The 461,373-nt window shown below is 47.5% G+C and carries 374 protein-coding genes, 4 tRNA genes, 2 pseudogenes and 1 riboswitch (2 of these 381 running past the window's edge); of the genes and pseudogenes, 193 read left to right on the top strand and 187 right to left on the bottom strand.

All coding sequences use genetic code 11. The features are described from left to right. The 5 genes from ACYX4J_RS11555 to ACYX4J_RS11535 all read left to right on the top strand — a co-directional run. Positions 1-2, top strand: a 2-nt sliver of a protein-coding gene (locus ACYX4J_RS11555; RefSeq protein WP_444917329.1) for a replication-associated recombination protein A. Its footprint begins 1,342 nt before the window's first position; only 2 of the gene's 1,344 nt are visible here; the start codon falls outside the window, past its left edge; its stop codon straddles the left edge of the window (only 2 of its three bases are visible, at positions 1-2). Positions 3-25: 23 nt separating this feature from the next. Next, the gene (crcB, locus tag ACYX4J_RS11550) at positions 26-400 is read left to right on the top strand and encodes a fluoride efflux transporter CrcB (protein WP_282933067.1); all 375 of its coding nucleotides are present in this window, start codon (positions 26-28) and stop codon (positions 398-400) included. A 47-nt stretch (positions 401-447) separates the two neighbouring features. After that, entirely contained in the window at positions 448-1,731 is a 1,284-nt protein-coding gene (gene serS / locus ACYX4J_RS11545) for a serine--tRNA ligase (RefSeq protein ID WP_282933066.1), read from the top strand. 92 nt (positions 1,732-1,823) lie between these two features. Continuing rightward, positions 1,824-3,218 (top strand): siroheme synthase CysG, encoded by a 1,395-nt coding sequence (gene cysG, locus ACYX4J_RS11540; protein WP_445354045.1) that lies wholly within the window; start codon positions 1,824-1,826, stop codon positions 3,216-3,218. 64 nt (positions 3,219-3,282) lie between these two features. After that, the gene (locus ACYX4J_RS11535; RefSeq protein ID WP_444908100.1) at positions 3,283-3,546 is read left to right on the top strand and encodes a hypothetical protein; all 264 of its coding nucleotides are present in this window, start codon (positions 3,283-3,285) and stop codon (positions 3,544-3,546) included. Between the two features lie 22 nt (positions 3,547-3,568). Here ACYX4J_RS11535 and ACYX4J_RS11530 read toward each other — a convergent pair whose 3' ends face one another. Next, the gene (locus ACYX4J_RS11530) at positions 3,569-5,896 is read right to left on the bottom strand and encodes a penicillin acylase family protein (RefSeq protein ID WP_476176646.1); all 2,328 of its coding nucleotides are present in this window, start codon (positions 5,894-5,896) and stop codon (positions 3,569-3,571) included. A gap of 325 nt (positions 5,897-6,221) precedes the next feature. On the opposite strand from ACYX4J_RS11530, the gene ACYX4J_RS11525 reads away from it, so the two are divergent. The 5 genes from ACYX4J_RS11525 to ACYX4J_RS11505 all read left to right on the top strand — a co-directional run bounded on the left by ACYX4J_RS11525 (position 6,222) and on the right by ACYX4J_RS11505 (position 12,492). Continuing rightward, positions 6,222-8,771, top strand: coding sequence for a TonB-dependent receptor (locus ACYX4J_RS11525; RefSeq protein ID WP_444913971.1), 2,550 nt, complete (start codon positions 6,222-6,224; stop codon positions 8,769-8,771). A 116-nt stretch (positions 8,772-8,887) separates the two neighbouring features. Further along, positions 8,888-9,322, top strand: a complete 435-nt coding sequence (gene tnpA / locus ACYX4J_RS11520) for an IS200/IS605 family transposase (protein ID WP_476176645.1) — start codon at positions 8,888-8,890, stop codon at positions 9,320-9,322. Positions 9,323-9,738: 416 nt separating this feature from the next. Further along, on the top strand, positions 9,739-11,043 hold the full coding sequence (egtB, locus tag ACYX4J_RS11515; RefSeq protein ID WP_476176644.1) for an ergothioneine biosynthesis protein EgtB: 1,305 nt from the start codon (positions 9,739-9,741) through the stop codon (positions 11,041-11,043). A 2-nt stretch (positions 11,044-11,045) separates the two neighbouring features. Beyond that, the gene (gene egtD, locus ACYX4J_RS11510) at positions 11,046-12,014 is read left to right on the top strand and encodes an L-histidine N(alpha)-methyltransferase (RefSeq protein WP_476176643.1); all 969 of its coding nucleotides are present in this window, start codon (positions 11,046-11,048) and stop codon (positions 12,012-12,014) included. 28 nt (positions 12,015-12,042) lie between these two features. After that, positions 12,043-12,492: a DUF411 domain-containing protein gene (locus tag ACYX4J_RS11505; RefSeq protein WP_445356313.1), complete on the top strand. Its 450-nt coding sequence runs from the start codon at positions 12,043-12,045 to the stop codon at positions 12,490-12,492. Between the two features lie 9 nt (positions 12,493-12,501). Here ACYX4J_RS11505 and ACYX4J_RS11500 read toward each other — a convergent pair whose 3' ends face one another. Further along, positions 12,502-13,749, bottom strand: coding sequence for an ArsB/NhaD family transporter (locus tag ACYX4J_RS11500; protein WP_445354050.1), 1,248 nt, complete (start codon positions 13,747-13,749; stop codon positions 12,502-12,504). A gap of 77 nt (positions 13,750-13,826) precedes the next feature. Between ACYX4J_RS11500 and ACYX4J_RS11495 the strand changes: the two genes are divergently transcribed. Then, positions 13,827-15,080 (top strand): MFS transporter, encoded by a 1,254-nt coding sequence (locus tag ACYX4J_RS11495; RefSeq protein WP_445354051.1) that lies wholly within the window; start codon positions 13,827-13,829, stop codon positions 15,078-15,080. 34 nt (positions 15,081-15,114) lie between these two features. Further along, complete coding sequence (locus ACYX4J_RS11490) at positions 15,115-16,107, top strand: hydrolase (protein ID WP_476176642.1); 993 nt, start codon at positions 15,115-15,117, stop codon at positions 16,105-16,107. A 25-nt stretch (positions 16,108-16,132) separates the two neighbouring features. Here the strand turns inward: ACYX4J_RS11490 and ACYX4J_RS11485 are convergent, their stop codons facing one another. Continuing rightward, positions 16,133-17,179, bottom strand: coding sequence for a methyltransferase domain-containing protein (locus tag ACYX4J_RS11485; RefSeq protein ID WP_444913969.1), 1,047 nt, complete (start codon positions 17,177-17,179; stop codon positions 16,133-16,135). A gap of 403 nt (positions 17,180-17,582) precedes the next feature. Between ACYX4J_RS11485 and ACYX4J_RS11480 the strand changes: the two genes are divergently transcribed. Together ACYX4J_RS11480 and ACYX4J_RS11475 are read left to right on the top strand one after the other, a co-directional pair. After that, entirely contained in the window at positions 17,583-18,200 is a 618-nt protein-coding gene (locus ACYX4J_RS11480; protein WP_282933052.1) for an RNA polymerase factor sigma-70, read from the top strand. Between the two features lie 2 nt (positions 18,201-18,202). Then, positions 18,203-18,406: a zf-HC2 domain-containing protein gene (locus ACYX4J_RS11475; protein WP_282933051.1), complete on the top strand. Its 204-nt coding sequence runs from the start codon at positions 18,203-18,205 to the stop codon at positions 18,404-18,406. A gap of 39 nt (positions 18,407-18,445) precedes the next feature. Here the strand turns inward: ACYX4J_RS11475 and ACYX4J_RS11470 are convergent, their stop codons facing one another. Continuing rightward, a complete protein-coding gene (locus ACYX4J_RS11470) occupies positions 18,446-18,934 on the bottom strand; it encodes a hypothetical protein (RefSeq protein ID WP_413662207.1) in 489 nt (162 codons plus the stop codon). After that, positions 18,931-19,863 carry a DUF2092 domain-containing protein gene (locus ACYX4J_RS11465; RefSeq protein WP_476176641.1) on the bottom strand — a complete coding sequence of 311 codons (933 nt, stop codon included), beginning with the start codon at positions 19,861-19,863 and terminating at the stop codon, positions 18,931-18,933. The genes ACYX4J_RS11470 and ACYX4J_RS11465 overlap by 4 nt, the downstream gene beginning before the upstream one ends. A 222-nt stretch (positions 19,864-20,085) precedes the next feature. Here ACYX4J_RS11465 and ACYX4J_RS11460 point away from each other — a divergent pair, with 222 nt between their 5' ends. From ACYX4J_RS11460 to ACYX4J_RS11445, 4 genes are all read left to right on the top strand, one after another. Continuing rightward, positions 20,086-20,478: a hypothetical protein gene (locus ACYX4J_RS11460; protein ID WP_476176640.1), complete on the top strand. Its 393-nt coding sequence runs from the start codon at positions 20,086-20,088 to the stop codon at positions 20,476-20,478. Positions 20,479-20,562: 84 nt separating this feature from the next. After that, a complete protein-coding gene (locus tag ACYX4J_RS11455; RefSeq protein ID WP_476176639.1) occupies positions 20,563-21,933 on the top strand; it encodes a TolC family protein in 1,371 nt (456 codons plus the stop codon). A gap of 14 nt (positions 21,934-21,947) precedes the next feature. Then, positions 21,948-23,189: an efflux RND transporter periplasmic adaptor subunit gene (locus ACYX4J_RS11450; protein WP_445358229.1), complete on the top strand. Its 1,242-nt coding sequence runs from the start codon at positions 21,948-21,950 to the stop codon at positions 23,187-23,189. 13 nt (positions 23,190-23,202) lie between these two features. Then, positions 23,203-26,349: an efflux RND transporter permease subunit gene (locus ACYX4J_RS11445; RefSeq protein ID WP_475708136.1), complete on the top strand. Its 3,147-nt coding sequence runs from the start codon at positions 23,203-23,205 to the stop codon at positions 26,347-26,349. A gap of 291 nt (positions 26,350-26,640) precedes the next feature. On the opposite strand, the gene ACYX4J_RS11440 is transcribed toward ACYX4J_RS11445, so the two are convergent. Continuing rightward, positions 26,641-27,915, bottom strand: a complete 1,275-nt coding sequence (locus ACYX4J_RS11440) for a hypothetical protein (protein ID WP_476176638.1) — start codon at positions 27,913-27,915, stop codon at positions 26,641-26,643. Positions 27,916-28,462: 547 nt separating this feature from the next. After that, entirely contained in the window at positions 28,463-29,749 is a 1,287-nt protein-coding gene (locus ACYX4J_RS11435) for a hypothetical protein (RefSeq protein ID WP_476176637.1), read from the bottom strand. Positions 29,750-30,198: 449 nt separating this feature from the next. Between ACYX4J_RS11435 and ACYX4J_RS11430 the strand changes: the two genes are divergently transcribed. Continuing rightward, positions 30,199-31,134: an SPFH domain-containing protein gene (locus ACYX4J_RS11430; RefSeq protein WP_475708133.1), complete on the top strand. Its 936-nt coding sequence runs from the start codon at positions 30,199-30,201 to the stop codon at positions 31,132-31,134. A 120-nt stretch (positions 31,135-31,254) separates the two neighbouring features. Here ACYX4J_RS11430 and ACYX4J_RS11425 read toward each other — a convergent pair whose 3' ends face one another. Continuing rightward, complete coding sequence (locus ACYX4J_RS11425) at positions 31,255-31,797, bottom strand: hypothetical protein (RefSeq protein WP_475708132.1); 543 nt, start codon at positions 31,795-31,797, stop codon at positions 31,255-31,257. A gap of 13 nt (positions 31,798-31,810) precedes the next feature. After that, positions 31,811-34,099, bottom strand: a complete 2,289-nt coding sequence (locus ACYX4J_RS11420; protein ID WP_476176636.1) for a S8 family serine peptidase — start codon at positions 34,097-34,099, stop codon at positions 31,811-31,813. An 817-nt stretch (positions 34,100-34,916) separates the two neighbouring features. On the opposite strand from ACYX4J_RS11420, the gene ACYX4J_RS11415 reads away from it, so the two are divergent. After that, the gene (locus ACYX4J_RS11415; RefSeq protein ID WP_476176635.1) at positions 34,917-35,126 is read left to right on the top strand and encodes a DUF1428 family protein; all 210 of its coding nucleotides are present in this window, start codon (positions 34,917-34,919) and stop codon (positions 35,124-35,126) included. A 779-nt stretch (positions 35,127-35,905) separates the two neighbouring features. Here the strand turns inward: ACYX4J_RS11415 and ACYX4J_RS11410 are convergent. Further along, entirely contained in the window at positions 35,906-36,895 is a 990-nt protein-coding gene (locus ACYX4J_RS11410; RefSeq protein ID WP_444897490.1) for a right-handed parallel beta-helix repeat-containing protein, read from the bottom strand. 1,696 nt (positions 36,896-38,591) lie between these two features. Then, positions 38,592-38,739, top strand: a riboswitch (cobalamin riboswitch). A 103-nt stretch (positions 38,740-38,842) separates the two neighbouring features. On the opposite strand from ACYX4J_RS11410, the gene ACYX4J_RS11405 reads away from it, so the two are divergent. From ACYX4J_RS11405 to ACYX4J_RS11355, 11 genes are all read left to right on the top strand, one after another. Then, positions 38,843-40,699 carry a TonB-dependent receptor plug domain-containing protein gene (locus ACYX4J_RS11405; protein WP_476176634.1) on the top strand — a complete coding sequence of 619 codons (1,857 nt, stop codon included), beginning with the start codon at positions 38,843-38,845 and terminating at the stop codon, positions 40,697-40,699. Between the two features lie 36 nt (positions 40,700-40,735). Next, positions 40,736-41,350 carry a cob(I)yrinic acid a,c-diamide adenosyltransferase gene (cobO, locus tag ACYX4J_RS11400; RefSeq protein ID WP_444917307.1) on the top strand — a complete coding sequence of 205 codons (615 nt, stop codon included), beginning with the start codon at positions 40,736-40,738 and terminating at the stop codon, positions 41,348-41,350. A 12-nt stretch (positions 41,351-41,362) separates the two neighbouring features. Continuing rightward, positions 41,363-42,871, top strand: a complete 1,509-nt coding sequence (locus tag ACYX4J_RS11395) for a cobyric acid synthase (RefSeq protein ID WP_476176633.1) — start codon at positions 41,363-41,365, stop codon at positions 42,869-42,871. Beyond that, the gene (locus ACYX4J_RS11390) at positions 42,868-43,890 is read left to right on the top strand and encodes a FecCD family ABC transporter permease (protein WP_476176632.1); all 1,023 of its coding nucleotides are present in this window, start codon (positions 42,868-42,870) and stop codon (positions 43,888-43,890) included. The genes ACYX4J_RS11395 and ACYX4J_RS11390 overlap by 4 nt, the downstream gene beginning before the upstream one ends. Further along, positions 43,890-44,672 (top strand): heme ABC transporter ATP-binding protein, encoded by a 783-nt coding sequence (locus ACYX4J_RS11385; RefSeq protein WP_475707960.1) that lies wholly within the window; start codon positions 43,890-43,892, stop codon positions 44,670-44,672. Before ACYX4J_RS11390 ends, ACYX4J_RS11385 begins: the two co-directional genes overlap by 1 nt. Next, a complete protein-coding gene (cobU, locus tag ACYX4J_RS11380) occupies positions 44,665-45,213 on the top strand; it encodes a bifunctional adenosylcobinamide kinase/adenosylcobinamide-phosphate guanylyltransferase (RefSeq protein WP_475707961.1) in 549 nt (182 codons plus the stop codon). Before ACYX4J_RS11385 ends, cobU begins: the two co-directional genes overlap by 8 nt. Before the next feature lie 86 nt (positions 45,214-45,299). Continuing rightward, the gene (gene cobT / locus ACYX4J_RS11375) at positions 45,300-46,346 is read left to right on the top strand and encodes a nicotinate-nucleotide--dimethylbenzimidazole phosphoribosyltransferase (protein WP_476176631.1); all 1,047 of its coding nucleotides are present in this window, start codon (positions 45,300-45,302) and stop codon (positions 46,344-46,346) included. Beyond that, positions 46,336-46,941 (top strand): histidine phosphatase family protein, encoded by a 606-nt coding sequence (locus ACYX4J_RS11370; RefSeq protein WP_476176630.1) that lies wholly within the window; start codon positions 46,336-46,338, stop codon positions 46,939-46,941. The genes cobT and ACYX4J_RS11370 overlap by 11 nt, the downstream gene beginning before the upstream one ends. Then, positions 46,925-47,758 carry an adenosylcobinamide-GDP ribazoletransferase gene (gene cobS / locus ACYX4J_RS11365; RefSeq protein WP_476176629.1) on the top strand — a complete coding sequence of 278 codons (834 nt, stop codon included), beginning with the start codon at positions 46,925-46,927 and terminating at the stop codon, positions 47,756-47,758. The genes ACYX4J_RS11370 and cobS overlap by 17 nt, the downstream gene beginning before the upstream one ends. A gap of 30 nt (positions 47,759-47,788) precedes the next feature. Next, a complete protein-coding gene (locus ACYX4J_RS11360) occupies positions 47,789-48,712 on the top strand; it encodes a cobalamin-binding protein (protein ID WP_476176628.1) in 924 nt (307 codons plus the stop codon). Positions 48,713-48,807: 95 nt separating this feature from the next. Next, on the top strand, positions 48,808-49,335 hold the full coding sequence (locus ACYX4J_RS11355) for a hypothetical protein (protein WP_476176627.1): 528 nt from the start codon (positions 48,808-48,810) through the stop codon (positions 49,333-49,335). Positions 49,336-49,404: 69 nt separating this feature from the next. On the opposite strand, the gene ACYX4J_RS11350 is transcribed toward ACYX4J_RS11355, so the two are convergent. Further along, positions 49,405-50,310: an AraC family transcriptional regulator gene (locus ACYX4J_RS11350; protein WP_444913199.1), complete on the bottom strand. Its 906-nt coding sequence runs from the start codon at positions 50,308-50,310 to the stop codon at positions 49,405-49,407. 169 nt (positions 50,311-50,479) lie between these two features. Here ACYX4J_RS11350 and ACYX4J_RS11345 point away from each other — a divergent pair, with 169 nt between their 5' ends. The 9 genes from ACYX4J_RS11345 (at position 50,480) to ACYX4J_RS11305 (ending at position 60,463) form a co-directional block, all read left to right on the top strand. Next, complete coding sequence (locus ACYX4J_RS11345; protein ID WP_413662181.1) at positions 50,480-51,226, top strand: cysteine hydrolase family protein; 747 nt, start codon at positions 50,480-50,482, stop codon at positions 51,224-51,226. 434 nt (positions 51,227-51,660) lie between these two features. Then, on the top strand, positions 51,661-52,044 hold the full coding sequence (locus ACYX4J_RS11340) for a BlaI/MecI/CopY family transcriptional regulator (protein WP_476176626.1): 384 nt from the start codon (positions 51,661-51,663) through the stop codon (positions 52,042-52,044). Next, positions 52,044-52,997, top strand: a complete 954-nt coding sequence (locus ACYX4J_RS11335; RefSeq protein WP_444935749.1) for a M56 family metallopeptidase — start codon at positions 52,044-52,046, stop codon at positions 52,995-52,997. Before ACYX4J_RS11340 ends, ACYX4J_RS11335 begins: the two co-directional genes overlap by 1 nt. 78 nt (positions 52,998-53,075) lie before the next feature. Next, complete coding sequence (locus ACYX4J_RS11330) at positions 53,076-54,320, top strand: TolC family protein (RefSeq protein ID WP_476176625.1); 1,245 nt, start codon at positions 53,076-53,078, stop codon at positions 54,318-54,320. Beyond that, positions 54,317-55,546, top strand: coding sequence for an efflux RND transporter periplasmic adaptor subunit (locus tag ACYX4J_RS11325; protein ID WP_476176624.1), 1,230 nt, complete (start codon positions 54,317-54,319; stop codon positions 55,544-55,546). The genes ACYX4J_RS11330 and ACYX4J_RS11325 overlap by 4 nt, the downstream gene beginning before the upstream one ends. Positions 55,547-55,555: 9 nt before the next feature. Then, positions 55,556-58,711: an efflux RND transporter permease subunit gene (locus ACYX4J_RS11320; RefSeq protein ID WP_476176623.1), complete on the top strand. Its 3,156-nt coding sequence runs from the start codon at positions 55,556-55,558 to the stop codon at positions 58,709-58,711. A gap of 62 nt (positions 58,712-58,773) precedes the next feature. Continuing rightward, positions 58,774-59,469, top strand: coding sequence for a HupE/UreJ family protein (locus ACYX4J_RS11315; RefSeq protein WP_444886199.1), 696 nt, complete (start codon positions 58,774-58,776; stop codon positions 59,467-59,469). A 64-nt stretch (positions 59,470-59,533) separates the two neighbouring features. Then, positions 59,534-60,082, top strand: a complete 549-nt coding sequence (locus tag ACYX4J_RS11310; protein WP_444908132.1) for a hypothetical protein — start codon at positions 59,534-59,536, stop codon at positions 60,080-60,082. A 45-nt stretch (positions 60,083-60,127) separates the two neighbouring features. Next, positions 60,128-60,463 carry a DUF6488 family protein gene (locus ACYX4J_RS11305; RefSeq protein ID WP_444908133.1) on the top strand — a complete coding sequence of 112 codons (336 nt, stop codon included), beginning with the start codon at positions 60,128-60,130 and terminating at the stop codon, positions 60,461-60,463. A 154-nt stretch (positions 60,464-60,617) separates the two neighbouring features. On the opposite strand, the gene ACYX4J_RS11300 is transcribed toward ACYX4J_RS11305, so the two are convergent. The 4 genes from ACYX4J_RS11300 to ACYX4J_RS11285 form a co-directional block, all read right to left on the bottom strand. Next, the gene (locus ACYX4J_RS11300; RefSeq protein ID WP_476176622.1) at positions 60,618-61,616 is read right to left on the bottom strand and encodes a zinc-dependent alcohol dehydrogenase family protein; all 999 of its coding nucleotides are present in this window, start codon (positions 61,614-61,616) and stop codon (positions 60,618-60,620) included. 101 nt (positions 61,617-61,717) lie between these two features. Further along, positions 61,718-62,563 (bottom strand): enoyl-CoA hydratase/isomerase family protein, encoded by an 846-nt coding sequence (locus tag ACYX4J_RS11295; RefSeq protein ID WP_444913179.1) that lies wholly within the window; start codon positions 62,561-62,563, stop codon positions 61,718-61,720. Positions 62,564-62,596: 33 nt separating this feature from the next. Next, positions 62,597-63,415, bottom strand: a complete 819-nt coding sequence (locus tag ACYX4J_RS11290; RefSeq protein WP_476176621.1) for an SDR family NAD(P)-dependent oxidoreductase — start codon at positions 63,413-63,415, stop codon at positions 62,597-62,599. Positions 63,416-63,418: 3 nt separating this feature from the next. Beyond that, positions 63,419-64,387, bottom strand: a complete 969-nt coding sequence (locus ACYX4J_RS11285; RefSeq protein WP_476176620.1) for an LLM class oxidoreductase — start codon at positions 64,385-64,387, stop codon at positions 63,419-63,421. 258 nt (positions 64,388-64,645) lie between these two features. Here ACYX4J_RS11285 and ACYX4J_RS11280 point away from each other — a divergent pair, with 258 nt between their 5' ends. After that, entirely contained in the window at positions 64,646-65,554 is a 909-nt protein-coding gene (locus ACYX4J_RS11280; RefSeq protein WP_476176619.1) for a LysR family transcriptional regulator, read from the top strand. Between the two features lie 124 nt (positions 65,555-65,678). Here the strand turns inward: ACYX4J_RS11280 and ACYX4J_RS11275 are convergent, their stop codons facing one another. Then, positions 65,679-66,422 (bottom strand): glutathione S-transferase family protein, encoded by a 744-nt coding sequence (locus tag ACYX4J_RS11275; protein ID WP_444908139.1) that lies wholly within the window; start codon positions 66,420-66,422, stop codon positions 65,679-65,681. A gap of 706 nt (positions 66,423-67,128) precedes the next feature. On the opposite strand from ACYX4J_RS11275, the gene ACYX4J_RS11270 reads away from it, so the two are divergent. Continuing rightward, positions 67,129-68,379 (top strand): anthrax toxin-like adenylyl cyclase domain-containing protein, encoded by a 1,251-nt coding sequence (locus ACYX4J_RS11270; RefSeq protein WP_444908140.1) that lies wholly within the window; start codon positions 67,129-67,131, stop codon positions 68,377-68,379. A 394-nt stretch (positions 68,380-68,773) separates the two neighbouring features. Here ACYX4J_RS11270 and ACYX4J_RS11265 read toward each other — a convergent pair whose 3' ends face one another. Beyond that, on the bottom strand, positions 68,774-69,760 hold the full coding sequence (locus ACYX4J_RS11265; protein WP_476176618.1) for an alpha/beta hydrolase: 987 nt from the start codon (positions 69,758-69,760) through the stop codon (positions 68,774-68,776). 445 nt (positions 69,761-70,205) lie between these two features. Further along, positions 70,206-70,625, bottom strand: a complete 420-nt coding sequence (locus tag ACYX4J_RS11260; protein WP_476176617.1) for a TraR/DksA C4-type zinc finger protein — start codon at positions 70,623-70,625, stop codon at positions 70,206-70,208. A 124-nt stretch (positions 70,626-70,749) separates the two neighbouring features. On the opposite strand from ACYX4J_RS11260, the gene ACYX4J_RS11255 reads away from it, so the two are divergent. The 6 genes from ACYX4J_RS11255 (at position 70,750) to ACYX4J_RS11230 (ending at position 76,220) form a co-directional block, all read left to right on the top strand. Continuing rightward, positions 70,750-71,112 carry a MerC family mercury resistance protein gene (locus ACYX4J_RS11255; RefSeq protein ID WP_282933009.1) on the top strand — a complete coding sequence of 121 codons (363 nt, stop codon included), beginning with the start codon at positions 70,750-70,752 and terminating at the stop codon, positions 71,110-71,112. A gap of 9 nt (positions 71,113-71,121) precedes the next feature. Next, the gene (locus ACYX4J_RS11250) at positions 71,122-71,631 is read left to right on the top strand and encodes a ZrgA family zinc uptake protein (RefSeq protein ID WP_282933008.1); all 510 of its coding nucleotides are present in this window, start codon (positions 71,122-71,124) and stop codon (positions 71,629-71,631) included. 3 nt (positions 71,632-71,634) lie between these two features. Further along, positions 71,635-72,102, top strand: a complete 468-nt coding sequence (locus ACYX4J_RS11245) for a Fur family transcriptional regulator (protein ID WP_282933007.1) — start codon at positions 71,635-71,637, stop codon at positions 72,100-72,102. Beyond that, the gene (locus ACYX4J_RS11240; protein WP_476176616.1) at positions 72,102-73,142 is read left to right on the top strand and encodes a CobW family GTP-binding protein; all 1,041 of its coding nucleotides are present in this window, start codon (positions 72,102-72,104) and stop codon (positions 73,140-73,142) included. Before ACYX4J_RS11245 ends, ACYX4J_RS11240 begins: the two co-directional genes overlap by 1 nt. 121 nt (positions 73,143-73,263) lie before the next feature. Beyond that, positions 73,264-75,627 (top strand): M1 family metallopeptidase, encoded by a 2,364-nt coding sequence (locus ACYX4J_RS11235; protein ID WP_476176615.1) that lies wholly within the window; start codon positions 73,264-73,266, stop codon positions 75,625-75,627. A 107-nt stretch (positions 75,628-75,734) separates the two neighbouring features. Next, positions 75,735-76,220, top strand: coding sequence for a DUF6702 family protein (locus ACYX4J_RS11230; protein WP_444927979.1), 486 nt, complete (start codon positions 75,735-75,737; stop codon positions 76,218-76,220). A gap of 170 nt (positions 76,221-76,390) precedes the next feature. Here the strand turns inward: ACYX4J_RS11230 and ACYX4J_RS11225 are convergent, their stop codons facing one another. From ACYX4J_RS11225 to ACYX4J_RS11210, 4 genes are all read right to left on the bottom strand, one after another. Beyond that, positions 76,391-76,948 (bottom strand): hypothetical protein, encoded by a 558-nt coding sequence (locus tag ACYX4J_RS11225; protein WP_476176614.1) that lies wholly within the window; start codon positions 76,946-76,948, stop codon positions 76,391-76,393. Between the two features lie 530 nt (positions 76,949-77,478). Next, the gene (locus ACYX4J_RS11220) at positions 77,479-77,694 is read right to left on the bottom strand and encodes a hypothetical protein (RefSeq protein WP_476176613.1); all 216 of its coding nucleotides are present in this window, start codon (positions 77,692-77,694) and stop codon (positions 77,479-77,481) included. Positions 77,695-77,859: 165 nt separating this feature from the next. Further along, positions 77,860-80,187: a TonB-dependent receptor gene (locus ACYX4J_RS11215; RefSeq protein ID WP_476176612.1), complete on the bottom strand. Its 2,328-nt coding sequence runs from the start codon at positions 80,185-80,187 to the stop codon at positions 77,860-77,862. A 42-nt stretch (positions 80,188-80,229) separates the two neighbouring features. Next, positions 80,230-80,952 carry a DUF1826 domain-containing protein gene (locus ACYX4J_RS11210; protein ID WP_476176611.1) on the bottom strand — a complete coding sequence of 241 codons (723 nt, stop codon included), beginning with the start codon at positions 80,950-80,952 and terminating at the stop codon, positions 80,230-80,232. A 663-nt stretch (positions 80,953-81,615) separates the two neighbouring features. Here ACYX4J_RS11210 and ACYX4J_RS11205 point away from each other — a divergent pair. The 3 genes from ACYX4J_RS11205 to ACYX4J_RS11195 all read left to right on the top strand — a co-directional run bounded on the left by ACYX4J_RS11205 (position 81,616) and on the right by ACYX4J_RS11195 (position 86,172). Then, positions 81,616-83,841, top strand: a complete 2,226-nt coding sequence (locus ACYX4J_RS11205; protein ID WP_476176610.1) for a S46 family peptidase — start codon at positions 81,616-81,618, stop codon at positions 83,839-83,841. 390 nt (positions 83,842-84,231) lie between these two features. Continuing rightward, the gene (locus ACYX4J_RS11200) at positions 84,232-85,536 is read left to right on the top strand and encodes a S8/S53 family peptidase (protein WP_476176609.1); all 1,305 of its coding nucleotides are present in this window, start codon (positions 84,232-84,234) and stop codon (positions 85,534-85,536) included. 114 nt (positions 85,537-85,650) lie between these two features. Then, a complete protein-coding gene (locus tag ACYX4J_RS11195; RefSeq protein WP_444897474.1) occupies positions 85,651-86,172 on the top strand; it encodes a DUF4166 domain-containing protein in 522 nt (173 codons plus the stop codon). Positions 86,173-86,240: 68 nt separating this feature from the next. Here the strand turns inward: ACYX4J_RS11195 and biuH are convergent, their stop codons facing one another. Then, the gene (gene biuH / locus ACYX4J_RS11190) at positions 86,241-86,963 is read right to left on the bottom strand and encodes a biuret amidohydrolase (protein WP_444897473.1); all 723 of its coding nucleotides are present in this window, start codon (positions 86,961-86,963) and stop codon (positions 86,241-86,243) included. A 602-nt stretch (positions 86,964-87,565) separates the two neighbouring features. On the opposite strand from biuH, the gene ACYX4J_RS11185 reads away from it, so the two are divergent. The 3 genes from ACYX4J_RS11185 to ACYX4J_RS11175 all read left to right on the top strand — a co-directional run bounded on the left by ACYX4J_RS11185 (position 87,566) and on the right by ACYX4J_RS11175 (position 90,494). Then, positions 87,566-88,468, top strand: a complete 903-nt coding sequence (locus tag ACYX4J_RS11185) for a prohibitin family protein (RefSeq protein ID WP_444897472.1) — start codon at positions 87,566-87,568, stop codon at positions 88,466-88,468. Positions 88,469-88,758: 290 nt separating this feature from the next. Beyond that, positions 88,759-89,550, top strand: coding sequence for a penicillin-binding transpeptidase domain-containing protein (locus ACYX4J_RS11180; protein ID WP_444897471.1), 792 nt, complete (start codon positions 88,759-88,761; stop codon positions 89,548-89,550). A 116-nt stretch (positions 89,551-89,666) separates the two neighbouring features. After that, positions 89,667-90,494: a DUF2059 domain-containing protein gene (locus ACYX4J_RS11175; protein ID WP_476176608.1), complete on the top strand. Its 828-nt coding sequence runs from the start codon at positions 89,667-89,669 to the stop codon at positions 90,492-90,494. Between the two features lie 195 nt (positions 90,495-90,689). On the opposite strand, the gene ACYX4J_RS11170 is transcribed toward ACYX4J_RS11175, so the two are convergent. Next, positions 90,690-92,579: a potassium transporter Kup gene (locus ACYX4J_RS11170; RefSeq protein ID WP_476176607.1), complete on the bottom strand. Its 1,890-nt coding sequence runs from the start codon at positions 92,577-92,579 to the stop codon at positions 90,690-90,692. A 304-nt stretch (positions 92,580-92,883) separates the two neighbouring features. On the opposite strand from ACYX4J_RS11170, the gene ACYX4J_RS11165 reads away from it, so the two are divergent. Further along, positions 92,884-94,524: an acetolactate synthase large subunit gene (locus ACYX4J_RS11165; protein ID WP_476176606.1), complete on the top strand. Its 1,641-nt coding sequence runs from the start codon at positions 92,884-92,886 to the stop codon at positions 94,522-94,524. A gap of 49 nt (positions 94,525-94,573) precedes the next feature. Here the strand turns inward: ACYX4J_RS11165 and ACYX4J_RS11160 are convergent, their stop codons facing one another. From ACYX4J_RS11160 to ACYX4J_RS11145, 4 genes are all read right to left on the bottom strand, one after another. Further along, on the bottom strand, positions 94,574-95,806 hold the full coding sequence (locus ACYX4J_RS11160; protein ID WP_413662142.1) for a TackOD1 domain-containing metal-binding protein: 1,233 nt from the start codon (positions 95,804-95,806) through the stop codon (positions 94,574-94,576). Positions 95,807-96,111: 305 nt separating this feature from the next. After that, positions 96,112-97,137 (bottom strand): HlyD family secretion protein, encoded by a 1,026-nt coding sequence (locus ACYX4J_RS11155; RefSeq protein ID WP_444913159.1) that lies wholly within the window; start codon positions 97,135-97,137, stop codon positions 96,112-96,114. A 5-nt stretch (positions 97,138-97,142) separates the two neighbouring features. Beyond that, the gene (locus tag ACYX4J_RS11150; RefSeq protein WP_282932988.1) at positions 97,143-98,408 is read right to left on the bottom strand and encodes a glycosyltransferase family 2 protein; all 1,266 of its coding nucleotides are present in this window, start codon (positions 98,406-98,408) and stop codon (positions 97,143-97,145) included. 447 nt (positions 98,409-98,855) lie between these two features. Further along, positions 98,856-99,107, bottom strand: a complete 252-nt coding sequence (locus tag ACYX4J_RS11145; protein ID WP_444894013.1) for a hypothetical protein — start codon at positions 99,105-99,107, stop codon at positions 98,856-98,858. A 171-nt stretch (positions 99,108-99,278) separates the two neighbouring features. Here ACYX4J_RS11145 and norR point away from each other — a divergent pair, with 171 nt between their 5' ends. From norR to ACYX4J_RS11130, 3 genes are all read left to right on the top strand, one after another. Then, the gene (gene norR, locus ACYX4J_RS11140) at positions 99,279-100,850 is read left to right on the top strand and encodes a nitric oxide reductase transcriptional regulator NorR (RefSeq protein ID WP_476178638.1); all 1,572 of its coding nucleotides are present in this window, start codon (positions 99,279-99,281) and stop codon (positions 100,848-100,850) included. A 23-nt stretch (positions 100,851-100,873) separates the two neighbouring features. After that, complete coding sequence (locus tag ACYX4J_RS11135; protein WP_444897468.1) at positions 100,874-101,155, top strand: hypothetical protein; 282 nt, start codon at positions 100,874-100,876, stop codon at positions 101,153-101,155. A 346-nt stretch (positions 101,156-101,501) separates the two neighbouring features. After that, positions 101,502-102,212, top strand: a complete 711-nt coding sequence (locus ACYX4J_RS11130; protein WP_476178637.1) for a hypothetical protein — start codon at positions 101,502-101,504, stop codon at positions 102,210-102,212. A gap of 15 nt (positions 102,213-102,227) precedes the next feature. Here the strand turns inward: ACYX4J_RS11130 and ACYX4J_RS11125 are convergent, their stop codons facing one another. Further along, entirely contained in the window at positions 102,228-104,414 is a 2,187-nt protein-coding gene (locus ACYX4J_RS11125) for a heavy metal translocating P-type ATPase (RefSeq protein WP_476178636.1), read from the bottom strand. 77 nt (positions 104,415-104,491) lie between these two features. Here ACYX4J_RS11125 and cadR point away from each other — a divergent pair, with 77 nt between their 5' ends. The 3 genes from cadR (at position 104,492) to ACYX4J_RS11110 (ending at position 106,293) form a co-directional block, all read left to right on the top strand. After that, complete coding sequence (gene cadR, locus ACYX4J_RS11120) at positions 104,492-104,926, top strand: Cd(II)/Pb(II)-responsive transcriptional regulator (RefSeq protein WP_444897465.1); 435 nt, start codon at positions 104,492-104,494, stop codon at positions 104,924-104,926. A 21-nt stretch (positions 104,927-104,947) separates the two neighbouring features. After that, a complete protein-coding gene (locus ACYX4J_RS11115) occupies positions 104,948-105,784 on the top strand; it encodes a metallophosphoesterase (RefSeq protein ID WP_476178635.1) in 837 nt (278 codons plus the stop codon). 104 nt (positions 105,785-105,888) lie between these two features. After that, positions 105,889-106,293: an acyl-CoA thioesterase gene (locus ACYX4J_RS11110; protein ID WP_444913153.1), complete on the top strand. Its 405-nt coding sequence runs from the start codon at positions 105,889-105,891 to the stop codon at positions 106,291-106,293. Between the two features lie 39 nt (positions 106,294-106,332). Here ACYX4J_RS11110 and ACYX4J_RS11105 read toward each other — a convergent pair whose 3' ends face one another. Both ACYX4J_RS11105 and ACYX4J_RS11100 read right to left on the bottom strand, forming a co-directional pair. Beyond that, on the bottom strand, positions 106,333-106,770 hold the full coding sequence (locus ACYX4J_RS11105) for a cupin domain-containing protein (protein WP_444957820.1): 438 nt from the start codon (positions 106,768-106,770) through the stop codon (positions 106,333-106,335). 11 nt (positions 106,771-106,781) lie between these two features. Continuing rightward, entirely contained in the window at positions 106,782-107,957 is a 1,176-nt protein-coding gene (locus ACYX4J_RS11100; RefSeq protein ID WP_444908172.1) for a thiolase family protein, read from the bottom strand. Between the two features lie 230 nt (positions 107,958-108,187). Between ACYX4J_RS11100 and ACYX4J_RS11095 the strand changes: the two genes are divergently transcribed. From ACYX4J_RS11095 to ACYX4J_RS11075, 5 genes are all read left to right on the top strand, one after another. Then, positions 108,188-109,048: a LysR substrate-binding domain-containing protein gene (locus ACYX4J_RS11095; RefSeq protein WP_476178634.1), complete on the top strand. Its 861-nt coding sequence runs from the start codon at positions 108,188-108,190 to the stop codon at positions 109,046-109,048. A 127-nt stretch (positions 109,049-109,175) separates the two neighbouring features. After that, complete coding sequence (locus ACYX4J_RS11090) at positions 109,176-110,111, top strand: alpha/beta fold hydrolase (RefSeq protein WP_476178633.1); 936 nt, start codon at positions 109,176-109,178, stop codon at positions 110,109-110,111. Further along, a complete protein-coding gene (locus ACYX4J_RS11085; RefSeq protein ID WP_476178632.1) occupies positions 110,104-110,958 on the top strand; it encodes an alpha/beta hydrolase family protein in 855 nt (284 codons plus the stop codon). Before ACYX4J_RS11090 ends, ACYX4J_RS11085 begins: the two co-directional genes overlap by 8 nt. Positions 110,959-111,231: 273 nt before the next feature. After that, on the top strand, positions 111,232-112,080 hold the full coding sequence (locus ACYX4J_RS11080; protein WP_476178631.1) for a hypothetical protein: 849 nt from the start codon (positions 111,232-111,234) through the stop codon (positions 112,078-112,080). 1,018 nt (positions 112,081-113,098) lie between these two features. Beyond that, the gene (locus tag ACYX4J_RS11075; RefSeq protein ID WP_476178630.1) at positions 113,099-121,984 is read left to right on the top strand and encodes an RHS repeat-associated core domain-containing protein; all 8,886 of its coding nucleotides are present in this window, start codon (positions 113,099-113,101) and stop codon (positions 121,982-121,984) included. 849 nt (positions 121,985-122,833) lie between these two features. Here the strand turns inward: ACYX4J_RS11075 and csrA (ACYX4J_RS11070) are convergent. Continuing rightward, positions 122,834-123,013, bottom strand: coding sequence for a carbon storage regulator CsrA (gene csrA / locus ACYX4J_RS11070; protein ID WP_476178629.1), 180 nt, complete (start codon positions 123,011-123,013; stop codon positions 122,834-122,836). Positions 123,014-123,880: 867 nt separating this feature from the next. Between csrA (ACYX4J_RS11070) and ACYX4J_RS11065 the strand changes: the two genes are divergently transcribed. Together ACYX4J_RS11065 and ACYX4J_RS11060 are read left to right on the top strand one after the other, a co-directional pair. Further along, complete coding sequence (locus ACYX4J_RS11065; RefSeq protein WP_476178628.1) at positions 123,881-126,025, top strand: RHS repeat-associated core domain-containing protein; 2,145 nt, start codon at positions 123,881-123,883, stop codon at positions 126,023-126,025. 6 nt (positions 126,026-126,031) lie between these two features. Next, a complete protein-coding gene (locus ACYX4J_RS11060) occupies positions 126,032-126,343 on the top strand; it encodes a hypothetical protein (protein WP_476178627.1) in 312 nt (103 codons plus the stop codon). 436 nt (positions 126,344-126,779) lie between these two features. Here ACYX4J_RS11060 and ACYX4J_RS11055 read toward each other — a convergent pair whose 3' ends face one another. Next, positions 126,780-127,667, bottom strand: coding sequence for a transposase (locus tag ACYX4J_RS11055; RefSeq protein WP_476178626.1), 888 nt, complete (start codon positions 127,665-127,667; stop codon positions 126,780-126,782). Between the two features lie 217 nt (positions 127,668-127,884). Here ACYX4J_RS11055 and ACYX4J_RS11050 point away from each other — a divergent pair, with 217 nt between their 5' ends. Together ACYX4J_RS11050 and ACYX4J_RS11045 are read left to right on the top strand one after the other, a co-directional pair. Further along, positions 127,885-129,018, top strand: coding sequence for an RHS repeat-associated core domain-containing protein (locus ACYX4J_RS11050; protein WP_476178625.1), 1,134 nt, complete (start codon positions 127,885-127,887; stop codon positions 129,016-129,018). Between the two features lie 347 nt (positions 129,019-129,365). Next, positions 129,366-130,058: a hypothetical protein gene (locus tag ACYX4J_RS11045; RefSeq protein WP_476178624.1), complete on the top strand. Its 693-nt coding sequence runs from the start codon at positions 129,366-129,368 to the stop codon at positions 130,056-130,058. A gap of 461 nt (positions 130,059-130,519) precedes the next feature. On the opposite strand, the gene csrA (ACYX4J_RS11040) is transcribed toward ACYX4J_RS11045, so the two are convergent. Further along, entirely contained in the window at positions 130,520-130,690 is a 171-nt protein-coding gene (gene csrA, locus ACYX4J_RS11040; RefSeq protein WP_282932962.1) for a carbon storage regulator CsrA, read from the bottom strand. Between the two features lie 652 nt (positions 130,691-131,342). On the opposite strand from csrA (ACYX4J_RS11040), the gene ACYX4J_RS11035 reads away from it, so the two are divergent. From ACYX4J_RS11035 to ACYX4J_RS11025, 3 genes are all read left to right on the top strand, one after another. Then, positions 131,343-131,600: an RHS repeat-associated core domain-containing protein gene (locus ACYX4J_RS11035; RefSeq protein WP_476178657.1), complete on the top strand. Its 258-nt coding sequence runs from the start codon at positions 131,343-131,345 to the stop codon at positions 131,598-131,600. Positions 131,601-132,053: 453 nt separating this feature from the next. Further along, positions 132,054-132,599: a hypothetical protein gene (locus ACYX4J_RS11030; RefSeq protein WP_476178623.1), complete on the top strand. Its 546-nt coding sequence runs from the start codon at positions 132,054-132,056 to the stop codon at positions 132,597-132,599. A 6-nt stretch (positions 132,600-132,605) separates the two neighbouring features. Next, positions 132,606-135,476: a DUF3859 domain-containing protein gene (locus tag ACYX4J_RS11025; protein ID WP_476178622.1), complete on the top strand. Its 2,871-nt coding sequence runs from the start codon at positions 132,606-132,608 to the stop codon at positions 135,474-135,476. A gap of 446 nt (positions 135,477-135,922) precedes the next feature. Here ACYX4J_RS11025 and ACYX4J_RS11020 read toward each other — a convergent pair whose 3' ends face one another. Beyond that, on the bottom strand, positions 135,923-136,102 hold the full coding sequence (locus tag ACYX4J_RS11020; protein WP_476178621.1) for a transposase: 180 nt from the start codon (positions 136,100-136,102) through the stop codon (positions 135,923-135,925). Positions 136,103-136,431: 329 nt separating this feature from the next. Between ACYX4J_RS11020 and ACYX4J_RS11015 the strand changes: the two genes are divergently transcribed. From ACYX4J_RS11015 to ACYX4J_RS11000, 4 genes are all read left to right on the top strand, one after another. Next, the gene (locus ACYX4J_RS11015; protein WP_476178620.1) at positions 136,432-137,148 is read left to right on the top strand and encodes a hypothetical protein; all 717 of its coding nucleotides are present in this window, start codon (positions 136,432-136,434) and stop codon (positions 137,146-137,148) included. A gap of 851 nt (positions 137,149-137,999) precedes the next feature. Then, a complete protein-coding gene (locus ACYX4J_RS11010) occupies positions 138,000-139,304 on the top strand; it encodes a hypothetical protein (protein ID WP_476178619.1) in 1,305 nt (434 codons plus the stop codon). A 1,337-nt stretch (positions 139,305-140,641) separates the two neighbouring features. Continuing rightward, positions 140,642-141,946 (top strand): condensation domain-containing protein, encoded by a 1,305-nt coding sequence (locus tag ACYX4J_RS11005; RefSeq protein ID WP_476178618.1) that lies wholly within the window; start codon positions 140,642-140,644, stop codon positions 141,944-141,946. A 524-nt stretch (positions 141,947-142,470) separates the two neighbouring features. Beyond that, positions 142,471-143,352, top strand: a complete 882-nt coding sequence (locus ACYX4J_RS11000; RefSeq protein ID WP_476178617.1) for a DMT family transporter — start codon at positions 142,471-142,473, stop codon at positions 143,350-143,352. A gap of 116 nt (positions 143,353-143,468) precedes the next feature. Here ACYX4J_RS11000 and ACYX4J_RS10995 read toward each other — a convergent pair whose 3' ends face one another. The 5 genes from ACYX4J_RS10995 to ACYX4J_RS10975 all read right to left on the bottom strand — a co-directional run bounded on the left by ACYX4J_RS10995 (position 143,469) and on the right by ACYX4J_RS10975 (position 150,939). Next, positions 143,469-144,425, bottom strand: a complete 957-nt coding sequence (locus ACYX4J_RS10995; RefSeq protein ID WP_476178616.1) for a histone deacetylase family protein — start codon at positions 144,423-144,425, stop codon at positions 143,469-143,471. Beyond that, positions 144,422-144,691, bottom strand: coding sequence for a hypothetical protein (locus ACYX4J_RS10990; protein WP_445358271.1), 270 nt, complete (start codon positions 144,689-144,691; stop codon positions 144,422-144,424). The genes ACYX4J_RS10995 and ACYX4J_RS10990 overlap by 4 nt, the downstream gene beginning before the upstream one ends. Before the next feature lie 596 nt (positions 144,692-145,287). After that, positions 145,288-147,483 (bottom strand): hypothetical protein, encoded by a 2,196-nt coding sequence (locus tag ACYX4J_RS10985; protein WP_476178615.1) that lies wholly within the window; start codon positions 147,481-147,483, stop codon positions 145,288-145,290. 741 nt (positions 147,484-148,224) lie between these two features. Then, positions 148,225-149,208, bottom strand: coding sequence for a right-handed parallel beta-helix repeat-containing protein (locus ACYX4J_RS10980; protein WP_476178614.1), 984 nt, complete (start codon positions 149,206-149,208; stop codon positions 148,225-148,227). Positions 149,209-150,108: 900 nt separating this feature from the next. Beyond that, a complete protein-coding gene (locus ACYX4J_RS10975; RefSeq protein ID WP_476178613.1) occupies positions 150,109-150,939 on the bottom strand; it encodes a sulfite exporter TauE/SafE family protein in 831 nt (276 codons plus the stop codon). Positions 150,940-151,559: 620 nt separating this feature from the next. On the opposite strand from ACYX4J_RS10975, the gene ACYX4J_RS10970 reads away from it, so the two are divergent. Both ACYX4J_RS10970 and ACYX4J_RS10965 read left to right on the top strand, forming a co-directional pair. Further along, positions 151,560-152,249, top strand: coding sequence for a YopT-type cysteine protease domain-containing protein (locus ACYX4J_RS10970; RefSeq protein WP_444941644.1), 690 nt, complete (start codon positions 151,560-151,562; stop codon positions 152,247-152,249). Between the two features lie 694 nt (positions 152,250-152,943). Beyond that, positions 152,944-154,089 (top strand): hypothetical protein, encoded by a 1,146-nt coding sequence (locus ACYX4J_RS10965; RefSeq protein ID WP_476178612.1) that lies wholly within the window; start codon positions 152,944-152,946, stop codon positions 154,087-154,089. A gap of 63 nt (positions 154,090-154,152) precedes the next feature. Here ACYX4J_RS10965 and ACYX4J_RS10960 read toward each other — a convergent pair whose 3' ends face one another. Then, positions 154,153-155,025, bottom strand: a complete 873-nt coding sequence (locus tag ACYX4J_RS10960) for a glycosyltransferase family 2 protein (protein ID WP_476178611.1) — start codon at positions 155,023-155,025, stop codon at positions 154,153-154,155. Positions 155,026-155,573: 548 nt separating this feature from the next. Here ACYX4J_RS10960 and ACYX4J_RS10955 point away from each other — a divergent pair. Together ACYX4J_RS10955 and ACYX4J_RS10950 are read left to right on the top strand one after the other, a co-directional pair. Next, positions 155,574-156,419, top strand: a complete 846-nt coding sequence (locus ACYX4J_RS10955; RefSeq protein ID WP_476178610.1) for an alpha/beta hydrolase family protein — start codon at positions 155,574-155,576, stop codon at positions 156,417-156,419. 74 nt (positions 156,420-156,493) lie between these two features. Further along, on the top strand, positions 156,494-157,381 hold the full coding sequence (locus ACYX4J_RS10950) for an SMP-30/gluconolactonase/LRE family protein (RefSeq protein ID WP_476178609.1): 888 nt from the start codon (positions 156,494-156,496) through the stop codon (positions 157,379-157,381). Positions 157,382-157,440: 59 nt separating this feature from the next. Here ACYX4J_RS10950 and ACYX4J_RS10945 read toward each other — a convergent pair whose 3' ends face one another. Next, positions 157,441-157,833 (bottom strand): allophanate hydrolase-related protein, encoded by a 393-nt coding sequence (locus tag ACYX4J_RS10945; protein ID WP_476178608.1) that lies wholly within the window; start codon positions 157,831-157,833, stop codon positions 157,441-157,443. 34 nt (positions 157,834-157,867) lie between these two features. Continuing rightward, positions 157,868-158,335 carry an allophanate hydrolase-related protein gene (locus ACYX4J_RS10940; RefSeq protein WP_476178607.1) on the bottom strand — a complete coding sequence of 156 codons (468 nt, stop codon included), beginning with the start codon at positions 158,333-158,335 and terminating at the stop codon, positions 157,868-157,870. A 148-nt stretch (positions 158,336-158,483) separates the two neighbouring features. Between ACYX4J_RS10940 and ACYX4J_RS10935 the strand changes: the two genes are divergently transcribed. The 5 genes from ACYX4J_RS10935 to ACYX4J_RS10915 all read left to right on the top strand — a co-directional run bounded on the left by ACYX4J_RS10935 (position 158,484) and on the right by ACYX4J_RS10915 (position 166,609). Then, positions 158,484-159,050 carry a DUF1993 domain-containing protein gene (locus ACYX4J_RS10935; RefSeq protein WP_445358280.1) on the top strand — a complete coding sequence of 189 codons (567 nt, stop codon included), beginning with the start codon at positions 158,484-158,486 and terminating at the stop codon, positions 159,048-159,050. Between the two features lie 214 nt (positions 159,051-159,264). Next, on the top strand, positions 159,265-160,974 hold the full coding sequence (locus ACYX4J_RS10930) for an alkaline phosphatase D family protein (protein ID WP_444913134.1): 1,710 nt from the start codon (positions 159,265-159,267) through the stop codon (positions 160,972-160,974). Positions 160,975-161,226: 252 nt separating this feature from the next. After that, positions 161,227-162,657: an aldehyde dehydrogenase family protein gene (locus tag ACYX4J_RS10925; RefSeq protein WP_445358281.1), complete on the top strand. Its 1,431-nt coding sequence runs from the start codon at positions 161,227-161,229 to the stop codon at positions 162,655-162,657. A gap of 263 nt (positions 162,658-162,920) precedes the next feature. Further along, on the top strand, positions 162,921-164,798 hold the full coding sequence (locus ACYX4J_RS10920; RefSeq protein ID WP_476178606.1) for a DUF3592 domain-containing protein: 1,878 nt from the start codon (positions 162,921-162,923) through the stop codon (positions 164,796-164,798). A gap of 11 nt (positions 164,799-164,809) precedes the next feature. Beyond that, the gene (locus tag ACYX4J_RS10915; protein ID WP_476178605.1) at positions 164,810-166,609 is read left to right on the top strand and encodes a DUF3592 domain-containing protein; all 1,800 of its coding nucleotides are present in this window, start codon (positions 164,810-164,812) and stop codon (positions 166,607-166,609) included. Positions 166,610-166,710: 101 nt separating this feature from the next. Here ACYX4J_RS10915 and fghA read toward each other — a convergent pair whose 3' ends face one another. Further along, a complete protein-coding gene (gene fghA, locus ACYX4J_RS10910; protein WP_476178604.1) occupies positions 166,711-167,547 on the bottom strand; it encodes an S-formylglutathione hydrolase in 837 nt (278 codons plus the stop codon). A gap of 56 nt (positions 167,548-167,603) precedes the next feature. Continuing rightward, positions 167,604-168,734, bottom strand: a complete 1,131-nt coding sequence (locus ACYX4J_RS10905) for an S-(hydroxymethyl)glutathione dehydrogenase/class III alcohol dehydrogenase (RefSeq protein WP_444908195.1) — start codon at positions 168,732-168,734, stop codon at positions 167,604-167,606. A 140-nt stretch (positions 168,735-168,874) separates the two neighbouring features. Here ACYX4J_RS10905 and ACYX4J_RS10900 point away from each other — a divergent pair, with 140 nt between their 5' ends. Next, entirely contained in the window at positions 168,875-169,744 is an 870-nt protein-coding gene (locus tag ACYX4J_RS10900) for a LysR substrate-binding domain-containing protein (RefSeq protein ID WP_476178603.1), read from the top strand. Positions 169,745-169,787: 43 nt separating this feature from the next. On the opposite strand, the gene ACYX4J_RS10895 is transcribed toward ACYX4J_RS10900, so the two are convergent. Further along, positions 169,788-170,588: an alpha/beta hydrolase gene (locus ACYX4J_RS10895; protein ID WP_476178602.1), complete on the bottom strand. Its 801-nt coding sequence runs from the start codon at positions 170,586-170,588 to the stop codon at positions 169,788-169,790. A gap of 28 nt (positions 170,589-170,616) precedes the next feature. After that, positions 170,617-170,919: a putative quinol monooxygenase gene (locus ACYX4J_RS10890; protein ID WP_444908198.1), complete on the bottom strand. Its 303-nt coding sequence runs from the start codon at positions 170,917-170,919 to the stop codon at positions 170,617-170,619. A 108-nt stretch (positions 170,920-171,027) separates the two neighbouring features. Between ACYX4J_RS10890 and ACYX4J_RS10885 the strand changes: the two genes are divergently transcribed. Further along, positions 171,028-172,026: a GlxA family transcriptional regulator gene (locus ACYX4J_RS10885; protein WP_476178601.1), complete on the top strand. Its 999-nt coding sequence runs from the start codon at positions 171,028-171,030 to the stop codon at positions 172,024-172,026. 127 nt (positions 172,027-172,153) lie between these two features. Then, the gene (locus ACYX4J_RS10880; RefSeq protein ID WP_476178600.1) at positions 172,154-172,849 is read left to right on the top strand and encodes a hypothetical protein; all 696 of its coding nucleotides are present in this window, start codon (positions 172,154-172,156) and stop codon (positions 172,847-172,849) included. Positions 172,850-173,043: 194 nt separating this feature from the next. Here the strand turns inward: ACYX4J_RS10880 and ACYX4J_RS10875 are convergent, their stop codons facing one another. The 3 genes from ACYX4J_RS10875 to ACYX4J_RS10865 all read right to left on the bottom strand — a co-directional run bounded on the left by ACYX4J_RS10875 (position 173,044) and on the right by ACYX4J_RS10865 (position 175,172). After that, positions 173,044-173,613 carry a DJ-1 family glyoxalase III gene (locus tag ACYX4J_RS10875; protein ID WP_444957796.1) on the bottom strand — a complete coding sequence of 190 codons (570 nt, stop codon included), beginning with the start codon at positions 173,611-173,613 and terminating at the stop codon, positions 173,044-173,046. Positions 173,614-173,914: 301 nt separating this feature from the next. Further along, complete coding sequence (locus ACYX4J_RS10870; RefSeq protein WP_444957795.1) at positions 173,915-174,181, bottom strand: hypothetical protein; 267 nt, start codon at positions 174,179-174,181, stop codon at positions 173,915-173,917. Positions 174,182-174,287: 106 nt separating this feature from the next. After that, entirely contained in the window at positions 174,288-175,172 is an 885-nt protein-coding gene (locus ACYX4J_RS10865) for a homocysteine S-methyltransferase family protein (protein ID WP_476178599.1), read from the bottom strand. 279 nt (positions 175,173-175,451) lie between these two features. Here ACYX4J_RS10865 and ACYX4J_RS10860 point away from each other — a divergent pair, with 279 nt between their 5' ends. Continuing rightward, positions 175,452-176,393, top strand: a complete 942-nt coding sequence (locus tag ACYX4J_RS10860; RefSeq protein ID WP_476178598.1) for an IS110 family RNA-guided transposase — start codon at positions 175,452-175,454, stop codon at positions 176,391-176,393. A gap of 481 nt (positions 176,394-176,874) precedes the next feature. Here the strand turns inward: ACYX4J_RS10860 and ACYX4J_RS10855 are convergent, their stop codons facing one another. The 6 genes from ACYX4J_RS10855 to ACYX4J_RS10830 all read right to left on the bottom strand — a co-directional run bounded on the left by ACYX4J_RS10855 (position 176,875) and on the right by ACYX4J_RS10830 (position 185,102). Continuing rightward, complete coding sequence (locus ACYX4J_RS10855; protein ID WP_476178597.1) at positions 176,875-177,336, bottom strand: hypothetical protein; 462 nt, start codon at positions 177,334-177,336, stop codon at positions 176,875-176,877. 265 nt (positions 177,337-177,601) lie between these two features. Next, complete coding sequence (locus ACYX4J_RS10850) at positions 177,602-178,102, bottom strand: hypothetical protein (RefSeq protein ID WP_444893961.1); 501 nt, start codon at positions 178,100-178,102, stop codon at positions 177,602-177,604. Between the two features lie 82 nt (positions 178,103-178,184). Further along, positions 178,185-179,573, bottom strand: coding sequence for an ATP-dependent RNA helicase DbpA (gene dbpA / locus ACYX4J_RS10845; RefSeq protein ID WP_476178596.1), 1,389 nt, complete (start codon positions 179,571-179,573; stop codon positions 178,185-178,187). 263 nt (positions 179,574-179,836) lie between these two features. Next, on the bottom strand, positions 179,837-182,971 hold the full coding sequence (locus ACYX4J_RS10840) for an efflux RND transporter permease subunit (RefSeq protein WP_476178595.1): 3,135 nt from the start codon (positions 182,969-182,971) through the stop codon (positions 179,837-179,839). Continuing rightward, entirely contained in the window at positions 182,965-184,503 is a 1,539-nt protein-coding gene (locus ACYX4J_RS10835) for an efflux RND transporter periplasmic adaptor subunit (RefSeq protein ID WP_444927918.1), read from the bottom strand. The genes ACYX4J_RS10840 and ACYX4J_RS10835 overlap by 7 nt, the downstream gene beginning before the upstream one ends. 197 nt (positions 184,504-184,700) lie before the next feature. Next, entirely contained in the window at positions 184,701-185,102 is a 402-nt protein-coding gene (locus ACYX4J_RS10830; RefSeq protein WP_475712812.1) for a hypothetical protein, read from the bottom strand. 199 nt (positions 185,103-185,301) lie between these two features. On the opposite strand from ACYX4J_RS10830, the gene ACYX4J_RS10825 reads away from it, so the two are divergent. The 4 genes from ACYX4J_RS10825 to ACYX4J_RS10810 all read left to right on the top strand — a co-directional run bounded on the left by ACYX4J_RS10825 (position 185,302) and on the right by ACYX4J_RS10810 (position 189,435). Continuing rightward, positions 185,302-186,195, top strand: a complete 894-nt coding sequence (locus ACYX4J_RS10825) for a hypothetical protein (protein ID WP_476178594.1) — start codon at positions 185,302-185,304, stop codon at positions 186,193-186,195. Positions 186,196-186,268: 73 nt separating this feature from the next. Next, positions 186,269-186,826, top strand: coding sequence for a hypothetical protein (locus tag ACYX4J_RS10820; RefSeq protein WP_282932883.1), 558 nt, complete (start codon positions 186,269-186,271; stop codon positions 186,824-186,826). A gap of 222 nt (positions 186,827-187,048) precedes the next feature. After that, complete coding sequence (locus ACYX4J_RS10815) at positions 187,049-187,876, top strand: SDR family NAD(P)-dependent oxidoreductase (protein ID WP_476178593.1); 828 nt, start codon at positions 187,049-187,051, stop codon at positions 187,874-187,876. A 311-nt stretch (positions 187,877-188,187) separates the two neighbouring features. Next, positions 188,188-189,435: a DUF418 domain-containing protein gene (locus ACYX4J_RS10810; RefSeq protein ID WP_476178592.1), complete on the top strand. Its 1,248-nt coding sequence runs from the start codon at positions 188,188-188,190 to the stop codon at positions 189,433-189,435. Between the two features lie 272 nt (positions 189,436-189,707). On the opposite strand, the gene ACYX4J_RS10805 is transcribed toward ACYX4J_RS10810, so the two are convergent. From ACYX4J_RS10805 to ACYX4J_RS10790, 4 genes are all read right to left on the bottom strand, one after another. Next, positions 189,708-191,060: a lectin-like protein gene (locus ACYX4J_RS10805; RefSeq protein ID WP_444897410.1), complete on the bottom strand. Its 1,353-nt coding sequence runs from the start codon at positions 191,058-191,060 to the stop codon at positions 189,708-189,710. A gap of 463 nt (positions 191,061-191,523) precedes the next feature. Further along, positions 191,524-192,495 carry a methyltransferase gene (locus ACYX4J_RS10800; protein WP_444897409.1) on the bottom strand — a complete coding sequence of 324 codons (972 nt, stop codon included), beginning with the start codon at positions 192,493-192,495 and terminating at the stop codon, positions 191,524-191,526. Positions 192,496-192,556: 61 nt separating this feature from the next. Next, positions 192,557-193,747, bottom strand: coding sequence for an AMP-binding protein (locus ACYX4J_RS10795; protein WP_444913892.1), 1,191 nt, complete (start codon positions 193,745-193,747; stop codon positions 192,557-192,559). Positions 193,748-193,865: 118 nt separating this feature from the next. After that, positions 193,866-195,083, bottom strand: coding sequence for a CaiB/BaiF CoA transferase family protein (locus tag ACYX4J_RS10790; protein WP_444908223.1), 1,218 nt, complete (start codon positions 195,081-195,083; stop codon positions 193,866-193,868). Positions 195,084-196,046: 963 nt separating this feature from the next. On the opposite strand from ACYX4J_RS10790, the gene ACYX4J_RS10785 reads away from it, so the two are divergent. Next, positions 196,047-196,805, top strand: a complete 759-nt coding sequence (locus ACYX4J_RS10785) for an outer membrane protein (protein ID WP_476178591.1) — start codon at positions 196,047-196,049, stop codon at positions 196,803-196,805. An 84-nt stretch (positions 196,806-196,889) separates the two neighbouring features. On the opposite strand, the gene ACYX4J_RS10780 is transcribed toward ACYX4J_RS10785, so the two are convergent. Continuing rightward, complete coding sequence (locus ACYX4J_RS10780) at positions 196,890-198,494, bottom strand: (2,3-dihydroxybenzoyl)adenylate synthase (protein WP_444908225.1); 1,605 nt, start codon at positions 198,492-198,494, stop codon at positions 196,890-196,892. Between the two features lie 121 nt (positions 198,495-198,615). On the opposite strand from ACYX4J_RS10780, the gene ACYX4J_RS10775 reads away from it, so the two are divergent. The 14 genes from ACYX4J_RS10775 (at position 198,616) to ACYX4J_RS10710 (ending at position 229,378) form a co-directional block, all read left to right on the top strand. Then, positions 198,616-199,353: a thioesterase II family protein gene (locus ACYX4J_RS10775; protein WP_444908226.1), complete on the top strand. Its 738-nt coding sequence runs from the start codon at positions 198,616-198,618 to the stop codon at positions 199,351-199,353. Between the two features lie 317 nt (positions 199,354-199,670). Then, the gene (locus tag ACYX4J_RS10770; RefSeq protein WP_413662063.1) at positions 199,671-200,000 is read left to right on the top strand and encodes an isochorismate lyase; all 330 of its coding nucleotides are present in this window, start codon (positions 199,671-199,673) and stop codon (positions 199,998-200,000) included. Continuing rightward, on the top strand, positions 199,997-201,412 hold the full coding sequence (locus ACYX4J_RS10765; RefSeq protein ID WP_476178590.1) for an isochorismate synthase: 1,416 nt from the start codon (positions 199,997-199,999) through the stop codon (positions 201,410-201,412). The genes ACYX4J_RS10770 and ACYX4J_RS10765 overlap by 4 nt, the downstream gene beginning before the upstream one ends. After that, positions 201,390-208,013 carry an amino acid adenylation domain-containing protein gene (locus ACYX4J_RS10760; protein WP_476178589.1) on the top strand — a complete coding sequence of 2,208 codons (6,624 nt, stop codon included), beginning with the start codon at positions 201,390-201,392 and terminating at the stop codon, positions 208,011-208,013. The genes ACYX4J_RS10765 and ACYX4J_RS10760 overlap by 23 nt, the downstream gene beginning before the upstream one ends. Positions 208,014-208,061: 48 nt before the next feature. Next, complete coding sequence (locus tag ACYX4J_RS10755; protein WP_476178588.1) at positions 208,062-213,647, top strand: amino acid adenylation domain-containing protein; 5,586 nt, start codon at positions 208,062-208,064, stop codon at positions 213,645-213,647. Next, on the top strand, positions 213,648-215,456 hold the full coding sequence (locus ACYX4J_RS10750; protein ID WP_476178587.1) for an ABC transporter ATP-binding protein: 1,809 nt from the start codon (positions 213,648-213,650) through the stop codon (positions 215,454-215,456). Further along, complete coding sequence (locus ACYX4J_RS10745) at positions 215,453-217,207, top strand: ABC transporter ATP-binding protein (RefSeq protein WP_476178586.1); 1,755 nt, start codon at positions 215,453-215,455, stop codon at positions 217,205-217,207. The genes ACYX4J_RS10750 and ACYX4J_RS10745 overlap by 4 nt, the downstream gene beginning before the upstream one ends. Further along, positions 217,204-218,304, top strand: a complete 1,101-nt coding sequence (locus ACYX4J_RS10740; RefSeq protein WP_476178585.1) for a saccharopine dehydrogenase NADP-binding domain-containing protein — start codon at positions 217,204-217,206, stop codon at positions 218,302-218,304. Before ACYX4J_RS10745 ends, ACYX4J_RS10740 begins: the two co-directional genes overlap by 4 nt. After that, positions 218,301-219,452 carry a class I SAM-dependent methyltransferase gene (locus ACYX4J_RS10735; protein ID WP_476178584.1) on the top strand — a complete coding sequence of 384 codons (1,152 nt, stop codon included), beginning with the start codon at positions 218,301-218,303 and terminating at the stop codon, positions 219,450-219,452. The genes ACYX4J_RS10740 and ACYX4J_RS10735 overlap by 4 nt, the downstream gene beginning before the upstream one ends. 9 nt (positions 219,453-219,461) lie before the next feature. Next, positions 219,462-221,735 carry a class I SAM-dependent methyltransferase gene (locus ACYX4J_RS10730; protein ID WP_476178583.1) on the top strand — a complete coding sequence of 758 codons (2,274 nt, stop codon included), beginning with the start codon at positions 219,462-219,464 and terminating at the stop codon, positions 221,733-221,735. Next, positions 221,725-222,831, top strand: a complete 1,107-nt coding sequence (locus tag ACYX4J_RS10725) for a Gfo/Idh/MocA family oxidoreductase (protein WP_476178582.1) — start codon at positions 221,725-221,727, stop codon at positions 222,829-222,831. Before ACYX4J_RS10730 ends, ACYX4J_RS10725 begins: the two co-directional genes overlap by 11 nt. A 76-nt stretch (positions 222,832-222,907) precedes the next feature. Beyond that, on the top strand, positions 222,908-223,795 hold the full coding sequence (locus ACYX4J_RS10720; RefSeq protein WP_444908237.1) for an ABC transporter ATP-binding protein: 888 nt from the start codon (positions 222,908-222,910) through the stop codon (positions 223,793-223,795). After that, the gene (locus ACYX4J_RS10715; protein WP_476178581.1) at positions 223,792-227,202 is read left to right on the top strand and encodes an ABC transporter permease; all 3,411 of its coding nucleotides are present in this window, start codon (positions 223,792-223,794) and stop codon (positions 227,200-227,202) included. The genes ACYX4J_RS10720 and ACYX4J_RS10715 overlap by 4 nt, the downstream gene beginning before the upstream one ends. A gap of 31 nt (positions 227,203-227,233) precedes the next feature. Beyond that, positions 227,234-229,378 carry a TonB-dependent receptor gene (locus tag ACYX4J_RS10710; RefSeq protein ID WP_476178580.1) on the top strand — a complete coding sequence of 715 codons (2,145 nt, stop codon included), beginning with the start codon at positions 227,234-227,236 and terminating at the stop codon, positions 229,376-229,378. Between the two features lie 99 nt (positions 229,379-229,477). Here the strand turns inward: ACYX4J_RS10710 and ACYX4J_RS10705 are convergent, their stop codons facing one another. The 4 genes from ACYX4J_RS10705 to ACYX4J_RS10690 form a co-directional block, all read right to left on the bottom strand. Then, the gene (locus ACYX4J_RS10705) at positions 229,478-230,161 is read right to left on the bottom strand and encodes a VOC family protein (RefSeq protein ID WP_475712792.1); all 684 of its coding nucleotides are present in this window, start codon (positions 230,159-230,161) and stop codon (positions 229,478-229,480) included. A 291-nt stretch (positions 230,162-230,452) separates the two neighbouring features. Then, complete coding sequence (locus tag ACYX4J_RS10700; protein ID WP_476178579.1) at positions 230,453-231,064, bottom strand: hypothetical protein; 612 nt, start codon at positions 231,062-231,064, stop codon at positions 230,453-230,455. 319 nt (positions 231,065-231,383) lie between these two features. Then, on the bottom strand, positions 231,384-232,682 hold the full coding sequence (locus ACYX4J_RS10695) for a type II toxin-antitoxin system HipA family toxin (protein ID WP_476178578.1): 1,299 nt from the start codon (positions 232,680-232,682) through the stop codon (positions 231,384-231,386). Further along, on the bottom strand, positions 232,676-233,032 hold the full coding sequence (locus tag ACYX4J_RS10690) for a helix-turn-helix transcriptional regulator (protein ID WP_476178577.1): 357 nt from the start codon (positions 233,030-233,032) through the stop codon (positions 232,676-232,678). Before ACYX4J_RS10690 ends, ACYX4J_RS10695 begins: the two co-directional genes overlap by 7 nt. Before the next feature lie 829 nt (positions 233,033-233,861). Between ACYX4J_RS10690 and ACYX4J_RS10685 the strand changes: the two genes are divergently transcribed. Further along, positions 233,862-236,825, top strand: coding sequence for a DUF3857 domain-containing transglutaminase family protein (locus tag ACYX4J_RS10685; protein WP_476178576.1), 2,964 nt, complete (start codon positions 233,862-233,864; stop codon positions 236,823-236,825). A 395-nt stretch (positions 236,826-237,220) separates the two neighbouring features. Beyond that, the gene (locus tag ACYX4J_RS10680) at positions 237,221-237,685 is read left to right on the top strand and encodes a GNAT family N-acetyltransferase (RefSeq protein ID WP_444893932.1); all 465 of its coding nucleotides are present in this window, start codon (positions 237,221-237,223) and stop codon (positions 237,683-237,685) included. A 120-nt stretch (positions 237,686-237,805) separates the two neighbouring features. Here the strand turns inward: ACYX4J_RS10680 and ACYX4J_RS10675 are convergent, their stop codons facing one another. After that, entirely contained in the window at positions 237,806-238,339 is a 534-nt protein-coding gene (locus ACYX4J_RS10675) for a Dps family protein (RefSeq protein WP_444913109.1), read from the bottom strand. Between the two features lie 136 nt (positions 238,340-238,475). Here ACYX4J_RS10675 and ACYX4J_RS10670 point away from each other — a divergent pair, with 136 nt between their 5' ends. The 3 genes from ACYX4J_RS10670 (at position 238,476) to ACYX4J_RS10660 (ending at position 243,332) form a co-directional block, all read left to right on the top strand. Continuing rightward, entirely contained in the window at positions 238,476-238,697 is a 222-nt protein-coding gene (locus ACYX4J_RS10670) for a hypothetical protein (RefSeq protein ID WP_476178575.1), read from the top strand. A gap of 615 nt (positions 238,698-239,312) precedes the next feature. Beyond that, positions 239,313-241,358, top strand: coding sequence for a S8 family peptidase (locus ACYX4J_RS10665; RefSeq protein WP_444897382.1), 2,046 nt, complete (start codon positions 239,313-239,315; stop codon positions 241,356-241,358). A gap of 588 nt (positions 241,359-241,946) precedes the next feature. Further along, positions 241,947-243,332 carry a S8 family peptidase gene (locus ACYX4J_RS10660; protein WP_413662043.1) on the top strand — a complete coding sequence of 462 codons (1,386 nt, stop codon included), beginning with the start codon at positions 241,947-241,949 and terminating at the stop codon, positions 243,330-243,332. A 100-nt stretch (positions 243,333-243,432) separates the two neighbouring features. Here ACYX4J_RS10660 and zigA read toward each other — a convergent pair whose 3' ends face one another. The 4 genes from zigA to ACYX4J_RS10640 form a co-directional block, all read right to left on the bottom strand. Then, entirely contained in the window at positions 243,433-244,638 is a 1,206-nt protein-coding gene (gene zigA / locus ACYX4J_RS10655; RefSeq protein WP_476178574.1) for a zinc metallochaperone GTPase ZigA, read from the bottom strand. A 127-nt stretch (positions 244,639-244,765) separates the two neighbouring features. Continuing rightward, the gene (locus tag ACYX4J_RS10650) at positions 244,766-246,019 is read right to left on the bottom strand and encodes a tyrosine-type recombinase/integrase (RefSeq protein WP_476178573.1); all 1,254 of its coding nucleotides are present in this window, start codon (positions 246,017-246,019) and stop codon (positions 244,766-244,768) included. 414 nt (positions 246,020-246,433) lie between these two features. Beyond that, positions 246,434-252,232 carry a DUF4011 domain-containing protein gene (locus ACYX4J_RS10645; protein ID WP_476178572.1) on the bottom strand — a complete coding sequence of 1,933 codons (5,799 nt, stop codon included), beginning with the start codon at positions 252,230-252,232 and terminating at the stop codon, positions 246,434-246,436. Between the two features lie 647 nt (positions 252,233-252,879). After that, on the bottom strand, positions 252,880-253,308 hold the full coding sequence (locus ACYX4J_RS10640) for a hypothetical protein (protein ID WP_475710238.1): 429 nt from the start codon (positions 253,306-253,308) through the stop codon (positions 252,880-252,882). A gap of 516 nt (positions 253,309-253,824) precedes the next feature. On the opposite strand from ACYX4J_RS10640, the gene ACYX4J_RS10635 reads away from it, so the two are divergent. After that, complete coding sequence (locus ACYX4J_RS10635) at positions 253,825-254,718, top strand: enoyl-CoA hydratase/isomerase family protein (RefSeq protein ID WP_476178571.1); 894 nt, start codon at positions 253,825-253,827, stop codon at positions 254,716-254,718. 239 nt (positions 254,719-254,957) lie between these two features. Here the strand turns inward: ACYX4J_RS10635 and ACYX4J_RS10630 are convergent, their stop codons facing one another. After that, complete coding sequence (locus tag ACYX4J_RS10630; RefSeq protein WP_475710236.1) at positions 254,958-255,524, bottom strand: carboxymuconolactone decarboxylase family protein; 567 nt, start codon at positions 255,522-255,524, stop codon at positions 254,958-254,960. A 108-nt stretch (positions 255,525-255,632) separates the two neighbouring features. Beyond that, a complete protein-coding gene (locus ACYX4J_RS10625; RefSeq protein WP_475710235.1) occupies positions 255,633-256,295 on the bottom strand; it encodes a peroxiredoxin-like family protein in 663 nt (220 codons plus the stop codon). Between the two features lie 202 nt (positions 256,296-256,497). Here ACYX4J_RS10625 and ACYX4J_RS10620 point away from each other — a divergent pair, with 202 nt between their 5' ends. Next, positions 256,498-257,391, top strand: coding sequence for a LysR family transcriptional regulator (locus ACYX4J_RS10620; RefSeq protein ID WP_476178570.1), 894 nt, complete (start codon positions 256,498-256,500; stop codon positions 257,389-257,391). A gap of 117 nt (positions 257,392-257,508) precedes the next feature. Here ACYX4J_RS10620 and ACYX4J_RS10615 read toward each other — a convergent pair whose 3' ends face one another. Further along, positions 257,509-258,405, bottom strand: coding sequence for a TlpA family protein disulfide reductase (locus ACYX4J_RS10615; protein ID WP_476178569.1), 897 nt, complete (start codon positions 258,403-258,405; stop codon positions 257,509-257,511). 381 nt (positions 258,406-258,786) lie between these two features. Further along, the gene (locus tag ACYX4J_RS10610; protein WP_476178568.1) at positions 258,787-259,596 is read right to left on the bottom strand and encodes a hypothetical protein; all 810 of its coding nucleotides are present in this window, start codon (positions 259,594-259,596) and stop codon (positions 258,787-258,789) included. 853 nt (positions 259,597-260,449) lie between these two features. Between ACYX4J_RS10610 and ACYX4J_RS10605 the strand changes: the two genes are divergently transcribed. The 3 genes from ACYX4J_RS10605 (at position 260,450) to ACYX4J_RS10595 (ending at position 264,401) form a co-directional block, all read left to right on the top strand. After that, complete coding sequence (locus ACYX4J_RS10605; RefSeq protein ID WP_476178567.1) at positions 260,450-261,880, top strand: serine hydrolase; 1,431 nt, start codon at positions 260,450-260,452, stop codon at positions 261,878-261,880. 600 nt (positions 261,881-262,480) lie between these two features. Beyond that, positions 262,481-263,470, top strand: a complete 990-nt coding sequence (locus ACYX4J_RS10600; protein WP_476178566.1) for a hypothetical protein — start codon at positions 262,481-262,483, stop codon at positions 263,468-263,470. A gap of 523 nt (positions 263,471-263,993) precedes the next feature. Then, positions 263,994-264,401, top strand: a complete 408-nt coding sequence (locus tag ACYX4J_RS10595) for a DUF427 domain-containing protein (protein WP_476178565.1) — start codon at positions 263,994-263,996, stop codon at positions 264,399-264,401. A gap of 76 nt (positions 264,402-264,477) precedes the next feature. Here ACYX4J_RS10595 and ACYX4J_RS10590 read toward each other — a convergent pair whose 3' ends face one another. The 5 genes from ACYX4J_RS10590 to ACYX4J_RS10570 form a co-directional block, all read right to left on the bottom strand. Continuing rightward, a complete protein-coding gene (locus ACYX4J_RS10590) occupies positions 264,478-265,002 on the bottom strand; it encodes a dihydrofolate reductase family protein (protein WP_476178564.1) in 525 nt (174 codons plus the stop codon). 191 nt (positions 265,003-265,193) lie between these two features. Continuing rightward, a complete protein-coding gene (locus ACYX4J_RS10585) occupies positions 265,194-265,676 on the bottom strand; it encodes a VOC family protein (protein WP_444913804.1) in 483 nt (160 codons plus the stop codon). Between the two features lie 230 nt (positions 265,677-265,906). Next, positions 265,907-266,557, bottom strand: coding sequence for a dihydrofolate reductase family protein (locus tag ACYX4J_RS10580; RefSeq protein ID WP_444913803.1), 651 nt, complete (start codon positions 266,555-266,557; stop codon positions 265,907-265,909). Positions 266,558-266,661: 104 nt separating this feature from the next. Then, complete coding sequence (locus ACYX4J_RS10575; protein ID WP_444908266.1) at positions 266,662-267,135, bottom strand: SRPBCC family protein; 474 nt, start codon at positions 267,133-267,135, stop codon at positions 266,662-266,664. Between the two features lie 206 nt (positions 267,136-267,341). Beyond that, positions 267,342-267,701: an ArsR/SmtB family transcription factor gene (locus ACYX4J_RS10570; protein ID WP_413661976.1), complete on the bottom strand. Its 360-nt coding sequence runs from the start codon at positions 267,699-267,701 to the stop codon at positions 267,342-267,344. A 288-nt stretch (positions 267,702-267,989) separates the two neighbouring features. Between ACYX4J_RS10570 and ACYX4J_RS10565 the strand changes: the two genes are divergently transcribed. Further along, on the top strand, positions 267,990-268,475 hold the full coding sequence (locus ACYX4J_RS10565; protein WP_413661975.1) for an SRPBCC family protein: 486 nt from the start codon (positions 267,990-267,992) through the stop codon (positions 268,473-268,475). A 21-nt stretch (positions 268,476-268,496) separates the two neighbouring features. Here the strand turns inward: ACYX4J_RS10565 and ACYX4J_RS10560 are convergent, their stop codons facing one another. Then, entirely contained in the window at positions 268,497-269,354 is an 858-nt protein-coding gene (locus ACYX4J_RS10560) for an urea transporter (protein WP_476178563.1), read from the bottom strand. 456 nt (positions 269,355-269,810) lie between these two features. Here ACYX4J_RS10560 and ACYX4J_RS10555 point away from each other — a divergent pair, with 456 nt between their 5' ends. Then, positions 269,811-270,179: a putative quinol monooxygenase gene (locus ACYX4J_RS10555; protein WP_444927837.1), complete on the top strand. Its 369-nt coding sequence runs from the start codon at positions 269,811-269,813 to the stop codon at positions 270,177-270,179. 120 nt (positions 270,180-270,299) lie between these two features. Here ACYX4J_RS10555 and ACYX4J_RS10550 read toward each other — a convergent pair whose 3' ends face one another. Beyond that, positions 270,300-270,977: a hypothetical protein gene (locus tag ACYX4J_RS10550; RefSeq protein ID WP_476178562.1), complete on the bottom strand. Its 678-nt coding sequence runs from the start codon at positions 270,975-270,977 to the stop codon at positions 270,300-270,302. A gap of 336 nt (positions 270,978-271,313) precedes the next feature. Between ACYX4J_RS10550 and ACYX4J_RS10545 the strand changes: the two genes are divergently transcribed. The 4 genes from ACYX4J_RS10545 (at position 271,314) to ACYX4J_RS10530 (ending at position 274,174) form a co-directional block, all read left to right on the top strand. Beyond that, the gene (locus ACYX4J_RS10545) at positions 271,314-271,724 is read left to right on the top strand and encodes a thioredoxin family protein (RefSeq protein WP_444927835.1); all 411 of its coding nucleotides are present in this window, start codon (positions 271,314-271,316) and stop codon (positions 271,722-271,724) included. After that, entirely contained in the window at positions 271,717-272,418 is a 702-nt protein-coding gene (locus ACYX4J_RS10540; RefSeq protein ID WP_476178561.1) for a cytochrome c biogenesis CcdA family protein, read from the top strand. Before ACYX4J_RS10545 ends, ACYX4J_RS10540 begins: the two co-directional genes overlap by 8 nt. A gap of 129 nt (positions 272,419-272,547) precedes the next feature. Next, positions 272,548-273,492, top strand: a complete 945-nt coding sequence (locus ACYX4J_RS10535; protein ID WP_476178560.1) for an SMP-30/gluconolactonase/LRE family protein — start codon at positions 272,548-272,550, stop codon at positions 273,490-273,492. A gap of 112 nt (positions 273,493-273,604) precedes the next feature. Beyond that, a complete protein-coding gene (locus ACYX4J_RS10530; RefSeq protein WP_413661969.1) occupies positions 273,605-274,174 on the top strand; it encodes a carboxymuconolactone decarboxylase family protein in 570 nt (189 codons plus the stop codon). A gap of 249 nt (positions 274,175-274,423) precedes the next feature. Here ACYX4J_RS10530 and ACYX4J_RS10525 read toward each other — a convergent pair whose 3' ends face one another. Next, complete coding sequence (locus tag ACYX4J_RS10525; protein WP_476178559.1) at positions 274,424-276,007, bottom strand: PepSY-associated TM helix domain-containing protein; 1,584 nt, start codon at positions 276,005-276,007, stop codon at positions 274,424-274,426. Between the two features lie 21 nt (positions 276,008-276,028). Beyond that, the gene (locus tag ACYX4J_RS10520; protein ID WP_108733205.1) at positions 276,029-276,301 is read right to left on the bottom strand and encodes a hypothetical protein; all 273 of its coding nucleotides are present in this window, start codon (positions 276,299-276,301) and stop codon (positions 276,029-276,031) included. Positions 276,302-277,113: 812 nt separating this feature from the next. Here ACYX4J_RS10520 and ACYX4J_RS10515 point away from each other — a divergent pair. After that, entirely contained in the window at positions 277,114-277,395 is a 282-nt protein-coding gene (locus ACYX4J_RS10515; RefSeq protein WP_476178558.1) for a hypothetical protein, read from the top strand. Positions 277,396-277,764: 369 nt separating this feature from the next. Here ACYX4J_RS10515 and ACYX4J_RS10510 read toward each other — a convergent pair whose 3' ends face one another. From ACYX4J_RS10510 to ACYX4J_RS10445, 14 genes are all read right to left on the bottom strand, one after another. After that, positions 277,765-278,391 (bottom strand): LysE family translocator, encoded by a 627-nt coding sequence (locus tag ACYX4J_RS10510; RefSeq protein WP_476178557.1) that lies wholly within the window; start codon positions 278,389-278,391, stop codon positions 277,765-277,767. A gap of 129 nt (positions 278,392-278,520) precedes the next feature. Continuing rightward, positions 278,521-280,332, bottom strand: coding sequence for a hypothetical protein (locus ACYX4J_RS10505; protein ID WP_476178556.1), 1,812 nt, complete (start codon positions 280,330-280,332; stop codon positions 278,521-278,523). 176 nt (positions 280,333-280,508) lie between these two features. Then, positions 280,509-281,546, bottom strand: a complete 1,038-nt coding sequence (gene hypE / locus ACYX4J_RS10500) for a hydrogenase expression/formation protein HypE (RefSeq protein ID WP_476178555.1) — start codon at positions 281,544-281,546, stop codon at positions 280,509-280,511. Next, complete coding sequence (gene hypD / locus ACYX4J_RS10495) at positions 281,512-282,639, bottom strand: hydrogenase formation protein HypD (protein ID WP_445354207.1); 1,128 nt, start codon at positions 282,637-282,639, stop codon at positions 281,512-281,514. Before hypD ends, hypE begins: the two co-directional genes overlap by 35 nt. 11 nt (positions 282,640-282,650) lie before the next feature. After that, positions 282,651-282,875, bottom strand: coding sequence for a HypC/HybG/HupF family hydrogenase formation chaperone (locus tag ACYX4J_RS10490; RefSeq protein WP_444897323.1), 225 nt, complete (start codon positions 282,873-282,875; stop codon positions 282,651-282,653). Continuing rightward, positions 282,875-285,190 carry a carbamoyltransferase HypF gene (hypF, locus tag ACYX4J_RS10485; RefSeq protein WP_476178554.1) on the bottom strand — a complete coding sequence of 772 codons (2,316 nt, stop codon included), beginning with the start codon at positions 285,188-285,190 and terminating at the stop codon, positions 282,875-282,877. Before hypF ends, ACYX4J_RS10490 begins: the two co-directional genes overlap by 1 nt. Continuing rightward, positions 285,180-285,452 carry a hydrogenase/urease maturation nickel metallochaperone HypA gene (locus tag ACYX4J_RS10480; protein WP_282932830.1) on the bottom strand — a complete coding sequence of 91 codons (273 nt, stop codon included), beginning with the start codon at positions 285,450-285,452 and terminating at the stop codon, positions 285,180-285,182. Before ACYX4J_RS10480 ends, hypF begins: the two co-directional genes overlap by 11 nt. Next, positions 285,415-285,936 (bottom strand): hydrogenase maturation protease, encoded by a 522-nt coding sequence (locus ACYX4J_RS10475; RefSeq protein WP_444933207.1) that lies wholly within the window; start codon positions 285,934-285,936, stop codon positions 285,415-285,417. Before ACYX4J_RS10475 ends, ACYX4J_RS10480 begins: the two co-directional genes overlap by 38 nt. Continuing rightward, on the bottom strand, positions 285,872-287,236 hold the full coding sequence (locus ACYX4J_RS10470) for a Ni/Fe hydrogenase subunit alpha (protein WP_476178553.1): 1,365 nt from the start codon (positions 287,234-287,236) through the stop codon (positions 285,872-285,874). The genes ACYX4J_RS10475 and ACYX4J_RS10470 overlap by 65 nt, the downstream gene beginning before the upstream one ends. A gap of 43 nt (positions 287,237-287,279) precedes the next feature. Continuing rightward, on the bottom strand, positions 287,280-288,098 hold the full coding sequence (locus tag ACYX4J_RS10465) for an NADH-quinone oxidoreductase subunit B family protein (protein ID WP_476178552.1): 819 nt from the start codon (positions 288,096-288,098) through the stop codon (positions 287,280-287,282). Continuing rightward, positions 288,074-288,883 carry an FAD/NAD(P)-binding protein gene (locus ACYX4J_RS10460; protein WP_444933204.1) on the bottom strand — a complete coding sequence of 270 codons (810 nt, stop codon included), beginning with the start codon at positions 288,881-288,883 and terminating at the stop codon, positions 288,074-288,076. The genes ACYX4J_RS10465 and ACYX4J_RS10460 overlap by 25 nt, the downstream gene beginning before the upstream one ends. Beyond that, positions 288,873-289,361, bottom strand: coding sequence for a cyclic nucleotide-binding domain-containing protein (locus ACYX4J_RS10455; RefSeq protein WP_476178551.1), 489 nt, complete (start codon positions 289,359-289,361; stop codon positions 288,873-288,875). The genes ACYX4J_RS10460 and ACYX4J_RS10455 overlap by 11 nt, the downstream gene beginning before the upstream one ends. Further along, a complete protein-coding gene (locus ACYX4J_RS10450) occupies positions 289,358-290,479 on the bottom strand; it encodes a 4Fe-4S dicluster domain-containing protein (protein WP_476178550.1) in 1,122 nt (373 codons plus the stop codon). The genes ACYX4J_RS10455 and ACYX4J_RS10450 overlap by 4 nt, the downstream gene beginning before the upstream one ends. A gap of 160 nt (positions 290,480-290,639) precedes the next feature. Then, the gene (locus ACYX4J_RS10445) at positions 290,640-291,221 is read right to left on the bottom strand and encodes a hypothetical protein (protein ID WP_444917161.1); all 582 of its coding nucleotides are present in this window, start codon (positions 291,219-291,221) and stop codon (positions 290,640-290,642) included. A 291-nt stretch (positions 291,222-291,512) separates the two neighbouring features. Between ACYX4J_RS10445 and ACYX4J_RS10440 the strand changes: the two genes are divergently transcribed. Then, complete coding sequence (locus ACYX4J_RS10440; protein ID WP_476178549.1) at positions 291,513-291,944, top strand: hypothetical protein; 432 nt, start codon at positions 291,513-291,515, stop codon at positions 291,942-291,944. Positions 291,945-291,980: 36 nt separating this feature from the next. On the opposite strand, the gene ACYX4J_RS10435 is transcribed toward ACYX4J_RS10440, so the two are convergent. Next, positions 291,981-293,126, bottom strand: coding sequence for a hypothetical protein (locus tag ACYX4J_RS10435; RefSeq protein WP_476178548.1), 1,146 nt, complete (start codon positions 293,124-293,126; stop codon positions 291,981-291,983). Positions 293,127-293,395: 269 nt separating this feature from the next. Here ACYX4J_RS10435 and ACYX4J_RS10430 point away from each other — a divergent pair, with 269 nt between their 5' ends. Further along, positions 293,396-295,057, top strand: coding sequence for a VRR-NUC domain-containing protein (locus ACYX4J_RS10430; RefSeq protein ID WP_476178547.1), 1,662 nt, complete (start codon positions 293,396-293,398; stop codon positions 295,055-295,057). A gap of 2 nt (positions 295,058-295,059) precedes the next feature. After that, a complete protein-coding gene (locus ACYX4J_RS10425) occupies positions 295,060-297,492 on the top strand; it encodes an ATP-dependent DNA helicase (RefSeq protein WP_476178546.1) in 2,433 nt (810 codons plus the stop codon). Positions 297,493-297,501: 9 nt separating this feature from the next. Here ACYX4J_RS10425 and ACYX4J_RS10420 read toward each other — a convergent pair whose 3' ends face one another. The 5 genes from ACYX4J_RS10420 to ACYX4J_RS10400 form a co-directional block, all read right to left on the bottom strand. Further along, entirely contained in the window at positions 297,502-297,873 is a 372-nt protein-coding gene (locus ACYX4J_RS10420; protein ID WP_476178545.1) for a VanZ family protein, read from the bottom strand. Between the two features lie 32 nt (positions 297,874-297,905). Further along, the gene (locus ACYX4J_RS10415; protein WP_476178544.1) at positions 297,906-298,694 is read right to left on the bottom strand and encodes a YwqG family protein; all 789 of its coding nucleotides are present in this window, start codon (positions 298,692-298,694) and stop codon (positions 297,906-297,908) included. Positions 298,695-298,702: 8 nt separating this feature from the next. Continuing rightward, positions 298,703-299,302 (bottom strand): HD domain-containing protein, encoded by a 600-nt coding sequence (locus tag ACYX4J_RS10410; protein ID WP_476178543.1) that lies wholly within the window; start codon positions 299,300-299,302, stop codon positions 298,703-298,705. After that, positions 299,299-299,706, bottom strand: a complete 408-nt coding sequence (locus tag ACYX4J_RS10405; protein ID WP_476178542.1) for a hypothetical protein — start codon at positions 299,704-299,706, stop codon at positions 299,299-299,301. The genes ACYX4J_RS10410 and ACYX4J_RS10405 overlap by 4 nt, the downstream gene beginning before the upstream one ends. A gap of 158 nt (positions 299,707-299,864) precedes the next feature. Next, positions 299,865-300,557, bottom strand: a complete 693-nt coding sequence (locus ACYX4J_RS10400) for an FMN-dependent NADH-azoreductase (protein ID WP_476178541.1) — start codon at positions 300,555-300,557, stop codon at positions 299,865-299,867. 122 nt (positions 300,558-300,679) lie between these two features. Between ACYX4J_RS10400 and ACYX4J_RS10395 the strand changes: the two genes are divergently transcribed. From ACYX4J_RS10395 to ACYX4J_RS10385, 3 genes and pseudogenes are all read left to right on the top strand, one after another. Then, positions 300,680-301,570 carry a LysR substrate-binding domain-containing protein gene (locus ACYX4J_RS10395; RefSeq protein ID WP_476178540.1) on the top strand — a complete coding sequence of 297 codons (891 nt, stop codon included), beginning with the start codon at positions 300,680-300,682 and terminating at the stop codon, positions 301,568-301,570. Between the two features lie 188 nt (positions 301,571-301,758). After that, a pseudogene (locus tag ACYX4J_RS10390) lies at positions 301,759-304,032 on the top strand (ribonucleoside triphosphate reductase). Beyond that, positions 304,025-304,651, top strand: coding sequence for an anaerobic ribonucleoside-triphosphate reductase activating protein (locus ACYX4J_RS10385; protein WP_476178539.1), 627 nt, complete (start codon positions 304,025-304,027; stop codon positions 304,649-304,651). Before ACYX4J_RS10390 ends, ACYX4J_RS10385 begins: the two are co-directional and overlap by 8 nt. A 10-nt stretch (positions 304,652-304,661) precedes the next feature. Here the strand turns inward: ACYX4J_RS10385 and ACYX4J_RS10380 are convergent, their stop codons facing one another. The 3 genes from ACYX4J_RS10380 to ACYX4J_RS10370 are packed head-to-tail and all read right to left on the bottom strand — an operon-like array spanning position 304,662 to position 306,695. Continuing rightward, positions 304,662-304,868 carry a hypothetical protein gene (locus tag ACYX4J_RS10380; protein ID WP_476178538.1) on the bottom strand — a complete coding sequence of 69 codons (207 nt, stop codon included), beginning with the start codon at positions 304,866-304,868 and terminating at the stop codon, positions 304,662-304,664. A 41-nt stretch (positions 304,869-304,909) separates the two neighbouring features. After that, positions 304,910-305,296: an NAD(P)H-binding protein gene (locus ACYX4J_RS10375; RefSeq protein ID WP_476178537.1), complete on the bottom strand. Its 387-nt coding sequence runs from the start codon at positions 305,294-305,296 to the stop codon at positions 304,910-304,912. A gap of 28 nt (positions 305,297-305,324) precedes the next feature. Further along, the gene (locus ACYX4J_RS10370; protein ID WP_444933191.1) at positions 305,325-306,695 is read right to left on the bottom strand and encodes an NAD-dependent succinate-semialdehyde dehydrogenase; all 1,371 of its coding nucleotides are present in this window, start codon (positions 306,693-306,695) and stop codon (positions 305,325-305,327) included. Between the two features lie 529 nt (positions 306,696-307,224). Between ACYX4J_RS10370 and ACYX4J_RS10365 the strand changes: the two genes are divergently transcribed. The 3 genes from ACYX4J_RS10365 (at position 307,225) to ACYX4J_RS10355 (ending at position 309,998) form a co-directional block, all read left to right on the top strand. Then, positions 307,225-308,538 (top strand): acetyl-CoA hydrolase/transferase family protein, encoded by a 1,314-nt coding sequence (locus ACYX4J_RS10365; RefSeq protein ID WP_476178536.1) that lies wholly within the window; start codon positions 307,225-307,227, stop codon positions 308,536-308,538. Further along, positions 308,535-309,395 (top strand): HpcH/HpaI aldolase/citrate lyase family protein, encoded by an 861-nt coding sequence (locus ACYX4J_RS10360; protein WP_476178535.1) that lies wholly within the window; start codon positions 308,535-308,537, stop codon positions 309,393-309,395. The genes ACYX4J_RS10365 and ACYX4J_RS10360 overlap by 4 nt, the downstream gene beginning before the upstream one ends. Positions 309,396-309,476: 81 nt before the next feature. Then, positions 309,477-309,998, top strand: coding sequence for a MaoC/PaaZ C-terminal domain-containing protein (locus ACYX4J_RS10355; protein WP_444908300.1), 522 nt, complete (start codon positions 309,477-309,479; stop codon positions 309,996-309,998). Positions 309,999-310,137: 139 nt separating this feature from the next. Here ACYX4J_RS10355 and ACYX4J_RS10350 read toward each other — a convergent pair whose 3' ends face one another. The 3 genes from ACYX4J_RS10350 to ACYX4J_RS10340 are packed head-to-tail and all read right to left on the bottom strand — an operon-like array spanning position 310,138 to position 311,657. Next, positions 310,138-310,437, bottom strand: a complete 300-nt coding sequence (locus tag ACYX4J_RS10350) for a putative quinol monooxygenase (RefSeq protein WP_476178534.1) — start codon at positions 310,435-310,437, stop codon at positions 310,138-310,140. 32 nt (positions 310,438-310,469) lie between these two features. Next, positions 310,470-310,922 carry a DMT family transporter gene (locus ACYX4J_RS10345; RefSeq protein WP_413665794.1) on the bottom strand — a complete coding sequence of 151 codons (453 nt, stop codon included), beginning with the start codon at positions 310,920-310,922 and terminating at the stop codon, positions 310,470-310,472. Positions 310,923-310,982: 60 nt separating this feature from the next. Continuing rightward, entirely contained in the window at positions 310,983-311,657 is a 675-nt protein-coding gene (locus ACYX4J_RS10340; RefSeq protein ID WP_413665793.1) for a type 1 glutamine amidotransferase domain-containing protein, read from the bottom strand. Positions 311,658-311,779: 122 nt separating this feature from the next. On the opposite strand from ACYX4J_RS10340, the gene ACYX4J_RS10335 reads away from it, so the two are divergent. From ACYX4J_RS10335 to ACYX4J_RS10305, 7 genes are all read left to right on the top strand, one after another. After that, positions 311,780-312,661, top strand: coding sequence for a LysR family transcriptional regulator (locus ACYX4J_RS10335; RefSeq protein ID WP_476178533.1), 882 nt, complete (start codon positions 311,780-311,782; stop codon positions 312,659-312,661). A gap of 105 nt (positions 312,662-312,766) precedes the next feature. Then, complete coding sequence (locus ACYX4J_RS10330; protein ID WP_476178532.1) at positions 312,767-313,570, top strand: CLCA_X family protein; 804 nt, start codon at positions 312,767-312,769, stop codon at positions 313,568-313,570. Then, on the top strand, positions 313,554-313,976 hold the full coding sequence (locus ACYX4J_RS10325; RefSeq protein ID WP_476178531.1) for a hypothetical protein: 423 nt from the start codon (positions 313,554-313,556) through the stop codon (positions 313,974-313,976). The genes ACYX4J_RS10330 and ACYX4J_RS10325 overlap by 17 nt, the downstream gene beginning before the upstream one ends. A 90-nt stretch (positions 313,977-314,066) precedes the next feature. Next, entirely contained in the window at positions 314,067-314,765 is a 699-nt protein-coding gene (locus ACYX4J_RS10320) for a response regulator transcription factor (RefSeq protein ID WP_476178530.1), read from the top strand. After that, on the top strand, positions 314,762-316,120 hold the full coding sequence (locus tag ACYX4J_RS10315; RefSeq protein ID WP_476178529.1) for a sensor histidine kinase: 1,359 nt from the start codon (positions 314,762-314,764) through the stop codon (positions 316,118-316,120). The genes ACYX4J_RS10320 and ACYX4J_RS10315 overlap by 4 nt, the downstream gene beginning before the upstream one ends. Positions 316,121-316,238: 118 nt before the next feature. After that, positions 316,239-318,254, top strand: coding sequence for a TonB-dependent receptor (locus ACYX4J_RS10310; RefSeq protein ID WP_444913057.1), 2,016 nt, complete (start codon positions 316,239-316,241; stop codon positions 318,252-318,254). Positions 318,255-318,317: 63 nt separating this feature from the next. Continuing rightward, complete coding sequence (locus ACYX4J_RS10305; protein ID WP_413665787.1) at positions 318,318-318,875, top strand: hypothetical protein; 558 nt, start codon at positions 318,318-318,320, stop codon at positions 318,873-318,875. A 141-nt stretch (positions 318,876-319,016) separates the two neighbouring features. Here the strand turns inward: ACYX4J_RS10305 and ACYX4J_RS10300 are convergent, their stop codons facing one another. Then, positions 319,017-319,652, bottom strand: coding sequence for a CatA-like O-acetyltransferase (locus ACYX4J_RS10300; protein WP_476178528.1), 636 nt, complete (start codon positions 319,650-319,652; stop codon positions 319,017-319,019). A 388-nt stretch (positions 319,653-320,040) separates the two neighbouring features. Between ACYX4J_RS10300 and ACYX4J_RS10295 the strand changes: the two genes are divergently transcribed. The 5 genes from ACYX4J_RS10295 (at position 320,041) to ACYX4J_RS10275 (ending at position 322,839) form a co-directional block, all read left to right on the top strand. Next, on the top strand, positions 320,041-320,322 hold the full coding sequence (locus ACYX4J_RS10295) for a carboxymuconolactone decarboxylase family protein (RefSeq protein ID WP_476178527.1): 282 nt from the start codon (positions 320,041-320,043) through the stop codon (positions 320,320-320,322). 77 nt (positions 320,323-320,399) lie between these two features. Beyond that, positions 320,400-320,915 (top strand): VOC family protein, encoded by a 516-nt coding sequence (locus tag ACYX4J_RS10290; RefSeq protein ID WP_444908312.1) that lies wholly within the window; start codon positions 320,400-320,402, stop codon positions 320,913-320,915. Further along, positions 320,912-321,355: a DMT family transporter gene (locus ACYX4J_RS10285; protein ID WP_444908313.1), complete on the top strand. Its 444-nt coding sequence runs from the start codon at positions 320,912-320,914 to the stop codon at positions 321,353-321,355. Before ACYX4J_RS10290 ends, ACYX4J_RS10285 begins: the two co-directional genes overlap by 4 nt. Further along, entirely contained in the window at positions 321,352-321,837 is a 486-nt protein-coding gene (locus ACYX4J_RS10280; protein ID WP_476178526.1) for a DMT family transporter, read from the top strand. Before ACYX4J_RS10285 ends, ACYX4J_RS10280 begins: the two co-directional genes overlap by 4 nt. A gap of 78 nt (positions 321,838-321,915) precedes the next feature. Then, entirely contained in the window at positions 321,916-322,839 is a 924-nt protein-coding gene (locus ACYX4J_RS10275; protein WP_476178525.1) for a LysR family transcriptional regulator, read from the top strand. Between the two features lie 160 nt (positions 322,840-322,999). Here ACYX4J_RS10275 and ACYX4J_RS10270 read toward each other — a convergent pair whose 3' ends face one another. The 6 genes from ACYX4J_RS10270 to ACYX4J_RS10245 all read right to left on the bottom strand — a co-directional run bounded on the left by ACYX4J_RS10270 (position 323,000) and on the right by ACYX4J_RS10245 (position 328,475). Then, positions 323,000-323,809 (bottom strand): MipA/OmpV family protein, encoded by an 810-nt coding sequence (locus ACYX4J_RS10270; RefSeq protein WP_476178524.1) that lies wholly within the window; start codon positions 323,807-323,809, stop codon positions 323,000-323,002. Positions 323,810-323,895: 86 nt separating this feature from the next. Then, positions 323,896-325,149, bottom strand: a complete 1,254-nt coding sequence (locus tag ACYX4J_RS10265; protein ID WP_444927795.1) for a sensor histidine kinase — start codon at positions 325,147-325,149, stop codon at positions 323,896-323,898. Next, entirely contained in the window at positions 325,136-325,849 is a 714-nt protein-coding gene (locus ACYX4J_RS10260; RefSeq protein WP_476178523.1) for a response regulator transcription factor, read from the bottom strand. Before ACYX4J_RS10260 ends, ACYX4J_RS10265 begins: the two co-directional genes overlap by 14 nt. Before the next feature lie 431 nt (positions 325,850-326,280). Next, a complete protein-coding gene (locus ACYX4J_RS10255) occupies positions 326,281-326,490 on the bottom strand; it encodes a cold-shock protein (protein WP_108733254.1) in 210 nt (69 codons plus the stop codon). Positions 326,491-326,700: 210 nt separating this feature from the next. Continuing rightward, entirely contained in the window at positions 326,701-327,765 is a 1,065-nt protein-coding gene (locus tag ACYX4J_RS10250) for an FAD-dependent oxidoreductase (RefSeq protein WP_476178522.1), read from the bottom strand. 158 nt (positions 327,766-327,923) lie between these two features. Then, entirely contained in the window at positions 327,924-328,475 is a 552-nt protein-coding gene (locus ACYX4J_RS10245; protein ID WP_282932789.1) for a MarR family winged helix-turn-helix transcriptional regulator, read from the bottom strand. A gap of 449 nt (positions 328,476-328,924) precedes the next feature. Here ACYX4J_RS10245 and ectA point away from each other — a divergent pair, with 449 nt between their 5' ends. From ectA to ACYX4J_RS10190, 11 genes are all read left to right on the top strand, one after another. Further along, the gene (gene ectA, locus ACYX4J_RS10240; protein ID WP_444941768.1) at positions 328,925-329,434 is read left to right on the top strand and encodes a diaminobutyrate acetyltransferase; all 510 of its coding nucleotides are present in this window, start codon (positions 328,925-328,927) and stop codon (positions 329,432-329,434) included. A gap of 11 nt (positions 329,435-329,445) precedes the next feature. Continuing rightward, a complete protein-coding gene (gene ectB, locus ACYX4J_RS10235; RefSeq protein ID WP_413665775.1) occupies positions 329,446-330,741 on the top strand; it encodes a diaminobutyrate--2-oxoglutarate transaminase in 1,296 nt (431 codons plus the stop codon). 111 nt (positions 330,742-330,852) lie between these two features. Then, positions 330,853-331,257: an ectoine synthase gene (locus tag ACYX4J_RS10230; RefSeq protein ID WP_476178521.1), complete on the top strand. Its 405-nt coding sequence runs from the start codon at positions 330,853-330,855 to the stop codon at positions 331,255-331,257. Between the two features lie 24 nt (positions 331,258-331,281). Next, positions 331,282-332,199, top strand: a complete 918-nt coding sequence (gene thpD / locus ACYX4J_RS10225) for an ectoine hydroxylase (RefSeq protein ID WP_444897280.1) — start codon at positions 331,282-331,284, stop codon at positions 332,197-332,199. Between the two features lie 62 nt (positions 332,200-332,261). Next, the gene (locus ACYX4J_RS10220; protein WP_476178520.1) at positions 332,262-333,692 is read left to right on the top strand and encodes an aspartate kinase; all 1,431 of its coding nucleotides are present in this window, start codon (positions 332,262-332,264) and stop codon (positions 333,690-333,692) included. Continuing rightward, a complete protein-coding gene (locus ACYX4J_RS10215; RefSeq protein ID WP_444908325.1) occupies positions 333,677-334,594 on the top strand; it encodes a TPR end-of-group domain-containing protein in 918 nt (305 codons plus the stop codon). Before ACYX4J_RS10220 ends, ACYX4J_RS10215 begins: the two co-directional genes overlap by 16 nt. A gap of 51 nt (positions 334,595-334,645) precedes the next feature. Continuing rightward, on the top strand, positions 334,646-336,064 hold the full coding sequence (locus ACYX4J_RS10210; RefSeq protein WP_445354253.1) for a sodium/proline symporter: 1,419 nt from the start codon (positions 334,646-334,648) through the stop codon (positions 336,062-336,064). 528 nt (positions 336,065-336,592) lie between these two features. Beyond that, on the top strand, positions 336,593-338,056 hold the full coding sequence (gene betB, locus ACYX4J_RS10205) for a betaine-aldehyde dehydrogenase (RefSeq protein ID WP_476178519.1): 1,464 nt from the start codon (positions 336,593-336,595) through the stop codon (positions 338,054-338,056). A gap of 12 nt (positions 338,057-338,068) precedes the next feature. Then, the gene (gene betA, locus ACYX4J_RS10200) at positions 338,069-339,742 is read left to right on the top strand and encodes a choline dehydrogenase (protein WP_476178518.1); all 1,674 of its coding nucleotides are present in this window, start codon (positions 338,069-338,071) and stop codon (positions 339,740-339,742) included. Between the two features lie 123 nt (positions 339,743-339,865). Continuing rightward, positions 339,866-341,083, top strand: a complete 1,218-nt coding sequence (locus ACYX4J_RS10195) for a BCCT family transporter (protein WP_444913042.1) — start codon at positions 339,866-339,868, stop codon at positions 341,081-341,083. A 63-nt stretch (positions 341,084-341,146) separates the two neighbouring features. Next, on the top strand, positions 341,147-341,860 hold the full coding sequence (locus ACYX4J_RS10190; protein WP_476178517.1) for a TorF family putative porin: 714 nt from the start codon (positions 341,147-341,149) through the stop codon (positions 341,858-341,860). Positions 341,861-341,915: 55 nt separating this feature from the next. Here ACYX4J_RS10190 and ACYX4J_RS10185 read toward each other — a convergent pair whose 3' ends face one another. Further along, positions 341,916-343,583 carry a BCCT family transporter gene (locus ACYX4J_RS10185; protein WP_476178516.1) on the bottom strand — a complete coding sequence of 556 codons (1,668 nt, stop codon included), beginning with the start codon at positions 343,581-343,583 and terminating at the stop codon, positions 341,916-341,918. 287 nt (positions 343,584-343,870) lie between these two features. On the opposite strand from ACYX4J_RS10185, the gene ACYX4J_RS10180 reads away from it, so the two are divergent. Then, positions 343,871-344,782: a M15 family metallopeptidase gene (locus ACYX4J_RS10180; RefSeq protein ID WP_476178515.1), complete on the top strand. Its 912-nt coding sequence runs from the start codon at positions 343,871-343,873 to the stop codon at positions 344,780-344,782. 27 nt (positions 344,783-344,809) lie between these two features. On the opposite strand, the gene ACYX4J_RS10175 is transcribed toward ACYX4J_RS10180, so the two are convergent. Continuing rightward, the gene (locus ACYX4J_RS10175; RefSeq protein WP_476178514.1) at positions 344,810-346,507 is read right to left on the bottom strand and encodes a BCCT family transporter; all 1,698 of its coding nucleotides are present in this window, start codon (positions 346,505-346,507) and stop codon (positions 344,810-344,812) included. Positions 346,508-346,768: 261 nt separating this feature from the next. Further along, positions 346,769-347,827, bottom strand: a complete 1,059-nt coding sequence (locus ACYX4J_RS10170) for a DNA-binding protein (RefSeq protein ID WP_476178513.1) — start codon at positions 347,825-347,827, stop codon at positions 346,769-346,771. 192 nt (positions 347,828-348,019) lie between these two features. Between ACYX4J_RS10170 and ACYX4J_RS10165 the strand changes: the two genes are divergently transcribed. Both ACYX4J_RS10165 and ACYX4J_RS10160 read left to right on the top strand, forming a co-directional pair. Next, positions 348,020-349,030: a tyrosine-type recombinase/integrase gene (locus ACYX4J_RS10165; protein ID WP_476178512.1), complete on the top strand. Its 1,011-nt coding sequence runs from the start codon at positions 348,020-348,022 to the stop codon at positions 349,028-349,030. Between the two features lie 381 nt (positions 349,031-349,411). Next, positions 349,412-350,146 (top strand): hypothetical protein, encoded by a 735-nt coding sequence (locus ACYX4J_RS10160; protein ID WP_444908336.1) that lies wholly within the window; start codon positions 349,412-349,414, stop codon positions 350,144-350,146. A gap of 237 nt (positions 350,147-350,383) precedes the next feature. On the opposite strand, the gene ACYX4J_RS10155 is transcribed toward ACYX4J_RS10160, so the two are convergent. Beyond that, entirely contained in the window at positions 350,384-350,974 is a 591-nt protein-coding gene (locus ACYX4J_RS10155; protein ID WP_444908337.1) for a hypothetical protein, read from the bottom strand. A 208-nt stretch (positions 350,975-351,182) separates the two neighbouring features. Here ACYX4J_RS10155 and ACYX4J_RS10150 point away from each other — a divergent pair, with 208 nt between their 5' ends. Both ACYX4J_RS10150 and ACYX4J_RS10145 read left to right on the top strand, forming a co-directional pair. Continuing rightward, the gene (locus tag ACYX4J_RS10150; protein ID WP_444927778.1) at positions 351,183-351,932 is read left to right on the top strand and encodes a flavodoxin family protein; all 750 of its coding nucleotides are present in this window, start codon (positions 351,183-351,185) and stop codon (positions 351,930-351,932) included. 240 nt (positions 351,933-352,172) lie between these two features. After that, positions 352,173-353,018, top strand: coding sequence for a mechanosensitive ion channel family protein (locus ACYX4J_RS10145; protein ID WP_444897262.1), 846 nt, complete (start codon positions 352,173-352,175; stop codon positions 353,016-353,018). A gap of 79 nt (positions 353,019-353,097) precedes the next feature. On the opposite strand, the gene ACYX4J_RS10140 is transcribed toward ACYX4J_RS10145, so the two are convergent. Then, positions 353,098-354,294 (bottom strand): M12 family metallo-peptidase, encoded by a 1,197-nt coding sequence (locus tag ACYX4J_RS10140; RefSeq protein ID WP_476178511.1) that lies wholly within the window; start codon positions 354,292-354,294, stop codon positions 353,098-353,100. A 271-nt stretch (positions 354,295-354,565) separates the two neighbouring features. Beyond that, the gene (locus ACYX4J_RS10135) at positions 354,566-355,456 is read right to left on the bottom strand and encodes a LysR family transcriptional regulator (protein ID WP_476178510.1); all 891 of its coding nucleotides are present in this window, start codon (positions 355,454-355,456) and stop codon (positions 354,566-354,568) included. 58 nt (positions 355,457-355,514) lie between these two features. Between ACYX4J_RS10135 and ACYX4J_RS10130 the strand changes: the two genes are divergently transcribed. Both ACYX4J_RS10130 and ACYX4J_RS10125 read left to right on the top strand, forming a co-directional pair. Continuing rightward, positions 355,515-356,324, top strand: a complete 810-nt coding sequence (locus ACYX4J_RS10130; protein WP_476178509.1) for an SDR family oxidoreductase — start codon at positions 355,515-355,517, stop codon at positions 356,322-356,324. An 81-nt stretch (positions 356,325-356,405) separates the two neighbouring features. Beyond that, positions 356,406-356,903: a DUF1097 domain-containing protein gene (locus ACYX4J_RS10125; protein ID WP_476178508.1), complete on the top strand. Its 498-nt coding sequence runs from the start codon at positions 356,406-356,408 to the stop codon at positions 356,901-356,903. Between the two features lie 122 nt (positions 356,904-357,025). On the opposite strand, the gene ACYX4J_RS10120 is transcribed toward ACYX4J_RS10125, so the two are convergent. From ACYX4J_RS10120 to ACYX4J_RS10110, 3 genes are all read right to left on the bottom strand, one after another. Then, positions 357,026-357,853 carry an alpha/beta hydrolase gene (locus ACYX4J_RS10120; protein ID WP_476178507.1) on the bottom strand — a complete coding sequence of 276 codons (828 nt, stop codon included), beginning with the start codon at positions 357,851-357,853 and terminating at the stop codon, positions 357,026-357,028. Between the two features lie 502 nt (positions 357,854-358,355). Then, the gene (locus ACYX4J_RS10115) at positions 358,356-359,201 is read right to left on the bottom strand and encodes an IS3 family transposase (RefSeq protein WP_282933833.1); all 846 of its coding nucleotides are present in this window, start codon (positions 359,199-359,201) and stop codon (positions 358,356-358,358) included. Between the two features lie 8 nt (positions 359,202-359,209). Continuing rightward, a complete protein-coding gene (locus ACYX4J_RS10110) occupies positions 359,210-359,518 on the bottom strand; it encodes a transposase (RefSeq protein ID WP_282933834.1) in 309 nt (102 codons plus the stop codon). A gap of 141 nt (positions 359,519-359,659) precedes the next feature. On the opposite strand from ACYX4J_RS10110, the gene ACYX4J_RS10105 reads away from it, so the two are divergent. Next, the gene (locus tag ACYX4J_RS10105) at positions 359,660-360,541 is read left to right on the top strand and encodes a putative selenate ABC transporter substrate-binding protein (RefSeq protein ID WP_476178506.1); all 882 of its coding nucleotides are present in this window, start codon (positions 359,660-359,662) and stop codon (positions 360,539-360,541) included. Between the two features lie 37 nt (positions 360,542-360,578). On the opposite strand, the gene ACYX4J_RS10100 is transcribed toward ACYX4J_RS10105, so the two are convergent. After that, positions 360,579-361,511, bottom strand: coding sequence for a LysR family transcriptional regulator (locus tag ACYX4J_RS10100; RefSeq protein WP_476178505.1), 933 nt, complete (start codon positions 361,509-361,511; stop codon positions 360,579-360,581). Between the two features lie 100 nt (positions 361,512-361,611). Between ACYX4J_RS10100 and ACYX4J_RS10095 the strand changes: the two genes are divergently transcribed. Then, positions 361,612-362,205: an FMN-dependent NADH-azoreductase gene (locus ACYX4J_RS10095; RefSeq protein ID WP_476178504.1), complete on the top strand. Its 594-nt coding sequence runs from the start codon at positions 361,612-361,614 to the stop codon at positions 362,203-362,205. Positions 362,206-362,630: 425 nt separating this feature from the next. Here ACYX4J_RS10095 and ACYX4J_RS10090 read toward each other — a convergent pair whose 3' ends face one another. The 3 genes from ACYX4J_RS10090 to ACYX4J_RS10080 all read right to left on the bottom strand — a co-directional run bounded on the left by ACYX4J_RS10090 (position 362,631) and on the right by ACYX4J_RS10080 (position 367,778). Further along, the gene (locus ACYX4J_RS10090; protein WP_444913730.1) at positions 362,631-362,999 is read right to left on the bottom strand and encodes a hypothetical protein; all 369 of its coding nucleotides are present in this window, start codon (positions 362,997-362,999) and stop codon (positions 362,631-362,633) included. 400 nt (positions 363,000-363,399) lie between these two features. Then, positions 363,400-366,582 (bottom strand): efflux RND transporter permease subunit, encoded by a 3,183-nt coding sequence (locus ACYX4J_RS10085; RefSeq protein WP_476178503.1) that lies wholly within the window; start codon positions 366,580-366,582, stop codon positions 363,400-363,402. Positions 366,583-366,593: 11 nt separating this feature from the next. Further along, positions 366,594-367,778, bottom strand: a complete 1,185-nt coding sequence (locus ACYX4J_RS10080; RefSeq protein WP_444913728.1) for an efflux RND transporter periplasmic adaptor subunit — start codon at positions 367,776-367,778, stop codon at positions 366,594-366,596. A gap of 272 nt (positions 367,779-368,050) precedes the next feature. Here ACYX4J_RS10080 and ACYX4J_RS10075 point away from each other — a divergent pair, with 272 nt between their 5' ends. After that, entirely contained in the window at positions 368,051-368,713 is a 663-nt protein-coding gene (locus tag ACYX4J_RS10075) for a TetR family transcriptional regulator (protein ID WP_444927753.1), read from the top strand. Between the two features lie 179 nt (positions 368,714-368,892). Here ACYX4J_RS10075 and ACYX4J_RS10070 read toward each other — a convergent pair whose 3' ends face one another. The 12 genes from ACYX4J_RS10070 to ACYX4J_RS10015 form a co-directional block, all read right to left on the bottom strand. Continuing rightward, positions 368,893-369,993: a SagB/ThcOx family dehydrogenase gene (locus ACYX4J_RS10070; RefSeq protein ID WP_476178502.1), complete on the bottom strand. Its 1,101-nt coding sequence runs from the start codon at positions 369,991-369,993 to the stop codon at positions 368,893-368,895. Positions 369,994-370,417: 424 nt separating this feature from the next. Further along, entirely contained in the window at positions 370,418-373,087 is a 2,670-nt protein-coding gene (locus tag ACYX4J_RS10065; RefSeq protein WP_476178501.1) for a TonB-dependent receptor, read from the bottom strand. A 246-nt stretch (positions 373,088-373,333) separates the two neighbouring features. Continuing rightward, positions 373,334-374,029, bottom strand: coding sequence for a gluconate 2-dehydrogenase subunit 3 family protein (locus ACYX4J_RS10060; protein ID WP_476178500.1), 696 nt, complete (start codon positions 374,027-374,029; stop codon positions 373,334-373,336). Between the two features lies 1 nt (position 374,030). Then, positions 374,031-375,827, bottom strand: a complete 1,797-nt coding sequence (locus tag ACYX4J_RS10055) for a GMC family oxidoreductase (RefSeq protein ID WP_476178499.1) — start codon at positions 375,825-375,827, stop codon at positions 374,031-374,033. 250 nt (positions 375,828-376,077) lie between these two features. Beyond that, positions 376,078-376,989 (bottom strand): sugar phosphate isomerase/epimerase family protein, encoded by a 912-nt coding sequence (locus ACYX4J_RS10050; protein ID WP_476178498.1) that lies wholly within the window; start codon positions 376,987-376,989, stop codon positions 376,078-376,080. Further along, positions 376,986-377,204, bottom strand: coding sequence for a twin-arginine translocase TatA/TatE family subunit (locus tag ACYX4J_RS10045; protein ID WP_108733294.1), 219 nt, complete (start codon positions 377,202-377,204; stop codon positions 376,986-376,988). The genes ACYX4J_RS10050 and ACYX4J_RS10045 overlap by 4 nt, the downstream gene beginning before the upstream one ends. Positions 377,205-377,207: 3 nt before the next feature. Beyond that, complete coding sequence (locus ACYX4J_RS10040; protein ID WP_444908363.1) at positions 377,208-377,918, bottom strand: 3-keto-disaccharide hydrolase; 711 nt, start codon at positions 377,916-377,918, stop codon at positions 377,208-377,210. A gap of 70 nt (positions 377,919-377,988) precedes the next feature. Next, complete coding sequence (locus ACYX4J_RS10035) at positions 377,989-378,996, bottom strand: LacI family DNA-binding transcriptional regulator (RefSeq protein WP_444908364.1); 1,008 nt, start codon at positions 378,994-378,996, stop codon at positions 377,989-377,991. A gap of 56 nt (positions 378,997-379,052) precedes the next feature. Continuing rightward, positions 379,053-380,375 carry an MFS transporter gene (locus ACYX4J_RS10030; RefSeq protein ID WP_476178497.1) on the bottom strand — a complete coding sequence of 441 codons (1,323 nt, stop codon included), beginning with the start codon at positions 380,373-380,375 and terminating at the stop codon, positions 379,053-379,055. A gap of 56 nt (positions 380,376-380,431) precedes the next feature. After that, on the bottom strand, positions 380,432-381,493 hold the full coding sequence (locus tag ACYX4J_RS10025) for a sugar phosphate isomerase/epimerase family protein (protein WP_444908366.1): 1,062 nt from the start codon (positions 381,491-381,493) through the stop codon (positions 380,432-380,434). A 198-nt stretch (positions 381,494-381,691) separates the two neighbouring features. Beyond that, positions 381,692-382,861: a Gfo/Idh/MocA family protein gene (locus ACYX4J_RS10020; RefSeq protein WP_475710158.1), complete on the bottom strand. Its 1,170-nt coding sequence runs from the start codon at positions 382,859-382,861 to the stop codon at positions 381,692-381,694. A 253-nt stretch (positions 382,862-383,114) separates the two neighbouring features. After that, positions 383,115-384,374 (bottom strand): FAD-dependent oxidoreductase, encoded by a 1,260-nt coding sequence (locus ACYX4J_RS10015; protein WP_476178496.1) that lies wholly within the window; start codon positions 384,372-384,374, stop codon positions 383,115-383,117. Between the two features lie 217 nt (positions 384,375-384,591). Here ACYX4J_RS10015 and ACYX4J_RS10010 point away from each other — a divergent pair, with 217 nt between their 5' ends. Next, complete coding sequence (locus tag ACYX4J_RS10010; RefSeq protein WP_413665728.1) at positions 384,592-385,128, top strand: lipocalin family protein; 537 nt, start codon at positions 384,592-384,594, stop codon at positions 385,126-385,128. A gap of 166 nt (positions 385,129-385,294) precedes the next feature. Here the strand turns inward: ACYX4J_RS10010 and ACYX4J_RS10005 are convergent, their stop codons facing one another. From ACYX4J_RS10005 to ACYX4J_RS09990, 4 genes are all read right to left on the bottom strand, one after another. After that, entirely contained in the window at positions 385,295-385,852 is a 558-nt protein-coding gene (locus ACYX4J_RS10005; RefSeq protein ID WP_475710156.1) for a thioredoxin family protein, read from the bottom strand. Between the two features lie 26 nt (positions 385,853-385,878). Then, positions 385,879-386,613, bottom strand: coding sequence for an SDR family oxidoreductase (locus ACYX4J_RS10000; RefSeq protein WP_476178495.1), 735 nt, complete (start codon positions 386,611-386,613; stop codon positions 385,879-385,881). Positions 386,614-386,753: 140 nt separating this feature from the next. Continuing rightward, positions 386,754-387,320 carry a carboxymuconolactone decarboxylase family protein gene (locus ACYX4J_RS09995; RefSeq protein WP_475710155.1) on the bottom strand — a complete coding sequence of 189 codons (567 nt, stop codon included), beginning with the start codon at positions 387,318-387,320 and terminating at the stop codon, positions 386,754-386,756. Positions 387,321-387,656: 336 nt separating this feature from the next. Next, entirely contained in the window at positions 387,657-388,238 is a 582-nt protein-coding gene (locus ACYX4J_RS09990; RefSeq protein WP_413665724.1) for a TetR/AcrR family transcriptional regulator, read from the bottom strand. Positions 388,239-388,777: 539 nt separating this feature from the next. Between ACYX4J_RS09990 and ACYX4J_RS09985 the strand changes: the two genes are divergently transcribed. The 6 genes from ACYX4J_RS09985 to arsJ all read left to right on the top strand — a co-directional run bounded on the left by ACYX4J_RS09985 (position 388,778) and on the right by arsJ (position 395,109). Beyond that, positions 388,778-390,877 carry a carboxy terminal-processing peptidase gene (locus tag ACYX4J_RS09985; protein ID WP_476178494.1) on the top strand — a complete coding sequence of 700 codons (2,100 nt, stop codon included), beginning with the start codon at positions 388,778-388,780 and terminating at the stop codon, positions 390,875-390,877. 91 nt (positions 390,878-390,968) lie between these two features. Next, on the top strand, positions 390,969-391,784 hold the full coding sequence (xthA, locus tag ACYX4J_RS09980) for an exodeoxyribonuclease III (RefSeq protein WP_413665722.1): 816 nt from the start codon (positions 390,969-390,971) through the stop codon (positions 391,782-391,784). A gap of 98 nt (positions 391,785-391,882) precedes the next feature. Beyond that, a complete protein-coding gene (locus ACYX4J_RS09975; protein WP_444908373.1) occupies positions 391,883-392,311 on the top strand; it encodes an arsenate reductase ArsC in 429 nt (142 codons plus the stop codon). Next, a complete protein-coding gene (locus tag ACYX4J_RS09970) occupies positions 392,308-392,652 on the top strand; it encodes a metalloregulator ArsR/SmtB family transcription factor (protein WP_282932732.1) in 345 nt (114 codons plus the stop codon). The genes ACYX4J_RS09975 and ACYX4J_RS09970 overlap by 4 nt, the downstream gene beginning before the upstream one ends. A gap of 84 nt (positions 392,653-392,736) precedes the next feature. Further along, the gene (locus ACYX4J_RS09965; protein ID WP_476178493.1) at positions 392,737-393,741 is read left to right on the top strand and encodes an ArsJ-associated glyceraldehyde-3-phosphate dehydrogenase; all 1,005 of its coding nucleotides are present in this window, start codon (positions 392,737-392,739) and stop codon (positions 393,739-393,741) included. Between the two features lie 120 nt (positions 393,742-393,861). Then, positions 393,862-395,109 carry an organoarsenical effux MFS transporter ArsJ gene (gene arsJ, locus ACYX4J_RS09960; RefSeq protein WP_476178492.1) on the top strand — a complete coding sequence of 416 codons (1,248 nt, stop codon included), beginning with the start codon at positions 393,862-393,864 and terminating at the stop codon, positions 395,107-395,109. 268 nt (positions 395,110-395,377) lie between these two features. Here the strand turns inward: arsJ and ACYX4J_RS09955 are convergent, their stop codons facing one another. The 3 genes from ACYX4J_RS09955 to ACYX4J_RS09945 form a co-directional block, all read right to left on the bottom strand. Then, positions 395,378-395,971 (bottom strand): cytochrome b, encoded by a 594-nt coding sequence (locus tag ACYX4J_RS09955; RefSeq protein WP_476178491.1) that lies wholly within the window; start codon positions 395,969-395,971, stop codon positions 395,378-395,380. Between the two features lie 51 nt (positions 395,972-396,022). Next, a complete protein-coding gene (locus ACYX4J_RS09950) occupies positions 396,023-396,679 on the bottom strand; it encodes a DUF6962 family protein (RefSeq protein ID WP_444908378.1) in 657 nt (218 codons plus the stop codon). Between the two features lie 249 nt (positions 396,680-396,928). Further along, entirely contained in the window at positions 396,929-397,939 is a 1,011-nt protein-coding gene (locus tag ACYX4J_RS09945) for an NADP-dependent oxidoreductase (protein WP_444913711.1), read from the bottom strand. A gap of 151 nt (positions 397,940-398,090) precedes the next feature. Here ACYX4J_RS09945 and ACYX4J_RS09940 point away from each other — a divergent pair, with 151 nt between their 5' ends. Continuing rightward, complete coding sequence (locus tag ACYX4J_RS09940; protein ID WP_444917080.1) at positions 398,091-398,999, top strand: LysR family transcriptional regulator; 909 nt, start codon at positions 398,091-398,093, stop codon at positions 398,997-398,999. Between the two features lie 361 nt (positions 399,000-399,360). Next, positions 399,361-400,002, top strand: a complete 642-nt coding sequence (locus tag ACYX4J_RS09935) for a hypothetical protein (protein ID WP_476178490.1) — start codon at positions 399,361-399,363, stop codon at positions 400,000-400,002. Between the two features lie 1,633 nt (positions 400,003-401,635). Here the strand turns inward: ACYX4J_RS09935 and ACYX4J_RS09930 are convergent. The 6 genes from ACYX4J_RS09930 to ACYX4J_RS09905 form a co-directional block, all read right to left on the bottom strand. Continuing rightward, the gene (locus ACYX4J_RS09930) at positions 401,636-402,355 is read right to left on the bottom strand and encodes a hypothetical protein (protein ID WP_445354308.1); all 720 of its coding nucleotides are present in this window, start codon (positions 402,353-402,355) and stop codon (positions 401,636-401,638) included. Positions 402,356-402,783: 428 nt separating this feature from the next. Beyond that, positions 402,784-403,209 (bottom strand): hypothetical protein, encoded by a 426-nt coding sequence (locus tag ACYX4J_RS09925; RefSeq protein ID WP_413665710.1) that lies wholly within the window; start codon positions 403,207-403,209, stop codon positions 402,784-402,786. 91 nt (positions 403,210-403,300) lie between these two features. Then, a complete protein-coding gene (locus tag ACYX4J_RS09920; protein ID WP_445354309.1) occupies positions 403,301-404,590 on the bottom strand; it encodes a DSD1 family PLP-dependent enzyme in 1,290 nt (429 codons plus the stop codon). Between the two features lie 41 nt (positions 404,591-404,631). Beyond that, positions 404,632-406,026, bottom strand: a complete 1,395-nt coding sequence (locus tag ACYX4J_RS09915; protein WP_476178489.1) for a D-arabinono-1,4-lactone oxidase — start codon at positions 406,024-406,026, stop codon at positions 404,632-404,634. Between the two features lie 5 nt (positions 406,027-406,031). Next, positions 406,032-406,418, bottom strand: a complete 387-nt coding sequence (locus tag ACYX4J_RS09910) for a c-type cytochrome (RefSeq protein ID WP_444913705.1) — start codon at positions 406,416-406,418, stop codon at positions 406,032-406,034. A 269-nt stretch (positions 406,419-406,687) separates the two neighbouring features. Next, positions 406,688-407,026, bottom strand: coding sequence for a hypothetical protein (locus ACYX4J_RS09905; protein ID WP_476178488.1), 339 nt, complete (start codon positions 407,024-407,026; stop codon positions 406,688-406,690). Between the two features lie 239 nt (positions 407,027-407,265). On the opposite strand from ACYX4J_RS09905, the gene ACYX4J_RS09900 reads away from it, so the two are divergent. Then, positions 407,266-408,174 (top strand): aldo/keto reductase, encoded by a 909-nt coding sequence (locus tag ACYX4J_RS09900; RefSeq protein ID WP_444913703.1) that lies wholly within the window; start codon positions 407,266-407,268, stop codon positions 408,172-408,174. Positions 408,175-408,315: 141 nt separating this feature from the next. Here the strand turns inward: ACYX4J_RS09900 and ACYX4J_RS09895 are convergent, their stop codons facing one another. Next, positions 408,316-408,888 carry a hypothetical protein gene (locus ACYX4J_RS09895; protein WP_413665704.1) on the bottom strand — a complete coding sequence of 191 codons (573 nt, stop codon included), beginning with the start codon at positions 408,886-408,888 and terminating at the stop codon, positions 408,316-408,318. 999 nt (positions 408,889-409,887) lie between these two features. Further along, positions 409,888-410,655, bottom strand: coding sequence for a S1/P1 nuclease (locus ACYX4J_RS09890; protein ID WP_476178487.1), 768 nt, complete (start codon positions 410,653-410,655; stop codon positions 409,888-409,890). A gap of 291 nt (positions 410,656-410,946) precedes the next feature. Here ACYX4J_RS09890 and ACYX4J_RS09885 point away from each other — a divergent pair, with 291 nt between their 5' ends. Continuing rightward, complete coding sequence (locus ACYX4J_RS09885; RefSeq protein ID WP_476178486.1) at positions 410,947-414,084, top strand: TonB-dependent receptor; 3,138 nt, start codon at positions 410,947-410,949, stop codon at positions 414,082-414,084. 227 nt (positions 414,085-414,311) lie between these two features. Here ACYX4J_RS09885 and ACYX4J_RS09880 read toward each other — a convergent pair whose 3' ends face one another. From ACYX4J_RS09880 to ACYX4J_RS09805, 16 genes are all read right to left on the bottom strand, one after another. Further along, the gene (locus ACYX4J_RS09880) at positions 414,312-416,525 is read right to left on the bottom strand and encodes a hybrid sensor histidine kinase/response regulator (RefSeq protein ID WP_476178485.1); all 2,214 of its coding nucleotides are present in this window, start codon (positions 416,523-416,525) and stop codon (positions 414,312-414,314) included. A 46-nt stretch (positions 416,526-416,571) separates the two neighbouring features. Next, the gene (locus ACYX4J_RS09875; protein WP_282932717.1) at positions 416,572-416,775 is read right to left on the bottom strand and encodes a DUF2788 domain-containing protein; all 204 of its coding nucleotides are present in this window, start codon (positions 416,773-416,775) and stop codon (positions 416,572-416,574) included. Between the two features lie 109 nt (positions 416,776-416,884). Beyond that, positions 416,885-417,157: an acetyltransferase gene (locus ACYX4J_RS09870; RefSeq protein WP_282932716.1), complete on the bottom strand. Its 273-nt coding sequence runs from the start codon at positions 417,155-417,157 to the stop codon at positions 416,885-416,887. A gap of 185 nt (positions 417,158-417,342) precedes the next feature. Continuing rightward, positions 417,343-417,831, bottom strand: coding sequence for a type II secretion system protein GspM (gene gspM, locus ACYX4J_RS09865; RefSeq protein ID WP_413665700.1), 489 nt, complete (start codon positions 417,829-417,831; stop codon positions 417,343-417,345). Between the two features lie 57 nt (positions 417,832-417,888). Next, entirely contained in the window at positions 417,889-419,232 is a 1,344-nt protein-coding gene (gene gspL, locus ACYX4J_RS09860) for a type II secretion system protein GspL (protein WP_476178484.1), read from the bottom strand. 11 nt (positions 419,233-419,243) lie between these two features. Continuing rightward, positions 419,244-420,245, bottom strand: coding sequence for a type II secretion system minor pseudopilin GspK (gene gspK / locus ACYX4J_RS09855; RefSeq protein WP_444927724.1), 1,002 nt, complete (start codon positions 420,243-420,245; stop codon positions 419,244-419,246). A 3-nt stretch (positions 420,246-420,248) separates the two neighbouring features. After that, positions 420,249-420,977, bottom strand: a complete 729-nt coding sequence (locus ACYX4J_RS09850; RefSeq protein ID WP_444927723.1) for a type II secretion system protein GspJ — start codon at positions 420,975-420,977, stop codon at positions 420,249-420,251. Positions 420,978-420,982: 5 nt separating this feature from the next. Then, positions 420,983-421,354, bottom strand: a complete 372-nt coding sequence (gene gspI / locus ACYX4J_RS09845) for a type II secretion system minor pseudopilin GspI (protein ID WP_444897205.1) — start codon at positions 421,352-421,354, stop codon at positions 420,983-420,985. Continuing rightward, positions 421,344-421,910, bottom strand: coding sequence for a type II secretion system minor pseudopilin GspH (gene gspH / locus ACYX4J_RS09840; protein ID WP_413665863.1), 567 nt, complete (start codon positions 421,908-421,910; stop codon positions 421,344-421,346). The genes gspI and gspH overlap by 11 nt, the downstream gene beginning before the upstream one ends. Positions 421,911-421,929: 19 nt before the next feature. After that, positions 421,930-422,358 (bottom strand): type II secretion system major pseudopilin GspG, encoded by a 429-nt coding sequence (gene gspG, locus ACYX4J_RS09835; RefSeq protein WP_282932708.1) that lies wholly within the window; start codon positions 422,356-422,358, stop codon positions 421,930-421,932. A gap of 267 nt (positions 422,359-422,625) precedes the next feature. Then, positions 422,626-423,843 (bottom strand): type II secretion system inner membrane protein GspF, encoded by a 1,218-nt coding sequence (gene gspF, locus ACYX4J_RS09830; protein WP_476178483.1) that lies wholly within the window; start codon positions 423,841-423,843, stop codon positions 422,626-422,628. A gap of 2 nt (positions 423,844-423,845) precedes the next feature. Then, a complete protein-coding gene (gene gspE / locus ACYX4J_RS09825) occupies positions 423,846-425,342 on the bottom strand; it encodes a type II secretion system ATPase GspE (RefSeq protein WP_444905344.1) in 1,497 nt (498 codons plus the stop codon). Further along, complete coding sequence (gene gspD / locus ACYX4J_RS09820) at positions 425,339-427,354, bottom strand: type II secretion system secretin GspD (protein ID WP_413665693.1); 2,016 nt, start codon at positions 427,352-427,354, stop codon at positions 425,339-425,341. Before gspD ends, gspE begins: the two co-directional genes overlap by 4 nt. Before the next feature lie 57 nt (positions 427,355-427,411). Continuing rightward, positions 427,412-428,107, bottom strand: coding sequence for a type II secretion system protein N (locus tag ACYX4J_RS09815; protein ID WP_476178482.1), 696 nt, complete (start codon positions 428,105-428,107; stop codon positions 427,412-427,414). A gap of 220 nt (positions 428,108-428,327) precedes the next feature. Further along, positions 428,328-429,257, bottom strand: a complete 930-nt coding sequence (locus tag ACYX4J_RS09810; protein ID WP_476178481.1) for an electron transfer flavoprotein subunit alpha/FixB family protein — start codon at positions 429,255-429,257, stop codon at positions 428,328-428,330. Continuing rightward, complete coding sequence (locus ACYX4J_RS09805) at positions 429,257-430,006, bottom strand: electron transfer flavoprotein subunit beta/FixA family protein (RefSeq protein ID WP_282932702.1); 750 nt, start codon at positions 430,004-430,006, stop codon at positions 429,257-429,259. Before ACYX4J_RS09805 ends, ACYX4J_RS09810 begins: the two co-directional genes overlap by 1 nt. Before the next feature lie 354 nt (positions 430,007-430,360). Between ACYX4J_RS09805 and ACYX4J_RS09800 the strand changes: the two genes are divergently transcribed. Continuing rightward, complete coding sequence (locus tag ACYX4J_RS09800) at positions 430,361-431,998, top strand: electron transfer flavoprotein-ubiquinone oxidoreductase (protein WP_413665690.1); 1,638 nt, start codon at positions 430,361-430,363, stop codon at positions 431,996-431,998. A 101-nt stretch (positions 431,999-432,099) separates the two neighbouring features. On the opposite strand, the gene ACYX4J_RS09795 is transcribed toward ACYX4J_RS09800, so the two are convergent. The 5 genes from ACYX4J_RS09795 to ACYX4J_RS09775 form a co-directional block, all read right to left on the bottom strand. Then, positions 432,100-434,820 (bottom strand): TonB-dependent receptor domain-containing protein, encoded by a 2,721-nt coding sequence (locus ACYX4J_RS09795; RefSeq protein ID WP_476178480.1) that lies wholly within the window; start codon positions 434,818-434,820, stop codon positions 432,100-432,102. A gap of 119 nt (positions 434,821-434,939) precedes the next feature. Beyond that, positions 434,940-436,598, bottom strand: coding sequence for a serine/threonine protein kinase (locus tag ACYX4J_RS09790; protein ID WP_476178479.1), 1,659 nt, complete (start codon positions 436,596-436,598; stop codon positions 434,940-434,942). A 592-nt stretch (positions 436,599-437,190) separates the two neighbouring features. Then, a complete protein-coding gene (locus tag ACYX4J_RS09785) occupies positions 437,191-437,745 on the bottom strand; it encodes a DUF1285 domain-containing protein (RefSeq protein WP_444905349.1) in 555 nt (184 codons plus the stop codon). After that, positions 437,738-438,424: a TetR/AcrR family transcriptional regulator gene (locus ACYX4J_RS09780; protein ID WP_282932697.1), complete on the bottom strand. Its 687-nt coding sequence runs from the start codon at positions 438,422-438,424 to the stop codon at positions 437,738-437,740. Before ACYX4J_RS09780 ends, ACYX4J_RS09785 begins: the two co-directional genes overlap by 8 nt. 329 nt (positions 438,425-438,753) lie before the next feature. Continuing rightward, positions 438,754-439,434 (bottom strand): hypothetical protein, encoded by a 681-nt coding sequence (locus ACYX4J_RS09775; protein WP_444897196.1) that lies wholly within the window; start codon positions 439,432-439,434, stop codon positions 438,754-438,756. A 349-nt stretch (positions 439,435-439,783) separates the two neighbouring features. Between ACYX4J_RS09775 and ACYX4J_RS09770 the strand changes: the two genes are divergently transcribed. The 3 genes from ACYX4J_RS09770 to ACYX4J_RS09760 all read left to right on the top strand — a co-directional run bounded on the left by ACYX4J_RS09770 (position 439,784) and on the right by ACYX4J_RS09760 (position 441,084). Beyond that, positions 439,784-440,632: an acyl-CoA thioesterase gene (locus tag ACYX4J_RS09770; protein ID WP_282932695.1), complete on the top strand. Its 849-nt coding sequence runs from the start codon at positions 439,784-439,786 to the stop codon at positions 440,630-440,632. Between the two features lie 69 nt (positions 440,633-440,701). After that, positions 440,702-440,778, top strand: a tRNA-Pro gene (locus ACYX4J_RS09765). Positions 440,779-440,910: 132 nt separating this feature from the next. Continuing rightward, positions 440,911-441,084, top strand: a complete 174-nt coding sequence (locus tag ACYX4J_RS09760; RefSeq protein WP_444897195.1) for a hypothetical protein — start codon at positions 440,911-440,913, stop codon at positions 441,082-441,084. A 91-nt stretch (positions 441,085-441,175) separates the two neighbouring features. Here the strand turns inward: ACYX4J_RS09760 and ACYX4J_RS09755 are convergent. After that, positions 441,176-441,252, bottom strand: a tRNA-Pro gene (locus ACYX4J_RS09755). 85 nt (positions 441,253-441,337) lie between these two features. On the opposite strand from ACYX4J_RS09755, the pseudogene ACYX4J_RS09750 reads away from it, so the two are divergent. The 7 genes and pseudogenes from ACYX4J_RS09750 to ACYX4J_RS09720 all read left to right on the top strand — a co-directional run. Next, a pseudogene (locus ACYX4J_RS09750) lies at positions 441,338-441,676 on the top strand (hypothetical protein); the annotation flags it as partial. A gap of 697 nt (positions 441,677-442,373) precedes the next feature. Next, a complete protein-coding gene (locus ACYX4J_RS09745) occupies positions 442,374-443,243 on the top strand; it encodes a polyadenylate binding domain-containing protein (RefSeq protein ID WP_444913692.1) in 870 nt (289 codons plus the stop codon). Between the two features lie 90 nt (positions 443,244-443,333). Continuing rightward, a complete protein-coding gene (locus tag ACYX4J_RS09740; RefSeq protein ID WP_282932693.1) occupies positions 443,334-443,567 on the top strand; it encodes a hypothetical protein in 234 nt (77 codons plus the stop codon). An 85-nt stretch (positions 443,568-443,652) separates the two neighbouring features. Then, complete coding sequence (locus tag ACYX4J_RS09735) at positions 443,653-445,560, top strand: S8 family peptidase (protein ID WP_444905352.1); 1,908 nt, start codon at positions 443,653-443,655, stop codon at positions 445,558-445,560. A gap of 398 nt (positions 445,561-445,958) precedes the next feature. Next, a complete protein-coding gene (locus ACYX4J_RS09730) occupies positions 445,959-447,185 on the top strand; it encodes a hypothetical protein (protein ID WP_476178478.1) in 1,227 nt (408 codons plus the stop codon). 471 nt (positions 447,186-447,656) lie between these two features. Continuing rightward, positions 447,657-447,730 (top strand) — tRNA-Cys (locus ACYX4J_RS09725). 90 nt (positions 447,731-447,820) lie between these two features. Continuing rightward, positions 447,821-447,907: transfer RNA gene (locus tag ACYX4J_RS09720), tRNA-Leu, on the top strand. A gap of 716 nt (positions 447,908-448,623) precedes the next feature. Here the strand turns inward: ACYX4J_RS09720 and folE are convergent. Continuing rightward, entirely contained in the window at positions 448,624-449,166 is a 543-nt protein-coding gene (gene folE / locus ACYX4J_RS09715; protein WP_475710096.1) for a GTP cyclohydrolase I FolE, read from the bottom strand. Positions 449,167-449,712: 546 nt separating this feature from the next. On the opposite strand from folE, the gene ACYX4J_RS09710 reads away from it, so the two are divergent. Then, positions 449,713-450,039, top strand: coding sequence for a 6-pyruvoyl trahydropterin synthase family protein (locus tag ACYX4J_RS09710; RefSeq protein ID WP_475710095.1), 327 nt, complete (start codon positions 449,713-449,715; stop codon positions 450,037-450,039). A gap of 1,322 nt (positions 450,040-451,361) precedes the next feature. Then, complete coding sequence (locus tag ACYX4J_RS09705; RefSeq protein WP_475710094.1) at positions 451,362-451,853, top strand: RidA family protein; 492 nt, start codon at positions 451,362-451,364, stop codon at positions 451,851-451,853. 104 nt (positions 451,854-451,957) lie between these two features. Here ACYX4J_RS09705 and ACYX4J_RS09700 read toward each other — a convergent pair whose 3' ends face one another. The 3 genes from ACYX4J_RS09700 to ACYX4J_RS09690 form a co-directional block, all read right to left on the bottom strand. Then, entirely contained in the window at positions 451,958-452,470 is a 513-nt protein-coding gene (locus ACYX4J_RS09700; protein ID WP_475710093.1) for a hypothetical protein, read from the bottom strand. Between the two features lie 237 nt (positions 452,471-452,707). Further along, positions 452,708-453,403 (bottom strand): YopT-type cysteine protease domain-containing protein, encoded by a 696-nt coding sequence (locus ACYX4J_RS09695; protein ID WP_444905356.1) that lies wholly within the window; start codon positions 453,401-453,403, stop codon positions 452,708-452,710. A gap of 385 nt (positions 453,404-453,788) precedes the next feature. Then, positions 453,789-454,955 (bottom strand): dipeptidase, encoded by a 1,167-nt coding sequence (locus ACYX4J_RS09690; RefSeq protein ID WP_444905357.1) that lies wholly within the window; start codon positions 454,953-454,955, stop codon positions 453,789-453,791. A gap of 79 nt (positions 454,956-455,034) precedes the next feature. Here ACYX4J_RS09690 and ACYX4J_RS09685 point away from each other — a divergent pair, with 79 nt between their 5' ends. Beyond that, on the top strand, positions 455,035-455,643 hold the full coding sequence (locus tag ACYX4J_RS09685; protein WP_444905358.1) for an LEA/WHy family protein: 609 nt from the start codon (positions 455,035-455,037) through the stop codon (positions 455,641-455,643). A 30-nt stretch (positions 455,644-455,673) separates the two neighbouring features. Here the strand turns inward: ACYX4J_RS09685 and ACYX4J_RS09680 are convergent, their stop codons facing one another. The 5 genes from ACYX4J_RS09680 to murB form a co-directional block, all read right to left on the bottom strand. Continuing rightward, positions 455,674-457,383, bottom strand: a complete 1,710-nt coding sequence (locus ACYX4J_RS09680) for a sulfatase-like hydrolase/transferase (RefSeq protein ID WP_475710091.1) — start codon at positions 457,381-457,383, stop codon at positions 455,674-455,676. A 158-nt stretch (positions 457,384-457,541) separates the two neighbouring features. Continuing rightward, a complete protein-coding gene (pgsA, locus tag ACYX4J_RS09675) occupies positions 457,542-458,105 on the bottom strand; it encodes a CDP-diacylglycerol--glycerol-3-phosphate 3-phosphatidyltransferase (protein ID WP_413665675.1) in 564 nt (187 codons plus the stop codon). 101 nt (positions 458,106-458,206) lie between these two features. Then, positions 458,207-460,021, bottom strand: a complete 1,815-nt coding sequence (gene uvrC / locus ACYX4J_RS09670) for an excinuclease ABC subunit UvrC (protein WP_476178477.1) — start codon at positions 460,019-460,021, stop codon at positions 458,207-458,209. Between the two features lie 44 nt (positions 460,022-460,065). After that, complete coding sequence (locus tag ACYX4J_RS09665; RefSeq protein ID WP_413665673.1) at positions 460,066-460,719, bottom strand: response regulator; 654 nt, start codon at positions 460,717-460,719, stop codon at positions 460,066-460,068. 549 nt (positions 460,720-461,268) lie between these two features. Next, positions 461,269-461,373, bottom strand: partial view of a UDP-N-acetylmuramate dehydrogenase gene (gene murB, locus ACYX4J_RS09660; RefSeq protein WP_475710089.1) — the final stretch only. Its footprint extends 912 nt past the window's final position; 105 of the gene's 1,017 nt are visible here — the last part of the coding sequence; the start codon falls outside the window, past its right edge; its stop codon occupies positions 461,269-461,271.

The raw sequence follows: 461,373 nt of genomic DNA, 5'->3' as shown, positions 1-461,373 counted from the left end.
AGATAGATAGAAAGGAAGCAGCTAAATGCAGTGGCTGGCAGTCGCCCTGGGCGGCGCACTTGGGGCAGTTCTTCGCCACCTGGTGAGTATCTGGAGCTTTCCGGTATTTGAGGGTCGGTTTCCGCTAGGAACCATCATTGTCAATTTAACAGGCTCTTTTTTGATCGGTATTGTTTATGTACTGATCGCTCACCGCGCCATGTTGGGGGAGGAATGGCGTCTACTGTTGATGACCGGCATGTTTGGCGCACTGACAACCTTTTCCACTTTCTCCCTCGAAAGCCTGATACTGTGGCACAATGGCCAGCCGCTGGTGGCCCTTGGCTATATTGTTGGCAGCCTTGTTGGTTGTTTGTTGGCCACCGCTGCTGCTGTCGCTTTGGCGACACGGTATTTTTAATTTAACTTCTCTGTTGTAGGAGCCTGATAACAGGCGAACTGGAAACGATGCTCGATCCCAAACTGATTCGCACGGATATGGACCAGGTGGCCGCTGCCCTGAAAAAGCGCGGTGTAGAACTGGATACTGCCAAACTTGAAGCCCTTGAAGAACGCCGCAAAGAATTGCAGGTGCGCACCGAGAGTTTGCAAAACGAGCGCAATAGCAAGTCGAAAAATATCGGCCGTGCCAAGGCGAATGGTGAAGATATTGCCCCGCTTTTGAAAGAAGTGGAGTCCCTCGGAGGTGAGTTGCAAGATGCCAAACATGCACTGACAGAATTGCAGGGAGAGCTGGATGCAATCTTGTCTGCGATTCCCAACTTGCCGGATGCCTCAGTGCCTGAAGGCGAGAGTGAAGACGATAATGTAGAAGTTCGCCGCTGGGGCCAGCCGCGTACTTTTGACTTTGAAGTTAAAGACCACGTAGACCTGGGCACACACCTTGGTGGCCTTGACTTCGAGATGGCAGTGAAGCTAACCGGCTCCCGCTTTGCGGTAATGAGTGGTGATGTTGCGCGTCTGCATCGCGCGTTGGCACAGTTTATGCTGGATACTCACACCGAAGAGCATGGTTACCAGGAAACCAATGTGCCGGTTGTTGTGAATGCTGATTCCCTGTACGGCACTTCCCAGCTGCCTAAATTTGAGGAAGACCTGTTTAAGCTCGAGGATGATCGTGGTTTCTACCTGATCCCGACTGCGGAAGTGCCCCTCACCAATATGTATCGCGATCATATTGTTGAAGACAGTGCTAGCCTGCCGCATAAATTGGTTGCTCACACTACCTGCTTCCGCTCTGAAGCTGGCTCTCACGGCCGCGACACTCGTGGCATGATTCGCCAGCACCAGTTTGAAAAGGTAGAACTGGTTTGGGTGGCGCGCCCGGATCAGTCTGAAGAGGCACTGGAAACCCTGACGCAAAATGCGGAGACCATTTTGCAGAAGCTGAACCTGCCATACCGCACAGTGATTCTCTGCGGTGGCGATATCGGTTTCTCTGCTCGAAAGACATACGATATTGAAGTTTGGATTCCGTCCCAGGATAAGTACCGCGAGATATCCTCTTGCTCCCTGGTAGGTGACTTCCAGGCGCGCCGAATGAAGGCACGTTGGCGCAACCCGGAAACCAATAAGCCCGAATTGGTGCATACACTGAATGGCTCCGGCCTTGCCGTGGGTCGTACCCTCATCGCTGTTCTGGAAAATTACCAGCGCGAGGATGGCAGTATTGAGGTGCCGGAAGTATTGCGGCCCTATATGCGAGGCCAGGAAGTGATCTCAGCTTCCTGAGCGTAGCACTCCAAAAGGGCGAGCGTAGAGTTCGCCCTTTTTTGTTTGTAGTAATGAGTTTCACTTTGCCCGCTATTTGATGGAATAAGAAGTTGCGTTATTTACCCCTCGCATTTGATGTCAAAGATCATCCCTGTTTGATTGTTGGAGGCGGCTCCATTGCCACCCGTAAAGCTCGCTTATTGCACAAAGCGGGTGCACGGATATTGGTGGTATCCCCGGAAATTACCGATGAGCTTCAGCAAATGGTGACTGATTCTGGTGGGGAATGGTTTCAATCAGTTTATTCGAGCGAGTATTTACAGAAAGCGGGGCTGGTCGTTGCTGCATCTGATAGTGAGTCCGTGAATGCACAGGTTTCAGCCGATGCCCAGGCTCAGCGCCTACCTGTCAATGCGGTGGACGCGCCAGAGTTGTGCACGTTTACTTTCCCAGCCATTGTGGAGCGGGGAGATCTATCGATCGGCATCAGCAGTGGTGGCGCGGCTCCAGTACTGGCGCGCAGAATCAGGGCTCAGCTCGAAGCCCTGCTATCGCCGGGGCTGGGACCGCTGGTAACTTTGGCGGCAGGGATGCGCGATAGGGTTAAGGCAGCGCTTCCAGAGTCTCGGCGCAAGAATTTTTGGGAGTGGGTTTTTGCCGGCCCCGTTGCCAACCGCATGGAGGCCGGGCAACCAGCAGATGCCGAGCAGGCGCTGGTGGATGCGCTTCAAGACTGGCAGGGGAGCCCGAATCCGGTGGGTGAGGTTTACCTGGTAGGTGGAGGTCCGGGAGATCCAGACCTGCTGACTTTTCGCGCACTGCGCTTGATGCAGCAGGCGGATGTGGTGCTCTACGATCGGCTGGTTTCACCGGAAGTGATGGAGTTGGTGCGCCGGGATGCAGAGCGGATCTATGTGGGTAAGCGCAAGGCTTTCCACGCGGTGCCACAGGACGATATCAATCAGCTGTTGGTAGATTTGGCCAGCCAAGGTAAAAAAGTTTTGCGACTTAAGGGAGGCGATCCCTTTATTTTTGGTCGAGGCGGTGAGGAAATAGACAAGTTGTCAGAGGCGGGGATTCCCTTTCAGGTAGTGCCGGGAATCACTGCGGCCTCTGGTTGCGCCAGTTACGCTGGTATCCCACTGACTCACCGGGATCACGCTCAATCTGTGCGCTTTATTACCGGGCACCTGAAAGAGGGTGAGTTGGACCTCCCTTGGCAAGAACTTGCGGGCCCAGCACAAACCCTGGTTTTCTATATGGGGCTTACGGGGTTACAAACCATTTGTGCTGAATTGATTAAACACGGGCTCGATGCGAATACGCCGGCGGCCTTGGTTGAAAAGGGCACTACGCGAGACCAGCGAGTAGTTGTCGGTGACTTGAGCAGCTTGCCGGCCCTTGCTGAAAACAGTGAAGTTCGAGCGCCAACACTCACCATCATTGGTGGGGTAGTGAGCTTGCATGAAAAGCTTCAGTGGTATCAGCCAAATCGAGAAGATTAAGGCAGGGACCCAATGACGCCGAGAGTACCTATACTGAAAAGGTACTCTCAGAGTGGTGTTCAATATGCTGCTTGCATTTATTCGCTTTTATTGCACCAATGCTGTGCGCTTTTTTCTCCCACCGGTCCGTGAAATAGCAATTCCTGCACAGCTAGACAGTCACACCCGGCGCTACACCTACCACTACCAGCAAAAGAAGAGTTGGGTGAGAAACCTCTGGATTACATCGGCGGCACTGATGTTGTGCTTTCCAGTGCTGCCTTTCGTTGTGAGTCTTGCCTTCTTCACCACGTTTCTGTCTTTTGCAATTCTCGATGAGACTGCCTGACTTTAGCGTCCCTGCGGTACCTCTAATTTAACGTGAGTCGGTGGCGAGGCTCGCGTTCAATAAATGATGAAGTGTTTCCCTTCACCCAATCCTGATGGCCGTTGCCGAAAAATGGTGAGAGTGGATGAGCACTCTGACCTGTGGCCATATGGAAAATACCGTCTGCATCCCGGCCCGGTGAAACCACTAAGCGCTGGGATGCGCCATGAGTGGGAGACTGGAAGCGGGGCATATGGGTATCTCCAGCGAGAGGCTCCGCAGGCATTGCCAGGAACCAGTTCAGGGGTGGTATTGCTTTGCCCAGTGGATGCTGGATCTTTGCCGTATTTTCAGCACCCCAGGATTGACGCTTAAGGGGTTGATTGCTGCGATTCATTTTTTCCAGTACTTGATCCAGAGCGGCGAGCTTTATCGCCTTCCAGGATTCAAAATCCGGGTTGAGAAGCTGTTTTGGCTCTTGCTGAGCCATTTCCCAAAGTGGGTATTCAAATTGGCGCTTGAGTTGGCCGAAAGAAAACTTGGGCTGATAGCGGCGCATGTAAGTCAAAATGGGCGCTGTCGTAAGCTCCATCAACTTCAGGCGATAGTTGCGAACGATGCGATAGCCCACGGAGTCGATGGCGGCTCGGCCTCCCCAATTTTGAATCTGTATATATACCTCGCGGTAGTCTTGCTGATCTTCAAGTAAGGTGAGGAGGTGTTGCTGCCACCGCTCGAGAAAAACTGCCTGATCGTCGAGCTGGATATTTAAAAGGTCCTGCTCATTGAATTTTTCTTGAGCGAAAAGCCGTTCGCGAATTTGTTGCTGACGTGCGCCGAGCGCATAGCCGTGGTTGCCCATGAGTTTGAGATAGTCCCCATCAACGATACGAGCGTTGGCACTCCAGATTCGGCCGGACTCCGGGTTATACAGGCGGGGGTGCTCCTGGGGGCTTAAATAGCCGTCCCAATAGGCACTACCATCTGCCCAGCTGATTGATCGACTGCCATCAAACCCGACTCGCTTGGGAATAGCGCCAGCCACAGTCCAACCAATATTGCCGTTACTATCGCCAACCACTAGGTTCTGATGAGGGATGCCTATGGTGGGGCCAAGCTCCAGAGCTTCTTCGGCGGTGCGAACAACTTCCATATCAATCAAGTTCATATTGCCGCCCAGAGTGTCGTGAGCAACCCAGCGGAATGCGAGAGGAACGCCATCGTGGTTTGTACCGATAACGGGACCCCAGATAGTTGTGCGAACTTCTATGGTTTTTGGGTCGCTGCCTTTGACGGCGATAGATTCTGTTTCATAGGCAAAATTCCTCCAGCCTTCAGGCGTTTTATATTGATTGCCGTCTTCGCTGAGTTCCAGTGGAATCAGGTCACTCCAGTCGCCACCGGTGTTGGTAAATCCCCAGGCAACTAATTCGTTGCTTCCGGCAACCATAATTGGGCCGCCTGGAAGGGTTACGCCACGAACAAATCGGTTGGTGCCTGGTATGCTCCAGCCTGCTCGGAACCAGATATTGGGAACACTCAGCCCGAGGTGCATATCGTTGGCAAGAATGGCTCCACCGTGCGCTGTTAAATTACCGCCGACCACCCAGTTATTACTGCCGTAAATCTTGTCATCACTCTCCATCGCCTGATAAACGATAGTGTCCTGTTCATCTAAAAGTGCAGAAATCGGTGTTTCTGGGAGGCTGACCTTTTCTCGTGCTTCTCCAAATAGTGGTGCGTCCCACCGCCCGCCTTGGGGAAAATAGAAAGCGTAGAGATCTGCTGGAAGCAATTCGGCTAAAGCGGTGTCGCGAAGTTCATAACTACCGCGTTCACTTTGTAGCGTCAGGTACATGCTGTAGATAGTTAACAGGCTGTCGGCAGAATTCCAGGGGCGCGGTTCCTGACCCAATAACAAATACTCCCAGGGTTTTGCGGGAAGCTGGTTGAGGCCAAAATTAATACCGTTGATATATTGATCCAGAAGGGCCTTTTGTTCCGCCGGCATCGCAGCAATGTTTCGCTCTGCTCGCTGGCGAAATTGATGCAAACGTACCTTTTGATCGTGTTTTATAGTGGACGCGCCCAGTAATTCTGATAATTCCCCGGCAGAACTTCTCCGCAACAGATCCATTTGGAAAAAACGTTCCTGCGCGTGTAAAAAGCCCAATGCGAAGGCCGAACTGTTTCGGTTTTCAGAATGAATTAATGGCACTCCCTGTGAATCGCGCTCGATAACAACTGGGTCTTTTAATTTACCCGTGGTAATGGTTCCATCGAGAATAGGCAAGCTCTGTCGGAGCCAGATCCAGGAGCCAATTAAAAATATAATTATCAAACCCAATAGGCTGATAATTAGTGCTGTCATATACCGCTTGAGAAATGGAAATGTTGTCATTGTGGTGGCCGCAAAATCTCTGAGTTAATGTCGGTAGCACTTTATTGTGCAATTTTAATTTCACTCGCAAAGTTACTAAGCGATACAAGGAGTAACTTTTAGTGACAAAACCCAAGCTTTAAATTATAGGATTTTCCTGTCATTCGCTGCTATTTCTCGAAGAACTGACTGGTCACAAGAAAAAAGTCATCGCAGGGTTTTCAATATGAAAACGCAACCGTAAGATGGCGTGCAATAACAAAAACAACAATAAATCGAAAACATCAGGCTGTATAACAATAAACGCGAGGACGCGATGATGCACGATGTTGGTAGAGATGTAACAAACCGTAGATTCAATCTTTCCATTCTTTCTGGAACCATTGCTTTCCTCACCGCTGTCGGCTCTCACGTTCACGCTGCGGAAATTGAGGAGGTTGTCGTTACTGCGCAGAAGCGAGCGGAAAACCTACAGGACGTACCTATCGCGATTTCCGCCTTCACCGGGGAAAATATAAAAGAAGCCGGTGTCAAAAATTTGACTGACTTGGGGAAATATACGCCGGGCGTGGAAATGCACAATGATACCGCCCTGCAGCCAACGTACAGTATTCGCGGCGTGCAAACTAATGACTGGACCATAGGCTCTGATCCAGCTGTGGCGGTCTATGTGGATGGGGTTTATACCGGCCGCAGTGCAGGTGCCGAGATACCGCTGACCGATATTGAGAGGGTTGAAGTCCTAAAAGGGCCTCAGGGTACACTATTCGGTCGCAATGCCACCGGAGGTGCGATCCATATTATTACCACCAAACCGCAGGCGGATGACTCTACGGAATTAAATCTAACTGCCGGTAATTATGGGCGCCAGTCGTCGGATCTTTTGGTTAATCGCCAGATTAGTGACAACCTATATGGCCGTTTTTCGGCGTCGACAAATCGTCGCGATCCATTTGCCGATAATTTAGCAAATGGATTCTCTGTAGGGGATCAGGATACTCAGACCTACCGCGCCTCTGTGTTGTGGGAGCCGGCGACGGATACCGAGGTGCTGTGGCGCGCCAATTACGGGATTATGGATCAAGGCAGCGCTTTGCGAACAACCATAGTGCCCAGCCTTAAAGATGAAACGGATGTTTTTGGCGACTACGCCCTGGATACCCCGACTATTGAGGATCGTGATTCCTTCGGCACATCACTGACAATTACCAAAGATTTCGATAATTTCACTTTTACTTCGATTACTGCCTACAGCGAATTCGATGCCCACCTGCAGCAGGATGAGGATGGTACCGCCAACCCGGACTATATGTTTGGGTCAGCTAATACTGATGATCAAAGCCAGTTCTCTCAAGAGTTCCGACTCAATGGTGCTACAGATACTATCAAATGGACTCTGGGAGCTTCTTACTCCGAAGAAGAGGTGGATCACACCACTTATGCCAATTTCACTACCGGATCGGTGGAATCCTTCGCCGTCTATGAAGGGGTAAAGGCTGCCTATCCGGACCTGACCCAAACCGAGCAAGAGGACTTAGCGGTTATCACCCGTGCGCAGCTGCAGCAGGCGGGGTTGGAGGGAATTGCCAGCGCTTCCTTTGTCTATGACCTAATGCTGCAAACAGGCCAGGTGGATGCGTTACTCGCTCAGTTAGGGGCCACTGGTATAACCGGCGATATGCTCTATGCGGAAGATGTAGTCGGACAGATGATGGCGGGCTTCAATCCCTGGATAGCCTCGGATGCACATTGGGGGGAGAGCGTTCGCAACACAGGTGATTACCGTTCCAGTGCTATTTACGGCGACATGACCTGGAGCCTTACCGATAAGATGGACCTGACTGTCGGTGCTCGTTATACCTACGATCAAAAAGATTTCACCATCCAGACGGCTTATGGCAACAGTATTCCTCTGTCACTATCCGGCGGAGATGTGCGCTTGGTTGACGGAGATGGCAACGTAATCGGCACTGTAACCCTGCCTGAGGTCGATTTGGGGTCCCAGTTGTTTGGTATTGTGTTTTTCAACAATGGCCAGCCGGTTTTGGACTCCAAATTGAGTGATAGCTGGAGCGACCTTTCCGGTCGTATAGTGCTGGATTACCGCTGGAATGACGATGTGATGACCTATGTCTCCCTGGCGGATGGTTTTAAAGCTGGTGGATTCAATAGCCTTAACTTTGGTCCCGGGGTTGAGTCGTCTTTCGATCAGGAAGATGTTGTTAACCTGGAGGTTGGTCTTAAGAGCAGCCTGTTCGACAACCGAGTACGCTTGAATACCTCTATTTACACCTACGAATACAACAATTTGCAGGAGTTGGATCTGGTGGGTACTCCTATTCCCAGTTATAACCTGCGGAATTCGGATGCGGAGGGCACTGGGGCGGAGATCGAAGTGCAGTGGGCAGTAACAGAGAGCTTGTTTATTGCCGGTAATTACTCCTACCTGGATACAGAGTTTACTGACTATCAGATCATCGAAGCCATTGGTGAGACTGAAGAGGACTCGAAAGTAGGCCAGTCTCGGGTATCAACGCCAGAGAATAAATTCAACCTAATGGCTGAATACACAGTGGACCTTGCATCTGGCGGGGAGTTTATTTTCCGTGGCGATTACAACTGGACAGATGAGCGAATTGGTTCGATTACTGATCGGACACGTATCGTGGAAGACTATCAGTTGTTCAACCTGCGGGCAGCCTGGAACAGCCCTTCAGATAGTTATTCTTTAGCGCTCTGGATACAAAATTTGACGGATGAAGAAATCGCTGGCGGCTATGGTGGTACTGGTGCAGCCATTGGTGCCAGCCCCGCTTGGCGCTTTATGCCGAGAATGTACGGTGCGGATTTAACTGTCCGATTTTAATTAATACATGGGTAAACCACCGCCTCTGGCGGTGAGACTTGACAAGGCTCTGCCGTTCCGGCGTGCAGAGTAAAAATATGGCCTCCATGAACCGGCAAGTTCTTTAAGGAGGCCATATGCGAGATTGGCAGTGCCAAGCTCACGTGAAACATTATTGCAGGTACCATGTGGTATTTGTGCCCAAGTATCGAAAGAAAGCGTTATTTGGGGCATTGAGACGTGAGATTGGAGCAATATTCCGAGACTTGTGTCGTCAAAAAGGCATTGAGTTGGTCGAGGGGTACGCAATGAGGGATCACATTCATATGTTGTTAATGATTCCTCCCAGGTTAAGTGTTTCCAATACGGTTGGGTTTCTGAAAGGGAAATCTGCGATCCCGATATTTCGGAAGTACAAGCATGTACAGAGAAATTTCACAGGAAGACATTTTTGGGCTCGGGGCTACTGCGTGAGTACAGTAGGGCTTGATGAGCAGATGATTCGAGAGTACATCAAGAATCAAGAGGTTGAAGAACGCCGGCAAGAGCAGATGCAATTGGCGGGATTGTAACAAGCCCCCTCTGGGGGCTTTCACCATACCACCCGCTATGCGGGTGGTTGCTGATTAACCCATGGGTTAATACGGCACAGGGATGTGCTGTTGTCGACCTTGGGAGGGCATTTAAAGGCCACAGGGGCATTGTGGGATTATTTAGAGTCCCTTATTCCGGCAGTAGCCCATAAAAAACGTTTAGATTGAGAAAATTGCGTCTAAATTTTGAAAGAAATATTACATAAAACAATTTTTGCTCTATTTTATTAAGTTATTCCTGTCAGCATGACGAGAGAGTGGGCCGGTTTATCCGGCCCTTTTTTTTATTGACCCTTCAAGTGAAAAATAAACTGGCGCATATACCCTTCTGTTGAATAGCTAGCCTCTAGGTTTACACCTAAAACTGCGTATGATGATTTTAATAGAGAAGAAATGTGTCGCAGTTGATTACTAATATGGCAATACACGTCGGTGAAGTAACTTTAGAGGAAGTACAACATCAACTTCTCAGTGATTACCAGAAAGTTCGTGCAGAGACAGAGAACCTCGCATTGCCGCTATCCCCGGAGGATATGCAGCTACAGTCTATGCCGGATGCCAGTCCTACCAAATGGCACCTAGCACATACGAGCTGGTTCTTTGAGACCTTTATCCTTGCCAACCGGTTGCGGGGATATCAAACGTTTAACCCACACTTCAACCACCTGTTCAACTCTTACTACAACAGTTTGGGTACCCCCTTTGCACGCCCTAACAGGGGGCTAATTTCGCGTCCGGATAGTGCCCAGGTTTATGAATATCGAAAGTTTATCGATGACTCCATGCACCGGTTGCTCAGTGAGTACCCGATTCCTGAAAATTTGGCCGCGTTGGTCCAGCTGGGGTTGAATCATGAGCAGCAGCACCAGGAATTGATATTGACCGATATCAAGCATGCGCTGTCAACTAATCCCATGGCACCAGCTTACCGGGATATGTTTCCTGAAGATGAAGACGGGGCACTGGAACCACTGCGTTGGTTGAGCATACCCAAGGACTTCTATGGGATTGGGAGTAATGGCGATGCTTTCTGCTTTGATAATGAAGGGCCTGAGCATCAGCAGTTTATCGATGACTTTGTTATTGCCTCCCGACTGGTTACTAATGGGGAGTACCTTGAATTTATAGAGGATGGTGGCTATGAACAGCATCGTCTGTGGCTTTCGGATGGTTGGCTGCATTTGCAGAAAAATCAGCAAAAGCACCCATCCTATTGGCGGCTGAACAGTGATGGTTGGCATCAGTACTCCCTCTATGGGTTGCTACCCTTAAATCCAGCTGAGCCTGTCTGTCATCTTTCTTTTTATGAGGCAGATGCTTTCGCAACCTGGGCTGGAAAACGATTGCCTACCGAATTTGAGTGGGAGGCAGCTGCTTGCCATTTACGCCAGCCGAACCAGATGGCATCAGCTAATTTCCTGGAGAAACGTCACTTCAGGCCATTGCAGGCGCAGCGGGGACAAACGCAGTTCTTAGGGGATTTGTGGGAGTGGACTTCCAGCGCTTACTTACCTTATCGGGGCTTCAGAGCCCGGGAGGATGCAGTAGGGGAGTACAACGGAAAGTTTATGTGTAACCAAAAGGTTCTTCGCGGTGGATCTTTTGCAACCCCGGCTGACCATATCCGGATCAGTTACCGCAACTTCTTTTATCCACACCAGTCGTGGCAATTTACCGGTATCCGTTTGGCAGGAGACTAAATGTGAAAGCAGCCGTATCATCGATGCAGGAAAGTTCACAACAAGACCATGAATTTCTCAATGATGTGTTACGGGGGTTGGCCGGAGATCAGAAAACACTACCGTGTAAATACCTATACGACGAACTTGGTTCTCAGTTATTCGAGAAAATATGTGATGCAGACGATTATTATTTAACCCGTACTGAGGCTAAGATATTCAATCAGTATCTACCGGATATTGCTGAAGAAATTGGCCCAGGGGCGCTACTGGTGGAGCCTGGTGCAGGCAACTGCGAAAAAGTAGAGGGCCTATTGCATCTTTTAAAAAACCCTAGCGGATACTATCCCATCGATATTTCCCCGGAGATTCTCTATTTGGCGGGGCAACGAATTAAAAAAGGCTTACCTCATATTTCTATCTGGCCGGAAGTGGGTGACTTTACTCAAGCCGAAGTATGGGACAATCTGTCAAATATTGAGTCAAAAAAGCGTGTGGTGTTTTTTCCTGGTTCGACAATTGGAAACTTTGAGCCGGATAGGGCGGAGCAGTTGCTGGAGACGTTTGCGGCGAATTTGAGAGCGGGAGACGGCCTGCTTATCGGAACTGATTTAGTTAAAGATTCCGTTGTACTGGAGAGGGCGTATCACGATAGTGAGCATATTACGGAGCAGTTTAACAAGAACCTCCTGCAACGAATTAACAGTGAGTTGGGAGGCAACTTTGATTTGTCATCTTTCTCTCATCGCGCTTTCTATCAGCCATTGCGAAAACGCGTAGAAATGCATTTAGTTAGCCTCCGGGATCAAAGCGTCGCAATCGCTGGGGAAGAAATCGTCTTTTCGGAAGGGGAGACTATTCATACCGAGAATAGCCATAAATATAAAGTGAGTAGTTTTAATACCCTGTTGATGAAAGGCGGCTTTAAGCCTGTTCGCCACTGGACTGATTCCTCTGAATCTTATGCTATTCACTATGCCCAGGCTATCTAGGGAGGTTTTAGCTCTCCTTCTCTCACTGGTGATATTGGCCGTACCAGCAAGTTTTGCTGGTACGGAGGAAAAAAAACAGTGGGATGCCGATAGTTTTATTGTGTATAAACACCCGCTTTGCTTTTGTTGTAACAAGTGGGTGGATTATCTACGGGGTAACGACATTGCTGTATCTACCAGTTCTGAGCTGAATATGGCCAAAATTCGGCAGCAATGGGGTGTTCCTCGGGGGATGGAGGGTTGCCATACGGCGGTGTGGCACAACAAATATGTTTTTGAAGGCCATGTTCCCGTCAAACATATCCTGCAATTTATTTCCTCTCCTCCAGAGGATGGAATCGGTCTGTTAGTACCTGGGATGCCAGTTGGCAGCCCAGGAATGGAAGTGGATGGAAAGTTTGAACCTTACAATATTTATCTGCTGCTGGAAGGGGGAGACTATCGCCCCTTTGTCCGAGTCGAGAAGCCCCAGAGTTAGCTCTTTTTTTTAGGTCTGTAGCGAGCTGTACCAAATAATATAGAGATAACTCGCTGCCACACTGATAACACTTACCGGCAACATCAATAAAAAGAACTGCCAGAAGTTAAATGGTTGCACACCAAATTTTTCCGCCTGCTGCAGCACTATTACATTGCTGGCTGCGCTGATGATAAATAGGTTACCGGCAACTGTAGATATGGCTGATAGCATCATAAGTGTTTGAGTGTCGTGTTCATGTAGAAGATTCAGGTAGATTTCCACTACGGGAACATTGGAAAACAGTTGGCTGGCAAAAAAACTGACAAAAGTTACGGTTTCAGGTTCAGCCAGATTAATCCCGCTCTCGTGCAGAAAAAACTGTAGTGATCCGGACTTGAGTAGTGAGCCGGTCACAATAAACATGGAAATAAAGAAAAAGAGAGTGGGCCAGTCTACTTCTCTCAGTATTCTTCTTCTTTCATGACTCGCCAGATAAATGGGTGAGCAGGCGACCAAGCCTATTTGACCCAAGGTTGGGTGGTAAATACCTTCTACGTTATGAAGTACACTGCCTAATGCAATTAGAATTACCAGAAGGGCTGCCGACAATAGAGGTGGCCATTTTTGTGCTATCTCATTGTCCTCTCGAGGCTGAATGCCTACATTGTGACTGGGTTCGTCAACTTTAAGAAACCTTTTTAACCAAAGAATCGACAGCAGCATGGTGATGGCTGCCGGGATAAAGATCCACTCGGCAAATACCAGAAACATATTGTCAAACTGCCCTGCGTTGGCAATCAAGATATTTTGTGGGTTGCCGACTGGGGAGATCATGCTGCCGATCGTTACGGTGGCGCAAAGTAAAATAAGTAGGGGTACAACACCCCATTTCATATCCCTAGCCATCAATAGAGCGATGGGTACACCAATCACTGCTGCAGCATCATTGGTGAGAAGGGCGGCACAGACGGCCATGATCAGGACATAGCTTGCCAGTATGGTATTGGGGTTTTTACGGGAGAGTATTCGCCTGCTGATTTGTGCTGAAATCCCTGTGTCGTATAGAGCGGATGCAATCGAAAATACAGAGAATAAGTAGAGGATTAAATCCCAATCCACAGCAAAGAATGCGTCTTTAAGTGTGATTTGCCTCAAGGCCAAAAGTGCTACTGCGCCAAGGGTCATGATGTGCCAGATACGAACGGCAGACGGTAGCCATTGGCGCACGGCTATTAGGATAAAGATGATTGCCGAGACGGTTAAGCTGATAGACATCTATCGTTATCCGAGTGTCGCTAGTCCCAACTGCTACTCTGGTTTTCAGCGTTGCTATTTTTCTGAGGCTCTATCCAGTGCAGCAGAGTGCCAACAAGGCCATTCATAAGAGTTTAAACAAACCTCTTCTCTTTACGAATTTCTTTGCTGGAGATGTGGTTGCGGGTTTGGGACCATACCTGGCGATTTACCTGCTCTCAGCCATGCACTGGAAGCCGGGAGATATTGGGGTTGTCCTGGCAATTGGCGGGGTAACCACTGTACTGCTGCAGACACCTGCTGGCGCATTTATCGATAGTACTCGCTTTAAGAGAGGACTTATTGCCACTTGCGGGATCATTATCGGTATTGTTTCTATCACTATTGTGGAATTTACCAGCCACAAGCCATTGATTTATCTCTCCCAGGTTTTGATGGGAGGCGCAATTGCCTTCGTGGCTCCCTCTATTGCGGCAATCACACTCGGCGTTACCAGCGATGAAAACTTTACCTATCAAACCAGTGCCAACCAGGCCTCCAATCATGCGGGCAATGTCTTTGCTGCTGGGCTTGCAGCGATTCTCGCCCTGACTATTTCCGGGCAGGGGGTGTTCTGGTTGATGGCGGTTATGGGTGCCCTTATGGCGATCTCGGTAGCCTTTATTCCGGGAAAATCTATCGATCATATCCGTGCTCGGGGCGGAGAGCACAAGGACGTAGAGGGCAAAGCGCAGCCGTCAGGCTTCAAGTCACTGTTGTCTGACCGGCGCCTGGTCGCTTTGGCTGTCAGCGTGTTTCTATTCCACTTTGGCAATGCTGCGATGTTGCCCTTGGTGAGTCAGAAACTGTCGATTAACTCGAATGCTGATATAGCTATTGCCTTTACGTCAGCTTGTATCATCGCCGCCCAGTTTATGATGATGCTGATGTCCTTTCTGTGTGCGGCCAAAGCGGATACCTGGGGGCGCAAGCTAATCTTCCTTATCGGTTTTTTTATCAATCCGGTACGGGCGCTGTTGTTTATGTCTACGGACAATCCGTACTTCCTGGTAGCAATTCAATCCCTGGATGGCGTGGCTAATGGTATATTTGGCGTCATTATTATTTTAATGTGTGCCGACCTGACACGTGGTACGGGCCGTTTCAATGTTACTCAGGGCGCTATGGCTGCCTTGGTGGGAATTGGTTCGGCATGTAGTAATTTTTCTGCGGAATATATTGTTCAGTATTTTGGCTATGGCGTTGCTTTTCTTACTTTGGGAGCTATTGCTCTGATCGCCGGTACATTTTTTCTGATTTTTGTCCCAGAAACGAAAGGGGCAACAATCCCTAAATCATCAGCAGGAAACTGATAGCCCCGGTTGTTTCGACTATTGATAGAAATCTATGGTTAATTCTTTTTCTCCAGCCCCAGGCCTTGGCAATCGACATATTCAGACCGTATTCAGTCGTTTTCACCGCGCCACCCCCTGGATTGAGACAGATTGCCGCTGGTACGAAACCCCTGATGGCGATCGCCTTTCTTTGCATTTTCCCAGGCCGCTACGCAATGATCTCGATTATCCTCTGGTACTGATACTTCACGGTTTGGGAGGTTCGGTAGAGTCGCCCTATGTGCAGGGGCTGATGGAAACTCTTCTGGCATACCATTACCAGGTCGCTGTAATGCATTTTCGAGGTTGTGGTGGTGTGCCTAACAAGTTGCCGAGGGCCTATCACAGTGGTGACACTGAGGACCCCCGCTGGTTGATTAATGTTCTTAAGAAGCAGTTTCCCCTAACTACAATTGCTGTGGTTGGTTTCTCATTGGGCGGGAATGTTGTTCTTAAAATGTTGGGTGAGGATGGTGGCTGCGGACAAGTAGCCGCTGGGATTGCAGTTTCAGCTCCAATGGATCTCCATGCCTGTAGTCGCTATATCAATACTGGTATATCCCACCTATATGAACGTCATATGATCAGCGGGCTTCGTTTGAGCCTGCTTCATAAGGCGAAAGACCCACAGTTGGCTGCGGCCTTACCCGATCTCAATTGCAGTGGGGACTTTGTCGATTTCAGGCATTTCGACAGTGCTTTCACTGCGCCGTTACATGGTTTTCGTGATGTGGATGAGTATTACACCCAGGCATCCAGTAAGCCTTTACTCAAAGATATTCGCACGCCGACTTTGATTATCAACGCCGTTGATGATCCTTTTATTTGTCCATCAGCGATACCTGTAACCAGCGAAGTCAGTTCTGCTGTCGATTTGGCGGTGAGTGATCGAGGGGGGCATGTAGGGTTTATAGAAGGGACGGTATGGAGCCCCAGTTATTGGCTGGAGAAAAAAATACCCTACTTTTTGGGGGCAGTCGTTGGGTTTCCAAAGGGAGCCCGTTAGGGGGCTCCCATTTCCAGGCTCAGGGTTAACAGCACTGGGTACTCGATTGATCCGCTTCGGGAGTGTCGCTGGCAAATGGCATTTCCTTGCCGCAGCCGGGAAACAGGCCAAAGTGCCGCGAAAAATCGCCAATAAACTCGAAGTGGGGTGCGAGACGGGTCTCTGCGAGCATTCTCCAAGTATTACCGCACACAGGGAATACTCGTCCGGTCTCAATAATGTGGTGTCCATCGAGAACGAATTGATCGGCAGAGCCCGGTAGTGTGCCTTTATAAATCACTGCTTGGCCGTAATCCTCACAGTCTTTTTCCAGTTGCGCTAATTTGAACAAGCGATAAGTGGCGGAAAAAAATCGAATTGAACCACAGCGCTGGGCCAGGGTTGGGTTGGTGATAAGTAATGGCCGGCTCTCCACCAGGCGTGGATCGCGGAAGCCGCTGCCCTGAGCAATTTCCAGAAAGTCATTCCAGTAGAGTGCGCCCCCAAGACACTCGCCAAACAGCTCGGGGTCAGAGCTAATTGCGGGGGGAATACGACGGTCGGCATAGACATCGGAGAAGTAAAATTCTCCCCCTTGTTTCAGCAGCCGGAACAAGCCTTTGAGTACAGCATCTTTGTCTGTGGAGAGGTTAACCACACAATTGGAAATGATCACATCAAAGCTTTCAGGCTCTAATTCCAGTTCCTCCAGCTTTTCAATGTAGCCGTGCAGGAAGCGGACATTGTCATAGCCAAACTTGTCGGCGTGATGGGCTTGGTGCTGCCTGGCCACAGCCAACTGCTCTTCCGTCATATCGACACCTACTACTTCACCTTTTGGACCTACCAACTGGGAGAGCAAGTAAATATCCCGGCCTGAGCCACAGCCAAGATCCAGTACCCGGCAGCCTTCCAAAAGTGGAGGGCAGACAAGTCCGCAGCCGTAATAGCGGGATAGGACATCGGGATGAATATTGGACAGCAATGGTTTTAGCCACTCTGGCATATCGCTGGGATCACAACAGGCATTGGTCTTCAGGTCTGAAGAGTTCTTTAGTTGGCGTCCGTAGTAGTCCTGTACTAAATCGTGCATTGGCTCTTTACCTATTGCGGGGGTTAACCAAAAAGGCGCAGTTGCGCCGGTATTGGCGCTCTTTGTAATTTTGTTGAGGAAGTGTAACAAGTCTGCGGTTCCCGCGACTAAAAACCAGAGGAATCACGGAAGAGTTGAGGAGTTAGAGGTTCTTCTGGCCAAAGGTTTCCGCTTTCGAAACTGATGCAGAGCTCTATACTGGCATGATATTTCGCTCATTCTGGCTCAAGATGCGGGGTAAAGCAGAAAAGTCTCAATTGGCACAAAAATACCAGCATGATGCACTAGATATTTCAGAATCAGCAAAATTGCCTTTTGGCGCCAGTGGGAATTGGTTTGTAGAGAATCGCATTATTTTCGTTAATATCGACTCTCTCCGCTTCGATATTATGAGGGAACGTAATTGAGCGATCACCTAGCTCCCAGTGCTTCGACAGAGTCCGCCGAGGATTCCTTACAGAATTCGCAGTTCCTGGTGGATTTGCGCCAGCAGATGCTGCGTTTTGCCAGTTTGCAGTTGCAGGATACACAGCTGGCTGAGGATGCTGTTCAGGAAGCATTGATGGGTGCCCTAAAGAACTCGCGAAGCTTTTCCGGTCGCTCGGCTTTGAAGACCTGGGTCTTCGCCATTCTCAAGAACAAGATTGCCGACATATTGCGACAGAGACAGCGCTTCGTAGATGCGGATCAATTGGTTCGTGGGGATAGGGAAGAATATGATCACGATGAGCTGTTTGATCAGACGGGGCACTGGCAGAAGGATGAAAAGCCCAAACGCTGGGCTGATCCTGAGTCGGCAATTCACGATAAGCATTTCTGGCGAATCTTCGAGGCCTGTCTCAGCCATCTTCCCTCGCGCCAAGCGCAGATCTTTATGATGAGGGAATTTATTGAGCTGGAAAGCCATGAGATCTGTGCTGCCATGGAGATTACCGTTAGCAACTTAAATGTCACATTGCACAGGGCGCGCCTTCGCTTGCGCGAGTGTCTGGAAGATAACTGGTTTGGTGTGGAGAAGTGACAATGATGAAGACCTGCCGGGAAGCCACGAGGCTGATGTCTGAGTCCCAGGAGAGGGACCTGCTCATTTCCGAGAAGGCGAGCCTGAAGTTACATCTGGCGGTTTGCACACCTTGCCGCAATTTCGGCAAGCAGATGAAGACCCTCAGGCATATCACCAAATCCTATGCTCAGGGTGGCCCCGAGAAAGCTGACAACGAAAAATAGCATTTCGCACTTGGGGCCACTTATCCAATATTGGCGTTCCTAGCGGGGAGGGCGAACCGGGCGGTAGGCGATATGGCCACCGACAAAGTGCGGTTCATACCAGTAGGACCCGCAGTGCTCATAGGTAACGTTACCAACAGTTACTGCAACACAGCTGCGAGGCAACGTATATAACCACCCGCCGACACCTACGGCTGCTGCCGTACCCCAAAATGCTGGTCCCGGGTAGGGCCAGTAGTGGGGGCGCCAAGGGGGCGGTGGGTAGGGTGGATGATGGGGGTGAAATGGGGGGTGATTGGGAAAGCGCCTTGCAAACTCCCCCGGGGCATAGCCACCGTGGAAGCCTCCACCCATCGGACGCATCCCATTAAAATGTCCCCCAATATTGAAATGAGCCCCACCACCACCAAACCGACCAAAGGCTTCGGCTGAGGGACTGGCCAATGCAGTCAGTAGTGCCCCCGTGACCAGGGCAGGCACAACCAGTTGTGCAAGGAAACCCGTCTTTTGACCGTTGCGATGCATCATGGTGTGGCCTCCTTATTGGGTTCCGCCTTCTTAAACTGGATCTGCTTGAGCTTGTCGGTGGAAGGGGTAAATTGCCCGGCGGCACCAGGTTTGGCTTCCATCCATTTCAAGGTGGCAATAAAGCGCGGCTTGGCGGGGTCGCGGGTATTCACTGTTGAAATACGCAGGGGCAGGGGCTTGTCACCAGCCTTGATCCAGATTTCCCAGTCCAGGTTTTCAGAGCGAAATGCCCAGTGCTCGGTTTTTTGGCCGTCAACCATAGGCCGGTTTACCAGAAAGCCTTCTTTGATACCGGACCAAACATTTTCCTTCCTTCCCCATTCGAGGAGGTCGGCAAAAGGAATCTCAATGCCGTAATCCTTGGCGGCTTTGGTCAAAACTTCCGCTGTAGGCTGGGGTGCTTCCATTTCTGCGAAATAACCATCGCGGGGAGCAATCACGGTGAACTTGTCGCCATTGTGAATAAATTGACGGGTAATAGAATCTGTTTTCAGGTCTACACGCAGTTGCTTTGGTGGCATTGCCATATATTTGACGGTACCGCCAATCAGGAGCTTTTCCTGATTTTCCAGAACGACCTCAGTGAATATATCGGCGTTAAACATCATCATTTTGAGGCTGGCGAGGTAGTCACCCATTCGTTTCAAGGTTGCCATCGCCTTGGGGTCTAGGGGCTCGTTTGATTCCATGGCCCCCATTTGGCCTTGAGGAGGTTTGCCTTGCTGCATTTGCCCTGGTGGCTGGGGGGGATTGCTGTCATCGTTCGATTGAGTGGGGTGCCCTGGTGGCGGGGTTTGGCCTTGGGAGCCAGTGCTATCGGGTTGCGGGGGTGGAGTCGGGTTTTGAGCGACAATCGCAGGGGCTAATGCCACCGTCGCTGCAAGAATCAGCGCCCTAGCCAAGCCACCAAAGGGTTGAAAAGCAAGCATTTACCGGTACCTCCCAATACATAGCCATAGTTGTGGCATCTGAATCAGTGTAGAGGAGATCCTTCGCGCCTGCTGTTGCGTAAAAACGAGTATTGAAACGAGACTGGCTATCCAGAATTGCTGGTCAATAAGCTGTTGTTTTACAAAACTTTTGCCGTATTCAATTGAGGCTCTGGGTTATGTTTGCTAGAGTCGGTCCAATATTGATACTAGCCTGCTCCTATGAATGTGGTTCGTCTGTCATTTTTACTGATTGCGCTGCTGATTTTCCAGACAGCTGGCGCCTTCTATGACAGTCATGATGAGCTAGAAGATATCACCATCCACTTCTCTTCAAATCATATTGATCAACTCCCGGGGGTAGCACCTACTGACGAGCCTGATGGGGGTTCCGTCACTTTCTCGCTGCCTTCCTCCGGTGAAGGGCAATCTACACCAACGTTGGATTTCTGTAATCACTGCTGCCATTGTCACGGAATTAATGCAACCGGGCTTTTGGGGCAGTCTTATCAACCTCTTCTTCGGGGCACTATCAGTTACAGTGACACAATCAGTGCAGCTGTGCCCTCAGGTTATTTTTCTCCACTTTTACGCCCACCTATAACCCAAGCCTGATTAGTTAAATACTGCGTGTGCCGCTATAGAAGTATGTAGCTTTTGCTCGCACACGATGATCGAGTTGTGACTTGGGAGAATTCCATGGATTTTTTTTCCACGCTCTCGCTGAGCGTGATTGGTCGTACATCCTTTAGATTTTTGTTGACGACCGCTCTACTTATATCTGCGCAAGCTACCTCTGCGCAGAGGGGAGAAGTATTGACGCTGCCAGAGGCAATACAGAAAACTCTGGCACAAAATCCCCAGATTGCAGTTTTTCCACTCCAGCAATGGGCATTGGATGGTGCTGAGTTCACAGCCGGCCTACGTCCTGCATGGGATTTTGGTTTCGAAGCTGAGTATGCGGTATACGGAGATGATGGTTCATCAAGCTCAAGCTCAAGCTCAGGCTCCCCCGGTCGGCCCGGTCCGCCAAGTGACGACGATGATGATGATGACAAGGAACTTGAGCTGACTGCTTCTTTGTCATCAGTTATTGAGTTGGGGGGCAAACGCCAGGCTCGAATCGATGTTGTCAATGCTCAGCGGGACCTCTTAATTGCCGATGAGCAAGCGACAGCACTGGATGTCTTGGCCGAGGTGGTTCGTGGTTATGCGCAAGTACTCGCTGCCGCAGAATTACTGATTCTGGAAAAAGAGAAGGTCTCGCTGGCGCAAGAAGCGTTGGACGCTGTAACTACAAGGGTCAATGCTGCTGCGTCCCCCATAGCTGAACGCATGCGGGCTGAGTCTGCACTGGCGAATGCCATTTTGGCCGCCGAGGCACAGGAGCGAATGCTGAGCTACTACAAGTACGCACTATCCGCGCTGTGGGGGCAACCTACCCAGGACTTTGCAGTTGACTCCAGCGTGCTCTTCCGATTTGAGCCAAATGCCAGCTTTGATGTTCTGTACGAGCGAGCTCAGGAAAACCCTTCTATTGCCCGTTTTGCCTCTGAAGAGCGCTTGCGCGCATCTCACCTGCATCTGACACAAGCGAAGTCGATACCTGATATTGGTTGGTATGCAGGCTATCGGAACGACAAAGAAGATGATGAGAATGCTGTCGTTGTTGGCTTTAACGTGCCGCTTTTAACCGGGCGACGTAATCGGGGTAAAGAGATTTCTGCAATGGCTGAGCTGGAACAGGTTCAGTTGGATAGAGAGGCGGCATTGCTAAAGCTCTATCCCCAGCTTTTCTTGGCGGTAACGAGCCGTGAACAAGCGCTGGCCATTGTTGACGAAATGCAAAATACCGTTATTCCCACATTGCGCAAGGCGCTTTCTGAGGTTGACCGGGCCTATCGCCGGGGGCGCTATTCCTATGTTGAGTTGATCTCTGCCCGCGAGGAATTGCTCGATGCTGAGCGCTCGAGAATTGTGGCGGCACGCTCTGTTCATGTGTACGGAGCGGAAATTGAGAGATTAACTGCCCGGCCATTAGGTGTCGTGGCTGTCGAGAGCAGTAGATGAAGTTGAGTTTAAAAATGAGCAGATTAAATAGAACTTTAAAGCTAGCGATGCTGTTCCTAATCCTTTTGGTACCTCAAGGGTGGGTGGCAAATTTTAGTTATGCCAGTGGCTCCCACGGTGGAGAGCATCATCAAGAAGAAAGTAAAGGGCCACATGGGGGCCGCCTCTTAGAGCAGGGGGATCTTGTGGTTGAGCTGGCTCTGGTAGAGCGGAGTGGTAAGGCTGAGTTTCGCGTATGGATTCAGGAAGGCGGAAAAGCGCTAGACAATGCAGAATTGACCCTAACCCTGGTTCGACTTGGGGGCGAATCGCAACATATTGCCTTATACCGCGATACAAATATTGATTACTGGCGCAGCCAAGAACATCTGGCTGAACCCCATTCATTCGACATTGAGCTCTCTTTGATTCACAAGCGAGGCCGTGCCAAATGGCAGTTTGAATCACATGAAGGAAGAGTAAAGATAGATGAAAGTACGGCGGAAAAGGCCGGCATTAAAACTGCGATAGCCGCACCTGGTGTCATTCAAGAGCGTATTACCCTTTACGGTAAAACTACTATCGATCATCGCAGTCTCAGTCATGTTCGTGCTCGTTATCCAGGCACGGTTGTCACGATTGAGAAAGCGTTGGGGGATTCAATACAGAAAGGAGAAAAGCTGGCAACAATTGAGTCCAATGACAGCTTGCAGACTTATTCCTTGATAGCGCCTATCAGCGGTCAGATTATCGATAAACAGGCCAGTCGAGGGGAGTTTAGCGGTGATCGGGTATTGTTTACGATTGCGAACTACAAGCAAATATGGGCAGAGCTTCAAGTATTCCCCACTCGCCGGGGACAAATTGCTCGCGGGCAAAAAGTTTCTATTACCGCCGATGGGCTCTCATTTGATTCGACAATTGTCAGCTTGGCACCGGGGGGCAATGGCACGCCTTTCGCAATAGCCCGCGCGATGATTGAGAATCCAGAGGACATTTGGACAACAGACCTGATGGTTCAAGGAGATGTGGTCACCCATGAGAGTCCTGCGCCCTTAGTGGTGGAAAATCAAGCGCTACAACCCTTCCGCAATTGGACCGTTGTGTTTGTAAAAGTAGGGGATGCTTATGAGATTCGCCCACTGGAACTTGGGCGGACCGATGGCAGGGTTACAGAGGTATTAAGTGGACTCAACCCTGGAGACCGCTACGTCACTGAAAACAGTTACTTAATCAAGGCGGATATAGAGAAATCCGGCGCTGCTCACCACCATTAATTGAGGCCAGAAGATGATTGAAAGCATCCTGCGCTTCTCCATTGAGCGGCGTTATTTCGTATTGTCCCTAATTTTTATTCTGGTGGGGCTCGGGGTTTGGAGTTACCAGAAACTCCCTATTGATGCGGTCCCCGATATCACCAATGTTCAGGTGCAGATTAATACTGAAGCACCTGGTTACTCGCCTTTAGAAGCTGAACAGAGAATCACCTATCCGGTAGAGGCGGCACTTGCCGGACTTCCCAACTTGGAGTACACCCGTTCGATTTCGCGCTACGGGCTATCCCAAGTGACCGTGGTTTTCAAAGAGGGGACAGATCTCTATTTTGCGCGAAACTTAATAAACAGTCGTCTGGGTACCATCGAGAGCAATCTGCCCCCGGGGTTGGAGCCGGAAATGGGGCCCATTGCCACCGGGCTCGGTGAGATCTTTATGTATACCGTGGAGGCTTTACCCGGAGCAACCCAGCCCAATGGCCAGCCCTACGACGCCACTGCACTGCGGGAGATTCAGGATTGGATTATTAAACCGCAATTGTCTCTCGTTCCGGGGGTTACGGAACTAAATACTATCGGTGGCTATAACAAGCAATATCACGTAACACCGGACCCCCGCCAGATGCTTAACTTCGGCGTATCTATGGAGGATATTGCCGAGGCTTTGCGTCGCAACAACGAAAGTCGAGGTGCTGGCTATCTGGAAAATAATGGACGCCAACTGTTAGTGCGTTCACCGGGACAACTACAGAATATCGGAGAAATTGAAGACGTAGTAATTACCAGCCGATCCGGGGTGCCGGTTAAAATTTCTGATGTTGCTGAAGTGGCTATTGGTAAAGAGCTGCGTACCGGTGCTGCTACGCGAGATGGTGAAGAAACCGTTTTGGGCACCGCTATGATGCTGGTGGGGGAAAACTCCCGCGAGGTGGCGCGCAATGTGGCGGTAGCTTTGGAGCAAGTAAAATCCACTGTACCTGAAGGTGTAAAGGTGGAAGCGGTTTACGATCGCACGACGCTCGTGGACAAAGCCATCGCTACAGTACAGAAAAACCTTATTGAAGGTGCGTTGCTGGTAGTCGTCGTGCTGTTCTTGCTACTTGGAAATATTCGGGCTGCCTTTATTACGGCCGCTGTGATTCCGCTGTCCATGCTTGCCACTATATTTGGTATGGTGCAAACCGGTGTTTCTGCCAACCTGATGAGTCTCGGTGCGCTCGATTTCGGTCTGATTGTCGATGGGGCTGTAATTATCGTAGAAAATGCGATTCGCAGGCTCGCCGAAGCCCAACAGCGCAAGAGCGGTAAGTTACCTCTGCAAGAGCGACTGGAGCTGGTATTCCAGGCCACCAATGAAGTGATTCGCCCGAGCCTTTTTGGAGTGTTGATTATCACGGTGGTGTATATTCCTTTGTTCACACTGACTGGCGTCGAAGGAAAGATGTTTCACCCTATGGCCGCTACTGTGGTTATGGCGTTATTGGCTGCATTGGTTCTTTCTCTCACCGTAGTACCTGCAGCAGTTGCTGTTTTTCTCACCGGGAAAGTCAGTGAAAAAGAAAATAAGGTGATTGTTGCTACTAAGTCACTGTACAAGCCGCTTTTAATTGCCGCAATGAAAGTGCGTTGGCTGGTACTATCAGGGGCTCTTGCTTTAGTACTGTTTTGTAGTTGGCTAGCTACTACTCTCGGTTCTGAGTTTATCCCTCAGCTTAATGAGGGCGATATTGCACTACACGCTTTACGTATTCCGGGGACTGGCCTTGAGCAGTCGGTGGAAATGCAGCGTCTACTGGAGCAGCGCATTAAGGCGTTCCCCCAGGTAGACAAGGTATTTGCAAAAATTGGTACTCCAGAGGTAGCTACAGATCCAATGCCTCCGAATGTGGCTGATAACTTTGTGATCCTGAAACCCAGAAATCAATGGCCCAATCCAAAACTGCCTCAGGAGCAATTGGTGGCAGAAATCGAAGCAGCCGTTCGAGAGCTTCCAGGTAATAACTACGAATTTACCCAGCCAATCCAGATGCGTTTCAACGAGTTGATTTCTGGTGTGCGTGCAGATCTAGGCATCAAAGTATTTGGTGATGACCTGGACCAGCTGGTCGCTTCGTCTAATCAAATCCTGGGAGTGTTAAATGGGATTGAGGGTGTAGCCGATGCTCGAGTAGAGCAGGTTGAAGGTCTGCCAGTTCTCTCTGTAGTCCCCAAGCGTATAGCGCTTGCCCGCTATGGTATCGACCTGAAAACCCTACAGGACTTGGTATCAACCGCAATTGGTGGGGAATCTGCAGGGCTGATTTATGAGGGTGACCGTCGCTTCCAATTGGTAGTAAGGCTGCCGGAAGGTCTGCGCCGGGACTATGAAAACCTTGGTGACTTACCTGTACCTTTACCCGCTGGTAGCCCGCTAGGTAGCTATGTGCCCTTGTCTGAAGTAGCCAATCTTGAAATGACACCGGCTCCCAATCAAGTCAGTCGTGAAAATGGCAAGCGCCGTGTAGTGGTAACCGCGAATGTACGCGATCGCGATTTAGGATCTTTTGTAGAGGAGGCAAAAGCCCGAATCCAGCAACAGGTGTCTTTGCCTGCCGGTTACTGGTTGGTATATGGAGGTACATTTGAACAACTGGAATCTGCAAGTACGCGTCTTTCTATCGTTGTCCCGCTGACGCTTTTGGTAATCCTCGGTCTTCTGGTAATGGCTTTCGGCTCATTCAAGGATGCCTTGATCATTTTTACAGGAGTTCCCTTAGCGCTAACTGGCGGGGTGCTAGCTCTATGGCTGCGCGGTATGCCTCTATCGATTTCTGCAGGGGTTGGGTTTATTGCCCTTTCTGGTGTTGCGGTTTTAAACGGCCTGGTAATGCTGTCATTTATTCGTCAGCTGCGGCAACAGGGCGGTGAGCTTTTGGTTTCGATTATTGACGGAGCAATGATTCGTCTTCGTCCTGTACTGATGACTGCTCTGGTCGCCAGCTTGGGGTTCGTGCCTATGGCATTGAATGTGGGTACCGGCGCAGAGGTACAAAGGCCCCTGGCCACGGTTGTGATTGGGGGGATTATTTCTTCCACACTTCTAACTCTGTTTGTACTTCCGCTACTGTATCGGATTGTGCATGGCAGGGGAGGGGAAGAGATGATTAAAAACGCTATTAAGTAGATGTTTCTGCCTACTTCACCTCACAAAAGAGGTGAAGTAGGTGGAGAACCAATGAGGCAAGATTCAGTTAATTTATTGCCTCCTAGTGACGCTCTAAACAAAAGGTATGAGTGCAGGTCGTTCGGCGTCCTAATAAACTCCCCTATGAGTCTGTAAGATAATCATAGTGTCTAATATATAGCCTGCGTATGGTTTAAATGTATTGCTTTTATGGGGCTGTGTTTTTTTGGGGAGTGGTACATACTGAAAGTGATTCGATAGCTTGAGACGCCTAGTTTATGTGGAGCTGATTCATATCAAATTCTTTAGAGTGTTGATATATTTTTTAGCAAAATTTAAAGCGTTATTTCTTTTTGTCAGTGGCTCACAGTATGAAAAGACAAAAACGGAACTTTTTTCTGTTGAATAAGTGCTCAATGATATTGGATGGGCGCCATGAGTTTGGAGTGAGGTACCTATGATGGGTTCAAAAAAATTCATGTGCACACCCAGGGATTCCAGGTTACCCAAGTTGGATACACATAACCCTTCAAGAAAGTAGGGGTTGTTGGTTTCGTACTTTTCAACCCACTCTATAATACTCCCTAAATCATAGTTCTTGTGAAAGTTAAACTTACAATATTCACCGGACGCTGCCTGCCGATCAAGTTCAGTCTGTAAGTGCTTTGCCAGCTCCCAGGTGTTCTCGATATCGATATCTGGTGTAACCTCAAGAGTAGTAACTGCAGAAAATGTACCAATAACGCTTAATTCGATTCCGGTACCGCATAGGTCGCGGACATCCATGGGTAATAAGATTTTGATCCACTCTCTGTGATTTGGCAGTATGTTTGATGCCTGGATGGCAATAGCACAAAAAAGCGCACTAGGTCTTACTTTGTGTTTTCTGCCAATAGCTGCAACGTGAGAGAGTTCCTCCATAGGAAATTTGCGATATAAAATATGGCCCTCCCGTTCAGTAACAAAAGCGGCTTCTTCTACTGGCCATTTAAATAAATTTTCTTTAATTCCAGATGTTTGCTGGTTGGAGAAATGCTTGCTTGAATCAAAGTAGGTCTCAACTGGGTTGTATAACAGCTGTCTATCTAACCTGAATCTTCCTTGATCCAAAAAATACAAATCTAAAATATAGAATATGATCCCGGCAGACCGGCCGTCCAATGCAGCATGATTGCTGACCATAGATATGTAGCCGACTTTACCGAGTGAATTTAGATAGAAGGAAAGAGTATATGTACATGCTTCAACATTGAGTCCTGTTTTACCTCTGCGAGTATATTCATACTCAATATTAATGGGTGTTGAAAGCTCTTTTATTTCTATAGGGATATCCTCAAAGGGTACATCGCAATACCAGCGCAGTTGCTCAGTTGACTCAACACGAGCCTGTAGAAGGGGGTAAATTTTATGGATTAAAGAAAAGGCAGTTTTAAGTTGCTCAACACTCAGTGGAATTAGAACTTTATAAAAGGAAACCAGCAAGGTTCCCCCGCAAGTTCTCCTGGCTAGCTCGGTAAATAATGCTTCTTCAGGCCCCAGCACCCTGGATAGTTCTGGGCTGGACATAGGTTCTCTTTCCAAGAACAGATTGACTTAATGTCAAACTTAATAAAATAGAAGTTAAGATGCAAAAATATTGATGCCTAAATGTTGCTTGCTTATCTACATATAGATGTTCGGAATACATAAGTGTTGGTTAAGATTTGTCGTGGTTTGATCTAATTCTGACTGGTTTGAGGTGCATTACTTGAGTGGGGGTGTGGGGCAATAGTTCCTTTAGAATATATGTGCGCCTTTCGATAAAGCTAGTAAGGTCGTCTCCTTTTGGTAGGTTACATTATGAAAGATAAGTGCTGAATTCTGGATGGTTTATTAGGTTAAAATTGATGATTGGAGAAATTCGGGAGATTCATGTGATATGACTGGCTGCGCTTGGTTGGCGTTACTAATATTTCCTTGCATTGATTTTTGGTGGTCACTTGTTGTGACCAATTGATTCTTTGTTGGAGAATCGTACATAAGGTGAAATTGTTTGGGTGTAGCCTCGGCTGATTAGGGAGTAGTGGGCGCCTTTGCTTTACTTTTGCTTTTGTTCGTTTTTTCAAGTCAAGGGTTAGTTCTCAGGTTCTAAAAGCCTCTTGATCGTGTTGATGAATTTTTCTGCAAAATTCAAAACGCTATCTCGTTTTGTGAGTGGGTCACAGTATGAAAATATAAATACAGAATTACGTACCGTTGAATAGGTTAGTAGTGAGATAGGGTGAGCCCCATGTGTTTGAAATGGAATTGCCGTGATGATTTCGAAGTGCTTCATTGCCGTGCCAAGCGCTTTCATACTGCCTACATTAGATATACACATTCCTTCAGAAAAGACAGATTTCTTTTTCTCGTAGTCCTGAGCCCATTCAATAATATCCTCGAGTTTATATTTCTTGGGGAACATGAACTTGAATGGTTCTCCTTCTTCCGCCTGTTTATCAAGCTCAATCTGTAAGTGACGCGCTAGTTGCCAAGTATCTTCTATATCTATATTGGGCATGATTTCAAGAGTGGTTGCTGATGAAAAAGCACCTACTGCACTTAATCCAATTTCAGTGCCGCAGAGTTCACGAACATCCACGGGTAGTAAAATCTTTATCCAATCTTTATGGTTGGGTAATATTTTGGATGCTTGAATTGCAATGGCACAAAACAGGGCGCTTGGCCTTACCTTGTGGGTTTTCCCTATTTTTACCAGTTGTGAAATTTCTGCAATCGGAAATTGTCGATATATAGCGTGACCTTCACGTTCTGCTGCAAAAGCAGGTTCCTCTACGGGCCAATTAAAGAGTTCATCTTTTTGAGGTGATGGTTTTTCATGGGCAAAGTATTTAGAGGAACTAAAGTAGCTTTCGACAGCTTCGTAAAGTGGTTGCCCGCCCAACCTGAATGTTCCTTCATCTTTAAAGAATATGTCTAAAATACAGAATAAAGTCATCACTGATCGGCCATCCAAAGCTGCGTGGCTGCTGACCAGTGAGATCCATTCAGCTTCGTCATTGGAATTAATATAGAAGGAAAGTGTATATGTGCATTTTTCAACATCAAGGCCCGTCTTCCCCCGACGATTGAATTCAGCCTCGAAATCAAGAGGCTCCTTCAATTTTCGAACCTCAATTGGAATTGACTCGAATGGTACGTCGCAGCGCCATCGAAGCTTGTTGCCGGACTCAACTCTTGCCTGTAGAAGTGGGTAGATTTTATGTGCCGATGCGAAACCACTTATTAATTTTTCAACGCTAAGAGGGGTGAGTACTTTGATAAAGGAGATTACTAATGTCCCCCCGCAAGTTCGCCTTGCCAACTCGGTGAACATAGCCTCCTCTGCACCTAATACTCTGGAGAGCTCTGTAGCCGGCACAAAGTACCTCCTTTTTAAAGCCCATCCATATCATGTAAAGTAACTTGAATAGGCTTGAATCGCAAAAAACAATTGCTTAAAGATAAATGACTGTAGATTTGATTTTGGATACTTTGTTGCAGAAGAATAGTTAAGTGATGGTAAGTTGTACTAACAATAGTTTTATTGGTGCGGGTTTTAATTTAAGGGTTTTTCCAGAAAAATTGTTGTTTATTGGTCTGTAGCGGGTTTAGTGAAGTTCTTTACATTTGCTTTTACCCTACTGGGGGGTAGTAGACTTACAGTTGGGTTTTGGACAGTAGCTTTGTGGCCAGCATGTTGTAGTTGATGTAAGCTGTGGGTGAATGCTCTTAGTATAGTGGGTATATTTGCGTATCCATTGGTTACCCCTTGCTGAATAAGAGAGTTTGCACATCTTATATAATTTATTCTGACTGGATTTTTAAAATATGCCGGAACAACTCTTTCCCCTTTTACTTTTTTGGCCTGCGATACTTGGAGCTGTAGTAATTTTTTTGTTAGCTAAGTCCATTGTGATAGTGGAACCGAAACAGTACCACTTTGTGCTATTTCTTGGTAAATATTGGAAAACTGCCACCCCTGGTTTCAACTTGATTATTCCCTACCTTTCCTGGGTAGACAAAAAAGCTTCAACGGCTCTACATGAAACCCCCGTTGAGTTGAGTCTAAAGACCAGTAATCATGTCACTTTTGGTTTGATTCTTAAGGTTCAGCACCAGGTATCGTCGGATGTGCAGCTTGCATACAAAGCTCTATATGATTTAGAGAATTACCAGGCACAACTGAAGTCTTTTGCGACAGATGCAGCTATCCCTGTTGCCAACGGCATTGAACTTGAAGACGTTTATAACAAAAAAGAACATATAGCTGATAAAGCCAAGGGGCGCCTTCGCCAATTTTTCCACGACTTTGGTGTAGAGATTGTCGATGTATTATCAGATGAGCCGCGGCTACCCAAGTCGGTAGAGGTTCAGGCTAACAAAGTTATGGAAATGCAGCGGGAGAAGCAGGCCGCTACCTACGAGGCTGAGGCGATTCGGGAGCGCGAAGTGGGTAAGGCTAAAGCTGATGGCGAGTCCGTAAAGATTCGTATGGAGAAAATGGGGGAGGCACGACGGGTATATGCACAAAGTGCAGCCGAGGCTATTAAGGTTCTTACCAGCGCTGGTACCAGCGCAGACGAAGCGTTGCGCTTTATGACTGCCATTGCAGATAATGATGCGCTGGTAACTGCTGCACGCCATGGGAGTACTGTAGTCATGGCTACTGGGCAAACTCAACAGGCACCCATCGCGCTACCAGTACATGAAAAGGCTAGAGCAAACGCTCAATCCAGGGTGCATGGTGAAGTAGAGTCTGCCTGATATAGCTTTTTTTCAGAAAGAAGATCTAGATCTTAATCCGGGGATTTTATAAAAGGCATCACCTAGAAGGTGACGCCTTTTATATCAGAGTCAGAAATAAATATTTAAATTGAGTTTTAACTATTGTGCTTCATTTATGGTCTCTGTAACTTCCACTCGGCTTTCAATAGCTAGGCCAGATTCTTTAATTACATTAAAGGCTTCCAGTAAATCATTGCCTTCTTTAACTTTCAGGATGGCAATGTCAGTACCAGGAAATACTGATAACACTTCCATGTTAGCTACAGAGGCTACTTCTGATGCGCTTACATTTTTGTCTAGTAAAATTGTTATATTGCCAGTTAATGTTGTTAACTCATTAGTCATAGTGTTTCGTACTACCGTACCTTTGCCAACAACATCAGTTGTAGAGTCGTCAGCAATATCCACTATAGCCATTTCACCTTTTGTTGAAACAATACGTTCTGGCGCAGCAATCGCTGTGGGGACGCTTGACAGTGATCTTTCGATTTTAAAGATGCCAAAATCAGCAGTGCTAGTTCTTAGCTTTGTGACCTTGATCTCTTTGCTTTCTACATTTAACTCTTTGTCAATATCGCTAGCTTGTACTATGCCAGATAAACATACCGCAGCTGTTAGTGTCATTAATATATTAAGCTTCATTGTGTTGTCCTTCTTATTGTACAGCGCGTCCAAAGGTTCTTAGTGATACTCCCTCTAACACACTTTCAACTGGATTATTGATAAGGCCGGTAGCCCCCCAGTAGTTATCTGTATTTGAGAAATCGATATTTGTTTCACCGGTATCTAATGCTCTGATAGTCCAGGTTCCTTTAGCATTTTCCCCGTAGAAGGCATTAGAAAGAAGCACGGCACCATCTAAAATATAGCCATAGCTATATCCAGTTTCAAAGCTGTAAGAGGCATCTAGTAACGCCTGTTTAGAAGAAAGTAAAACACTTCTAGTACCTGAAGGAGAAACTACCTCAAGAGCCAAATCGTTACCAGCTGATGTCAATAGGCTATCATTTAATATAGCGCCCATGTGGTCATTGCGAACAACAAATTCGAACTGCATTGCTTCGATAATAATGTCTTCAGTCACTTCGATTTGCTGGCTAATGCCTGTTGCGCTATTGTCTGGAATTGTTGCTCCCAGTGCTGAATCACCGATGGTTGAGCCTACTCCTTGCCAATCAGTGACAATTTGCTCACCAAGATTCTCTGAGTAGCTTAAAGCCATAGCAACAGCTGCACCTGCATCAACGCGACCAAAGCCATACAAATTGTTAAAGTAATAACCAGCAGCGTTTTCAATCCAGCCATCATGAGCAACAAAAGTTCCTTCTCCAATCGTAAGCTCAACTTTTGCATCTTCTGTATCAATTACAGTACTTGTCGAGGCCAGGATGTGCCTGACATCTCGCCAAGTCAGCTCTGGATTTGCAGATAGGATCAGAGACACAACACCTGATGCGTTTGGCGCAGCAGAAGATGTTCCATTGAAGGTTGAGGTATAGTTACAGCTTGCATTCTCTGGGTGGCCCGGATAGTTGAATGGGAATTGGCTGGCTGCGAAGTCCTCACCGTAGTATTCACTCCAGGCGCTTATTGTCCCACCATTAAATCCAGAATAACCATTAATGCATGTCATTTGATCCGTGGTTACCATGGCGGGAGCGTAGCGACCAAACTCTCCTGCAGGAGCTGATACCATCATGCTTGCCCCGGCTGTCGAGTAGCTCGTATGCTTTCCGTTAGCGTTTACTGCTGCAACATTCAGGTAATAAGGGTGACCGTGACTGGGCTGGAATGCAGAGTTGTAACAGGTTAGACCCAGCTCATTGGCCCCATTATCAGCGCATAATGAGCCCTCACCACGGCCGTCCTCAAAAGAGTTGCCACTTGACTTCATGTTCAAAGCGCCTTTTCCGCTTCGAAGAGTAAGGTTGGGGTAAGACTCAATGGCTTCATCTAAAGCAGAGTAAGCAATAGAAGCTGGGTAGGTAATACCATAGCTGCGGTTAAACGCTGAAATTTCCTCATCTATAGAAATACCACTACCAGGAAATCCGTGCGCCAATAGATCAGTTTGCTCTATTTTATCACTACCTAAGTAGTTCATGCCGATAAGCCCTGTATCTGGGGCCACCCCACGGCTACCTATATTGTTCCAGCCTTTAGCTGCGATGAGACCGGCAACACTAGTACCATGATCTCCGCTATTGGATAGGCTTGTCGGGTCTGTTCTGTCAGCTGCTGATTCATCTAGGTTGAGAGAGCGATTTGCCAGCACGTTATCGATCAGATCTTCATGGCGAATTTCTAAGCCTGAATCCACAACAACAGCCGTTACGCCTGCACCAGTTACACCTTGAGAGTATGCTGCTAAAACATTCATATCTTCGCCGGCAACTAGCTCTTCAGCTTCAGCTTCTTCAAATCTGTCATCAGCTTCCGCAGCTGTATAAATCTCTAAATCTACAAGGCCTTGCTTCATTTCATCGCTGAGGGAGTAAGCTTTTTGGCCTGTGTTTCGTAAGTGCCATTGCTGATAGGCTAAAGGGTCGTTTGCGACATTTGTTATTTCAATTGTCGCAGAGGCAGATGCACTATTTGCGGTTACCGTATAACCAATTGAAACCTCTTCCCCCGAGAATGAAGTATATTCAAATTCATTGCCATCTAATGTCATCTGACCATGACTGAATGTATAGATACCCTCAACTGACTCGATAGACTCATCACCCTCATAAAAACTATAGGTTAAAGAATCCCCATCTTGATCGTACCCTTGTAGATTACCGGATGCGGGAATCCACTGCTTTGCCCCTTTAATCGTTACATCTTTAGCGGTTGGCGGAACATCTTCAGGTTTAGACGACTTGTTATCGTTCACACACCCTGACAATGTTAATAAAAAAGCCGCTTGAATTGCAGAAAGTTTAAACATCTTTTTGTTCATTAAAAAATACCCTTTATCCCCATTATTTGTAATTTTCGGGTCCGGAAATTATAAACCACTTAAAAGTTGTTTAGCCAACAAAAATTGGTCTCTTGATTTTTGTGGAATCTAGGGTTAGCCGATCTAAACCCTGGTACCATTTGAGCTAGTTTCAGGGTTTAATCTCATGAATTAGTGATTTTTTGATAGATTTTTGGTGTTTCTAATCTCAGCTTCTCCCTATCACTTGAATGGAGTTGCGACTGAATTGGTTATGAAAAGTTGAGCTTGAATATTAATTTGTCAATTTTAAACCTTCTTCCTAAAAAGCAATTCGAAATTTGACTATCCTTTCGAGTCTGATTTTGTATCAAAAGCAATCAAATCGTTGTGATGTTATAGGTTCAAGTAAGTTATATTTGACGAGAATATAGTTTTTGTAGCCTCGAACTAATGGGGAACATTAATGTGACTTTCTTGACTTAACTTGGTGGGAGTCAAGTAAAATTTGGAAAATAACTCAAAGAAAGAATATATCTTTATGTTTTTCGTGCTACGTCTAGCTTGAGTAGAGTTAAATGACTGAATGTTGGCATTCTAGGCCAAAATATACAGTATTAATTTTATCATTTGAAGACTGCAGGTAACTAATATTAGTGGCAAGTACTTTGTCTGAAGTGGTTATCAGCAGGCATTTGCAGTGTCGTATACGGATTGGTTTGCAGGAGGAGTGCCTACAGCAAACAAAGAAGAATATATTGAGTATGCAATAATTGCTGCTGGGGTGTTTAAAGAGTAAGGGGCGTTAAAAATTGTTGAGGTCTGAGGGGATAATGTATTGGATGGTGAAATAATCATCATTTCAGTGCCTATAAAATGTGCAGAGAATGAAGTTATAGTGCTCTCCTGGGTTGCTTGGCTATCCAAACAAGTTCGTGATACTGGGGCGATTATAGATGACCCAAGGGTGACTTCAGGGCTAAGCCCTATGTCATTTGATGGTAAAAGATTGATCTATGGTGGTTTTAATATAATTTTGGATGAATAAAGAATGTTTGTAGGTCATTGCGGAATGTCAACATTAGTGACCTAGAGCAATGTCAATAGCTTAGTTTGAGTTGCCTTTGAGGTGGTATTTTATCGTGAATTGAGTAGTGCGAAGGTTCCGTTAATGTTGGATACGCAGTTATATTTGGAGTGCAGCCACACCTGAAGAGGGTGGATATATTCTGCAGCTCAGTTGGGCTTTGGGATTCTCGAAGCTGGAGGCGACTATCCACTGCCTAAAGAAAGTGAAATTGGATTTCACGATTTCGAAGATGGTCTTAATTTCTTTAGTTTGGTATATTCGTCAAAAGCCCAACTTCGTAATGTGGTGTTGTTTAGGTCCCTCCCAGAAAAATTGGGTAATTCTGGTTAAGCGCTTGCCTCCTCTACGGGCCTGACGACCTTGGCTACAAGTAATACCGCCATGGTCGCCTCATGACAGACTTGTCAGATTGGTGTTTGGGGGATAGTGGGAGTTTGCTTTCCACATCGAATGATCCGGAACATGTGGTTAGTGTTACAGCTATATTGCACGTTTGTGTATTTTATTCAATGTTCAGTAGATTTAGGGTGGTTATTGTTATCGATTTTATTCGGGTCATTGTCGCTCTTTTGGAGTTGAATGTATCTGTATTTAGGGGGTAGGCTTGTCTAATATACATAACTCTCAAAGCTGCCAATCCACGGCTATTAAATTTCTTTTTTCCACTGCCTACCCCCATGATCGATCGCCCACGCTGTAAATGTAGGGATTATCTGCAAGTACACTTATTTGATACGCTAGAGGAATCGAAGACAGTCAGGGTCGGAAGTATTGGCTGTATTGGAGCTCCAAGTATTATTTAAATTAGTGCAGGTGGGATCGGCAAATGGGTCCAGCAAGTCGAAACCAACATTGTCTGTAGATATATTGCCTCGAATTACATTGTCGACACTTCCTGACTGCTCTATATATATTCCCTGGTCACCATTATATTGGACTGTGTTTTGGAGGATTGTATTGCTAGAGCCGCTGTCGGAGATCTCAATACCATCATCACCATTATTGGAGGCAATGTTTTGGGATATATAAGAGTTGTTTCCATTAATGACGATTCCGCCACCATCATTGTTTTCAGAAATATTGAATGATATGGTTGCTCCTGATCTGTTTAGATCAATTCCGTCATCTTCACTGCCTGCAGTATAATTTTGGATAATAGAGGCTGAGGCGCCATTAATTTCGATGCCTTCGTCACCTGCCCCATTAATTATATTTTGTGTTACTGTAGTGAAGTCGCCACTGGCATCTATGCCATCATCACCATCCACCCCATTACTAGTAATAATATTGCCCTGTATTAGATTGTTATTACTCTCTGCTCTGATTCCGTCATCGAGGAGAAAATTAGTGATTTGTGTGTGAAGAATTGAGTGTAAGCCGGAGCCGGCTACCAGAATGCCCCCTGGACAATTCTCTACGCTCCCACCGATAACTTGACGAGAGGTACCCTCAACCATTATACCAAATTGTCCAGTTTCTCCAGCTTCGCCGACGCATGTGATTCCGCCATCACCTGACATATACAGGTTTCCTGAGGGGCCGGTAATGGTTAAAGCGTAAGGGTTTTCTGGTGTTAATTCACATTGTAAATTTTCTGTAAGAGTGGTAGGTGAATTAATAGTATCAAAACATTCAACGGCAAGTGATTGAGGGGAAAATATAACGGCTGAAGTGCTTACCATTAAGTAGATGGGCACAGTCAAAGACTTGGAAAATTTGATATTCATTGATGATTCCTTCCATGTAATAGGGTATTAGTGGGTTTAATTTATCCTTGTTTTTTAGGTGTCCTGAAATGGTTTGTTTAGGGTCTTCAATGCAGTTTTGTGGTTAAAGTGGGTGGCTGTTATTACAGCAACAATTCTGCTTTATGTGGTTGTTTCTTTCAAATATTTATTTGGAGTTTTGAGATTATTGTAATTATATTTTTTTATAAGTCTTTGGATGTTTCCCTTGGTCTATGAGGTTAGTCTTGTCCGGGAAGTGCTGGTGTTGATTTTTAATATTTATATGGAAATGTTTAGTGTCGGTTGTCCTATATAGATATTGAGAATTAGTGGGTGTAATTATCTTGTCTGATACTTGTCGCCTCAGGTAATACTTTTTGAATTCCTTTAAGATCAATACTCCGGGTAGTTTTAAATGGCAATCTGGGTAGAGACTATGATCAAGGACTGGGAGTGATAGGCTCTAAAAACCATGTGGTTTAGTGCTTCCACATGAATATCTAGGGGGTGGACAATTTTGTGATGCCTCGAAAGTCCCATAGGGAAGCCTTGAAGACCGCAGTTGCTGCACTGTGACCCTGATGGCATTCGTTGCATGCTGCGCCTAATGTCTGCGACCATCAATGCCTGCAATATACTGTAGAATTATTTTGAGGCCCCTATTAAAAATTGAATTATGGCGCTTTAATAAAAACTGTTCCCAGTTGTATCTCCTCATTTGATTAGTGTTGTTTTACCTTCTGGTACCTTTCCGCCAATTTCGTGATCACGATTAGAGGTGCCTTATGCCCTGAATTGGCCAAGAAGGTTAAACGGGATGTCCGGAAATCCGGCGCTGACCAAGCAACAGTGATCCACCAGTATTTTGAGTGGTAAGCCCAATACCGGCCTCTTTTTTAAATATAATGGAATGGAGTGCTACCATCTTGCAATGCAATCTTTCGCGCTTCGGCTCTATATCATGCTCTCACTGGAATAGTTGACAAAAATGTAATTATTCATGATGGAAGTGGCTGTAATCTCCATAAATAAAATGCATCTTCGATGTTTTCATTGTTTCGTCAATTTACCGATAAATATTTCGCGGATTGGGTTGCAGTATTTGATAATGGTTATAGGGAGTGGCTTATTAATATATCTTGCCTATAGCTGATGGCCTCTTGTTCGTAGAATGCTGCCAGGATAGGAGCAGGTATGGTTAGTGTTTCAAGCAGGGAAAGTACGTCTGACTCGCGAGTTAATATACTCAGGGGTACTTTTATTAATCTATTTGCTAAAATAGTTACCTGGTTTAGCCGAGCTCTGAACTCAGGCTGACGTGATTTTTATATTTTTGTAGGAAAGGGGCTGATAGGTACGAGTTTGAGTGCTGAATAATGGTTATTTAACGATCATGCTTGAAAGTATTCGCTTAGGCAGCGGATAAAATTTGTGATCACCCTGAGTAATAATCGTGCTTGCAAAGAAAAACCTCTCATATTTTTGTCTATATCCTCCTTTCTTCGTGGGTTAATTGTTATTGAGTGTTATCTCAAAAAAATCTCGCTAATGGTTAAATAACCCGAATAAGTTGATGTATCTAAAATTGGAGGAACTGACCCCCTCGAATGGCTCCAGAGCCAGGTGTCTAATGACTTATGACGTGAAAGTTAGTCTTTTTTGGCTTCTGTTGACTTTCCTGTGCCTTTCCACTAGTTTCGCGACCACGATTAGAGGTGCCTTCTGCCCTGAATTGGCTGAGAAGGTTAAACGGGAAGTCCGGAAATCCGGCGCTGCCCCCGCAACGGTGATCCACCTGTATTCTGAGTGGTAAGCCCGATACCGGCCTCTTTTCTAAACACGATGGAGCGGAGGGCTACCATCTTGCAATACGATCTTTCGCGCTTCGGCGTGCCGCATTGCTATTCCTCCCTCGATCCCATGTGCTTTTGTCTTAGGGGTTGAAACTTGAAAAAATCTATATTGAGCCTGGCTGTACTGTCAGCCATGAGCGCGCCGTCTTTTGCTGAATCCACTGTTACCGAATCTTCAATTCCAGACCTGGAAACCGTGGTTGTTGTGAGCTCCCGTCAGGGCGAGCCGCTGCGCCAGGTAGCTACTTCAGTAACTGTATTGGATGAAGAGCAGCTAAAAGAGCGGGGATTGGTGTCCCTTGCCGATGTTTTGCGCAGTGTGCCTTCCGTGTCTGTTACCAATACAGGGGGTATGGGCAGGACAACCTCCTTAAGGGTACGTGGAGAGTCCGGTTTCAGAACCTTGGTCCAGATAGACGGTATCGACATTTCTGACCCAACCGGTACCCAGGCGGGGGCTCATATTGAACATATTATGAGCAGCAACTTGCAGCGCGTGGAATTATTACGCGGTCCACAAGGTATGCTCTACGGAGCCGATGCCGGTGGTGTACTGGATATCTCGACTCGCCGCGAGGGTGAAGGGCAGCGCTTTGAGGTGTCAGCTGAGGGCGGTAGCTTCGATACTGAACGCTACAATGCCAGCGCTAGCGGAGCCAATGAAGCACTGGATTATTTTGTTTCTGCAGCGGCGGCAGAAACCGATGGTTTTAATACCAGTAGTTATGACACGGAATTGAGAGATGACGACGGTTACGATAATGAAACCTTGCATGGCCGTGTAGGTTGGAATATCTCTGAGCAGTGGCGACTTGAGGCTGTGGCGCGGGATACCGATGCTTCAGGTGAGTATGATCGCTGCGGCTGGCCCTCTCAGGATGATTGTAACTTTGATTTCAGCCAGGAAAGTGCTCGTGTCAGCTTAGCTCATAAAGGCGAAGATGGTCAGCAGGAGTTGGCTTATACACGTTCTGATTTGCAACGTACCTATATCAGTGAAGGCGTGCCCTTTTATGAAGCGGAAGGTGATATCGAAAAGTTGAACTTCACCGGTTCCTACGGGTTTAGTCGCGAACATGGGGTGGTCTACGGGGTAGAGCATCGTGAAGATACTGCGGGAGACCTGGATCGGGATCAGTGGGCAGTTTATTCCGAATATCAGGGAAGCTATGCCGATCAGGCTTATATCACCCTCGGCCTTCGCCATGACAATAACTCCGATTTTGGCAGCTTCAATAGCTTCCGCGCCAGCTCAGCCTATTTGTTTGAGGATGTTGCCAACGGTACCGTAAAGATAAAAAGTAGCTATGGTACCGGCTTCCGCGCCCCAAGCCTGTATGAAATCAATTACAACGCTACCGCATTCGATTGGTTAACTTTTACTCCATTAGAGTTGCCGCCTCTTAAGCCGGAAGAGAGCCGGGGCCTGGATCTTGGTGTTGAATACTTTGGTGAAAACTCTCTCTACCTGGAGTTCGTACTGTTTAAACAGGTCATTGAGAATGAAATCGGATTCGATATGGTCGACTACACAGGTTACCTGCAAAGCAGTGGAGAAAGCGTGTCCCAAGGCGCTGAGTTTGTTGTCAAAGCGCAATTGACTGACAGTCTATTGCTCTCTGCCAACTACACCTACACCGATGCTGAAGAAGCCGATGATTCTCCCCGAGCCCGCAGTCCCAAGCACTTGGCGAATCTCGGCTTCGCTTATAAGCCTACCAGTGACTTGAGCCTTATTATGAACCTGCGTTCCAGTGCGGATGTGGTAGATAGCGATGGCTCTTCGCTGGATGATTATCAAGTGCTGGATGCCAGTGTCCGTTATCAGCTGAATAACTCAACGACGGTATTTGTTCGCGGTGAAAACCTTACCGACGAAGATTATGTGGAAGTCACTGGCTATAACACTGCAGGCCTCGCCGGTTATGCTGGTGTGGAATTCAGCTTCTAAAGCACTTTCTTTTATAGGTTCTTGAACGAGGTGGCCATGTCGGAAGACGAGCAAAAACGAAATGTCAAGCACAAGCAGGCAATGCAAAAACACAAGGAGAAGGTTGATGCCAACATTGCAGCAGCCGATATCCAGCGTGGAGTTGCTGTCCTGCTCACCGGAAATGGCAAAGGGAAGTCGAGCTCAGCTTTCGGCATGGTGATACGCGCACTGGGTTACGGGCAGAAAGTGGGCGTTGTGCAATTTATTAAAGGCGCACAGCAATCTGGGGAAGAGCTTTTCCTTAAAAACCATTGCCCGGAAGTTACTCTCTATCAAATGGGTACTGGCTTTACCTGGAATACTCAGGATCGCACCAGTGATATTGCTGCTGCAGAGAGAACCTGGGCAGAGGCAGAAAAAATGCTCACCGATACCACCTATGACTTAGTGGTGTTGGACGAACTCACTTATATGCTCGCTTACAAATACTTAGATGAGTCCAAAGTATTGGAGACTCTGGCCCAGCGGCCACAGGAACAGAGTTTGGTGGTAACTGGTCGAGGTGGTGGTAGTGCGCTACAGGAGCTAGTGGATACGGTATCTGAAGTGAAAGATGTTAAGCATGCTTTTAAAGCGGGCATCAAAGCCCGCAAAGGCGTAGATTACTAGGTTGTTTTCACTATGTCCGTGTTGATGGTTCAGGGCACGACTTCCGATGCTGGCAAGAGTACTTTGGTGGCCGGGCTCGCTCGTTACTTTTCCCAGCGCGGAGTCAGTGTCGCACCTTTTAAGCCGCAAAATATGGCACTCAATAGTGCCGTTTCGGTGGATGGTGGTGAGATAGGGCGGGCACAAGCGCTGCAAGCCCAGGCCTGTGGGATCGACCCCCACAGCGATATGAACCCGGTGTTACTTAAGCCCGCTTCAGATACCGGGGCTCAGGTTATTATCCAGGGTAAAGTGTTGGGGAATATGCAGGCGCTGGATTACCACCACTATAAAGCTACCGCGCAAAATGCAGTGCTGGACTCCTTCGCACGGCTCGAAGATCAATATGAGCTGGTGTTAGTTGAAGGGGCTGGCAGCCCGGCAGAAATTAACCTGCGGGAAAACGATATTGCCAATATGGGCTTTGCCGAGGCCGTTGATTGCCCGGTTGTACTGATTGCTGATATCGATCGCGGAGGTGTGTTCGCCCACTTGGTAGGCACCCTCGAATTGCTGTCTTCCTCAGAGCGAGAGCGTGTGGTCGGTTTTGTGATCAACCGCTTTCGTGGCGAGCTGCAATTACTTCAGCCCGGGCTCGACTGGTTAGAGGAATATACCGGCAAGCCAGTTCTCGGAGTCTTACCTTATCTCCATGACCTCTACCTTGACGCGGAGGATGCCATTAGCACCCAACAGAGCGGCGCTGATGCTCGATTGAAAGTGGTAGTGCCGGTATTGCCGCGCATTAGTAACCATACCGATTTCGATGTATTGAGGTTGCATCCGGATATCGATCTGCAATTTGTCAGTGTCCGCGAACCAGTCCCTCAGTGCGACTGGATTATTCTTCCTGGCAGTAAAAATGTACGGGCAGACTTGGCCTACTTAAAAGAAAACGATTGGCCTGCACAGTTGGATCGGCATCTGCGTTACGGCGGCAAACTCGTGGGTATTTGCGGTGGTTTGCAAATGCTGGGGAGCGAGGTACAGGACCCGGATGGGGTAGAGGATACCCCGGGTAACGAACCGGGCTTGGGTTATCTGGATTTTACAACTCGCTTGCAGCCAGTCAAAGCACTGAAAAATATTACCGGCTTTTTAGCTTTGGAAAATGAAGTAAAAGAAGCTACTCCTGTTCATGGCTATGAAATCCACTGTGGTATAACAGAAGGTGTAGCTCTGCAAACTCCAGCGGTATATATCTGTGATAAAGACGGAGACTCCAGGCCTGATGGCGCAATAAGTGCTGATGGACAGGTATTCGCAACCTACGTGCATGGGCTGTTCGATTCACCCGAAGCGCTGAGCGCACTTTTTGCCTGGGGTGGATTGAAAGACGCTACGCCGCTGGATGTGGGTGAACAGCGACAGCAACAATTGGACAGGCTGGCTGAGACTATTGCCGAGAATATCCAGGGAAACTGGCTCGAGCAATTTGAGGGAGCTAAGGAGACGGCAGTGCTGCAAGAGGATACCCAGTGACTGTTGCCCGTATCAAAGCATTAAATATTGCCTGGTGGTTACTGCCCACAGCACTTGCCCTTAGTTTTTCTGCTGCCGTTGCTATAGGTGCAGTGTATCTCTCACCCTCACAACTATTTGCCGCGATCAGTGGCCAGGGCGATGGTGGGCTCGCTGGGGATATTGTTCAGGTAATACGATTACCGAGAGCCATGTTGGCGGCTGGAGTGGGTGCTGTGCTCGCTATCTGCGGGGCAATGTTACAAGGCTTATTTCGAAACCCTCTAGCTGACCCATCCCTGATTGGTGTTACCGCAGGGGCTTCTCTCGGTGCTTGTTTGGCCATCCTGCTAGGAGCGGAGGTTGCCGCTGCGTTTGGGAGTTTGCCCGTTGTATCCATAGCTGCTTTTTTCAGCGGCCTTTTAGCGGTGACACTGGTCTACAAAGTGGCGAAAAGTATTAATGGCACTTCCGTGGCCACCATGTTGCTAATGGGGATTGCCGTTACCGCTTTTTCCGCAAGCCTGATCGGGCTAATGGAGTACTTTGCTGATAATGACACACTGCGCCGTATGAGCCTGTGGCTAATGGGGGGGCTGGATGCAGCGAGCTATCCTCGCGCTTTTCTGGTTTTGGCCGTGCTGGGCGTTTTGCTTGCCAGTATGTCCCGCTTCGGCACCTCACTAAATGTTCTTTTATTGGGAGAATCCCAGGCACGGCACCTCGGTATTGATGTGGAGCGGGTAAAAACCCGTTTGATAGTGCTTGTTGCGGCTGGAGTGGGCACTTCGGTTGCTGTAGCCGGCAGTATAGCTTTTGTGGGGCTGGTAGTGCCCCATATAGTGCGTTTGTGGGTAGGACCTGATCACCGGCAACTGTTGCCGCTTTCTGCCCTGGCTGGAGCCAGTTTATTACTAGTTTCCGATACCCTGGCACGAACCATTATTGCCCCGGTGGAGATCCCGGTAGGGCTGATTACCGCACTGATTGGGGTGCCTTTTTTTGTTTCCTTGTTGCGTAAAAGCAGGGGGGCAATTTAATGGCTCTGCTACAGGTGGAGGGAGTTGCGGTTAGTGTCGATAATCGGCCGCTGTTGCAAGATATCAACCTGGAGGTAGATGTCGGCGAGCTAGTTTGTGTGATTGGCCCCAATGGCGCGGGTAAGTCGACTCTGCTGCGTGCCCTGTGCGGCGAAGTCAGGATGGATTCCGGGCAGGTCCACTTTAAAGGCAGTCCTTTTGCAAAGTTGTCCGCCCGCAATCGAGCCAGGCAAGTTGCCGTCCTGCCGCAAAATAACCCACTGACATTTGCCTTTACCGGGCTGGAACTGGTCGCCCTCAGTCGAACTCCGCATTCCACTGGCACTGACCGGGACCGAGAAATCTGCCTGGAAGCCATGGCAGCGCTGGATGTCAGTCATTTGTCTGGGCGCCTGTACCCAACATTATCCGGCGGCGAGCAGCAGCGCTTGCAACTGGCTCGGGTGATGGCCCAGGTCTGGCGGGCAGAGGATGGGGGAAAGCGGCTCCTCTTATTAGATGAGCCCGCTGCCAGCCTGGATATTGCACACCAATATGGAATGATGAGAGCGGTAAGAGACTTCGCGCGAAGTGGCGTAGCTGTGGTAATGACGGTCCATGATCTGGCCCATGCCAGCGGCTATAGCGACAGAATCCTCGCCTTAAAGCAGGGGCGCAGTATGGCCTACGGAAATCCAGAGGATGTATTGACTGCGGAGAATATGCAGCAGCTTTACGGCTACAGTGTCACGGTGATGCCACACCCGGTAACCGGTAAATCCCTGGTGATTGCCGATGTCTAGTTCCATTGGTGTGCATCTGGTACTAGGAGGCGCACGCAGTGGAAAAAGCCGGCTCGCGCAACAGCGAGCGGAGCAGTGGCTAAGCAGCAGTAGCGATGGTGGACTTACCTACCTGGCAACGGCTACCGCGGGCGATCAAGAAATGTCTACCCGTATTGCTCGACATCGGGAAGACCGGGATCATCGCTGGCAGACCTTGGAAGAACCTATTGCACTGGCAGAGGCTCTGGTTACAGCTCCTGAGTCCCACTGTGTACTGGTGGACTGCCTCACTTTGTGGTTGAGCAACTGTCTTCATCAGGGCGTTTTGGAACGTGAGCAAGGGGCGCTTCTGCAATGTATCGATCAGAGGCGTACTCTCGCTAACGGTAATACCCCACCTTGGATTTTTGTCAGTAATGAAGTCGGTTCGGGTATTGTGCCCCTTGGGCAGTTATCGCGGGAATTTGTGGATGCGGCAGGTTGGCTTCATCAGGCATTAGCCGAGCGAGCTGATAGCGTCACCTTGGCAATTGCTGGTTTGCCGCTCACTGTAAAGTAAAGAATCAACTGAGACTGAGACTGAGACTGAGACTGAGACTGAGACTGAGACTGAGACTGAGACTGAGACTGAGACTGAGACTGATAATGATGACAGATGAACTCAGTTGGCTCGATAAGCCGGCACCAACCCCGGACCAGAGTGCTCGCAATGCCGCGATTGCCCGCCAGAAGCAATTGATTAAGCCGCAAGGCGCACTCGGTCGGCTCGAGAGTATTGCCGTGGATTTCGCCGGATTCCAGGGGAGGGAGCAACCCCAACTGAATAAATTGTCGGTGCGCGTATTCGGTGCTGATCACGGTATTGCAGCCCAGGGAACTTCCCGATTTCCTCAGGCTGTCACTTCTGTAATGCTGAAACTATTTTGCGAGGGTGGGGCGGCTATTAATGTGTTGAGCCGCGAGCAGAATGCTGACTTTGCCGCAATTAATCTGGGTTGTGTGGTCCCCGCTGAACACCCCGACCTGATTGATGAAGTTATAGCTTCCTCTACTGCGGACTTCTCCCAAGGTAATCCCGCTATGACCCAAGCGCAGCTGGCTCTTGCTCTTGATGCCGGTCGCCGCCAGTCTACCGATGCAGATTGTTTTATTGGCGGAGATATGGGTATCGGCAATACCACTTCCGCCGCTGCCATGTTTGCCGCCCTTTTTGAGCTAGAGGTTGGCAACATTACGGGGCGGGGAACAGGTATCGACGATGCAGTGCTCGCCCGCAAGGTGGAACTGATCGAATTTGCTTTGGAGCAGCACCGGGCAGCGCAGGGCTCGCCACTTGCTATTCTGCAAACTTTTGGTGGCTTTGAGATTGCAGCCTTAACGGGAGCGTTTGTCGCCAGTGCCCAGCAAGGTGTCCCTGTATTGGTTGATGGTTTTATGGCGACTGCCGCGGCAGCTATTGCCGGTGCTATTAATCCGTCAGTGAAACCCTGGTTGCTCTACGCCCATCTCTCTGACGAGTCTGGTCACAAACTGGCCCTCGAGTGCCTGGGGGTGAAGCCATTGCTGAGCTTCAATATGCGCCTTGGCGAAGGCACAGGTGCAGTGTTGGCCATAAGTATTATCAAGCAAGCGCTGAACCTGCATAACAAAATGTTCACTTTCAGTGAGGCAGGAGTGCCAGTTGCGGATTGATCTTTTACGACACGGTGCCTGCGAAGGTGGAAATATTTTTCGCGGGCAGATCGATGTGCCCCTAACCAGTGAGGGTAGGGAGCAGATGTTGCGAGGGCTTGCCGAGCTCGATGACTCCTGGGACCGGATTATTACTTCACCCTTACAGCGCTGCCAACGCTTTGCTGCCCAGCTTGCCCGAGAGAAAAAGCTGCCGATAACTGAAGTTCCTGATATCCGGGAAATTGGTTTCGGGGACTGGGAGGGGCAGTCAGTCGATAAGATCTGGACTGAGCAACGAGCACTGTGTGAAGCCTGGGGGCGTGACCCGGAAAAGCACGCACCGCCGGGAGGTGAGCCCTTTTCCGTATTTCGATCCAGAGTTCTTCAAGCTATTGATAATCTAGCCCAGCAATACTCGGGAGAGTCCCTGCTGCTCGTTACTCACGGTGGCGTTATCAAGTTGTTGCTCGCGTATGCGAATAACTGGCTCCCAGTGAAAATGATTTCACTGCAAGTTAACTACGGGTTTGCCGCATCACTGAGATACGACGCGGACAATAAGACCTTTACCGTTTCCTACCCAGAGCAGTCAGCTTATGTTTATTGCCCGTAAGTTGTACAACCTATCCCAAGCATTTCTGTATGCGCTGGTATTTCTTACCCGGCTGCCGGTGGCGGGCTTGCTGCGGGAGGTGGACAAGGAAACGGTGAAGCGGTCGATATATTTTTACCCCCTGGTTGGAGTGGTGATTGGTGTACTGTTATCCGGGGCCGCCTACCTTCTGGCTCCTTTAGGTACTCAGTTGCAAGCCGCAATACTATTGGGTTTCTGGGTGGTCCTGACAGGTGCACTACACCTCGACGGCCTTGCTGACTGTACTGATGCCTACTTTGCTGGACATAAGTGTGCCGATCCTGAAGAGCAACGTCAGCATATTTTGAGAGTAATGCACGATCCCCACTGCGGCTCTATTGCGGTAGCGGCTGTTGTTGTTTTCCTACTGATAAAGTTCGCTGCAATTGCAGCCCTGCTAGAGCTAATAAACCCGGTAACAAAAGATGCTTGGGTCTATCTGCCGTTGGTACTCTCACCTATGCTAGCCAGGGCTGCGGCCCTGGCTTTAATGGGAATTTCACAATACGCACGTGTTGAAGGCCATGTACCGCCCTCTGGCTCCGAACACCGATGGGACCTATTGCCGGTAGTTGCAATCGTAGTTGCTATTGGATGTTTAGCGGCGCCAATACCCATTGCCATAGGCATCGTCTGTAGTTTGATTGCCCTGGTTTTATTCTGGCGTCGCCTGTGGGATAAGGCTATTGGTGGTTATACCGGCGATTGTTTGGGCGGTTTGGTTGAGATAAGTGAGTTGTCGATATTGATTTTATGGGTGGCAGTGGTTGCCAATGTGAGTTACGGAGCTGTTTAGAAGCTCCTTAGTTATAGTCGAGTTAAAGAGATGTCTCGAAGCAGTATTGTCCGTGTTGTTTTAACCTTGAACCTGTTATTGGTGAGTAATACTTGGGCGGATGATTCCGTGCGGGTAAAAGATGCCCGTGGCCAATGGGTTGAACTGCCTGCACCAGCAGAGCGTATTGTTGCGCTAGCGCCAAATATCGTGGAGAACTTTTACAGTGCCGGGGCAGGGGATAAGCTAATTGCTGCGGTAAGCTACAGTGACTACCCCGAGCAAGCCAAGCAATTACCGGAGATAGGTAACTATAAAGCGGTAAACTATGAAAGTTTACTATTGCTAAATCCTGACTTGATTGTTGCCTGGGGATCGGGAAATGGCGATCAGATGATTAATAAACTGGAGGATCTCGGTTTTACAGTTTTCGTATCTGAATCTCACACTCTTGAAGATATCGCTGTGAATGTAAAGCGCTTCGGTAAACTTGCAGGTACAAGTGACTATGCAGATAAATCTGCCGGAGAGTGGCTTGAGCGACTGAATCAAATACAGCTTAGCCATAAGGACCTGGATTTAGTCAGTGTTTTTTATCAGGTTTGGAATGAGCCACTGCAAACACTTAATGGCGACCACCTGATTAGCGATGTTATTCAAACTTGTGGCGGCCGTAATATATTTGCCGATGCATTGGTATTAGCACCGAAGATTAGTATTGAGTCTGTACTCGATAGAGACCCGAGAGTAATTATCGCCAGCGGCATGGGAGAAGAGCGGCCAGATTGGTTGGATGCCTGGGAGGCTTACCCAAGAATTAATGCAGTTAAAGAGGGAAACCTGTTTCATGTACCACCGGATATCATTCAGCGACATACTTTTCGAGTGCTGGATGGTATGGAGATGGTTTGTGATCATCTGAACAATGCGCGAATGAAGGTTGATACAGGTGCTACAGCTAAAAATGGTCTGTAATTCTCAATGACGTAGGAAAAATAAAATACTCCCAGGTACATTAAAGTAATTCATATATAAGCCTGTGATGAAATTCAGTTTAAGGAAGGAGACGTATGCTGGAAACAGTATCGGGGATTATAGTTTTCTTAGTGATCATTGGTGGATTGCTAGCTATTCCTTTTGGGGTGGTTAAATTAACTAATTTTGAGAAGGATAAAAAAAATCGTTGGTCAATTTTTTGGCGTCATATCTCTAAAGATATAGCTGCGGGAAAGGTGGCCTTTGCAAGCCCTTTCTTAGCGCTTTTTGTCTATTATGGATTCTATCACTCCTTGAAAGTTGGAGGTGATTCATCTGACACTTCAGTAGCTACTTCGTGTGCTGCAATAGGGTTTTTTCTTATTTGTCATTCAGGCTTGATTGATCGTAGCTTCTTGAAGCTCCATATAGAAAATCTAAAGTTGCTGGCTGTGAGTGCAATATCTTTGGTTCTCGTTGAACTCAATGCTTCACTTTCGCTTACGACATTTGTTGGTGCTATGGCCATGATGATCTGCGCAGTAAAGTATTCTGTAGAGCAGGTGATTCTTGAGGCTGAGCGAGCTAGAGCCAAAGAAGAGAGGAAATCACGTAAAACCTAGCTTAGTTCTCTTTTATGGAGCCTGTTAGGCTGTAGAAGCTGCTGAGTTATTAAAAAATAACTGGAAATGTCAAGATTCGATGCCTTTCCTTCTTGCTGCTCCAGGGCCATAGCCAAAGTGTTTTTTAAATGCTTTACTAAAGCTGGCCTCGGATTGATAGCCAAACTGATGGGCGACTTGAGCAGTTGAATTTTTCTTTTCATAAAACTCTTGGTGAGCACGCTGCATTCTCCAATTGGTAACATACTGCATCGGTGTTTTTTTCACTAAAAGCAGGAATTTTTCAGAGAATGATGATCGAGACATAGCAGCAAGTTTGGATAATTTATCAACTGTCCACGAGTACCCTGGATCAGAATGGATAGACTGTAAAACTTTTCCCAGCTTGGGGTCCGCGAGTGCTTTAATGTATCCATCGGTAAATTGTGAGCTTTTCATATGAGCGCGCACAATATAAATGAATAATATTTCGGACAAGCGATCAATAGCAATTTTCTCGCCAGGCAAATTGTTTTCTATCTCAAATGTTATAAAGCGAGTCACCGTTTCAATTAGTGCAGCACCTTCAGCCAAATCATTCTGAACGATTAAAACCTCAGGTAAATCTTCATGAAGAGGATTCCAGCTAAAGTGATCGAGCTCAAAATAACCACATATTAAACTTGTCGCAGCCCTACCTAAAGCCTGTCCCTCTTCGTTAGGTTGGTTAAGTTCCAGTTTAGGATCTGGTGTGTCCTGACTATGGGTTATTGTATGAATAGCATCATGAGGAAATACCACCAAGTCACCGGCCCTTAATGGTATTGGAACATCCTGAGAGGGTAAATGTAACCAGCAAACACCACGAGTAACAAGATGAAAGGTGGCCTTTTGCTCTCCGGAGGTGTCTACCCGCCACGCGCCATAAAATTGGCTGTGTAAAAAAACATGTGCTTTTAAGTGGAAAACCCTGAGCAAATCACTTAACACGTCCATAACGACAAATACCTAAAAACCATACAGTCATACGATTTGACATAAAATACATATTTTAAAGCATTTATCGTACAGATTGTGAGGATATTATACGTTCCAGGTTGAGTGCTAGCAATATCCTGCTTACTTACCCTACATAACTTAAGAGCTTTGGATAGGAAAATAGCTGATGAACTTTTTAAATAATCTAGTAGCGCCAGTTGTGGCACTAGGGCTTATCTCTTTCTCATTAAATAGCTTTGCCGATCAAGTCGAGCCTGGTATGAAGATTGATCCAGAGCGGACGGCAATCGTAATAACCGACCCGCAGAATGATTTCTTAAGCCCTAATGGTGTAACCTGGGGTGTAGTGGGGGAAAGTGTAGAAAAAAATAATACAGTTCAGAACCTCGAAAGGTTAATGAAAGTTGCAGGGAAAAAGGATGTGCCTTTATTTATTTCCCCACACTATTACTACCCTCATGATCATAAGTGGAAGTTTGAGGGGAACCTCGAAGTGGTAATGCACAAACTTGGTATGTTCAATCGAGAAGACCCTCTAAGCTTAAACGGGTTTGAAAACTCTGGAGCTGATTGGTTGGAGCAATATAAGCCATATATAAATAATGGTAAGACTGTTGTGACCGGCCCGCATAAAATTTACGGCCCTGAGACAAATGATTTAGTACTCCAGCTGAGAAAACAGGGGATTGATAAAGTAATTCTTGCAGGGATGTCTGCAAATCTATGCACAGAATCTCATATGCGCGAATTATTAGAACAGGGATTTGAAGTGGCTGTTGTAACCGATGCAACAGCTGGTGCAAATTTGCCTGAGGGCAATGGCTACGAAGCAGCAATGATTAACTTCAAGTATATGGCTAATGATATACTTACCACAAAAGAAGCGGTTAAATTGATTAAAAAGGAATTCTAAATAAGTAAACGTAGGCATAATCAAATTCACTGTAAATCTGGTTTATAGTGAGTGGTTATGCCTACAAAGGATATCTGCAGACATTTGATAGATAGGCTCTTTGACTATCTGGACTTGGGTCTGAGGTATAAAAGAGTCTCCGAATTTATGAGTAGTACAGGCGATTTGAAGAAGCAGATCATTATTGGCTTTATGGAATAATAGTGGGCTTGATATCCAAGGATCATGCTTAGGATTGTTATTGGAGAGAGCAAGGGTAATGTATAACGCTCTGTTGTTAATGTGAGCGGGGGTATCTTGGCCTCACTACTCTCTTAACAATTTCACTTTGAATTTCTAAGCTCGGGGAAGCCTGACATAAAACCTATTGACGATCGGTTTTTGACGTTCTACCATCAGTCAAAGAAATATTTTCACTGTTGGAATAATGGTCTATGCGACTTGGCGATCTTGAGAAACAGGTGCTCCAACATCTTTGGGATAGAAAATCTGCGGATGCCAAACAGGTCCACTCTGACTTGAGCAGGGCCCGTGGAGGTTCTCTCAATACGATCCAGAGCACGCTGGATCGCCTCTACAAGAAAGGTTTGCTGTCTCGGGAGAAGCAGGGGCATGCATTCCAATACAGCCCGGCAGTGGAGCGCTACGAGTTTGTTGGACAGCTGATTCAAGATGTTACTCGTGAGTTCCTTGATGATGAGAACGGGTTGGTAGCCGCATTTACCTCCATCTCATCGGAGTTGAGCGAAAGCCAATTGGAGCAGCTGGAGCAGTTGATCGAAAGCCAGAAGATTAAGCGCCAGCAGGGTGATCGCTAATGATTTTGGGGCAGGTTGCACTCTGGCTAAACCTGCTGACTATTGCAGCGCTTGGCCTGTTTGTCGGTATTTTACTGGTATCAGCTGCCTGCCTTTCTGCTTCCCGGCATTCACTTAGCTTGTCTGTCAGTAGCCGGCGTTTACTGCTGTGGAGTGCGGTATTGCTGCCGTGGTTTGCGGCTTCCACTGCCGCTGTTATCCTGGCTTTCCCCAGCCTTTTGGGAGGCGTTGCATCACTGGCGCACTGGCACCATATCAATGCTTTTAACCTCTACAGTTGGCACGGTGTTTTTACTATTGCGTTTCTTTTCTTTAGCGGTTTTTTGGCGTTTCAAAGTTTTAAACGAGCTCATCGCCATTTGGCGCAGCTCCGTTTGTTAATGCAACTTTGCGAAAGGGATAAGTCTGACCAAAGTATTATCCAGGCAAAGGGGCCCCAGGCTTTCACCAGTGGTCTGCTCCGTCCGCAAGGGTTTTATACCAGCGGTCTGCGAGACCAGTTAACAGCGGAAGAATTTGAGGTGGTGCGCCTGCATGAGGAAGCCCATGCGCAAAAATTTGATCCTCTGAAGAAATTAATATTCGCTTTATTTGCCAGCTTTTTCCCTACGCGTTTGGGGAATTACCTGAATCGGCAGATGGCGCTGTGTATGGAGCAGCGTGCAGATGCTTATGCCCATAGGCAGGGGTGGAGTGAGACTTTTATCGCCCAAACCCTACTTAAAGTAACCCGTATCTCCAATGGGTTGCATCCCAAAGAGAGAAGTTCAGCAATGGTCTGTTATTTCGCTCTTGACCAATTGGATGCTCGTATTCGTTACTTGCTGTCTGATGATAAGGGGCGCAACTTACCCCCCTTGTTATTAGCTGGAATGTTTGTGGCTCTTACAGGCACTTGCCTTGTTTCGGTGGATGCGCTCCACCACACCGTCGAAACCCTTTTCTCCCACTAAGGAAGCCGAAGTGTTTAATTGTTTGCGTTTAGTCATAACTAAAAACCGATTGTTGATCGGTTTTTTGTGGCCGGAGCCGTGTTCTTTTTAGTCGCATTAAGTGGACCCCTTAGGGCAGAACAGGGCGAGGAGTTATCGGGACTTACTTATGAACAGGCAATTCTTAAAAGCTTGCAAAATCACCCTGAACTGGCGGGTTACCGATATCAGTTTGAGGCTGTGGATGCTTTATCCAAGCACGCCAAGCTTGGACCACGTCCGGAGCTTAGTGTTGCCGCCGAGGGGGTGGGGGAGGAAAAGGACAGCGATGGCAACGGCAGTTCCCAGGTAACAGTAGGCATCAGTTGGCTATTACAGGGTGATCTCGCAGAAAAACGTGTATTGGCTACACGCAGTAAGACTTCCGTGATTGAGGCCGAAAAGCAGGTTCTTGAGTTAGAAGTTGCCGCTAATACTGCGCGTTACTTTTTCCAGGTCCTGGCTCAGCAGGAACGCCTGGAAATTGCTAAAAGATCAGTCGACCTGGCTCGCAGGATATCCGCCGAAATTAATCGCCAAGTCAGTGTTGGCAGAACGAATGAAGCCGATGCTTTTCGGGCGGAAGTCGACTTACAGCGTCGACTCTTAGCTGTGGAGGATGTCGAACACGAGCTGGATATTGCCAAATATCAATTAGCTGCCCAGTGGGGCTCCAGAGAGCCAAGTTTTCGTGCAGTGGTTGGTTCTCTTTCCAGTGTCCTTCCAGAAGTTGACTTATCTAGATTGCGAAGTTTGGTTGCGGGCAATCCAAATTTGGAAATATTTATGAGCCGTGAGCGTGTGGCACAGGCGGAAATTGATTTGGCACGTGCAGAAGCAGGCATTCAGTGGCGGATTGATACAGGAATTCGTCGCAACGAAACGAGCGGAGATTATGGGTTGGTGGCAGGGTTCGCAATCCCACTAGGTAAGGGTGACCGTAATCGCGGCAAGGTATTTGCTTTGAGGGCAGAACAAAATCGTTTCCGAGCAGAAAGAAATGCGAAAGAGATTGAGTTGGATACACAGCTCTTTGTGATGACCCAAAGGCTACAGCATCACCGGCACGTAGCTACCGCCTTGAATGAAAAGATGATTCCCAGTTTGGATAAAGCGCTCATCGCTACGCAAAAAGCCTATCGACGTGGCCGCTATAACTACTCGGAGTTGGCTCTAGCCCAACAGGGGCTTAGCGATGCGCAGCTTTCACTGCTCCAGGCACAGTACAACGCACACCTTAGCCTGATTGAAATTGAAAAACTTACCGGCCTGTCATTGGCACAGATAAGCGAGAGCGAGATATGAGATCCGCAGTTTTTTCCAGCCTGATATTCGGTGCTTTACTTTCCTTGTTCCTAAGTGGCAGCGGCAGTGTGTATGCGGCCGGAGCTGTCGCAGACGCAGAACCGGAAAAAGGGCCCAATCGTGGGCGCATGTTGAGAGAAGGTGATTTTGCCGTTGAGCTAAGTATTTATGAAACTGGTGTTCCCCCGGAGTTTCGGGTTTGGGTGAGTAACGATGGAGAGCTGGTTAATCCTCGCCAGGTTGATCTTAAAGTGGTTCTTACAAGGCTTGGAGATGGAGAGGATCACATCGAGTTCAGGCCTGAGGGGAATTATCTGCGTGGCGATATGGTGATCTATGAGCCCCACTCATTTGTTGTGACTCTAACAGTCAAGTACCAGGGGCACGAGTACCGTTGGCAATACGATAATTTTGAGGGGCGAACCCGTATCGAATCCGGTATTGCTGAATCCATGGAAATTGATACGGAAACCGTCGGCCCCGCCAGGATGAGTGAGACCAACCGTGCTTATGGCAGACTTATTGTAGATCCAGAACAGGTACGTGAAATCCGTGCGCGTTTCGATGGATTTGTAGAAACTGTGTATGTGGGATTGGGAGAGCGCGTTAAAAAAGGGCAACCCCTAATCGCAGTTAACAGCGATCAAAACCTGAAAACTTACAGTATTAAATCCCCCATTACCGGTGTGGTAATTCAGCGCAATGTAAACCCTGGTGAACAGACCGCAGGTAGAGCTTTATTAACGGTTGCCGATGATACTGCCTTGTTGGCAGAGCTGGATGTTTTTCCCTCGACACGCCCCCAGATTCGCCAGGGCACGCCCGTTTCCGTAAATATCAAGTCCCTGGAAACTCCTCTGCTCGGGGTAGTTAAACAAATTGATACTTTGATGAAGCCCAACCAGGCCACTGCCGTTCGAGTGTCACTGCAAGATATTCCCTCAGGCCTCGCACCAGGTTCTTTTGTAAGCGGCGATATCCAAGTTGCTGAATATGAGGTGCCTCTCGCCGTCAAGCGTTCCGGTTTACAAGCGTTCCGCGATTTTACTGTCGTTTATGCCAAGGTGGGCGATCAATATGAAGTGCGCATGTTGGAGCTGGGGCGTGAAGCAGGCGACTGGGTTGAAGTGCTGGGGGGGATTCGACCGGGAATCGAATATGTCACCGGTAACAGCTACATCATTAAAGCGGACATTGAAAAGTCCGGTGCATCCCACGATCACTGAGGGTTCGACATGCTTGAGTACTTGATAAGAACCTCAATTCAAAATCGCGGGCTGGTTATTACCTTTGTGCTTTTACTGTGCGGTTTGGGCATTTGGAATTTCACCCGGCTGCCCATTGATGCGGTACCGGATATCACCAATATCCAGGTGGTTATTAATACGGAGGCACCGGGGTATACCCCTAAAGAAGTTGAGCAACGGGTTACATACCCAGTGGAAAATGCAATGGCTGGTTTGCCGAGCCTTGCTTATACACGCTCCGTTTCGCGATATGGGCTGTCTCAGGTTACGGTGATTTTTGAAGATGGCACCGATATTTATTTTGCCCGCCAGTTAGTGAATGAACGGCTCACTAGTGTACGTGGTGCACTGCCTGCTGGTTTGGAGCCAGAGCTTGGACCCATCGCCACAGGTCTTGGCGAAATCTTTATGTTTACAGTGGACTCCGAACCCGGAGCTACCAATGCTGATGGCAGTGCAGTAACACCCAAAGACTTGCGTTCGGTGCATGACTGGATTGTGCGCCCGCAGTTATTGCGTGTACCAGGTGTGGTGGAAGTCAATCCGATTGGCGGATTCAAGAGAGAAATTCTGATTGCTATAGAGCCAGAGAAACTGCTGGCATTTGGCCTGACCCAGGAAGACCTGATTCTCTCGATCGAGGAGAACAATCGTAATCGCGGTGTAGGCTTTATTGAACACAGTGGCGCCCAGTGGTTGTTGCGGGTTCCGGGGCAGGCAAGCTCGTTAGAGACACTGAAGGATTTCCTGGTAGCGGAAGTGAATGGCGTTGCTGTTCGCCTTGGCGACTTGGCCAAGATCGAAGAGGGGCGCGAAATGCGCACCGGGGCGGCTACTCAGAACGGCAGGGAAGTGGTGATGAGTACCGTTTTCATGCTGGTTGGCGAAAATAGTCGCACCGTTGCAGGTGCAGTTGGTGAAAAGTTAGAGGATATCAAACAGAGTCTACCACCAGGTATCACATTGACTGCGGTTTATGATCGTACCGGTCTGGTTGACCAGACATTGCGCACTGTACAAACCAATCTTATGGAAGGTGCGCTGTTGGTTATCGCGGTTCTTTTCCTGCTGTTGGGCAATGTTCGAGCAGCAATTCTCACTGCGCTGGTAATTCCGGTAGCCATGTTAATGACCATCACCGGCATGGTTCAGGCCCGCGTAAGTGCAAACCTGATGAGTCTGGGGGCGCTGGACTTTGGCCTGTTGGTGGATGGGGGCATCATTATTGTCGAGAACTGTCTGCGACGCCTCAGCGAATCCGCCCGCGAGCGTGGCCAGTTAGATCTAAAAGAACGGATTACCCTGGTATTCCAATCGACGCGGGAAGTGATTCGCCCGGCCATGTTTGGTGTGTTCGTTATCACAGCAGTGTATTTACCCATTTTTGCCCTGACTGGAGTGGAGGGCAAGATGTTCCATCCAATGGCTATAACCGTGGTGATTGCGCTGCTTTCTGCGATGTTTCTTTCCATCACTTTGGTGCCAGCCGGCATAGCGCTGCTATTCCGCAAACCGGTGATCGAAAAGAAAAATCCTGCACTTGAGAAGCTGAATAGAATTTATCGCCCGGCCTTGGAGTTTGCACTGCGCCAGCGTGGCATGGTTGTCGCTATTGCTGCGCTACTGGTGTTGGTTTCCGGCTATACGGCAAGCAGAATGGGTAGAGAATTTGTGCCGAATCTGGATGAAGGCGATATTGCCATGCACGCCTTGCGTATTCCCGGCACATCCCTGGAACAAGCGATTGCACTGCAAAAATCCCTGGAGGAGCGGATTAAAGAGTTGCCCGAAGTGGAGCGTGTATTCGCCAAAATTGGTACTGCGGAAGTGGCTACCGATGCCGTTCCCCCAAGTGTTGCCGATAACTTTATTATCCTGAAACCCAGGTCTCAGTGGCCAGATCCGGATAAGCCGAAAGAGCAATTGGTAGAAGAGCTGGCAAAGCTGGTAGAACCAATTCCCGGCAACCGCTATGAATTTCTCCAGCCAATCCAGATGCGCTTTAACGAGCTTTTAGCGGGGGTACGCGCGGAATTGGCGATCAAAGTCTTTGGCGATGACTTCGAGCAATTAGAGCGTTTGGGCAGTGAAATTGATGCGGCTATCGGCAGTGTAGAAGGCGTTGCTGATATACAGATGGAGCAAACCAGCGGTTTACCGGTTCTCGCCATTGTTCCTGACCAGGCCGCGCTAACACAGTATGGGCTGGCCATTAGCCAGGTACAGGAGCAGCTGGCAACCGCCCTGGGAGGTACGGTTGCTGGCCGCTTTTATGAAGGGGACCGCCGCACCGATATTGTTGTGCGTTTGCCAGAGGTATTGCGCCAGGATTTGGATGCGCTAAAGAAACTGCCGATTCATCGATCCAATGGCAACTATGTGCCCCTGGAGGAAATTGCCAGCTTGGAACTCACTGCCGGTATCAATCAGGTTTTCCGCGAGAACGGTAAACGCAGGGTAGTGGTAACGGCCAATGTGCGGGGTAGGGACTTGGGTAGCTTTGTTGCTGATGTGCAGCAGTCCGTTTCCGAGAAAGTGGAAATACCACCCGGTTACTGGGTTGAATACGGCGGAACTTATCAAGCGCTACAGTCTGCTACTGAACGCTTATCGATTGTAGTGCCGCTGACTCTTGTGTTGATTATGGGGCTTCTCCTGCTGGCGCTTCGCTCCATAAAAGATGCGGCAATTATCTTTACCGGTATACCCCTCGCATTAACCGGCGGTGTGCTCTCTTTAATGTTGCGGGATATCCCGTTCTCCATTTCCGCAGCCGTTGGTTTTATCGCACTTTCCGGGATTGCCATCCTTAACGGCCTGGTGATGGTTTCCTTTATTCGCGATCTGCGTGACCAAGGTTACAGCATAGAAAATGCCATTATTGAGGGCGCCCTGATCCGATTACGTCCGGTCATTAGTACCGCACTGGTTGCCTCACTCGGTTTTGTGCCCATGGCCCTGAATACTGGTATTGGCTCTGAGGTACAGCGCCCACTGGCTACGGTGGTTATTGGCGGTATTGTCTCATCAACAATCCTGACACTTTTAGTGTTGCCGGCACTCTACAGAATTTTATATGGCAGGAATGCCAAGTCGGAAAGCTTACAAGATAACCCTGAAGTGGCTCTGGCTGGAGCCAGTTAACTGGGCCTGTGTACGCTTTGGTTCACAAGAATTTAGAACTTTAATAACGGGAGATAGTAACGTTGCACAATAGTTTAAAAACAGTTTTCGGTTTGATGGCGCTGATAGCAGGTATGGTGATATCTATGCCACTATTTGCCCATGGAGTGGACGATGCTACCAAGACTTTTCTTGCCGGCAACGAAGGGGTATCTATTATTCCCTTTCTATATATTGGCGCCAAGCATATGGTGACTGGCTATGACCATCTGCTGTTCCTGGTGGGAGTCATTTTCTTTTTATATCGATCAAAAGATGTTCTCATCTACGTAAGCTTCTTTACGCTCGGTCATAGCTTGACCCTTTTATTTGGAGTGCTAAACGACACCCATGTGAATGCCTATTTGATCGATGCCATTATTGGATTATCCATTGTCTATAAAGGCTTCGATAATCTCGGCGGCTTCAAACGGGTTTTTGGCTTCCAGCCTAATACCAAGGCTGCCGTACTGATTTTTGGGCTTTTCCACGGTTTTGGTTTGGCAACCAAATTACAGGAATTCAAGCTGTCCAGCGATGGGTTGGTGGAGAATATCCTGGCCTTTAATGTCGGAGTAGAAATTGGTCAGTTTGTTGCGTTGCTGTTTATTCTTCTCGCCATCAATTATTGGCGTCGCTTTGACAGTTTCCTGCGCTTTTCCACCATGACAAATACCTTGCTAATGAGTGGTGGACTGATGTTGGTGGGTTACCAGATGACAGGCTACTTCGTAGGTTAGATAGCCAGGAAGTGACTTTATAAAGTTAATTGAACAGAAAGAACACAGATTTAGAGCTTACAGAATGAATACAACTGAAATGCCAGTGCAGACTGCACAAACGCTGATTAAATCCACACTTGCTGCTGGTGTGCTTGCAGCCATTATGTTGACCACAGTAATCCTGCCAGCTGAATACAATATAGATCCTACTGGAATTGGCAGTGCACTGGGGCTGACTGAATTAAACAGTCAAGAGCAGGAAGTTGCGGTACCAGAAGTAGTGCAGCGTGGCGAGCAGTCCTTTGCTTATCGGACTGACACTACAACTATTGAAGTGCCCGCTGGCCGTGGAATTGAATACAAATTTCAATTGGATAAATACGGTCATTTGGAATATGAGTGGGTAACGGAGAGTGGTGAACTTTACTTTGATTTTCACGGCGAACCCACAGGCGATACTACCGGCTACTTTGAGAGCTTTGCTATTGCTACCGCAAATAAAATGAGTGGCTCTCTCACTACGCCTTTTGATGGTTCCCATGGCTGGTATTGGAAGAATAACGGTCAGGAATCTGTGAAGATCACTCTAAAAACAAAGGGGTTCTACGAGGTTATTGGACTCAAACAGTAACGTTTTTTATCAACATTCGCTAAAACCGAGAAGAAAGAGAGCATTATGAACAAACTTATTCGAGTCATCTGTGTATCAGTTACCTTAGGCTTCGCAAATCTTGCTTTCGCCCATGGTGACCATGAGAGAGACAATTTTGCTACCGTATCGATGGCTGAAGCTAAGGGCATCGCCAGCCAGGAAGTGGCTCGCCTAATCAAAGAGGGCAAGCTCAACAAGTCCTGGGCCGACATGCCACTCAATGCTGCAATACAGCGTGTTGATAACCAGCGACACTGGGTTGTTACAGCGAAAGAGCAGAGCGGTGTTTTGAACCAGCAGTTGCAAGTCTTCCTGAGTGCTGAAGGATATTTTCTTTCTTTCGAAGTGGTGAATCGTTAACTGATAGGTTTATGTTCAGGTAGCGGCAGATTCGCCGCTACCTATTATTTTAATAGCCTGGCTCGAGCAAGAGTTATAGCTGTTTTTTTGTGTTCTTAAGTAGGTAGATTTGGTAATAAACCCTGTTGATAGAGGTGACTATCCAATTTGCCAGTTACTCAGTTGACTCAATACTTACAACAACTTTTCCCATAGTTTGCCCACTTGCCAGCCGCTCATGGGCCTTGCCAATATCAGACAAACTATAGGAAGTTTCATCAAGCACAGGTTTGAGATCGCCTGCTTCAGTAATGGCTTTTAGTGCTTTTAAAATATGTCCGTGTTCCTCACGGTGATAATTGTGTAGCATTGGAATTAACATAAAAATGACATGCAAAGACAAGCCTTTAAAGTGAGCAGGCGTCAGGTCAAGTTCTACCATGGAAACGGTAGTAGCTACTTGGCCGTTGAGTTTTGCTGCCTCAAAAGAGTTCGTTATATTTGCACCACCGACTGAGTCGAATACTATATCGAAGCCTGCTCCGTTGGTGTACTTCAGTACATATGACTCAACCGATTCAGTCCGGTAGTTAATAGGCGTTGCCCCCAGTTTTTCAATCATTGCCAGTTGAGGATCTCCGGAACCTGTTGAGTAAACATCAGCACCAAAGTGACGAGCCAGTTGTACAGCTATATGACCCACACCGCCCGAGCCACCGTGAACAAGAACACTTTGTCCAGGCTTAACCCCCGCACGCTGTAACCCTTCGTAGGCGGTTATGCCTACTAAGGGCAAAGCTGCTGCTTCCCGCATGGTCAGGTTCTCGGGTTTCAGGGCAATTAAGTTCGCGTCTGCAACAATATATTCGGCTAATGTTCCCGGCAAGTCAGCCAGTCCACCTGCGCAGCCATAGACTTCATCGCCCACTTGATAATCGGTTACACCTTCGCCAATCTCTTCAACAACACCAGCGAAATCCATACCCAATATTGCCGGGGCTTTCGGTGAAAGGGGTAATGCAGGTCCCATTTGGCGAATCATGGTATCTACGGTATTGACGCTGTTTGCTGATATTTTAATCAGTACATGGCCAGCTTTGGTGGTCGGCTTGGGTACTTCAGCAGCTTCAAATACGTCTGGGCCGCCAAAGGTATTTACAATCATTGCTCTCATTTTGATTCCCAAAAAGTGTACTTTCTGTAGAGTTTTGTCTAAGTGTCCGAAGTAAGTAGGGCATCGCAGTCTGTAAATCGTCCAATACCCAATTGCTACTGCTAGTTTATTTTTTGTACATCCATAACCAGTTGGTTCCAGTTCCGCTGATTTTCAATATCGTGTTCCAACCCTTGTTCATCTGCGATAGAGAAGCGTTTTAGCGCAGGTGTTTTACTGGTTGCTTGATACAGCCAATAGGCCTCCGCTTTTAGCGCTTCACCGATAGGTTTATCGATGGACTCATAGACCGCCTGCTTACAAGCATTGATTGATTCTGCTGGAAATTGAGCGATTCTCTTCGCTAGGCTATCGACATACTCGCCAATTTCATCTGGCTCTAGTGCTTTGTTGATTGTGCCGAGGCTTTCCGCTTCGTCAGCATCGAAATCACGGGCGCTGAGAATAATCTCCAGCGCTTTACCCAGTCCTGTCTGTCGAGCCATCCTTGATGCGCCTCCCCCACAGGGGAGGATTCCCATACCCACTTCCATTTGCATGAATTTATATTTTCCTCGGGCTGCGAAACGCATATCGAGTGCCAAGGCCAGTTCATGGCCACCACCTCTAGCGAAGCCTTCTAGTTTGGCGATCGTTGCTTGGGGCACCTTACTGATGCGTTCACAGATAGCCTGTAAATCCAATAGTTGGGCTTCTTCGCGAGATACAGCTTCGTCAGACATATCTTTCAGTAACTCAGTATCGTAATGACATACCCAAACTTCCGGATTTGCCGACTGAAACACAACGACTTTGGTTTCTCGATCCCGTTCCAGGCGCATTGCCAGGCTGTTTAAGTCGGCCAGCATTTCTTGCCCTTGGACATTCACGGGACCAAAGTCAAATGTCACAGTTAGGATTCCGTCATCTTGCTTAGCCGTGAATGTGGTAAAACCTTCATATTTCATGGTGAATTCCTTTTAATTGAATACGTTAACGTCTTAGGTATTTTTAATGCCGAGTTTGTCGAGAGTGTTCTCAATTTCTTCAATAAGTACCTTTCTCTTTTTCACATCAAGCGCGTCTGGGTGCGGCTGGGACCAATTGCCTATGTCATTGTCAAAGTATTTACCGCTAGCGTTTGAGAACTCATCATCGAGTGCCGCCCGTACCAATATGTCGGCGCCGATACTTAAGTCTTTCCCTTGAGTTCCGTAGGCATCTTTCACCATTTTGCTACCCAGAAATGAGGCGGGATTGATTGCGATAAATTGCGGGGCCTTGTTACCAAGTGATTGGGCTAGCTGGAAGGACCACATGGTGAGAGCTAGCTTACTTTGAGCATAAGCGTCACTGTCGGATAGTTGTTGGTGACCTTTGAGCGCTTCGATGTTCACAGTTGCTTGCGCTGCAGAGGATAGATTGATAATGCGGCCATTGGCGCTAAACAGCGGCAATAGTTGTGTCGTTAACAAGTAGGGGGCAATAGCATTTACGATAAAACGAACATCGTAACCCGTGTCGGTTATTGGGTTCTGTACTTTAAATACGCCGGCATTATTGATAAGAACATCAATATTTGAATGTTGAATTTTTACCATTGAGGCCAGTGCTAACACATCTGATAAATTGGATAAATCTGCTCGGAATGTATCTATATGAACTTCCGGAGAGTTTTGCTTTATCACTTCTTTCGCATTCGCTAGTTTTGCATCACTACGACCATGTAAGAGCAAAGTTTGCCCCTTTGCTGCCAGTAATTTTGCAGTCTCCAAGCCGATGCCATCTGTACCGCCTGTCAATAAAATAGTCTTCTGCATTTGTTATTCCTTTACACTAAAATATGGGAGAATGACTTCCGAAATTGCTTTAAGAGTTTCTTTAATATCTGCCTGGTTAAATCGGAGGTTCAGGGCAACGTGGTTAACACCGATCTCTTCTCGTGACTTTAGATATTTGCATAATTGATTAATGCCCAGTCGGTATCCCAAGTGTATGGGGTGCGGTAAAGCATCCGGGGTATCGCTTATATCAATATAGAGAGGCTCCATAACCGGCTTGTTAATAGTCGAGTTATTTCGCAACTGCCTAATAAATTGCTCTTGTGCGGCATGTGAACGAGGATAGATGATCCAGCCATCTCCGTTGTCAACTAGCCAGCCTGAGGATTGCTGAGACGAGCCTGTTATCAGTAAAGGCAGGCTTGTTTCTCTCGGCTTGGGCAATATGTCCAGATCGCCGGAAATCGACCCCAGTGAGCTCTGAAATTGAGGGTAGGGTTCTGCTGCACGACGAATATATTCGTAGCTCTCCCTGAACAGTTTGCCTCGCTCCTGATATGAAACATTCATCGCAGGATATTCTTCCGGGCGATCCCCGCTGGCGACCCCAAGAATTAGGCGTCCGCCTGAGATTTGATCAACAGAGGCTGCAGCTTTTGCGATATGCGCTGGGTGGCGTAAGGGCAAAATGATGCTGGCTACACCGAGGGTAATTTTCGATGTCTGGCCTGAGAGCAGCCCAAGGTAGACGAATGGGTCAAAAGTTTGACCCGCATCGCCAAAAGAAGGCACATTGAAGGGGACATCTCTAAGCCAAATCGCGCTAAATCCCAATTCTTCCGCAAGTTGGACTCGTTCAACATGATCAAGCATCGTTGGAACTGGGTTCGTTGCGTAATTCTCTATGGGCACCACAAGTCCCACCGAGAGCTTACCTGGCTTAAACAGGGCGTTGTAACCCGCGTTGATACTGGCAAAACCGCAGCCCTGATCTTTGTATTTAGAGTGCACCGTGGTAACTCCTATGCTTCTCTGATAGGAGAGAATTGGAGGCCAAAGCTGCTAGCTACATAACCATAGACGGCTTGTGTCTGGTTATTTTCTGCGCCGCCATTCATAAGCACTCTTACACTCATCTTTTACCTCCCAGAAAGCCTAGGCCAGTCATCGATCGACGCTGGCTCGATCTGTGATTAAAGGCTAAAGCATTGGAATCTATGTATAAACGGCGTATAAATGGAATCAGAATTCGGTTTTTGGAGATAATAAGTGGATACAAATGGGGTTCGGCTATTCGTACTGGCTGCGGAGATGCTGAATATAAGCTCTGCGGGGCGGAGACTTGGATTGGCTCCCTCTGTTGCCAGTGCCCGCTTGTCCAAGCTCGAAGTTCATTTGGGGGCGGACCTATTTCATCGATCTACCCGCAAGGTCTCTCTGTCGATAGAGGGGGAGGAGTTCTTGCCTTTTGCCCGGGAGATCATCGCACAAGAGGATGCGGCTTTTGCTGCGCTGGGGCGTGGAAATTCCTCCGTGAGCGGAACGCTCAGGTTTGCGGCATCGAGCACTTTCGTTCAGCGCTTTATCGCGCCTATCCTGCCTGAATTCCTGGAAAGGTATCCTGGAGTCAACATAGAGCTGAAGCTCTCAGACACACAAGTCAGCCTTATCGAGGGCGGCTTTGATTTGGCACTGCGCAATTATGCGGTTGAAGATAGCAGTTTAATTGGTCGGAAGCTTGCGGATGACAGGCGAGTTCTATGCGCTTCTCCCAGTTACTTGAAAAAATATGGTGTTCCCGAAAAGCCGGAAGAGCTAGTTGCACATCAGCTTTTGGCCTTTATCAATTCAAAACCCAGGAAACTCATATCTGCGAGCGATCAGACTACTTATCAATTCCCACCTTCAAACAGCAGATCTCGAGTGATTTGTGATGATGGCGCCAGTATGCGTATAGCTGCGAAATTCGGGGTAGGGATTTGTATGAGTTCTTTTTGGAATATTAAAGCCGAACTTAATGAGGGGTCCTTGGTGAGAGTACTCCCTGGATATCATATAAGTGATCAATCGGCAATTTGGCTCGTTTACCCTAAATCCAATGTTCTAACATCCAAAGTGCGAGTATTTATTGATTTTCTCATTGAAAAAATCGGAAATCCTCCGATCTGGGGGCGATAAACTGGTTGATTAAATAATGAGGAAGCTAGAGAAAATTAGACTTCCTCACTTGGGCTACAACTTTATTCTGATCTATATCGGTAAGCTTTGAGTGTTATCTATAGAATTCAGAGGGTATGTAAGGCTAATTCAATAAATCTTTTTCTAATTTGTTGCAAATGTCTTCCAAGAAAAATCCCCCTTGTTTTTCCAGCCCCCTGGAAAGCTCCAATAGCGAATCTGGGTATTGATCGACATAGTTTTGCTGAGTAATGCTATCTCTCGTTTTAAACCTTTTATACCAGGCATTGAGCTTCTTGAAACGACGGGGTAGCCTTACATCATAAAATTCATCCAGGAACATGATCAAAGGAAATGTGACACAGTCGGCAATAGTGGGGGAGTTCCCGTAAATAAATTCGTGACTTTCATTGATAGCGGTCTCTAATACATCCAGTCGTTTAATGAAATAGTAGGCTCCACTATATCCGGCATCTTTAAACTGTAGTTCTCGCTCCTGAAATACCGGGCTGATGTTATGGTTCCAGATTGCCAAAATTGTGTTGGCTTCATCTGCCATGGTGGTTAACCTAATAACGTTGGCATAGTCGATCGCATTTTCCCCGATCATGCTTGGATTTGGGAATACTTTCTCTAGATAGTGAATGATCGCGAGGGATTCTGTAATTGAATTTTCATTATCTATTTTAAGGATTGGAAGTTTGCCATAGGGATTCAGTTCCAGTACCTCCGGCGGGGGCCATTTCTTCTCGACTTTGGGGTCATATTCCCTTGATTTGATATCCAACCCTTTCTCGGAAAGGTAGATATGTATTCTGCGTGGATAGAGCGCCCAGGAAAAGTTATATATCTCTAAATTGTCAGTCATTTGCAGCACCTTTGGTAACGTAAAGCGTCAGAGACTAATTTTGCAAATCCAACCTCTAGAAACATTAAAAGTTACATGAGTGAAGGTATTCATGCAACCTTTAATGTTACGTAATGGCATCTGCTTTTGCAGTGAGAAGAATTACCGGGCAGAGGCTCTCTAGGTATAAGCTGCCGGTGGCTACGAGTTTTTAGGCTTCCTGAGCCGAGCGATCCACGCGCGTCTTTTCTCTACATGTCTAAATTTAAAAGACCAAAATCTAAAAATGTCTGACCAAATTCTAAAGCCGAGAAAGTGGAATCTATGTAACTTTTAAACTGAGAGGCTATTGGGGCTTGGAGCTCATTTGGGGTAATAGATAATGATACTTTGGCCGTGTATTTGTACATACAGGATAGGGCATAGAAAGAGTCGGGAAATCGAAATGCTTAAGTTTTTACAGCTCGCAAGTCTGGTTCAGTTTAAGTTCACGGATATTGGTTTATAAATAGATACAGGTTTAAAAAGGTGGCCATGGAGTTTTAACCCTTCGTCTTTATTAGTGAAAGTTAGAATTTCAGTATTGAGGGTAGGCCAGAATAATTTCTTAGGATTCTTGCCCATTAATTTATTGCTTTCACAAAGCTCCCCAAATTTATCCGGTGACTTATGTTTGTGTAACTTAATTAGACTCAAGTGTAAGCCCCCAAAAAAAGGAAGTTGATATATGGATCTTATATTTAACAATGCTGCATTACGCCAAAACCTTATAGGTTGCCCTGTAACTCATGCTGATGCATTTAAGTCAACGGCCGCTTCTCATCGTTGCGTTATCATCGTTCGCGCAACAGGGCCAACGTGCACTCAATTACTTGAGCAGGGATATGATACAAAGGGATTTAGGATTCATGGGAAGTCATGTGATTGGGGGCCGATGGCTGGTTTTGTTTTACGAGACCCCCGGTTAAATAAACACGGGATGAGAAAAGCGGCCTATAACCGCGCCCAGCATCAAGAGGCATTCACTGATAACAACTCTGGCGCGGGATGGACTGCATCAACAACACCGCTTCGCTTGCATCAGGAACGGGTTGATTGGCTGATTCAGAACGGAAAGATCAATGTTACAAGAAAAACTCAAGATCGTTACGAAGGTATAGCCAGCCACCCCAGTGGCATTACTTTTCACTATTCTCTTATCAGGGTTAACACATGCTTGGGAGATATGTGGGGTGTTTATGTTGATAAGGAAAAGAGCAGACAGTCAGGTTTTATCCAGGAGCGGGGTAATATCGTTGTTCAGTATGACACTAAGTACAAAGACATGTATGAGCCGCTACTGGCGATGACCAATCCAGTGGAGCATCGTCATTTTCGAAATGAGCACCCTCTGAATGCCATTACCGGGGATTACGACTTATTTGCTATTTGGCCATTTAAGCAGGGGGCAAAGAGGTTTGATCGATATGGAGATGATCGTCGTATTCTAGGCACTGCTCAAGCTTGGTCGCAGCGCCAGCATATCGAAAATCAATTGGAGAGAAATTTCACTACTCAGAGGCAAGGCACCAAGCTGGGTAATATAACTAATCGGATTTATGAAGTAAGTCAGACTCTCAATTCCACTATCGGTGGTATCCGCAGCCCGAGAGCTGGAGCTGGCCAGTGGGGGCCATTCCCCAGAAGAAATGTACTTTGGCACAGTGATGAAGCCGCGCGTCCCTATGTCAATGACATAGATTTACCCCTTATTGCATTTACTCCCGCTCGCAGTGAAGTGGTTATTCAAACTTTGCAGGCTTTTAGGGAATTTATCGCAATGTGTAGAATACATGGTGTCCATGTCACTTTGGCAGAGGGTTGGGCAATGAACCCTACCAATAATAAGCCCGACCGATTGGGGCAAGGGTATGGAAGATTTGTACCTCGCGACTGGCACTTTGGTCAGTGGATCGTTCCACCTTGGTACAATGCTTAATAGAGTTATTATGTCGATGTCTGTGGTTACTTGAAAAGTAGCCACTACTTCTCCGGAGGCTGGTTGTTAACAGCGTTTTTTGGAGCGGTCCTTTTAGGTAAAGTAGATGATTCTGTGTATATTTGAGATGTTCAATATATACAGAGAGAGGGTGTGTGCGGAAACAAATACATTTATCCAGGCGGCAGTCAAATGAAGTGCTCCAATCTAGTCAAGCTCACCATAAGCTTGTGGAGCAAATCATAGAGCATCAACCTACTTGGAAGTCTGATAAGGGGTTTCTACTTCAGGTGGTAGCTCTCGTGGGATGCGCAAGGTTGTAAGGGGGGCGACGGAATAGTACTAAACTGACATCAAAGATAAAATAGGAATTTGTTCCCAATTTTTTGTGTAACTAACTTTGAGTGCTGTTAAGCCATTTAATAATTTCTTTATGTTCGACTTCTCCTATTGTATTCATGCTTGGGTGATATCTGCCAGTAATTTTAATTAACGTTACATTGTCTTTTTTCAAGTTTTCATAATCCACATAAGGAGATATTTGGTCTGAATCTGAGAGTATTAGTAGTGTTGGAACCTTGGAGGACTTTAGGAGTGGTATTATCTTCGTGTCATCCAGATTGATTTTGGCTTTCTCTAGAGCCAGAATGGCACCCTTGCGAAAATCTTTTTCAGGGATAATTTTGCTAAGTAGTGGGTGGTCACGTTTTGCATAATTGTACACAGCTTCATCAAATGATGGCATTGGGGCCGAAAGGATAATTCCACTAATGTCTTGTCGTTGGAAAGAAATATGGGCTGCCGTTAATGCACCCATCGAATTTCCCAGAATATAAATATCCTCATCTTTAATGACGCCCTCTTTAATTAAATTGTCAATGAGGTAGTTAATATAATTGCTGTCATCCACTCCGTATTTTTTATTGCCACCTGAATCACCATGACCGAGAAGATCTGGAACAACAACCTGAAACCCAAGAAAACGGAAGTATAAAGATGAATTGATCATAAAATCTTTGGAGGTGCGAAATCCATGCAATAAGATTACGGTACCATCGTAACTCCGCTCCATAGAGTTTCTGGTTAAATCGATTTTAACATTGTTCTCTTTGTCGCCTTCTCCATGCTTTACGGAGTACTGAAGTTTGTTATCGGTTAAAGGTGGACCATAGTAATAGCTAATACAGTTCTTTTTTTGCAGTGGGCAATATTTGTCTTTTTTGAAGTCTAAGTCTTTAATTTGATCGGCAGTTATTCTGTTGTTAAAAGAATAATCTTCAGCATTGTCTATAAAGCTTGCGATCCTTTGGGAGCAGGCTGAAGTAGCTAAGCATGTTAAGGTAATGGCGAGTACTTCAATTAGAGATACTTTGGTTTTCATGGTTTTTGACTTTAGGAGGTTGCGGTAATTTACTCGCAGGATTATTCGTTTTTCTCTTGCCTTTGATATGTGCCATATAGGCAACCAGTTCTTCTGCCTGCAAACCTGCTGTGAGGTGTACTTCGTTTATAATTTAGGGCTTTTCCAACTTTTGCCCTTGTTTTGCGAAGGGGGCTTAGGAGTCTGCTGAGGTATTGTGTTTCGAACCAGCGTACGCCTAAGATGAGTACTAATTACTTGAGCCGGTTTGTACTTCTTCTAGGCTAGCGTGTGCCACTTATGTTGGGAGTCTAGGGTTTTGCCGAATAACTAAAGTGACCACTAAAGCCCTTCTTTGGTTGAGAAGGCTGTCGGCTATCCTCTAAGGCAGCATGAAAACCTCCATTCCTCAAGGTGCTACCGTGTTATATCTAGTCACAGCAAAGCGTGAGGCCGAGTATGGTGCTTACCTTTGCTTGCTGTAGTTGCGTTCCAGCATTTCCTGGCGACTTTTTTCTTCAAAGGAGAGTTCTGCAGTGGGCCTTAATAGCAGTCGCTGCAAGCCGATCTGATCTCCACTGATCTCACAGTACCCGTAAGTGCCATCTTTAATCTTCTCTAATGCCCGCTGGATCTTGCGCAGAAGTAGATGCTTGCGGCCGGTAAAGCGTAGGTGTTGCTGGTTCTCCTGCTCTGCGGCCGCTCGGTCCAGGTCATCAGCTAAGGCAAGGTTCGTGGTTGCAATAGCCTGCTGTCCCTGTTCAACCTCTGCCATTAGGTCGCTTTTCAATTCCATTAGACGATGCTGGAAGAATAATAGTTGTTTTTCGTTCATATAGTCTGAGGCGAGCATCCCCAGCAGTTCTTGCTCACTGATTCTTGGCATTCCATGAATCCCCTGTTCCATAGCTCACGTTGACTTGAAATATTAAATTGATGATATAACATATCATCATGTTGGCTGAAGTGTATGTGGTTGTCTTGGGTTCTCGTAGATTAAAAGGATTGTTGTGAGAGATACTTTAGGAATTTTGGCTTCTGGGCTTTGCTTGCTGCACTGTCTTTTGACTCCTTTGTTACCGGTATTGGGAGGTTTGGGGATACTGGGTGCTTTACAAGAGGACCAGTTTCTCCACTTGCTGTTGCTTGTACCCGTGGTAATTCTGGCCTTGGCCAGCTTCCCAGCCTCTTGCCGACGCCATCAGCGCTACGCGGTAATGATTGTTGGTTTCTCCGGGGCATTGCTATTGGTTGGTGCGCTATATATCGAGGGGGTATGGGAGCTAGTTGCCAGTGTTCTTGGTGCAGGCTTATTGATTGTTGCCCATTGGGTAAATCAGCGCTTGATTTATCGGGACGCTCTTGTCGAATAGGTGAAGATCATGAGGCTTGCAGGAGCATTGTTCGTTGTGTTTTTTTGGGCTGGCCCGGTGGCTGCAGAGGTGGGAAGCCATGTTCACGGTAAGGCGATGATGTACCTGGTGGCCGAAGCAGACAGAATCAGTGTCGAGCTGGAGTCGCCCACAGTCGACCTGGTGGGATTTGAGCATGCGCCACGTAACGATGCTCAAGAGCGGCTGTTAGAACAGGTTGCTTTTAATCTATCCAAGCCAGACCATTTTTTGGAGTTTGTCGGTGCCCAGTGCCATCCCTTAAGTGTGGAAGTTAAGGCGCCATATAGCGCAGAAGTTACCAGTGACAACTCAGTGCACAGTGGTTTCCGTGCTAGTTACCAATTCAAGTGTGATAATCTGGCAGAGTTCAACAGTGTCATTGTTACCCTGTTTGAGAGGTTTCCCGGTATTCATGGGATTGCAGTGCAATGGATCAGCTCCGGTCGTCAGGGGGCTGAACTGCTCACTGGTAAAGACAACAAATTGCAAATGAAATAGGCTATGAAAGCATCCCAAATCAAACAGACCCTGAGTGTGGCGGAACAAACCTGTCGCAGTTCAGGTGCCCGCCTGACTGAAAAGCGTAAGAACGTTCTTACCGTGTTGTTGCGGTCAAAAACTCCGCTCTCTGCCTATGAAATAGCGGAGCATTACAATGGTGACTTTGGCGACTCAATTCCCGCCATGTCAGTCTATCGAATGCTGGACTTCCTGGCAGCAGAGAACCTGGTTCACAAACTCAATTCAGAAAACAAGTACCTGGCCTGTGCTCATATTGCCTGTGACCACAGCCACCAGACTCCACAGTTTTTAATCTGCAATCGCTGCAGCAAAGTGCGGGAAATTGGCATTAGGCCCGAAGTCATTGATGCATTGCGGGATACGGTTGAAAGTGCTGGATATCATCTCCAGACATCCCAATTGGAGCTGGATTGTGTTTGTGATGAGTGCAGCCGGGATGCAGCTTAGTGGCAGCTAGTCAGTTAATACGCGGGGTACCTGCCAACGTTATCACTGGTTTTTTGGGCGTCGGCAAGACAACGGCTATCCGGCATCTCCTGGAAAGTAAGCCCGCTGATGAGCGCTGGGCTGTTCTGGTCAATGAGTTTGGAGAAGTGGGTGTTGATGGCGCACTTTTTGAACCAGAACAGGAAGGCAATATTTATATTCGAGAGGTACCTGGCGGTTGTATGTGCTGTGCTGCTGGTTTGCCGATGCAGGTCGCTTTAAACCAGTTACTGGCTAAGGCCAGGCCCCATCGATTAATAATTGAGCCGACGGGCCTGGGGCACCCTAGAGAGGTGCTGGCGGCTTTGTCTGATGCAGTGCGCGGCGGTGTGTTGGACCTTCGCGGTACGCTAACTTTGGTCGATGCTCGCTGTATTGAAGACGACCGCTACTTACGCAGTGAGACTTTTCGGCAGCAATTAGAAGTTGCTGATCTGGTAGTGGCTAATAAGTCTGATCTCTACGGCCCCGAAGACTTGCAAAACCTTCAGCGATTTCTCTCGTTCTTAGGTGAGAGCGCTGAAAAACCGCTGCAAGTGGTGGAGCAGGGGCGTATCGAATTGGATTGGCTCCAACTGCCCTGCAGTTTTCAGGTCTCGTCGGGGAGTGACCACCACCACCCAGTAACTCAGGCGGCGGATGAGATTGAGCTATTGCCGGAGTGTGGCTATCTCCGCTCAGAGAATAGCGGAGAGGGTTACTACAGCTGTGGCTGGCGTTTTAGCCCTGAATTTATATTTGATTATGATGCGCTCTTTTCACTATTCAGTGGCACTGACGCTGAGAGAATCAAGGGGGTATTTATTACCGAGCAAGGTGTATTTGGATTTAATAAGGCTGACAAAGTGCTTACAGTTTTAGAGCTGGATGACACATTGGAAAGCCGGGTAGAGGCGATTAACCAAGCGCGTTTGGATTGGGATGCAATGGAGAGCTCCTGGATCGCTGCCCTGGCGGATAACCAGGGTACCGAAACAAAAGTGTTTTACGAATCCAAATAGCTATATGGCCAGGTATTCAAATCTGGCCTGGCTTATTAGAAATTTTTGCATAAATTCGGTCATTTTTTCGCGGCCGTATTCCGTAAAGTTTTAATCTGACGTAAATCTCTGAAGTAAACCAATGAATATAAAATTACTCGGCCGCTTAACTGTGGCATGGCTTGCTATGTCCGGAACCTCGGGCAGCTTTGCCGCAGATCCACTAAATGTAACCGGTGATAAGTTCCGCCAGCTGGAGGAACTACTGCCGACACCGAATAGCTATCGCACAGCTTCGGGAGCCCCTGGTCATGCCTATTGGCAGCAGCAGGCGGACTACGATATCAAGGTTTCATTGGATGATGATAAGCAACTGATCACTGCTTCAGAGACCATCACTTACACCAATAATTCGCCGGACACCCTGCGTTACTTGTGGGTGCAACTGGATCAAAATCGCTTCAAGCCAAATTCCTCTGGTAATTTGGCGACGCCGGTTGATATGGAAGCTATTGAACCGGACACCATTCCATTTAAGAGTTTTCGTCGTGCAGTAGTATCCGGTGAATTCCCAGGCGGATACCAGATTACTAAAGTGGCTGACACTCGGGGTAGGGAGCTTCGCCATACTATTGTCGATACCGGCATGCGAATTGACTTGCCCCAGCCTCTGGCCTCAGGTTCCAGCGTGAGTTTCCAGATTGACTGGGCTTACAAGGTTATTGAGCAGAAAGCACTGGGTGGGCGTTCCGGTTATGAATATTTTGAGCGCGACGATAACTACTTATACGAGATAGCCCAATGGTTCCCTCGTATGGCTGCATATAACGATGTTAGCGGGTGGCAAAACAAGCAGTTCCTGGGACGCGGCGAATTTGCGCTGGAGTTTGGGGATTATCGCGTTGCTATTGAAGTGCCAGCAGATCATATCGTTGCTGCAACCGGTGTTCTTCAAAATCCCAAGGATGTATTGACCTCCATGCAGCGCGAGCGTTTGAGAAAGGCTCGAGTAGCCAGTAAGCCTGTGATGATTGTCACTAAGGATGAAGCGCTGGAGAACGAAAAAAGTCGTTCAAATAAGCGTAAAACCTGGGTATTTGAAGCTGAGAATGTACGTGACTTTTCTTGGGCTTCGTCACGTAAATTCCTGTGGGACGCACAGGGTTACAAGAAGGGTGGAACCGATACGATGGCTATGTCCTTCTACCCGGAAGAGGGCACTCCACTGTGGGACAAGTACTCAACAGAGTCCATTATTCATACAATAGATATCTATAACCGCTACAGTTTTGACTATCCCTATCCGGTCTCTATTTCCGTCAATGGCCCTGTGGGGGGAATGGAATACCCCATGATCACCTTCAATGGTCCGCGCCCTGAAATTGATGAGGAGGACCGCAGCAAGCGTACTTACTCTCGCCGCACCAAGTATGGGCTTATCTCTGTGATCATTCATGAGGTGGGGCACAATTATTACCCTATGATCATCAACTCTGATGAGCGTCAGTGGACCTGGATGGATGAGGGCCTGAATACCTTCGTACAGTTCTTGGCTGAACAGGAATGGGAAGAGAAGTATCCATCCCGCCGTGGCGATGCACGAAAAATTGTCGAGTATATGAAGAGTGAAAACCAGGTTCCGATTATGACGAACTCGGAATCTGTGCTTCAGCTTGGTAACAATGCCTACGGTAAGCCTGCAGCTGCACTGAATATCCTGCGTGAATCCATTATGGGGCGTGAGTTGTTCGATTTTGCTTTCCGGGAATATGCCCAGCGTTGGAAGTTCAAACGCCCTATGCCTGCGGACTTTTTCCGCACTATGGAAGATGCATCAGGTATGGATCTTGATTGGTTCTGGCGTGGCTGGTTCTATACTACCGATAATGTCGATATCAGCCTTGATGCGGTCCATCATTACACAGTAGGCACCAAGAACCCTGAAGTGGAAGGTCCCTGGAAACGGGCCCAGCATGAAAATGAGCCAGACACTATCACTGTAATTGAAAACCGCGAACGAAAGCTGACTCGCATCGTTGATGGTAAGCCGGAGCTGGAAGACTTCTACAACAAGCACGATGAATTTGATGTCTCCAATGCGGACAGCAATAGCTACCAAAGCCAACTTGAAGGGCTTGAGGACTGGGAAAAGGACATGCTCAAAGTAGAGAGCAATGTCTATGTAATGGACTTTAGCAATATTGGCGGCCTGGTAATGCCGTTACTCCTGCGCCTGGAATATGAAGATGGAAGTATTGAGGACTTACGTATCCCTGCGGAAATCTGGACTCGCAATGCTAAGAAAACTTCCAAAATGCTGGTGCGGGACAAGAGCAAGGTACTCAAGTCAGTAGTGCTCGACCCCCACTGGGAAACAGCAGATGTTAATGTGGAGAACAATTTCTACCCACGCCGAATTATCAAGTCTCGCCTGGAGCTATTTAAGGATGAGAAGCCGCGTAACTTGATGAAGGATTGGGACGTAGAGCTTAAAGAGGAAGATTAAGCCTTGGAAGAAGTGCAGCTCTGCGGCAGTGGGCCTGGAGAGCTGCACTTAGTGCTCTTTACTTAACGTATCCACCTGAAACATTCATTATGTTGTGGTAGTAATTGATGAAAGTTTTATTTTCCTTCTTGTTGATAGTAACGACCTCGATATTTACACTCCAGGCAAATGCACATCGCTATCATTTTGGTTTGACCGACCTCTCCGTAAACGAGCGCACTCAAACACTGGAGGTCTCCCATCGTTTTTTTGTTGCTGATATTGAAAAGGCCTTATCAATAAGTGCCAGTAAAGAATTGAATGAAGCACAAAAACAGATGGAGAGCTATGTCAATTCAAGATTCCAGATTAGCCAGGAAAATGGTGAGTTGTTGAAGCTCAATTGGGTAGGTGTGGAGTCCGATGTTCATGACATCTGGATATATCAGGAAATACCTTTGGTAGATATTTCCAGCAAAAAATTGAGTGTTAAGCAATCAATGCTCATGGAAATTGAGCAGGATCAAGTGAATACTATAAATGTCAATCGAGGTAAGAAAACCCAAAGTTACACCTTAAAACCAGGTGGGAGTAGGGTAGAGTTTGCCTTATAAGCTGGAAATTTATCAGATAGCATCTAATTTTGTGCTTGTCTGAAGAGCTGTAGTTCAGGGTTGACCTGACAGAAGACCTTTTGAAAACCGGTAACTGTCAGATCAAATCTGAACTGATGCAGTCAAAAGCAGAATAGCTCAATAGGCTATACGTCCACTCTTGAGAAAAGTTAAATTACTTGCCCCGTTACCGGCATATATATCATGGTTGTATGGGAGTTGCCGTTATGATTACTATCTTTACCAAAAAAATGAGCCATATCTAGTAGCTCCCAACCGCCTGTATTTCCATCAGTAAAAACACAGTCACTTTTATTGCCTGCTCCATGACCATTTGAGGTATGAATCATTACATGTCTCATAACTCCTAAATTTGATAGAAAACCAACGAAGCAGCCCTCCGGCAAGGTCATTAAATCGTGCAGAGTATTAACTGATCGGGTTCTGGGGGTGGCTCCAAAAATTCTATTGTAGTTATTGTTACCAGTAACATTATAGTTTTTGTTGTCCATGGTTACACTTGGGCAGTTTATACCCTTGGCGCTCCAGGCACAGTAGAGCGCAGCGTCCCAGCATTGCAAACTGCTTAGTTTTGTATAAAGGGAAAGCTCTGGTCCTGTCAGAGTGCCGTTCATGAAAGCGGGTTTCGCATTTCCCATCGCCTCAGCTAACAGACGCGTTCTTCTACCTGGTGTTTGCCCCTCAGGGATTAAGGTCATTAGTGGCATTTTTGTTCCTTATTTTTATGCTTAGAAGTTGTTTTCTAAATGTTAATGCACCAAATGAATCGCATTGAAGCCATGATAAATGAATGGCGGACCTAACTGTTAGAAAAAAGTGCTATTTGTAATGCTGTGTTTTAGTCGGCTAATGGCAATCTCTAGATGCGACTCTTTATTTTATATTTTTTGATTAAATGGCCGCGCTTTGTGGGCGGCAAGTCGTAAAACCCTACTTGGTATCAGGGGTTTCATTTTCGTAATTTCCGTTTCAGATCTTTAGTTTGAGTAACTGTGATCTCTGGTATCAATTTCTGGATGTTATTAACGGCTTCATGTTGCTTGTAAAGGCAGTTGAGTTGAGGTCGCTATGGTTGTTTTAGCTTGGAGTAATAGCTAGATGTAAATCTTTCTTAAATTATCCGCATCGATGGGTAGGGTGTTTGGATTTCCTTATAAAACTATTAATCTGGAGTCACATAATGCCAGTCGAGGCTATTGTGTCCTTTGGTTTTGGTGGTTTTTGGTTGTCTCCGGGGTTATATTCCTTCACGTACTTGTTTAAACCAGCTGAGTACTTTCTTGTGGTGTTCTTGCCCGTATAAGAGAATAAAATTACGGGTGTGGTAATTCTTGTTGTCCTGCAGTGCATTGATGCGCTCATCAACAAATTCTGGTGTTAGTTCGATGCCGCACTCTACCGTAATGCAATGTAGCCAAGCGTTGAAATTCTCTGGTACTACTGGCTGGGTCATAATAACTCCTAATTATTTTCTTGGTGCCTACGGGCCCTAAGGGAAGTTCTTGTGAAAACGCAGGGATTTATCTAAGTTCTTATTGAGGGCAATTTATAAAATGGAAAAACCACCGGCAATGATTACTGCTGGTGGTTTGATTGATTGACTAAAGCCTTTCCCTGACTAAAACATGCCTCGCAATCCAACACTAAAGTTCCGCCCCGGCAGTGGAGCAAGTTCCTTTAGGAAGGATGAATGCACGTAAGCTAACTCGTCAGTTAGATTGTTAGCCTTCAGGTAAACGGTGAGGTCGTGTTGGCTTCCTTGAAAAGTGTATGCAAGCTCAGTATTCAAAAGTGTGTAAGCAGCGGTGCTGGTTTCCAGTTCTGATACTTTGTTTTGCTCAAACGCGTGCGTAATCTCAATTCCTGCATCCCATCCATTGGAGCTATAACTTAACATACTGCCCAATCGTGCAGGTGGAATGCGAGGCAGGTTACCTCCGTCATCTAACTTTCCACGAACAGTGTCTCCCCACAGTGTTAATGTGAGTGGCTTGGATATTTGCCAGGCAAATTCAGCTTCTAGCCCGTAGAGTGTCGAATCAGCTTGATCGAAGACAAAAACGGGTAATTCGCCATGATCGTGACTCTCTTCTTCCTCATCGTGACCATGCTCTTCAATATCTTCGCTGGTGTAGCCCGTATTTCGCTCGTAGTAGAAATTATCAACCTGGTTGTAGAATAGATTCAGCACCCAGCCGATATTTCCGGAATGCCGGCGAAAACTGAGGTCAATGTTGTTGGAAACCTCTTCCTCAACATTGTTCTCGTAGTAAAAATAGGGCTCTTCTGTGTCATCCAGTCTAAATAGTGCGCCGACTTCGAAGGTGCTGGTGCCAATATGGGGACCATAAGAAAAAAGTTCAGCGGCACTGGGTGCTCGTTGGGCGTGGGTAAAAGAGATGCCGGCATTGTAATTAGCGGCAATGTCCCAGACCAAGCCGGCAGAAAAGCTATAGGGTGTGAAAGCTAACTTATCGAGATTTCCCCCCTCCCAGTCATCATCGGTGGCTTCGATAGTGACTCTTTCGATTCGGGCTCCTAACTGCCATAGGAACTCTCCCGTGTGCTTTTCCTGTATTAGCCCAATCGCTGAGCTTTCCGTTGTGCTCGGCGGAGTGAATGCCTCTTCGCCTATTGCTTCAAAATCGGTGGTTTTGCTTTCCAGGGTTATTGCACCACGCCAGCCGGCCATCTCTTGCAGCAGCAGGTTGACCCGTGCTTGCAGTGTTTGATTACTGAATGTCGTACCGATAGCGTTGTTTTCGATCTCAGAATGTTCGTAGTCTGTGTAGCCAATTCTGGCATCCAGGCCGCTCAACCATGGGTTATCCAGTGACAGTTCGCTAGCCAATTGCCAGCGGTCCTGTTTCAAGTCAGAGACTACTTCTAACTCTTCTTCATGCTCGTCATGATGCTCTGACTCATCTTCCTCGTGTTCCTCATGTTCTTCAGCGCGCGAATGGCTGTGCCCGGGAATACCGTTAATTCGCTCCAGGCGTCCATAGGCAAGGCCGATTGAACCATTATCTAAAAACCAGTTGCCACCGATGTTGAACCCTTTGCTTTTTGAGTCACTGTTCTCTAATACCCCACTGGATTCTTCGCCATAGTCGCTTGAGGTGGGAATTTCATAGTCGTCACTTTTGCGCCAGAAGCTGTCCACGTGATACGCCAGCTGATCATTGCCGCCGGTATGAGCCAGCGAGGCTTCGCGCTCATCTGCCACGGTATTGCTTCCCAGCGAATAAGCAGTCCTGTTTTCACTAGAGGTAGGGATCCGCTCATCTACCACATTGACTACGCCACCGATGGCTCCTGAACCATAAAATAAAGTGGCAGGCCCCCGCAGGATTTCTATCTGCTCTGCAGTAATGGTCTCAGTGGCGACGACATGGTCTGGGCCAACTCGGGAGGCATCGGCGCTATCGAGCCCATTTTGGGTAATCAGAACGCGGGGGCCGTTGAGTCCGCGGATGATGGGACTACTGGCTACTGGTCCAAAGTAGCTGGAATGAACCCCTACTTCATTCTTGAGGGTTTCTCCCAAAGTGGAGGCTTGTTTTCGACGCAGCTCTTCGCCGGCTATCACTGTTACTGGTTGTGCTGATTCAATGGTGGAAGCATGTAATGGTGTGGCTGTTACGTCAATTTGTTCGATAACAGTGTGTTGCAAGGTAACCTTCAGGGGCTCATCCTGACCAGCTTGTAAAATTACTGTCTTATGGCTGTGCCCCGGGGCATTGATATGGATCTCGCGGAGCTGTGAAGTATTCACCTCAAGTGAAAATCGGCCCTGCGCATCTGTTTGTGCCTGCTGTCTACTTCCCGCGACTTCAATACTAGCGCCATAGATGGGCTCTCCAGAAGAATCTAATACCTGGCCGGAAATCCCATGGGCCAGGTTAGATAGGGTCATCAGTGCGAAAAGGTTCGCAGTAAGTTTCATGAGTTATTCCTTATAAGATTTTTACGTCCAAGTGCACGCTAGTTACTCGTCGGCGGACCCGAAATCGAAAGTGAGCAGTAGTCGCAGTTGGCCGGGATCGACACTGGGTGAGCGATGGATTAGGCCGAATCCTTCATTGCCTTCCCAGAGTTCACCTTTGAGTAGAGCAACTGAGCCGCATGCCAAGTGATGGATGGAAGTTGAAGGAAATTCCTGGTTGGCCTTCAAGTCGAGTGTATGAGGGTCAATAGAGTCTGGTGTCAGCCACTCTGTCCCGGTGCCCAAATAGGTTGTAATCAATCGGCAAGGCACTCGGTCTACGTGAAATTTGGGGCACATTGCACCGCTTAAGGTTGTTAAGCGAATGCCGACTCCGCTTAACTCAAACAGGTAACTGAACATATCTGCCAGTAGCTGGATACCAGCACATAGGTGCGGGTAGGGCTTAAGCTCCGGTAATACTTCAGCGAGACGGTCAATCTTGGTGGTGGGAAGCAGAATCCGGCGGTTGGGATGCACAGCGCTATTTAGAAGAGATTGGCAATCATAGGCTATGTCTTTGGGCAGTTCTCTTTGCCAGATAGCCATGTTGATATCAGTTTGGAAAATATCTGCCAAAATTTCTCCGGTATCTGCAGACACGGACCGGCGGGTATTTGGCTCCTTTACCTCAGATACTCCTTTTCCAAGTGGAACCAGCTCCGCATTGTTTATCTGTGTAATCAGTGGCTCACGGCTTCTTTCGTTAGAGTAAATCAGGCTCAAGATATGCTCCTCTTAAGTAAATTCGGCTAGCGAAAATGTTTTCCGCATTGTTTATTTGCTTTGCTCTTAATGAGCGAGAGCAGGGTGTTAGTGAGGTTCCCGGCTGAAAGCGTTCAATCTTCAGTTGTGGAGATGATATAACGTATCATATTTAGGTTGGTGAGATTAGGCAACCTCCAGGTATTGAAGAGGAAGAGGGGTTTTGGAGTCAAAATGATCGAGCTGATGTCGGTCGTTGGGATGAGACGGTGGATGTTGTAACAGGAATAGGCTTTCTGAGGTGTGCGGGTATGTGCTTACGGGTAGTGAGTTACTTCGCGATATCTCACTGAGGGTCATACTGTTTATCGCAAATATCTTTCTTGTTGTCGGCGCAACTTACATTTTACTCAGATCTGGTGGATCTAAAATGATATAATGTATCAATCGTATCTTTGTGGTTTATCCAAATTGGGTGGAAGAGCCAGGAAAATAATGGCGATGATTGGCCGGCTTCAAGTAAGGTCTCAGATTCGTGTTGGTCTACAGCCGAAGAGGGTATGTTACTCTGTCAGCTTGCTGTGTTTGTAGGTGAATTTTCGGTGTTTATGCCGCAAAAAACAGGGTTAGTGTTGGGAAGCATCCAAAGCTCACCTGTTATTATTTAAATATTGCTGAGTAAATATGAAAATAAATAATTCTATTGTTTACGGGGTTGCAACTGCTGCACTACTCGCTGGAGCCAGTTACTCCAGCCTTGCTGCAGAGAAAGAAAGTGTTTCGACCGAGGGGATGTGGCAGCCTCACCAGTTGCCTGAATTGTCCAAGGAGCTTCGCAGTCATGGCCTCGAGCTGGACCCAGCCAGCATGACCAAGCTTACTGAATTCCCTATGAATGCGGTGATTAGCCTGGGGGGGTGTTCCGCTTCCTTTGTCTCTCCCACGGGATTGGTGATTACCAACCACCACTGCGCCTACGGTTCAATTTCATACAATTCAACTGAATCCAAGGATTTACTGGCGGAAGGTTTCCTGGCCGGGGATTTAGCGGAAGAGTTGCCTGCTGCACCTGGATCCCGTGTCTATGTCACCGTTGCAATGAACGAAGTGACGGATAAGGTTAATGAGCGCCTGACTGATGAGATGGATGGTGCTGCACGTTTTGCCGCAATCGAAGAAGCAGAGAAAGCGCTGGTTTCCGAGTGTGAGAAAGATCCGGGCCATCGCTGTGAGGTCTATAGCTACTACGGCGGTTTGAATTACTACCTGGTTAAGCAGCTGGAAATCCGCGATGTGCGTTTGGTTCATGCGCCGGCGTCTTCGATTGGCAAATTCGGCGGCGATATCGATAACTGGATGTGGCCTCGCCATACCGGCGATTACGCTTTCTACCGCGCCTATGTTGGCAAAGATGGTAAACCGGCTGATTATTCCAAAGATAATGTCCCTTACGAGCCCAAGCACTATTTGCCTGTAGCGGCAAAAGGGCCTAAAGAAGGTGATTTCGTGATGGTTGCCGGTTATCCGGGGCGTACAAACCGTTATCGCACTGCCCAGGAAGTGGAAAGCAACTTCAACTGGTATTACCCAAACATGCAGCGGGTATTGGGTGAGTGGTCAGAAACGATTGGTGCGGCTACCGCCGACAATAAAGATGCAGAGTTAAAGTATGCAAGTCTCGTGGCAGGTTTGAATAATTACTCTAAAAACTTTACCGGCATGATGGAGGGTTACCAGCGTAGCGATCTATTGCAGCGTAAAGAAAAGCTGGAAAAAGATTTGCAAGCTTGGGTGGATTCAGACAAGGCCCGCGAGAAAAAATACCAGTCGACGATCGATGATCTCGAGGCGCTGGTTGTAGAAAAAGAATCAACCCGTGAGCAGGACCTGGCCATCGATTATATGGATCGTTCAGCCATGCTGGGTGCCGCGAGCAAACTGTATCGATTGGCCAAAGAGAACGAAAAACCGGATGCTGAGCGCAAGCCGGGTTATCAGGAACGGGATCTAACCCGATTCAAAGAGGGCATGCGTCGTATAGAGCGAAGCTATCACCCATCAGTCGACAAGCAGATCTGGCTTTACTTCCTGGACCGTTACCAGGCGCTCCCAAAGAAGCAGCGTATAGCCAGCTTTGATCGTTACTTGAATATCGGCAAAGGCAATACTGATCTAGAGGCAACTCTCGACAAAATGTATAAGGAAACAGAGCTTTCCGATGTCGAGGTACGTGAAGCGTGGATCGGTAAAAAGCCTGAAGATTTCAAAGAGAGCAAGGATCCGTTTATCCAGCTGGCAGTGGCCATGTACGATGATATGCTTGCCCGTGAAGAGCATGAGGAATCCATGAAAGGGCGTTTCGCCCAATTGCGCCCACAGTATATGGAGATGCTGATAGATTATTACCACTCCCTAGGTAAGCCGGTCTACCCGGATGCAAATAGCTCTCTTCGCGTGACTTATGGCCTGGTTAAAGGCTATGAGCCACCAGCTGGAACAATTAAAGAGGCAGCAGATGGTAATGACGGTAAACAGGGCTTTGTACCTTTTACAACATTGCGTGGTATTAAGGCAAAGTATACCGGCGAAGACCCCTTTGATGCTCCCAAGGCTTTGATGGAAGCGATCGATAAGAAGAACTATGGCCGTTACTATGAAAAGCAGCTGGATTCAGTACCGGTTAATTTCCTAAGTACCGTAGATATTACGGGCGGTAACTCAGGATCTCCGACAATGAATGGTCGCGGTGAGTTGGTGGGAGTCGTATTTGACGGAACCTACGATAGCATCAATGCTGATTGGGACTTCACTGATAGTACCCGGGCGATTCATGTCGATATCGCTTATATTCTCTGGGTAATGGAGAATATTGATGGGGCCGGATACTTGGTTCGGGAGATGGGCCAGTAGTTGGGGGCTTCATAATTTTAAAACTGATAATAGCTGAATCCGCATTATCAGGCATTCCCAGGAGGAGCAAGGCTCCCCTGGGGGTGTTACTTTCCATAGTAATGATTCCCGCACAGCTTCACTCAGTAAGATACAGTGTTGAGGCCACTCTCTTTCTTTAGGACTCGTAGTTTTCTTTTCATATTGAAAGGTACGAATAATTCGTCAACTTGATTCGACTTTCTGGATCTTTGCTTTATAGCTCGAATGCTAGTTCGCTTTGTTGCGTTCCAAGGTATTCCGTGATCCTATTTCCAAACTGCAATTGATTCCTGTCAGGGGCAAGTTTTCCCGTGGCCTGTTGCAGTCAATAATCACTAGTTGATAGTTTAAAACAACAAGGAAATAGTTTTGAATAGGATAATATTAGTAGTCGTACTAATGCTGAGTGGCTTCAGTGTATTTGCGGAAACTCCAAATGTTGAACAAGCTAAAGATTCTCTCGGGGTAATTAAGGAGCTAACCCCATGGCCTTGGGAAGAGCCGGTAACTCCAATTCTTGAAGAGTATATGGCAGCTGAATTTGATCAATACTCAGGGATGGCAAAATCCCACTATATGGTTGAAGAATTGCTGATGCACAAGTGGGGCCAGTCAATCACAGAATTTATTGTATTAGCTGAGCTTCTGTACACGTTTCAGCCAGAAGATTACCAGGAGCAATACAGGCCGGAATTTGATGCCGCTATTGCCGACCTGAATCTATTCAGATTGGCAATTAATGAGTTACTGCTTCCCCATGTACCCGGTTATAAACTGAAACAGCAAATTTTGACTAAACGCTTTGATGGCGAGGGTATGGTAATTGCTGTCTTTGATTTGTTTGATCCGACACGCTTACAAGAGCAGCGCGAACAGTATCCCAATATTGAAGCAGAAGTTGCCTTTGGTGATCCCATTACTTTCCTTCATGGTAACACCGTAATTGATATCATTTTGGATATTGCTCCGAAGGCGACTATTGTACCCGTTAGTGCTGAGAGCAAAACTTATAATGATGCAATGGCCTATATGCGGTATCGAGATGACATTAGTGTGATCAATATGAGCCGTGCATTCCATATCACCAATGACCAACTAGACCCAGAGTTTGCAGAGCATCTTTCCGCTATTTTACAAAGTAAGATTTTTACCAAGTCACTGGGAAATACAGGTACGGATCTTGAGCATAACAACTCCGATGTGAGAGAGCGCTTGGAACTACCGCCACTCGGCAGCTTCTTTACCTATGACCTGGATTTAATCAGGGCATTCCTTGCTCAGAATGAAGGGCAGGCCGGTGCTGAGAATTTGTTTTTTGCAATCAACCTCCAGCCATTCTCAAATGAGATCTCACTTACGGCGACGGTTCCGGGTTACAACCCCTTGGCTATTAGGCAGAGCTTTGCTATTGCCGGCGATGCAGTATATTCAGCTTCCAGTCAAAACTTTGAGTCTGGTAGCTCTTTTGCCGCGCCTCAACTAGCGGCTGTCAGTCTATTGCTCCTTGAAATGGCAGACTATTATGGCCTTAGCAGGGTAGAAGCTGCTCAAATAGTGAGCAAATCATTGAAAGATAATGCTCGCCGCAGTTGGTTAGGTGATCACAACACCGGGCTTGGGTTCGTTGACGCCCACCGGGCTATGAGCACTATTCTGAGAGCGAATAGCAAATAAGCTTGATTTAGTCATCGAGTTGAATGAGAGTTCGCTGGCAGGTTGAATATTTGCAGCCTGCCAGTTACCTGTATAGATGGTACTGCGGGTAAAGGAAGTGAATAGGAGTGAATATTGAACATACTTTCTGCTCATATGGGGTCCTCATTCAATGAATTATCTCCACTGTTGCAATTTGCACACACTGGGGTGAAGAGGTATGAGGGTTCTGTTGTAGTCAAACGAGGTGGAGTTATTGCGAATACTATTTGTTCAATATTTAGATTCCCGAAGGCGAGTTCAAGTTCGCAGTTAGTTGTAGATTGTGGACACTTTTCCGATCGGATGGATTGGGTGAGAGATTTCGATGGGTTCAAGATGAGTTCATCATTTTATTCAGAAAAAAACTACCTGGTAGAAAAGCTCGGTCCTCTAGAAATGCAGTTTACCGCTCATAGTGTCAACGGAGCCCTCGAATATCAGTTTTCGAAAACAAAGTTGTTTGGTATACCTCTGCCAAAATTTCTTTGGCCTAAAGTCACGGCTTATGAAACAGCAAGTGAAGGGCAATATCAATTCAGTGTCAGCGTACACATGTTTCTAGTAGGGTTCATCTTGTCATATGCTGGCGAGCTGAAAGTTAAGGAGCCTGCTTGATTTAAAGCATAATTAGGGAAGAGCGACCTCTGTAACAAGCTCTACCCTAACTATCACACTTTATGTACTCACCTGTTCTTAGATGCTTCTGCTAAGCCCTTTAGGAGTTTCTCACTATCTGCATGAGCGCCAAAGACGCCCCCCTGCATAGTAATCATCTTGAGAGCCGACTCATGGTTGCCGATGTCGGTAGCCCCAGTGCAGTCTGATAGAAGCAGGCACTCGAATCCTCGATCATTTGCTTCCCTCATGGTGGTGTGTACGCATACGTCGGTTGTAACGCCCACGAGAATCAAGTTATCGATCCCTTTAAGCTTGAGTATGAGCCCGAAGTCTGTAGAAAAGAAGGTACCTTTGCCAGGCTTATCAATAATGACCTCACCAGCTTTGGGCGCTAGTTCAGGGATCACGTCCCAACCAGGTTCCCCTCTGACTAAAATACGTCCACATGGTCCTGGGTCGCCGATACCGGCAACAATTTGTCGCGAGCGCCAGCGTTTGTTTGGAGGGAGGTCAGAAAGGTCGGGGCGATGCCCCTCCCGGGTGTACATAATGTGATAGTTTTCTGCCCGCATCGCATTCAATACTTGCTGGATGGGTTCGATGGGCTTGCGCATTGCCTCCAGGTCATATCCCATCTTGTCGACATAGCCGCCGGGGCTGCAAAAGTCCACCTGCATATCAATAACCACGAGAGCGGTGTTTTCTGGCCTGAGATCCCCATTATATGGCCACTTGTATGGGTTGGCCTCGACAGGGCCATTTTTGTCCGATGAATCTGAAGTACTCATTGTCAAGGCCTCTACTTATTGATAGAGAAAGTGATTGCTAATGGATAATAGCGTTGATTGAGAGCTTGATTGAATGGCAAGGCTTTATCGGGCGCACAATTCTTGCTTAGGTGAGGCATAGCTGGATTTGCATAAGTAATAAGTGCTCATCTGGTAGTGGTTTTAGGCGTATCTCTCCTATATCTTTTATTCATGAAGGGCCAAAAATATTTTGACATATATTTTTGTGTATACGTGTCTCTTCAAGTATTTGATCAAATTTAAAAGGCGGTTTTTATTCGTATATCTAGCATTTGAAATTGCGAATGCGATTTTATTGTGCGCTAAATATCTACAAACAAGATCGCGGTTGGATAGTTGAAGCTTACTTCTATATTACGGTTCAAAGAGTTCGTTCCACTGATATGTGGAAGTGAAACGTCATACTTTTTTTATTGAAAAATTATCTATATCATCCTGCGGGTCATTTTGAGTGAATTTTAGTGGGGCTTATTTGGTACTCCCTTCTGGTTTAGAAATATAGGGATTAAAGAATATCCGCTTATGTATTCATCTTTGAAGTTAAGAACCGTTTTTGGATGTAAGTAGTTAAAGGAAAGTTTGTGGAAAATCTTAAGAAGGGAATTTTCGCTGGTGTTGCATTACTGATTATTCCTATCGCCATGGGGACTGTTTTCACGGTTGACGAGGGGCACGTAGGAATTGTAAAGCGATTTGGTAAGGCAATCTCACAGGTTGATCCTGGAATTCATACGAAAGTCCCATTTATGGACAATGTGGTCGAAATCGAAGTAAGAACCCGGAAAAATGTTGAGACGATGAATGCCGCCACTGCAGAACAAATGCCGTTAAAAGCAGTGACTGCGGTGAACTGGACGGTAACTCGCAGTGCAGCCATTGATTTGTATAAGCAATATGGCGGTTTGGAACAATTTGAACAGCGGATTCTCGATCCCAGGCTGAGAAGCGCCAGTAAAGCTGGTTTGGCTGAATTCAAGGCAGAGCAGATTATCCAGAACCGGAATGCAGCAATTCGACGTATTGAGGAACTCTTGGAGGAGGAAACCAAGGGGTTGCCTATGGAATTGGGAGATGTACAGATTGAGAGCATCAGCTTGCCTCCCAAGTACATCCAATCTATTGAAACCAAGCAGACAGAGTTGAACCTGGCGGCTGCCGAAAAGCATAAATTGGAACGTCAAAAACTGGAAGCGCAACGTGAGGTGAATACTGCTAATGCGCGCCGTGATGCCACCAAAGCTAAAGCAGATGGTGAAGCCCATAAGATTCGTGTAGAGGCCGAGGCGGAAGCTTTTGCGATTCTGGAGAAAGGGGAAGCGGAAGCCGCAGCGATTAAAGCAAAAGCTGATGCGATTGCCAGAAACCATACCTTGGTTGAATATATCCGCGCGCAGCAATGGAATGGTCAAATGCCTTCAACGATTATGGGTGGCGATCAGCCAATTCTGTGGGATATGGGGAATAACTCAGACCGCAGAAATTAAGATGGCCCAAAGCTAGATTTTTGCTCGCTTTTTACACAAAAGGTTTGGCGTTTATCAATAGGAAACGCCAAGCCTAGTTTGTTCAGTTGGCAGTATTTCCTAAATTCTAAATGATGGTACAGTTATTACTTAATAAGGACTGTTTGTTAGTCTCTTAGTTACTTGACTTGCCAAGTAACTCCTCCCAATACCCGAAAGGTACTTTTCGGTGTGCTAATTACCCAGTTTATCCGGATTAAATTTATTGATGTTCCTCGGGTATTACGCACTCTAAATCAAGGAGATTCCGGTTGAAACACTTTATATGGTTTATCACTGCTGCAATATTGGTTTTTGGTGTCAGCAACTCGGTGATTGCAGAAGATGGGGGCTCATGTAGCAAGTTATGTACTTTTGTGCTCAAGAATAGTCGGACCTCAGAATATACGGTAATTAATAGGGAGAGGGCAGCCAGGCAGTTCACACCATTCTCTACTTTTAAGGTTCCAAATACCCTTATTGCACTTGACTTGGGTTTAGTTGAGAACCTGTTACAAGAGCTAACCTATAATCATGACAAATACCCGGCTAAAGGGTGGTGGCCTACAATCTGGTCAGAAAGACCTTTGACAATTCGCGAAGCATTTCAAAATTCAGCGGTTCCGATCTATCAGCAATTAGCAACGGAGATTGGCGCGAAGAGAATGAATCAGTATTTGGCAGGTTTTAATTATGGTAATCGGGATGCTTCGTCTGGTATTGATACCTTCTGGCTCAATGAGAGTATCAAAATATCCGCGTTGGAGCAGGTAGACTTCCTGGAACGTTTATTTACTGGTCAATTACCTGTATCGCAGTCAGCTATAGATAAAATTAAAGAAGTGATGCTGGTAGAGGAGACTGATACCTATAAGTTATATGCAAAAACAGGAGGAGGGCCAATAGCTAAAAATAAGGCTTTAGGCTGGTATATTGGAATTGTAGAGTCCAATAACAATATTCATTATTTTGCGATTAACATAGATGGCAGCAGTTTTCGGGAAGTACAAAAGAAAAGAATTGAAATTGCCAGAAAGAAACTATCTGAGTTGGGGGTTATTTAGGCTCTTTATAGCAAAGCTGTGGTACGTCTGTTTTGCAATGGTTAGGGCTTTTTGATTGATTGTTGGGAGTCAATCGGCATAATGGCGATCAAATTCACTTTCATATGGGGCTTCCTATGGGAACTCAAACTGTAAAAGTTATATTTGCTTTATTTATCACCACCTTTTGCTCATTATGCCTGGCCGCCGATAAAGTAGCCAATTTGGATAAGCTTCTGCTTGTATCGGGTTTCACCAAGCAGGTTGAGGGGTTTCCTGAGCTAGTAAAATCTGGATTTGCGGAAGGCGTACAGCAAGGTGCACCAATTCCTCAGGATAAACTGCAAAAGATTCTTGAAAGTGCAGATAATACAATTTTACCGTCCATCATTATGGAAGAAGTGCGCTCGTCACTGAGTACTTCTCTGACCGATAAAGATGTTGAGGTCTTATTGGCTTGGTATGAGTCAGATATCGGTAAGAAAATTACTAAGGCTGAAGAGGAAGGAAGCTCTGAAGAGGCATTCCAGAATTTGATGGCTAATGCACAGCAGTTGATGGCTGACACAAAGCGCGTTGAAATGGCAACTCGTATTGATCAGCTCGTTGGTGCTACCGATATAGCGATGGAGATGCAGGTCTCTACGGGTATTGCTGTCTATTCCGCAGTGATGGCAGTGATGGCTCCCGGCCAAGAGATCAATCTAGATGCTTATAAGGCACAAATGGAGGCAATGAAGCCCCAGATGCGTCAAAATGTTGAGCAATTTGTAACTCTCTCTTTCGTGCAAACTTATCAAGGATTCGACGATGCAAGCCTAGCGAAATATGAGGAGTTCTTGAGCCAACCAGAAGCTAAAAAATTCAACTCCTCTTCAATGGCAGGGCTAAATAAAGCTCTAACACAAGTAATCGGCCGTTGGTCCGGTGATATGGCCTCTATACTTAAGAGTGAAGCGAACTGATTATGGGGTAGGGAGCTCCTGAATATCTTTGTGCTTTCTAATTAGATATTTAGGGGTTCCTCGGCCTACAGCCTGCTTCCATATTAGCCGTAAAGGAAGCAGGCTGGTATGATCAGCATGTTTTAACTATTTCTCTCTATACTCTAAGGTGAGTTTCATAAGCTCGTCAGTTATTTGATAAAATAGCTTGTCAATTCAGATCATTATATTCTCTTGTACTTCGACAGTCCTGTTAGCCGGGATACGATAATATTCAATAGCACTGCTTGAATTCCTTACCATTGCAGCAAAGATCCGCTCTCGCCAATTTGCCATTTTGCTATAGCCACCTTTAACAGGAAATATATTGTATCGGCAGGTAAAGAAAGAAGACTTACTTGGATCTATATCCAAAAGGTGCATTTTGTTGAGTTTATTTATGGCCCCTTCGACATCTGGGCGTTCCATATATCCATAGCGTAAGATTAGCCTGAAACATCCCTCTCTTATCTTGCTAATGATTGCTCGGTTCTTTGGGAGTACTTTTGGTGTGTTGGCCGACGTAACGGTTAGGAAAAGGTTCTTTTCGTGAAGGACACTGTTATGTTTCAAATTATATATCAGGGCATGAGGTACAAAGAGTTGATTGGTTCCCACAAATATTGCAGTTCCAGGTACTCGTAATGGGGGATTATCAAAAAGTGAGTTTAAATAGGGTTCCAATTTATAATTCTTACCCTGCAAGTAACAATTTATTGCTTTTTTTCCATCTCTCCAAGTAATCATCAGCATCGCAATAAAGGCGGCTAAACTTATAGAGAACCACCCCCCGTGGCCAATCTTTGCCAGGTTTGAAGTAACAAAGGCAAAATCAATAAAGGCAAAGAATGAGCCGACAGCCAGGCAAATTATCAGATTGTATTTGAGGTAGTGGCGATACACGATTGCTGCAATGCAGGAGGTAATCAACATTGCGCCACTCACTGACACACCATAAGCACTAGCCAGGTGGACTGAGCTTCCAAAGAGAATTGCCACCAGTATTACCGCTGTCATTAATAGGTAATTGACCCCGGGCATATAAACTTGTCCCACGAGTGCTGATGACGTGTGCCGGATGGCAAAACGGGGCATCAAGCCAAGTTGGATTCCTTGTTTTGTCAGGGAGAAGGTCCCTGAGATACAGGCCTGGGAAGCGATGCAGGTTGCTACAGTTGCAAGAATAATCATTGGGTAGAGCGACCAGTCCGGGTACATCCGGTAAAAGGGGTTGTCTACCGCAGAGGTGTCACTAATCAGTAGAGCGCCCTGTCCCATATAGTTCAACACCAGGGCGGGGAACACCAAACCTATCCAGGCAATTCTTATAGGCATGCGTCCAAAATGCCCCATGTCGGTATATAGAGCCTCTCCTCCGGTAAACACCAGTAACACTGCACCTAATATCCAGAATGAAGCCATGCCATGGTTAGTGAGGAAGCTCACAGCATGCAGGGGATTAATGGAGTGGAGGATTACAGGGTTCTGGAGCACCCAGTAAAGGCCCGCGAGCAGCAAAACTAAGAACCAGATGGCGGTAATCGGGCCGAACAGTTTCCCCACGGTTTCGGTACCGAAGCGCTGTACAAAAAACAATCCAAAGAGTATGCCGATAGAAATTGGCAGGATAAACGGTTTTAGAGTCTTATTGACTATCTCCAGTCCTTCGACTGCGGAGAGAACTGAGATGGCTGGTGTGATAACGGCATCACCAAAAAATAGTGCCGCCCCACAGATCCCGCCACCGATAATAAGCTTTCTTAATAATTCTCGCCCTTTTGTCGCTTCCAGGGCCAGTGTCATCAGCGCCATGATCCCACCTTCCCCTCGGTTGTCCAGGCGCATTACCAATAAGACGTACTTAATAGTGACAATGAGGGTAAGTGCCCAGAAGACAGCAGAGACCCCACCAATAATGGTCTCGGTGTTATGGGGAATTCCAAACCGGGGGTGGAAAATTAGTTTAAAGGCGTAGAGAGGGCTGGTACCGATATCACCAAATACAACCCCGAGAGCGGCAAGTGATAGAACCCAGTGTTTTCTTGCGCCTTCTGAGCGAGATTCCATTTGCAACTCTTATCATCCGGTGTCATACAAAGGCAGTGATTTAATACTTATCAGGGAGTTTGCTGTCATCAATTGGATGGTGGGTATCAGCGCGCAAGAAATTAATTTTCCCTGAGACTGATCTTAGCAATACATTGCTAAGGCACCATGTGAGCTACTGTGCAGGGTGCAAACTTACGAGCCGATAAAGTGAGATGTAAGAGAGGTATCCGCGTAAATGAGCAATCGTGTCAGGCAGTTATAAAAACGGCTCTTTTGGCGGGGATCTTATTGTTAGTAAGGTGGGACTACAGGAGCCTCCCCAATGAAAGCATCGGACCTTTTTATTCGTGCCCTAGAGAAAGAGGGTGTTGAGTATATCTTCGCGATTCCTGGTGAGGAAAACCTGGATATGCTGGAGTCTTTGCGGGGCTCAAAGATAAAACTAATTGTCACGCGCCATGAGCAGGGTGCCGGTTTTATGGCTGCCACCTATGGTCGGCTTACGGGCAAGCCAGGTGTCTGTATGTCTACTTTAGGTCCGGGGGCCACGAATCTGGTGACTGCCGCAGCTTATGCCCAGCTCGGTGGAATGCCGATGGTGATGGTCACCGGTCAAAAACCTATCAAAAGTTCCAAGCAAGGGCAGTTTCAGATTATTGATATTGTTGACATGATGCGCCCCCTGACCAAGTTCACCAAGACCATTGTGGGTGGAGACTATGTGCCAGCCCATGTCCGAGAAGCCTTCCGGCAATCAGAGGAGGAGCGGCCGGGGGCAACCCACTTGGAATTCCCCGAAGATATTGCCCGTGAACACTCCACCATGCCGGTTTTGGAGCCCAGCTATAACCGCAGGCCAATTGCCGAAGAAAAGGCGGTGCGCAAAGCTGCAGAAGCGATTGAGGCATCCCGTAAACCACTGCTGTTGGTGGGAGCAGGTGCAAACCGTAAATTAACCGCTAAAATGTTGCGCAAGTTTGTCGACAAGCTGGGTGTTCCGGTGGTGACAACTCAGATGGGTAAGGGAGTAATCGATGAATCGGGCCCGCATTTTATTGGAAATACCGCGCTATCCGATGGGGATTTTGTTCACCGGGCCATTGAGCAGGCCGACCTGATTATCAATGTGGGCCACGATGTCGTAGAAAAGCCGCCTTTCTTTATGCGTCCCGGTGGCCCGGAAGTTGTACATATCAACTTCAATTCAGCGCAGGTGGATCCAGTCTACTTCCCGCAAATAGAGGTGGTCGGCGATATTGCCAACAGCTTGTGGCAGCTGGACCAGCACTTGGAACCCCAGGATCACTGGAGTTTTACCGATGCGCACCGTATCCGTGCCGCGCTTCAAAAGCACATCCAGGAGGGCTCAAATACCACCACTTTCCCAATTCGTCCGCAGCGACTGGTAAAGGATCTCCGCGAAGTGATGCCGGAGAAGGGCATTATTGCGCTTGATAATGGCATGTTCAAAATATGGTTCGCGCGGAATTATCCTGCTTTAGCCCCGAATACCGTGCTGCTCGACAACGCACTGGCAACGATGGGGGCGGGCTTGCCTTCGGCAATGGCTGCCAAGTTGGTGTGCCCAGACCGCCGTGTGGTCGCAATTTGTGGGGATGGGGGCTTTATGATGAACTCCCAGGAGATTGAAACGGCAGTTCGATTAAAGCTTGACCTTATCGTACTTATTTTGCGCGATGATGCCTACGGTATGATCAAGTGGAAGCAGGCCATGATGGAGTTTGATAACTTTGGTCTGGATTTTGGTAACCCTGATTTTGTCGACTATGCAAAATCCTATGGTGCTCATGGCCACAGAATAACGGCCACGGATGAGTTTAAGCCGATGATAGAAAAATGCTGTAGGGCGGGTGGGGTCCATCTCGTGGATGTGCCCGTGGATTACAGTCACAACGACCGTATCCTGAACCATGAAATTAGGGAGTTATCGAGTAAGTTGTAGGCGTTAGCCGGCTCGGGTAAGGTGGTTGTGACAGGGGGGCGGCTTTCTTTTAAACAAGCTCCTCGGGCCCAAGTACTTTAAAGTAGGGGCCAATATCCAGCCTTATGGAGGACATGGCAATCTTGATCATTTCCCTTCGGTCCTCGAGAATGTCCTCCTTAGCGATACCATGCAGAACCATATAATCCTCATATTTCCCGGTAATAAAGTCCTCTTTCCGTATACCTTCGTAAGCTCTACATAAAACTCCATGAAGGTTCTCTATGAATTGGCGGCGGCTCTGCATTGTTTGTCGGGGCCCATGCTCGACTTCGAGTTCATGAGCATGTTCGTAGTTGATATTCACCAAGCAGAAATTTGTTTTGTTCTCTTTCCAGGCTCTTGCCGCCTGGTTGAGTTCTACGATCAGGGTGAAGGGTAGGTCAGCGAACATAGGGTTATGGTCAGTAAAATCGAGAAATGCATAGCCAGCTCTTAGGTAGCTACTGGCGCGTTCCGTAATGTCGTAGCTGTGAATGTCCCCGGTGCGTATGGATTCGCTGTCGGTATCTTTCTGGCAGTTGAGGCACAAAAAACCTATCTCCACTTCTGAGCTGGCGTGACCGCAAGCATTACAAATAAGCAAGGTGCCGGGTTTGTCGTAGTCACTGCCAAAGTGCAAAAGCTCCTTGCGGCATTTTGGGCATATCAGGTCTTCACCTTCCCTGAAGTCAGCTTCACGCCCCAGGTAGGCGCAGCTGAAATGGTGCAGATAGAAGTCTTCGGTAAGGTTAGAGGATCTGCATACCGCGCACTCTTCACGGACATTAAACTGGGAACCTCCACAGCCGTTACAGATATGGCGTCGATCGAAAAACTTGCCCTGTAGAAATCCTGATTCGATCAGTTTTTCACATTCCGTCACAACCGTCGGGCTATCGAGGATAATATTAAAATCAACAGTCGCTTTGGAGTTGGGGCTATAGTGCGGCGAGAGACTTACGCCAGATACAAATAATCGCGCTAGTATTTTGTCGCTATCTTTCTGAGTGGTGTGGAAATCCAGGTGGACTTGCGCGCGCCGATAGTGAAAGTCGTCAATAACCTGGCTCACAACGGGCATATCCTGCGCACTAAGCTTTGAGCAATCCAGATCTGCCTTCTCGCCGACTGTTCCAGTGAGATCAATAACCGGGAGTAGATACAAGCCACCACGCATATGCCATATATGCGTCAGGTCATCTACTGATGCTGGCTCCTCAATCAAAATAGCGTCTTTGGATTCACCGGTATGCGATGTCACCTTAGAGTCACCGGGCCAGCGAAAAAAGCTATATTCGTCACTTAGAAAGGAGATACTGATTCCTCCACGCCTATATAACTTTTGGCGCTTGAAAGATTAAATGAGTGTTTTAGCTTATTTCATGCCAGTTATACGTAACTGTGTAACCTGTGGTGTATATGGCGTCCCTTTAACTGAATAGATTGTTGAGTATTTAAGAAAAGATAGGTGAAAAATTGGCAATAGGCAGGGATAGGTGCCCTACGTCCCTGGCAGGAATTAGGAATAACCGTATGACATAAAAGGTAGTCGTCATCTGGGGGGAGTTAATTGATAAATTTATCAATAATGACATCAATCCAGTCAATCTTTAGGGTTATGGTAACTTTCTCGTTCACCGGAAATTTTGATGGGTCAAGTAAGACTATTTTCGCTAACTGATTACGCGATGTGGGCTTAAATGTATTTTGGAACTCCTGGGGTAGTGCGGCTGAGAGGGGGATCATTTCTACTAGTACCCCTTTGTCTTTAAAGCGTCCACCAGTAACCAATACCTCCATTCCAGGCTTGATCACGAATTGATATTGATTGGGTAGATAGGCTAGGACATAGGCTTCCCCGGTGTAGATAGACATAAGGGGCTCCCCAGCATCATAGACATTGCCGACATGGGGGACTGAAGCCCCAACTAGACCAGAAGTGGGGCTTTGAATAATACCGTTATTGTAATGCTCCTCCAGTTTTCTTAGCGCTTGTTCGGAGCGATAAATTGCCTCATCAACAGATCTACGTTTTCCTTCCAGGGTGGCGCTTTCAACTTGTAATTTTACCAGGGTTTCACTGGCCTCGAAGTTATCTTTCAATACATCTTGGTAACCGACTTCGCTGACTACTCCTTTATTTGCAAGTTTATTGATTCTATCTACGATTCGGCCAATTTGTACTTTACGCTCCTTGGCGGGAGTGAGTAGTTTTTTAGCAGTCTCTGCCAATAAAGTGAATTCAGCAGAAATCTGTATTAGGTTAGCTTGGCGGGTGGAGAGATCGGCGATTCGCTCCAGTAGCTCCATTGATTCAATCCTTAAGAGTAGTTCGCCCTCTTTAACAGCTTGTCCTTCATCTACGGCAACCTCTACTACTTTTACCAAGTAGCCCATTTCAATAACGCTTTGATCGCGCAACACCAGTCCATCGCTTCGCAGTAGAAACCAGTCACCCCATATATAGCGAATAACGCCAATACCAAATAGGATTAACATGGCTAAGTATATTCGACGGCTTGCAGAACCCCGGGTTTTTCGCTGTTCACTTTCGAAACTATCAGGGCGTAATCGTTTTCGCAGAGCCTTCATAAAAACTACTCGCGAACACGATGGACTTTTAGTGGTGCGAAAGAATCTTTATAGGATGTTCTAAAAATCCACTCCTGCACATATGCGTAGAGTCGAACAACTCTCATGAAGTTTACATAAAAGATGCTGTAAGCTGGAATATAAGGCCAAAGGGGAAGTGATTTAACTTTTGGAGTCGCATAAGAGGCTAAAGCAAAGGTAATTGTATCGAGCGCAATTAATACAACCTGGGCCCCAGCCAAAATAAACCAGGCATTTTCGCCATAACGCACGAATAGCCAGATTAAATAGACTGGTAAAGCTATTGCGGCAATAACATTGAAAACCAGGAATTCATATTGGTGAAAAAACTCTTTTAGCTGCATTCCTTGGCGGAACGGATTAATAAAATGCAGGTACTTGCGATAGCGAAGACGAATAGCATCCCGCTCCCACCTAAAGCGCTGGCGCATTAGAACGGTGATGCTGGTGGGAACATCGGTATAACAAATCGCCTCAGGTGCAAACTCCACTTTCCAACCGTAATCCCGCAAACGAAAGGTGATATCTAAGTCTTCTCCTCCGCCGGCATCAAAGCCGCCAATTTGATTCATTGCGGATACCCTAAAAGCACTGAAGGCACCGGAGGCACAACACATTTGGTCGAGCATCGCTAGAGAGTGTCGCCCCAAGCAAATACTGATTACATATTCAATGGCCTGGAATGAGCTGAGTATATTTTCTGTGGAGTTTCGGACAATTACATTACCTGAAACCACGCCAACCCTGGGATCGGCAAAGCCTTGCATTACATATTTCATAGCGTGGCGATCGAAGGTGCAGTCGCAATCAATTGAGGCGATAAAGTCGCCTGTTGAAAATCTCTGTCCTAAATTAAGGGCTGAGGCCTTGCCTCCACGCAGTTCTGTTGCATGAGCGCCATCCAAGCGACCTTTATTTTGCAGGTAGTGAATATCGTCCCGGGTTTTATCTGTGGAGCCATCGCTAATCGCGATCACTTCATAGGGGATATAGCTCTGTTCCTGTAATCGCTCGCCACATTTTTCAATAGAATTTTCCTCGTTGTGGCCGGCGATTACCGCTGTGAGTCTGCCTAAAGACTCTATATCTTCTTCAAATTCAGGTTTGGAGGCGAAAAAAAATACAGAGGTAAAAAACGACATTAAATATCTGGGGAACTCCAGCACCACGACAATCCAAAACATTGTAAAGAGGGTGGCGTAGCTCTGAGTGGCAAAGAAAGTAATTCCATCATCGATCATTTCCCACATTTAGGTCTGCTCCTGAATAGGCGAATACAGGCCCCGGCTATTGCTGTTACTTATCTGTGATGTGGTAGTGATCTTATTTGGAGAACAGCGAGTGTCTTGCGGCACTTCGCTTGGGTGGACTAGGGGGCGAGCATGGAAGGCTGGTCTTACGCTTGGCTTCCAATCACTGGTAAGGGCTATCAGCTCACTACTTGTAAAGGCTAAGCCCAATTTTGATACCCCCTGACTTTGGCCCTTTATGCTATAGAGCCTGTAAAAGAGACCTTGGCTCAACCAGAGGGGCAGCCATAAGTCTTCCTAGAAGGAAATGCTATCTCTGAGACTGTCAGTATAGTCCACGGTGGTTTGAGGTGTCGGGCAATGCTGAACCCCAGAGCCAGCAGGGGCTCTGGGTTGATTTATTCGCTGCTATTAGGAAGGGGGAATTCGGAGGCGGCGGTTCAGCCTTTATCGAACCTCAAGGTCCAGGTTGTATTGAGCAACCACACGACCTATATAGCCCAGTTTTAGAAACGTCGCACTAATCACCATAAAGATATGTCCTGCGACTTGCGCGGGAATGGAAAACAGGTGTGATAGGGGGTAGCAAATAACAATTGTCAGAATCAGCAGGGGAACTGACAGAAGCAGCGTAAAGTTACCGGCTTTTAGCAGAAGCTTGAAACGCTCACGCAGTAAGGGGTTTTCCGTATTCAGCATATCGGCCTCAGGTTCAAACGGCGTCAATCTATCTTTAGCAACTGCTATGCCAAATATAAATACCAATAAAAACAAGGATTTACGGCTTATTCTTGGTGTTTGTGTGTCAAATTGACCTTTATGGTTGCTGTGTCATAATGACTCTAAAAGGTCTTTTGGACTGATTTGGCTATGGTAGATACCAACGCAACCTTACTGCTCGAAGTGGCTCTGGACCTGGCTAACAGCCTTAACAACAGCGATCGCTTTGAGCGCCTGCTGTCTACTATCCGCAAAGCGATCAAATGCGATGCCGTTGCCTTGCTTGGGCTCAACGGCGATACACTCACCCCTCTCGCAGTCCAAGGGCTTGCCCGACGGACTCTGGGGCGGCGATTCCTGATTGATGAGCATCCACGGCTAGCGCAAATCTGCGCCTCGGAACACCCGGTCCGCTTCCCCTCTGACTGTCAGCTACCAGATCCCTTCGATGGTTTGCTGTTGGATAGGGAGGGAGATCTTCCCGTGCACTCTTGTATGGGCTTGCCTCTTTATTCAGATAACCATCTGATTGGTCTGGTAACAGTGGATAGCATGTCTGCGGATGCCTATGCCCGAATCAGTGATCGAACCCTGGAGCTGATAGCCGCGCTGTCTGCGGCCACTTTACGCACAGCTTTAGAGCTAAAGGCCCTGTCACACTCCGCTGAGCATGCCGAGCAATTGGTGAAAGACCTGACCCAGCAGGCTCTGGAGCGAGATGGAGGTGAATTAATTGGTGAGAGCGCGGAAATGCAGTCCCTGCGCAGTGAGATAGAGCTCGTGGCTGGGTCGGATTACAACGTGCTGATTCTCGGTGAAACGGGAGTGGGGAAAGAGCTGGTGGCCCGTACCGTCCACAGGTTGTCGACTCGCAAGGAGAAGCCCTTAGTCTATCTGAATTGCGCTTCCCTGACTGAAACCCTGGCGGAAGCTGAACTTTTTGGCCATTCAAAAGGGGCCTTCACTGGCGCAGATCGCGAGAGGCCCGGCAAATTTTTACTGGCGAACGGCGGCACTATTTTCCTGGATGAGGTTGGCGAGTTACCGCTTGTGGTGCAGAGCAAGCTGTTGCGTGTATTGCAAAGTGGTGAGATTCAGCCGGTAGGTAAGGATACGGTACAGCATGTAGATGTTCGTATTGTAGCGGCGACTAATAGGGATTTACGCAAAGGGATTGAAAACGGTACTTTCCGAGCTGATCTCTACCACCGCCTCTCTGTATATCCCCTTGAAGTCCCACCGCTATGCCAGAGGGGTAATGATGTCCTGCTGTTGGCAGACTACTTCTTGGAGCGCTCCCGCAGGAAGCTGGGTTTTCGTCAGTTGCGTCTCAGTTCAGAGGCCACCAATAAGCTACAGCGATACGCTTGGCCGGGTAATGTTCGCGAGCTGGAACATATTATCAGCCGCGCAGCCCTTAGGGCCCGCAAAGGTAGCTCTCCAGAAGCTATTGTTGCCATTACTACAGCACAAATTGAAATTCCCGATGATCTGGTTATTCAGAAGGCTCCGCAGAAACCGGTAGAGTCGCTGTCTGAGGCTATTGATTTAAGGGTGGAAACGGAAAACTATCAGCGCGAACTTATTGGGCGTGCCCTGGCTGAGACCGATGGGAACTGGAGTAAAGCGGCCAAATTACTATCCGTAGACCGAGGGAACTTGGTGCGTCTCGCTAAAAGATTGGGTGTTTACATCAAGAAAGAGGTAGTTCGAAGTAAGTAACCTATATGAAGCAAGGAGTTGCAATGTTGATTAGCGATAAAGGATTACGGTTTTCGCTGGTTGTAGGGGTAATTTCCCTGACTATCGGCTTACTGGCATTTGCGTATAACTGGAAAATTATTGGTGGGGGATGGCCGTATTTCGGTACATTTTTATTTCCAGGCAATCTTGTACTGTCATTCTTCTCTGAAGAAATAGATTTCTGGCCAAAGTTTGCGCTGCAGATGAGTGGCCAGTTTCTAGTTCCTTTTTTGGTTGCACGCGGTATTATCAAATTCAAAGATTGGTTGAGGTCACAGCTTTAGGTTTGTGATTTTGCTCGTTGCACTTCTTTCGTTAGGGTAAGCAATGAACGCGGCGCTAAAAAAATTCCACTTCTATTTCTAATCTTTATCTCCATTTTTTGGGGATTATACTATAGCTCTAACGGCCCCCCTAAATGATTACGGTCGCGCTAATTACGAGTGGTTGCTACTGATAGATGGCCTTATTATTTTACCTATTCTGTGTTTAATTTGTTCCGAAAATAAGCGGGACGCACTGCTAAAAATACTGGTCTTTGGGAGCCTGGTAGTATTGGTTGGAAGTTACATTATCCCTAATCAAAGTAAAGTCCTTTGGCCATACCTGGAGATGGGGAGATGCTTGCTATTGGCAGGTTTGGTTATAGTTGAAGTGACGGCTATAGCTACAATGTGTTCGGCAATTGGGGCGGCAACTATCAACCATGACGATCCTGATATCGCAATACGCTCGTCAGTGGAGAAATATACCGGTGGGGGAGTGTTAGCACAAATATTGGAGTTCGAGGCCCGTGTTTGGATGTTCACGTTCCTTGGTCATCGCATTGACCCAAGCCAATATCATGGGAGTAAGCATTTTAGTTATCATTTGAAGGCTGGAGCAAAAACTACTGCTCTCGGATTCATTTTTATTATTTTATTCGAACTGCCAATAGTACATCTCCTTTTACACTTTATTTGGTCGCCAATGGCAGCAAATATTATCAGCTTTTTAACTCTGTTTGGGCTTCTATTTTTGGTTGCTGAATATAGGTCAATGGGGCGTAGACCAATATCTCTTAATAATGACTACCTCATAGTAAGGTTTGGCCTCTTTAATCAGAAGAATGTTTGTCTAAGTGATATCCATTCTATTACCCAAAGCTCTGGTTACGTTCCAAGGTCGAAAGCTGTAAAACGATTTAACTTTTCCGGTAATCCAAATATTCTTATCGAACTAAACAGGCAAGTTGGGCAGGTAAGACGGATTTATATTGGAGTTGATCAGCCGGCGGAATTAATCAGTGCTGTGATCAATGCTAAGAATAACTTAGAGGTGCCGCTCTCCAGCACTGACTAACTTGAGTAGGATTGATTATTTTCTCATCACTCGGAGCCCATTAAAGACTACTAACAAACTGGTCCCCATATCGGCAAAAACAGCCATCCACATGGTTGCCTCGCCGGCAAAAGCAAGCACTAGAAAGACCGCTTTTATGCCCAGCGCCAAGATAATGTTCTGCCAAAGAATGTGGGCAGTTGAACGAGATAGTTGGATAAAGGTGGCGATCTTGCCCAGATTGTCGTCCATCAGGGCCACATCAGCGGTTTCTATCGCTGTGTCGGTTCCCGTTGCTCCCATCGCAAACCCGATATCAGCACGGGCCAAGGCGGGGGCATCGTTAATGCCATCGCCAACCATGCCAACCTGGCCCTTTCCAGACAAGGCCTCCACCATGCGCAGCTTATCTTCCGGTAATAGGTTGCCTTCAGCCCGGTCTATGCCAACTTGTTTGGCAATAGCATCTACTGTGTGTTGGTTGTCCCCGGAAAGCATCAGTGTTTTCACGCCCAACTTGTGGAGGCTTTCAATGGCGTGCTGACTCGATTCCTTCACGGTATCGGCGACGGCAAATATTGCCAATATGGAGTTTCCCCGGGTCAGTATCACAACAGTTTTCCCTTCTTCCTCAAGGGCTCCCAATTCTCGCTCCAGATCGACGGAGCAAATGCCCAATTCTTCAATAAGTCGGTGGTTACCCAGGTAGCACTGATCCCCGTGAATCCTACCCCTGACACCGCGCCCGGCCAGGGCTTCAAAAGTATCCACTTCATGCAGACGTCCGTGGGGAATTTGAGCAAAACCCAATACGGCCTTGGATACCGGATGATCGGAGTGTTCGGCAAGGCTTGCCGCCAGAATTTGTACCTCTTCCGCGGGCATTGGCGCTATCACTTTAAAATCCGTGACGGTTGGCAGGCCATGGGTGATGGTTCCTGTCTTGTCCAATGCCAACCAGCGAAGGTGGCGCCCTTGCTCAAGGTAGGCCCCGCCTTTAACAAGGATTCCGTGGCGGGTGGCCGATGCCAGGCCGCTTACGATGGTGACAGGAGTTGCGATCACCAGTGCGCAGGGGCAGGCGATTACCAGTAACACGAGTGCGCGATAGATCCATTCCATCCAGCTGCCGGCAAAAAGCAGCGGCGGTATTACCGCAGTAGCCAGTGCCACTGCAAATACCAGGGGCGTATACCAGCGGGCGAATTGGTCGACAAAGCGCTGGGTTGGTGCGCGACTACCTTGTGCGGCTTCCACCGCATGAATGATTCGGGCGAGCAGATTATCGTTGGCAGCTGCCGTAGATTGGTATTCGAGTACCCCGGATTCGTTGATACTGCCGGCGAAAAGTTCATCTCCAGGGCCTTTGTCTACCGGAAGGCTCTCCCCGGTAATTGGGGCCTGGTTTACTGCTGAATTGCCGCGTATTACCTCCCCATCAAGAGCGATACGTTCGCCGGGGCGCACCCGAATGGTTGTGCCAACCGGAACAGTCTTGGCTGACATGGAAGCCCACTCGCCATCTGGCCCCTGTACAGTGGCGGTTTCCGGGGCCAGGTCCATCAACTCCCGAATCGCATTGCGGGCACGATCCAGGGATTTGGCTTCAATTAATTCTGCCAGGGTGAATAACACCATCACCATTGCCGCTTCGGGCCAATGACCGATAAGCAGGGCGCCGGTGACCGCGATGGACATCAGCGCGTTCATATTCAGGTTGCGATTGCTGAGTGCAATCCAGCCCTTTTTGTAGGTCGTGAGTCCGCCGCCAGCGATAGCGGCCAGGGCCAGTATCATTACCAGCCAATTGTTCCCCCCCTGTAACCAGAATACGACCTCGGAGGCAATTGCCGCCAAACCGGCAGCGCCCAATAACCACCAGTTTGCATGGGTGGTAGGTGGCGCGGAATCGATGTCATCTTCGGTGGCCAGGCGTGCGTCCAGGTCAAGAGGGGTCAGAGTGTTGAGGATCTTGCTCTCCATACCGGGCGCGTGGCGCACCTGTAGGATTCGCTGCACCAGGTTAAAGTCCAGCTGGTAAATTCCCTGCATGCCAGAGAGCTTGGCGCGTATCAACCCTTCTTCAGTGGGGCAGTCCATCTTGCTGATGGAGAACAGGGACAGGTCACCTTTGTCGCTGTTGTTATTGGTGTTTTGAATCGGCGTCATGGTTGCGGCTTGGGTTGCCTCGCTGCAGCCACAGCTGGAATCGCGCTTGACCATTATTCACTCTCGGATAGATCAGTCAGTGAGCCAGTATTACAATCCCTCTAGTAACTATAGAGTCAAGAGGGAGTGGCATGGCTTACAAAATTGGTGAAGCTGCCAGGAGAGTGGGCTGCAAAGTGGAAACGGTTCGTTACTACGAGCAGGCAGGGCTACTGCCAGAGCCCGCTCGCTCAGAGGGTAATTTCCGGCTCTATTCAGAGTCTCACCTGGAACAACTGCGTTTTATTCGCCACTGTCGTTCTCTGGATATCCCCCTCGAGGATATTCGCAACCTGTTGAGATTAAAAGAGGCTCCATCGCAAAGCTGCACTGATATTGATAGCGTGGTTGATGATCAAATTCAACGAGTCGAAAAACAACTGGAATCGCTCAAGCAGTTGCGAAAAAGCTTGGTAGATTTACGCAATCGATGTGAGGGTGGCCAGGCAATTAATGCCTGTGACATTATGCGGGAGCTGACAGATTGTAGCTGTCATGGCCATCCGGCAAATAATAATGAGTGTTAGTCGTAAATTTTGGGCCTTGTTTTGAGTAAGTGGCGTATAACTTTTATCGTATTATTTTGTATTGGTTTGTTGTTGGCCGTATGGGCATTTATCGTTGAGCCTGCAAGTTTCCGAATTAATGAAGATGATATTGTCGTAGATACCTGGCCAAAGGAATGTAACGGGCTAAGGGTCGCGATACTTGCTGACCTGCATGTAGGTTCCCCTTACAAGGGGCGGAAGAGCTTACAAAACCTGGTTGAGACTGTTAATAAAAGCCAACCCGACCTTATTCTCCTACCCGGTGACTTTGTTATTCAGGGGGTTGTTGGAGGTAAATTCGTTCCGCCGGAGGATGCAGCGGGAATTCTTAAAGAACTCAAGGCCCCGATGGGGGTGTTTGCCGTATTGGGAAATCATGATTGGTGGCTTGATGCAGCGCGGGTTGAGCAATCCCTTGAAAACCAGGGAATTTCAGTGCTTGAGGATAAGTCAGTAAGTCTGGTTAGTAGCGTATGTAAATTACGACTAGTGGGAATCAGTGATTTTTGGGAGGGGCCTCACGATGTTAAAAAAGCAATGCAGGGGATAGATGAAGGTGAGACGATATTGGCCTTCACTCATAATCCGGATATTTTCCCCGAACTGCCTGCGGAGCTGTCATTGACTATCGCCGGGCATACTCACGGGGGCCAGGTCTACTTGCCGTTTATTGGGCGGCCCATAGTACCTTCAAGTTACGGGCAGCGTTTTGCTATTGGGCATATTGTTGAAGGTGATAAACACCTCTATGTAAGCCCTGGGGTAGGGACCAGTATTTTGCCAGTACGTTTCCTGGTGCCACCAGAAGTAACTGTATTATCCATATTTGGTCCTTGAGGTTTGATCTCTCAATGATGGATTTGGGTAGGTGGTTTGGTAGGAATGGAGCGGGGACCTTCACATATAATTCCAGCCCAGATAAGAAATATCGGGTTGATACGATGATAACAGTCAAACGAAAAGTACTGTTCGGGGATTGTGATCCCGAGGGAATCGTATACACCCCAAGGTTCTCATCGTTTGCACTTGAGGCAACTCATGATGCAATGGCTGTTCTGCTTGAAGGGCCTGCTATCGCCAGAATGAAACAACTGGGTTTTCTTACACCTGTAAGAGCTTTTAACCTGGAATTTCTATCCCCTGTAACCTGGGATCAAGAATTAAGTATCCATGTTTCTGTTGCGGATATTGGTAATCACTCTTTTACGTTTCAAACGAAAGGCTTTTTGGATAATGGGATACTAGCGTTCACCGCCAATATTACCTATGTCACCCTGTCATCCCCTGAAAAGCTAAAGACCCCATTACCTGGCTATCTTAGAGAGGCCCTGCTGCGCGTCAGTTAGCTGCCAATTCATTGGCAAGTTATTAGAGTAGGGTGCTTCCTAATTATCTTTTTGAAAGACCGTTGTCGGAATTCCCTTAGCACCAGCGTAAAAAATGATAAGTGTCGCCGGCTTGTCGCCTTCATTGCGCCCAAAATGCCACATATCGGTGACTTCAACGTAGGCTTTCCCCTCATCCAAAGTTAGGCTTTTACCCTGGTCAACGAGGGTAACTTTTAAAATGCCTTCGGCAACATAGACGCTATTAGGTACGGGGTGTTTGTGCACTGGTAGCCGTGCGCCGGGCTCAATTGTCACACGCACCACAGAGAGCTCTGGCTGCCCCTCTGGATATTGGGGTAGGGTATCTCCGGCCCAATCCTTGGTCGCTTCTACCAGTGTGTCAAATTTTACCCCCTGCATATTTTCCTGTAGATAACCCACCAAGGGGAGCAGTAGCAATAATACTAGGGCAGCCATAGGCTTCCAGGTGTTCATGGGCTGATTCCTTATCGCTCTAAGTAAGCAGCCGTCGCCATACCGCCGGCAGTGCAGACACCAATAATTGCCCGATGGGCGTCGCGCCGGCCCAGTTCTAACAGGGTTGAACCCAGATAGCGGATGCCCGACATACCGTAGGGGTGGCCGAGCGCAATAGCACCGCCATTAACATTGGTAATGTCCCAAGGGGTTTTGAGTTCAGCTTGGTTGTATAGGGTGGTTACGGCAAAAGCCTCATGTAGCTCCCAAAGGTCAATCATATCCTGGGTGAGTTGGTGGCGCTTCATAAGGCGACTGACCGCTGGCGCTACCGCAATACTCATCTCTTTTGGCGCTACCGCTCCCAGCTGCATACCGCGAAACAGCCCCAGAATAGGCAGGTTTCTCTGCGCTGCCAGTTCAGCATCCATCATGACGACCGCTGCGGCCCCATCGGATAATTGGGACGCATTACCGGGAGTTATCGTCCCCCCCGTGTTTACGGGCTCCAGCGCAGAGAGGGCTTCCATGGTTGTGCCGGGGCGGGGGCCTTCATCTTCTGACAAGGTGACTTTCAGGCGATTAGTTTCGCCACTCTCCTTATCTTTCACTGCCATTACTGTATCAAACGGCGTGATTTCCTCGGCAAACTTTCCGGCCTTTTGAGCTTCGGCAACACGCTTTTGTGATTCAACCACATAGCGATCCTGGTCTTCGCGACTGATGTTGTATTGATCGGCGACATAGTCGGCCGTTTGGATCATGGTCCACCAAACTGCCGGCACTTTCTTTTGCAAGGGCTCATAGACAAAATGGTTCAGGTTCAAGTTGAACTGCACCAGGCTGATACTCTCGACGCCACCGGCCACCCCAATTTGCATTTCGCCTGCGGCAATACGGTTGGCCACAATAGAAGCCGCGTTGAGGCCAGAGCCGCAGTAGCGATTTATAGTAAACCCTGGCACTTGAGACCCAAAGCCGGCAAATAGTGCCGCGTTGCGCGCGACATTGTGCCCAGTAGCCCCCTCGGGTAAGCCGCACCCCAACACAACGTCTTCCACTTCCTGTGGCGTTAAACCCGCCTTATAAACCACCTCCCTCAGGACATGGGCAGCCATAGAAATACCGTGAGTTTCATTCAGCGCACCCCGCCTGGCTTTGGCAATGGCAGTTCGGCAATAGGCAACAACGGCGACATCTCTCATGGGTGTAGCTCACACGATCGGGGAGGGGATGTGTTTACATTAGATCAGATAGAGGGGCTTGCAGGAGGGAGGTGAGTTTGGAGCTGCTTTCAAGCGTAACCGCTCCAACGGGAGGGGTTGTTTTGGGCTAGATTCTCCTCAATTTTGGCAGCTAACACGTTGAGGGAGCCTGTAGTACCCATGATAATCTGCCATTCACAAAATAATAGTATGGCATCACAGTATTCTTCATGCGGAAACTTCCCTCGACTAACTTGCTGGTAACCTTTGATGCGGCCGCTCGGCACCTAAGCTTCAAGGACGCTGCACAAGAGCTTCATGTAACACCCTCCGCTGTTGGGCACCAGATACGAACGCTGGAGGCGGAGTTGCAAGCCAAGCTATTTATTCGTTTCAATCGAACTATTGAACTTACGGGTGTTGGTAGGGAATACCATCTGAAAATTGCCAAGGCACTGGAAGTGATTCGACGGGCAACTTTGGATTTACTTGCGCGGGATCAAAGTAAAACACTTACCATCCACAGTATTCCATTTCTGACCAATACAGTACTCGTCCCAAATATCAAATCCTTTAAAGCGCTATACCCCACAGTGTGTATTAGTATTGAGTCTCAAATCGCCCGCGCCAGCATAGACCCTGGCGAGCTGCAGGTTGCTATACGTTATGACAAGGAGTCGAATGATGATTTGTGTTACCGGGAGATCTCAAGGGTGCGAATTTCACCGGTTTGCGCGCCGGGTTACTTGAAGAGCGATCGAGCAAATCAGATCCAATTGTCTACAGATAAGCTGGGTTGGCAAAGATGGTCGGCAGATTGGGGCTTATCAGTTGAATTCAATGAGACGCTGACTTGTGATGGCTTACAACCCGTACTCGAGATGGCCGAGCAAGGGTTGGGAGTCGCAATGGGATACTTTCCCGCACTAACGCCTAAAGTCAGATCTGGAGAGCTTGAACTACTCTACCCTGAAAAATTCAGTGAGCTGGCTCCTTTGTATCTTGTCTTTAGCAAGTCATTGGAGGGTAACGAAATTATTGAAGGATTTGTTCGCTGGTTTATAGAAGTTGTCCATTCCCTAGAAGGTTAATCACCTAGCTTTATTTTCCCAGACAAGATTTTCTTGCCTGAGCCTAAGGAAAAACCCATTTGCCGCAGTGTTGTCACTTCCCTAGGATTATCTGATTGAGTATCTAAAGTAATCAGGTGGCCAGAGTATGATATCGGCAGTTATAGATGGCTTTGTGCCGAGTTTGCTTAAAAGTCAAACCCTTAAAGGGTACGCAGCTCACTCAAGAGATGGTATTCAGTTTATGGATTTGGGCTCTTGTGTGATTCGCTATCGAAAGATAGGGCGAGGCAGCCGTGTAATTGTTTTTGAAGCAGATCCGCCAGTTGTTATTGAGCATTATGACTATCTTGTAAGCCAAGTTCCAAGTGATTTCACCGTTGTAATATTTGAACCACCTGGCTTTGGTTTTTCCATTCCTTCAACGAGTCTTGATTATAACTTTGCATCTTTGGTTAGCCTTACCGAGGTGTTTTTACAAAACCTTGCCCTTGGATGTGTGACGCTTGTTGCTCCATGCGTACTCGGCTTTGGAGCAATTGCACTTGCATACAAGCGCCCAGATTTGCTTGACCACATAGTGCTATCTCAAGTACCGAGCTGGGGAGAAATGTTGAGATGGAAGGAGGGGAGAGATCCACGAGGATTGCTGAGCAAGCCAATTTTAAGTCAGCTGTTGCTAAAAGCTCTGAAACGTAAGCGAACACTTGCCTGGTTTGAAGCTGCGCTAGGGAGGAGTGAGCTAATCACACCGTTTAATGAATTGGCCCAACAAGCCTACCAACATGGAGCAACTTTTAATCTGGCGTCAGCTTTTCAACGATTATTAGTCGGCGAATCTCCTTTGCAGGGTACTCTTTTCTCCAAACCCTTAACAGTGAGAGCCTTATTTCTTTGGGGGGAGCGGGACCTTTCTCATAAATGTACTTGTAAGTATTCAAGTTTGAATATGATCCCGGAGGCCTCTCTACTACGCATAGCAGAAGCTGGACATTTCCCTGAGCTGGAGGCTCCGGATGTGGTGCTGGGTCCTCTCATAAATTTTGTATTAGACCAAGATATGGAGGTCTCAAGTAATGATTGAAGAATGTCGAATAGTAACTCAGGATGGCCTATCTCTCGGGGCTACGCTATTTTCACCAAAAGGTCTGCCTAAAGCGGGGGTAATCATAAATTCGGCTACTGCGGTCAAGCAGGGCTATTATGCTGAATTTGCAAAATTCCTGGCTAAGAATGGCTACTTGGTAGTGACCTATGACTATCGAGGTATAGGTAAGTCTGCGGTTGCCAATCAACGAGACTCTCGACTATCTATGAGCTCGTGGGGAGAGTACGATTTGGCCGCTGTTATCGATTGGTCTACTAGCCAATACAAAACGCTAACCTGGCATTGTGTGGGGCATAGTGTAGGGGGCCAAATTATTGGCTTCGCAGATAACAATACCCAACTTGCTAGTGTCTACTGTGTATCCTCCCAAAGCGGGTATTGGGGTCACTGGGGATTGCGTCAGAGGCCCAAAATATTGTTTGCATGGTTCGCTATGATTCCGCTCTTATCAAATATTTTGGGGCAGGTTCCAGGCCTTTTCCTCGGAGGTGAGAGTTTACCCGCAGGTATTGCTCGGCAGTGGGCCTACTGGGGGCGCCATAAAGACTATATTGTCGACCAGAGAGGTAGGCCCGTACGAGATGGCTTCTCCCGTCTAGAGTGCAATATGAAGTTTCTATACATAGATGATGATATAGATTTTGCTCCACTGCAGGCTGTGAAGGCTCTCAAGGCGTTCTATTGTAATGCAAATACTGAAATACAGATTGTGAATGCTAAAGCCGTGGATACAAAGCCAATAGGTCATTTTGGTTTCTTCAAGGCGCGCTACGAAGATAGTTTGTGGAAGGACACTTTAGGTTGGTTGAATGCTGCGGCTTGAGCATCTAGGGGGACCATTTCTATTTTGATTTGGAAGTCGCCCCACTCGTCATACTATTTACTCTTCTGTATCAGGTCCTGCTGGTTAGTCTTGGGTGTTCTTCTTAGAGTGGGTTTTGATGACTGAAAAACCTAAATTTGCGAAGGAAAATACAGTGCGTGCGGGACAATATAGGCATAGATGCCGGCTGAAAGCTTATAAACACCTATTTACAGCGCGTTTTGAGACCACTGTATTCTCCCGTCCTTTTCAGTTGCGAAAGAGTTGCCGTTAATGGTCGTTAAGAATCTAAAGAAAGTAATTGCCGTACTTTTGACTGCGCTCTATTGTGGCCAGCCCTCAAGCGGTATGGCTTATCGTGATAGGGCATTTATAGTTGAGAGCAGAAATGTAAATGAAACACCAGAATACTTAATGGAAATAGGTCTTTCCAATAGTGTATTGCCTAGACCAACTGACTGTTGGTCAGGTGAAAATACATGTAATTACCATGGGGTTAATGCGAGCAGATGTGCACCAGAAGGAATCTCCCAGTGGATTCTTACTATGAACGATACGAATAGGGCTAATGAAAGTAGCTCTAGTGTTGCGGTACATGGTAATTCAAAAATAAAAAACTACAGGCTTTTTGAACTTCATTCAAAATACAAGGGTGAAGATGTAAGGTGCCTTAAAAAATTTAAATATATGTGTCCTGCATATGTTATTTATTACACAGATGCCCAGCGAGAGGGGACGAAACTATCGGTGATGGACGGGAAGATTTATGACTCTACTGGTGAGCTTTTTGATACTAGGCGTGCACAACAGGCAGAAGATTATAATGGTAGAGCCGCTATCTATGTTATGGATAAGAATGGGAATATATATTCAAGTTACTTTTACCCAAAGCCAGTCTTTGCTCATTCGACGTTTCTGGCAGGAGATAGTGTTGCAGCAGCGGGTGAGATCGTGGCGGAGGGTGGAAAGATAGTTTTCGTTAACACTTGTTCTGGTCATTATCGGCCTACTCCAGTTGCCATTGATCAACTTCGTGCCCAGTTATTGTTGTTAGGTTATAGGGGGCCGAGCTTTACTACTTCCACTGATTGTAAATGGCAAAGACAGTTATCTATTGATTAAGCTAATCCAAAAACAATTTTGAAATTGCACTTAAATTAGGTCAAGCATTAAATCAAAGAATGTAATCATTCTAGGTTGGAGAGAAGTTTCTTCGGTCATTATCTGTGAGTGAGCTAGCTGGTGACTACTCCAGCCTGCTTGACTGCATACAACAGTCATAGCATTACCTATCAAGTATTAACTTTCATTAGGTGATAAGACGTTTTGTAAGTTGTGCCTTAACAAAAATCTTATTCCTGTAGAGAGGTTGCAGGTATTTATCGGTGATTTCAAAAGGTTTGTCTTTGGCGGGGTATTTACAAGCTCTCAATGCTCCTCTGGACTCATATATTTATTTGTTAAATTCCAGCAGTAGCTCAGTTAAAACTCAAAAAGTTCAATTTGGCAGTATTGGCAGTTCGATTGGTGAAGTTTTGTTCACTGTAAGGCTAATTATTTTTATTAACTAATAGAATCGATTATAGCCCTAAGGTATATTCCGCCCACTCAAAATTATGTGGATGGAAGGGTAGTAGGGATGAGCATTTTACGGGCAGTAACCATTCTTTGGCTTATGATGGTTTCAGTATATGCACATTCAGCTTCAACAGTTAGGATTTCATCCAGCACATCAACTGGAAGCTTTACGCTTAGCTGGGATGCTCACCCCGATGCAGAATTTTCATACAAGATTGTTGAAAGCCACAATGGCTCTGATACTACTTATTCAGTAAGTGCGAGCACCCACTCCAAAAGCTTCACAAAATATGAAAATGGCACTTATACATATCAAGTATATGCCAGGGGCGAATACTATAACCCTCTTTTAGGTGAGCATTTTCCGAAAGATTACTCTGCTGGAAATCCCGTTTCTGTAGTTGTTACCATACCAAAGCCGGGGACTCCCGGATCAATTAGCGTCCCTTCCTCAACTGACACAGATGGTTCATATAGCGTTAGCTGGACTTCGTCGAGTGGAATTGTTGACTATTATCAGTACCGACAGTCAAAAAATAGCAGTTGGGGCAGTTGGGTTGGAATGGGCTCAAGTAGATCCAAATCCTTTAGTGGTATGGATGATGGAACTTATAAATATCAGGCTAGAGGTTGTAACGAGTCCGGGTGCGGCAGCAGCAAAACCAGTAGTTCTTTTTCTGTACTAAAAAAGCCCGGTACCCCCAGCTCTATAAGTGCTCCCAGTGGGTATAACACTTCAGGGTCTTACAATGTTACATGGGGAACAAGCTCGGGGACTGTTGAATATTACCAATATCGACAGCAGAAAGGGGGAAGTTGGGGAAGCTGGTCTAGCAATGGCACTAGTCGCACCAAATCTTTTTCTGGGCAGGCCGAAGAACAATACCAATATCAGGTGAGAGCTTGTAATGCCACAGGCTGTAGTAGCTCCAAAACCAGTGGATCTTTTTCTGTACTCTATCTGCCCAGCGCGGTTAGCGGGCTCTCTCCCTCCACGACACAAGTGACTTCCAGTGTGACCCTAAGCTGGAATCCACCTGCTAGTGGATCTTTTGATGAATATAAAATCGAACAAAAATTTAACAGTGGCTCATGGTCTGAGGCAGAGAGAGTAGGTTCTGGAACCACGCAAGAAACACTGGACACTGATTTCTCGGGTAGTCTTTCCTATCGAGTATCAGCCTGTAACGCTGCAGGTTGCGGCAGTGTTTCAAATACAATCACAGTAGAAGCAAAGTATATTATGGTTAACCCTTCGTCATCGGAGGGAAATTATACTGTCAGCTGGGCAGTCCACCCGAATGTTAAGTTTAGCTACAAAGTTATTGAAACATTCAATAATGTAGAAACTGAATATTCGGAGGATACAATTGTTCTCTCAAAAACCTTTAGTAAAACTAGAAATGGTACTTACGACTATCAAGTATATGCAATAGGTGAAACCTATGATTCGTCACTTGCTGAATTTGTCAGAAAGGAATATTCACTGGGCTACCCGGTATCAGTAACGGTTACAGTTCCTTTACCTGGGGCACCAAGCTCGATTACGGTGCCGTCTTCAACTGATACTGATGGTGCATTCAGTATTAGCTGGGGAGTAGCCAGTGGCATCGTGAACTACTATCAGTATCGCCAATCACAGAATGGCACCTGGGGTAACTGGGTTGATGTGGGTACAGATAGGTCTAACTCCTTCACGGGAATTGGAGACGGTACATATATATACCAGGTTCGGGCTTGTAATGACTCTGGGTGTGGCAGCAGTAAAACCAGTAGTTCCTTTAATGTGCTGAAAATACCGGGAGTGACTGACTCGATTAGTGTGCCGAGTGCCTACAATACCAGTGGCTCTTACACTGTCGAGTGGGAAGTGGCTTCTGGTACTGTTGCTCATTATGAATATCGGCAGCAAAAAGATGGCAGCTGGGGAAGCTGGATAAACAACGGTACAAGTCGTTCAAAGGAATTTAGCGGACAAGAAGAGGCGCAATACCAGTATCAGGTAAAAGCCTGTAATGACACGGGGTGTGGTAGCGCTAAAACAAGTGCAGCATTTTCTGTGCTCCATTTGCCCAGTGCAGTTAGCGGGCTTTCTTCCTCTGCGCCACAAGTCACATCCAGTGTGACATTGAACTGGAATCCACCTACCAGTGGTTCTTTCGATGAGTATAAAATTGAAGAAAAGTATGGCAGTGATTCTTGGTCTGAACGAGAAAGAGTAGACATTGGGATTACTCAGGATGTACTGAGTATTGTTAAGTCAGGAAGCTATTCTTACCGCGTGTCAGCTTGTAATGCCGCAGGATGTGGCGGTGTTTCAAATATTGTCACTGTAACTTCTACAGACATAATGGTGGAACCATCACCATCAGAAGGAAATTACACGCTTCGCTGGTTGCCTGTGAATGAAGATCATGGGCATAACTTTATAATAACTGAGACATATAGCGGAGTTTCTAACGAAACTTCGGCAAGTAAGGTTTCAAGAAGTAAAGACTACGTAAAAATCAAAAATGGCACTTATCACTATCAGATAAAACAACTTGTTGATGTCAGTGGTGACGGCTCTGAATTTGATTATTTTGATGTTGGTTCAATAGATGTTGAGGTGACATTACCGCTTCCAACGACGGTGGAACTCAGCGTTAGCGCCACAAAAAAATGGCAAAATGAATCAGTTACCGCGTCATACACTCCTTTAACGAATGTACATGTTGATTCCTATGAGCTTCAGTATAAGAGCACAGGCGGCTGGACCTCTATCAACAATGGGGACTCCGTAACCTTATCCAACTCAGGGACATACACCTTCCAGGTTCGTGCTCGCAATGACTCCGGCCCCGGCCCTTGGAGTCAGGTTGATGTTGAGGTCTATGAAAAACCTGAGGCTCCAGAGCTGTTTGTAAATCATATCGGTAAAGATGGCGAAGTTGAGCTGTGGTGGGGTGAGGCTGCCGGTGATTCTGACTACTTCAAGCTTATCAGCTCCACTGATACTAACTTTGCAGACCCAGGCCCCCTAAGTGGAAATAGCCATACCTTGTCTGGTGCCTCTAATGGATACCAGAAGTACCAGTTGGCCGCCTGCCTTTCTGATATGAATGATTATTGCTCGGCGTTTTCCGATGAAGTGATGGCTTATATCTTTGACTTCGATGCCTCTGAAGAAAACCTGGCCGCACTGGCAGCTGCTACCCAAGATAGCACCTTCAGTATCCTATCTGATGAGAGTGTTGCCATTTGGGAGGGCAATATCTCTGTTAATGGTGGTGCGGTAAATTACAGTTTCCCTGTCGCATTGCCCCCAGGCAGAAATGGTATGGCGCCTGGACTTAGCGCGAGCTATAGCAGCCAGTCCGGGCATGGCAATCTCGGCTTTGGTTGGTCAATAGGTACTGGTGGTGCGGTGAGCCGTTGCCAGAAAACCTTTGCAGTTGACGGTAAGTCAACACCTGTTCAGTTTGATTCCAGCGATAAGCTCTGTCTTAACGGCCAGCGCTTGATTTTGGTATCGGGTTCGTATGGGCAATCTGGGGCTGTTTATGCCACTGAAATCTATGATGGCAGTAAGATTACTCAAAAGGGGGGAGCAATAAGTTCAAGTTCCTCATACTTTGAAGTAGAGACGAAAAACAACCAAATTCTGACGTTTGGTGGAGGCAATAATGCGGTATTTGTTCCCAGTGGCATTTCGGTTCCTATGGCTTGGAAGCAGGCTTGGCAAGAAGATGCTTTTGGTAACAACATTGCCTGGAAGTACCAAACGATCAGCGGTGAGCACCGTTTGGATGCAATTTATTACACTGGCTACCAAGGAACTTATGGTAGTAGGGAAGTAGATTTTATCTATGAAACTGCCAACCGTTACCGCAACCAGTTTGTTCGCGGAGGAGAGGTTGTAAGCGCAAGCCGCCTTGAGAAATTAAGAATTTACATTGATGGAGTGGCTGGCCACGAATATCGCTTTGATTATGCTAATGATAGTGCGATTGATCGCCTTGTTAGCTTGAGTTACTGCCCGACCAGCTCAAATTGTACGGTGAATGATATTGAATGGGGGCAGGAAGAGTCCCTGTTAGGCTCGGATATTCCCGCCGTTGATATTGAGCCGAACTTTGTTGAGCACGAAGATGGCCTGGCTACCCAGGCCGTGGGTGGACGGGATTTTGATGGCGATGGCCTATTTGATATCTGGGCACGGGATCAGGGAATCTACCTTTCCTCTGAGCAACAGTGGGTAGACTATCCGGAAATTAATGATCTTAAGAGTTTGTCCAACCAGTTTGATGAATCCCGTATCGATATCAATCTGGATGGCCGTGATGATTTACTGTTTACCACCAGTGATAAAAAACTGAAGTACGCAACCTGGGATTCCAACAGCTCCAGCTTTAAGGTTATTGATACGGGCATTCAGTCCCAGTGTGAATACGCAGTAGCGATTCCCGCTAACCCTGCGGCACGGGCAATGGCCAATTTCTGTGAAAGTGCAGCGTCTGACATCGATGGCGACGGTGCCATCGATATTCTAATGCCGGATGAGAAGCTCAGTAGTTTCAAATATACCTATAACCTCTATCGAAACGTATCTGGCAATTTGGTAAAGCAGGCTCAATTTGAAGCGGGAGCCCACGGTGCCATTAGTATGCGGGACCTGGACGGCGACGGTGTTAAGGACGTTCTTGTTAATGCCTCTCTGTTAAAGTCAGATAATAAAATTTACTGGTATAAAGTCACTGACAGTAATGGAAGCTGGTCTGTCAGTGCAGAGCGCACGACCACAGTATCTGGCCTGGTTGGAGATCGTTACTCTGATGGCCGCACCACCATTAAATGGGCAGATGTAAATGGAGACGGCCTCCAGGACCTTTTGGCCTTAAGCTCGCCCAATAACCTTGAGTACGAATGGTATTACGCCCTCAATAAAGGGGATGGCACCTTTACCAGTTTTACCAGTACCGGCTTGGAGGAATTTGCCTCTATACGAACGATGGCTGGTAACACATCCAACGGTGCCTACTCCTGGAACCACCTGGCTTTTGCCGTTGACATCAACCACGATGGTATTGAAGACTTAATGGCACCGAGCGGTATCGCGGCTAAAGCCCTGTGTGATAACGGCGCCTACGAAAATAATCCCTGCAACATTGATACGGAGCTTGAAGCGGCGCCCGTACAGTACGATGTCCACGAGTGGTCTGCCTATATCGCCACCTATGACGAGAATGGCCTCAGCTATACCGAGCAGAATCTTGGTATTCAATCTCACCAGGAAAATCTATTCCAGGCAGATGTGAATGGCGATGGGGTAACGGATTACGGTGCCTATCTCGGTGCCAGCGGCAAGACTTATACATACCGTGGCCCAACTCCCGGCGTGTATCTGTATCTTGGTAATCGCAGCCAGCATGACCTGGTGACCGGGATCAAATTGGCCGGTGAGCGTATCGAACGGCACCGCATCAACTACGCCACCCTGGTATCGCAACACGATACCGGCGAGCGCATCTATACCCCCAATGCCGAGACCCAATCGCACCCCTATACCAACTTTATTAACGGCATGCGGATCGTTAAAAGTGTGGCATCCGACAATGGTATTGGTGGTTTTAATGAAGAGCGCTACACCTATAAGGGCGCCGTCGCACATCTGGAGGGCAGGGGCTTTGCCGGCTTCCGGGAAATTGCCCGCGAGGAAATGACCACCGGCAACCGGGATATAAGTACCTTCTATCAGGCATTCCCCTATACCGGCATACTGGAAAGCCGCCAGCAGTACAGTGGCGATGATATTCTGTTCTTCGATTACCAGGTCGACAGTAAAAAATATAGCTTTGGCCAGCCCAGTGGCACCTATCTGCCACGCACTACTGGCGACACCACCAAAGAATATGAAATCGTGGATAATGGCCTTGCCGCTACTGTCACCAACACCAGTGACTACGACAGCCTGGGCAATCAGGTTGAAGCGATACTTGTAGAAGTGGACCCCTACGGCCGATCAAGCCAAACCACCACCAGCGAATTTTCTACTTCAGCTAGCTGTCGCAACACCCCGGTTTATACCCAGGTGGTTAGCCAGCGCAATAATTACGATGTGGGGGTTGGTAGCCTTAACACAACAGATCAGGATGTTCGCAGTGATTTTAGCAGCTTCGAAAACTGTGCGCCCAAACGCACCGAAATTACCGCCAGTGGCAGTACCCTTACCAAAGCGGTAGTACTGAGCTTTGATCAATACGGCAATGTATTAAGCTCCACCAAGCAGGGTGGCAGTGACGCAAACCGGGTTGCTACCAACGTTTACGACTCCGAAGGTTATTTTGTTGAATCGACGTACAACAACGAATGGGGTAGTGGCACAAGGAGCTATCAAACCACCAACCCCTGGTTTGGTACTGTAGTTTCGACCATCGACCCCCTGAATCGCCAAGCGGATACCACGCTGAACGACTTTGGCCAACCGCTCACGGTCACCTCCGATGCGGCCCCCACCACCCAAAGCCGTCGCTCTTGGTGTGATGCCTCCTGTCCGCAGAATGCCCTGCAAAAATCCGTCACCTGGAGTCTGGGCAGCCCACCGGTAACCGAATACCTGGACAGCCTCGGCCGCACCCTTCGCACTGAAACCCTGGGCTTCGATGGACGCACTGTGGTTGCCAGTAAAGCGTACGATCAGCGCGGCAATTTGGTTCGTACGGAAGAACCGCACTACGATGGCGCCACTACTACCTATGAAACCTGGTCTGAGTTTGACGATATGAACCGGGCCGGAAAGCACGAGCGCTACAGCAACCCGCTCAGCTTTACCACCACCTACACCTATAGCCGCACAGGGGTAGCCGTCGATGTCGTTAATGGTGATGGGGCCAGTCTCTCCATGTTTAAGGCTTTTGCCGCGAACAAAAAGCTGGTCTACACCCAAGACGCCAAAGGCGGCAAGACCTACTACCGCTACGATGGTGCCGGCCGATTGGTGTCTTTAGTCGACGCAGCAACTAATGATATTCGCTACGAATACAACGGCTTCGGTGAAGTTACCGCCGTGGACGACCCCAACAGCGGCCGCAGCAGCTTCGAATACAACGCCTTCGGCGAGCGTATTGTCAGCACCGATGCCAATAACCGCATCACCGACACCTTTTATGACAAGCTCGGCCGGGTTACCGGCACGGTCAACAATGGCGATACCATTGCCAAGCTGTACGACCAGAATGGCCACTACGGGCTCTTAACCACCGAAGCCCGCAACGAAGAGTACATCCGCCTGTTTGAATACCAGTCGGGCACTTATCATCCGACGGCTACTTACACGGTGATTGACGAAGCCAAGGCCTTCCTGGAAAAAACCGCCTGGGATACCACTTACCACCGGCCCACCGTCACCCGTGCCGCCGATGGGGAAATCTTCCGCAGCCGCTATAACAACCGCGGCTACGCGTACCAGCACCAACACTATCAAGCGGATCAAAGCTGGGTCACCACCTGGACGCTGACCGACGCTACCGCCAGCGGTGCCCCGGTGATCCAACAGTTTATGGGCGGTATTGAGCAGAAGATCAACCGCTATGCCGGCAGCGATATCATCGATGGTATCTGTGCCGGCGGTGTTAATTGCCTGCAATCGGAACAGATCCAATCCATTGACTACCGCCACAACGCCTGGGGCAGCGTTACCGGTGAAGCCCACCAGCACAACGGCTTGGATTACGCCTACAGCTACGACACGCTACACCGCCTGGAAAGCCAGACTGTTACATCCAGTGACTACCCCCAGTACGACCGCAGCGTAAACTACACCTACGACGCCGTCGGTAATCTCACTTCAAAAAGCGACTACGCCACCAGTCTGAGCTACGGCAATAGTGCCAGAAGTGCCGGCGGCAATGCCGGTCCCCACGCGGTACGTCAAGTCACCACCACTGATGGCCAAAGCCACAGCCTGGTTTACGACAACGCCGGCAACCTGATTACCGGCATCGATGGCCTTAGTGTGGGATACGACAACTACAACCAAGCCAATCGTATCGAACGCAATGGCATAGTGACTGAGTACTTCTACGGCACCGGTATCGATGCCTATAAGAAGGTTGAGACAGAAGGGAGCAACGTTACCACCACGCTCTATATCGGCAATTACGAAGAGATCACCACCAGCAGCTCCACCAAAAAGCGCACGACCCACGGTGGCTACTTAGTAATTACCCGTGAAAACGACACCATAGAGCAGAGCATCCTACTGCAAGACCGCCTCGGCAGTATCACCACCATTGTCGATGCGAACTTGCAACCCGGAGATAGTGATTTTGTACGGCAGTTCCGCAGCTACGACCCCTTCGGCCAAAGTCGGGACTTCCAAGGGCAGGACCACTTGGATAGCTTTACCACAACGGATCAGGGTTTCACTGGCCACCGCCACCTGAACGACCAAAAGCTGATTCATATGCGCGGCAGGGTGTATGATTACCAGCTTGGCCGGTTCCTCTCACCAGACCCGGTTATTTTGGACCCACAGGATAGCCAGAGCCTGAATGCCTACAGCTATGTGATGAATAATCCATTGGCTGCGACTGATCCTACGGGTTATGTGGAAAATAAAGGTGATACGGGGCAAAAGCACAATGGGCGCTCTAAGAGTGAGGATGATCCTACTACTGAGAGTGGGCAGAGAGCATTAAAAAGTCAGAAAAAGAGAAGAGGTCCCCCGAGCCATAACACTGCGGCGAGTAGGATTGATCGCAGTAAAGGGCAGAAAACTGATGTATCAGGTAGTGGGGGCAGTATATCGGTCTCCTCTATAACCGTAGGGCAAGAGGCTATTACTAGTGCAGGTGAGGGTAGCCGCAGTGGAGGGGCAAGTGAGGAGAGTCAGGCTGATGGGCAGAGTAGCGGGGGGGATGTAACTGCTGCTAATCAGTCTCAACCTGAGGGAGGTGCTTCTGCTGTTGCCGATTCAGGTGATGGTACACAAGAGGGGCCGACCGGTAATTTTTCTCCGGTGCCAGGAACCTATTTTGATGAAAATGGTGATCCAGTTACTGTTGAAGTCGGGCCGTTTGGTAATACAGTCAGCGTAGATGGTACGACAGCCTATGATTTTGACTCTAATACTGGGACGTTAATTAATCCGATAGCGACCGGTGCGGGAAAACCTGTTTTTTGGGAAGCTGTAATTATTCCTTTTTTAAGGGCTTATCAGGCGCCCAAATATGTATACCACTTTACGTCTTCGACAGCTGCTGCTTCGATTACCTCGTCAGGGGTGATTAATGCATCGAGGGGTCTATATGGTACGGGAGTGTATGCGACAAGATGGAATAGTGCGTTCTTAGCAAGATTGCAAGGTGCGCAAAGTACACAGGTTGTTTTTAGACTCCCTGCTGCGGGCTTTAGGCGAACTCCATTTCCAGGAACGTTTAGATCTCCAAGTTCAGTTAAGGTGCCCTGATGGATAATGTGATTCTAGCTAGATTACTGATACCTGTATTTACTTTGGTAATTGGCATTAGTGGTCAGTATTTAATGTTTTACGAAGCGGGAATGACTTTTTTTACAGTTGTGTCAAAGATGTATTTTTTATGGGTGTTATATCTATTTTTAGGAATGCTGTCTTCAGAGCATTTTTTGCGATTGATGAAAAAATGCGAAAATAATTAACTTTTAAAAAAGTCCTGCTGGTAACCCCGGCGGGGCTTTTTATTTAACTGATCTAAAATTATTCAGGAAGGAGATTATTCAGGGCACCCATAAGTTGAGGGAGAGGTGCTAGCTGAGATGAAGATGCCTCCTTGACGGATTTTTCTTCTTTGATTGTTCAAATTCAGGACACCCATAGACTAAGGTATGTGTCAAAGCACCTCGATAATCACCTTCACTCCATGGTTATGTGGCTATGGCCTCAAAAAGGTGGCTCGGAAGCGTCAATAGTGAGTGTTGGAGTACTTTGGATATGTTGAATATCTAGGTGGGCAAAAATCAGCTCACTGATGTTGAGCGAGTTCAACTAGGTGTGATTTCCGGAAAGAAAACGCTGGCAATCGTGCAAACCGTGCACCCAGCGTTTGTTCAGCAAGTACAGGCTTGTCGTACTGCCTCCACTGATCCCACCAATCCTTTAAAGCGACTTTCAAAGTTTCTGTTGAGCTATAGCCAGTGTTTTGGAGAGACGCCCAGCCGCTTGAAGATGGGAGGAGTATTGTCGACAATATAATCTCATTTTTTAGATCTAAATGCCGACCACTCCAGTCCACTAGCTCCAAGTAATGATCCAACTGAAAGCGCAGCCCTTTAGGCACATTCAGGTGCTCACTTTCTGTTCCTTTTTGATGCGCACATAAATCTCTTCACGGTGAACGGAAAGGGATTTGGGAGCTTTGATCCCAACCTTTACTTGATTGCCTTTAACCTCCAACACTGTAACTGAGATATTGGTTCCAATTCTCAAGTTCTCGCCAGTCTTACGCTTTAAAATCAACATATTCATTTCCTACAGAGACTAAAACTATGTACGAATTTTCCGCGATGGGAATGCTTAGTAAGTAATGTGTGATGGAAATGAGAGGCGGTGCACGAGAACGGTAGGCGTAAAAGTAGAAAAGACGGACGCAACGCTGCCAGAGCTTGAAGAACCTCTTCAAGCCTCTGAATCTACTCAACTTTATTGAAGACGAGCGGGTTTCTAGCGTATTATCCACTGAGCCACTTTGATAGGTTAGATATCAATTTGGTTAGCTGGCCCCTGGTGTTGGTAGCACCTTGGGTCAGCGCCTTTTACTTACTCTTACGTCACGCTACCGTTCTCCTTTGAGAGATGGGTTTTAAAACTCTTGGATTTCTTGATCTCTTGGCTACGAGCCTATTCAGGCATACTCAATTACGGCCAAAATATCGATAAATATCTATCAATTCTACGCAGCTTTGACACTAAAACAAACTGAATAAAATCCAATAAGATCATTTTCGTGCCTATATTTTTACGGCCTTTCATCCATAAAAATCTCAATTTCCTATTAAAAATTGCAGCTTAAATTGGAACCTTCTCTGATTTAAAAAACAGCGTTAAAAAAATAAAAATTATTAATGTCTCAATAGCGGCCGCAGCAGTTTTGAATACAACGCCTTCGGCGAGCGTATTGTCAGCACCGATGCTAATAACCGCATCACCGACACCTTCTACGATAAGCTCGGCCGGGTTATTGGTACCATCAATAACGATGATGCTGTTGTCCGTTCGTACGACCAGGGTGGCCTTAACGGACTATTAACTTCCGAAGCCCGCAATGAAGACTATATCCGCCTGTTCGAATACCAGCCGGGCACCTACCATCCGGCTGCTACTTACACGGTGATCGACGAAGAAAAAGTCTTCCTGGAAAAAACCGCCTGGGATACCACTTACCACCGGCCCACCGTCACCCGCGCTGCCGATGGGGAAATCTTCCGAAGCCGCTATAACAACCGCGGCTACGCCTACCAGCACCAGCACTATCAAGCGGATCAAAGCTGGGTCACCACCTGGACACTGACCGACGCCACCGCCACCGCCAGCGGTGCCCCGGTGATCCAACAGTTTATGGGCGGTATTGAGCAAAAGATTAACCGCTATTCCGGCAGCGATATAATCGATGGTATCTGTGCCGGCGGTGTTAATTGCCTGCAATCGGACCAGATCCAATCCATCGACTACCGCCACAACGCCTGGGGCAGCGTTACCGGTGAAGCCCACCAGCACAACGGCTTGGATTACGCCTACAGCTACGACACGCTACACCGCCTGGAAAGCCAGACTGTTACATCCAGTGACTACCCCCAGTACGACCGCAGCGTAAACTACACCTACGACGCCGTCGGTAATCTCACTTCAAAAAGCGACTACGCCACCAGCGTGAGCTACGGCAACAGTGCCAGAAGTGCCGGCGGCAATGCCGGTCCCCACGCCGTACGTCAAGTCACCACCACTGATGGCCAAAGCCACAGCCTGGTTTACGACAACGCCGGCAACCTGATCACCGGCATCGATGGCCTCAGTGTGGGATACGACAGCTACAACCAAGCCAATCGTATCGAACGCAATGGCATAGTGACTGAGTACTACTACGGCACCGGAATCGATGCCTATAAGAAAGTAGAAACCCAAGGAAGCGACGTTACCACCACGCTCTATATCGGCAATTACGAAGAGATCACCACCGACAGCTCTACCAAAGAGCGCACCACCCACGGTGGCTACCTGGTAATTACCCGTGAAAACGACACCATAGAACAGAGCATCCTGTTAAAAGACCGCCTCGGCAGTATCACCACCATCGTCGATGCCAACCTGCAACCCGGGAATAGTGATTTTGTCAGGCAGTTCCGCAGCTACGATCCCTTCGGCCAAAGCCGGGACTTCCAGGGGCAGGACAACCTGGATAGCTTTAACACAACCGACCAGGGCTTTACTGGCCACCGCCACCTGAACGACCAAAAGCTGATTCATATGCGCGGCAGGGTGTATGATTACCAGCTCGGCCGCTTCCTCTCTCCAGATCCAATAATCCTGGACCCGCAGGACAGCCAAAGCCTGAATGCCTATAGCTATGTGATGAATAATCCGTTAGCGGCGACTGACCCTACAGGTTATGTGGAAAATAAAGGTGATACGGGGCAGAAGCACAATGGGCGCTCTAAGAGTGAAGATGATCCTACAACTGAGAGTGGGCAGAAGGCATCGAAGGTTGTTATTGGCAAGGCGAAAATCAGTAAAACGGGTAGCCGGATCAAGAGGACAGAAACGGTTGCCGCAGTAGTGGATGGTAATGGGAATGTTACCAGCTTTACCGTTCTTAGTGATTCTGGTCAGGGAGGGACACAGGGTGATGGACAAGGTGCGGCTTTTACTGCTGGTGAGGGAAGTCGGACTGACTTGCAGGCCGATTTTGGAAACTCACAGGAAAATAAAAATCATAAAGAAAATAACGTTTACCCCGCTAAGCAAGGGGACTTAACAGACGAAGAGTTTTCACTTTTACAAAAGGATAGATTAGAAGCGTCTTCCCGAATAAATGAATTATATGACAAGGGAGTATTGAGTGAGACCGCTAGATTTAAAAGTAGAGAGGCAGCCGCTATTGCAATCTTAAGTGCGATTGCAGATATTTCCCATGGGCTCCATGTTGAGCTTGGAGGAGCAATCTTTCAGGATGAAGGTGGGTATGGATATACAAAACCTATAGTTGGTGGAAGAGGCCGAATTCATCTTCGTGGGAATCCACTTATGTTAAACCGAATACCTGAAGAAGCAACACGTAGGGCTCACTATCATACGCACCCTCAAAGGGGAGGATCATTTATTGGTTTTTCGGATCCGGATATAGGGAACTCAAGATACCATGTCATGTATATGATTGAATCTAAGTCAAAACTTATTTTTAGGGCGTCAGGGAGTTATGGATCGGTATGTCGTGTGAGCGGCGGATTTAATCTATATAATATGCAGCCTTGTGGATGATACTTTATGAAATTAATTTCAGTTGCCATATTACTTCTCATATCAGCTTTTACTTGGGCTGATAACATGCAGAGTTTAATTGATTTTCCTAAGTTTTCTATTTCAGGGGAGTATGCAGATTCACTTTTCAGGTGTTTTAGAAAAATTGATATTTCTTCTTATAAATACCCAAGTGTAGGGGTCTTTGAGAAGGGTGAAGATTTATTGATTCAGGTGATAGATCTTGGTGTAACTGATAAGTTTGTAGGTTGCAGATTTAGGGATGGAGAAATTATTGATGTTAAGTCTAGTTTGAAGGGAATTGAGCCTGATTATTGATGGAATCATCCTGGACACCCAGTGTGCCGAGCTAAATCGGCAAAAGATTGAGAAAAAATCCTAGACACCCAAAGATTAGAGAGAGGTGCGAGCCGTGTTGTTAGTACCAGCTCTAGCGACTATTTCTTTCTGGTTTAGCGTTAAGGCGCAGTGAAAGACTGAGAAAATGTACTTGGGGCTGGAAAATCGTGGTTTGGATGCAAGCCGGGAGGAGAAGTATCGATAGGCTGGATGGTAACTCAAATATTTTTTTTTTTCCTGGACACCCAAAGATTAGAGAGAGGTGCGAGCGGTGCTGTTAGTACCAGCCCTAGCGACTATTTCTTTCTGGTTTAGTGTTAAGGTGCAGTGAAAGACTGAGAAAATATACTAGGGGTTGGAAAATCGTGGTTTGGATACAAGCCGGGAGGAGAAGTATCGATAGATTGGGTGGTAACTAGCAGGATGCTGCAGAAAGGAAGCGCCGACAGTCGCCTATACCGTGCACCCAGCGTTTATTGAGCTGTATACAGGCTTGTTGTACTGTCTCCACTGATCCCACCAATCCTTTGAAGCGACTTTCAAAGTTTCTGTTGAGGTATTGCCAGTGTTTTGGTGAAATGCCTAGTCGTTTGAGGATGGGTGGCGTGCTTTCAGCAATATAACCTCGTTTTCTGGGGTCTAGATGTCGACCACTCCAGTCCACTAGCTCCAAATAGTGATCCAACTGAAAGGGAAGCCCTTTAGGTATATTCAGGCGCTCATTGCCAGCAAACGGTAGTAAGTCTTTGGGCTGCTCACCTGAGATTGCTGAACGAATGCGTTGCTGGATCGAGGTATGATTAGAGTCTTCTGGTGTTTTTGCCATATTGGCACGGATAGGGTTGAGGTCGACATAGGCCATACAGGCAGCAAGAGCTCTTTCATCTAATAAAGCCTGGGACTTGAAACGACCTTCCCAAAAGCGGCCTGTACAATTATCTTCGGCATTGGCCTGACGGGCGATAGACTCGTTTAAACAGCGCATAAACCAGCTAAGATCCATCAAGCGATCTCGCCATAGAGCGACGACTTCCTTTAGTTTTCTCATCTCACAGTGATCGAGAGTGTCCCCTTGAAGGTAGCGACGGGCCAAATTGGAAGCTTTGAATAGTTTCTGCCAACGGATAATGACCTCGGTATCCGGCCAATTCAGCGCTTTCTCTTTGTCGATATAAAGTACGATATGGTAGTGATTACTCATAACTGCATAGGCAGCGATATCAAGGGCAAAGATTGAAGCTAGATTATGCACTCTGGATTCAATCCACTCGCGGCGATGCTCATAGTCATTACCAGACTTCATATCTCTACCACACAGAAACGCCCTTCGTACGCAGCGGGACACGCAATGGTAATAGGGAGTGGTGTCTAACGAGACTTGTGCGCTTCGAGGTAAGGGCATGAATCTTTATCGGCATGTATATTTATACAGTATTTGATCCCAGCATCTCTACTGTGTCAATATTTGTGGCACTTAAAGCGACGACTTTTGTGGGTGTCCAGAATTTTTCTGCCTCAGTGTGGGATATGACAGCTACAACCAAGCCAATCGTATTGAACGCAATGGCATCGTCACCGAGTACTACTACGGCACCGGTATCGATGCCTATAAGAAAATAGAGACAGAGGGCAGTAAAACCACCACCACGCTCTATATCGGCAATTACGAAGAGATCACCACCAGCAGCTCTACCAAAGAGCGCACCACCCACGGTGGCTACCTGGTAATTACCCGTGAAAACGAAACCATAGAGCAAAGCATCCTACTGCAAGACCGCCTCGGCAGTATCACCACCATTGTTGATGCGAACCTGCAACCCGGAGATAGTGATTTTGTACGGCAGTTCCGCAGCTACGATCCCTTCGGCCAAAGCCGGGACTTCCAGGGGCAGGACAACTTGGATAGCTTTAACACAACCGATCAGGGCTTCACCGGCCACCGCCACCTGAACGACCAAAAGCTGATTCATATGCGCGGCAGGGTGTATGATTATCAGCTCGGCCGCTTCCTCTCTCCAGATCCGATTATTCTGGACCCGCAGGACAGCCAGAGCCTGAATGCCTATAGCTATGTGATGAATAATCCGTTAGCGGCGACTGACCCTACAGGTTATGTGGAAAATAAAGGTGATACGGGGCAGAAGCACAATGGGCGCTCTAAGAGTGAAGATGATCCTACAACTGAGAGTGGGCAGAAGGCATCGAAGGTTGTTATTGGCAAGGCGAAAATCAGTAAAACGGGTAGCCGGATCAAGAGGACAGAAACGGTTGCCGCAGTAGTGGATGGTAATGGGAATGTTACCAGCTTTACCGTTCTTAGTGATTCTGGTCAGGGTGCAACTTTTACTGCTGGTGAGGGGAGTCGATCTGGAGGGGCAAGTGATGAGGGGCAGGCCGATCAGAGTAGCGTAGAAAATATAGCCTCTGCCAATTTATCTCGCTTCAACGGAGGGAAGGACGTTGGAGGTGGTGGCAACGGAGTAACAGAAACAGGCTCGGTTAAGGTTGGTGATTCTGAGTTTTCATATACAACGGTAGGCCCTGAGGGTTTTGCGGAGGAAATAGCTAAGAGTTTGTCTACAATAGCTGGCACTGATGCAGGCGCTGAAATTCTTAAAGGAATTGTAGCATCGGGGGGGGGAAATTACATTTGAATATAGGAGAGGAGTATTCGCTACCGAAGGAGAGTGGTCCGGGAAAAATTCTACTATTTATTTTGACCCTAGCCATGTTGAATCAATAGTGACTTCTGGGAATATTTTCAGAAATGCAAACACCACCATGGTACTTTCTCACGAACTTTATCACGCGTGGAATAATGCTGCTTCAGACTGGTTTGGGAGCAGTGTACCTCGGATAGGGGCTGCAGTTAGGGGGTTGCCTGGGCAAGAGACATGGGCGACAAGACATACCAACCTAGTTCGCAGAGAATTGGGATATAAATATATACGTACACACTATAGACATAACAATAATCAATTCTGTGTGGAGGGTTGTTAAGGTGAAATTGGCTAATCTATTAATTTCATTTGCAATTGTATGTTCTACAGGTTGCTTGGAATCAAAGAATCACTGGGACGGTAGTGTTAAGGCATTACCCAAAGTCGCTCAATCTTGCGCCACTAATTGGGTTGATAATTTTTATACAATTAAAGAGGCAGAAGTCTTTATTGATCGAAATATCGGTAAACCTGACAAATCGTTAATTGTGAAGTCTGGTGTATCGGGTAGGGCATCATATGAATTTTTTGGTATTCTCGAAATAAATGGTGAGTTTAAAACCATCTATGTTAGCCCGAAGTATGAGAGCCCAATAATTAAAAAAATTTCAGGTGATGATGCTGCACAACTTGCCAAGGTGCTTGATGAATCAAGTTATGTCGAAAGCAAGATAGTTAAAGAAAATTTTCAGAGCCTCAGTCATGTTCCTTGTGAATTTGTTCGCTTTAGTTCTCCGCAAAAGGAAGCTAATATTGCTTATATTGGCTTAATTAACGATGCTGAACTTGATCGCTCTGTAAGGTTTTTATTTGATCTCAGGAAAGAGTCTACCAAAAGAATTAGTAGGGAAGTTGTGAAAAATTCTGAAAGAAGAATCCCTCCAGAAGAGGATTTAGCTGTATTAAAAGATAGAATTTGGGATGATCTATTTTTTGAGATGAATGCTGAAAATTTTAATTCAGGACACCCATAGACTAAGGTAGGTGTCAAAGCATCTCTATAATTGCCAGCACCTCATGGTTATGTCCAACGAATCCTAAACACCGATAGATAAGAAAATATACCTGGGGTTGGAAAATCGCGGTTTGGATACAAGCCGGGAGGAGAAGTATCGATAGGTTGGATGGTAACTAGCAGGATGCTGCAGAAAGGAAGCGCCGATAGTCGCCTATGCCATGCATCCAGCGTTTATTGAGCTGTATACAGGCTTGTTGTACTGTCTCCACTGATCCCACCAATCCTTTAAAGCGACTTTCAAAGTTTCTGTTGAGGTATAGCCAGTGTTTTGGTGAGATGCCTAGTCGTTAGAGGATGGGTGGCGTACTTTCAGCAATATAACCTCGTTTTCTGGGGGCTAGATGTCGACCACTCCCGTCCACTAGTTCTAAATAGTGATCCAGCCGAAAGGGCAGTCCTTTCGGCATGTTCAGTTTCTCACTTCCTGCTCCTTTTAATACGCACATAAATCTCTTCGCGGTGAACGGAAAGGGATTTGGGAGCTTTGATCCCAACCTTCACTTGATTGCCTTTAACCTCCAGCACTGTAACTGAGATATTGGTTCCAATTCTCAAGTTCTCGCCAGTCTTACGTTTTAAAATCAACATGGTCACTTCCTATAGAAACTAAAATCATATGCAGATCTTCCGCATGGGGAATGCTTGGTAAGTAATACGAGGCAGAAGTAAAGGGCGGTGCACGAGAACGGTAGGCGTAGAAGAAGAAAAGACGGACGCAACGCTGCCAGAGCTTGAAGAATCTCTTCAAGCCTCTGAATCTACTCCACTTTATTGAAGACGAGCGGGTTTCTAGCGTATTATCCACTGAGCCACTTTGATACTTGCTTATCAATTTGGTTAGCTGGCCCCTGGTGTTGGTAGCACCTTGGGTCAGCGTCTTTTACTTACTCTTACGTCACGCTGCCGTTCTCCTTTGAGAAATAGGTTTTGGAAAACTCTTGGACTTCTTGAATTTTTGGTCGCTAGCCTATGCAGGTTTATTCAATTACGGCCAAAATATCGATAAATATCTATCAATTTTACGCAGCTTTGACACTAAAACAAACTGAATAAAATCCAATAAGATCATTTTCGTGCCTATCTTTTTATGGTTTTTCATCCATAAAAATCTCACTTTCCTATTCAAAATTGCAGCTAAAATTGGAACCTTACTGATGCCAACTTACAGCCTGGCGACAGTGATTTTGTAAGGCAGTTCCGCAGCTACAACCCTTTCGGCCAAAGTCGGGATTTCCAAGGGCTGAATCACCTGGATAGCTTTACCACCACCGATCAGGGCTTCACCGGCCATCACAACCTGAACGATCAACAACTGATTGATATACGCGGCAAGGTGTATGATTACCAGCTCGGCCGCTTCCTCTCCCTGGACCCGATTATTTTGGATCCGCAGGACAGCCAGAGCTTGAATACTTACAGCCATGTGATGAATAATCCGTTGGCGGCGACTGATCCTACGGGTTACTCGCCGAAGGTTATGAGGCCTGACAGAAACTGAATGGATGCTCTAAGAATGAGGATGGTCATGCAATTTAGAGTGGACAAAAGGCGCTAAAGGATAAGAAGAAGAGAGGAGGTCCCCTGAACCATAATACTGTGACAAGTCGGATTGATCGCATTTAAGGATAGAGCGCTCTTGTATCGGGTATTACGGGTAGCTTATTGGGTACCGATGGAATGGTTGGGCAAGAGCTCTTGCTAGTGTTGGGGGGAATAGTTGCAACGGGCGGAGTGTTGAATGCATCGATATTGTCCAGCGGCCTCTCATCAATAATGTGATTTTTAAACAGGGTTTCCTGGGAGGGCGCTTCGCGGCTCGACTACGATCAAAGCACCATTGCCTGGCTCTCTGAGATAAGTTTTGTATGCGTTTGGTAATCCTGATATAAGCTGATTTGCTGAAAAATTATTCAGGAATGGAGAATGAAGGTGAGTATAAAATAGGTTTTGTATGAAAATAAATAATTTTAGATTGATTATATGTATATGGTTGCTCTTTCAACTCAGTGGCTGTATTACCCCAGTAAAACCTATTGTTGATGGCCAGAATAACAGCCTGGATCTTGATGAAGGTTTTCTTTTGGTTGCGATAGATACCAATTTTAATCTAGACAAGATCAAAATAAAGGGAGCTAAGCATTTTTTCCTCTCCAGAGAGAATCTTCATTCGGGTAGTAATTATATTCTATTTAAAGCTCCTGCTGGCGAATACAGGTTTGATAAAATTTTTCTGGGTTATGCTTTTTCTTACGATTTGGATGAGGAATATTGGTCTTTTCAGATTAACCCAGGTGTTATTAGTTATGTTGGTCATTTGGCAGTCGATCAAAGTCTTTTCCAGTTCCGAGCTCGTATAGAACTTGAAAACCGCTCTACCGAAGCGCTAGAGTTTCTCGAGGAGAGTTTCCCAGAACTTATAAAAATTAAAAACATCCAGTATGCTGGACCAGGAAAAGATGATTTCTTTAAAATTGTCGCGCAAACACAAGGGGAGTAGTAGATTATGAGAGTGTGCTTGCTTCTATTGGTTTTCCTAATCGGATTTTCTTCTGTCAATATTGCAGAAACTTTGCCTGCAAATTTGTTTTTTCGCAATCCAGAAGTGCTTTCCTTAAAGCTAGGGCCTGATGCGCGGTACCTACTGGGGCATATGAATAAAGCAAAAAATTATTTGGCATTGGTGGATACAGAGGGGAATGAAGAATATCCAATATTGCTATTTGATACCGGCCAGCTAGTCCTTAATGACTATTATTGGGTTGATGAGTCAACAGTATATTTTAAATATTTTAATAAGGTCATAAAGGAGTCGAAGCATGGATTTGTTTATTTTGATTTTTCAGGTGTAAAGCCCGACTTTAATATTTTATATATCAAAGAAAGGGGTGCGCTGGTTGATCCTCTGGTAAAACAAAAGAATAAACTGCTTTTCTCTAAGAAAATGGGTGATTATTATCAAGTACATATTGTATCAACTCAGCAGCTTGTGCATGGAAAGTTATCTAAAGCCACATTGTTTAAGAAGTCTCTAAAAAATGTAATTAACTATTCGTGGGATGCAGCTAGCAATGCTTTGATAGCTACAACTCTAGAGGATGACTTAATAATAGTGTGGCATCTTCCAGAAGGAGAAAAGAAATGGGAACAACTATACTCTTCTGCTAACTTGTCTGAAACGTTTCGGCCGGTGGGTTATTTTGGTGAGGAGGTGTTGGCTGTATTAAGTAATGCAGCCTCGGATAAGGTATCCCTTTACAAGTATAACATCAAGGGCAAAGAGTTTTCAGATGTACTATATCAGCATCCAAAATATGATCTCGTCAATGCTTTATTTGATCTAGAAAATAACTTGTCATCAGTATCATTTTTTGACCATGGAAGGCTGGTGACCGAATATTTTGAGTCTGCATACAGGGATTTACAAGGTAAGTTTCACAGGGCACTTCCTGGAAAGCAAGTTGCAATTATTGATAGGGTTCCGGAGCACAATAAAAGCTTAGCTTATGTGTTTGCCTCCGATGATCCAGGATCTTACTATCTGTTTGATACTGAAAATTTGGAAGCTAGACATCTTTATCAGTTGTATCCGGAATTTAATGGTAAGGACTTGGTTCCTTCTTTTTCATTAGCATCGAGCTCAAGTGATGGTGAAATAATAGAATCTATCATCACGCCCCCAAAGCATAGTAACGGTGTTTTATTGGTGTACCCTCATGGGGGGCCAATTGGTGTTCGAGAATATCAATTTTACAATCCAGAAGTTCAGTTTCTTGCTAACCGCGGTTATACAGTTCTTCAAGTAAATTTCCGTGGATCTATTGGCTTTGGGAAAAGATTCAATAAAGAAGCCGTTGGTCAGTGGGGAAGGCTGATCGAGGATGACGTTATGTCTGCTGTTGCGAAGGCTAAGCAGGAATATAGCTTTCAGAAAACCTGCACTATCGGCACAAGTTATGGCGGTTATTCTTCGATGATGTTGGCGATCAAACAGCCTGAAGAGTATGACTGCGTTATTTCTATGTATGGTGTTTATGATCTGCCTTTACTTTTTAATGCCAGTAACTTGAAAATGCAGGAAGGTTATCTGGAGTCAGTTTCCAGAACTGTTGGAGAAATGGATGAATCCCTAGCGAGGAACTCACCATTTCGCCTAGCTAATCATATAAGTATTCCTACTTTGATTATTGCGGGTAAAGAAGACGATATATCAGGTTTTGAACAAGCCAATAGAATGCGCTATTTAATGCAGAAATTGAAATCTGACATTGAATTTATTCCCTATAATGGCGTAGGGCATGGGCATTCTACTTGGAACGGTGAATATCACCAATATGCCTATATTGATGATTTTCTTCGCCGGAAACTCTCTATTAAAGATAAAGGCGAGAAAGCCGCGAATATTCTAGCAGATGATTTATTGTTTTTAAGTAATTCATACCGCCAGGGCGCCTGGATATCTCCAGATAGTAATAAGGCCTTGGTTTATCTTAATAAATCGGCTCAGCTAGGACATGATGAGTCTCAGTATAGACTTGGGGATCATTATTTGAATGCTAAGCTAGATTCTAAAACAGCCAACTATTGGTTTCAAGAATCGGCTAGGCAAGGAAATGAAAAGGCCACTTATGCTTTAGCGAAGCTTTATGATGAGGGAATCGTTTCAGGGAAAACTAAGGAAGAAGTTTACGAGCTATTTGAGAAAGCAGAAGCATCAGGCTCGCATCTGGCCTACTTGGATTTGGCCAAGTATCAATGTTTAGGTGAGGGAGTAAAAAAGAATCTGGATGCCTGTATTGAAAAAATATTTTCCGAAAAAGACTTGAGTAACAAAAGCCTATCTAAAAATCGGCAAGAATTTTTTGAAAAAGAAATTTGGAATATGCAGAGAGAAATTATGGCAGAAGTTATGGATAACATTTCTTTTTCAAAAGATCAGCTTGAAAGGGTAGGTCAATACTACAAGAGTATCGGCTCTGATCAACTATATCCAGAAGTTGCATCAATTGAGTTTGGTGAATTTGATAAAGGAGAGTATCCATACCCCTTAAAAAAGTCTACGAGTCGTATTCCAATTCGAAAAAATGTGAGTTTCGGTGTTAATTATATCTTTCGATCGGGTTCGAAAGAGGATCACAATACATATACTGTTGCCCGGATAAAATGGACTACTCCTAATTTGTCTACCCCAACCGGTAAGATAATTAATTCTGTCCAAGATATGATCTTTCCTGAGCTAAATAAAAAGTTAGGTTATTATTATATAATGGACTATGATTACGAGATGGTCGAGGGAGAGTGGACAATCGAGGCATTTAATATTGATGGAAAAAAATTATTTGAAAAAACTTTTCAAACTTATTTTCCTGAACTCTAAGATGTCCCATTCGATACGTGTTTATAGAAGAGGTGAGTGTTCTAAACTCTGTGTCAGCCAAGATAAATTTTTAAACTTTTTAGAAGCTCTTTGGGACACCTATTATTTGAGGGGGAGGTACTAGCTGAGACGCAGGCGCCCACTTAACGAGTTTTTCTTCTTTGATTGATACTAAGACGTAATGAAAGGATCAAGAGTTAGGTTTTGGAGAAGCCAAGAGGAATGAAAGTAGCTAGGGAAGGGGAAAATACTCAGCAGGGTGCTGCAGAAAGGTAAAGCCGGCAATCACGGATGCCGTGTACCCAGTGTTTATGGAGCTGGGTACACGCTTGCCGCACGGACTCTGCTGACCCAACTAAGCCTTTAACGCGGCTCTCAAAATTGCGATTGAGATAAAGCCAATGTTTGGTGGTATACCCAGTCGTTCAAGTATGGGGGGAGCGTTCTTAATTGGCACGGATAGGGTTGAGATCGACATAGGCCACGCAGGCGGCGAGGACTCTCTCATCAAGCAAAGCTTGAGACTTAAAGTTTCCTTCCCAGAAGCAACCTGTGCAGTTATCTTCCACATTGACCTGCCAAGCGATAGATTCGTTTATGCGACTTATAAGCCAGCTAAGATTCATCAAGCGATCTCGCTATAGAGCGACGAGTTCTTTTAGCTTTTTTATCTCGCAGTGATCGAGGGTGCCCCTTCAAAGACAATACAGCGCAAAATTGGATGGCTTGAATGGAGGATGACTTCGGTATCAGGCTAACTCAGCACTTTCTCTCAGTCGATATAAAGTATGATATGGTAGCGGTTGCTCATTGTTACATAGACAGCGATATCAAGAGTAAAGATTGAAGTCAGATTATACACCCTGGATTCAATCCACTCCCGACAATGTTCATAGTCATTGCCAGATTCTTTGTAAACGGAGAACTCAATTTTGGCAATCCATAGATTGGTACTATGTGTAAGTCAAATTATAAAAAATATCAAAAAAGTTATCTTGACCTATTCCTTCTTTTTATGGTTAATTTAATCCTATTCAGCCAGTTTTTATATCTATTAAAAGAAAAGAGAATTTCGATGTTAAAAAAACTAAGCGTGATTGCTATATTGCTATTTTTGGTTTCATGTGGATCTCTCCCTTTTAATATTCCAAGCAATTACGTACTTAATCCACAGTCCGGAAAAGGGGTAGCTGTTTTTTCAGTTACTGAAAATTGTCCTTCCAATATGAGTATAAAATATAGAAAATTAGGAGGAAGATCAGAGGAAGCTATTGCTATTAATCAGGAGAGTGCTCTTCGCCCTGCACCTTTGCAGTGGGAGTTTCCTTGTGGCAGGGTAATAATGCGAGAGCTTTCTGCAGGCGATTATGAATTCTCCTCGTTTATTTTAGTTGATCCCATCCCTGGAGTTACTTATATAAAACCAAGGAGGCTACCTGAGAAAAAATTTACTATTGAGCCAGGGCGGATCACATATGCTGGTCATTTGAAGTTTACTTTCAGTGATAGCTTTGCAACGTTCTCATTAGAGGTTGAGAATCAGTGGGAGAGAGATTCTGAATACCTCCACTTACATGCTCCAAAAGTTGATAGTAGTCTAACTATTTTTCAGGTTGATCTTGAGGGTGAGGTCTTTTCTGGGAAAGCCACAGGTGTAAACATTATTTACTAAATAAATGACAGTGAATTTAATGTTCTGCATGTGTTGGAGTAATTGATTCGGAATCCTCACATGTTAAGGGTGACTTTTGTGGGTGTCTTAACTTATTAAACTGATCACCGGTATCGATGGTCTCAGTGTGGGCTGCGACAGCTACAACCAAGTCAGTCGCATCTAACGCAACGGCATAGTGGCTCAGTACTTCTATGGCACCGGTATTGATGCTTATAAAGAGATTGAGACAGAAGAGAGTAACATTACCACCAGGAGTTTCGCTAAAGAGCGCACTGCTTAAGGTGGCTATCTGGTAATACTCATGAAAACGAAACCACCGAGCACAGCACCCTGATTGCGATAAAGTCAATGTTTTGCTGGTATACTCAGTCGTTCGAGTACGGGGGAGCTCTCTCAGAAATGGCGCCGTACTTTCTGGGGTTTCAATGTCGACCACTCCAGACTATTAGCTCTAAATAGTGATCCAGTCGAAAGGGAAGCCACTTAGGTATATTCAGTCGCTCATCTCCTACAAGTGGTAATAGCTCTTTAGGCTGTTCGTCTGTAATTGCTGCATGAAAACGTCATTGAGTCTAGGTGTGATCAGAACTTTCTGGGGTTGTTGCCATTTTGGCTCAGATAGAATTGAGATCGATATAGGCCATGCAGGCGATGAGGGCTCTCTCATCAAGTAAAGTTTGGAACTTAAAGCGTCTTTCCTAGAAGCAACTTACCTATTGCACCGGTATCTATGAGCTTTGTGCAAATCTAGTGGTTATGTAGAATCGATTATTATAAATGTTGCGTGGGTGTAGCGCGTCCTCGTTCTATACTATTGGCAGTAATCTCCCGACTGGGAAGAGCCTGCAATGAATAAAGTAAAACCTTTTCGGAAGCTTGGGGCTCAGGAAGCACTCTTTGTAGAGTTGACCGAAAAGTCTAACGGTGCAGTTCAACTAGCCGTCTTCTTCAGGACCTGTAGGTCTCTGGGTGTTGAAGAACTACTAAAGGGAATGGAATTTCTCCATAATCTGCACCCAATGCTCCGTTCTCGTGTAGAAAAAAATCATCATGCTTATTGGTTCTGTGATGTAGCTTTTAAAGCTATTCCTTTTGAAATAAAGCATGATGCATTGCCTTTAAATTATCAGGAAGAGTTTAAGCGATTAGGAAGTAAAGTTCTTGAGCTGGATAAATATGCTTATCGTTTCACGGTTTATGTGAATGAGCATGAAGAAGTAAAGTGGATTGCTTTTATGGTAAGCCATGCTGCCATGGATGGACGCTCCTTATTACTCCTAGTTAGAGATTTGGATCGGTACTTGAGAGGCGGGGCTGAAGATGAATCCTCTGCTTCGATAATGAAAAAATCGGTGGTGGATTATGTTAGTTCCATAAAACACCTTAATAAAAGACAGTTGGCAGTTGGTGACGGAAATGATATTTCTCCAAAGTGGCCTGTAGAGCAGGCAGTAAATGCTTCCCTTCGAAAGGGATGTTCTATGTATCGGGTCCTACCCAAAAAATTATTTTCTCTTTTGTATTTACTTTCAAAACATGAGAATGTGCAGGTCACCTCTATCTATAATGCCATTGCGATTATAGCCGCCCAGTCATTACCAGGTTTCCGCTCAACAGCAGAGTTAATGTTGCCTATAAATGCACAATGTTTGTGTAAGCACCAGATAGAACGGGATGTTATTGGGGAATGTACAGTTGCGTTAACTATATCCTTATCATCAAATGAAACTAGTCTTGACTTATTGAGCCTCGCACGTTTAATTCAAAGAAAATTCTATTTGCAGGTGAGGCGAGGGAATTTTTTTAAACCTCCAATTGTGCCCGATTACAGCCTTGTTGATATTAAACATTTGGCTAAAGATTCTAGTACTGCTAAAGGTTACTTTCCCTCTGGGATTTGCGTATCCAATGTAGGGGATATAGGTGAGTATACGGGCCCTTTGGAGTTCTTTGACTTTGGTGTAGTTATGACGGTACAAACACATGGAGAACACCCGATCATGCTAGTGACTTGTACAATAGATGGAGAAGGCGTGTTCGTTTTTGGATATTGCGAACCGCTAGTTAGCAAAGAAAGTGCTCTAAAGTATGTAGAAAAATATATGAAGACACTAAGAGACTTTTCCGAGAGCAATGATTTACATATAAGTTAGTGATCTGCGAGGGATACTGTGAGATTACAAGATCTACCCACAATATCTATATTGAGATCAGAATAGGTCAACACTTGTGTTTTACTGCTTAAGCTATCCTCTTCATTAGTCTGGAAGCATCAGTTTTCAAAATAATTCAGGAGGCCTGAATGTTGAATGAAGATGTTAGCAGTGGTGGTAGTGGACCGGGTGTTGCGGTAGTAAGCGATATCTATATAGGGGGCATGTGCTTGCACAGTATTTGATCCTGCTGGTCCTAATGTGTCAATATTTGTGACGCTTTCGCTACGAATTGTGCGACTTTTTTTAATCTAGTTGGATTGTATCTGTACCATGGAATACTGATGGTGGTAGTAGGTTGCTTTGGAGGGCTTCCATATACTCTGTTAATAGTGCGATATAATTACTTTAGAAAAAAGATTGAGTTATGGGTAAAATCAAATAACGTAGAAATTTTAAGTATAGAAAATAACAACCTAATCAAGAGTAAGTTGATTTGGAAGGTGTCCGATATTCAAGATGTATTTTATTTGCAGGGGCGCGATGAAGAATATTGGGTGGCATGTGGGTCATGGTTTTGGGGGCGTTCAAGCGTGAGTTGAAAGTACATAGAGAGTCTAACGGGAGTTTAAGGCAAGTTGCTTCCTGGTGAATACAATATTTGACTAAAGGGAGTGGTTTATCCTAAATGATAAATCCAGGACACCAAAAGACTAGAGATGAGAGCTAGTTATATTATTGTTACCGGTATCGAGGGATGTTTCCCTTCAAGTCAGGGCAAAGGTATGATAAAAAATTAAAAAACCTAGTTGTGTGATGGAACCCATTAGGTTCGATAAACGCTGCAAGGAGAAGTAACTAGAGGTTGGGGTGATAGTTAACAGTCGCTGAGGAAATGGATTGATATTTATGAACCTTAATAGGCTCTTATTGTTTTGTTATTGGTTGGTCATATTCTTAATGGTTGTGTTGATTGATTTAACAAATGTTATTGCACATGTGTATTCACTGTTTTTTGATTCAGAGAATGAAAAGGCAATCAACTCAATTCAGATGGGGTGCAAGGTCGGATTTGTAGTTGTTGCTTATCATTTGTTTGTATTTGTTAGGCGGAGAATATTGAGCGGCGTTGACAGTAAGTGAAAGTTCATGAAGGTCCTGAAAGATATCATCAATAAGTAGGTGGAAAGAGAACTCATTACCTATGGCGCCGAGATCTATAAGGTTTGTGTGAGTCTCGTGGTTATCTAGAATCGATTGTTATAAATGTTTCAAGGGTATAGCGCTTTCTCGTTCTATACTATTGACAGTGATCTCCCGACTGGGAAGAGCCTGCAATGAAAAATACAAAACCCTTTCGTGAGCTTGGAGCTCAGGAAGCACTCTCTGTAGAGTTGACTGAAAAGTCAAATGGCGCAGTTCAACTAGCAGTCTTCTTCAGGGTATGTAATTCTCTCGGTATCGAAGAATTACTAAAGGGAATGGAATACCTCCATAACCTGCACCCAATGCTCCGCTCTCGTATAGAAAAAAATGTTTATGCCTATTGGTTCTGTGATGTGGGGTTTGAAACTATTCCTTTTGAAATAAAGCATGATGCAATGCCTTTAAATTATCAGGAAGAGTTCAGGCGCTTAGGAAGTAAAGTTCTTGAGCTGGATAAATATGTGTATCGTTTCACGGTTTATATGAATGAGCAGGAAGAAGTAAAGTGGATTGCTTTTATGGTAAGCCATGCTGCCATGGATGGACGCTCCTTATTAATCTTGGTTAGAGATTTGGATCGGTTCTTGAGAGGGGGTTCAGGAAGTAAACCCTCTGCTTCGATCATGCAAAAATCGGTGGTGGAGTATGTTAGTTCCATAAAACACCTTAAAAAAAGACAATCGGCAGTTGGTGGCGGAAATGACGTTTCTCCAAAGTGGCCAGTAGAGCAGGCAGCAAACGCCTCCCTTAGAATGGGATGTTCTATGTACCGTGTCCTCCCTAAAAAATTATGTTCCTATTTACATTTAATTTCAAAGCGTGAGAATGTTCAGGTTACCTCTATTTATAATGCCATTGCTGTTATTGCTGCCCAGTCATTACCAAGTTTTCGCTCAACAACAGAGTTAACGTTACCTATAAATGCACAATATTTGTGTAAACGCCAGATAGATCGAGATGTTATAGGGGAATGTACAGCTGTATTAACCATATCCTTATCATCAGATGAAAATAGTCTCGACTTATTAAACCTCGCACGTTTAATTCAAAGAAAAGTTTATTTGCAATTGCGAAATGGGCATTTTTTTAAACCTCCACTTGTGCCTGATTACAGCCTTGATGAGATCAAACATTTGGCTAAAAATTCTAGTGCTGAGAAAGACTATTTCCCCTCTGGGATTTGTGTATCCAATGTAGGGGATATCAGTGAGTATACAGGCTCCTTAATGTTCTTTGACTTTGGTGTGGCTATGACTGTTCAAACACATGGAGAACACCCAATAATGCTAGTGACTTGTACAATAGATGGAGAAGGGGTGTTTGTTTTCGGGCATTGTGAACCGCTAGTTAGCAAAGAAAGTGCTTTAAAGTATGTAGAAAAATATATGAAGACACTAAGAGAGTTTTCCGAGAGCAGTGATCTTTATGCAAGTTAGCGATCGTAGGGCATAACTCGATTTTAGTAAACAGGGTGTGGGTACAATCGTCATATTCAAGCGAGCGCCTATAGATTCTTACGCTCCACCACCAATTTGAAGTAATTTAGGGCTGCCAACTACCCTTGTGCGATGACGCCCAAAGGGTTTGATATAAACCGCAAGGAGAAGTAACTAGATATTATGTGGGGTTACGTCTGGCAGAAAGGTAGTGCCGACAATCGCTTATGCTGTATATCTGTTGAGGCAGAACTGGGGACAGGATTAATACTCTTGATCTTAAAGTGGTCAAAGCTCAGATTTCATATTATGAAGTTCATATTTTTTGTTACAGGGAAACTGACGCCGGCAGGCAAGTAATTACTGCGCCAAACTCTTTGGCTTGCCCAATAGGAAATGAATCAATCGGGGGGCTAATGTTACATAGAGTCCTGCTCTGTAATGACCCGCCCGATACATAAATGAAGGCATCATTATTACCTCTCAGGCAGGTTTGACCTCTAATTGCCAAAGGTAGTGACAGTTTGCCATCTACTTATCAAAATCATTCCCTGGGTGTTGGGTTAGCTCTTCTCGGCGGAGTGCTGATGGGGTGTCTTGGTATTGCCGGAAAGCTGGGTTCTGGTGCAGGCCTTAGCCCATTTCTGCTATTGGCTGCACAGGTCATATTACTTGCTCCATTGTCGGGTATGTTTCTTCTGATGCGACAAGGGGTGGCGGGGATAAGGCCGGTGAATCCTCAGATCCTTATCCTTCGCTCCATATCAGGTTTTGTCTATTTTGCTGCCTTCTATTGGGCGGTCAAGGGCATACCCATCGCAGATGCCCTGGTGCTGGAAAGCACGAATCCATTCTTTGCCATGTTGATGGCCCGAGTATTCCTCGGTCACCGGGTTAGTATCGCCATTATCTTTCTTGCGATACTGGCATTCTTGGGCGTATGCCTCATTTTGATCCAGCACAGTGTTCAGGGCATTTTCAATCCCTACTCACTCCTTGCGTTGCTAGCGGGAGTAGCGCGTGCAGCGGGTAGTATCACAACCGGTGTCGCAGGCCGGACCGAGCCACCTGAGCGCATCATGTTCTATTTCGCTGTTGGGATGTTGGTCTTTAGCTTATCTATTGTATTCTGGGAGGGGGCGAAGGTAGAAACATCGTCGCTATGGATTCTCGCGATTCCCGCGCTGCTGTTTGTTCCACAGAATCTTGCTTACACGATCGCTAATCGTGTTGCACCTGCTTACCTCGTTGGGGCACTGTTTTACAGTGCGATCCTCGTCGGTGTGTTAGCTGATCGTTTTATGTTTGGCACAGAATTCGGTATCCGTGGTGTGATAGGCATGGGTATTACGGTTGCTGCTGGTCTCGGGTTGGCTTGGTTGCGGGCGAAAGAGCTCAAAGAGTAACCTGACGCTCAGTACTCCTGCGTCAATCAAGTGTCTAAATACTCAAAAATCCGGTGGGTTAGGGAGTGGTTGATTGCTAGGCCATTATCCTCAATAACAGAGGCCTCTCCAGAGCTTCAACTTGTTACCTTTTTTGCCTGGTAAATCGCTAAGTCTGCTATTAGACGATAGGAGTTTTCGGAGTAGCCGCCACTGGTTACGGTGACCATAGGCACATCCAGCGATTGAATCTGGTCAACCAGCCATTGGTCCCTTTTTCTGGCCCCATCGATACTGACCTGGAGCCCCCCCAGATTGTCCTGGGCAATAATATCTGTGCCTGCATTGTAGATAACCAGTTTAGGCAGTGGGCTCTGCTTAATGAAGTCCGAAAATTCCGACTCCAACCGACTGAGGTAATCTTCAGTATCTGTTCCTTGCTTTAGGGGAACTAAAAATGGCCAGCGAGATTCCTGCTCATCGGAGTGCAAGCCGGGGTAGGCTTGCATATTGTACATATCAAAGATATGTATATTGGGGTCCTCCATGGCCCAATCAGCAAACCCATTCCCTCTATGGGCATCAAGGTCAATTACCCAGATATTGTCATCTGGTGAGAGCAGGTGCTGTTCGCGGGCACGATTAATAGCAATGGCTACATCGGCGAAAGCACAGAACCCTTCACCGTGACCAGCGAATGCATGGTGATAACCTCCACCGAGATTCAAAGCAGAGGTTTTCTTGCTCAAGGCTTCCCGTACCGCCAAGCAAGTGCCTTCTGCTGCAAAGCGCATTGGCTTCATGAAATATTTATTTAATACGCCTGCGGGCAGCAAGCGCAGTAGCGGCATCTCTATAACGCGAGCCAGTGTTTTCGATTGATGCAAGCTATCTAAATAGGGTTGCGTATGTACAGATAACAGCCAGTCTTGACTAAGAGGCTCTGAAACAACTTTTAACTCAATGTTCGCTTCTGACTCGGCATTAATCAGTGCCAATGCTTTCTCATATTTACAGCCATCAAAAGGATGCAAGCTGGAAAGCAGCGGCAAGCTGATGTTGTAATTTGGCGAGTAGAATAGCGGTAGGCTCATGAGGTTATCTGGCTTCGAATTTGTAGCGCATAAGCTAACCCATCATTGGGTGTCCACATATCAATATGATTACCAAAAAAGCGTAACTGGAAGAGAATATGGTGAATAGGATTCGCTGCCCAGTCACTGATTTTGTTTCCTCCTTTTCCAGGTGATGCGAACCCTGAGCCAGTCTCAAGTAGCCAGGCAACGACCGTCGAGCAATTCTGATCCTTCATATTGTAATGCTTCTGTTCGCCCTTGAAGTTTTCCCAGGCTTCAATCATTTTTGTTTCATTCAGCCCATTGATAAGAATGTTCTGATCCGCATCACCACCCTCGAGGCGCCTATCAACTCGATAACCACTTGGAAAGGAAGGGCTGTGCGATCGCCCGATTTTAAAGTCCTTTTTTCCTGTTGCTGAAGAAGGCTAGTAGCTGATATAGGTGTTATCAATGGTGATGGAAGCATGTCCGACATTCCCGGTCTTTTGCTTCCAGACATGAACAGTAATAGCCATCGCGATCTCCTTATTGCGTCTTGGCTTCTAAATTCAAAACTCAATGAAGAAAGGGCGGTTAATTTTTTGTATTTCAGTGACTAATTTTATTTAGGCGGGAGGTTAGCATACTTGTATCTGGGCACGTAGTTTCAAGCAATTACACTGAACTGTTGCCGTATTATTCTACCGATCCAGTAGTCATTGTGTGAAGAAACAGTGGTTTTGATTTTTTATTCGACAAGCTTTTGCTATCGGTTGATAAATAGGTGAATAGCACTTCTTTATCATTGTAGCTTCTGGAGATCTAATAGTTGTGTGATAAAAATGGAGAGCAAAAACCTCCATTTTTATCACAGCTGGTTTTACTTTTTATGAATGAATCAATTGGCGCTATTTGAGTGATAAATCATCGCTTGCCAAATGTTCTGCTTGCCGCCGCCGTAACTATCAATTGTAGGGTTCTTGATATATGACCAAGCGACTTTGCCGTTGCCTATGAAGACAGGCTCGTCAAGCCCGCCCCAACCAAAATTCGTCAGCTTTACAGGGCCTTCCAATACATTTAGGTCTGCATCAATTTCCATAACATAGTAGGCTTTCGGAACAAGCATCCGCATTGCCCCATTTTTAGCGGAACTCCGGTTATAAGAAAGGTTGTCGGAAATACACTGAAATTGCGCATAGCCAAATAGGTAACGCCCATTTTTCAAGTCGATAAGTTGTGGATCACTGATTTGACAGTCGGGCTCTTCTACAAGCCATTTAAAGCCTTCCCCCTCGATACTTCCTTCACCATCCACTTTAGCAATACCAATGCGAGTCAGGGATGAGGATTCCAGAGCATCCCCACTGCGTAGCCCCTGTCTTGAAATGGTTGGATTATCGCTGTTTGACATGTAGGAAAAGAAGCAGTTCGTATCATCGGATGAGCATTGCTGGTCAAAAGGCCCTTCAGTGCTGGTATCAATGCCGTATTCGCTTTGCAGGAAGCGATTCATTTCCTCATCATCAATGTACTTGGGGGAGACGATGAGAGATAAGTTAGTATCTTCATCCACAGGGACTACAGTATGTCCACCTCCGTTAGAGAAAAATGCATTGTCGGAGGGGATCAGGTAATTGTAGTAACCTTCAAATCTACTGGTAGAAGAAATATCCTCCATTTTGATGGCAATAGTATTTAATCCGCGCGATTGATTATATTGACCACCATCGCTAGTGCAAATCGCTCCATATTTTTCGGTACCAGGATTATAAAATGCCCGGATATTCAAGACATGACCGTAGCCGCAAAGCCAATACCAGCCTCTGTTATTACTGCCACTCATATTTAAGGACCAGTTATCGCGATCAATAACAGTCATTCCAGCAGAATAGTGGGAGCCACCATAGCTGCTATCAAAAACCCGAGCAGTTACTGAGAAGGCGTAGCTGGTGCGGCCTTGGCTATCATTCTCGACATAGATAAGCTCTTGGGCTCCGGCGTGGCCACCACCGTGCATCTTGTTTACAACGTAGGCCGCAGGCTTCTCGCTAAGCGCTAAGTTATCCCACTCCATTAGCCAGATCTGATCATTATATTTATAGCCATTCTCGCGAATATACTCGACCATAGCGTTATAGTCGGCATCAGAGAGTTGATCGACAATGTAAGCCATCTCCTCTTGCATTTCGTTACCTTTAATTGTCTTAAAGGTCGGGGAATCGCCGAAGTCGGTCTCGGGGAAATTTTCTTTTAGCCCAGGTAGGAAGTCCTCGAACTTCAGTGTGGGATGGTCCGTAAAATAGCCAATGTATTGACTGTGATTGGTAGATATCATCAGGCCGATATCCCTTTCAATACGTCCGTCAATAGCACTGATATTATTTTCCATCTTCATCCAGTCGCTACCGTATTGCTCAACCAGATCCCCTTGAACATCATAGCGCTCGCTTGCCTGGTATTCAGTGTTACACAAGACCGCAACCCGTGAGCAATCAGCGCTAGCTGCGATACCATGGGCTTCGTAGCATTGTTTTAGAATTGTGGTATTGCCGGTTTGGTCGAAGCTTAGAGTTTCAGGATTATATTGCAGCTCATAAACGGTGCCATAAGTGATTTCATCTTCTCCACTACCTTCGCTAAGGGTCTTGGAAACAAACATCCGAGGTCTATCGGTGTCGGTTGCACAAGCGGTGGTGTAACTTCGCATGGGCACAGACTGTAGATTGTCATCCTGATTACTATCTGTTCTGGCTATATAGTGTGGGAGTCCATGGACTTCTTCAGCATTGGTTTGGGCATTCGGCAATGTGATATCCCGGGAAGTAATCTGGGCAAACCCCAGATCTGCCGTTTCTATATCGCCAACAGTCACAGTGCCAGGTTCGTTGTCTGGAAGGGTCCCCGATCCGCTATCCCCAGAGCCGCTACCACTACCTGAACCGCCACCATCTCCAGAGCCTTGGCCCCCGCCATTGTCGCCAGATGATTGGGCTGGGTCCGAATCTGAAGAAGAGCCTCCACCTCCTCCACATGAAGCCAGTATGACTGTAAATGCCAGTGCTAAAGTTTTCTTGCTGAATAGCTTGCTCATAAGTCTGCCCGTAAATGTGCGATTGGAATCGATTGTTATCTGTGAAATTGTCGACAAAATCTCATTTTTGAGTTATTAGAATTGGGAGTGCCATTCTAGTTCTCTCGATCTACCTTTCTGTGGGTTACTTAATAATTTCTCTAAAGGGGCATTATTTTGATAGGAAATCTTGTGAAAGCCTTCTAGTTGAACATCTTAAGAAGCTCTACATGGGGTCGTTGGAATTATTGTCGAAGGCTTGAAAGGGTAATTTCTGCACCTATTAATCAGTTCAGATCTATAAATTTAATTAATGATTTTAGAAAGCTTGCTGATAAAACTCTGAAGAGAGAAAAAGAGGGGCTCAATATATTACTGGAATAATATTTGTTATACGTGGTGTGGCTGGAGATAAATGTATTAACCGGTTTGAACTTGGTTACGACTAGCGAGGGTAATTACGCTTATGGGGCAATAGCAGATTGTGTTTTTAACTGATTGGATCATTGCATGAACCAATACATCACGCTCGTATTCTACCTAGTCAATAATGATAAATGATATTGTAGTCCTCAATGAGTCATATACATCATATTAATAATTACATTTGATATGCATATGTGTAGGACGCTGTTTGGATGTAATTGCCCCCGATGATATTGTCGGGGGCATGCCAATCACAGCTTCTATTGATACTCCTTTGTTGGTTATATAAGGCGTATAGGTTATTGTCACACCTAAAATTTTAGCCAGCAATTCCCTTCAATCCAGGCAAGCAGGGCTAGAAGTGTCATGGATATTTGCCACCCACTGATTGTCTGAGCTGCAATCACCAGAATCAAAAACGTCCCAAAGATCAAAATCCGTATTCCCGGTAACAGTATTTGAAAGGATCTGATTTCTACTGCTGAACTCCCCGCTGATTACAATTCCACCAGGATTGTCTGAAATACCGAAGCCACCATTATTTAATATAGAGTTCTGGCTGACTATATTGTCGTTTCCTGAGCGGATCTCGACACCTCCATCTCCATTTCCGGTAATATTATTCTGTATTATCAACCCAAAACTACCGGTTGTTGCGATACCAAAAAAAGAATTATTCTCTAAGTGATTGTTGGAGATTGTAGTGAAGTTTCCAGAGTTAAAAATTCCCAGGTCATCAACCATTGCTACTTGATTAAGTGTGACATTTATAAAGTCTCCGCCGATCTCCATTCCTCCATCGCCTACACCTTCGACGTAATTTTGGATTATAGTGGTGCCATCTCCATTGGAGTCAATTCCATCACCTACAGTGGTGCCAGGAAGCCCAATGACCATATTTTCAGAGATAATGTTGTAATTACTGTCAATTTCTATTCCGTCAAGCCTAAAATCGCGAACTTCCATTTCTGATATTGTATGCGACCCATTACCCTGGACGAGAATACCCTCTGGGCAGTTATTGACTTCACCACCTGAAATTCTGGAGGCAATGCCTTCCACCAATATACCTGGATTACTTCCGGCATTAGAGGTGCAAGATACCGTATATCCATTTAAAACTAGGTTTCCTGACGGTCCAACGACAGTAAGTGCTGGTGGGTTTCCATCGGATACATCACATAAAAGATCTTGGTCGAGTGTAACTGACGTAACGATTACTTCACCGCATTCTACTGCGCCTACCGGTGGAGTATACATACTTGCTGAAATGAGAATAGTAATCGGTGTAAAAGCTAATCCGAGAATTTTTTTAGACACAAAACACCTCAAATTAAAAAGGGAAGTAATTTGGTTCCTAGAAGACTAGCCCAAATATATTGTGGCCAAATGCTGAAGTTATAAATTTGGGGGATAATTCAACAATTAGTAAATTTGCTATCACACCGGATAAATCTTAATGTTCATCAGCTTCGATATGAGTGCGCGCTTTACTTCACTTAAATAAACAACTGAATCATGGCCTTATTTGATCTTTCATTTCTGGGCTTACTGTCGGTGCCAAGCCGCATGTAGTCCTACGTACACTTGCGCGCTCTGGGTATTCCAATACAGGATACCTTTGCGAGCTTATCGCTATTGAATAACCTCTTGATAGGTAACGCCTTACTTTAACCGAGTATGTTATTGTACATATAAAGTACAATCTTCCGTCCAGATAACATAAGTTCATGTAAGATTAGCGGGTGTGTATAAAATAGGTAAGACGGCAAATTTAAATCTTCTCATCTCTCAGTGATTTTAATCCGCAAACTACATTCTAGCGATTTCAGGGCGCCAAAGGATAGGAGAGCGGCCTAAAAGCACAGTCAAACATTTCAATTTTTTTAGTTAGAACTCCATGACTTTTGTAGGGGCTATTAGTAGTTTTGAAAAAGGATGGAATTTATCGAGGTGCATTGGAGAGAGGTCATTAAATCTAACCCGCGCTATATACAGCCTTTGTTGGGTTGCGTATAGATTGTTTTGTACTGTTCTACTATCTAACCAAGCCTTCAAGGGAATCTCCCAAACTCTGGGCTAATACTCACCAAGATCAACAAAAACGAGTCAATTGTGTGGTTTTTAATCAGAGCGGCAAGTATAAAAGTCTGATGGTTGATGTCTGGGTGAATTGTATGTTTACTTCTCGTCCATTAGATACGATCCAAAAAAGTAGTCTTAGCTTAGCTCAACTAGCAGGTTGATGTTTTGCCAAATAAAACGAACCCCGATAATACAAAGCAGTAAGGCGAAACACAGCTTTAAGCGCTTAGCAGATATCTTGTGAGCGACATTGGCACCAAGTCTGGCAAAGAGTACGCTGGTAAGCACAATTCCCAGAAAAGCCGGCCAGTAAATATAACCACTGCTCCACTTTGGTAGTAACTGATTGTCCCACCCTTGAACGGCAAAGCTGATTGAACCAGAAATTGCGATTGGCAGGCCAAAGGCAGCTGAGGTTCCGACAGCGCGCTGCATTTTTGTACCAAAGTGCGATAAGTAGGGGACCACCAATGCTCCTCCACCAATACCGAAGATCGCTGCGAGCCAGCCGATTACTCCTCCGGAACAGATCAAGGGTACTGCTCCGGGTAAGTGATCGCCATTTTCTTGCGAGGTTGCCGAAGCCAATCCACCTAAGCCCATGCGCACTGCCATAAATATGGCAAACACGCCAATCAATAGCTGCAGCCAAGCACCAGGTAACATGTCTGCTGTCACGCCGCCCAGCCAAGACCCTAAAAGTATCCCTGGAGTCATAATCCAAAATAGGCTCCAGTCAACGGCACCTTTTGCGTTATGTGCCCAGACCGAACTGATTGAAGTCACGATAATGGTTGCCAAAGAAGTCCCCACCGCCATATGGGTCAGCACCTGCGGGGAGATACCCGTGGCAGAAAAAATCAACACCAAAGCAGGCACGATGATTAAGCCTCCGCCAATCCCCAAGAGGCCTGCCGCTGTACCTGCAATGGCACCTAGTAGAATGTAAACAAATAGCATTTCCATAGTGCATTAGTTTAGTCACTCCTGAAGGTAACCAAATACACCGAATCGGGCCGTTTGATATATTAAATTGTTCCTTAGAATTTTTGTGCTCCAGTTAATTGACTTTCAGAAAAATATTCGAAAGCCCATAAAATTGAGAAGGGTACCTAGCTAGGAATTTCACCCATCAAGTTTGGGCTCTAGACGAGGTTTATAATGGACCGTATAGGGGGGGTAGTTAACGCTTGAGTTAGGTAAGCAAGCTATTTGCTCATATTCCATCCTCACTACTACTAACCGGTGTTACCGCCTCTATAGGTATTGAAGCAGCTGGCTATTTTTGGCCTTTGGTGAAAGCAAACTTGCTTATATATTTGTGCGGTTAGGTCTGAGAAAGTGTAGGAATCAGAGCAGTGAGTATTTTACCAAGATCAAAATATATACTTACCTGACCAGACTAAAAGGTGCTTGAAGCTTCTTTATCTGCGAAATTCCAGATGGGCTTAAGTACAGGGTAAGAGTGACTATTTGCATTAAACAATGATTGCTTTGGATATTGCAAAAAATAGCGTTCATATTTTTTGCACAGTGTGCAAATAGAATCAGCAACTTAATATGTAATATTGTGGTAATAAAAAAGTATGCCAAATGATGATGGAGCCTCCAATTTCGGTGGTCAGAAAACGTGGAAATTCAGCCAGGGAAATTACAGTAAAATACTCAAAAAGCACCCAAATTCTAAAGATGGAATTTGTGAAGCTTTGGCAGTGAGTTGGATTAGTAAGGGGCTTCAATCCGGTCTTCAGGATGCACTATCGACGGGAGGTGATATCGACAAAACGAAGGTGGCAGTAGTTGCCCAGCGTTTTGCCTCTATGTATCGATTTAAGTTTAAAGATGGAAGTGAGGGCGACCCAATGAAGTCTTATCAAATGATACAAGAATCCCAAAAATATTTAGAATCCCAAGGCTTTAAACACATAACTCATTTAGGAACTGCATCAAGGCAAAAAACGGGAAACCCTCCCTTGGATGAACAATTCACCATAGTGTTTGATGGTATTGAGGCTGAACAGTGTTTCACGCAGCAAACGCAAACAATTTATAGTATGTTAAGGTTTTCTGGGGTTAAATGGGCACATGCAACAGCATTTAGGATTGAGCCCACTGCAGATAAAGCTACTTATTATTTTGACCCCAATGCGGGAGAGTACAAATTCCTAAAATTTGCACAGTTTCGAAAGTGGTATGAAAACTACCATAGGAGCTCCAGGTTATATCGGACATCCGAAACAATAGGGTTTCAATTGCTTACTCATAATGATCGCTAACTTGCACAATTGGTCTTTTCAATAAGGCTGACTAGTACAGCAACTAATAACTACCAATAGCTCAAGAATTGATTACACTTCACCTTGATATTCTGCACCTCCGAGTACTTTAGTATCTACTAAATAGATGTGTGTTCTTAGTCATCTTTTAGTTTTCTTTGTGGGCATGGCCCTGATTGTCAAGGTGGATAAAGGTTGGCCGCTAATACTTGGCAATCCCAACTTACGTTGCTACTAGAGTGAAAGTGATGAAAAACATGAACGCTCGGCAATCAGTATTTGAGCATTAAGCTGTAGCTATCGTATAGCTTTTATTGTCATCATCTAACCATTTTGTAGATAGCGACAGTATGAGGTGCTAATTTGACATAGGGTGTGTAGTGGCTCGTACCATCGTACAAGGGATCCGTAAGCGATAAGCAGAAGAAATAGACTTGATTATATTTGTGTCTTGCTATGACCCAATCAAGAATTCATGGGCGTGTAGCTCCTCTAAGTGATATTTGGATGCGGATTCCTGAGCGTATACAGTTGCGTTAGTAAACTCTATTTGTCTTATATTTTGCTTCCTACGCTTTATGCTAGGTTACTCAAATTAAACTTACGGAGTAATTGTTGCCATAAGGGTAGTTGACTAAATTTAGATGGTATGTGATCGACTGAAGTGACAATCCCTTCCTTGTAAGGTGGTATCGTGGCCGACAAATCCAACTTTCTGTCCAGATTATTCACGCCGATAGAAGCGCCAGAGAGCTTTGTCCAGCAGCACTTAAAAGGTTATGGCTGTGTATCTACTCTGCTTATAAATGTTGTCACTAGAAGGAACCAAGATGAAATTACTGATTGTCTAGACAAGCTCTATGACTTAGTTGCATTGACTACCGCGCCTCACCCAAAACGCTTTTACTTAGAAAAGATAGAGGCGCTGAGGAAAGAGCTGACAGGTGCCGTTGGAAGGAAGGTCCTATATAAGAGGTTGGAGGTCGAAAAGATCCCCTTCTACATCCACTTTGATAGCACGTCTGTATGCTTTATAGCAAATCATGATTTTTTTTCCGGTTACACTGGCCTGCTCTTTTCTAAATATGCCAATTGCTTGTTGAAGAAAGATCAGGAGAAGTCAGATGCATATTACTCTTCAATAATGCATATATACAAGGGTAATGGGCAATACTCGAATTTTCACCGAGTTATAGGGCTGGCCCAAGCTATATTTATAGGTTTAAGTCTGAGAATGTTTAATAGGAAGGAGAACAAGCCAAATCCATTTCTCTTGGAGGGAAAGGGTTGTATAAAAGGAGATCTCGATGACATCGTGTTGGTGTCAGCTAAAGTTGAATCTAGCGAGATATCTTTCGAAAATGTTTTGAAATCTTTTATAGATAATTTTGTCAGTACTTTCGAAAGGCAGCGAGCAAATATATTGATTACCCAAGAGTTCATTCACAATATTCCGGATCAGGGTGAAAGACTGGGTGGGGTAGGAAATACGGCGTCTGGTTTCTATTTTTCTCTAAATAAACTCTCTAGGTATCAAATATACCTATTAAAAAGGTACCATATTGCATATTATGCAATGGTGCTCCTCAACCTGTTAAAAGTTGAGAAGCAAGTTACATCAAGTATTAACGAAGACTTTACATTTAGTTATTTGCCTGCTCGAGAGGTCGACTGTATTGCGACCTATTCAATCACAAGAGATGCACTGGTTTTTGTTATTAGTAAAGCTTCTGATGGTTATCATATTGAGGTTGCTGTTAATGAGGCTATTTTCTCTCTTGATAAGGTTGTTCTGTTTCTGAAATCTTTCTCTAGTGAGATTGAACTATCAGATATCTGATAGACGCTTGAAAAATGTATACTAATATTTAGGTGCGTTTAAGTTGGTCACTCATGTCAATTGCTAGCTTGCAGTAGTTGTTAGCCCAAATCGTTTGAATTCGCGATTACTAAACTCATAATAACCGGAAATCCTCTTGCAGATATATTGATAGTTTGGGTTGCTCAAATCTTTAATTTTGTTCTTCTTGCCATTGATTGTCTCTGTTAACTTTATGTTGTCCTGGTGGTAGACAATGGCTTCTTCCATAAAAATTGGCTGTACTTTGAGCTCATTGATAACTCGATAAGCCAGGTCTATGTCATCGTAACCCCAGGTTCCATCGTATTTTTCATCGAAAAAACCAACCTTGATGATATCCTGCCTTTTAAATACCATATTACAGCCATAAAAGTGCCCCCAGGGGTGTTCTGTATTCGGTAATTGCTCTATTTTCCCTAGGCGCCTATCTTTACTGAGTCCATAATTTGATGGGCTATTAAATCTAGGGCATGCGTCAAGGTACTTGCCGTCGCCGTCCATTTCTGCTGGGGCAATATCTTTAGAGTGAATAAATTCCCTTATCCCGGTCATGCAGATACTAGGCCCATAATCATTGATTGTTTTTTGAATCTCTGCCAGATAGTTCGGGGCAGGGATACAGTCACTATCTGTAAATACACACCACTCGTGTTTAGCAATCTTTACCCCTAAGTTTCGCGCCGAGTTAAGTGCGAATGGGTCTGGTAATTGAGGTCTGAATAGTAAAGTTAAAGTAAGGTGGTGCTTAAATTGGTTGTAACATGACAGGATGTTGGGGTCTTTTGAGTTGTTATCAACAATAATAATTTCAAAATTTTCCTTTGGAAAGGTTTGTAAAGTGTAGCCTTGTAATAGGTTATACAGAAGGTCAGAATCGTTGTAGCATGGCATAATAATACTAAATTGATCGGACATGCACCTAAACTTCCTGTTGTCTATAGCTTAAAATCATTTTAAGTGAATCAGGTGAAATATAAGATAAGCGATAAATCAAATCTCCTTAACTTGGTGACTGGATTGATCGGCTATCAAACCTGATCCTTGCATTTTAGAGTACTTAGAAGTTTTAGCACTTTTGATAGTGAATTAGAGGATTATTGGCAGGGTATATCTTTGTGCAGCTCACTTGGACATTTGCAGGTGAAATAGTGGAAAGCTAGAGCAATTGTCTGCCATGTTATTTGACTTCTTGGTAAAGCTACCTCCTTTCAATTCATAAACTGGAACGTCAAATCTAATTATATAGGGCTATATAATTAAGGCTTTTAACTTGCTCTAGTCTTTAGGGGGTAGTAAATGTCGAGAAGTGAATATTCAAGTCAATTTACTGCTCTTGGAAGGAGGAAATACCTGTTAGGGATTAACTTGTTAATTACATCTCAAGCGATAGACAGGAAGTATTGGATGGAATTTTAACTTACCCAATAGTTTGTGTTGAATTACACGGGGGAACCTTTGAATAAATGATTGAGGCACAGCAAATCCCCACTAACGATGGGATAGTGCTTGGTGCAAGGCTATTCTCCCCTATTGAGGCGCCCAAAGCCGGCATCATTATTAATTCTGCTATGGCGGTTAAGCAGAGCTACTATCGGGATTTTGCTTGTTTCTTAGCTCGGAATGGCTATTTGGTTCTTACTTATGATTACCGAGGTATTGGTAAGTCCGCTATCGAGAATCAAAGGGACAAACGGCTGACCTTAAGAGCCTGGGGGCAGAGAGATTTGGCGGCAGTGATTGACTGGTGTAGCAAACGAGCTCAAAGCTTGGAGTGGCATTGCATTTGCCACAGTGTTGGTGGTCAGATTGTAGGGCTTGCGTCAAATAATACCCGATTTGCGAGTGTGTATTGTGTTTCCTCTCAGAGCGGCTATTGGGGGCATTGGGATACAAGGTATCAGCCAAAGCTATTATTCGGATGGTACTGCGCATTTCCTTTGCTATCGAATGTTTTGGGATGGGTGCCTGGAGTACTTTGGGGGGGAGAGAACCTACCTGCAGGAATAGCTCGTGAATGGGCTTACTGGGCTCGACATAAGGATTACGTTGTCGATCAACATGGTCGGCCGATTCGTGAGGGATTCGAGCGCATGCAGTGTGATATGAAGTTCCTGCTTATAGATGACGATAAGGACTTTGCACCAGAGAAGGCTGTCCGTGCATTGCTAGATTTTTACTCTAATGCGAATACAGATATTGAGGTTATTCAAACCAGCTCTATTGGAAATACATCAATAGGCCACTTTGGGTTTTTCCGAAAGGAGTTCAAGGAGAGTCTTTGGCAAAACGTATTAGGTTGGCTGGACTAGTCCCTCCTGGCGTTGATACGCCCTTGTATCACAAGTGATGTATTTTTAACCGACTCGAGTCTGCGGTCATTAACATGGAAAGACATGTACTGTGTAGAGACATACAAGAACCAGAAGGGCCCGTCTGTCTGCCTGATGGCCGCATTTATGTCACTGAAATGGCATCTGGCCGGCACTGTATAAGCCGTATTGATTTGCGGGGGCGATATCAACAGATAGGATATTGTGCCAGACGTCCTAATGGCATGGCAATCGATGGGTATGACAATTTATGGATTGCAGATGGAGGGGGTAAGCAGCTTGTTCGCATGGGGCTAAATGGGGATCTTATTGAAGCTTATGACGGACCAAAAGATCAGCCCTACTTATGGCCCAATGATCTGGCTTTTGGTGAAAACGGCTTACTTTACATAACCGATTCCGGGATTGACCCGGATATTTTTGTTCAGGGGCAGGTGATTCGAGCTGATTGCCGATCTTGTCGCTACTATGGACAGGTATTAGAGATAGATCCTCGCAATGGAGATGTGTTGCGACAGCTTGATTCCGGATTGCGTTTTCCCAACGGTATTGCCATTGATGATCGGGGCCAGCTGTATGTAGGGGAGACTATTAGCGGCAATATCTACCGCTACAATTTCGCTTCGTTAACGCGCCCCAAACGGGAGCTTTTCGGCAATGTGGTTGTTGGGGCGCCAGAAAGATTTGTAGGGCCAGATGGGATGGCTTTCGGTAGTGACGGGCGATTGTATTGTGCAGTGTTTGGTCAAGGTGACGTGACCGTTCTTGATGGTGAGGGAAGGGTGGCCGAACGAATACCCACCTGTGGTAAACGACCCACCAATATAGCCTTTTGCGAAGACTCGAGAGGTGGGGCGGTAGTAACGATTCTGGATGCAGGGTGCTTAGAGTGGGTAGGAATACCGTGCCGTGGTAGGCAGCTATACCGCCCAAAGATATAGACTGAGTGGATTGTCTACCTAATGATATTGTTTAGGGTCAAATAAAAGCAGCTTCAACGTCAGTTTTTAGATTTCTGTTGTATATAGTTGCGCCATCCATGAAATTGAGAAATATCTTCTTGTTGCTGAGTCAAATAGTTTTCTCCTAATATCCCTAAAACTTGCCCGCCATTTTCTAAGACTACTTTACCCAAGGTTAGTCCCGCCGCTTCTAAATTAAGCACTTCAATTAAACTGGCCTTGGGTAAGGACCAAATTTCAATGTTGAACCATGTTCCACCAGTACGCACTCTCTGCATCGAAGGATATTCGCCTTTGATTGCCCACATCCGGTAAATGGCTTCTGTTTTAGCCTCCCTGACAAATGTTGCATTGTTTTGTACTAAGTTTTTATCTAACGCCAGGCCACGCATCAATGGTCCATTTACTGCGACTTCTGTATGTGTACTCATTTCGATTATCTAAATCAAATATTTTATATTAGTGCTACTGACCGGTTTTATTAATACTCATACCCATACTCTCCGCATAAGCTCGCCAGCCATGCCACTTGGATATATCTTTCTGGTTTTGGACAATATAGTTTTCACCCAGTATGCCTAATACCTGTGTTCCATCCGCTAAAGCAACTTTACCTAAAACTAGCCCTTTGGCCTCCTCCTCTAATAGATTGACCAAGTTGGCTTGCGGAATCGACCAGATCTCCAGTGTAATCCATGTGCCGCCGTTGAGAACTCTTTCCATTGCGGGGTATTTGTCTCCAATTGACCACATGCGATAGATCGACGCCGTTTTAGCCTCTCGTACAAAAGTGGCATGGTTTTTAAGCATATGTTTTTCGAGGGCGAATCCACGCATTAGCGTGCCATTAACTGCGACGTCAATAGATTCAGCATTCGCTAGTGACACCAATACCATTAAACTAGCAGCAATATATCTGAGTATCCTGAGCATTTATTTATCTCGAGTTGACGCCTTATGAATTTAGCTTAGATATGGAGGCAAGAAGACACTAAATTATGCTTGTGCCTCCCTTATTATTTTAGAATGGTACCAGAGATATATTTTGTCGCTTATCAATAAAAACCAGTGGAAACATATTATGAACCTGACAGATTTGTTGTTACCTACGTATATACAACTATTGGAGGCACTTTCTAGTTGGTTGGATAAGGCAAAAACAGAATTTCCAGAAGATGAGTCTGAAGCCCTCCTTAAAGCGAGGCTTGCACCAGATATGTTTCCCTTATCATCCCAAGTTCGGTTTAGTTGCTTACAGGCGCAAGAGGCAATATTTCGATTGGGGCGGCGTGCGCTTCCAGATTTTCTGGAGCAGTTGGCTCGTGAAGGGCAGGGAGCTGGTGAAAACCCCGGATCTATTTCCGAAGCTCAAGAGCGAATTCAAGAGGCACTGGCATTTTTAAGAAGCGTTACGCCAGAAGCAGTGATGATAGCAGTGGATGAGCCTGTGACGATTAAGCTCCCGAATGGGATGACTTTCGATATGACTAATGAGCAATATGCCAGGGACTGGGCGCTACCTCAATTTTATTTCCATATCAACACGGCCTATGCAATCTTGAGAGCTCAAGGTATTCCCTTAGGAAAAGCCGACTATGTACAGCACGCTTTTGCTTATCTCAGGCCAGAGATGATTTCAGATTGTTAATGGCTAGCAACGCTTAGTTTTTCAAGTTTATAGCTGAAGGAGAGGGGGATTTTACTTCCCTTAATCTGACTTTTGTGTATTAACTCCATAAGTGTTAATTTTGAGAGAAAAAGAGATTACTAGCTAAAAAGTCAAACTTCTTTGTTGGTACGTTCTTCTATAGAATCCGCTCCCTTTCCGATTCTTCATACGTACGATAACAGGAAGTTTATTTATGACCATCTCCCGCCGAACCTTTGTCCAGGCCATGGGTGTCGCACTTTTGACCCCCTTTACGGTCCGTTCTCTCGCGGACACTGATAGTGAAACCTATGCACGTTTTGTACTGGGCGGCACCACATTCGCTGATCAAATTGATAACGACGGAATTGTTTTTGATTTATCAGTAGCCTCGGGAGATCCCAGTCAAACTGGAGTGGTTCTTTGGACGCACATTAACCCTGATTCCTATATCGCGGGCCAGTCTCTGTATGTAGATGTTGCGCTGGATGAGGAATTTACCCAGCCAATTCTAAGTGCTGAGATTAATGCTAGTGATATCACGGCAGACCGTGATTACACCGTTAACATTGATCTGGAAGGCTACTTATCTTCTGACCAACGTTACTATTACCGCTTCAAATACGGGACTGTCAGTAGCCGCGTTGGGCGTTGTCACACACTGCCTACCGGTAGCCTAGAAAATCTAAAGATGGCTGTGGTTACCTGTCAGGATTACACCACCGGTTATTACAACGCCTACAACCATATCGCGGACGAAGATGTACATTGCGTACTGCATTTGGGTGACTTTATCTATGAATATGCCCAGTACGAGGGCTTTGAAAGCTCAATAGTGCATTCGATCTCTCTGCCTTCTGGCGGCTCTGTTGCGATGGATCTTGAGGACTATCGTCATATTTACAGAGAGTATCGCAAGGATAAGAATCTGCAGCGAGCGATGGAAATGCACTCATTTATCATCACCTGGGATGATCATGAAACTGCAGACAATGCTTACTGGGATTACGAGCGGGATACTCTGGGTGTGCCATCTCATCCCTACCAGACCGGCGATAACAACCCTGACCAGCTGCGCCAGCTGCGTCGCGATGCTCAGCAGGCCTGGATCGAATATGTTCCAGCGCGGGTAAAAGTCGATGAATCCGCAAGCCACGCTTTTGACTACTTACAGATTTATCGTTCTTTCCAGTTCGGTGACTTGGTTGATCTGTATATGACAGATAGCCGCACCTATAGGACCAAGGAGCCGTGCAAGGATGGTACAGCTTGGGAAAACTACTGGTGCACAGATTATGAAGAAGATACCCAAACCATGCTGGGTAAGACTCAGCGGGATTGGCTGATTGATGGAGTTGTTAACTCCAGTGCCCGCTGGAAAGTGTGGGGGAACCAGACTTTGCTGGCACAATTGGCTGGTACTATTTTGGGACGCTCTCTTGTGTATGCCAATTATGATGCCTGGGATGGTTACCAGTGGGAGCGGGAAAAGATCCTGTCATCTGTTAAGGACAGCAATGTCGATAACTTTGTAGTGCTGACAGGGGACCTCCACTCCAGTATCGCTTCATACCTGAAAGTTGATTTCAGCAAAATTAGCAACTGGGACTACGACAACCTGGTTGGCGTTGAGCTGATGACCCCTTCCATATCTTCTCCCAATATGAACGATACGATTGAGAAAGGTATTGATGTTGGCAGTGTGTTTACATCACTGCTAAATGGCGGGGTTCAGGTCAATAACCCACATATCAAAGATTTTGTTAGTAATATCTATGGATATGCAGTGATCGAATTCAATGTCAATGAATTAAACTGGACCGTATACAACATCGATAAGAAGAGTGATAACCCGGATACCGAAAAAGCGGTATATAAGAAGTTTAATTATGAGCCTGTTGGCATGTGGTTAACCGAAAAGTAGCTGGTTCTCAGTCAATATGAAGTTGTGGGGCGCTTGCCCCCAACTTCACAAGATTCCACTGTTTCGATTCCTTCTTCATCATATCTAGCTTGTACGAGTAAGAAAGCCCTTCCCCGATAACAAAACTAATAAGCCAATGAACACGCATTTGATATATACCTGCGGGTCATCTATACCCGACGATGGGCACAATGCTGTATCTGGCGTTGGGGCACTCTAGATAGATCAGACATCAAGTAAAAGGATATTACCTTGCTGCAAGAATCTTACCCTTACTACCTGGCCAATGAAGCAGTGCATGCCAACACCGATCTGGAAGTTACTGACAAGTATTCAGGGAAAGTAGCTACCCGGGTTGCAATGGCTGATGCCAAGGTTATTGACAGTGCCATCGACTGGGCGCTTTTGGCAGAAAAACCGATGGCTAATTTGCCGTCTTACACCCGCCAGGAAGTTTTACAGCATTGTGTTGTACGTTTTCGTGAAAGGTTTGAAGAGCTGGCCGAAGCGCTGTGTATTGAAGCTGGCAAGCCAATTCATGATTCGCGGGGCGAGGTGCTGCGTTTAATCGATACATTTCATGTGGCCGCTGAAGAGGCAGTGCGTATCAATGGTGAGATTATCAATCTTGAGATATCCAAACGCTCACGGGGCTATCGCGGATATATCAGGCGAGTACCGGTAGGCGCATGTTCATTTATATCGCCGTTCAATTTCCCTTTGAATCTTGCTGCTCATAAGGTGGCACCTGCCATCGCTGCTGGATGTCCCTTTGTACTAAAACCCGCTAGCCGCACGCCCATAGGGGCATTGATCATCGCTGAAATTCTGGCCGAAACACAGTTGCCGAAAGGTGCCTTTTCTGTATTGCCCTGCCATAGAGAGGGAGCAGAGCTGTTTACAGTGGATGACCGATTTAAGCTGCTGAGCTTTACTGGCTCACCTGCTGTGGGCTGGGACCTAAAGGCCAGGGCGGGACGAAAGAAAGTGGTTTTGGAGTTGGGGGGTAATGCAGCCTGTGTTATCGATAGAGATACAGATCTTGATGATGCTGTAGAGAGGCTGATTTTCGGTGCTTTCTATCAGTCGGGCCAAAGCTGTATCGGCGTTCAGAGGATCTATGGGCATTGCAGTCTATATGAAGACCTGAAGCGACGTCTGGTTGAGCGTACCAAAAAGCTTAAGAAAGGCGATCCTCGATCAGAAGATACATTTATTGGCCCAATGATTTCTGAGGGAGAGGCTACCCGCTTGCATTCCTGGGTGGAAGAGGGGGTTCAAGCAGGGGGAACCCTGCTTTGTGGAGGCACACGAGACGGCGCCATGCTTGATCCAACGCTATTGGAAAACGTGCCCCATGACTGCTCCATTGTACAGCAGGAGGCATTTGGCCCAGTTGCAATTCTGGAGCCTTTCGATAGCTTTGATGATGTTTTAGACAAGGTGAATGACAGTGCCTTTGGTCTGCAGGCTGGAATATTCACTCGTGACCTTTACAAAGCCCAGCAAGCCTGGGATACCTTGGAAGTGGGTGGTGTGGTTATTGGTGATGTACCCAGCTGGCGGGTAGATAATATGCCCTATGGTGGTGTTAAGGATTCGGGTCTTGGTCGGGAGGGAGTACGTTGGGCTATTGCGGATATGACCGAGGAGAGGTTGATGGTGGTGCGAACTCCAGGGTAGGGATTTAGAGCTTTCCTTTTTAATCGAGTCATTTAACTGCAGAGTGGAATGAAAAACTAAATCTTATTTCTGGTATATACCGATTGTGATATTGTAGATCGATCAATTTAATTTAATGCAGTAATTGGTACGCTATACATGTTTCCTTTCCTCTTTTGCCCCCCTGTTTATTATTTCTCAATTTGCTAAGTTTCTTAGAAGTCTTCATGGTGATGGAGTCTATTGGTTCCGAAAATAATTAAAGTTGTACAAGGTTTTTATTCATGGAAGATCAGCTTAAGAAGAAAGCTAAGATAACACCAAGATCCCTACTGTTTTTCACTTTTTATCAAGTTGTATTTATCAGTTTTCTATATCCTTGGGTGCTTTCGCCAATATTTGATAATGTCAGAATGTTAAATTGGTATCCAATGGATGCTCAACTGCTTGACGTTGATATGGAAATTTACGAGAGTGAAGATGGTACACAGAAACAGGTTGTAGCTAGCTATGAGTACTCTATAAATGGAAAGACCTATTGGAATAATCGGGTCGATATACACTCAAAGCCAAACGATACCGAGCTTGCTAGCTATCATACAACTATGTATAGATTGCTCCAGAAACATATAAAGCAGGGGAGCATATTTAGCGGCTGGTATAACCCAAGAGATCCATATGATTCAGTGCTAGACAAAAACATACGGTGGTCGGAGATAATTATTCCTGGATTGGTATGTTTTGTGTTTATTTTCATGGGGTTTGTCGTTTATCTGGCCTATATTTTTCGAGAGCAGGAAAAGAGCCCCGATGTGGTCAGAAGAACACCATGGTTAGCAAAAAGTAAGTGGAAACCTGAAGGGATACAGTCAGAAACCAAAAAAGATATAAGAGGGCAGCTTTTGGGAGGCACGCTAGCAGCTTTATTGGGTGTGATTTTTGGCTATGTGGGGATGATGCTTATACTAAATAGAGCTTATAGTGGCCTGTTCTTTATAGTAATTGGGGCGGTTGGTTTCTATGTGATGTTCAAGTCAGTTAGTAGTTGGCTTAGATTCAAGTCGATTGGAGATGTCTTCGTTACTATTACACCTTTCCCTGGCCAGATAGGTGGAAAAGTATCTGGATATATTCAATTTCCTCCACTGCTAGCAATAAGAGATAAATCTATACGTATATTGCTAAAGCAATCCAAAATTGTTACAAAGCGTACGGCTAATAGCAATAATAAAAGGGAGTTTGTAAACTGGGAAGCAGTTACTTTCGGCAAGCTGAAGGTTGCTAAATTAGGAACTCGCATATATTTTAGTTTCAATGCTCCTGATGACTTGCCTGAATCCAATACAGATGTCTACTGTGGAGATGGGGAATATTGGTTCTTAAATGTTAGTGGAGAGATACCTGGGGATCACTTTGAAAGACGGTATGAGCTCCCAGTGTTTAAAGGAAGCCTTTCAACGAAAGCTAAAACTACTGAAAAAGAGCAAGACAGAAATTTCGGAAGAGATAGAGTTAATCGCCTGCTAAGTCCGCCTCCTAAGAAAGGTCATGCAAGTAATGCTGGCAAAACGCTAATTACCGTGCCTGTGGGTGAGCCAGTTAAGAATTTTTCTGGAGAACTGTCAAGGAGAGTTGAAATGGAAATATGTGGAGCTACAACAATAATAAGGCAAAGGCCAATTCTTTATGATTTTTGTTTGTGGATGATGGGGGCGTCTCTCCTTATTGTAATCATTGCCAGTGTGATTTCCATTATAAAAGCTGAGTTTTATCTTTTTGCATTTGGGGTTGCATTCTTGATCTTTGCTTTGGCGATTCCGACAATATTTTCGATGAGGGAGGTACACATCACGCGAGACTATTTGATTCGAAAAAATATTCGCTTTGGCATTCTCCGAGATGTTGAGCAGGTACGGCGTAACTCAGTTAATGAGTTAGCGGCTAAAAGTACTGGGTACACAATTTATGTAGGAGGTCAGGCTCGAAAATACTACAACCTATTTGCCAAAAGTGAGTGTGGACGGGATATTTTGATCGCAGATTTTATTCCTGGTTTTGGAGTAGTTGAACAATTACGAAAAAGAGTGAGCCTAATAATTGGGCGGCGAGCGCGCCAAGCTAAAAAGAGCCCTCGTAGGCTTGATTCAGTAGAGAAAGGATAGCCGGCGGTAATATGAGTAAGTTTAGTAGGTTCTATTTTTCTTTCAACCCTTACTTATTTAGCATCGCAGGGATACTCTTTAGCTTTGCTTTTGCGGCATTTCTCTATGAAGTTGTTGGTCCTGTCCGAGATTTGCTTAAGATGCATAGTTGGAAGTCAATGTCAGCAGAGATACTCGAAGTTGAATTGGCAGAGAGTTGGGGAGATGGAGGTTCAGTAAGTTATCGAACTTTCTCAGCATATGAATTTATAGTAGATGATAAGGCTTACTGGAACAATCGAGTGGGTATCAATGATCGTTTTGAGAGCCTTGGGCAATACCAGAAACATATTTACCATAGATTGAACAATGCCAAAGAGAGAGGTCTTCTAGTTGAGGGGTGGTATAACCCCAAAAATCCATCTGAGGCCGTGATGGATCGAAACTTGAGATGGATGCAAGTACTACCCTTGATCTTCTTTTGCTTGCCCGTAATGATTTTCGCACTCATGGTTATGGTTGCTTCAGTAACGCGAAAAAGAGATGCCGATATCGACCTGGAATCAAGTGATTTCCTTTTTAAAGAAGAATGGAGGAAGAGCGGGATCTTATCGATAGAGCATAGAAGTCAATGGTTTATGTGGCTATTGATCATGCTCCTGAGCGCTCCGGTTATTACTTGCATATATGTTGCCATTGATAAGCTAACTAGAGGGGTATACGATCTTGAAATAATAATGGCGTTGTTTTTTTCAATATCTCTATTGATTGCGCTTTATCGCCCTCTTAAGGGTAATATACAGCAACTTCGATATGGGAGAGTGCCTTTGGTGCTAGTTCCATTTCCCGGTATCCTGGGACGTACTCTTTCTGGATACTTGCAGTTTCCGGACGAAATTGATGCTAACAAACACAACTTTCAGTTTTCACTTCAACAAGTAAACACATATGAGAGTGGTTTGGGTGAAAACACTAATCTTCAGAATTCTGTCAACTGGGAAGCTGGGGGGATAGGTCATCTAGAGTTGGTCGATAATTGTTCAAGAGTCTATTTTGCAATTCAAATCGCAGGTGATTTACCCCAGTCAATAATTGAGGGGTATATTGGAGATTGGTGGCGGCTTAAGGTCAAGGGCGGCATGTCAGGAGCTTGGTTTAATCGAACCTACGAAGTTCCAATTTTCAGTGAGGGCTATGAAGTTCAAGAGGCTGATGTGTTTAGTTCTGAGGTATTGGTTAAAGTCCCACTTGGGCGAGAGAAGTTGGACTACTCTGAAGATCTGAAAAAACTTGTATCGATCGAAAGGTTAGATACCGGTTACCAGATCCGTCAGAAAATTCTCACCACGGTACCCACCGTAATTCAGTTCGTTGGTGGGCTGATCGTGTCTGCTGTTGGATTGGTATTAGTATTTACCCACGTACCATTTATTTTCGCTGCTATCTTTGCGATAGCTGGGTTACTTCCTATTAATTCTGCATTAAAAAGGACGGCCAGATTCTATCAAACATATATAGGAGAAAGTAAGATTACTTGCCTTTTCTCTTGGATGTGGGCGAAGCACGAACAAAAGGTATTCGAGAAGTCAAAGATAGTTGGCGTCTATATGAAAAAATATACTGGTTATGAAGGTAGGGACGACAGGAAAAAGGAGTACTTTGATTTTTACCTTGTTGTTGATAACGGGAATAAAGTGAAAATAATATCAGACTTGCTGGGAGAGCAGGTGGCTAATCTGCTGCTTAAACGAATTGAGGATTTAACTAATCTAAAGTCAATCAGTGAACTTGAGCTCCTCTCTCTTGAGCATAAAAGAAAACTTGAGGTCTGAACTCATCTCTCTGCGGGTATCCCGCTTTCTATATGCCTCTCCCATGCAATTTGGAGAGGCAGTATTTTGAATGCCGATCTTACAAATATAATTAAGAAGGTTTAATTTAGGTATTTGCCATGAAACCGAAGATGTTCCTCAATAAAGCTGGTGATAAAGTAATAACTGTGGTCATAACCGGAATGACGGCGAAGTTGGAGCGGGTAGTTGCTTGCTTTGGCAGCTTCTTCGAGCGTCTCGGGTTTCAGCTGTTCAACAAGAAAGCTATCGGCTTCCCCTTGATCCACCAACATCGGCACAGGCTTGTCGGCATTTTTGAGCAGTTCGCTGCTATCGTAGTCTCGCCAACTATCCCGATCTTTGCCCAAATAGGTTTCAAAGGCTTTTTGTCCCCACGGACACTGAGAAGGATTGCTGATGGGGCTGAAGGCTGATGCGGAAACATAACTTGCCGGATTGCGTAGGGCGATCATCAGTGCACCATGGCCGCCCATTGAATGTCCTGCAATAGCGCACTGTGTTGTCACAGGGAAGGTGGTCTCGATAAGTGTCGGCAGTTCTTCCACTATATAATCATACATGTGGTAGTGGCGACTCCAGGGCGCTTGGGTGGCGTTGATATAAAATCCAGCACCTTGCCCCAGATCATAGGCTTCATCATCGGCAACAGATTCTCCACGGGGACTGGTGTCGGGAGCAACGATGGCTATCCCTAGTTCGGAGGCAATCCGCTGGGCTCCTGCCTTTTGCATAAAATTCTCATCGGTACAGTTCAGACCTGACAGCCAGTAGAGCACCGGAGCCTTGTGCATTTGTGAAGCTTGGGGTGGCAAATAAATAGTAAAGCGCATTTTGCAGCTAAGTGACTGTGAGTCGTGAAGGTATTGCTTGTGCCAGCCGCCAAAACTCCGGTTGGCACTGATATTTTCAATAGACATGATGGATAGCCCTAATTGGACCACCTCCAAGAGATGGCCCAATTGATCATTGCTGGTTATTGATCGAAGTGAATGACGGTGCGGATACTTTCGCCTTTATGTAACAGATCGAAAGATTTATTGATGTCATCCAGGCTCATGGTGTGGGTGATAAAGTCGTTGAGCTGGAATTCGCCATTCAGGTAGCGCTCTACGTAGTCTGGTAATTCGGAGCGTCCTTTAACGCCGCCGAATGCGGAACCGCGCCAGACTCGGCCAGTTACCAGCTGGAATGGGCGGGTGGAGATCTCCTGGCCGGCACCAGCTACACCGATAATGACCGATTCACCCCAGCCCTTGTGGCAGCACTCCAGAGCGGAGCGCATCACATTGACGTTGCCGATACATTCGAAGGAATAATCCACACCGCCCTCGGTGAGTTCGACAATGACTTCTTGAATTGGCTTATCGTAGTTGTTGGGGTTGATGCAGTCCGTCGCCCCCAGTTTGCGGGCTAATTCAAACTTGCTTTCATTGATATCGATGGCAATGATTCGTGAAGCTTTTGCCATGGTGGCGCCGATAATCGCCGAAAGACCGATACCCCCAAGGCCAAAGATCGCAACGGTATCGCCTTCTTGAACTTTGGCGGTGTTCATCACAGCGCCCATACCAGTAGTGACACCACAACCCAGCAGGCAGACTTCCTCTAACGGCGCAGCCGGATTTACTTTTGCCAGCGAAATCTCTGGCAATACGGTGTACTCCGAAAATGTCGAGCAGCCCATATAGTGGTAGATGGGCTTGCCATCTTTATAGAAGCGTGTGGTACCGTCGGGCATCAGGCCTTGCCCCTGAGTTTCACGGATCTTTTGGCAGAGGTTCGTCTTGCCGGACTTGCAGAATTTACACTCGCCACATTCTGGGGTGTACAGGGGGATAACATGATCACCTGCTTTGACACTGGTAACCCCTTCACCGACCTGCACGACAATACCGCCACCTTCATGGCCCAAAATACAGGGGAATTTGCCTTCCGGGTCGTCGCCAGACAAGGTGAAAGCGTCGGTGTGACACACTCCCGATGCAATGACCTTGATCAATACTTCACCAGCCTTTGGCAGCATGACATCCACTTCTTCGACCGATAACGGTTGGCCAGGCCCCCAAGCGATGGCGGCCTTCGACTTGATAAATTGTTCAGACATAAGATTACTCGCTGTTAAACCATGTCATTCAGGGCCTGAAGTTGGCTGGCCCCGCTGTGACGACTGGGGAGCCATTATATTGATTGCAGAATTGATTATAATTAGGTGTTTTTGAAACTTGCTTTTACATATTTGCAATAATGAAAGACTGGGAAGGCATTACGGAGTTCGTTTATGTTGCTGAAAGCGAGAGCTTTACCCTCGCAGCGCAGCGGCTGGCTATTTCCACTGCTAAAGTCAGCCGCCAGGTCAGTGCTTTGGAGAGCCGTTTGAATGTCAAACTGCTATATCGAACCACGCGCAAGGTGTCACTGACACAAGAAGGTACGCTGTTTTACCAGCATTGCCGGGGGGTGCTCGATGGGCTGGAGGCGGCGGAACGAGCAGTAACTCAATTACAGAGCCACCCACAGGGCAAAATCAAACTGACGGCACCGGTCACTTATGCTGAAAAGAAGGTTGCACCACTGATCAATAATTTTGTGATTCAAAACCCCAAGATTGAGGTCAATGCCTATTTCACCAATCGTCAGGTTGACCTCATAGATGAGGGTTACGATATCGCCATACGCCTGGGTAAGTTGCAGGACTCAACTTTGATGGCAAGAAAGTTGGCGGACCGGCGAATTCATCTGTGCGCCTCACCGGATTATCTTGAAGAGCACGGGCCCCCACACTCGTTGTCGGAATTGAACAGGCACAACTGCCTGTTGGGCACACTGGATTACTGGCGATTCAATACCAGGGAAGGAGAAAAAAACCTTAGGGTCAAAGGTAGCCTTCGCTACAACAACGGTGGGGCGCTTTTAGATGCTGCGCTTAAAGGCCTGGGGGTTGTGCAGTTGCCAGATTATTACGTCGAGCAATATATCGCTGAAGGAAAATTAATCACCCTCTTAAGTGATCTCGAAGATAGGGATGAAGGGGTATACGCAGTTTACCCCGGCAATCGATATATCGCGCCGAAAGTCAGGCTGCTGATTGATTATCTAGCCGAGTATCTCACTTGAGAAAAGGGAGGAGGCAGATTAAGGGTTTAGTGTAGTAAAGGGTTCACAGTGATTTATTGCTAGTGGAGGTGGTTTTTTGAAATTGTTGGCTTACCCACGTGCTGCAGAATTCCGCAATCCGCTTCCATTTTGGCTCCAGCATTAAGTAGTGACCATAACCTTCCGCCCGGTAGAAGGTGGTATTTTTACCTTGCCGCTCCGCGATTAACTGTGCTGTGGAAGGGGGAATTGCCAGGTCATCGGTTCCCGAAACCATTAAAGTGGGGCAATTGATTTTTTGATAGTCAATTCTGGTTGTTTTATTGCTGTCAAAAATCCAGAAGAACAATTCAAATAGGACTTGCCCAGATTCAGGACCTAATCGATCGAAGACCTTGTGCTGGTCGTCTGGATTAAGTTTATTCAACCCGAATTTCGCCATTGTCGCGAAATCCGGTAACAGGACATCATTCCAAAATTCACCCGCAGCCATAAACAACTTGCCCAGCGCACGCTCTTCTTCTGTGGTGGGCAGTATTCCCCAGTTTACGCTTCCGTTAAGCAACACGATTGCCTGTGCCAAATCCATAGTCGCCAATTTTTGTGCAATAACACCGCCCAGGGAGTGGCCGACTAGTATAGGTTTTTGATTTAAAGATTGTATAAATGCCCTGATGTCATCAACGTAGTCGGCAATACTCAGTCCTTTAAGGTGCTGCTGATTTTGTTCTGACTTTAGATCTTCATGGTAGCGGTAGCTTGGGCTGTGACAATAGAAACCTTCCTCCTCAAAATACTGGTGGAAGTTCTCCATTGTCCAGGGGCCGGCATTGGTCCCGTGGATAAAGACGATAGGGGTATCCAAAGCCGGCTCCCGGTTTTTCAAGGCTTCCTTAGACTTTAGATGCGAGGATATCCGCAGTCATAATTTGTGGTTCTGATGCGAGCAGTTCATCCGCTTTGCCAAGCAATGCTGCAGCGATCTTGCCGTTAAGATGTGCAGTTAAGCCGTCTTCATCGCTAAACGTGTCAAAAATAGCAAATCGCGTAGCGTTGATTTGTACGGCATACCAGCTCAGGGTTCCTTGCTCTTCCACAGCGAGCGGTTGGGCTGAGGTAAGCAGCGCCTTTACCTCATCAGCCTTATCCGCTTTGGCGTCGATCAGTGCCACGATGGCCAGCTTAGCTTCAGTCATTGTTTTCTCTCACGTTGTTTGGTGATGAGTATCCTAGGGGAGGCTCAGGCTTGACTATCAGTGTCCAAAAAGACAATGATCAGACAAAATTCGCCACTTTGAGGATTTATGGCCCAGATAGTCATCTTATCTATGCCAGGAGTTTTGCCGTCGGCTCTAGCTGGCGTTCAAGATATGTTTGCCCTGGGTGGCCTCCGCTTATCTGAAAGTCAGCACTCCTTGGACCCTGCCTATCAACAATCCTGGTCCCCCGAAATCATAGTCGCCAGTGCTGATGGCGCCGACATTGTAGACGGGCAGGGCAGCCACTTTGCTGTAAGTCATGGGGTATCACAAATATCCAGTTGCGAAGCCGTGATAGTCCCCGGATTTATGCCCAACCAGTTTGGTGTGCCTCCTGAAAAGTTACTGGACCAGCCGACTTGCGAATGGTTGCGAACCCAATATAGGCGCGGGGCAATTATCGCGGGTTCTTGTAGTGGCGTTTTGGCGCTGGGTGAAGCGGGTCTGTTAAATGGACGACAATGCACAACCACCTGGTGGTTACACAATGAGTTGAAATCCCGCTTTAGCAATGCCTGCCCGCTATGGGCCAGTGGGTTATTAGTAGATCAAAATATTGTGACAGCGGGTGGCCCTTTATCTTGGGTGGATGTGACTCTACAAGTGATCAAGATGCTAGCTGGCGATGAAGCCGCTACCAAAGTTGCTGATCTCGCCGTTGTGGACTCCCCCCCGCGTTCGCAAACTTTGCATGTACCAAAAGGCTACCAGGTATCAAAAGAGCAGTTTCTGGTGGAAGCTGAAAATGTGGTTCGTCAATATTTTGGTCAACAGTTAGGCAGCCAGTTGCTTGCAAAAGAACTGTCGATATCCGAGCGAACATTACACCGGCGGCTAAAACAGTTAACAGCGCAAGCACCCAAACAATTTATCGATAGCGTCCGTATGGAGTACGCTCGCAGCCTTTTACTAAACCCAGCCAATAAAGTTGCCAGTGTTGCGCAAGAATTAGGCTATTCCGATGATGCAGTATTCCGACGTGTATTTAAGTCGCATGTGGGGATGAGTCCCAGTCAATTTAGGCAGAAATACCAGAAAAGCTGATTTTCTTGTAAGCATGGTGGGTACTTTTGGCGATTACTGAAATGGACTCGGTTGAAATATAGAATCCCTTAAGATAAAAAATATTGGTCTGCTAGACTTTTATTGACGCAATAAAAATTGAGAAATTATGAGAGTTATTGTTTATATATTTTCTGTTCTCGTATCCATCTTTCCGATCGCAGGTATGGGTAAATCCCAGGGGGCGTCTGCTGGAAAAATCGAAAAAAGAATTGATGGCATTATAAATGTTCTGCGTGACCCTGATATAGAGCTTGAAGAAGCCTTAAGCACTCTTGTCAGTTTACGTTATTATCGAAGTCTTAATGATAAGCAGGTACAAGAATTAATAGAGGCGTTCGACTATAAGGGTGCGGAGGAAAACGGGTGGAATGAAGATTTAGTAAAGTCTCACGAAGTCAAGATACTCTTAGCTGAATTGATATGGAAAAAAGCCAGAGACCAGGATTATAAGTACCTAAATTATGTAAGATCAATGCTAGGCTCTAGTATAGAAATCCCAAGAGCTTATGCTGCTCTTAGCTTGGGGAAAATGAGGTCTACACAAGATATATGTCGTCTCAAAGAGATGGTTTTGGAAGATTCTGAAATGCCTGCGACAAAGGCGGGCCTTAGTTTAATTTCCATGCAGACTGCGTCTGCTGAAATGGAGCTAAAGTCGGCATTGTCAGTGGTGTGTACCAGGAACTATCCAAGGGACCTTAAGGTTTGCAGACCTTTGTCCGAGTATATTCGAGCATTATCGGAGAAACGCAATACACCGGATCCAGGTCTTTTGCCTGACGGTGCTGAAAGCTGTGAATAAGATGAATGCAAAACGCTCAGTTACTTGCAATTTTTTACGCCTATCCAGTGTGATAGCATCACAATACTATAGGTATATTACGTTCAGATTAGTGGTATACCTTAATCAAGTCTTCTCCTCAGGCGATAGTGTTAAGGCAGTACCCGAGTATTTATTAGTTCTACAGAGTTAAACAAAGCAGGCATAAAGCTGGCTTATTTAGGCGGTAGATAAACATTCACTGTCTCCGCAATTGACTGTGATAGATCTTTCCCAAATAAGCAGGTGACGAGTTCAAAAGCGAACTCTATAGCGGTACCGGGCGATTGGCTGGTGACTAAATTCCGGTCGATCACTACTCTTTGATCACTGGTTTCCTTCACATATTGACTAAGTTCGCCGCGAAACGTCTTGTAACAAGTGGCCGTAAAATTGGTTATCAGCCCCTGCCGCCCAAGAACGATCACTGGAGCGGTACAAATTGCTCCTAGCCAGCGATCCGATTCAAGTTGTTCACGGATGAGCTTTATTAGGGGGGCTGAGCTATACATTCGCTCGGCACCTTCCTTGCCGCCTGGTAGGGCTATTAGATCCCACGTGGAGTCCAAGCAATCCTCTATGGAGTAGGGGGCTTCAATAACAAGATTGCGTAGGGTAGTTATACGTCTACTCGGCATAATCGATGCCAGTGCCAGCTCTGCATCCGTTCGGCTCAAAATGTCGTAGATGGCAATGGTTTCTATATCCTCGTTACCATCAGCGACGGGAATCAGTATTTTGGGCACGGTTGCAGCTCCAAACGATAGGGTTAACCTATTTATAGGCTTTCTGGGCTAATCCTACCTCTTTGAGCTGACCTACAACTTTGGTAAGTGAGCTAAGAGCCCCCCTGATATGTCGCACCAGATGCTCTTTCAACTTTGTGTTCTCAATGTTCTTAAGTGCTTGTACTGCCGCATTTTGCTTAATCACAACATAGGCGGTCATGTGCAGCACGTTGAACTTGCCAACATCTTTCCCGTTTAACGGACGATCGCCACCTTTAGGGCACCCACGATATCCTCGGGGTGGACCTTTTGCTTCTTATCACCATCGATTTGTAGGGTGGCAATCGGTGTCTGGAAAGGGGATGCTTAATTTGCTGGTCGGTGGCGTTGTATCTGGAGCGGATAGTGCGGCAGATTCACACGAAGCCGCTTGCTCAGCAGCGCAACCGCACTTAATAGCACGGCCGGTCCGGTTGGCATGTACTTCCGGACCTTTGGCGATATCCAGACCGCGAACTGTCACATCGGTGGCCACCAGAATTGAGGCGCTCAGGCAATTGTGAGCCTCAGTGTTGCTTCCTTTCACCTATTCATAATTCCAGCAGTCCAGCTAATGCCGTTTGCAATGATAGCCAATCCAAGAGAGTGGCTGCCCAGGGTAGTCGTAGGCGGAAAGACGCAGGCTAAATTTGTTAGTTGTGATTATTTATGATGCATTCCAGGTGTCTTGAATCAGTACCGCAGCAGCCGCCCAATATATTGAATCCGTGATTCTGATTTAAGTGGAGCATATGGTTGCCCCATTCGGATATGCTGTCGGAGTGCGTCGATTCGCTATTTTCTAGCTCATTGTGCGTTAGTGATGAAGCATTGGCTTGTATGCCGATTAGTCTGTCAGGTAATTGACTTGAAGCGTTTAGAAAAGAAGGATGAGAACAATTAATAAAGTACCCAGAAGGTTTAGGCGAAATCTGATGATCAATATGTGAAATTGCTTCTTGAATGGTATGGCCATCTAAAAGGCGACCATCTGAGCCAATGACAAAGCTAATAAAATATGGCTTAGAGTGCTTTGACATTAGAGATGCAATGCCAAGTGCCTCTGGTACAGCTGGTAGGGTTACTCCCATGAGGTAGTCAGCATTAGAGGTTCCGAGCTTATCAATTTGCCAACGATGATAAGAAATAGATTCTTTGTAAGTTAGGCCTTGTTCTGGTTTGTAGCAGTCATTTTTACAGCCGACTAGGCCTCCTACATATACATTTCCTTCTTTTGGCAAGATATTCGAAAGAAAATTAACAGCGTCTTCATTGATAGACGTAGGCGCCTTGGCTAGAGAAACTCTCTCTGAGCTGGCCCTCCATGTGGGAGTTGCAAGCAAAAGAGGGAGTTTTGCATCAATTGCAAGGTTTATGTATTCACTGTAGATTCGTTTAAGGCTTTCAGCACCAGTTTTGCTATAGATTAATTTAGCATGGTCGACATGGCTGCAAAGGCTTATATCTTTGTTACGCCTGACTCTTTCGAGTATGGCCGCTTCAGTAAGAATCAAATTTTCTGAAAGAATTCCTTGCATGATGCTCCTCAGTGTAAGTTGTCGGACGCCGAAGGCGCGAAGTGAATTGACTTGTATGGTTGTCCTTGATCAATTCTGATGTTGAAAATCCTTTTCGCTAACGGGTAAATTGAGACCCACCTTCGGCGGCCACCGAAGGCCTTGTTTATCACAGTTCGCTGCCTGGCCGGTTCGTAAAAGACCGATAACAAGTATGAACGCGATAAGCACTCACTAGGCATAACTCGGATAGTCATGTGGGCCTCGAGCCCGAATAGCAAGGCGGAGATAGCTTATCTTATGGAACCTCAAGAGATCAATGTCGGTATCGATACCAGCAGTAAACAACTCGATATTTATGTGAGACCTACTGGCCAATTCTTTAGTGTTGCCAATGATAAAAATGGCATTAAAGATGCCATTAAACAATTGCAACCTCTTAAACCTCAAAGAGTATTAATAGAGTCTACAGGAAGACTTGAATTAGAGTTTGTTTGCGCCGCTGATAAAGCAGGATTACCTGTTGTTGTTTGCAACCCTTCACAGATAAGAAGCTTCGCTAAATCCACAGGGCGCCTCGCCAAAACTGACAAGCTAAATGCAATAGATATTGCACATTTTGGTGAGGCCATGAAGCCAAGGCTGTCGGTGCTAAAGCCAGAAAAGCTTAGGGAGATCAGTGACTTACTGGCGGTAAGAAGTCAGTGTTTAGAGATGAGTACAATGCAAAAGAATCGGCTTCAGAGAATGCCGAAATCAGTACACAAACCTATACGGACCATTCTAAACACTATCAAGAAAGAGCTACAAGGTATCGACAAGCAACTAGATAAACTGGTTAACAGTGTGTCTGACTGGCGGCAAAGGCGCGACTTATTGTTGAGTGCTAAAGGGGTCGGAAATGTATTGGCTTATACGTTGATAAGTGAACTTCCCGAGCTAGGAAAATTGAACCGTAAAGAAATCGCTGCACTTGTCGGTGTCGCCCCGATGAACCGTGATAGCGGCAGCTTCCAGGGAAAGAGATATATTCGGGGTGGAAGGCATCGTGTACGAACGGTTTTGTTTGTTTCCATCATGTCGGCCATACAGCATCATCCCAAACTGAAGCCGATGTACAAGCGATTAGTCGACGCTGGCAAACCTAAAAAGGTCGCTCTGATTGCCTGCATGAGAAAGCAGATTACGATACTGAATACGATGGTGAAAAATAACACCTACTGGGATGAAAGTATGGCTTAATAACTTGACGAACAACCATAGTCACTTGTTATGAATTACCGCGCAGCTTGCTTTTTACTCCAGTTAGCTCCAAGGGTGCGAGATACATTTTCGAAGTTTTTAATATAACTGAAGTGACTAAAGGTGCCACCAAAAATGTCACCACTACAAAGCCAATTAGATTAAATCTTGCATCTTCTAGAAGCGTCAGAGCCGCTTGAAGTATCAAAAAATATAGGAAGCCCGCTCCAATAATCTGCACAAATTTGAACCAGCCACGAACCTTAAAGATAGTTACACAGTTCCGGCAGATAAAAGTTGTCGAGAACAATGGAATTTCCAGAGTCCTTCTCTTACACTCTGAGCAAGTTCGTTTAAGTACTCGTAATTTCAACGGATTCATAGCGGTGGCAGCTTACCTTGTGCGCTCTTTTTGTAAAAAGTGTACAAGGTGAGCCGTCCCGCGAGGGGCCAAAGGCCCGTAGTAACCTGCTTGTATTTGTTAAGCATGGTTTTCCTCAATCATTCTACGGAGTGAATGGCTACCAGGCTCTTCACCCCACTCTTTGAGTAAAAAACTATTACATTTATCCCATTCAGCCTGTACACCTTGCACCGAAAACGACTGGTCTTGATAAGAGGCCGAACCGCCAAATTTACTAATAATGTTTGATGATAATTCTAACGCTAGCAACTGATCTGAGCTTGGACGAGTTGCCAATGGATAAAAAATATGAATTTCATCGAAGTTATCTTGCGCATCAACCTCACTGCCTTCTTTGAATAGGTGGAGGTACAAAACTGAATCCGATTGCCAAATTTCACTTGAATTTGCATCAAAACTATAAACATCGTAATGAAGAGTAGCCCCTAGTTCACGAAGCAATCTATTGCCTTTTCCGGCATCAATTGATTCAGGTAACTTAACAACTATTTTTTTTACTTCGTGCAATTCTCCCCACATAGGGCAATGCCTCCTGGATGCTTAAAGTTATGAACAAGGGCAACCGAAAAGAGCGTAGGTTGTCCAGCCCGGCCTCCGGCTGAGCGATCTTGCCTGGCCTGGGTATACCGGGCGCTCTCTGAACGACCTGCTTACTTTCTGCTAGCCACCGATGGGTGGTAACTGTCCAATAATTTTGCAGAGAAATACCATATTCCCCCCACCAATTAGCTCTTTCATTGGCACTCCGCAACGGGCTAGCGGAGTTGCAGGACCTACTATTTACTTATTTTCCAGCCGAGTAAACAGAAATAAACCTGTATTTGTAAAGCTCCACTCCTTCAGAGGAACAGCTAACGTCTTGGGTTACTTTCTTCATATTTGCATTTTCTGACACACTTAATACTGAATATTGGGGGTTGACGAAATAGCCTTCGGGTTTATCTAGGTGAAATGAGAACTCAAAATACTTACTAGGCTCTTTTGCTACGCCCTCTAAATTGATTGATGTTGCAGGCTTAGAGTCCCAATACTTACAATCGATTTTTTGATTTGGCTTAGCATCCTTGTAGTCAAATGAGTATCCGTACCAAGTACATTTGTATTCATTTCCATTTGAAATGCATGAACTTTGACCTGTGATTTTAATTTCCTCTTGCGCAAAACAAACCCAGCCCATGTCATCTTTATTAATCCCACACATCAGTCCTGACTTGAAATTACTTATCTCAATCGCTTGAATAGGAATTGAGATAAAAGCAAGCAAGCAAAAAAGTAAATTCTTCATGATTCCTCTTGGAATATAATGTCCAGAGCAGCATAGCGCGTCCGAAGCCTCCCCCGGCGTTGCCAGGGGACAGTCACTCGACTTAGCCTCGAATACGCCGCACCCGAAATTTACGTCCTTTCAACTTGCCGTTTTCTATTTTCTTCAGTGCTTGTGATGCCACATTGCGTTTAATCGCAACATAGGCGGTCATGTCCAGTACGTTGATCTTGCCAACATCTCTACCGTCAATCGGGCGATCACCTCCGGTTAGGGCTCCCAGGATATCGCCGGGGCGGACCTTTTGCTTCTTGCCGCCATCGATCTGCAGGGTAGCCATCGGTGCCTGGAAAGGGGGTTCGCTTAATATGCTGGCTGGTGGCGGTGTATCTGGGTCGGATAGTGGATCCTGGGTTAGATCCATACGAACTAGTTTGTGGCCTTCCTTCTCGGCAAAAAAGGAGTAAGCGCAACCGCGCTCACCGGCGCGGCCTGTCCGCCCGATGCGGTGGGTGTGCACTTCCGGGTCTTTGGCGATATGAAAGTTGATAACCGCATCCAGCTTGTCGATATCAAGACCGCGTGCCGCTACATCGGTGGCCACCAGAATTGAAGCGCTGCCATTGGCAAATCGAATCAGGGTTTCATTGCGCTGGCGCTGCTCCATATCACCATGCAGGGCGAGGACATTGAAGCCAGCCTGTTTCAGATCATCGGCCACCTCATCGGTTTCGCGTTTGGTGTTGCAGAAAATCAGGGTATTGACGGGCTTATCATTGAGCAGAACACGCCGAGTCATCTCCAGGCGATCCTCGAAACTCTCAGTTCGGTAAAAGCGTTGTTCGATCACCTCGTCACTATGGGCAGAATCAATTTTAACCATCACCGGTTTTTGCATCACTCGGGTGCTGAGCTTTTCAATTTCATCGGGATAGGTAGCGCTGAATAGTAACGACTGTCGCCCAGTTGGAACCTGCGCCAGAATAGTGTCGATAACGTCCTGGAATCCCATATCGAGCATTCGGTCGGCTTCGTCAAAGACCAGCGTATCGACATGCTCTAAGGAGAGTGTTCCTTTGCGCAGGTGTTCTTCGATACGTCCTGGAGTACCAACGATGATATGGGCACCATGGGCCAGGGAGCCGATTTGAGGGCCGAAAGGCATTCCGCCGCAGAGAGTCAGAATCTTAATGTTGTGAATTGCCCGTGCCAATCGGCGCAGTTCCTGCGCAACCTGGTCTGCCAATTCCCGTGTTGGGCACAGAATCAGCGATTGAATCCGAAAGCGGCTGACATTGAGCCGATGCAGCACCCCCAAACCGAAAGCGGCAGTTTTACCGGAACCGGTTTTTGCCTGGGCGATAACGTCCTTGCCGTCAAGAATGATCGGAAGCGTTTTGGCCTGAACCTCGGTCATGGATTTATAGTTGAGTGACGCCAGGTTTTTCAGCAGGGCGGGGTTTAGGGGGAGATCGGAAAAAGGTGCAGTCAAGGTGAATCCTGGAGTCGTTAAATGTCAAATACACGTATTACACAAGCAGTAGGGAAAGTGATCGTCACCTACTTAGCCTGTGTTATCGCCGCAATTTTGCAGATTGTGCAATACAAAATTTGTATGGAATTTTAACAGTTAACCCTGAAGAAACCTATGAATCACCTTGTTCCCGTCAAAGTCTCTTCTATCCAGATTATCTTCTTGTGCGAAGAGTGCAGGGGCACAGGGTAGCGTCAACCCGGTGCCCCAATTTATTTAAGTCAGCTTTGCTTACCTTCACGAGCTTTCCATTGATAGAAAACCCCGGGCATCACTAATAACACAAATAGCAGTGTGGTTATGGTGCCGCCCACCATTGGTGCTGCGATCCGTTTCATAACATCTGCGCCGGTGCCATCGGAAACCATGACTGGTATCAATGAAATTAGTAGTGTCAGGCTGGTCATTAGCATCGGGCGAATACGGCCAGCTGCCGCTTGGGCAACAGTCGCGGTATTGCCGCGCTCCGCGTTATTTCCGGCGGCAGATAAGTAGTGCAGCATCAATAACCCCATCTCAGCGGCGAGACCAGCCATGGCAATCATGCCGACCCATACAGCAACGCTCAGTTTGTAGTCGAGCAGGTATAACAGCCAGAAGGCGCCGATCAATGCCATAGGCATGGCGGTGAGTACAAACAGGGTGTCGGATAGCCTGCCTCTATGCAGATATAGCAGGAAGCACACAGCCAACAAAGTCAGGGGCACTAACCATTGCAGGCGGGACTTGGCGCGCTCCAGGTACTGGTATTGGCCGGCCCAGGCGATACGTTGCCCGGGAATCAGATTAACCTGATCGGCAACAACCTGCTTTGCGCGATTAACATAATCTGCAACGCCGATATCGCCCTTCAAGTCGACAAATACTAAGCCCACCAACTGCCCATCCTCATTGCGGATCATGGGCGGGCCAGTGCGGAAGTCCAGATCAGCCAGCTGGTTCAGGGGCACTTGGGAACCATCAGAGGCGGGTACCAGGATTTGTTCAAGCTGTTCAGGAGTATCCCGGTAGTCGCGGGCATAGCGCACTAACACATCGTAACGTTCGCGGCCTTCGATGGTCTGGGTTGCGGCCAGGCCACCAGCCGCTGCGGCGATCACATCTTCGATATCCTGTACATTCAAGCCGTGGCGGGAAGCCCGTGCGCGATCGATATCAAAGTCCAGGAAGTAACCGCCGGTTAGGCGCTCGGCGAAGACACTTCGGGTTTGTTCCGCAGTGCGCTGGTCGCTGCGCAATGCTTCTTCGATGGCCAAAGCGGTCTGTTCGATCTCCTCCAGGTTGTCTCCAAACACTTTGATGCCGAGCTGGCTGCGAATGCCGGTGGCGAGCATCTCAGTGCGGGTTTGGATGGGCATCCACCAGATATTGGGCATGCCCGGATAGCGCAGCTTTTCATCCATTTCCGCCAGCAGGTCGTCCCAAGTCATGCCGGGGCGCCACTCACTTTTAGGCTTCAGGGTGATTACGGTTTCTACCATTGAGAGCGGTGCAGGATCGGTGGCGCTATTGGAGCGGCCAATCTTGCCAAAGACATGCTCAACTTCTGGGAAAGCTTTCAGTTCCTCGTCCATTTGTTGGAGCACCTTGCCCGCTTCGGTAACCGACATGCCGGGTAGGGCGGTAGGCATATACAGGATGCTGCCCTCATTGAGCGGCGGCATAAACTCACCACCTAGTTTGCTAATGGGGTAGGCCACGGAAACCAGAGCTAATACCGCGAGAGTGGCTACAACTTTGCGTTGCCGCACACAGAAGTGAATCACTGGCTGTAGTGTATGGACTAAAACGCGGGAAATCGGATTTTCCCTGTTGCGAATTTTGCCACGCATAAGCAGTACAGCGAGCGCTGGAATCAAGGTGATTGCCAATAGGGCGGCGAAAGCCATGCTGTAGGTTTTGGTGTAGGCGAGGGGTTTGAATAGGCGGCCCTCGGTAGCTTCCAGCGCGAATACCGGCAGGAATGAAACCGTGATAATAATCAGGGAGAAGAAAATACTCGGCCCGACTTCCTGCATTGCCCGAACGATTAGCGTTCTTTTCTCGCCAGGAGACAATTCCTTATCGCCATTGGTTGCCAGCTTTTTGTGGATGTTATCCACCATTACCACTGCCGCATCCACCATGGCACCGATGGCTACGGCAATACCTCCCAGTGACATAATGTTGGCGGTAAGCCCTTGTAGGGACAGTGGAATAAAGGCCAGTAAAACTGCAATCGGCAGAGTGATTACAGCTACCAATGCGGAGCGGGCGTGGAGTAGGAAAATAGCGATCACAGCGGCGACCACCAGCATCTCTTCAATCAAGGTGTTCTTGAGATTGTCGATCGCACTATTAATTAATTGTGAGCGATCATAGGTCACTACCAGCTCAACGCCTTTCGGTAAGCCCGCACGGACTTGCTCGATGCGCTCTTTAACTCTCTCAATAACCTTGAGGGCATTTTCACCGTAGCGCATCACCACGATGCCACCTACGGTCTGGCCCTCGCCATCCAGCTCGGCAATACCGCGCTGCATCGCAGGCCCCAGGGTAATATCCGCTACCTGATCCAAAGTCACCGGAATCTTTGCCGCATTGACCCCGATCACCACCTCTTCGAGATCGTCAACACTGCGGATATAGCCACGGCCACGCACCATATGTTCGTGGCCCGCGATCTCCAGTACTCTTCCTCCGGTGTCGTTGTTACTGCGGCGAATGGCCTCGACCACTTTACCAAGCGGAACCTTAAACATCTGCAAGCGATGGGGGTCGATTTGGACCTGGTACTCCTTTTCGTAGCCTCCAATGGAGGCAACTTCGGCCACGCCTTCAACAGAAGTGAGCCAATAGCGCAACTTGAAATCCTGTAGTGCGCGCAGTTCTTGCAGGTCGTTATTACCGCTTCGATCAACCAGCGCGTACTGGAACACCCAGCCCACTCCGGTAGCATCCGGGCCAAGCTTTGGCTGAACACCTTCTGGGAGCTGGTCGGCTACCTGGTTGAGGTACTCCAGAACCCGTGAGCGGGCCCAGTAAATATCGGTGCCGTCTTCAAAGATGGCGTAGACAAAGCTGAGACCGAAAAAGCTCTGGCCTCGCACATATTTGACTTTGGGCAGCCCTAACATTGCGGTGGAAAGCGGGTAGGTGATTTGATCCTCGACCAGGTCAGGGCTGCGCCCCGGCCAGTCTGTCATCACAATCACCTGGGCGTCGGACAGGTCCGGAATAGCATCCAGGGGGACACTGGTTAGCGCCCGGTATCCAGCCAGGGCTGCGATCGCTACAAGAATCAAAGTGATCCCCGGCTTGCCGGCGCAGGCCCCAATAATTCGGGCAATCAGCCCTTTGGGTTCAGAATTTACCACTGCTGTACCCCCGACTTCAGGCGGCTTTCCGCCGCGATCAGGAATACTCCAGAGGTGACAATTTTATCTCCTGCCTGGAGGCCAGAACGGATAACAATCCTGTCGCTGTCGCCATAACCGGTGCGTACCTGCACCGGCTCCAGACGACCCTGGCCCAAGTCGCGGAAAACAATGCGTTTCTTGCCGGAGATCAATACTGAATCCCTGGGTACCACCAGGAGGTTTCCCAGTTCGGCGGTTAACATGATGTCCGCAAACAGTCCCGGGCGCAGTTCACCATCGGTATTGGGCAGGGTCACACGCAGCCGTGCACTGCGGTTATTGTGATTAAGGAAGGGATCAATCTGGGTGAGGGTGGCAGGGATTTCCTCGTGGTAGACGTTGGTTAAACGCACTTTGGCCGGCATGCCTTTTTCTATCAGTGGCAACTGATCTTCGTAGGCGTGGGCTTCAATCCAAACCTGGCTGAGATCGGCTATACGCAGCAGGTTGTCGCCCTTTTCAAACGCAGAGCCCGCGACAATATTCTTCTCAATAATCACACCACTGGCGGGTGCAAAAATCGGGATATAGTCCTGCGCTTTTTGTTGTTCAACTAGCCAGTCGATTTGCTCTTCAGAGAGACCCCACAACAGTAGACGCCTTCGTGCTGCTTTCTCCAAGGCATCGCCACGGCGGCGGGCCTTTAGATACTCGTCCTGGACTGCGAGCAACTCGGGGCTGTAAACAGAGAAGAGTACTTCGCCGCGCTTAACCTGCTTGCCTTCAAAATCTGCATCCAACTCACCAATCCAGCCGTCGAAGCGCAGGCTGATATCCCGCAAGCGGGTTTCGTCATAGGTGACCTGGCCGTGCAGGTGAATGGGCAAGGCGAATGGCTGTCGCTCGACGATACCGGTTTTGATACCAATAGCCTGGCGTCGGCCGCTATCCACCACAATGCTGCCACTTTTCAGTTCATCGTGGCTCACAGGTTGCAGGTTCATACCGCAAATAGGGCAACTACCGGCTTCGGCAGCTCTCACCGACGGGTGCATCGAGCAGGTGTAATAGGCGGTATCTGAAGCCTCAGGCGCAGACTTTAGGCGCAGGCCTTTGCGATTGGTGCTCATATCAAAGGCAAGATCGACATGTTTATCGTGGCCTGTCGCTACGTCTACCACCATGGGCCAGGAGCCCACCATGGCCAGCTCAATTTCACCGGTGAAAATGCCGGGGCTGGATTCACTGATATCGGCGACGGCACGCATAGCTGGCATGGCGCCCATGGCGGGCATCTCGGCTACCGCGCGAACTTCGGCTCCAGATACCGGCTTATTGTCAGCATTGCGAACTTCAATTCGAATTTGGTTTTTACCCGCTTGGGGTTGCAGCGGATCGACAGACACTGCGATCTGGAAGGGGCCAGCTTGCACAAAATCAGCATTTGGAGCTTCGGCTTGTGCAGAAATTTTCTTCCAATAAAAGGCCGCGCCGGCAGCCGCTAACAGCAGGGTAAGGGCGATTAAGCTCAATGTTCTTTGCTGGCTCATAGGGCACCCTCCAGATTGAAGGAAAGGGGCATCTGCGCGCAAAGCACATTATCAATAAACGGGTCAATGAGCAGGCCACCAATGGCCGCTATAGCTTGTTGGGAAATCAAAAGGTTCACTCCTAGAACAATCTTTCTGAAGCCGCCAGCAAACATGGGCTGGGGGCATATTTCGCTAGTCAGAGAGAAAGGGAGTGATCAAATACGCAGGCGCAAAGTGGCAAGCCAGGTTCGGTTGCCGGGGTGGGATTCTGTCGCAGTAGGAGATAATTCAGGGGTACCGAAAGGCGGAGCCAGAATTTGGGGCCATTGGTAAGTTGGCGGTGGCGCCAACTGGGGAAGTTCCAGATTCAAGTATGCGGCGGTGACGGCAACTTGATGGTCGTCCAGCGAAGTCTTTAGGGAGACTTGGGCGTCATAGCCACAACAGTCATCATCAGAGTCTGACCCCTTAGCCATATCATCGCAGCAACATTCCGCTGATGGCTTGGGGTCCTCCATCATTTCGCAGGCGAGCACGGTCTGCACCTGCAAGATCAGCAGGAGCAGGGCCGCCATGGCTATCAGCTTGGCGCGAAATGTGGACGGATAGTTTTTCATTACTGATAAATCATACACCAGAGGCCGGTTGTTCGACAAAGGTTGCTTTCGCTATGTGACCAAGGGGTATTTCCAAGTTTTTCTTTCTTCTACTAGGGGTAATTACGGCACAGGTTAACCCTTCGGCAGAGATTTCTTGACGATAGTTAGTAGATTCCCTTCGATAAATGCGACTACAACAGCACCACAAGGTGTCTCTATGAAATTAACTCCTCCGGTTTGCCTCCTTCTGATCTGTTTATTGGCGGCACCTTCTTTTGCAGATTTAAAACGCACATCTCTCGAGGAGTTATTTGCGACTACCTATAAACATAATGAAGAGATTAACAGTGAATGGGTGCTGAGTAGGGAGCGGAACTGGGCTGCCTGGCAAAGAATGAGGGCTGTTAGGGAAGCTGCTAATAGGGGGGAAGACTTGTCTTACCTCAGTAAGTATGGGCTTGAGAAGAAGTCCGCTTGGTACGAAATTGATTTAGGAGAGAATCCTGAGTGGGTGACATCATATAGGCTGCTGAGGATACTCTCCTCTTGGCATATGTTGCCGATGAATCAGGAGGAGCTTTATGAGCTTGGTATGACTGTGACTGAAGTAGAAAAGTTGGGTCGCTATGTTATCGCCAATGACATCAAAGAAATTAGTATTCAGGCAAGATTGGATTACTTCCACAAAGAGGAAGCTGGCTACATTGGCCGAATTCTTCAGGGCGGTGAGGACTTTTCCGCTATTTATCTAGAGCTTAAAGATAATATTGAAGCTCTTGAACACATGGTGGGAACTAATTGGACCATAGACTTATTCAGCCAGTTTGATAATGAGGCTCAAGAGATATTACTGACCTATAGCTTATCGAAATATAAGTCACGAAATGGAATGGGGCCCAGTGATTACAGTTTGGATCAAGAGGCCGAAATGTTTGTAAATCAATTTCTCTCTGGAGAGATCAGCGCAATGATGAGGGAGGGTTTGGAAAGTCATAGGGAAAGAAGATTGCCTCAAAAAGCTAAGATCAATGTGGAATTTAAGCCTCCGGTTGATTCGCCCGTAAATGAGTGCAAGTGTCCTCCCGATCAATGTTCCTACAATAATTCTTGATTATACTTAATTTAATAGACTTCCCATCATAATCGACCGCGTGGCATGGTCTTCACTTCGAGTGGTAGTTGTAATGACTGTAACAAGGATCTGTTTTTGGCTTGTCGCGCTTTTCTATTCTTTGTCCCCCTTTGCCGATGAATATATAGTCCAGAGCGAGGACTACGATCCGTTTACCCAGATGACGGAACTCTGGCTAAAGGGTGAAATTTCAAATCGTCAGATAAGGGATTTGGCACTAAGAGGCCGATATCAAAACAGCTCTGCCGCTAATAGTGCTCATGTCTCCTTCTTTCTTGATGAAATGCAGGTGATTGCGCGGGGGAATTCTGTATCGGGTCGTTCGGCCCAGATATCCGTCCAGGTTGATGAGTCAATTTTTGACTTGGATTATGACCTTGTTTCCATGCATATGATGATCAATGGTCATGGAAATGGGTTATCGAGCAAACAGAAATTCCTTTTGGTTACTTTTATGTACCGGTTAGCAGCAGAAGGCTGGAGCAAGTCTTCTGGAGTCGATGAAATGGAGAAACATCTTATTTATCGAACTCTCGATTACTTATCTGAAATGCCTGCAGATTATAAAATGTGGGTGATTGCCAAAGAAATACAATACCCGGTTCATTAGGTTGTTAATCTATAGCTTAATTAAAGTTTAAGTGGCTTAAATGGCCACAACAGACTTTAACTGAAGGGCTAAAGGATAAGATTCCTGGCAGTTATTCAGACTATTGGTAGAGGTTCAATTTATTCAATTTTTATTGCTGTGAATAGCTATATATCAACTATTTAAGGATTTGTTGAATCTAAAGTTCCTAGTCATGTTGAATATATTGTAAAAAGGAAAGTTATGGATTTGTCTGATAAAGTTGCTGTTGTTACAGGAGCGGGAAGTGGACTAGGGCGGGCTTTAGCAATACGTTTAGCCGAAAAAGGAATGAAGTTGGTATTAGCCGGATATACCCTAAGTCATCTCGAATCAACAGCCAAGTTGATAGCACGAGAAGGTGCTGAGTGTATATGCGTACAAGCAGATGTATCTAAACTTGGTGATGTGCAAAACATCGCCGATAGAACTTTAAAACACTTTGATAAGGTACACTTGTTCTGTAATGTGGCCGGAATAGGTCCTTTGGGGGCTATAGCAGAAACCTCTATGGATGAGTGGGAGTGGATTTTATCAGTGAATTTGTGGGGGCCTATTAACGGTATTCATGTATTTCTCCCTCATATCGAACAGAATGACGAGGGCCATATATTGTCTGTAGCATCGGAATCCGGCCTATATGGTATAGGGTACTTAGGGGCCTACAATGTTTCAAAATTTGGTGTTGTAGGTTTAATGCAAAGTTTAGAGCGGGATCTTCGTTTGGCTAACTCGCCTATAAAAACTTCTGTATTTTGTCCTGGTGCTATAAAAACTAATATTCTCGACTCTTCACGTAATAGGCCTGCAAGTGTAGCGGTAATTCACCCTGAGTCTGAAGTCGAGAAAAAAGTTAAAGCCAAAGTTGTCAAGGTGGTTTCTGAAGGTATGAAGCCAGAAAAAGCTGCTGATATCATTACTAGTGGTATAGAAAGCGGGCAGTTTTGGATTTTCTCCCATCCTTATGTACCCGAAACTGCATTTCAGCAGGCGAAGGCGATGCTAGATAGTAATACGTTAATTGATATTTAGCTTAGTTAGGGAACTTCTGATTAATTTCGAGCCAACTTGGTAGTATTCCGCTATTCGTCAAGATCTTGTACCTAGCCACCTTTGACGAAGCAGCATATAATCTGAAGCGTCATGGAACTCGCTGCGAGAAGTTTTTTCTCAAATGCATGCTCTCATCCCATGGGGGTGGCTAGAAGTCCATTTATCAAAGCTTCCTTAGAAAGGTCCTAGTTGGTACCTGCGATCAGAAAAAATATAGCGATTTCTTCCTCTTTTCCTGTAATCTCCACCTCTTTACATCTGTAACGTATTTTAGTTTTAAAAGGACTTATATGCAGGATCGAATATCACAGCTGGATTTGTTAAGGGGAGTCGCTTTGTTGGGGCTTCCTTTAATGAATATGATAAATTTCTCTATGCCTATGGCGGCTTATTTGAATCCGAAGGCCTATTTGCCAAATGGCCCTTTGAATGAGTTTCTCTTTAGCTTTTTCCATTTGTTTGCTGATCAAAAGTTCATGGGGCTTTTTGCCATGCTATTCGGCGCGGGGATCATACTATTAGCTGAGAAACGCGAGCAGCAGAATAAGTCTGCTGCAAAAATTCATTACAGTCGAAATTTTTGGCTGTTATTGATAGGCCTTTGTCATGGCATCTTCATTTGGGAAGGCGACATCCTGATGATCTATGCATTTATAGCCATGTTTGCCTATTTGTTCCGCAAGTTGCGCGGAAGCTGGCTGATTGCATTGGGGGTGATTATCCTTGCCTTGTCAGCATATAGCTCATATCTGGCAGGAGCTTTTATACAACCCCTAACAGGAGAAGCTCGATATGCAACGGCAGCCATTTTTGCCCCTGATACAGCGCAGATCCAGCAAGATATAGAAATATATCGAGGAGGGTTCTGGGATCTGGTCGGGAGTCGATTAGTTGCTGGTAATTTAGCTTCTAGTCCGGAATCAGCAATCGTTATTTCCTACTTTAGTCTCTCCATTGTTTTAAAAGCTGCCGCTATGATGTTGCTGGGAATGGGCCTGTTTAAGTTGGATATCCTACGTGGCAAAGCCAGTTCGTCAGCCTACAAAAAACTAGCTATTGCTGGGGTGGCTATTGGTGTGACATTGACCGGCATAGGGCTTATTTGGAACTATAGTCATGACTGGAGTATGGATGATTATTTCACCTATGGTGCCATTTTTAATTTGGTAGGGTCCACATTTACCAGTATCGGTTATATCGGCTTGATCTGCCTTTGGTTCAAATTAGGTAAACACCTATGGATCAAAGGCAAGATCCAAAGCGTTGGGCGGATGGCATTTACCAATTACTTGGCTCAATCATTTATTTGCATTTATATTTTTTATGGCTTTGGATTGGGTTTGTATGGTGAGCTGACACGTATAGAAGTACTTGGGGTCTGTGTGCTGCTGGGCCTGTTTCAGCTGGCATATTCGGATCTTTGGCTTAAGGCATTTCGTATGGGGCCGCTAGAGTGGTTTTGGCGAACTTTAACATATTTCAGGTTTGCACCGCTGATAAAGGAAAGGGGCGTACCGGCGACCGAACAGCGCTTATAGAGTTCATAGCTAAAATTTGGCGGGCTGCTGTTAATCTTGAGAATAGGAGTCATCGGTAGCTCGTTACCTGTACCACAGATTGTTTATTACGAGGTCTTTTAAATATTTTTATAGGATGATGGGCCGTAAAGATAAGATGTTTTCACATTAAAAATAGGCATGATTGAACTTGATCTGACAGGGCTTCTTCTAAGAAGCGGGTAACTGTCAGATCAAGTTGAAAGTTAGTAGATCTCTAATTACCTAAAGACAAAGAACCCTACAATATCTTTTTAGTAATCTACAGTTGTTATTATAAAGTCACCTTCAATTGTACCTTCACTATCCTGGTCAGTATAAGCAATCCAGGCTGCTGTCTCACTGGCAGCTGCCAGCTTACTTTTCAATGCGAGTGCTTCCATCATATTGCGAGGCACATCGAAGTGCCATTGAGTACCCAGTGCCTGACATTCACTCTCTCCATTCGACCAGGTAGACTTCCTCGTAGTCAGTGACCACATAACAGGGTAATCGATAGCGCCATCATCTTTTAAGTCGTTTACATGCAGTTCTCCATTTAACCGCCTTTTACAAGCAAATGAATAAGAGCGATCACATTGACGGTCGTTAAAGCGCCCGTCGCTTCTGATAACAGCGCAGTCCTCTCCGTTACCATGATCATTGGGTTCTCCCTCTCCCCAAGACCATAGTCCTTTATTTTGAAATCTGCTGTCTGTAGCACTGACATCATAGTGTTCTACGGTGTTGATACCGTCATCCCAGTTGTCCAGGGAATCGTCATCGCCACTCTTCCAGTGCCTGTCCAGTCCACCCCATCCATCGAATATTACATCGAATGACTCATTATCATCCCCAATATTGCTGTCATTTTTTGTCCAAAAAAATACGAATCTCTTTTTCCCATTTACACCATCATGTTTACGGACTGTCTCCCGTGATAACTCTTGAGAGGGAAGTGAGGTTCGTTTATAGCTCGTGACTTCAACCCCATTGGGAAAGTCCTCTCTATAGTCTTGGGGTGTGTAAATGTATTCCAGGCCTATCTGATCTATAAGATGGTTTTTAAAAGTTACCTGGGCACCGGACGATACCGCATTTTCGATATGTACGATTACTGTACGGTTAGTGCCATATTGATCCTGCTTGTAAGCCCAATCCCTCAAATCTCCCAATACAGTAGAGATAGGAACGCGTTGAGGATCAAGCCAGAAATTACAGTAGAATGAGCCATGACAAAAATATTGTTCACCACTGAACTGATGCAGGTCCAGCTCAATAATTTCAGCACCAATATCAATTTGGTCTTTAACCCTGGCAGATTGTTCAGAGCCTACCCAGATAGCACCATAGGCATCAGAGTTATAACTGTTGTGTGTTGCAAGGACTTGTGTATAGCGAATTGGTGTTGAGTAAGTCAGGCGCCGTTGTAGCTCGAGTGCATATTTTGCGTGGTCATTGGTACCTTGTTCTGTCTCGTAATCGTAATAGAGGTTGAATTGAACCAACATTGAATAAGGATCGGTCTCTGCAAATAGAGGCGTACTCATCAACGTTATATAACTAAATAAAGCGATACAAATCTTCTTTAGCCCTTTCGAGAGTGACCATGAATAGTTTTTTTTCATTATTATTCCTACTGTTCGCCTGAGTTTGTTATTTTTTAAACAGATTTAATTGCGCTCTCTATTACGACTGCCGAGATAAAAGTAATCGCATGCAGCAATACTTGCGTCTCTAAACGTATGAAGTTTATTTCTACCCGTCTCCCTTGTGAGGTCGGATATCAGGAACTTCAATAATCTTCAAATGTTTCAAGTATAAACCCCTGAAGGGCAATAGAGTGCGAAAGCAATGATATCGAAAAGATATAACCTGTTAGCTACTTTAAATGTATTAACGAGAAGTACCTCACAAAGTTATAGTTTTATAATGCTTAAACCAAAAACTATTTACTATTATTTAAAGGTTAAACACTTTCTAGCTAATACCCTAATAGTCAGTCGGTGACGAAAGGGTAATCAAAAAACGAACTGCTCGTGGAAGTAGCGATAGATATCATATAAGTAAAATAGGATAATAAGGGTAGGGCTAGGGCTTTCTGGCTGATAATACCGAGAAATAGCCGAGTGCCTGGTATGATTGAGGATTTACAAATCCTGCTGTCTCAAGCATCCGATAAAGCGCTTTGGCTGAGTATAGTTGGGAGCCGTGGTTCATAAACAAATGAAAGCAGAACAAGCTTGGCGTTAAACGAGTATCATCGAAGAGCATATCGTGGATAAATACCTGCCCACCTTTTGGTAAAAGTGCGAAGGCTCTGTCGATTAAGATTTGGCATGTAGCATGCTGCCAATCGTGCAACACATTGCTAAAGCAAATGCCATCGAACCCCTCAGGCCATGGGTCTCTAAAGAAATCCCCCTTAACTATCTGGATTTGCTGGTTTTTCTTGAACTTATTTATATACATTGCTGCTATATCGCAAACCGGCGGCAGGTCGAAGAGCAGCGCATTGCGCTCAGGATAGGTATCGCAGAAGGCGAGAGCAATGGTTCCAGAGCCTCCACCGGCATCGAGTAAGGTTTGAGCGTTTTCAAAAATACCGCAGGAAGCAGCCTCAACTGCGGAGGCAAACCCCTGCGAATGCATCAGATGAGTAAAAGCTGCTGCCGAGTCATTGTCCATGTCATTTTTTTGCCACATGTCGGTTACAGAGCGACCTTTACATTCCAGCTCATATTCTCTTTGTAAGCTGGTGAGTATCTTTTTATCCAGGTGATTGATGTCATAGATTTGAAAAGGATCGAGTAAGACTTCCCCCCAATAGTAGTGACTACTTTTGGAGAGGTAGCATTTTCCCAGCTCTGTATTTTTCACTTGTTGTTTGTCGAAGCAGATATACCCCAAATGACTCAGAATCAGCAGAAAGAAGCCCATTCCTTTATTGCTGAGCTGCAATTCCTTACTGAGTGCTTCGCAGGAATCATAACCGCGTTCAATTAGCCCGGTGATATCCAACTTTGCAGAAACCATCAGGCAGGCAAAATTATAGTTTCCCATAAGACGGTCCCACATAGGACCGTCGGATGCGCTAGGGGGAGTTATGCTTTGAGTTCTACCGCTATTTCCCATCGCTCATTCTCCAAATAACCCGGGGAACTTTGTTGGTGCGTTCGATACGCTTAAGTCGCTCGGCTTTTTGTACTGTGAAGGACTGAGGGTACTGTCTGACAACAGAGGCGAGGTTGTGAATGTTGTTCAAAATATGCTCACAGATGCTGTTGGCACTTGCCGTGCCTGTGAACTGAACGACTATTGAATCGGCAGACTTTTTTGTTTGTGTGTCGCCGCTGAGAAGTAGTTGAACTTCTTCGACGCCTTCACATTCATAGGTGAGTTCTATGATCTTATTGAGGTCCAGAAGGGCGCTGCATAACCCGACATTGTCATCTGCTCTCCCCTGAATAGATAGGCCATTAGGGCGACCACAGGGACAAGTTGCTTTTTGGATTAGGTCACCTAACCGGTAACGCACTATCGGTACTGTCCACCCTGTACCTACACGGGTAAGCAGGGCGCCTTGATCGTCAGTTTCGATCAATTGGTCCGCTAAAAGGTGATATATGTTCAAATCACACTCAGGGGAATTGACAGCAATGCTATTGGTTTCTACCGATCCATAGTCGCACCACAGCCCAGCATCAGGGAAAGCCTTACGTATGACCTTCAACTTTGCTTTGGTCCAAGGTTCCCCCATCCAGATAATTGTCTTTATTGGGAGTTGGCTGCCTGAATCTAGTATACCTTCGGCAAAATCTGCCAGTCCTGTGGGTGCGCCAGCAAGTGAGTCCACATCGATGTTATGTAGAAGTTCCAGCCAATTCTCCACCTCACCTGATATAAAGGGGCCTGTAGGTGCAATGGTGCATTTGGAAGCCTCTGCCAGTGTTTGAATGAAGTAGTGTGCACCCCATAGCCGCCCAGGATTAAAGAGATTAAGAAGAACACTTTGAGAGCTGAGCGGGCGCCATTCCTTGAGCAATCTTTGAATTGCCTGGTGATAAGGTGTATAGGCCAGCTTCGGCTTTCCAGTTGTGCCGCCGCTAGACATGATAATGGCTCCGTGTTCCTGCGCGGCATTTTGGCTGATATGTTTCAGTTCAACGGGGCCACAAACGGGGATGTCATCGAGACATACGGCAGAAACAGGTATATCTGGTCCGCCGTAGAGTGAAAGACTGCGGGCGTGGGCGAGAATGGCATTCCAATCCAGGTGGCCGATGTTCATAGCGTTAAGGTAGCTCCCGTTCAATCCCGTCTTCCTGGGGTGGTGAGGTATCGGGTGGAACTGAGGAAATTGTAGTAACAGGGCGCCTAGGTAGAGAGTGGTCTGGCCAATTGGGAGTTATCCTCATCAGTACCGATGCATTTCAGCAGCAATAGATCACGCCAGCTTTTGCCAGGGACTCCACTTCATCTTGTGGGATACCCAAGTCACCAAGGATCTCTCGAGTGTTCTCTCCGTAAAGTGGTGCTTGCTGGAAAGGCACTGGAGGAGTGTCGGGAATAGAGAAGGGGGCGTTTATAAATTGTATTGAGTCACGGCTTGTACTGCGTGCATAGGGAATTGATACAGTCTTGTCGTTATCTTGGACATAGGGGTTGTTAAGCGCCTCGGCGATATCATAGACCGGGGCACAGGGGATTTTACCCTCCATTTGAGCGCACCATTCTTTTGTTGTTCTCTTCTGGAAGTGCTGGTCCAGAGCTTCTGTCAGCAGCTCTCTGTTTTGCATCCTGCTTTCATTGGTCAAAAAGCGGGCATCAGTTTGTAATAAATCGGAGCCTAGTTCGTGACAAAGCATTTCCCAGAATTTCTGGGTTAAGCAGGCAACATAAAACCAACCATCTGCTGTCTTTACTAATTGGCAAGGTGCTTGGGATGCGTGGGCTGAGCGAGGTTGCTTCCCTGGGACTATCCCCTCGTTGAGAAACCATAACCCTTGGTAGCAGAGGCAATTTAGCGCAATATCGAATAAGTTAGTGTCAAAATCACCGCCTTTTCCTGTGACTTCGGTCCGCAGTAACCCTGAAACGGTACAGAGGGCTGAATAGACACTCCCCAAGAGATCCACTACTGACACGCCAACTTTGGTTGGGATAGATCCTGGTTCTCCAGTCACTGACATCCAACCAGTTTCTGCCTGCATAAGGAAATCATATCCTGGCCAGTGTTTTCTATTGTTGTCTCTGCCGTACCCTGATAGATGGGTACAAACTATTTTGGGGTTCGCCACTTTGAGGTCAGCATAGGTAACGCCTAACTCTTCGGGTAAAGAGCCTCTAAAGTTGTCGATAACAGCATGTGAGTTATTCACAAGCTTCAAGAATACCTCCCTGCCAGTGGGATCCCTGATATCCAGGGCCAAGCTCTTCTTGTTGTGGAGCGTCGATTCACTTGTCTCATTGTCTTCGCGAGCTTCATCAAGATAGATAGATCCCATTTTTCTAAGTGGATTCCCACCTTGTTTGGGGTCTTCAATATTGACTACTTCTGCGCCCAGAAAAGCTAGTAAAGTGCCATGAAAGGATCCTGCGCCCCAGGTTTCGAATGAAAGGATACGCTTTCCGTGGAGAGGGAGCATCATGATATACCTGATTTGCGCAAACAAAATTAATGGCCAGCCAAGTTTTGCCACTTAGTTACAAGTGGGTATTAGTTTATAGATCACTGTGTAATTCTGATGTGGGAAAATAGAGTACGAAGTTTGCATTGGTTATTAGGATCTATTGAAGTTACGGAGGACATTGAGTGTTTAATTATTCCTCATAGGTTTGATTGGCAAATAATATCCTCGAGCCGAGAAATAGTTTGTGCCTGGTAGTAAGTCTAAGTATGTGCCACCAACGCACAACCGGGTATTGCAAACTAGACTCTTTGAGATCCAGTTAATGGCTTTTAAGGATGTGAATATGGATCGTTTTCATATCAGTAGGGTGGAGTTATATGCGATAGCCGATAAATGTGCGCCGCCAAAATGATATTGTTTTGCGTGACAACCCTGGACGCAATTTCGTATTCATTGACCGGGGTTGCCACAAAGCATCTTGATGCTGAGGTAAATGTTATGCCAGCATAAAATAGTTGGTCAAATGACATAAAACGGCAAGGGATCGCGGAGTGTCCTGATTTTCAGCCCTCCTCCTTGTGTTGCTCGGCATCAAAGTATGAATAATATAAGAGTATCGTTTTTGATTGTTGTTTATATCTGAAGTTCAGAGTATTTAAACGGCGTGTATAAATCTAACGGCTTCGTTCTTACATTGTTGGTTTATGCCCGTTCATCACTTTGCTAACACCTTTCGCTACCCTGGCAGTAAATTGAGCCCTGGAAGTTAGGAGTAACTGCTATTTTTAAATTTATAGGAGTACAAGTTTACTTTGAATCCATAGCTTTTCATTGCATAAGAACACGATTTGTCGATATTAACATGGGAGCTTTGACAAATAGTGTTATGTACCGCTGTAAAGGACTGTTGGTCATATCGACAAATCAATGTATTGGATTCTGTGAGGGGTTTGAGTTGTGTAAAGCGACAAGGAGGTTACTATGCGCCTGCACTCAGCTGTCATTCTTGGAACACTTACTTTTTCCATGGAGGCCATAGCTGCTGACTATGGCAGTTTAGAAAACCCGTGGGGGTTTCGTCCATTTATTTCACTGAATGGTGGAGTTAATAGGCTGGAGGTTAAGCAGGATTATCGTACTGTAGGGGTACTTTATGACCCATATTTCTACTACGATTATTTTTACGAATATAGTTACTACAAAACCTCAAGTTCAGGAAGTGAGCCTTGGGGCAGCGTCGATATCGGGATCGACTTCAATGGCTACCCGTTTGAACTTCGCTTTAGCTATGGCAGAACAAATTTAGGGCGATCGATATCGGTAGAAAATATCGATTATATCGATGACGAAGTTACGGTTATTGAGCGATACCAGGTCGATCAGAAACATCGCTTGGATGTATTTTCAATTACAGGAGCTCTGGATTTATCTTGGTATTGCGACAGGTCCTGCATGTATTTGTTGTTGGGCTATAGTTTTGCGCAGCTGGACTGGTCATATACCATGGATGAATTTTACGCTGGTGGTAACTATTATGGGTCAAATGAATTCAGTAAAAGCTATTTCCATGTAGGTCTAGGTGCGCGATACAACTTTAATAACTCTTTCCGTATAAGTGCCGAATACATGCTGCATAATGTTGGTAAGGTGGGGGAGTATTATATAAATGACTTTGACCATATAGAATTTGATTTAAGGAACCTTAATGTGTTGCAAGTTGGTATATCCTTTATATTCTGATTTATACTTCTTGTTCATTTAAAATGAAAGTATGGGTTAAAGCCATACTTTCATGAATATGGGTGCTCAATCTCTCAAATAGTACTAATCGATAAGATCTAAGAGCTTCCTCTTATCAACTTTCCCGACTGCGGTAACCGGCAGACGAGATAACACTTTAAGCTGCTCAGGTAGCTTAAAGCTGGCCAGGCCCCTTTCGGTTAAGAAGTCGCGCAACGTTTGCAAGCTTGGCGCTTTATCCGTACATACGATAGTCGCTCCAACTTGCTCTCCCATCTCTTGGTCTGGCAAAGCAATGATAGCTGCTTGTTGGATGCTGGGGTGGGCGAGTAGATGCTCTTCAATTTCGTCACATGCAAATGTTTCCCCGCCCCGATTTACAACATCTTTGAGTCGTCCAGTAACTACAATATTGCCATTGTCCAGAATGCGTACACGATCCCCGCTGCAATAGAATCCATCTGGGGTAAAAGCGCGTCGGTTATGTTCTTCTGCACGGTAATAGCCTCTCAGTGTATAGGGGCCGCGAGTAAGCAGTTCTCCTTCTTCTCCGGCTTTCACTTCCTGCCCGTACTCATCAACCACTTTTAGAGTATCGAGGGAACTCATAGGTCTTCCTTGAGTATTGGTGATGGTTTCATTGTTATCTTCGCGATGGGTGTAACAAATCAACCCTTCGGCCATTCCGAATACCTGCTGTAGTGCACCGGGAAAAGCATCTATCGCAGCATTGGCGTCAGTTGGACTCAGCTTTGAGCCACCAACTTGAAGTAAGCGGAGAGAGCTTAAATCAGCATCTTCCCATTCTGTCGCTGCAGTCCAGACTTGAGCCAGTGCTGGGACCAGGGCTGTGGCGGTTACGCCGTAACGCTCTATCAGCTCAAAGCAGTAGTCCGGGCTTGCATCTTTGGTGAATATTACCTGCCCACCCATGGATAGCGTGCCCAGAATGCCGGGGCAACCCAATGGAAAATTATGGGCGGCGGGGAGTACTGCCAGATAGATTTCATCTTTTCCTAAATTACAAGCAGCCGTAGCGCAGGTAATGTTGTAGCGATAGTCATTGTGGGAGCGTGGAATAAGTTTCGGAAGTCCTGTAGTGCCACCGGAAACGAGGAATAGAGCTGGGGCGTGGGGGTCTACGGGAACAGGGGTGAAGCCTTGGCATTCTGTTCTGGGCAGGGAGGGGAATGTGTCATTTTCATCAGAACTGTATATGCCTCGCAAAGTCGGAGATTGCGAAGCAATTTGTTCTATCATGCTGTGACGGCTTGCATCACTTTCCGCTCCTGAAGTGATATAGATACTGGCACCCGAGACCTGTGCAAAATGGCATATTTCATTTTGGCGATGCGCAGGCAAAGCTAGTACAGGAACCAGTCCCGCTCGAAATAAGCCGAGCAGGGTTGTAATAAAACTGACCTGATTGCTCCACTGGAGTATTGCCCGCTCCCCAACTTTGTAGCCTTGTTCCACCAGGCCTGCAGCAATGCTATCGGCCTCATTAACCAATTCAGCATAAGTTAATTGATCCGATAGGTCCCGAACTGCGCATTGATTGGGAAAGTTTTTCGCATTACGTGTGATCAGCTCCCAAATAGGTTGGTTATCCCAAATTCCTTGTTGCTGATAGAAATCCTCTAGTTCCTTTGGGTGAGGCGTGTAACCATTAAGTAAATTATTTTCCATGCTGGTCTCCTGAAATGTTTGGGTGGAGCAGGGGAGTGTTTTTTTGAATCTTCTTCAGATTTCTAAATTAAGAATTAACAGTTAGTATTCACGGCTTCAAATTTCTTATTGAGATAAATCTATGTCCGGCGCTTGGCTACAAATCCCTCGCCCTCAACCTAAAGCGGCTATCCGACTTTTGTGTTTGCCTCATGCTGGTGGTACAGCATCACTTTATCGACCTTGGGCGAAATTATTGCCAGATTCCATAGAATTGGTTCTCGTATGTTTACCGGGTAGGGAGCAACGCTGTAATGAAACTATGCCCACAAATATGCAAACTTTAATTGCTTTGTTAAGTAGGGCTATCAAACCTGTCATCGATAAACCCTGGGCAGTATTTGGGCACAGTATGGGAGCTACAGTTGCTCATGAATTGGCTCTCTCCTTGTATCGCGAAAAATTGTGCGGTCCTGAACACATATTTGTCTCTGCGCGCGAAGCGCCACAATTTCAAAAGATTGGAAACGTACACCAGTTGAGTGATGAATCTCTGTGCCAACAACTCATTGAGCTTGGCGGCACCTCTCCTGAATTATTGGAAATTCCTGAGTTAAGGGCTCTACTACTTCCTACTATACGCCAGGATTATCGATTGATCGAAACCAGCAAGATGTCCTCGGACCAACTTTTAGATTGTCCCATCACCGCGATGCTAGGACGGGATGATCCTGAGTTGAGCACCGATGAAGCTCGGGGTTGGCAGCAGTGGACCAATGGTGAGTTCCAATTGAAAGAATACGCAGGTAACCATTTTTATCTGTCAGATTGTCCTGATCTGGTGGTTGGCCATATTGTTCAGAAGCTCCGCTTGGCCTAACTGCATGTAAAGTTAAGTTGGCCGTATAAAATCTTTCTGTTTCTTGTAACGCTATCGAAATTAATTGTCGGGAGAATAGGGCTGTTGAGCGGCCCTATATTCTCCATCGTTCAATAGATAGCGGATCTCTGCCTCGATTAATCCGGGATCATTATTTTTGATGATGTTCGAATTATTTCTCTTTAGTAACAAGTAGCACACACTCTCTCCACCCTGACGCCCAAATCCAAAACAAACATCCCGTTGATTTCGGAAATGATATGTTATAACGTTTCATTATCGATGGGAAGATGAACAGCTTAGGTGATGGAGTTTCTATGCAAGCAACGAAGCTACCAATGGAGTGTGAAAATCTGAATGAGATCCGCCAAGGTATCGATTCCATTGATCGTGAGATCATCAGGCTGTTGCAGCGGCGTATGGGGTATGTTTTGTCAGCAGCCCAGTTCAAGCCGGATGAAACGAGTATTCCTGCTCCAGACCGGGTTGCGGAGATGTTGATTGACCGCCGTCGTTGGGCTGAGAAAGAACAACTTTCCGCAGATTATATAGAGCAGCTTTTTACCGGGATTATTCACTGGTTTATCAATCAGCAAAAGCTGCATTGGCGCGCTGAGCGCGGCTTGCCCGTTGAGGAAGGTGTATGAAGGGCCGATCTAAATATGCTGGCCTGGAAGCCTGTTTGCAGGAAGCCAAGTCCAGGGTAAGCCAGGGACAGCCAGAGGTTCTGGCATCGTTTTCATCTCCATGTCATAGACGCAACCCAATAGGGTTGTTTGCCACCGGCTATCAGCACGAAAGGATCGCGTCTCTGTGGGGTGTGCCCTCTAGAGATGAATATGCTGTGACCTTTGGCTCTGCCTGCGAATTTAGTTGTGCTCCAGGGGAATCTTGGTCTGAAATCCAAGCCAATTGGCAAAAATTGATGTCCTCCGCTGTGGTAAGCGGGGGGCATCGGCCGGTTTTGTGTGGTGGGTTTGCTTTTGATAGCCAAAAAGATCCCTCATCCTTGTGGCAAGACTTTCCCGCAGGGGCGCTTACGTTGCCCGAGTTGGCCCTTTACTGTGAAGGGGATCGCAGTTATCTGGTAATGAATTTTATCGTTACCGATCAAACAGAATGCAATCAGACTGCGGAGCGGGTGAAGGCGCGGTGGCAGCATATTTTGTCTCGTAGCTCTGACCTTTCTGCGAATGACAATTTGTTTTCGGTGGAGTCTGATTTTAGCCAAAATTATGCAGGCCAGATGGCTTGGCAGCAGCGTGTAGTAGGCGCGGTCGAATCAATCAAGCGCAACGAATTCCAAAAAGTAGTTCTCGCTCGTTCTGAATCACTGAGCGCGGATTGCTGCCCGGGAAGTATTCTCGGATATTTACAAGAATCTTACCCCGATGCCTATTTATTTGCCTTTTCCCGCGGAAAAAGTTGCTTTCTTGGGGCTTCGCCTGAGCGCTTAGCGGCAGGCAAAGACGGGCGTATCAGTACCGTTGCTTTGGCCGGTAGCGCACCTCGGGGAAAAGACCCGGCAACTGATTATAAATTGGGGATATCTCTGCTTGACAGCGAGAAGGACCGATTTGAACACGACCTGGTTGTCCAACATCTCCTTTCTATCTTACGCAAATACTGCCACAACGTAGCGGAACCAGAACCGCCCCAACTCTGCAAATTAAAGCAAATTCAGCATTTGCTTACGCCGCTGGAAGGCTTTGTGAAAGATGGCGTAACTCTATTGGATATCTTATCGGATTTACACCCAAGTGCTGCGGTGGGAGGCCTGCCGAGGAAAAAAGCACTGAAGTATATTCGTGAAAATGAAGGCCTGGATCGCGGTTGGTATGCCGGACCTGTTGGTTGGCTCAATGCCGAGGGGGAAGGGGAGTTTGCTGTTGCGCTGCGCTCTGCACTTATTACTCCGGGCAAGGTAACACTATTTGCCGGTTGTGGCCTGGTTGAGGCTTCCCTTCCTGCCCACGAGTATCGTGAAAGTTGTATCAAAATGCGTGTTATCCGAGACGCAATAAGGAGCGTATCTCTTGTCGCCGAAGCCGCAGAATAAATCAGAGCCAATCAGTCCGGCCAGTTTGTTAAAGGACTTAGTTTGTCAGGCTATTGATGCCGATATTAATGGCATTCATCCGCAAGCTGACTTAATTGCACTGGGGCTTAACTCAGTACAAATCATGAAGATAGCTGGTCAATTAAGGCAGAAAAAGATCAAAGTAAAATTTGCTGATCTTATTGCAGTGCCTCAATTGGAAGCCTGGCTTTCTCTACCTCAGTTGGCTACTGGAACTGAAGAAAGTACCAGTGAACATTTATCTGTGCCGGGAGTCTTTGATGAAGGCACTCCCTTTGATTTGGCACCGATGCAACATGCCTATTGGATTGGACGAGACCCGAATCAATATTTAGGGGGCGTTGCCGCACATTTTTATCATGAGTTTGATGGCCAGGATGTAGTACCTGATCGATTGGAACAGGCTGTGCGCTCCCTATTCGAGCGGCATGGGATGCTGCGTGTTCAAATCCTCGATGACGGCCGACAGCAGATTCCCGCAGAAGTGAGCTGGCCCGGTTTAAAGGTTCATGATTTCAGGCATCAGGCTGCCGCAGAAGCAGAGCAGAGTCTTATTGCTGTTAGGGAGCAACTCTCCCATCGGCAGCTGGATATATTGCAGGGCGAGGTTTTTGATGTACAGCTCTCATTGTTACCTGCGGAATTAAAAGCTGGCGGCACACGCCTGCATATTAATCTGGATATGGTAGCCGCGGACGCTTTTAGTTTGCGCGTATTGTTGGATGACTTGGCCCAATTCTATCTTGAGTCAGAGCAACCTCCGGCACCGCTAAATTACAGTTATCCGCGCTACCAGGCTGACCGCAGTGCTCTGCACTCAAAGAAAGAGTGGCAAGCTACAAAGCAACAGGCCAAAGCACACTGGCAGGCTCGCCTGCCAGATTTGCCCGGTGCCCCTCAGTTACCTACCGCAATAGGTGTTGAGCAAAAAGATAGCCGTCGAGTGGTTCGTCGCCATTACAGCTTGAGTGCCGAAAAGAAAAAACAGCTGGCGGATTACGCGGGTTGTCATGGGATTACTTTATCCATGACCCTGGCGGCTGCGCTTGCCGAAGTGCTTACGGTCTATAGCGAAGAGTCAGATTTTCTGCTGAATCTCCCCCTGTTTGACCGAGAATCTCTACATCAGGATGTCAATTCACTGGTGGGAGATTTCACTTCTTCGATCTTACTCTCCTGGCAGGGCAGCCAGAGTGGAACCTTCGTTGAGCGTGCACAGCGTTTACAACACAACTTCCGTCAGGATGTAGCGCACGGGAGTTATTCTGGCGTAGAGGTGCTGCGTGACCTTAGCAGACAACAGGGACAAACGGTGTTTGCGCCGGTTGTCTTTACCAGTGCGCTTGGGCTGGGAGAATTATTTGGCGAGTCAGTTCGCAGTGCCTTTGGAGATGTCAATTGGATTATCTCCCAAGGGCCACAAGTGTGGCTGGACGTACAGGTTATGGAGCTCAAAGGCGGCCTGTCTGTAAACTGGGATGCGCGGGAAGCTGCTTTTGCTCCCGGCGTCCTGGATGGCATGTTTGCGGCCTTTACGCAGTTACTGGAATGCCTGATCGGTAGCCCGGAATTCTGGGCCCAGCCCATACCATCGCTGCTGCCAGCGGAGCAAAAGCAGCAACGCCAGCGGGTAAATTCCACGGCTAAAAAAATTCAGTCCCACCAATTACACGAGCAGTTTTTTAACAATGCTGAAGGCCGCCCGGAAGCCGTGGCTTTGTATTGGAACGATGAGCAAATTAGCTATGGGGACTTGGCCCACAGCGCCTTGGCAATGGCAGCGTACCTGCAGCTTCAGGGGGTTGAGCCCGGTGATATGGTCGGGATTTTATTGCCCAAAGGCGCGGAGCAGATTATAGCCGTTCTTGGGGTAATGGCCGCTGGAGCGGCTTACCTGCCGCTGGGAATAGACCAGCCACCGCTGCGCAGAGAGCGTGTGCTCAAGCTTGCCAGAGCCAAGCTGGTTATTGATGACTTGTCTGTGCTCTCGGGTGTTGCCCCTTTATCCCGGCCCGTAGTGGGTGAGACAAAAGATCTCGCTTATACCATTTTCACCTCTGGCTCTACCGGTGAGCCCAAGGGGGTTGAAATTAGCCACGGAAGTGCCTGGAACACCATAGCGGACATTAACGAGCGCTTTTCTGTTAACGAAAATGATCGCGTGCTCGCCGTATCAGCCTTGGATTTTGACCTATCCGTTTACGATATTTTTGGGCTGCTGTCCGCAGGTGGTGCACTGGTATTGGTTGAAGAGGAATCCCGGCGGGATGCAGAGCGCTGGCACCAGCTGGTGTGTCAACATGACGTTACTGTTTGGAATACAGTGCCAGCCCTTTTGGATATGCTGTTAACCACCGGTGGCGATACTTCAGCGGGAGAGCTGCGCCTGGTATTAAATTCCGGAGACTGGATCAGCCTGGACCTGCCGGAAAGGTTAAGACGTGTAAATCCGGATTGCCGCTTTATCGCTTTGGGTGGGGCCACCGAGGCTTCTATCTGGTCCAACAATTTTGAAGTAAAAGAAGTCGATCCCTCTTGGAGATCCATCCCCTATGGTTACCCCTTAGCCAACCAGCAATTCAGGGTGGTGGATTCCCTGGGCCGCGATTGCCCTGACTGGGTGATAGGGGAGTTGTGGATCGGTGGTGCGGGCGTTGCCCTTGGATACCGAGGTGCTGCCGAAATCACCGCAGCACGTTTTGTAACAGACGGAGGCGAACGTTGGTATCGCACCGGAGACCTGGGCCGCTATTGGCCAAATGGTTGCCTGGAATTTTTGGGCCGCGCCGATAACCAGATCAAAGTGCGTGGACACCGCATCGAACTCGGCGAGATTGAGGCCGCGCTGACTGCGCACAATGCGATTGCGCAAGCGGTCGCTCTGCTGACCCAGCGAGGTGTGGTGGCGGTTGTAGTTCCAGAGCCCAAAGTGGCGAAATCCAGCACCGCTTCAGAAAAGTGCTTTGTTGATTTGCAGCAATTGCAGGAACCCTTGAGCGACTTGCGGGAATTCCTGACCCAGCGATTGACCAGCGCCATGCTGCCCAGTGAGCTTTGCTGTCTCGCTGAAATACCCCTTACGGCCAATGGCAAAATTGATCGCGGCGGTTTACAGCAGTTTGCCGATGAATCCATAGCGCAACATCAGGCAAAGCAGAACCCGCCGCGAGGTAAATTAGAGCAGCAGGTGGCTGCCGTCTGGTGCAAATTCCTCGATGTTGATGATATAGCACGGGATGATAATTTCTTCGCACTTGGGGGTGACTCCCTTTTGGCAACCCGTGTTGTGCGAGACCTGCGCGAGTCTGGCTTCGTAGGTGTCACACTGTCGGAATTGTTTAGCCAGCCAAGCCTGGCCGCCTTTGCTGCGACATTAGCTCAAGACCCTGCTGAGAATCCAGAGAAGAATAACAGCGCTACCGAAATTGCTACTACGCCTTGGCAATCGGATACGTCCACTCGCCACGAGCTTTTTGAACCTACTGAGGTTCAACGGGCCTATTGGCTGGGAAGGGACCCAGAATTTGTTTTGGGTGGTATCGGTTGTCATTTTTATCGCGAATATGACGTTGTTGATCTCGATCTGGAGCGTTTGGAATCTGCGCTAAACGCCATGATTGCCCGGCATGAGATGCTGCGGGCTGTATTCGATAGCGAAGGTCGACAGCGCATCCTTGCGGATGTGCCGAGATTTTCCATCAATGTTACAGAGATAGACAGTGATCCGACTTCTGCTTTAGCGCAACTGCGACAGGAATATGCGGAGCAGGTGTTTGAGTCAAGCCGATGGCCGCTGTTTGATGTCCGTGCGGTACGCTGTGGCCGCAATACCCGATTGGCCATCGGTTTGGATAACTTGATTCTCGACGCTTTCAGTATTCTGCTGTTTTATCGTGAGTTAAATATTCTCTACCAGAGCCCTGATACTGATCTACCTGCAATCGATCTATCTTTCCGCGACTATGTGCGCAATGTGTTACCGCAAACTACTGCGGTATTTGATAGTGACCTTGAAGAAGGTCCCCTGGCTGCCGCAAAAACATTTTGGCAGCACAAATTATCAGAGCTACCCCCCGCGCCCCAATTACCCATTGTTCGGGAGCCGGCATCCATTGAACGGCCGCATTTCGTGCGTCATCAACAGCATATCGACAAGAGTACCTGGCAAAGCCTGGTTGCACGTGCTGCTGAACAGGGAATCACGCCTTCGAGTCTGCTTCTAACCGCATTTGCCGAAGTGCTTAGCCGCTGGAGCAGTCGCCCTGATTTGAGCCTGAACCTTACCTTATTCGACCGCCGTGAGGTTCACCCGGATATTTATCGGGTAATGGGCGACTTTACCTCTTTGACCCTGGTGGGTTACCGGCCAGAAGCCAGCGACAGTTGGTTGGCAAGAGCGCGAAAAATACAAGGGGAAGTTGGTGCGGCCCTGGAGCACCGTGATATTTCCAGTGTCAGCTTGATGCGGGAGTTAGCTCGCCGGCAGAGTGATGCGGACGCCACAATGCCTGTGGTATTCACCAGCGCCCTGGGTATTCCCGGTGGTACAGCGGCTCCCGAAAATGGGCCTCTGCGAGAACCCATCTGGGCTTTGACACAGACACCGCAAGTCTGGCTGGATCACCAGGTGGTCGAGGTAGAGGGCGGTGTTTATTTAAATTGGGATGTGGTCGAAGCACTGTTCCCCGAGGGAATGTGCGCAGAGATGTTCCAAGCCTATATCGGTTTGCTCCATTGGGCGGGTAGTGCCGAATGGGATTTGATGCCCCCGGATTTATTACCTGATTCTCAACGGGGAAAAAGAGCCCAGCTTGAGAAGCGCACTGCAATTGACTTCGCGGATAATTTATCCCAGCGATTTTTCCAGCAGGCAAGGGATAACCCCCAGAGCACCGCTTTGTATTGGGGCGACGGAATTTCTTTGAGTTATGGCGTCCTGGCAGAACGCGCCCTGCGTATTGCCGCTTGGTTGTTGGAAAGCCAGGTTTCTTTGGCGGAGGTGGTCGCCATTAACCTGCCGAAAGGGCCCGACCAGATTGCCGCTGTTTTGGGGGTACTCGCAGCGGGGGCCGCTTATTTGCCCATTGGTATCGACCAGCCTCAGGCCAGGCGAGACTCAATGTTGCGCAGGGCAGATGTAAAAATTGTACTCGACAAAAATACAATTCAGCTGGCCTATCAATTTGCACCTATTGCCGAACCGATTGATACCAATCCGGAACAACTGGCCTATATCATTTTCACCTCTGGCTCTACCGGCGAGCCCAAGGGAGTTGAAATCAGCCACGGTGCCGCCTGGAACACGATAGCGGATATCAACGAACGCTTTTCTGTTACCGCCATGGATCGCGTGCTCGCTGTATCAGCCCTGGATTTTGACCTCTCTGTTTACGATATTTTCGGATTGCTATCGGTGGGCGGTGCGCTGGTATTGATTGATGAAAAGGATCGGCGGGATGCCGAGCGCTGGCATCAACTGGTATGTCGATATGGCGTTACCCTCTGGAATACAGTACCGGCGCTACTGGATATGTTGCTCACTGTCGGTGCCGATACGCCGCCGGGCGCATTGCGCTTGGTATTGAACTCCGGGGATTGGATTGCCCTGGATTTACCGCAGCGCTTAAAACAAATACAGCCCGATTGCCGTTTTATCGCACTGGGTGGTGCCACTGAAGCTTCTATTTGGTCCAACAGTTTTGAAGTAAAAGAAGTTGACCCAAGCTGGCATTCGATTCCCTATGGATACCCACTGGCCAACCAGCAATTTAGGGTGGTGGATACCCAAGGGCGCGATTGCCCTGACTGGGTTACAGGTGAACTGTGGATTGGCGGTGACGGAGTCGCCATGGGCTATCGCGCAGCACCAGAGTTAACCGAAACGCGCTTTGTCACTGTCAATGGTGAGCGCTGGTATCGCACAGGGGATCTTGGGCGCTATTGGCCGAATGCCTGCCTGGAATTTTTGGGACGTGCCGATAGCCAGGTCAAAGTGCGTGGCCATCGTATTGAGTTGGGTGAAATCGAAAGCGTACTTACTCGCCAAGTGTTTGTGCAGCAGGCCTTGGTGCTGGTTAATGCACAAAAGTTGGTTGCTGCCGTTGTGCTCGGGCCCCAGTGCCCAACAGATTTTAATACTGACGACCTACGGGAATACCTTCGCTCCCAGCTGCCTTCTTATATGGTCCCGGATTTCGTTGTGACTTTGCCGGAAATGCCCCTGAGTGCAAATGGCAAAGTGGATCGCGCTCTAGTTTTAAAGCAAGTAAATGCAGCAGAAAAGCCGGAACAACAGAAAGCCCCTGAACTGGTAACAGACAACGAACGCTTGGTGGCGCAGATTTGGCAGGAGCTTCTCAGCTTGCCAAAGATTAACCGCGATCAAAGTTTCTTCGAACTCGGTGGCGATAGTTTATTGGCGACACGCTTTATTGACCGCCTAAAACAGCAGCACCGTTTGTTCCTTCCCCTCAGACGTTTATTTGCCTCTCCGAGACTGGCAGATGTTGCCGGTGCCCTAAGCACAATGGAACCGCCAGTGGATATTGATGCGGATATGGTGGAAGAGGGCGTGATATGAATTTGATAAGTAAATTATTTTTCAGCGATTGGACGGAGTTTTAACCCCATGACGGCTATGGAACTGATCGACGAACTACAAGGGCTTGGGGTTGAACTTTGGACCGAGTCTGAACAATTGCGTTTCCGCGTAGCCAAAGGCCTGCTGACCGAGCAGCACAAGCAAAGGTTACGGGAGCATAAGTTACAAATTATTGAAATATTAAACGCTGCTCAATCAGGCGCTGGCAATGATTCTGGTTTGGGAGTGGTGGTCGAGACCGACACAGAAAATCGGCATGAGCCTTTCCCTTTAACCGATGTACAGACTGCCTACCTGTTGGGGCGGCAAAATGCATTTGGCTATGGTGGCGTTGCCTGTCACGGCTACCTGGAGCTGGAATATCCCGGATTAAACCCAAAAGGTTTGCAGGAAGCCTGGAACCAGCTGATTGAGCGTCACCCTATGTTGAGGGCGGTTATTGAGCAGGAGGGATATCAGCGGGTTCTCCAGGAAGTGCCGCACTACCAGATGATCAGTCAGGACCTCACCGGCATGGATGAGGAAGCCTTGGAACTCGCCCTTAAATCGGTGAGAGATGAATTGGACCACCGTGTGTACACCATTGGTGAGTGGCCGATGTTCGAGCTGCGCCATACCCGCACGGATAAAGGACATATCGTACATTTCTCTATGGATGCACTGATCGCAGACTGGGCCAGTGCGGGCATATTGTTTAGCGAGCTTGATGTTCTGCTAGCGAATCCCGGTGCGTCCCTACCTGCACTGGAAATCGATTTTCGCGATTACCTACTGGCCGAACGGAGTCTACTGGACAGCCAGGGTTACCAAAACGATCGCCGCTATTGGTTGGACCGCCTCGATCAACTGCCGGCAGCACCTGAGCTACCGGTATTGCCGCCAGCCTCAGAAGCGGAATCTGTGCGCTTTAATCGCCATCACTACCGCTTGGATATTACCCATTGGCAGAAACTGAAGCAGCGAGCCGGTGCTGCTGGACTGACCGCATCAGTTGCCGTACTGGCTGCCTACGCCGGGGTATTGCAGCGTTGGAGTCGTCAGCCACGCTTCAGCCTGAGTCTTACATTATTAAATCGATTGCCCTTACACCCTCAGGTCAATCAGCTGATCGGGGACTTTACTTCGGTCAGTGTACTGGCGATTGATGATTCCACAGGAAAGTCCTTTCGCGATTGGGCGGCCAGTATCGGCGAGCAGCTGTTCAATGATATTGATCACCGCTTGTTCTCCGGCGTGGAATTACTGCGGGAGCTATCCCGTGCACGAGGACCGGAGGCCGCATTGATGCCGGTGGTATTTACCAGTGCTATTGGCCTGGGAGATACAGAAAAACCTGCCAGCGGTAGAGAGTCTGGCAGAGGAATTACCCAGACACCGCAAGTCACCTTGGACTGCCAAGTGAGAGATGACGCCGATGGTCTGGAAATCAACTGGGATGTGCGCCAGGGCGTCTTTCCATCGGGCCTGGTGGAAGATATGTTCGCGGCATTTACCGGCTTGTTGAATGAGCTTTCCACGAGTGGCGATGGGCAATGGCTGAGTACATCTCCCGTTTCTTTACCCGAGTGGCAGCAACAGGAGAGACATCAGGTTAATCAAACCGATGGACCTGTTCCTTCTGCGTTATTGCATCAGGGCGTATTTGCACAGGCCGCGGCGACGCCGGAAGCTACCGCCATTATTGATTGCAATGGCAGTGTCAGTTATGGCGACTTGGCAAAAAAAGCGGCGGGCATCGCCAAAGCCCTGGCCAAAGAAGGTTTCCAGCTGGGTGGCCGCGTTGCTATCGCAATGCCGAAAGGGCGAGAGCAAATAGCGGCGACCCTCGGTGTGCTTTTGGCCGGTGGAATCTATTTGCCACTTGACTCGGCACAACCGGAAATACGCCTCAATAAATTGTTGCTCAGTGCAGAGGCGGAATATGTCCTGACACTCAGTGACCTCGCCAACCAAATTAAGTGGCCGTCAGAAGTGCAGGTGATCAGTGTCGATAGCCTGGCTCCTGAAACTGAAATTCCGGTGGCCAGCAACGGCGACCCGGAGCAGCTCGCTTACGTTATCTATACGTCCGGTTCTACCGGCGATCCCAAAGGCGTGATGATTAATCATCGGGCCGCTTTGAATACGGTGCTGGATATTAATCGCCGTTTCGAGGTGGGCCCGAGCGATCGTATTTTGGGGCTGGCCCAACTCAGTTTTGATTTGTCGGTCTACGATATTTTCGGCCCCTTGGCAGTGGGTGCGACTTTGGTATTGACCGATCCGGCCCGTGGCGCAGACCCTTCGCACTGGGCGGAGGTCATGGATGAGCACCGGGTGACATTGTGGAACTCTGTTCCTGCGCAGTTACAAATGCTGGCTACCTATTTGGATACAGAACCTCGTCCATTGTCTGAGTGGCGATTGGCAATGCTGTCGGGAGACTGGATTCCGGTTACTTTACCGGAACATATCCGGCGCCATGTGCCAGCACTCGACCTGATCGGTATGGGTGGGGCTACAGAAGCTGCGATTTGGTCCAATTATCACCGTATTGATCGGGTCGACTCTGCTTGGACCAGTATTCCCTATGGCGTGCCGCTGACGAACCAGGGCTTCAGGGTATTGGATAGCCAATTGCGCGATGCCCCTGTGTGGGTAGCGGGTGAGCTGATGATTACTGGCCTCGGATTGGCCGATGGTTATCTCGGTGATGCGGCGCTCTCTGAACAGAAGTTCTTTTCTCATCCGGTGGATGGCCAGCGCCTTTACCGCACTGGTGACTTGGGCCGCTATTTACCCGGTGGTGAACTCGAATTCCTGGGCCGTGAAGACGGACAGGTAAAAATTCGCGGACACCGTATTGAGCTGGGAGAAGTGGAGTCTGCATTGCTGGCCCACCCCGCAGTGTCAACAGCGGCGACGGTGATTGAAAAGAAAGAGGGAGACTCGCGAGGGGATTTAAATCTGTTGGGTTTTGTGGAAAGCCGTCGCTTAGATGATGCAGAACCGGCGACTATTGATCCCGAGCTGGTGAATTCAGTGCGTCAGTTTGCGCACTATCAGGCTGGTGAGCCAGAAGCTGTCAGTGTCGGCGATTATGTGCAGGCACTTGAAAATGCATCCCTGTTATCGATGCTTCACGGTCTGGTGGAATTAGGGGCGTTTACAAATTGTGGGCAGGGATATAGTTCAGAAGAAGTTCTCTCCTTAGCCAAAGTACATGAAAAGCATCACTGGTTAGTGCGTGGTTGGTTGGACCTTCTCGTTAACGCAAAGCTGCTCAGCTTATCCACTGCCAGCTCCAGTACTGAGGAAAAATACACGCGAACCCAAGAAATTGATGCTTCCGCTGTTGATGCTGTGTGGAAGCGAGTTGAGCAGGGGATTGAAAGCGGCTTTTGTAATCGGGAATTCCTGCAATATCACCGGGATCATATCGAGTTATTACCGCAGTTATTATCGAATCAACAAAACCCATTTGAGTTGTTGTTCCCCCAAGGCGACCAGCAGGTGGCTTTGGCTCTCTATCGAGATGACCTTATCGCCCGCTATAACAATGCCGCCGCTGCCGCATTAATTAACCGTATTGCCGCCCAGAGCGATAGAGGGTTAAGGGTTCTTGAGCTGGGTGCGGGCACAGGGGCTACCAGCGCTTCTGTTATTCCTATGTTGGATGGATATGACGTCGATTATCTATTCACTGACATGACCGCCTTTTTCCTGACTGAGGCTCGCCGCCAATTTAAAGAGTGGCCTTGGGTACGCTTTGGATTAATGGATCTCAATACCGACTATCGCGCCCAGGGTTTGGCTCCTAATAGCGCAGATGTCATTTTGTGTGCAGGTATGCTCAATAGTACCCGAGATCCAGAGGCGGCTATTGCCAGTGCTGTTGAATTGCTGGCGCCTGGAGGCTGGTTAATCCTGACTGAGCCAACGGTGGATCACGCCCATATCTTACTCACCCAGGGCTTTATGATGGACCCGGCGGGTGATGATCGCGCTTGTGGTGCGACCAAGTTCCTTTCTATCGGGAAATGGCAGTCGCTGTTGAAAGCCAATGGAGCCGGACAGATTCTTTCCCTGCCTAAAGATGACCATCCTTTGTCTGCGTTCGGCATGAATCTACTGGCCGCGCAGATGAAAACTGACAGACAGGATTTGAGTGCCAGGACACTGCGGGACTTTTTAGCGAATCGGTTGCCCGCACATATGGTGCCCGCACATTTGCAAGTTCTCGACCAACTGCCGCTCACCGCCAATGGCAAGATCGATCGCAAAAAACTGGCTGGTTGGCGTCCAGCAACGGGGGATACGCAAGAGGCTGCGGACTCAGAGCAAATGGACCCACTGGAAACTGCTCTGTGCAAACTCTGGGCGAATGCGTTGGGTCTCGATAATGTCGGCCGCCAGGATAGCTTTTTTGATCTCGGTGGTGACTCGCTGATTATGGCGCGGGTTGCAGGGCGATTGCTGGAAGAAATTCCGGAAGCGAAACCTTTCACTTACGACGCCTTGTTGCGCCACATGCTCAACGGACCAACGGTTGCTGCATTGGCCAGAGCCCTGAGAGTTGAGCCGGATGCTGTTGCCGAGGGGCAGGAAGATACTGAGAGCGACACTTTGGTTGCCACTACCCGAGAGGGCAGCAATTCCTTGATGGTTCCTTTCAGTCATATAGGCGAGGGTAAAGGGGCATCTAAAGAAGGGGCGCCGGTACGGATTATGTTCCATGCAGCCCTGGGTACCCTGGATTATTTCCAGCACTTGGGCAAAGCGCTTGCGGCTCAAGATCTGGGTCCAGTATTTGGGATTGCGGTAGCGAATACGGAAGAGTATTTGTCGATCGATGCAAAAGAATTAATCGAGCGCACCGCCGACGATTACGCCCAGCGAATCATCGACGAGGGCTACCAGCGCTGCCAGTTAATTGGTTACTGCCTGGGCGGCCTGCTGGCGACGGAAGTTTCGCGCAGACTGCTGGAGCGCGGTGTCGATGTGATTGACCTAAGCCTGATCGACAGTATCCCAATGTTTGTGGATACCGATGAAGAGCTGGCTTTCGAAGCGATTTTTGCCCCCAACCTGAATCTCGACCCGGTAAAAGCGGTATTTGGTGAGCATATCGAGAGCGAGGATATTTCCCGCGCGATCGAGACCTTAATGCAGAAACACAGCGGTCGTGTTCCTGCCGGTGCAATGGCAGAACTCGACGGTGATGCCGGGCTTAAAGCGGTAGCGGAAGCCGTGCGGCAACGCTCTCAACTCACCCAGGAACAGCGCCTGGCCGATTATACCGAGTTGGCCTCTGCCCAGGCGGGTGTGCCGGTTGAAGCCGCGATGATACCGGGGCTTTTCCGGGTGTGCCGACACAGTATGCGCGCTGCCTGTTTTGATCTGCCTCCCTATATTGGCGATATGACCTACTTGCGCTGCCAGGAAGAGCAATCCTTCGGTGTCACTGCCGGCGTAGGGCATATGGCTGCGCCTTATTGGCAGGATGTTTGTCTGGGTGATTTTGAATTAATCGATGTACCGGGCAATCACTTCAGCGTGATGGAGCCGCCGCAGGTTGCCACTGTCGTTGAGCATTTGGCAAAACCATTACAGCGCGGTAAAGCGGGCGAATAGATGGCTGAGCACATTTTGCCAAATTCTAACTTGCGAAAGCACAACCTACGGGAACTGATGCGTCCATTTCGTAGCCTCGTGTGGCTGGGGGTGGTGCTCGGTGCCTGTGGTGCGCTCACTTCACTGATTCCTTTTATCGGTATCGTTGAGCTGGCTCGCCTGTTCCTAGCGCCCGATATCAGTGATATCGCCGATGCGATTATTCCCGTTGTATTCGCGATAGTTGCTGGGCTGGCGATGGGTTGGATCTGCACCGTGATCGGTTTGTGGTTAACCCATATTGCGGACCAGCGTATGCAGGCGGAACTGCGACGGGCCCTGGTGCGGAAATTGGGACAGGTGCCTCTGGGTTGGTACAGCGAACACACCTCCGGCGCGGTGCGCAAAGCGGTGCAAGACGATCTCGATGATCTTCACCATATGGTTGCGCACCATCAGGTGGAGTTGGCCGCTGCGTTTGCAATGCCGCTGGCGGGCTTGGGCTATTTATTCTGGCTCGACTGGCGCTTGGCTATGTTAGCGGTAGCTACCCTGCCAATTTACCTGGTGTCCTACGCCTGGATGATGCGTGGCTTCGGGGAAAAAATGCAGCAGCTGGATAAGGACTTTGGCCGGGTCAGTGCTGCGATTGTTGAATTTGTCCACGGTATTGCGGTGGTCAAGGTTTTCTCGCAAACCGGTCGCGCCCACAGGAATTACCAACAGGCCGTGGAAGATTTTAGTCGCCGTTATACAAGCTGGGTTACACCGCTTGTGCGTCTGGAGGCAGTCACCTCTCTGGCCCTATCGGTGCCGGTCATCATGTTGGTGAGTCTGGCCGGAGGCGCTTGGTTGGTAGTGAATACAGGCATTCAGCCAATCGATGTTCTTGCAACCACACTGATCGCGGTAATGATTCCTCAGACGATTCTCACCTTGAGCCAGGGATTAACCGCCCAACAAAAAGCCAAAGCAGCCGCAGCCAGGATTGACCAACTATTGGAGGTTGCGCCCTTGGCTGTGACTTCTGAACCCAAAGAGCCCAAAGATGCAGGGTTACTGTTTAAGCAAGTCAGTTTTGCCTATGCCGAGGATCGGCCGGTAATAAGCGATATTACTTTGCGCTGTCGCCCCGGTTCGATCACAGCTTTGGTTGGGAGTTCCGGTGCCGGGAAATCCACCCTGGCCAAGTTGGTTCCCCGTTTTTATGACGTGGCCCAAGGTGCTGTGCTTCTGGGAGACGTCGATGTCCGTGATATAGATCCGGACAATTTATATCGACATGTTGGCTTTGTACTTCAAGAGACTCAGCTATTGGCTGGCACTGTGGCAGATAACCTGCGCCTTGGGCGCCCGGATGCCAGTGACCAGGAGTTGGTAGATGCAGCGCGCAGTGCCTGCATCCATGAAAAAATTTTAAGTTTCCCCCGAGGTTACCAGGCGGTTATTGGCAAGGATGCCTTTTTTTCTGGTGGAGAAGCGCAGCGTTTAAGTATCGCGCGGACGCTTTTAGCAGATGCCCCTGTGTTGATTTTGGATGAGGCCACAGCTCACGCCGATCCGGAATCCGAAGCCCAAATTCAGCAGGCATTGTCCTGCCTGGTGCGCAATCGCACGGTACTGGTGATCGCCCATAAGCTGCACACCATCACCGAAGTCGATCAGATTGCGGTCCTGGACGGCGGCCGCTTGGTTGAATGCGGAAGTCACCGACAACTGTTGGCTGAGAGCAAGCACTACGCGGAACTATGGCGTTTGTACAACAGTGCCGAACAGAGTGAAAAAGCAATGAGTGGTGAGGCTCAGGTTATTAGCGGGGTCTCATCATGATTCGCAGTTTGCTCGCCATTCTCGGACCCGCGCATCGCCGTGAAGTTGGCATTTACGCGGTATGGCTTCTCGCCTATGGGGTTTTGCAGGGAATCGCGGTGACACTTCTGGTGCCCCTGCTCAGCTCACTGTTGGCCTCTGAGATGGAGGCGGTTGGGTACTGGTTGCTTTCCCTGTTATCGGTAGTTGTGATTGCTTGTATTGCTCGTTACCAGCAAACCGTAAAAGGGGCTGCACTGGCCATCCTGGTATTGAAAACCCTGCACAATCGTTTGGGTGAACACCTCTCTCAACTTCCCCTCGGTTGGTTCAGTGCAGAAAAAGTCGGTCGTTTGTCCCGCAGCACAACCGGGGGCACCTTGATGGTGACTAACGTTTTTGCCCACCTGTTGCCCCCTGTTGTCAGCGGTGTTGTCACTCCGCTGACAGTGGGGGTGGCAATGTTGTGGTTTGACTGGCGACTGGGGCTGACCGCTTTGTTGTTTGTGCCCTTGATTTATATTGGCCATCGCTGGTCCGCCCAGTGGATAGGCGCCTTGGAAACGGAAGTGGATGCTGCCGGTGCTCGCGCCAGTAGCCGGGTGGTGGAGTTTGCCCGCAACCAAGCGGTACTCAGGTCTTTTGGCCTAAATGTCAGCGGTTATCTCCCACTGGAAGAGGCGATTGCCGGGCAAAGCAGAGCGGCGGGTTCCATGTTACAGCAGACCTTCCCCCGCTTGTTTGCCGGTGGATTTATGGTGCAACTCGCCTTTGCCGCAGTGATTGCCGTGGGTGTTTGGCTCACGCTCAATCAACAACTTCCCCCTATTGAATTGGTGGCTTTGCTAGCTTTGGCGGCCCGATTTACCGGTCCTCTGGCGGAACTCGCCGGGCGCAGTGGTCTGCTGCGCATGGCCGGTAATGATTTGCACAGACTGGCCGCTATCTTTTTTGAGCAGTCGCTACCTGAGCCATCCAGATCTCAGCCTTTTACCGAGCAGGGTGGGTTGGTTGAATTTTCAAATGTGAATTTTAGCTACGAGGCGGGGCAACCGGTATTAAAGGATCTTTCCTTTAGGGTTTCTCCGGGTACCACTACAGCGATAGTCGGTGCATCAGGCTCGGGTAAAACCACCATCACCCGTTTGTTATTGCGTTTTTTTGATACCGACCAGGGCCAGGTAAAAGTGGGCGGGGTGGATGTGCGGCAACTGCGCACAGAAGACCTGATGCGGCAGATCTCTATCGTTATGCAGGATGTGTATCTGTTCAGCGACACCCTGGAAGCGAATATTCGCTTGAGCTGTCCCGAAGCCAGTCAGGAAGAACTGGAACGTGTGGCGAAACTGGCTGGCGTGGATGAGATTATCGAGCGTTTGCCCCAGGGATGGCAGACGCAGGTAGGTGAGGGGGGCGCTGCACTTTCTGGTGGCGAACGCCAGCGGGTTTCTATCGCCCGTGCCCTATTAAAAGCTGCACCTATTGTTGTGCTGGATGAAGCAACAGCAGCACTCGATCCGCGCAATGAAAAGTACCTGAACAGTTCCCTGCAGCAATTAAAACAAGGGTCCACTGTCATTGTGATCGCCCATCAATTATCCACCATTATGAACGCGGATCAAATAATCGTACTTGAAGAAGGTGCGGTGGCTGAAGTTGGCAATCACCGCAAGTTGTTATCCCAGCAGGGTCTGTATGCACATTTTTGGCAACAGCGCAGTCAAGCTACTGGCTGGCGTTTGGTTGAGTCCGATATGGAGGTAAGCATATGACAATTGCGATTTTAGGTGGTTATGGCGATGTGGGTGCAGCGGTTACCGGTTATTTACAGTCCCTCGAGTTGGGTGCTATGCGTATCGGTGGTCGCAACGCACATAAACAGCCGCTATCCAGTGATTCGGTAATTTCTTATCAGACGGTGGACTACCTGGATGCAGCCTCACTGGATCAGTTTGTATCTGGCTGCGAGGTTCTGATCAATTGTGCAGGACCTTCACATTTAATTGGCGACAGGGTTGCCAAAGTTGCGGCACAAGTGGGAGCAGCCTATATCGATGTTGCTGGCGATGAAGCCCTCTATGAGCAACTCGATGGATCCTATTACCAGAGCCATGGACTGACCGCAGTTTTATCAGCCGGCTTACAGCCGGGGCTCAGTAGTCTGCTACCACGCTGGCTGGCAGAGCAGGAGTTTTCACAGGTAGAGAGCCTGATCAGCTATTTCGGCTTGCGCGATCGATTTACCGATGTCGCCGCCGATGATTATTTGCAAGGTGCCAATGAACAGCACAGTAAACCCTTGGCAGCCTGGCGCAATGGACGCCGGGTGAGTGGAATATTGAAACGCCGTTCCGATGTCGAGCTGCCCTTTTTTCCTGAATCTACCACTGTGCTTCCGTATTTAAATAGCGAGGGCGAGCGCCTAGCTCAGGATTTATCCCTCTCTGATGGTGATTGGTATAACGCGGTTAGCGGCTCTTATATTTTATCCGCCTTTAATACTGCCCATGGTTTTAGCCGCGATGAAGCGCGTGCAGCCCTGTGTCGGGCCAGTGAACTGGATCTGGCGGGGCGCGATCCCTATGTGCTGATGCTTTTGCAACTTACCGGTAAATACAACGAGCAAGAGCGCACTCGCACAACTGCGTTGCGGGGCACTGGCAATGCAGATCTAACAGCAGCGGTAGCCGCAGTCACCACTATGGCTGTACTTCGCGATGAAATCCCACCGGGTTGTCATTACTGCGCCCAAGTATTGCCGCCGGCATTGGCGATGGAACGCATGTCGAAGATTGGGGCATTGAGTTTTTTAACCACCCTGGAAACAAGTATTGAAGATATGGTGTGCCTTGAGGAGGGAGCCATTTGAAAAACCTAACACCTCCACCCGCCGATACCGCCCATGAGGCTGGGCTGGCAGCTTTACCCGCTGAGCTTGCTACAGACAGTGGTTTGGCAAAACTGCCGGCTGCAATGCAGAGGCTTGAGTTCATCAGCCTGCGGGCGATTATGGAGTTATTTTCCTCCAGCGGAGCGCTGACTCCAGAGAGTGTTGGGCGCGGCAGTGAGGAAATTATTAATACGCTAGGTGCGGCCTGCCGACACCACTGGCTGGTTCGCCGCTGGCTGGTGGCCTTGGTTGAACGAGAGTTTTTGAGGCTCAGTGATGGCAACTACTCCTGGGGGCAAATTCCTGAGAGTGCAGTCGGAGCAGATAAATTACCGGAGGCCTACGGTGCGCTGGGATTCCCCCCTGAAATGGCCGAGTCACATCAAAAGCTCCTGACGCATTTGTCTGAACTGGTGCGGGATCAAGTCTCCATTAATCAATTGCTGTTCGAGAATGGAGAAATACTAACGGCACTGGCCGCCTACCAGAACAACTGGTTTACGACGTATCTCAATTATGCCGCAGCGTACATGGTAAAACAGGCCGTCAAGCCAGGGCCTATGCTGAGAGTGCTTGAATTGGGGGGAGGTGCAGGCTTAACCACTTCGGCAATTTTAGATACTTTAGCCGGAAGGCCGGTTAATTATCGCTTTACCGATGTATCGCCAGTATTTACCACTGCGGCACAGAAAAAATTTTGCAATCACATCGGTTTGCGTTGCAGCCTGCTCGATATCAATGTTGATTTTTCTGTGCAGTCAATTGCACCGGCAAGTACCGATATCGTTGTGGCTGGCAATGTTTTGCACAACGCTGCTCATATTGGCCAAACGCTAAAGCGTATTCGCAGGTCGCTTGTCCCTGGTGGCTGGCTATTGTTTAGCGAATCCACTCGGGATAACCACGCCATGTTAACGGCAATGCAGTTTCTGCTTTCCCCTGCTGAATCCGGGACTCTTTTGGGCAGTGAAGATCGGCGAGGGGGCTCGGATCAGGTATTTATCGATAGCGCAGCCTGGCAGGAAGAGCTGGTAAGCGGAGGCTTTGAGATTAAGTATTTCCTGGCACCCTCGACATCGCCGCTATCAGTAGCCGGCCAAACCTTATTTGTTGCAAGGGCGGTTTAAGGGACTGTGATGAAAATAGAAGCAATAGCAGCAAATATTTTAAGTGGTTTGGAACAGTTGGGTGAAGATCCCGCATTATCACTTGAAGGCTGTGACTGGAGTGGCAGTCAGGTGCTGACTTGGACTGGTTCCGTGGTTGCAAAGCTCAGTGAGCAGCTTGCAGAACAGGGCTCACAGCGAGGCAAAACACTACTCTGGCAAGCTGATAATTCTGGGAATGGGTTGCCTCTGCTGATGCACTTGGTGGCACTAAGGCTGGGTATCGGGTTTGAACTTGTGCCTGAGGCGAACCCAGAGAAGGATTGCTTGACCTTAGAGGTACAAATCCCGAATGCGTTAGAAGGCCATCGAGGTGAGTTTTCGGTATTGCTGGCAGAAAACACCACCGTGGAGACAAACCTGACCTTACTCGAAGCGCAGCAAGAAGCTCTGGGGCCTATTCAGGGAAAGGTCGCCGTATTTTCTCCGCTTAATGAATTTGCTCGCTTTGGTATTTTCGCAGCATGGAGTTGTGGGCTACCTGTGCGATTGCAGGACCCCGCTATCAACCCAGCTAAAGCGCTGGTTGCTCTGGAGCGTTCAGGGTTTTCCGGTGTGGTATTGACGTCAACTTTGCTAAAAGGCTTGGTCGCACACCCGGCATTGGCCTTGACCAATCTCAAAAGCCTGCAATGCCTTTTGTATGAAACCGATGTCTTGCTATCACAATCGTTGTTGCGGGATATTCAACGCTTATTGGCAAAAGATATTTCCGGTTGGGTCTGTACCGATAAAGGTATAGAACCCGTTGTAAAGGTCCAGCAAGCCCAGACCCAAAAGCTTGCGACTCTTGTTGAAAGTGTTGCGAAACACCCTGCGGTTGCCAGCTCCGTGACAATTCCCCTTGCTGGAGAGAATCGCTGGGCGGTCTTTGCGCAGCCCAAAATGCGGGCAGAGGCCAGTAACCTTGATATGGCAGGGTTGTTCGAGCGAATTAATACCGAGCTGGATGCGGAATTTGCCCATATTGATTTGGAATATGCGGTAAAGATTACGGAACAACTTAACGCTACTGCTTTGCTATCCATGCTGAATGCTTTCAGTCACCTGGGATTGTTTTGCGATCGACATTCAGTACACAGCTTAGCGGAAATACTTGAAGCCCCTCCGGTGGCTCAGCAGCACCGAGCTTTGATCAAGCGCTGGATCAAGGTTTTGCAGGAGCAGCAGTTACTAAGTACTGATGGCGAGTATTGGTCGCCAGAGGTAGATCCAGACAGCTACAGTGATGCTGCCCTGGCTCTAGCATGGACTCGGCTGGAACAGGAATGGCGGAAGTTGTCTGGAGCCAGTAAAACGATCGATTACGCCCGCGCTAACGCGGAACAATTACCGGATCTGATTCGGGGCAAAGTCCAGGCTGTGCACCTGCTGTTCCCCCGTGGTAGCACTGAGTTGGCGAGTGCGCTTTACCGGGAGGGTATAGCGGCCAGGTACCAGCAGCATTCAGTAAGAGCTTTATTGAAGTCCATCTTAAATAATTGGGAAGGCCAGCAACAGACTCTGAAAATACTGGAAGTTGGCGCTGGCACTGGGTCGACTACCCAGGCTCTACTGCCAGTGTTGGATGGTGTCAGTGGCCATATCAACTTTGAATACCAGTTTACGGATATCTCTGCGGCTTTTCTCGACAGCTTTTTCGCAAAACATGGGGGGCAGGAGCAGCGCCCTTGGTTGCACCGTGGATTGTTTGATATTGATCGTTCACCGCGCAGCCAGGGATTTTCCCCCAATAGCTTCGATGTAATTATTGCTGGTGGTGTTTTTAACGCCGCCCGCGACACAGATGCGTCATTGCGCAGGGTAGCCGAGTTATTGCGCCCAGGTGGTTGGTTCATTATGACGGAGCCAACCAGTGAGGAGTTTTGGGTGATGGCATCACAGGCGTTTATGTTGGTGGATGCCGTCGATGAGCGCACAGATACCGGTGCAACCTTCCTGTCACTTTCCCAGTGGCACAACGCCATGGATGCCGCCGGCTTACAGCTGGTTATGGATTTGCCTGTCTCCGAACACCCTTTGTCCAGACAGGGGCACCGCTTCTTTGCCTGTAGAGCCAAGCAACATCAAATGCGACTGTCAGCAGATTGCCTGGCCGAATATCTCGATCACTTTAAGTCAGAAATTTATATCGAAGTTTTGGACAAATTGCCTTTGACTCTTGAGGGGCAGATAGATAAGGACCAATTAGAGAAATGGGCCGTGTCCATGGCTGAAAACCGAGGAGAGTCAAATGGGAATTGATAACTGCAAGCGGGTTGTCGTTGCAGGGACAGGTTTTGGTCGTATTTATCTCGAAGCCCTGACATCGTCCAGATTACCCGGCCGAGAATATTTTGAACTCTCTGGATTATTGGCTCGTGGCAGTGATTATTCCAGGAGCTGTGCCGAGCAATATGGAGTACCGCTCTATACCGAGGCAGAGCAGGTCCCCGATGATATCGATATTGTGTGTGTTGTTGTGCGTTCTGGTGCAACCGGGGGCGAGGGTTCTGAAATAGCACAATCGTTTCTTAAACGAGGCATTCATGTATTGCAGGAGCATCCGGTCCACACCAAGGAAATTACCGCCAACCTGCTAGCTGCAAAGCAGGGGAATTCGGCCTATGCCGTTAACACCCTCTACCCCAATTTGCGCCCCACCAGGCAGTTCCTGGCTGCGGCAGAATACTTGCGTCGGCACCAGCGCCTGGAAATGATCGATGCTATTTGCAACAGCCAGATGGCCTATCCGCTATTGGATGTTATTGGTCGTGCAGTGGGCGGGCTTCGCCCCTGGTCTTTTAGCGAGCCGGTGCAACCAGAGGGCCATCCTTTTCAAAGTCTGTCGGCTACCTTTGGTGGTGTGCTCATGACTTTGCGTATTCAGAATCAGGTTCATCCACAGGACCCTGATAATCATTCCCTGCTATTACATCGGCTTGCTATAGGTGGCGAGGCTGGGGTTTTGACTTTGACTGATACTCACGGCCCCGTGCTCTGGAATCCCAGGTTGCATTCACCAAGGGACCAAACCGGCCGGCTTATTTTAAAGGGTGAGGGTACAGAGCGGCTGGCCGTTCCCAGCATGGTTACCCTGGGCGATACGGAAATGCGTAGTTACCACGATATTTTTGCCCTCACTTGGCCGGAGGCGGTTATTGAGGCTCTGCACTCCCTTTGTACTGATATCGCACAACCCGAGAAGCGCAAGCAAAGTGGTCAATGGGCATTGAGTGTCTCAATGGCGTGGAGTGATTTAACGGCCCGAATCGGTATGCCGACTTTGATCCAGCCAGGGGAGCCGGAGCCGGTATCAGTTCAGGCACTCGCGGATATTGTCGGCCAGGCTTGCGACTAGAGTTTTAAGAAAACACGAACAGCACAAAAAAAGTGATTACGGAATTTTTACTTATAAAACGGGGTTAGGAGGAGAGATGCAAAATCAATCAGGGTTGATCATCGAAGGGCTCTTTAAGACATATAAAAATGGGGTGAAGGCGTTAAACGGCGTTAACTTGGAAGTTGGCCCCGGCATGTACGGATTACTTGGGCCTAATGGTGCCGGGAAAAGTAGTTTGATGCGTACCTTGGCTACCCTGCAAACCCCGGACAGTGGTCGGATCATGCTGGATGGTGTGGATGTGCTGGCAAAGCCGGACTTTATGCGCAGTAAACTGGGCTATTTGCCGCAACATATCGGCGCCTATCCTGGAATTGCAGCGCGGTCATTGCTGGAGCGTTTTGCCTGGCTCAAAGGCTTCACCGAAACAAGCGCAAGACGCCGTGAAGTGGATAGGCTATTGGAGCAGGTCAATTTGGCCGATGTAGCCGATCGAGCCGTATCAACCTATTCCGGCGGTATGCTGCGTCGTTTTGGTATTGCCATTGCATTGATTGGCGAGCCGCGCCTGATCATCGTTGACGAGCCAACCGCTGGCCTGGACCCGGCTGAACGTAATCGCTTTCACTGTGTTTTGGCGGATGTCGCGGCGGATGCCATTGTATTGCTCTCTACTCATATTGTTGAAGATATCGAAAACCTGTGCCAGCGCCTGGCCATATTGGCCTCTGGGCGTATTGTTGTTGAGGGCACAGCTCCGGAGGTCACAGACCCTCATATAGGCAAGATGTGGCAAGCACTGATTCCCCGTGGCGAATCACTTCCCGCATCCCTGCACAATATTGCCAGACCCGATGGTACCCAGGTAATCGTACACGGGGAAAAACCCGAAGACTCTCGTTTTACTGCCCACACGCCTCGCCTGGAAGATATTTATCATCTGGCTATTGAGCAGGTAAAAGACCAGCGGGAGGCTGCATGAACAAGCTGGCGCTTATTGCCCATGAGGCAAAGCTGGAGATAAGAGCCGGATTTAGCAGCGGCATCGTGGCTTTAGCCTTCTGGGGGCTGGTGATCTACCTGCTTCTGAATTTGGTCAATGCCGACTACATGCAAAAAATGGGGGCCACAGATATTCCCCGGAACTCACCATCACTCATTTACCTGATGGGTGCGGGATGTATGTTCTTTCAGTTTTTTGCCTGGGCCTGGGTTTTCTCGCAGCCTATTTTGCGGGACCGCAAAGCCAGTCTGCATGAAGTGATCTATACAACACCGAATTCCCTGAGCGTAATGCTTTGGGGGCGGTTTCTTGGCGCAGCGGTAATAGGAGCCATATTAAGTGCATCTGCGCTGGTAGGGTTTTTGGTCTCGCCGGTATTGGTGTGGATGGGCTTGCTGCCCGAAACAGCGATTGGCCCAGCTCCCTGGAAAGCCCTTGGGTTTGCATGGAGCTGGTTACAGATTCCCGCGAGCATCGGTATTGGCGCTCTGTATTTTGTCGCTACGTTGCGAACTCGCAGCCTGGCCGGTCCTTTTGGACTCGCAGCGGCTTTAATGATGTTGTGGATGTTTGCTGTGATCGTTCTTCGGGGTGGCAATATTAATCCGCAGCTGGCTGCGGTAATGGATCCCTCGCTATTTACTTTCGTTTATACGGAGGTTACTTCCTGGACACCTCTGCAAAAATCAACCTCGCTACTGCCGTTTACTTTGGGTTCGGTACTGAATCGAATTCTATGGTGTCTTGTTCCTTTGCTTGCCTTGGCGGCTTGCCTGAAATACTTGCGAAGGGAAACACTGGTACTGGAAGGGGCTGCCAAACCTGCCCGGGCTAAGGCCGCTAAAAAGGCAGCCACTCGCAAGGTTAAAGATTTCTCTCCATCTAAGCCCGATACCGCATCGGTTGGCCGCTCCCTGCGTCAACTCATGCTGGAAGCCCGCTGGAGATTATTTCACGTATGGAGTAGTCGCGCTTGGTGGGTCGGTGTTGCGGTCCTGGTAATAATGGGGGTGGCTAGCTCGTTTACCCAGATCATCTGGCACGCTGAAGGGCCTATGGCACCGCGCTTGGAAATGCTATTGCCGCTTCTCAAGGATGTTATTTTCCTGGTTATTGCTTTTGTAATCGCCGCATTGACTGGCTTGGTGTGCCGCAGGGATCAGGTGCCCGGGTTTGACGACATGCTGTCTGCAACCCCCGCGCCCGACTACACACGATTATTTGGCGTTGCCCTTACCGTATTCGCCATGACGGTGCTGTTGGCCCTGTTGCCGGGTCTATCGGGCATTATTGCTGTGCTTCTCACCGCTCCGGCATCTGTCGATATCGTACAGGCGTTCACTTATCAATTGCTGATAGTGACAGCTCCTTTATTGGAGTTGTCGATGATGGTGCTTTTGGTGCATGCATTGTTCCGCCATGCGGGCTTTGCCTATTCCATGTCAATGTTTGTGACCTTTATTCTGGTCCTCAATCATGAGCTGGAGCTGGTGCATTACCCGCCCTATGAAGTGGGTATCACTGCTCATATTCAACTGTCAGCACTCAGTGGTTGGGAACCCTGGATCGGTTATTTATTGGCCTTGGATGGATTTAAAGTTGCGCTTGCCCTATTGATGATCGGCCTGGCCGCTCTTTTGATTCCCCGTGGACTGGATAGCCGCATGTCTCAGGGTTTTGCCCTGATACGTTCACGCCTTATGGCCCCTCAGGGCGCCCTGGTGGCTTGTTCTGCTTTATTTCTTCTCGGTCTCGGTTCTGTATTGGGAGATAGGCTGGTAGTGCAGGGCGGATATCAATCACCAGAGCAACTCAAACAAGAAGATGCCCTCTGGGAATCTTATTGGCTGCCGAAAGCGAGTGGGTTTGAGGTGTCCGGTGGTGAATTGAATATCAATATCAACCCGGATAACCAAACAGTAGAAGGTGAGTGGTTATTGCATAAAGTTCATGTCGAAGGGCAGGGCTTGCAGTTTGAATTACCCCACGGATTTGTATTGGTTAAGGCCTTAGTGGGCGGGCGTGAAGTCACACCGGATCAGCGTTACGACCATATGTCGCTGCCAATATCAGGCTGCTCTGAACAGGGTTGTAATATCAAACTGTTGTGGCAAATGACGGCGCCGGGGTGGTCCGCAGAGGGAGAGCCCTCAGGGCTAACTGCCAGTGGAGTCTGGTTACAAGCGAGCGATATTGTTCCGCGTATCGGTGTTGACCCCGAGCGTATCTTGCGTGTGTCAGCGGAACGTGAAGCGCTGGGCTTGAACCCTGAGTTCAGCCTGCCGGCTTCACAACTGGCCACAACCCTTGAGGGCGCGGCCCCATCGGGGGACTGGCGCTGGCAGATCCAAATCCAACGGGATGATAAAAATGTCTTTAGTGAGCAGGGGAGCACTCATGGCCCCTTGGATTTCTCCATTCAATGGGCACCCAATACGAAACTAGCGGTATTCGATGGGTTTGATGTTTCCCATGATTCCGATCGCTCAAATATGGTTTCTGCCATTGCTAAAGACGTTGGGCAGATGCAGGCCTGCGTGAGCCAGCGGCTGGGTACTGATATCGAAATTAAACGGATTGCCCAATGGCCAAGAGGACTTGGAGAGACACGGGCCAGCGGTAATTTGCTGCAATTGTCCGAGGGGCCTCATTGGGATATTGCCGATGAAGGTACAGGGCGTTGGCTGCGGCGGGTCGATATCGCCCGAGCTTTGGCCCGCCAGCATTTACTGGAAAGTTCGGACATACGACGTATTGCCGGCTCCGCGTGGCTCAGCGATGGAGTTTCCGGAGCGATTGGCCTGCTTTGTGTAGCGGAAATCGATGGCATCGAAGTGCTTGATGATGTGCTGGTTCGATACTCCGATAAGACGACCAGAGACTTGGCTGGCAGTGAGGTACCCGTTGAGCGCTTGAGCACCGCACCGATTTCCGGTTGGACTCGCTACTATGCGCCGGTGGCCGCACTGGACTGGACGCTTCTGCAATCTCCTGAGTCCCTGTCCGCGTTACTCGATGACATCAAGCAGCAGAAGAATATTGAAAATGTACTGAGCGCTTATGTCGGTGAGACACGGACGCAAAATATGCTCGGGGCTCCTCTTTCATCAGCTCTGACGGTCGAGTACCTGGAGTCCGGTCAAATACGCCTGGACGGACAGCGTTGGCGCTGGGAGAAGGGTGGATGGCAACCGGTCGCACAAACGGCCAGCTACCGTTTGCTAGCCGATATCAATGAGTTGGATTCCGAGGTCATCAATGGAAAAACGCTGATTGAGCGTCTGCCCTCGGAGAAAGTTCTAGCGCTGGATATCTGGCCTTCCTATCAGCGGGACCCTGCACAGAATTTACTGGCTGAGAGTTCTGAAGTATCGAATATCAATTAATAGCCTAAGTAATAGAAAGGAAATTCAATTTATGCTCAGCTTAAACCTAGATAAGAAAGTACTTGCGAAACAAATTTCGCTAATATCGGCAAGTCTGCTATACGCTTCCGGAGCCTACTCTGCGGCGGAAGGAGCGGAAAAGGAGAGTTCTTCCGAAACTGAAATGGAAGTCGTTGAAGTTACTGCCCGGCTTACAAAAGAGAAAGCCAAGGATGTCCCCTTCAGCTTGAGTGTTGTTAGCGAAGAGGATTTGAAAAACCGATTGCTGCTCAATTTTGAAGATGCATTACGCAGTGCACCTGGAGTAGATGTTTATTCTTCCAGTGGTGCGGTGGATGCAAATATCCGTATTCGCGGGGTTGGTTCACTGACTCAGGTAAATAAGGATGATGGCTCCGTTGTAGTGAACCTTGATGGCGTATCTATGCCTGCGGGAAATGTGTCCCTTGGGACCCTTGATATCGAAAGACTGGAAATATTAAAGGGTCCTCAAGGGACCTTATTCGGGCGCAACAGTGAAGCTGGCGCTATTAATATTACCACTAACAAGCCAACCGAAGAGTTTGAAGCTTACGGACGTGTAGAGCTCGGAGAGGATAGCCAGAGTTTATATCAAACTGTGATCAGCGGCCCATTCTCTGAATCACTCCGTGGCCGAGTAGCCATTCGACATATCAGTGAGGACCATTGGGTTGAGAATACGACTAACGGCGATCCAATGACTGAACCCAAAGACCTGGCTTTCAGAGGTAGTCTGGAATGGGATTTGGGTGCGAAAACATCAGCCTTATTTATTGCTGAGAAGCAACAACAGGAAGGCTTTCTGAACCTTCAGTTATTACAACCTTTCGGTGATGACCCTGGCAGTGAACACACACCAGGAGCTTTTGACGATAATGAAAAAACCGTTGAGCGATTTTCCACTGAAATCAATCACCAATGGGCTAATACTCAACTGACTTCTATCACTGCATTGGTCAACACGGATTTTAGTTACCTAACCGGTTTTGACCAAGAGACTGCCCAAGCAGTGTTCAATTTCCCAATGGAGTATCTTCGTGGCGATAGCCAGGACGAGCAGACCATCAGCCAGGATCTACGCTTGTCCTCATTGCCTGAGGCAACTACATTCTGGGTGATTGGACTCAATCTACAAGAAGGTGAAAGAAGTTTTGACTCAATTGATTTGGTGTCCTTCGCCAATCAATACCGGGATTACGATACTGATAGCCAAGCTATTTACGGTGAGACTACATTACCTGTAACTGACTCCCTGAAATTTACAGCTGGATTACGTTACACCCAAGAGAGTAAGAAGTACGCCGGTGAGTATTCCAGCTACGGTACGGATGGCAATCTCTACGTTTCTCAAGATCAAAGAGATTTGGACGATAGTTATACAACTGGCCGCTTGGCTCTTGGTTATTCGCTGTCCAATTCCACAAATATCTATGCAGTTGCCGCACGGGGCTATAAATCCGGTGGGTTCAATGACTTTGCTTTGCAGTCTGCCGATAGCGTTGCTTACAAGCCCGCAACTGTCGACACCTTCGAGCTAGGCATTAAAAATGAGTCAGACAGTTTGAATATCAGTGGTGCTGTATTCTTTAGCTCAGTGGAAGATGATCATTTGTTAGGCTTTGATTTTGCTTCCTATTCCTCTGCTGCAGTAAATGCAGATACGGAGACATTTGGTGCAGAGCTTGAGGCCGATTGGTTTATAACCGAGCAGTTTAGTATTGCCGGTGGCTTGAGCTTCCTGGATACGGAAATTACAAAAGATGTGTATGGTGTTTCCGGCGGTGACGTTTTGGCGGGTAATGAAGTGCCTGACGTACCCAGCTGGAGTGCTAGCCTGGCATTGAATTACTACCAGCCTCTGCCAGACTTTATGGGGTTAAGCGCACCGGCCCTCAATACTAACCTGACTGTACGCCATGTAGATGAGCGCCCGGCAGATGCACAAAACCACTTTAACCTGGATGCTTACAGCAAGGTGGACCTTCGTGTAGCACTGCAAACGGACTCTATGGAGCTTTATCTGTTTGCTGACAATCTGCTTGATGAGCAGTATCAGTTATATGGCTACACCAATGCGATATTTGCCCCTGATGCCAGAATAGGGGCGCCGGCAAAAGGACGTCGTGCGGGAGTTGGAGTTCTATACCGTCTGTAATGAGATTTCGACAGTTTAGTTAACGACTGTTTTATCTGTCTTGATGGTGAGTGGATCAATCTCTGTAGAGATTGATCCACTAAATAGCTCAGAGGCTCCTTAGCTTGCTGGGTTGATTGTACTCCCATGCAATAGAGTCGGGTCCAAATTTTCTCTCAGTCCACTAACCTCTATACCCGTAACTTTGGTTGTAGGCCCGGGTTTGATATTAAATGTGGAATCTTTATCGATTAAACGTTGTACAGTTTTCCAGTCCTGTTCACTGACTTCCATGTGCACTTTACTCAGGCCAGTAGCACCATTTTTATGGTTTGTTTCTTGAGGGTACTGAGGTGGGTTATATGGACTTACAATAAATGGCAGTCGCTCAGAGCGAGGATAAACAAAGCGGAAGCTGGTTTTTTGTCCGTTTGGCTTGGTTCGTTGCCAGGGAATCACTCGCCCGGTTTGAACACCCTCACGCTTCATCGCTGAAAGATCATTATCAAAATCGTCACTGACTAAGGCAACATCACAAAAACCTTCCCCTTCTTGCGACCAACGTATCATCCTACGTCCTGCGCCCCGGCCGGCAAAGAGATCAATAATCCATTTGAAGTAGTGGGCATTGGATGGAGATGTCAATAACTCAATAATAGCCCCTTCACTAAACCAAATATGGGCGTGCTGGGCGTTCTTTTCTTTTGTGGCGTAATCCACAGAAAAACCGAGCTGACGGAAATCTCGTACAGCTTGATGAATATCCTCCACCCAGAGTAAAACGTGGCTACAGCGTGTTCTCATAAGAGTGCCTTTTGTCTAAAAATAGTGTTGCTTGTTTGGCTTTTATTTTTTAGGCGGCAGTTGTTAGTTAATCATTTCTTGTGGTTGATTTAACCATACCAGAAATTACGATAAGGGTGATTTAACTTTTGCCGAAATTTTAATAATTATGAAAGTAATATAATCTACTTGGTGATTCTTTCAGGAATTGTATGGGCCGCTGAACAGTGTAGGGGTCAACGCCCCGTAGTGAGAATCGGGTGTCTATTTCTAAAAACACAAAAGATTGATGTGGCTTGGACCGAGCAGAAATTACTCTGAAACCTCAGGTTTGATCCCCACGCAATATTTGGCGGGAACCTCATCTAAGCTAAATGCCTTCATCAGTTTTCTGCTTGCTCCCACATAAGACTCTACCGTTGCACCAGACCAGTAACCCGTATCACAACTCAGGGAAACACAATTGCCTCCAAAAGTTACAAAGGACTTATCCCGTACAATCTTGCATGTGCATATGGCTTTGAGTGGATTCATCGGGTCGATAATGCAGGGTTGATCCAGGCAATCAGTCCACGGTTTACCTTTGGGGCAGGACAGTACAGGTTTGGTGGGAGCCTGTGCGAAAGAAAATGTCGATAAGGCTTTTTTGATGTCGTTTGAGTCAGTCACAGGCGTCCGGTTTTTACATTCAGAAAACCCGAAGTTCAACCCCTTATTAACGTCACATCGGCAAATTGCATTTGAATCTGGATTACTGGGATCTGGAATGCATGGGGCAGATGTGCATAGAACATACTCATTATTACAAATGATGCCCTCATTATTCTTGATTGAGTTATGACTATTCTCTTCTGCTGCCGTTTTAACTCCCATAAAAGCAAGTACAATCAAAATTATTATGAATAGAAGTGACTGTTTCATCATGAGCAGCTCTTTTATACGTTAATCGCCAAAATAGAATGAAAGCTGATATTTCCCAGGTGAAGACGATTGAAGTGTCGTTTTTTTAGATTGGACCTGACTTCATCCCGCTCGATATCTCATTGGCTATCAGCCCGTTTTCGGTGCCTCCTTTCTATTCGACAAGGGATCTTTGGAGTTAAAAGATACACTGGGGCCGCCGTGGGAGTATGGTTGGGAGGCTGAAGGTTTTAGCGGTAAAATTTAGGATTGAGCCCTGGCTCCAACCTTGGGGCCACAAAAGAAGTGGGTAGCAGCTAAGTCAATGACATATAGATAAAATTCAAGTTAGCTTGCGGTGGTTTTGGCCAATTTCAATAGTCCAGCTTTCAGAGACACCGGAGGCTTCAGCGAACTGCTCCCAATTTGCTACCGCACTTGCGACCTGATCAATTATCTCCATTGGGCGCTTAATACTGATGGATTCCCCAATAGTTATTAAGTCATCTAAATTGAAGTGATCACGCTTTCCGTTAATACTCATCTGGTGTTGACTTGTCCAAGCTCCGCCCGGATTGTGGGCATAAGTCAGGTCAAAGGCTGGTGAAAGAGACCATTCTCCGGCTGGGTCCATAAGAAATGCAATATTCTTTGTATGATCATCTTGATTCCTGGCCAATACGTTGAAGACCATACGGCGATATTGCTGAACAGCTTCATTTTTAGGCAGATATAGTTCACGCATTATGCTGAATACTTGCTCATAGGAGTGGGCGCCTGCCATGTTGAAATCCAAGTGCGCAATACCACATAGAGACTGCATATGAAGCTTTTGCCCGTTTACCCGATCAAAGCGCCGCGTCATAAAATGCGCTCGGCCATTTTCCTCCAGTAGCCTGCATTCCGCCATATTGATACCCGCTTCGCGAGCCATACGATGATAGGCGTATTCAACCCGCCCATAGCCATCGCTTGCCCCGAGTTCAAGATCTCCCGCGCCGTCAAATTTTAGAAGCCAGTAGTCATAGCCTTTAGGGGCGGGGACCTGACCAGAGCGAATATCCCCCATAGCATTCATGGCAATAATTGCTTTTGCACGGGCGCCTCCCGCACTGGTGCCTACGCGCAATATGTCCAGCAAGGAGCCGGATTTTTCAGTATCACTATGTCCAAATTGCGTGTTGAGATCCGTCTGCCTATTGGTAATTGCGGCAGCTAATTTGACTAATTCTTCAACATTCAGGTCGACAGAGTCTTTGAAGGTGCCGTCCACTGCCGGTTGAAATTCAAGCGCGCCCATGCCACGAGTACCGGTGTAACAGAGTCGCTCAATGGGGTTGAAGCTCTCTGGAGTTCGCCCTTGGCGTGCGAGCCAGGCATCAATCACCGCATTGCCGAACTTGTCAGGCAGGCAATCGGCGAGGAGTCCCGGTAATCCTTTAAATGTTTCCCGACCGAGGCCGCGAAATGTATATGGCTCATTTGAAGCTTCAATAGGCATGGTTATCGGAGCTATATCCAGCCCCCTACGCAAGAACTCTGGTGCATACTCGAACGAACCATAACCACTGTCACCCCAGTGGACAGCACCTACCAACTCGCCCCACAAGTGAACTGTTGCGGCATTTGTCTGGTTTACCATTCCGGCTTGCTCCTTTTCTTATTGTTGTTTAAGGGCAGGGTATCGCGCTGATTCTGTGAGCTGCGGCTGGCTCTCTGCCGCTGTTTGCCTTGAGTAGCAATTTGCATCGGACTTACTGCCGGTTCAGGTAAGAAGTTATCCAATGAATCAAGTTGGCGAAGTACCCTTAGCGCAGCAACAAGGCTATCAAGCCTGCCACGACCAGCCTCCAGCCCTTTAATGGTGGAGGTGGATAGGCCTGCACGCTCAGCCATGTCATCCTGAGTAAGGTTCATTCGTAAGCGGTAGTTTTTGAGACGATTGCCCAGCGACTCAAGTATTTGCTTATCTGATTGACCGTGAAATCCCATAATAGTTGCCTTTCCACCCTTTGATTAGGTTTTGTCGAGCTAAAGGGTGCTTTTTGAGCTATTATAGTCTACAAAGGTTAAAAGTGTTAATAGTTGGAGTTGCAGCTATTAATGCTTAAATTGATCGTTTACAGGTGTCATTCAGGCTATTATTTGTATTAATCCTATTATTTATGGAGGCCGCCTCTACCGGAAGCTCAACTTCTGCTGGCGATAAGAGAAACACCTGTTCTACATAAGATTTGATGCCATAGGCGGGCGACTACTTTCCTCGGGGATGATTAGGCTCCACTGCTGCTATTAGATTTCTTGCCGTTGCCAAATGGGAACAACTAAGAGGTTTCTATGGAGATTTACATTAGCTACTGCCATGAACAGTGGCCGCAAATTAACTAGAAGCAAATTGTTTCCCTATATTGTTCTATGGGTAAACCAACAGTAGCTGACCGTTACAAAATTTATCCCTGTTAACTCCTAGTTAATAGGAAAGCTTATTTATAAGCTTACTTGTAGTTTGTGGGGGAAGTTTGGTTGTGATTAAATTTTTATAAGCCTGAATACCAGTTTTAGTATAGAGAGTCTCAGCTCTTCTAAATCTTATATCTTCTGCTATTTACGTTGTCTTAGATTCTTAGTAAATGGACTATCGTACAAAAAAGATCGGGATAGCTCGTATTGTGACTCCATATTGGACTTTCGAGTGAAAAAAGCCTTTACTAAGCCCCTTGTATAAGCAGGTATTGAGTTAATTGGATTCGCAGCCTAGTTTCACTGGTGCGCATTCATATCGTATTTGAAAGCCACTCTAAGTATTGTAGAAAAGTAGATAATGAAGAAAAAGATTGATGCGGCTATATCAATAGTTTTAGTGATTTGTTCATTCTTGGTCGCAGGCAAGGTTTGGGCAAGAGAAGAAGTTGCTACATCTCCCATACCAGATTGGGTAACAAAGGTAGTAGTTCCTGAAGTAAAAGAGCGGCCGATCGATAAAATCCAGGATGGGGTTCATTATCTTCTTCTGGACTCGCAGATCAAAGCGGGGGATAAGCCAGAATTTGAATACTTCTTTCGAATGGCTGAATACATTATTAACCCAGAGGGGGTTGATGAAAGCTCACAGATAAGTATTGATTATGACCCAGAGTATCAAAAGGTTACATTACATACTCTTAATGTGATCCGCGATGGACAGGTTTTAAATAAACTCAATACTGCGCGAATAGATCATATTCGGCGCGAAGAGGAGATGGATGAGTCAGTCTACCATGGTCAATTAACACTCAATATTTTGTTAGACGATATCAGGGTGGGTGATGTTGTAGAGTATAGCTACACGCGTTCGGGGGTGAATCCTGTTTATCAGGGGATATTTGCATATAGCTCCAGTCTGAATTGGTCTGTCCCACTTGAGAGACTCTATTTGCGTATATTGTGGGAGAAGCAAACACCTCTCTATAGTTCAATTTTAAATAGCGATTTGGAACTCAAACAAAAAGATCTGGGTGGTGCCAGAGAGTATGTCATCGAGGACAATAAACTTGATCCAGTTAAATCTGACGATGGGACTCCTTCCTGGTTTAGTCCTTGGGGCGCTATTTACTTTAGTGAACAGGCAACCTGGGAAGCTGTTGGTGTCTGGGGGTTAGGGTTATATCAAGGAGTTTTTAATGTTGATGCGGAGATAGCTAAATTAGTCGCTGACATCAAGTTAAATCACAAAGATAAGAGTTCCCAAATCTCTGCCGCACTTCGGTTTGTCCAGGAGGAGATACGTTACTTAGGAATAGAGTTGGGGGAAAACTCACACCAGCCCAGACCAGCCAGCACGACTTTGCGGTATAGATATGGAGATTGTAAAGATAAAACTGTACTGTTTTTAACTCTATTGAAAGAACTTGGAGTTGATGGCTACCCGGCTCTAGTGAATACCGAAACAAGACTTAAAGATAGAATCCCCAGCGTACGGTCATTTGACCATGTTATCAGCTATTTTGAATTTGAAGACAAAGAGTATTGGGTAGATCCAACGCGTAGCTATCAGCATGGTGACTTGAGTAGTATTTTTCAGCCAGATTATGGAAAAGCACTAATACTCAGGCCGGGCACTGATGACTTGGTAAATATGGAGCCAGATGTCGCAAAGTATGGAGTATTTGTAAAAGATGAGTTCACAGTACTGGATGACGGCCCTGCAACCTTTACAACCACTACTGTAAATTATGGTAAGGACGCCGAAAGGCAGAGACAGCGTTTAGCTAGCAATGGGCGAGATCAAATCCAGACAGAATATTTGGAGTTCTTTGAGGATTATTATCCCGGGATTGAAGTCGCTGCTCTAATTGAGCTAGAAGATAACCCAGAGCGAAATATATTCACCTCTCATGAGCAATATAAGCTGGAAAATTTTTGGGAAGATAAACCAGATAGAAAGCGCCACGAGGTTGATTTTTATGCAAACATTGTTAGCCCATGGGTATCTGAGCCGGATGATCAGGATAGGCACCATCCGTTGGCGTTATCGTATCCAGAGCATATAGAGCAGGTTATTGAAGTTCACTTCAATGGAGATGATTGGTTTTTTGATAGTGAGTATTTTGAAGAAGACAACAGCTTTTTCTATTTCAAAAATGAAGTTTCCTTTCAGGAAGACAGTAAGACGCTTTCTCTGAAATATATATACCGCAGTAAGGCTGATCATGTTAAGCCGAGTGAATATCAAGCCTACGTAGAGGCTATTAACAAACTCAAGAATCAACTGAGTTACGGTATCTATCAGTCTTATGAAAATACCTCAGGAGATACTGAGAGTGGTTTCTTGTCACAGTTATCGCTCGCCACGTATATCTATATCTATGCCGCCATGTATGTCTTCCTGGTCTTTATGTGGCGCTTTGATAGATGGAAGAATCCTGTAAAGGAAGATACGATTTTTTACCCTGTCTCCCTGGGTAAGCTGACGGCGATGTGGGTTTTTACATTCGGAATTTTTGGTGTTTATTGGTTTTATAGAAACTTCAAATATATCCGGGAGCAGGAACGTAGTGCGATCATGCCGCTCGCTAGAGGTATTTTTAACAAGTTCTGGTACTTCCCCCTTTGGAATAAACTCCGTGAAGATAGTGAAAATCGATATGGTAAATCATATTTGCCAAACAAAGGATTTGCAGTTGTATTGGCCATTACCTTTTTGATCTCACCAGTCTTGGGTAGATATACGGGCTACCCCCTGGTGTTCCAGCTTCTAACCGTGCTAACAGTATTGCCATTGGCAAACTATTTACTGTTTGTGAATGGTGATAAGTCACCAGCGGTAATTGAGGGTTCCAAATGGCGTGCTAGGCATGCTTTGTTAGTGGTGTTGAGCTTGCCGGTGTGTGGGCTGGTGGTCGGTGGAGAGTTTGGTATTTTAGCTAGCGACAAGGTTGTTGAAGGCAGTGAGATATCAGATAGGGACCTCAAGTTTATGCAGAGAAAGGGGATCCTAAAGGCTACTGATGAGATAGCATATTTCTATAGTGACGCGCTTCTATTCGTGAGTGAAGATGGCAATGGTTTTACACAGCGCCATGTATTTTCCTATTGGAAAGATGGGGATATTTTGGAAAAGGAAATGGCATCTTACGAAGATATTGAGGACCTACAAGTAGACTGGTCCAGTTCATTAGGCGATACCACCACAGTAACTGTTGTCAGAAAAGATGGTAGTGATTTTATACTTTATGTTTCCAATCTTGGGGGGAAGGATAAGGTGTTTATATCCTCTCTGAAAGAGCGGTTGAAAGCTGTTCTATAGGTATGGTTGGGGTCTGCTGGAGCTTAAATTTATAAAATAGCTCCAGCTGTCCTACCTTGAATTTTTTAGACTTGGGATAAGGTAAAATTCATAAATACCTCTTGTACTTTTTCAGTCTTCAGGTTTCATACCTAAAGACTGAAAAAGCCTCTGATGTTGTTCAGGTTCCATTTCTTCAAACTTATGGTGCTATGCGAGCGTTGAGGCTTCATCAATCCCTTCGGCTCTAATGATTTCTACCCATTGGCTCTTTGTGACCATTATTCAATAGAGAGTTGTCCGCTTTCTTTCCTACGCACCCAGCTTGCTGCCAGTAAAAATTGCTGATAGATTCTAAATGTGATCACATTTCAGCTGGGCAAAAATGTAAATAAGTTAAAGGGAAGGGATAGTTTATGGTGAGTCCGATTGTAAGGGCCGGGGCGAAGCAGAGTAGTGAGGTCGCAGGACTGGTAACAAAATTGCTGCAAGCTCTTGTCGGTCATAAGCGCAACATCGATCCAGAGGTCATGGCAGTAACGGCTAAGAAGTTACTTTCACAAGATAATGGGTTCCATGCTTTCCTATATTATGCCGATGGAGCTCCAGTGGGCGTTATTACCCTATCAAGGTCTGCTGCTATTTATGCCGGTGGCAACTATGGGGTAATTGAGGAATTGTATGTTGAGCCAGAGTTCCGTTCACAGTTTATTGGTAAGGCTCTTTTGGATGAGGTGATCAGATTTGCGAAGGAAGAGGGCTGGCCACGGTTGGAAGTTAGTACTCCGGAAAGAGAAAACTGGCAACGAACAATTGATTTTTACCTCCGAGAAGGTTTCCTCGAAAATTCGGTCGGGGAGAGGTTGAAGCTGGAATTGTAGCTCTTAACCTGAAAAGGAACAGGTCGCTTTGAAAAAAGAAAGTCGTATAGGCTGAGTTTGATCTGACAGGGTAATTCAAAAAGTAGCGCTGTCTGCCAGATCAAGCTTGGGCCACAGGGCTCAGTGGTGTGTTAAACCAGAGCTGCGACTAGCCTCAAACAAAAACCATGACCGCTTTTCCGCCTGATCAATATACTCTTCCAGCAAGCTTGCTGTAGCAATATCTCTGTGCTCATCACAAAGTTCGTGGACTTTACGCATACTTGCGATCATTTCCCGGTTGTCTTCGCCTAGCTCTAACAGCATATCTTGCGGATCTACATACTCGGCATCATTATCTGAAGAACGCTGTAGCTTAGCGATATGGCCAATGGAGCGAAGCGTAGTGCCTCCTAGTTTGCGTACGCGCTCCGCCAGTGCATCGGTCATCTCGAATACTTCATCGGCTTGATCATCAAAAAGCAAATGGTAGTCCCTGAAGTGGGGGCCGCTAACATGCCAGTGAAAGTTCTTGGTCTTCATATATAGGCTGAAAGTATCTGCCAGCAGGGTATTAACGGCAATAGTAATGCTGGCCCTCGCACTCTCACTTAAATCAGAGGGGGCGGCTAGCCTGGATTGTGTGCCTACCGCTTCTCCAGTTGCTTTTCTCATATTAAACCTCACAAGTTATGACAAAGGGACAGGTGTGGCAGTCGGTGTCTCCATGGCACTAGATTAGACACCTATATGGCGACTAGCCATTCACAAAGGGGAAGATATTTAAGGTCTTCACGAGGGGCTGCGTAACTTGGGGTATTTAAACATTGATAGCGAAGACGCGCTGGAAACAATTGTTTGTCGGCACTGCTTAAACCACCAAAAGTATGCCCTTGCCATTGAAGTTGCTACTGCACTTAAAAAAAGTATCCTCTCTGAATTTGATAGTTCTCGGGGAAGTAAAGAAGCCTATGCCTATAAAGCTATATCCAGGTGCGATCGTTTAATTTCACTGGCGAAAGAACACTTATAAAGGTCAAGATATAGCAGTTATACAACTCGGAGGGATTAGATTTGCTGTTGATTTATCAAACGGTGAATGGTTAGCTCAAGTAAGAGGCTGATAACTAGCGCCGATTAAAGTAGTAGATTTTTTCTTTTCTTTCATACTCGCAAGAGCGCCCATCCCTCATTGAATCAACTTACCAGTCATCAAAAGTCATAGTTAAATAAAATATTTTTGATGTGATATAACATTGCTTTATGTTTGAGGGATAAGGCCGTATTTTTTGTCATAAGTGATCTGTTAATCCTCTTTGGTTGTGTCTCCCGTGAACCATTCCACACTTTTTTGCGGAAAAATATTTATTACCTAAGTTTTTTATAGAGATTTAAAACTTGTCATCGCAGTCCACATGAGTTTCGAGATCTCCATTGAGGACAACAATTTCCAAGTCGTTATACATTTGTACCAAGTTGAAACAATGGTACCAATTTCGCTCAAGCTAACTAAATGATCCTAAATTCAGCAGTTTTTGGGCTTTCCCTTTATAGAATTTATTTAGCCAAAGCGGGGCGGTTTAGGAGTAACCAATATCGAATGATTTTTTGGTATTGGAATAAATATAACTTCGGAGAAACCACAATAATGAAATTATCTTTAAAATTTCTTTTACAAAAGACGGCTTTAGCAAGTGCATTCTCATTGCTATGCACTGCGCCTTTTGGTGCCTATGCGGAAGAAGCGGATAACAAGCTGCTAACTGATCGCATCATCGTTAAGTACAAAGAAAGCGCTAAAGTTGGACGGGCCGCTACTATGGCTCAGGAAACTGTGGAAAAAGCTTCCCGTCGCGCTGGCCATAAAATGCACCATCTGCGCCGCATAGCTACTGGCGCTCAGGTAATGCGCCTGGAAGGTCGAAAAAATAGAGCTGAAGTAAATGCAATTATCGATCGCCTGAGGCAAGACCCGGATGTGGAGTACGCAGAACCAGATCTGATCTTGAAAGCAGTGGCTGTACCTAATGACCCAAGTTACCTCAATCAGTGGCACTACTATGAATCTACAGGTGGCTTGAACCTTCCATCAGCCTGGGATACCACTGCGGGTAACGGGGCTGTGGTCGCGGTACTCGATACTGGTTATCGACCCCATGCAGACCTGGCAGCCAACATTTTGCCGGGCTACGACATGATCGACGATACCTTCGTTTCCGTAGATGGCGATGGTCGCGATAGCGATGCCACCGATCCGGGTGATTGGTATAGCTCTGGTACTTGTGGAGATAGCTCCTCAAGCAACAGTAGCTGGCACGGTACCCATGTTGCCGGCACTATCGCTGGCGTTACCAACAATAATCTTGGTATCGCAGGTGTTGCCTATGAGGCCAAGATTGTTCCTGTCCGTGTGCTCGGCCGTTGTGGTGGCTATACGTCAGATATTGCTGACGGCATCATTTGGGGTGCTGGTGGTTCTGTCAGTGGACTGCCAGCCAATGCGAATCCCGCCGACGTACTCAATCTCAGCCTTGGCGGCAGCGGAAGCTGTGGTACTACTACACAAAATGCCATCGATACTGCTCGCAGTCTCGGTGCGACGGTTGTTGTAGCTGCTGGCAATAGCAATGCTAATGCAAGCCAATTTACTCCTGCCAGTTGTGATGGGGTGATCTCAGTGGCTGCGACTAATCGCAGTGGCGGTCGTGCTTACTACTCTAACTACGGCAATGTAGTAGATGTTGCAGCGCCGGGCGGAGCACAGAGCTTCGCCAATGACTCCGACGGCGTCCTCTCTACCTATAACAATGGTGCTACTGACCCAGGCAGTGATAGTTACTATTACATCCAGGGCACCAGTATGGCGGCGCCTCATGTGGCCGGTGCCGCAGCATTGCTCTACTCTGTAGACCCTACCTTGACCCCAGATGAAGTTGAATCAATCCTCACCAGTACCGCACGGAGCTTCCCGGCTTCTTGCAGCAGCTGTGGCTCAGGTATTGTCGATGCAGCAGCGGCCGTAGCCTCGGCCAATGGTGGCGGCGGTGGTGGCGGTAACGACGGCGGTGAACTTGAAAATGGTGTTGCTGAGACTGGTATCGAGGGTAACAGTGGTGATGAAATTAACTTCACCCTAGAAGTGCCTAACAACGCTACAGACTTGTCTTTTGTAATGTCCGGTGGAAGCGGCGATGCTGACCTCTACGTTCGCCATGGCAGCGCCCCCACAACCAGTACCTATGACTGCCGCCCCTATACTTCAGGCAATAATGAAACTTGTGATATCGATAACGTACAGGGAGGAACCTATCACGTCATGGTACGTGGATATAGCTCCTTCTCTAACGTAAGTCTCGTGGGCAGCTATACCGCAGGTGGTGGCGGCGGTGGCGGTAGTGACAGCTGGGAAGAGACAAATCTTAGTGGTTCCCGCAACGGCTGGCAGCATTTCACTATTGAGGTTGATAGCGGAGCTTCAACGCTGAGCGCCGTAATGTCTGGTGGCAGTGGGGATGCAGATCTCTACGTCCGTTTCGGCCAAGAGCCCACCCGCACAGCCTACGATTGTCGCCCTTACGAGTGGGGTAATGATGAAAGCTGCAGCATCAGCAATCCAGGCGCAGGTACCTGGTATATCAGTATCCGCGGTTACTCTGACTACTCTGGCGTTTCTCTGAGTGCTAGTACTGAGTAAATGGGCTAACTCCCACTCGACAGGTTCCTGTGGGGTGGGTAGATAGCTGTTCTACTCAAATAATGCCAGTCAGTTAAGCTGACTGGCACTTTCATTTAACACGTTGATCTCTGCAGAATCCTTTCCTAGTGATATTGCCGGCAATATCACCAATTCTGTGATGATCATTTCCACTGTTCGATTAAAGTTCGTTTTATCAGAGTGAATTACCTTCAAGCTCCAGCCTTTTCTTTAAAGTTGATAAATTTTCGAACGGTATTTTGCAGCCTTTCTGTGCACAGTGATTGGAAAGCCCTTAGTTATCTCTATATCGGTGCAAAGACAGATAAATAAGTTTGTTTAGGTGGAGGCTGTCACAAGAATAGAAAGAGGCCGACAATCACCTAAGAAGGATACATCGGTTGCCACTACTATCCCTGTGGGCAAAATTGAAACACTGGTACTAATTTTGTCTCGATATCCAGCCATGACTTGCTCAGGCATATATCTTGCGTAAAGCCTAACGTGCCCTGTCACCACAGGGACAGTGGTACTAATGGTTAGGATGTTACACCCCGTCGGCTAAATCATCATGGAGAGATAACAATAATGAAGTCACTGTTGAAAAAATCCACTCTAGCAGGTGTGTTTTCACTTCTATGTACAGGCTCCTTCGCCACCCAAATGGATAACCTAAGTAGTTCCCCAACAACTGACCGGATCATTGTGAAATACAAGCAGGATTCCACGATCGGACGGTCAGCGAGCATGACTCAGGAAACTGTGGAGAAAGCCTCTCGCCGTGCGGGCCACAACTTGCGCCACTTGCGGCGCATGGCGACGGGTGCACAAGTCATGCACCTGGGGAGCCGAAAAAGCCAAGCCGAGATCAACCTGATAATCAACCGCCTAAAACAAGACCCCAATATTGAGTACGCTGAGCCCGACTTGATGATGCACCCTATGGCGGTCCCTAATGACCCCAGCTATTACGACCAGTGGCACTACTTTGAAGCTGATGGTGGACTGAATTTGCCCGCAGCCTGGGATATAACTCAGGGGGAGGGCGTGGTAGTAGCAGTTATTGATACCGGTTATCTCGCTCACACAGACCTCATGGACAACTTGCTGCCTGGTTACGACATGATTTCGGATTCCGATATCGCTGTAGATGGGGATGGCCGTGATAGTGATGCCAGTGATCCCGGGGATTGGTATACCGATAGTTACTGCGGAAACCCACTGTATCCCGAATTTGATAGCAGCTGGCATGGCACTCATGTGGCCGGCACCATTGCTGCCGTCACCAACAACAATATGGGTATCGCTGGGATAGCCCATAAAGCAAAAGTGCTCCCCGTTCGAGTACTCGGCCGCTGCGGCGGTTACACATCTGATATTGCTGATGGCATTGTCTGGAGCGCTGGCGGCTCGGTTAGTGGTGCACCAGCCAATGAAACTCCGGCTCAAGTGTTGAACTTGAGCCTGGGGGGCTTTGGCCTCTGTGGAAGCACAACTCAAAGTGCCATCAATACAGCCCGTAGCCTGGGCGCCACAGTTGTTGTTGCCGCAGGTAACTCTGGGCGGAATGCCTTCTGGTTTTCGCCGGCTAACTGTTCAGGAGTCATTACAGTATCCGCGACCAACCGCTCCGGAGGACTTGCTTACTACTCCAACTACGGCAATGTGGTCGATGTCGCTGCCCCCGGAGGTGAAACTAACTCGGTGGAATCCGATGGCGTTCTCTCTACATTAAACAGCGGCGCGCGAACTCCCGGTAGTGATAGCTTCGCTTACTACGCCGGCACCAGCATGGCCGCTCCACATGTTGCCGGTACAGCCGCACTTATATATTCAGTCAAGCCCGATGTTACACCAGATGAGGTTGAATCCATTCTCACCAGTACAGCCCGAAGTTTTACAGGCTCATGTCGGCGCTGTGGGTCAGGCATTGTTGATGCGGCGGCAGCCGTTGAGGCCGCTATAGAGAATTGAACTGTCGAAAGGCGCTAGCTTAATAAAAGACCGACATTTCGTCGGTCTTTTACACTTTCCCACTAAAGGATCTAGCCAAGTACAGGGGTGAGGTTAATATTCATCCTTGTTCCCATGCGGGAAATGGATCATTCAATGTCGCCCAGTATTCTTTGCCTCGTAGCACTTCGTCCTCGCTTAGCAGGCAGTCATCAAGCGCTTTTGTCATGCTGGTTTGATTCAAACTCTGGCCAATAAATACTAGTTCTTGCCGCATATCACCAAAGGGTTCTACCCATTGTTTTTCAATGGAGCTGCGATAATTTTCGTCTGTGGGCCAGTTTTCTTTGGGTATAGCTTTCCAGAACATCCCAGCGAAACCATAGTGGGCAATGCCTCCCGCTTGACTCCATTCGCCTGCAAACTCAGGGCGGGACGCCAGCCAAAAATACCCTTTGGAACGAATTAACTTGCCGTGCCTCTCAGTATTGTGCAGAAATTGATGAAATTTTTCTGGATGGAAGGGTCTACGTGCTTCGTAGCTGAAACTGCTAATGCCATACTCTTCCGTTTCAGGAATATGTTCACCTCGCATCTCTTTAAGCCAACCAGGTGCTTGCTGCGCGCGCTCGAAGTTAAATAAGCCGGTACTTAGAACCTCGTCAATATCGACTTGCCCTTGAGAGACCGGAACTATTTTTGCCTGCGTATTTAGAGTTCGCAGAATGGCCTCTAGGCGCTCAACATCAGAAGGGCCAGCTAAATCTGTTTTACTGATCAGAATGACATCTGCGAACTCGACCTGGTCGATCAGCAAATCAGTTACACTGCGTTCGTCGTCTTCACCTAATGATTCACCAGCATCCTGTAAAAATACGGCCTCGTCATAGTCCTTTAAAAAATTGACTGCATCGACCACCGTCACCATTGTGTCCAAACTGGCAACATCAGAGAGAGAAACATCATTTTCGTCGGCAAAAGTGAAGGTTTCTGCAACGGGTAAGGGTTCAGAAATCCCTGTTGATTCAATAACGAGATAATCAAACCGTCCTTCCTGCGCAAGCTTAGTGACTTCCTCCAGAAGGTCTTCCCGCAGAGTGCAGCAAATACAGCCATTACTCATTTCAACAAGCTTCTCCTCACTACGGTTAAGAGAAACTTCGCTCTGTACTTTCGTCGAATCAATATTGATTTCACTCATGTCATTGACGATTACAGCAACTTTTTTGCCTTCGCGATTGTTCAGTATGTGGCTAAGTACGGTAGTTTTACCGGCACCTAGAAAACCTGAAAGGACGGTGACTGGGAGTTTGTTTGTATGTGCCATTAGCCTCTCCGCACTCTGAGTATTCATCCATGTGTACTAGGTTAATCAGATGGTGTGCAATGATATATCGTATCTATTGCGGGTCAAGCTATTTCATTTATATGAGGGTAGGGGTAGGGCGGTAGTATTACCGCTCTTCCTTTACCCGCTTACTCCGCCCGCTCTCATGTCGCTCTCGCATATCGGAATCAATGTAGCGATCGGTCGTAGCCATACTTGCATGGCCCGCATCATCACGGACATGCTCGCGGGGGCGGTACTTCACATCTTCAGAAATACCCGTATGGCGGAGCCAGTGCACAGTGGCAGCCTTAAGATCTTCAGCATCTTCCCCTAAGCCTTCTTCAACCATCCGTTGGTGGGCAACATCAAAGCAGTTTTGAACAATCAGGCGAACCTGTCGGGTACTGGTAACTGGTCCCTTGCCACGGGACTTGTGCACCAGAGGTGTCTGCTCGTTAATGCTGGGCAGAGCAGGGAGCTGCAAATAATTTCTGTAGCGCTTCAAGGCCTTCAACATTTGGTCGCAAACAGTGATCGCCCGGCCTTTGTTACCTTTGCCCGTAACGTGAAACCACCAGTTTCCGTCGCGATCTTTCTTGAAATCACCCATAACTGGTGCCGATCTTTCATCCGCAACCAACTCAGAGATTCGCAAATACATAGCGAATAGGGCGTTCATAATGAATAAAGTTCGCTCGTGATCAGTTGGTGATGTCTCGGCCATGATCTCAGCAGTCTCCAGGACATAATCCCACTGCAAGTTGCTGATTCGACGTACAACCTGGCTTTGTTGCTCACGTCGAACAAACTTACTTTTCTGGCGAATCAGTGCCACAGGATTGGCTGGAACCAGGCCTTCTTGATAGAGAAAATCGAAGAAAGACGACAATGCAGTAAAGATGCATTTGATCGCTGCCTGGGATGGCCGGAACTCCTTGGGGGAAGCCGTCTTGCCAGCACGAAACTCAACTTTGGACACACTGACTACGAATGGCCGCCAATCGGCATTCACAACGCGCTCGCCATTTTGTGTTTTGAATCTGGCAACATTCTTAGTTCCGATCCAGGCAATTGGCGGCTCAATGCAAAACTGCACAAACTCCTCAATGTGTTCGCGCTTCAGAGTCATTATTGAGACTTCTTCAATGCGCCACGCCCATTGCAGCAAACGCTCAAGTTCACGGCGGTAGCTGTTAAACGTTGCCTGGCTACCGTTGTAGCTGTAAAGAAACTTAAGCGTGAACTCCAGATCGGTATCAGCACCAGGAATCTGCTTGCTGAGATAACGGCTAGCTGAAAAGCTGGTGCAGCGGAATGGATTCTCAAGATTGTTCAGGTTGTCGATGATTGGTGCTGGTGGCCGGTTGGAAGCAGACATAGAAATATGGAGTTGTTGTTGGAATGCGGCAAATTATACGGAAAAACGGGCATTTATAAAATATCCGATATTCACAAATATCGGAAATAGCGGGAGCCCTGGTGGGGCCTAGGTTTGAACTTTTTCCTTGGCGGTTTTTTCCGATATCCATGTCTCCCCTTGGCCTGAGTATGAACGGTTTTTGTGTTCAGGTCGAATCTGGATGCAATCCAGCTCCCCGATAATCCCCTGTAGTACTCCCATAACCCTCTCCGTTTGTTTTGGTCCTGGTTAACCAGGTCGGTGTTTATGCTCGCGAGAAGCTGCCGGAGCGGCTGACTTTCGTTAGCGATGGACGTCAAACGGAGCCGGGTTATCTAGCAAGATTCCAGCTCCATTGCCTGAGTCATAAGAAAGCCTTATGAACGCGTTCAGCTAGTTCACAGTTAACTCTTCAGTAACCTCGTCAACCCATGCCTGAAACTGCTGTAGCGTCTTAGAGTGTCGGCGTTTCAATCGGAATTCATTGCATATGTATTCGACTGGATTCTCGGGCGATTTTTCAATGGCCAATCGAGCAAGTCCCAAGGCTTCAGGATGAGGTATTTCTGCCCAGTCCCTCTCCTCTTCCCAAGGTGCGAGCCCTCGCCATGGGATTTCATCGACGATGTCATTCGGGGATAGCCAAACTACAGGCTTATGAATGTTATCTCTTTTAATTCCTGCCCAGGGGGTGAGCAATTCAAATATGTGCTTGAGCTGTTTTTTACTTGTCCTTGATAGGCCATGCAGGTTGGCAATATCAAGTGCCAATTCATGAAGTGTAATACCATTTTTCTGGGATAGAATTGATTTTGCTATACCCACAAGTGTTTCCTTGTGGTCATCGTCGAAGTAGCGCAAATGGCTATATTCGTCGGATGATATCGTCTCTTCTACACGCTCAGCCTCTTCTGTCAAAATATCATCCACAGGTTCATTGTTAGCTGGGCTAATCTGCTCGTCGCCTGGGGCTGACCTTCTGTCCTCTTCTAGTATTTCATTTAACCTGCGATCAATTTTATCGATCGCCTCTTCTGGATCTTGAAAATAGTCTGTAGACCACAGTCTTACTAATCGCCACCCAAGGTTTTCGAGAATAGCGTGACGCACTCGATCACGATCTCTTGCTGAAGGAGATCCGTGATACGTTGCTCCATCACACTCAACGCCTGCCAAATAAACACCTGGATGGTCTGGATGTATTATTCCTAAATCAATTCTGAACTTACTAACTCCAATCTGAGTTTGAACCCTCCACCCCTTATCTCGTAGTGCCCAGGCTACAGATTGCTCAAAATCGCTATCGAATTGGTCTACCCCATAATCTGCGGTCGCTTGCTCTGCTAGAGCAATAGGCCCCTTCTCAGCAAATTCTAAATAGTGTTTTAGATGTTCAACTGCCAATGCCGACGTACGGCTAAGATCAATCATTGAAGAGTCAAAACTCGAGAATATCAGTACTTCACTGGTAGCCCTTGTGATCGCTACATTTAAACGGCGTTCGCCACCGGACTTATTCAATGGCCCAAAGTTCATACTCATCGTTCGGCCATGTGCTTCGGTAGGTCCGTAGCCCAGGCTGAGGATAATAATGTCACGTTCATCACCCTGCACAGACTCCAGGTTCTTAACAAAAACTCCATCATAAGTATCAGTAGACTGAAAATATGGTTCTATGTGGGGATGTTTTCTACGGGCATCATCCAGTAAATCTTCTACTGTTCGCTGTTGCTCGGTATTCAGAGTTACGACGCCGATAGTCTGGGAAGTGTTTGCAGGATTGGTCAAACGTCGAACAATTTCATCAACGACTGCTGCCGCTTCAATAGGATTGTTCCTTCCTTTACCTTTTGAATAAACGCCATTTACACGATATAGTGTAACTGCAGACTGCTTGGTGTCGGACGATGGATATGTAACGAGCGAGTTCTCGTAATACTTACTGTTGGAGAAGGCAATAAGTGTTTCGTGCCGGCTTCTATAGTGTCCCTTCAGTCTCAAATGAGGCAGTCGTGCGGCTAGAGCCTGATCCAGAATAGATTCAAGGTCTTCTTCATCTGGATCATCTACATTCACTGCCCCACTAAAGAAGCTGGTCGGCGGCATCTGTTTAGGGTCACCGACCACAATCACATTTTTCCCTCGGGCAATTGCCCCTACTGAATCCCACGTAGTCATCTGCGATGCTTCATCAAAAACGACCAAATCAAAACCGTTAAAATCTGAGGGTAAAAATTGGGCAACTGACAATGGTGACATCATCATACAGGGGCATAGGTCCAGTAATCGCCCGCCCATTTCATTGAATAATGAGCGTACTGGCTTATGGCGTGTTTTTTTCTGCAGCTCCCTGGCCAATAGCCCAAATTCTTTAGGGCTACTTTTGGCGAATGGATCCGGAATCGCCTTTGCTGCGATCGCTGCCACATAGTCACTGGTTGTGATGGAAACTTCTTCGTCAAGCTTTCGGAAGTCATCAATCAATTGCTCATGTGTAGAGGCCTTAAACTGCCGCAACTCTTCACTCTGATCGATCAGCTGTGGCGCCAACCAGCGACAGAATGCCGTGAGAGCTTGATCTTCAGCATCGTCCGACAGAATAGTTCTGGCTTCTAGATCTTTGGTGAGATTATCGAGCTTGTAACGTGACAGTTCTTCTTTCGCAGAAAGCCATTCACTCCACGCCTTGAATTTGACTGCTCCAGTGAGCAGCTGCTCAATAGCTGGTGTTACCTCTTCTAACGTGGCGTTTTCATCAAACGAAAGCTCTAGTTTTTCAGCTTCTTCAGCTATTGCCTTGTAGGTTGACCAGTACTGTTTAAACTCATGTTTCTGTTTTAAAATTTTAGAGCTTTCGAGAAAATCACGTCCATCAACTAGCCTTGACTTAATCGCAGTAAGCAAGACGGCAGGATCGTCGGTTAGCGCTACTGCGTCGACCAGAGCGTGATACGCTGATTTTCCTATTGATGCTGACTGTTGAAGACTTTCAGAGCTGGTCTCCCAGCCATGCCAGATGTTGTCAGATTCGAACTGGCCTTTAAGGGAGTTTATGTCCTCTTGAAGTGCAGCAGCTTTTCCCAGATCAGGAAGGACGTCAAGGTCGCTGAATTTCGAGTATCCGAGCTTTTTCACTGCCCCGTTTATCTTGAATTTGACCAAGACCCGCTTAAACCAACTCTCTTTGGCTTCCTCGTACATTTCCACCCATTCGGATACAGGGCTTTTAGCTAGCATTTCTGCTGTAACCTTATACTCTATAGTATCGAGGGCTTTATCAAATGAGGCTTTAGCTCTGCTTAATTCTTCTAGATCGTCTAACGATTCTTTCACGCCTCGTTTAACGATATAGCCGAGGGAGTTTGATTCGGCTAGCTCAACGAGGTTTGCTAGCTGATTGGTACGAACAAGATTGTGCGGTGTGTTTTCCGGCAGTTTAAGGTTGAAGCTGGATACAAGAGTCGCTGCAGAACGGTAGACTTCGTTGAGCGACGTTTGATATCGGTTTAAACAGTCCAAAACCTGGTTTTGCCACGCGTTAGACCAGCTTTTTGCGCGGATTATACGAAACGGTGTAGGATCCAAGCGGGATATATCGTTATACGCCAATGCAGACTCTTTAACTGCAGCCAGCATATCATCTAGCTTTTCTTGGCTGTTAACTGGTGCGCTGTCGAATCCAAGGGGCCAATTAATACTTAGTGAATGTTTGTCTTTGTAACGCACATCTCTAGCAATCGCATCACGAGCGGAGATGCCATATATCGATTTTTTGTGAAGTACCTTTACAAAACCATTGAGTTTATCTCGTTTCTCTTTGAGTGCTCGAACGGAATCAACCCATCCGGCGCTCTGCGACTCGTCGCGTTTATCGGTAGCCATCCTCAGCTGTTCCAACACGGCTTTTTTATTGGCTTTATTACTGTGTAGCTCGAGGCACAAATGGTCGAGTCCAACCTTTTCCATGCGCCGATAAACAACGTTTAGGGCCGCCATTTTCTCAGCGACAAATAGTACCTTTCTACCGAGTGCAAGATTGTGGCAAATGATATTTGCAATGGTTTCCGATTTGCCTGTGCCAGGAGGGCCTTCAAGCACGAAATCTTGGGGTCTACCAGAGGCCTCTACCGCAACTAATTGGGAGCTGTCGCAGTTGAGGGGTGTGAATACCTTTTCGGGATCGACCTTCTCATCAACTTCATCCCTTAGAACGAAGCTGGCGTCCTGAACATATGCATCCTGGGGATGGTCAACGAGGTGTTTAACAAAAGGGTTATCTTTCAAGTCGTCGAGGCGATCTTTCAGATCCATCCACATTAGATATTTCGCAAAGGAAAACGACGCTAGCACCAACTCTTCGACAACTTCAAACCCAGGTTGTTCAGCAATCGCTGCACGTACTGTGTTCCAGACAAGAGCCACATCTACACCGGACTCATCTTCAGGCATAGATTCTCTGAACTGATTCAGGTCTATATTGTGCTCAGTGTTCAGAAACTCAATGAGCGTCATATTAAAGATCGGGCTTTCATCAGGTAACTGACGAACTTTGACGGGTGCTCTCGCACTGCTACGTGTAAGTTCTGCCGGGATCAGGATTAAGGGGGCTCGGTATGAACGATCATCCTCCGGATTCTCCTTCCAGCGCAGCATGCCCAAAGCCAGATATAGCGTGTTAGACCCGCCCTCCTCTAGATCATTCTTAGCCTTCCGAAGAAGATTGACTGCATTTTGCTCGAGTTTCTTCCTGGACATGTTGGCAAGGAGAACATGCTTGTTGAGCTGCTCTAAAGCGTATTCCCGATGAATATCGGACCCAGCCTGTAGACGAAAGGTCTCTCCACTGCGTTCCCTGTCATTGAGAGGACTTTCTTCTGAAGATAGGAATTTGAACGACGCGCCGTCAGCGAGACTATCCTCCATTGCACCGATATCAGGACAGTAGAGCTTTATTGCCACAGCGCGGTCTTTTAATGACAACAATGAATTGCGTTTTGTTAGATCAAGCAGCTTCCTTTGCCAAGTATCAATACGTGTATCTGGTGTTTCATCGATAACTTGTTCATCCGCTCTGACCGGAGGAAGCGGCGGAATAATCGGTAAGCTTAGCGCTGTATCTGAGTCGGAAGGCTTTTCCTCCAGCTGTTCTTCAATGGTGGAAATTGGCTTAATCTTTCTCGCACGGGCCTGTTTGATATCAATCAAATAGACGAAGTCGACCTCTTTGTCCTCGCTAACTAGGTTCCGTGCGTGCTCCTTAGACTGCTCAAAGGTCACAGGCGAATCATTAGTGACAAGCGTGCTTTCAAAAAGTACTAAATCGCGTGCATCAATACGTTTACGTAGATCCATGGGATCATCATTGGTTAAAACAGGAAAATGCTCATCGATCAGCCAGACACCAACGAATGCGTGATTTTTCGTTATCGCTACTACCGGATTTAGGCCCATCGCTTCTAGGCAGCTGGCAAAAAGCAGCGATGTGTCAAGGCAGGCCGCAATTTTAGAGGCGCTGATGTCAGCGGCTAGCCGTATACGTTGTCCGTGCCTGGCAAAACCCTGCGGTGGTGTAACGTAGGCAATTCGTTGAGCGAATATAACGTTCCATAATGCGGCGGCCATCATGTAGGGCTTTTCACGAGTATTAGATTGGTAGCCATCGATGCTTCTTCCGTGGCCACCGTTTTCCAGCATTTCCGCCACTTGCCGTAATAAAGATTCAACATACAGCCCGTTGGGTTTCACGAAGGCAGCCAACAGGTCTGGCTGTCTACTCTCCCCGCCCCAAAAGTTAGCGGGAAGGACCTCAATGATAAATCTAGAAGTCGTTAAGGCCTCATCAGTGTTGTCTCGTAAATTGACTGAAAGTGAAACGGAAACCTTCATTTCTTCTGTTAAATTAAACAACAAGTCATGCGGCACGTTGAGCGGGCGTTTTTGAAGCGAGATCGCTTGTCCTGGACGAATTTCATCGATAGACCATTCTTCTGGAGCGAAGATTTCGGGATCCGAACGTAGCGTGACAACCAAGTTCTTTAATAGTGCGACTGGTGCATTGTCCACTGGCTCTTCGGGCGCGGTTGGCGCGTACAAGCTAATTGACCTGAATATTGGATACGCATTTTGTTGTGCGGCCAATGAGAAGGTGGATAATTGATCTATCTTTAACTGAACGGCGGGCTCAGATGCCATTGGTTCATCCGTATTCGTAGAATTCATGTCAGAACTTTTCTTTCAGAATATTTTGCTAATAACTTATTGTTATACCGCAACCGCGGTTCGATCAAATACTGCCGCAGTGGCAGTTCATTTAATGAGCCATATCAATGCAAGCCGCATGGAGGTCGCTACTACCAGGGCTTTTCGGTCCTACTACCTGATTGACCGCTGTGTAATCCCATTCAATGAGTACGAACTGAATCGGAAAGGCTAACACTGGCGCTTCCGCGGGGTGAAAGAGTTGGTTGGATTGAGGGGTTGAAAAACCGCTTTTGCTGTGCCGTTTGTGTATCATTTCGCCTTGGTCCGTGGTGGAGTCCAAGCGACATTATGCGCCTCTAGTTTGCCTGACACAATTGATGGAGATCAGAAAATAGCCGTTAAAAAACGGTCAGCAATCGGGGCATCTCCAAGTTGTTAGAGATGATTAGCCTCTATATTTAATCGTATTTGGGAGTCAACACAGTTAAAAAAATTCTCCTAAATGTTTCAACTATACATATTTAGTCTTGATTTGAATCATTTCGATATTGCTAACTTTAGAGAGAACTTCATTGGAGAGGGTCAAAATATATTAATAGAGTATATTTGGCGTGTGAGGCTCACAAGGAAATGTCAAATTAAAGGGGCCATTCCTTCAGTATATCACTGGTAATATACTGGCCAGGCTCATACTTACTTAGAAATCTTTTGAAATCCATCCCAAGCTTTCCCGGCGAGGATTTGGACATCGAATCTAAGTCTTTCAGTACAAAGCCTACCTTCACAGCCCCTTCGATATTAGCTTGGTACTTAGTCAGCACGGCATTCCAGAGGAAGGAAATAGGACGAGCCCATTCTCGCAAATTGCCGCTATAAGATAAAGGTACAAACTTCCCGCTAGAGTCAAGTATCCAACCATCTTTTGCTTTTGATCGCCGATTCTCCAGAGTGACAAATGTCTGCTCGTCCAAAAAACGAGCCCCTAATGCTTTGAAGCTACTCTTTGTGTGCACTGTAATTTTTCCATTTAAAAAGCACACCACAGGAAATCTAATAACAGGACCCATTTATTATCCTCAATTAATTGCCCTTTCCAATGCACGCTTAAATTCGAATGAGCCACTTTGCCGTTGAGTCTCATGCGTTTGGGTGAGTCGTGCCATCCCTATTTCGTTATGAGCTATTTGACACTGTGTCACAGTCGATTGTCCTCTAGGTACTTTAGCGCAACACTTAATGCTTCATCAGGCTTTGTATTGATATCTGGCTGGATTTTATATACTAGCTCGTCACGTATCTAGGTTGACAACCCTATTGGCGGCGCAATAATTCCCATTCCTCAGAAATTTGTAAGGTTTCCAAGTTTGATACAGGTGCTGAATCTAATCATTGCAGGAGGAAAAGCTCAGGATTTCATTGCATTAGCAAATAAAGTTTTATTAACTGTAAAGGGTTCATTTGTACTAATTTATTGCGGTATATGTTGATAAAATATTAATCGGCACCGGGATTAAATTCTCATTTGATGTATCAGGGTGGATTTTAAATATTACTTCGACGCCACATGATAAAGGTCTTATGACATGGAATATCATCATATTAAATACGAGCAAATTGGCCCTGTAGCCATCGTTACTTTTAACCGTCCAGAGGTTAAGAACTGTATTGGTACTCGCGCTCACAGTGAGCTGGTGGATGCATTCGATCGCTTTCGTACCGATGACGGAGCTAAAGTTGCGGTAATCACCGGTGCTGGCGATTCTGCATTTTGTGCAGGGGGTGATTTGAAAAGCAATCTTGCTGCAACCGAACCCACTAATCACCCCGATCCTGACGTGGCTGTTTTATGTCCTGTAGAGCCCGCTGATATTGCCCGGCATAACCGAGGAGAAGCTCCAGGCATTATAGGCCCATCCCGCTGGACCGATATTTATAAGCCTATCATTGCGGCTGTGAACGGAATTGCTTATGCGGGTGGCTTTGAGTGGGCATGTTTTGCCGATATGCGGATTGTAGAAGAACACGCATCCTTTGGAATGACTTGTCGTCGTTGGAATATCGGCTTAGCCGATGGTGGTACTCAGCGTTTGCCGCGTATTGTTGGTATGGGACGAGCGCTGGAGTTAATCATCACGGGAAAAGTTATTAATGCTGAAGAAGCTTATCGCATTGGGTTGGCCAACGAAGTGGTGCCAAAGGGAGCCGCATTAGGTCGTGCCGTTGAGTTAGCACAGTATATCTCTACCCTTCCCCAGCCAGCGATTCACTCTGATAAAGAAGCCGCCATTCGTGGTTATGGAAAGGATCTTGATGAAGGCCTACGAATTGAGGCTGAGTGCTTTAACCGATTATTCAGCGACTCTGAATCCAGAGCAGAGCTATCCGAAGGCTTGAGACGCTTTAACGAGCGCGATCATCCTGACCGAGTACGGGGACAAGCCAAAACACCCGGCATTGTTCGTAGCGAAATGGAGTAATTGCGACAAGCCAAAAGAAGGCTGTATTTAAGAGAATATATTGTTTAGGGGCTTAGATACCACGAATATATCTCGGACAATGTAGTAGAGGCCCATAGTGGCTATATGGGCCTAGCTATTTTGGTGAATCAGTGGGGTTCTTATCGTCACTTTTATGATCTGGACAGCCGCCCTCTTCCCAAGGCCCAGTTTTTATTAGACGCATGAATCGGATACATGTTGTTTATTTGCTGTTACGCTCAACCATTCGAATCCATATTCTTACTCCAAGCCATTGGCAAAAACGCATCATCGAGACTGACATTCAGATTGTGGGTAGAGTAATTCGAGAGTACTTTTAGGCTAGTTCCAACTATCACCTCTAGAACCGTCTCTTTCGTATAACCTGCTGCAAGAAACGCCTCAACTTCCTCTTCTGTAGCCCATCCACGTTTCTCATTGATAATGACACTGAATGCTCGGAGTGCTTCGAGTTTAGGGTCATCGAGTGTTTTACCGCTACGCAGAGCCTTGATTACATTTTCATCTACACCGGCCATTTTGCAAACGGCGGTATGCGCAGCCATGCAGTAGGTGCAACCGTTTAGACGGCTGTTTGTCATCAGGATTATCTCTCGCTCCGTTTCGCTCAAGCGAGATTTATCGAATAATCCCATAAGTGTTAGGTAGCTCTCTACCATTACAGGTGATTCGGCCATGGTTGCCATTAGATTGGGTACAAATCCCATTTTCTTTTTAGCGGCTTCTAGAGTTTGCTTAGAGGCTTCTGGAGCTGTTTCAATTGTGTAACGTGTAAAATTGACCATGAGTCTTACCATATAAGTTGGGTTTTACGGTGCTCGATATCGATTTACATTGAGTGCTTGCACCTCTTTGGCGCTAGTCAGCGCTAAAGAGGTGGAGGTGTTTACATACTATGCAGTTGTAAACTGACTCAGCTTTTCAAGTACGGGAAATAAGTCACTGGGTTCTGGGCGACGCGTATAGTCAGGATTCACCTCCGCATATGCGATTGTTCCATCGGTATCTATGACATATCTTGCTGGCATAGGTAAGTTCCACGCGCCGTCACGATGGATGGTCGGGAGTTCGACTTTGAACACCTTGTGGAACTCAATTACATAAGGTTGTAATGTCCAGCGGATACCAAGCTTTTCAGCAAGCTTTCCGCTTTGGTCAGTCAGAATTGGGAAGCTTAGCTTGTTATCTCTCTGAGATTTACGGCTTTCAGCGGGCCCTTGCATGGAAATAGCAACCAGGGTTGCGCCACGCGCTTTGATCTCTGCAGCAACTTCTTCTAACGCTTGCAGCTCAATATTGCAGTACGGGCACCACACGCCTCGATAGAACGTTAGAATAACGGGCCCTTTGGCAAGGAGTTCTTCCAGGACAAGGTCGTTACCGTCTGAATCTGGCAATGTAAAGTATGGGACTTTCTCCCCTACTTTAATCGAACGTTCAACTTGGCCACTAGCAGCCAATTCCTTGGATGATCTGGCAAAGGCTTCAAATGCTCCTTCCGGGGCCTGTTGCTTAAATACTTCTTTGAAAGCATCTAGTTTGTCTTGAAGAGACATAACCTATTCCTCTAATGGTTTAAAGTTTGGAAGCGCGAGCTTTGGGTAAGCCTTCGATGGACCAAGAGGCGATGTACTTAACTCTCCAATTGGCCTCTATGCAGGTACTTACGCCAAACCACTATTGGGAAGGTTAGTTACTTTGATTTGTGCTATAAACATGCTATTTTGAAACTCATTGTATCCATTAGGGACACAATCTGTGTTTCAACAAGCCCATTTGAACGAAATAGTCGTATTTATTGCCGTAGCCGAACACGGAAGCTTTACAAAGGCGGCGGCATCATTGAACTCAACCAAATCAGGCGCTGGTAAGGCAGTTAAGAAGCTTGAGGAGGAATTGGGTCTTAAGCTATTCAACAGAACCACACGAAGTATCAGGCTGACAGAAGAAGGCAAAATATTTCTAGATGCCGCAAAACATGCGTTAGAAACAATCAATGAGGCCAGGCTTTTGCTGCATGCCAGGAAGGATGAGCCTGCCGGACGATTGCGTATCAATTTGCCAATAGGCATAGGCCGAAATATTGTCAGTGCTTTAAAGGGGTTTACGCAGTTGCATCCCAAGGTTACGGTTGAGGTTTCTCTTTCAGATAGCCTGGAGGACGCTATTAAAGGTGAATGGGATGTCGTTGTTAGAATTGGCGAACTAGAAGATAGTTCTTTTATCGCAAAAACATTATGTGGATCTAGACGTATCTTGTGTGCTTCGCCTGAATATCTTTCGCAGAAAGGTAAACCTAAGAATTTGGAGGAGTTAAGAGAGCATGATGCTCTTGTTTTCAGAGCGCCTACAGGAAAAGTAAGAGCCTGGTCATTTCGAGAAAATGATGACTCAATTACTGAATTCTCCCCTTCCCCGCTGGCAATTTTTAGAGATGGACGAACATTGATAGATGCAGTAGTCGCTGGTATGGGTATTGCTCAGGTATATGATACTGCTCTTGGTTCTTCTATTCAGACCGGCGAAGTTATTGAGTTGTTTCCTGAGAAAGTAGTACCCGGTCCACCGCTTAGTGCACTGATTCCCAGTGGTAGAGCGATGCCTGCGAAAACGAGAGTTTTTATCGATTTTCTACAAAGCGTGCTGGATTAGGATTTAGGGTGTCAGGTGAAATTGCAGGAAATTTCATCGAAGGAACCCCCTCTCTAGTTCTAGAAAGGGGGAGATTGGCTGACGAAAACCTTCTGCTTGCTGAGTTTAGGCCTTTCGCTAGGCAATACTTTTAAAGGTTGGCTTGTCCTTTTCTAGCTGTGGTACTGAGCCCGCAAAAACGTGCAGGAAAGTCGTAGGATTTGGGCGTCTGCGATAATTGTCGGTCTCATCTCCGAATAGAACCTTGCCACCTTCATCCAGTGCTATCACCGTGGCCATAATGGTATCCTTAGGGTACCCAGGCATTCCTGCAGGAGAACCGCCAATATCTTCAATGCCTAAGGCTTTAGCACCCATTAGGTTGTCATCTTGAAGAATTTCAAAATGACCAGGCAGGTCAAGCTTGTCGGCTAACTTCCTTGAGTTGTCGTAGCCTTGGTTAGAGATAAACTTTACCTTCACATCATATTGCTTAAGTGTCTCAGCATACTTCTTCACTTCTTTTAACTGGTTCATACAAAATGGGCACCAGTTGGCTCTAAAGAACACTAATAGTGTTTTAGATTCGTCAAAAGAGGTGGAAGACACACTTGTTTTATCTAATCGATTAAAGTTCATTTCAGGCAGTTTTTGGCCTTTTGATATAGCTTTACTCTTTTTACGGTTGTAGACGGAGAATGACCAGATATACCAGTGAAGGGATAGGAAGCCCAGGGCAGCAGCTGCAATAGGAATGTACTGAGGCAAGGATATTGGAGCCTGGTTCGAATAAGTTGAATAAGCAACCAGTGCAACTCCTATAAAGTTAACGGCTTGAATAACTGGTAATCTTTCTGACGTTCTTGAAATGCTGAACACATTTGTCAAGACCATCAAGAAAAATGGTAAAGGCAGGGTCGCTAAAAGTGCGCCAATCCAAATCGGATCGCCGCCAGATATATAGACCATGATGCCGGACCCTATTCCGCCAAGCATGTTTAATAAAATCATTGGTAAAATAAGTTTTGCTTTCATTTCAAGCTCCTGAAGCGTTGGGTTAATGTCCAAAACTTGCGATCTATCCTAGTACATCACATTGACTCAATAATCAGTTCGAATAGAGAAACAATGTTGCGAAAACGGATACAATTGAATTTATTTTATCGATCTATTAGTTGTGGCTGGCATGAGTAACTTACACTCAGTTCTAGCAGGAATTTAGTATTTCTTTACAAATAAAGGAGCTAGTAAGCTGGAAGAAGGTGTAAAGATGTAGACAAGATCAGACCTCGATCTGACAGATCGTCTTGAATAAGAAGGGTTTACCGGTTTTGATGAAAGTGCCTAAACCTAAAAGCAAAACCAAAGATAAACCCCATGATCCATACTAATGATCGCATCATCAAACATTAACTGCTAGGTGATTTCGATTGCAATACCACTCCAAACGTAACTATGCCTTCCAGCGTTTTGATGACGCAACGTTCGCCATCCAATATCAGCCCTCCAAACTGGTTGATCTTCATTCGGGTTATAATATTTGACTGTGGACCCATCCTTGGCAACCAGGATATTATGGAAACCCATTTCATGAGCAGACCCAGGGGAAGGGCCTCGAAACATCATAAAAGCGCAATTGTAATAGGTGTCGGTAAGCAAGTTCCTCGGCATTCCCCCATTACTAGCTGGCTGTATGAGATTTGTAAACAACGTATTATAATCAACTCTATTGCCCGGCTGCGCGAATTGAAGGCACATGTCTTTCTGGGTCGCGTCATATAAAATCCGACTGGTACGCCCAGGGCACTGGGTATTCACATAGTTTCGCACACGCATCGGCGAACTATTGTTGGCCGCCACTAAGGGATGGTCAACACCGTTTGGCATAGGAGGTAGATCCGCATTCTGCCATTTAATAGCGCGCCACAGAGTGTCTTCCACAAAACTCTGTGGCCTTGGCGCACGGATATCAAATCCTGATACTGCGATCTCTGTGCAGTGAGCGGCGCAAGAATTGCCGTTCTGACTCGGTAAAGTTTTAAGATTCAACATCAAAATTTCCTTTTTCGTTGTGCTTGACAGTGAGAGTAGTGAGTCCAATGTACCAATTTGATAGGCAGTAATATATAAAATGGAGTGAAAAATAATATTACGAGTTATTACGTAACCAGCAGTAAAACCGCGTACTTCCCTTTCCTGATTTAAGGGCCATTTTTTCAATGCCACTTTCAAAGGACTTCGAGACTGAAGCAGCTCTGTCTGAGTAACAACACAGAGATATAAATTCTTAAATCAATCGCTATAGCAGTTCTGCGGTCGTTAGTAACCATAGAGATTTTATTAATAAAAAGGGTAATGTTTTTAGTCAGCGTTTTAACCTCCACATCCTTGGCATAATCGTATAAATTTAATAATGTCGTTAGGAAGGGCTATAGATGTTTGATGTGGCCCCATACACTCCAAACTATTTTTTTATTTATAGATAACGCAGAAGACGGGCCCTTAACTTTTCGAGCCATCCTAATCTTCCATCTATGACAGTTACCAGCTGGAGAATAGCCTCATAAGGTCGAGATTTTCAGGAGTGTCAACTCGCTTTCCGTCAGTGCCTTCACTCTACCAATAACCTAATATTTTCTATCAAATTCATTTCAGAGTTTTTATAAACGTGCTTTACTGGTGTAAAAAGCTCGGTTATCCCCTGAGCCTCTTTATTCAGCATCACAGGTTATTGGCAGTAGTTCTTTTTGAGAATCTAACTGTTCTAACTTTACTGGTTGCACCACCTGCTCTCTAATCATGTCAGCAACTTCGAACATAGAGGCAGCTTCATAGCCAAGGGGTTAGGTTTGGCTGCTGAAATTTTCAGGGTGTTTTAGTGCCTCCGAAGCAATTGTTGCTACGTCACGTGCATCAACCAGCTCCATAGTTCTAGTTATCCTTCATTAGGCTCCGTTTGCCCTAAATGCGTTTATCTCATTTAGTGATCAGCGTATCTATCACAGGAACTTATATGCCTTTCTGATAGTCAAATTTTGCCAACTGAATTCTGGAAAGTTATTGATAGGTTCTGATTGCCATGGAACGACGTGATTTCGCAAAATTATTTCTTGGGGCTACCTCTGTACTTGCTGTCCCTCGACCACTCATCGCTTTAGATGCTTTATCAAGTCATCCAGTGAATGATGATGACGAGTTTCAACGTCTGATTCGCCATCGTATTCTTAAGCAACACGCGGCACATGCAGCAGTTGCAGGTACCCTAAATTTTTCTGATCGTCGAATCATTACTGTTCGAGAGCCTCAAGCCAAGGATACTTATCAACTAGGGGACGATACGATTTTTGAAATTGCGTCGTTAACTAAGATATTTACGGCCTTGCTATTGGCTGTTGAAGTTGTACATAAGAGAGTGAAACTCGATGATCCTCTCCAGGATTACGTACCAGCCGGTGTAAAAGCTCCAACTTTTGAAGGGCAACAAATCACTCTCGCCGACCTGGCTACTCATGCTGCTTCTCTTCCTCTAAGACCAAATAATCTTGCTGCATTGGCGCCCGATGCGCCCAATAAGTACGCTGGATATTCCTTTGAGCAGCTCTATGGTGGCTTGCCAAGTTATCATCTGAAAGCTACCCCGGGTACTCAATTCAGCTATTCAAACCTGGCTTTTGGGCTCTTAGGTCAAGGACTTGCTTTGAAAGAAGGCCGCTCTTTTGCAACGATACTGCGAGAGCGTGTGACGGGACCTTTAGGGCTAAGTGATACCACTTTAGAGGATGATCCCAAGAAGTCTGCTCGGCGAGCTCAAGGCCATGACTTTTATCTCAGTCCGATCGGCCCAACAAGCGATGGAGTGCTCTCACCCGCTGGCGGTTTACGATCTACAGCCAGCGACCTCCTCACACTTCTCGACTTGTTTATCAACGGTCGAGGTCCTAAGGATTTGGTTGCCGCATCGCGGTTAATGCTGTCAATTGATAGGCCGGGAGGCAGTGATATCACTCGTATGGCCCTGGGTTGGCGCAGGACAACCACCAATGGAGAGACTTATTATTGGTCCAATGGCAGCAGTGATGGATCGCGTACATTTATGGGCTTTAACCCAGCGCGGGGAGCAGGTGTTGTTGCCTTGGCAGATACTGCCAGCGGTGAAGGGCTGGATGATATTGGCCATCACTTCTTGAACCCCGAGCAGACGGTATCTACCAAGATTGTCCCTGTCCCTGTCCCAGACTTCATCACTTTACCAGAGGAGGTGCTTTTGAGAGGTGTCGGGCGCTATGGGCACGGAACAGATGATATTGTCGAAATCAGCCGTGGCTATACAGGTCTTATAGTTTCAGCGGAATATGGGGAGTTCGTAATTCGACCGCAATCGTCCACAATCTATGCATCGAAGATGGTCCCAGGGTTGACTATTGAGTTTGAGGAGGGCGATATGAGCCCTGCCCGCTCGTTTATTCTTCGTCAAGGCGGAAAAGCTTATTCCTATAAACGACTGCCCTAGTTTGAATAGTCGGTTAGTTACTACTGGGGTGGAAGGAAAGAATACACCGCACTCGAGACACGCTGTGAATACATCCCTGTAAGCTCCTAATCGGCATCCATGCCTCATAGGGGCCCAAGCGCGGTGTATTTTTCCCTTCTCCCTTTTTAGTAAGTGCAGCCTAGGGAAATATTGGAAGAAACAGTTTTAACTTATTGATTAATTGAGATTTTTTATGTCAGTCAGGTCATTGCTGCAAATTGATTTTTCAATACCACATCTTAATTGGGCTGGATTAGGCCGGGTTTCGTAGTGACCGACGCTCAGTAATTACTAGCCGAGTTCAAAATCAGCAAAAATCATTTAAAGTGGCTCAAAATACTGCGAACTACCTCAATCCCTCCACAATATTAATCTATGAGTAATCTCCAGAAGAATTATTGCAAGACACTTTAATTCGAGGTGGATTGTTAAGAAGTGCTATTCCTGAATGATTTCAAGAATATTAATGTACAGTCGTGCTAAGTAATATTATATATTCTATTTTGCTCTGGTTTGGCATCAGAGCAAAAACAGTGAATTCCATCGCTGAAAGTAGCAGGAAAAGGCAGGAGAATAATTATGACAAAAATAGTGAGCCGCAGTATCAACCGGGAAGTGAGTTTTACCGTGTTGGTAGAGGATAATTCGCCGATACTTTTTCAAACGAAGGTCAAAAAATCACTCGAAAACTGGCTGGATGAAGCACAGACTATCTTAAAACGAGCGATAGATATGTGCACTGTAGCGATTACATACCCTGATAAGGTTCCTGATAAGTTTAAAAATTTAGTCTCCTACTACTTCGGCCTTCCTATGGATTGCCCGCCACAAAGATATTCAAATTGCGTAAATGCGATACTTCAAAAACTCAGTAAAACCCAGATAGGCTTGAGTGGTGATGTGGAGTGTGCGGATGTAAAAATGATGCCCACCTTGTGTAAGGTTCAATGCTCTACCATATCGACGATAGGATATCCATTTGGTATTGAGGACCCTTCGAAAAATGCGGCCGGGTTTGTGTTTGTGCCCTTTACGGAAAGTTGGGGCAGATCAATTTCAAACTTCTGTAAGTTGTCATGGGCTGGTGGAGGGCAACTTAAGGGGGGGAGCTTTATGAAGCCCAATCAAAACCCTATCTGCTTGAGTTTTAGTAAAATTTGGGAGAAAGGTGAGGTATTCTGCATTGTTACTCTGATCCATGAAGGAACACATAAATATGCGCAAACCGTGGATCATAAATATTTTAATGATGAAGGCATTGCGGATAAATTGGATAAAGCTATCAGTGAAGGTGGCGCTATATGGATGAAGTTCCATCAGGACAATGGTAAAACCCATGAACAAGCATTCAAGCTTGTTGTACAGCAGGCATTCAATCAGTTACGCGGACAAGATGCAGCGGCAACTCTTATGGCAGAGCTCACTGAGGTGAAAGCGGTGGAAAATGCGGACTCAGTGGCATGGTTTGCGTATGACGTAGCACAGCTTCCCTCTGAGCAGGAAGTTGGGAGAATTGTTACCGGGATGGTAGGTAAACGAAAAGTGCACCCAAGCCTACTTAATCATTAGAGGAAAACCCAGGGGGCAGTCTAATTAATTGAGACGATTACGTTTCCTGCAATTTGGGGTCCTATCTCGAAATCAGAGAACTGTCCCCAGGGCCCAAGGATTTCTATGTTTGGGGTGTAGATGCTCGGGCAAATGCGTGAGTGGTGAAGGATTGGTTGATATTGGTCACCACTTCCCGTACGCCGATCACACGGTACCAATTTACACTGTTACTACCTCGGATTTTATCGATGGAATTGGAGAGTTACTTTAGGGAGTAAGCTAACGCGTGTGAAGCAGGTGATACCATCGAAATCAGTCGTGACCATGCCAACCCTATTGTTTCAACGGGATCTGGAAAGTTCGTAATTCGGCGGCAATCGTCCACAATTTATGCATCGAAGGTCGTATCAGCGCTAACTATTGAGTCCAAGTGAGGGGACATGAAGGCTCGCTGTTCGCTTAGTCTTATAAGTGTGTATCTCTATATGGATAAATACGGCCCGCTTATCGCTTCAGGCTAATACCTTGAAAGGAAAGATCAATGCCCTATCCAGAAGTTACGATGTCTAGTGACACAATCCACAACCCGAAAGAACCCCGACACCTTATGCGCGCCAAGATTGTGCTTAGGACAGTGCGTGTGCGTCGTGGTGGCAAGGTGATTGCCGAGAGTAGTAATGCTTTGAGAGTTACAGAACTCGCAAAAGATATGCTCGACCCCGTATTCTATTTCCCAAGAGAAGATGTTCTTGCTCCCCTCTTCCTTATAGAGGGAAAGACAAGCTATTGCCCACTGAAAGGCGATGCCAGCTACTTCTCAATCGATGATAGCGGAGAAGCTATTGCATGGGCCTATGAAGCTGCTTTTGACTTTGCCGGGGTGATCAACGGGCGTATTGCCTTTTATCCAGATCAAGTGGCAATCGAAGAGGTTGGAACTTCATCATGACCCTCTTCCCATAGACTCTTTTAGGTTAATGATACAAACCATGCCTAGAAGCTGGCTGCAATAACGCTCCGCCCTTTTATAGACACTTGTAGCGAAGGACTACTCCGCCCGTTTCAAGGGTATCTGCCCGCATCAGCTCAAGATTTTTCTGGATACCGTCAGGTTTGAAGAGAGGTGAGCCAGCTCCTAGTACGATAGGTGCTAGGCATATCCGGTACTCGTCTACTAGACCTTCTCTGAGCAGAGTAGCTACAAGATTCGAACTACCAAATACGAAGATATCCCTCTTCCCGGTCTCTTTTTTCAGCGCGCGAACATGTTCGGCCGCCTCGCCTTTCAGTAGACGAGTATTTGACCAATTGGCGGTTTCTAGCGTGCGAGAGATGACGGCTTTTTCAAGCGAGTTCATCATGTCCGCAATAGCCCCAGTTTCGTTTTGCCAATAATCGGCCATTCCTTTATAGGTGCGACATCCGAATAGCAAGGTGCCGATTTCATCACCCTGTCGAAGAGAGAAGGCTTCTAATTCGTCGCCCCACACTGTTGCGTGATAGTCCAATGACCATGGGGCGGTGCCTTCAAAGCAGCCGTCCAATGACATCACATTCCAAACCACTAACCGTCTCACAATCTGATCCTCATATATTTGTCTCTTGCATTGTCTGTTGGGACTGAGCTTGATGAGGGCAGTGTCACTCAGCTTGTTAGGGCCTTGCGCTAGTAGCTCTGGGCTTCCGAGGCGGTTTGGCCATGCGTAGTTTAAATACTCTTTCGCGATATCTCTCTGTTACTTCAAACCGAATTTGTAGCAGCTTGAATTGTCGCAATATCGATCTTTCTCATGGTCATCATCGCGGTGAAGGCGCGCTTTGCCTTGTTACGGTCGGGATTCGTTGTAAGATCGAGTAGCAGTTTTGGCGTAATTTGCCACGAGTGACCCCAGCGATCCTTACACCAACCGCAGGCGCTCTCTTGCCCACCGTTATCCACAATCGCATTCCAGTAACGGTCAGTTTCCTCCTGGTTTTCGGTGATAACCATGAAACTGACCGATTCATTCGGAGTTAGATTTGGGCCACCATTCAGACCTATAAACTTGCGCCCGAGGACAGTCAATTCAACGGTTAGCTCACTGCCCTCATGGCCACCGGGGTAGTCGGCGGCGGCCGCATTAACGCGGTCGACATGGCTGTTAGGAAAAGTTGCTGCATAGAATTCCGCCGCTTTCTTTGCTTCGCCGTAGTCGAACCAAAGACAGGTAACGAGTTCTGTCATTTTGATATCTCCTTGGGATTTAAACGGGTCGAATACTTACTCTGCTGAAAGGCTCTGGCATTGATAGTTATATCGGGACATCTGGTGGGCGTTCCAGATCTGATCTTACTGCCGAGCGTATCGGCATAATGTGCGCAGCTCCCCTTGAATACCAAGTAAGTGATGGGCTCCATAACTTTCGAGTTCCTATCTCTGCTTATCTATCCCAAATTGCGCTTAGACTGCCGGCCCTACTCTCGTTGCAGGGAGAAATCTCCAGTCGTGATACTTCCGCCTCGAACATAGGTCACACAAATTACACCGCTATCTGTCGTCATGGCTTGCTGTACATGGAACGCTGTAGGGATCACACCTGAACCGAAAAGACGTTTCCCGTTACCCAGGACCAAAGGAAAAATCAGTAATTTGAACTGATCAATTAGGTCCGCTTTGAGTAGAGTTTGAATAAAGTCAGCACTGCCTGGAACCAACAAATCAGGGCCATTGCTAGCCTTAATTACACGAAGCCTCGAGATTGGGTCATCCCCCAGCCACTCACTGCCTTCCCAGGTAAACTCAGGTTTCGTGCGGGAAGCCACGTATCGTGTTGTACCGTCGATTTTTTTGGCCAGCTGGATTTCACTTTCATCAACACCCTCAGGCGGAGGGTCAGCAGCAACTTTTGGCCAATGTGCAGCGAAAATATTGTGAGTCCGATGGCCAAGTAGTAACTCAAATGGTGCTGCGAACACATTGCCCATGAATTCACCAACACCTTCATCAAAATAGGAAGCTACCCATCCACCAAGCTCAAAGCCCCCTGAAGAGTCCTCTTCCGGGCCGCCAGGGGCCTGCATCACACCATCCAGGCTAATAAACGTGTTTACAGTTATTTTTCGCACAAGTTCTTCCCTGTTGGTTCTATTGGTCCAAATGATGCTGCGGGTTGTACTTGGACTGTTACTCAATGGCTATTGAAGCCTGAAGAGAAGCAATATTGCCCTTCCTATTCGGCTTCTACTTTTCTTGCTTCCAAGTATGCAGTCAGATTGGAAAGAGCGCGCTGCCACCCATTGCGAGTTCCCTCGATTATTCCCGAGCCGACCAGGGAGGCGATTTGTATCGTTACCTTGAGTTCTGTCACGCTTTCACTATTGCCGATCTCCACGCTAATCAAAGAGATACTCAGTGGAGAGCCATCCGTAGTTACACGTTCGGTGAACAGAAGCCGATGTGGCCTTCTGATTTCGTAATAGTGTGTTTCAACCCTGAATCGCAGATCGTTACTTTGACCGCATCGATGTATGTCAATGCCTCCTTCGCGAAAGTCATTTTCGAGAAATTCAATTGTTTCATCTTCAGAAGGAGGCCCCCATATCGAGCGGGCTTGCGGGTCTTCCCATGCGGAAAATACCCGCTCTCTCGGTGCTTTGATCGTTCTACTGATCGATATGGTGTCGTGGGATAAATCTTGGCTCATGCGAATCCCTCTGCGATGTTTGCAAAGCGTGAACAGCCGAGTGCAAAAAATAACGATAGTTAGCTTTTTGGATAACTATAGTTAACAGTAATTGTTAGGTCAATGGATAACCCGCGAAAGGCTCCGCGCGGTTAAAGCTTCAGTGCTAGGTGGGGTGGAGGGAGAGAAATTGGTTTACGCCTATGGGATCCGTACTGTTCGGGCATTTACCCCTTTTGTACTAAGTCATCCTGCTCTTCTGCATCGAGCGTTTCGACATAGCTCGCCATCCGAGCCATCCGGCCTTCCCATATAGCCGTTTGTGTATTGATCCATTTTTGTGCGGCAGTCAGTTGCTTGGGTTTTATCTCACAGGTTCGCACGCGACCGGTTTTCTTGGAGCGAATCAAGCCCGCATCCTCCAGCACACCAATATGCTTCATGAATGAAGGGAGTGCCATCTCAAATGGTTCTGCGAGCTCGGTGACCGACGCTGGTCCGCTTATCAAATGCTGAATGACAGCGCGTCGTGTTGGATCAGCCAGAGCTTGGAAAACAGTATTCAGGTTGTCGTGATTTTCTTCCATCTGAATAAGTATATCGCTGAAAAATTGTTAGGCAATGGCTACTGGGTGTAGCTACGTATTAAAAGCAGCTTAAGGTTACTTGGAAACTGCTTATTCAGTCATTCGATTAGCCTCGCCACCTCAACGATAATGGATATGCTCTAGAGCGTCTGCAAGCGCTGGTTTGGCTCCCTACTATGATCATAGAATCAGGTGGAGTCGATTAAATGGTGTTATAGGGCAAAGATAAAATGTTTCAGTGTTAACAGGCTACTGGAACCCCATTACTTAAAAGAATAAGGTGCAACAGTGATCGATTTTACTTATCAAAAGGATGTTCAAATCGAACCTATCTCTTATACAGTCCGGGCAATGCCAGAGAAGGTCTTCGATGCCTGGATCATACCCAACATGGTTGAAAAATGGTGGGGGCCTGACAATTTCACGACACGTGTACTCAACCTCACTGCCAAGGTTGGTGGGTGCTTTGCTTTTGAGATGACTGCTCCAAGCGGCAGTTCCTGTATTATGTCTGGTGTGTATCGCAGCGTTGACAGGCCAAAGCGATTAGTTTTTGAAGTCCACGAGCATTGCAATCTTAATCTGCCAAACAGTACCGAGCCGCAAGAGAATGCATCTTTGGTCGAAGTTGTTTTCAGGGGCAGTGAGCTTGGTACCATCGTTACTCTGACACATACGCTTCTCAACACTGACTACGCAAAACTGGCAAAAGCCAGTTGGACTCAATCAATTTGCCAAATGGAAGCTGTACTTACCGAATCTATCACGAGCTAGTGTTTTCTCTAATGGGCTGGATTAATGAGTTAATGTAAGTTTTCTTTGGATCAACAATATAATCCAGCTAGCGATAACAAATGGTGCGGTTAATACAATAATATCAGCGCTCATAAAAGCCATTGCGATTGGAACGGTTAATATGCTCCCTGCAATTGGGGCTAGCCATCGCTTACGACCATTTGATAATGCAATAGCGCTCAAAGATGCATTGTAACCGAAGAGCCCGGCAAGAATTAATGTGGGTGATAAGGCCAGGAACATGGCCAGTGATGTGGCCAGCATTCCACCAATAATACTCCAACACGCATGAGATTTATTCGAGATAAAAATCCCAATTAAAAAACAAATACCTGTAATGGCATTGTTCTGAAAGATAATTTGACCAATACCTTCGAATATCCCCCAGGTTGAGGTGTTTTCGTTAATGAATGCTGCAGTTGGCGCTAGATCTAGTGCTGGAGCCAATATCCATATAGCCCATATCACCAGAATGTAGGGTGCAGTATAAGGCGGAAGGATAAAGTGAAGCAGCATAAAGCGCATGATTAAGACTGTTAAAGCACTTCCACCGACAATCAATAAAAAAGTCATTAGGGATGGAGCATATAATAAGAATATGACTACACCGATCAAAGCTCCATTGTACCCAAATAGTCCATCCTCAATTTGTTTTACGGGATAATTAAGGATATTTGCACAGGCAGTTGCGGTGATAACCCCAATTACGACCCCTATAGCCATGGTAATAGAGTTAACTGTTACTCCGAGTATGAATAGAAAGCCACTCAAGGCGTTTCTTTGTAGGATGACCTGGCTAATTCCTCTGAAGATACTGACAAGACAATTTCCGAGTTTTGTAGTTATTGGCTTTTTCATAGTATCTCTATTACAGCCTTAATTCGAATTAGTTAGTGTGGCTGCCAGATTTTTAGCCAAGTGAAATTAGAATATATTGTGTATGAGATTAGCAAAGGGGTTATCCATTATCTTTCTTAATCTGAATAAGTTGTAATAGTCCCTGCCCGCTCACTTGTTCACGGTCATAAATAGACTATTAACTTTAGGTTATCCAGAATAAGCCATGGGTAATACACAGTTACCAGGTAAGCTGATTTTTTTTCGATATATTGTAGTGCTACTTAATTGACTGTCACGTTCTGACCAGAGGCCCGTAGCCTGCTTTAGCTTATTAGATTTTCTTCATACCTGTGATTGAATGTGCTTCCCCAAAAACCATCTACAATTCAACACACCACTTAAGCGCCGTGGGTAATACATTAACTCTTCCGGTGTATATGGTTAAACGATACTTTCGGTAGTGAGGTAGCAAGCATGTTTAACAATGTAGGTTGGATTATCGAAGGAAAGATAAGAAAGGGACATGAAGCGGAGTTCAAAGCTGTTGTGAATGAGATGGTCGCAGCAACTAAGAAAGAAGGTGGAACCCTGAACTACCAGTATTACGTAACCGATGATGGAAACGTGCTTATCTACGAGCATTTCAAGGACTCCAAGTCTGCCCATAAGCATATTGACTCGTGGGACAACTTCGCCGATCGCTGGATAGCGGCTGCTGAACCCACTCGCTTAGTACACCTGGGTGATATGCCACAAGAACTTCGCGAGCGTCACTCTGGCCTGAAGTCAATTCTGTATCACCCTTACGCTGGATTTGAGCGTTCAGGTGGTAAGGCTCACTAACCTTCAAGGGAAGACGGTAAAGGTGTAATACTTTCACCAGTTGAGTTGATAACTACATGTTTCAAGACAACTGGTGAAGGTTGGGTACCCTTTCATTTATAAAAAGTTACTCCAGCAGTTTTATGGAATCCCATATTTCTCAGCCAATCGATCGATTTCTGCTTGTGATCTGGAATTATCTGGACACTTCGCACCAAACCATGGATTTAGATCACTATCTGTATTTGTAGCAGGTAGCTCTTTAACATCAAAACAGCGGTCTCCAACTTGAACAAAGGTTCCTGTCGAGGTCTGGTATCTGTTTTCTGTAGGCTGATATCGACGGACTTTGTTGCGTTCCCTGGCTATTTTTCTCTCGAGAGCGGGATTGAATACAGTCGGTTGTCGCCATGACCTTGGCGCAGTTGGGAAATCCCCGGAATGGGGCCTTGCCTCCAATGCTCCTTCCAATTTGGGGGGTGGCTCTTCTATTTTGGCTGGCTTCACCTTATTCAAACGATCAGGTATTGGCGGGCTAGTAATGGGTACTGCATCTGTCTGAGCGTTAATTTCTTGCTTTGATACTGCGCTCGGTTCTTCATCTGTTGGCGGAGACGTAGAAGGCAGAGGAGTAAATGAGGCCAGTAATTTGACTTCTAGCGACGTTTTGGTCCTAGGAGTTGGACCTGGAGCTATTGATACTGGAACAACTATCAGTGCTATATGGGTTCCAATAGCAATCAGTACTGAGACTGCAAAGCGCCAATTTTGGGTGGTTTTGATGTTGGAGAGTGAAGGTGTCGTCGTATTAAAATCCATCTACTTCGTAGACCATATCTCAATAGACCTGGCCAAAATCCTTTTCCGAAAAACTCTGTGATTAGTGCGATAACAGGTAGGACTCCCACAGATCTTATAAGTTCTTTGGAGCCTCCAACTTCACCTGGTTGTTACTTTATGGCAATGAGGCCATCGCCCTCCTCCTGTTAGCCTTCTTCGCTACTGAATACACAGAGAACAGCCCTAGGGTTCCTAATCAAACAAATCCTCTTTGCCTTACTGTAAGAATTTGCACTCCAGTACGACCAAGGTGGGTATCTAAACAGATTGTCTTCAAATTGGGGCTTATACCCTGCCACTAAGGATATGGATTGTATGAAATTTATCCGCTTAGCTCTTCGCACCTTGATCGCCGCTACATTAGTTTTTTCTATGCCATTCGCTCTAGCATCAGAGCCATTTTCCGAAGAACGATTCAAGGAGTTACAAGCCGCCAAACGACCCATTTTGATCGATGTGAGAGCAGATTGGTGCCCAACCTGTAAAAAGCAGGGCGAGATTCTGGCACAGTTTCAGAAGGACAATGCCCAGTGTGGCCTTACGATCCTGAATGTGGATTTCGACTCCCAGAAAAAGTGGGTTAAGCACTTCCGCGCTCCTCGGCAATCAACGCTACTACTGTTTAATGGGGAGCAACAGGTGTGGTTCAGTGTTGCCGAAACTCGTGCCGATGTAATTCAGGAGAATATCTTCGATTCAGTTAAGGCTTGCACTGACAATGCTTGAGCTTAGCGCCATCCCCCTGGCTTTGATCGCGGGTACTCTCAGTATTCTCTCCCCCTGCGTTTGGCCATTGGTGCCAATGGTTGTTGGTGCATCTAATAGCGCCGGGCGCTGGGGGCCGTACGCGTTGGCGGTTGGGCTAAGCTTGTCCTTTGCATTGGCAGGTACTGTGCTGAGCTTTCTATTGGTCTCCTTAGGATTAGACCCAGAACTCTTCCGCTATATTGCCGCGATAATGTTAGTGGCGGTTGCACTCGTCTTGTTGATCAAACCACTTTCCGATTGGCTTACCTTGCGCTTATCAAAAATCACTGTAGGGGCGAGCATTACCGGTGATGGGGCTTGGGCTGGGCAGTTTGGTATTGGCTTCCTTACCGGAATCATCTGGCTGCCATGTGTTGGCCCTACCCTGGGTGCCGCTATAGCACTGGCTTCCATGGGCCAACAATTGGCGCAGTCATTTATGGTGATGTTTGCTTTCGGACTAGGTACCGGTACAGCGCTTTTAGTGGCTGGGGGGCTATCGAGGCAGATTTATACTCGACTGTCACCATCAGTTGGGGCTTTCGCAATTGGAGGCAAAACATTACTAGGTCTTATACTATTACTACTCGGGGTACTGGTCTTGAGTGGGCTTGATAAAGTAATGGAAGCCTGGGCTTTGAATTGGATTCCCGAGTGGACTTTCAGTTTTTGATGGTCTTTTAGTGGTAAGCCAAGCCATATTGGTTTTTACGGGCCGGGTATTCTTATTCGGCCTTCTTAACTTGGAATCACAAAATTAGCCTTACGACTCATTAGGTACTCGCTCCCTTCATCGGCGTGAATGCGCACTTTTCATATTGGAGGATTTACGGTGGTAGAAATCGAGTGTCTATGGGAGTGCAATGATGGATTGGGCGAGACACCGATTTGGTCAGCGGAAGACAAGTCTATTTATTGGGCTGATCACGTTAACCCCGAACCTGACCCCGCTGATGCCCGGCTTCCATCCATAAGAAGTTTCAATATCGAAACAGGCGAACGCAAGACCTGGGAGATGCCTGAACAAATAGGCTCCTTTGGCTTCCGCCGTGGAGGCGGAATGATCGGAGGTGGATGCTCCGGTTTCTTTGCGATCGACTTGGAAAACAGACGTGTCGATACAATCGTTAATCCTGAACCCGGTAGGCCTCACAGTCGTTTGAATGATGGCAAAGTGGACCGCTATGGGCGTTTCTGGTGCGGCAGTATGGATGTTCGTTTTAAAGACAAATCTTCCTATCTCTATTGTTTGGAGCCCGATCTAACCTACCGAAAGGCCGATAAGGATTTTCGCTTTGTTGTAGCCAACGGCATTGCTTTTGACCCTGAAGATACGCGAATGTATTTCGGGGATACCTTTGGACATATGGTTTACGTATTCGATCTGGATATCATTGACGGCCGGATTAGCAACCGGCGCCCTTTCTTTTCCATAGAAGACCGACAACCAGGAATTGTCGACGGTGCAACGGTAGATTCGGAGGGGTTTTACTGGTTTGCGTTGAATCTGGGGGGCAAAATCTTGCGAGTAGATCCCAAAGGAAGGCTTGATAGAGAGATCGACCTGCCGATTCGCAGCCCTACCTGCATCGCTTTTGGCGGTAATAATTATGAGACACTGTTTGTCACATCTCAGCAGTCATTCCTCACTAAAGAGGAACTGGCTCGACATCCTCAACCGGGCTGTATCTTAGCCGTTCACGGGCTTGGAATTCAGGGGCTTCCTGAGCCAAAGTTCGGCAGTTAACTAGCTCTTAATTGCAACTCTTCAAATAGGCATCCCTATTCTTGCGTTCTGTCGGGCTAGAATCTTTGTGTGTGATAAATCTGAATCGCCAATTGGACAAGAGAGGTGTCAGTTGCGTATCCCTGCCATCCCACCAGAAGAGCTCAGCGAAGAACAGAAACCTCTTTACGAAGATATGAGTAATGAGATGAAGGGGTATTTCACAGGTTTCATCAAGAAGCGCAAGGATGGCGCTTTACTGGGGCCCTGGGCACCAGCACTGCAATATCCCAGGTTTGGAAAGCCCTGGTGGGACAATATCAAGGCTATTGCAGACAAACCCACGCTTCCTAAGGCTGCTCGGGAGGTTGCGATTCTAATCACCGCAGCTCATTTTAAAGCGGGTTATGAGCTGTACTCCCATACGGTTATTGGTGAGAAAAGTGAGTTGGCAAGGAGCAAAATTGCCACTATCGCAGCGGGCCAGCGCCCAATAGACCTAACTTTTGAGGAAGCCGCTGCTTATGATGTCGCCGCATCACTTGCAGCTGGAGGCCGCCTGCCAAAGGCTACTTGGGAGATGGCCGTGAGTGCTTTCGGTAACGAGGGCGCCGCCGAACTGGTCTTTCTCGTGGCTGGCTATCATCAGGTCTCTGCCATTTTAAATGGTTTTGATATTTCCATACCTGGCGACGGGAGTTAGGGAGCGTCTTGGTTCGGGAGGGGGAAAGAATGTTTTGGTTTTTCCAGCCCAACTCCACACTCATCCTATATGTAAGTTGTGAAAAGTAGCGTCCTCTCAATGCTTGAAAGCAAATACCACTCTCTTCGAGAGTAATTGAGAGGAAGGTAAAGTGTGTAGTTGGGATAGGTTGCAGCGCCCTATTCCAGTGCCGTACAGATTCTATAGAGTTTACGAGATGGCATTCGCCATCTCGCAGGAAATAGCCCGCTATTGGGCGGCAACAGCTTGGGGGATATCTGCAGACTGCTTTGACTGGGGTACCTGCCTGTAGATATATCTGCTCGAATAGAGGCAAATGACACCCATTACCAGGGCGCCCAGGTCAGTGAAGACCACTGGCAAAGTGACGGACTTCCAGGGGATCAGCAGACCATTTCCAGTTACCAGCGCATTCAGCAGCGGGATGCCGCACAGCAGCAAGCCTGCACAAAGTGAGAGATCTGCTAATGCAGGTTTTATCTGGCGGCGCAACATCGCCCAGGCTATGGCCACTCCCCATACAGAGAGATACACCATTTCAATCCAGTGAAAGCGCTGATCGCCACCACCACCGAGAGGTAACAGCTTATTGGCATAGAAAGTGGCCGCGGTGGCGACAACCAAACCGGCACAAACCCCTACGGTGAGCAAACTGAGGAACCAGCCGGAACCTCGGACATTGATATCACCAGAGGGAAGCTTCTGTCTCTGTGCCTTGCGAACCTGCCAGATAACGGTGCCCGTTACCATCATCAAACACAATGCCAATCCCAATACAAAGTACAGGGCTTTTATCAGGAAGCCACCGTAGAGTGCGTAGTGAAGTGGAGTCAGTGAAAAATACACTCGCATAAACGGACCTGAGTCCTGCACGGGGTTATTGATGTTAACTACTTCGCCATCTTCACTGCGGTATTTGACATCTACAAAGCGCACCAGCGCCTCGTTTGTTTGGCCCGAGACTTGGACAACCTGATTGCGATCCCCGTAGGCCTCCACATAAATGGCTTTGGGATTCGCATTAGGCACTTGGTCCTGGTAGCGCAGCAGCATTTGGTTATAGCTATTGGACAGCAAAGGCTCGCCAGTTATCTCAGGATGTTCCCCCACTACCGAGGCGACTGCTGCTTCCACATTACCTTCAAAAGCAGAAAATGCAGCAACCTGAATCATAATGCCATTCAGGCCAAGTATTGCGCCGGTAAAAGCAATCACTATATGGAACGGTAGCGGCCAGACCCCTAATACTTTGTGCAGGTCTGTCCATTTGAGCCGCCTGCTGCGATCCACACGGAATTTAAACATCTCTTTAAAAATTTTCTTGTGAATGATGATGCCACTTAATATGGAGAGCAGCATCACCAAGCCCATCAGTCCAACTAGGTAGCGTCCGAAAGGCCTGGGAAACAGTAGGTCAGTGTGCATATACGTCAATAGCTCAGCGAAATCAGAGCCGCTGGGCGGCAGCACTTCACCGGTATTGGGGTTTATATGGCGTACCTCGGTTTCCTCACTTTCAGCATCAGTCCAGAGCACTTCCAGCATAGGATGGTAGTAGTCTGGCATTGAGATCATAAAAAAGCTGTCCTCACCGATATTTGCCTCGGCGAGCACCGGAGCGACCAGTCGATCTACATCCACAGGCGCTTCAGCATCGAAGGCAATACGATGCTCGGGGCGTTCCCATTGGGTCAGCTCGTGGCCAAATAGTGCGACCACGCCGGAAAAGGAAATTACGAATAGCAGAATAGAAAATAACACCCCAATCCAGGAGTGAATTTCGTAAAAAAGGATATTGCTACGCTGTTGCATTTAAGTTGGCTAGACCGAAAATTATAAAAAAGAAAGAGCGCTTAGTCCGAGCATGACCAGCAACAGGGACAGTAGGTATGCCGCTGCGCGCCAAGTGGAGGCGGCGAGTAACCCCATACTCATATACCCGACCCATAAAAGTGTCGATAACATAGATCCCGCTGCCATCCGTTCTGTTGGCTCGGCGGACGGCCAGTAAATCGACAACATCACCGTGCTGGAAAACATCAAGATAATGCTCAGCACAATGGTCAGGGCGACCTGTTGCCAACTGATTTTTATTGAAGCAGCCATAGAGTTATCCGATAGTCAGAAGAGCCTGCTCTAATACCAACAAGCCCACTACTGACAGCGGAAAATGGCGAAGCAGCCAATTAGGTTTGATTGGGGCGAGCAGTGCTTGTAATAAAGCGCAGAACATCGCGACACAAAGCCAAATGGGTATCCCTACCTCCCAGCCATATAGGAGTCCATAAGGAATTGAACTCACCGGAAGCACCCACCAGGCAATTCTTCGTAAGCGCTTAAAACTACTGAGCTGTAGATCTTTATGTCTGGTTACAAAAATAAGTAGTACAGCCGAATAAGTAAGTAGGAAAGCCACCAGGTTAGACATTGAAGTTTTCCAGCCTTCTTTGCTTAGAGGTCGCGGATTTTTTGAACATTGCGCTTATTCTTTACAGAAATGGAGTTTCGTAGTTGCAAATATTGCCTTCAATACTGGGAAGCTTTGTATTTAGCGATCTACCGGGTTTAAATTTAAGTCACAAATAATAATCATTATCAGTTGTAGTCTATCTTAAGATACATGTTTGTTCAATTGGCTTGAAAATGCAGACAGACTGGAAGGTAGCAAGGAAGAGGTGCTAAGTTCTTTTACCTTTCTTCCATATCTTATCGTTCTTACCATGTGGATTATTGACTTCGAAGCCAGTGGCTTATCCAAGCAGAGTTACCCTATAGAAGTTGGCCTCTGCTCTGAAACAGTGGAATACCAGGCGCTAATAAAACCAGTGCCACACTGGTCTTATTGATCCGATGATGCTGAATCGATACATAACATTTCCCGGTCAAGGCTGGAATCCGAGGGTATAGATCCAGCTACAGTGGCTTATAGCCTAAACAGGATTCTTTCAGGTCAGGTTGTCTATTGCGATGCCCTGCACTGGGACAGTTTTTGGTGCAATGCCCTTTTTTCTGATACTGGTATTCATCAGGAGTTTGAACTCAGGGATATTCAGGTGCTAATTGGTGGCTCTGAAAATCACCTAAGAGCATTCATTAAAGAGCGCGAAAAGCTGGAGGACTCTGACAAATTCACAGTTCATCGAGCGCTGGATGATGCAAAAATAATCAGGAAGGCACTAAAAGTAGCATTAGCAGGCTGATATGAGTGAGTAGCTTTGGAGTTAAGTAAAACGGTCGTCCTCCTTTGACTAACTAACAGAGAGCAGTAATTAGGGAGCCTCTGAGTAACTCCGTGATACCTCTGGCATGCAGAGCGGTTCACAATCAAGGCGCGGCTTCGCAGGAATGTCTAGACCTTTCAAGAAGTCGCAACGCGGAGTGTGAATCGCTCTGCAAGCCCCGAAGGGCGGGCCTTGAAGGCCACAGCTGCTGCGTTGCAGCTCTTGCAAAGGGCTACGGCCATTCGCGGCGAGCTGCGCCTAACATCTGCAGCCTTCAAGACCCGCAGAGGCATTACGGAGTTACTCAGAGGCTCCTTAGGTCTATTACTTCTGCACCTTGTGTAGGCACTAACTTTTTGCCGCAATAAAAACACCACTTCCTATAAGTAAAGTCCCAGAGCCGTATTTTAGAGCCGGGGTCTTTCCTGATTGACTGATTGTTGACCGTGCCTTGCAGGCAAGGTACGCATAACCGGCCATCACACTGCCTACGGCTAGCGTTGCAATTGCAAATATAATTGCAATGTCCAAAGAAGCAACACGAGTTAGATCGAGGAATGCTGGAAAGAAGCTTACGTAGAAAAGAATAGCTTTCGGGTTACCCAGCGTGGTGACTAAGCCCAGTAGAAAACTTGAAAAGCTGCTATGGGAGTGGCTTGTTGCTATTTGGTTTTGGTCGACTTGTCTTTTCTTTGCTGAGAGAAAGAGATTCACTCCCAGCCAGATAAGATAGGCAGCTCCAGCATATTTAATAACGATGAATAAGCTCCCCAAGGTTTCGGCTAGCGTTGCTAAGCCAAGCAGAGCTAACAAAACAAAGAAATAATCGCCTACAACAATTCCCACTACTGTAATTAACCCCTGGCGCAAGCCGAGTGTCACTGACCGGGAAACAACAGCTAATACTCCCGGCCCAGGTATCAGTGCTAGAACTAGCATTGAAATGAACAGAGCTAAGGATGTAGAGATTGTCATGAGGTACTCAGTGATTTTTAACTATTTTGAGTATTGATTCTATATGTTCAAATATTGAACGCAACCTAATTGGGACTGTTCCCCATAATGGGGAGCAGACCCAGCTAGTCAGATAGATATGGCGATGAATTAATCCTGTTGCATACCATCAACCCATTTCGGTTTCTTGGGGGCGATAGGAGCGAATCGATATAGTTCCCAACCGCCATCGGGGTTGAGATTAAAGGGGTTCGCTGTTCCAAGCCACATGAAGGTTGGGTGATTAATCATCGTTCTAAAACCGAAGTTAGCTGAATTGCCCACACCATTTATAGTTGCAGGAATAGCGCGCTGATTTGGCGAGAGGAATCGATAGAGCTTTGCGCCAGATGTTACCGGGTTGGATAGTGCGTTTTCCAGTAGCATAAGTAGTTCTGCTGGAAGTTCACCTGCGGGGTCAGTTCCACTCTCTATTAGAGCTGCAAATTGCTTACTGACATCTAGGGTACCCAGGTACATATTGTCTCCAGTTACTCCCAGGCGCCAAGTGTATACATTAAATGGCCAACCCAATCCGGCTCTGCCTAGCTTTGGGGCTCCAGCCAGTGTCTGAGTATCCACAAACTCATTACTATCTGGGTCCCAAACCTGGACACTTTGATACCCATATAGGACATTAACCCTCGGTTTCTTCTTCCCTTTATCTCTCTTACTTTTTCTGGTGAATCGGTCACCACTGAACACAGTGGTTGCACGATGAGTTGCGATTATGGTTCCCAATTCACCAATAGGCGTATCCCAGGTTTCGCCATAGGCTTGAACATGGCTTCTGAAACCACCTAATGGAAAGTTAATCGTGCCCCAGTAGAGCTTTCCTTGCCATGATGTAATGTCTCCGCCCGCATAGGCCCGAGCACTGATGAGGTCTGGTTCGTACTCAGTGATGTTCCAGACCTCTTCCCACTCTTCAACATCACTGGGCTTAAAGCCTCCGGGAGGTATCCTGGGACTCATTACAATTCCCGAATAGGCCAGAACTTCTCCTGTTTGAGTATTAACATTGGGCCAGGTGGAGGAAAATATACGCCCTCTATGTACAGTCAGGTTTGCAGGGGTGCTTTCCATGGTTCCCACTGCTTCAAACTTGAATGGATCATGCAGATCGCCCATCCAGCGAAGGACTTGGCCTGATCCACCCAGGCCTTCTTGTAATCGAACGCCTGTGTACAACACACCTTTGTAATTTAAAAACTTACGGATGTTTGAATACTCAGGGAATCTTTTCGATCCCAAGTACTGCCCGGTACTTGCCTGCCAAGCCATCATAATGATGCTGTTACCGCCGCCCTCGCCGGCTATACCTTCTTGGACACCGCCGGGTCCCGCAAGAAAAATAACATCGTCAGCATAGCCACCCGAGCGGAACCCCAATGTGTCTTGAAGAAATGGGTCATAAGTGGGGGTTATTTCTGTTACTTCCAGGGTACAAGTGTCCATGCGGTAAGCTGTCGGTGCCCGCCAATCGCCAAGGTTTTTAAGGTTGGGGTTTTCCTGGGCCAGTATCCCTTGATTGAATTCGCATACCCATCCCTGGTTTGGCGCAAATATTGGAGTCAAAACTGCATCCGGGGCCGCTTGTGCGGTACAAGGAACGTTGGCACCTGTTCCCCAATACAAAAACTTGGGAGATTCAGCCATTCCCCAGATCTGTGCACTATTGCGTTTAGGCTCCCCCGCAGAACATACCCCTTCGACCAATTCCGGGTAGGGTTGGCCAATACCGTTAAAGCACTCGTCGATCGGCGCTTTAAATAGTTTGTCAAAACGCGGCTTAACCCGTTTGCACCTTTTGTCTGGATGACCTTGAGGCCCAACTTCTGGTATTGCCCATTGAGCGTTAGCGAAAATTGGGATTGTGGAGGTTAAAAGTAACGAAATTGCAAAATATGCGGTGGCTCTCATGTATATTCCCTGCCCTACTACTTACCGCTACAGCGGAAAAATCAACGGTTAAAAGGCTTGTGGGTCTTATTAATCGCAGGCCAAATGGGTCAGCAATATCCAAGACTAAATAAAGGTTAGGATCTTGAAGGTGAGAGGAACTGATTAATTCTATGAATATTCTGCCAATAAAATCCTTAGCAAATTCTCGGTAGTTGTTCCCCTGGTAACCGTTGTAATAACCGATCGCATCCCAAGCTGTTCTTCAGAATGACTTGGGCGCAATTTCTTTGTTCAATTGTACCGATAAAACCACAGGCGCTTTCCGCTGCTGCTTCTTGAAGGATGGAAATTGCCTGCTTGGAGGCGCCTTCAGGGACAATAGCGACAAAACGTCCCTCGTTTGCGACATATAGTGGGTCGAGGCCCAAAATTTCACAAGCGCCCTGTACGGCATCGGATACTTGAATTTTGCTTTCTTCCAAAATGAAGGTTTTTCCGCAGCTCTCTGCGAGCTCCACCAGTGCAGTGGCAAGCCCACCACGTGTGAGATCTCGCAGACAATGAACTTCAATTCCGGCATTGATCATTTGTGCAACTACACCATTCAGTGGCGCACAATCGCTGAGGAGATCACTTTCAAACTCGAGTCCCTCTCGGCTGGCCATCACCGCTATGCCATGGCGGCCGAGATCGCCGGACAGGATAATAGAGTCACCTTGGCAAATACGGTTGGGATCAATGGGTTGTTCTCTTATCAGGGTACCGATGCCACTGGTATTGATATAGAGCCCATCCCCCTTCCCTTTCTCTACCACTTTGGTATCGCCGGTGACTAAGGTAATTCCTGAGTTCCGGGCAGCCTCAGCCATCGAGATCAGAACCCGTTGGAGAGTTTCCAGGGGCAACCCCTCTTCGAGAATCAAGCCGCAGCTTAGAAACTTGGGTTCCGCGCCTGCCATGGCCAAATCGTTGACGGTGCCATAAACGGCGAGCTCACCGATATTTCCTCCGGGAAAGAAAAGCGGTGAGATTACAAAGGAGTCGGTGGTAAATACGAGCTGATCCGGTTTCCATGGAAGTGTTGCACTGTCATGGGCCTGGGATAGCCAGGGATTAGAGAAGACAGGTTGAATATATTGATCGATCAAGCGTTGGGTCATCTCCCCACCGCTGCCATGGCCAAGGCGTACGACCTCGTCAGCGGTTGGTGGAATTGGACACTGCAGATTCATTCGATTCCACCTGATTCTGGTAGCGATAGTAGGCCGCGCAAGCGCCTTCAGTGGAAACCATTGGCGCCCCCAGCGGTTGCTGGGGTTGGCAGGTCTTAGCGAAGTGAGGGCAATCCCCGGGCTTCTTTAGCCCCAGCATAATATCCCCACTGATACATCCCCTGTTTTCAGAAATGCTCAATGCTGGAAGATTGAATGTTTGTTCTGCATTGAATCCTGAGTAATCGTCGCTCAATACCAGACCGCTAGCGGGAATTTCACCTATACCGCGCCACTGTTGTGTTGCTACTTTAAAAACCTCTTTAATCAAGTCCTGGGCAACGGTATTACCTGTTTTAGTAACCGCGCGCTGATATTGGTTTTCTACTTCACAGCGACCATTTTCTAATTGACGGACACACCGGAGTACGCCTTCAAGAATATCCAGGGGTTCAAAGCCTGTAATCACTATTGGAATCTGGTGTTTTTTCACCAAGCTGCGGTACTGACGATATCCGGTTATTGCACAGACGTGACCTGCAGCTAGGAAACCTTGAATCCGACAGTCTTCACGGGCACATATCGATTGAATCGCCGGTGTAACCAAAAACTGGGATATCAATGCGTAAAAGTTGTCGATTTGCTTTTGCTTGGCGAGGGACAGCGCTAGGGCATTGGCGGTAGCGGTCGTTTCAAAACCCACCGCAAAGAATACGACCTGCTTGGTGGGGTTCTGCTCTGCCATATTGAGCGCTTGCAGCGGCGAGTAGACAATACGGACATCGCCTCCGGCAGCTTTGACTTCTAGTAAATCTCGATCTGAACCGGGGACTCGCAACATATCGCCAAAGGAGCAGAAGATAACATTGGGCATTGCAGCAATCGCAATAGCTCTATCGATGATTTCCTGCGGTGTGACACAAACCGGGCAACCGGGTCCGTGTACTAATTGAATCTCCTCGGGCAGTAATTGCTGCAAGTTGTATTTTGCGATGGCATGGGTTTGCCCTCCACAGATCTCCATTAGAGTCCATGGGCGAGTAGTGACTTTCTGAATCTCTGCCGCAATTAGCTTGATGTTCTCGCCGTTGCGGTATTCCTTGAGGTATTTCATTACAGGCTGACTCAACCCAATGTTTTGAGGTACTCGAAAACCTTATTTGCTTCTTTTGCTCTCAACTTGCTGATCGCGACTCCAGCATGAACGATCACGTAGTCTCCTACTTCAGCCTCAGGTACCAATGATAAATTTACAGCTTTACTGATACCGCCGAAGGAAACTTTTCCAGTGCGCTCCATGGCTGATTCTTGCTCTATTAATTCGATTCTTCCGGGAATTCCCAGGCACACTAGGAACTCTCCTCTCCCAATGATTGCCCAGCAGCATCCATACACTGTGCGTAGTGGATTTGGCCCAGCGATATTCCGCCATCATTTGGGGGGACCTCACTGTGGCTGTGAACTGAAAAGCCCTGGCTTTCCAGGAGCGCAGTGACGGTTTCGGTAAGCCGCTTATTCTGGAAAACACCGCCGGACAGAAAGATATTCTTTTCACCTTGTTGCGTTGCTACTGCCAGCGCCATCTGCGCGAGTGTGTTGTGAAATGCAGCGGCCCTTTGTGGCAGTGATCGGTTTTCATCGTAGATCAAAGCACTAATACAGGGTGTCCAATCCAGCTCAAGCAGGTCCCCTTTTTGAATAAAGCTAAAGGGGTAGCTGTCTTTAGAGCTGACGCCACGGGCGCACTGTTCAAGAGCCATGGCTGCCTGCCCTTCAAAACTGGTATGCGTGGTCAGTCCGAGGAGTGCGGATACCGCATCGAATAGGCGGCCGACAGAGCTACACGGTGGACTGTTAATCTCACCTTTTAGCATGGTGACCAGGTTTTGACGCTCACCAAGGGTGAAGCAGCGCTTTAACTGTCGATTCTCCAGGGCGACAAACCCGGAGATTTCATACAAAAGTCCAGCCGCAGAGCGTCTGGGCTCCCGTACGGCCTTTTCACCGCCTGGCAGCGGGAATGTACGAAAGCTGGCGATGTGTTTGACAGGAGACTGTCCATTCCAGTGAAAGAATTCTCCACCGCGAACAATGCCACTGCGGTCGTAACCAGTTCCATCCCAGCAGATTCCCAGTGCAGGACCTGAGTGAGCGTGTTCTGCCATGCAGGAGAATAGATGGGCAATATGGTGCTGAACGCCAATACGCACAGCTCTTTGCTTCATAGCCCAGCGGTGAGAGGTATAGCCTGGATGGAGGTCGTGGATTAATTTTTTCGGGCGGCACTGCTGTAGTTTGGTGAGGTCGCCAATAGTTTGGTTGAAGTGCTTCAGGGTATTGGCACTTCCTAAGTCACCAATATGTTGGCTGGGATATGCCCACCCGGCGTGAGACAGTGCAACTGTGTTTTTCAGGTCCGCGCCCAGGGCCAGGAAGCTTTCTCGTTCACTTTCGCCCTTTTGGCCTGGTCTAGGCAAGGTAATGGGAAGTGGCGCGTAGCCCCGGGCTCGACGCAACATCAGCGGACGGTTATTGACCACCCTGAGTACAGAGTCATCCAGTGGGCGCAAAATTCGGCGATTGTGAACCAGGAAATAGTCAGCGATTTTACCCAAGCGCTCAAACGCCTCATCATTTTCTGTACAAATAGGCTCTTCTGCGAGATTACCGCTAGTAGCGACAAGAGGGGCTCGATACTTTTGCGCGAGCAAGTAATGTAAAGGTGATGCAGGCAGCATCACCCCCAAGTCGGCAAGATTTGGAGCGACCAGCGGATGTATCCTGGAGTGACTGTCATCCTTCGCTTCCAATAGAACAATCGGTCTTTCTCGGGTTGATAGTAGCTGCGCCTCTTGCTCCGAGACGCAGCAATCCTGGCAGACACTTTTCAGCTCGTCATATAGAAGCGCGAACGGCTTATGCGGACGTTGTTTGCGCTGGCGCAAGTTGGCGAGCGCCTTACCATTGGAGGCGTCGGCTAACAGTTGAAAGCCGCCTACCCCTTTAAGGGCAATAATTTTCCCCTGGGCAAGGGCATCAAGGGCTTTGGATAGTGCCCGACTCTTTTTCGCAATTGTAACGCCGGCAGTATTACAGAAAAGTAATTGAGGGCCGCACTGGGGGCAGGCATTGGGCTCCGCATGAAAGCGCCGATTGAGGGGGTCCCGGTACTCCCCCGAGCACTTTCCGCACAGGGGGAAGTGGTGCATGGAGGTGTTGACACGATCGTAGGGCAGTTTGTAAATGATGCTGTAGCGGGGCCCGCAGAGAGTACAGCTGATAAACGGGTAGTCGTAGCGGCGATTGTTAGGGTCTGACAATTCCCTGAGGCAATCATCACAGGGAGCCAGGTCTGGTAAAACGATGGTTGAACTACTGGCATCACGGACACTGGGTAAGATTCGGAAACCGTATTCTGCTTGAAGAGCCACCGGATAGGATTCAATGTGAGTGATGCGACTGTAGGGTGGCTTCTCTGAAGATAACTTATCGATAAACTTCTCGATTTCCCGGCTTTTGCCTTGGACTTCAATTCTCAAGCCGCCGCTGTAGTTGGCCACCCAGCCTTTTAATTGAAAGCTATCGGCCAGGCGATAGACAAAGGGCCGGAATCCTACTCCCTGCACCAATCCGGCGATTTCAATCCGGCGGCGTTCAGTGGCCATCAGTCTCCTCAAACTTTAAGCTCTCCAGGATTACATCCTGGGCTTCCTTGTGATTAATATCCTTAAGCTCATCAATTTCCAGCTTAATCCCCTCGAGAGAAGTCCCGAGTATCTCCCTGTCAAAATGCTCCCTCAGATGCGCTGCAGACATATGCGCCAGGGCACCCAAGCGTAAGCGAACGCCGATCGGCCTGCCGGGTTCATCAGAGGCCAGTTCCTGGATTTTATCGATCAGGTTTTTGATGAGATTCTGTTCGTGCATAGTGGTCTCCGCTGTATAGCGTTAGGTGCGCGATAATCATTTGCTCTGCTCGATGGGCTGCACTGGCCACTTTGGGCGATAACCCCTGTCCTTTTGCCAGACTTTCTGAGTTGATCGCAAAAACATCCAGGTGTGCCGGCAGCGAATTAATGTGCTTTCCCATGGTCAGCGCTTCGGTCAGCCCAAATCCATGGCTTGATGTATTGCACATCGATGGAGCAAGAGCACTCTCAAGCCCATCAATGGTGACAACCTCCCCGATAGGGTGCTGATCGCTTATCATGGCGTCTACAAGGCAAACCCATCGACCTTTCCATTGCGCGAGCAAATGTAAAATATCGCCGCCGCTTTCGAGGTATTCCACCGCCCCTCCAAGTTTTTGGCGAAGTCGAGCGATGATATGTGGCCCTACTCCATCATCACCGCGCAGGGGGTTGCCCAGGCTTACCAGTAACCATGGATTGCTTACTTTCCGCTTGCCCATAATTCAAATGTAGCTGTAGGAAGTGAGTGGAGCAGGAAATGCAAGGGTCGTAATTCCTTATCGCCCGTTCACATAGCCCCTGTAATTTATCCTCAGGAAAGTGCATAAAGCTCGGCAACATTAAGCGGAGGTCATCTTCGATGGTCTTCTGGTTTTGGGAGGTGGGAGCGACAATTTTTGCTGTCGTAATCTTGCCTTTCTCATCAATATCGTAGCGATGATATAGAAGCCCACGGGGTGCTTCGGTGGCTGCACAGCCGCTTGCGGTTCTCGGCTCGGTCTTTAAATGAGGCTCGGCTGGGGGTTGGTATCTATCAATAATATGCAGGGCTTCTTCAAAGGCATGTAGTACCTCCAGGCTCCTAACGAGGATGCTTTGGAAGGGATTTAGACAGGGGGCGGTAAAGTTGATCTCCTCCGCTAATTGCAATGCTCGAGGCGACAGCTTGTCGCGATTAAGGTTGTAGCGTGCGATGGGGCCCACCAGATAGGCACCCCGCTCCCGTAAAGTACAGTGCAGCGCGGTGCTATGAGCGACGTGCTCTTCTTCAAAGTGGTTCTCATAGTCTTGGGCGCTAATATTGAGTCCCGCACTGGAGGTGATCCTGCCCTCGTTCATTGGGTATTCTGACGGGTGGGTTAGAGCGACAAATTCGTAGTGATTATCCCTTCGCCATTCGTAGCTGGGGAAAGGCAAAGCTGCGGACCAGCGCACCAGTCGCTCGGTGAGATCCCGGGCCATTTCCAGCTGCGCTACCAAGGCTGTGAGTTCACGAGCTTCCGGAACCTTGTAGAAACCCCCTACCCTCACATTAATCGGGTGTACTTCCCTGCCACCAATAAGGCGAACGAGGGCATTGCCCGCCTTTTTAATCTCCAGCGCGTTCTTAACAATCTCTGGATGATCCTTAGCCATTGCGACTGCATTGGGGTAGCCGAGGAAATCTGGTGTATGGAGCATGCTGATATGCAGCATATGGCTCTCGATCCATTCACCGCAGTAAAGCAATCGACGAAGCATACGCAAAGCGCCGTCGGGCTTTAGGTTCAGGGCATTCTCCATGGCATGCACAGCACTCATCTGGTAGGCCACCGGGCAGATCCCACATATGCGTGCGGTGATATCTGGGGCTTCCAAGTAATCGCGCCCTCTGAGAAGGGCTTCGAAGAACCTGGGGGGCTCAAAAATCTTGAGCTGTACATTTTGTACGCCGCTATCGTCGTAGTCGATATGGAGGGCTCCCTCCCCTTCGACCCGAGCGAGATAATCTACCTTAATCGTTTTGCTGCGATCCGCCATAAAGCTCACCTGGGGGCAGATTTATCACCAATGTTTGGGGGGATTAACGCTCCCCATCTTCTTGCCTATCTTCACTTTGTACTTTAAAAGAAGACGATAGTGGATTGAAATTCCTAAGGTTTTCAACAATTAAAGTATTTTCTACATTTAGTTTTTCATCCCACCAGTGGCAAAGTGATTCGGTGTTGGGATTTTCCTTGGGACCGTAGCAAGCGTAGCAACCGCGGTTGTAACTGGGGCAAATAGCGCCACATCCCGCGTGTGTAACAGGCCCCATACAGGGGGTGCCATGGGCAACCCAGATGCAAACATTGCCGCGCAATTTACAGTCAATACACACCGAGTGATTGGCAACCTGGGGTGCTCGCCGGTGCAGGAATGCACTGATTACTTCGAGCAGTTGATGCTTGTTGATCGGACACCCCTGCAACTCAAAGTCCACTGCTACCCTCCCTGATATTGGTGTGGATTCCTTGAGAGTGGCGATATATTCCGGGTGGGCATAGACCACATCGGTGAACTCCTGCACATCGGCAAAGTTGCGAAGTGCCTGAATCCCTCCAGCTGTTGCACAGGCGCCAATACTGATTAGAAAGCGGGACTGACGTCTGACCTCTAGGATTCTCTCTTCATCTGCTGGCGTGGTAATGGAGCCTTCAACGAGAGAGATATCAAAAGGACCCTCTTTCACCTCACTGGAAGCCTCCAGGAAATAGGCGATATCTACCTGGGCTGCCAAAGAGAGAAGCTCATCCTCGCAATCCAATAGGCTCAATTGGCAACCATCACAGGAGGTGAACTTCCAGACGGCAAGCTTGGGGGTAGGATTACTACTAGCTATAGGCTGTTGATTTGAAACCATGAGCGAATATCCCGGTAGCAAAAGACAGGGCCATCTTTACAAACAAAGTTAGGTCCCCACTGGCAGTGGCCGCAGATTCCAATGGCACACTTCATGTTGCGCTCCATGGATAGATAGATATTGGATTCAGTCACACCTTTATGGAGAAGAACCTGTATGCAAAAGCGCATCATGATCTCGGGTCCACACACAAACACTAAAGCATCATTGCACTCCAAATGAGTGACACGCAGAGGGTCGGTAATCACACCAATATGCCCGTTCCAGTCTGTGCTGGCGTGGTCCACAGATGTCACCAGTTCAAATGAGCTGCGCCAGTGACCAAGCTCTGGCTGGTAAAGCATTTCTTCGGGGCGACGAGCCCCATAGAAAACTTGTAGGCTCCTAGCCGGCAAGTGCCCCTTAAGAAAGCTGTAGATCAGGGGGCGTAAAGGCGCTAGCCCAAGTCCGCCGGCGATAATCACTAAGGGACGATTTGCCGCCAGGTGAGTTGGCCACCCCTGCCCGAATGGTCCCCGGATGCCCAGTTGCGTTCCAACTTCCAGTTTGCAAAGCGCTTGGGTAGCAAGCCCCTGGCCTTTAATCGTATGGGTAAGTGGGTCAGCCGATGACGTGCTGGGGCCACTTAAGGAGATAGCAGCCTCCCCGGCACCAAAGGCATAAAGCATATTGAATTGCCCGGGCTGAATGGGTGATGGGCCCCTAGCCTCTCGTGTCAGGGATAGAGTGACAGTGCCAGGAAATTCTTCGCGTCGATGGGCAACACGCCATAATTCAGGGATCACAGCGAGGGATTCCCTGTGACGGATGTGGCCCGTAAAGGTCCAACAACTGTATTCGTGCTGCCTGCAATCGTTCTGTAGCAACTTTGGTAAACCGTTTCATCAATTCGAAACCGAGTCTCGGTTCTTTTTCGCACTTATCTCGGAGGCACTGCCCGCCGAGTTTAAGGCTGCGAACTGAGGTCAGGGCCCGGGCATCGAAGGCACTCAAGTAGGGAGGATACAGCCAGGACCAGCCGAATATATCTCCACTATGCAGTGTCATCAGGCAAAGGGGCCCATAGTTGGGGACAAAGGTTTCTACGGCGACACGTCCAGATCGAATTAAGAAGAAATGGCTAGCCGGAGTGTTTTCCCTGGCAAGGTATTCGCCTTCTTTATAGTGACTATTGCTTGTACACCCGGAGAGGAATGCCAGGTCCTTGTCTGCCAGCCCGGTAAAGAAAGGGTGCTCCTTGAGTAAGGTGGTGACAACTTTCATTTTTGTTCCTGGGCGCGAATATTCTGTATCTCTTCCGTGATATCGATGCCTACTGGACACCAGGTAATACAACGTCCACAGCCGACACAGCCAGAGCTGTCAAATTGGTCATACCAAGTGGCCAGTTTGTGAGTCATCCACTGCCGATAGCGGCTGCGGGTATCCGCCCTTACCGGGCCGCCAGACAAATAGCTCAACTCAGCCGTAAAGCAGGAATCCCAACGCTCCCAGCGCTGTGCTTCATTTCCGGTTAAATCTGTTGTGTCCTCAACGGTTGAGCAGAAGCACGTGGGGCAAGCCATAGTGCAATTGGCGCAGGAGAGGCAGCGCTCCGCGACTTTATCCCAGTTTGGGTTGTCATAATTGCGATAAAGCAGTGTCTTCAGGTCAGAGCTGTCAAAGCTGCGGCGACCGTTACTTACTTGATTTTCGGCTTGCTGAACGGCAGCTTGCCCCTCTTGTTTCTCCGCTTCTGATGCGTCAACAGTGGGTAATTGCTTTAACACTCTGTCGCCTTGAGGGCTTCCGCTGCGTATGAGGAAGAAGTGGGCATCGGAGGTCAGAACTTCGGTGATTACCAGATCACTGGGCAGTTGCACCTGCGGGCCTGTGTTCATTGAGGTACAGAAGCAGGTATTTGCTGCTGTTGTGCACTCCACAGCGATAGTGAACAGCTGTGCTCGACGTGCCTTATAGCTGCTGTTGGCGTAATCTCCCTGTGCGAGGACACGGTCCTGGATAGCAATGGCGTGTAGCTCGCAACTGCGAACACCCAGAAACGCTAACTTGACCGGAGGCTCTTCAATTTCCAGAATCTGAACATCTTCTCCAGAGCGGCTAGCGCTCCAGAGCTGGCGCTGGGGCAGCTGAAGAAACTGCTTCCAGGAGTGGGGGCCAACGGCGTAGCCAAAATAAGCCTTGTCATTGCGGTGCTCCACCCGGTATTGCCCCGCCTCTTGCTGATCCGTCCATCCTTGGGGAAGATCTGTGGGAGTTTCAATCTCACCATAGGTAATAGCCCCGTTATGCAGTATCGGGCCAAAGAGCTGGTATCCTTCACTGCGAATTGCCTGAATCAAACAATCCAGGTCATTCGCTGCCAGTTTAAGTATTTCCACGTATAGCCGAGAGCCGGCTCCGAAAGAGCAGTAGTTGGTGACCTACTGATTTTTAGGTCTGTACTGGCTAATTGCACTAAGACAAAAGTGCCAAAATGCTAAGAAGAAAGTTTAGAGAAAAGCTATAGCCCTGACTACTTATTGAGGTGGGGTACATCCTTTAGGCAAAGTATTTCATAACCTTCTGATACTTATATACGACATACCATCTAAGCAAGATGATTGGCGCAGTACTTGCCATCACAAGGGCTACACCTGCCCCGAGTTTGTTTAAGTTGATGGCGAGTAAAGAAAATTCAAAAATATCGATAAGCACAATAACTGGAATAAAAAAGATCCAAAGTTGTTCGAATCCTATTCTTTTGGCAAACGCTAATCCAAACAGTACGACGTAGAAAAGGGTGGAAACAACCAAGCTGATTACCAACCACCAAAAGGGGATGCCTGTAGAGCCATCGGTCAAAACCGTATATTGGGAATACAGCTCCAGTGGTAGAAGGATAAAAAAGACAATTTTCCAGCCTACACTAGGGCTATAGACGGGGGGGCGATTGTCGAGTTCGCTCTCAGGTGCTTGATAAGGATTTTGCACGCTCTGCCCTTTTATTGGCCTTTGAAATTTAAAACTGTCAGCGACTTCAATCCTATGGATTAGTGCATTTATAAGCAATTCTTGCCGGCTTTTAATTACTGCAGCCCAAATGTAGAAGTAGTTTGCCGATAATCGTTTAGTCTTTGGCATTCAGAGCTTAAAGATTGACATCATGGCTTTACCTTGCTAACACTACAAAAAAGCAGGTTAAGTTGTCACATTTATGCGATGAGCTGCCTCACACTATCGATAAACTATATGTAGCAACTATTGACTTTGAAACTGCAGACAATATCCTCGCTGTTCAAATTTTGATAGTCAGAGAGCCTAACTGGTAAGTAATGATGACCTCTATTTAGCTCAGGGAATGGCGAGAAGTAACTTTCGGATTGGTAATTGGTGCCTATCTGGAATAGTGGTAAATAATAAGGACGTTTCGAGATGCAGGATATGTATCAGACACCAGATAGCCCTCTTACAGACTCTATTCCACACTACAAACCCAGTGTGGGTTGGAAGGTACTCCTTTTTATTCTCGCCCCGCTGGAAGTCTATTCCCAATATCTTGGTTTCGCCGCCGATGAGTGGAATCTTCCTATTTGGTGGATGATTTTTAGTCTGCTAGTTTATATTGCATTTTTTGTTGCTTTGTTTGGATTGGCTTTCTCGAAAAGGATTGCCTTCCCAAATGCTTGGCGTATCTATTTGCCCATTTTAATCTGCACTGACGTATTTGAATTTTTCTCCGTCATCGATGAGTTCAATATGTCGGTACTGGAAATCCAAATCATTACTATGATTTGGATTTCAGTGATATTTTTTACTTGGTACGTCGTGTACCGGTATCAAAAGGTGATGCGATATTTTAAATAATATCTACGCTAGCCTTAACCACTTTCAGCAGGTGTTTTATTGGAAGGTATTGCCAACATTACCTGTGCCAGTTTGCGTGGTTAATGCGATTTCACCACTGCCAACCTGCAAAGTTGTTTGAGTATTGGAAACACCGTTTTGCGTCACCAGAATGCTGCTACTAATACCGCTATGTTGATTAATCTGGGAAGAATTAGAATCACCAAACTGATTGAGCACCAGTGAACTAGTGAGCAAAGACCCGTCCTGCCCCTGATCTATTTGTGCTGTATTGGCTGAGCCATCTTGGATTACTAGAGTGGTACAGGAAATAAGTTCAATAGCGGCAATATTTTCGTTCCCTTGATCAAGATTTACCGTATTAGAAGAGCCGGTTTGCATTACTTCACCGCTGCTTGAGGTAATATTCTCCTGATCCACATTTGCAATGTTATTATCACCAATCTGGGTGACTATCCCAGTAGCAGCTGAAACATCAGTTTCCTGTTCTATTCTTCCGGTATTCGAATCACCTATCTGCATTATTATTGCAGTGCTCGTCGTCGTGACTTCATCCTGCTCGATATCTAAAAAGTTGGAAGAGCCAGTCTGGCTGGCCATAGCAAAGGTAAAGGTTACATCTCTATCCTGATCTATATTGGCGAAGTTGGAGTCACCAACTTGGGTGAATATGGCGCTAGTGCTATCCACCCTTATACGCTGATCTAAAACCAGTGTGTTAGACATTCCTTGTTGAGATGCGACAAGTGTGGTGGAAGTAACATCTTCCTGTTGCAGGACTTGGATGTCGTTTAAGTCTCCAGCCTGAGTGCCGGTGAAGGAGCTGAATTGCGCATCGTCCTGCAGCAAGGTCGCTGTATTATCACTGCCATTCTGGGTCAGGGAGGACGTAGTAAGCTGCGTTGCATTCTGTTGCACTGCTGAGGCCTGATTCAAATTTCCCGTCTGCACCAGTTCAATAGTGCTTTCAGAAGTGCCTGTAGTTTGGGATGCATCCGAGTCATTGAAATCGCCGATTTGGGTCTGAACAATCAAGTTGTTATGCACAGTACCATCGGACTGATCAGAAGTTGCACTATTGCCAGTACCTTCCTGGAATACCAGGGTGACATTATTATCAGCTAGAGCAGATACGCTGGCGGCAAATAGCGCGGCTGCAGTCACAGAATTTGTCACTTTCATAGAGGTAATCCCTTATTGGTTAAATCTTATGGGGCGACCGCTTATAAGCCTCGACTGCAAGCCTGGATGAGCATCAAGGGAGTTGCCATAGGAAAAAATGGCTGAATAACTAAGAAGAAAGCTTGGGATTGTTGTTTGTTCACCGGGCTAACTTGCTGTATAACCATAAAGCCCCAGAGTAACCTCTGCCTCATTGTTTGCATATCACGTCATAAGGAACTGGTGTGCGGCATCGACGATAGATAGATCGAAAAACTAGCGCTTGTGCCATGACCCAACCGATAGAATTGCCAACTGGCTATTACCTGGACAACTTCAAAGCGTTGATTGAATTTGTTAGCCAACATTATTCCCGGCTTATCACCACATCTGAGCAAAATTTTTTTAAAACCTTCCAAGAGTTGGATATTTATAGCCAGCGGCTCTATGTGCGTTTGCTGTCCCGTAAAGGAGTACCCTCCTCTAGAGGATCGCTTTTCCGCCTGGAGAAGCTTAGCTATGGTGAGATAGAGAGCATTGAAAGTGCTGCAGCTGTTTTGGATCGCGTTGGACTACTTTGTTTTAATCCGGTGCTAACGGCACAAGAATATCTACCACTATTTACCAAAGCTGAATTGCTTACGGCAGGACCCTCGGGTATATCCAAGTCTCTCAGCCGGCCTTCCCTCGAGCAACTATTGCTTGAAGACTCCAGTTCGAGTGACTGGTTTGTGAACTTGCTTTCTCAGCACAGGGTACTAGCCGTCCAGGGTGCTGAGCATTTCCAGACTTTCAAACTGTGTTACTTTGGCAACTTGAATCAGGATCTTACCGACTATGTATTGCGGGATCTTGGGCTTTATCGGTATGAATCCTATCCACTGGATAAGCAAAATCTCCCCTTTCAAAGCCGCTCGCAAATTGATCAGTATCTGCTTTACTACCAATGCCTGGAGCTGTTAGAAGAGTCATTACTGGAAGATGCGGAAGCCATATTGGCCTTATCTGCTCAACTGCCAGAAGGTATCGATGGTGACTCAACCCTGGCTCGTCGGCTGGACAGAATACGTCTTAAGTTGGCACGGCAGCTTGAGCGGCTCAATGCTCTTGAGCAGGCTGATGCACTATATCAACTTTGTAAAACCCCTCCCTCCCGTGAGCGCCGCGCACGAATTGCCGTAAAGCAAGGGTGCGACACTCTAGCATTGGAAATATGCGAGGAAATAATAGCTTCCCCTATGGACCAAGCAGAAAGAGAGTTTGCTCTTAGCTTTGGTTACCGCACAGCCAAACGAAGTGGAGGCCTCAACAACTGGCAGGCACCTCATAAAATCCAAGCCCCCACTGAAGTGATAAGTTTGGCGCAGGGGGAAAGCTGTGTTGAGCTACTGGTGGCAGAGCACCTTGAAGGTTCTAGCGGTGGTGAGTGTTTTTATGTAGAGAACACCCTATTCACCGGTGTGTTGGGCCTCTATATTTGGGACATACTATTTGCACCTGTGCCTGGTGCTTTTTTCAATCCCTTCCAGGTAGCCCCAGCTGATTTTCGCACCGCGGATTTTTACTATTCCCGTCAAGCGCTATTCATCCAGCGATTGGCTGAAATAGAGCATGAGTCTTTGAAGTCCCGTGTCCTCGCTACCTTTGCTGAGAAACAAGGTATTGCCAACCCTTTGGTTACTTGGGAGCCTTTGTCTACAGAACTACTTGAGGAGGCGCTGGATAGAATCCCACCAAGTCATTGGCGTTCAATTTTTACTCGCATGCTCAGTGACATCACACAGAATAGAAATGGGCTGCCAGACCTTATTTGCTTTACTCCCTCCGGCCACTATGAACTCGTGGAGGTTAAAGGTCCTGGGGATCGCTTACAAAAAAACCAAGAACGCTGGCTGACGTTTTTTGCTGAAGAGGCGATCCCTCATCGGGTAACTCATGTGGAGTGGCGCTAGCTTTGGATAGCTTAGAGTCGGCTGAGATTTTGAATCTTTCTGTGGGAGAGCTAGTCGCTTTTTCCTGCCGCAACGGAGATTTGATTCGGGAACCAACTTCAGGGCCCTCTGCCCAGGAAGGGATTCGGGCTCATCAGAAGCTACAAAGTCAGCGGCCCAAAGGCGCTGAGGCAGAATACAAGCTCAAGACCCAAATAGATTGGATGGAACAGCAGGTTACTTTGAGCGGCCGGGTTGACATTTTTCACCCGAAAAGTGATTTGCATAAACCGGCTCAGCTGGATGAAATTAAGACCACTTATTTACCCCCATCGAAGTTGCCCGAAGCCGCCAAGAAATTGCATTGGGCCCAGCTAAAAATTTACGGCTATTGCCACTTGGTAAATGAAGACGCTACAGGTGGTACAGATACAGTTGCCCTGCAAGTTGTCTGGTATAACCTCAAGGAACGCAAAGCCTATCCAGAATGCATAGAGTACCGCTTTAGTGAGTTAGAGGCCTTCACTCTTGAGGCTCTCACAAAATATTTGTGTTGGCACAGGGCTTGGCAGGAACATCGGAAAAAGCTTATTGATACGGCGAGACAGCTCGCTTTCCCTTTCCCGCTATACCGCCCCGGCCAGCGCCAACTGGCAGTGGAAGCCTACCGGTGTTTCCGGGACGGTGGTGAGCTGGTGGCTGAAGCTCCCACGGGAACCGGTAAGACAATCAGCACCCTATTCCCAGCCATAAAGGCAATTGGCGAGGAAAAGCTGGATCAGCTGATTTACCTGACAGCAAAGAATTCCGGTCGGCAAATGGTGCGGGAAACTATTGAGGCACTTCAGGCGAGCGGTTTGCAGTTATCTTTACTTGAAATTCAAGCAAGGGAAAAAACCTGTGCCTGTAACCTGGGGCTTTGTACTCGTGATGATGACGGCATCTGTCCGAGAACAAGAGGGTTTTATGATCGACTTCCAGTTGCAATGGATGCCCTGCTCGGCCGACCCCAGTTAACTCCCAAAGAGATTGCTGATGTGGCGGATCAGCAGCAAATCTGCCCGTTTGAACTCTCCCTTCAGATATTGCCTTGGGTAGACTTGGTGGTATGTGATTTCAATTACGTGTTTGACCCTTTGGTACGCCTGACCAGTTTTCAGGACCAGCGCAATCGCCGCGTACTGTTAGTCGATGAAGCTCATAATTTGATCGACCGCGCCCAGGAAATGTACAGTGCAAAGTTATCCCGCCGTGATAGTCGCCGCGCAGCTAATGCTTGCAAAGGGCACTCTCCGACATTGCAGAGAAGTATCCAGTCTCTGGTTCGGGCAATTGAAAATTGGATCAAGCGATTGCGAGAAGTTGGTGTAGCTCAAAGCCGCAGTGCTTTTGAGGGGGGTGAAGTTTGGGTCACTGCAGCAACAGGTGAAGCAGAGCATCCAGAATCAGTTTCTCGAGCCGTGCAAAAAGTGCTCTCCACGGTCAGCCAACTTATAGAAAGCTCTCAGTCGCCCCCGGAAGAAATAGCGGAGTGGTTAAGGTCTGTCTATCGTTACGCAGTTATTGAGCAGGAGCTTTGCGGTCAGCATAAAGTCGTCACACGGGTGACTGACCGGGATGCTCCCTGGCAGGAGCAGGAAATTAAGCTACTTTGTTTAAATGCTGCGCAGTTTTTACAGCGATCCTATCAGCAAAACCAAGCCGCTATACTCTTCTCTGCGACTTTGCGCCCAGCTAGCTATATATATAGTCAACTGGGCGTAGAGCATGAGTCGCCCTACTTAAGACTGCCCTCGCCTTTTCAGCCGCAGCAACAGGGCGTTTTCCTGTGTCCATATATAGATACGCGCTACCAAGCCCGCGACCGCTCAATAGAGAACCTCGTCGACATTATTTCCCGTACCTTTTACAGGCGAGCAGGAAATTACTTGGTATTTTTTCCCTCATATCGTTACCTGGAGCAAGTTGCTGAGAGTTTTAAGGTGAGATTCCCGGAAGTGCCCTTGTTACAACAGCTGCCGGGACAGGGAGAGACAGAGCGCGCTGAGTTTTTGTCTGGATTCATCGAAGGTAACAAGAGCCTTGGGTTTGCCATTATGGGGGGCATCTTTGGTGAAGGCATTGACTATGTTGGGGAGATGCTGGTTGGCACTATTATCGTCGGTACTGGGCTCCCGCAAGTTAATGTTGAGCGGGAGCTACAGCGCGATGCTGCGGAAACCACTGGCATCCATGGATTTGACATCGCCTACCGCTATCCAGGGATGACTCGCGTACTGCAAACCGCCGGTCGGGTTATACGTTCCGAATCGGATAAAGGTGTGATCATTCTGGTAGATAGCCGCTTTTCGGAACCTTTCTATTGGCAGCTTTTTCCCGAGCACTGGCAACCGGTGATTTGTCGCAACACCGATCAATTAACCGGTAACTTAGAGCAGTTCTGGAGCTTGAGCTAATCTAGGTTTTTAGGAATTGCTCCCCCTTAACCCGAATTTCCCCAACACCCAAGCGATAAGGGTGCCGCTCAATATCCCTGCCGTATTGGCCGCGAAATCCAACCACTCACCCGTTCGATTCACGTAAGGTTGAAGTAACTCTATGCCACCGCTCCACAGCACAAAAAATAATCCTATTAGCCACCAGTAACTAGGCCTGCGCAGAGCGACGGGGAACATCAGTGCACTATAGGCAATTAGGTGATTGGTTTTGTCGGTGCCGGGTATATTGGGTACTTCGGGAAGCGGAAACAGGGATAGGCTCGTAATAATGCACAAAAATACCACTGTTAGCAGAATCCAGTAGTTGTAGACGAGCCTTAAGGGAAGTTGAATTATCATTAGTTCCTACGAATTAGGGTTACATTGTTAGCCTAGTGGCACTGCATCTGCATCCAAACATCTGAGAACTTCAACTGCGCAAGGTCTTCATTGTGTATAGAGAAATACAATCTTCCTGCATCTCCCCACATAAAGCCACCAAGACTATTGAGTTCCAATAGCAACTGCCAATCTTCAGCTTTGCCTTTACCCATAACCCTTGCCGCATCTTCAGTAATACCATCGTACTGTACTGGATTGGGGTAACCAGAAATTTGGAGTAATTTTGATCCTGTAAGGTTTTCCTTCAGGGTGCAATATGCATCAAGCAAGTAATCATCTTCTTCAAATATCTTTAACTCCTCATAAGGATACTCGCCTAAATCTGGAAGGGAAAAAGAGCGCTTGAACGATATTTTACTTTCAGGATAAATCGAAGGTAGTCTCTTTGGCTTTAACAGTCCCCCAAAGCGCTTTTTATGGATACAGGGGGCTTGGTGATTCGAGAGTGCTACATCAGCTGGGATATAGATTATCCGTATAAAATCTTTCTTACCTCGCACATCCGCCCAAACTCCATCACAGTAAAAAAAGAGCAAGTAGCCAGCCGATGGCAGGATAGGTGAATTAACTTCTGCGCAATTGAGCTGAAGGAGAAACTCCAAAGGTAAACCTCGATAGAATGGCCACTCAAAGTCAGCAGGGACATCAGGGTGCCCCCCAATCTTAGATGAGCCCTGCTCAATAATATCAGAAGACAATTCAGCGGTAGTACATTCAACACACAGCGACTCTATTTCATTCAAAAAAGCTTCAAGACCGACCGCTTTAAGTTCTTTCAATAACAACGCTATATACATCCTTCAATATTCGCCCTGGCACGCTTTTCATATCTCTTATAGAAGAAATCAGTGTGATAAAGCCTCTCTTGAGACAAAAATTCCTTTAATAGTTCCCTGCGTTTCTTTTTGTAAATCATAATCGGTACCAGCCGATACTCTTTACGGACTTGTTTTTCATAAGCTTCGAAAACGCTTGTGCTGGCACCCAGGATCGTTAGGTCAATGTCGATAATTAGCTTTTCATCAATACTAACTGGCGTGTAATTGTGGCAGGTTGCCATAATCAATTGGTACACCCTATCCGCCCCTGTGGGACAATACCCGGAATCGATCAGGAACTTTTTTGCCCATAGAGCACTGTTTTCTTCATTCTTAGAGGAAAAAGGCTTGTAAATCGCATCGTGAAACCAGATAGCCAGCTCGACCTCATGGGGGTGCTCGGCAAGTTCTGCGACCTTATCAAAGTGCTTCAGCATCGCATCAATGTGATGTCCTGTATGATAATGCCGGTGATTCTCTGAATATGCAGAAACTAGCTTTTCGAAGCATTGAAGAGATTCAGGAAGATGGACTGATCTCATTAGGTTGAGCCATCTATTTTGATTCATTGCTCAATCCTCGGAGCGTCATCTTTGCGAAAACCCGTAGCTTGTAAAATATTTTTCCCTGCCAACACCAAATAAAGCCATGCCTTTTTCCATCGATTTCCCAATAACACGATATGAATATGCCAGCCTTTTTCCCGTCGAGCGCTATAGCCACTGTAAAGGAGAGTATAGGCTTCTGGGTCACCGACTATTGATGCGGCAACGCTTCTTGCATGCTCAATGCCAAGTGAAACCATCTCACTAACCTCCGCCTTACTGGGTTCTCCCTGGGATTTTGGAAAAACCAAGAGGTGGTAGTTCGGTATTAAGTCTCTACGAACCCTGATCAATCGGCAATTGTTCCCAGAGGCTAAAGTAATATTCGCGTTGTCGTCCGATGAATTGCCAAATACCCGCTGCTTCATGAATCCTCAGATACTTATTTACTTTTGTACTAGAGTGCAAATTGAGAACTGATAAAGGTTCGATTTGCGTCTATTCCGCATAGTAAGTATCGGGAGGTCACTCTGACAAGCCGCAGGACTCTTCACTGGGGAGATAAGCTAGCTTTAGTAAGCAAACTTTAAAGGCAGTTAGCCAACTTCGCGGTTAACTCCTGAGTTTTGAGGAAAGCTCGTTTAATCGAATCCCGGTGCCTTTCATCAGCAAATTCCTGGTACTCCGCATTGATTTCATGGAAATCCTCAACCCCCAAATAGTGGCTTAAGGTTCGGATATGTGGCCCCAGGTGATTCATTTGCTCACGGATTCCTCCTTGTCCAAAGCCAAACTCCCCGGCAGAGGTGATTAGCACCAGCTTTTTGCCAGACATAATAGGTTCTAAGGGGAAGTCACCACGGTCTAAATCAAAGGTGAACGTCTTGTTGATACGAATAACTTGATCGAACCATGCCTTGAGTGCGGCAGGCATGCCGTAGTTATACATCGAAGTGGACATAACAATGATATCCGCCTGGGATAGCTCATCAATCAAGATGTCAGAAAGCGCGACCAAGGACTGCTGCTCCTTGGTGCGATCCGCTTCAGGCGTAAAAACCGAGGCAATCCAATCTTGATTGATAAAGCCTGGTGGGTTTAAACCGACATCTCTATGGATAACTTTATCTTGGGGTCTTTTTTCTAGCCAACCGCTTACAAAACTGGCGGCAACTGCTTTGGAGATTGAGGTATGCCTGGGGATATTCGCACTGTCTTGTGGTGCTGCTAAGCCGCTCCACCTCTGAGCACTAGCGTCAATGTGTAATAGTGTTTTCATAGTCTGGAACCTTTACTGAACCGTCTGAAGGTTCATCTATGGTGATGCTGGGGAGTATCCTTGACAAACGAGTTATTTCTTCTTATAGATGAAAAAAGCTCATCTATAAGAGATTCTGATCGGTGTACCCAAACCTACCCTCCCTCAACGCCCTCAAAGTATTCGATGCCGCCGCCAGGCTGGGCAGTTTCAAGAGAGCTGCGGAAGAACTCTTTATAACGCCGACAGCCGTATCACATCAGATAAAGGGTTTGGAGGAATCCCTGGGCACAACATTATTCGAGCGCAAAACCCGTGCCGTGCAGTTGACCAGTGAAGGGCAGATGCTCGCACAAACTACCTCTCAAATTTTTCAGCAGCTCACTGAAACGGTGAGTGAAATAACGTGTTCAAAGAAAACACTGACTGTCAGTACGACTTCAAGCTTTGCTGCTATGTGGCTTGTGCCCCATTTGGAGAACTTTTATCAGAAATTTCCAGATATCATTGTTTCAGTAGTGACCGGTGAAGAAGTGAGTGATATCGAGCGAGATAGACGTATCGACATCGCTATTCGGTACGGGAAATATGATAAAAATACACAAAATGCCCTCCACTTGGTCACCGAAACAATCGGTGTCTACGCTGCACCAAGCTATCTGACTCAGATTAGGGATATTTCTGAAGCTCAACTTCTGGAAACAAAATGGGTCAACTCATCACTTCCACCGCTGAACTGGCAAACTCTCCTCAATAGAAATCTCGATGGCATTCGCGTGCGGCAGTTTGACCAGGAGCATCATGTAATCCAGGCCGCCTTGGCTGGCCAGGGTATTGCGCTAGTAAGTTCGCTTCTTGTTCAAAACCCTTTACGTAACCAATGGCTGGTTCCTTTTAGAGGAGGCTCCAAGGTTTCAGGGATTGAGGGATTTACCTATTCCGCATTAATACCTAGCCGCCATTCAAGAAATGGAAATGTGCTGTCTTTTGTAACCTGGCTGAAGGAAGCACTTCGCGATTCTCCCTATAGTTAGGTACATCCGACTGGCACTGAACTCGCCTTCGGGCTTGCCGAGAGTAGGTATATCTCTAACCTAAGCCCGTACCGGAAACACAACATATTGTGCTCGTAAATCAATCAGTGCGCCATATATAGTGATCTGGATCAATTCGTGTTCCTATCTCTTCGATATGCTCTCCCCACAAACTGTGAGGAAGGCCGATGACAAGTACCGCTATACCCGACAGCGAAGCCGCACCAGCTTCAGAACAGATTTCGCAGGTAAGTTCAGATCAACTGTTGGTACGTAAGCGAGATGGCAGGACACTGGCTTTTGATGCTCGTAGGATCACCTTGGCTCTTCTCAGTGCTGGCCAGGCAACGGAATCTTTTGATCAACAGGAAGCGGAACAACTTACCGAATCTGTCCTTAAAGTGATCAGACACCGCTTTGATAGTGGTGAGCCCATTGATATTGAAGAGATTCAGAATATTGCTGAACAGGTACTAATCAATAACGATTACATTGATACCGCCCGCGCCTATATCGCTTATCGGGGGCGGCATGCGCAAATGCGCACTGATCGGCAAACACTGGTGGATGTCGGTGCTTCTATTGAAGAGTATTTAGAGCAAGCGGATTGGCGGGTTGCAGCCAATGCGAACCAGGGATATTCCCTCGGGGGATTGATCCTGAACAGCGCAGGTAAAATGATTGCCAACTATTGGTTAAATCATGTTTATTCCCCTGAGATCGGCGCAGCACATCGGGATGGCGATTTACACATCCACGACCTGGATATGTTGGCTGGATATTGTGCAGGTTGGTCGCTGCGCACTCTATTACATGAAGGATTGAATGGTGTTCCGGGAAAAGTCGAATCGGCACCGCCGGCCCACTTGACCAGCGCGGTCGGACAGATTGTTAACTTTCTTGGAACACTGCAAAACGAATGGGCGGGCGCGCAGGCATTTAGCTCTTTCGATACCTATCTTGCGCCTTTTGTGCGCAAGGACCAGCTGGACTACGCGACCGTACGCCAGTGCATTCAGGAGCTGATCTTCAACCTGAATGTGCCATCCCGCTGGGGCACCCAGACCCCTTTTACTAATCTCACTTTCGACTGGGTTTGCCCCCAGGATTTGCGCGAGCAGGTGCCTGTGATTGCCGGTCAGGAAATGCCCTTCACCTATGGCGACCTGCAAGAGGAAATGGATCTAATCAACCGCGCCTATATCGAAGTCATGAGCGAGGGGGATGCGCGCGGTAGGGTATTCACCTTCCCTATTCCCACTTACAACATCAGTGAGGATTTCCCTTGGGAGAGCGAAAATGCTGAGCGGCTGTTTGCCATGACCGCTCGCTACGGGCTGCCCTATTTCCAAAACTTTATAAATTCAGACCTGAGCCCAAACATGGTTCGCTCCATGTGCTGCCGCTTACAGCTTGATCTACGCGAACTGTTAAAGCGCGGCAACGGCCTCTTTGGCTCCGCCGAACAGACAGGTTCGCTCGGCGTAGTAACTATCAACTGTGCCCGCCTTGGATATCTCTATAAAGGAAACTGGCAGCTTCTGCTCACCCAACTGGACAAACTGCTGATACTTGCCCGTGATTCCCTTGAAGTGAAACGGAAAGTCATCCAACGGCATATGGATGCAGGTCTGTTTCCTTACACTCGCCGCTACCTGGGGACACTGCGCAACCACTTCTCCACGATCGGGGTGAACGGCATCAATGAAATGCTGAGAAACTTTAGTGGCGACAACGAAAGTGTGGTTACGGAAGATGGGAAAGAACTGGCCGAGCAATTACTCGACCATATCCGTATGCGCATGACTGAATTCCAGGAACAAACCGGGCATCTCTACAACCTGGAGGCAACTCCGGCAGAGGGCACTACTTATCGGTTTGCCCGCGAAGATCGCAAACGTTATCCGGATATTATGCAGGCGGGTAGTAGCGAAGCGCCCTACTACACCAATTCATCCCAGCTGCCAGTGGGCTTTACCGATGATCCCTTCGAGTCCCTGGCCCGACAGGAATCCCTCCAATCCCGTTACACCGGTGGCACTGTGCTTCATCTTTATTTGGGCGAACAGTTGCCTGATGCCGATAGTTGCCGCCGCTTATTGCGGCGTGCTCTGGAAAACTACCGCCTGCCCTATATCACCGTGACCCCGAGCTTTTCTATTTGCCCGGTCCATGGATATCTGAGTGGCGAACACGAATTCTGCCCACGCTGCGACGAAGCTCTCCTGGCCCGTGAGCATTCCTGTTGTAGCGACTAAACCATACTTTCAAGGAGAAAGACCATGAGCCAACAAGATACTTTATTGAGAGAAGAAGATCGCACCCGCTGCGAGGTATGGAGCCGGGTAATGGGGTACCACCGCCCAGTTTCATTTTGGAATCCGGGAAAACAATCAGAGCACCGGGAGCGCCAGTTCTTTGTGGCGGACAACAGCAGGAATGAACTAAAAACTTATGAGTAATAAGTTACGTGTCGGTGGATTCACGTCGTTTACGGCAATCGACTTCCCCGGCGAGTTGGCAGCGGTGGTTTTTTGCCAGGGATGTCCCTGGCGCTGCCGCTACTGCCATAACGGCGATTTACTGCCTGCGCGAGCACCCAGTGCCTATGACTGGGATCAGATCCTCACATTTTTAGACAGTCGCCGGGGCTTGCTGGACGCCGTTGTGTTTTCTGGTGGAGAACCCACCGCCCAGAGTGCCCTGGATCCGGCGATTGCCCAAGTCAGGGATTTGGGATTCAAGGTCGGGCTGCATACTGCGGGAATCTACCCCCGCAGGCTCGAACGCCTGATCCAAAGTCTTGATTGGGTGGGGTTGGATATCAAAGCAATGCCGGAAAACTACCCTTCCATTACGGGTGTTGATGGTAGCGGTGTGGCCCCCTGGCAATGTGCGGAGCTTCTCGCTCAGTCCAAGATACCTCTGCAAGTGCGCCTTACCAGGCATCCGAGCCTCACAACTGATGCTGAACTGAATCAAATACGGGAGAAACTTTGTGGTATTGGCATTGAAAAGTTGGAGATCCAGCGCTGCAATAGTGAGCAAGTGATTGATCAGACGTTGAGGTTCTTAACTTGAATGATAAAACCTAGTTTAGCTGTGCTAATGCGTCAGGAATCGGGGTTTCGCCCCCAATGAATTCAAAAACCGCACCGACCGTTTTGGGCTCATCCAGCGCAGTGGTAATTACCTCTGCAACATCGGCTCGGCTGATTTCTATGTCTGGCCCAGCAAATAAATCGCTTATGCTGATTAACCCCGTTCCCAAGGTGTCAGTTAGGGCACCAGGTCTCAATATCGTGTAATCGAGGCCACTTTCTTTTACATATTCATCCGCTATATGTTTGGCTTTTGATAGGGGTGGAGCTTTTCAGGCCCCTGCTCTGGTCGCCCGGCAAAAATGGAACTCAATAGAATAAAGCGCGAGATACCCGCGATTTTCGTTGCATCACAAAGACGGATAGCACCATCCCGATCGACAGACTCCAATGCTTTCCCCTTAGAGCCCGCAACAAATATGACTGCATCTTGCCCCTTTACCGCATTGTTCAGGGGCTCCTTCTTTGTCAGATCTCCAAGAATGGGGCGCGCACCTGTACTAAGCAAATTATCTTGTTGGGACTCTTTGCGGACCATAGCGGTTACCTCGTGCCCTTTGTCGACAAGTTTACCCACAAGGATTTGACCGATTGCACCGTTAGCACCCGCCACAAGTACTTTCATTGCTGTGCCCACGTCTATATTGCGCTACTTAGAAGTACCGTATCAGTTTTTGATTGACAAACTCTTTAATACCTAGCTCTCCCAGCTCCCGGCCATAGCCGGATTTCTTCACTCCTCCCATAGGCATACTGGCGTAGCTTGAAGCGGCATGGTTCACGAAGGCAGTACCACATTCCAACTGTTCCGCGACACGGCGCCCCCTTTCATGGTCCTGGGTATAGACAGAACCACCCAGGCCAAAGGGGCTATCATTGGCCAGCTTAACCGCTGCCTCCTCATCGGGAACTACCCAAACACAAGCGATGGGGCCGAACAACTCCTCTACGGCTGCCGGGGAACCAGCAGGTATTTCAGTTAATATACCCGGCTCGATAAATGCGCCATTGCGCTTACCTCCCACTAGCAGTTGGGCGCCTGCCTTAACGGACTTGCTGACTTGATCCTCCAGTTGCTCAGCAGCCTTTTCGGTACATAACGGACCGTAATCTGTGCTTTCTACAAGAGGGTCACCGGGTTTCAGCGCTTGGAACAGCTTGGTAGCTCGGTCTAGGAATTCTTCAGCAATGGGCTCCGTTAGAATGATTCTCTTCGCAGCCAAACATATCTGCCCGCAATTGCCCAGCTTTCCCTCCGCAAATCGCTGTATCGTTAAATCCATATCCGCATCTTCGAGCACGATAAATGGATCAACACCACCCAGCTCCATAACAGTTTTCTTTACATTGCGGCCAGCTTGCTCTGCAACCATTGCACCGGCGGCATTGCTGCCAGTAAAGGAGATTCCTTTGACCCTATCGTCATCAATAATGGAGGCAGCCCCACCGGATGTGATCGGTAGATTGGTATAGACTCCTTCCGGTACCCCTGCATCAAACAACAGCTGTGCGAAGGCTTCGGCACACTGGGGAACATTAGAGGCATGTTTAGTAAGTACAACATTGCCGGCGATCAAGTTGGCGGCGGTAAAGCGAGCTGGTTGGTAGAAGGGAAAGTTCCATGGTTGGATGCCGTAGACCACTCCTAAGGGCTGGAAGACTAAAGTGCCCTCCCCTTCGCGGGTGGAAAGCTGCTGTGGAGCTAAGATTTTTTCGCCCTCTTCGGCGTAGTAGTCAAAAATTTCAGCACAAAGTGCCAATTCACCTTGACCATCACTGAGCTTCTTACCCATCTCTAACGCCATTAGGCGGGCAAGTTCTTCGGATCGCTCCTCAAATAGATTACTTGCACGCTTTAGTATCGCTGCTCGATCACTAAAACTTCGGTTTCTCCAGCTTACAAAGGCTTTGTCTGCGAGACCGATCGCCTTGTCGAGATCCTCTTGTGACATTTCGTGATAAGTCTTCAGAGTTTTACCGTTCAAGGGGTTGACGGAAATCAGTGGACGTTTTGATTTTGTCATAAATAGACTTCCAACGGTTGCTTTGGGAACCGCTAAAGAACTATTTGGAATAGTACCAGTGCGGCATCTACGAGTGTTTGCAAAAGTGTAGTTGCTGAGGTTTGGCATACCACTGCTTGATGAATCAGCTAAAGTCATATCATTCTTTCTTAAAGGCAGCTGATAAGCAGTAATCTTTGGTGAACAGCACTATAAAGCTAATGGAAAACCATTAAGAGATTTAGGTGCTTTTACGAATACAACCTTGGCATAAAGATCAACTGCGGAGCTTTTAGAGCATACCGACTGCATAAAATCGAATCTGCTCAAACAAGCTGCATGATATTCATCGTTAAGTCACTAGCCCTTTTGAAACAAGTTTTGATTTGCAAACTATAATCGCAGGGCTTAGTAGCTCTTACTTCCTTATGAGTGCTTAATTGCAGGTCTATGAAGTTTTTTGCTTATTAACGCCTTTGTAATAGGACCATAAGAGCGACAGCAGCCGCTTCAAGGATCACAGTGTGGCCAAATAATCGGTTAATCTGCTATGGATAACAACGCCCTGTATAAAAAGAAACAGCTAACACCTGAAGAAGCAGTTAATTTAATCCCAGACGATAGCGTTATTTCTATCGGTATGCGCACCGCTAGCCCACCAGCCCTACTTTCAGCACTAGAGAAGCATATTCGAAATGGATTTATTACACATTTAAAAGTCTATTATATGCGTTGTGGAAAGGTCGCAACGGAAACCATCTTTCAAGAAGATCTAATGGACCGGGTTAGGCCTTACTCTTCAATGCTAACTAAAGACGAAGTTAAATTAGCAAATGCTGGATTTTCAAAAGGGGAAAAATATATTAACTATGTCCCTATATCTTTTAGTCGATATCCTCAAATAATCAGAGAGCAAGTTAAAATAGATGCTTTCCTGGTAACTGTGGCGCCGATGGATAAGCATGGTTATTTCAACTTTGGCACTAATGGTGATTATGCTATTGAGTTGTCGCGCCACGCAAATCGATTAATTGTGGAAGTGAATGAAAATATGCCACGTACAGCGGGGGCCACCTTGTTGCACATTAGTGAAGTGGATGCCATTGTTGAAAACAATATGGAATTAGCGGAGGAATCTCCAAAAGAGATTACCGATTTAGATAGAAAAATTGGTGACTACATTGTTCCGTTAATACCTGATGGCGCAACTATCCAAATGGGTATTGGCGCTATTCCGAATGCAGTGTGTGAACAACTAACTAAAAAGAAAGATTTGGGCATTCATACCGAGGTAATAACACCGGGTATGATTAAGCTTATTAAGTCTGGAGCAGTAACTAATGCCCGAAAGACAATTAACCCTCATGTGAGCGTATTCACTTTTGCAGCTGGAGACAAAGAACTATTTGACTTTATAGATGGCAATCCATCTATGTTCTGTCTGCCCGTGTCATATGTGAATGAACCCCAAATAATAGCCCAGATCGATAATATGATCTCAGTCAACTCATTTATTGAGATTGATTTCAGTGGACAGGTCAATGCGGAATTCATTGGACATCAATTCTCCGGTGTTGGCGGGCAACTGGATTTCGTGAGGGGGGTTTACTACTCAAAAAATGGGAAGACTATTCTGGCCAGTAGCTCAACGGCACAGCGTGGTAAAACCTCCAGGGTAGTTCCACGTTTGAATTCTATAACCACAGACTCTCGGTTAGATATCGATTACGTGGTAACCGAGTACGGAGCTTGCAGACTTATGGGGAAATCAACTACAGAACGGACCCTTGCCTTGATTGAAGTCGCACACCCTAAATTCCGTAAGAGCTTATTGGAGCAGGCCAAAGAGCAGAACTTTATTTGAGCGATAAAATGAACAATTTAAAGCTTTTCCCCGCATTGTTATTCACCCCTGGAAACCAACCGAAACGCTTTGCTAAGGCGTCTGAAGTTGGGGCGAATGGAATAATCATTGATCTTGAAGATAGCGTACCAATGGAGGACAAAGATAGTGCCAGGGATATCGCGATCGATTTTTATTCAAGGCCAAGCTCGAATGGTGTTATAAGTGCAATTCGGATAAATAGTTTGTCAACGATCAATGGAATAAAAGATTTGGCTGAAATTATTGATAAAAAGCCATTTATAGATGTGGTGCTTTATCCGAAAACAGAATCTCAACATGATATCAACCTTATCAGTGAGCTCTTGAGCGAAGCCTATAAGGATATTTCGATTATAGCCTTAATTGAAACCGCTCAGGGAACATCCAATTTATATGATATTGTTAACTGTAGTTCTGAAAAGTTGCAAGGTTTGATGTTTGGGGCCGCTGATTATGCAGCCGATCTGAATTGTGAATGCACCCCACAAGCACTCATATGGGCGCGCATGAAATTGGTCGAATCTGCCGCACTCAAACAGATAGCTTGCTACGACTCCCCTTGTTTTAACTTTAAGGATGAAGGTGGACTAATTAATGAACTCAATGAGGCTCAATTGCTTGGCTTTAGTGGCAAGGCAGCTATTCACCCTAAACAAGTAAAAACTATCAAGATATCTTTTAGACCCACACTAGACCAGTATAAGGAAGCAAAGGAAATCATTCGTATCTACAATGAATCCTCAGGTAAAGCCTGCCAATATGAGGGCCGAATGATAGATATCCCGATCTACTCTAAAGCCCAGCAAATAATCTCAAACTTTAATAATCTTAGCTAAAGGCTACTCCAGCAAAAATCTACAAGTGTTCTGGGCATAACCAAGCGAACTTAGAGACACTCAATCAAGGAGGCAATATTGATGGAATTTAACCCCTATAAAAAGATTGACAACAATCGATATCGCGAAGATTTTGGCTTCTACTTCGAGGACTTTGTAGAAGGTATCATTATCGAGCACCGCCCAGGTAGGACATTGACGCGAACAGACAATACCTGGATGACCCTGTTAACTATGAATACGGCGCAACTCCATTTTGATGCCCATTACGCAGAGAGCACTGAATGGAACCTTCCATTAGTAGATAGTACTCTGACATTGGCTATTGTCACGGGTATGACTGTAAATACTATTAGCAAGAAAGTTGTTGCCAATCTTGAGTGGGACAAAGTTAAACTGCTCAAACCTGTTTTTGAAGGTGACACGGTTTATGCAGAAAGTGAGGTCATTTCTAAGCGTGAATCCAAGTCTAGACCAACACAGGGTATTGTTAGCGTAGAAACCCGTGGTATTAATCAGCGAGGAGATACTTTTATGAGCTTTCAGCGAACAGTTCTGGTTTATAAGAAAGGCCACGCTCCTAATTATGAGATCAAAAAATAACCTAACAGAAAGGCTATCTCATTGGTATATATGCACTTCTTTAAGCCGATGTCCGATTAGACTCGCTTCAATGAAAATGAAGGTATTGATGTTATAAAAGTAAGATTACAAAAAGTTGCAATATAAAATAACGGTTGTGCTAGATAGTTTTTACCTCCGTATATTTTTCGATTCTTGCCTTCGCAGTAAGAAGTGGATTCAACTTTGCAATGATGGTTTTTAAGTGATCTGTATTCCAATGCTTCATTTCAGCTTCAGAAGACTCCCAAACTTCTAGTGTAGTGAAAACATTGCCTTCATCCAGTGAGGGTAAAATTTTATAGGATAAACAGCCAGACTCTTGTTCTGACTTACACGCCAGCTCGATTAAAAGTGCTGATGCCTGAGAAGTATATTGTGGGCGGACTGTGACTTTTGCCATAACGATTAAATTAGCCATATGCTCTCTTTACATAACCATTTTTTCTGAAATTAAGAAGTGCGTTTCACTACCAACAGTACACCGACAACCATCATGGCGAGACCAATAAGGCGCTTGGTATCCAAGCTGGTTTGCTGCGCACCCAGTAACCCAAAATGGTCGATAACGCTAATGGCGAGCAGTTGCCCCAGAAGAACGAAAGATACTGCATTACCCACGCCATACCTTGGCGACACCCAAGTCACACTCAATATATAGAAAGCTACTAGAATCCCACCCAAGTAAAAGTACCAGGCAATATCTTTGCTAAAAACAGCACTGGGTAACCCCTCCGTTTTCAAGAGATAGGCCGCGGAGATTACAAGTCCAACGAGAAATAGCAGTGTAGTTGCCAGGGCTGAACTACCAAGCTTAATACCGAGGCCACTATTTAGCGTTGCCATTACCGGTATACCAATGCCTGCAATAAGCATTAGAGACGGGTAGATAACTGCATTTTGCACTACGGGACACCTCTACTTAGAATCACGAGCCGACCCCAAAGGGGCCGGCCAGGCCATGTACTAGCTGGCAAGCTGTTTGGCGATGGCAACACCAACACCGTGTGCACTTGCTGGGTTCTGGCCGCTAATCACTCGCCCATCTTCAATAACAAACTCCTGCCAAGGTTGTACTTTGTTATAGCGGGCAGCGCCCCTCGCCAAAGATTCTTCCAGCAAAAATGGGATGTCATTAATGGTGCCGAAGTCAATCTCCTCCTCACGAGTGAAGCCGGTGACAGACTTGCTAGCCAAAAGCTTTTCGCCATTGCTCAGGGTGATAGGTAGGAAACCAGCGGGGCCGTGGCACACTGCGGCCAATGTGCCACCCTCTTCGTAGATCTCGGCACTTAGCTTTGCGAAGTCTTCGTTAGTTGCCAAGTCAGAAAGCAGACCAAATCCGCCGGGGTAGAATACTGCATCATAGTCTGCAGTATTCAGCTGGCTCATAGGGATGGTGTTGTTGATACGGTTTTGGAAATCTGAATCATTAAGCACCTTTTGGTTGATGTCGTCACCTTCGATGTCAGTGCCATAGAGTGGTGCTTTCCCCCCTTTAATAGAGGCGATGTCATAGTCGAGACCACTCTCCATAAATACGTGAATCGCGTGAGTCAACTCAGGTGAGTAGGTGCCATTTGCCTGGTCAGTTTCACCAAGGGTGGCGTGGTTGGTCACTGGTATAAGTACTTTCTTCATGTTTCTTTCCTCTGTTGGTCAGCATTCAGTGGGGAGGGATTGTAGATTGTCCCTCTTCTGCTGATAATGTGTAAAATCTGTTAAATACCTTTGCAGAATGGCAACAATCGAGTTTGAGAAACATGGAAAATTTTGACGGCATAGTCGAGTTTGTAGCGGTGGCAGAAAGCCAAGGTTTCTCAGCGGCTGCCAAGCAACTTGGCTGCAGTACTAGCCATGTGAGTAGGCAGGTCTCCCGTCTGGAAGAGCGCTTGGGCTCATCCCTTTTGGCCCGCTCAACACGTCAGGTAAGTCTGACCCAGGCCGGGACTGCCTATTACCAGCGGTGTAAAGAGTTAGTGATTGGCCTGCAACAGGCGAATGAGCAGGTTAGCCAGCAACAGTTTCAGCTCAATGGAACACTAAGAGTTAGCGGAGCTGGTATCTTTGCTGAGCAATATGTTGCCCCTGCCCTGATGGACTTTGGCTTGAAACACCCGGGGTTGAAAATCGACATGGACTTCAATAGCAGGATGGTCAATTTCGTCGAGGATGGGATTGATTTTGCCATACGCTATGGTCGCCTTGAGGATTCCGGCTTAGTTGCTCGTAAACTGGCCAACCGCCAAATGATGGCCGTCGCAAGCCCGAGTTACCTGAAAGAAAATGGTATTCCCAATCACCCCGATCAACTAAAAACGCAGAGTTGCTTGGTGGCTAACAATGATGAATGGGTTTTTGACCTGAATGGAGAGCCTGTAAGCGTAAAGGTTAGTGGGCGCTGGAGGACAAATAATGCCCATGCGATCGTGAAAGCTTGCGAGCAAGGCTTGGGTATAGCTTATATGCCCAAAAGCAGTTTCAGTGGTTCAATTCAACAGGGATTACTGGAGCCCATCCTGGAATCTTTTTGTGGGCGCGGAGCCAGTAGCTGGATCGTGTATCAGAACCGTCGCTTTTTACCGATGCGAGCGCGAATGGCGATTGACTATTTGGTTGATTACTTTTCTGACTGGGTTGAATAGAAAGCGATTGGATTCGTTGAAAGGAATAGAAGCACTTCCCATTTCTTGCAAGCCTTCAATCCGGAGGATTAATATCCACCCTCCTCCAATCGACTGGCATTGATTATGGTCCTGACCAGGGCATTTTATCGCAGTGGTCACACTGCAACCCAGCAACGACAACCCGTTTCGTTTGTGGATGTCAGGAAGCGATTTGGCTTTCGCTCTATTGCTGTTGGCCGCTGGGTCACTCGTGAGGAGCGCGATCGGGCCGCTGGGCTTTTTTATGATGCACTTGTTGATCTAATGACCATTCTTCAAGGACCGGAAGCGTTGGTATCCCTACGAGGTACATTGTCTTTCCAATATGGAATCGGCGGGCGCCCGGGGATGGCTGCCTTTTATGACCCTACTGCCCGGAGCTTTTCTCTCGCCAAGAACGCAGGGCCTGGCTCTATTGCCCATGAATGGTTTCATGCATTTGATCATTACTTGGCCCAAAAAGCGTTCAGTGATGCGTCCAGTACCATGTATACTTCAGAGGCCTGGTTGCGGAATGCAACTCCAATACCCCACCCGCTCAATGACTTACTTTTTGCGTGCTTTAAAACTGTGATGCTGGATGAGAGTGGTAATAACCCCAGTGACTTGGTGACTGCTTCCATCAGTGCCGATAAAGTAAATGGTTCTGTCTACTACAGTGAGCCTGTAGAGCTGAGTGCTCGGGCTTTCGAAGCATTTATTCAGGATGCCAGCATCAACAATAATTTTTTGGTTGCTGGCTCAAAGGCTAGTCAAGAGGCAAAGTTGGGACTGTATCCACAAGGGCAGCAACGCAAAAGAATTAATCAGGCTTTCACAGCCTACTTTTCCTACTTAGGACGAAGCCTTCAGGCTTCCACGGGTGGAGACAATGACGTCAACCCTTAGAAATACCTTTCTTCTGGGCACGGCCCTTCTCGCTGGTGTAGTCGCTTGGGTATGGGCTGAACTTTCAAAAAGCTATGAATTGATTGCAATAGCCAGCGATCCCGTGCTGTCAGCGGAGCGTGGATTCATTGATGCGGAAAATGATTTCATTCATAACCGGGCTAAGTTCGTGGATGTTTATTCTCCAGGGGTTGGCCATGTAACGCCCGGGATACTAGAAGAAGAGTTGCAAGGTAAGTATGCTGAGTTCAGACCTCAGGAAACTTTTTTCTTATGTGGAACCGGCTTCCATATTGAAGATTACGCTCTGGATAGCGAGCAGCACGAACACAATAAATTTTACGCTCAAGCATACAATGCCAAGTTATTGGAACTCATCAGCAGTTCAGCTCAGCGCTATGACTGAACGAATACACATCTCTTCAACTAACTATATTAGGCATTGCTCATTGTGGTAATTTGCTCCACAACCAGTTTGCATACAGCCAATGTCTTCATGAGCCAAAAACCTCCCACACAATCCAACATCCTGATCGTTGAAGACGATCGCGGTCTCAACGACCAGCTCTGCGAAATGATCCAAAGCGCAGGATACCAAGTCAACGCCTGCTTTGATGGCAATACCGCATTGCTGGAGGCTGCCAAGCAACAACCTCAATTAATCTTGCTCGATTTGATGCTGCCGGAAATGGACGGTATTTCTCTACTCAAAATTTTACGCAAAACCAGTCAGGTTCCAGTCATCATCCTAACTGCCAAGGGCGCTGAAGAGGAGAGGATCGCAGGCTTTCGCCATGGAGCAGATGATTATGTGGCGAAGCCATTTAACAAGACCGAACTGCTACTAAGAATTGAGGCACTATTGCGCCGCAGTCAACCAGTGATGCTGGAGGCTGTCCACCATACAGAAATCGATAACCTGCAACTCGATTTAAATGCTCAGCAAGCATTCACCGGCGGTCTGGCAATTGATTTTACCGCTACCCAGTTTAAATTGTTGTGGGAGTTAGCGGTTCACCGGGGAGAGGTATTGAGCAAAGCCTATCTCTCACAGCAAGTTCTCAACCGTACTCTGGGTGCCTATGACCGCAGTTTGGACATGCACTTGAGTCGAATCAGGCGCAAGTTGACTGGAGCAGGATGGCGTGGAGACCGGCTACAAACAGTACATGGCAGAGGGTACTGTTTGAAATGAACCGCAAACTTTTTTGGAAACTATGCCTTCTGATTACTGCGGGCATTGTCTCTCTCTTTTACCTGATCAACTCCCTGACTATTCGCACCGAGGAGCAGATGAGTATGCTGGAGGCATCTCATCGAGAGGAATTGAAAGAGTGGGGAAAGGAGGCGGAAGCGCGGTTTCTCTCCGGCAACGAGGGGGAATTGGAACAGTGGTTAAAAGAATTACAGGAGAAGGAAAACACCTGGGCCACAGTTACCCAATATGAGTTAATCCATGTAGCAGGTGAGACGGGTAATGAACATCGTTACATCGGCTATAACCTCGGCCGGGATGTGGATTGGAAGGTCCACCTGTATTTTGAAGAAAACCCGGTGATGGAAATTCCTTTTGCAACCGAGCAAACCAGTCTCTTGGTACTTCTTCCCGATAGGATGCGTCCCGGCAGCTACTGGAAAACAACACGACTCCTGCTGCAAATACTCCTGCCAATGGGAATCCTGGCTTTAGTTTCCGTGATGCTCTATCGCCATATTATGCACCCGCTGCGCAAACTTGAGCAGGCAACACGGGAGTTTAGTCGGGGAAACTTTGATGTTCGAGTACACCGCCAATTAGGTAACCGCGACGATGAGATTTCTGAATTAGCCAAAACTTTTGATCAAATGGCGACGCGGATAGGAGAGCAGATCGTCAACCAGCGCCAGCTAATCGCGGATCTATCTCACGAACTGAGAACTCCACTCACCCGACTGGATATTGCCATAGAGGGAGCTGGCGCAAGTCACGCTGATGATAAAAATATCCAGAGGATTCAGCGGGAGTCTGTTCATATCAGGCGTTTGGTAGACGATACGCTCACCCTTGCCTGGCTGGATAACGAACAGCCTTCTATAGGTATCGAAGACTTGGATCTGGTCGACCTTATCGATGTGATTGTCGAGGATGCCCGTTTCGAATTTCCCGATCGCACTATCTGCACTCATTTGCCAGACTCGGCTGAAATAAGACAGTCTAATCACAAGGCAGTGGGACAAGCCTTGGAAAATATCTTGCGTAACGCCATGCGCTATACTCCGAAGGGACAAGCCGTTCATGTCCTTCTGGAGGGAAATACGAAAAATAAATTTGTTATTGATATTGAAGACTCTGGCCCCGGAGTTCCTGAAGCACTACTGGACAGTATCTTTAAGCCTTTCTTCCGAGCAGATCAGTCTCGCACATCAAAATCGAAAAATTTTGGGCTGGGCCTGGCGTTGGCGCGACGCCAGCTACATAGCGTGGGCGGAACCATAGAAGCCTCCAACCGCTCTGTAGGAGGATTGTGTATGAGAGTAACTCTCCCCACTCAATCTTTGGAGCCTGCATAAGGTAACTCTCCAACACACTGATGCAACTAAATGTAACAAATGCAACACTGCTGTACTTCACAGTTGCCAATAGGAATAATTCGCATTAGCAAATAGGTAACTCTGTGAAGGACAGCCAATGGCCCGCAATATTTCCCACAATAAATACGCGTTACTCCCCTTGATGGTATCCAGTGCCCTGGCCTCTGGCATCAGCCAGGCACAGGAAGTACAAAAGCAAGAAGATAACGCTGAAGCCGCGATGGAAACTGTAGTAGTTGTCGGCGTGGCGACTGATACCGAGATCACCCCAGAAGAGCTCGATAAGCAGCAGGCAAATGATCTCAGTGATGTCTTCCGCCAGATTCCGTCCGTATCTGTTGGTGGATCGGTGGGTATTGCGCAGAAAGTCTATATCCGTGGCATGGAAGACACCCTTCTCAACGTTACCGTTGATGGTGCTCCTCAAACCAGTACCCTCTTCCACCATATTGGCCGGGTATCCATAGAGCCGGAGTTGCTGCAGAAAGTTGAAGTGCAAGCTGGCGCAGGCGAAGCTACCAGCGGTGCTGGCGCTATTGGCGGTGCTATCCGCTTTGAGACCAAAGATGCGGACGACCTACTCGATGAAGGCGAGCAGTTTGGCGCAATAGTGAAAGGCTCGTTCTTTAGCAATGATGGCGAAAAAGCCAGTGCTTCAGTTTATGGAAAAATCACTGACAACTGGGGACTGCTCGGATCATTTGTGACCGTTGATCGCGATGAGATGGAGGATGGCGACGGTGACACTATCTATGGTACTGCTGCCGAGCAGGATTTCGCCTTTATAAAATTAAGTGGCGATTTATCTGAAAATCAAAAGTTGAGCCTCAGCTTCGAACAACGGGATGAATCTGGAGAGTACGGCCAACGCCCCAACTGGCCTGCCCTTGAGGGAGATACTCTCTACCCAATGGATGCTGACCGCCAGACTTTTGTCGTGAATCACCAATTTGCTCCCAGCGCGTTGATCAATCTTGAGACTACCGTATATCACACAAAGTCAGAAGTGGAGCAGAATGTATTCGATAGATGGGGTAAGTACGGTGCCTCAGTAGAAACCCTTGGCTTTGATTTGCGTAATACCAGCAATATCGGCCAGCACACCCTCACCTACGGCATCGAAGCCCGTGAGGATGAAGTGGAAAGCCGCTACCTCTCGGAGCCTTATACCGGTATCTCTTTCCGCGAAGAAGGCCAGGTTCGCAGTGCCTACATTCAGGACCATTGGCAGGCAACAGACGAACTATTACTGAGTTTTGGTCTCCGCTACGACGAATACGAGCTGGAGCAAGTAACCCATGGCGATGAGACTGATAGCCAAGGTTTCAGCCCCAATATCGGTATGAGTTACTCTTTGACCGATGCGATCACCCTCACCCTGGGCCACGCAACAGCGATGCGCGGCAAGGAAGTTGGAGATGGGTTTACGCTGGAATCGGCAGAACTTGCACCTGACCTAGATGCAGAAACCGTCGACAATACTGAGCTGGGATTGGAATACAGCCAGGATGGACTTGAGTTAAAAGCCGCTGTCTACCGCAGTACGATCGATGACGTTATTCTCGATCAGCTCGGAGGTGGTACATACTACGAAAATGTTGGTGAGCTAGAAACCGACGGCTTTGAACTCAGTGCTTCTTACGCATGGGATAATTTAACGCTGAGCGCGGCTTTCAGTCACAATGATTCAGAGCTTAATGGGAATACCGTAGAAGCCTATGAACACAATGGCTTGGCGAATGCCCGTGGCGACACCTATAACCTGAACGCTAACTATGCAATTACACCTAAGTTAGAACTGGGCTGGAACTACACTCGTGTTGATGAGCTGAGTAATATTGAGGTTTTACACCGTGCAGTAGAACTTGGTTGGATCGATAGCACCCAAACCGTAGATAAGTCTGGTTACGATGTGCACGATCTATACTTGCACTGGGAGCCTTTGGCAGATGATCGCCTAAATGTGAATTTAGCCGTTCAAAACCTGTTTAATGAGCAGTACCGGGATCACTCCAGCGTGGCCGATTATACCAATATTCCTGGCTGGGATATTGTATCTGGAGTTTATGAGGCGGGCCGGGACGTTCGACTGTCAGTAGACTACCGCTTCTAATCTCCTTTATTTGTTTATTTACTATCAGGGCGCAATGCACTTGCATTGCGCCCTTTGTTTCCTATGAAATCCAGATACCGTTTACTGTGGATCAAGCTCCACACCTATTTTTCCTGCTTTTTTCTACCCATTGCCATTTTGTATATCGCCACGGGCGTGCTCTACCTATTTGATATAGAGGGGGGCGTCGACGAACAATTTGAGTACACAGTTTCTCTACCCAAGGGCTTACCCAGCAATGAGCAAGAGACCCTAGATACTATATCTCCGTTTGTTCAGCCCACAGAAGTATCATTGCCGGCAGATTTCTATTTGGAAGATGAGTGGATCGGTTGGTATGGCTACAAACGCCAAGTCTATTTGGAGCCTAGCCAGGATAAGCAATCAGCGATACTTCATGTAAAAGAACATGATCTATGGCATCAATTTCTGCTGATTCATAAAGGTCATGCTGGCCCCCTCTTCTGGTTCTCATCCATTATGCTTGGTGCGAGCCTGCTATTTAGCTTGATTAGTGGATTAGTGGTTGCTTTTGCGGTGCCAAAATTCAGGAAGACTTCTATACAATTTACTTCTCTCGGGCTTATTGCACTGGTAATTGCCTTTTTTATTGGGGGCTGAAGTTTCACCATTTGAGGGAGTTCTAGCTAGGGAGCCTCTGAGCAGCTATATGCATCTCTATAGCTCTTCAAGGTACACATTATGCGACTTTAAGAGCGGGTTCACGAAATTACCCAGAGCCCCTAGCTCCAGCTTAAAACTTTAAGCCAGTTGACAAATCTTATCCTCCAACTGCTGTTTAAATTGATAAAGATGGATGCCATCCAGAAAGCAGTGATTAACTTCAATATACATCGAAGTGACAAGGCTGCCCTCCTGGCGATGGTATTTACCCCAGAAAATAAAAGGTATTCCTGGATCACAACCTTCTTTCTGTACAGGCTTTACCTGTAGACCAGAGAAGTCACCCCAGGGGTAGCAGCTGATATTCAAGATATCATGGCGGCTGATGAAATTTTCTACGGGGAGGTACTCAGATTGTGCCTGTGAAAGTTCCCTTGCCTTGTGGACGAACTCTGTCAGATTCGTTTCCATTCTTGCCATAACGAGTTTGAATAACTCATTATCCCCTAAATCAGAAAATAAGGGGTGCAGCATGTCATGCTCAATGGGCTGGCCATTGACGATACGATGCCTGAAACCCGCTATTTCATTTCCCACCTGCGTGACAAGAAAAATAAGGCTGTAATAAAAAGGGAGTGTATTCTTTTTACAGAAAGATACCAGATTTGTCACATCGACCGGCTGGGTTAAGCCTATCCGAGTTGACCCTGCACTGCTCATGAAAAATTCAAAGTGGGCCTTTCTATTCCAGCGTTCGATATCAATAGGAGTCATGGACATATGAATATCGAGCCTTCAATGGATATTCATAGTTTAGGGTAGATTATAAGCAGCATCGGTGTTGCTAGTAGCTTTTATCTAGTTAGGACACCTGGAATATATTTAGAGGCATTAGCTACCATGCTGTAATCGCCATATCAAAACGCTCTTCCCTTCCGACTAATACCATTTTAGTAACGCTACTATTTCTCTCTTTCGCTCCTGTTTGAGGCACTAAAATAAGTCCCAACAACAGACTGTGCCACCTCATAAAAAGCGTTCATCTGTGCATAATTTGCAAAAGTGATGTTCCTGCTTATAAGTTTTAAGAAGGATAGAGCTCCCTATAATAACTTCCAGCTGTTAAAGCGAAATATCATCTAGATAACCAGGACTATTAACTATGACTACCAAGTACGAAAATGCCGTTTTGGATGATCAAGCATTGATCGAGGGACTTAAGTCTATTAACCCGGTATGGGGAGATCTAGCTGTACGAGTCGCAGGCGAGGTATGGGGAAAGCCGCTTCTGGATCAAAAAACCAAAGCACTAATCACTATCGCTATTGACCAAATGGCGCTCAATGTAAATGGTGAAGGTAACCCGTTTGGAGCCCATGTTGATATGGCACTCAAACAAGGGGCAACGTATGAAGAGATTGAGGAATTGATTGTTTTTGCCTAAATGTATACGGGCTTCAATAAAGGGGCTACCACCATGGGCGCACTGAATAAGCTTTGCCATGATCGAGGAGACATCTAATGGCTATCCCCGGACTTAAAAAAGCAGATCATATAGGATTCACCGTCCCCGATGTTGATTTGGCCGTTGAGTTCTTTAGTACACACTTTGGTTTTGAATTGGCTTATACGTTTGGGCCATTTGCCTCAGACGATACCTGGATGACGGATCACCTTAATGTAAATCCTCGTGCAGAGATCAAGAAAATTGCTGTTATGAATGCTAACAGCATCAATCTGGAAATATTCGAGTATGCCGACAACATAGATCGAAATAAGGTGGCACCAAACAATGCTGATGTTGGGGGGCATCATTTAGCATTCTATGTTGAAGACATTGATGCTGCGGTTGAATACCTCAAGAAACAGAATATAGAGGTGCTCGGCGCCCCTACGGTAATGACTGAAGGGCCAACTGAAGGAGAGACCTGGGTATATTTCATGGCTCCATGGGGCATGCAACTTGAACTCGTTTCATACCCTAATGGAAAGGCCTATGAGCATTTGACTAACGTACGCTTATTTGACCCTCGATGAATATTCTCGCCACTATTTTGGTTGTTATTGCAGGTATGGGGCTCTCCGTCGAGGCGGGATTGTTAGGGCCCTTAGGTATGCAGGTTGGTCACTTGTGGGCCACCTTAAGCATATTTGGTGTTGGGGCAGCCCTACTTTGGCTCATCAGTCTATTTGTCCCCAGTGCAAAATATATAAGCTGGCGAGAGGTTCCAAAGTGGCAGCTTTCAGGTGGCTTATTGGGACCTGTTTACGTTGTTGTTCTAACTTTAGCCACTCCTATACTTGGAGTAGCTATGACCATGATCGGGATTCTTGTGGGGCAAACAGCCAAAAGCTTCCTAATTGACTCACTGGGGTGGTTTGGGGTGCGTAAACAGCCCATTAATCTCCTGAGAGTATGTGGGGCAACATTTTTATGCCTTGCATTATATTTTACCTACTTGGGAGCCAAATTATGATTGGGCTGATGTTACTCGCAGTACTATCCGGCGTAGCGTTGAGATCCCAGGCGGCAATTAACGGAAAATTTGGAGAAAGTGTAGGAGTTGTCCAAAGCGCCCTATTTACCTTTGGTATCGGAGCTGTAGTGATGGGCTTACTGGTGTTTTTCTTTGGAAAACACAGCGGCCCATCAATTCTTTCCGTACCTAAGTGGCAACTAACAGGTGCACTTTTTGGTATCTTCTACATGATAGTCGTAGTTGCTGTTGTTCCTAGAATTGGTGTGGCATCAACAACAATTGCAACGATTTTTGGGCAGATGAGCATGAGTTTGATTATTGATACCCAGGGATGGTTTACGAATCCGTCTATCCCGTTAAGTTCCTGGCGAATTGCCGCAATGGTTTGCGTAGTTCTAGCGTTGATCTGTAATTACCTTGCTAATCGGAGAGCGCCAGTTCGTAGTAATGAGGCACTGCAGCCCGCTATCCAAAGTTAGCTGAATATACAGGAGTAAAGCACTACTCAGAGGGGCCATAACATCACTCAACAGTTACCCACTATCGACCGCTAGCTAATGAATTACGATATATCAATATTAGAGTTAAAACTGTTCTTAATGACGGCCCAATTGGGTAACTACTCTGAGGTTTCCAGGCAGCAGGGAATGACACCGTCCTCTGTATCGCGAAAAATGGCCCAGCTAGAGGGCAAAGTGGGAACCAAACTACTGCACCGTCATACCAGGGCAATATCACTGACGGATGAAGGTACGGCCTTTGCAAAGTATTGTAGCGATATTGTTCGTCAGTATGAGCTAGTTTGCGGGCAAATTGAGCAAAGAGCCAACACACCACGGGGGGTTGTTAAAATCAGCGCCCCCGTTGCTTTTGGGCGGCTTCATATTGCTCCCTATATTCCAGATTTGTTAGAGCTTTATCCGCTGCTTAGGATCGAAATGCAGCAGACAGATAGCTTTATTGACCCTGCTAAAGAGGGTATTGACTTACTTATCAGAATTGGAGCGCTCCAAGATTCAGGCTTGAAAATGAATCGCTTTGGCAATCATAACTTTGTATTGGCAGCCAGCCCGGAATATCTGAGAGCAAATGGGGTTCCGGAAACCCCAGAGCAGTTAATTGCTCACAACTGTTTGGTATTTAAGGGAACCAATGGGCTACAGCGCTGGTTTATCGGTAAAGATTGTTTGACACCCTATGAAGTTAAGGGATCACTTTACAGCAATAATGCAGAAACGCTGGTTTCCAGTGCTATAGGGGGAGCTGGGGTTGTTATGTTCCCAACTTGGTTAATCAATGAAGAGATTCGGTTGGGCAAGCTGGTTCCTATTTTGACTGACTACCGCGCATCTTCATCGGCAGAAAACCAAACTATTAATGCGCTCTACTTACCTACGGATAACCTGGCTCCCAAAGTACGTGTTGTTATTGATTTCCTTACGGAGAAATACGGTAGTCCCTGCTATTGGGATGCTAAATAGAGAAGCCTTCTTGCTATGACTCGGTGGGTATCGTGTACATTGTAATGCAAACAGGTTTTAGTTACAGGCTGGGGCTCCTGCCTCGGCCTGTAACTTCTGCTTGGTATTGATAAGCCGGCTAGTCTAAATAATCTACACTCATCAAATATCGTAAGAAGAGTTAAAATTTATAACTCACCATTAATGACGTACGTCTAGAGCTATCAGTGTCTACGATTGGGCTATTACTAATCTCATCGCCATACCAGGTTTGATATACGCCCCCCATAAGAATAAGGTTTGGGCTAATGTTGTATCCCACTTGTACGCCTAACCGGGTAATGATATCTGCATCTGCTTCATACGCTGCCCTATCTTGAGTTACTTCATTTAGGTCTACACCATAGTAGTAAGCCAACGCACTATCACTTTGCCAGCTAATAGTGAAGTCGGGTTTGATGATCCACTTTTGGTGCTTGTAAGGCAGACTATATCCAGCCGATAGACTGTATCCGTCGTGGGTATCACTGATATCTTGTGAGATGCCAACCTTCCAAAGGCCTACCGGGCTTTTATAGTTCATAGATAAGTTGGCAAGAATCGCCAGGTCAAGCTCTTCCATATCGCTGAGCTTATCACTGTCCCCTCTATCTCTATCGCCCGCCAAGTCACCGCCTATGCCAAACTTCACTCGAAGTTTATCGTCGTGGTACAGATCAGCCCCCAACTCAAAACCCTGAAAGTAAAAGCGCTTGTAGCGGGCTGAGATCAATGGAAATATGTTGTTTTGGTCCTCACCATCAACGTAGATTGACTCAACGCTAAAGGTTCCAATACCTACAGAAAGTGCTGTCTCATCCTGCTTTGGCGGCTTCTGGGTAACTTCATCTGCAAAAGCCAGGCTGGATAATGCCGAACCCACCAGCGCGGTGCACATACTCAAAGTTAATGGCAGAGAACTCTTATGGTTTTGATCTCGCAAACTAGACATATTGAATCCCAATTTGAACTGGTTGAAGTTCCGTTATTTCTGGAGTGGATTCTATGCCGGTAAAGGTAAACGCCAGGTAAATAAGCTCATGCCCAGGCCAGGTTAACGGTTAAGTATTGTTCATTTTTGTTGTAAGAAAAGATCCATTGCTGCTGATCGGCCACTTGCTTCAGGATATGAAGGCCTAAACCAAAACCCTGCCCTTCCCCCCTGTCAAAATGCACCTGCTGCTCCGGCAGTATGGGGTTCTGAACCCGGATTCCATTTGCATCAAAATCAATATCGATACTTCCCTCAAGGGTATGCTCAAAGGCATTTCTGAGCAGATTGGTTATAGCGATATCCAATAGCACTTGTACTTGCTTCAAGTTGACCGAACTATCCGAATTGAGATGAACCTGTACATCTCGCTGACCCAAGAGGTATTTGAGCTGCTCAACTCGAGTTTGAATCATATTGCTGAAATCAAATTCTGTTGATTCCAAATTTACCTTGCTTTGAGATAGCAGCAGAAGTGCCTGTGTCAGCTGGGTCATCTGCTCATAGGAGCGCTCAATCTGCTCCAGTTGAGTATCGATTGGCTTACCTTTTTTTTGCCTTACCTTCACCACATGCAAGGCGCTGCCAATGGTTGCCAAGGGGGTTCTCAATTCATGGCTCGCATTCTGTAGAAATTGCTTTTCCTGCTCTTGATGATTCCATACCTGCTGTAGCGACTCTTGCAGTACTCGTCCTACACGACCAAATTCATCCTTCCTTTGCTCTAAAGATTCCGGGATCGGAGTCAACTTATGCCTACTCTTTTGCGCAAATTTCTCCAGGTCTTTTAATGGCGATATCACTTGTCTTGCAAGAATAAGAGGCACACTTAATGCTAAAGTAAGGGTTAGTAAGACACCGATAAGAACCTCAATTTCTACCTTTTTGTACTTGCTGGGTATTGCAGCTTCTTCTATTTCCAGCACGTAGTAAGTTGTCTTAAGGGCGCTTTCAGCATAAGGCATAATTGCTAAATAGTAGCGGTCATTAATTAAGTCTTTGCTAAAGTGCACCCTTTTCTCTTCGCCGTCAGCTTCCTCTAACACGCGCTTTGCCGTATCTGGCAGTGAACTGTACTCATCATATGTTTGTAACTGGGCAAAAAAAGGGTCATCAATAACCCCTCCAGCCTCAATGATACGTTTTTCAGCTACAGATATTAGTGTCGCACCTAAGGCGTGCTTAACCATTTTCACTTTGGATTTCTCTACGACAACTGCACTGCACGCCACAATTGCGGCAAGAATCCAAATATAATGAAAGAAAAATTTTCTGCGAATGGATCGATCAAAGGCTTTCATCACGCTTCCCCAGGATAACGCCCTTTCCTCTGATCGTGTGCAGTAGTGGAAAACTGAACCCCTTATCGATTCCCTGCCGCAACCGATACAGATGTACTTTGATTACGTCGGATTCGGGGGAAAGAAACTGCCATAAATGCTGTTCAATTTTTTCTTTAGTAACCAGCTTTGGACTCTGTTGCATCAAAAACACGAGCAATTCCCAACAGATTGGGGGCAGATTTATAGATTTTCCCTGTCTGGTGACTTCATGGGTCTCTAAATTAACTTCCAGGTCCTCAACTTTATACCGGGTTTGGGTAACGCGTCGTTTTATTGATAGAGACCGAATCCGCGCGACCAGCTCAAGCATTTCGAAGGGTTTAACCAGGTAGTCATCCCCTCCAGATTGGAAACCGGTGATTTTATCGTCCAATTGGTCCAGCGCGGTCAGCATCAATATTGGTGTCGAGCTTCCTGCATTGCGCAACTTAGAACTCACTTCGAAACCGCTTCTACCCGGCATCATGACATCAAGTACGATTACATCGAAGTCATGCTTTAAGGCCAGCTCAGTGGCCATTATTCCATTGTCAGCGTAGTCACACCGAATATTGTACTCTTCGAGGCTCTCAATAATATTGGACGCCAGTGCGTGATTGTCTTCAGCTAAGAGTACCAATAATGGCGTTTTGCAGTCAGGCCCCATTGATCTAGTCACTCAAAAGTTCTCGATAGACCTGGAATAATAAAAGCCATTGGGTAAACGGAAAGTAAATAAGTGTAAGATTGTCCACTTACTGATCACCTATGGGAAGCTTGCCTGTGACAGCTACTGCCATGTCTAAAAATGTCGGAGCCATCACGCTTGACCAAAAATGACCCTATCAAATCTTCAGAAGTTCTTTCAAAAATTTGCCCTCTGGCGATCCTTGTTGGTACTGCACCCTTCATTTGGGTTGAGTTGATCCAGGTAGATCTGTCGTCGAGTTAAGAGAGGTGGAGGGGAAAATCGACAATGCGTGATAGACCTAAGAGTTGGCTGTCACTACAGAAAAGAGAGGGGCATATAACGGGAGAGGTACCTCCCCAGCACTTGTGTGGCTGGGGAAGTGGACGGTCTCGCCCCTTATTGGGGGCGAAGCCTAAAGTTTACAGGCAGACAATGTTTTCTGCTTGTGGGCCTTTAGCGCCCTGAGTCACGGTAAACTCTACCTTCTGGCCTTCGGCCAAGGTTTTAAAACCGCCACCGGAAATTGCGCTGAAGTGAGCAAAAACGTCGGGACCGGATTCCTGGGCGATGAAGCCAAAACCTTTCCCTTCGTCAAACCACTTAACGGTACCAGTAACTGTATTAGACATAATAGATATCCTTGATTGAACAATTGCGCTCCAATTGAATGGAGTTGTGCGGGCAAAAAGTATTATTTTAAACGAGACCGAACGAAGGATTATGACTAAAACTACGAGGTAAACTGCAATAAAAAATGGCTTTTAAACCGGCGGACGAATAGTAGCACTAGCCTGTCACCTATGTCCACTTTTGCCTAATCCTACCCTCGACATTGGTACTCAGACCGCCGTCCACTGCCGCATAAAGGCGCGATGAACCGGAGGCACTGACGCGATGCAATGGGCTGATACCCACAATGCTGATTTTGCCAAAGGATTGCTCGAGGAGATCAGCTTTCTCGCCAGCTCTGTTTTCTTAACCACGGACTCCCCTGCCTCATGCCGGGAGGTAGAGTAGCTATCGACCGCACCGTTAGCGATAGCAGATGCTGCGGCTATGGCATCAGCCATACCCAGATTCATCCCCTTCCCTCCCACTGGAGAGTGGCAATGGGCTGCGTCTCCAGCCAATAACACCCGGTGCTTTCGGTAAGTTTCTGCCTGTCGGATAGAGATTTTAAAGGCCGCTGTCCTTCGGATGTTGGTGATTTCTATCGGCAGCCTGAGGGTTGCCAGGGCATCTTCGGTTGATGATGCGATGCGGGCGCGGCGCTGTTCGATAGGGAGTACCAAGGTGAACTCACCTTCCCCGCCGTACAGGTCCAGGGCAATCTCTTCCGGATCGAAGTTTCCTCTCAAATCCACATCCGCAATTGACCACTTATTGGGCAGATCAATACCAGGGTACTGTATTTTCAGCTGTTGTCGCACGGCGGACTGTATGCCGTCTGCGGCAATCACCCAGTCAAAAGAGGCGCTGGTATTGTCTGAGAAATTAACGGCCGCCTTGTCTGGGGTGGTTGTGATGTTTGTAACTGAGACCCCGTACTCAACTACGACGCCCCTCTCGGCAAGAGTGTCCCTGAGGATTCCCTCGGTCCGGTTTTGCGGTAGCCCGAGAGGCACCCTATCGCGAAACTCATTTCCGCTGTTGTCGATATAAACCAGGGTTCTCTCATCGCGCAATATATGCATTTTCCTCAGGGGCATCGCCTCCGCAAGAAAGGGATCTGCGGCGCCCAGCTCTCGAAGGGCATCAATGGTGGCTGGCATAATGCCGACAGCGCGGGAGAGTTCAGAGGGGCTGTCTTTGTGCTCAACAATACGACACTTCAGTCCCAGGGATGTGAGGGCGACTGCAGCAGTCAATCCGGTCGGACCGGCACCAATTACAAGGATGTCCATCGATACAACTTGTAGCCTGAAAGCTCAACCGGTCGACACAGAATGCCTCGATCGCTACAGGGAGCTTGCTGCTGCAAGCTTAGACAAATTTCTACTGCTGTAGAGGGGCGTAATGGCCACTAAATGCGTGCACAACCGCTCTTCTCCGGTGTCGCTACTTAAGTACTTTTATCTCTGTCGGAGGAGTCGGGGATGTCACTGTAGCCCAGTGCCGTTGCGGGCTTATCCATTGAGGCACCCTGGCGATCCAGAACACCGATATCCAGTACAGGGGAAGCATCGATATGTTGAGCATCCATCATTTGGGCAACGCGCTGTAGAGAAGCAATTATCATGCTTTGCTCCCAGTCTTTTAGATCGCCAAACTGACGAGCAAATTGGTCCTGAAGCGGGATGGGGGCATCGCGCAAAGTCTCCGCGGCCTCCTCGGTAAGGTAAGCATGCACTTTGCGCTTATCCGCCTGGGAGCGCTGGCGATAAACTAAGCCTCTCTTCTCCAGGCGGTCAAGAATATTGGTCACGGTTGCCTGGCTCAGGCTGACCTCGTTGGCCAGTTCGCCGATCGTCACTTCACCCTTATTGCGAATAGCTTGTAGCAACAACACCTGCGGGGCGGTTAGGCCGGTGGTTTTAGCCAGGTGTTTGGAGTGCAGGTCCGTGGCTCTTATTACCCGCCGCAGGGCCACTAGCACTTGTTCGATACTGTTCAAAGTTACCTCTCAATCATGGAGTCAGGGTGATTGCCGGAATTATATCGCCGTCCCCCTCAATCACTAAACGCTTATAACCCGACTGCGAAACATCACCCCCACAAAAGCCTCAGGTTCCATCACAAAACTGTCCATTTTATGGTCAGGCGATCTCTCAGCCGGTATGTCCAATAGAAAATTTTATCGACCTCAAAATATTATTTTTACCTACCTATAGGCTGTATATCCCACATATCTAGGCATTTCTAGGTCAAATATTGTGACTTGATTCGCCTCAAGCATCCTGGACTTTGAATTTAATTTGTGTACGATATTTAGCGTTCAAAGCATTTTTACTAGTAACCCGGCATAAAAATGCCTCTAGAAAGCTATATTTACGCCATTTGCTCAACACTTGTGCAGGTAAATATTTAGAGGTGAAAAAATATTTAGTCGGTTGGGAAGGTTTTTTGTCTAGCTCAGAAAATATTTTGTTGCGCAGTCCATTGATTGAAGATGGGATGGCCACTTACCGATTGATCAAACGTTGCCCTCCCCTGGATACAAACTCCAGCTACTGCAACCTCCTCCACTGCAGCCATTTCGCCAACACCTCAGTCGCCGCAGAGGTTGATGGAGAGCTGCTGGGCTTTATTTCCGGGTATATCATCCCCGACCGTACAGATACCCTCTTTGTCTGGCAGGTGGCCGTCGACGAGAAAGCCCGGGGGCTTGGACTGGCCTCCCGGATGATAAGTCACATCCTTGAGCGCCCTCACTGTGGTTCGGTCAGATATATCGAGACCACGATTACAGAACACAACCTGCCGTCTTGGGCGCTCTTCCACAGTGTCGCCGATAAATTATCGGTCGATCTTCACTCCTCACCCTGGATGGACTCTCAAGCCCACTTTGATGGGCTGCACGACTCCGAAACCCTTGTCCGCATCGGGCCTTTCGCCCTCGAAGAAACACCATAAAAGAGAAAATCATGAAGATCTTTGATGAGATTGAATCAGAAGTGCAAAGCTATGCCCGCTCCTTTCCGCGAGTCTTCAATCGCGCAAAAGGCGAGCTGATGTGGGATGAGGAGGGAAATCAGTATCTGGATTTCCTGGCGGGTGCCGGCACGCTCAACTACGGGCACAACAACCCGCTGTTCAAGCAGGCACTGCAAGATTACATCGAGGCCGATGGAATTACTCACGGCCTCGACATGCACACCAGGGCCAAGGGTGAATTCCTACAGGCACTGAATGAGAAAATTCTCAAGCCGCGGAATATGGAGTACGTGGTGCAGTTTACCGGTCCGACTGGGACGAATGCGGTAGAGGCGGCGATGAAAATTGCCCGCAATGTAACCGGGCAGCAGAACATCGTCACCTTTACCAACGGTTTCCATGGCGTAAGCCTTGGCTCGCTGGCCGCCACCGGCAACTCGCATCACAGGGATGCTGCCGGTGTCAGCCTCAATGGTACGCACCGCATGCCCTTTGACGACTACCTGGGCAAAAATATCGATACCACAGAATACCTCGATAAAGTCCTCTCAGATTCCAGCAGCGGTATTAATTCTCCCGCAGCAGTGATTGTTGAGACAGTTCAAGGGGAAGGCGGTATCAATGCGGCCAGTATCGAGTGGCTAAGAAACCTTCAATCCGTCTGCAAAAAACACGGCTTACTTTTTATTGTCGATGATATCCAGGCTGGCTGCGGCCGCACGGGCAACTTTTTCAGCTTTGAAGAGGCCGGTATCGAACCCGATATCATTACGCTATCCAAATCCCTCAGTGGCTATGGGCTGCCATTTGCGCTGGTGCTAATGAAACCAGAACTGGACCAGTGGAAGCCCGGTGAGCACAACGGCACTTTCCGTGGCAACAATCTGGCTTTTGTAACTGCGAAAGCCGCTATCGATCATTACTGGTCTGACGAAAACTTCTCACGGGAGATTAAACGCAAGGGCAAATACATTTCCGAGCGTTTGAATGAAATTGTCAGCCGATATGGTGAGGGTAACTTCACCACCAAAGGCCGGGGGATGTTTCAGGGTATCGACTGCATCAGCGGCGAACTTGCAGGAAAGATCACCAAACTGGCATTCAAGCAGGGGCTGATTATTGAAACCAGCGGAGCCGATGACCAGATCGTTAAGCTCCTTTGCCCACTGATTATCACCGATCAAAACCTTAAAAAAGGGATCGACATTATTGAATCCGCTATCCGGGAAGTCTGTGCCGGAGAGCGGGATATGCCTGAGGAAAGAGTCTTTTTTGAAGCCTGCTAGACTTTAAGGGCCTCTGAAAAGGTTCACGTAAAAGACCCAACTGTGCAGGCTGCAAACTAAGAATATTGCTGACCAGCCAGACTCGAATACACACGAAACAGCGAAATACCAATGATTGTCAGAAGTTTACAGGAAGCTAAAAAATCCGGCCGCCGGGTTGTTTCACCGGATAGCAACTGGGAGAGCACCCGACTCCTGCTTAAAGATGATGAAATGGGCTTTTCTTTCCATATCACCACTATTTATGCAGATGCTGATTTCCAAATGCACTATCAAAACCATTTGGAAGCGGTTTACTGCATTTCCGGCAGAGGTGAGGTAGAAACTCTTGAGGATGGCAAGAAGCACCCTATCGAACCTGGAACTATCTATATTCTCGATAAGCATGACCGGCATATTTTAAGAGCCTTTGAAGAAATGACTATGGCCTGTGTATTTAACCCCCCTTTGAATGGCAAGGAAGTACACAATGCTGAGGGAGCCTACGAACTTGAGGCTGACAGGATTGATGAATAATTAGTCAGTCATAGGGCAGTATCCATGAAGTACCTTCCAGATAGCTCAAGTGTTACCAGGGAAGATTGCTACCCCTCCCGAAAACCGGGCCTTCTGGGTGGTACCAGGGTGCGCAAAGATCCAATTGTGTATGGGGACTGCCAGTCCCTCTCCCCACTGGCACCATCGCAACTCAAGCGCTATGCAGAACAGGGCTTTGTTGTACTGGAGAATATGTTTTCCCAGGCGGAGATTAACCTTTTTACGCAAGAGCTGGCGGAGATTAAACAGCGCAGACACACTGATAAGTCGGAAGAAATTATCACCGAGCCTGAAAGTAACGAAGTGCGCTCAGTCTTTCGTATCCACAAAAGCAGCCAAATTTTTAACCGGCTTTCCAGGGATCAACGGCTATCAAGTATTGCGAAATGTATTTTGGGTGATGAGGTTTATATTCATCAGTCTCGCGCGAACTACAAACCTGGTTTTCGCGGGAAAGATTTTTATTGGCACTCCGATTTTGAAACCTGGCATGTCGAGGACGGCATGCCCCGTATGCGGGCACTCAGCATCTCCATTACCTTAACAGAGAATCATCATTTTAATGGCCCATTAATGCTGATTCCCAAGTCCCACCACCATTACATTGCTTGCGATGGGGAAACACCAAAACGGAACTACCTCAGCTCACTGAAAAAGCAAGAACTTGGTATTCCCTCAGATAGCCATTTGAGGTCCCTGGTATCCAATGGCGGAATATCAGCTGTTACAGGCAAGCCCGGCAGTATTGTTGTGTTTGACTGTAACTTAATGCATGGCTCCAGTAGCAATATCAGCCCCGACCCGAGGTCTAATTTGTTTTTTGTTTTTAATGCCCTGAGCAACAAGGTGGAGGCTCCGTTTTGCGGCTTACCTCCCAGGCCGGAATACATCTGTGCGAGGAAATCAATTTCTACTATCTGAAGCAAATCTCAATTCAAAGCACTCACCCAGTTTTTAAGAGAAAGAAGGACCAGTAAGAGACGATGCATACGATAGAAAAGATTGGCGGCACCTCTATGACGGACTACGAAGCGGTCCGGGATAATATTATCAAAGGTGACTCCAAGGGGATCTACAATCGTGTTTTTGTAGTCTCTGCCTACGGCGGTATTACTGACTTGCTTCTAGAGCACAAGAAAAGTGGTCAACCAGGTATCTATGCCCTCTTCTCCAGCAGCATTGAGGACGATAGCTGGCTGGTTAAGTTTGATGAGCTTCGGGCAGCACTGCGGCAAATCAACGAGCGTCTTTTCGAGCATGGCGATCTTCTCGCGGAAGCGAACCTGTTTTTGGATGAAAGGCTGGAGAGCGCGAAAAAATGCCTGAGAGACCTGCAAAGCCTCTGTCAGCACGGCCACTTCTCCCTCGACGCCCACTTGGGCACGGTAAGGGAGATGTTAGCCAGCCTCGGCGAGGCCCACAGCGCATGGAACACTTCGAAACTGTTGCAGCGGGATGGTGTAAATGCCTGCTTTGTCGATCTGACTGGCTGGCGCACCAACAAGCACATTCCCCTGGATGAGCGTATCCGGGATGCCTTTGCCACCATCGACTTAAGCAAACAGCTGCCTATTGTTACCGGCTATGCCCACAGCGATAAGGGCCTGCTGATCTCGTTTGATCGGGGCTATAGCGAGATGACTTTCAGTCGTCTCGCCGTCCTTACCGGGGCAAAGGAGGCGGTGATTCACAAAGAGTTTCACCTGAGCAGTGCAGACCCCCGCCTGGTGGGAGAGGGAAATGCAGTGCCCATCGGTCGCACCAACTACGATGTGGCCGACCAACTGGCAAACCTGGGGATGGAAGCGATTCACCCCAAAGCCGCCAAGGGGCTGCGCCAACAAAATATCCCTCTCAGGGTGAAAAATACCTTCGAGCCCGAACACGCCGGCACCCTGATTACTGGTGACTACATCAGCGACTCTCCACGAGTGGAAATTATTGCTGGCTGTAAAGGGGTTTACGCCCTGGAGTTGTTTGACCAGGATATGGCGGGCAGCATCCACGATTATGATCGCGAAGTGCTACTGGTGATCAAGCGCTTCAAAGCCCATATTATTTCCAAAAACACTAATGCCAATACCCTTACCCATTTCCTCTCCACCAACTTGAAAACAATCAAGCGGATTCAGGCTGCATTGGAAGAGCATTTTCCCGAAGCCGAACTGAACCAGCGCAAAGTCGCCATAGTTTCAGCCATCGGTAGCGATATGCAAATCCCCGGCGTGTTGGCCAAAGCGGTGCAGTCGATGTCCAAAAGCAATATCCGCGTGCTCGCCATGCACCAGTCCCTGCGTCATGTGGATATGCAGTTCATCGTTAACGAGCCAGACTATGACGCAGCCGTTCGGACACTACACGAGGCACTGGTAGAAATTTACAATCACGGGACGGCGATATGCCTCGCATCCTGAGCCTTTGTGCCCTGCTCTTTTTATTTACTTCCGCCACCTCTATTTCCCAGGAAGCGGAAGAAAAGAAAAAAGACAGTGCGCAAAGCGAGGTTGACACCCTTGAGAAGCCCTTATACACACCCTTCGTCGAGCGCTATATGCTCGACGAAATTAAGCAGCTGCGAATCGATCAGGCTAATGCCAAGCAGGAATTGATTCAGCAAATTGTCGATCGTGAACACAACTCTGTCGATCGAGCCGTAGCCTACGCAACCGATACGGTTACCTACTTTTTCTACTTGATAGCCGCCGCCACTTCAATTTTGGTTTTAGTTGGCTGGCGGTCATTCCAGGACATTAAAGAGCGGGTACACTCTCTGGCCGATGAGGAGATCTCAAAGCTGGTCCAGGAATACGAAAAGCGCTTGGAAGTTATAGAGAAGCAGCTTCAACAGAAAACACAACATATTGAAGAAAACCGCGAGGAAATCGAGCTAACCCAGGAAGTACAGTCCCTGTGGCTGCGCGCTCAACAAGAATCCTCAGTGGCCAATAAAATTGCCATTTACGACGAGATTTTGCGCCTCCGCCACGAGGATGTAGAAGCCCTTACCTATAAAGCTGATGCAGTGCTGGAGCTCAATGAACCCCAGTGGGCCGCCAATCTTTGTCACCAGGCCCTGGGTATTGACCCAGATAACAGCCATGCCTTCTACCAACTGGCTTGCGCCCATACTGCCATGGGTCAATTTGATGAAGCGCTGCGTTATCTGGCGGAAGCCATTAAAAGGCGGGAAAGCTACCGCGATGAAATCCTGGTTGATAGTGCCTTACAGCCTCTAGCGGAAAGTGAAGTATTTGAGGAACTCGACCAGGTTATTGCCAATACCCCCTCGCCACAAAGTGGTGGCAAGGGGAGCTAGAAATATTCCGATAACCTCTGAAGACCAACCCATAAAATAATAGGATTGCCGATGATCTATTCATTTCTTGGTTTTTTACTTTTGTTCACTCTGGTCGGCCTCTCTTCTGCGATGTTCAGCCGTCAAACCAAAGCTGACTATTACCTTGCCAGCAGTGGCGTCTCCCCTTGGCTGGTGGGGTTGTCTGCCGTAGCAACGAACAATAGCGGTTATATGTTTATCGGGGTTATCGGCTATACCTACACCACTGGGTTGGCTTCCATCTGGTTGATGGTGGGGTGGATTGCCGGTGATTTTCTGGCCTCCCTCTATGTACACAAGCGATTAAGGACCGCTACCAGTTCAAGTGGTGAAGTCAGCTACGCAGGTGTTCTCAGTAACTGGCACGGACAGAAGTACTCAGCCCTGCAGCGCCTGATCGGCATCATTTCCCTGTTGTTTTTACTAACTTATGCCTCTGCCCAAATGGTTGCCGGCAGCAAAGCCCTGCACGTACTGCTGGATTGGCCCCTGTGGTCCGGTGCTGTAGTAGGAGCTGTGCTTGTATGCCTCTACTGTTTAGCTGGCGGCATCCGCGCGTCCATTTGGACTGATGCGGCCCAATCCATCGTTATGATGGGGGCTATGGCAGCACTCCTAGTTGTCGCCCTTGCCAACTTGGGTGGTATCGCCAGTGCGGCGATACAAATGCAGGCTATCGAAGGTTTTACCCATTGGTTTCCCGAGGGGCTCGCCTTTGCGGGCTGGGGCGGGGTGATACTCTTTGTGATCAGTTGGGGTTTTGCCGGATTGTCTGTGATTGGACAGCCCCACGTAATGGTCCGATTTATGACCCTGAGGGATTCCAGCAAGATGAACCGGGCAAGGGCCTGGTACTATCTGTGGTTTATCCTTTTCTATTGCATGGCTACCGGGGTCGGCCTGCTATCCAGAGTGTTTATTGCCGATACAGGGAGCTTTGATGCGGAGCTTGCTCTTCCCACCATGGCTATGGATTTGTTGCCCCCTGTTTTTGTTGGGCTGATCCTGGCTGGTATCTTTGCCGCAACCATGTCCACCGCAGACTCCCTGCTGCTCAGCTGCTCCGCAGCCATTACCCACGATATTCTTCCGCACAAGATTGAAAAAACCTGGTTTCTCAAGCTTGTCACAGTTGCGATAACCGGCGGCGCATTGCTGTTGGCGCTCGCCAACAGCCAAAGTGTGTTCAGCCTGGTTATTTTCGCTTGGTCGGGACTTGCCAGCGCATTTGGCCCCCTACTCCTGGTATTGTGTTTTGGGGGTAAGCCATCCCAGGCAACCGCTATCGCAGCAGTGATTATCGGCTTTACAGCAGCGATTACCTGGCGGCTACTGGGGTATCACGGCGTGATCTATGAGGGATTGCCGGGTATTGCAGCTGGGTTAGCAGTGCTATATCTGGCCAGCCTGAACCGCCAAACCTCCACTTTACGCGAGGCAAACAGTTAAATTCACTCAACGTAATTCTGGGGAGGTAGAGCCTCCCCACCTGCCAGACCTTCACCAGCTAGAGCCTCCTCCCCCAAAAGCGACAAATCCTATCTCCTGCCGTCCGAAGCCCCGCCTTTCGGGTACCTGACTTGACCCCGAGATAGTCAGATTGAGCAAAATTCATACAGTGCTTTTTATAGAGTTCAAATGAGATTTTTGGCCCAACCCAGCCCACTTTTAACCCTTGAAAATATGGATTAACTCTGTAGTCGCTGAAAAATAAATCCTCCTACGAATCCACCAGCTTTGTTGCATTGAGTGCTAACAATTAGAGTTCAAATTAAAAATATGTTACATTTTGTGTCATATCGCTCGATAAACGACTATCGAGCCCGGGCTGGAATCTGACGATTAGGGACAAATGTCTTCGTCAGACCGGCCCTTTTTTATGATGACTGGACCTTCACGATCGGCCCATTGCGCCCTTCAAGTCCATCGCCAACGAACAACCGACTGACCCTCTGTTAAAGCAGTATGGAGAGACAGATGTCACTGGACAAACAACGGAATTTTGTAGACGGCCGCTACCTGTCGAATGAGAGCGGCGAGTGCTTTGATGTATATAACCCGGCGACCAACGAAGTCAGCTATCAGGTTGAGGTTGCCGACGAGAAAGTATTGGCAGAAACCATCGAGAGCGCCAAGCGCGGTTTTGCCCAGTGGTCAGCGATGATGCCGGTAGAACGCAGTCGCATCCTGCTGAAAGCAGTAGCACTTTTGCGCGAGCGCAACGACGAACTGGCAGCTATCGAAGTGGCTGATACCGGCAAGCCCTGGCAGGAAGCCAGTGTTGTCGACGTGGTGACTGGGGCCGACTCCATCGAATTCTTTGCCGGCCTGGCTGCAGGCATTGAAGGCAATCAGCAGCAAGTCGGTGAGGACTTCTACTACACCCGCCGCGAGCCCCTGGGCATCTGCGCCGGAATCGGTGCCTGGAACTACCCCTTACAAATCGCTTGCTGGAAAGCCGCCCCGGCCCTAGCCTGCGGTAACGCCATGATCTTCAAGCCTTCCGAAGAAACCCCCAAAGGTGCTTTGAAGCTGGCCGAAATTTTTATTGAAGCGGGCATGCCTCCTGGTGTGTTCAACGTAATCCAAGGTGACGGCAAGGTCGGCGCCTGGCTGACCAACCACCCGGATATAGCCAAGGTATCTTTTACCGGCGAAGTAGGTACCGGTAAGAAAGTAATGGCTGCGGCCGCTGCGAACCTGAAAGAAGTCACCATGGAGTTGGGTGGCAAATCTCCGCTGGTTATCTTTGATGATGCCGACCTGGAGCAAGCCGTTTCTGCTGCCATGCTGGGCAACTTCTACACCCAGGGCGAAATCTGCACCAACGGTACCCGGGTATTTGTACACCGCAGCATCCACGATCAGTTCCTCGCTCGTCTGAAAGAGCGTGTTGAGCAAAATATTATTGCCGGTGATCCGATGAATCCGGACACCAACTTTGGCGCCCTGATTTCTGCCAAGCACCAGCAACTGGTAATGGACTACATCAGCAAGGGTAAAGAGGAAGGCGCGACCCTGTTCTGCGGCGGTCACACCCTTTCACCAGAAAATTCACCTAACGGTTACTTCGTTGCTCCCACCGTATTCAGCGACTGTCATGACGATATGACCATCTGCCGCGAAGAGATCTTCGGCCCGGTAATGTCGGTACTGGTCTTTGATGATGAAGACGAAGTGATCCGCCGCGCTAACGATACCCGTTTGGGCTTGGCCGCCGGCGTATTTACCCGTGATATCACTCGCGCCCACCGTGTTATCCACCAGATGCAAGCGGGTATCTGCTGGATTAATGCCTACGGCGCTTCCCCGGCAGAAATGCCGGTGGGCGGATACAAGTTATCCGGAATCGGACGCGAAAATGGACTTGCGACCCTGAACCACTACACCCAGCTAAAAGCGGTGTATGTGGGCCTGGCACCACTGGAAAGTCCATTTTAAGCGGTACCCTGTATGAGTGAGTTTGACTACATCATTGTCGGCGCCGGCTCTGCCGGTTGCGTTCTGGCCAACCGCCTGTCTGCCCAGGAAGATAAAAAAGTCCTCCTGGTAGAGACCGGCGGTAGCGATCGCAGCATCTTTATCCAGATGCCCACCGCACTATCTATTCCCATGAATACCGACAAGTACGCCTGGCAGTTTATGACTGAGCCAGAGCCGCACCTGGACAACCGCAGCATGCATTGCCCCAGAGGCAAGGTGCTCGGTGGTTCATCCTCGATTAACGGAATGGTTTACGTGCGCGGGCACGCCAAAGACTTTGATGAGTGGGCACAGCACGGCGCCGAAGGTTGGGACTACGCCCACTGCCTGCCCTACTTTAAACGCTCTGAGACCTGGGCTTTCGGCGGTGACGATTACCGTGGCGACGAAGGTCCACTGGGGGTCAACAACGGCAACGAAATGGCCAACCCCCTTTATGGAGCCTTTATCGAAGCCGGTAAAGAAGCTGGCTACGACTACACCGCAGATTACAACGGTGAGCAGCAAGAGGGCTTTGGCCCCATGCATATGACGGTAAAAGATGGAAAGCGTTGGTCTACCGCCAACGCCTACCTGAAACCGGCAATGCAGCGCCCCAATTTGACGGTATTGACCCACGCCACTGTACATAAGGTGATTCTGGAAGGTAAACGGGCAGTCGGAATCAAACTTGAACGCAAGGGGAAGATCCTGGAATTCAAGGCGCAGCAGGAAGTCATCCTCAGCGCAGGTCCCATCGGCTCCCCTCACCTTCTTCAGCTCTCCGGAATCGGAGATCCCGACACACTGGCAGAAGCCGGTATCGAACTCCAACACGAACTCCCCGGCGTCGGCCAAAATTTGCAGGATCATCTGGAGTTCTATTTCCAGTTCCGCTGCAACCAGCCGATTTCCCTGAATGGCAAGCTCGACCCCTGGAATAAATTCCTGATCGGTGCTCGTTGGATACTGAAGAAGGATGGTCTCGGAGCCACCAACCATTTCGAGTCCTGCGGCTTTATTCGCTCCAAAGAAAATGTGGAGTGGCCGGACCTGCAATATCACTTCCTGCCAGCAGCCATGCGCTATGACGGCCGCGAAGCTTTTGATGGCCACGGCTTCCAGGTGCATATCGGGCACAACAAGCCCAAGAGTCGCGGCAGGGTCAAAGTGGTGAGCAGTGATCCCAAGCAATCCCCTTCCATCCTGTTTAATTATTTACAGGAGAAAGAGGATATTGAGGGTTTCCGCGCTTGTGTGCGGCTGACTCGCGAGATTATCAATCAGCCGGCTTTCGACGAGTACCGGGGCGATGAAATCCAGCCTGGCACCGATATCCAGACTGATGAACAAATTGACGCTTTCGTACGGGAATCCGTCGAGAGTGCTTACCACCCGTCCTGCTCCTGCAAGATGGGCACTGATGCAATGGCAGTGGTAGACCCGGAAACCCGTGTACACGGTTTGCAGGGCTTGAGAGTTGTAGATTCCTCCATCTTTCCGACCATTCCCAACGGCAACCTGAATGCGCCCACCATTATGGTGGCGGAGCGGGCTGCTGACCTGATTTTAGGGCGCCCTGTATTGGCGCCCTCCGAGGCACCGGTAGCGACCAAAGCTACCAGCACTCAGCGACCTGGCCGCCCTGCGCGCTCAGTGAGCTGAATTTACGTCGGCGCTCTGGCAGAGATTTGACTGCCCCCTTCAAATGCGACGGGGATACTCAAATCTCGCACAGCAACGCCCTTGAGGGGCGCCGGCATACCAATAACTAGCTGGAGACTCAGCATGACAGCTTGGCTTTCTGCGGGATTATTATTTACCTTCACGGCAATAATTTTCTCGCTGATTAAATGGGGAAATGTGAAGATGGTCGGGGTGACCCCGGTTAAAACCTTCACTTTTATAGCGATCCTTTTCACCTCCGGCCTCGATGTAGGCCTTATCATGTTCCCCCTCACCGAGTTCGGTGGCTACGCAGACCTAACCGCAAACCCAGAATACGGCTTCACCAACGCACTCGCGATTGAGTTTGGTTTTTGGGCCTTCCTGATCTGGGGTTTCTACTTCCTCACCTGTTTTTACTTCTGCATTATCGAGCCCAAAGTTAAATTCTTTGAGATCGGCCTGGTAAAGCTGATCAACAACGTGGTGATTATCGGTACCTGCGCGTTTACCGCCTACCTGCTGCTTAGCAACCTGCCCTGGTATCTGCCACAGGTTGGCGATGGTGAAACCATTGTTGGTACCTTCTACCTGATCGTCTTTGCCGTGATCGCCGCTGCGGTCTACTCATCCACCAGCCTGCGCTATGTGCGCTTCCTCAGCTTGGCGACTACCTGGATGTTTATTGGCCTGATCGCGGTAATGTGGGTAGGCGCCTTTACCGGTGAGAACGGTAGCGTTGGCGACTTCGCTTCCACCTTTGCGCTGCTCGGCGGTTACTTCGGCAATATCCACCAGTTCGTGCTGCCGCTGAATGACTACCACGAGTTCTACCTGTTCTGGTGGTTTGCCTGGAGCATTATGATTGGCCAGTTTACCTCCCGCTTTGTGGGCGGCCTGCGCACTTACCAAGTGCTGGCGGCGATGCTGATCTTCCCATCCATCCCCATCGCACTGTGGTTCACCGTGCTCTACTACTACTCCAGCCAAGGCTTAGATACCAGCGGCTTCTACAACCTGGCCATGGTCATTGTGGGCATTACCTTCGTGATCAACTCGCTGGACTCCCTGATTCGCCTGTACACCGACAACCTGGGTATGACTGTTGCGCGTCTGGGCAAGTGGAAATACTTCGTCCTGAACCTGGTTGCGATGAGCCTGCTCACCCTGTTGTTCAAGCTCAACTTCCTGCAAATCCAGTGGATCGGCGCCCTGGTAATTGGCATTTTCTTCTGCTGCCTGGGTTACATCCTGGTGAAACGCTTCAGGGCGGTAGCAGCTATCGACTCCTCGCCTAAAGAAAACAAGATCGACTTTAGCAAGATCGAACTGGCGAGCTAACTGTTGAAATCCCCCGCCTGGTTTGGCGGGGGCTACAAAATACAAATAAGTGGTAATTGAACAATGAAATCAACTTTGAAACTTTCTGCACTGACCTGTGCTTCCCTGCTGGTGCTTGCCCAACAATCCCAGGCAGAGCTGTCCTCTACTGTTAACCTGACTACTGACTACACCTTTAATGGTGTCAGCCAGACTCAAAACGACCCAGCACTGCAAGCCAGTCTGGACTACGGTTTTGATAGCGGCTGGTATATCGGCACCTGGGCTTCCAACGTAGACTTCGGTGAAGAAGACGATACCAACCTGGAGTGGGATTTTTACGCAGGTAAGTTCATGCAGCTTACCGATAAAGTAAGCCTGGACACAGGACTCGCCTATTACACCTATCACGGCGATGATGATCTCTCTAATGACTACGCCTATCCGGAAGCTTATGCCAAGCTTGGCTACAGCTCTGCTCTAGGCGAATCAGAAGTCAATGGCTGGTATAGCTGGGATTACTTTGGCACGGGCGGTGGTCATTACATTATGATGCTGGCGCATACCTTTGAGTTTGCAGAAGGTCACAATGTTCGCTTCAGTGTTGACCGCTCTACCAGCGTCAATAAAGACAAATGGACCTGGGATGGTAAAAAATCTTACAACCACTACCGAGTGGAGTATATGACTTCCCTGGAAGGTTTTGATTTCAATGTTGCCGCCGAGAATACCAATCTCGACGTGGGCACTGCTGACGAGCAAATTGTCTTCTCTGTTGCCCGCACTTTTAGTCTTTAAACTATAAATGCAGCCGGGGCTTTAGACAGCCCCGGCATATCTTACTAGTCTGCTCTTAAGGCACTTCTTCTTTTCCGCCCCCGCTAATCTCCTCTGCAGATCTCATCACAACTTGCCCTGATTCAGCATTTCCACTCCAGGCACTTTCCTCAGCTACCCCTACCAAAACAATTTCCTTTTCAAGGATAACTGGGTGTAAATTCAAGTCATGCCGTGCAACTTTAACCATTGAGATACAAAGCAAGAGGGCAATTAGCAGCAAAGGGACACCAGCGATAATGCTTGCCGCCTGCAATGCTTCCAGCCCGCCAATAAGCAACAAAGCAATAGGCATTACTGCCAGCGCGAAGGCCCAGAAAATTCGATTCCACCGAAGCGGCTCGCCATGAACCTCTTTCTGCACAACTGCGGCAAGAATATGAGATATGGAGTCAAAAGTAATGACCGTGAAAACCAGTGCGATCAGCGTATACAGCAACACAACTAACTGGCTCGCGGGCAACATATCCAAAACGGCAAAGATCACGGTATTGGCCCCCTGCTGATTCAGTATTTGCACCAAGTCCAGCTCGCCCGAAAAATGCAAGTAAACGCCGTAGTTGCCTAGCACCATAAAAAACAAGAAGCAGCCAAAAGTTCCAAAAAATAGTGACCCAAGAATCATCGCCTTGATAGTCCGCCCTCCGGAGATACGCGCAATAAATAAGCCAATACTCGGAGCAAAAACCAACCACCAAGCCCAATAGAAGACAGTCCAGTCCTGGGGGAAGCGAGTACTGGGGAACTGTTTAAAATGAGAGAAGGACTCAGTCCAAGTGGCCATTTGCAAGAAGTTCTGCAACGCTCTACCCAGGGAATCCAACCCACTATTGAGCATAAATAGTGTCGGCCCTGCGATAAACACGAAGAGCAGCAAGGCAAGCGAGAGAAAAATTGTAAAGTTTGATAGAACGCTAAGGCCCTGCTTTACCCTGACAAGAGCACAATAACCAAACAATAGCGCACAAAATATCAGCACCCCGACCTGAAATCCCACCCCAGTAGGAATTCCAAATAGCTTGTGCAATCCCAAAGTAATCAGCGGCGCTGCGATACCAAGCCGTGTAGCCGCACCTCCTAGCATGCCAAATACCAGAGAAGTATCGATAAGCTTGCCAATCGGCCCGCTCACTCTACGATCACCCAATACTGGCGCGAGCGCTTGGCTCAACTTGAGAACCTTGCGTTTACGCACATAGTAGTAATAGGCAATTGGTAGTGCGGGGATTAGATAGATAGACCAAGCCAGTGGCCCCCAGTGAAAGATACCGTAGGAAACTGCCCAGCGCGCAGCTTCAGCTGAGCTTGCTTGAACCTGGAACGGCGGCTGTTGGTAATAGTAGATCCATTCAACCATCGACCAATACAAAATAGAGGCGCCAATACCGGAAGAAAACAACATGGCAGCCCAGGATAGAGTTGAGAATTCGGGGCCCTCTTTCCCCCCTCCCAACTTTATCCTGCCGATATCACTGAAGGCGATATACAGCACAAATAACATCGCACCTAGGCCAAGCAGGAGATAAAAGACCCCCAACTTCTCTGTTACCAGATCTTTAGCTGCCAATAACCATAAAGAACCCGCCTCGGGAAAGAGGATCAAGGGCACTGTCGCCACTAGTAGCAATGCAAAAGAGCCCCAAAAGGTGGGCTTGTCTATGAGATCCTTTGTTCCCTTATTCAACAAGGGTTCCTTCTGAAAAGATGTTCTTACAAAACGGGAAGGAGTTGGGAGCTAAATCAATTACAGTCTGGCTATTTTTTGACCAACCGGAACAAAGTTGCTGAAACTAAAGACGCCAATCTTTAAGGCGAGCACTGCACTGCCATTTACCAACCGCTGGCATGACGTGATTAGCATCCTTTTGAGTGCTGATTTAACAGGCCAAATGCAATTCAAGTGTGAACAGGATGTGCATACTCAAATACTATTTGAAACGGGGCTTTCCCAAAGGAATACCGAGAAGCGATATGTATAAGAAGGCTATCGCCGCCATTGTGGGCCTGGCGCTATTTGCATGCACCAAGGACAAGGATAGGAATATCAATGTTAATGATTTTGAACCTGAACCAAAGATAGGGATTTACGACATTTCCCAAGAAGACTGTGAGCTGATGAAGCTCCGGCAGGTTCTTCGGAACAACTCCCCTATTGGCTGTGAAAGGCTGAAAAGAGTCGTCTTCAACTATACGCCTCTCTTAGATCCCCCTGCTCAGGATAATGTTGGCATCGAAGCTGATCTATACCGCAGAGGCGCTGTTATTGTACTTGATATCGTTGCCGAGAACGTCCTGTCTCTATTTGGCGAGATCTACCGATCTCGCTTTCCAATACAGTCAGCCATTCCTGTCGAATATTTTACTCTGCAAGAGCGAATGGCAGATGATCGAAACAACACGCTGGCTTTTGATTCCCGGCCTATTACTGGCGGAAGCAGATGGTCTGAGCACGCTTATGGTGTTGCTATTGATATTAACCCCCTACAAAATCCCTACCTGTATATTGATAAACACACCCGAGCCAAAGTAATCCCTAAGGATGCAACAGAAGGATATTTAAACCGGGCAAAGTTTCGCCCGGGAAAGCCAACCCGTATGGGGATGTCTGAAGATGTAACCACAATCTTTGCCAGGCATGGCTTCGCTGTCTGGGGTGGAGACTGGAATGTCCCGATTGATTATATGCACTTCCAGGTTGGTTCCCGTCAATTCATTAACCGCCTTGTAACTTTGCCAAAGGAAAGAGCAAAACAACTATTTGACCGATATACCCAGCAATTGAATCGCTGTTTTGAGGAGAGCAACTCGATAAAAAACGCTACTCACCTCAGAAAACATTGTGTCGATAAAGTGGTGTCAGAATTTGATGGAGAGCAGGAATGAAAACGGCCTCCTCCTGCTGCCCAACTGTTAAAGTCGAGATGGATGGCTTCCCGGATCGCCCTCTATATGGGGCTTGTCATCGTGGGAGACACCGTGCTCCGATTGGGTTGGAACGTCCCAGTTGCCCTCTTCCGTCCACGGATCATCCTCTGGGAACTCTTCAATATAGATTTCCTTCTCTTCGTAGCTCGGCTGGTAGCGCAAGTCATAGTGAGCGGCTTTCACAATCGATATGCACAGCAGTAAAGCAACAATTAAAAGCGGCACGCCACCGATCACGCTGGCAGTTTGCAGCGTATCCAGGCCGCCCAAAAACAGCAGCGTTATCGGCATCAGTGAAAGCGCAAATGCCCAGAACAGGCGGTTCCATCTAGCTGGCTCTTCATCGACCTCTTTCTGCACAACAGCGGCAAGAATGTATGAGATGGAATCGAATGTAGTTGCAGTAAAGATGAGGGCGAGCACCGTATATACCAGAATCACCAGTTTACTGCCGGGAAGTGTCTTGAGTGTGGCAAAAATTGCAGCGGTTGCGCCCTGCTCATTTAGCATCCCCACCACATCCAGCTCACCGGAAAACTGTAAGTAGACGCCGTAATTCCCCAGCACCATAAAAAACAGGAAACAGCCTAAGGTGCCATAAAAAATGGAGCCAACCACCATGGTCTTGATGGTTCTCCCCCGCGAGATGCGCGCAATAAACAAGCCGACACTGGGAGCAAAAACCAACCACCACGCCCAATAGAAGATGGTCCAGTCTTGGGGGAAATGGGTATCCGGGAACTGCTCAAACTCTGCAAATGGCTCAGTCCAGGCGGCCATATGGAAGATGTTATCCAAGACACGACCCAGGGCATCCAAGCCGGTGTTCAACATAAATAAGGTGGGGCCAACCAGGAAAACAAACAGAAGCAGCACAATAGACAACCACATATTCAGGTTAGAAAGTGCGCGGATACCTTTCTTAAGCCCAACAAAAGCGCTATAGCCGAAGATTGCCGTGCATATCATCAGCACTACAACCTGGGTTCCCAGCCCGGTGGGCACGCCCAAGAGTTCATGAGCCCCCTGAGTAATCAGCGGCGCGGCTATCCCCAAGGTCGTAGCGCCACCGCCCAACATGCCAAAGATAAAAAGCACGTCGATCAACTTACCAATCCCACCTTGGGCACGCTGCTCCCCCAAAACGGGCATCAGTGCCTCGCTAATTTTCAGCACGCTGTGATTTCTAACGTAGTAGAAGTAGGCTATTGGCAGAGCGGGAATCAGGTAGATGGACCACGCCAGCGGGCCCCAGTGAAAAATACCGTAGGCAACAGCCCAGCGCGCAGCTTCGGGTGTGCCTCCTTCAACCTGGAAAGGTGGGGTTTGATAATAGTAGATCCACTCGACCATAGACCAGTAGAGAATCGATGCGCCGATGCCGGCACAAAACAGCATTGACGCCCAGGATATGGTGGAGAACTCAGGGTTTTCTTCAGGTGTTCCCAGCTTGATCTGGCCGATATCACTAAACACGATATAGACCATAAAGAGAATTGCCCCGACACCCAGTGCCAGATAGAAAACCCCCAGCTTGTCAGTGACGAAACCTTTAGCGGCTAAAACCCAGGCAGCACCAACTTCGGGGAACAGCACCAGTGGAATTGTCACTGCCAACAACAGCGACAGCGAACCAAAAAACGTGGGTTTATCGATGATTTCTCTGAAATGATTGGACAACACTTGCCTCCCAAATGCCTTATGAACCGCGGCAAATAAAAGCAAGGGGGACTTTATATAAGGAACTTTATTATGCGGTGTTAGTGAGTAGGACTTATATAAGGATAGGTAGATCAACTACAGCTAAATTTGCTCTTACTTATCTTTAATAGTACCAGCTAGTCAAAGTATTTCAATTTGACAGTTGTCACATCTGTTTAGATGCGACAACCAATTGAACTGGGGCTATCAACTGACGACGACCCCAACCTGCCGGGTTCTGAACTACTGCTTACCCAAAGATTTTTCCAGTTGGGCAAGCTGCCCTTGCAGCATTGCCTTCTCCTGTAGAAGGATACGATTCTCGTCTGACAAGGTCTCTATCCGGTCTTTTGTAGCACCCAGTTCAGCATCCAGCCTTTCCAAAGATACTTGCTGAAGCTGAATCTCCTTAGCTTGCCCTACACCGCTGCTCTGGAGGCGGGTAACCTCATCCTGTAATCGTGTAATTTCAGAAGATTGGAGCTCAGCGCTTGCCGCCTGCTCTTCAGCCTGCCGCTTGTAGTTTGCCGCTTCGGCTTGAGCGGCGCCTATATTTTCACGCAACTCCTGCTTTTCCCGATTGAGTTCAGTAATTAATGCCTGCCCCTGTTTATACAGGAGATCCTGCTCAGAAATCCTCTGTTCCGCCAACCCAAATTGCTCCGTCAGTGAGGCCACCTGCCCCTTAAGTTGCTCACTGGAAGATCGAAACTGATCTCGCTCGTGCTGCCGGTCTGTAGCTGTTCGTTGCTGGAAGTGCTCAAAGTGTTCGCGCACATCGCGATTCTCCTGCTTCATCTCTTCAATTGAGGCCTTCTGCTCCTCAGCTCGAACCGAGGCCTGCTCCAATTGAAACTCACTTTTTTCCAGTTCTGACTGAGTTTCACCCAGGGTAACTTTGAGGCGGCGCTTCTCACCTTCAGAAGCTGAAAGCTTCTGCTCCAGCTCGCAAATCAAAGCGGCTTGCTTGCTACTGGTCTCTTGAGCTTCGTTTAGCCTCTCTGTTATCTCCAGCTCTTTCGCTTCAAATTCCTGCTGAAGCTGCTCCACTCTTTGGTCCGCATCGCCCTGGATACGCTGATGAAGTCCTTTCAGTGCCTCCACCAAATCTTTAGGCAAGCCGCTGACATCAGTGCTGCTGGAACTCTCGCTTTTCCACCGTTTTAGAAGCGGCGCAATTGTACTTTTACTCCCAGTCCCCAGATGAGCGCGCACCCTATCAACTGTCGGTTCCTCCCCCCGGGCCTTAATCGCCTTTGCTGCTTCAAAAATGTCCAGATAGGTGACCCCTGTGCGCGCCATTAGTCTTTCCTCAGATTATTTTGTACCAAATTACGTATTACGTAATAATACATAATATATAAAAATAAACCAATTCTTGAATTAACCCAGCTAACCTTCGATAATGATTCTTATCGAAGGTTACAACAGTAAGGAAGCCCCCATTTAACGTACTCTCAGTACAAATGGTGGTTTTCAGGTGACACAGAATTCATGAGAAAACAGCCTCTAACCTCAACCAAAATCCAACCTCAATCCCCGCTCAGCAGTACATCTAGCGGGGCTGGAGTACTTCTGACTGAGGATGACATTCAGAAGTACCTGCGAGCAGCGACTTCAGACAGCACTCGCAAAGCCTATCGGTCTGCCATTCGCCAGTTCGAGAAATGGGGAGGCCGACTCCCCGCCGGTAGCCATTCACTGGTTAGCTATCTATTAAGTCGGGCCGAGCAATTGAACCCACGCACCCTGGATTTGCACCTAACCGCCATAGGCCAGTGGCACCTTTATCAAGGCATTGCCAATCCAGTCGCTGAGCCGCTAGTACAGAAAACCATGCGCGGTATTCGCCGCACCCACGGTAAGCCCAAGCAAAAAGCCAAGGCGCTGAGCCTCGAAAACATTGCCACCCTTACCCGACAGTTGCGCTCTCAGCCTGATTCCAAGAAGAAGGCCCGTGACTTGGCGTTGGTGCTGGTAGGTTTCTTCGGTGCCTTCCGGCGTAGTGAGTTGGTGGCGATCCAGGTAGAAGACCTGATATGGGAGGAGGAAGGCTTGATCATTCGCCTGCCCAAATCAAAAACGGATCAAAGTGGTCAAGGAATGATGCGCGCCCTTCCCTACGGGCCCCCTGAAATCTGCCCCGCACGAGCACTTAAGTCCTGGCTAGACGTTAGTGGCATTAGAACTGGGCCAGTATTTCGGTCGGTCAATCGCTGGGATACGGTGCAAAGTCGACAGTTAAACCCCACAGCTATCAACGATCTACTGAAAAATCTCGGGGAGGCCTGCGGTTTTGATTTTGTTGCCGAACTCAGCAGCCACAGCTTTCGCCGAGGCCTGTCTACTTCCGCTGCGCGAGAAAAAGTTGGCTTTGAGCTGATCAAGAAGCAAGGTGGGTGGAAGAGTGATGCCACTGTCTGGGAGTATATTGAGGAGGGGCAACAGTTTACCGACAATGCCTCAGCTATCTTGATGAAGAAGATGTCGGAACTGATCGATTAGTAATGACTTATGCACTATTAGCAATAGGTCTTTACCCTAAAATAAATGCAATAGTTAAAGCACTTGAAGGTTGCAAATACTCAAACCTCTACTTCTTGGCATGAGTATTACATCGCCACCTAGACTGGATTCAAATTCCATTGGCGGCTCTTATATCTCGCTAAGGCGGTGCCAAGAGGCTTGAAAAGCGAGCAAATTAAAAGATACGGGGCCCTATGCATGGTTAATTGATTCAACTGGGCAAGCGAAAAGTCAAGCTCAAGCATTATCCAACACTTAATTAATACTTATTTACAATTATATACATATCAAGCGTTGTCTAAGCTAGTAAGGATTGATATTAATCGATCTATCAGTTGTCTGATTATGGAATAAAAATAGATGAAGCTAAAAAAACTAAGGTTCAACAGTAATGACTTAGCGAAAGTTTCAGGCTATCTATTTTTTATTCAGTTCATATTGTTTGTTGGGTTCATTATTTTACTACCAAACAATATACAGTTCTTTAAGCCCAGCTCTACAATTCAAATGGGCGATTTTTTGATCGCGCTTGGCCAAACCCCAAATGAATTTATTATCCTGAAATTGATTTTACTCGCATTAAGGACCTGTTATGCCCTTTCGTTTGTATTTATTGCAGTCCTATTTTGGGAGAATAGTAAAGTTGCTTCAGCGGCATTGATTTCATTCACCCTGGTCTCCGTAGCTATTATCAATATTGCCCAGCTCTTGGGATTAGCACTTATACCAATAGCTAATGATTATACAAGCTCCTTGGCACTAGGCGATAATATCAGGACGATCTCATTAGAAACGTCAGCTTTCGGAATTTATGTAGCTCAAGAATTATTGGATACGTTCGTAAATACGGTGACTTTTAACGGTATATTTGTATGTCTATTCGCAATCTCCTGTTACAAAGTAGAGTTAAAATATACCAAATGGCTTATCCCTATTATGATGATCCTCCCATATAACAGGTTCTTTGATTTACCTGCTGTATTGAGCTTAGTCTCAGGGTTGCTCAATGTCATTGTTACAGCAATTTACTTTCTATTGATGGGGTTTTTCTTATTAAAAATGAGCTCACCAGAAACCTCCAAATCAACTGTTTAAGTAAAATAGAGTTTAATCTGCTCAGATTGTTTGAATTGCGAGTAGCCAAAAGTACATTTTCTGTCAGTTTAGCCTGAATAGAGCACATGATACTGCCCCTCTACCTGTGCAATGGTCAAATTGAGTGCCGTACAATCATTGTTGCCAGGTTGTTAGGCAGAGTCGAACTCACAAAAACTTGAGCCTCAAGCAGTACATGAGAGATCTATCACGATGGATGATCTAATGCCTGTATCCCTACTGCTTGGTATGGGTTTCATTGAAAATTGATTCCCAATCCTGATCAAAGGTCTCGGGTATCGATGAGGATGACCTCCGAAAGAACAGAACCCCAACGTGAGCTTCATGACCCTGCCCGGCAGAATGATCAGCTGTAACCTCTTCAATAAAGCCGCGCATGGTGCCACTGCCATCTAAGGTCAAATTTGTAACGCTCTCATCGGAAACATCAACAGCTACCAACTGGATTCTATTGCCACTCTTCATGTAGGCAAAGATACCGATATCCTTGGCAATAGTGGCCTCATTCACCGTCTCTTCAACCGCAGTCAGCTGGTGTTTAACATTCGGTTTCTTCGTTACCTCAAGATAACGGCCGCCACCGCCTACACCTGTTTGCTTGAGAACCTTAAAGGTCCGGCAAATTTGCCCCTTCTCCAAAGTAAAGGCGTCCGGGCTGTGCTCATAGAAAATAAACGACTCTCCTTCAACCGCACACCACACCCCCTCCAGGGAATCTTTGGCTTCCGGCTGAGCATTGGCATGCATGTTCACAAGAGTCATAAGTCCTGATACGAGCAAAAGTAATAGGTGATTTTTTATTTTCATGGAGACTTCCAAGGTGGTTATCAGTCAAATATAGGTGCAGCTTTATGGTTAGTTAATCTCTGAGCAAGCTGATTCACGCCAAAAGTAACGAGCTCTAAGGATCTATAGTCCTCAAGTTGACCTCGGGCGAATAAGTCAAAACGATCCTCTTTGAAATCACGGGATTAGAACTCGGGCTATTATCTAAATTGTGGCAAGGAGGCCTTAAATGACGAAGCTAAATCAGAAGCAAATTGAAGACTGCAAGTCTAGCAAGTCGGACTTCTCCGACCTCAAGGCGCTATTCCTCAACTGCACTCTAAAGCCTACGCCTGAACTCTCCCATACAGACGGTCTAATTCGCATATCCAGGGAAATCATGGAGCGCAACAAAGTCTCAGTAGAGGTTTTACGCCCCGTTGATCACGACATCGCTTTTGGTGTTTACCCGGATATGACGGAGCATGGCTGGGACACTGATGAGTGGCCACTGCTCTATCGCCGGGTTGAAGACGCAGATATCCTGGTTATTACCACGCCGATCTGGTTGGGAGAGAAATCCTCTATTTGTACCCAGACCATAGAAAGGCTCTATGCGAATTCAGCAGACCTGAACTCTAAAGGCCAGTACGCATACTACGGCCGGGTGGGAGGTTGCCTTATCACCGGCAATGAAGATGGCGCAAAGCACTGCGCCATGAATATTCTCTACTCTCTGCAACACCTTGGCTATGTTATCCCTCCCCAGGCAGATGCGGCATGGGTGGGAGAAGCTGGCCCCGGCCCCTCGTATCTTGACCCCGGCTCCGGTGGTCCACAAAACGACTTTACCAATCGCAATACCACTTTTATGACTTGGAATCTGATGCATATGGCGCGAATGATAAAAGATGCTGGGGGCATTCCCGCCCACGGTAATCAGCGCTCTGCCTGGGATGCCGGCTGTAAGCCCGACTTTCCTAACCCTGATTATCGATAGAAACATCCTGCATTTTTAACTTTACAGAGCTAAGCAGCCTAAAGTTGTTGCTGTTTGGCCATGTCCATCCGTATTTACAAAATCCTATTTACAAGATGTAGCACCAGGGATAAATTCCCGCCTTCTTTGCTCCCATTAACACCCACCTACACGGCATAGCACTGTTATCTCCATAAAGGGATGCTAGGTGTTGCCATATGAATTGGTGGTCAAGTAATTCCTGTGAGGTCCCTTTCCCGAATGAAACCAGAGTTCTTAGCGCATATCCTGGATAGTAAATTATTTATCACCATATGCCTGATCTCAGTAGTGATGTTATTACGTGGCCTGCTCACGCTAGTAATAGCACGAAGTAGTTGGCAAAAAGCGGATAAGCGCCGCCGTATCAATACCGTACATAACCTTGGCAACTTGTTATTGGTAGTTGGCCTGATAGCAATTTGGGTAAGCGAACTCCGGGACTTTGCCCTATCCATTGCCGCTTTCTCTGTGGCAATTGTATTGGCACTGAGAGAGGGGGTGCAGTGCCTCGTTGGTGGCTTGTATCAGGCAAACATGCGCTCGTTTACTGTGGGAGACTGGATTAAAGTCGGCAATCAATTTGGTGAAGTCACCGATAGTGACTGGCTAAGCACCACCCTTTTGGAGATCGATCCGCACGGTTTGGGCAATGGCTATACAGGAACAACTCTGTACATCCCTAACAATGCCTTCTTTACCCAACCGGTAAAGAACCTTAACTTTATGCGCCGGTATATCGAGCATACCTTTTCGATTACCCGGGAAAGCAAAGGTATGAATCCATTTGAAGCCAAGAAGTTTATCTCTGAGCGACTTAAAGAACACTGCGAGTCCTTCCGTGAAGTTGCCGAACGCTACTGCAACCTGATCGAGAATCGCATGGGCGTTGAGCTGTCAGGCCCTGATGCAAAAGTCTGTATCACAACGAATGAACTCGGCCACGATGTAACCACGGTAACCGTATTTTGCCCCCGAGAGGAAGCCACCAATATCGAACAGCTGGTGACTGAAGACTTCTATAACTTTTGGTTCGAGAAGACCAAGGACGTGGAGTCTAAAGCTTAACGCAATCGTATTAAAGGGTATCCGCGATTGAAGCCGCTAGCAGTTCTGCATTGCTAGCGGCTATTGTATGAATTTGCCGTTAACTTTCCCCATCGACCCGGAAGTTGGCAACCTCCCAGGCGCGCTCACGGATAACCCGCGCATTATCCTCTAGGTTGGAGGTGCCTGTAGGGTCTCCATCTATTGTGATATCCGGGTTGGACCACTGCTGAATTCTGGGGCCGCCTCGATCCGACGGGCAATTGTAGGCCATCACACTCCTCCAAGTTAAAGGGGTGGTATTGCAGTAGCCGTGGCCATATTCAAACGGCTCCATATTCGAATCACTGTAGATAATATGTCGGGCTCCCAGCAGGTGGCCAATTTCATGGGCAAAGCTGAAGTACCCCGTTGCACACCCTTCCCTTGCGAAAGCAAAGGCTGTTGATTCCGATGCGTAGATCATCTTAGCCAGTCCACATGATCCGCTGTACAAATCATTGCCGGTTAAAACAATCATTACATCTGCACTATACAAGTCTCTTAGTTCGTATAGCTCTTTGGTTTCTGGGTATGCGTCATTCGAAAAGTACTCGCGATCAACATAGAAGCTGCCGCTCTCTGCATAGCTCGTTCTATAAGCGTGAACAATTTCTACCGAGGTATTGACTTCACTATTGGCAAATGAAACATTGGTTTCCTCTTCCAATAAGTCCATGTAGGCGGGTACATCACCGGCGTCTGCCTCAAAGGCATCGGTATAAGCAACTATAACGGTTATTTTTCCACCAGAGTCAGTAGTCGCAACTCCTGAGGTTGTGTTTAGCGCACCAACCTTGGAAGTAAAATCCATTTCTTCAAAGTAGTTACTATCATGGTCGACAAGTGAATTGTCTGGAACCTCAGCGATTGTAACCGCACCGTTTCCGGCAGGTCTCACTTTGTAGAGCCTACCTTCAGATTGTATTGAGCCAACAATTCTACCGTTGTTCTCGGCTAAGGTGATAAACCCTTTTCCATCCTCAGAAAATGCAGATAGTGAAGCCCTATTTTTTGTTGAGCGAATATTTTGCAAGGTAAACCGTTGCTTGCCGAGCTCACTGGGAACCTCAAGGGTACTACCGGGCTTCAAGCTAAAAATCTTGTTATTTAAACTTTTTTTAGTTCTATTTGATATTAGATTTGATCTACTTTCACTCATGGAAGATTCAAAAACAACATGCACATTTTCTTCTGAATGAGCGCCAAATGTAGAAAATAGCAACACGAAAGGCGCAAAAATTTTAAAGCTTTTCACAGACATACTCCCTGTATCTGCTTCTCGGAAAATCAATTTAGAAAGATCCGCACTAAAGATAAAAATAAATCTATTAATGCAGCCTTTAAAAGACTGAATAGAAATATTTATTGAAATCCACAGTGCGCGGCTACTCTATATGATTCTTAACTAAAAAAATATTCTTACGCCTACCAATAATTTAACTTCGCAAATTTTTGACAAGTTACTATCTGAAGAGCAGATAACTTTTTGGAAAATTAAATTCAAATGAAAGCTTAATCACAATCCTTTAAATGGAAACTGAAAATATTTTACTTAACCACTCAATAAATGCTCTAACCCTGGGAGATAAAAAGCGATTCTGGGTGAACACAACCGATACCGGCTCGCTGGGCGGGCGAAAATTGGGCAATATTTCAACTAAATTTCCTGCATCCAACTCTTTTTCTACATGAAACTTTGGAAACTGAGCCAAGCCGAGCCCCCGCTTAACGCCATCCAAGTAACTCTCTGTCCCAGTTACCGTCAATTGCGCCGGAACTTGCAACGTCTCTATCCTATCGCCAAGACAAAAAGAGAGCGGCGTAGACTTGCCAGTCGTTATAGAGCGAAGCGCTACAACACGGTGACCATTCAGTTGTTCCAAAGAGCTTGGGTGGCCGTAGTGTTCCAGGTATTGCGGCGATGCGCATGTAAGCCGTTCCAGCATGGTTAAACGCCTGGCAATCAGCTCACTATCTGCCAAGTGTCCATAGCGAATAGCACAGTCGACCCCTTCTTGGACTAAGTCCACCCATCGATCCCCCTCACTCATTACCAAAGAAATGTCAGGAAACTGGGCAAAAAATTGGGGGAGTTGCGGCATAACAAAATGACGGGCAATAGTCCCTTGTACATCTACCCGCACCTCACCGCCTGGCAATAAACCTGTAAATGCCCCTTCTGCTTCCGCTACGTCCGCAAGTATTGAAATACAGCGCTGATAATACAGTTCCCCATCCAGTGTTGCCCTGACCTTGCGAGTCGATCGCTGCAACAACCTGACTCCCAGCCGCTTCTCCAGCCGGTTGATGACCTGAGTCGATGTCGACCTCGGAATCCCAAGATCAGTAGAAGCGGCTGTAAAACTGCCCCGCTCCACAATCCGTACGTACAAGCGCATCGCATCCAGCTTATCCATATCGCCCTATTGTTTGTTTATTTGGAACAATAGATTCCATTTTAGCCGGATTATCTACATGAATAACACGAATAGTATGGAAATACAGCCAAATCAGGGAGCTGCAAGGGCGGCTCCAGTAATCACTACGGAGATCATTATGGAGAAAGTGGCACTGGTAACAGGAGCTTCCCGTGGCATAGGCGCGGCGATCGCCTCTCGCCTGGCAAAGGATGGCTTTACCATTCTGGTGAACTTTGAAAGTAATATTTCAGCTGCCGAAAAGTTGGTAAACCGCATTGAAACCGAGGGTGGCAAGGCGGTTACTGCCCAAGCCGATATCAGTGATCAACAGGCGGTTTCGCGCCTATTCAACTCGGCAGAAGTCACTTTTGGCGGAATCAATAGTGTCATCAATAATGCGGGCATTATGAAGCTAGCCCCTCTGGCAGAATGTGAAGAAGATGATTTCGATCGTCAGGTAGCTGTAAACCTTAAGGGCACCTTCAATGTCATGCGTGAAGCCACCGCAAGGCTTCAAGAAGGCGGCCGCATTATCAACTTATCCTCGAGTGTCGTCGACTTGTGTATGCCGAATTACAGCGTATATGCGGCGACCAAAGCAGCTGTTGAAGCTCTGACCCAGGTAGTCGCCAAGGAAATGCGGGGGAGAGCTATCACTGTGAATGCCGTCGCCCCAGGGCCCACCGCTACCGAGCTATTCCTGTCGGGGAAGACCGATGAAATGGTGAATACTCTTGCCAAAATGTCGCCACTTGAGCGCTTGGGCAGGCCTGAAGATATTGCAAATACCATTGCCTTTTTAGTCAGTGAGCAAGGTGGCTGGATCAATGGACAGGTCATACGAGCCAATGGTGGTCTTGTCTAGCCTCACAAGCAATCACCCTTCTATTTAACATTCCTCAGCTAAGCGTTATGCGAGCTGGGATGATTTAGGACTAAAAAGCCAATGACCGCTCAATCACCGGTACTATGGGGTAAATACATCAGGGACACCCTTATCGCTGCGACCGTAGCCAGTGCAGCAGCATTTACTTGCTATATGCTAGAACTTCCTCCCTGGGCCATGTTTGTTGGATGGGTTGCTTTCTTTACCCAACCAAATTCTGCCTCAAGTGCAATCTCCAGCGGGGTTTGTATTGCTCTAGGGATATTGATGGGAATGACAGCAGCTATAGTCAATACCCTTTTGCAGCCAGTGGTAGGCGGCATTGCCTTTGTAGTTACAGTTTTCTCCGTTGCATTTGTGGTGGTATCGCTAAGAGGACTGCCACTTGTAGGTAATATCATTGCCTGGTTTTTAGGGTTAATCACTTTCTTTGCGGCCCATCCAGCCAATGCTCTTTCTGGAGTGATTGGGCTGACAATAGTGACCGCTCTAGGCATACTCGCTGGCTATTGCTGCTCCTACCTACAATCTCTTGCTGGAGAAACTAAAGCTAGTTGATAGTCAGGGAGTCTCGGCATAATTCAGCATTATCCCTGAGGGCCTTAAGAGGCTCCCTGATTAGAACTAATCCCAACATATATTCAAAACTAGATAAATTGAGCGCTAAGTCATACCCTCTCTCAATTCACACCGCAGATATCCAGTATCTTATTCATTAGATCATTATTTCTACTGCTTAACATACGCGATATAGTATAGTGGTTTTTATTTTTCAAAAGTATATATTCGCACGGGCTTTTCGTTTGCTGTAGCTTCCCACAGTATCTTTTTGACTGATCAATAAATTCCGCAGTCTCATCATCACCTACTGCAACAATCGTTTTGGTGAAACATCTAATATCGCCAAAAATGGGACTCAAATTAGTAACGTCATCTTCTGATAAACGCAGAGATTCATTGAGATAAGATTGCCTCATCTTTGTTAAATCATAGAGCCCACTTAACATAATAGCGCCGCTAATAGAGCTACGGACTTCAGGTGTCCACTCAAATTCTAAAATTTTAGCGACAAGAAAGGCCCCAACAGAGTGACCACAGACCACTATATTACTGGGGTTGCCATTCCAGCGATCAATATTCTTATATATCCATAAGAATGCCTTTATATTTTGCTCATTAATTTCTTTAACACTGACGGCGGGCGCCAAATCATAGTTGACCAAAGCAACTGTACACCCGGCCTCTACAAAGGGCTTGGCAATGTACCGGTATTGCTTTTTATCTAGCGCCCGGAAATACCCACCGTGGATGAACACAAAAACCGGTGCATTAGGAGATTTAGCAGGAAATATATCTAATTTCTCACCGGAACTATCTCCATAGCTGATATCCAGTGAGCTTCTTAGGGATTGCGTGGCAAGATAGCTTTGTAGCTCATTAATTAACAGATGGAGTCTACCAAATGGGTGCCGCTTACGTAGATTAAACTGATCGTCATATTCACTCATTTCCTGTGTCGGCTCCGCAATTACTGGCTTAAACTGCCTATTTTACACCGATGGGGCTCCCTAGCGTCTGAGGAACCGCTAAACAAATTCGTGACTCCCCTGGCTTATGGAGCAATTCATGCTGAGGCGGGACTTATCTTTCAGGAAATCGCAGGTTTATGGAGCACTCCTCAATACACTAAGAATGGGCATTGAAAGCCCTTTCTGACTGATACCTTTACATGAGCTAGGCCAGCTTAATGAATGCGTAAATCTACTATTTGCAGTTCAAAGAATAAGTATATTTCGTACAAAATCTATTCAACAAAGAAGGAATCCCTGTAACAATCAAGATCTGAAGAGTATTTAACAACTAAATACCTGCCAACTACATTAACAAATCAGATATAGCGTACAAAAGTTGGAAGGCCATCTCGCTTTTGTTAACCCAAAGAAAGAAAATATAATTTAGTCAGGCTTTCTGATCTATATTGGTCTTGCCCACAAAAAGTAGACACTCTAACTATGCGTATTTTCGTTCATACTCTGCTGGACTTACATAGCCCAATGCAGAGTGCCTACGAACCCTATTGTAGAAAATCTCAATGTATTCAAACACCTCAGATTTTGCTTGCTCTTCGCTTTCGAATGTTCCGGCATAGACCAGCTCGACTTTTAGCCTGCTAAAGAATGATTCCATTGCCGCATTATCCCAACAGTTAGCCTGGCGACTCATACTCGGCTTGCACTTACTTTCGGACAAGAGATCCTGGTATTTCTGCGATCGATATTGCACACCCCTGTCAGAGTGAACTAGCAGTCCAGGCTTTATTGGTCGTCGCTCTAGGGCCATTTTCAATGCTCGACGTGTCAATTCATCGGTCATCTGCGAGTCGAATGCCCAACCTACAATACGTCGAGAGTACAGATCCATAACTACCGCGAGGTATAGCCACCTATCCAGAACCCAGATATACGTAATGTCACTGGTCCAGCGGCAATTTGGTCGATCCACATCAAAGCAACGCTTAAGTAAGTTGGCGGAGACGTTAATGCTCCCCTCTACGGGCTGACTATATCGAAAGCCTTTGCCGTTTCTCGCTTTAATATGTTCCTGTTGCATAAGCTTAGCGACGTAGTTCCGCGAGCATGGCTCACCTAACTCTTGAAGCTCGCAAGCAATTCTAGGCGCGCCATAACGACCTTTAAACTCAACAAACGTCTCTCGGATTTTCTCGATTGTTCGTATCTCTCTAATCGTGCGAGCAGATGGCAATCGCCCCCGCCATCGATAATAACCCGATCTTGAGACTTCTAAACACCGACACATCAAACTAACCGGGAATGACCCTACATGCTCTTGTATCAATGCGTACTTTACTCTTGGTGGTTCGCAAAGTACGCAGCTGCCTTTTTTAGAAACTCAACCTCCTGACGAGCTTCATGCAGCTCCTTCTTGAGTTTGCGAACTTCAGCGCTTTCCTGTTTGGAATAGTCGACACCGTCTAAACTATTGAACTGCTTATCAGACAGTCGATTAAATTGACGACGCCAGTTGTAGATCTGCTGTGCGCTGACGCCTAGCTCTCGCGCCACAGAAGCCGTTGTTGCTCCAGCCTTTTCCGCTCTCTTAACTGCTTCTCTGCGGAACTCCTCCGTATACGCCTGAGTTCTTTTCTTACCCATGATACACCTCCGTGTTAGGCCTAAACCTAACTATACAGGGTGTCTACTAAACGTGGGTAAGTCTTATATATAACGCCAATAGTTGCATTTTTAGTTTTATCCTACAAATTTTGAACTACAGATCCGCAGAGGACCAAAAGAATGTTAAAGCGTTTAACCGTGTCTATTCTAAGCCTCGTTATACTGTGCGGCATACCCTTCGTATCATCTCAAGAAAACCCAAAACCTTTTGTTTTCACTGCCATTCCAGACCAGGACCCGGAGCGCTTACAAAAACGCTTTGGCAAAGTTGCACAGTATTTGTCCGACACGCTTGGGGTTGAAGTTAAATACTTACCGGTCAAATCCTATAGCGATACGGTTGAAGCCTTTAAAAATAACAAGGTCCAATTGGCCTGGTTTGGCGGATTTACCGGGGTGCAAGCCCGTATTGCAGAGCCTGGCGCTAAGGCCATTGCCCAGGGAGAAGGAGATCAAAATTTCACCTCCTATTTTATTGCGAATAAAAGTACAGAACTCACTCCCTCAAAAGACTTCCCCCGTGGTATTGAAGGTATGACATTTACTTTTGGCTCAGAGCACTCCACTTCTGGACGTCTAATGCCGGAATACTTTATTCGAAAAGCGTTTGGTAAGCCCCCTGCCGAGGTGTTCAGCCGTGTGGGCTTTGGAGGTGACCACTCCAATACCCTGGATCTTGTGCAATCTGGGAAGTATCAGGTTGGCGCCCTGAATCACAAAGTGTGGGAGAACGAAAAGAAAGCCGGCAAAGTGGATGAGAGCAAGGTGCAAGTAATCTGGAAAACCCCAGGATATCCAGATTACAACTGGACAATTCGTGGGGATGTCGATGAAACCTGGGGCAACGGCTTCTTAGACAAGGTCCAGCAGGCGATTTTGAATATGCGGGACCCTAAACTACTTGCCGCATTTCCCCGCAAAGGGTTTATCAAAGCCGACAACTCAATGTACCAGCCAATCGTCGAGACCGCTCACGAAATTGGCTTGTTGAATAATGAGTAAGCGAGCTGTTGGCCCTGCCGACCGACCTGATTCTTACTTAAGAACTCTCCGGGGAAGACAGATCCTGCAAACGCTCCCTGATAATAGTTGCCAATCTCAGTGTGCCGGGGCCGATATCATCCCGGTTAGGAAAGATCAGATACATAGGGACCTCTCTTTTACCTCCTCCTTCAAGGGGCAGCGGTTTTAGACTTCCCTCAATAAGCTCATTATGGATTTTATCTTCAGGTAACCAAGAGAAACCGTACCCCTGACAGGCGGCTCTGATCAAAGAAGACATGCTGCTTAGCGTCCATCGCTTAGCGACGTCAACCGTAAGCGTTTTACTTCCGCGCTGGGGGTTAGTATCCCGAACCACCAAATGCCGGTGATTACGGAGATCTTTCATTGTCAACGGGCGATCCAACTTATGTAGGGGATGGCTGGGGTGCGCCACGGGAACAAGCCGGGCAGGAGCCGGCAGTAACTCACCATTGTAGCCCTGGGGGATTCTAGGACTGATCGCAAAATCGACCCGCCCTTCATTTAAAGCCTCCAAAGCACCACTGATCACCATTTCATGGACTTCAATACGGGTCTGGGGGCTCTCTTCACCAAATAGCGCTAGGCAGTCCAGCAACAACCAAATTGGGAATAGTACCTCCACGGAAATCGCGATTTGGGACTCCCATCCAGCCGAGGCCCGGTTAGCGGCCTGCTCTATTGCAGAGGCATCCTCTAGCAATTGCTTTGCATGCCGGTAAAGCATCTCACCAGCGGCAGTCAGAATCGCCTTGCGTCCACTAATCGTGAAAACCGCTACTGCCAGTAGTGATTCCAACTTCTGCACTGAATAGCTTACCGACGACTGACTCTTGTGCAGAAGCTCGGCGGCCTTTGCATACCCTCCCCCTTCAACTACCGCTATCAAGCAACGCCACTGCTCAAGAGTGATCTTTGGGTTTGATAATTGTGTCAATTGTTGGCTCATAATCGAATTTTTAGATGGGAATAAGCAAATAATTCTAATTTTTAATCAATTTAATGAATGTTTCAATAGCTCATACAAAGTTACTTACGAGGAAGCAGTCATGGCAAAGGTACTCAACATCAAGTCCAGCCTCTTTCAAGAGAACGGCCAGTCATCTCAACTTACGGACAATTTCATAGCGAGCTGGAAGGCTAAGAACCCGGAAGATGAAATCATCCATCGTGACTTGGTATCCGAGCCTGTACCTCATCTGAGCCTGGAGCACTTTCAAGCCCACAATACGCCAGCTGATAGCCGTTCAAACAAGCAAAGTGAAATTGCAGAACTTTCGGACAAGTTGATAGAGGAGATATCATCGGCAGATCTGCTGGTGCTAGGTATCCCGATGTATAACTTCAACGTCCCGTCTAATTTGCACACCTACTTCGACTTTATTGCACGTGCAGGGGTAACATTCCGATATACCGAAAACGGCCCTGAGGGCTTATTAAGCAACAAAAAGGCCATCATCTTCATTTCACGGGGTGGTGTTTATGGTGATGATCACCCCCAAAGTAATTACCTTCGACAGTTCTTGGGGTTTATTGGTATTACTGATGTGGAGTTTGTCTATGCTGAAGGCTTGGCAATGGGAGATGAAGCAAAAGAGAAGGCGTTGGCTACGGCAAGAGAGCGTATTGCTGAAATTGTGTGAAATAATGGATTTACGAAACATTTAATATGTGGCTTTTGGGGGGAGTATCCGTTCCTCCTGCCACAATCAGGCCAGATAGGCAGTCAGTTAAAATATACATTGCCCGACTAGCAAAACTAGAGATCTTAATAAAAATCTCGGCAAGTGTATTTATTTATAGATAGCTACACCCTGATAGCAATGCGATCACTCATAACATATGAAGCGATAAGCAAGCATATTCAACCTACCCCAGCACTAGTATTCATATGAATCTGTCAACGGTACTATTAGAAACAGTGGACATTTAATGAACAAGTGGAAAGCAACTATCTCGAAACGCCCCAAAGCGTCAATCTCCCTCGGTTCTGAATGGGGACTCTAAGTCTGAGGCGGTTAACATGAAAAGAATGTTTGTCATTGATATGTAGTAAAAAGACTATTGCTTAGCTGTTCACCGCATCATCCATATACTTCACTGACTCACCAATAGAAATAGTAAATACGCCGGCATTGCCATTAGTATATTCACGTTTCCATGAATTATAGCCTTCCTCATAATCAGGTATCTCACACTCCCCCATTAGTTCAGATATGCTTGCCCCTAGCGCCTCAATTGAAAATGGCATATGAGTAATTTCCTCAATGACCTCTCCACTATTAGGGTTATTAATTTTTATACCTGAAATCTGAACATGCACTACCATTGAGTCGTCTTTAGACTCTTCAATTTTTAATATGATAGCCCGGGAATTCTCCTCGCCTTCTCGATTATCATACTTCCACACTTGGCCTTCTTTAACTTTTAAATCCATCCTGACTCCTCTCTTTAAATTAGCTATTAATAACTTTTATGTAATGTCGATGCTTCCTCGCATGCCCCATAGAAATAATAGTCTATGAACATCTAAATCAAGCTTCTATTCTGCGCTCCATCTTGCTTAGAAGTGAGGCTCAATCATGTACGGAGCATTTTGACTCCAAACACTATTCGGCTTCTTGATTTAAATCATTGCTAACGTTTCATTACTTCAACGAATAATTTAAAACGATAACATGTTGGCGGTGCTGGAACTAAAGAGGTTCACTTTGTATCTTGAGACTCGCAGCAGCAGCCTATTCAGGGATTTTGTGGTCAACGGGGGGCTATAAAGCAAAAAGCCAGGCCCTTTTTTAACCTGGCCTGGCTTTATTAACTCTATAGTTGAAGCTCTGTTAAAGCACTTCAGCTGCTTCTGCTCTCTCGTTCTTTTCCGACGAGACACCTTGTTTAGCAATCTCCACTTTCTGCTTATGTACCCTTCTGCCAAACAACCGCTGCACCACAACAAAGAACAGTGGGATAAAGAAGATTCCCAGTAGAGTTCCAACAATCATGCCTCCGAACACACCGGTACCGATTGCCCTTTGGGCACCTGAGCCAGCTCCAGTTGCTATGGCTAAGGGCAACACCCCCAAACCAAAAGCGAGAGATGTCATTAAGATCGGGCGCAACCTGTCCCGTACAGCTCGCATCGTGGCATCTACCAACTCCATACCGCCTTCCAGGTTCTGTTTAGCAAACTCCACAATCAGGATGGCATTTTTACTGGTTAACCCCACTGTTGTCAGCATCGCGACTTGGAAGTAAATGTCGCGTTCCATACCCCTTAGGCTATTTGCAAGTACCGCACCCAGGATTCCCAGCGGAGCCATCAATAGTACTGCCGTCGGTACTGTCCAGCTTTCATAGAGAGCAGCCAAACACAAGAACACGATCAAAAGGGACAAGGTATACAGCAATGGGGTTTGTGCTCCAGCAGAGCGCTCTTGATATGAGAGACCACTCCACTCCATACCAAAACCAGCGGGTAGCTGCGCCACTAGGCGCTCAACCTCTTCCATTGCTTCACCAGAGCTGACTCCGGCTGCAGCCTGCCCATTAACCTGCATTGAGGGAACGCCGTTATAGCGCTCCAAGCGGGGGGAACCGTATTCCCAGCCAAAACTGGCAAAGGATGATAGCGGTACCATATCGCCTTTATCGTTACGCACTGACCACAATTGGAAGTCTTCCGGGACCATCCTAAAGGGAGCATCAGCCTGCATATACACGCGTTTTACCCGCCCGCGATCGATAAAGTCATCAATATATGAACCGCCCCATGCTGTACTCAAAGCGCTGTTAATATCGTCGATAGACAAGCCAAGCGCAGCTGCTTTTGCATTATCAATTTTTACACGAAATTGCGGGGTATCCTCTTGGCCATTGGGGCGAACATTAGCCAAAAGTTCACTCTGCCCGGCCATTCCCAGAAACTGGTTCCTGGCTGCAGTTAAAGCCTCATGGCCCAAACTGCCATTATCCTGAAGATAGAAGTTGAAACCACCAGAAGAACCCAACTCGGGGAGCGGCGGAGGTGCGAAAGCGAAAGCCATCGCATCTTTAATTTGCATTAAGGCACCCATCGCGCGCATGGCGACAGACCCAGCGCTCTGAGACTCTTCCTCACGCTGGGACCAATCTTCCAAATTTACAAAAGCAATACCGGTATTTTGCCCGCTACCGGCAAAGCTGAACCCCTGTACCGAGAATACTGATTTCACGATACCCTGCTCATTGTTCAGGAACTGGTCCTCTACTTTTCGGATAGAGTTCATAGTGCGCTCCTGGGTTGCCCCCACCGGCGCCTGCACCATGGAGAACAGCACACCCTGATCCTCATCCGGCAGGAACGAACTGGGCAATCGCAGGAATAGGAAGGCCATGACTGCGGAAAGCGCAACAAACAACAGCATAAAGCGACCGCTGCGCTTCAAAATACCTTGCACTCCACCTTGATAGCGCTTGCTACCTCGATCAAAGTTGCGATTGAACCAACCAAAAAAGCCTTTCTCCCCATGCCCCTCCCCTTTGGATAGGGGTTTCAGCAAGGTCGCACAAAGCGCCGGTGTCAGGATAATCGCCACCAACACTGACAACGCCATAGCTGCAACAATCGTGGCGGAGAACTGACGGTAGATCACGCCGGTGGCGCCATCCATAAATGCCATAGGTACAAACACTGCCGACAAAACTACGCCAATGCCAATCAGTGCCGCAGTAATCTGGTGCATCGACTTCTTCGTGGCTTCTTTAGGGGAGAGCCCTTCCTCCCGCATAACCCGCTCGACATTCTCCACCACCACAATGGCATCATCCACAAGCAGGCCAATTGCAAGCACCATGGCAAACATCGTGAGCATATTGACTGAAAATCCCAGCGAAGCGAGCACGGCAAAAGTACCCATTAGCACCACTGGTACCGCAATCGTCGGAATCAACGTGGCACGGAAGTTCTGAAGAAACAGATACATCACCAGAAACACCAGGACGATCGCTTCAATCAAGGTAGAGATAACACCCTTAATAGATGCCTCAACAAACGGTGTCGTATCGAATGGTACTACCGAAGTCAGGCCTCGGGGAAAGTAAGCCTCCAGCTCCTTCAACTTGGCTTTCACCCCATCAGCAGTTTCCAGGGCATTGGCCCCAGTCGCCAAGTTAATAGCGATGCCGGTTGCAGGCTGGCGATTGTAACGGGAAATAAACTCATAATTCTCCGCACCTAGCTCGACTCGAGCAATATCTCCCAGGCGCAAGAGCGAGCCGTCGTCATTGGCTCTGACGATAATATCCCGGAACTCCTCAGGGGTTTGCAAACGTTCCTGGGAAGTAATTGCCGCATTTAGCTGTTGCCCTGGAATAGAGGGGGCAGCACCGAGGCTTCCGACCGTAACTTGTGCATTTTGGGCCCGCACTGCGTCGGTAACATCACCAGGGGTAAGTTCATAGGTGGTGAGCTTATTGGGATCGAGCCAGATCCGCATCGCGTACTTGGAACCAAATACCTGCACATTGCCCACGCCTGGCACCCGGCTGATCGGGTCAACAATGGCCGAATTGATATAGTCAGCAATATCATTGCGGTTCATACTGCCGTCTTCAGACACAAAGCCGGCAACCATTAGGAAGCCACCTCGAGACTTACTAACATTTACTCCTTGTACCTGGACCTCCTGTGGCAGCAGCGGCATCGCCAGTTGCACTTTGTTTTGCACCTGGACCTGGGCTGTATCCGGGTCAGTTCCATTCTCGAAAGTTAAAGAAATTGAAACACCACCGTTGGATTGACTGGTGGCGGACATGTAAAGGAGACCATCGAGGCCCTTCATGTTGCGTTCGAGGATTTGAGTAACCGAATCCTCAACCACCTTGGCGGAAGCGCCCGGATAATTTGCCTCAATATTGATCGACGGTGGCGCGATATTTGGATAGCGCTCAACTGCCAGCTCGCCGATAGACAACACACCTGCCAGTATCGTGATAATTGCCAGCACCCAGGCAAAGATGGGCCGATTGATAAAAAAACTTGCCATAACCCCTATCCTTAAGACCCCTGCTGTGCAGGCGCTTTGCCAGCCTGTTGATCGCCTTCAGCCGCCGGCAGCTGCTCATTTTCGCGCTCGCTGGCCTGTACCGGGGCTCCCGGGCGAATTTTCTGCAGACCGGCAACTACGACCCGGTCCCCGGCCTCGAGCCCATCTTCCACTAGCCAGCGATTGCCAATCGTACGACTAACCCGCACAGATCGCTGGGCAACCACATTTTCCTCATTAACAACCATGGCTGAGGTGTTGCCCTTTGGGTCCCGCGCGATTCCCTGTTGAGGTACCAGAATTGCGTCTTCACGGACACCACTACCGACAATTGCGCGCACATACATACCCGGCAACAGCATGGTATCCGGGTTTGGAACAACTACTCGCAACAATACGCTGCCCGTTGAGGGGTCAACACTGGCTTCGGCAAACTCCAGCTTGCCCTGGTGCTCAAATTTGCTGCCATCTTCTAATAGGATTGTCACAGGTAGATGAGTGGCATCGGCCAATGTGCCCGCTTGAAGCGCTCGGCGGAGGCTAACAAGTTCAGCTGCCGACTGGGTAACCTCAACATAGATCGGATCTAGTTGCTGCACAGTAGCCAAAGTTCCGGCCTGATTGGCCGTTACCAGAGCGCCTTGAGTAACTGTGGATTTGCCAATTCGGCCTGTAATCGGAGAGGTGACCCGCGCATATTCCAACTGGATTTCAGCCCTGTGCAGCTCCGCCTGAGCTGCGGCTACATCGGCTCGGGCCTCCTGAAGATCGGCTTCCGCAGCATCATTTTCCTGCGTGCTAACAGCACCATTACCCACCAGGTTCGCGGTACGCTCGGCTTTGAGGCGAGCGATGTTCATAGCCGCCTTTGCGCCTTGCAAACTTGCCCTGGCACTATCGACGTCAGCACGATAAAGAGCGTCATCTAGCTGGTAAAGTGGCTGATTTGCACTAACTTGGCCACCTTCACGGAACAACTGGCGTTTTATGATGCCATTAACCTGCGGACGAACCTCAGCCACTTTAAAGGGGGAAGTCCGCCCCGGCAGCTCCCTGGTAAGAGTGACGGATTCCGGCTGAAGTGTGACTACGGTCACTTGGGGGGCCATTCCCGGTGGAGCCGAAGCTTCCTCGTTACACCCCGCCAACAATGCGGAAGCGACCAAAAGGCTGGTGAGAGCTCGGGCTTTTAACATGGTTACCTCTAAAAATGACTGCGCGGACAAAATATTGGCAGTTAGCGGAATTTTTAAGTGACAAGGAAATCTGAGTAAAGTAGCGTGGCATTTTATGAGTACGTAGGAAACAGGATCAACTGTTCATAATCGTGCAATTTTCATCTAACATGCACTTTCACCCAGTATATTCAAGGGTTTGCACATAAAACCCCTTTGCACACTTGCGGTTAAACGCTGCAAAAATGAGCCAGAGTGAAACTAATAATTGATTAAAGAAGCCGCTGTTCCTTATGACCAAACGCAGAGATGAGCAAATTTTGACCACCCGTGAGCGTATATTAAACGCCGCGCTCAATGTGTTTCATGAATATGGAGTGTGTCGCCCTTCCCTTTCCGAAGTCGCAAAGCTGGCTGGAGTTAGTTGCGGTGCTGTTGCCGACCACTTTCACAGCAAAACCGGTTTGCTGCTCGCTCTGACAGAACGCATGGTACTACCCGGCGAACAACTTTGTAATAACGCCGGCGAGCAACTCAACGCCAATCCCCTCGGTACACTGCGAACCCGCTGGGTGTGGCTGTTTCAGGAAATTGCTTGTAACCCAGAGTGGCAGCAGGTACTTGAGATTATCTTCCATCCCTGTGAAGAAAAGGTTACCGAGAATAATGAAGCCCACTTGCGTATGAAGCAAGGGCGCACCCGCGGGCTTGAGCGAATGGCACAACTGATTGCCCTCGCAGTATCCGAGCGCCAACTGCCCGAAGATCTTGATACAGACCTCGCGATGCAGATGTTACACGGTGGCCTGTTCGGTGTGATTGAAACTTGGCTCTTATCCTCAAGAATTGAAGATATCGGCGAACTCGGTGAACGCTATATCGACTCTCTAATCGATATGATCCGCTTCTCCCCCACCATGCGCTTAAGTTCACGGCTGGTCCACACCCTGCACTAACGCACCTTATCCTTATCTATTTCGGTGGGGCATACTGCTTTGCAGTTTTCACCTCACCATAAGTACCTTTTCTCTTTTATGCTCATTGGAAATCCCAAACTGGTTATTTTGGCCCTGAAATCATCGATTACCGCAATGTCCAAGTTATTTTTTCAGGCAAAACATTTAACTATTACTCATTAATCCAATTTTGTTGAATCAGAAGGCAAGTACTCTACCGGGAAACAGGCATGCTCTCCTTCCCCAATAGCCATAAAAAAGACCATGGCGCTATCCTTATCCAGCTTCAATAGGCTCTCAAACTCTTCATCATAAAAAGCGCCGGCTATAAACACGTCTTGTTTTAGGGAATGAGCGTAGAGAAATATATTCTCAGATAAATGACCCGCTTCAAGGTAAGCCATCCGATAGATACGAGAATGACGATACTTGGACCAGAACCGATTAAATTTGCAGACAAAGCAAATATTAACTGCGGCACCCTCGGCATAGGGCTGACCGACAAGCAAGCGGCGGACCTTATCATGGCTAACAGCATCGCCGACTTTGGTTAATCCATGATCAATCGGATTATAGAGGTAAATACCAGGATCAATCCCCTGTACCGAGTGCACTATCAGGTATATATCTGTAGCTTGTAAGGCGCCGCCAGCAGGGCTGCTGCGAAAATATCCAAAATAATTTATTTTGTTTGAGTGGGCCTTATAAAACTTTTCAACAAACGGAGAAGTACGAAATTTTACACAATGAAAAAGTATTTTTTCCAAAAGCTCACGTTTTAAAGTGGTACCCGGTACAAATTTTCGTGAAGAAAACCGGGTCCCAAACACAGACTCCAACTGATTGGTGGTAGGAAAGCTATTCAGTCGAATATCCACTTCTGGATAATTGTACTTGCCTTTAGCCTTTTCCGGCACCTGTCTACAGTAGTCAACATACTGTCCTACCCAAGATACCCTGGGATCTTCACTAGCCCCTTCTTTGCCCTCAGTCGAGGGCGGTAACGAAAGCTTGGTGCCATAATGGTAAAACCAGGATAGTACATCCCAACCCCATTGTTTCCGAGCTAAATCACCACTGATGAAGGCTCCATTACTTTGAAGGAAATCTGCTGCCTTAGTTTCTCCTGTCTGCACATCGGAATAAAATTTATCCAGAATATTTATGAGGGTTTCTTTATCCAAAGCCCACTGATCGTGATGAACAACATCCCACAAGATGACTTCATTTTCACTGAAATAGAGAAAGAAATTATCTAATAAAGCAGCGCCTTTCATCATCGCTTAACCATCATTATTTACTAAAAGTGGTAAAAAAACTAGAAAGGCAGAATCGCTAAATTCTTGATTTGTCTGTATTAGCCCTGAGTGAGACGTCCCTCATTTTCAAGGGCCATCTCACTTTTTGTGAAAAACTACCTTCTATTAACAGGTAGTGTAGACTGTGACACAAACTCCCAGAGCATAGGGTGTTGCGTCTTCTATATATACCCTTTTCATGATAAATCCCTCCATTCAAACTACTTTAAATTACTCCTCCACTTGAGTACTAGTATAAGATGCACACATTTCCTAGATCGAATTGATATATGAGAGCTAATAAAATACTCAATTGCGCCTAAACTGAGTACGCTGATATGAAATTAAAATTTTTCAGAAAGGTGCGGACACGTCCCTGTGTCCGCGTGACTGGGTGGCAATCAGGTTAGAAGCTATAAGTCAGCCCCATATAGGCTCGTCGCCCTGAATATGAGGAGCCCCAAACCCTGTTTTCCTCACCCCAATATCTATCCACTTTCTCTTCGGTAAGGTTGATTATTGAGGCGGTCAACGTCAGGTTATCCATCAAGCGATAAGATGCATTAACATCCAACTGATCGTATTCATCAGTGAAAGTGTTCATGCCATTGTGGAATCCGTCTGCATAGTCACTGCGATAATTGTAAGAAGCGCGAATGCTAAAGTCGGTATTTTCATAGTAGAGGGACAGGTTGTACTGGTCCTTCGAAGTGCCGGCAATTTCTGTTTTGGTTTTGATACCTTCAGAGTCAATCTCAGCTAGCTCCGTATCTGTGAAGGTATAGTTTGCATAGACTCCAAAGCCATTATCAAAGGCATACTGAACAAACAGCTCTACACCTTGCGCGGTAGCATCAGTGCCATTTACCGGCATAGACATAGACACTGTCCGGGTAACACCATCGATATCCCTTGTCACCATGGAACTACCGTTGATTACAAACGAAGCAATATCCTTTCTGAACAAGGTCAGTCCTGCAGCAGAGGCATCATCAAAATACCACTCCAGACCCAAATCAAACTGATCAGCTTTATAAGGCTCCAATTCAGAATTGCCCGCATACCCCTGACTGACTGTTGAGCCGGGCAAAGGAGCGTGGATCACTTCAGAACCACCGAGATTATCGTATTCCACTCTCGCTACGACTCTAGCGAGAGCTGCGCGCATAACCAGTTCATCGGAGATATCCCAAGCGATATTAGCACTAGGTAAAATATCAGTATTGCTGCTGTCACGAATATTGGGTTCGTCCTGTAAGACCCCATCAATATTGTCGTAGGTGCTCGCAAACTGCTTGGTCTGGACTGCTCGAATGCCAAAGTTTCCGCGCAGGACTGCCGAGGCAAAATTCTGCTGTACATAAGCAGCCGTAATTTCCTCACCAACACGGTAAACCTGATTTTTCTCAACGATTACCGTAGGGTCACCATAGGTTGCGTATAGAAACTCTTTTAACTTATCAAACTCCAGATAAACGAAATTTGGCACATTCACACCGCCAATAATATTATCGACAGGGCCGTTTGAAAGGATATCGATCGTGTCGGGCACGCCATCGGGGTCAGTGTGGAATGAATCGCTTGGCCACCAAGGGTAACAAGCTCCATCAACATCACCCCAGTTAATCTTTGGACAAGGGGGATTATCATCATCCCAGGATTGTTTGGTGATGCGGCGGTTTATCTCGTGGTCCCGATACTTAACCCCAACATCCAGGGAGGTAAACCAGGCATAATCCATATCGATGGAAACGTCCAGCTGGTAGTAACTCTCCTCGTCCTCGCTACTGGTCCAATGGGATGAGAACCAGTCATATAAAGGATAAGTATTGGGATCTCCCAGATCTGCACTGGTATCAATTTCAGCAGTACCACTGCTGAGATCCCAGCTCCAATCGGTTGCAGTGCCATAACGGGAATTGACTGATGCAAACAATTTCTCGGAGGGGCCGCCCTCTGCACTGGTATTACCGACTACCAACCGAGCACTATACCCATCTCCCTCGTAACTGATATTGAAATCCAGCGTATCCGAAACATATTCCGTTCGAGTGTAGTCACCAGCTACCTGTGGAGACTGTAACTCTGCCTGGCCCCGATCGAGCATACCAATGCCGAGAAGAGTATCACCATCTTCATCAAACTTGAGACTGCCCGGGGCTATTGCATCCCCGTAGTTCCACTCAGGAAATACGATACGATAATTCTCTGAGTTGCCGCCTAGCTCAAAGCGGAAATAATTGACACCAAATTCCAGCTGTTCTACCGGACGCCATTGAGCACTTAGCTGCATGCCATCCCGGGTCCGCTCCTCTTCAAAGACACTACCGACAACGGCTCGCGGCGCATAGAAATCCCGGTATTCATTACCGTCGATATCCACCATCGGCCCCCTGGCCTCTACGCCAGCCTGGGGGGACTCATCTCCCTGCCAACCCCAGTTTTCTACCGAGGTGCTAATTACCCGGTTCTGACGATCCTGCTTTGAGTATCCAAACAATACGCCAAAGGTTTCCTGATCATTTTTCCATGAGTAAAAACCGGTGTACTGAGGTTCGTACTCCCCAGTAACATCAGCATAAGTACTCTCAATGGATAACATGCCCTCCCCGGAATCCAGGTCCAGTGGCTTGCGGGTGTGTAAAATTACAGTACCACCTATCCCGCCTTCATCCAGTTTTGCTTCTGGACTTTTATACACATCCGCTCGGGAGATCATCGCTGAAGGTAGCAATGCGTAGGGAAATGATCGGGATGGATCATCGCCGGGAGTGGCTATATAGTTCCCATTTAGCTGGGTAAAAGTGAGCTCAGGTGCAGTTCCTCGGATACTTACCTCGGCACCCTCGCCGCCGCTTCGAACGATGGATACTCCCGGAACCCTCTGCAAAGAGTCTGCAACATTCTTATCGGGGAATTTACCCATATCTTCAGCGGTGATTGAGTCTACCACCGCATTGGAAAAACGCTTTACATCGAGATTTTTCTCCATGCTCCGGCGAATACCCAATACCTCTACTTCCTCTAGCACCAGACTCTCTGTATCAGATTCACTGGTGCTCTGGGCATTTGCCATACCAACAACACTGCACAACACTAGAACACTTACAGACGTCCTCAATAGATCTAGCTGGCGATTTGTATTTAAGGGTATCTCTCTCATTGCTCAAATTTCTCTTTTATTATTTTTTTCTAGCTTTCCGTTCACCCTAAAAGCCCGACATATCATTTGCCGGGCCACCGGAATATGCCCTACTCTTATCGATCCAATTCTGTCTCGATATTTTTATATGTGCGTATAGCGCTAAAGCAAAAAGCGTCTTTAGCTATCCAAGCCAAGTCGCTTGAGGACTTCAGGGGGTGCTCCAGGGAAACTCGCCATTGGTCGGTTACCCATATAACCGATATCCGCCATACCTTCCTCGGTGGTATAGAAAGCGGTGGACACGAGAACTCGAACTTTGGCAAAGAAACGAGCACCAGCCTGGAACTCTGGCTTCGCCGTGCGAGTCCACTTGATATCCTCACAGATGGCTACTTTTTGAGGTTCATTCAGATCGACAAAGGAACCTCCAAATCTGCGCTTGGACTCACCCTCCAGCCAAACAACCCCTCCCCGAATCGTGACAAGATCTGCCTTGTTATTGGAATATGGGGCGCTGACATATTCGTTGATGTAGTGATGGGCCCCTACTGAAGAGGCACTCGGAGAAGTTTCATCCGCGGGAATAATGACGTCGCAAAGTGCTGCCAATACCGCTAACTCACCCATTTCAAGCTGCATCTCCCAAGGCACAACGGGATTAAGGAGATCCGGATCTGTCGGCGTGCCCCTGGCCAGAGTCTGCTTCGGGGCATCCAGGTTCTTTACTACCGGTTCAGCCGCGGGCACCTCCTCTTTCACTACAACTTTTTGCGCTACTTTCTCAGAACAGCCAATGACTGGAACTGCAGCAGCGGTGGTAGCAATCAAACGCAGGGCGTTGCGCCGACCCAGATTGGTTTTTTCCTCGCTCATATCAGATATTCCTCTTCTTGAACTGGTCCACGATGTAGTCGCAGGTGCGCCAGGCCAGCGCCATAATGGTCAGGGTTGGATTCTTATCAGCATTGGAAACAAAGGGTGCGCCGTCAGTAAGGAAGAGATTCGGTACTTCCCAGGACTGGCAGTATGGATTGAGCACGGAATCATTCGGATTTGAGCCCATGCGCGCGGTGCCGACTTCGTGAATAATCGCACCGCCGTTGATAATTGCCTTGGCACCGTCGGTTTGCACGGTAGAGGTGACCTTACCGCCCATATCCTCAATGATTTCAGCAAAGGTTTTGTGCATGTGAGCGGCCTGGTTCAATTCCTGGTCACTCCATTTCCAATGGAACTTCAACACCGGGATGCCCCACTGATCTACCTGGTCCTTATCAATTTCACAGTAGCTGTCCTCGTTGGGAATCATTTCCCCGCGACCGTCAAACCACACAAAGGAGCCGTAGTAACGCCGGCATGCTTCCTTCAAGTCTTTGCCATAAGCACCACTGGTAAAATCACCCATACCGCCGAAAGCACCTGCGCCCGGCATACTGCGACCACCGCCGAATTCAATGTGGTAGCCACGGGCGAAATCCAGGTCACCACGCAATTGTTCCTTGTACAACCACCAGGGCATATACATGTGCATCGCCGATGCGCCGTCCTCGTTGTGGGCAGGCATACTTTCCAAAGCGGGAATCTGCCCGCCGATACCAGCTCCCACTGTATCCATCAGATATTTCCCTACGGCACCGCTGCCATTGGCGATACCATCGGGGAATAAAGTGCTTTTGGAATTAAGGAGAATGCGCGAAGTTTCAGCCGCACTGGCTGCAACAATCACAGCGCGGGCACTGGCAAATCTTTCCTGACGGGTATCTTTATCAATATAAATAACCCCGTTTGCCTTACCTTTTTTATCAACGGTAACTTCACGCACCATGGCATCAGTAATGATATCCAGATTGCCCGTCGCTAATGCCGGTGGCAGTAGTACAGTCGTGGACTGGAAATTCGCCTTAATTGAGCAACCGCGCCCACAGGGCGTGGCCCAAAAACAGGCTGCGCGAGATTTCATTGATTCCCGAGTGACGTCCTGGGCCAATTTATTGTCCGGGAATAATTTCTGCGGAATATTTTCGTGATCTAGACGCTCACTGAGAATAGCCAGGTGAGAGGGAATTACAGGGATCCCCAGCCTATCGCACGCTTTTTTGGCCAGAAGTTCATAGGCACGGGGCTTCGGGGGTGGCAGCAGCACTCCTTCGGAGGAGTCAGGAGTGTTTTCTAACCCCTCGTTAGTGCCATAGACACCAATGAGCATCTCGGTTTTATCGTAGTAGGGAGCGAGATCGTTGTAACTGATCGGCCAATCAAAACCGAGCCCATCCCTTGAGTAGGGTTTAAAATCATACTCACCCATTCGCAGGGAAATCCTTCCCCAATGGTTCGTACGGCCACCTAGCATACGGGCACGCCACCAGTCAAAACGGCGGCCTCTTTCCCTGGAGCCCTGAGTGTAGGGTTCGCCGGGTACCTGCCAACCTCCGTCAACCGTTGCATCATAGAAACCGAACGGCTTTTCCGGTGTGCTCCCCCCACGCAAAGGCGCATCTTTTGGGAGGTTAAACATTGGGGTTTCCTTAACCGGGTCATAGGATCTCCCCGCCTCCAGCAGTAGAACCTTTAGCCCTGCAGTGGCTAGTACATAGGCAGCCATACCGCCGCCAGCACCAGACCCAACAATCAGTGCGTCATACTCTTTCTTCTCGAAGTCATCATTCGGCATCGCCTCTCTCCTACTTCATCAATTATTTTTGTTTTATTCGTTTAATTTTAAATAACTTACAAGATAAACCTGTAACCGGTTACATTTTTTGCCAAAATTTTTTACTTATCCGTTACATCTAATGTCTAACTTATGTTTTTTAACCAAAAAGATTAATTTTTATAAACATTTTTAACGAACCTAGAAATCCCTAAATATTTTGATCAAAAAACATAAGTAACCGGTTACATTTTAACCAAATAATTATTACTTATTCACTATGTAGTTCACCCTGTCGCGACAAGCGCAGCAAAAGCTCTTTCGTTGCATTGATTCCCCAGTCTTCATCGCCGGCGCCTTCATACTCAATCCCAATATGCCCCTTGTAACCCGCCTTTCGAATTATCCGCAGCATCCGGGCAAAATCCGTATTGGTCTCATTTCCCTGCTTATCAAATGAAAAGCTCTTTGCACTGATTCCGCGGGCAAAGGGCATCAACTGCTCTACTCCCAAGTAGCGGTCGTAGTCACCAAAGTTTCCAAAGTCTGGCAAGCTTCCACAGTTCGGCATATCCACTGACTGTAATAACTGGGATAACCAAAGTCCGCTTGAGGAATAGCCACCGTGGTTCTCCACCACAATATTGATGTCGAAATCCAAGGCAAACTCTGAGAGAGCTCGCAGCCCATCTCTACAAGCAGAGCTGACCTCCCTGCTACTGCCCTGTCCGCCAGCATTTACCCTGATAGAGTGGCAACCCAAATATTTAGCCGCTTCAACCCACTGGAAATGATTTTCTACCGCTTGTTGTCTTTCGCTAGCATTTGGGTTGCCAAGATCACCTTCTGCATCAACCATAATCAAAAGGCTTTTAACCCCGTGATCTATTGCACGCGATTTCAACGCTGAAAGAAAACTCTGATCCTTGGCCTTATCGGCAAAAAACTGATTGACATACTCTACCGCGTCAATTGCAAATGCCTTTCTTGCCTTAATAGGGAAATCCAATACCTTGAGAGCGCCACTTCGCAATTGCCGATGCAGGGACCATTGAGCCAGGGAAATTTTCACAGGGCCACCCGGGGTATTGGTAATGATTCGCCCACTATTGCCAAACAAGGGGGCGGTAAAAGCAGCTGCAGCCAAGCCGGCACCAACCTGTAGCAAAGCTCTACGCTTCATTCCCGCTCCCCAGCTTGGAGTAGATTGCCAGACAAGTTACCTGGGGAATCTTCTCTAGTGCCATCCTTATCGCTTTGATGCAATGAGCGGCGGAAACCACTAATCGCTCCTCCAAGGTCTTCTCCCAGACGGCGGATCTTGCCACTACCAAATAGTAGAACCGCTAACACAAGAACAATAAGTACCTGCCAAATACCCACGCCTGAAATACCCATGATTTACAGCTCCCGAATTCTGATATTGCGGTACCACACTTTGTCGCCGTGGTCTTGTAAAGCAATAAAGCCACTCTCACTACGGGCAAAATCGGGGTAAGAGGAAAACTTACTGTTGGCAAGACGTGTATCCCAATCTTCAGACCAAAGTTCATAACTGACAATCATGCTTCCATTCAGCCAATGTTCAACCCGACCATTCTCCACTCGAATACGCGTTTTATTGAATTCTCCCGCCGGCTTTACCTCATCTTCGCTGGGTGCATACAAGTCGAAGACTGATCCCGCGCTGTGGCTCAGTTTTTCCAGTTCGGGAAAAGCACTGTTATCAAGTACTTGGTATTCCATACCTGACATCCAGACTGGTGCATTGCCACCAGCTACCCGATAAATAATGCCGCTGTTGCCGCCTTCAGATATCTTCCATTCCAGTTCCAGCTCAAAATCAGAAAACTTCTCTGCAGTGACGATATCCCCCGCTCCACCAGCAGTGAGCACCAGGTTGCCATCAACGACCTGCCAAGCCTCTCCTACATGAGAGCCATTGGCACCGGTCCAACCCTGCAACGTTTTACCGTCGAATAAATGCCTCCAGTCCTTATCCGCTTGTATACCGGACTTTTCCGGCATCCGTTCACAACCCCCTAGTGTGACTAGTAGTACTGCAGAGGCCAGTAAAGACGTGCAAAATTTTGTCCCAGTGAATTTTTTCATCGTTGTTATCTCCACATGCATTGGTGTTTATCTAATCAATTTGCCGCGATGGTTTTACATCCGCACTTTATTAATCCTGATAGCGGGCCGTACTTCCCCTTGCCACTAAATCAAAGGGCAAAATAGTTCGGCTCGCTTTTAACTGTTTTCCATCAATAATGCGGCGCAAGGTTTCCATCGCATATCTGCCCAGCTTCTCTGCGGGCTGGTCAATTGTTGTCAGGGGCGGGTCCGTAAATTGCGAAAACTCAATATTATCGAAGCCCGCCACCGACACATCCGCAGGCACCTGCAAACCCATTTCCTTCGCTTGATGAACAGCGCCAATAGCCATTTCATCATTCATACAAAAAATGGCAGTAGGCGCAGAGGCTAAAGAGAGCAGTTTTTTTGCACCCTTCGCACCAGACGGCATAGTGAATTCTCCGTTTACAACCAGGTCAGAATTCAACTCGAGACCGTGCCGTTGCATCTCCTCCTCAAAACCGGCCAGGCGATCACGCACAATCGGACTATTAAGCGGGCCGGTCACTATGCCGATCCGGCGGTGACCCAGCTCAATCAAATGGCGAGCCATGGCTTGCGCCGCGCCGGAGTTATCCAGTTCAACAACCGGATAGCGGTCGTCTTCAGCAATGCGCTCACACGCATTTACCATTGGAATCGACGCTGCTAAAGCTGCATCTTTCTCTGCAAATGGATAGCGGCTATCCAGTTGAATAAGCCCATCTGCCTGATTCGTCAGCGCCATTCCCGCATAGAACTGCTCATGAGCTGGTTCGCCCTTGGTATCTCCCAGTAAAACGGAGTAACCCTGGTCTTGAGCTGCCTTTTCTATCCCTCGGATGACTTTGGAAAAAAATGGATTGGCGATATTTGGAACCAGAACCATCACTGCAAATGACTTACCGGAACTAAAGTTTCTCGCCAACATATTGGGCCGATAACCGGCCTCTTCCACCGCCTTCAGCACCCGCTCCCTGGTCCGCGGAGAAACCATTTGCGGGTCTTTCAGGGCTCTGGACACGGTCGCGACGGAAACACCGGAGCGACGTGCAACTTCGCGAATATTTGACATACTTTTCCGTTACTTTGTTGTTAGTAGTCGACTATTTTCGCACAAATGGAAAACGCCTACTGGTTGCCTACTGCAGTGACACCTTGCACTTTGCTCGCAGCCTGCCTACGATCCCAAATCCAGATAAACGCAAAAATCGGCAGCAAGATAAGGGGAACCATGGCCAGTGACTGGAATGATTCGATAGAGGCAGTTGCCAACACAGCATCCAGTTCATCGCCCGTTAACTTTTCAAAGGCCTCCAAACCACCGGCAGCCTCAATCTTGGCGCTGTCAAAAATTTCTCCAAGCTTCGGCAGAACAAACTGAATAGACATTCCCCCAGCAAACCCCAGCAACCCCAAAAACAGTGCGCCACCGCGTACAAAACGCTCGGATACCGTAGCGAGCATGGTAGGCCACATATAGCAGACACCGATGCCCCAAACTGTTGCCGCTAAGAATGCAGTTACCGTGGTTCTCGCCATTCCTAAGCAATAGAGGCCAACAGCTGCAAGTAAACTACTCAGCCACAAGAGTCCAATGGGAGAGAGTTTTTTGGCCAGCCTTCCGGCAAAGTGGCGCATTACAAACATCAACATGCTGACATAAACCAGAATGAGAATGCCCTTCATACCGACTACTCGAGAGAGCGTCAGGTCAACCCACTGCCCTGGAGCCAGCTCTGTTGCAGCGGTTAGCCACATACAGATCCATAGCACGATAAACATCGGCTGCCTGAAAACTTCTTTAAACATCTCGCCATAACTGATGCCAGAGGAAACCCGTTCAGTTACCGGGAATTCTGTTCTGGACACAAGCCACGCCATGACCACAGCCGGTAGGGCCAAAACAATCAGGTTCAACTGCCAGGGAAGTTCAAGCGCAGAAATGGCTAACCCAAGTAATCCGCCCACCACAATCCCGGCAGGCCACCAGGCATGTAGTACATTTAGCCGCTGAGTTTTATTTTCAGGATCAACCGCTGCAACCATTGGATTACTGGCGGCCTCCACTGCCCCCCAGCCCAAACCGGTAAGTAACAGCCCCGCAAGAACCAAGTTCTCAACGCCCTCCCCGGGGGTTACTAAGGATGCTGCAATAATAAGCAGACTGCCCAACACGTAGCCTATTGATGAGAGCATTAACATCCGTTTGATACCGACCAAGTCTACCAATGCGCTGCCAAATAGCAGGGTTAGGGCAAACCCTGTAAAGGTAAATCCAAGCGCTTCTCCAACCATTGCGGTGGAGTTGGCAAGATCAATATGATCATAAATGTCCGACTGTAAGTTGCCGGCGATCGAAGCCCTCACAGCAAAACCAAGACCAATCATAAAGATTGACAGATTTCCTACCAGGAAGACGTTCCTGTGCAAAGCCTTTGTCTGTGTACTCATCTATCCAGTCTCCGCATGATTTATTGTTATTCGTTGTTCACTGGGATTGGCAAAAACTAGTCCAGCCCTAAAATTCTACGATTTCGAGCGCGATCTGTTTCAGCACCGGCAAAATCATCAAAAGCTTTGTCAGCCACGGTTATCAGGTGCTCTCGAATAAATGGCGCACCCTCACTGGCCCCCTGCTGTTGATCCTTAATGCAACACTCCCATTCCAATACCGCCCAGCGATCGTAACCGTACTGGGTCAGTCGGCTAAAAATCCCACGAAAATCTACCTGACCATCCCCCAGGGAGCGAAAGCGACCGGGGCGGTCAATCCAGGGGGCGTAACCGCCGTATACTCCAGCCCTTCCACTCGGGTGAAACTCCGCATCTTTCACATGGAAAGCCTTGATTCGCTCGTGATAGATATCGATAAAGGCCAGGTAATCCATTTGCTGCAAAAGCAAATGGCTTGGGTCATACAAGATGTTGGCTCTAGGGTGATCTTCCACCTCGTAAAGAAACCGCTCGAAGGTCAAGCCATCATGCAGGTCTTCACCGGGGTGCAGCTCATAGCAGACATCGACCCCCGCGCTGTCAAACGCATCCAATATCGGACGCCACAAACGGGCCAGTTCGCGAAAACCTTCTTCAACCAACATCGCTGGGCGCTGGGGCCATGGATAAAAAGTGTGCCAGAGTAAAGCGCCGGAGAAAGTTGCATGAGATTTGAGCTTCAGGTTGGCACTGGCCCGAGCTGCAAGAACTAACTGATTGCTCGCCCACTCTGCACGGGCTTGCAAGTTTCCGCGTACTGCCTCTGGAGAAAAAATATCCAGCATTTCCTTATAGGCTGGGTGAGCTGCGACCAACTGCCCCTGCAAATGCGTAGACAATTCAGAAATCTGTACCCCAACCTCCTCACAGATTCCCAGTACATCATCACAGTAAGCTTGGCTTTTACTGGCCAGCTCAAGGTCGAAAATCCGCTTGTCCCAAGTGGGAACCTGGATGGCTTTGTACCCCAGGTCTGATGCCCAACGAGCCATAGATTCAAGCGAAGCTGGCTGTTCGCTCGATGGGAGAAACTGGGCGAGAAAAATTCCGGGCCCCTGAATTCTGGGTGCCTTCATTTATTGTTATCCTTTTTACTGCTGTACTTATTAATTCTGTAACCAACCCTTTCCAAGCGATTGGTTTGCACCTTTTGAGAAAACTCTTCAAAAGGTAACTGGCCGCAGGCCGACACCGGCACCTCCCTGTGCCGTACTAGCTGCCGGACGCCCACCCTGCCAGAGATACCTAAATTCTGTGAGGTTAGACCTAGCCACTCACTTCCAATAAGGCGCCAGGGAAACCCATGAGGATTTTGCGCGACTGCTCTCCAGCACACCGCGCACAAATGCCATTGCGCGAACACCTGCATCAATGTTGCCAACGGCAGGACTGTTCTTTGAAACTACCCCCTCGCGGCGGCCTCGGACTTGACCAGCAAAATCGCGATAGATATTGGCGAAGGCCTCTATATAGCCCTCCGGGTGCCCTTGAGGTGTCCGGCAGAAAGACCTGACGCCTCCATCCAGATACTCACAATCCGCACCGGCTTTCCAAATCGCCACAGGCTGCCCCCTGCGCTTTACTTGCAATTGGTTTGGGGCTTCCTGCTCCCAAAACAGCGAACCGTCTTCACAGTAAACGCCGATATTCAGGTTGTTCCCCTCTCCTCCACAGACTTGACTGGCTGTAAGTGTTCCTCGAGCGCCCTGATCTAATTTAAATAGCGCTGCACCGTCATCATCCAATGCTCTTTCATCAACTACCGCCTGCACGTCTGCGCAGACTTCAGAGATATGCTGGCCAGTAAAAAACTCCACCAGATGATGAGCATGGGTGCCTATATCCGCAAAGCAGCCACTTTCTCCCGAACGTGCAGGATCTGTTCGCCAACTCGCCTGCTTACTTCCCGTGGAATCACCGGCTAGTGCCAGCCACCCCTGCGGATAGGCAACGGTAACTCGCCGAATAGACCCCAACTCTCTCCTGCCCAGGATTGCTCTCGCTTGCATAACCAGAGGGTAAGCAGCATAAGTGTGGGTCAAACCATAAAGATGCCCGCTTTGCTCCACTTCCTTTTTAAGCTCAAGTGTTTCTTCCAAAGTGGAGGCGGCTGGCTTGTCGGAGAGGACATGGAATCCCGCCCGCAACGCAGCAATAGAAACGGGTAAATGGAGATGGTTGGGAGTTACTACAGATACAAATTCAACTCGATCATCAGCGCTGCGACGGGATTCCTCTTGGAACATCTGTTGATAGCTTTGGTAAATCCGGTCCGGGTGTAGCCCCAGCTTTTCACCAGTTTTACGACTGCGTTCGGAATCGCCACTAAAGCAGCCGGCGACTAGCTCTATCTCACCGTCGAGAGCTGCTGCCATCCGATGGATTGCACCAATAAAAGCACCCTCTCCACCACCAACCATGCCCATTCTTATTTTTTTAACCAAACCCCATCCCCTCGGGCCACTCAAAGAACCAGCTGAATAAACAGCCTATTTATTTTTATTTCCGTGTTTTGTAAGCGGACACGCTGTTTCCAGATCGCGGTTTTCGTAGCACTCCACCGTTTGAAACAGAATGTAACCGGTTACATTTCAATTTAAGATACAGAAAAAAAATGTCTTTGCAAGCGAAATACGTTGTTAATATCGCCTTGTTGGACTCATAGACTGATGGCTCGACGCTGAAATACTAAGCAAATCACCTGATTGGCAGGCCCATTTTCTGGACAAACTCAGCCCAAGAGTGCCACTCCAATTCATCGCTTTGCCATTTATTACAAATAGTTTGATGACCAACTGACTGCGACAGCAAGCTACCTATCGCTTCAGATTGAGGATGCCGAGGCTTAGCTTTTGAGCGAACCCATTTCCCGGCCTCCTTTGCAGCTTCCACGGCGAGACCCCAGTGATTCGGCCAAACCGCCAAGAAATTGGCTATATCAAAGCTGTGGATATGGTATGGACGCGGATAGTTTAACTGCACAAGAGCATCCCCATCCGGCCCTGGAGCGTCAGTTTTCCAACCTGCGTAAACACCCCAATGACAGCCGGCTGCCCAATCCTCAAACCCGGTCATACAATTTGCCAATCTATCCAGGGTATCCCGGATTAACGCCCTCTCTATGGGCGGGGCCACCCTCATGTCAACCACACCAGAGCGAAACCTGGGGTGCTCTGGATTGAGGGTGAGTATCCAAAGTCCCTCTCCACTTTCCAGCGGGTGATATGCCACTACCATGTCCATCAGGAAGGCTGAGATTGGAGGGGTATTAGCACCCTTAGCCAGCAACATATGTAGGGGCCGAACAACTTGGCTATCCCGCACTCCTTGAGCTGGCACTCCAAGACTTTCGAGTATTGCTGCATTGCCCGCCCCACATGCTGAGAGAACCAACTGGGGTTTTATTTGGTGGGAACTACCACCGATATCGGCAGAGACCTCAGTCACGCCACCACTATCTTTGTCGAATTTTCGGATACTCCCTTTCACCAACTTCTCGCTAACAGGAGCACTAAAACGACGATAGGCTTCAGCGCCGTCAAACATAAGGTCATCAGCAAATCGAAAGCACTGATGCGATGGCAAGCTAGTTGTTACCAGTGGAGCTGGTATCGGCACCTCTTCCACTGGAATACCCGCCGCAATCCAGTTGGGCTCGACAATATCTAAAAATTCTCGGGGAAGCGCGGCATAGAAATCTGTTATGTGGCTATCAACACCATCGCTCTCCAGTTGTGTGCGCCAAAACTGTGCGGCCTTTAAGTAAGCCTTTGCCGCACTTGGGTGTGCCGCATTCCAGCCTGAGGAGAAATAGCCATGAAAGTGTAACGACTCGGCATCGTCTAACCCCTGGTCTATTGCCAGCACAGAAAAATCTGTTGATAGCTCTCGCAACAATGAAATCGCTTGAATTCCGCCCCCTAATACCAGGACGTCTACATCTACCGTTTTAGCCATGGTCAGCCTCAAACAAACCCTATCTATCACCACTTAGCAAAGGCTGGCCTTCTGTCAACTTCTAGGACCTCAGCTCATTCACCTAGGTGACACTTTTTTGAAATTCAGATTAAACACAGAACTTGGTTAATCCGTTCCAGTTATATCCCCGTAAAGAGATTGTCGCTTAGCTATGAAGCTGGCGGCCTAAAAAACTGCGAACACAAGGAGCAAGGAAATGAAGAGCTTATTGAGAGGTATAGGAATTGTACTGTTTGCACTCAGTACCCAGGCCGTTCTGGCAGATGATGAACTGGAAACGGTTCCCTATGTCGATGTGAATCAGTATCTCGGCAAGTGGTATGAGATTGCCCGGCTACCGCAAATTTTCCAGCCGGCTTGTACTGCAGTAACAGCGGACTACGGCCTCAATGATGATGGATCTATCAGCGTTTTCAATTTTTGTCGAATCTTACACCCAAAATATGGGTTCCCGATCAGTGTTCAGGGCACTGGAGTCCCCATTGATGAGACCAACAGTAAACTCGCTATCACCTTCTTTGAGGGTAAAGCTGCCGGCGACTACTGGATACTAGAGCTAGATCCTGGCTATCAGTGGTCACTCGTTGGTGATCCAGACCGCTCCAGCCTCTACCTGTTAAGCCGCACTCCCCAGCTGGATGAAGCTATTACAGACTATCTACTAGACCTGGCAGTTACAAAGCATGGTTACAACATTGACCACATCATCATGACCCGCCAGCTTACTGAGTAAATAAGAAAGCGGGTGTCACACTTCTGGCACCCGCCACTTAACAAACTACATTAATTCTTCATTAATTCTTTATAATCAATAGGTTAAATCATTATATTAATGTATTTTCTTATATCTTTGTGTGCTTTATGTTCGCCAGAGCATTCCCGTTAGCTAGCAACCCATATCAGTTATAGTTACCACTCCATTTAATAGAGCACCCCATACTTGGCAGCTGCTTTTCCGGCCCTGCCTCAGTCTCTGCGATCAACTTCATTGCATTGACAAGCTCTCTGGTTCGGCCTGCCGGGATTCCCATTCCCGCATCATCGATTCGGCCTCGATATTGGAGCTCTCCATCCTTATTCAGCCCGAAGAAGTCTGGTGTACATACCGCCTGGTAAGCTCTCCCTACGGACTGATCTTCATCAACCAAATAGGGGAAAGTAAACCCATGGTCTCGGGCAAACTTCGCCATATAAGGAGGACTGTCAATCTGGTAATCGCGATAATCGTTTGACATAACGGCCAGAACATTAATGCCCAGCCCTTGTAGTTCTCGCACATCCTCAGCTAAACGATTTGCAATCGCCTGAACATAGGGGCAGTGATTGCAGATAAATGCAATCAACAGCCCCTTGCTTCCCAGATGGTCCGACATTCGAAAGCTCTTGCCGTCAGGGTCTTTCAAGGTAAAGTCCGGGGCTTTCCATCCGAAATCACATACTGGTGTATCTAGTAACATTGCCCGATCCTCTCTGGGGTTCTAAGTTAGCTTTCGATCTCAAGTATGCTCTTGGCAAAGGGAGCGTAAATTTTTGCGACCTCTTGAGCCATCTCATCTGGATAAACAAAAAAATCACCCGTTGTTAGTGGCTTCATAATGCCATCGAATACGATGCTCGCTGGAGGGGCTCCCTCTCCCATGCCTGCGGAGTCGGCCATATCCGTCTTGATTGGACCAGCAATAACACTGATAACTTGAGTCCCCTGCTCGACCCAGGCCTCCCTCAAACCCTGAGTTACTGCATAGGCAGCCGCCTTTGAGCCGGAGTAACCAGTAAATGGGAGAAAATTTTTGATGGATGCCAGTGAGTTCATTTGGACAAAGACACCCCCACCATTAGATTTCAAAACAGGGCCAAACGCTTTGGCCAGGTTTATCAGTGGGTAAACATTGCCCTCCATTTGATACTTGAAGCTCTCCACAGCATCATCGTCCAAGGGTGTCGATAGCTTCACTACGCCCGCATTAGAGACAACCAGATTGACATCACCGGCAACCTTTACAGCGCTTTGAATGGTTTCTTCACGTGAAAGATCAAATTCAATGGGGACGACCCTTTCGCCATATTTTTGGACGAGCTGCCGTACCGAGGCTAGATCGCGAACAGCGGTATACACTTTGACCGCGCCCGCATCCAACAGTCCCTCTGTAATGGCCTTGCCGATCCCCCGATTTGCCCCTGTGATTAATGCAGTGATATTGCTAGCTTGAAGAGTCATTTCGTATACCTCAGTTACTTAAGTCGAATAAATTCAAATTTCAATTCGCAACACAGTTGCGGGCTCCGCTATGAATTGTTGATGGCCACCCCAAGTCTCCTCAGTGAGGGCTGGATGGCCAATCAAGCCCAGGGCAGAAATCAGGCCACTGCCTCTCCTTCGGGAGTCCACTCATTAACTGCAAAGGCACTATCCAGGACGGTCTCGGCAATGTGATTTGTATAATTCGACATGACTTTTAAAGCGGTACCTAGAACCACTTCCAGTACGCTCTGCTGCGTGTAGCCAGCAGCAAGGAAAGCGCTAACTTGTTCCTCCGTCGGCCAGCCACGGCTTTCATTCACTACCGCAGAAAATGTACGTAATGCCTCAAGCTTTTCATCTGCAATCGGTGTGTTACTACGCAATGCTTCAATAATTTCCGTTTCAACACCGGCCATTTGGGAAATGGATGTGTGAGCAGCCATACAGTAACGGCACCCGTTCAGGCGGTTGTTTGTCATTAAGATGATTTGGCGCTCTGTCTCGGAAAGATTGGTTTTATCGAAAATTCCCGCCAAGGTCGTATAACCCTCAAGTAATGCGGGGGCCTCTGACATAGTTGCGAATAGATTGGGCACAAAGCCCATCGATTTCTTCGCGCCTGCAAGAAGAGGCTGAGCAGCAACAGGAGCGGATTCAATCGTGTGAGTCTTGAAAGTAGCCATCATATTTCCTAACTAGATAGTTTCACTTGTTTGTAGCGATCGGTCCAAACCTGGTTAAAAAATAAGGGGAGACACCCCTGTAAACTGTATGTACCGATTGCTACAAACAATGCTAATGAGTTTGTACCGATCGGTAAAGATTATTTATATAACTATTTGCTATGCATTAATGCCTACTGAGAATGAACAGAAAAAATATGAAGCCCTATCCAATGCAAAAATTGACAGGAAGGATTAATGGAGGTCAGGAGAGGGAAATCACAGTGCAGCCCTGGCAACCGAGAGGACGGCGCCAAGACCCTACGAAGAGCTTTCAACGCCAGAAGAAAGATCAGGTCAACGCAGCAAGTCTAATGCCTGTACCTTAATTCTGGAGAGGCTTTCCTTATTAAAAACTCCACGTGCCAACACTCGCAAGCCGACTAAAAGAGTCAGTAAACTATTGGCGCAGACTTCCGGGTCTACTCGATCAGATATCACACCTTTCTCTATCCCCAGGCGAACCTGCCTTGCAAAAAATGACTCAGTATCCCGCAAGCCCTTTTTTACAGCATCCCCAATATCGCTATCCAGGTTAGGCATATCGAGTGCCGTATTAACCAAAAAGCAGCCCTTCTTTTCCGGATCTGCAAGGCTTTGTTCAATTAGGGAGTCGAAAAGCTGACTGATAGCGCCGATAGGATCTTCCAACGACTCAAGCCGGGCCATTACGTCGCGCCGCTGCTCTCTCTCATACTTGAGTAAACTCAGGGTAAAAAGCTGCTTCTTACTGCCGAAGGCGTTATAAAAGCTCCCTTTAGTCAGCCCAGTAGCTTTGAGCAGGTCGGCCAGAGAAGTCGCTTCAAAGCCTTTTTTCCAAAAGGCTTCCGTCGCTTTATCGACTGCGCTATCGACATCGAAACTTTTCTCCCAAGGCATAAGCACCTCACCTCAAACAAATCTACTGGCCATGTTACCACTGTTTGGACCAAGTGGTAAAAACACGATTCGCAGATACTGGCACTCGCCCGATATTCGCCTATTGCTCCGAAATCAAAACATCATTTTTGCGGTCACAGTGATTATTGGAGCAACACTTCTAGCCGAGGAGCGCTCACTCGAATTAATAAAGTGGTAACTGGTGCAACTTCATGACCTTAAAAGCCTTCAAAGTCATCAAAGTGGTTCTGACCTATTAGTCAAAGTGCTTATTTTTAACGCTTTTTTACAGTTGCAGTTACACAATAGTTATGATGACCATACATACTCAAGCCTTCAAAACGAGAAAAAATGCCTCAATTTCACACTCAATAGGAAAGCTATTTTGCTAAATACAGTGTTAAAGAAAAAGATCCATCTCTGATTAGAGGTATTTCATGCCCTTTGGAGCTTTCAGCCTTTATACTTGTCCTAAGCTATAGGTCGCCGAGCCATAAGGGCCGGACGCCTATGAAGTAGGACGTATAAAGAGACTCCCTATGCTTACCAATCGGATCGCCGCTTTCTTTTCCGGCTTCTTGGTCATTGGCCTTCTTTCCACAAGTGTTCTGGCAGAGCCAGAGCGAATAGCCCCCGAAGAGGGTCAAGGTGGTACTGCACAAGAGATAGTCAGCAAACTTGAAATGCTGCACTACAACAAAATCAAAATCGGCGACGAAATGTCCGAGAACTTGTGGAACGAGTATATCGATGCACTCGACCCCACTAAAAGTTACTTCCTCGCCTCTGATATCGACGAATTCCGCGCGTGGGAAGCGGAGATGGATGACCAGCTTCGCGCTGGTGATGTCACCGCTGGGTTCAGTATCTATAACCGTTTCCGCCTGCGTATGGGCGACCGGCTAGATAACATCCTGTCCCAACTAGAGAAAGGCCTGCCCGCCTATGACTTTTCTCGGGAAGAGACCCTTGAGCTGGATCGGGAGGAAAGCCAGTGGCCCAACTCGATCAGCGCTGCAGATGAGCTTTGGCGTAAGCGCTTAAAGAGCAGCATCCTGAATCTGCGCCTTACCGGTAAAACCGATGAGGAAATCCAAGACCTTCTTGTGCGCCGTTACAAAGGCCAAAAGAAGCGTCTCGAGCAGCAGAAGAGCGACGACGTATTTGAGCTCTATATGAACTCACTGACTCGTCTCTACGATCCACACAGCAACTACCTGTCACCGCGCTCATTGGAAAACTTTAATATGAGCATGTCCCTCTCCTTGGAGGGTATCGGTGCTGTGCTGCAGGCAGACGAGGAATACACCAAAGTTGCTCGCCTGGTACACGGTGGTCCAGCCGACCGCACTGGCAAGATCAAGCCCAATGATAAAATCGTGGGTGTTGGCCAGGATAAAGAAGGCGAAATGGTCGATGTAGTGGGCTGGCGCCTGGATGATGTTGTCGACTTGATTCGCGGCAAGGCCGGTACCTATGTTCGCCTGGAGACCATCCCCACTGGTGGTGACGGGACTCACAAGACTATCTTGATCAAGCGCAGCAAAGTGAAGCTCGAAGATCAGGCGGCCAAGAAGGCAGTATTTGAATTCTCTGACGGCAGCAAGAATTACAAGATCGGTGTGATTAACCTGCCAACCTTCTATATCGACTTCGATGCCTATCGCCGCAGAGACCCCAACTATAAGAGCACCACGCGAGACGTTGCCCGTCTGCTGAGTGAACTTAAAGAGGAGAAGGTTGACGGTATTATTCTGGATCTTCGCAACAATGGCGGTGGTTCACTGCAAGAAGCCACCATGCTCACAGACCTGTTTATTGATCAGGGCCCTGTTGTGCAGATCCGCCATGCCAATGAGCAGATTTCCCGCCACAACCGCTCGCGCTCCCGCGCCATGTATCGCGGGCCGCTGATGGTATTGATTAATCGCTTGTCGGCCTCTGCATCCGAGATCTTTGCCGGTGCAATCCAGGATTACAACCGAGGCCTGGTAGTGGGCAACCAATCCTTTGGTAAGGGTACTGTGCAAACTATGGCTCCCCTGAAGGAAGGCCAGTTGAAAATTACCCAGTCCAAGTTCTACCGGGTTTCCGGAGACAGCACACAGCATGCGGGTGTGAAGCCGGACATAGATATGCCACAGTTGATTGATGCCGAAAATGTGGGGGAGAGTGCTTACGATACTGCCCTGCCCTGGGACCGTATCCACGCTGTGCCTCATGCGAAGTATTTCAACTTGAAGATGCTGATCCCGAACTTGATTACCAAGCACAACAAGCGCACGGAAACAGATCCAGATTTTGTTTTCCTGCGCGATCAGTTCAAGTTCGACGCCGAGCGGGCTGACAAGAAGTATGTCTCTCTCAACGAATCAACCAGAGAGAATGAGCGCAAGTCCGTTAATCAGCGATTGCTGGATATGGAAAACCGTCGCCGCAAAGCTAAAGGCCTTGAACCCTACGAGAACTTTGAGGCATACGAAGAAAGCGAATCTGAAGAGGTGGCTAACATTGGTGGTCCTGTAGAGATCAAGTTGGAAAAAGATCCAATTTTGAATGAAGCGGGCTATATAATGGCGGACTTTATCGGCCTGGCCGATAAGGCCAGCAAGGCCCCGCCCCAAGTTGCCAACTTCTAAATACTGATAGGCACTGGGCGCGGCGTGCGCCCGGTCCGCGAACTAACTCTTAGGTCGGGCTAGCCCGACCTTTTTTATTTTGGGGGAAGAGATGAAGGTTGTTTCCTTTAACGTCAATAGTATTCGCACTCGCCTGCACCAGATGCAGGCCTTGGTAGACAACCATCAGCCCGATATCATCGGCCTACAGGAAACCAAAGTCACCGACGAAGACTTTCCAGTAGATGCGATAAAAGACCTGGGCTATGAGCTGATTTATTTTGGCCAAAAAACACACTACGGCGTTGCCCTGCTCTCACGCCTACCTTTTATTGATCGCGAATACGGTTTCCCAACTGATGCCAGCGACGCCCAGCGCCGTATGGTTGCCGGCAAGTTTGATATCGGCGGTCCTGAGCCCCTCACGGTTATTAATGGCTATTTCCCGCAAGGTGAAAATCGCGAGCACCCGGTTAAATTTCCGGCAAAGCAAAAGTATTACGCCGACCTGGATACCTACCTGCAAACCACGTGTAAGCCGGAAGCGCCTGTATTGGTTATCGGCGATATGAATATTTCACCCAGCGACCAGGATATTGGTATTGGTGAACCCAATCGTAAGCGCTGGCTGCGCGATGGCAAATGCAGCTTCCTTCCAGAAGAGCGCGAGTGGCTTCAAAAAATTGAAGGCTGGGGGCTCACCGACACTTTCCGCGCACAAAACCCAGAAACAGACGATGTATTCAGCTGGTTCGACTACCGCAGTCGTGGGTTCGATCGCGAGCCCAGACGCGGCCTGCGTATCGACTTGATCCTAGCCACCAACCCTCTTCTGGAAAAATGTGTCGGGACTGGCGTGGACTACGATATTCGGGCTATGGAACGCCCATCAGACCACGCGCCTGTATGGGCCGAGTTTAAGCTATAAGCACAGGTTACAGCCCGCTGGTTCAGTGGGCTATTTTTAAGACTATGAATATATGGTTTTCCATATATAATTGTTAAAAAGCCAAATGGAGCCCTCCAATGAAAAGGCGTGTTCTGTTTGTTTGCGCCGGGGACTCTGCCCGCTCACTGATGGCTGAGGCACTGTTGCGGCATTTTGGAGGCAATTCATACGAAGCCGTTGGCGCCGGCACCAATGTCCACACAGTGGACCCACGCGCTCTGCAAGCGCTGGAGCGACTGGGGGTTTCAACAGAGGGACTCATTCCCAAAGTTGTAGAAGATGTAGCCGACCAACCTTTTGACCTGGTCATCACACTTTGCGACAAAAGCCGGGAAGAATACGTACCCTCCCCAAAAGTTGACAAGATGATTGCCTGGAATTTTAAGGAACCGACAAAGCGACACTGCTTCTGCCCTTTTTACACCACGGCACGTGAATTGAGCACTCGCATCAAACTACTGGTCTTGGCCCAAGCCGAGGCGGATTTACGAAAAAGAGCGGCATGAACCCAGTACAGTTTTACAAATGCCTGGCCGATGATACGCGGCTCCGCACATTGCTCCTTATTGCTCACGAGGAAGAGCTTTGCGTATGCGAGCTAACGGCAGCCCTCGAATTGAGCCAGCCGAAAATTTCCAGGCACCTCGCCTTGCTGAGAAGTTCAGACCTGCTCCAAGACCGCCGCCAGGGGCAGTGGGTGTTTTACCGAATCAACCCGGACTTAAATGCCTGGGCAAAGTCTGTACTGTTCGATACCTTGCAGGCGAACCAGCACTTTATTACCGAAGACCTCAACAACCTGATTCAAATGGGAGACCGGCCAGAGCGCACAAGTCTGTGCTGCTGATACCGCCTTCCGACCTAAGATTTAAACTATCCAGATATATATGATTTTTCATATGTGCCTGGCAGAAATGGAGCGAAATTAACAATGACCATCAAAATTGGGATCAATGGATTTGGCCGAATTGGCCGGCTGGTACTGCGCGCTGCCTGGGATTGGCCTGAAGTTGAGTTTGTCCAGATTAATGACCCTGCCGGTGATGCAGCCACTCTCGCCCACCTGCTCAACTTTGACTCTGTACACGGGCGCTGGCGCAGAGAGGCGAAAGCCGTTGATGACACAATTCAGGTTGATGGCAAAACAATAACCTGTAGCCGCAATTCCGCTATTGCAGATACCAATTGGAAAAACTGTGATCTGGTTGTAGAGGCCTCCGGTAAAATGAGAACTACCGAACTTCTTCAACCCTACCTGGATCAAGGGGTAAAGAAGGTGTTGGTCTCTGCACCAGTTAAAGAAGCTGGAGTACCAAACATTGTCCTTGGAGTGAATCAACATATATACCAGCCGGACAAACACCAGATTATTACCGCCGCTTCCTGTACGACTAATTGTCTTGCTCCAGTAGTAAAAGTTATTCACGAAAACCTGGGTATTCGTCACGGTTCAATCACCACTATTCACGATATCACCAATACCCAGACTATCCTCGACGCACCCCATGGAGATCTGCGCAGAGCCCGCGCCTGTGGTGCCAGCCTGATTCCCACAACAACAGGTTCAGCTACAGCTATTGCCTCCATCTTTCCAGAGTTGTCCGGCCGCCTAAACGGCCACGCAGTTCGTGTTCCCCTCGCCAACGCATCCATTACCGATTGTGTTTTTGAAGTGGAAACCGACACTACCCCAGAGGCAGTAAACCAGTTATTTAAGGAAGCTGCAGAGGGTGAACTAAAAGATATCCTCGGCTATGAGGAAAGGCCCCTCGTTTCCGTGGATTACAAAACCGACCCCAGATCGAGCATTATCGATGCTCTATCGACCATGGTCGTTAACAGCACCCAGGTAAAAGTTTACGCCTGGTATGACAATGAATGGGGTTACGCCAACCGCACGGCGGAATTAGCTCGAATGATTGGCACCATGGGCTAAGCAGCCAAAGTACAACGGGGCCGGAAGGAAAGAACACACTGCACCTGAGGGGTACGCCTCTCCATGAGCTCATATTTTTTCCTTCTGCTTTTAGTAAGTAGCAGTACAAAGAACAAGATCATGCAGTTTCTTCACAATTTATCGTCGCCAGTGCGCCAATACTTGCTGGTAACAGGCAATTACTGGGCATTTACTTTGACTGACGGCGCTCTGCGCATGCTGGTGCTGCTGCACTTTCACGAACTCGGCTACAGCCCTTTGCAAATAGCCTTGCTTTTCCTTTTCTACGAATTCTTTGGCGTAGTCACTAATCTTGTCGGCGGCTGGCTCGGTGCCCGGATTGGACTCAACCGGACCATGAATTTGGGACTTGCCTTACAGATTGTTGCTCTTTCCATGCTGCTGGCACCCAGTCAGTATCTCTCGGTCCCCTTGGTTATGGCTGCCCAAGCCCTCTCCGGTATCGCCAAAGACCTGAATAAAATGAGTGCGAAGAGCTCAATCAAGTTACTGGTGCCCGATCAGGCCAGTGGCACCTTATATCGATGGGTCGCCCTTCTTACCGGTTCGAAAAACGCGCTAAAAGGCTTGGGCTTCTTTCTCGGCGGTGCCCTACTCGCCGCACTTGGCTTTCAGGGCGCGATTGCATCGATGGCCCTAGCTCTTGGAATAGTTTGGATATTGAGTCTCAAATTTCTTAAGCGGGACTTAGGGAAAGCCAAAGCAAAAAGCCGATTCAGAGATATCTTTTCCAAGAGTCCCGCAGTCAACATATTGTCAGCCGCGCGCTTACTCTTGTTTGCTTCCCGGGATGTTTGGTTTGTTATTGCCCTACCGATTTTCCTGGCCAGCCAGTTCGGTTGGAGCCACTGGCAGGTAGGTGCCTTCCTGGCATCCTGGGTGATCGGTTACGGCATAGTGCAAACCCAGGCCCCAAAGGTCACGACGGCACGTTCAGCTCAGGCTCCGGATGGGCGAACCGCGCTCTTCTGGGCAATAGCGCTCACTGCAGTGCCCGCATTAATCGCAATCGCATTACACAAAGGAGTGGATCCACAGCTCGCCGTACTGGGTGGACTTTTGATGTTTGCTGTACTCTTCGCCGTAAACTCATCTTTACACAGCTACTTGATAGTTGCCTATGCTCGGGAAGATGGCGTCTCTATGGATGTGGGCTTCTACTATATGGCAAATGCCGCTGGGCGATTGCTCGGGACACTGCTCTCGGGGTGGGTATTCCAAACTCAGGGGTTGGTGGCTTGCCTACTTATTTCCAGTGCTTTTCTTCTGCTAACCGCACTGGTTTCACTGGGTTTGCCCAGACACAAAGCCGGGGCTCAGGAGGTTGGCAGTTTAAGTAGGAGCTGATCAGATAGCAGCATAAGTGCTACTTGCCAGCGCAGGCTGGCAAGTAGGCTGAGGGACCATTTCGACCTGCACGATTCGATACAGTTTGGACTCAGGTATGCACCCCATTTGAAATAGAATCAAAGCAAGGACCAAATACCTCATATAACACCCACCTCAAGTCCAAGTGCACAGCTCCACAGGAGCTGCAAAAACTCGAGATTAAAATGTCTGGATTTGGCGCTCAATGCCTATTTGCCACTACTTTCTGCCAAAACCATCGCAAGAACTATGGCTTTTTAGTCACGGTCATTCTTAGCAAAGTCCGATCCTTTTTGATGTAGTGGTGATATAGAGCGGCCATTACATGCCCCAGGATTAAGATCCAGACCACCCACTCTCCCAGGATCTCTTTATGGATAAAATCGACCGGCTTCTCAAACTGTTCGAATGTCATCCCCATCCGATCCTGAACTATCGCCACAAAGGCTTGGGTGCTCTCAAACTTAGGAATTTCAAACAGGAAAAAGTAATCCGTATCCACACCTGTTCCGATATACCCTGTTAGCGGAGCGACGATCATAATCAAGTAGAGAAGAACATGACCGGTATGAGCGGCAAAATGTTCCAGGGAGCTACCTGGTTCTAATGGCGGTGGCGGATTAGTGAGACGCCATACGATTCTTAGGATGACGATCACCCCAATGGTGACACCAATAGATAGATGTAACTGCAAGGCAGTCCAATTCGCCGGTGTTTCCTCTTGGGTAAACCATTGGCGGTAGTAGACTGAAATATAGGACCCCAAAAACAATAAGGCCGTTAACCAATGTAGCCACTTGGCTATTGCGCCGTAACCATCAGGTTGATTTCTCAAGCTCATCTTTTTCACTTTCCCACGTCCAAAAGCTATATTCTGCCTGCAATTCGCCAACTACCTCGCTGAGTAAAATCTGTGTAAACCCAGAATAAAGAGCACAACACCAAACGCCTGGACAAAATGGTAGATAATATTGTGATTAAGTTCCCAAATAATACTAATTGATAAACTTCCATCTAACTGGATAGCCATTGCAACAATACTAACTATCGAGCCCAGTGCCATAAACCAACTACCACGCAGTGAATTCTGTCCCCTTAAGGCTAATATAGAATACCCTATAAAAGCCACTGCACTGATTAAAAACTGATAAACAGCAAAGGCAAAAATTTTATCTTTAAGTGAAAACGAGTAAACAAAAACTATCAGAAAAACAAACAATACTGGCAAAACAACCCGTTTAGAAAAATTTTCATTCACCAAATCTGCACTAACCGCAAGAACAAAAGAAGAAATCAGCAAACCAAGTAAAACAAGTACTACATACCATAAACAAACGCGAAAATATGGTGGAATTTCAAACCCGTGATAGACAGCTGCCACTAATGAGGCGATAAACATAACAGTAAAAAAGAAAAGCCAAATATTTCTTTTCCACTGCTTTCTCCTTACAAACACTGACAAATAAAGGGCACCAATAAATGCGACTAGAGCCAGCCCGACATTAGTAATTGCAGTTAGAAGGTCTATTTCGCCATGTACTAGATTCATTCTATTTCGTATATCATCAACACACTATCATATATATTCTCTATCTAAGTCAAATCGTAATTCTTTAGAGCAATATATCAATCCTTCTGAAAGTCAACTGAACTTATGTGTGTCATCTCCACGAGCTTTGTCATGCCAATTTCTCAAGTGCAACCTCAAAGATGAGGCAGACGCAAAGTGTAAAACAACAGCCAGCACGCCACTATATTTCAAGGCAACACTGGCACTATTGATCGTTTCAACTCTTAATTAACTGGCTCTAACAGATATAATCACTTTGCCTTTTGCGCGTCCCAAAGCGAGATATGAGAAAGCTTCTTTGCCTTGCTCTAAAGAATAGATCTTGTCTATCACCGGGGATAGTATCTTCTGTTGGTACAAATTTCCTAGCTCACTCAGATGCTCTCCACTAGCTTCCATAATAACCATTCTATAGAGCGCGGACTTTTCCTTCGCGGCCTTCATCAGCTTTCGCGACTTAAGCGCCAATAGCTTGCGGAGCAACCAACCTAGCCCAAGCTCTTCAGCTGTCTGCGGATCTAAAGCCCCTTTAACTGAGACAACACGCCCACCGATTTTCAGGACCTGAAATGCATCCAAAGCATACTGACCACCCAAAGTATCGAATACGACATCCATATCAGATAGTAATCGCCGGTAGTCATCTTTTTTATAATCAATAACAAGGTCGGCACCGAGTGCTTTCACCCACTCCACATTCGCGCTACTTGTTGTAGTCACCACATAGGCGCCTACAGACTTCGCCAATTGGATCGCCATAGAGCCAACACCACCTGAGCCTGCATGTATCAGCACTTTCTCTCCGGACTTCAAGCCAGCAACTTTGATCAAAGACTGATAGGAGGTCAGCCCAACAAGCGGAATACCCGCCGCTTCACTGTGTGACAAGTTTTCGGGCTTTGCAGCCAGGTGGGAAACACTAACGGTGAGATATTCTGCAATAGTGCCCACATGATCCTCCCCCACCCTGGAAAACACCAGGTCCCCTACACTGTATCCAGCAACATTATCCCCCACTGCTACAACTTCACCACTGACATCCCGGCCAATACCAACCGGAAATACTTCCTTTCGTACCGATTTAAGCTCCCCCCGCAACATCATATTATCAACTGGATTTACGCTAGCCGCATGCACCCGAAGCAAAACTTCACCAGCCTTGGGCGTGGGAACCTCAGCTGACTGAAACTCCAGGCTGCTATCAATATCCCCATAGCGAGTCATTTTCAAAGCTTTCATTGGTCATCCTAACAATCGGTTCAACAAACATTGAAAGCGATAGTGCCCATACTGCGACCATAAAAACAGCTGGTAATAGGTATAAGTCTTTTGTCATTTTGGCAATAATGGGGAATATTTTGAGCCGATGACAGACAGTTAGAAGTTGATTATGGACAAAATCAGAGCATTGCGTTACTTCAAGCGGGTGGTAGAACTGAATAGCTTTACTGCAGTTGCTGAGGAATTCGAGGTTCCCGCTTCATCAATCTCTCGCCGCGTAAAAGATCTGGAGCAGTCCTTAGGAGTGGAGTTACTGCAACGCAGTACCCGCCAAGTCAAGGTTACTGAGCTCGGAAAGCTCTACTATTCGATGATAAGTAAAGCAATTCGCCAGCTTGAACAGGCTGATGAACTGGTTAGCCAGACTTTTGAAGCGCCCAACGGTCTGATACGCATCAGCTGTCTCCCAACTTATGGAGAGCAGCATTTAACCCCCCTTCTTGAGAAGTTTGCCCAACGTTACCCCAATATCGTATTCGACTTAACCTATAACGATGACCTGTCCCAGTTAGGGAAAGATCCCGTTGATATTGCGATTCGCGGAGGGTTTGCCCCGGATGAGCATGTTATTGCCAAACGCCTATCGGATAATGAGTTCACCCTCGTGGCCACACCGCAGTTTATCGACAAGTTGGAGTATAGCTTCCCCTTAAACAAGTCGGCGATTGAGTCAATTGCTACCTTGCAATACCGGGGGCCGCGTGGCGTCATTGAGTGGTACATACTCAATGACGAGCACTGGGAGCCCCTGAAGTTGACTCCAAAAGTTATCAGCAATAACGGCAAAGCATTAACAGCAGCCGCCCTCAATCACCGCGGTATGTTCTGCGTACCTTCCTGGAGTATTTGTAACTATCTAGATACAGGGGAGCTTGTACAGGTACCTTGCGAGGGTAAAGTCTCAGTCAGCCCCGGTGGCGATCTGGGAGTATTTCTTCTTTATGAGCGCACTAAATACCAAATTCCCAAAATAAAGCTTTGCGTAGATTTTATCTATGAAAATTTGAATGAACGATAGAAGAATACCAAAATTTTTCGCATTGCTACTTAAATTATATGGGCCAATAATGCTAGCTTGAACAAATCTGCCTTTAAAAAAATCACTCCACCCTCTTTATTGTTCGAAAAAATTTATATTCGACTACAAGCTTATATCCCGCACCCTGTGGACATATAAAAACCTCATAAAACTAAAAATTGATCTACTTCAAGCTGCCCTTAGATTTATTTGGAGGCATATTGATAGGTATGTTAGTTTGAAAAGCAGAAGTCATGCCAAAAGTACCTTTAACTATGAATAACTAAATGGAGGAGTTAGCACTGATAAAACCAGGTCAAACCGCTTATATCGGAACAGCAGGCGACATAAGGATTGAGCCATGCAAAGTTATGAAGACTTCATCAGCCTATTAGAAAAAGACATTGAATCAGCCTTCAAAACCTATGAACTTGATTTTAATACGGAGGCCTTCGACAACAAAGCAGGAGCCTACGAAACTGAGTTTGATTTTGAATTTGTAAAACCCAATAAAATCATGATGGTAAAAAGCGGAAATTCTGGCAAGAAAGCAACATATCTCACCTGGGCTCGACAAAAAGCTGTGCCTGTAACTCTGAATAGTAAAAGTCCCCCTTACTTCTTTACCTCTCACCTCAGTAATTGTCGAATGACCTTCAAGTTCCATGACGACCAGAGTAAAAGTGTAACGGTTATCCATGTTGCAGGTGATGTTTCCCAGGGGGGGACTATCAAGGGGAGCAAGCAAAGAGATGAGCTGGAGATGATGGTAAAAACTCCCGATGTAACCGGGGAGAGGCGACTTTCAATAGGTGGCCCCAAAGGAGGTAGAAAAGGAGCAAACTTCAAGAAAAAGCAAGCAAAACTTGGTACCGCATACTACGATACCTGTGCACGGGTATTCGGGGTTCGAGGTGATAGTGGTCAGTGGACCTTTTATACACAAAATATTGGTCGAAAGGACGAGCTTTTAGGTTTTTTTGAAGTTCAGCAATTTAATTAATAATTTCGCCTACCCGAAAAATACTACTGGAAGGTAGGCGCCCTCCAATCTCTAACCTTCATTATCTTCACTAACCCTTATAAAGCCGAAGACCAACAGAGCGGGAAGCCCGTTTTTACCTCGGGTGTCTACTTAGCAATAACATCTAAAGCCGTTATCCGTGAATCCGGGTACTCCTAGCCATCTATATCACTTGAAAGACAGCAGATAACCGTAAAAATAATGCTTAGCATCCACTCTCGCATACCTACAGGCCCAGACATGAAAAAATGGCGGCAGATATCCAAAGCAGCAAATCAGGTATTTCAACGTCATGATGATGGTCAACCCAAAAAGGCTACCTTGAAGCCTGTATGCGACTAGAAACCCTTCTAACCCAGTGGTTCAACGCCGAAGAAGCTGTAGTTGCCTTGGCTATTAACTATCTATATACGATATATCCAACTACTCCAACGGAAGTACTACATTAACCAAGTTGCCAATCCTGCCTTCAAAGCTAAGAACATACTTGTATGCAGCTATATCTCAGCTATTAATAAAAGTGCATTCAGAAGCTGGTGGAGATGTAACTTTCACTACACCAAGCCACACTCGTGGGTGCTGTTGAAACAACAACACCGCCCTACTCCCCCAGTATAAGACTTGGTAATACTATCCAATCACGCGCTTTAAATAGCTTGATTTGAAAGAGGTATACAAATCCATGTGGTGGGTATTACCAGCCATCGTCAACTACAAATAAAGGACGCTTGATAGCTGGCATATATTGGATTTACTCAAAGTTATGGTTCAAAGCATCCTCAAATGATACAGACTTAATCACGCTTCTAGCCGTAAAACGATTCATCCTTGCGGTATACGTTGACTTACATCTCTGTGAAGTCCCCAGGTCCCTAGCCTTAATCTCATTGGCTATAGCCCAGTGCCATTGAGAATGATATTTAAAAGTTTTATCGGCCAGCTTTGTGCAAAGCTCCCAATCACCAAATCGCTTAACTCTAGTGTCCGGCTCCCCAAGAAAAACTGTACAACCAGTGGACAGAATCGAGCCCGATATGACCAAAACCTTTAGAATTCTCATACTCAACAAACCCAAATGATACTTCAAGGATGAGCTTTTCGATATCCTGAACCAGATCACAGGATCGTACTACATCGCCAGCCCTTATCCATCTCAATTACTACCAGATGCTCGTAGCTACCTATAAGCATTCTAGGAATTCATGAAAATATTAACATATTGTTGATATTTGGTCATTTGATTATACCTAATATGCCTGAGGTATTTACATACCCAATTTAAGTGTTACTTCGGTGGTTAATTTTAGATACCTACTGAGTCTAGTAAGCGGCCCTTATTAGCTATCCTATCACGCCACTGAATCGCATGTTGCTCAACACTTAAGTCAAAGTAGGTGACTCTAAGAGTGACCATTAAAATATCGGCATTTAGCTCGCTATTTATCGGTTACTTGGATAAGCGCAGAGAAGCAATATATAAACCCCTTTTATACTAATTCATTAATCTAGCTAATCTCTTATGAATCGGGCCGCCTTAATTCGCCAAGTTACCATAATTAGTCACAAACTATATAATCAGATTATTGTTTTCAACATAATTATCAGCAAGAAGTCAAAGGTCTATCAGATTCCAGCGAGCATTATTTTGGCAATCAATAATCTGTTGATCAATGGCGGCTATTCGACCCCGAATACGCTCCCAATTACTTTTCTTCATTTTCAGCTCATCAGTAATACTTGCACTGTAATCAATAGCTTGATTATCAGCTAAACTTGCCGTCCGAGAGTCATGGTGTTCTTGCCGTATAGTAATCCAAATATTAGGGTCCAGCTCCGATGTATATGTGATGGCCTGACGGAGCTTCGTGGGTACAAATTCTGCTCTGACGTTTCCATTTCGATCCGTAAAGTTAAGTACTTTTTGTTTGTCCACATTGACAATATAGAAAAATTTACGATTTTGGTTTAAGACCCAGTTCGCAATACCCTCAAAGGGGATCATCGCAGTATTGAGACCATGACTGCCAATGATCGTATTGTAATTAGAGTAACGGCGTTCATGTAAAATACCCGCGCTTACTCCAATTAGGTGAAGTCTCTCCCAGCTGCGCCCCAATCCAGAATCTCGATCCCCAATTATTGCTCCCAAATCACCGCTAATTAGCCCCATTGCGGAGCGAGCCATATCTCCTGGCAATGGACCTATAACTCCTGCTTGGTTATGCAGTGATCTATGCACAATCCCTTGTGGAGGATTGAAAGGCTTAGAGCTCGCAAACCAATCAATATCGCCTGAAATATCATACCCCGCAGAACTAACTCTAAAGTACATTATGTCGTCCCTATAATTGAGGAAATTCCGTTAGCAACTAGTTGTCAACTTATAAACTTGGAAAGCGAGGGAAACTATCTGCCTGAAATCAGATAAGCAAATAGTTAAACTGGGGGAAAACTAACAATCCCTCCCATGCCCTGAATATAATATCAGCAATCCTGAGGACACAACCACCTGTGTACTGCGCCGTAAGAAATGACTCAAATTTTGTCCGGCGAAAACCAATATAAACACCGCCGACACATTATTGGGTACCTATTTAGTTTGACCCAATAACTGCAATAGAGACATTATACGCCGACGCTTTTTGTAGAAATTAAAGTTCGCCCACCGACTTTAGCAATGACATTCTCACTACTGATTTGGCATGCTGATCATTATCGGCCACAACAAGCATCGTGACCGAATTTCATAGGGTTTAAAATTTAGAGGAGTATCCAAAGTGCGGCTATTAGATTCAGTGACATCATTATAAAGTCAGTGATAAAGATAAAACGCATCACACCTTTAACTTGCCACGGCCCTTCACCTTTTCGGTTTTGTAGGGCTACCGGAACATTGTAAATAAACTGTGTTCCGTGAGTGACAGCAAACACCAGCAGCAACGTAGCGCGTTGCACCTCCGTAGCAAATACTGAGGGGCTGATTAGCAGTAGTATATTGAGTAGCGCCAACGACAGGTTAAAACCACCCAGAAATTTTCCCGATTCTGCCAAGATATTAAATACGGGGGTATCCCTTTGTTCCCTGGGTACCAGTAACTTCGCAAATATATGGTTCCTCAAAGAGAAAACGTTAAATCCCATCAGAAACCAAATCGTGTTTAACACCAAAACAACTTCATAGATCATCAATATCTCCAAGACTTGTTGTATACCCGTCACTAAGGTCAGTACGTTTATTAAACAAGTTTGTACTTACTCCATTGCAGGAGCTGAATCCTCAGGAATTACTCATTACCGGCCAGAGATCCACTATCTCGCCTTTGCTATAGACCGCAATATCACCAAACTGCAGGAACACGGACTCACTCTGTGTGGGCCGGAGAAAGACCCAATCGTCTTCATTCAGCAGTACCTTTTTTGAGCCATTCAGCATTTCTTGGTTGCTGGAGCGGCCATAGATGGGGTTGATAGACAGACCTTTAGGTGATTCTGGCTCCGCCTTCCAATAGCCGCCAGATATAAAGAAGCTTTGCTCCCGATTTGGGTTCAACCAACTAAAGGGTCCGGTGAGCCCTTCTATGCCGGGTATCTGTGTCTGTGACAATTTCTTCAATACCGGACTTGCGATATACGCCGCTGGTAAATGATCAGACAGAGTGGGAATATCAAAGCCCACCGGTTTAACCAGGCACGAGCCAGCGGCAATCTCGTTACAGGGAGCCCGGTCTGCTCGGGATTTGTACAGTTGGTAGGTTGGGCTACCGGCAGCGTTCAAAGTGGCCACCTTCGGGAATGCACTTCCCAGCTGGATCTTAGCTTGCTCCACCCTGCTTTGGTAAATATCCAACCCCCGAGTGATTGCCTTTTCAGGTCCACCGAGAACACCTGGCATTTTTGCGGCGTGGGCGTCGTAACCCATAAAACCGGAAAATTCCAAATAGGGTTCCCGCTGAATGATACCGAGCATCGCGGAGAGATCTTCCGCACTGGCAATGCCACCCCGGTGTAGGCCTACATCAATCTCGATATTAATTCGCAAGGATTGTTTGAGCGATCGCGCCAGATCGGCGTATTGATTAAGTCTGCGGGGGCTGTCAACCAGCCACTGTAACTGCCGCGTAGGATCAAAATGATCCGCCCTAGTGCTAAAATAAAAGGCCTTTGCCGCAGTAATCGGGAGAGGTTTACCCAGTAAAATATCACTCGCTGGATAAGATTTAACTAGTTGCTGTAAAAATGGCAGCTGGAATACCATGATGCGATTGGTATTTGTTCGCTGAGTAATAGCGTCCAGCAGGTTTAGCGAGGGCAAAGATTTAGCCACTACCCGGTAGTCATAGTAACCCCTGAGGTGGCCGGCTAATATATCGGCGTTCTTTTGCAGATTCTCCAGGTCTACGACTAAGGTGGGACCAGAAAAACCGGCATTATCCAGAGCTTTAGAAACACTGGAGAAGTATTCGCTGTGCCCTCCCTGCCCTTGCGCTTTAGGGCGAAGAACGGCGACACCTGCCACCGCTCCTAACGCGACCCCACCTAGTATTAGCTTTCGTCGCTTGATATCCATTGTGCTTTCCTCTTTGAGGGTTCACTGCTGAGCAGCGTTGCTCAGGTAAAAAGCGTTTTCAGATAGGGGTTTAAGAACTTACCACTGGGGTCTAGCTCTCGGCGAACCTCAAGAAAATCCTGCCACTGAGGGTAGAGCTCGGCAAAGTCCGAGCCTTGTAGCTTGTTTAACTTGCCCCAGTGCGGGCGGCCCCCATATTTGCGCATAATGGGCTCAATGGCCTGGAACAGCGGTAGGTGGTCCTCTTCAAAGTAGCGGTGTATGGCGATGGATACGGAATCTTGCTTATAAAACGGGCTCAGCCAGATATCGTCAGCTTTAACGAAACGCACCTCGATAGGGAAGAAAACATCCAGGTTATTTTCCTCAATCGTTCGACGTATTTCCGCGAAGGCTTTCAAACCGTCCTCGCGGGGCAAGTGATACTCCATTTCATTGAAACGTACGTTTCGCTCACTGGCGTAATTCCGCCAGGAGGACTCGACAACAACTTCCCTCTCGATATCTTCCATCGCATTTTGCAACGCAAACTGACGCAACTTCGGTGACCAACCCAGCCAGTCCCGCACAGATTTCAGGGTCATTACTGCTTCATTAGTATCTTCCCGCTCCGTAGAGAAGATTTCCTCTGTGGTCGGCTGGTGGGAATCAGCCATGCACATCCCAGAAAACGGGATATAGTAAAATTCAAAGTTCCGATTGGCTTCTGCCAGTGCTGGAGCCTGATCCAACACCTCTTCCAGGGGCGCTACCCAAGATTCACGACGCAAACGGTAGCTGGGCTGGTTCTGCATACGCACCTTGGTCACCATACCCAGGCTGCCAAGAGATACTTGCGCTGCCGCGAACACCTCGGGGTTTTGCTCACCATCACACCAGAGCGTATCCCCTCCTGCGGTCACCAGTTCCATACCCGTTGCATAGCTGGACATACAACCCAAGCCTGCACCTGTTCCATGGGTCGCGGTTGCCAGGCAACCACCTAAAGTCTGCTCATCGATATCTGGTTGGTTAATCAGCGCTTGACCGATATCCTCTAAGGGTTGGCCAATGTCTGCTACACGGGTGCCAGCGTAGATTGTCGCCTGGACCTTGTCGGAATCGTGGTCGGCGACGCCAGTAATACGGCCCAATGAAATAATTGTATCGTCAGTGGGTACCAGTGCAGTGAAGGAGTGACCCGCACCTATCGCCCTGACCGTACCTTGCGCTTCCGCAATTATCGTTTGCAGTGCAGGAATATCTTTGGGTGCCAGACGATGGGCCGGCAGACACTCTTGTGAACCAGACCAGTTCCGCCATCGAACACCCGCTTTTTTTGTCGGTGGGGCTGCAGCTTGCAATAAGGTACGTGCAACTGATGAGATGGGCGCGGCCGCTAATGATGCGGAGCCGATCGCGATAGAATTAATAAACTGGCGACGATTGAACCCCATATCCTTTACTCCGCTGTAGCCATAAAGACAATCAACTGTTCAAACTGCTCGGGGGAGCACTCAAAACAAAGGCCTAGTGGCGGCATACCCTGGAACCCATTGATCGCATTTTCCACCAACACATCCATCCCCTTCTCCATACGGGGCTTCCAGTTGGCTAAATCTCCGGTAAGGGGTGCGGCGCTGGCGCCAGTGCTGTGACAGCTGCGGCAAGTGCGAGTATATATTTCAGCGATTTCCGGATCAGCGGGCGCAAGAGACAGCGCTCTTTGGGTCAACATTGCCCGGCTTTTTTCACTATCCTGTGGAGGCTCAGAACATCCTTGAATGACATTTAGTACCAAAAAAAGAGACAAGAGCTTAAAGCTCCGGCGCAAGACTTCCAGTTCCATATGCGTACACCTACTACATTATTGTTGTTTATTTCTTTTTGGCTATTGCCAAAGCTATCGTGTACATATCGCTGGCACTATTGTTAATCATGATGACTGCTAAAACAACCACTTGAGTTGCCTGTTCTCAATTATTTCTATCGTAATTTATTTGCGTACCACTTAGAGAACTAAAGCCTATGTACATCTCGAAGTTAAGATCAGCATTTATTACAGAGATAAAATGACTCTTGTTAACAGTAGACAGGCTTTGCAAACATCAAAAAGAGCTATTTATATTTACGAATATATAGCCATAAATAAAAACCGCCGACCAAAGTGCCCAGCGGAACATTTAGCACACTCACTGTTGAAAATATTAAAGCTAACTCTGGGGCATACCTTTTATCCAAAAGGACAGCAGTGCCAGCAAAGACCCCCAAAATATTCAAAGACGCAAACAGTATTATCATCAAGCCCATTAGACTGAATATATTGAATGGCATACTCAAAATTGAACTTCCAAAAACTGCGTATAGGAATAACAATATTGCGCTGGATATCAACAACATCAAAATTGAGTAAGTAATTATCAACCAGCCGGAAACTTTTTCCTCGGTACTGACCATGCGGTGCTCCTGTGAAGATAAAAGCCCAAGCCTCTTTAGTGATCCTCAGAACATCAGGGCATTGAGAAATGACTCTAAAGTTGCTCCGGTTTCAGTTGTCAGCTAGCTCAACGATCAACATGACTCAATGACATTTATGACACCGATGGCGACATTGGGCTGCCTACCCTTCTACTTTAGGCGTTGAGTATCAACAGGAACAGGAATACCCTAATGCTTTTCGATCAGGTAGGTATTCAGTGGTTAATAGAGTGCTAGCTTCTCCAAAAGGACCAGAACTGTCAGAGTTGGTCCAAGGCTACTGGCGTGTGAGTGATTGGAATTTAAGCCCTCAGGAGCGCCTGACATTCCTAAAGCAACATATAGATAAAGGGGTTACCACCGTAGATCATGCTGATATTTACGGGGATTACTCCTGCGAACAGTTATTCGGCGAGGCCCTTAAGCTGGATAGATCTATTCGCAATCACATCGAGATTGTCACCAAATGCAATATCAAATTGCTTTCTGAAAAATATCCAAACAGGAAAGTTAAGTACTATGACTCCAGTGCTGAACATATTCAGCACTCGGTTAATAACTCCTTAGCCCACCTCGGTGTAGAGCACATCGACATCCTGCTTCTTCACCGACCTGATGTTTTGATGGATGCAGATGAAATTGCCACCACATTCGCCGAACTGCAGAAGTCCGGTAAGGTATTACATTTCGGCGTTTCCAACTTTACCTCCCAGCAATTTGATTTGTTGCAGTCCCGCCTGAGCTCACCACTGGTGACAAATCAGGTCGAGATTAATCCTATCAATTTTAGCGCTGCGGAGGATGGAACTCTGGATCAACTGCAGCAATATAGAATTCATCCTATGGCTTGGTCCTGCTTAGCTGGAGGGGAAATTTTTAGTGGATCAAGCACCCAAGCAACACGGTTACGAATCACCCTGGAAGATATCAAGGAGGAAATCGGGGCAGCCAGTATTGACCAGGTAATCTATGCGTGGGTACGACGCTTTCCCTCCAAGCCCCTAGCAATTATGGGGTCGGGAAAAATTGAGCGCGTTCAGTCGGCGATAGAAAGCTTGAAACTCAATTTGAGTAGAGAGCAGTGGTATAGAATATGGACCGCCTCTAAGGGAATTGAAGTTCCCTAGATCCAGCTTTCAGCCTAACAAATTATTGATTACTTGGCTTACGCAAAAAATAATTTATTAAGACTAACCTCTTGCTTAACAATTGGGTGGTGTAACTTTAATTCGGTTACACCACCCATCAACCAGATAAGTATATTTGTTCTACGGCCCCATCTGGCTTGACCACTGCATCAAGCGTCCCTGGGACATATTTTTATTTTTCTCATCCCCATTATTCATAAAAGATGCCAGTTCGGTTACCAGATTTGCCTTTCGCCACTCATAAAGAAAGCTTGCAAGCACATGGAAGGCAGCATCTGAACAGTTGGAAATGACTTGCAGCTGACCATTATTATTCCCTTCCAGGGAACTCAAACGCTCCATCCACTTTCCTGGGGCAAATGCATAATGGTATGAGACTCCAATATTATTGAGGTGGGGCCCGAAACCCTGGGTACCCAAAAGATCTTGCTGCAAAAAATCTCTGAAATTACCATGCTGTGTCTGGCTAACTTGCAGGCCATAATACTGAGCTGTTGGGTCTGCATTCATCCCTGTGTCATCACGCCAACGACCAGCAATAGGCCTCATACTATTGTGACGCCCGCCCACTGAGCCTTTAAATGCATCCCAAGAACTGTTGGGGTCCCAACCTACAATAGTATCGATAACACCATTGTGACCTGATATTAATGCCGTGTGGCCATTCCATGTTCTACCCAGAGAACTTTCCACTCCACCATTATTCCACCACTGCGCGTAAAACCTGGAAAAAAGAGAACCGTATGACCTCAAACTGGATACAAAACAAATACCTGCAAAGTATCCTCCACACGCCCTAGGATTAAAACCTCTTCCGCTCATCGCCCACATCCTCCATAACGACTATGAAATTTTTTGCCAAAATTGTTATTTAATATTTTGACAATTCAAGAACTCTTTCAATTCATCGCTAAAGCCACTGAATTATTATTTTTATTACTCAGGACCTAATGAAAATTGACAGACTTTCTATATAACTCGAGATTATTTGATACCAAATCTGGTACCACTGTGTCAACACGGGAAATATTTCAAGCTGAAGAGAAGGGGTAACTGAGAGGCAAAGTAAAATAGGAGTTATGTATCCTCTAAAATTTATCAGAGAATCGCAAACAACCCAATGGGTCCACAATAAAACTCAAGATATGAAAGGATATAAAGTGGTTATTAGATATTATTTGCTTATTACCAAGTATAGTTGAATCATGAAAATTATTAGGAAATTACAAAACAACAACCATAAGAGAACTCACATACTAAAAATTCCCGTATAAAGGATTCCTTTTACAGGCATAGCTGTACAAGGAAGAGTCAAAAGACTGAGGGGAAGCTACTTTAAAAATCCTTTCTCTCATCCACAATCGCGTTTAACTTTTCCTCTCCAACCTGCTCAATCGCATTACTCACGAGCTACTTGAGCTAAAGATTTCACTCCCCCTACTTACTTGAGCAAACATTTAAATGGGGATAATGATTGCAAATTTCAGCCATCTTTCGAAATAGATAACTTTACATAGCTACAGTTCTAGGCAATTACCGGCTGCTTATCGGACAAATTGATGAAATTCCAATTAATTAACCAATAGACATCAAGAGAACAAAGATAAAAGAGGATAATTCGACTGATTTTGAAACTTCACTTTTGGCTCACCACATCAATGGCGTAGAGTGAGGCGAGCCCCAAGAAAGAATTTACTTATTAGCCACATCGATCACAGGGTTACCAAGTGCACGGTTTAGAACAGAGGCCAGGCGAACTCCCCCCTGCTGCAAACGCTTTTCAAGGGAGTCCTGACAGCGCAGAAAGTACTTTTCCCCAAGTTGTGTTTCGCTGGTATAGGCGAGACCATGGGCTAAGTGATGAGATTCCCGGGCCCAAACTTCGGCCGAGGTAGACTGCCAGATCTGCCTCTCAGCCGCACTAATTTTATCCGTTTGCTCCTGAGCATAATCTTGCCAGTCTAAAAACAAACGGGCGACCATATGGATGTCCCAGAGCGCGTGTAAATTCGTTTCGACCCCATAGAATTGGACTTCCACATCATTACCCCCTTTATCTGAAAATAATCCGGTATGTAATGGCTGATGAAGGTCGCCAACAAAGTGGGCAATAAACATCAGTGCTTCTGCACGCTCCGTCTTGGTGCGCGAGTGATCGGCCAATACTTCCTGATATCTTTGAATCGCCTTCAATATGCATCCTGCAGCTGGGCAATCCCGCTCCTCAACATAAGCAGACCAGTCTCGAGACAAGTTTATATAGTGAAGCGGCGCAGCCCAGTTATAAGTCTCATCAGACCTAATTCGATCAGCCCAAGTTGTGGATTCAGCTAGGTGCGGCTCACCGACTTCATCAAGGAGCAACTCTATTTCGGCGGCTACCTCCGGGTCCAGGTAATGCCATGCAATTTCTCCAACGACCCTGTGACCATCATCTCCCCAAGCGTGTGCTTGTGTCATAGCTGTGAGTCCGAATAGTGCAACTGCTATACGGGCAATTATCAATCGTATGCTCATTGGGCATGTCCGCCAGAGTGAATTTGCTGCGTACTTTAACGCCAGTATGTGACAAGTTCACGGCTGTAATAATTTATTTATATGTGCACTACATAATCGCTTCAGCTCTTAGACAGTACCCAATAAAAATTACATAACAGTCTCCATTGGAACTTGGAACCTAAGTTGCAAGAGCAAAACTCGATAATTACTTAGGCCACTTGAGTTGGCAATTCTTTAGACCAGGAAAACGCTATGAAACCTTCTCTGTTCCCGCGCGTATTACTATCTGCGGCGATTATTTCTGTTGCCAGTATGGCGCAGGTATCTCAGGCACAGGAAACTGCAGCCGGCATTCGCGGCTCTATTTCCGGAAGCAACGGTCAAGCAATTACCAATGCGACTGTAACAGTGGTTCACACCCCCTCCAATAGCCGCCGTGAGGTAGAAGTCAGCGACGCGGGGCAATTTAACCTGAGTGGCCTGCGAGTGGGTGGCCCCTACACCGTCACCATCGATTCCGAGGAAGGCCAGCGAGTTATTGAAGATATCTACCTCTCCGTTGGTGATATCCTCCCTCTGAGCCTAACCCTCGGCACTAGCAATCTGGAAGAAGTAACCGTATTGGGACAAGCGCTCAGTACGTCCCGTTTAGCTGTAGGCCCATCTTCGCACTTTAACAGTGACGACCTTGCCAGTGCCCCTTCCATTAATCGCGATATCAAGGATGTGCTACGTCTCGATCCGCGAGTTTATGTGGATGAAGCCAATGTTGATGCTATCCAGTGCGCCGGCGCCAACCCTCGCTTCAATAGCCTTACGGTTGATGGCGTACGCATGAATGACAACTTCGGTCTGAATAGCAATGGCTACCCCACTGAACGTATGCCGTTCTCGTATGATGCTATCGATCATGTCGCCGTCGAACTGGCGCCGTTCGATGTTCAGTATGGCGGTTTCAGCGCTTGTAATATCAACGCAGTGACCAAGTCCGGCACCAATGAGTGGCATGGTTCATTTTTCTACGACTACACCGATGATGGTTTCCGTGGTGATTCCTTGGAAGGTGACGATATCGATGTAGCCAGTTTTGATGAGAAGCGTTACAACGCAACTCTGGGTGGAGCCATTATCGAAGATAAACTCTTTTTCTTTGCTGCCTATGAAAAGCTGGAAGGCGTTGCCACTTTTGACAGAGGACCTGCAGGCAGCAGCTCTGCCACCGAAGTACAAGGGGTTTCCCAAGAGCAGCTCAATGAGATTATTCGTATTTCCAATGAAGTCTATGGCTACAATCCGGGCGGCCTACCCACCAGCATGCCAGAAGAAGACGAAAAGCTGTTGGTGAAACTTGATTGGAATATCTCTGACGATCACCGAGCTGCGTTTACTTACAACTACAACGACGGCTTTTCCATAGCCGAGGCCGACAATGACCCCGATGAGCTGGAACTATCCAACCACTATTACGAGCGCGGAGCCGAATTAAATTCCTATGTTGCACAGCTTTTCTCCGATTGGAGTGACATATTTTCGACAGAGATGAAAATTGGCTACTCCGATTTGGACAACCGCCAAAACTCCCTGGGCGGAACTGATTTTGGTGAAGTTCAAATCACCACTTACAACGATCATGACAACGACGGCAATGACTCCCGTGCGACAGTCTATCTAGGTGCTGATGATTCTCGCCATGCCAACAAGCTGAGCTATGAAAACCTGACATTTAAGCTCGCCGGTAAATTGCTGTTGGGTGAACACAACATAACCGCCGGCTATGAACATGAAAACTTCGAGGTCTACAACCTGTTTATACAGGAGGCTGCAGGAGAATACCGTTTCGATAGCATCGAAGATTTTGAAGCTGGGACTGCCAACCGTATTACTTATGAGAATGCAGCTGGCACCAACCATATTTTAGACGCCGCCGCTGAATTCAGTTACAGCATCGATACACTCTACGCACAGGACGAATACACCTTCGCAAATCTAGACCTGACAGTGGTTGCGGGACTTCGCTACGACCGCTATAGCAGTGATGACAAGCCAGTAGCTAACGCAGACATAACCTCTACTTATGGCTTTTCCAACCAGCACAATATGGATGGCCTGGACCTGTTGCAGCCCCGCCTGGGCCTGAGCTGGAACCTTAACGATAGCCTGGAGTTACACGGTGGTATCGGCCTTTACTCCGGTGGGAATCCCAATGTATGGATTTCCAATAACTACTCAAATAATGGTGTTCTGCAAATCGAAGCCCAAGATAGAAGCGGCACCCCCCTATTTGATATGGACTGGACCAATAACGGCGATCCGATCTATGAAATCCCACAAGACCTCTATGATATGGTCGCAAATAGTGATGGTTCTGTAGGTGGGGTCAACCTGATGGATCCGGATTTTGAACTGCCATCCATCTGGAAGTATGCAATCGGCGGTAGCTACGAATTTGAATCCGGTTATTTAGCATCTATAGACTATTTGTACAGCGATTATCAAGATGCCGCAATTATTCAAGATATCTCTCTTGAGCAAATTGACTCGACTGCTGATGGGCGCCCGATTTACGGCAGTGCCAATGGTCGCAGCGAAGACTTCATGCTGACCAATGTGGATGGCGACTCCGGTTATTCCAGCGTACTTTCTCTCGGCCTCAGCAAGTCTTTTGATTTTGGCCTGAGTATTGCCCTTGGCTATGCCTTCACCGAAGCTGAAGATGTTAACCCCATGACCAGCTCGGTGGCTTACTCCAATTACACCAAAATCGCTACCGCTGACGCACAGAATCCAGGCACTGCAACATCAAACTATGTAGTTCCCCATCGCTTCACTTTGAAACTGGATTACACCCAAGAGTTTTTCTCAGGTTACGAAACACGCTTCACCTTGTTTGGTTCTGCCAATGAAGGTATTCCTTATAGCTACACATTTGGTGATCAGGTCTTTGGTGATGCCGGCTGGGATCGCGGCCTGCTCTACGTACCCACGGGCGCCGATGATGCCAATGTTGTATTTGCAGATGACTTCGATACTGAGGCCTTCTTCTCCTGGGTTGACTCTGAAGACCTGGATAGCGGGACTATGGAACGCAATTCACTTAACAGTGATTGGTGGACCAAGTTCGATTTGCGTATAGACCAACAATTACCGGGGTGGCGCACGGAAGACCGGGTTAATGCATACTTTGTTATTGAAAACCTGGGCAACCTGCTGAATGACGAATGGGGTGTTATGTATGAGGGCGGATTCCCTCGCTATCAGTCAGCGGTAACGGCCAGTATCGATGACCAAGGGCGCTACGTATTTGAGGAATTCCTGGATCCAGCGGGGCAAACCCGAGTGACCGATGCCTCTCTATGGAGTGCTCGTATGGGGATTCGCTACGAGTTCTAACCCACACTTTGTCGAATGCCGCAGCATTTGCTGCGGCCATTCCTATTTCCCTAACCAAAAACCGTTTCTCGGTGCCGATCATTTCAATAGCAACTGATAATGAGTCTTTGGAATAGCACTTTTCCCAACTTCCAAAGCCACAAGACGCCCACCTTGAGTAAATGGGAAATAAAAAAACCGCACTGAAGTGCGGTTTTTATACTGAATATCAAAGCAAGCTCTGTAAGCTAAGCACTACCCAGCCAACGCGCCAAGGTTTCCCGAAGAAGATCCTTGCTCAGAGGCTTAGTCAGAAAATCATCCATACCTGCTGCCAGGCAACGGCCCTCAAATTGCTCTTCAGTAGTACTGGTTACAGCAACAATAGGCAGGCGATCATCCGGGCGGTGCTCAGACTCCCAGCGACGCAGTATCTCGATAATCTGCGCACTATGATCCGTATTTTGCTGGCAGTCCACTAACACCAAATCATAATGACCTTCAGACAAGCGAACTAAAGCATCATCCGCATCTACCGCTATATCTACCTGGTAACCCAGGGCCTGAAGCATTTCCTCAGTCACCCATTGATGAGGCCTAGACTCCTCCACCAACAACAAAGAGTAGTGACGCGGCTGATCCGCCCCACCGGTAACCACTCTTCGACAACTTCTTTTCGCACCGCCAAACAGTAATCCCACTAACGCATCGTGCAGTTCTTTACGGGTCACCGGTCGACTCAGATACTGTGCCGATGGTAAGAGTTGCTGCAGGTGAGCAAACTCACTTTTCTGGCCAAAGCCGCCCAGGCATACCAGGCGACTCTCTTTATCACTTGCCTCTTGGGACTCTTTAAAGAAAGGCGTAATGGAGTCGAAAAGAGTCGAATCCCCCATTGCCGGTGCCATCATTACCAATTGATTGCGTTCTACCGCTTGGCGAAGCAGCTGCTGGACTTCGCACTCACAACCTTCACACCAGCGGATCGACTTTACATCCATCCCAAAAGAACGCAGCACCTGTACCAAACCTGAAATAAATAGGCCTTTCTGATGAATTAACAGGACTTCAATATCCTGTAACTTTCTGTCCGGTGTGAGGTAGGTTCGCTGGTTTGGCTCGGTGGAATACTTGATCACCACCTGATAGCGGTTGCCATCTGGGGTTGAATGCAGTTGAAGGTAACCGCCCATTGCTTCGGCTAGGCCTTTAGCAATCGAGAGTCCGAGACCTGTAGTTACCTGGGTGGTATCCATACGGGAGAAGGCACCGAAAAGTTCGCTCTCGTCCGGCAATATCTCACCGCGCCCATCATCCATCAAAGTGATCGAGAGCTGCCCTTCTACCGTGGTGATCGGGTTATAAGATACCTCACCCCACAGCTCGCCTCTTTGGGCAATGCCAGTAGCGGAGTCCACCAGATTGCGAATCAGCTGGGCCGTTTTGCGATTATCCCCTGTCACCATCACCGGGAGATTGTCATCAATCTGGAAGTTAAATTCCAACTCCTGACTGTGGGCAGCTCTCGCTGCAAACTTGAATGATTTTTCTACAGTCTTAACTAGGTTAAACGGGCCCTGGCGCAACCGAATATCTTTGCGAGCCACCCGGGTAAACAAGCCCACATTATCAACCAGTTTGAGTTGCTGGCTACTGGCAACCTTGGCCAGCTCTACCCATTCGCGCTGACGGTCACTCAATGGCTCAGCTTCGAGCAGCGCTAAGGCACCAAGGGAATCAGACAGCTGACTGCGGAATTCCTGTCCGATATTAACTATGAACTCATTGGTCAGTTCAACTGCAGCTTCAGAGTGTTTGCGGGCTGCAGCCAGGCTACTCGCTCTCTGTTGCAGCTCCTGCATCGCAGACAGACGCTCCCAATAGTTCTCCGATTCGCGACGGCCCTGGTGGGCAGTCAGCCAAATAAAAGCGAGGGTGAGAGTCCCGTAGATGGTCCCCAGGATCATGCCCGAGAACAGTGCCATTAGCGCTGCTGGCAGTAGTGAGGTTGCGGTGAACCAAGTCAGGAAACGATGGTAGGGAGAAAATACGGTGGTGACACTGGAACAAAAGATTACTGAGTAGATCCACAGGAAGTGGGTCTCAGGCGCAAACCCCATTAAATAGACAAAGTAAAATAAGGTAATGCCCCACCAGGCTGAGCCAATAATCGAGAACAGGAAGTAACGATTGCGCCAACGATTTGGTCCCGAGCCATACAGGTGGTCGAAGCGAAAAACGTAGTAGCCCCTGATCAGGGTTAGTACTACCAGGCCGATTCCCATTGTTAATAACAGGCGCGGAGCTTCTAGGCGCATGTCGCCAATAGAGGCTGCGATCAGAAATGCAAAAAGGGAGAGCACCATGCCGCGCCGGGTATATTTGGCGATACGCATATCAGTTGCGCGGCAAATACGTCTGTCTTTTTGAACCTTGAGTTCAGGGCGATCAAATATAGACATTGCGACCTTCCCTGAGAGACTGGGTATCCCGTGCCATTGAAGCTCCCTAGCCTATCCCGAGTACTTCAACCAAAACGGTCTTTATTAGAAATCCCAGCAATCCAAGCCCCAGAGCGAGGAACAGAATAAATGTTCCAAATCTACCAGCCTTGGAGTCTTTTGCCAGGTTCCAAACAATAAACACCATAAATAGAATTAGTGCACCGATTCCCAACCACAGGGAATACTCTTCAAACTGCTCAAATGTCATGCGTGCATTCGCTTAAAAAATTGGCGCGCATTGTACAGTGCTTAAGGGCAACTGGTAAGTCATTGGCAAAATCTAGTCGACCACCGTACCATTTGGTAAAACTATAAATTCAAGCACCCTGATAGTAGTCACCATCCTCTGAAGCGTGAGTGCCGCAACGAAGCCTGCGAACCTCTTTATCCCGGTAGCGGCTGTCATGCCAGCATCTAGGAAGTGGCTCACCAGAGAGGAAGCATAAGTCAGTTTTATCGAAGACTTCTGGGTCCTGAATCTCTTCACCCCACAAATAACGGCCTACCACAGTCAGCTCGTAGGGATTCGAAAGTGTGACGATATCAGCCACTTCTACCAAATGCTTGGTGGATATGTCTTTAAAAAGCATAGTGGCACCTTTTTCCTCGTTACTAATCCAGTATAGGGCTAAAGATGACATTTCCGCCTAAAACCACCCTACTTCTGTGGGAGGCTGCACGAATGGGGGCGTCGATATTCGAGTGTACTTAAGAGGTGGTTACTGAGGAGAAGCAGGCCCGAGTTCTATATTCGAGCCTGTCAGTAGGGAGGTTACTAGCCTTCGATCGTCAATCGAGCAGAGACCATACCTTCATCCGCAAGGGCATCTAGATTAATCGTGCGAACAGCCATTTTCTCCTGCATCAGGCGATTCAACCAGGGTTGCAAATCCTGATAACGGACTTCTTCAATCCACAATCGGATGCGGTTTTCACCCTCAGGCTCAAAGCGCTTAATCACAATCTGGTTTTGTTTGGCCGCACCAGTAACGCGCTGCAAAAGAGTACCTGAAGCACCGCCAGCACCACCACCTGCGGGCTTTATTCGCTCCAGCGTCGGGCGCTGGCCCTCCATCCAGTTAACCAGCTCACGATTTTCTTCCGCTCGCAAGCGGGACTCATCAAAGAAGCCCTTTGCCGGGGAGTACAGGCCATAAACAATAAAAATTACGGCTCCGAATATACTCAACAAACCCAAGGCTCTCTGGTCATTGGGCGGAAGTGCCTGCCATTTTTGGCGCCACTGTTCGATCTGTTCTTTCATTATATTGCTACCACCAATCTCTTCTTACGCTTGGCTGCTTTATATAAACCGCTGGCTCTAACGTAAGCGAATACGGCCTGAAACGCCTTTTTTCAACTCGTTCGCACCTAACAGGTCCGCCTTGATCCCGCCGCCAGATAGCTTGCTGACAAATGCATCGAGATCAGACAGGTTTTCTGCCTGAAGCTGCAACACCATTTCTCCACGCTGGCCATCAAAACGAAGGGACTGTAATTTTAATGCGCCCCCTTTGTGAGCAATCCAGACTTTGCTCAACTGCTGCATCTGGGTAGAGAAAGCACCACCCTGATTACCCGCGCCTTTCAGGAAACCTTCAAGCTGTCGGCGCATCTGGGCAGACGGTCGAGTATTCGGGAACAATTCAGTAAACATCGCCCGGGCCTGCTCTTCAGACTGGTTGCCCTTCCACTGATAAAAAGCACCGGCACCAACGAAAAACAGTAGCTGGATAACAAAACAAGCGGCAGCAACTTTAGCCGGGCGTATCCACCAAGCCGCAGCGCTCTTATTACTCGATAACTGATAATCTCCAGTTAGCAAGTTTGTTAGCAGCCCCAGCTTGAACCGTTCAATAAAGACTTCTTCCGCTGAGCGCTGGTTCAGCTGTAAGCCATCGCCAAACTGGGATTCCAACTCAGCAATCAGCAACCCACCCTGCTCGCCAGCCCCCAGCAGTACTACCTGTTTGTTATCGATCGGCTCGCCGCTTTCAGAATCATCTTCGCCTTCGGATTCATCACCTTCATCAACTAATAGCGAACCGAGAAGAGGTTGTAAAAAATCGCGATTAACAGTTAGACCCTGCCCGGCACCTTTCCAGATATGCGCTTGGCCGCCATCCAGCCACAGGCGAATGTCACCTTCGATCAAGCTAAGTAATTCATACTCCGGCACTACAGCAGCCAGCGGCCACTGGAGCCGCTCCAACTGGGAGTGAAGCGCTTCTATTTTTTCAACATCAATGGCGTATACGCTGCAGAGATCACCGGTGCGGGGTCTGCAGGCAAAGTGTAAGTCCTCGACATCCTGGGCTAAGTGCTCCTCAACCATATAGCCAATAGCACTAGCCTGGCGACGAGCTGCCTTAGGTATAGTTTCGAGACCGCTCCATACCCAGTTACCAGGCACCATCAGTAGCGCTTTGGCGTCATCAGGAAGGTTGAGCTGAGGGAATTCTGGCTGCTCTTCGACAGTTTCAAATTCGGGATTAAATGCCAGAGAAAATTCTGAGTCCAAGGCTACTTGTTGCCAATTACCCTCTTGCCACTGATGCAGGCGCAGAGTCAGGTCAGCAGTTTCGCTCAACCGCAGCAGAACCAGAGACGTCTGAGGAGGCGCTGTAGGGGCTTCAATCTCGTTAATGCTTTTCTTTTTAAACATACAATTTCTAACTATTCGCTCTCTTCAGTGCTTTCGTACTCGAGCAACTCCTGCATCATTTGACCAGAAAAGGCCCGGCGCTGGCGCTGGCGCACCCGAACCTTGCCATCTGTACTATTCCGAACCAGGGCGGACTCCCAATACTGCCTGTATTCGCCATCGCTTCCGAGTTGGACAGCAATTCGCGCCAGAAAGTGCTGGCTTTGAAAAGTAAAAGGCCCCGAGTTAGCGATTTCATAATCTGCATATTCACTCGAGTCACTGATATAACCGCCCGACTCGCGAAGTTGCACCAACTTGGAAACACTTGCGGAAGGCTCAATCGCCTCGATTAACTCCTCAGAAGCCGTGTTGATATTCACCAGGGTTCCTGTCTCCGGGAGGGCACAAAGGAAAGGCACAAGTTTCTCCCAGTCCTCTAATTCCATATCTACTACCGATGACAACTCAGTAATATCAGTGATCATCATGTCCGGTGTTCTGTGGGCAAGTTCCCTTCCCAGGTAGCCGTCATCCTCTGTCCCCGAGGTTCGCGGGGTATCGCCATCGTCCACCCAATCTGCAATTGACTTGGCCAGGTCAGACTTGCCGGTAACATTATTCACCAGGCGCTGGAAGATCTCGAATTGATCACTATCGCTGCTATCAGACAAATTATTCACGTTAAAACATGAATGTAAGTCTTTGATATTCATGCGAATTTTGCCATTATCAGGATTGAACTGCAGAACTGGGAATGCCCAGGCCTCCAAGGCATGGTCTGCGGTTTCCTCCTCTTCCTGGTCTTCCTCGAAATCCTCCAACAGCGCTACCCGTGTCCAGGCCTCAGCCGCTTCAACAAACTCTGCCAACTGTGTGTTGGCCAACAGTGCACCGCTGCGGGAAATCGCAATCTGATCGCGCAAGATAGCGTGGGATACCGCCGCGATGGCAATCACCATCACCAGCAGTACAACAATCAGAGCCACCCCTTTTTGACGAGCCAGCGACCTCGGCATTTTTCTACCTTTCATCGCCTAACGCCCGTCATCATCATCGTCGTCAGCAGAGGAACTGTCTTCCGCTGCCAGTATCTGGAAGACACGACGGACCTCCCCGTACTGCCGGGTGACAATAACAAATTCAATAGCTTGCGGAAGCCGTATATCCGCTTCTGTTTGGGAACCGTCCGAGCTGATCGGTGGCCACTGGGCAACCCAGGCATCAGTGTCTGGGTCCAGGTATTGAAGACTTAAACTTTCGACTCCCATTAGCAGAGGCTCGGCGATGGGCGCAGAATCGGGAGACCGATCCAAGACCTGCCAGCGACTGCGCAGTAATAACCCACCTATATCGTCCTCGCCCCCCCGGCCAGTGCCGGTGGTCAGGGAGTCGATCTCAAGATCCTCGGCGTATCCGATGCTATAACTCAAACGCAATAGCTCGCCCCGAGGTTCCCCGGTGAGATTTGCCGCACCAAGGCGCGTAAATTCCAACTCATCTTCATCACCACGTAACGCATGCTCATAACCGCTGTAGGCATTCTTAACAGCGCGGGCAGTTACCTGGCGAAAATCATTGTCTATACGGTACATCGCCATAGAAAAGCGACGTAGCTGCTCGGCCCTCTGGTCCACCATCTCTTCCGTGTCAAAAAAGAGTCCCAACAGCGAAAAGGAACCGACACTGATAATGGCGACAAGAACTAAAACTATGAGGACTTCAATGAGGGTAAAGCCCGACTGGCTGGAAAGGCGCAAAGACATATCAGTTACTCCTCAGCAGCCCAAGCATCCAGGGTCAGAGTTGGGTACTCAGCATCCAGGTGGCCTACTTCAATAATGATATGGCGCAAGCGCTCATTACTGGTGGCCTCCACTCGGGCACTAACCTCCCACTCCCTTTGCCCCAAGACCACCTGATCTGTTTGTTCCCCTAAAGGAGGCCAAGGAGTTTGCACGCGGACTTGGGAGAGCACTTGTTGGGCAACCCAGTTTGCCGAGAGACGATCCTCCATCACCCGCTGCTGGCCAACACTGCGCTGCATTGCCTTCAGAACACTGGCGGCAATAACCCCAAAAATAACCAGGGCTATCAAGACTTCTACCAATGTAAAACCGCGCTGGGCTCTCTTAAAATTCATCGGCCTGCCACTCTAGCTGCAATCCGTTCAGGCTGGTGTAAGAAATAGTCGCACCTCGAACGTCGTCGCCATTCTCAACAAGGTACATGGCAACTTCTACGGGAAGTACCTCTCCACTGGAGAGAGCAACAAATTGCGGAACGACTCGATCTTCATTGGTCTCTTCTGCAAATTCCGTGGATTCTGTCGACGGCAGCTCCGCCTCAGTTATCACTTCAAGGCGAACGATTTCCGGCAATTCATGGGTGGCAAAACGCGCAGCACGCCTCCCCGACGCAACCGAATCTATCGGCAACCAGGTCATTGTTTCTTGCTCAAAATGCACCACGCTATAAGTGCCCTGTTCAAAAACAACGCCGTAATGCATTTTGTCAATCAGGGCTCGATCCGCAACCAACTGCAAAAGGGCCGACAAGCGCTGGGCTTCTTTTTGCCACACGCGCCCGCCGGAATTCCCCATCGATAGAGTCGCCATGCCAGCCAGAGAGGCGATGATGACAATCACTACCAACAGTTCGATCAGCGTAAAGCCACGGCTTCGACCAATGCTATACATCAAGTGCAAATTTCAGGTGTTATAGGTCAGTAACGTAGATATCAGCAGCTTCGCCCTCACCGCCCGCTTTGCCATCGGCACCGAGGGTGAATAGGTCGTAGGCACCGGCACTGCCTGGGCTGATGTACTGATATTCATAGCCCCAGGGATCTTTTGGCGCTTTCTTCAGGTAGGGCTCAGTCCAGTTCTTCGCTTCGGGGAAGCCGGATGGGCGGGATACCAGTGCCATCAGGCCCTGATCAGAGCTGGGGTAGACAAAGTTATCCATGCGATAAAGGTCTAATGCAGTCTCGATAGCTTTAAGGTCAACCCTGGCCGCTTTCATTCGAGCTTCGCCGGTCTTGCCAAGAACATTAGGTACAACTAGTGCACCAAGCACCCCGAGAATTACGATCACCACCATAATTTCAATCAGGGTAAAGCCACCACTTTTACGTAGGGTTTTCATTTTTCTCTCCTAGTTCACTCTAACTCTGGGAACCCCAAGGGTCACGATACCCTTCGTGACCCCAATTATTTAAAAGTCACCAAATCAGTAAATTACACGATTCCCCAGACTAAAGCAGCAACATGCCCAGCAAAACTGCCGCTCCCAGCCCAACAAGAATCTTCGACGCCTCTAGCAGTGTAAAGCCGGCGCTGTTGCGCAAGGATTTCATACCAACCTCCTAAAGCAGCTACGCAATTTCTCTTTGACCTACACCTAATTTGAGCATTAAACGACCAATTCGTTCATGCTCAGAATTGGCATCATAATAGCCATAACGATGAACAACACGATGGCAGCCATTATCAGCAGCATCAGAGGTTCAAAGATACTTACAAAGGCAGTTACCGCACCCTGCAAATCCTGTTCTTGCGAATCCGCCGCACGCTGAAGCATTTCATCGAGAGTGCCCGAAGATTCACCACTTGCGATCATATAGATCATCATCGGTGGGAAATAGCCTACATCTTCCAGGGCTTTACGAAGGCTCCCGCCCTCGCGCACGCTCTTTTGAGCCGCATCGAGTCGGTCTTTAAGGAAGGTATTGGTCATTACTCCACCGGCGATACCCATGGCTTGAACCAGCGGCACACTGCTGCCCGTAAGAATCGCCAGGGTCCCTACATAGCGAGCACTCTGTGTCCCTCGCATCATCCAGCCAATAATTGGCAGCTCCAGCAAACGGTGGTGGAAACGATACCGAATTGCCGGGCGCCGCAGCATCATCACAGCGCCAAAAATGAGCGCCCCAAGTGCCGGCGGCACCAGCCAGCCCCAGGCAGAAATAAAATTGCTCATGGAGACCAGGATGCGGGTAGCCAGCGGCAAAACCTGCCCGGTGCCGGTAAATACCTCGATAACATCAGGTACCACGTACACCATCAAACCGGTTACAACCAATACACAGATAAATACCAAAACAACTGGGTAGATCAGAGCCAGCTGCACCTTCTGCCGAAATTGCTGCTGCCCTTCCGTATAGTCACCAAGGCGATCCAGCACCGCATCCAAATGACCAGAGTGCTCCCCTGCTTCAACCGTAGCGCGATAGAGTTTGGGGAATGCCCGTGGAAAACTGCTCAGGGCCAAGGCGAAACTGTGCCCTTCAAGGATTTTGCCCCGAACAGCCAATACCACGCGTTTGATTTTTTGGTTACGAGTCTGGTTGGCAATGGCTCCAAGGGTTTCTTCCAGGGGAATACCCGCTCGAAGCAAAGTGGACATCTGCCGAGTTAGCAGGGCCAGGTTTTTAACACTCAGCCCAGGGCTACCAGATAGAAAGCTGGCACCGCCCTTCTCTTCTTTCTCGGTGGCTGCACTGACTTCCAGAGGCACCATACCTTTGGCGCGCAGCTGCTGCCGCGCAGCGCGCGCGCTATCCGCCTCGAGCGTACCGCGGCTCTTGCGGCCGGATGCTGCCAGCGCTGTATACTCAAAAGCTGCCACAATCAGGACTCCTGCGTAACTCGTAGTACTTCCTCAAGGGAGGTCCTACCCGCCAGTACTTTCTCTACGCCATCGTCACGGATGCTGGGGCCAAGCTTGCGGGCTTCAGCAACCAACTTGCTCTCTGAAGCGCGATCGTGGATCAATTGGCGCATCACTTCGTTGAGCGGTACCAATTCATAGATACCGATACGACCGACATAGCCACTGTGATTACACTCTTCACAGCCATTAGGCCGATAGATGATGGCTTCCTCATCGGGCCCGACGCCCAAAACCTCCCGCTCGCTGCTGTCAGCCACATGAGGTTGCTTGCATTCAGGACACAGAACTCGCACCAGACGCTGGGCAAGAACACCAATCACGCTTGACGACAGCAGGAAGGGCTCAATTCCCATATCCACCAGACGGGTTACCGAACCCAAAGCTGTGTTGGTGTGCAGGGTTGAGAGCACCAAGTGTCCGGTCAAACTCGCCTGGATTGCAATCTGCATAGTCTCCAGGTCTCGAATCTCACCGACCATCACTACATCCGGGTCCTGACGCAGGATCGCGCGAAGCCCCCGGGCGAAAGTCATATCAGCTTTGGTATTTACCTGAGTCTGCCCAACCCCTTCCAGGTTGTATTCCACCGGGTCCTCGACCGTCAGAATGTTCTTCTCACGGTTATTGATACTACCGAGGCCAGCATACAAGGTGGTGGTTTTACCGGAGCCCGTTGGTCCGGTCACCAGGATAATGCCGTGGGGATGTCCCAACAGGTCTGTCATCACGCGCAAGTCGCGATCTGCCATCCCCAGCTTACTCAGGTCCATTTTGCCCGCTTGCTTATCCAGCAAACGCATTACCACCCGCTCACCCGCCGATGACGGCATGGTGGAGACACGTACATCTACCTCTCGGCCAGCCATCAAAAGGGAGATCCGGCCATCTTGAGGCACGCGTTTCTCGGCGATATCCAGTTTTGCCATTACTTTAATACGGGATACCAGTAATGGAGCCAGAGCTCGCCGGGGTTGCAGTACTTCACGAAGTACACCATCGACCCGGAAGCGCACGACGAGGCGCTTCTCAAAGGTTTCAATATGAATATCCGAGGCGCCCTGCTTGAGCGACTCGGCAAAAATTGCGTTGATCAATTTGACGATAGGTGCATCGTCTTCCTGTTCCAACAAGTCCTCAGTCTCAGGCAGCGAATCGGCGACCGCTGCAAGATCCAGGTCTTCACCCAGGCCCTCGACTTCGGAGAGGTTGCCACCCTCCCTGTTTTCATACAGACGCTGCAAAGCACCCTGGAAAACATCTTCCTCTACAGCCTCCAAAGATACAGCCGCACCACTGATGCGCTGCACTTCGGCAACCGCTGATGGACTCAGCGGCGCCACATATTGGCAGAGGGGTTTGCCTTCCTGCTCGGTTAACAGAACCTTGTGACGCTTTGCGAAAGCGTAAGGAAGGCGGCGAATTGTTGGAGTCCCTGTTCCTGTTTCAGCCGTCATTTAGCTTCTTCTACCTCCAACACCTCAACCTCAACATCCACGTCTTCTTCGACTGATTCAATGGCAGCACCATCTATAGAACCATCTACTGGCGCAGGGCTCTCGTTGTAGGTGCCTGTTGGCGGCATCAGGTCAGGTAGTACATCACCGCGGTGCCAATCCCAGATCAGGCTGGTGCGGTCTTTCAGGAATATTTGCTTCTGCTGCATATCCATGTAGCGCTTGCGCGTCTCCTCATAGCCAGCAACCTGACTGCTGAGGATTCTGGGACGCAGGAACACCATCAGATTAGTTTTGCTAACACTCTTCTCAGTGTTTCTGAACAGGCGACCAATGCCGGGAATATCACCGAGGAGAGGCACTTTGGACACGGTTTCATTCACCTGATCCTCCATCAAACCACCCAGTACCAGGATCGCGCCATCATCGATCAATACTTTTGTGCGGATCTCACGCTTGCTGGTAACGATATCGGACGCACCTTCCGCTGCAGCCGTAGCAGAAGACAAAACGTTTTCAACCTTTTGCTCGATCTCGAGAGTTACCGAATTGTTGTTATTCACACGGGGAATCACTTTAAGAGTGGTACCCACATCCTCACGCTGGATGGTGGTAAACGGATCATCGTTACTACCAGACAGCAACTGTTCACCGGTAATAAAAGGTACGTTCTGGCCCACCAAAATCTCAGCTTCTTCATTATCCAAAGCCATAATTGTTGGTGTAGAAAGGATATTGGTATTGCTCTCCGACGCTACGGCATTAATCGCAGCACGGATATCACCGCCACTGAGGTAGCCCAGGTGCAATGCGCCAGCTCCCACCAAATCAGTCACAGGAAGTGAAAATGGGTTGGGTTCCCCATCGGAATCCGTACCTAACTGGTTATTCCAACCGGCAACAGCATTACTGCCGGAACCAGCAATCCAACTAATACCCAGTTCGCTACCTGTACCTTCAACTACCTCTACAATAATTGCCTCAATCAAAACCTGCGCTCTGCGCACGTCCAACCTGGCAATAACACCTTTCATAGTTTCAAGGAGAGCGGGAGGAGCAGTTAACACCAATGCGTTGAGCGACTCGTTAACTTGAATGCTGACTTCAATATTCGCCGCTTGCTGGTCTTTCTCTGTGTTCTGGATACTACCGCTCATACCCTCGAGGATAGGCTTCAGATCTGCTGCATTGGCATACTGGATATAAACAACTGCGGTGTTGCCTTCGCCATCCAGCGGTGCATCGAGACGGCCTATTACCGTCTTAATCTGCTGGCGGGTAACAGGGTCTCCGGTCAGGAGAATACTATTGGAGCGTTCATCAACAGAAATACGCAGCGGTTGCACTTCCTTACCCGCTTTGCCTCCACTCGATTGAAGTAGATCGGTAAGAACTTGCTTTACTTCCTTCGCAGAAGCAAACATCAACGGCACCACTTCAATATCAATAGCGCCGGCGCGGTCAAGTTGCTTCACCAGGCGAATAATTTGGTCAATATTCGCAGCGCGGTCAGCAATAATCAGAGTGTTGGTATCAGCATAAGCAGCCAAGTGCCCAGTTTGCGGAATCAGCGGGCGCAACATAGCAATCAGCTGTGAAGCGGAAATATTCTCAACCCTTACCGTGCGAACAACCAGGGATTCCGCAGGAGCTCGAGTGGTCTCATCTGCGACAGGTATCGCCTGCTGCTTGGCCAGCGCATCGGGAACCACTTTCCAGGTTCCGCCCTGTTCCACCAAGCTAAAGCCATTGACTTGAAGCACCGACATAAATACATCAAAGGCTTCATTGTGAGTCATTGGGTCACCGGCAACTACGGTGACCTTACCCTTAACATTCGGGTGGACAATAATATTTTTGCCAGTGAAATCAGCAGCCCAATTGATCAGATCACGAATGTCTGCATTGTCGAGAGAAAGGGTAACCCGCTCCGGGCCCTGAGCCAGCGTTGCAGTACAAACAAAAAAACTCAATCCGACCGCAAGCAGCCGTCGATAAAACATCTTCATCATTATTTATCTGGCTCTAGTAAATGTTCAAAAAATCAAAACAATCTAGGTAGATAGTTTTTATTTAGGCTCACGCTGAGCACGACGCTCGCGGGCCAATTCACGCAGCTGCTCCATTCTCTCCCGAATGTTCTGCTGGTTCTCGTCTCTTTGAGCAGTTCTTCTGGAGGAGCTGGAACTTGACGTTCTCTGTCTGGAACTGCTGACGCCTCTCAATGGTACGTTTGGCCTTCCGTCCACTTCTGGGTATGTCAGTTTTTCCATCCTGCCATTACGACGAAGAACCACATGGTCAACCTCAACAGAATAAAGTTCGGCGCCACCTGGAAGCCGATCACCGACATACAAACGCTTGGAGGGTTTACCTTTCTCCGACACCAGAGCACTGGCTTTGGTTTTATTGGAGCTGTCAAAAACACCGGATAAAACAATATTCAGCTGGGTCAGAGGAATATTTTCGAGGTCGACTTCAGGGACTTCTGTAGCCTTTTTAGGTTCAGCACGTCCAAAGAACGGCGTGCTGGGAAGACTGGCAGCGCTGGGGGGAGGAGCACCTCTCGGGCTTTTGCGCTCCGCGAGCAGGGATTCCTGGGGATCGCTTGGGACCAATAGGGAGCCATAGGCAAACAAATTACCAGACAACCACAACAGGCCAATCGCTGACGCTGCCATAGTGCCACGGGAGAGACCTTTGCTCGACTCGCCCTGGGCAAACTTATTGCCAATTGAGCCAACGGCTCGCGCTATAGGGGACATGAACATACCCACATACAAGTTCAACTTTCTGAGGTTATTGGTTTTTGACGCCTATTTTCTTGCCTCAGCCCGGGAAAGGCAACGCTCTTTCAAGTTAAACGCCGCAAACCCTCATTTCGTCCCTTAAATTGCACACTAGTTCCGCAGGTTGTCACCAAAAAACGAAAAAAGGCGGCATGACGCCGCCTTCTTCAATGCCCGCTAGTATAGCAATCGGGCATTACAGCTTTGTTTCAAGCTCTGGTACAGCTTCAAACAGGTCAGCTACCAGACCGTAGTCAGCAACAGAGAAGATCGGTGCTTCTTCGTCTTTATTGATGGCTACGATAACTTTGGAGTCTTTCATACCTGCCAAATGCTGGATTGCGCCAGAGATACCAACGGCAATATACAGGTCAGGAGCAACGATCTTACCGGTTTGGCCAACCTGCATATCGTTAGGTACGAAGCCTGCATCCACAGCAGCACGGGAGGCACCAACTGCAGCACCCAGTTTGTCGGCCAGCTTGTACAGCATTTCGAAGTTTTCGCCATTCTGCATGCCGCGGCCACCAGAAATGACTACGCTCGCAGCGGTCAGCTCAGGACGATCGGATACAGCCAGCTCTTCGCCGACAAAAGAGGAAACACCAGCGTCATCCGCGATATCTACAGGCTCAACCGCTGCACTTCCACCTTCAGCCGCCACGGCGTCAAAGGCAGTGGTACGTACAGAGATTACCTTGATGGCATCGGAGCTCTGTACAGTGGCAATGACGTTACCCGCATAAATCGGGCGCTTGAAAGTATCTGCACTTTCAACAGCAACGATATCGGAAATCGGCTGTACATCCAGCAGCGCTGCAGCGCGTGGCAGCATGTTCTTGCCGGTAGTAGTGGCTGGGGCCAGGATGTGACCGTAATCTTTGCCCAAGTCCGCTACCAGCTTGGCAACGTTCTCAGCCAACTGGTGCTCGTAAGCGGCATTATCTGCCAGCAGTACCTTGGAAACACCTTCAGCTTTAGCAGCAGCCTCCGCTACAGGGCCGCAGCCAGATCCAGCAACCAATACAGCAACATCACCACCAATAGCCTTGGCAGCAGCGATGGTGTTGAGCGTGGCGCCCTTCAGTTCGGCGTTGTCGTGTTCAGCAATAACCAGAATGCTCATCAGATTACCTTCGCCTCGTTTTTCAGTTTCTCTACCAGTTCAGCAACGTCAGCAACCTTAATGCCTGCTTGACGCTCAGCCGGCGGCTCAACTTTCAGGGTTTTGGTGCGGGGAGTAATATCAACGCCCAGCTCATCCGGGGTCGTGGTATCAAGAGGCTTACGCTTTGCCTTCATGATGTTAGGCAGGGAGGCGTAACGCGGCTCATTCAGGCGCAGGTCAGTAGTAACAATGGCAGGCAGTTTCAGTTCAACAGTCTGCAGGCCGCCGTCAATTTCACGAGTTACCTTAACAGCGTCGCCTTCTACGGCAACTTCAGAGGCGAAGGTACCCTGCCCCATGCCAGTCAAAGCGCCCAGCATCTGGCCGGTCTGGTTATTATCGCCATCGATGGACTGCTTGCCCAGAATTACCATTTGAGGCTCTTCTTTCTCAACAATCGCTTTCAGGCATTTGGCTACTGCCAGAGGCTGCAGCTCAGCATCGGTCTCAACCAGGATACCGCGGTCGGCACCCAGGGCCAGTGCAGTGCGGATTTGCTCTTGGCATTGCTTGGAGCCCATGGAAACGGCGACTATCTCGCTGACAACGCCTTTTTCCTTCAAGCGCACCGCCTCTTCTACTGCGATTTCGCAGAAGGGGTTGATAGACATTTTGACGTTGGCTGTATCAACGTCAGAGCCGTCCGCCTTGGGGCGAACCTTGACGTTGTAGTCAACAACGCGTTTCACAGCTACAAGAACTTTCATGGAAATCCCGTCTCAAATATGCTTTTTAACAGCCGCGACTGATAATTCACGTCGCGAACGGATACGGTGTTCTGGTCAAACAAGTGTTTGAACGGCGTGTATGGTGGCGGTTCTATAGCGCAAAATCAATAGTCAAATGGAAGTCCCTCCTGCCATTCACAAAATCTATTTCCGGGAATAAGAACCACCTATCCACCCCCAGTAAGCCGTTGAAATACAGCGCATTTGCCATAGCAAATGAATAGTCATGCAATTGGTAGGGTTGATTAAACGCCTATATAATCCGCCAGCAATATAAATGATAAGGCCGGATTGGCCGCAAAAAAGTTGAATACAACTGCTGAGGAGAGTGCCGTGGAACGCGAATCAATGGAATACGATGTAGTGATCGTGGGTGCCGGCCCCGCTGGATTGGCCGCGGCCTGTCGTATTCGTCAGCTCAATGAAGACGTCTCTGTATGTGTCGTGGAGAAAGGCTCAGAAGTAGGAGCTCACATCCTATCCGGTGCTGTATTTGAGCCCACCGCCCTTAATGAACTCTTCCCCGACTGGAAAGAACGTGGAGCCCCCCTCAATACTGAGGTAAAAGGCGACGACATCTACGTCCTGCGCAGCGAAGAGAACTCTATAAAAGTCCCCAACATGTTTGTGCCCAGCACCATGCACAACGAGGGCAACTACATTATCAGTCTCGGCAACCTGTGCCGTTGGCTGGCAGAACAAGCCGAAAGCCTGGGAGTGGAAATCTTCCCTGGCTTCGCCGCTGCTGAAATTTTGTACAACGAAGATGGCTCTGTAAAAGGTATCGCTACTGGCGATATGGGCATCGGCATGAACGGAGAGCAGAAAGACTCTTACATGCCGGGCATGGAGCTGCATGCCAAATACACTCTCTTCGCTGAAGGTTGTCGCGGTCACCTGGGCAAGCAGCTGATCGAACGCTTTAAGCTAGACGAAGATGCCGACCCACAACACTACGGCATCGGTATTAAAGAGATTTGGAAAGTCCCTGCGGACAAACACCAGCAAGGCCTGGTTGTTCACACTGCTGGCTGGCCGCTGGAACAAAGCTCCACCCACGGTGGCGGCTTCCTTTACCACCTCGAAGACAACCAGGTTGTTGTCGGTCTGATTACTGACCTCGCCTACAGCAACCCCCATGTGAGTCCATTTGACGAGTTCCAGCGCTATAAACACCATCCGGTAATCAAGCAGTACCTGGAAGGTGGCGAGCGCGTCGCCTACGGTGCCCGCGCCATAGTAAAAGGTGGCCTTCAATCCCAGCCGAAAATGACTTTCCCCGGCGGCCTGCTGATCGGTGATAACGCCGGCACCCTGAACTTTGCCAAGATCAAGGGCAATCACACCGCGATGAAATCCGGCATGATCGCGGCTGAGTCTGTAGTTGAAGCCCTCGCCGCTGAGCGCAATAGCGAAGAGCTGACCGACTACACCACCAAGTATCGCGATAGCTGGGCCTGGAAAGAGCTGCACATGCAGCGCAACTTCGGCCCTGCCCAGCACAAATGGGGCAACATTCTGGGATCTGCCTATGCATTTGTGGATATCAATATCTTTAAAGGCAAGCTTCCCTGGACCCTGCGCGACACCAAGGCTGACCACGCCCAGCTCAAACCTGCTGCTGACTGCGCAAAGATTGACTATCCGAAGCCCGACGGCGTACTCAGTTTTGACAAGCTATCTTCCGTGTTTATTTCCAATACTAACCACGAAGAAGACCAGCCTTGCCACCTGACCCTGAAGGACCCAGAAGTTCCGCTCAGTCACAACCTGCCGATTTACGATGAACCCGCGCAGCGCTACTGCCCTGCCGGTGTTTATGAGGTTATTGAAGACACCAACGGTAAGCGCTTCCAGATCAACGCTCAAAACTGCGTACACTGTAAGACCTGTGACATTAAGGACCCAACCCAAAATATTGTCTGGGTAACCCCTGAAGGTGCCGGCGGCCCCAATTATCCAAATATGTAATTGGGTCTACACATAAAAAATGGCGCCGATGGCGCCATTTTTTATTGCTTGAGAACGCATATTTTCGTGCACTTAATCCAAGGCACAGCCAGCTAGCCTCCCTAGAACTTGTACTGCGCGCTCAATGCGAAAGTCTGCCCAACCTCCTCCTCAAAAACGGTGACACCCTGCCTCTCAATTTCAATGGCCTCACCCAAAAGGTTCTGTACTTTAGCCTTCACCGTCACCTCATCAGTTGGATACCAGAAGTAAGTCAAATCGAGAGAGTGGAATGGCTGCTCAAATGAATCGGGATGAGGGTCTCGCCCTGCTTTGTAAAGGCGCTCACCAAATACGTTGTAAACCAAGCTGGCAGAATGGTTCCCGTCCGGGCTATCAAAGCCGAGCAGCACATTAACCACATAATCAGATGCCCCTGTCATTTCGCGGACTGCATTAGTCGGTGCATCAGCCCCATCACCGGCAACAATTTCCGAGTCTTGAAGCGTAATATTGCCCTGCAGGAAGAAGCTATCCATTGGGTCAGAGATAAAGCCAAGGCTTTTCATACCCTCTATTTCTATACCGGTAATCTCACCAGACTCAGCATTTATAATCTCTCGCGCAATATTGTCATCACTTGAGGCAGCTTCAAAAAACTCAATAGGATTAACAATATCCTTATAGAAAGCCGAAATAGTCAGGCTATCGCCGCTATCAAAAAACCACTCTGCGCGAATATCGTAGTTGTCGATCTCCGACGGCCGAACACTCGAATTCCCCCTGATCTGATCATCAGTGTGCGGATCTATATAAATAGCGTCGGTAATTTCACGCAAGTCGGGCCGAACAGCGGTCTTGGATGCGCCGAATCTCAACTGGAATGTCTCCGCCCAAAATGACCCCATATAGGTCAAGGATAATGAAGGATAAATATCATCATCCGTATATACCGCTTCAGCCAACTCCTCGGGGTCATTCGTAATCTGTGGTTCACTTTGCGAGAAACTATAGGGGTTCCATTCTAAAGCAGCTTGACTATAGTCCTCCCATCGGGCCCCCGCTGAAATACGCCAGGTTTCCTCAAGAGTCCAATCGAATTTACCGTAGATCGCATCTGTCGAAGTAGCGGCCAAATAACTTTGCTTGTTACTGCCAGACTTGGCAAAAACAAAGTTATTGTCATCATCGGTAATATTGGTATCACTGAACACATCACCCAGAGGATCATCAAGAATTGCGCTATCAGCGACACTGAAGATATCCAATCCGAACTCAGTTTGCTTATAGGATCGCCCTTTCTCAATCCGAGCAAATCCTCCACTCAATTCCAGTGTGGACGAGGAAAATTCAACAGGCAATGTTGCAGACCAACCGTAGTTTCGAACCTCATCCTCCAGCTCAGTAAATCGGAAGCTAGCGCTCCGCGAAGCAATATCCACAGTTGAACTGAGAACTTCACCTGTTTCCGGATCGGTTTCGGTACTCGCAATAACCTCAACCTGATTGGGAATGTCAGTTATCGCTGTCGCATCGGAATAAAACCAATCAACCACCAATTCCTCAGGAATCCAACTTAACAAACCAATAGGCAGCAGCCCCTTAGTTTCCGGGCCAAGGGAATGGCTCCCTTTTAGCTGGTGAAGCTCCAACTCCCGCTCTTCATATTTCAGTTCGTAGTTTCTAAATCCAGTGCCGTCAGATAACAAGCGGTTTGAATTAAAATAATCGCGGATAGAGGTTTCATCATCCGTATTCCTTAAGAACAAGCTGGTACTTTCAACTGCATGTTCATCCGAAAAACGCAAGCCCAGGTTTAAGTTTCCACTGATATCCACGGAATAAGTAGACTCATCTCGATGATCAATCTGCTCTTGCGGATTGCCGTAATCACGAATAACTCGCTCACTCTCCCTCCACTTACTCTTGTAAGAGCCTCCAGCCAGAAAGCCAAGCTCCCAATCATCCCCAAAGTAGAAGCGGTTCCCCACGCTAGCCTTATAATCTTGATCGGGATCAGTAGAAGCATCTGTGATCGAAATATCACGGTTCAAGCCCAGGGCCAACTCCCTGTTTATTGCTTGCGCTGCTTCATATGCCTCTTGATTGCTGGAATACTCATTGCCTTCAGCAATCAGGGTGTCACGAATACCTGCAACCGTCAGATCTCCTTTAAAGCGTTGCAGGGCTGCAGAAATTTCCCCAGACATAGCCCGGGTTCCATCATCGGTGCCCCAAATATCGTCATCTCCACCGCTATAGCTGAGCGCATCCCCACTGACTTCACTGTTGCTACCTGTACCAATTTCGACCGAGTAAGTCAGATCATCAGGTATTCCCTTAGTCCGGATGTCAACATTGCCACCACCAAACGAGGCAGACTTATCTACCGAATAGCTCTTCTGTACCGCCAGCGATTCCACGATAGAGGTTGGGAATAGATCCAGAGGGATAACATTTCTGGTCAGATCCGGGGATGGCACCGTCGAACCATTGAGAGTTGTACTTGAATACCGCTCACCCAAACCCCTTACGTAAACGAACTTGTCACTTACCAGGGATAATCCGGATACTCGTCGCAGCGCTGCGGCTACGGTAGAGTCCCCCACCCTGCTGATCATCTCAGCCCCGAGGATATCTGTAACTACCTCCTCCTCCAGGCGCTCGCTAATTAGGACTTCAGCTGAGTCTCTAAGGCGCCCCTGGACAATAACCTCTTCAACTTCGGGTGTAGAGTTTTCAACTAGCTCTGCATCTTGTGCAGACGCAACGGAAGCAAATGTCGAGCCCGCAGCTATCGCTAAAACAAGCGGCGCCCTTTGAAATTTTTCGTACTTAGCCATCGAACCGGCCTCTTTTCGTTCTAAAGAATCGCGGTCTGAAATCAAAGAAGGCGCCGACTCCATCAGCGAAGGCGGCGCCTTAAATAATCGGGAGCTGTTTCCCCAACCGCTACCTCAAGCTATTGCTCAAACCAAAGAGGTTGAGCGCGGTCACCTTGATGCAGGCCATAGGTCCAACCTTTAGTCCAGTCGGTACCATCCTGCTCAAGCGCTCCCAAATAGGCGCGACCCAACTCGGCAGAAACTGTCGGTGCAATGCCATCGATCATTTGAGCCGATTCGTCAACGGTAAACATCGCAGGGGAGCCGCCGAGCAAAACAAAGTCTGTATCGGCGTCAGAGGTTGGGTTAACTTCACCGGAGATGGTGGCAAATTGATTGCCGCTATCTACAGCCCAAGTCTCCACATCAAAACTATCTTCATCAGTTTTAGTTCGATCTTCACAAGCAAAAATATTAGAAGTCAGGGCCACCTCGGTGCCTGCAGACGCTTCATCCCGAGTCTGAGAGCTCTCAACACGTAGGCAGTAGTTATCCCCAGCTACTCCGGTCTCATCAGCGAAGAAGGAAGCAACAATTATGGAGTTGGTGATCATCGGATAAATTCCCTCACGCAGACGCCAACCAGCGCCCGGATCATGGGTACCCTCTTCTTGAGCAGAAATAATGCAGGTCAGGCCATCAATTACCGGTCGACTATTTAACCCCTGGCCAATCAGCGAGGAATAGTCAGTAGCATCGCTGTAGGATCCAATTCCATCGGCCTCAATACAGTGATTGCCGTCGGTCTCACTTTGAATCACCAACGCATTGGTAATACTTCCGCGATAACCTTCATCGATATCAATGGAGTCATCACGAACATATAGCGCAACATAGTTTTCTACGTCTACGGCACCGCCGAAGAATTCGATACCGTCATCATAAGTGGAGTAAGTTTGAAGGTTGCGAATGGTTGTTCCATTACCCACGGCGTCAAATGCAATTCCGTTCAACTCATCACCACTGGCAACTTCAGCACCCGTGTGCTTTACAACAACATAGGAAAGCTCGCCAGAGCTGTCGGCATTATTGTCTCCACCGTAATAGGAGGTGTTGTCATCGGTGGAACCTTCAGCAGCTACGTGACACTCACCAGCAAGGGCTAGATTGCCGCCATCAATAGAGCCTGTGTACTGGCACTTATTGGTTACACCAAAGCCATTTATAACCATCCCCCCCCACTGTGAAACGTCTTCGGGACCTACAGTGCCGAGGACATCAGTCTCTGAGGTGAAGGTGATTGGTGAAGTTTCAGTACCGCGAGCAAATACTTGTGATCCACGGTTTACAACCATAAATGCTGAATTATCTTTAAAAGCGATAGTGGCGCCCGCTTGAATTTCCAGCTTAACGCCATCACCGCCCTCAGAAATCCCTGCTGCAGTCAGGTCAGAGTCGCTGGAATAACTTTCACCAACAAACAGACTGCCACTAAAGATATGAGCCCCATCGTTATCCAGCGCAGCCAAATACAAATCTTCAGTCAAGGGGTTTGCTGCAGAAACAAAGTCAGCAGTGTAATAGCAGTTACTATCGCTATATTCACCTTGTACACTAGAACTTTCTATAGTTGCACATGGATTCTCATCCGAAGAATCACCACCTGGATTGGTGATAGAATTATCCACCGAGTTATCTACTGTTTCCGGCTCGATACTCACACCGCCACCGTCACAACCCGCTAATAGCGCAGCAATCGCAGCTGCCAGTAAGAGCTTATTCTGTACTCGCTTCATGTTTCCCCCTATAGGAATTTCAATCCAAAACTTTAATTGCTTCAACTCCGCCATTTTTAAAAAAAATAAATGACAACAACCAAGCAAATAAAAACTATATTTTTTTGTTTCGCCGTAGCGATTTGGACGGAGGGAAGTTTAGAAATGCACTGTTGCGGATTTGTTACTCATTTAGATATTTCCGTAAATTATCGAATTAATATTCTATTCCTTTCAGAACAAATACACTTATATTTCCATAAGATTTCAAACACTATTTTTTTAATAGAAATGAAATACAGCAACACCACAAATAAATAGTACGGACATGTATATTCCCGGGCTATTTTCCGGATTCAAGCAAGCACCGGCACAATCAAGTATAAATTCCACAGCGGTAATCAAAATACAGGAGCGATAGTGGCATCCACTAAACAGTTTGACACCAAAGATATAAATAAGGAAAGTTCGTCGAGAGAGTAAAGTCAGGAGCTATAGGGTCAAGCAAGTACTTTCTAAACTCGAACAGTGAGGAGCAAGGCTATGAATTAAAGCCCCAGCTACAAATCAGCGCTGAGGCGCGAGGAATCCGCCAGCAGGAACCGGGAGCTATCTAATTGCAAGAACCCAGCAGGAAATCTTTTCCGTCACTTTGCACAAAAAGCTTATCGGTATCGCGATCCCCTTCAAGCGCCCAGTCTACCAACTGGTAAAAAACATCACGGGAAACGCGAGCCTGTAACCCCCCTCGAATCTCCAAGTAAGGGATTGGCTGCGGCGGAGCACCAAAGTCTCTCAGTTGCCACTGCCCCTCTTCCGACAGCTCAACAACGTCGCCCACATTTGTGGTGAAAAGTAGCTGCTGATGAGTACTTCCGGGGTTGCGGGCCACCTGAGTGATTACAAATGGAACATCCTCCACTGTGATTCGCAGCTTTTCGACAGGGGTGACAAGGAAGTATTCATCCCCCTCACGCTTCAAAATGCTGGCAAACAATTTCACAAGAGGGTGACGACGAATCTCTGTTCCCTCGTGGATCCAACGGCCATCAGATTTGATGACCATATCCATGTCCCCACAAAGCTCTGGGTTCCACCTTTCTACAGGTGGATGCCCATGAAATTCAGCCTGTAATTTTTGCAGCTGCTGGAACAGGGGCTCAGCCAAGGGCGGACCCCGCAGAATCGCTGTGATGGCTTGTCTGGCTTCCCTCTGGCGTTTTGCGAGAGGACATATCACCGATATGCACACCCACATCCATAATAAACTCCATCAAACCTTCCCTGTCCTCTATTACATTGGCAAAAGACTTGGAGTGATAAAGCTCTACCGCCCCTTGCACAAGCGCCCAGTATGTTGAGTAATAGAAGTATGCAGGAACGTTCTTCAGCATGCCCTGCTCCATACGGCGCTCAAAGACCCGATTGAGAGAGGTGGCATTGGAATTACGAATATTGTGGAGCTCCGCAATCATTTCTGGAGCCAGGTTCAACGCGATAATCTTCTCCTCCAGGCGCTGGAAGAGTCTATCTTTGCCAGGATCGGCCATACGAGATTCAAAATAGGCGCGGGCTGGAGCGGTGATATCACCTTGCTCGGCCAGGGCTACAGCGGTCTTGAGACGTTCAGCGAGGGATTTTTCATAATCCATCAGCAAACGCATGTAGATTTCTGTCTTGGAAATGAAGTGCTTGTAAATCGTGCCCTTACCGATATCCACACGCTCGGCAATCTGTTCGACCGTGACTTTCTCTTCACCGTGCTCCAACAGAAGCTCCAGAGCCGCATCCAGGATACGCTGCTCCCGCGCGCGGAACCGCTGAACCTTCTCTTTTGCCTTATCCATACTTCCGACCTTCTTTGCCCGTAAAAATGGGGACTGAAATTGACTATTCATTCATGAATGATAGGCAATTCAAGTCGGTTGGAAAAGTAAATCGGGGAATTAGACTGCCTAATATTAAAAATATTAGGCCATTTTGCTCAAAATTTACCCAAAATGAGCCAATTTTAAGCTGAGAGTAGACCTTTTATTTTAGCATGTGGTGACGCTTGGCGAGCCCAAGCATTGCACATAACACATAAAATTCGACGATTGAGTGATTGCGGGGTAGTCCATTACCCCAATACTTCCGAATGAAATCAAGAACTACACCAGAACACAAGAAGCCACTATTAAACGGACTTCAGCTTTAGCTCCAACAGAGGCGCGACTACATCGTTGTCCTGCGTGCGTATCCAGAGCATCTCCTCCTCCGAGTAGAGCTCTGCAACAATCGCATTAGCTAATTCACAATCATGAGAAATCAAATGCTGCGCCAACCACTCTGCAGCAAAGGTACGTTTTTTACCGAGCGTACCCTGTGAACGCTTGTACAGGTTTTTTACTGCCTTGCGCGCATATTCTACTGAGGCGATTCCCGGAGTCGCTTCAACCATCTTGCGATGCAACTTTTTGCTTTTCTGTTCGATGATATAAGGAAGCACTTGGCCTGAAACATAGTCGTGGGCGACCGATCCTTTACAAGGACAGCTATACGACTTCCTGTTTTCATAGATTTTTTTCAGAGCATTGAGGTGATTATTGGTCTTGTATGCGGATCGGGCCGCCAAACCAGCGTAACCAATGGACAATGCTGTTCCAGCAACAACCAAACCAATACCCGTCGCAGAAGTCGCAGCCGCTGCACCGGTAGCCAGGCCGGTTAGTGTGGCACCTGTAGCCGTCTGTGCACCCCACACCCCATAATAAGCAGCAGAGCCAACTCCTCCAGCCACAGCCTTTGCGGTACGGTGCCGACTGACAACCTTGCCGAAATTCAGTGGTGGACGTATATCAATATTGTCGTGTGGCACCTGTGGTATCTCCTACTTCTTTTATTCAATCTTTGTTGGATAGCTGCAAACGAATTAGTCCAACTGTCCCAACAACTATTGGCGCTTTATACCACAGAAATAAGTAAGAATTCGACATGTCGCAATAGTCAATAGCACAGAGTTTCAACTTGACTGAGAAAATCAGTAGCCAGTGTATGGAAAAGAGCTGGATAGCTATACGAGGTGGCACCTGTGACCAAAATGGGCCTAACGTTCAAAATATGAATGGGGTTAAAGGGATTTGCTGTTATTATCCTTTTGATTAAGAGCGCAAAGCTCCCCATCTGCAAACTCTGTTAAGTGGAATAGGTAACGGGTAAAATCCCTTATGTTGGAAAAATTAGGTAAGTTATTGGATGTTGAAGAGCTGGATCGAAATCTCTTCCGCAGTCGTCATCACGTTGAAAATTATCGCAAAGTGCTTTTTGGCGGGCAAGTTCTGGGCCAAGCACTGATGGCAGCAACTCGTACCGTTGAGCATCGCCTACCCCACTCCCTTCACGCCTACTTCCTCCGCCCTGGCTCTAGTGAGCTGCCGGTGATCTACGAAGTAGACCCAATCCGCGATGGCGGTAGCTTTACCACTCGTCGCGTAGTCGCCAAGCAGCGCGGGCGCGCGATCTTCAATATGTCCGCCTCCTTCCAAATTCGGGAACCCGGATTTGACCACCAGGCCGACCTGCCTTGTGTCGAGATTCCCTCTCCTGAGAGCCTGAAAAACACCCAGGAGCTGGCCCTGGAAGCTGGATTGGTTAGCCCGCAGTACGATCAGCGGCGCTATATGATCGATTTTCGTCCGGTAGACCCGCAAAGCTACTTTGGCGCTGAAACCCGCGAAGCCAAATGCATGTTCTGGCTGCGGGCAGAGGGCGAGATGTCGGACGACCCGATGGAGCACCGAGCAGCACTTTGCTATGCATCCGATATGGGACTCCTGGGTACCTCCCTACAGCCGCACGACATATCCTTATTCGATCCCCAATTGATGCCCGCGAGCGTTGACCACGCGATGTGGTTCCACCGCGATTTCCGCCTGGATCAATGGCTTCTCTATGTAACGGATAGCCCTTCGGCAACCGGTGCCAGAGGCTTTACCCGCGGCCAGATTTTCACCCGCGACGGAACGCTGGTAGCGTCTACCTGCCAAGAGGGACTGATTCGACAAATAAAAAATTAAATCAGTGGTTTACAGCCGAAAAATTGCTGCTATAGTGCCGCCCCTTCGCAAATGATGCGAAACAAAAAACGGTGAGTAGCGCAGCCTGGTAGCGCACTTCGTTCGGGACGAAGGGGTCGGAGGTTCGAATCCTCTCTCACCGACCAGATTTTCAAAGCCCGCTTTTAGCGGGCTTTTTTGTGCCTGAACTCTTTAGCTTGAGCTGACGATAAGCCGTTCAGATTACCCCTCACTTTCCCCCAGTGCATCGCACCAGGAACAGTACAAGCAACTCCTGCATGTTTACCTTGCCGGGCTTAATGCGGAAGCGCATTAAAAAGTTAAAAGCGATGGGGACAAATAAAGAATTAGCTTCAGAAGTACCGAAGAGGCACGAGGCTTTGAGCATGGCTGGCTTAGCTATTTACACCGATAAGCAAGTAAGAGATAACACCCTCAAGGCAGCTGTGTAATTGCCCATGTAAGCCTTTAAAGTAAAAGCGCTACCAGGAATGAAATCATAAACACGAAAAAGCCCGCATAAGCGGGCTTTTTCTTTTTATATGGTCGGTGAGAGAGGATTCGAACCTCCGACCCCTTCGTCCCGAACGAAGTGCGCTACCAGGCTGCGCTACTCACCGAGGCCGCGAATACTACTCATCCATTTTTCAAAGATCAAGTAATTTTTGGCGCGAATGTCATCATTGATCATTTTGCCGACACAACCGATCTTTGAGTTGTCCTCAAAGGCAGTCTAATCCGCATTATAGCTGGACCTCCCCGGCTCCAAGCGCCTCTTTCTACACTGGAGATTCAAGCTTTACGGTTGCTAGTAATTGCCCCAATCTCCGACATATCCATTTAGTCTGCCAACTAACAACCAATCCCTTACTCGTCCTGGGGTCGAACACTTTCCACCGATTTAGCCACTCTCTGAAACCCTCTTCACGTATACGGCAAACTGTGGTCGCCAAAGAAATACCGATATTATTTCTATCCACTTTCTTGTATTTACGTATCTTCAACGACTATCAAGTACTTTTAGTTTTGAGTGCACACGTATAAAAAATGCAAAGCTCTCCACAGAGGATGCAAGAGTTTGGAGCAGAAAAAACCAAGAAGGGCATACAGTGCGAGGCAATAGCAAATTACATTGAAAAGCTGCTAGATATCGTTTTTTGATATTTTGAGTAAGTAGATCTTTACATAAAAGCGAACTGACAAGCTCGTTAAGCTGCTTTTCCAAGACATCGATATAAACAGTTACCTTTAAATTCCAGTTCGCTATTTACGGATATTTCTACAAGTGCCGCTATTTTTCACCGGGCACCCGAGGGGATTTTCCCCGAGCCCTAACACCAATACAAGGGAGCAGCACCCTGCACGCCACAAGAATATTAACCACTCATTTAAGTAGAAAATCCCGAGTAAGACTTTATTTTTTAAAAAATATTCCTTTTGGGAAAATTACAGAATTTTAAGAAAAATGGTGACTACAATTGCGCCCCCATTACCTTTTTGTTTCCCGCTCCATTTTTTTTCAAACTTTCCCTGTGCTTCTGAAAAGCTTCTCTATACTCAGATCAGCCGGCTGAGTGTCCGTCGCAAGATGCAACAACTCGAAAGCTCATTACCGATTTATTATCAGCAGGCTGATCCTAAAAACGGGGCTCTATCAAGCTCCAAAATTCTCACCCGTAAACCATGAAATAACCTGGGCGATAGCCCCCTATCGTCATTGGTCTACTCGAGGAGTACGTTCATGTACCAACCATATGCATATGCTCAAGGGATCTTTGGACAACCACAAAACTATGCCGTACCTCCGATTAATCCGGTCGTCGGACTCACTCCCCCCCAGCCATACCTACCGCTTCAACAGTTAGCACCACAAGGATTGCTGGGAGAGTTTATTAGCCGTGCAGCCCCGGTAGTTGGTGGCATTGTCGGTGGACCACAAGGTCAATTGATCAATGCACTCGGCGGATTGGGCCAAGTACTGCCCTTCCAGGCCGCACCGCAGCTTCCACAACAGTTAGCGCCCCACATTCCTCAGCAGCTTGCTCCACAAATTCCACCTCAGTTCGCTCATCAGTTTGCCCCCCAAAACTATCTCAGCGAATTGATAAACCGCGCGGCCCCAGTTTTGGCCAATTACATCAATAACCCTCAGGCACAGCTAATCAATGCAGCCGCCCAACTAGGGCAGCTCTTACCCTATCAAGCCGCTCCGCAACTGCCACCGCAAGGTCTCCTCGGTGAGTTGATTAGTCGTGCCGCACCTGCTCTTGGCAACTACATTGGCGTACCTCAACAAGGTCAACTCCTTAACAACTTGGCGCGCCTCAACCACCTGCTGCCCTACCAGGCCGCACCGCAATTCACGCCACACCTCGTTCCTCAGACCTACATCGGCCAACCGGTAAATCAACTGGCACCTGTGGCTCCGGAGCAGTATGGATCGGTTCCCCCGCAGGCTTTTGCACCACTGAGCCAACCGGTGCCATTCCAGGCTTTCCCGCAACCACCTCAGCAACCCCTCCAGAATTTGAGTGGCATCGGGCAGCCACTGCCCTATCAGGCAATGCCGCAATCCAACTCAGCCTTTCAGCAACAGGCTTATCTGCACTAAAAATGCAAAAAAAGGGGCTTCACGCCCCTTTTCCTGGGGGTGGGTTCGACCCTGCCCTATTTTGGATGGCGCAGTCACAATGAGAAGAAAATGAAGAAGTTTGAGCAATATGTAGCCGTACCAAATCGTAAGGTATCAGCTAGCACTCTGGAGCTAGAGGAGCTGGTGAAGGAAGCTTCAAATTGCCCCGATGTTAAGGACGTTACTTTGCGCAAAAGCAACGTCACCCTTGTGGCTACACCCGATGCCGTCGACGACCTAAGAAAGAAATTGAGAGGCAAAGTAATTATTGATCCGGATCAACCTGTCCACCCTCTCAATTGAGACTGAAACCCACTCGATTCACCACTTTCAGACGTTTCACACGCGTACTAAATCAGTACCGCACTGAAAGCGAAGGAACATGAACATGACTGAATCCCGACAAGAAAAGGCCGCAGGAGAACCTTCGGTCGAGGTTGCAGAGAAAGTCGAGCTACTTATTTCACCCCGCCGCAGCCTGATGGCTAAATCCATGGGCGTGCAGCCATTGAGCTCGGGCTCAATGCACCATGTGATTTCCACTATTGCCAGGCAGGCAGGTTGTGAGGTGCTTCGTGAAATACGCCCCGGCAGAAAACTAAAAACGCTGTCTTCCGCCGATGAGGCCACCAATATTTACAAAGTCCGTATGGATGTGGATGCTGCTGCGGCACTTTACCAGACCACTCCACCAAACGTCGCCGTTGAACTGGACTCACTTCTCTCTTACGGGCAAGCGAGTTATTCGCCGACCTTTTCCGCAGTTTTTGCACAGCAACCCGGACTATTGCGTGAATACCATGTCCAGGCACAGCAGGTGCACTTCCGCGTTATCGGCGCAAAAGGTGAGCCCATACGCGACGCTCAAATAATTGTTGAAAGCGCGGGCTTTCCCCAGGAGGGGGTCACTAACAATAAAGGGGAGGTTGCGCTCAGTATTTTTGCGCAAAGCGGCGGCGCTCAAGTGAAATCACTTCTGATCCGTCCCGCCAAAGATTTCTGGAACAAATATATTCGCAGCCCCTCCCTATCGCTCACCGGTGTGAACCTGGTGAAACTCCAACCTCTGAGCGAGGCCATACCCAACTTCCCCAATGATGCCTCCTATGGCTGGGGGCAAAAGTACATGGGCCTGGACCAGCTACCCGATGAATACACAGGCAAAGGTATCAAAATCGCAATCATCGATTCCGGTGCCGACAATAAGCACCCAATACTGAGCCATTTAAAGAATGGTATCGATGTCACCAATAATTACGATACCGATAGCTGGGTAGAAGATATCGTCGGCCATGGAACTCACTGTGCGGGAATTATTACAGGCCAACCCTCTGGCTCCGAAGCAATACGCGGATTTGCTCCTGAAGCCGAAGTCTATGTATTCAAAGTTTTCCCCGGCGGGCAATTTAGTAGCTTGATTGATGCGCTCTCACATTGCATAGAGCTCGGCGTTGATGTGGTGAATATGAGCCTGGGCAGCTCTGATTCATCAGAGGCTGTTGAGCAGCAAATCGAGGAAGCGGTCCAACATGGTATCGCCTGTATAGTTGCCGCAGGCAACAATGGCGGGGCAGTCCAGTATCCAGCCAGATCCCCAAATGCTATGGCTGTAGGCGCTCTTGGAATGCTCAATGAGTTCCCCAAAGATTCCTGGGAAGCGCAAACAGTAATACCCTCAACAGCATCAGCCGACGGTCTATTTGTTCCTAGGTTTAGCGCTTTCGGCCAGGAAATTTCTGTTGCCGCACCTGGTGTGGGTATCGTTTCGTCTGTGCCTGACAAAGGCTTCGATGTTCAGTCAGGTACATCAATGGCCGCGCCGCATATTACCGGTTTGGCAGCTCTACTACTTGCCCACCATCCTTTATTTAAAGGTGCGCTCCGGCAGAAAGATGTATCCAGAGTGACCGCCTTATTCCAACTGATCCAATCCTTGGCCGCACCAATGCCCCTCGGGGCAGAGAGAGTTGGCGCAGGTGTTCCCAAGCTTTTCGGTATCAACTCCGCTTTTGAGTCCGCTAAAGAGCAAGCAAGGGCCGCGGGTACTCATGCCGCAACCGCGCAAGGCCCCTCCCCAGCCACTCCATACTCTGGATTTACCATGAGTCCGTTACAGGGCTACCCCCCTCAAGCTACACCCAGTTGGCAGGGGCAGTTTGTGCCGGGAGGTTATTACCCTTCCGAAATAGCCGCGGTTAACCCCCAGCAACCAATGGTAAGCAGTTTTCCAGATGGATTTGCCCTGAGCGCCTACGCTATGCAGTTCGTTGATCCCCGTGCAATCAGATATTGGTAGCTCTGTCGCCATCGTTAGTTAGACTGCAAAAGACCTTTCAAGACCGCAGCTATGCTGCGGTCTTATCCTTCGTAGCGCTCAATTCCCACTTAGTCAGCATGCCTGCCCACTAGCCCAGCCCTCTCAAAAGATGTTTGTGACGGCCCACCCATATCTATCTTCTTGGTTACTTATACGGGAGATGCTTACTAGTATGTGTGGTTATATGATAACGACTTTGTAAGTGTATTCTTTTTAAGTGGTACATATCTGAAAACCAATCCAATGAAACCTGACGGCACAAAACTGTCACCTCATAACTGGCTAGCTTGTGACCAGTTTGCTTGAAGATGACACAAGGGCACCTGTAGGCTTAGATACTGTCGAAACGACTAATTGTTGGATTTCCCGCTGAAGAAATGATGCTTAAACGATTACTAACACTGCCGCTATTACTCGCCACTCTATCCCCTGCTGTTCAGGCTTATGAGATTCTTTACAGTGCAGAGATCTCACCCAACTCCAAGCTGGCTGAGGTGGAAATGGCGCTCAGCGGTGATGATATGCCAAGTAAGCTCGTTCTAAACTTGCGCTCTGGCCGCTATCAGGACCTGGAAAGTGACACCCCCCTAAAGATCGAGGGCGACAAAGCAACCTGGCACCCCGAAGGAAAGAACCCCACCCTCAAGTACCGCTTTGTCATAGACAACCAGCGTAGCAACGGTGGCTACGACTCACGGATCACCAAAGACTGGGCAATTCTCCGCAGCGATAAATTGATTGCACCGGTATCGGCAACCAGCCGTGGCCGCTCTACCGCCCGCCTTAAGCTGGAACTTCCTGACCAATGGTATGCGGCCCTACCCTACCCTGAGATCGAAGATAACCTATACGAGTTATCTGACCCCAAGCGTAAGTTTGTAAGACCCAAGGGCTGGATGATTGTAGGGAAAATTGGCAGTCGGCAGGATATGATTGCCGGCACTGAAACCCGTGTTGCAGGCCCTAAAAATGAGAACATTCGGCGGCAAGACATCCTGGCCTTCCTAAATTGGAACCTGCCAGAGCTCAAGAAAATCTTCCCCCTCTTCCCTGACCATCTATTGATCGTAACCGCTGACGACCCCATGTGGCGCGGTGGACTGTCGGGGACACGTTCTCTGTATATGCATGCTGATCGACCATTAATTAGCGGCAACCGCACCAGCAGCATGATCCACGAGTTAGTTCATGTGGGCACGGGAATTCACGGCGACGATGAGAGCGATTGGATTGTAGAGGGACTGGCTGAGTTTTACTCCCTGGAGATTTTAAGGCGAACTGGTGGCATCAGTGAAACCCGCTATCAGGAGGCAATGGATAAACTGATTAAATGGGGTAAGAAGGCTCCTTCACTATTAGTCGAACGCTCGTCCGGCCCCATTACCGCCCGTGCGGCCGGGGTAATGCAGCAACTGGATAAAGAGATTCGCGAGGCCAGCAATGGCAAGGCAAGTATTGATGACGTGGCACGAGAACTGGCTCGAACACGCGGTGAAGTGACTCTGGAAAGGTTTAGATCCCTGTCTGAGAAAGCAGCCGGTAAACCCGTGGATGCATTAGCCACAGAAAACCTGACAGACTGGGCGAAAGGTTCCAATAAATAGCAGACAAAAAAAAGCCCTGACGACGGGGGGGAGAGCGTCAGGGCCAAGACCATTAGGAGTGAAACTTGGAGGATTTCATCCTTGCTTCCGGGTGGCAGCCATGTGAGCCACCCTACCAGCATTACTAAACACGTTGGGGGAGATGTGTTAGCCAGATAAAGACAGTATCGAACACAGGTCACAGATTGCCAGCACACCTGAAGATTAATTTAGAACAAATGGAAATAGGTTCTTGAGCACCAGCGCTAAAAGTTATTACAGCCCTCCCCCACCATCAGAAGGTAACTTTTCCTACTTTTTTTCACTTGTTTGCAACATTGATGAAAACAATGCTTGACTAATCCTCTAGAGTCCCTAAAATGGCGCCCACTTACACAGCGAAACGCACGTAAGTATAAGAAAACGCTAGGATTTTTCAGATTTATCAGATAGAATTCGCAGCGTTCTTTTCCGCCAAAGGCGGATAAAAAAGGCTAGGTGGCAGAGTGGTCATGCAGCGGACTGCAACTCCGTGTACGCCGGTTCGATTCCGACCCTAGCCTCCATTTTCCTCTTCATTGCAATATCCTGTTGAATGCAATGAAAGTGAGAATGAAGGGCAAGCATTAAACATCGCCCTCTCTCGCAAAGGATCTGCCCGGGTGGTGGAATTGGTAGACACAGGAGACTTAAAATCTCCCGGCTTCACGGCCGTGCCGGTTCAAGTCCGGCCCCGGGCACCAATCAGATCTTTGAAATCAATAAGCAACTCCCCACTTCGTGCAAATCTGGCGCACCCCATTTTTAAAGTTAAATTTCTTCCACTGATACACTAGTAGTTACCGTCCCGCTTGCGCCACCAATCAAGCTACACCGAGCTTTGTCGCTAGATAGCTTGAGATCCATCGACCCTCAAGTTTCATTTATAGAGCTACTGAGCCACTAAGCATCAGCACCACCTGGTTGATTATTTCGCGAACATGCAAGACGAAAGAGTGCATGGCTGAAATAAGCTTTAAAGGGCGCGAGGTCTGCAATCTGGTAGTCACCGGAGGAGTCGCACTCTATAACAATCAGGCCGGCTGCTTTTTACCTACCTTCGTTACAGCACCTCTCATTATCGGGATACCCTCTTAGCAGCCAACGGCTTAGCCTTTGAGCTTCTCATGCCTTGGCGCTCAAAGGTGGCACCCCAGCATTTTAAATAAAATACTTATCCACGATGCAGTGAAAATGTGTATGTAGCCAGAACTCCCTGACCTCACCTTTAGTCACCGTCGCAGCTGAAGAGGCTAACCCCACATTATTGGAAACCTATAGGGCAACTAAGAATGTTTTAAAATGGAATTCATTTATAACGAGAGCAGCAGCCTCGAGCTTCCCAGCACCTTCCTTAACAGTCTGAAAAATAGCAACTTACTTAGTCAATATTGGCTGACTTGCAAGTAAATCGCCATTACTACCGATGCAGCAAAGAGAAAAACTCATTGCGTGTAGCTTGGTTACTGCGAAAGGTACCGAGCATAGCCAATGTTCTCATCATTGAATTTTGCTTTTGAGGCCCGCGCATCATCATGCATGTGTGCCCGGCCTCAATAACTACAGCAACTCCGGTAGCACCAATGACACCTTGCAGGGTCTCAGCAATTTGAGTAGTAAGCCTTTCCTGGATTTGCAAGCGACGCGCAAACATATCAACAATACGCGCTAACTTGGAAACACCTAAAATCTTGCCATTAGGGATATAAGCCACATGACTGTGACCTATAAATGGTAGCAAGTGATGCTCACATAAGGAATAAAGCTCGATATCCTTAACTAGCACTATCTCATTGCTATCGAAAGGAAAAATCGCATTGTTGACTACATCTTCGATAGTTTGATCATAACCACGGGTTAGGTATTTCATAGCAGTGGCGGCGCGGTCGGGCGTGTCCTTGAGACCTGGACGCTGTGGATCCTCACCTATTTCTTCAATAATTCGTGCGTAGTGTTCTTTCATACCATTTCCGCAACATCTTCCAGTCAAGTATGTATTAAAGCTACCACCCACCCTGCTCACTCACAGCCCGGTATCAAGAACCACATAACTCCTGATAAAACCGCCTATACTTAAGGATAGACTCTTTCAAAAAAACTAAAATATAACTGGAATTTACACTGCTTTGGAGAACAACAAACCAACTAGATTATAAATAATCCGCTATCTGAACAATCAAAAGTATATCCCTTAATCATGTTTACCCTCAGACCCCAAGTCGATTAAACAATTTGAAAACAGACCTTTGCCAACTGCATAAACCACACCTAATAAAACTTAATTTTTCATCAGAAAAAATTGAACAGAGTAATTTTCACTCGAATTCGGGCAGGAAATACAAGAAGAATGAAAAACCACCAGAATCGAAACAATATAAGAATTACAACAAATAACAGATCGCATTTATTCTCAGCAATTTAAAACTCGATTTACGATATAGAATATAATCATTAAGTACACTTTATTTTTTTTGTTTTTTATGGTCAGCCTTATATTAGGAATAGCTATATGGCATATCAAATCACAAAAACATTTAAGTTAGACATGGGCCATCGAACATGGAATCAGGACATGCGCAAAGGACGCGGCAAAGAGTTCTACTCTGATGATATGCCGTATCCTTATAACAAATGCGCAAATCTACATGGCCACTCATTGTTAGTTTCAGTGACCTTATCTAGTGAAACAGTAGATCGCCAGAACTTTGTCATGGATACAGACCTATTTAAGGCACCTTTTCAAAAGATTATTGATCAAATGGATCATTCATTTATTGTTGATAAAAATGACCCACTATACCCAGACATAAAAAAATTGTGGAGAAGGACAACTTAAGATTATATGTTGTCGACTTTTCCCCTAGCTTTGAGGCTTTGGCCAAATACTTTTATGGGTGTATGAAGGATATTATTGGCAAAACTGAACACGCGGGAGAAATTGAAGTACGCGAGGTAACAGTTACTGGTGAGCATATGACGGTAGAAGCAAGATACGGTATTAGTTAAAATTTTTGGAATTTCATAGCGCCCCTGCTATTTCTATAGACACAGAAATACCAGTCACTGCAATGATACTTTAACCCACCCTCTAAAGGGGCCGAAACATACACCAAAGATACAAACCAATATCCGAATCAATCCTACCATTTCGGTAGCTCCAGTATCCGAGCCAACACTTCCGGAAGGGAGAATTTGAGGCAACACTTCCGGAAGGGAGAATTTGAGGCAATACATCTCCCCTATCACCATAACTTTAATTCCGACCTTTATTGGACGACCAGAGGTTCTAAGCAGCACCTCCATGCCTGTACACCCAAAAGCACAGAAAAAAGAATCAAGCCTACCCCCTCAATGGCCAATGTATGCCATACGCTCATTTAACTACCCTAAACTAGAAATGAAATAAACCGACCAAGGAAGAATAAAAAAAACCGGCTTGGGGGCCGGTTCAAGAAAGGATGGTTGCTGCATGAAAACCAAAGCAGCTGTGAATATATTACCCCTCATACTAGAGAGCTGTCAATATATACAACTGTATGAATATACAGCATTGGATGACATGTACGCCAATTTGAGAATCAGGCTTTGAAGCATTTAGTTTCGAGCGTTTCCGTTCTTTTGATGGTTGCTTAAAGAGGGGCATATCACTTCCCTAATTGAGTACTCAAGTTTAGCCAAGATCCTAGCAAATCTATATTTCTACAACGAAATGTGTGTGTTGGTTTCAATTAAAAGAGATCGGTCCACTCAACACAACGCTTAAGCTCGATTGGCTTAGGGAGAGAATAGCGCACCCGAATAGCAGCGCTACCGAGTCAGTCATTCCAGAGTACTATTGTTCAATAATCCAGCAATGTTAAAAGTGGCACTCAGGTAAGCAATGGGATTAAGCTGCTCATAATACAAGAAAACTCTCGCATTCATCGCTGTCGCCAATGCGTACAAATTAGATACAAATTGCAGGTATAATCACCACCCAATATACCCTTTAGTACCTTAATTCAATTAGCTCGCTCCAGCTGGTTATACTCAACTAAAGCGAAGGTGGTTACTCAAAAGTTCCAATACACACTTGCTCCAAAAACCCATCTAAGTTTTTTGAGGTAATCACCAAGAACAAAAAGTGATCGACCGCAAGATACACCGGCCCCAGCTTTTATGAAAAACTTACAAAAAAAGATTCCAATGAAGATAAAGACATCACCTATAAACGCATTAATTTCTGCACTTTTCACTATTACGCTTTCCAGCTTCAGCCATGCAAAGGAGGCTGAGCAGGTTGAATTTCTGAACCCAACAGGATCAGCCTCTAAGCTACCGTTTTCAGAGGCTGTAAAAGTTGGCAACCAGCTATTTCTATCTGGCCAAATAGGGCTTTCACCGGAGACTAAGCGGTTAGCCCAAGGGGGATTCGCTGCGGAGACCAAACAGACTCTAGACAACATAAAGCAAACTCTAGAGCGCTACGACTACGAAATGAAAGATGTCGTTAAATGCATGGTCATTTTAACAGATATCAAGAATTTCCCTGAATTCAACAACATCTACCAGAAAGCTTTTGCCTCCCCCTACCCTGCAAGGACTACCTTTGCAGTGGAGTCCCTAGCGCTGGACGCCCAAATTGAAATTGAGTGCATCGCTGCCAAGTAGCTATTAGTTGAGATCTGAGGTGGTAAAATCATCCACCTCGGATAGTTCGCGTTTAATTCCGAAGGTGTTTGAGGCAAGCCATATAGCGCCTTCATCAAGCCTGATTAGCCACGCGTAAGCTCAATTGTTTCCAAAATTCTTTTAAAGCTCTCTGTTATCCTGGCCATATCTTCATTCGTGGAATTAACAATAAGCCAATAAGCATCTTTCCTTCCAACAACAAGGCTCAACATTTGAACGGATTTATCCCCTTCACTAAACCATTCTACAGTCTTGTAGCTCACCTTTAACCCTGACTTTGTTGTCAACTCCCCTTCATTTGAAGTTTTTACTTTTTTTTGGCCCGAAGACTTCTGGAACTCCTTTAATATCATTCGCCAATATAGTTCATGCTTCTGCCCTCCTCGCTCACGATCAGTAACAACCAGGTAGTCCAGCTCATCGCCATTCCAGCTCAGAAGAATTTCTTCATCAGGACTATAATCAGGCACAACCTGAAAAGTTAGATCCATCTCTGAAGGTGGGTTAACTTTAATATACTCTGCAATTTTCAGCTCTTCCGCTTGAGACGCATAGGAAGTAATACAAAACAATACAGCAATGAATATCCGCTTCACCAAATTTACCCTAAACAAATGTAAAACCACACCGTATATCTATGACAATACAGTTACCTTCTATGAGCTTAATTATTAAAAATAAAGGAATCAACTTCTTTGCGCACGGAGCCACTCATTTGTGATTACATCATACATCCGTAACTCTGACACCCCCTCGCAAATGGTACGATATAAATATCACAGGGTCGCCTAAGCGACCCTGTGATACCTCAGGAAATCAACAACCCGGCTTACTTATCTAAAAGTTGAAATCATCCAGCTTCCACCAGCAGTGCCCATCGCCAGGTATATCAAAGCCAGCTGATGTAATTCGGCCTTAAAGCGGTTGTATCCGTTAAATACAAAGGAACCAAAATTGGGGTCAAAAAGTCTCCAGGTATTACCATTCTGTACTTGAATTGCAATTGCATGGCCGCTGTTGGGGCCCAGGAATCCTATCAATGCAAAGCCTTGATTAAGGCGGGCCATCCCCTGCCGTATCCATCGCAAAAATGTGGAAAAAGGCTCAAACGGGTTCAACTGATGCCCACGGGCGATACAGTGCTCGGTATACCCATCTGTCCGACAAATCGTCCTTAACCCTGACGATATACCCATCACATTTCCCTGGATCTGCTGCTGTGCGGAAATTGCCCTTTGCATTGTATAGATAGGCTGCCCAAAGGTGGTGGTCGACCCGCCAACAGCCCTTAAAAACATACCTGGAGTTGCTCTGTTGAGGGCGTTTCCAATTCCCGTATTATGGTAACGCTGTTGCAGTCCTGCCTGGAGGTGCATATTTATATGGCCGCCGGGTTGCAAGCCGAGTCTCACCCACATGTAGGATAATGCGTAACAAACTCCGCGCCTTACGTCATTGTGGACACCGGGTTGGATGTAATTTGCTTGATCCAATAGAAATTCTGTTTCTGTTAGTTTCGGATTGAACATGGAGGTCTCCCTATTCTTTAGAGATAGTGGACTTTTGCCTATCCGCGGTATCGCGGCCCATGTTCTATTTTTCTCACCTACAGTTTTATCTCTATCAATTTTCTTGTGGCTCTTTTAGCTTTAAGACATTTTAAAAAGTAAACCGGAATTTGATTACACTTAATTTCAATTGGCTTTTCAGGATGTTAAGGTCAAAATATGATACAAATTTCCATTTTAAACTGCGTTTGGATAAGTGCAGAAAGTAAATTTAGTTTAATCATATGCGTGTGCAAGTATTGCGCTGGTAATAACAAACTCATCAGAACAGTGAGCTATCAAATACCAGCGCTAATATATCTGTTGAGAAGGCTGCAGAATCTAAATTCAACCTTCCTATATGATATTAACTGGGAAGTTGAGTAAGGAAGAAATCTCTCAGGTTCTCACCCATTACTTTTCGGATCTCTTCTTCAGTAAACCCTTGCCGAAGCATTTCTGCGGTAAGCACGCCCAGTTCACTTACGTCAAATGCAACCTTTACACTGCCGTCATAATCTGACCCCAATGCGACATGATCCACGCCCAGTGTATCAATGGCATAACGAATGGATTTAACAATGCTCTTGGGGCTTGTATCGCAGACAGCACCAGGCCAGAAACCAATTCCAACCAAGCCTCCTTTACCCGCTATCTCCTTCATTAGCTCGTCACTGATATTCCGGCGTGAGTTACACGCCCCTTGAAGCCCGGTATGGGAAACAATCACTGGGCGCTCGGCAATATCCAAAACTTCGCGGACGACCTGCTCGGAGGAGTGGGCGACGTCAATCACAATAGAGCGCCTTTCCATCTCCTGCACTGCTTCCCGGCCAAATGCGCTCAAACCCTGCCCGCTTTCTCCATGCAGGGAGCCACCCAGCTCATTGTCAAAAAAGTGTTGCAACCCCATCACCCGGAAACCAGCATCGTATAGGTGGCCGATGTTTTCGATCTTCCCTTCCAAAGGATGGGCACCTTCAGTGCCAAGGAGTGCAGCCAAAACCTCTTCGCCCTGCTTCCTTGCTGCAAGCACCTGTTGTAAATCTGCCGCACTTTTGACGATACGTATTTGGTCAGGCGCAGATTGCTGTAGCGCATTAACACGCTCTGCATGATAGAGCGCCCGTTCATACAAGCTGCCCCACGCCTTTACTGGCCACGCCTGAGCAATGGCCAATAAGGTTATATTATCGCCAGCTTTGCTGGAATTCTTTTGATAGTTCTGCCCCCGGGGAGACTTGGTAACTGATGTGAAGACCTGGATACCCAGGTTACCTTCTCGCGCCCGGGGAAGGTCCAGATGACCATAGTCGGCTCGCTTCCTCAAATCCCTGGCCCACAGGAAACTATCTGCGTGGAGATCACCTACCAATAGACTTTGGTGTAGTGCTTTAGCCTCAGGTGACAGCGCTGCAATTTTGCCAGGCTCTACTTTGTTCATCGACTTTTCAATAGCCGGAAGCAAAAGCCATTTCCAGCTGGCGAACAATATCACCACCATTGTTGTCAGAAGAATGAACCACTTGCTCATCTATTGTCTCCATTAGTAGAAATCCATGGGAAAGTTTGCACAGAGGCAACAACCTTCTTCGATCCATCAGGATCGCAGAATGAAGCAATTCGAGGGGCTGCTCAATAAGCAAGCAAGAGAAATAAAACTGTGGTGGTCGTGGAATAAGCGCTGGGACACCAACCTCGTATTTATCAGAAGAGAGAAAAATGAAGGACAAGCAGTGATCAAACTTTTACAACTGAACTTACTCGTATTATTCGCTCTATTCATGGGTGGTTGCGCCGCTTTATCGCCCAATTTTCAGCAGCCCGAGGTTGAGATTATTGGGCTGGAGCCGCTTCCTCCTGCCGTCGGCAGCGATCTGCGCTTCAGAATCCATTTGCGCATTTTCAACCCTAACAACCAAGAGCTACCCCTCTCCGGGATCTACTACAAGCTCAGTCTTGCCGGCCACAAAGTGATGACAGGAACCTCAAACAACTTATTGCCCATTGCCCCCTATGGCCAGGATGACATCTCGGTGGACGCAACTGCGAGCTGGATGGGGTCTCTATTCGCCGCCGCTGAATTAGCGAATAGAGGGCAGCAATCGGTACCCTATGAACTTCAGGCAAAAATTGGCCTGAGCAGGTCCATTGTGCCTTCCATTACAGTGCAGCGAAGTGGCGAAGTTCGACTGAATCAGAATCCGGGCCTCTACCACTAGTCCAAGCCTACTCACTTTGGATATAGCGTTTTAATCTCCCCAGTCGCCGACCTTGTCGGCACCGGGGATCTGATACTCGAGATAGTCTTCAACAGTGAATGGCATCTCACTGATGACTGCGCGCACGCGCTCACCAATAGCCTGTGTCTCAGGGCGCGCATTGGCCAGCCCGGTATAGGGTATGCCTTTGCCGCTGGCTACGTCTGGATATTTACGTTTGAATAAACGGTGGCGAGCCACCATATGATTGAACTGGCCCTGGGTGTAAATTAACGGCACCAACTGCGGGGACTCCTCCCGGGGGTCCATATATAAATCGTAATAAGCCTCCGGCATCCCCGACCCTGCCACCTCCCCCGCTCCCAGCCAATGCCTCTTATATCGCCCCTTTACTGTTGCCCCCAATTCCTTACCCGTATAAATAAATACATAATCCCGGCGGCCATGAGTATCGCCGTTTAGGAACAGAGCGGTCTGGTCGAGGCCATCAACGACGCGATCCGTGGGAATAGCATCAGTTGCTCCACCCAAGCGAGCGAAAGTCGTATACAGGTCAGTGATATGAATAATATCTCCTGCCGTTTGTCCCGCTTCGATAGTTCCTGGCCACCAGGCAAAAGCAGGTACGCGAACGCCGCCCTCAGTAAAATCCCCTTTGCCACCCCGATACAACATGGGCAGCATTCCCCACCCCGCCGGCGGACTGTGGACCATAGGACCGTTATCCGCCATTGCAACGAACAAGGTATTTTCAGCGAGCCCTAAGCTTTTCAATTCTTGCATCAGCACCCCGACAAAGTTATCCATCGCCGGGAAGGCATCGGCAACCATCAGCCCGGCTACCGAGCGCTTGGGGTTATACATCGCCATGAAATTAAGGAGATTGGGCCAGTAGGCAACGAAAAACGGTTTCTTCTGCTCTGCACTGCGACGAATAAAGGCCAGCGTTCTCTGTTCTGCTTCTGGATCAAACTTGGCGAAGCACTCGTTGGATGTTCCGCACCATTCCCGCCCGGGTTGTCCCTTTTTCCCTTCAATATTCATTACCCAGCCAGCGGGAATCAGACCAGGGCTGTCCAACTGATAGGGGTCAGGTGGATAGATTTCGGGGAACATGCCCAGCACCGCATTTGCTACATTTGCCTGGGGGTTAAACAGGGAGGTAATCTGGTTCATCGGAGTGAACAACGCCTCATCGAACCCCTGATTGTGTAAATAACTCTCCTCGATATCTCCAAGGTGCCCCTTGCCGAAAAAGCCTGTCGTATAACCCGCTTGCGAAAGTACCTCGGCAATAGTGACTTCTTCTGCGCGTAGACCAGAAAACTCATGGGGCATACCCACTTCACCCATGCCATAGCGCACCGGTAGCCGTCCGGTGAGCGCAGCAGCGCGGGTTGGTGTGCATGAGGGCTCAGAGTACATGCGGGTAAAGTTGATACCCTCTGAAGCCATCTGATTTAGATTTGGCGTTGAGTAGCCAAAGTTCTTTTGTAACGCAGGAAAGCCAACAGCTCCAAATGCAGTGTCATCCCACAGCAGGAATACTATATTCGGTGGCTGTCCATATTTCTGCCGCAACTGCTGTAAGCGTTGCTCAAGCTCCGCATCCTCTTGATCCCAACGTTCGCCGTTTTGCATCTTGAGAATATAAAACTCGGCATCGTGTACAACTTGCCCCTCGACATTGAGAGTGATGCAAAGCAGCCAGATCATAATCAGGTGGCTTTTGACGGACATGAGCTTCCTATAGATCGCAGAAAAGTATCTAACAATTTAGAGGAGCGCAGGGGCTTGGAAGAGGAAGAGCGAGTTTAAGCGGGGTAAAGAGCGCCTCGTTTTCCAGCAAATGCCAGCGTCGAGGCGCCAATTTCGTGAGAGAAGTAACTCCCCTCTATCTACTTATCCCGGCTGTCGGCCATAAGGGCCGGCCATGCGGCGCGCAAGTACATCACCATCGTCCACAAGGTGAGGCCGGCAGCGATATAGAGCAGCAGGTATCCAATAGTTTCCATCACCGGAAACTCTCTAACATCGAAGGCAAGCAGAACAAGAATTGCTGCCATCTGTGCGGTGGTTTTGACTTTGCCTACATAGGAAACGGCAACACTGCTGCGCTGCCCCAGCTCAGCCATCCACTCCCGCAACCCAGAGACCGCGATCTCTCGACAGATGATCACCGCCGCAGCAATCGCAAACAGCGGATTGTCATGCAGTCCCACCAGCAAGACCAATGCCGTAGCCACCATTAGCTTATCGGCAACCGGGTCCAGAAAGGCACCGAGGGCAGTACTCTGATTTAATTTTCTGGCGAGATAGCCATCAAGCCAATCGGTAATTGCGGCAACTGCAAAAATTGCAGCAGAAGCAATGTAACTCCACTTGTACGGCAAATAGAAAACCAAAACAAAAAATGGGATCAAAGCAACACGTAGCAGTGTCAGTTGATTGGCGATTGTCATACTTTTCTCTATTCTTGCGGAGGGCGTACGTTATCAAGCCATCGCGCAAAATGAAACGCTTTGGAAAAAACTGGCCATTTAATCGCCAGCTCAATCCTGTTCTACTCGTGGTGTAGTGCCGAGTATATATCCTGAGCCAATTTCCGGCTGATACCATCCACGCTGGCAATCTCCGTTACTGTTGCGCGCTTTAGCTCCTGCAAACCTCCGAAATGTCGCAGCAGCGCCCTGCGGCGAGTGGGCCCTACTCCAGCGATACCTTCCAATGGAGACTCCCTGCGTTTTTTATCCCGTTTTGCCCGGTGGCCAGCGATAGCAAAGCGGTGCGCTTCGTCTCGCACTTGTTGAATTAAGTGCAGCGCTGATGAGTCGGCGGAGAGTACAAGCTCTTTGTTACTGGAAACCACATGTAATGTTTCAAAGCCCGCTTTTCGTGTAGTTCCTTTGGCAACACCAATAATTTGCACTCCGACAATGCCCAGCTCATTCAGAGCTTCGACCGCTTGTGTAACCTGGCCCTTCCCCCCGTCAATCAACAGGATATTGGGGAATTTGCCCTCGCCACCGGAAAGGCGCGTATAGCGCCGCTTTAGCGCCTGCCCCATTGCCGCATAATCATCGCCCGCCTGGATACCCTCAATATTGAATCGGCGATAATCCGACTTCACCGGGCCTCCGGTATCAAATACAACACAGGACGCAACCGTGGCCTCACCGGAAGAATGGCTGATGTCAAAGCACTCAAGCCTCTCCGGGAGCTGTTCCAGTTCTAATACTTCCTGTAGCTTCTCGAAACGGTTGTAGAGTTTTTGCTGGGCTGCAGTTCGACTAGTCAAATTCTGTTGTGCTGCCTGTTGCGCCATCTCAACCCAAGTGGCCCGCTTGCCACGCAACTTATGGGTGATACCAACATCGCAACCACACTGCTCGCTAAGAGCCTGTTGAAGTGGTTCGAGATCCTGTAAGGCCTCTGACACTAAAATCTCACGGGGGATCTCTCGGGGACTGCCCAGGTAAAATTGCGGGACAAATGCGGAAAGTAGCTCTGGCGGTGTGAGTCCCAGGCGCTCACTGGGAAAATAACTGCGACTCCCCAGAATTCGCCCCTGCCTGACAAACAGAACGTGTACGCAACAGCTACCGCCCTCACTGGCTATCCCCAACACATCCACATCGCCACTTGCCCCCTCAGCTACCTGATCCGCTTGTAGACGACGCAGCGCGGAAATTTGGTCCCGCAGTCTCGCGGCTTTTTCAAATTCCAGCGACCGGGATGCCTCATCCATTTGATCGGCCAACTCCTGGATAATGCTGTCACTTTTACCCGTGAGAAACATCTCTGCGTGACGAACATCCTGGCGATAGTCTTCGGGAGAAATAAAATCGACACAGGGAGCGGTGCAGCGCTCTATCTGATATTGAAGGCAGGGCCTTGAACGGTTGCGAAAAACACTGTCTTCACAAGAGCGGATTCGAAAAGTTTTTTGCAAAAAGTTCAGGCTGTCGCGAACCGACGATGCATTTGGAAAAGGTCCGAAGTATCGGCCTTTCTTGCGCTTGGCACCACGGTGGAATGCAATACGGGGAAAAGTATCATTGCTGGAAAGAAAGATATAAGGATACCCTTTATCATCCTTCAGCATCACATTGTATGGGGGCCGCTGGGACTTGATCAGGCTTTGTTCAAGCACCAGGGCTTCGGTTTCACTGCGCGTAACGGTGACTTCGATGTTTCCAATACGCTGCACCAGCGCCATGGTTTTTGTCGTTAGTCCGGAGCTCCGAAAGTAGCTCGACAACCGATTGCGAAGGTTCTTGGCTTTCCCTACGTAGAGGATTTTATTTTCGGCGTCGAACATCTGGTAGACGCCGGGTTTGCGAGTTACTGTCGCGAGGAAACGCTTGCTGTCGAACATCTGGCAACCGGCCTCAATATTTTAAGAAATCAGCCACTTTTCAATTAAAGTGCAGCATCTGGGTCAAGGATTTGGTGTTTAACAGCGAGGATCGTCAACTCTACATCACTATTAATATCCAACTTCTCAAAAATCCTGTAGCGGTAGCTATTCACCGTTTTGGGGCTTACCGAGAGAGACTTTGCAATATCCGCAACCTTGGCGCCATTGACGATCATGTCTGCAGTCTGCAATTCCCTTTTAGATAATTTTTCAAACGGAGATTGCTGATCATCCTGGCCACTGACACTGCGCATCGCCATTTTGGTTGCCATGGAATTACTGATAAAAACACCACCTGAAATAACCGTCCGTATCGCTCGAACCATTTCTTCAAGGTCCGCGCCCTTAGTCACGTAACCCATTGCCCCAGCTTGCATCAAGCGGCCCGGGAATAAATCATCATCGAGTGCACTAACGGCAACAACCTTTGCCTCCGGGCATCGCTGCAGCAGTTTTCTAGTTGCTTCAAGGCCACCCATTCCTGGCATTTTTACATCCATCAGAATGACATCAACATTAGACCGGCGAACGAATTCCAGGGCCTCCTCGCCACAATTTGCCTCTCCGGCGACTTCTATATCCTCAACATCACCCAGCATGCGCGAAATGCCCATTCGCACAAGATCGTGATCATCCACCACTAAGACTTTGATCAAGCTATCCCCAACTACGGATAAGTGCAGTGGCTACGCCGCGTATACATCCTCAACGCACGAGCTCTAGAAACTGCGTTCTTCTTTTTAGCTCACGGTGAAACTACCCCGTGTAGGTCCCCCCGGAACCCAACCGCAACATACCAGACAAAAACGCTACTGCAAAGCAGAAGCACCGTTTCAAATGCTGCTGAACAGACATTTGACCACAGGATCTTGCTGCCTTTATAACATTTAATTATAGCGTAAAAACGTACCAATTAATTTTTCTGCGATCAAGATGAGCACTTCCGCAAAATTTGCGATAGAAGATTCATTTTATCGCAGAAAATATTTATGAAAGAAATCGGAATATGAGAAAATGTTAGAGGTTGAATTCGTTATAACAAAATAATCGTCAACAACTAGAACAATTCTCTACTGAAATTCAGACTGAAAACTGCCAACCTCACCCAATAACTTGCACTTTCTATTGGGTACTTCCTAACTGTAATTCAGTGAAGAATAAAAGAAGGGATTGCCCGCACCCTCATGCAAACAATCTTAAATGGGTTAAGGGTAATAGCGCGGCTCAGGCTCCAGGGTAACACCAAACTTAGCCTGCACATCAGAAGCGATAGCGCGAGCCAATCTTGTCACTTCATCACCTCGGCCCCG

Source organism: Microbulbifer sp. ABM4_008 (genome assembly GCF_056311705.1).
Note: the sequence above shows the minus strand (reverse complement) of the source record. Positions and strands in the feature narration are given on the sequence as shown.

Coding starts and splice junctions, on each gene's coding strand:
- crcB (WP_282933067.1), top strand. CDS start 26: ATGCAGTGGCTGGCAGTCGCCCTGGGCGGCGCACTTGGGGCAGTTCTT.
- serS (WP_282933066.1), top strand. CDS start 448: ATGCTCGATCCCAAACTGATTCGCACGGATATGGACCAGGTGGCCGCT.
- ACYX4J_RS11535 (WP_444908100.1), top strand. CDS start 3,283: ATGCTGCTTGCATTTATTCGCTTTTATTGCACCAATGCTGTGCGCTTT.
- ACYX4J_RS11530 (WP_476176646.1), bottom strand. CDS start 5,896: ATGACAGCACTAATTATCAGCCTATTGGGTTTGATAATTATATTTTTA.
- ACYX4J_RS11525 (WP_444913971.1), top strand. CDS start 6,222: ATGATGCACGATGTTGGTAGAGATGTAACAAACCGTAGATTCAATCTT.
- tnpA (WP_476176645.1), top strand. CDS start 8,888: ATGCGAGATTGGCAGTGCCAAGCTCACGTGAAACATTATTGCAGGTAC.
- ACYX4J_RS11500 (WP_445354050.1), bottom strand. CDS start 13,749: ATGTCTATCAGCTTAACCGTCTCGGCAATCATCTTTATCCTAATAGCC.
- ACYX4J_RS11490 (WP_476176642.1), top strand. CDS start 15,115: ATGGTTAATTCTTTTTCTCCAGCCCCAGGCCTTGGCAATCGACATATT.
- ACYX4J_RS11485 (WP_444913969.1), bottom strand. CDS start 17,179: ATGCACGATTTAGTACAGGACTACTACGGACGCCAACTAAAGAACTCT.
- ACYX4J_RS11475 (WP_282933051.1), top strand. CDS start 18,203: ATGATGAAGACCTGCCGGGAAGCCACGAGGCTGATGTCTGAGTCCCAG.
- ACYX4J_RS11470 (WP_413662207.1), bottom strand. CDS start 18,934: ATGATGCATCGCAACGGTCAAAAGACGGGTTTCCTTGCACAACTGGTT.
- ACYX4J_RS11465 (WP_476176641.1), bottom strand. CDS start 19,863: ATGCTTGCTTTTCAACCCTTTGGTGGCTTGGCTAGGGCGCTGATTCTT.
- ACYX4J_RS11460 (WP_476176640.1), top strand. CDS start 20,086: ATGAATGTGGTTCGTCTGTCATTTTTACTGATTGCGCTGCTGATTTTC.
- ACYX4J_RS11455 (WP_476176639.1), top strand. CDS start 20,563: ATGGATTTTTTTTCCACGCTCTCGCTGAGCGTGATTGGTCGTACATCC.
- ACYX4J_RS11450 (WP_445358229.1), top strand. CDS start 21,948: ATGAGCAGATTAAATAGAACTTTAAAGCTAGCGATGCTGTTCCTAATC.
- ACYX4J_RS11445 (WP_475708136.1), top strand. CDS start 23,203: ATGATTGAAAGCATCCTGCGCTTCTCCATTGAGCGGCGTTATTTCGTA.
- ACYX4J_RS11440 (WP_476176638.1), bottom strand. CDS start 27,915: ATGTCCAGCCCAGAACTATCCAGGGTGCTGGGGCCTGAAGAAGCATTA.
- ACYX4J_RS11430 (WP_475708133.1), top strand. CDS start 30,199: ATGCCGGAACAACTCTTTCCCCTTTTACTTTTTTGGCCTGCGATACTT.
- ACYX4J_RS11425 (WP_475708132.1), bottom strand. CDS start 31,797: ATGAAGCTTAATATATTAATGACACTAACAGCTGCGGTATGTTTATCT.
- ACYX4J_RS11420 (WP_476176636.1), bottom strand. CDS start 34,099: ATGAACAAAAAGATGTTTAAACTTTCTGCAATTCAAGCGGCTTTTTTA.
- ACYX4J_RS11410 (WP_444897490.1), bottom strand. CDS start 36,895: ATGAATATCAAATTTTCCAAGTCTTTGACTGTGCCCATCTACTTAATG.
- cobO (WP_444917307.1), top strand. CDS start 40,736: ATGTCGGAAGACGAGCAAAAACGAAATGTCAAGCACAAGCAGGCAATG.
- ACYX4J_RS11395 (WP_476176633.1), top strand. CDS start 41,363: ATGTCCGTGTTGATGGTTCAGGGCACGACTTCCGATGCTGGCAAGAGT.
- ACYX4J_RS11385 (WP_475707960.1), top strand. CDS start 43,890: ATGGCTCTGCTACAGGTGGAGGGAGTTGCGGTTAGTGTCGATAATCGG.
- cobU (WP_475707961.1), top strand. CDS start 44,665: ATGTCTAGTTCCATTGGTGTGCATCTGGTACTAGGAGGCGCACGCAGT.
- cobT (WP_476176631.1), top strand. CDS start 45,300: ATGATGACAGATGAACTCAGTTGGCTCGATAAGCCGGCACCAACCCCG.
- cobS (WP_476176629.1), top strand. CDS start 46,925: ATGTTTATTGCCCGTAAGTTGTACAACCTATCCCAAGCATTTCTGTAT.
- ACYX4J_RS11360 (WP_476176628.1), top strand. CDS start 47,789: ATGTCTCGAAGCAGTATTGTCCGTGTTGTTTTAACCTTGAACCTGTTA.
- ACYX4J_RS11355 (WP_476176627.1), top strand. CDS start 48,808: ATGCTGGAAACAGTATCGGGGATTATAGTTTTCTTAGTGATCATTGGT.
- ACYX4J_RS11350 (WP_444913199.1), bottom strand. CDS start 50,310: ATGGACGTGTTAAGTGATTTGCTCAGGGTTTTCCACTTAAAAGCACAT.
- ACYX4J_RS11345 (WP_413662181.1), top strand. CDS start 50,480: ATGAACTTTTTAAATAATCTAGTAGCGCCAGTTGTGGCACTAGGGCTT.
- ACYX4J_RS11340 (WP_476176626.1), top strand. CDS start 51,661: ATGCGACTTGGCGATCTTGAGAAACAGGTGCTCCAACATCTTTGGGAT.
- ACYX4J_RS11335 (WP_444935749.1), top strand. CDS start 52,044: ATGATTTTGGGGCAGGTTGCACTCTGGCTAAACCTGCTGACTATTGCA.
- ACYX4J_RS11325 (WP_476176624.1), top strand. CDS start 54,317: ATGAGATCCGCAGTTTTTTCCAGCCTGATATTCGGTGCTTTACTTTCC.
- ACYX4J_RS11320 (WP_476176623.1), top strand. CDS start 55,556: ATGCTTGAGTACTTGATAAGAACCTCAATTCAAAATCGCGGGCTGGTT.
- ACYX4J_RS11310 (WP_444908132.1), top strand. CDS start 59,534: ATGAATACAACTGAAATGCCAGTGCAGACTGCACAAACGCTGATTAAA.
- ACYX4J_RS11305 (WP_444908133.1), top strand. CDS start 60,128: ATGAACAAACTTATTCGAGTCATCTGTGTATCAGTTACCTTAGGCTTC.
- ACYX4J_RS11300 (WP_476176622.1), bottom strand. CDS start 61,616: ATGAGAGCAATGATTGTAAATACCTTTGGCGGCCCAGACGTATTTGAA.
- ACYX4J_RS11295 (WP_444913179.1), bottom strand. CDS start 62,563: ATGAAATATGAAGGTTTTACCACATTCACGGCTAAGCAAGATGACGGA.
- ACYX4J_RS11290 (WP_476176621.1), bottom strand. CDS start 63,415: ATGCAGAAGACTATTTTATTGACAGGCGGTACAGATGGCATCGGCTTG.
- ACYX4J_RS11275 (WP_444908139.1), bottom strand. CDS start 66,422: ATGACTGACAATTTAGAGATATATAACTTTTCCTGGGCGCTCTATCCA.
- ACYX4J_RS11270 (WP_444908140.1), top strand. CDS start 67,129: ATGGATCTTATATTTAACAATGCTGCATTACGCCAAAACCTTATAGGT.
- ACYX4J_RS11265 (WP_476176618.1), bottom strand. CDS start 69,760: ATGAAAACCAAAGTATCTCTAATTGAAGTACTCGCCATTACCTTAACA.
- ACYX4J_RS11260 (WP_476176617.1), bottom strand. CDS start 70,625: ATGCCAAGAATCAGTGAGCAAGAACTGCTGGGGATGCTCGCCTCAGAC.
- ACYX4J_RS11250 (WP_282933008.1), top strand. CDS start 71,122: ATGAGGCTTGCAGGAGCATTGTTCGTTGTGTTTTTTTGGGCTGGCCCG.
- ACYX4J_RS11245 (WP_282933007.1), top strand. CDS start 71,635: ATGAAAGCATCCCAAATCAAACAGACCCTGAGTGTGGCGGAACAAACC.
- ACYX4J_RS11235 (WP_476176615.1), top strand. CDS start 73,264: ATGAATATAAAATTACTCGGCCGCTTAACTGTGGCATGGCTTGCTATG.
- ACYX4J_RS11230 (WP_444927979.1), top strand. CDS start 75,735: ATGAAAGTTTTATTTTCCTTCTTGTTGATAGTAACGACCTCGATATTT.
- ACYX4J_RS11225 (WP_476176614.1), bottom strand. CDS start 76,948: ATGCCACTAATGACCTTAATCCCTGAGGGGCAAACACCAGGTAGAAGA.
- ACYX4J_RS11220 (WP_476176613.1), bottom strand. CDS start 77,694: ATGACCCAGCCAGTAGTACCAGAGAATTTCAACGCTTGGCTACATTGC.
- ACYX4J_RS11215 (WP_476176612.1), bottom strand. CDS start 80,187: ATGAAACTTACTGCGAACCTTTTCGCACTGATGACCCTATCTAACCTG.
- ACYX4J_RS11205 (WP_476176610.1), top strand. CDS start 81,616: ATGAAAATAAATAATTCTATTGTTTACGGGGTTGCAACTGCTGCACTA.
- biuH (WP_444897473.1), bottom strand. CDS start 86,963: ATGAGTACTTCAGATTCATCGGACAAAAATGGCCCTGTCGAGGCCAAC.
- ACYX4J_RS11175 (WP_476176608.1), top strand. CDS start 89,667: ATGGGAACTCAAACTGTAAAAGTTATATTTGCTTTATTTATCACCACC.
- ACYX4J_RS11170 (WP_476176607.1), bottom strand. CDS start 92,579: ATGGAATCTCGCTCAGAAGGCGCAAGAAAACACTGGGTTCTATCACTT.
- ACYX4J_RS11165 (WP_476176606.1), top strand. CDS start 92,884: ATGAAAGCATCGGACCTTTTTATTCGTGCCCTAGAGAAAGAGGGTGTT.
- ACYX4J_RS11155 (WP_444913159.1), bottom strand. CDS start 97,137: ATGAAGGCTCTGCGAAAACGATTACGCCCTGATAGTTTCGAAAGTGAA.
- ACYX4J_RS11150 (WP_282932988.1), bottom strand. CDS start 98,408: ATGTGGGAAATGATCGATGATGGAATTACTTTCTTTGCCACTCAGAGC.
- ACYX4J_RS11145 (WP_444894013.1), bottom strand. CDS start 99,107: ATGCTGAATACGGAAAACCCCTTACTGCGTGAGCGTTTCAAGCTTCTG.
- norR (WP_476178638.1), top strand. CDS start 99,279: ATGGTAGATACCAACGCAACCTTACTGCTCGAAGTGGCTCTGGACCTG.
- ACYX4J_RS11135 (WP_444897468.1), top strand. CDS start 100,874: ATGTTGATTAGCGATAAAGGATTACGGTTTTCGCTGGTTGTAGGGGTA.
- ACYX4J_RS11125 (WP_476178636.1), bottom strand. CDS start 104,414: ATGGTCAAGCGCGATTCCAGCTGTGGCTGCAGCGAGGCAACCCAAGCC.
- cadR (WP_444897465.1), top strand. CDS start 104,492: ATGGCTTACAAAATTGGTGAAGCTGCCAGGAGAGTGGGCTGCAAAGTG.
- ACYX4J_RS11110 (WP_444913153.1), top strand. CDS start 105,889: ATGATAACAGTCAAACGAAAAGTACTGTTCGGGGATTGTGATCCCGAG.
- ACYX4J_RS11105 (WP_444957820.1), bottom strand. CDS start 106,770: ATGAACACCTGGAAGCCTATGGCTGCCCTAGTATTATTGCTACTGCTC.
- ACYX4J_RS11100 (WP_444908172.1), bottom strand. CDS start 107,957: ATGAGAGATGTCGCCGTTGTTGCCTATTGCCGAACTGCCATTGCCAAA.
- ACYX4J_RS11095 (WP_476178634.1), top strand. CDS start 108,188: ATGCGGAAACTTCCCTCGACTAACTTGCTGGTAACCTTTGATGCGGCC.
- ACYX4J_RS11090 (WP_476178633.1), top strand. CDS start 109,176: ATGATATCGGCAGTTATAGATGGCTTTGTGCCGAGTTTGCTTAAAAGT.
- ACYX4J_RS11085 (WP_476178632.1), top strand. CDS start 110,104: ATGATTGAAGAATGTCGAATAGTAACTCAGGATGGCCTATCTCTCGGG.
- ACYX4J_RS11080 (WP_476178631.1), top strand. CDS start 111,232: ATGGTCGTTAAGAATCTAAAGAAAGTAATTGCCGTACTTTTGACTGCG.
- ACYX4J_RS11075 (WP_476178630.1), top strand. CDS start 113,099: ATGGGCTCAAGTAGATCCAAATCCTTTAGTGGTATGGATGATGGAACT.
- csrA (WP_476178629.1), bottom strand. CDS start 123,013: ATGTTGATTTTAAAGCGTAAGACTGGCGAGAACTTGAGAATTGGAACC.
- ACYX4J_RS11060 (WP_476178627.1), top strand. CDS start 126,032: ATGAAATTAATTTCAGTTGCCATATTACTTCTCATATCAGCTTTTACT.
- ACYX4J_RS11055 (WP_476178626.1), bottom strand. CDS start 127,667: ATGAAGTCTGGTAATGACTATGAGCATCGCCGCGAGTGGATTGAATCC.
- csrA (WP_282932962.1), bottom strand. CDS start 130,690: ATGTTGATTTTAAAACGTAAGACTGGCGAGAACTTGAGAATTGGAACC.
- ACYX4J_RS11030 (WP_476178623.1), top strand. CDS start 132,054: ATGAAAATAAATAATTTTAGATTGATTATATGTATATGGTTGCTCTTT.
- ACYX4J_RS11025 (WP_476178622.1), top strand. CDS start 132,606: ATGAGAGTGTGCTTGCTTCTATTGGTTTTCCTAATCGGATTTTCTTCT.
- ACYX4J_RS11020 (WP_476178621.1), bottom strand. CDS start 136,102: ATGAATCTTAGCTGGCTTATAAGTCGCATAAACGAATCTATCGCTTGG.
- ACYX4J_RS11015 (WP_476178620.1), top strand. CDS start 136,432: ATGTGTAAGTCAAATTATAAAAAATATCAAAAAAGTTATCTTGACCTA.
- ACYX4J_RS11010 (WP_476178619.1), top strand. CDS start 138,000: ATGAATAAAGTAAAACCTTTTCGGAAGCTTGGGGCTCAGGAAGCACTC.
- ACYX4J_RS11005 (WP_476178618.1), top strand. CDS start 140,642: ATGAAAAATACAAAACCCTTTCGTGAGCTTGGAGCTCAGGAAGCACTC.
- ACYX4J_RS10995 (WP_476178616.1), bottom strand. CDS start 144,425: ATGAGCCTACCGCTATTCTACTCGCCAAATTACAACATCAGCTTGCCG.
- ACYX4J_RS10990 (WP_445358271.1), bottom strand. CDS start 144,691: ATGATTGAAGCCTGGGAAAACTTCAAGGGCGAACAGAAGCATTACAAT.
- ACYX4J_RS10985 (WP_476178615.1), bottom strand. CDS start 147,483: ATGAGCAAGCTATTCAGCAAGAAAACTTTAGCACTGGCATTTACAGTC.
- ACYX4J_RS10975 (WP_476178613.1), bottom strand. CDS start 150,939: ATGGAAATGCTATTTGTTTACATTCTACTAGGTGCCATTGCAGGTACA.
- ACYX4J_RS10970 (WP_444941644.1), top strand. CDS start 151,560: ATGCCAAATGATGATGGAGCCTCCAATTTCGGTGGTCAGAAAACGTGG.
- ACYX4J_RS10960 (WP_476178611.1), bottom strand. CDS start 155,025: ATGTCCGATCAATTTAGTATTATTATGCCATGCTACAACGATTCTGAC.
- ACYX4J_RS10955 (WP_476178610.1), top strand. CDS start 155,574: ATGATTGAGGCACAGCAAATCCCCACTAACGATGGGATAGTGCTTGGT.
- ACYX4J_RS10950 (WP_476178609.1), top strand. CDS start 156,494: ATGGAAAGACATGTACTGTGTAGAGACATACAAGAACCAGAAGGGCCC.
- ACYX4J_RS10945 (WP_476178608.1), bottom strand. CDS start 157,833: ATGAGTACACATACAGAAGTCGCAGTAAATGGACCATTGATGCGTGGC.
- ACYX4J_RS10940 (WP_476178607.1), bottom strand. CDS start 158,335: ATGCTCAGGATACTCAGATATATTGCTGCTAGTTTAATGGTATTGGTG.
- ACYX4J_RS10935 (WP_445358280.1), top strand. CDS start 158,484: ATGAACCTGACAGATTTGTTGTTACCTACGTATATACAACTATTGGAG.
- ACYX4J_RS10930 (WP_444913134.1), top strand. CDS start 159,265: ATGACCATCTCCCGCCGAACCTTTGTCCAGGCCATGGGTGTCGCACTT.
- ACYX4J_RS10920 (WP_476178606.1), top strand. CDS start 162,921: ATGGAAGATCAGCTTAAGAAGAAAGCTAAGATAACACCAAGATCCCTA.
- ACYX4J_RS10915 (WP_476178605.1), top strand. CDS start 164,810: ATGAGTAAGTTTAGTAGGTTCTATTTTTCTTTCAACCCTTACTTATTT.
- fghA (WP_476178604.1), bottom strand. CDS start 167,547: ATGTCTATTGAAAATATCAGTGCCAACCGGAGTTTTGGCGGCTGGCAC.
- ACYX4J_RS10905 (WP_444908195.1), bottom strand. CDS start 168,734: ATGTCTGAACAATTTATCAAGTCGAAGGCCGCCATCGCTTGGGGGCCT.
- ACYX4J_RS10900 (WP_476178603.1), top strand. CDS start 168,875: ATGAAAGACTGGGAAGGCATTACGGAGTTCGTTTATGTTGCTGAAAGC.
- ACYX4J_RS10890 (WP_444908198.1), bottom strand. CDS start 170,919: ATGACTGAAGCTAAGCTGGCCATCGTGGCACTGATCGACGCCAAAGCG.
- ACYX4J_RS10885 (WP_476178601.1), top strand. CDS start 171,028: ATGGCCCAGATAGTCATCTTATCTATGCCAGGAGTTTTGCCGTCGGCT.
- ACYX4J_RS10880 (WP_476178600.1), top strand. CDS start 172,154: ATGAGAGTTATTGTTTATATATTTTCTGTTCTCGTATCCATCTTTCCG.
- ACYX4J_RS10865 (WP_476178599.1), bottom strand. CDS start 175,172: ATGCAAGGAATTCTTTCAGAAAATTTGATTCTTACTGAAGCGGCCATA.
- ACYX4J_RS10860 (WP_476178598.1), top strand. CDS start 175,452: ATGGAACCTCAAGAGATCAATGTCGGTATCGATACCAGCAGTAAACAA.
- ACYX4J_RS10855 (WP_476178597.1), bottom strand. CDS start 177,336: ATGTGGGGAGAATTGCACGAAGTAAAAAAAATAGTTGTTAAGTTACCT.
- ACYX4J_RS10850 (WP_444893961.1), bottom strand. CDS start 178,102: ATGAAGAATTTACTTTTTTGCTTGCTTGCTTTTATCTCAATTCCTATT.
- ACYX4J_RS10835 (WP_444927918.1), bottom strand. CDS start 184,503: ATGAGCCAGCAAAGAACATTGAGCTTAATCGCCCTTACCCTGCTGTTA.
- ACYX4J_RS10830 (WP_475712812.1), bottom strand. CDS start 185,102: ATGAAAAACTATCCGTCCACATTTCGCGCCAAGCTGATAGCCATGGCG.
- ACYX4J_RS10825 (WP_476178594.1), top strand. CDS start 185,302: ATGAAATTAACTCCTCCGGTTTGCCTCCTTCTGATCTGTTTATTGGCG.
- ACYX4J_RS10820 (WP_282932883.1), top strand. CDS start 186,269: ATGACTGTAACAAGGATCTGTTTTTGGCTTGTCGCGCTTTTCTATTCT.
- ACYX4J_RS10815 (WP_476178593.1), top strand. CDS start 187,049: ATGGATTTGTCTGATAAAGTTGCTGTTGTTACAGGAGCGGGAAGTGGA.
- ACYX4J_RS10810 (WP_476178592.1), top strand. CDS start 188,188: ATGCAGGATCGAATATCACAGCTGGATTTGTTAAGGGGAGTCGCTTTG.
- ACYX4J_RS10805 (WP_444897410.1), bottom strand. CDS start 191,060: ATGAAAAAAAACTATTCATGGTCACTCTCGAAAGGGCTAAAGAAGATT.
- ACYX4J_RS10800 (WP_444897409.1), bottom strand. CDS start 192,495: ATGGGAAACTATAATTTTGCCTGCCTGATGGTTTCTGCAAAGTTGGAT.
- ACYX4J_RS10790 (WP_444908223.1), bottom strand. CDS start 195,083: ATGATGCTCCCTCTCCACGGAAAGCGTATCCTTTCATTCGAAACCTGG.
- ACYX4J_RS10785 (WP_476178591.1), top strand. CDS start 196,047: ATGCGCCTGCACTCAGCTGTCATTCTTGGAACACTTACTTTTTCCATG.
- ACYX4J_RS10780 (WP_444908225.1), bottom strand. CDS start 198,494: ATGGAAAATAATTTACTTAATGGTTACACGCCTCACCCAAAGGAACTA.
- ACYX4J_RS10775 (WP_444908226.1), top strand. CDS start 198,616: ATGTCCGGCGCTTGGCTACAAATCCCTCGCCCTCAACCTAAAGCGGCT.
- ACYX4J_RS10770 (WP_413662063.1), top strand. CDS start 199,671: ATGCAAGCAACGAAGCTACCAATGGAGTGTGAAAATCTGAATGAGATC.
- ACYX4J_RS10765 (WP_476178590.1), top strand. CDS start 199,997: ATGAAGGGCCGATCTAAATATGCTGGCCTGGAAGCCTGTTTGCAGGAA.
- ACYX4J_RS10755 (WP_476178588.1), top strand. CDS start 208,062: ATGACGGCTATGGAACTGATCGACGAACTACAAGGGCTTGGGGTTGAA.
- ACYX4J_RS10750 (WP_476178587.1), top strand. CDS start 213,648: ATGGCTGAGCACATTTTGCCAAATTCTAACTTGCGAAAGCACAACCTA.
- ACYX4J_RS10745 (WP_476178586.1), top strand. CDS start 215,453: ATGATTCGCAGTTTGCTCGCCATTCTCGGACCCGCGCATCGCCGTGAA.
- ACYX4J_RS10740 (WP_476178585.1), top strand. CDS start 217,204: ATGACAATTGCGATTTTAGGTGGTTATGGCGATGTGGGTGCAGCGGTT.
- ACYX4J_RS10730 (WP_476178583.1), top strand. CDS start 219,462: ATGAAAATAGAAGCAATAGCAGCAAATATTTTAAGTGGTTTGGAACAG.
- ACYX4J_RS10725 (WP_476178582.1), top strand. CDS start 221,725: ATGGGAATTGATAACTGCAAGCGGGTTGTCGTTGCAGGGACAGGTTTT.
- ACYX4J_RS10720 (WP_444908237.1), top strand. CDS start 222,908: ATGCAAAATCAATCAGGGTTGATCATCGAAGGGCTCTTTAAGACATAT.
- ACYX4J_RS10715 (WP_476178581.1), top strand. CDS start 223,792: ATGAACAAGCTGGCGCTTATTGCCCATGAGGCAAAGCTGGAGATAAGA.
- ACYX4J_RS10710 (WP_476178580.1), top strand. CDS start 227,234: ATGCTCAGCTTAAACCTAGATAAGAAAGTACTTGCGAAACAAATTTCG.
- ACYX4J_RS10705 (WP_475712792.1), bottom strand. CDS start 230,161: ATGAGAACACGCTGTAGCCACGTTTTACTCTGGGTGGAGGATATTCAT.
- ACYX4J_RS10700 (WP_476178579.1), bottom strand. CDS start 231,064: ATGATGAAACAGTCACTTCTATTCATAATAATTTTGATTGTACTTGCT.
- ACYX4J_RS10695 (WP_476178578.1), bottom strand. CDS start 232,682: ATGGTAAACCAGACAAATGCCGCAACAGTTCACTTGTGGGGCGAGTTG.
- ACYX4J_RS10690 (WP_476178577.1), bottom strand. CDS start 233,032: ATGGGATTTCACGGTCAATCAGATAAGCAAATACTTGAGTCGCTGGGC.
- ACYX4J_RS10685 (WP_476178576.1), top strand. CDS start 233,862: ATGAAGAAAAAGATTGATGCGGCTATATCAATAGTTTTAGTGATTTGT.
- ACYX4J_RS10680 (WP_444893932.1), top strand. CDS start 237,221: ATGGTGAGTCCGATTGTAAGGGCCGGGGCGAAGCAGAGTAGTGAGGTC.
- ACYX4J_RS10675 (WP_444913109.1), bottom strand. CDS start 238,339: ATGAGAAAAGCAACTGGAGAAGCGGTAGGCACACAATCCAGGCTAGCC.
- ACYX4J_RS10665 (WP_444897382.1), top strand. CDS start 239,313: ATGAAATTATCTTTAAAATTTCTTTTACAAAAGACGGCTTTAGCAAGT.
- ACYX4J_RS10660 (WP_413662043.1), top strand. CDS start 241,947: ATGAAGTCACTGTTGAAAAAATCCACTCTAGCAGGTGTGTTTTCACTT.
- zigA (WP_476178574.1), bottom strand. CDS start 244,638: ATGGCACATACAAACAAACTCCCAGTCACCGTCCTTTCAGGTTTTCTA.
- ACYX4J_RS10650 (WP_476178573.1), bottom strand. CDS start 246,019: ATGTCTGCTTCCAACCGGCCACCAGCACCAATCATCGACAACCTGAAC.
- ACYX4J_RS10645 (WP_476178572.1), bottom strand. CDS start 252,232: ATGGCATCTGAGCCCGCCGTTCAGTTAAAGATAGATCAATTATCCACC.
- ACYX4J_RS10640 (WP_475710238.1), bottom strand. CDS start 253,308: ATGGGTCCTGTTATTAGATTTCCTGTGGTGTGCTTTTTAAATGGAAAA.
- ACYX4J_RS10635 (WP_476178571.1), top strand. CDS start 253,825: ATGGAATATCATCATATTAAATACGAGCAAATTGGCCCTGTAGCCATC.
- ACYX4J_RS10630 (WP_475710236.1), bottom strand. CDS start 255,524: ATGGTCAATTTTACACGTTACACAATTGAAACAGCTCCAGAAGCCTCT.
- ACYX4J_RS10625 (WP_475710235.1), bottom strand. CDS start 256,295: ATGTCTCTTCAAGACAAACTAGATGCTTTCAAAGAAGTATTTAAGCAA.
- ACYX4J_RS10615 (WP_476178569.1), bottom strand. CDS start 258,405: ATGAAAGCAAAACTTATTTTACCAATGATTTTATTAAACATGCTTGGC.
- ACYX4J_RS10605 (WP_476178567.1), top strand. CDS start 260,450: ATGGAACGACGTGATTTCGCAAAATTATTTCTTGGGGCTACCTCTGTA.
- ACYX4J_RS10600 (WP_476178566.1), top strand. CDS start 262,481: ATGACAAAAATAGTGAGCCGCAGTATCAACCGGGAAGTGAGTTTTACC.
- ACYX4J_RS10595 (WP_476178565.1), top strand. CDS start 263,994: ATGCCCTATCCAGAAGTTACGATGTCTAGTGACACAATCCACAACCCG.
- ACYX4J_RS10590 (WP_476178564.1), bottom strand. CDS start 265,002: ATGTCATTGGACGGCTGCTTTGAAGGCACCGCCCCATGGTCATTGGAC.
- ACYX4J_RS10585 (WP_444913804.1), bottom strand. CDS start 265,676: ATGACAGAACTCGTTACCTGTCTTTGGTTCGACTACGGCGAAGCAAAG.
- ACYX4J_RS10575 (WP_444908266.1), bottom strand. CDS start 267,135: ATGAGCCAAGATTTATCCCACGACACCATATCGATCAGTAGAACGATC.
- ACYX4J_RS10570 (WP_413661976.1), bottom strand. CDS start 267,701: ATGGAAGAAAATCACGACAACCTGAATACTGTTTTCCAAGCTCTGGCT.
- ACYX4J_RS10560 (WP_476178563.1), bottom strand. CDS start 269,354: ATGAAAAAGCCAATAACTACAAAACTCGGAAATTGTCTTGTCAGTATC.
- ACYX4J_RS10555 (WP_444927837.1), top strand. CDS start 269,811: ATGTTTAACAATGTAGGTTGGATTATCGAAGGAAAGATAAGAAAGGGA.
- ACYX4J_RS10550 (WP_476178562.1), bottom strand. CDS start 270,977: ATGGATTTTAATACGACGACACCTTCACTCTCCAACATCAAAACCACC.
- ACYX4J_RS10545 (WP_444927835.1), top strand. CDS start 271,314: ATGAAATTTATCCGCTTAGCTCTTCGCACCTTGATCGCCGCTACATTA.
- ACYX4J_RS10540 (WP_476178561.1), top strand. CDS start 271,717: ATGCTTGAGCTTAGCGCCATCCCCCTGGCTTTGATCGCGGGTACTCTC.
- ACYX4J_RS10535 (WP_476178560.1), top strand. CDS start 272,548: ATGCGCACTTTTCATATTGGAGGATTTACGGTGGTAGAAATCGAGTGT.
- ACYX4J_RS10525 (WP_476178559.1), bottom strand. CDS start 276,007: ATGCAACAGCGTAGCAATATCCTTTTTTACGAAATTCACTCCTGGATT.
- ACYX4J_RS10520 (WP_108733205.1), bottom strand. CDS start 276,301: ATGGCTGCTTCAATAAAAATCAGTTGGCAACAGGTCGCCCTGACCATT.
- ACYX4J_RS10510 (WP_476178557.1), bottom strand. CDS start 278,391: ATGACAATCTCTACATCCTTAGCTCTGTTCATTTCAATGCTAGTTCTA.
- ACYX4J_RS10505 (WP_476178556.1), bottom strand. CDS start 280,332: ATGAGAGCCACCGCATATTTTGCAATTTCGTTACTTTTAACCTCCACA.
- hypE (WP_476178555.1), bottom strand. CDS start 281,546: ATGAATCTGCAGTGTCCAATTCCACCAACCGCTGACGAGGTCGTACGC.
- hypD (WP_445354207.1), bottom strand. CDS start 282,639: ATGAAATACCTCAAGGAATACCGCAACGGCGAGAACATCAAGCTAATT.
- hypF (WP_476178554.1), bottom strand. CDS start 285,190: ATGGCCACTGAACGCCGCCGGATTGAAATCGCCGGATTGGTGCAGGGA.
- ACYX4J_RS10480 (WP_282932830.1), bottom strand. CDS start 285,452: ATGCACGAACAGAATCTCATCAAAAACCTGATCGATAAAATCCAGGAA.
- ACYX4J_RS10475 (WP_444933207.1), bottom strand. CDS start 285,936: ATGGGCAAGCGGAAAGTAAGCAATCCATGGTTACTGGTAAGCCTGGGC.
- ACYX4J_RS10470 (WP_476178553.1), bottom strand. CDS start 287,236: ATGGCGGATCGCAGCAAAACGATTAAGGTAGATTATCTCGCTCGGGTC.
- ACYX4J_RS10465 (WP_476178552.1), bottom strand. CDS start 288,098: ATGGTTTCAAATCAACAGCCTATAGCTAGTAGTAATCCTACCCCCAAG.
- ACYX4J_RS10455 (WP_476178551.1), bottom strand. CDS start 289,361: ATGAAAGTTGTCACCACCTTACTCAAGGAGCACCCTTTCTTTACCGGG.
- ACYX4J_RS10445 (WP_444917161.1), bottom strand. CDS start 291,221: ATGCCAAAGACTAAACGATTATCGGCAAACTACTTCTACATTTGGGCT.
- ACYX4J_RS10440 (WP_476178549.1), top strand. CDS start 291,513: ATGCAGGATATGTATCAGACACCAGATAGCCCTCTTACAGACTCTATT.
- ACYX4J_RS10435 (WP_476178548.1), bottom strand. CDS start 293,126: ATGAAAGTGACAAATTCTGTGACTGCAGCCGCGCTATTTGCCGCCAGC.
- ACYX4J_RS10430 (WP_476178547.1), top strand. CDS start 293,396: ATGACCCAACCGATAGAATTGCCAACTGGCTATTACCTGGACAACTTC.
- ACYX4J_RS10420 (WP_476178545.1), bottom strand. CDS start 297,873: ATGATAATTCAACTTCCCTTAAGGCTCGTCTACAACTACTGGATTCTG.
- ACYX4J_RS10410 (WP_476178543.1), bottom strand. CDS start 299,302: ATGAATCAAAATAGATGGCTCAACCTAATGAGATCAGTCCATCTTCCT.
- ACYX4J_RS10405 (WP_476178542.1), bottom strand. CDS start 299,706: ATGAAGCAGCGGGTATTTGGCAATTCATCGGACGACAACGCGAATATT.
- ACYX4J_RS10400 (WP_476178541.1), bottom strand. CDS start 300,557: ATGAAAACACTATTACACATTGACGCTAGTGCTCAGAGGTGGAGCGGC.
- ACYX4J_RS10385 (WP_476178539.1), top strand. CDS start 304,025: ATGAGTAATAAGTTACGTGTCGGTGGATTCACGTCGTTTACGGCAATC.
- ACYX4J_RS10375 (WP_476178537.1), bottom strand. CDS start 305,296: ATGAAAGTACTTGTGGCGGGTGCTAACGGTGCAATCGGTCAAATCCTT.
- ACYX4J_RS10370 (WP_444933191.1), bottom strand. CDS start 306,695: ATGACAAAATCAAAACGTCCACTGATTTCCGTCAACCCCTTGAACGGT.
- ACYX4J_RS10365 (WP_476178536.1), top strand. CDS start 307,225: ATGGATAACAACGCCCTGTATAAAAAGAAACAGCTAACACCTGAAGAA.
- ACYX4J_RS10355 (WP_444908300.1), top strand. CDS start 309,477: ATGGAATTTAACCCCTATAAAAAGATTGACAACAATCGATATCGCGAA.
- ACYX4J_RS10350 (WP_476178534.1), bottom strand. CDS start 310,437: ATGGCTAATTTAATCGTTATGGCAAAAGTCACAGTCCGCCCACAATAT.
- ACYX4J_RS10340 (WP_413665793.1), bottom strand. CDS start 311,657: ATGAAGAAAGTACTTATACCAGTGACCAACCACGCCACCCTTGGTGAA.
- ACYX4J_RS10335 (WP_476178533.1), top strand. CDS start 311,780: ATGGAAAATTTTGACGGCATAGTCGAGTTTGTAGCGGTGGCAGAAAGC.
- ACYX4J_RS10330 (WP_476178532.1), top strand. CDS start 312,767: ATGGTCCTGACCAGGGCATTTTATCGCAGTGGTCACACTGCAACCCAG.
- ACYX4J_RS10325 (WP_476178531.1), top strand. CDS start 313,554: ATGACGTCAACCCTTAGAAATACCTTTCTTCTGGGCACGGCCCTTCTC.
- ACYX4J_RS10320 (WP_476178530.1), top strand. CDS start 314,067: ATGAGCCAAAAACCTCCCACACAATCCAACATCCTGATCGTTGAAGAC.
- ACYX4J_RS10315 (WP_476178529.1), top strand. CDS start 314,762: ATGAACCGCAAACTTTTTTGGAAACTATGCCTTCTGATTACTGCGGGC.
- ACYX4J_RS10310 (WP_444913057.1), top strand. CDS start 316,239: ATGGCCCGCAATATTTCCCACAATAAATACGCGTTACTCCCCTTGATG.
- ACYX4J_RS10305 (WP_413665787.1), top strand. CDS start 318,318: ATGAAATCCAGATACCGTTTACTGTGGATCAAGCTCCACACCTATTTT.
- ACYX4J_RS10300 (WP_476178528.1), bottom strand. CDS start 319,652: ATGACTCCTATTGATATCGAACGCTGGAATAGAAAGGCCCACTTTGAA.
- ACYX4J_RS10295 (WP_476178527.1), top strand. CDS start 320,041: ATGACTACCAAGTACGAAAATGCCGTTTTGGATGATCAAGCATTGATC.
- ACYX4J_RS10290 (WP_444908312.1), top strand. CDS start 320,400: ATGGCTATCCCCGGACTTAAAAAAGCAGATCATATAGGATTCACCGTC.
- ACYX4J_RS10285 (WP_444908313.1), top strand. CDS start 320,912: ATGAATATTCTCGCCACTATTTTGGTTGTTATTGCAGGTATGGGGCTC.
- ACYX4J_RS10280 (WP_476178526.1), top strand. CDS start 321,352: ATGATTGGGCTGATGTTACTCGCAGTACTATCCGGCGTAGCGTTGAGA.
- ACYX4J_RS10275 (WP_476178525.1), top strand. CDS start 321,916: ATGAATTACGATATATCAATATTAGAGTTAAAACTGTTCTTAATGACG.
- ACYX4J_RS10270 (WP_476178524.1), bottom strand. CDS start 323,809: ATGTCTAGTTTGCGAGATCAAAACCATAAGAGTTCTCTGCCATTAACT.
- ACYX4J_RS10265 (WP_444927795.1), bottom strand. CDS start 325,149: ATGAAAGCCTTTGATCGATCCATTCGCAGAAAATTTTTCTTTCATTAT.
- ACYX4J_RS10255 (WP_108733254.1), bottom strand. CDS start 326,490: ATGTCTAATACAGTTACTGGTACCGTTAAGTGGTTTGACGAAGGGAAA.
- ACYX4J_RS10250 (WP_476178522.1), bottom strand. CDS start 327,765: ATGGACATCCTTGTAATTGGTGCCGGTCCGACCGGATTGACTGCTGCA.
- ectB (WP_413665775.1), top strand. CDS start 329,446: ATGAAGATCTTTGATGAGATTGAATCAGAAGTGCAAAGCTATGCCCGC.
- ACYX4J_RS10230 (WP_476178521.1), top strand. CDS start 330,853: ATGATTGTCAGAAGTTTACAGGAAGCTAAAAAATCCGGCCGCCGGGTT.
- thpD (WP_444897280.1), top strand. CDS start 331,282: ATGAAGTACCTTCCAGATAGCTCAAGTGTTACCAGGGAAGATTGCTAC.
- ACYX4J_RS10220 (WP_476178520.1), top strand. CDS start 332,262: ATGCATACGATAGAAAAGATTGGCGGCACCTCTATGACGGACTACGAA.
- ACYX4J_RS10215 (WP_444908325.1), top strand. CDS start 333,677: ATGCCTCGCATCCTGAGCCTTTGTGCCCTGCTCTTTTTATTTACTTCC.
- ACYX4J_RS10210 (WP_445354253.1), top strand. CDS start 334,646: ATGATCTATTCATTTCTTGGTTTTTTACTTTTGTTCACTCTGGTCGGC.
- betB (WP_476178519.1), top strand. CDS start 336,593: ATGTCACTGGACAAACAACGGAATTTTGTAGACGGCCGCTACCTGTCG.
- betA (WP_476178518.1), top strand. CDS start 338,069: ATGAGTGAGTTTGACTACATCATTGTCGGCGCCGGCTCTGCCGGTTGC.
- ACYX4J_RS10195 (WP_444913042.1), top strand. CDS start 339,866: ATGACAGCTTGGCTTTCTGCGGGATTATTATTTACCTTCACGGCAATA.
- ACYX4J_RS10190 (WP_476178517.1), top strand. CDS start 341,147: ATGAAATCAACTTTGAAACTTTCTGCACTGACCTGTGCTTCCCTGCTG.
- ACYX4J_RS10180 (WP_476178515.1), top strand. CDS start 343,871: ATGTATAAGAAGGCTATCGCCGCCATTGTGGGCCTGGCGCTATTTGCA.
- ACYX4J_RS10170 (WP_476178513.1), bottom strand. CDS start 347,827: ATGGCGCGCACAGGGGTCACCTATCTGGACATTTTTGAAGCAGCAAAG.
- ACYX4J_RS10165 (WP_476178512.1), top strand. CDS start 348,020: ATGAGAAAACAGCCTCTAACCTCAACCAAAATCCAACCTCAATCCCCG.
- ACYX4J_RS10160 (WP_444908336.1), top strand. CDS start 349,412: ATGAAGCTAAAAAAACTAAGGTTCAACAGTAATGACTTAGCGAAAGTT.
- ACYX4J_RS10155 (WP_444908337.1), bottom strand. CDS start 350,974: ATGAAAATAAAAAATCACCTATTACTTTTGCTCGTATCAGGACTTATG.
- ACYX4J_RS10150 (WP_444927778.1), top strand. CDS start 351,183: ATGACGAAGCTAAATCAGAAGCAAATTGAAGACTGCAAGTCTAGCAAG.
- ACYX4J_RS10145 (WP_444897262.1), top strand. CDS start 352,173: ATGAAACCAGAGTTCTTAGCGCATATCCTGGATAGTAAATTATTTATC.
- ACYX4J_RS10135 (WP_476178510.1), bottom strand. CDS start 355,456: ATGGATAAGCTGGATGCGATGCGCTTGTACGTACGGATTGTGGAGCGG.
- ACYX4J_RS10130 (WP_476178509.1), top strand. CDS start 355,515: ATGAATAACACGAATAGTATGGAAATACAGCCAAATCAGGGAGCTGCA.
- ACYX4J_RS10125 (WP_476178508.1), top strand. CDS start 356,406: ATGACCGCTCAATCACCGGTACTATGGGGTAAATACATCAGGGACACC.
- ACYX4J_RS10120 (WP_476178507.1), bottom strand. CDS start 357,853: ATGAGTGAATATGACGATCAGTTTAATCTACGTAAGCGGCACCCATTT.
- ACYX4J_RS10110 (WP_282933834.1), bottom strand. CDS start 359,518: ATGGGTAAGAAAAGAACTCAGGCGTATACGGAGGAGTTCCGCAGAGAA.
- ACYX4J_RS10105 (WP_476178506.1), top strand. CDS start 359,660: ATGTTAAAGCGTTTAACCGTGTCTATTCTAAGCCTCGTTATACTGTGC.
- ACYX4J_RS10100 (WP_476178505.1), bottom strand. CDS start 361,511: ATGAGCCAACAATTGACACAATTATCAAACCCAAAGATCACTCTTGAG.
- ACYX4J_RS10095 (WP_476178504.1), top strand. CDS start 361,612: ATGGCAAAGGTACTCAACATCAAGTCCAGCCTCTTTCAAGAGAACGGC.
- ACYX4J_RS10090 (WP_444913730.1), bottom strand. CDS start 362,999: ATGGATTTAAAAGTTAAAGAAGGCCAAGTGTGGAAGTATGATAATCGA.
- ACYX4J_RS10085 (WP_476178503.1), bottom strand. CDS start 366,582: ATGGCAAGTTTTTTTATCAATCGGCCCATCTTTGCCTGGGTGCTGGCA.
- ACYX4J_RS10080 (WP_444913728.1), bottom strand. CDS start 367,778: ATGTTAAAAGCCCGAGCTCTCACCAGCCTTTTGGTCGCTTCCGCATTG.
- ACYX4J_RS10075 (WP_444927753.1), top strand. CDS start 368,051: ATGACCAAACGCAGAGATGAGCAAATTTTGACCACCCGTGAGCGTATA.
- ACYX4J_RS10070 (WP_476178502.1), bottom strand. CDS start 369,993: ATGATGAAAGGCGCTGCTTTATTAGATAATTTCTTTCTCTATTTCAGT.
- ACYX4J_RS10065 (WP_476178501.1), bottom strand. CDS start 373,087: ATGGCAAATGCCCAGAGCACCAGTGAATCTGATACAGAGAGTCTGGTG.
- ACYX4J_RS10060 (WP_476178500.1), bottom strand. CDS start 374,029: ATGAGCGAGGAAAAAACCAATCTGGGTCGGCGCAACGCCCTGCGTTTG.
- ACYX4J_RS10055 (WP_476178499.1), bottom strand. CDS start 375,827: ATGCCGAATGATGACTTCGAGAAGAAAGAGTATGACGCACTGATTGTT.
- ACYX4J_RS10050 (WP_476178498.1), bottom strand. CDS start 376,989: ATGAAGCGTAGAGCTTTGCTACAGGTTGGTGCCGGCTTGGCTGCAGCT.
- ACYX4J_RS10045 (WP_108733294.1), bottom strand. CDS start 377,204: ATGGGTATTTCAGGCGTGGGTATTTGGCAGGTACTTATTGTTCTTGTG.
- ACYX4J_RS10040 (WP_444908363.1), bottom strand. CDS start 377,918: ATGAAAAAATTCACTGGGACAAAATTTTGCACGTCTTTACTGGCCTCT.
- ACYX4J_RS10035 (WP_444908364.1), bottom strand. CDS start 378,996: ATGTCAAATATTCGCGAAGTTGCACGTCGCTCCGGTGTTTCCGTCGCG.
- ACYX4J_RS10030 (WP_476178497.1), bottom strand. CDS start 380,375: ATGAGTACACAGACAAAGGCTTTGCACAGGAACGTCTTCCTGGTAGGA.
- ACYX4J_RS10025 (WP_444908366.1), bottom strand. CDS start 381,493: ATGAAGGCACCCAGAATTCAGGGGCCCGGAATTTTTCTCGCCCAGTTT.
- ACYX4J_RS10015 (WP_476178496.1), bottom strand. CDS start 384,374: ATGGCTAAAACGGTAGATGTAGACGTCCTGGTATTAGGGGGCGGAATT.
- ACYX4J_RS10010 (WP_413665728.1), top strand. CDS start 384,592: ATGAAGAGCTTATTGAGAGGTATAGGAATTGTACTGTTTGCACTCAGT.
- ACYX4J_RS10005 (WP_475710156.1), bottom strand. CDS start 385,852: ATGTTACTAGATACACCAGTATGTGATTTCGGATGGAAAGCCCCGGAC.
- ACYX4J_RS10000 (WP_476178495.1), bottom strand. CDS start 386,613: ATGACTCTTCAAGCTAGCAATATCACTGCATTAATCACAGGGGCAAAT.
- ACYX4J_RS09995 (WP_475710155.1), bottom strand. CDS start 387,320: ATGGCTACTTTCAAGACTCACACGATTGAATCCGCTCCTGTTGCTGCT.
- ACYX4J_RS09990 (WP_413665724.1), bottom strand. CDS start 388,238: ATGCCTTGGGAGAAAAGTTTCGATGTCGATAGCGCAGTCGATAAAGCG.
- ACYX4J_RS09985 (WP_476178494.1), top strand. CDS start 388,778: ATGCTTACCAATCGGATCGCCGCTTTCTTTTCCGGCTTCTTGGTCATT.
- xthA (WP_413665722.1), top strand. CDS start 390,969: ATGAAGGTTGTTTCCTTTAACGTCAATAGTATTCGCACTCGCCTGCAC.
- ACYX4J_RS09975 (WP_444908373.1), top strand. CDS start 391,883: ATGAAAAGGCGTGTTCTGTTTGTTTGCGCCGGGGACTCTGCCCGCTCA.
- ACYX4J_RS09970 (WP_282932732.1), top strand. CDS start 392,308: ATGAACCCAGTACAGTTTTACAAATGCCTGGCCGATGATACGCGGCTC.
- ACYX4J_RS09965 (WP_476178493.1), top strand. CDS start 392,737: ATGACCATCAAAATTGGGATCAATGGATTTGGCCGAATTGGCCGGCTG.
- arsJ (WP_476178492.1), top strand. CDS start 393,862: ATGCAGTTTCTTCACAATTTATCGTCGCCAGTGCGCCAATACTTGCTG.
- ACYX4J_RS09955 (WP_476178491.1), bottom strand. CDS start 395,971: ATGAGCTTGAGAAATCAACCTGATGGTTACGGCGCAATAGCCAAGTGG.
- ACYX4J_RS09950 (WP_444908378.1), bottom strand. CDS start 396,679: ATGAATCTAGTACATGGCGAAATAGACCTTCTAACTGCAATTACTAAT.
- ACYX4J_RS09945 (WP_444913711.1), bottom strand. CDS start 397,939: ATGAAAGCTTTGAAAATGACTCGCTATGGGGATATTGATAGCAGCCTG.
- ACYX4J_RS09940 (WP_444917080.1), top strand. CDS start 398,091: ATGGACAAAATCAGAGCATTGCGTTACTTCAAGCGGGTGGTAGAACTG.
- ACYX4J_RS09935 (WP_476178490.1), top strand. CDS start 399,361: ATGCAAAGTTATGAAGACTTCATCAGCCTATTAGAAAAAGACATTGAA.
- ACYX4J_RS09930 (WP_445354308.1), bottom strand. CDS start 402,355: ATGTACTTTAGAGTTAGTTCTGCGGGGTATGATATTTCAGGCGATATT.
- ACYX4J_RS09925 (WP_413665710.1), bottom strand. CDS start 403,209: ATGATCTATGAAGTTGTTTTGGTGTTAAACACGATTTGGTTTCTGATG.
- ACYX4J_RS09920 (WP_445354309.1), bottom strand. CDS start 404,590: ATGGATATCAAGCGACGAAAGCTAATACTAGGTGGGGTCGCGTTAGGA.
- ACYX4J_RS09915 (WP_476178489.1), bottom strand. CDS start 406,026: ATGGGGTTCAATCGTCGCCAGTTTATTAATTCTATCGCGATCGGCTCC.
- ACYX4J_RS09910 (WP_444913705.1), bottom strand. CDS start 406,418: ATGGAACTGGAAGTCTTGCGCCGGAGCTTTAAGCTCTTGTCTCTTTTT.
- ACYX4J_RS09905 (WP_476178488.1), bottom strand. CDS start 407,026: ATGGTCAGTACCGAGGAAAAAGTTTCCGGCTGGTTGATAATTACTTAC.
- ACYX4J_RS09890 (WP_476178487.1), bottom strand. CDS start 410,655: ATGACACAAGCACACGCTTGGGGAGATGATGGTCACAGGGTCGTTGGA.
- ACYX4J_RS09885 (WP_476178486.1), top strand. CDS start 410,947: ATGAAACCTTCTCTGTTCCCGCGCGTATTACTATCTGCGGCGATTATT.
- ACYX4J_RS09880 (WP_476178485.1), bottom strand. CDS start 416,525: ATGTCTATATTTGATCGCCCTGAACTCAAGGTTCAAAAAGACAGACGT.
- ACYX4J_RS09875 (WP_282932717.1), bottom strand. CDS start 416,775: ATGACATTTGAGCAGTTTGAAGAGTATTCCCTGTGGTTGGGAATCGGT.
- ACYX4J_RS09870 (WP_282932716.1), bottom strand. CDS start 417,157: ATGCTTTTTAAAGACATATCCACCAAGCATTTGGTAGAAGTGGCTGAT.
- gspM (WP_413665700.1), bottom strand. CDS start 417,831: ATGAAAGAACAGATCGAACAGTGGCGCCAAAAATGGCAGGCACTTCCG.
- gspL (WP_476178484.1), bottom strand. CDS start 419,232: ATGTTTAAAAAGAAAAGCATTAACGAGATTGAAGCCCCTACAGCGCCT.
- gspK (WP_444927724.1), bottom strand. CDS start 420,245: ATGAAAGGTAGAAAAATGCCGAGGTCGCTGGCTCGTCAAAAAGGGGTG.
- ACYX4J_RS09850 (WP_444927723.1), bottom strand. CDS start 420,977: ATGTCTTTGCGCCTTTCCAGCCAGTCGGGCTTTACCCTCATTGAAGTC.
- gspI (WP_444897205.1), bottom strand. CDS start 421,354: ATGAATTTTAAGAGAGCCCAGCGCGGTTTTACATTGGTAGAAGTCTTG.
- gspH (WP_413665863.1), bottom strand. CDS start 421,910: ATGTATAGCATTGGTCGAAGCCGTGGCTTTACGCTGATCGAACTGTTG.
- gspG (WP_282932708.1), bottom strand. CDS start 422,358: ATGAAAACCCTACGTAAAAGTGGTGGCTTTACCCTGATTGAAATTATG.
- gspE (WP_444905344.1), bottom strand. CDS start 425,342: ATGACGGCTGAAACAGGAACAGGGACTCCAACAATTCGCCGCCTTCCT.
- gspD (WP_413665693.1), bottom strand. CDS start 427,354: ATGATGAAGATGTTTTATCGACGGCTGCTTGCGGTCGGATTGAGTTTT.
- ACYX4J_RS09815 (WP_476178482.1), bottom strand. CDS start 428,107: ATGTCCCCTATAGCGCGAGCCGTTGGCTCAATTGGCAATAAGTTTGCC.
- ACYX4J_RS09810 (WP_476178481.1), bottom strand. CDS start 429,257: ATGAGCATTCTGGTTATTGCTGAACACGACAACGCCGAACTGAAGGGC.
- ACYX4J_RS09805 (WP_282932702.1), bottom strand. CDS start 430,006: ATGAAAGTTCTTGTAGCTGTGAAACGCGTTGTTGACTACAACGTCAAG.
- ACYX4J_RS09795 (WP_476178480.1), bottom strand. CDS start 434,820: ATGGCTAAGTACGAAAAATTTCAAAGGGCGCCGCTTGTTTTAGCGATA.
- ACYX4J_RS09790 (WP_476178479.1), bottom strand. CDS start 436,598: ATGAAGCGAGTACAGAATAAGCTCTTACTGGCAGCTGCGATTGCTGCG.
- ACYX4J_RS09780 (WP_282932697.1), bottom strand. CDS start 438,424: ATGGATAAGGCAAAAGAGAAGGTTCAGCGGTTCCGCGCGCGGGAGCAG.
- ACYX4J_RS09770 (WP_282932695.1), top strand. CDS start 439,784: ATGTTGGAAAAATTAGGTAAGTTATTGGATGTTGAAGAGCTGGATCGA.
- ACYX4J_RS09760 (WP_444897195.1), top strand. CDS start 440,911: ATGTTTACCTTGCCGGGCTTAATGCGGAAGCGCATTAAAAAGTTAAAA.
- ACYX4J_RS09745 (WP_444913692.1), top strand. CDS start 442,374: ATGTACCAACCATATGCATATGCTCAAGGGATCTTTGGACAACCACAA.
- ACYX4J_RS09740 (WP_282932693.1), top strand. CDS start 443,334: ATGAAGAAGTTTGAGCAATATGTAGCCGTACCAAATCGTAAGGTATCA.
- ACYX4J_RS09735 (WP_444905352.1), top strand. CDS start 443,653: ATGACTGAATCCCGACAAGAAAAGGCCGCAGGAGAACCTTCGGTCGAG.
- ACYX4J_RS09730 (WP_476178478.1), top strand. CDS start 445,959: ATGATGCTTAAACGATTACTAACACTGCCGCTATTACTCGCCACTCTA.
- folE (WP_475710096.1), bottom strand. CDS start 449,166: ATGAAAGAACACTACGCACGAATTATTGAAGAAATAGGTGAGGATCCA.
- ACYX4J_RS09710 (WP_475710095.1), top strand. CDS start 449,713: ATGGCATATCAAATCACAAAAACATTTAAGTTAGACATGGGCCATCGA.
- ACYX4J_RS09705 (WP_475710094.1), top strand. CDS start 451,362: ATGAAAAACTTACAAAAAAAGATTCCAATGAAGATAAAGACATCACCT.
- ACYX4J_RS09695 (WP_444905356.1), bottom strand. CDS start 453,403: ATGTTCAATCCGAAACTAACAGAAACAGAATTTCTATTGGATCAAGCA.
- ACYX4J_RS09690 (WP_444905357.1), bottom strand. CDS start 454,955: ATGAGCAAGTGGTTCATTCTTCTGACAACAATGGTGGTGATATTGTTC.
- ACYX4J_RS09685 (WP_444905358.1), top strand. CDS start 455,035: ATGAAGCAATTCGAGGGGCTGCTCAATAAGCAAGCAAGAGAAATAAAA.
- ACYX4J_RS09680 (WP_475710091.1), bottom strand. CDS start 457,383: ATGTCCGTCAAAAGCCACCTGATTATGATCTGGCTGCTTTGCATCACT.
- pgsA (WP_413665675.1), bottom strand. CDS start 458,105: ATGACAATCGCCAATCAACTGACACTGCTACGTGTTGCTTTGATCCCA.
- uvrC (WP_476178477.1), bottom strand. CDS start 460,021: ATGTTCGACAGCAAGCGTTTCCTCGCGACAGTAACTCGCAAACCCGGC.